Consider the following 449,838-nt stretch of genomic DNA (forward strand, 5'->3'; position numbering starts at 1 on the left):
AAGGAAGGTATCGCATACCCGGCGCATGTCGCTGATCTGTGCCCTGGCTTGCCTGCGTGGGAAGCGCTGAAAGACTGCGCGCAGGTGTTCGCCACGGCGGAAACTCTGCCCGGTGGCCGTCTGGTCGATTATCCGGCCGACTGGGGCACACCTGGCGCGGATCGCATGGCCGGCCTTGAGCTGCCGTTCAAGGCTGTTCCCGCCGGATCGGAAGGCGCCTTGATCGCCGAACTTCGGGCTTCGACCGAGCGCAAGTCGCCACTGCTGATCACATTCTGGCAGCCGCACTGGGCGATGTCTGCCTATGACGTGCAGTTCGTTGAACTGCCCGCAGGTGAAGAGGCATGCTTTAACGATCCGGCGTGGGGTCCGAACCCGAACGCGGTGAACGATTGCGACTTTTCGCCATCGCGCATCTTCAAAGCCGGCTGGAGCGGTATGGAAGAGAAATGGCCCGCCGCCTATGAAATCCTGTCCAACTATCAACTGGCGGTCGAAGACCAGCAGCCGATGATGGGCGCGATCGATGTTGACGGCGGAAAGGTCGAAGAAGTCGTCGCCGCCTGGATGGCCGAGAACGAAGGCAAGTGGCGTCCGGTCGTAGACGCAGCAATCCAGTGAGCGCACGTAAGTGACTGACGCGACTATGCCAGCCATCGCCTGCCGGAATCTCTGGCAGGTCTTTGGCCCCGGCGCTGACAAAGCCCTGACCGACGCGCTGTCTCGGTCAGGGAACGACGCCGAAAAAGCCGCCGCAGACCTGCGGGAAAGCGGGTATATCTCCGCCGTTCAGGACGCCAATTTCGAGGTCAAGGAAGGCGAGTTGTTCGTCATCATGGGCCTGTCGGGCTCGGGTAAATCCACTCTGATCCGCTGTATCTCGCAACTGTTGCCCGGCACCGGCGGTGAAATTCGGGTCGATGGCGAGAATGTCATAGGCGCCTCGAAAAAGGCCCTGACCGAGCTGCGCCGAAAAAAACTGGGCATGGTGTTCCAGCATTTCGGCCTGTTCCCACACATGACCGTTGCTGAAAACGTCGCATATCCTCTGCGGGTGCAGGGCGTCGGCAAAAAGGAACGGCTGGACCGCGCGCAGGAAGTGATCTCGCTGGTCGGTCTGGAAGGGCGCGAAGACAGCTTCCCCCGGCAACTGTCAGGTGGTCAGCGTCAGCGCGTGGGGATTGCGCGATCTTTGGCCGTGAACCCCGATATCTGGTTTCTGGACGAGCCGTTTTCTGCGCTTGATCCGCTGATCCGTCGCCAGTTGCAGGACGAATTCCTGCGCATACAGGCGACCCTGAAGAAGTCCATCGTCTTCATCACACACGATATTCAGGAAGCGCTGAAGCTTGCTGACCGCATCGCCATCATGCGGGACGGCAAGATCGTACAGATCGGCACGCCCACGGATATCGTCCTGCGACCCGTTGATGACTATGTGCGCGAATTTTCCAAGGATGTCGCCAAGGGCCAGCATGCCAAGGTCGCCTCGGTCATGCGGAGCGAGGCAGAATGTGGCCCGGATGATCCCGGCCTGACCACGTCGATGACACTGGACGCAGCCCTGGCCCATTGCATGGAGTTGTATGAACCCGTGCCGGTGCGGGATGCCGATGGCAATGTCGTCGGCACGGTGCACCCGTCTGATCTGGCTGCCGCACTTCAGGTGGATGAAACATGACCGCCTTGACTGACTTTCCGACGCAACGCAGCGCGCAGTTGACGGCCGGTGCCAAGGCCGCCCTGATCACGGTTATCGTCGGCGCGGTTTGTCTTGCTCTGGAGGGTATCGCCCCATGGCTGGTCAAATGGCCCGCCGCGTGGGAACTGCCTGCAACCCAATGGGTGGGCGCGTTTCTGGATTGGTTTCTGAACCTGATCAAACCGGCGATGCGGTTGTTCTCGGATATGATGACCTATCCGATGAACTGGGCGAATTTCGTGCTTGGCAACACACCATGGCCCATCCTGATCGGGATCGTGACCGCGCTGGGCTGGTATCTGGGCGGCTTGCCCATGGCGGCGCTGGGCTTTTTGGGCCTCAGCTTTGTGTTGGCGTCAGGCTACTGGGCTGAGAGCATGAACACGCTGGCCTTGGTCGCGGTATCCGTTCCGGTGGCGTTGATATTGGGTGGTGGCATCGGCATCCTCGCCAATGAGGTGCCGCGGGTGAAATCCTTCGTTCAGGCCGTTCTGGATGTGATGCAGACCGTGCCGACCTTCGCATATCTCACGCCCCTGTTGTTGCTCTTTGGCTTTGGCCCCGTCGTCGGTCTGATCGCCTCGGCCATCTATGCAGCGCCGCCCATGGCGCGCAATGTGATGCTGGGGTTGGAGCGGGTCGAGCCCGAGATCAAAGAGGCCGCCATCATGTCTGGTGGCACCCGGTTTCAGCAACTGTTCCAGGTGGAAATCCCGGCGGCTGCGACGCAGATCATGGTGGGCGTGAACCAGTGCCTGATGGCGGCGCTGTCGATGGTGATCATCGCCGCCGTCATCGGTGGGTTCAACGACATCGGCTGGGAGGTCCTGCTGACCATGCGCAAGGCGCAGTTCGGTGAATCTCTGATGGCGGGTCTGGTCATCGTGGTCTTTGCCGTCGTCATAGATCGCATGAGCGGCACCTTGGCGACCGAGCGCAAACGTTTTGACAGCCGGGTTGTCTGGGCAATTCTGGGGTTTGCCGTGGTCTTCACTGCCGCCTTCTGGGCCTGGCTGCCGAACCCATCCGAACTGACCTTGCTGGACCCGATGGCCGAGGCCGTGGACAGCGGCCTGACCGCGTTCACTCAGGCCAATGGCCCGTGGTTGGATGCGCTCAAGAACAATTCACTGTTCTATGTACTGCTGCCTTTGCGGATCGGTCTGGATCAGGCGGTGCTGCCCTTTACCTGGGGCTTTCAGTGGACGCCGGGCATGAGCTTTGGTCTGTTCGCCGCAGGTGCGGGGATCGCGCTGTTGATGGCGTGGCGTGGCCGGCTGACAGGAGGTCTGATCGTGCTGATCCTGATCGGGATGCTGGAAACCGGCATTGCCAACCTGCCGTGGCCCTTTGTCCTGACCGGTGCCGCTGCTCTGGGCTGGGTCGCGGGGGGCTGGCGCCTGGCGGCGCTGTGCGTGGGGCTGCTTTGCACCATCCTCGTTTCGGGCCTGTGGGAGAGGGCGCTCTTGTCGCTCTACCTCAGCGGTGCGGCGGTGTTTTCCTGTGCCGTGGTCGGCGGCCTGATCGGCCTTGCCAGCGCGGTCTGGGAACCGGTCTGGAAAGTGGTCCGTCCGATCTGCGACATGTTGCAGACAATCCCTCTGTTTGTGTTCCTGATCCCGGTCCTCATGGTGTTCCAGATCGGCGAGTTCTCGGCCTTTCTGGCAATCTGTGCCTATGCGATCGTGCCCATGATCCGCTACACGCGGCACGGGCTGGTCAACACGCCGGACGAGATGATGGAGGCCGCGATTTCAAGCGGTGCGACCGAGTGGCAGATCATGCGCGACGTCCGTGCGCCTTATGCCGCGCCCACGATCCTGCTGGGACTGAACCAGACCATCCTCTATGCCTTTGCGATGCTGGTGATCGCCGCCCTGATCGGTACCACCGGTCTGGGCCAGTCGATCTATCTGGCGCTGGGTCAGGCGGATGTGGGGCTTGGCATTTCGGCCGGGGCCGCGATGGCGATTCTGGCGCTGATTGCCGACCGCATCGTGCAGGGGTTTGCCGAAGAACGCCGCGCGGCGCTTGGGTTGTAACACAGCACAGGGGCGGTGCCCCCGCCCCTGTGCCTAACTTGATTTCGGACAAGGATACCATCGCCATCCTGATCTAGACCGATCCCAATAACGCGGAGATCACCATGACCGGTTGGGTCCTATTCCTTGCAGCACTCATCACCTTCCTTCTCAGCCACGCGATTCCCGTTCGGCCCGCCATACGCGGACGGCTCATCGATACACTCGGACGCCGGGGGTATTTCACCGCTTATTCGGTTCTGTCGCTGGCCGTCCTGGCGTGGTTGATCATGGCCGCTGCAAACGCCCCTTATGTCGAGGTCATCCCGCCATTCGCGGTTTTGCGCTGGGCGCCGGTTCTGATCATGCCGGTGGTCTGCTGGCTGGCTGTCGCGGGGCTGATCATTCAGAACCCTTTCTCTTTCGGAGGGCTGGGCAATCGGCCCTTTGACCCAGAGCGGCCCGGTATCCTGCGCACCACCCGACACCCGATCCTTGCCGCGCTGATGCTGTGGGCGGTGGCACATCTGCTGGCCAATGGCAGCCTGTCACATGTGATTCTGTTCGGCCTGTTTGCCGGTTTCGCGGCCATGGGCATGGCCCTTGTCGACCGCCGCAAGTCGCGGGAAATGGGCTTTGAATGGGTCCGCTTGTCCCGCAACACGGCGCGGTTTTCACTGCGCGCACCGCGCCCCTGGCCGCGTTCCGGGGTGTGGCTGGCCGCGCTTGCCGCCTATGCGGTTCTGCTTCACCTGCACGCTCCTGTGATTGGCCTGTCCCCGCTTCCGTGAACGAGGGAGTGGCCGGGCGGTGCCTTGCGTGCTATTTGAAACGTCACAAACGAATTACAAGAGGTCCAAGATGCATCTGGCCTATGTCACCACCACCGATCGCGGCGCGACAGACCGCCTGCTGAGCGCCGTTGCGGAACGTCTGCTGGCGTCCGGCGCGAAACTGGCCGGTGTCGTGCAAACGAACACGGAATGTGCCGACAGCAGCAAATGCGATATGGACTTGCGCGTGCTGCCCGACGGTGAAACCATCCGCATTTCGCAGTCGCTGGGCACCCAGTCACGCGGCTGCCGTCTGGACCCCGCAGCGCTGGAACAGGCGGTGGGATATGTGACTGCCTCGCTTGAGGATGCGCCACAGCTGCTGATCATCAACAAGTTCGGCAAGCATGAATCCGACGGTCGAGGGTTCCGCCCCGTGATCGGCGAAGCGCTGGCGATGGATATTCCGGTTCTGGTCGGCGTGAACGGTTTGAACGAAGAGAAATTCCAGACCTTCGCGGATGGTTCCGCGGAGGCCCTCCCGGCGGATCTGGATGCAATCGAGGTGTGGTTCAACAAGGTCTCGGGACTGCGCCCGGCGGCGGAGTAGAACCTTCCAAATTTGTTTGAGAGACCAAAAACGGCGCTGATCAACAATCAGCGCCGCCTTTTTTCATGTTGGGTGCAACTAGGTTGTCTTAAGCCTGCGGTACCCGAACAGGCCCAGAACGGCCCCGATCAAAAGCAGCCCGCTTGCGGGCAAGGGGACCGGTGCAACCTGCAAGTTGTCCACATTGAATTCGCCACACCATTGGTCGCACCAAACGGTATTGGATCCAAGGCCCAAGGGGAATTTGACCGCATTGGGGACGTTCAGCGTGATCAACAGTTGATCAATGGCGGTGAACCCACTGGAAAAACCAAAAGTGCTCAAAGCCGAAGGCCCGAACGTCTGCGTCGCAACTGTGGCACCGTTCAGAAGCCCCGAAAATGTCAGGGTCGGGACTGTCGCAGTACCCGCCTTGAGCCACTGATTGTAAGCCTGCGTTCCAAGCGCGGGTGCAGGGCCGCGACCGGTCTTGAACACACGCGACAAACCAGACAGATCCACGGATTGTGCCGTAAACCTCGTCCCGTTTACGGCCTGCACCACCGTTGACAGCACACCGTTGTCGTCGTGGAAGTTGATCTGATTTCCAAAGTTGTAGACAGGAGCATAGTCAAAAGTGAAACCCTGGCTGGTTCCTTGAAACGTTGTCAGCCCGCTTTGAGGATCATTCGGAAAATTGTTGTCAAATGTAATAGTCAGCGCATTCGCTGCGCCCGCGACACAAACGGCAAGCGCCGCCAAAAGCAGTCTCATAACAAGTCCCTCGCAAAAACGTGTTCAGACTAGCGGGCCACGCCCGGTTTCGCAACTTTTACGAGTCTTTGCAGCCGTCTTTGCGCATAAGCATGCACGTAAGCACGCGCGGGCAATGCATTCTGACCATCTTTGATACCTGCTGGAAAGATGGTGGGCGACCCTGGAATCGAACCAGGCGTGCGTCTCCGCGAGGGAGTTACAGTCCCCTGCCACACCTTGCGGCCTGTCGCCCACTGTCAGGCGTTGCACCTGACGTGGAGGCGTGATTACTAGCGCACCAAAGGAGCGTCAACAGGAAAATTTCGCTTTGGCGCAGGAAACCGAACTCTTGGCCCGGAGGCCTGAAAAATGAAGAAACCCAAATGGGTCGTTGAAAAGGAACAGGCGCGCAAGGCCGCGGCTGCTGAAACCGTTTGGCTGTTCGGTCTGCATGCGGTTCGCGACGCCTTGATGAACCCAAATCGGCAGAAACTGCGCCTGATCGTAACGCGCAATGCGCGGGATAAACTGGCGGAAGCGATTGAATTCTCTGGTATCGAGCCCGAGATGGCTGATCCGCGCAAGTTTACGGCGCCCATTGATGCAGGCTCGGTGCACCAGGGGGCCGCGCTGGAGGTGAAACCACTGGACTGGGGCGGTCTGGCCGAAAACTGCATCGGTCGGGAAAACCCGCGCGTCATTCTTCTGGACCGCGTCACGGACCCGCACAATGTCGGCGCGATTCTGCGCTCGGCCGAGGTTCTGGGTGCCAGTGCCGTGATTGGCACGCGCCACCATTCCGCGCCCGAGACCGGGGCACTGGCAAAAACCGCCAGCGGCGCGCTGGAGCGTCAACCTTACCTGCGGATGCGCAACCTTGCCGACACAATTGTTGAACTACAGAGTATGGGATTTCTGGTCCTTGGGCTGGACGGAGAAGCAGACGTGACGATCGAAGGCGCGCTGAGCGACGGTCGGGACCGCCCCGTCGCACTTGTTCTTGGGGCGGAAGGCCCGGGATTGCGCCAAAAGACGAAGGAAACCGTAGATCAATTGGTGAAAATTGACGCAGCCGGGGGATTCGGATCGCTGAATGTCTCAAATGCGGCGGCAATCGCCCTATATGCATCCCGGCCCTAACAAAAAAGGAGAGCGCTATTCCCGGTCCATCAAAAATCGCGACCTGCTGCTATTGCGGGACCCGGGCAGCGTTGGTCCTGAGGGGCAAGGAGCGGCACGAGCTGAGCTGTTCCAGTTGTGGCGCACCTCTGCATGATCTGAAGATGCTGCCCAAGCGGAAGGCCGCGCCTTCCAAAACGGTGCGACCTGCGGTTTCTCACACCCCTCCGCGGAAGGCCAAGCGAAAAAAGAAGAAAAAGAGCATGTTCTCGCGCGTATTCGATGAAGCCTTGGATGTGATCGAAGATATCTTTGATTGAACGAATTTGGGTGAAGATCGTTCACATCCACGTCAACAGGGGTTCCGCATGCAGCAAAAAATTGCATCTTCATACCCCAGTGAATTCAGATTCTGACATGACAATGCTGACCCGACGTTCCACACTTGGCGCGCTGTGCGCTTTTTTTATGGCGCCTGCCACGTATGCGCAGGAAAGGCCCGTGTACTACACCACCGAAGGGGTGGCGTTGGCCGGGTATGATGCCGTGTCCTTTTTCGACAGTTCTTCGCCCATCATGGGCATGCCCGAGAATTCCGTGATGTGGAAAGGAGCGCGGTGGCATTTCACCTCGCAGGAGAACCGCGAACTTTTCGAAAGCAACCCCCGTGCTTTCGCGCCGCAGTTCGGCGGGTATTGTTCATATGCGATGGCGATGGGCGTTCTGAAGAGTGCAGACCCCAAGGCCTGGAAAGTTGTGGATGGTCGTCTGTACCTGACGCACTCGATCGAAATCGAAGAAGTCTGGCAGCGGGATCAGGCAGAATACATTGAGATGGCTGAACAAAACTGGCCGGCACTCCTCTATCAGGAATGAGCGGGAATCAGGCAATCGTGAAGAGTCATCACAAAAATGCGCTGCCCCTCTTTTTTTTCCCAAATATATGCCTAAATGTCACAGTGACCGCGGAATGGAACTGCCGCGGGTCATTTCACTGTCCCTCGTTCCAACAACTGGCGCCCAAGACTTCTTGGGCGCTTTTTTCTTTTTGGAACCCTGCTAAGGATAGGGCATGTCAGACTATTCCGATCAGCACCTGAGAACCATTCTGCAACGCACCAAGACCGTTGCCGTTGTCGGGGTGTCCATGAACCCGGTGCGACCCAGCTATTACGTCGCCCGCTACCTTTCGTTGAAAGGGTTCAACGTGATCCCGGTCAATCCGGGCCATGCCGGGAAAGACCTGTTTGGCCAGACGGTACGAGGCAGCCTTTCGGAAATATCCGAACCCGTGGACATGGTAGACATCTTCCGGCGGTCCGAATCCGTGCCGCCCATTGTGGACGAAGCGTTGGATGCATTCCCGACGCTCGGCACGATCTGGATGCAGATCGGGGTTGAACACCCCGATGCGGCAGCCAAGGCCGAGGCCCGCGGTGTTGACGTGGTGATGAACCGCTGCCCGAAGATCGAATATCAGCGCCTGTTTGGCGAGCTGCGCATGGGCGGGTTTTCCACCGGGATCATCTCGTCCAAGCTTTAGGGCGTTGCTGGCTGATATGGTTTCAGGCGGGCCACCTGTTCCTGTCGTCGTTTTTCCAGCACGACGTCACGTGGCACCCACTCATAACGGGTATCCTCGACAAGTGGTGCCCAGAACAACACCCCGCCATAGCGCCAGGGGTCCAGCACGACGCCCTCATACAACGACTCTCCCTTGCGACTGATAATCGCGGTGCTGTGGTCGATCCTCAGTGGATTGTCGGCGTTGGCGATGGCGCGGTGCAATTCCAGCGTCTGGAAGTCTTCCTGTTTCAGGCGACGCTCGATATCCTCGGCCCAATGCCAGCACAGACCACGCGGGCGCAATCCCTTGTTGACCTTTGCATTGTGGATCAGCGGCGGATCGGTGATCTGGTATTCGTCCACCAGCTGCGCGGTATAGGAATAGGCGACTTGCGCCGCCCGGCGGGCCTCTTCAGGATCGATATCCGGGCCAAGCCGCTGAATCTCGGCTGTCAGGCGTTGTACCTCATCCCCGGTCGAGGGGGGAGGCGCCGCACATGCCGCAACGGTGGCAAGCGTTGCCACAAGCATCAAAACTCGGATCATGTCGCGCCCTCGGCCTGTCATTCTGACGCCCGAGTATAGCGGCCATCGTAACGGCGCGGAACCCGGCCCTTACCCTTTGGGGCGGGCGGCTTTTTCGGCAATTCCGCTGATGCCCTGACGGCGCGCAAGCTCGGCCAGGACATCTTCCAGCGCCACGTCTCGTGCGGCCAGCATGACCAGCAGGTGGTACAGCACGTCTGCGGCTTCGGCGGTCAGCTTGGCCTGATCGCCCTTCGTGGCTTCGATGATGGCTTCGATGGCTTCTTCACCAAATTTCTCGGCGCATTTCTCGGGACCCTTTGCAAGCAGCTTGGCTGTCCAGCTTGAATCGGGATCCGCCCCTTTACGTGCCTCGATCGTGGCAGCAAGGTCGTGTAGAATACTCATGTCAGCCTCATCGGAATGCCAGCGGCGGCCATATGTTCTTTGGCTTCGCGGATCGTGTATTCGCCGAAATGGAAGATCGAGGCAGCAAGCACCGCACTCGCCCCGCCTTCGGTGACGCCTTCGACAAGATGGTCCAGATTGCCGACACCGCCGCTTGCGATCACGGGCACGCCCACAGCATCGGAAATCGCACGGGTCAGGGGCAGGTTGAAACCAGCTTTGGTGCCGTCGCGATCCATCGAGGTCAGCAGGATTTCTCCGGCGCCTTTGGCGACAACGGTTTTTGCGAATTCTACCGCGTCAATGCCCGTGGGCTTGCGTCCGCCATGGGTGAAAATCTCCCACTTGCCGGGACTGACCGTCTTGGCGTCTATGGCGCAGACGATGCACTGGCTGCCGAATTGATCTGCCGATTCCGCGATTACGTCGGGATTGGCAACGGCAGCCGAGTTGAAGCTGACCTTGTCTGCCCCGGCCAGCAACAGGGCGCGTACATCATCTTTGGTCCGAACGCCGCCGCCGACTGTCAGAGGTACAAAGCACTGCTCGGCCGTGCGCTGTACCACGTCGAACATGGTGCCGCGGTTTTCGTGGGTGGCGTGGATGTCCAGAAAACAGATCTCGTCCGCGCCTGCGGCGTCATACGCCTTGGCCGATTCCACGGGATCGCCGGCATCGCGCAGACCGACGAAATTCACGCCTTTGACCACGCGGCCATCGGCAACATCAAGGCAGGGAATGATCCGGGTCTTCAGCATCTGATCGTCCTTCTTTGCCGGACCTTTACCGACAAAGCGCCGCTGATGCCACAGACGTTTTGACGCCCATGGCCCGGATCGCACCGGCCATGGGCAGCCCGGGTGTCCAGCTTCAGTGATCCTGGTTCTTCAGCAGTTTCAGCGCCGAGAGCAAGTTTGCCTTGTCATCGGTCCAGGGCTGCGCACCGTCGGTTTCAACGACTTGCCAGTTTCCGTCCTGCACAAAACTCTCAATTCGCGATTTGTCCGGGCTCAGGATCACAACGCTGCTGGTGGCGGCTCCGGTTTCAACCTGCTCTTCGCCCACGGCCAGCCTTTGATGCGCAGCTGTCAGGTTCAAACTGTCGGCAATTCGGGCCAAAGGCTGGACCAGATCGTAGAACCGGTTCGTGATGTGGAACACCAGAACCCCATCGTCTGTCAGGCGGCTCGTGTACATCTCTACCGCCTCGCGTGTAATCAGGTGAAGCGGAATCGCGTCCGAGCTGTAAGCATCCAAGACCAGAATATCGAAGGCAAATGGCTTTTGCTTCAGAACGATCCGGGCATCACCCAGATGGGTTTCAGAATCGGGCGTGCATTCCGACAGATAGGTGAACAGCGAAGGGTCGCGTGCGATCTGGTCAACGGTCGCGTCGATCTCGAAGAAGTCCCAGTTTTGCGAAGGCTGCCGGTAACAGGCCAGCGCCCCTGTTCCCAGACCGACAATTCCGATGCTGCTGGATTGTTTGCCGAAGTCCGACGTGATGACCTGCGCCATTGGTCCTTCGGGGTGATAATAGGACAGCGGTGTGGGCCGAGTGCCATATTCGGACTCGCGTTGCCAGCCATGCACCGTGGTGCCGTTCTTGTAGACGCGGTAGCCCTCACTTGAATACACCGAATGCACGCCGAAAAAGCTGCGGTCTTCGAACACCGGATTGTTCTTTACTGCAAATGCAGGCAGCAGAACGACGGCAAGAACCACCGGGATACGCATGGCCTGTGCCCGGAACAGGTACAGCACCGCAAATATCAGCACGAACAGGGCGCCTGCGCGCGGGATGTCCGCACTCAGGGCCGCGACGCCCCGTGTCGCACCCGCGATGACGAGGATGAAAACACTTGCCGCAATGCCCATGATGACGTGGCGAAGGGCAAATCCCGGCGCGCGGACAAGGAACAATCCTCCGGCCAGGATCATGGTGATTGGCGCCTCCAACTCACGTGTGAAGGCAATTGGCGCAACGATCGAGTTGAACAGCCCGCCAATCGCTCCGCCCACCGAAAGGGCGATGTAGAACACGGTCAACTGCTCGGCTGACGGACGCATGTCGTAAAGCAGGCGGTGCGCAAAAAGAGCGATGACGAACAACACCGGGACATAGAGCAGGATAACCACCGGCGCGTCATGTTCGCTGACCACTTTGGACACCAGTACGACACCCGCCGCCAGCGCCGCCAGCATGGGCAGGTTCAAGGCGTCAAGCGTCAGGTGTTTCCATTTGGCGAAGGCAATGATGAAGGACAGGATGTAGACCGCCAGCGGAACGACCCAGATCAGCGGGAGAGCACCAAGGTCCGTGCTGACCCGCGTTGTGAAGGACAGCATCAAGGAAGAGGGGATGAAGGCGACGAACACCCAGATAGCCATTTGCCGCAGGGTGGGGAAACTGGCCTTGAGTGCTGTTTGCACCGAGGACTCTGTGTGACGTGATCCCCACAGGGCGATCATGCCACTGCCCAGCAAGAGCGCCCCGAACAGTACGAAGCCGATCAGCCAAACGCGGCTGATCTCGGCCGCGCCAAAAAATGGATCCGCAACCAGGGGGAAGGCCAACAACGCCAGCAAGGATCCGACATTGCTGGCGCTGTAAAGGAAATACGGATCATCCGCCGAAGGCCCGCCCGACCTGGCGTACCAGGCCTGCAACAGGGGCGCATTTGCCGACAATACCGCAAAAGGTACACCCACACCTACGGCGAACAGGCCAAGCGTTTGCAGCGCGGTCGAGGTCGAGGCGTCATAGCTCCAGCTTTCGCTGGTGGACAGCGGCAGGAAAGTCAGCGCCGCCACCCAAAAGGCAAAATGGGCGATGATCTGCCAGCGCAAAGGCAGAAACTTGGTCAACAGGTGCGCGTACACATACCCGAGTATCAACACCACTTGAAAAAACAGCATTGCGGTCGTCCAGACCGCCGGGGCGCCGCCGATTTTTGGAAGAACCAGTTTGGCAAAAAGCGGCTGGACAAAGAACAGCAGACTGGCGCTCGTGAAAATCGCCGCGCAGAAGATCGCAATGGTTGCTGATCCGAATCTGGACGTCTTGGGAACGTCTAGGTTGGAAATACTCACGTTTGCCACCCGGGTTGTTGTGTTTGACGAAGGAGTTAAGCGGGGATTCCGCCCGAATTATGGCTCAACACAGTAAAATGTTTGGCTTCTGGTCGGATTGTTCGCAAAAACAAGGGTAAAATGAGCATCTCCAATTCAGGCAAGGCTTTGCTGATGCCAGACTTGTGATTGTCAGAATTCCAAAACCTGTGAGAATTGGGGTGAATATTACAGAAGGAAAACCGACATGCGTAGCTTGATACTTGCTTCAATTTTTTCGCTCGGAGGGGCTTTGGCCGCCATGGCTGACGACATCATCAAAGTTCAAACGAACAAATCCGTAGCCGAGGCGCTGGATGCGCTGGAAGCGGCGGTTGGCAACGCAGGGGCCACTGTCTTCGCCCGTATCGACCACGCGGCCGGGGCGGAAAAGGTCGGTACGCCCATTCCGGCCAATCAAGTGCTGGTTTTCGGCAATCCTGCGCTGGGTACACCGGCCATGCAGATCGATCCGCGTGCAGGATTGTTCCTGCCGCTCAAAGTGCAGGCGTATGAGGATGGGAACGGTCAGGTCTGGTTGGCCTATGAAGACCCCAAGGAAACGATGGACGAGCTGGATGACGTCGAAAAGTCACCAGTCATCGAGAAGATGCGCGGTGCGCTCGCCAAGTTGACCGCTGCCGCCGCGGGTTAAGACCGTTTTGGATCTGCGCTTGCGCTTTTCACACGCGCAAGCGCGTTTCGCGCGATCAGGATGTGAAACGGCAGGATCGCTGCAAGGTACAGGTGCCCGCCAAGGTTATGGCGACGGACCCACGTGGCCAGCGAGATGCGACCGTTTTCCGACAGGACGGAAACCCGGAAATCCAGGTGGCGATCGTTGAAACCTGCGATCACCTCGGTCCTGTCATCATGTTCAACCGGGAAAATACCCAGCTTGTCGTCAGCATCCGGGCCGGTCGTACTGAGGTCAAAGGGTGTTACCAGCAGACCGCGCAGCCGAAGCAACGCCATCGCCCATCCGGGGAACGCGGTGATGATTTCCGCGGCCCGGCGCGGTGGAAGATCGGATTCGACGCTAAAGCAGTCCAGAAAGTCGCCGGTTTTGTACCGTTCGTGCAGCAGGCTTTGCGCGGACAGATCGGAACGCTTTACCGGCGAATGGAACATTGAACTATTCTCTGAGCGTCGTCAGAGCCTCTTTCAGATCAATCGCCCCATCATAAAGTGCACGTCCGGAAATGGCACCGTTCAGGGCTGCGCCACAATCGCGCAGGGCGATCAGATCGGCGATCGAGGACACGCCGCCAGATGCGATGACCGGAATATCAACCGCTTTGGCAAGCTCTGCGGTGGCCTCGACATTGGGGCCCTGCATCGCGCCGTCCCGGTTGATGTCGGTGTAGATGATCGCGGCCACGCCCGCGTCTTCGAAGCTGCGGGCCAGATCGGTTACCTGAACGTCGGTTTCTTCGGCCCAACCCTTGGTGGCAACCAGACCGTTGCGCGCGTCGATGCCCACGGCGACCTTGCCGGGAAAGGCTTTGGCCGCTTCGCGCACCAGATCGGGGTTCTCGACCGCGACCGTGCCCAGAATAACCCGCGCCAGACCCTTTTCGATCCAGGTTTCGATGGTGGCCATGTCACGGATGCCACCGCCCAATTGCGCGGGCACGTCGCAGGTTTTCAGAATCGCTTCGACCGGGGCGGCGTTGACCGGCTCACCTGCAAAGGCGCCGTTCAGATCGACCAGATGCAGCCACTCGCACCCGGCCTCGACAAAAGCGCGCGCCTGCGCGGCGGGGTCTTCGTTGAACACGGTGGCTTTGTCCATTTCACCACGCAGCAGGCGCACGGCATTGCCGTCTTTGAGGTCGATGGCGGGGTAGAGGATCATGTCGGGCGGCCCTATATCTGTGTTGCACGCGCGGGATATCGCACAGGCGGGGCAGGGGATGCAACGCGACGCTGGGTCATTCTTGCCCGCAGCTGGTTGCCGGGTCAGACTGCTCGCAAAACAGGGAGACAATCATGAAGAGATTTACTTTTGCAGCGGGTTTGATGCTTCTTGCGACCAGCGCAATGGCTGCGGATCCCGTCGACGGTCTGTGGAAGACCGCACCGGGTGATACCGGCGGCTATCTGCACGTGACGATTTCCGCATGCGGCAGTGCGATCTGCGGAACCATCGACAGCGCGTTTGATGCGGATGGCAACGAGCAGCTGGAATATGAAAACCTTGGCAAGCAGATCATCTGGGACATGGTGCCCGAGGGTGGCGGAAGCTATGACAGCGGCAAGATCTGGGCACCGGACCGGGACAAGACATACAACTCGAAAATGTCGCTGGACGGCCAGAACAAACTAACCGTCAAAGGGTGTGTGGCGGGCGGTCTGATCTGCCGCGGACAAACCTGGACGCGTGTTCAGTAGGGTTCAGGGTTTCCAGGTCAGGAAGTTTCCCAGCATGCGCAGGCCAACGTCCTGACTTTTCTCGGGGTGAAACTGCATTCCAACCATCGTGTCGCGGCCAATGACGGCCGTGACCTCCTGCCCGTAATCCACATAAGCCAATCGCTGTGCCGGGTCGGATACCCGGAAGTGGTAAGAATGCACGAAATAGGTGTGATCGCCGGATTTCACCCCGTTGAACACCGGGTGATCGCTGTCCAGAACAAGATCGTTCCAGCCCATATGCGGCACTTTCAGCGATGTGTCTGACGGCTCGATTCTGACGACATCGCCGGCAATCCAGTCCAGACCATCCGTTTCGCTGTATTCATGGCCCTTGGTTGCCATCAACTGCATGCCCACACAGATGCCCAGAAACGGGCGGCCTTTCTGTTCGACCGCCTCGACCATCGCGTCATAGATACCCTTGTGACCACGCAATTCGGCAGCGCATGCCGGAAACGCCCCGTCGCCGGGCAGAACCAAGCGATCCGCGCGCGCCACAACATCCGCGTCCGAGGTGACGACAACCTCGCCCGCGCCGACCTCCTGCGCCATGCGCTGAAACGCTTTTTCCGCCGAGTGCAGGTTGCCGCTTTCGTAGTCGATAATGGCGGTCAGCATTTACAACGCGCCTTTGGTCGACGGAATCGCGTCTGCCTTGCGCGGATCGGTTTCGACGGCGTCACGCAGCGCGCGCGCGACGGCCTTGAATGCGGCCTCGGCGATGTGGTGGCTGTTGAAACCGTGCAACTGGTCGATATGCAGCGTGATGCCGCCATGGGTGCTGAGCGCCTGAAAGAACTCGCGCACAAGTTCTGTGTCGAATGCACCGATCTTCTGCGTCGGCAGGTCCACATTCCAGATCAGATAGGGGCGGCCCGACAGGTCCAGCGCACAGCGCACCTGAGCGTCATCCATGGGCAGGTGGCATTCTCCGTACCGCCGGATACCTTTCTTGTCGCCCAGGGCCTGCGTCAAAGCCTGCCCCAGCGCGATGCCGGTATCTTCGACCGTGTGGTGATCATCAATGTGGTAATCGCCCTTGGTGCGGATCGTCATGTCGATCAGGGAATGGCGCGCCAGTTGATCCAGCATGTGATCAAAGAAGCCAACTCCGGTCTGGTTGTCATATGTACCGGCGCCATCCAGATTGATCTCTACCGAGATTTCCGTTTCGGCAGTCTGGCGGCTGATCTTTGCGCTGCGCATGGGCGAATTCCTTTTGCTACAGGCGCGCTTATAGACGGGGATGGTCGTGGTTTTCCAGACCATGCGTTGCGATCGCTGCAAACTGTTGCAGGGGATTGCACCCGGCTTGGCCCCGTGTCAGCTTGCCAACAACACGAACCGATAGGGTCAAACCATGTCCACCTGCGTTTTCATCCAGATCCGCTGCAAGCCCGGCACCACCTACAAGGTCGCCGAGGAAATCGCCCTGCGCGAAATCCACTCCGAACTGTATTCCACCAGCGGTGAATATGACCTGCTGCTCAAGCTCTATATCCCCGAAACCGAGGATGTGGGCCATTTCATCAACGAACACCTGCTGGTGATTCCCAATATCGAACGCTCGCTGACCACAATGACGTTCAAGGCGTTTTAACCCAGTTCGAATGTGGTGACGCCAAAGACACGGTCCAGATCGATATCCGGCGTGTGGTCGGAATACATCCGGGCCGTTTCAAACACCTTCTCAAGACCCAGCGCATCCGCCAGCGCAAAGGCGGCGGCGTTGGGCCGCGGCATGTCGATGAACACGTCATGCGTGGTGTGATCGTCGGGGATGGCGTCCAATACCGAGGCCAACAGGGCTTGCGCAATCTCGGCGTCGTCCGCAAACAACGGCCCGATCTTGTATCCGCTTTGACAGGGCCGCAGGGTCGCATAGCCCCGGATTACGCCATTCTCGGCAATCACGCGCGAGGCGTGGCTGGGCGCGCTCAGCCAATCGCGAAGGAAGATGTCGCGCGGGGCAGGGAACATCTGCCGGTCATAGGCGGCTAGATCGTCCGAGAAGCTGTGCAACTCCTCAACCCGCGCAGCCGGTTGCGCCCCGAGCGCGGCCAGAATCCCGCGTTTTGTCCCGCCAAAGCGGTAGTTGTTATAGGCAAAGGTAAAACCGGACTTGCGGTAGTTATCCTGCTGCTCGACGACACCATCCAGACCGATGTTGTCCGCATTGCAGTTTTCCAAGGCGTGCCGCCAGATTTTCAGCCCGTGGCCCGATCCGCGAAACTCGGGCCGGACGATGTAGAACCCAAGGAACGCAAAGGTGTCATCATACTGAACGACCGAGATGGAAGCGATCATTTCGCCATCCAGGAACCCGCCGAGAAACCCGCGGGGATCCGTGCCGTGGAAGCAACGAGCATCGTGATACCCCGGGTTCCACCCTTCGCGCCCGGCCCAATCGACGGCCTTTTGCACCTCGTCAACGGTGAGTGGGCGGATGACGTAATCAGACATGGGTGAATCCTGCGTTGGGCGATGCAACCAGAATGACGCAATGTCTTGTGAAGAACCAGCATGTATGGAGAGTTCTGTATCTGGAGCGGGCGAGGCGATTCGAACGCCCGACCCTAACCTTGGCAAGGTTATGCTCTACCCCTGAGCTACGCCCGCATCAGATACATATGTGGTCCGAAGACCTCTCAATGGAGCGGGCGAGGCGATTCGAACGCCCGACCCTAACCTTGGCAAGGTTATGCTCTACCCCTGAGCTACGCCCGCGCCGTTGAGTGAGGAGGGATTTATAAATTCCCACGCGGGGCTGCAAGCGGAAAAACACAAAAATGAGAAAAAAGTATTTCGACGGAACCCGGCATCCGGCCCGTTCAATCTCAAACACGGATCAAAAAAGGACACAGGCAGAGGGGCTTTCATGATATCCGTTGCAGACATGAAGATAATGGCGCTGGCCGCGATGATCTTGCTGGTCGCCGTGATGCCGGAATCGGACGATCACGAACACAATCGGATCACGCCCGTTTTGTTGAAAGCGCCCCATGTGATGACGACGGATCTGACGGGGTAGCACCCGCCAGCTGTCCTACAGAGCCAGAATCAGGTTGGCGATGGCCGCAACCAGAATGGCCAGGAACGTCAGGCTCATTCCAGCCTGCCGCAGGATGACGATCTGGGGCGTGCGCCCGAATCCGTAAGCGTGCAGCAGACGCCCGGCCAGCAACATCAAACCCTGTATATGCACAAGCAACCCTCCGGCGCCCTGCAATTCCACCATGGTGATCAACAATAGGGCGATTGGGGCGTATTCGGCGCAATTTGAATGTGTCCGTATCGCCTTGATCATCAATTTGCTGCCCCCATCCCCGACCGAGATTTTGTCGCTGCGGCGCTGCAGGATCACTTTGACGCTGAGTGCAACGTAAAGAATAGCGATCAGGGCCGCATAGATCGGGGTGATAGCAAGCATGGTGGGTCTCCGCTCCGGCATAGAAAAAGGGCCGCGTGGTTTCCCGCGCGGCCCTTTGAACTGTAATCGGTTCGGCAGCTTATTCCAGCTCGATCAGAAGGTCCTTTGCGTCAATCTGGCCGCCGGGCTGCACATGAACGGCCTTGACGGTCGCATCGCGCTCGGCGTGGATGCCGGTTTCCATCTTCATCGCCTCGATGGTCAGCAGCATGTCGCCTTCCTTGACCTGCTGGCCCGCTGTTACGGCGACAGTGGCAACAACACCTGGCATCGGCGCACCGACATGATCCGGGTTGCCGACCTCGGCCTTGGGCCGCGCCTGCGTGGTCGAGGTGACCAACCGGTTCGGAACCCGGATCACGCGCGGTTGACCGTTGAGTTCAAAGAACACTTTGACCTCGCCCTTTTCATCCGTTTCGCCAATGGCCTGACAGCGGATTTCCAGCGTCTTGCCGGGGTCGATTTCCGCGGTGATCTCCTCGCCCGGCTCCATGCCGTAGAAGAAGGTGCGCGTTGGCAGCGTACGGACCGGGCCGTAGACCCGGTGGCGACCCATGTAGTCCAGGAACACCTTGGGATACATCAGGTATCCGTTCAGATCCTCGTCATCGACCTCTTTGCCTTCCAGCTGCTTGGACAGCTCGGCGCGGGTGGCTTCAAGATCGACCGGGGGCACATCCTTGCCGGGTCGTTGGGTGTTGGGCACCTCGTCTTTCAGCACCTTCTTGATAATGGTCTCGGGGAAACCGCCCGGAGGCTGACCCAGATTGCCGCGCATCATATCCACGACCGAATCGGGGAAGGCCACATCGGTATTCGGATCCTCGACCTGTTCACGGGTCAAGTTCTGGCTGACCATCATCAACGCCATGTCGCCAACGACCTTGGAAGACGGAGTGACCTTGACGATGTCACCGAACATCTGGTTCACGTCGGCATACATCTGTGCCACTTCGTGCCAGCGCTCTTCCAGGCCCAGGCTGCGCGCCTGTGCCTTGAGGTTGGTGAACTGACCGCCGGGCATCTCGTGCAGGTAAACTTCGGACGCCGGGGCCTGAAGGCTGGATTCGAAGGCCGCATACTGGCCACGCACAGCCTCGAAGTAATCGCTGATTTCACGGATGGCCTTGATGTCCAGCCCGGTGTCGCGGTCGGTGTGGCGCAGCGCCTCGACCACCGTACCCAGTGTTGCCTGGCTGGTGTTGCCCGAGAAGCTGTCCATCGCGCAGTCAACAGCATCCACGCCCGCCTCGGACGCGGCCAGAATGGTCGCGCTGGCAATACCGGCGGTGTCATGGGTGTGGAAGTGTATCGGCAGCCCGACCTCTTCTTTCAGCGCGCGGATCAGGATCTTGGCCGCAGCCGGCTTCAGCAGGCCCGCCATGTCCTTCAGGCCCAGAATATGCGCGCCGGCGTCGCGCAGTTCTTTCGCCATGCCGACATAGTATTTCAGGTCGTACTTGGCGCGATCCGGGTCAAGAATATCGCCGGTGTAGCAGACGGTACCTTCACAAATTTTGCCGCTTTCGACGACCGCATCCATCGCCACGCGCATGTTCTCGACCCAGTTCAGCGAGTCGAAGACGCGGAACACGTCAATTCCTGTCGCCGCCTGACGCACGAATTCCTGCACCACGTTGTCAGGGTAGTTCGTATAGCCCACGCCGTTTGCGCCGCGCAGCAGCATCTGGGTCATCAGGTTCGGCATCGCCTCGCGCAGGTCCCGCAGGCGCTGCCACGGGCATTCCTGCAAGAAACGGTAGGCGACGTCGAATGTCGCGCCGCCCCAGCATTCGACCGAGAACAACTGCGGCAGGTTCGCCGCATAGGTCGGCGCCACCTTGATCATGTCGATCGAGCGCATCCGCGTCGCCAGCAGAGACTGGTGCCCGTCGCGCATGGTGGTGTCAGTGATCAGCAGTTGGCGCTGCGCCTTCATCCAGTCGGCCACCGCCTGCGGGCCCTTCTGCTCGAGCAGGTTGCGGGTACCCATCTGCGGTTCGGCCTTCAGCGCCGGAGGCCTGGCCTCCTTCAGGTCGGCGCGCGGGCGCGGGCGGTCCTTGGTTTCGGGATGCCCGTTCACGGTGATGTCCGCGATATAGGTCAAAACCTTGGTGCCCCGGTCGCGCCGCTTCTTGAAGGTGAACAGCTCGGGCGTGGTGTCGATGAACTTGGTGGTGTATTCGTTCGACAAAAAGGTCGGATGCTTGAGCAGGTTGATGACGAAATCGATATTGGTGCTGACACCACGAATTCGGAATTCTCGCAAGGCACGGTCCATCCGGCTGATCGCTTTTTCGGGCGTCGGGGCCCAGGCGGTAACCTTGGTCAGCAGCGAGTCATAATACCGTGTGATCACACCACCCGCATAGGCCGTGCCGCCATCCAGACGAATGCCCATACCGGTGGCCGAGCGATAGGCGGTGATGCGGCCATAGTCGGGGATGAAGTTGTTCTGCGGGTCTTCCGTCGTGATCCGGGTCTGCAACGCGTGGCCGTTCAGTTGTACGTCTGCCTGGCTTGCAGCGCCGGTCGCCTCTGCCAGAGGTTTGCCCTCGGCGATCAGGATCTGCGCCTGCACGATGTCGATGCCGGTGACTTCTTCGGTGACGGTGTGTTCCACCTGCACACGAGGATTCACCTCGATGAAATAGAACTTGCCGGTGTCCATATCCATCAGGAACTCGACCGTGCCGGCGCATTCATAGTTCACATGAGCGCAGATACGGCGGCCCAGTTCACAGATCTCGGCGCGCTGTTCGTCGCTCAGATACGGGGCAGGGGCGCGTTCCACGACCTTCTGGTTCCGGCGCTGGACCGAGCAGTCGCGTTCATAGAGGTGATAGATCTCACCGTGTTTGTCGCCCAGGATCTGCACCTCGACGTGGCGCGCACGAATGATCATCTTTTCCAGATAACCCTCGCCATTGCCAAAGGCGGCTTCGGCCTCGCGACGGCCTTCCAGCACTTTCTCTTCCAGCTCGTCTTCCGACTGAATCGGGCGCATCCCGCGCCCGCCGCCGCCCCAGGACGCCTTGAGCATCAGCGGATAGCCGATTTCGGCGGCCTCCTTGCGGATCGCGTCCATGTCATCGCCCAGAACTTCGGTGGCAGGAATGACCGGAACACCTGCTTCGATGGCTACGCGCCGCGCGCTGGCCTTGTCGCCAAGCGCGCGCATGGTTTCCGCCTTGGGGCCGATGAAGGTGATGCCGTTCTTGACGCAGGCATCGACGAAATCCGGGTTCTCGGACAGCAGGCCATAGCCCGGGTGGATCGCGTCGGCACCACATTGCTTGGCGACACGGATGATCTCGTCGATCGAAAGATACGCGGCCACCGGCCCCATGCCTTCACCGATCTGATATGCCTCGTCCGCCTTGAACCGGTGCAGGCCCAGTTTGTCTTCTTCAGCGTAAACGGCGACGGTTCGTTTTCCCATCTCGTTTGCTGCGCGCATGACGCGGATGGCAATCTCGCCGCGGTTGGCGATCAGGATCTTGTTGAAGTCTGTCATGATAGGTCCCGGTCTTTTGTGTATGGGCGTCTTTTTGGGCGGAGAATACGCGCAGGTATATCCGTTCTTCTGGGTAGAACCGGCATGTTATCGCTCGCAAACGCCCTATGATCGCAGCGCCCTTATACTTTTGCTGCGCCGCAGCATCAAATGTTTAACGTTAACTCTCAATCTGACACAGGCTTGCCAGGCCCATCTGGCCCATATTTGCATGCAGGTCCTGCCTGAGAATCTCGATGACATGTGCAGGCCCCTGCACGCCAAGTGCCGCGAGACCATACAAAAAAGCCCGCCCAAGCATCACGAAGTCTGCGCCCAGTGACATGGCCCTCAAGATATCCAGGCCACCTTCGACGCCACTGTCGAAGATCAGGGGCAGGCGGGTCGCATCCCGGACAGAGGGCAGAACCTCAATGCTGGCCGGGGCCGCATCAAACTGACGACCGCCATGATTCGACACCCACAAGGCGTCGACGCCAACCTGTTCCAGCCGGCTCGTATCCTCCGGGCGCAGGACACCCTTCAGGACAAGCGGACCGTCCCAGTGGTCGCGCAGCCATTTGACATAGTCCAGATCCGGCGAGGTTCGAAGCAGGTAACCGATATGAGCCGTGGGCGGCAGATCTCCGGGGTTTTCGATATATTTGTCCAGCGTTCGCATGTGCGGCACGCCGTTGCGCAGCATGCCGATGGCCCAGGCGGGCCGCTGGGCGATCTGCGCCAGAATGCGCGGGGTCAGCTTTGGGGGTTGCCGCAGGCCCGATCGTGTCTGCCTTTCCCTGCGCGATGCGACGGGAACATCCGCGGTGAGGACCAGGGTTTTGAACCCGGCCTTGCGGACCCGGTTCAGCAGGTCCTTTCGAATATCCGGATCTCGGGGCGGGTAAAGCTGGAACCAGGCATTGTCCCCAATATGCGGTGCCATGTCTTCGGGGCTTTGGCTGGCCACTGTCGACAGAGTATAGGGAATACCCGCCTTTGCGGCCGCGCTGGCAAGCAGCTGTTCGGCGCGGGGCCAGACCAGCCCGGACATGCCGATCGGCGCGATTCCGAACGGCAGCGGATACGAAGCGTCGAGAAACGTCTGTGACGTATCAAAGTCCAGCTCGCCATGCAAGATCGAGGGGCAGAGGCGCACGTCATCCAGGGCCTGGCGGTTCCGGTGCAGTGTCGTCTCAATCCCGGTTCCACTGTCGATATACTCCCACACGAAATGCGGCAGGCGACGGCGCGCACGGTGTTTCAGATCCGGTATGCCGGGATAGGTGCTGTGCAAGTCCATGCAGATTGATCCGACCTGCCATGCGATTCGGCAAGTTTTTTAAGCTGCATCCTTAGGTGGTTGCCGGTTTTCAGGCGGCGTTTTTTTAATCTGGTTCCCGGTGCCGCTTGCAACATACACTTGGTTGCGCCCCTTGTCCTTGGCGACATAAAGCGCGTCGTCGGCCGCGCGCATCAGGTCCTGCGGCATGGTGCCGTGGGCCGGGTAATGTGCGACCCCAACCGATATCGTAATGCGCGGCAAGGCCTTCTCGCCATATCGTACGGTAACGGCTTCAACCGCCTGGCGCAGTTGTTCGGCGCGGGTCATGGCATCTTCGGGGCTGTTGTCAGGCAGGATCAGCATGAACTCCTCGCCACCGATGCGGCAGGCGACTTCGTCCCGGTCGCACCCTTGCTCCAAGGCGGCGCCGACGGCGCGCAACACCATGTCGCCCGCATCATGCCCATGAGTATCGTTGAACTTCTTGAAGTGATCCACGTCCACCGCGATCAGGCTTAGTGCGGCGCCCGTCTGCTGGCTGCGGCTGATGGACTTGCGCAGCATCTCGGTCATATGGCGGCGATTGAACAGCCCGGTCAGCGGGTCTCGTACCGATTGGTCGTGCAGCTGATCCCGCATGCGGACATTGGCGATCGCCATGCTGATCTGTTCGGCGCACAATTGGGCCAGCTTGCGGCTCTTGTTGAAACAGTCTTCGCGCCCCTCAAGTGCCCGCAGATGCAAAAGACCAACGGTTTCGCCATGGGCCAGAATGGGAAAGCAGAAATAAGGTCGCCCGTCATGCGGTTCGGCGTGTTCGCATACAAAATCAATCTCGGATGCGCCGAACTCGTAGGTCCGGCCGCGCCGCAATCCCCAGCATCCTTCGGGATGGATGTGGGATTTATGGGTTCCACCGTTCCAGCTGGCGCAGCCATCCAGCACGTCGCGTGAGTTTGAGTAGACATACACGCTGCCTTCGGCCTCTGGCAGGATATGGGTCATGAAGCGGGACACCATGTCGAACAGTTCATCCAGTGACCGGCTTGATTGCAGCCATTCGTTCAATTCACCCAGCAGGCGGACCTCGCGGGCCAGGCGCAGCTGTTCGTCCATCAGTTCCCGCTCTTTTACGGCCCGTTTGCGCAGATCGCGAACCTGTCGACGGTTGGTGCGATGAACAATCAGGATAACTGTCGTCAGCGCCAGCAGGGCTATCCCGCTGAGCAGCGCAAGCGACAGGCGAACGCGCGTGATGAACAGGTTCCGCAGGTCAGTTATGTCGGAATAGAACTCGATCGCGCCCAGGAACGTCGCATCCTTGATGATCGGCGTGTAGACCTCGGCCACATGGCGGCTGCTCAGTTCCGAATCCCCGGAATTGTCGACAACAAAGGAATCGACTTCGGTAATCGGCTTCTCTTCGTGTTTGTAATAAAGGCCCCCGGCGGCGACGATCGACTGGAAATAGGGTTTCTCATTCACGAACCCGACGTCGCTTGCACGGGTCGACCAGAACACTTGCCCCGACGCATCAAACAGCTTGAAGCGGTAAATGTCCGTGGTTTCGGGCAGTAACTCCAGAAACTCCTCGTCATGCTCGCTCAATGTGTGGAAACGGAATGTCTGTTCAAGATCGTTCAGATGGCTTTCGACCTGGCGGCTCATCCGCATCGCGGTTTTTCGCAGATCTGCTTCCAGCATGCGATCAACCACTGGCGCCGGGACGGCATAGATCCCCCAGCCCGCTGCTGCCGTCAGCGCGAGCAGCATCAGGGCTACGCCTATCATTTTAAGCCTTGAGGACTGACCTGTCAGTTTCGCTTGTTTCATATGTCCGCTCCCACAACACACGGCCAAGCATCCCAGTCAGGATTTTACAGAGAGTTAACGGGGGTGCAGGGCGGTGGCGTGTTTGTTTAGAATTGAACATAAAAAGAAGTGCGAAAAGTCTGCGAACAAGCCGTGAACAAACCCTTTCCCTTCGCGCTTTTCCAGCGTAGTTTGGGGCCATGAGCAGTTTTGACGAAATGGACGCCTTCGAGGGCGCTTCGCTGTCGGCGCGGGCCATGGCCGTGCGCCCTTCGCCCTATCTGGATGAGCTGAACCCGGCACAACGGGACGCGGTCGAGCGGCTGGATGGCCCGGTTCTGATGTTGGCCGGTGCCGGCACCGGCAAGACCAAGGCGTTGACCACCCGTATTGCGCATCTTCTTAACACCGCGCGCGCACGCCCGAACGAAATTCTGTCGGTCACGTTCACCAACAAGGCCGCGCGCGAGATGAAGGAACGGGTTGGCCGCCTGCTGGGACAGCCCGCCGAGGGGATGCCGTGGCTGGGCACCTTTCATTCGATCTGCGTCAAACTGCTGCGCCGGCATGCAGAGCTGGTCGATCTGAAGTCGAACTTCACCATACTGGATACCGACGACCAGCTGCGCCTGCTCAAGCAGTTGGTGCAGGCCGCAAATATCGACGACAAACGCTGGCCTGCGCGGATGTTGCTGGGAGTCATCGACGATTGGAAGAACCGTGCGCTGACACCCGACAATGTGCCAGCCGCCGATGCCGGGGCCTATGACAACAAGGGCATTGAGCTATATGCCCAATACCAGACCCGCCTGCGAGAGTTGAATGCGGTGGATTTCGGCGATCTGCTTCTGCACATGGTTACGATCTTCCAGACCCATCAGGATGTTCTGGAGCAATACCAGCGCTGGTTCCGCTATATCCTGGTGGACGAATACCAGGACACCAACATCGCCCAGTACCTGTGGCTGCGGCTGCTGGCGGGTGGGCACAAGAACATCTGTTGCGTCGGCGATGACGACCAGTCGATCTATGGCTGGCGCGGTGCCGAAGTGGGCAACATCTTGCGGTTTGAAAAGGACTTTCCCGGCGCGTATGTGGTGCGGTTGGAACAGAACTATCGCTCGACCCCTCATATTCTGGCCGCCGCCTCGAACGTCATCCGCGGCAATGAAAATCGTCTGGGCAAAGAGCTCTGGACCGATGCCGAGGAAGGTCACAAGGTCAATCTGATCGGCCATTGGGATGGTGAAGAAGAGGCCCGCTGGATCGGCGAGGAGATTGACGCGATGCAGGGCGGTACGCGTGGTATTCGCCCTATGAACCTTGATGAGATGGCTATCCTTGTCCGCGCCAGCCACCAGATGCGCGCCTTCGAAGACAGGTTTCTGACCATTGGTTTGCCCTACAAGGTGATCGGCGGCCCGCGATTCTATGAACGGATGGAGATCCGCGATGCCATGGCCTATTTCCGGCTGGTGGTCAGCCCCGAGGATGATCTGGCCTTCGAGCGGATATATAATAAGCCAAAGCGTGGCCTTGGAAGCAAAGCATGGCAAGATATTCAAGATGAGGCGCGAAAAAACGGCGTCTCGCTGCTTGCAGGTGCGCAGTTGGCTATTGAAAAGGGGCTTGTTAAAGGAAAAGGTGCCAAATCCCTTCGACAGCTAATCAGTGACCTCGCGCGTTGGAATGGTCTGACACGCGGTCCCCGGATTGAAATTGATGACGACTCGGTCGTCGATGACGAAGTGGAAACAGTTCGTTATGGCGAACCAGAGCTTTCGCACATCGAGTTGGCGCAAATCATCATTGATGAGTCGGGCTATCCAGAGATGTACCTCAAGCCCGTTGATCCGGATAAGCCGGATGCGCCTAGGAAAGAAAAAGACGTTGAATCAGCAGGGCGCCTTGAAAACCTCAAGGAACTGGTCAATCAGTTGGACAATTTCGAAAACCTGCAAGGGTTCCTCGAACATGTCAGTCTGGTGATGGACAACGAACAGGACAGCGGTGGGCCCAAGGTCTCGATCATGACGCTGCACGCAGCCAAAGGGCTTGAGTTTCCCGCGGTCTTCCTGCCGGGGTGGGAGGACGGTCTGTTCCCCTCGCAACGGTCGATGGACGAATCCGGGCTCAAGGGGCTCGAGGAAGAACGCCGTCTGGCCTATGTCGGCATCACTCGTGCCGAGGAGGTGTGCACGATTTCTTTTGCTGCCAACCGGCGGGTGTTCGGGCAGTGGCAGAACTCCATGCCCTCGCGCTTCATCGACGAATTGCCGGAAGAACATGTCGAGGTGCTGACTCCTCCGGGGCTCTATGGTGGCGGCCAGCCCACTGCGGGCATTGAAACCCGCGCGGCCGAAGCGAATGTCTACAACTCGCCGGGCTGGAGGCGGATGCAGGCGCGCCAGGGGCAATACGGTATGTCTCAGCCGCGCGAATCCCGCAACACGGTGATCGACGCGACCGCCGTGGCCAGTTTCACGCTGGGGGAACGGGTGTTCCACCAGAAATTCGGCTATGGCGCGGTTGTCGGGATCGAGGGCGACAAGGTCGAGGTCGAATTCGACAAGGCCGGCACAAAGAAAGTGGTCTCGCGTTTTCTGACCAACAAGGATGACGTCCCGTTCTGAGGCGTCTTATCCCTTCGCCAGAACCAGATTGATCGAGGCGGTAACTTGCCGGATCCTCGCCAGCCCGATGTAGTCGGGGTCGTCTTTCCTGGCTTTCGCCGTGGCAAGGTCCGGAAGCTCCATCAGCACAATGCCACCTTTGGGCCAATCGCCTTCGATCCGTTCGACCGGTTTCGATGAGACCGTGAGCAGTCGGCCCTTGTGGCGGTCGAAGTTCCGCATCAAACCCGCCGGATCATCCTGTTACCCATCCGGGTCGTGGGTGTCGATCTGCGCGTTGAAACAGGCGGCTATCGTTTCCTCGGGATCAGAAATCAGCGGGCCATCTTGCACTGGTGTCGAAAAAAAACGGCGGTTCCCAGGGAGGAGGAAGGGGAACCGCCGTCTTGTCAACATCAGAGCAGGGAGGAGGAGAGCCCCGATGTATTCGAACCCGGGTTTGAACCCGGTATGGAGAAGACGCGGCGACGTCAGGGAGGAGGAGGACGTCGCCGCGCGCTTTCAACATCAAGGCAGGGAGGAGGAGAGCCTCGATGTATCAGGATCCGGCGGGTTGAGGCCGGTATAGGGTGCGGCAACGTCAGGGAGGAGGAGAGACGTTGCCGCTGATAACAGACCCTAAGGGAGGAGGAAGGGCCTGATCTCGGTATTCGTGGCGCGCTTATTGCGCGATGTGATCGTTGGCGGCCTGCATGGCCACCCGACGGATCATGGACCGATGCAGGCCTAGATCGGCCAGTTCACGGTCCGACAGTCCTGCCAGCTCATTGACGGTCTGGCGATACATACGATAGCGGGCAAAACGCGCCTTTGCGTTTTCGATCAAAGTTGCGATCCCGAACGCCGATGCGCTCTTCGAGGCTGTATGTGTGCTTGCGACTGCCATGCTCATCATCCGTATTCATTTGCTTTGCCGATAACGCTCGGCCCTTGCTTGAGGTTGAAAATAGGCAAATGCTGCGATTGCACAATAGGTCGCATCGTCAATGCTGCTATGCAGCAAGCGCATAGATTGGTTCAATTTTTTCCTTCAACTCGAAATGCGCCTTGAATCATTGGGCCTTCCCTTGGGTCACGGGTGACGGCGGAAACATGGCCTTCCGACGGCTTGCCTTTTAATTGAGCGGTGTTGGTTGGAATTTGTGCGCAACAAAACCATTCAAGACGTGCGTGTGACCGAAGCGCCAGGCAAGGCGCGGCGGTTCAGCTATTCCCTGGTGCACGATTTGCCGGTTTCGCAGGTCGCGGAGGGTACAGCCCGAATGCCACGGGACTTCATGGGCCAATGTGGTTGTCGAGGGGATGTCCCGCCGGAATTGCGCGCGAAATGCGAATGATTCTGCAAGATTGCTGCCCATGGATGCCGGGTTTTTCCATCCTGAATGCCAATCATTCAGTTTTTTCGGGAAATCATGGGAAAAAAATTTCAGCTTCATATTGTCTATATCTAGGGGGTGTTGTGACAGTGCCTCCTACAGTTGGTGTTGTTGCGCTCAAATTTCATGGTGATATTGTATCCCCAGGGTGATTCAGAGAATACGATTGGCGAAATTCTTGTTGATTTCCATGAATTCCCATGGCATCCCTAATACATCCGATGAGGACGAGGCAGCAGGGGCGCCAAACGACCCCGACCAAAAATAATCAGGTTTCATACAGGCATCTCGCTTTCATCAATCAAGAGATCCGGCGCGCGGGCGAGCAGACATCCCCCCAGGTGGCGCGTGCAGCTGGACATCCCGCACAGCGGGTCAATGCGGCGGGTTGATCAGTGGCAGCAGATCAACCCGCCGTTTTTCATCCGGGGGGAACGCGAATTTCAAGTGGGGCGCAAGCGAAAGGGACAGTCGTCTTGGCGCGCAGGTTCAGAGGTGAAAGCCACCATAAGGTGGATGCGAAAGGCAGGGTGTCGATCCCGGCCTCGTTTCGCCGTGTGCTTGAAGCCTCCGATTCCAACTGGCAGCCCGGCGACAATCCAGAGCTTGTGATCGTCTACGGGGATCATCGCCGCAAATACCTGGAATGCTACACGATGGAGGCGATCGACGAGGTCGATGCCAAGATTGACGCGCTGCCACGCGGCTCGATGAAGCGCAAGATGTTGCAGCGCCTGTTCCACGGGCAGTCCTTCCCGACCAATGTCGATGAAACCGGGCGGCTGGTCCTGCCGGCAAAGCTGCGCAAGAAGATCGGTCTTGAGGGCGAGGCGTTTTTTATCGCCGCCGGGGATACTTTTCAGATCTGGAAGCCCGAGACCTACGAATCCGAGGAACTGGCGGCGACCGAGGAATGGCTCGACGGCCTTGGCGAGGATGTTGACCCGCTGCAATTCCTCGATGAAGTCGAGGGCGGGTGACGGCATGGCGGCCGCGGATCACCCACAACCGGACGCGCCTCACATCCCTGTCTTGCTGCGCCCGCTCCTGGCGGCGGTGGCGCCGGTCACGGGCGTCTGGCTGGACGGCACCTTCGGCGCAGGCGGGTACACCCGCGGATTGCTGGAAGCCGGGGCCGACAAGGTGATCGGTGTTGATCGCGATCCGCTGGCTTTTGAGATGGCGTCAGACTGGGCGGGCGCGTATGGCGACCGGCTGGTGATGCAGCCCGGCGTGTTCTCTCGTATGGATGAATACGCGCAGGATCTGGACGGCGTTGTGCTTGACCTTGGCGTTTCCTCGATGCAACTGGACCAGGCCGACCGTGGATTTTCCTTCATGAAGGATGGCCCTTTGGACATGCGCATGAGCCAGGATGGCGAAAGCGCTGCCGATCTGGTGAATACCGCGACCGAGGCGCAATTGGCCGACATCCTGTTCCATTATGGTGAAGAACGCGCCAGCCGCCGGATTGCCAGGGCGATTGTCAAAGCGCGCGCGGAAGAGCCGATTACCACGACCCTGCGTCTGGCCGAGATCATCGAATCCTGCCTGCCACGTCCGAAACCGGGGCAATCCCACCCGGCCACGCGCAGCTTTCAAGGGCTGCGGATCGCCGTGAATGCAGAATACGAAGAGCTGTTTCAAGGATTGATGGCCGCTGAACGTGCATTGAAACCCGGCGGGCAATTGGCTGTCGTCACGTTCCATTCCATCGAAGACCGGATGGTGAAACGGTTTTTCCAGTCCCGCGCGGGAAAGACGGGGCGTGCGAACCGCTATGCACCCGAGATTGAACAGGAACAGCCTCAGTTCACGTTGAAGACCCGCAAGGCGGTGGGTCCTGACGAACAGGAGTTGCGGGAAAACCCGCGTGCACGGTCAGCCAAACTGCGCGTGGCGATACGAACCGATGCTCCGGCGGGGGAAATCGAATCGCGGGCCATCGGGATGCCGCAACTGGGGGGAAGGGCAAGATGAAGAGTGTTTTGTATGTGTTGACTGCTCTGTCCGTATTCGGCCTTGCTTTGTGGGCCTATCAGGAAAACTACCGAACCCAACAAGTGGTCAAGGAAACGCAGTCTTTGCAGCGCGAGATCGGAATGGCACAGGTGCGGCTGGCCGTTCTGAACGCGGAATGGGCCTATCTGAACCGCCCGGACAGGCTGCGCGAACTGGCCGACCTGAACTTTGAGCGCCTTGGCCTGCTTCCGTTGCGGGCCGAGCAGTTCGGACGCGCGGATCAGATCGCCTATGCCGAAGACCCGGACCTGCCTGTCGTTGATCCGATTGAATTGCAGGCCATCACCGATATTCAGGCTTTGGGCGAGGTGCAGATTCCATGACACGCACCCCTCTGCGCCCCCTGGCCCGAATCCTTGATGCCCGCGCCCGGGGCGAAAACCCCAAGGCAATCGAGCGTGAAAACATCCGCAAGCGCCACGAAGAGATGAAAGATCGCGCCCGCGCCCGCGCCGAAGGGCGTCTGCTGGTGCTTGGTCTGTTCTTCTTCTGCGCATTTTCAGTTGTCGGTGTTCGCATGGGCATGTTGGCGACCTCGGAAGCACAAGAGCCTCTGGCCAGCGCGCCGGGAGCAGCGATTGCCATGCAGCGCGCCAACATCGTCGATCGCGAAGGGCGCATACTGGCCACCAATCTGGACACCTATTCCGTTTACGCACAGCCCCCTTTGATGATCGACCCCGTTGCCGCCGCAGACCAGTTGGTAGCGATTTTTCCTGATCTGGAAAAAGAGCGGCTGATCAAGGACTTCACCGGCAACCGCAAATTCCTGTGGATCAAGAAACGCATTTCGCCCGAGCAGAAGCAGGCCGTGCACGACATCGGTGATCCCGGCATCCTGTTCGGCCCGCGAGAAATGCGGCTTTACCCCAACGGGCGGCTGGCCGCTCATATCCTGGGCGGGGCCGGTTTTGGGCGTGAAGGCGTCAGCGCCGCCGAAGTGATCGGCGTGGCCGGTGTGGAAAAGCAGTTCGACGATTATCTGCGCGATCCGGCCAACGGCAACAAGCCGCTGCAACTGTCGCTGGACCTGACCATTCAGGCCGCGGTTGAACAGGTTCTCGATGGCGGCATGAAGATCATGAACGCCAAGGGGGCCTCGGCCGTTCTGATGAATGCGCATACGGGCGAGGTCATTTCAGCTGCTTCGCTGCCTTCTTTTGATCCGAATGACCGCCCGCGCCCGCCGACCTCGGGCTTTGACCCCTCGGACAGCCCGCTGTTCAACCGTTATGTGCAAGGCGTGTACGAACTGGGGTCCGTTTTCAAGATTTTCACCGCGGCCCAGGCCGTTGAACTTGGATTGGTGAATTCGAACACCATCATCGACACGTCCGGGCCGATGAAGATCGGCCGCTTTCCCATCGGAGAATTCAACGGCAAGAACTATGGCAAGATCAGCGTGGCGGATGTGATCGTCCACAGCTCGAACCGTGGAACGGGGCGTCTGGCCTTGCAAATCGGGGCCAAACGGCAGCAGGAGTTTCTGGACGCGCTTGGCATGTTCGATCCGACCCCATTCGAGATTGTCGAGGCCAAGGGCGGCGTGCCGCTGAAGCCGAAGAAATGGGGCGAGCTCAGCACCGTAACAATTTCCTATGGCCATGGCCTGTCGACCAGTCCGATGCATCTGGCCGCCGGATATGCTGCGATTGCCAATGGCGGGCATTACGTCAGCCCGACCATCCTGCGCCAGAACGGCACGCAATACGGGCCTCGTGTCATGTCACAGGACACCGCACGTCAGGCGCAGAAAATGCTGCGCAAGGTGGTAACGGACGGCACCGCCAGTTTCGCCGAGGTCAAGGGCTATGACGTGGCGGGCAAGACCGGTACGGCCGACAAGCCCAAACCGCGCGGCGGGTATTACGACGACAAGGTCATTGCCACCTTTGCGACGATCTTCCCGGCCTATGACCCGCAATACGTTCTGATCGTCACGTTGGACGAACCTTCGATCGTGGCCTACGGTGAAAAGCGCCGCACGGCCGGTTGGACTGCGGTGCCTGTCGCCGCCGAACTCATCGGTCGCGTCGCACCGTTGTTGGGGCTACGTCCCCGGCTTGAGCCTGAGGCGGGCGCTGCTATAACGCTGACCTCAAACTAGGCTGTCCGGCAAGAGGTGGGTCATGGGCACAAGGACGAAGAAACTCAGCCAGCTGGCCCTGACCGCAAGAGAGGGCGCAAACCCGGATATCACTGGTCTGGCCGTTGACAGCCGCGAGGTGAAAGACGGCTTTCTGTTTGCCGCGCTGCCCGGTTCCCGCGTTCATGGCGGAGAGTTCATCCAGTTTGCCCTGCGCATGGGGGCCGCTGCGATCCTGACCGATGCCAAAGGGGCAGAGATCGCCGAGGCCGAACTGGCAGCCTCGGACGCAGCGCTGGTCGTGGTGGAAGACCCGCGTCAGGCGCTGGCCGGTGCCGCGGCGCTGTGGTTCGGGGCGCAGCCGCAAACCATCGTGGCCGTCACCGGAACGAATGGCAAAACGTCTGTTTCCACCTTTGTCCGGCAGATCTGGACCGAGCTTGGCCATGCCGCCATCAACCTCGGCACCACCGGGGTCGAGGGTGCCTGGACAGCGCCGCTGGCCCATACCACGCCCGAGCCGATCACCTTGCACCGCTGTCTGGCCGAGGCGGCCGAGAACGGCGTGACCCATGCCGCAATGGAGGCGTCGTCCCACGGCCTTGAACAGCGCCGTCTTGATGGCGTTCACCTGACCGCCGCCGGTTTCTCGAACTTCACGCAGGATCATCTGGATTACCACGAAACCTTCGAGGCTTATTTCAACGCAAAGGCTGGTCTGTTCGACCGGGTTTTGCCGCAGGACGGAACAGCTGTCGTCAACCTGAGCGACCCTAAAGGGGCTCAGATCAGGCGGATTGCCGAGGCACGTGGTCAGTCGGTGCTGACGGTCGGGCTGGGCGATGCTGACCTGTGCCTGATCAACCAACGGTTCGACGCCACGGGGCAAGACCTGCGCTTTGCGTGGCAGGGCCGAACGTTCCAGACCCGCCTGAACCTGATCGGCGGGTTTCAGGCCGAAAACATCCTGCTGGCCTGTGGGCTGGTGATCGCAGCCGGGGACGGCCCCGAACGCGTTTTTGAAACTCTGCCCCACCTGACGACGGTTCGCGGGCGGATGCAACTGGCCGCCACGCGTGACAATGGCGCGACGGTGTTCGTGGATTATGCCCACACGCCTGACGCTGTCGCCACAGCACTCAAGGCGCTGCGCCCGCATGTGATGGGCCGTCTGATTGCCATTGTTGGCGCGGGCGGGGATCGCGACGCCACCAAGCGCCCGTTGATGGGCAAGGCGGCAGCCAACCACGCAGATGTGGTCTTTGTCACCGACGACAACCCGCGCAGCGAAGATCCTGCTGTCATCCGTGCGGCCGTGATGGCGGGCGCTTCGGAGGCCGCCGGCGACGCCAGCGTGACCGAAGTCGGCGACCGCGCCGAGGCCATCCTGCGCGGCATCGATGCGCTGCAACCGGGCGACGCTCTGCTGATTGCCGGAAAGGGCCATGAATCCGGACAGATCGTGGGGGATCAGGTTCTGCCCTTCGACGATGTGGAACAGGCCAGCATTTCCGTGGCAGCACTGGACGGGAGGGTCGCATGACGCTCTGGACAGCATCCGATGCGGCCGAAGCGACGGGCGGTCAGGCGACGACCGACTGGGCGGCAAATGGTGTCTCCATCGACACCCGCACCCTTCAGCCCGGCGATCTGTTCGTGGCGCTGAAAGCGGCGCGGGACGGGCATGATTTCGTAGCTCAGGCGTTGGAAAAAGGGGCAGGTGCCGCGCTGGTTTCCCGTGTTCCGGACGATGTGCCAGACGGGGCTCCTCTGCTGATCGTCCAGGACGTGCAGGCAGGTCTTGAAGCGTTGGGTCAGGCGGCACGGGCCCGAACGGATGCGCGCGTGGTCGGCGTGACGGGCAGTGTGGGTAAAACGTCGACCAAGGAGATGCTGGCGACAATCCTGGAAACGCAAGGGAAAACCCACGCCAGCGTCGCCAGTTACAACAACCATTGGGGCGTGCCCCTGACCCTTGCGCGGATGCCCCGCGACACCGAATTTGCGGTGATCGAGATCGGCATGAATCACCCCGGTGAAATTGCCCCGCTGGCCAAACAGGCCCGCCCGCATGTGGCGCTGGTGACGACCGTGGCGGCGGTGCATCTGGAAGCCTTCGAGTCGGTGGCCGGCATTGCCCATGAAAAAGCGGCGATCTTCGAAGGGCTCGAACCCGGCGGGGCCGCGATCGTCAACGCAGATATCGACCACGCGGACATCCTGCGCCAAACCGCGCTGGAGCAGGGGGCAGGGATTGTCGATTTTGGCCGGAACGCAGCGGATTACCGGCTGACCGATGCTCGGGCAGTAGCCGATGCAGTGAAAGCCGAAGCCAAGGTTGGTGATCACGTGATCCAATTCGAGGTGAACTCTGCCGGTACGCATTTCGCGATGAACGCGCTTGGCGCTTTGGCGGCCTGCGTCGAATTGGGGGTTGATCTGGAACAGGCCATCGCGGGCCTGAATGCGTGGTCACCCGTCAAGGGGCGCGGGGTACGTGAAAGCTTGCCATTGTCAGGGGGTGGGCAGATCGAACTTTTGGATGACAGCTACAACGCCAACCCGACCTCGATGGAGGCTGCGCTGGATGTCTTGGCCGCCTCCAAAGGCACCCGCCGCATAGCGTTTCTGGGTGACATGAAGGAACTGGGCGCCCAGGAAGAGGCCATGCATGCCGCCATGGCAGATATCAAGGCGATGGCGCATGTGGATCAGGTTCATTGCATCGGGCCGTTGATGCAGGCGATGCACCACGCGCTGCCAGAAAAGAAACGTGGACTCTGGTTCGCAACCAGCGCCGAAATGGCCGAACATCTGCCTGCGTTGATCCGGGATGGCGACACGGTGCTCGCCAAGGGCTCACTCAGCATGGCGTTGGCCGCGATTGTTGACGGTCTGCGCAAAATGGGGCAAGGGGGCGCGCTTGATGGGTGAACTTGCCCACGCGCCTCGTGTGAGAAAGGTATTGTCATGCTGTACTGGTTGACCGCTCTGTCGGACGGAGGGGATTTCTGGAACCTCTTCCGGTATATCACCTTCCGTGCAGGCGGTGCCTTCATGACCGCGCTGATCTTTGGGTTCATCTTCGGAAAACCCCTGATCAACGTGCTGCGCAAGAAACAGGGCAAGGGCCAGCCAATCCGTGACGACGGCCCCGAAGGGCATTTTTCCAAGGCAGGCACACCGACGATGGGCGGGTTGCTGATTGTCGGCGCTCTGGTCACGTCAACCCTTGTCTGGGCGCGGTTGGACAACCCGTATGTCTGGATGGTTCTTTTTGTGACCTTGTCATATGCGGCCATCGGGTTTGCGGACGACTATGCCAAGGTTTCAAAACAGAACACGCAAGGGGTTTCGGGCCGGATGCGTTTGGCTTTGGGCGTGATCATCGCCGTGCTGGCCTCGCTTTGGGCGACGTTGCACCATCCCGAAGCCTTGCAGAACCAACTGGCCGTACCCGTCTTCAAGGACACGCTGGTCAATCTGGGCATCTTCTATATCCCCTTTGCGATTGTCGTGATCGTCGGGGCCGCCAATGCGGTGAACCTGACCGACGGTCTGGACGGGCTGGCCATCATGCCAGCGATGATCGCGGCCTCGACCCTGGGCGTGATTGCCTATGCGGTGGGTCGGGTCGACTTCACCGAATATCTCGATGTGCATTACGTCCCGGGCACCGGTGAGATCTTCATCTTCACCTCCGCGCTGTTCGGAGCCGGCCTCGGGTTTCTCTGGTACAACGCCCCCCCGGCGGCAGTGTTCATGGGCGACACCGGCTCGCTGGCCCTGGGCGGCGCATTGGGTGCCATCGCCGTGGCCACCAAGCACGAGCTGGTTCTGGCCGTGGTCGGCGGCCTGTTCGTGGTGGAAGCGCTGAGCGTGATCATTCAGGTCCTCTATTTCAAGCGCACGGGCAAGAGGGTCTTCCTGATGGCCCCGATCCATCACCACTATGAGAAGAAAGGCTGGGCCGAGCCGACCATCGTGATCCGCTTCTGGATCATCTCGCTGATCCTGGCGATGATCGGTCTGGCGACGCTGAAGGTAAGGTAAGTGTCTAAGTTTCTTGAAGGACTAAGGCCACATTTAGAGTGGGTTTCCAGTGCATTCCAAGCATTGGTCAGCGCCCTAGCGCTAGCATGGGGGCTTTGGTTTTCAGCCAGTGTTTTTACAGATGCTGACAACCCCCGATGGTGGATAGCCTATTTTATTGCTCTGCTTTTTTTGGCGGTAATACTCTACTGCCTGTTGACCCATGCCGTTCTGGTTTCACTTCGTGGCTTACAGCAGATAAAAGAAGATGAAGGTTACGAAAAGGTTGAGGAATTAGGCTGGAAAGCTCAAGTGCGGATATTGGCTTTTTTTGTCGGATTTTCACTGGTTGTGTTACCCATCGTCCTTTCACAATTGTTCAACGCAAAAGAGGCGGCTTTCTTGATTGCCTGGGGAAGTTTGTTCCTGTTCCCATTGATGATTTGGTTGATGGTGACAGGGTGTTTGGCAAAAAAGGACCGAAGTGAATGATCCCGGTCAAAGGCTTTACAGGACAGAAAGTGGCCGTTCTGGGGCTGGGCCGGTCCGGTCTGGCCACGGCACGTGCCCTGCACGCAGGCGGGGCAGAACCGGTGTGCTGGGACGACAACCCAGCCGCCCGTGATACCGCCGAAGGCGAGGGCTTCTCCTGCGCCGACCTGCGCAAGCATGGAGCATTTGACGACATTGCCTCGCTGATCGTCTCACCGGGCATTCCGCATCTCTATCCTGAACCGAACCCCGTGGTGGCGGCAGCCCTGGATGCAGGCGTGCCTGTGGACAATGACATCGGCCTGTTCTTCCGCTCCTTCGCGGGGGCGGAATGGAACGGTTACGACACGCCGCCGCGCGTGATTGCGGTGACGGGATCGAACGGGAAATCGACCACGGCGGCGTTGATCCACCACATTCTGACCGAGGCCGGGCGCGAGGCGCAGTTGGCGGGCAATATCGGGCGCGGGGTTCTGGATATCGATCCGGGCGGAGATGGCTCGGTCGTGGTGTTGGAACTCAGCAGTTACCAAACGGAACTGGCCCGCGCTCTGACCCCCGATGTGGCGGTGTTCACCAACCTGTCGCCCGATCATCTGGACCGCCACGGCGGCATGGGCGGATATTTCGCGGCCAAACGGCGTCTCTTTGCCGAAGGCGGCCCTGACCGTGCGATCATCGGAGTCGACGAAACCGAAGGTGCGTTTTTGGCCGGGCAACTGGCCGAAGGGCCATCGGATGACCGGGTGATCCGTGTCTCGGTGGCGCGGAAGCTGACCGGGCCGGGCTGGCAGGTCTTTGCGCGCAAAGGGTTCCTGTCGGAATACCGCAAGGGGCGGCAGGCGGGGTCTATCGACCTGCGCGCCATCAAGGGCCTGCCTGGTACACACAACCACCAGAATGCCTGCGCGGCCTACGCCGCCTGCCGGTCGCTGGGCCTTGCCCCGCGCGTGATCGAGGATGCGCTGCATTCCTATCCGGGTCTGCCGCATCGCAGCCAGATCATCGCCGAGGCCGATGGGGTTACCTACGTCAACGACTCCAAGGCGACCAATGTCGACAGCGCCGTGAAGGCATTGACCGCGTTCAAAAAGATCCGATGGATTTGCGGCGGTCTTGAGAAAGAGGGCGGCATATCAGCCCTGAACACGGCGACGGGCGAGGTCATCAAGGCGTATGTGATCGGACGCGAAGCGGCCGGTTTTGCGATGCAGCTTGAAGCAGACGCGCAGGTCTGCACCACGATGGAGGCCGCCGTGGCACAAGCCATGGAGGATGCCGAGGCCGGTGACACGGTGCTGTTGGCACCGGCCGCCGCCAGTTTCGACCAATATGACAATTTCGAACAGCGCGGCGATGACTTTGCAGCGCAAGTCAGGCTCAGGCTGACGGAATAGCCATTTGCAATAGATCGCCGGCTGGGCCAAGCTTGGATGCTATCAGCTTGACGCGGCATCACTATTGGTTTTGCCTGCCTCCAGATTCAACACGAGGTTATGACTATGCCATTTCGTAGACTTTCTCTGATCCTGCCTGCCATTCTTGTTGCGGGGGCCTGTACCAATACGGGTGCCAACTATCAGCCCATTGTCGACGGCCCGGTCGGTCCGAACTACAACGTGGACCTGCAACAATGCCAACAACTGGCGGCATCGCAGAGCAGCGTTGATGGCTCTACCGCAGGGAACGCGGCAATTGGCGCAGCGGGTGCCGCGGCCGTTACCGGGATCGTTCAGGACAGCAGCGACAATCTTGGTCGCGCGGCTGTGGCAGGTGCCCTGGTAGGTGCTGGCGCAGACGTCATCAACAAAAACCAGAACAAGGAAGTGATCGTGCGCAACTGCATGCGTGGGCGCGGGTACAACGTCGTAGGCTAACGCCCTGCGGCAATTGCAACACCTGCGGCATGGCCTGACGACCATGCCCACTGGAAGTTGTAGCCGCCCAACCAGCCGGTGACATCCACCGCTTCACCAATCGCATAGAGGCCGGGGACATCCTTGGCCTCCATCGTTTTCGAGGACAAGTCGTCCGTGTCGATCCCGCCCAAGGTGACTTCGGCGGTGCGATACCCTTCGGTTCCCGACGGCACCAGTTGCCACGCGGACAAGGCCGCGGTCAGCTCGGCCAGTTTCGCGTCCGACTGATCCGCCAGCTTCCCGGACATCGGAATGATCCGGCACAGGTGATCGACCAGCCGGGCCGGCAGATGCCGCGCCAGTTCAGTGGTCAGCGCCTTGCGCCCTGCGCTTTGCCGCTGTGTGCGCAACAGATCAAGCAGAGGCAGATCGGGGATCAGGTTCACCCGGATCGGCTCAGCTTCGCGCCAGTATGACGACAATTGCAACACTGACGGTCCGCTGAGGCCGCGATGGGTGAACAGCAGCGCCTCGTCGAAGCTGGCGCGATCATTCGACACTCGCACGGGCAGTGAAACGCCGGACAGGTCCCTGAACCGCCCATCCGAGAAGGTGAACGGCACCAGCGCCGCCCGCGTCTCGGTCATCCGCAACCCGAACTGGCGCGCGATGTCATAGGCCAGCCCGGTTGCGCCCATCTTGGGAATCGATTTCCCGCCCGTTGCCAGCACCAGATTGGTGCAGGTCAGATGCTGCCTTTTCCCTTCACGCTCCACCTCCAGTGCAAAGCCGCTTTCGGTCTTGCGCAGATCACGCAGCGAGGTTTGAACCCACAGCTCTGCTCCTGCACCGCTCATTTCATCCAGCAACATCCGGATGATCTGTTTCGAAGAGCCATCGCAGAACAGCTGGCCCAGGGTTTTTTCATGCCAGGCGATGTTGTGACGTCCGACCAGATCGACGAAATCCCATTGCGTGTACCGTGCAAGGGCGGATTTGCAGAAATGCGGGTTCTGCGACAGGAAATTGCCCGGCCCGGCATGCATGTTGGTGAAATTGCAGCGCCCGCCACCCGAGATGCGGATTTTCTCACCGGGTGCCTTGGCGTGATCAATCACCAGCACGCGCCCGCCGCAATGGGCCGCACACATCATGCCGGCAGCACCGGCCCCAAGGATGATCGTGTCGTAGGTCATGGGCGGGGGATGGCGTGGATTAATCGGGATGGCAAGGCCTCATGCCGAAGTAGTGCATGAGACGCACTGCCCGCGCATTCCCGGATTTGAGGTCAACCGACATGCCGATTGCCAGATGTTCAGCGCGCTGTCATGCTGCGGCTTTAACGCAAAGAGGCTTTGACAAAACAAGCTGACAAAAGGAATTTCCAATGCAGTTTCCCGAATTTATTTCGTCATTTCCAAAACTGGATGTGCCTTTTCCTGAAGACGTGGTGCAGACGGCCGTCATTCGATCAGATGCAGGGCTGGTCGCTTTCTTCACTTTCCTCAAGGACATGGAGCTTCCCCTGCATTCGCATGGTGCCCAATGGGGGACAGTGGTCGAGGGGGAAATTGAACTCACGATCGGTGGCCAGACCCGCATCTACCGCCCCGGCGACAGCTACTCGATCCCAAGCGGAGTGGAGCACGGAGGGACCATCAAGGCGGGGTCTCGTGTCATCGATGTGTTTGAAGAGCCCGACCGATATCCGATCAAAGGTTAGCGCAATGAGCAACACCTAGTAGGTTTCATCACACGCCGCTCGACCAAGTGGCGCGGCTGACATTGCGATATCAAAGGTCAGCCAGATGCAGAAGGGGGACACCTTGGGCATGGCAGGTTGATTTCTGCCTTATTGCTTCATTCTGCTAGCCCAAAAACAAAAATCCCTGTAAAGTCTCAAACAGACCCCGAAAACGGGGCGTTGACGAGGCAGAGAGTGGCGGTATCTCATGACTGAGATGGTGTATGGCGCGGTCCAGGACCAGCGCGGCGAACCGATTCTACCGAAATGGTGGCGTACAATCGATCGCTGGACGATGTCCTGCGTTCTGATCCTGTTTGCCATCGGTCTGTTGCTGGGGCTGGCGTCTTCGCCTCCGCTGGCCGGGCGAAACGGGTTCGATCCGTTCCATTATGTCGAACGTCAGACCATCTTCGGCGGATTGGCGCTGATTGCGATGCTGCTGACCTCGATGATGTCGCCGACGCTGGTGCGGCGGCTGGCGGTGCTGGGCTTTCTGGGGGCATTCGTGGCGCTGGTTTTCCTGCCCGTGTTCGGAACTGATTTTGGCAAGGGCGCGGTGCGCTGGTACTCCCTGGGCTTTGCCTCGCTTCAGCCGTCCGAGTTTCTGAAACCCGGCTTCGTCGTCGTCGCTGCATGGCTGCTGGCTGCCTCACAAGAGATAAACGGCCCGCCGGGGCGGATCTGGTCGTTTGCCCTGTGCATGGCGATAGTCGGCATGCTGGTGATGCAGCCTGATTTCGGCCAGGCCTGCCTGATCCTGTTCGGCTGGGGGGTGATGTATTTTGTCGCCGGGGCGCCGATGCTGCTGCTGGTCGGAATGGCCGGGTTTGTTGTTCTGGGCGGTATGTTCGCCTATTCCAATTCTGAACACTTTGCCCGCCGTATCGATGGCTTTCTGAATCAAGAGGTCGATCCGACCACGCAGCTGGGCTATGCCACCAACGCCATTCGTGAAGGTGGTTTGTTCGGTGTCGGTGTGGGTGAGGGGCAGGTGAAATGGTCTCTGCCAGATGCGCATACCGATTTCATCATTGCCGTCGCGGCCGAGGAATACGGCCTGATCCTGGTGCTCATCATCATCGCGCTTTATTCGTTGATCGTGGTACGCTCGCTGCTGCGCCTGATGCGGGAACGCGACATGTTCATCCGTCTGGCGGGCACCGGTCTGGCATGCATGTTCGGCGTGCAGGCGATGATCAACATGGGTGTTGCGGTACGTCTGCTGCCCGCGAAGGGTATGACGCTGCCTTTTGTCAGCTATGGCGGCTCATCGCTGATTGCAGGCGGTATTGCGGTCGGAATGCTGCTGGCCTTCACCCGAAACCGCCCACAGGGCGAACTTGGCGATATTCTGCGCGGACGAGGATAATGGGGACTCCATACCTGTTGATTGCGGCTGGCGGGACCGGGGGGCACATGTTCCCCGCTCAGGCGCTGGCCGAGGCGATGCTGAACAAGGGCTGGCGTGTGCGGCTGTCTACCGATCCGCGCGGCGCCCGCTATACCGGAGGTTTCCCGCATTCGACCGAGATTGTCGAGGCGTCCTCGGCCACTTTCGCGCGTGGCGGTCTGGCGGCCAAGGCCATGGCCGGCCCCAAGATCGCCGGCGGCGTGGCTGGCATGGTATTCCAGATGATGCGGGACAAGCCCGATGTTGTTGTCGGCTTCGGCGGGTATCCTTCGATCCCGGCGCTGAGCGCGGCGACCATGCTCAAAGTCCCGCGCATGATCCACGAACAGAACGGGGTGCTGGGGCGTGTGAACCAGGTGTTCGCCACCCGCGTCGCGCAGGTGGCCTGCGGTGTCTGGCCCACGGATCTGCCCGAAGGCGCACATGGCATCCACACTGGCAACCCGGTCCGGTCCGCCGTTCTGGACCGCGCCGCAGCCGGTTACATTCCGCCCGGTGATTACCCGATGTCGGTCCTTGTCATGGGCGGGTCGCAAGGCGCCCGCATCCTCAGCGATGTTGTGCCCGGAGCCATCGCCGCACTGCCCGAAGACATCCGCAATCACATCCGCGTCTCGCATCAGGCGCGGGACGAGGACGGCGAGCGCGTCACAGCCTTCTACAACGAACACGGCATCCGCGCCGATGTGCAGCCCTTCTTCGATGATGTCCCCCGTCGCATGTCGGATGCCCAGCTGGTGATCTCACGGTCTGGCGCGTCCAGCGTTGCCGATATCTCGGTCATTGGGCGCCCGTCGATCCTGATCCCCTTTGCCGCCGCCGCCGGAGATCATCAGACGGCGAACGCACGTGGGTTGGTACAGGCGGGCGGGGCCATCATGATCCCGGAAAAGGCACTTGACGTTCCTGCGCTGACACAGCAAATCACCACGGTTCTCACGAACCCCGAAGCCGCACAGAAAATGGCCCATGCCGCCTTGTCCGTCGGGGCACCTGACGCCTCCGAGCGTCTGACGGCCCTCGTCGAGCAATTGGCGCAGAAGGAGACCGCATGAACCCAGCAACCAAACTGCCGCAGGACGTAGGGCCGATTCACTTCGTGGGGATCGGCGGGATCGGGATGTCAGGTATCGCCGAGGTGCTGCTCAATCTGGGGTACCGGGTGCAGGGTTCGGACCTCAAGGCATCGAAGATCACCGACCGGCTGGCAAGTCTGGGGGCCGAGATCTTTGTCGGTCAACGCGCCGAAAACCTTGAAAACGCGGCCGTTGTGGTTGTTTCGACCGCGATCAAACCGGGCAATCCGGAACTGGACGAAGCGCGGGCACAGGGCCTGCCTGTTGTCCGCCGGGCTGACATGCTGGCCGAACTGATGCGGCTGAAATCCAACATCGCCATTGCCGGGACCCACGGCAAGACCACCACGACCACCATGATGGCCGAACTGATGGTGGCAGGGGATTTTGACCCGACCGTGATCAATGGCGGCATCATCCATGCCTATGGCTCGAATGCCCGTATGGGACAGGGCGAATGGATGGTGGTCGAGGCCGACGAATCCGACGGCTCGTTCAACCGCCTGCCCGCGACCATCGCCATCGTCACCAATATCGACCCCGAGCATATGGAGCATTGGGGCGATTTCGACAAGCTGCGCGCGGGTTTCCATGAATTCGTCTCGAACATCCCCTTCTACGGGCTGGCCGTGTGCTGCACCGACCATGCCGAGGTGCAGGCTCTGGTGGGCCGCATCACCGACCGCCGCGTGCGCACCTATGGCTTCAACGCGCAGGCCGATGTGCGGGCCGAGAACCTGACCTACAAAGGCGGTGTCGCGCATTTCGATATCCACCTGCAATACGAAGACAAGGTGATCGAAGGCTGCACCCTGCCGATGCCCGGAGACCATAATGTCTCGAACGCGCTGTCCGCCGTGGCCGTTGCCCGCCATCTGGGCATGAAAGCCTCGGAAATCCGCGACGCGCTGGCCAATTTCGGCGGCGTCAACCGTCGCTTCACCAAGGTCGGAGAAGTCGACGGCGTCACCATCATCGACGATTACGGCCACCACCCGGTCGAGATTGCCGCTGTTCTGAAAGCCGCGCGTCAGGCGACCGAAGGCCGCGTGATCGCCGTGCACCAACCGCACCGCTATTCGCGCCTGTCCAACCTGTTCGACGATTTCTGCACCTGTTTCAACGACGCCGATGTCGTGGCCATTGCCGACATTTTTGCCGCCGGCGAAGACCCGATCGAAGGCGCATCGCGTGATGATCTGGTGCAGGGCCTGATCCGTCACGGCCACCGCCACGCCCGCGCGCTGCTGGACGAGGCCGATCTGGAACGGCTCGTGCTGGAACAGGCCCGTCCGGGCGATATGGTTGTCTGTCTCGGGGCTGGCACGATCAGCGCCTGGGCCAACGGCCTGCCCGAGAGACTGCAACGAAAACAAGCTGTTTGACGCCCCTTCTGTTTGGCGCACAACCTGAAAGTGTGGTAACCTGCCCGCAACCGTCGCATACCCTCGGAGGGGACAAGTGGACTATTCGATGATCCTTGCCGCCCTTTGGGTGATCTGCGCCACGATCGTGGCGTTCTTGCCGATGCGAATGCAGTTTCCGCCCGGCGTGACCCTGCTGATCTGCGCTCCGGTTCTGATCGTCTGGCTGGGTTATGACCACGGTTGGTTCTGGTCCGTTTTTGCCTTTGGCGGTTTCGTTTCGATGTTCCGCAACCCGATCCGGTTCTATTGGCGGAAATGGGTGCGAGGGGAGGTCATGGAATGAACTGGTCCATCGCCCTTGCCGGTCTGTGGGGCGTTTCCGCGAATCTGCTGGCAATGATCCCGAGCAAAGACAACCATTGGACGCGCGCCTATATCCTGATCGCCGTGGGCATTCCGATTCTGGGGTATGTCACCTATCAGAACGGCCCGTGGATCGGCTTGCTGGTGCTGGCCATGGGGATGTCCGTGCTGCGCTGGCCCGTCATTTATCTGACCCGTTGGACAAAGACGAAAATGCAGGGCATGAAGGCGGCTGACAAATAACCGGCCAGTTTCAGGAGATCCGCCATGGCGTCGGTCGCTACATTTGCCTATCTGCCACTTCTTTCCTTCCTTCTCGGGGCCGCTGCCGGTTTCACGGCGGGCCGCTGGTTGGGCCTGCGCGGCCTGTTTTGGCTGATCGGTCTGGCCTCGGCCGTCGGGTTGGCGTTGATCGTGGTGCTGGCGGGTATCGGAACCGGCGAAGAAGAACAGGCGTTCGGCCCGCTGGTCTGGCTGACCGCCGGCGTTCTTCCCTTTCTGTTCGCCGCGATCATGGGCGGTGTGGGCGGACGCAGCCTGGCGGTGCGTGCTGACGCATGACAACGTTTCCCGTTCCGAAAGGCCGCCTGTCGCGCGCGCGGCCTCTCTCTGACCTCACTTGGCTTCGCGTTGGCGGCCCGGCCGATTACCTGTTCCAGCCTGCCGATATCGAAGACCTGCAAGCGTTCCTGAGGGAACTGCCCGCGGAAACCCCGATCTTTCCGATCGGTGTCGGTTCGAACCTGATCGTTCGGGATGGGGGGCTTCGGGCCGTTGTGATCCGGTTGGGGCGCGGGTTCAACACGATCTCGGTTGACGGCAATACGGTTACGGCAGGGGCTGCGGCGCTGGATGCGCATGTGGCGCGCAAGGCGGCGGACGCGGGCGTAGACCTGACCTTTCTGCGTACCATTCCCGGCTCGATCGGCGGTGCGGTGCGCATGAATGCGGGCTGTTATGGCAGTTACACGGCGGACGTGTTGCGCAAGGCCACCATTGTCACCCGGCAAGGGGATCTTGTGGACCTGACGCCCGAAGACTTGAACTTTCGCTATCGCCAGACGGACCTGCCGGAAGGCGCGGTGCTGATTTCGGCTGTGTTCGAGGGCCCTTCGGGCAATCCCCAAGACCTCCATGCCCGGATGGCGGCACAGTTGAAAAAACGCGACGAAACCCAGCCCACCAAGGACCGCAGCGCGGGGTCGACCTTCCGCAATCCAGCCGGGTTTTCCTCGACCGGACAGGCGGATGACGTGCATGATCTCAAGGCGTGGAAGGTGATCGACGATGCGGGGATGCGCGGTGCGACGCTTGGCGGCGCGCAGATGAGCCCGAAACACTCGAATTTCCTGATCAATACCGGTTCAGCCACCGCTGCCGACCTCGAAGGCCTTGGTGAAGAGGTGCGAAAAAAGGTTTACGAAACAAGCGGCATCACGCTAGAGTGGGAAATCATGCGGGTCGGAGATCCGCTGAAAGAATAAAGCCCGGACCGTCAGACCAAAACAGGCAAAATCAGGCGACGGATCAAAGGCATAAACGCAGTACGGACCACCATATAAGGTCCGGGGACATTGAGGCACACGTTGGGTATGTCGAGCAGGACAAACCCCAAAGTGGCGGTATTGATGGGTGGCCCCTCGGCGGAACGCGAGGTGTCTCTCAGCTCTGGGCGCGAATGCGCAGCCGCCCTTGTGGGAGAAGGCTTTGAAGTGGTCGAACTGGACGCAGGTCCCGACCTTTGCGCGCGCCTTGCGGACATCAAGCCGGATGTGGTTTTCAACGCCCTGCATGGCCGCTGGGGCGAAGATGGCTGTGTGCAGGGCCTGCTGGAATGGATGCGCATTCCCTACACGCATTCCGGCGTGTTGGCCTCGGCGCTGGCAATGGACAAACAACGCAGCAAGGACGTCTATCAGGCCGAAGGTCTGCCTGTCGTTCCAAGCGTGATCGTTCCCAGGCTTGAGGTGATCGAAGCCCACGTGATGGAGCCGCCCTATGTGGCCAAGCCAAACAACGAAGGCTCCAGCGTCGGGATTTACATCGTCCACGAAAATGCCAATGGCCCGCCGCAGCTGTCCGAAGACATGCCTGATCAGATCATGGTCGAGAAATATGTCGCGGGGCGCGAACTGACCGTAACGGTGATGGGCGACCGCGCCCTGACCGTGACCGAGATCATGACCGATGGCGGTTGGTATGACTACGATGCCAAATACAAACCCGGCGGGTCATGGCACGTTCTGCCTGCCGATGTGCCACCGGACATCTTTGATCGCTGCATGGATTATGCCGTGCGCGCGCATGTTGCCTTGGGGTGCAGAGGCGTCAGCCGCACCGATTTCCGCTGGGATGACCGCTTGGGTGCCGATGGGCTGTTCCTGCTTGAGACGAACACCCAGCCCGGCATGACGCCCACATCTCTGGCCCCGGAGCAGGCCGCCCATCTGGACATGACATTCGGCCAGCTTTGCGCCTGGATGGTGGAGGACGCCTCATGCGACCGCTGACCGCCAGCCGCGCGTTGGAAATCCATCGAACCAAACCTGTTGCAGGGCCGGATGCGGATTTCGCTTCGGCCGACACTGAATCGCACGATGCTCAGCCGCTTCTGCGCCTGCGTGGCGCGCGGGTGTTTTCCCGCACGGCCCGTCGCAGCGACCCGGCGCCGTCGCGCCTCAGCTACCGGCTCCAGCGTTGGATGCTGACACCTGGCATTCGCCTTGGTGTCAAGGTCGGCCTGCCGATCTGCGCCATCGCTGCCGCAGTTGGCATCTTCTTTGCCTCGCAGGACCGTCGCGACGCACTGGCCGCTTACATCGCCGATGTGCGCACTTCGATTCAGGAGCGCCCCGAGTTCATGGTCAACCTGATGGCCATCGATGGGACGGGAACCGGCCTGTCCGAGGATATCCGCGAAATCGTGCCGCTGGATTTCCCGATCAGTTCCTGGGATCTGGATGTTGAACAGATCCGCGACACGATAACCGGGCTGGACCCGGTAAAATCCGCAACCGTCAGAATCCGCCCCGGAGGCATCCTGCAAGTCGATGTCGTCGAGCGTCAGCCAGTAATTGTCTGGCGAACGCATGACGGGCTCGAACTGCTCGATGAGACAGGCGCGCATGTCAAGGAAGCCACCTCTCGCAAGGACCACGCCGATCTGCCGCTGATCGCGGGGGCGGGCGCCAACGATCACGTGGGTGAAGCGCTGGAACTTCTTCAGACCTCGCGCAGCCTGGGCAATCGCGTGCGCGGCTTGGTGCGCGTGGGAGAGCGACGCTGGGATCTGGTGCTGGACCGTGGTCAGCGCATCATGCTGCCGACCGAACGGCCGGTGCGGGCGCTGGAACGCGTGCTTGCCGTGAACGAGGTGCAGGACCTTCTGGAACGTGACGTGGCCGTGGTCGACATGCGCCTCGGGCAGCGTCCGACCATCCGAATGACCAAAGCCGCCAGCGAAGACTGGTGGAACACAAAAGTGACAGTGAGTAACGGGCAGTAACGACCATGATGACCGATCTTTATCAGTCCCAACGCGCCATGCGTCAGATGCGGCGGCAGGCTTTGCAACGCGGTGTGATTGCGATTCTGGATGTGGGCAGTTCGAAAATCGCCTGTCTTGTGCTGCGTTTTGACGGAACAGGTCGGCTGAGCGAGGACAACACCATCGGCTCCATGGCGGGGCAGACGGGCTTTCGCGTCATCGGCGCCGCGACCACCCGGTCGCGGGGCGTCCAGTTCGGCGAAGTCACCGCCATGCAGGAAACCGAACGCGCCATCCGCACCGCGCTTCAGGCCGCACAGAAGATGGCCGATATCCGCGTCGACCATGTGATCGCCTGTTTCTCGGGCGCGAACCCGCGCTCTTACGGGTTGGATGCACAAGTCGATCTGGACGGTCAGATCGTGACCGAGGCCGAAGTGGGCCGCGTTCTGAACGCCTGCGACGTGCCGGATTATGGCGACGGGCGCGAAGTGCTGCATGCTCAACCGGTGAATTTCGCGCTCGACAACCGTTCGGGCCTGATCGACCCGCGCGGGCAGATGGGCCAGAGCCTTGCGGTCGACATGCATATGCTGACCGTGGATTCGTCAGCGATCCAGAACATCGTGCGCTGTATCAAGCGCTGCGATCTTGAACTCGCGGGTATTGCCAACTCGGCCTATGTCTCGGGCATCTCGGCTCTGGTCGAAGACGAGCAGGAACTGGGCGCGGCCTGTATCGACATGGGCGGCGGCACCACAAGCGTTTCGATCTTCATGAAGAAGCACATGATCTATGCCGATTGCGTGCGCATGGGCGGCGACCACGTGACCGCTGATATCTCGATGGGCCTGGGTGTGCCTGCCGCCGTGGCGGAACGGATCAAGACATTCAATGGTGGCGTTCATGCCACCGGCGCCGACGACAGGGATATGATTGATATCGGTGGTGACACCGGCGACTGGGAGCACGACCGCCGCACCGTCAGCCGCGCCGAGCTGATCGGCATCATGCGCCCGCGTGTCGAGGAAATTCTTGAAGAGGTCCGCGTCCGGCTTGACGCCGCCGGGTTTGAACATATGCCAAGCCAGCAGATCGTACTGACCGGCGGTGGCAGCCAGATCATGGGGCTGGACGGGCTGGCCACGCGCATCCTCGGTCAGCGCGTGCGCCTGGGCCGCCCCTTGCGCGTGCATGGCCTGCCGCAGTCAGCCACCGGGCCCGGGTTCTCATCCGCTGTCGGCCTCAGTCTGTTTGCGGCCCATCCACAGGACGAATGGTGGGATTTTGAAATCCCGGTCGACACCTACGCCGCGCGCCCGTTCAAGCGCGCCGTGCGGTGGTTCCGTGACAATTGGTAGGCACCTGCGCGGGGTTGCGCTGGGCGCGGCCCTGCTGCCGTGCTGGGCATCGGCCCAGACCATGATCACGCCCGAGGCGTTTCTGGATGCGGCTGTCGGCAAAACCCTCACGTTCTACGAAATTCGCAGCGGCGGTCTGGTCGGAACGGAACAGTTCCTGAACCGAAGAGTCTCGGTCTGGCGCGAAGAGGGGCAGGGCTGTGTCTACGGGCAGATCACGACGCCTAACGGTCAGTTGTGTTTTCTGTACGACAATGACCCGGACGGCATTCCGGTCTGCTGGTGGCCGTTTTTGCACGAAGGCCGCCTGATGGTGCGGCTTGCCTCTTTCGTCGATGGGGAAATCCAGGAAGTGCGCTCCATGACCGAGCGCGGCCTGAACTGCCCAGGTGCTCCGCTCAGCTAAAGAAACCGGTTGCAGCGTGTCGATTTATCCCTCAAGATATCCACAAGGCCCGAAAGAGGCCTCGCGGCAGGACCTGAGCAGTTTTCCGCAGTGTAGATGACAGTTGATCAGAGCGCGATGAACGAATGTGTCCTCGCGTTCATGCCGGTTGTCTAGTGATGGTCGCCGTTGTTTCCGCTATATCTGGCATGACCTGCGAAATGCCGCCGGTTTCTGCCTTATTTCCTCCATATTTTGTGGGAAAACGCGATTTTTGACGTGACCTTTTGGCATCAGGCCGCTAGAATCGACCAAGGATAGGTAAGAAAAACACCGCTTTGGCGGGACATAAATACAGGCGGACAGAGCATGACATTGAATCTTTCGATGCCCGGGCACGACGAACTGAAGCCTCGGATTACAGTATTTGGCGTTGGCGGTGCAGGCGGGAACGCCGTCAACAACATGATTGAAAAACAGTTGGACGGCGTTGATTTCGTGGTCGCCAACACCGACGCGCAGGCACTGCAACAAAGCCAGTCTTCGGCGCGGGTGCAACTGGGCGTGAAGGTCACCGAAGGTTTGGGGGCAGGGGCCCGCCCGACCGTCGGCGCGGCCGCCGCCGAGGAAAGCATCGAACAGATCGTGGACCACCTTGCCGGCGCGCATATGTGCTTCATCACCGCCGGTATGGGCGGCGGTACCGGAACGGGCGCTGCTCCGATCATCGCGCAGGCCGCCCGCGAACTGGGTGTTCTGACCGTCGGTGTCGTCACCAAGCCCTTCCAGTTCGAAGGCGCCAAGCGGATGCGTCAGGCCGAAGACGGCGTTGAGGCATTGCAGCAGGTTGTCGACACGCTGATCATCATCCCGAACCAGAACCTGTTCCGCCTGGCCAATGAAAAGACCACCTTTACCGAGGCGTTCTCGATGGCTGACGACGTTCTGTATCAGGGCGTCAAAGGCGTGACCGACCTGATGGTGCGCCCCGGCCTGATCAACCTCGACTTTGCCGACGTTCGCGCCGTGATGGACGAGATGGGCAAGGCGATGATGGGTACCGGCGAGGCAACAGGTGAAGACCGCGCCATCCAGGCGGCGGAAAAGGCTATTGCAAACCCGCTGTTGGACGAAATCAGCCTCAAGGGCGCCAAGGGCGTGCTGATCAACATCACCGGGTCGCACGACCTGACCCTGTTCGAACTGGACGAAGCCGCAAACCGCATCCGAGAGGAAGTGGACCCCGAGGCCAATATCATCGTCGGCTCGACGCTGGATACCGCCATGGAAGGCGGAATGCGCGTGTCGGTTGTCGCGACCGGCATCGACGCCAGCGAAAAAACGACCGAAGTCCCGGTGGCCCGCCGTTCGATGTCCGAACCGCTGACCCGCACGGTTTCGGCTGAAGAGCATATTCAGGAAGAAACCCGGATAGCTGCCGACGCAGCAGAGCCCGCCCCGCAACCGGAAGAAAACCGCGAACCTTCGCTGTTCGAAGCCGCTGAAGAGCCGGCGCAACCGCAATTCCAGCCGCGCGACGAGCGTGACGATGACGGCTTGCCGCCACCCGCCTATCAGCCGCGTGTGGCCGAGTTCGAACCGCAGCCCGAGCATGTTGAACCCGCGCCCGAGGCATTCGTGGCGCCGCGCGGACATGCCGCCGGCACCCCGTCGCCCGAAGCATTGCAGCGTTTGCAGGCCGCTGTGCAGAAGGTTCCGTCGGCGCAGCAGCGTCCGGCAGCGCCCCGCCAACCCGAAGCGGTTTCGCAGCCGGAACCCGAGGAGCGGTCGCGTTTCGGCTTCAATCGTCTGATCGATCGGATGACCGGTCATGCCTCGGATACACCGGCCCAACCGCCGCGGCAGCAGCCCGTTTTGCGACAGTCCGAGGCTACCGCGCCGATTCAGGAAGAGGCCGATCCGGATCAGGACCGTATCGAAATTCCGGCCTTCCTGCGCCGTCAAGCCAACTGATCGCGGTAACAAAATCCACTCAAGGGGCTGCCATTTGGCGGCCCTTAATCGTTTATTAACAGTATGTTGCAGGCATGTAAGCAGGGTTTTGCCGATCTGTTACATACATGTTTCAATCGGTTGCAAAGAGTGAGTTGAGCCTTGACGCGGGCTTCCTTAACTGGGTGTCCAACACGGCCCAAGCAGGCTGGACACCACTCACCGAGGCCCATTTTGCAACATACGCTCAAATCTCCGGTCACGTTTACAGGCGTCGGGCTGCACAGCGGCAAGCCGGCGACCATGATCCTGAAACCGGCGGCAGCGGGTCACGGCATCTGGTTCAAGCGGACGGATATTCAACTGGGCGATGCGATGATTCCGGCGCTCTACCATGTGGTCGAACGGACCCCGCTTTGTACGCGACTGGTGAATGATGCCGGCGTTTCGGTTTCCACCGTCGAACATATCATGGCTGCTCTTGCCGGGTGTGGCGTGCACAACGCGCTCATCGAGATCGACGGTCCCGAAGTTCCGATCATGGACGGGTCCTCGATTGACTTCGTGCGTGGCATCATGGCCAGGGGCGTGCGCCGTCAGGCCAGCCCGGTATTGGCCTATGAGGTTCTGAAAACCGTCACCGCATCCCGTGAAGGGGCCAGCGCCAGCATAGCACCTGCTGACGGGCTGATCATCGACTTCCACATCGATTTCGAAGACAGTGCCATCGGCAGCCAGAGCAAGACGCTGGACATGCGCAACGGTTCCTTCGCGCGCGAACTCAGCGATTGTCGCACGTTCTGCCGTCGCACGGATGTCGAGGCGATGCGCCGAAACGGGTTGGCTTTGGGCGGCACGCTTGAAAATGCCGTGGTCGTTCAGGGCGTCGAAGTTCTGACACCGGGCGGTTTCCGCCGGGTCGACGAGGCGGTGCGCCACAAGATGCTGGACGCCCTGGGTGATCTCTATCTGGCTGGTGGGCCGATCTTGGGTCACTTCACCGGAAACAAGTCGGGTCATTCGCTGACCAACACATTGCTGCGCAACCTGTTCGAAACGCCGGGCGCCGTGCGTCCGGTGCTGTGTACGCCTGAACAGGCCGCGCGCCTGCCGGGGCAGGGGCTTGTCGTCAACGAAATCCCCGAAGTGGCCTGATCAGATCAACTCTGACGACATTTGCACCAGAAGTCGCATAAGGCGTTTTGCACCGGAATTTTCTGTGCTAGACCATGGCTCAAATCGGGGCAAACCCCATTAAGCAAGACGACAAGGATGGGCGGTATGGTTGGCAGCAAAGCGGCAGTCAGATTCGCGGGTGCGATTCTTCTGGCAGCAGTTTTGACGGCATGCGGCAACGCCGGCGGCCTTTTTGGTCGCAAGGGCGCGGACCGTGAACAGAACCTGGAAGGGTTTACGCCGGAACAGATATATACCCGTGGTGAATACGAACTGTCGCAGAATCGCTCGGACGACGCGGCGTGGTATTTCTCGGAAGTCGAACGTCTGTATCCGTATTCCGACTGGGCCAAGCGTGCGCTGATCATGCAGGCGTTTTCGTTCCATTCGGACCAGAATTACGAAGAAAGCCGTGCGGCGGCGCAGCGTTATATCGACTTCTATCCGACGGATGAAGATGCGGCTTATGCGCAGTATCTGCTGGCGCTCAGCTATTACGACCAGATTGACGAAGTCGGGCGCGACCAGGGCCTGACCTTCCAGGCGCTGCAATCTCTGCGGACCGTGATCGAGGTCTATCCAGACAGCGAATACGCCACATCGGCGGTTCTGAAATTCGATCTGGCCTTCGACCATCTGGCGGGCAAGGAAATGGAGATCGGGCGCTATTACCTGCGTCAGGATCACTATATCGCGGCGATCAACCGGTTCCGTGTCGTGGTCGAAGACTTTCAGACCACATCCCACACCGCCGAGGCACTGTATCGTCTGGTCGAGGCCTATCTGTCGCTTGGCCTGCTGGACGAGGCGCAGACCGCAGGTGCCATTCTTGGTTACAACTACCAGTCCTCGGAATGGTATGACGATGCGTACAAACTGTTGACCTCTCGCGGGCTTGATCTCAAGAGCCGCGGTAACAACTGGCTCAGCACGATTTATCGTCAGACCATCAAAGGTGAATGGTTGTAATCGCGATGGCCTCGGGTCCGGGACGCTGAAGACCTCATGCTGCGCGCCCTTGATATCCGCGATATGCTGATCATCGACCGGCTGGAACTGGGCTTTCAGCCGGGCTTGAACGCCTTGACCGGCGAAACCGGTGCGGGCAAATCGATTTTATTGGACTCACTGGGCTTCGTGCTTGGCTGGCGCGGTCGGGCCGAACTGGTGCGGCAGGGTGCCGCGCAGGGTGAGGTCGTCGCCGAGTTCGAGCTTTCTGCCGATCATCCCGCACATGCGGTTTTGGCCGAAGCCGGTTTGCCGGGGGGGCAAGAACTGATCCTGCGCCGGGTAAACACTGCCGAGGGGCGCAAGACCGCCTGGGTCAATGATCGCCGGTGCTCGGGTGAGGTGCTGCGGGCGCTGTCCGAGACCCTGATAGAACTGCACGGACAGCATGATGACCGCGGTTTGCTGAACCCGCGTGGTCATCGGGCGATGCTGGACGAATTTGCACAGGTCTCGGAGCAGCTGTCAAACGTGCGAACCGCCTGGGCCGCGATGTCCCGTATCCGCAAGGCGCTGGCCGAGACCGAGGCCGCTCTGGCTGCCGTCCGCAGCGAGGAAGAATTCCTGCGCCACGCGGTCGCCGAGCTTGACCAGCTTGACCCGCAACCCGGTGAGGATGCCGAACTGGATGCCCGCCGCCGCATGATGCAAGGGGCCGAGCGGATTCGCGACGATGTTGCGCGAGCCTTTGCCCTGTTGTCAGGGGACGGGGCGGAAGGGGCCATGTCCGACGCCATCCGCTGGCTGGAAGGTGCCTCGGACAATGCGGGCGGCCAGTTGGAAGAACCGATAGCAGCGCTCGGGCGCGCGATGATCGAATTGGGCGAGGCGCAGGATGGCGTGAATGCCTGCCTTCAGGCGCTGGACTTCAATCCGGCAGAATTGGAACAGGCCGAGGAACGCCTGTTTGCCATCCGGGCGCTGGCCCGCAAACATGACGTGGCCCCGGATGATCTGGGTTCGTTTGCCGACACTCTGCGTGACCGGTTGAACCGGTTGGAGGCAGGAGATGCCGACCTGGCAGACAGGCGAGCAGCCGTAGAAGCGGCGCAACAGGCCTATGACGCCGCCGCCGCCGATCTCAGCGCTGCGCGCAAGGCGGCCGCCGGGCGGCTTGACGCGGCCGTCATGGCGGAACTGGCCCCGCTCAAGATGGAACGTGCTGTGTTTCAGACCGAAATCACCCCGGCTGAACCCGGCCCCGAAGGCACCGACGCGGTGGCCTTTACCGTGGCCACCAACCCCGGTGCGCCGGCGGGGCCGTTGAACAAGATCGCCTCGGGGGGTGAACTCAGCCGCTTCCTGCTGGCCCTCAAGGTCTGCCTGTCTGGCGACGACGGTGCCCGGACGATGATCTTTGACGAGATCGATCGCGGTGTCGGTGGGGCAACCGCTGATGCGGTCGGGCGCAGGCTGGCGTCGCTGGCGCAGGGCGGGCAGGTTCTGGTTGTCACACACTCTCCGCAAGTCGCCGCGCGGGCGGCGCATCACTGGCGGGTGCAGAAGCAGGTCACCAACGGGCAAACCCTGTCCACCGTCATTCCTCTGGCCGAACCGGATCGGGTGGACGAGATCGCGCGCATGGTGGCCGGCGATACCATCACCGAAGAAGCCCGTGCCGCCGCCCGGGCTCTGTTGCAGGCCTGATGGGGCGATGGCGTGAATTGGTGCTCACACTGTCGCTATCTCACTTTTATATGGACGCTCCGTGGCTTACTAAGGGTTAAGTGATGATCCCCGAGGGCCAATGACCCAATCGACCCGCACCGTTCTGCGCAACCAGTTCAATCAGGCTCTGGCCGCGATCAAGGATGCGTGGCGGGTCATGCTGCGCCGGGGGCCAAGCCAGATCCAGTTCTGGTTCATCGCGCTGGCCATCGGGATCGCAGCGGGTTTCATGGCGCTTGGCTTCCGCAAAGCCATCCGTGCGTTGCAGGCCTATCTTTACGATACCGATGACATCCTGCTGCTGCACAGCCACGCCGAGAAACTGCCTTGGTTCATGGTTCTGATCATTCCCATCATCGGCGGTTTGATCGTCGGTGTGATCCTGAACCGGTTCACCAATGACGGCCGCGTCCGGTCGGTTGCCGACGTGATCGAAGGTTCGGCCATCACTGACGGGCGGGTCGAGGTCAAGGCGGGCATCGCGTCGTTTTTCGCCTCGCTGATCACGCTCAGTTCGGGCGGGTCAACGGGGCGCGAAGGCCCGGTGGTGCATATGGCCGGGGTCATCTCCACATGGGTCAGCAACCGCATACATGCGGATGGGATCACGGGCCGTGACCTGCTGGGCTGCGCCGTCGCTGCGGCCGTGTCGGCCAGCTTCAACGCCCCCATCGCCGGGGCATTGTTCGCGCTCGAGGTCGTACTGCGCCACTTCGCCGTTCACGCCTTTGCACCAATCGTCATCGCCTCGGTCGCGGGAACGGTGATCAACCGGCTGGAATATGGCGACGTTACCGAGTTCACGCTCGAGACGCCGGGATCGCTGCAATTCTATGTCGAACTTCCGGCCTTCCTGATCCTGGGCCTGATCTGCGGACTTGTCGCGTTGCTGCTGATGCGCTCGATCTTCTTTGCCGAGGATATCGGCAGCCATATCCAGAACCGTCTGTCAATTCCGGGCTGGCTGCGCCCTGCGGTGTCCGGGGCGATGCTGGGGCTGATGGCGATCTGGTTTCCGCATATCATCGGCGTGGGGTACGAGACGACGATTCGCGCCCTGACCGGTGATCTGGTGCTGACCACGGCCATCCTGTTTGCGGTGACCAAAACGGTTGCGGTGGCGATTACCATGGGCGGGCGCATGGGTGGCGGTGTTTTCTCGCCTTCTCTGATGGTCGGCGCGCTGACCGGGCTGGCCTTCGGGCTTATCGCCACCGGGTTGCTGCCGGATGTGTCGGGCACGCACACGCTTTATGCCTTTGCCGGTATGGGTGCCGTGGCTGCGGCGGTGCTCGGGGCGCCCATCTCGACCACTCTGATCGTTTTTGAACTGACCGGCGACTGGCAGATCGGTCTTGCGGTTATGGTCAGTGTGTCCATGTCCACTGCGCTGGCCTCGCGCCTGGTGGACAGGTCGTTCTTCCTGACCCAGCTGGAACGACGCGATGTCCACCTGGCCGCGGGGCCGCAGGCGTATCTGCTGGCAATGCTTCGCGCCGGGGCCGTGATGCGCCCGCTTGGGGATCCGCGGTCGATCACGAAGGAAGAGGCACAGGGGCTGATCGACCAGGGCCTGTGCATTCAGGCCAGCGCCACGCTGGAAGCCGCCATGCCCTACTTTGATCGTGACGACATCCCCTGCATTCCGGTTATCATTCTGGAAAAAGACGGATCCGAAACACCGGTTGGCGCGCTCTATCACGTCGATGCTCTCAAGGCGTATAACAGGGCGCTTGCGGCCACGGCTGCAGAAGAGCATTCCTGAGTTTCACTCACCATACACGCTGGCTGCGTCGCCCATGTAATTGTCCCACGCAAACCAGTACGATATATGCCCGGCGACCCGAGGCAAACGCGTGCCATCCGGCCCGATCAAAGCCTCTTCCGTGACGGTCCAATCATTCCCCGCGCTATCCTGCAATCCGTCTTGCGTCGCCCGGAACACATGAGATTTTCGTTCATAGGCCCGCACGCTGCGCTCTTTGGGATCGCCAATCAGAACCAGAGGTGTCTGGCCGATTGCATCGTTGATCACCGGTTTGCCCTTGAACACATCCAGAGGCCAGGCGCGGGCGGCACCAAACTGGCGCACGGCAAAGATGTAATCCTTCTGCCGATGCAGGGACTGATCCACAGTGGCCGGGAACATCAGCTCGCTCGAGGCGAAATAGTCGCGATAAACCACCCCTGATCCGTAATTGCGCCGATGCCCGGTGTTCAGCGACAGAACACGGGTTTTGGGATGCGAGGTCCTCCAGCTGTCCCATGTCGTGATCACAACCGGGCGCTGTTTCAACGTGATGCCGCTGTTGGCCAAAGGCCCGACCACAGGCTTGCCGGTATACTGGTTCCACAGCGAATGCGTTTCGCGGTCAAACATCAGCTTGTTCGAGCGATAGAGGAAACCTGACGACCCGAAAATGAACGGCTTTCGCCGCCCCGCCACCTGGGTTTCGAACAGGATGCCCGACCCGCAAAGCGTGCAATAGGCCAGCGCCACGGGCACGCCTCCGATCACCTCGTTGAACATCTCGTGCCATCCCATGATCCGCAGGGGATAGGCGCGCTCATCGCCGTTGATGGCGACGCCGAACACCAGATCATCGCCCTTCAGATACCCCGCATTCGAAGCCGAGATCAGGGTTGGGTTGTCCAGCGACGGAATGCCATCCTTGTACACACCGCCCCAGGCGATCTCTTCCAGGCGGATCTTCATCCTGCCGCGTTGCAGATACTCAGACCGCAGGAACAGATCGAAATTCGGGTCGATCCCCAACAGAACTTCGCGCTTGAACGGGATCAGCGAAGGATGAGGGACAATCTGCGGGTTTCGTTCCTGCCACAGCATCCACGCGAACCAGTCGTTGCCATGGCGCTGCCCGGTCAGGGCCTCCATCACCTCGACAATCTCATCCCGCCGCCTGTCGGCATAGCGCATCGCGGTCAGCAACCCGGCCACAACATCCGGCTGGCCGCGGTCCTTCAGATACGCCATCTGCGCCTCAAACGCGGTCCGACGCCCGTTCAGCGTGCTGTGCAACGCCTCCAGAACCGGATCCTGCTGCGCCCAAAGCGCGTCGGGTGCCATTGCACCAGCCCCGATCATCCCAGCAAAACCGCGACGTGACATCGCCATGGAAGCCTCCGGTGTTACCCCGGAGCAAGTGTGCCGCAAATACCGCTCACGTGCATGCCACAGCTGCGTGAGGTGGGCGCTGGGGCTGGCGTTAAATCTGCTCCACCTTTACCGACTCGACCGGATAAAATGCCAGATGGTCCCTGATCTCGGCCACCGCCTGAATCGGATCCTCATAGCTCCAGACCGCATTGGCGGTTACGGATGACTTGTTGACGATGGAAAAATGCGTCGCGTCGCCCTTGCCGGGGCAGTGGGTCACCTTGTCGGTCCGATCCAGAAACGCCATCGCAATATCGTTGCGCGGAAAATAGATCACGGGATCCTTGTCGCCTTCAAGCAGTTCCAGCGCGTTGTTCGTTTCGCCCAGGATCGCACCGCCCGAGCGGACAGTCCATTTGCCCGGCGCTTTCCGGATCGTGATCTCAGCCATTCCATTTCCTTCCGTCGTCGTATCAGGGCCACCCCTCTGCCTGTTCTATGTAACAGACCAGTGTCAGACCGGAGCAGTTGCGGCATCCAACCACAGTTGCGCGTCATGTCCCAGCCTTGGGCGGATTTTTTCCGCAACGTCGCGGTGATAGGCATTCAGCCAGTCGCGTTCGTCGGTCGTCAACATATCGACCATGATCAGCCTGCGGTCAATCGGCACAAAGGTCAGGGTACGCCAGTTCAACATTGCGCGTTCGGCGTCGCCAGAGGGCAGGGCAGGCGCCTCTTCGACCACCACAAGGTTCTCGATGCGGATGCCAAATGCGCCTTCCCGATAATACCCGGGTTCGTTTGACAGGATCATGCCGGGTTGCAGCGGTACATGGCTGACTTTCGACAGCCGCTGCGGCCCTTCATGCACGCTCAGATAGGCGCCGACCCCATGTCCGACCCCATGGTTGAAATCCTGTCCCGCGGACCACAGCGGCACGCGGGCCACACATTCGATATCCCGCCCGGCAAGGCCGGCAGGCCAGCGCAGCATCGACATGGCAATCATGCCCTTCAGCACCCGGGTAAAGCAGGTTTTTTCCTCGGCTCCGACGTCACCGATAGCGATGGTTCGCGTGATGTCGGTGGTGCCGTCCAGATACTGCCCGCCACTGTCCAGCACCAGCATATGTCCGTTTTCCAACCGGCTGTCAGTCTCTTCCGTCACGCGGTAATGCATGATCGCGCCGTTCGGACCCGTGCCTGCAATGGTATCGAACGAGATGTCCTGAAGCGCATTGTCCTTGCGCCGGTTTTCCTCCAGCCGGGTGACAACCTGTGTTTCGGTCACGCTGCCCGGGGCCTGTTGGTCCAGCCAGCACAACGTCTCGGTGACCGCCACCGCATCGCGTAAATGCGCCTCGGCGCTGCCCGCGATTTCAGCCGGATTCTTGCAGGCTTTGGGCAGGGCGCAGGGATCACCACCATCCGTCATCGCATCCCCCAGCGCATCCGCCACGATCTGAGGCACCGAAGCGGCATCCACCTGCACCGGACCGGCCAGAGCCGCAACCGCATCCAGAAAATCGCCCACAGCGCGCAAAGTCACCTGAGAACCCAGATGATCCCGCACCCCGGCCAGTTTCTCTGCCGCCATGAACAGATCGACCTGACCACCTGCATGAAGAATGGCAAAGCCGTGGGCCACCGGATTATAGGCGATATCCGACCCACGGATATTCAACAGCCACATGATCGAATCCGGCAGGGTGATCACCGCTGCCGTGTGCCCGGCCCGCCTAAGGTCTTCGGCCAGACGGGCGATCTTGCTGTCCGCTCCTTCCCCGGCAAACTCGATCGGATGGGCCTTGACCGGGTTCATCGGTGGGGCCGGCTGATCTGGCCAGATCCGGTCCACAAGGTTTTCGCATCTCACCAGTTCGATGCCCGATCCATCCAGATCACTCAATGTGTCGGAAATCTGCCCCGCCGCATGCAGCCACGGATCAAAACCGATCTTGCCGCCGTTGGGCAACTGCTGTTTCAGCCAGGCGCTCAGGCTTACCTCGGGCCAGGGGACCGGGGTGAAATCTTCGGCAACCTGTGCCTTGACCTGGGTACGATACCGCCCGTCGATGAAAACTCCGGCCACGTCGCGCAGGGCGGCGCAAAACCCGGCCGAGCCCGTGAACCCGGTCAGCCAGGCCAGACGTTCATCGCGCGCCGCGACATACTCTCCCTGATGCGCATCCGCCCGCGGGATCAGAAACCCGTCCAGCCCTTCTTGCACCATCTGTTCGCGCAAGGCGGCCAGCCGCGGTGGCCCCTGTTCCGGGCGGGCGGTCACTTCGAAGGATTGGAACATGGGCGGCCTCATTCACAGCATTCGTGCGTGACCCTGAGGCGCATTTCAAAAAATGTCCAGACGGGAACACCCCGCCTGAACAGGCCGATGATCAGCAACGAAAAACGCGTCGCCTTCGGCGAAATTGGCCCGCTGGGCAAAAGATCAGCCTCAGCCGGCCTTTCTCATCCCCATGACCCGCGCCCGCGCCCGCGGGTCGCTGTCAAACAGAGCTGCCAGTTGTTCGGTCATCGCGCCGGCCAGTTGCTCTACGTCGGTAATCGTCACGGCCCGGTCGTAATACCGGGTCACGTCATGGCCGATCCCGATGGCCAAAAGTTCGACCATCTTGCGCTTTTCGACCATCGCGATCACGTCGCGCAGGTGTTTTTCCAGATAGTTGGCCGGGTTCACGCTCAGTGTCGAATCATCGACCGGCGCGCCGTCCGAGATCACCATCAGGATCTTGCGTTGCTCGCGCCGTGCCAGCATCCGGCGATGTGCCCATTCCAGGGCTTCACCATCGATGTTTTCCTTCAGCAGGCCCTCTTTCATCATCAACCCCAGATTGGGCCGCGCACGACGCCAAGGGGCGTCCGCGCCCTTGTAGATGATGTGGCGCAGGTCGTTCAGACGGCCCGGCTGCTGCGGGCGGCCATCGTTCAGCCATGCCTCACGTGCCTGACCGCCTTTCCACGCCCGCGTGGTAAAGCCCAGAATTTCGACCTTTACGTTGCACCGCTCCAGCGTCCGCGCCAGAACATCCGCGCAAATGGCCGCGATCGAAATCGGACGACCCCGCATCGACCCCGAATTGTCCAGCAGCAGAGTCACCACCGTGTCGCGGAACTCGGTGTCCTTTTCGACCTTGAAACTCAGCGGAGTGGTGGGGTTCGCGACCACACGTGCCAATCGGCCCGCGTCCAGAATGCCTTCCTCGCGGTCGAACTCCCAGCTGCGGTTCTGCTGCGCCTGCAAGCGGCGTTGCAGCTTGTTGGCCAGACGCGATACCGCCCCTTTCAAGGGCTCCAGCTGCTGATCCAGATAGGCCCGCAGACGTTCCAGCTCGGCCGGTTCCGCCAGATCCTCGGCGGCGATCTCTTCGTCATGGGTGTCCAGATAGACCTTGTAATCCGGATCCGCTTCGGATGCGGGCGGCGGGGCAGGCGGCTCCAGCGGCGCCTCGCCATCCGGCATCTCAGCCTCGTCGCCCATCTCGTCTTCGGCCATTTCGTCCATCGAGACCTGGGCCTGAGACTGATCCTGCTGCTCTTCCTGCGTCTGCTCAGGTGTTGCGTCCGCGTCCTGTTCGTCCTGATCATCCTGACCAGTGCTGTCGGGATCGGGCTGTTCCTCCGCGTCTTCCTCGGCCTGGTCTTCCTGTTCGTCGTCCAGCTCGTCCGGGTCTTCCCCAAGCTGGTCGCCATATCCAAGATCCTTGATCACCTGACGGGCGAATTTGGCAAACTCCGCCTGATCCGAGAGGATTTCGTCCAGATTTTCCAGCGTTCCGCCAGCTTGCTCTTCGATGAACCCACGCCACAGGTTCATGATATTATCAGCGGCAGAGGGCAGATCACGCCCGGTGGCCAGATGTCGGATCAGGTACCCTGCTGCAATCGACAGAGGGGCATCGGCGGGTTGCTTGCACTGATCATAGCCCCGCCGGATCGCTTCATGCCCGATCTTGACGTCAATATTGCTGGCGGTGCCCGGCATGTCCCGCGCGCCCATCGCTTCGCAGCGGGCGGTCTCCATCGCTTCGTACAGATCCCGCGCCATATCACCCGGTGGCGCATAGCGCGCATGGGTCGCGTCGTCATGATACTTGCGCTGCAACGCCAAGGCATCCGCCGTGCCACGCGCCAACAGCACTTCTTCGCGCGTCATCCGGCGCGAGACCTGTGGCAGCCGCATCGACTCGCCCGACATGCCCGAAGGGTCGACCGTATAAGTCACCGACAGCTCGGGATCATCGGCCATGACCTTGGTTGCTTCGGCCAGGGCCTTCTTGAACGGATCAGCAGGGTTGTCGTTCTTCTGTGCCATGTCCTTAAGCCCTCATCAAAATGACCTGCCCGGCGTTGAAAACTGTAATGGATCCGACTTCATCTGGCCAAAAATATCCCCGCCGGAGGCATTGCGCCCGGAACGGGCGCAATTCGGGTGCTTACCCCAAGCTTGCGCTCGCGGCGCTCTCAGGCAACTCCTCATCGAAGCAGCGCTGATAGAATTCGGCCACGGTCTGACGCTCCAGCTCATCGCATTTGTTGAGGAAGGACAGGCGGAACGCATAGCCCACGTTGCGGAAGATCTCGGCGTTCTGGGCCCAGTTGATCACGGTCCGCGGGCTCATGACGGTGGACAGATCGCCATTCATGAAGGCGGTTCGGGTCAGGTCGGCGACCGTGACCATCTGGCTGACGGTCTTGCGGCCCTCGGCGGTGTTGTAATGCGGTGCCTTCGACAGAACGATCATCGTCTCGGCGTCGTGGCTCAGATAGTTCAGCGTCGAGACCAGCGACCAGCGGTCCATCTGCGCCTGGTTGATCTGCTGCGTGCCGTGATACAGGCCCGTGGTGTCGCCCAGACCGACCGTGTTGGCGGTGGCAAACAGGCGGAAATTCGGGTTCGGGGTGATGATCTCATTCTGGTCCAGCAGGGTCAGCTTGCCGTCATGCTCCAGCACACGCTGGATGACGAACATCACGTCGGCGCGGCCCGCATCATATTCGTCGAACACGATGGCCACGGGGTTGCGCAGCGCCCAGGGCAGGATGCCTTCGTGGAACTCGGTCACCTGCTTGCCGTCGCGCAGCTTGATCGCATCCTTGCCGATCAGGTCGATCCGGCTGATATGGCTGTCCAGGTTCACACGAACGGCGGGCCAGTTCAGACGGGCGGCGACCTGTTCGATATGGGTCGATTTGCCGGTGCCGTGATAGCCTTGGATCATGACGCGGCGGTTATGGGAAAAGCCCGCCAGAATCGCCAGCGTGGTTTCCGGATCGAACTTGTAGGTCGGGTCGATGGCGGGCACACGGTCTGTCGCTTCGGCAAAACCCTTCACCGCCATGTCGCTGTCAATGCCGAACACGTCACGGACCGAGATATCCTCGGTAGGTTTTGCGTTGATATCGATCGATCCGTCAGCCATGCGCCTAGTCCTTATCCTTTGGCCCGTTCACCGGGTATGAACCCGTGTGTGGTGCAACATATTGCAGGCAAGGGCAAGGGAAAGAGGAACACGTCCAAAGGTGCGCATGTTTTTCTTGCAAACTGGCCCTATCTGTATACCGGACAGGCGTACCAAGCAGTGTTTTCCGGACAGGTGGACCGATCCCGCCTCAGAGTGAGAACCAAAGTTCACCCTTTTGAAAGCCGCCTTTCACGAGGCGATCCGCGTTCAACACATCCGGATACTCGTCCGCCCAATCCCGAAACCGGTCATTTGTGACGATGCGCGCCTGGCTGTCCCGCGCCGCCTGCAAGATCAGCGGGTCGGCGGGTGTTCCTTTGGGGGCCACCATGACCTGCCTGGATCGTAGGCCCAGGGCGCGGCTCAGCATCCGGTCGTCCATATAATCACCTTCGACCTTGTACCCGACATTCGCATCGAACATGACGCCCGGTTTGAATCCGGCCTGCTTCAAAGTTTCAAGGACCTTCTTCAACGTGTCCAGATCCGGGGTGCCGTCTTTCCAGTGCATGACGTTCGAGCCATCCACGATGATCCATGTGTTGGCTCTGCGCCAGCTGAACCAGGCCCGTATGAACAGGATGGCGCTGGCCATCACGCAAATCAGCGCCAGAAGGAACAGCCAATCCGCATCGGTCGGAATGAAACTGGCGACGATGAGTCCGCTTACCGAGACGAGCAACAGGCAAATGGATGTGCGCAACGAAACTGATCCCTGGAAATTCCTGTCCCAAATCTTCCACCACTTTCGCGGGGATTGAAACAGGTTTCCATACGGAAATCGCACAGTTTTTTCAGCTTGTGTCATCCGCGGCACCCAACCATTCAGGTTGCGCGTACCGCGAAGGTAAAGCAGGCAAAGCCGTGACCCTTACTTGAAGTTCCGGCTGTCCTTGATCTGATCCCAGGCCCAGACAACTTCCTGCAACTGCTCTTCCTGCGAGCGGTCGCCGCCGTTCATGTCCGGATGCAGCACTTTGATCAGCTTCTTGTACGCTTTGCGAACCTCGGCCTTGGTCCAGCTGTCCTTGGCCTCGAGAATCTCGATCGCACGGCGTTCGGTCGGCGGCAGGCGGCGTCCGCTGCCCGTGTTGCGGCCCTTGTTCTGCGTGCTGTTGGCGCCGAGCACCTGATGCGGATCCTCGATCCCCAAACGGGCCCAGGCGCGCGCTTCGGGGTCGCCCATCGGCTTGGTCTCGCGCTCCCAAACCTTGTCTTTCGATCGCTGCGCGTTCAACTCGGCCTCGGTGGTGCCGTCAAAGAAGTTCCACTTCTGGTTATATTCCCGCACGTGTTGCTGGCAGAACCAGAAATAATCATCCAGGACATCCGGTGCCTTCGGCGCACGGAACTTGCCCGGCTCGTCACATCCCTCGTGATCACACACCCTGACAGAGGTTTCGGACGCACCTGACATGCCTCGACGACCCCGCGGATTCTTCTTCTTGGCGCTGGAAACGGACATATCGAATCCGAAGGGGTCTGATTTCGCCATGCTCTAATCCTCAAGAACGCGTCTTTTCGACTCGGAGGCAGCAGTTTAATCTAAGCAGCCGAAAGTAGAAGAGGGGTGCGGCAATATTTTTGCCGCTGAGCGAAAAAATGAGCGTGACCGATGAAATCCGAACCCGCCTGCAAGCCGCCTTTGATCCGCGCGAGCTGGAAGTGATCGACGACAGCGAAAGCCACCGGGGCCATGCGGGCTATCAGGAAGGCGGTGAAAGTCACTTCAACGTCCGCATCCGCGCCAGCGCATTCGAAGGCAAATCCCGCGTCGCCCGCCACCGCGCCGTGCACAAGGCGCTGGGCGACATCGTGCCGCGCATCCATGCGCTGGCCCTGGATATCGGCGCCTGAAGACCTTTGCGTGTCAGTCCGCCTTCATCTGTGCGGACGGCGTCGATGCCGAGATGGAATATTCTTCCTCCGTCATGCCCTCTTCGATTCCCTCGAACAGGGGGGTCGACAAGTAACGCTCGCCCGTGTCCGGCAACATGACCAGCATGACAGAGCCAGCCGGTGCGGATTCCGCCAACTTCATGGCCACCGCAAAGGTCGATCCACCCGAAATCCCAGTGAAAATCCCTTCCTCCGAAGCAAGCCTGCGCGACCATTCTATCCCTTCGGGTCCTGAAATGGGGATCAGCTCATCATAATAGGAATTGTCGATGGCTTCCTGAAGGACCCACGGGATGAAATCCGGTGTCCAGCCTTGAATCGGATGAGGTTCGAAACTGGGGTGGCTTTCGGTCGGCTGATGGTCAGCGTTGCGCGTATTGACGTAACCCGATGACACGATGGCTGCATTGGCCGGTTCGGTCAGGATGATCCTGGTGTCGGGCCGCTCTTTCCGCAATACCCGCGAAACACCCGAAACGGTGCCACCGGTCCCGTAGCCCGTCACCCAATAATCCAGCCGTTCGCCTTCGAAATCGGCAAGAATTTCCCGCGCCGTCGTGTTCTCGTGAATATCGGCATTGGCAGAGGTCTCAAACTGGCTGGCAAGGAACCATCCGTTTTCCTCGGCCAGTTCCTTGGCTTTGGTATACATGCCGAACCCTTTTTGCGCCTTCGGGGTCAGAACAACCTTCGCGCCCAGAAACCGCATCAGCTTTCGCCGCTCGACCGAGAAGCTCTCGGCCATCGTCACGACCAGTGGATATCCCTTGGCCGCGCACACCATGGCCAGCCCGATCCCGGTGTTGCCGGATGTCGCTTCGACAACGGTTTGCCCGGGTTTCAGCCGCCCGTCACGTTCCGCGGCCTCGATGATGTTCAGCGCCAACCTGTCTTTGACCGAGCCTGCCGGGTTGAAGGCCTCGAATTTCACATAGACGGTCACATGCTCTGGCGCGATCCGATTGACCCGAATGCAGGGCGTGTCACCGACCGTGTCGAGAATGCTGTCATACAGGCGTGTCCGCCCTTGTGTCTGTCGAATAGCCATTTCGATGTCCCTCCAGAATACCCGGCTAACATGCCACAGATTTCCCGAGGGTGTAGCCCTTATTGCCTGCCAACACCGTTATGAAGACACGGGCCGTACCCGAATTGACTCGCGATACGTCAAAGAGAAAACGGACGTTCTGCACAAGACCACAGGTCGATTGCATTCGGTCCGTCGTCCGTACCAGTCCCCAAGCCTATGTTTTTGAAGGGCCACTTTCATCAGCGGCGTCATCAGACCGCTTCAGCGACAAAGGTGGCTCGTCCGGCTCTGCGGCAATTGGCTTCGGCGCCTGCACCTCGTCGGGGCCCGGAACCGGCTGGGCCAGCGGGGTGTCATCCATCTCAGGTACTGCGCCGACCCACGAGGCATCGACTTCTTCTTCCACCACGCGGCGGAACACCAGCACATTGCGCCAGTTCGTGGTCGATCCGGTCAGGCCCGTGCGTTCCTCGCTGGGCAGCAATTCGGCCCGCTGGTATTCCCAGCCATCCTGACCCATCTGATTCAGCAGTTGCTCGACCGAGACGGCAAAGCGGCCCTCGGCCGTTTTCACGCCTTTGGCTTTGACACCTTTTTGCGGGGCGGGGATGACCTTGTATTCGTAGCGCTTCATCTACTGTTCCTAAATGCGTTTCCGCGCCAACTTAACACGCTGCCCCCCGGGTGAAAGGGCCCTTGCCGATCCGGCGGATTTCAGCCCTGACCATTCGCTTCGGTCTGTGCCGCCTTGGCCACAACCGACAGGCACAGTTCCGTCGCCAGCGCCATGTCCTGCACTGAAATCCATTCCAACGGGCCGTGGACGCATTGCATCCCGGTGAAGATGTTGGGGCAGGGGGTGCCGAATTCGGTCAGGCGCGATCCGTCCGTGCCGCCCCTGATCGGTACCGACAGCGGTTCAATCCCCAACTCGCGACACGCATCCCGCGCCAGCTCGACCGGAGTCATGTCGTTTTCCAGCCAATACCGCATGTTGCGGTACTGGTGGCTGATGTCGCAGCTGATGGTCGCGCGCGGTTCGGTGGCCTGCACGGCGGCGCAGACCTGCCGCACGATGTTTCGTTGCGCTTCCAGCCCGTCCATCTCGAAATCACGCAGGATCAGCTTGATCTCCATCTCGGATGATCCGCCGTTCATGTCCGTGACATGGATGAAGCCTTCGCGCCCGTCCGTGGTTTCGGGCGTCATGGTGGCCTGAGGCAATGTCTGCACGATCTTCGCCGCCAGATGCGTGGCATTCACCATCTTTTCCTTGGCCAGCCCGGGATGGATCGAAACACCCTCGATCCGGATCACGGCGCGGTCGGCCGAGAAGCTTTCATACTCGATCTCACCCGCCTGCTGCCCGTCCAGTGTATAGGCAAAATCCACGCCCAGATCCTTGGGCAGCTGTTCCGTGACGCCCCGGCCGATCTCTTCATCCGGTGTGAACGCAATGCGGATCGGGCCATGTGGAATGTCCTGATTTTCGATCAGGTGCCGCGCCATCGTCATCAGAATCGACACACCGGCCTTGTCATCCGCGCCCAGCAGGGTTGTGCCCGATGCGGTGATCAGGTCATGGCCGATCTTTTCGGCCAGATAGGGGTGGTCTTTCGGGGAAAGAACAAGATCCGGGTTGTCGGGAAAGGTGATGTCGCCACCGTTATACCCCTTGATCACCCGTGGCTTGACGCCGGTCGCGTTGAACTGAGGGGCCGTATCGACATGGGCCAGAAAGCCCACGGTCGGTCCCGGCGCCGTTCCGGGAATGGTGGCGACGACAACACTGTCGCCCGTCATCTCGACATCCTGCGCGCCAATCTGGTTCAGTTCATCGCGCAACAGGTTCAGCATGTCGAACTGGATCTGAGTGCTCGGGGTCGATGGGGATGTCTCGTCACTTTGACTGTCGATGGCGGCGTAACGCACCAGCCGGTCTTCGAGTTCCTGATCAAATCTGCTTTGCATAATACCTCACCTCTCGGTGACGGAGGAAAGGGCGCGAACAGCGGGAAGTCAAGCCGATGGCTTGACCCCAAGTCTTAAGATTTTGTGAGAAACCGGATTGTACAAACCCGCCAAAGACGGCCGGCAGGCTTGTACAAAACGAAAGGTTTACGACTCCAGCTTCTTGCTGACCAGTTCGTTGACGGCTTTCGGGTTGGCCTTGCCGCCGGTGGCTTTCATGACCTGACCCACGAACCAGCCGGCCAGCTTCGGATTCACTTTGGCCTTCTCGACCTGTGCCGGGTTGGCGGCGATGATTTCGTCCAAAGCGGCCTCGATCGCGCCGGTGTCGGTCACCTGTTTCATGCCACGATCTTCAACGATCTGCGCCGGATCACCGCCTTCTGTGTAAACGATTTCGAACAGATCCTTGGCAATCTTGCCCGAGATCGCATCCGACGAGATCAGGTCGATGATCCCGCCCAATTGTGCCGGTGACACGGGTGAATCGGTGATGTCGTGGTCTTCTTTCTTCAGCCGACCGAACAGTTCGTTGATGACCCAGTTCGCGGCCAGTTTTCCGTTGCGGCCCTTGGCCACTTCCTCGAAATAGGCGGCGGATTCAACCTCGGCGGTCAGCACCGAAGCATCGTAATCGGTCAGGCCGAAGTCTTTGATGAAACGCGCCTTTTTGTCGTCGGGAAGTTCCGGCAGCCTGGCGGCAATGTCATCGACCCAGGCCTGCTCGATCTCCAACGGCAGCAGGTCAGGGTCGGGGAAATAGCGATAATCATGCGCTTCTTCCTTGGACCGCATGGAACGGGTTTCGCCCTTGTCCGGGTCGTACAGGCGCGTTTCCTGCTCGACCTCGCCGCCGGCTTCGACGATGGCGATCTGACGGCGGGCTTCGACCTCGATCGCCTGCTGGATAAAGCGCATCGAGTTCATGTTCTTGATCTCGCAGCGCGTGCCGAGATGCGAAAAATCCTGTGTTTCCTGATACTTCTCATAGGCGCCGGGCAAACAGATCGAGACGTTCACGTCCGCGCGCAGGTTGCCGTTTTGCATGTTACCGTCGCAGGTGCCCAGGTAGCGCATGATCTGGCGCAGCTTGGCGATATAGGCCGCGGCCTCTTCCGGCCCGCGGATGTCAGGGCGGCTGACGATCTCCATCAGGCAGACGCCGGTGCGGTTCAGGTCGACGAAGGACATATGCGGGTCCATGTCGTGGATCGATTTGCCCGCGTCCTGTTCCATGTGGATACGCTCGATCCGCACCTTGCGTGCGGTGCCGTCACCCATCTCGACCAGCACTTCGCCTTCACCCACGATCGGGTGATACAGCTGGGAGATCTGATACCCTTGCGGAAGGTCGGGGTAGAAGTAATTCTTGCGGTCAAAGGCCGATTTCAGATTGATATCCGCCTTCAGGCCCAGCCCGGTGCGCACCGCCTGTTCAACGCAGTATTCGTTGATCACCGGCAGCATGCCCGGCATGGCCGCGTCCACGAAGGCCACGTTCGAATTCGGTTCGGCCCCGAATTGGGTGGATGCACCCGAAAACAGCTTGGCATTGGATGAGACCTGAGCATGCACCTCCATCCCGATGACCAGTTCCCAATCGTGCTTGGCCCCGGCAATGGTTTTGGGTTTGGGCATTTCGTATGTCAGATCGAGCATGGCGCGCCTCATTTCCGCAGAAGTCTAAGCCTGCGTATTAGGCCCGGCAGGGCCTAGGGGCAAGGGGGAATCCTGTCGTGTTCAGTTCTGGGAAAACCGCAGGCCCGAAGGTGTGAACGTCACATCCATACCGCTGCGCAATTCTTCCCGGAACAGATCCGAGATGGCGCGCAAGGCATCGCGCTGACCGCGCGCAGCAAATCGCTCGGGCGAGTTTATGCGGACAGAATTGTTGAAGCCGTTGGCCGCATGCGCCCAAATCAAGGGGTGCAATTCCGTCAGATGATCGCGGATAAGCCAGTTTGCCGTGTCGCGCATCTTAGACCGGACAAGGTCGGCCTGATCGTTCAGGCCAAATCCGTTCTGGACGGTGATCGCGCAGTAGGATGACAGCATGTTGATCATCTGCTGATCGGGCCGCAGGCGTACGATATCACGCAGACCTTCAAGGAAATACTCGATATCGACGCGGGCACAGGCCTCTTCGTCCAATGCGATGGCGTCGAACTGAACCCATGAGTATCCGCCCGCGCCCCAGATATCCTGTGTCCTGGCGGCCGTGCGCAAGGCTTGCAGCTCCAGCTCTTCGTAGCTGCCGAACCAGCGGGGCAGAAGGTGGCTGCCCATCGCGCGCATGTGGCGCTGATTGCGTGGATCCAGCGTGATCAGGCGTTCATATTCGTCAGACACCCGCGCGTTGGATTTGCGTTGACCAGCCAGTAGCGCACACCCGGCCGCAGCAATCAGGGGGCTGTCGGGGGCGTTTTTCCTGCACTTGGGCAGGATCGCTGCGGCACGGTCGAAATGAGCGGCGCAGCGTGACCGGTGCAAGGGTGGCAGCGTCGCGTCCGAGGCCGTGCCGCGCCAAGCCCATGCCAGATCGATATGGGCAAGGGATACGACGGTGGCGATCATTGGATCATCGGGGTTGTCCGCCATCTCGCCTTCAAGTTCCGAGATGCCCCCCAACAAGTCGTAATCCGAGATGGCCTTGCCATCCGAAAGCGCATGTTCAGCGGCCAGAACCACGTCAGATCTGGCGCCGAACGCCAACAGATCGGCAACCGGCATACCATCTGAAACAGCGGCGCGACCCTGATCGGCCACGCGCATTTCCTGCGACAGCTCTGCCCACCGGTCCTGCCGGGCGAGGTAGCGGCCATGTTCGATCGTGGAATGTCCGATCAGATCATCGCGGTCGGATCTTGCAACGGGAATATTGAGCTGACCCTGCTCGGGCAAGGCTGCTGCAAGCGCGGATTTTGTCGCGCACAGGTCTGCTGAAGCATTTGTAGGACTGGCTGTGGATGGGGCGAACAGTGCCCTTAGCGACCGAAACATGGCGAAACTCAAAACTGAAAAAACTGATAACTGACACCGAAGTCTGGCGGGATATCGGGTTCAAATCAAGTAAATTGCCGAATAATTTTCCTTTTTAGTGTCCAATTCACCCTTCAATGGTCCAGTGTTTCAGAAAACGGTGAAATGATGCCGTTCCACGCGAATTCCGGCTTGGTTTAGAAGGGTTTCCAAATCCCGATGCGGCGGAAGCGACTCATCCGGCAGACGGATTCGTTTGCCGGAATGCAGAACGATCGACACTCGAACCGAGAAATCCCAACGGGTGTCAAAGCGGAAACGGTCGATGTCGCGCAGCGCGACCTCTGCCTGCCGGTTCCCCGTGAACCAGCTCAGTGCATCCTGATCCAATTGCATGCCCGCGCGGGTGTTCTGAACCACGTCCCAAAGTGCGGGCAGGGTGGCCAGGGACAGCAGCCCAGCGATCCACCAGGCCGCGTCAAACAGGACAACCAGCGCCAGCAACGCCGCATAAACACCGGCTAGGATGGCCAGCGTTCGCAAACTCCGGTTGCTGCGGGCAAAGCTGTAAGGCGTCATGCGCCGAGGATGCGGGACACCATTTCGGTCGTGTCCCGCGACAGGTTCGGTGTTTCCGCGATGCGGGAAAGCTGCGCACGCATCAGGGCCTGACGATCCGGATCATACCGTTTCCAGGTCTGAAACGCCGAGCACATACGCGCAGTGGTCTGTGGGTTCACCGGGTCCAGACGGATCAGCCAGTCTGCAAGCAGGGCGTATCCGGCGCCATCCGGCTGGTGGAATCCTGCGTGGTTCATCGCCAGGGCCCCCATGACGGCGCGGAACCTGTTCGGGTTTTTCCAGTTGAAATCCGAATGCTCGGTCAGGGTCGTGGCAATCGCGGGTGTCGCCTCGGGTGCTGCCATCGCGACTTGCAGGCCAAACCATTTGTCCATGACCAGCCGGTCATGCTGCCACTGTTCGTAGAATGCGTCCAACTGCGCCTCACCCTTGCGGGCGCGTAAAAGGCAAGACAGCGCAGTCAGTTGCAATGTCATGTTGTCGGCTGTGTCGTACACCTCAGCCGCCATCGCCCCACCATCCAGACGAGAGGTCAATGCCAGCGCAGCGCTGCCAAGTGCCCGTTTACCGGACTGCTCGGCGTCCGGGCTGTAGGGGCCGTCCACAAAGGCCTCACTGTGCAGGCGGGGCAGCAAATCCTGCACGTTCTGGGCCGTTGCCTGCCGCAGCGTTTCCACCGCAGCCCAGATCGCCATAGGGTCGGGCGTGTGACCGCGGTCATGCAGGGCCGCTGCCAATTCCGACTGTGTCGGCAATCCCAGCATCAACGCACGATAGGCCGGGTCCAGTTCGTCATTGCGCAGCACGGCCAACACTCCGTCAAGGTAATCTGTATCCGGTGCCGCATCCTGAAGGATCATCCGCATCAAAGTGTCTTGCGCCAGATCTCGCCCTGCCTGCCATCGGTTGAACGGGTCCGTGTCATGCGCCAGAAGAAATGCACGTTCTGCGCTCGACTGGTCATGCTCCAGAATAACAGGTGCCGTGAAATCGCGCAGGATCGAGGGCGTGGGTTTCGCCGCCAGGCCGGTGAATTCAAAGCTCTGTTCGGCCTGTGTCAGTTCCAGAACTTCGGTCGCGCGAACCTCATCGCCGTTGGGCCCAAGCAGGCCAACTGCAACCGGGATGACCTGCGGCAGTTTCTGATCCTGTCCCGGCGTGGGGTCGGTTCGCTGTTTCAGCGTAAGTGTATAGGTGCCGTCGGCCCAGTCTTCCTTAACCCTGACGCGCGGTGTGCCCGACTGGCTGTACCAACGTTTGAATTGTGTCAGATCGCGCCCAGTGGTGTCTTCGAAAACCTTCAGCCAGTCCTCGATCGTGCAGGCCTGACCGTCATGGCGTTCAAAATACAGATCAAGCGCCTTGGCATAGGCCGCATCCCCGACCAACCGTTTCAGCATGCCGATGACCTCGGCGCCCTTCTCATAGACAGTGGCGGTGTAGAAGTTGTTGATTTCCTGAAAGCTTTCGGGGCGCACAGGATGCGACAACGGACCATTGTCCTCGGGGAACTGCCGGGCACGCAGGTCTATCGCGTCGTGGATGCGTTTCACCGGGGCCGAGCGCATGTCCGAGGTAAACTGCGCATCCCGGAATACTGTCAGACCTTCCTTGAGGCACAGTTGGAACCAGTCGCGGCAGGTGATGCGGTTGCCGGTCCAGTTGTGAAAATACTCATGCGCGATGATCGCCTCGATCCGTTCGAAATTGGCGTCGGTCGAAGTTTCCGGGCTGGCCAGAACGGCGGACGAGTTGAAGATGTTCAGCCCCTTGTTCTCCATCGCGCCCATGTTGAAGTCATCGACGGCCACGATGTTGAAGACGTCCAGATCGTATTCACGGCCATAGACGTCCTCGTCCCACTTCATCGACTTCTTCAACGCCTCCATTCCAAAAGCGCATTTCCCCTCGTCTCCGGGACGGACCCAGAGGTTCAGATCGACGTTGCGACCTGACTTGGTGGTGAACTGGCCGGGATGTGCGATCAGGTCTCCGGCGACCAGAGCGAACAGATAGGCGGGTTTGGGCCAAGGATCGATCCATTCGGCCCAGCCTTCACCCTTGCCCGACGGGTTGCCGTTCGACAGCAGAACCGGCAAGTCGCCATTGATGCGCACGGTAAAGGTGGACATCACGTCCGGCCGGTCGGGATAGAAGGTGATCTTGCGGAACCCCTCGGCCTCGCACTGGGTGCAGTACATGCCGTTTGACATGTACAGACCTTCCAGCGCGGTGTTGTTGCCGGGGTCGATTTCAACCTCGGCTTCCCACAGGAACGGCGCGTCGGGGACATCCGCGGTTAGCCCCTTGTCGGTCACGTCTGGCGTGATCTGGGCCCCGTCAATGGCGGCGCGGATCAATTTCAGTTCTTCCCCGTGCAGAAAGAATGTGCGGTCAGTGGCGTCAGGATTGGGCCGGAACGCAATGCGCGAGGTGACGCGCGTGGCGTGCGCGGCCAGATCAAAGGTCAGGTGCACGCTGTCCACCAGATAGCCAAACGGTGTGTAGTCTTTCAGGTAGATCGTGGTGGGAGCAGCGTCGTGCATCTTGGGCCTCGTATCTGTTCGGGACTGGCGCGACGTTAGGGGCTTCGTTCGGGCGCTGCAACCGGCCCTGCCATTGCCTTGAGGTTTTTGAAACAGCTTCAAGCCGAAGCGAATGCCCCAAATGACGGGATGAAAGTTGCCTATCGGAAACTTTCCGCCTAAGTCACAATGCATACAATGGCGCACAATCGCGGGAGAGCAGGAATATGACGGACAGACAGACCCTGAGCGGATTGCAGATCGATCCGGTTTTGGCTGAGTTCATCGAGACACAGGCGCTGCCGGGAACGGGCGTCTCTTCGCAGAGGTTCTGGGCCGGCATGGCGCGGATGGTGAACGAACTGGGGCCGAAAAACCGTGAGCTGCTGGCCAAACGGGCCGAGATCCAAAGCCGCATCGATGGGTGGCACATGTCCCGAAAGGGGCAGAACACCGATGCCGCTGAATATGAGGCTTTCCTGAAAGAGATCGGGTATCTGGTCGAAGAAGGCGACGAGTTCCAGATTGAAACGGCCAATGTCGACCCCGAAATCGCCCTGATCCCGGGCCCGCAACTGGTTGTTCCGATTACCAACGCACGCTTTGCCCTGAACGCGGCCAACGCGCGTTGGGGCAGCCTGTATGATGCGCTTTACGGAACGGATGCAATGGGGGATCTGCCGGCAAGCAGTGGCTATGACGCGGCGCGCGGCGCGCGGGTGATCGCATGGGCCAAAGCGTTTCTGGATGATGCTGTGCCTCTGGCGTCTGGATCATGGGCGGATGTCACCGAAATGAGCGTCACCGACGGTGCTGTGACCCCTGCGCTGGGCGATCCCGCTCAATTTGCCGGGTTCGGCGGCGCGGCGGACAAGCCCGACTTTGTGCTGTTGAAAAACAACGGTCTGCACATCCAGATCATGATCGACCCCACAAGCAACATAGGCGCGACCGACCCCGCAGGCGTTGCAGATGTCCGGCTGGAATCCGCGCTGTCCACCATCATGGATTGTGAAGACTCGGTTGCCTGCGTCGATGCTGCCGACAAGGTGGTGGCCTATGGCAACTGGCTGGGCCTCATGAAAGGCGACCTGACCGAAGAGGTCACCAAGGGCGGCGCCACGTTCACTCGAAAACTGGCCGAGGACCTGAGCTTTACCACTCCGTCGGGTGATAAGGCCAGGCTGAAAGGCCGGTCCTTGATGCTTGTGCGGAACGTGGGCCACCTGATGACCAACCCGGCCGTACTTGACGCAGAAGGGCGCGAGATCGGCGAAGGTTTGATGGATGCTCTGTGTACCACCCTGATCGCCATGCACGACCTGAAGCGAGACGGGGGCAATTCTGTCGAAGGCTCTGTCTATGTGGTGAAACCCAAGATGCACGGGCCCGAGGAAGTCGCGTTCTCGGTCGAGATTTTCGACATGGTCGAAGACATTCTGGGCCTGCCGCGCAATACCGTGAAACTGGGCATCATGGATGAAGAACGACGCACCTCGGTCAACCTCAAAGAGTGCATTCGCGCCGCAAAATCACGGGTCGCCTTTATCAACACGGGGTTTCTGGACCGGACCGGCGATGAAATACACACCTCGATGGAGGCGGGTCCGATGCTGCCCAAGGGCGACATGAAAAATACGCCATGGATTGCGGCCTATGAAGATCGCAACGTCGATATCGGGCTGGCCTGTGGCCTGAAAGGCAAGGCACAGATCGGCAAGGGTATGTGGGCCATGCCGGATCGCATGGGCGAAATGCTTGAGACCAAGATCGGCCACCCGATGGCCGGAGCGACATGCGCCTGGGTGCCGTCACCCACGGCCGCGACCCTGCACGCTACGCATTACCACAAGGTCGATGTGCTGGCCCGTCAGGACGAGCTGGCCGCAGGCGGTGCGCGGGGCACTTTGAGGGATCTGTTGACCATCCCTTTGCTGGCTGGACGCAACCTGAGCGACGAAGAAATCACGCGTGAACTTGAAAACAATGCGCAGGGTATTCTGGGTTATGTCGTGCGTTGGGTCGATCAGGGCGTGGGCTGCTCCAAGGTGCCCGACATCAACGATGTCGGCCTGATGGAAGACCGCGCGACCTGCCGGATTTCGTCACAGGCGCTGGCCAACTGGCTGCATCACAGCATCGTGGATGACGCCCAGGTCATGGCCGCTCTGCAAAAGATGGCCGCCGTCGTGGATCGCCAGAATGAAAACGATCCGAATTACACCCCTATGGCTCCGGGATTTGACGGCATCGCCTTTCAGGCGGCCTGCGATCTGGTGTTCAAGGGCCGGGTTCAGCCCTCGGGCTATACCGAGCCGGTCCTGCACGCGCGCCGGCTGGAGTTGAAAGCCAGCCAAAGATAACCCCGGCAAAAGCCCACAGACCAATCGTTTGCGGGCTTTTTCGAACTCCAATCCGACAAGAGGATCATCAGATGTCAGTTTCCCTACGCAAAGCCCGCACCATCATCCGCAAAACCCTGGAGAAGGGCCGAGAGATGGAGTTGAAGCCGCTCTCAGTCGTGGTTCTGGATGCCGGTGGGCATGTCATCGCGTTCGAGCGCGAGGATGGTGCTGCACCGGGCCGGTTCGGGATTGCACAGGGCAAGGCCTATGGGTCGGTCATGTTGGGAATGGCGGGCACCGCGCAGATGCAGCGCGCCGAAGCGCAGGCCTATTTCATGGCCTCAGTGAATGGCGTCTATGGTGGTCAGGTCGTGCCGGTTCCGGGTGGCGTGCTGTTGCGTGATCGCAAGGGGGCCGTGATCGGCGCCGTCGGGGTTACCGGCGACACATCTGACAATGATGCGCTGGCCGCAATAGCGGGGATCGAGGCGGCCGGCCTGATCGGTGAGATTTGACAAGAGCGTTGTATTGATACGTTTTTCCAGCTGGGCGGGGAAACTATCCCCCCGCTTGGCGGCTTCTTGGAAAACGGTTCCAATTAAACAGGGCGGATCAGAACGTACAGTGCGTCTTCGAACACGTCCCTGCGCTTTCATGCAGGGCGTGTATTCTTGCACGTTTAAACCGCTGCCGCTAGCTTCCTTGACAGGCACAACAACAGCAGGGAAAGCGGAATGTTTCGGCCTGTCGTCGGTATCATCGGCAACTCGTATCTCATGAACGACCAATACCCCACACATGCTGGGGGAACGATGAATTCGGATGCCGTGGCCAACGTGTCAGGATGTCTTCCTTTGTTGATACCCGCAGATCCGCGTTACGTTTCGGTAGATGAGTTGCTGAAGGTCTGTGACGGCTTTCTGCTGACGGGCGGTCGCCCGAACGTGCACCCGGAAGAATACGGGGAACCTGCAACCGATGCACATGGCGAATTCGACCGGGCTCGAGACGCCATAACTCTGCCGCTGGTTCGCGCCTGCGTAGAAAGGGGGCAGCCGTTTTTGGGCATCTGCCGGGGGTTTCAGGAAGTCAACGTTGCCATGGGCGGAACGCTTTATCCCGAGATACGCGATCTGCCGGGGCGGATGAACCACCGGATGCCACCCGATGGAACTCTGGAAGAAAAGTTTGCTCTGCGTCATGTGGTGACACTGGAAAACGGCGGCGTTTTCCACAAGCTGTTCGGCGCAACCGAGGTCATGACCAACACCTTGCACGGTCAGGGCATCAAAACGATTGGGCAGCGCGTTGTCATTGACGGCCATGCACCGGACGGGACGCCCGAGGCGATCTATATCAAGGATGCGCCCGGCTTTACCCTGTCGGTTCAATGGCATCCGGAATGGGACGCGATCAATGACCCGGTCTCGCGCCCCCTGTTCGAAGCCTTCGGCGATGCGGTGCGTGGATGGGCCGCCGGAACGGTTCATCAGGCAGTTCAAAAATCTGCCTGAATTACACCGGCCCGACGAGGGGAAAAATCGGGCCGGTGCCGTGCGATCAGACCAGCAGGTTGAACTGATTGATCAGCGGAAGGGAACGTGCGCGCTTGCCCGTCAGGTCGAAAAGCGCATTGCCGAGCGCCGGCATCGAAGGCGGTGTTCCGGGTTCGCCCGCACCGCCCATATGCCGATTGGTTTCCAGCACGCGCACCTCGACCTGCGGGGCTGTGTGCATCCGCATCGCGTCATAGTCGGGGAAGTTGAACTGCTCGACTTCGCCGTCCGCAAAGGTGATCTCGCCGAAACATGCGGCGGACAGGCCGTACATCATGCCGCCGAACATCTGCGCCTTGACGTTTTCCGGGTCCAGCGCCAGCCCCATGTCGCAGGCAATCCAGGCCTTGCTGATGCGGATGGCGCCGTCTTCGTCTACCACTTCGATGACCTGAGCCACCGGGGTGCCGAAACTGTATGTGAAGGCCACGCCCCGGCCGACGCCTTCGGGCGTCTGACCCGTCCAGCCTGACATTTCCTTCACGGCTTCCAGACATCCCGCCGACGGCGCATGTTCGGTCTTCATCAGGTCCAGCCGGAACTCCAGCGGGTCACGGCCTGCGGCATGGGCCATCTCATCCATGAATGTCTCATGAAAAAAGCCGTTATGGCTGTTGCCGACCGAGCGCCAGAACCCCACCGGGACAGCCAAATCGGCAATGTGGCCGCTCATGCGGTAATTCGGTACCGCGTAGGGCTGGTTGAAGAAACCTTCGACCAGCACTTTGTCGGGTCCGCCGCCGGGGAACCCGGTGTAGCGCTCGACCGCCTGTTGGGTCGGAGATTGCGCCGCGACCTTGCCGTCAATGACCACGGCCTTGCCGTCCTGAACCGCGCCGCGCATCCGGGCGATGGCGCCGGGGCGGAAATAGTCGTGGCGCATGTCCTCTTCACGGCTCCAGGTTGTCTGAACCGGCGTGCCGGGCATGGCCATGGCAACCTTGGTGGCGATTTCGCCGAAATCCAGTTCGCCCCGGCGCCCAAACCCGCCACCCAGATAGGTGGTGTGGATTTGGACGGCTTCGGTTTCCAGACCGGCGGTGTTGGCGACGCGGAACTGGATCAGGGTCGGGGCCTGGTTGCCGCACCACAGTTCCAACGCATTTCCCGTATAGAGCGCGGTGGCATTCATTGGCTCCATCGTTGCATGGGCCAGATAAGGCACGCGATATTCGGCGGTGATTTCCGTTGCGTTTTCCGGGCTTGCGCTGACATCGCCGTCGTCGCGCATGGTCGAGTTCGGTGCGTCGTCAAACGCCTCGGCGATCCTGGCAAAGATGCCCTCGGTATCCGGCGGGTAAGGCGCGTCGCCCCAATCGACGTCAATGGCCTCGACTGCCTGATTGGCCAACCATGTGTTGCTTGCGATCACGGCTACGCCTGTGCCCAGATCGACGATCTTCTCAACCCCGGGCATGGTTCTTGCGGCGCTGTCGTCAAAGCCGTTCATCGCGCCGCCCAGTTTGGGATTCATTCGGACGCTGGCGAACTTCATACCGGGCAGGCGGACATCGACGCCGAATTCAGCAGTGCCCGTCGCCTTGCCCACCATGTCGAGACGCGGTTGGCTTTGGCCCAGATAGCGCCATTCAGACGGGTCTCGCAACGGCACCTCAACGGGTTCCAGCCCGGCGGCATCCTCGGCAAGCATTGAATAGGCGATCTTGTCGCCGTTGGGGGCAATGACATGGCCCGACGCCGTTTTCAGATCCGAGGGGTCGACACCCAACCGGTTTGCGGCAGCGCGTTTGAGTGTTTCACGGGCCGACGCACCGGCTTGCCGCATCCGGTCGAACCCATCTTTCATCGAGGTCGAGCCACCCGTGACTTGCAGGCTGAGCGTTTTGCCCAGTACCCCCAGTGCCTCGCCCAGATTGTGCTGGAAATTCGAGATATCGTACCCTTTGTTCGGCAACCCTTCGCCCACAAGGGCCGAGTTGTAATAGGCCGCCGCAGCGGGACCATGCAGAACGGTGATCTGATCCAGATCGACATCCAGTTCCTCGGCGATCAGCGCGGCCCATGTGGTTCGGACGCCCTGGCCCATTTCCGCGCGGGGCGCAAACAAGGTGACGCCATTCCGGTCAATCAGCACAAACGGGTTCAGTGCCGCCTCGCCTTCACCGGGCTTCAAGGGGTTGGCTGCGGGGCGGGTAACGTAATAGGTGCCAAAGGCCACGCCGCCAACGATCGCGGCAGAGCCGATCAGGAACGTACGGCGGAGGATTTTTCCAACGGAAGCCATTGCTTACGCCTCCTTCAGCTTGGATGCCGCGTCATGGATTGCTGCGCGGATAAGGGGATAGGTGCCGCAGCGGCACAGGTTGCCCTGCATCGCTTCGTCGATGTCTGCGTCAGTGGGGTCCGGGTTTTCCGCCAGCAATGCAGCGGCCTGCATGATCTGGCCCGACTGGCAGTATCCGCACTGCGCGACCTGATGTTCGATCCAGGCCTGTTGGATCGTGGCCAGCGCGTCCGGTGAGCCGAGCCCTTCGATCGTGGTCACGTCACCCCAGACATCCGACAGCGCCACCTGGCACGAGCGCACGGCCTCACCATCGATGTGCACGGTGCAGGCCCCGCATGCGGCCACGCCGCAGCCGAACTTGGTGCCGGTCAGGCCGACCTCATCCCGCAGAGCCCAAAGCAGGGGGACGTCATCTGGCAAGTCCACCTGGTATTGCTTGCCGTTGATCTTCAAGGTCGTCGCCATGGCGCACCTCTTGTTGCTGTGGCTGGTTTCTGACATAATTGCGTAAAAGTGTCAGGGTGTCAATTGACAAATTGGACAAAAAATGTCAGGGCTTCGGATATGAAAGACAATGGTGACGGCTCACGGCAACAGGCGATCCTGAACTCGGCGTTTCAGGCGTTTTCCACTTATGGATACCGAAAGACCTCGATGGACGACATCGCGCGCGGCGCGGGGATGTCCCGGCCGGCGGTGTATCTGCATTACAAGAACAAAGAGGCGATCGTCAGCAAACTGACCGAGCTGTATTATGCCGAAAAGAGCGTTGCGGTGGCCGAAGCGCTGGCCACCCAGGGTTCGGTGCCCGAGGTTCTGAGCCGCGCGATTCAGGCGCAGACCGAGGGGATGGCAAAAATTCTGGCCTCGCCCCACGGGCTTGAGATACTCGACAACACAAAGTCCCTGTCTGCGGAAATCATCGCGGCGGGCGAGGCCAAGCTGGCCGCGCTCTATGCGGACTGGCTGGTGCAACAGGAAAAGGCGGGCCGGGTTCGCCTGCTGGCTGACGCGGCAGAGACCGGTCGGACGATCACGGCCACGCTCAAGGGGCTGAAGCTGATTGGTGCCGGCGCCGAGGTCTATGAACGGCAGGTCGCACAGGTCGCAGCCCTTTTCGGCGCCGGACTCGAAGTCAGGTAACGCGCTGACGGATCTTGTATTCGGGCGCGTCCCACAGGCGGTTCTGCATGATATCGGCCATAATCCCGACGGCGCGTTCAACATCGCCTTCGTCGATATACAAAGGTGTAAAGCCGAACCGCATGATGTCGGGTGCACGAAAATCTCCGATCACGCCGCGGGCGATCAGGGCCTGCATGGCGGCATAGCCTTCCTTGAAACGGAACGAGATCTGACTGCCACGCTGCTGCGGATCACGGGGGCTGGCCAGTTGCAGATCCGGGCAGGTTGCCTCGACGCGTTCTATGAAAAGCTCGGTCAGTTCAACAGATTTGGCGCGGACGTCGGTCATGTCCGCCAAATCCCAGATGTCCATGGCGGCCGACAAGGCCGTCATCTGGATGATGGGCGGCGTTCCCACCCGCATCCGCTCAATGCCGCTGCCGGGGCGGTAGTCGAGATCGAAGGCAAAGGGTGCTTTGTGCCCCAGCCAACCGGACAGGGCAGGGCGTGTATTGTCTGCCAATCTGGGTGCGACATAGATGAAGGCCGGTGCGCCGGGTCCCCCGTTGAGGTATTTGTACGTACACCCGACCGCGAAATCGGCGTTGCATCCTGAAAGGTCTACGGGGATGGCCCCTGCGGAATGGGCCAGATCCCATACCGTCACTACGCCGGCGGCATGCGCCAGTTCGGTCAGCGCCCTCATGTCGTGCATCCGGCCCGAGCGGTAATCCACCTCGGTCAGCATAAGAACGGCGACCTCTTCGGTGATTGCGTCGGCCACGGCTTCGGGATCGACAATCCGCAATTCGTAGTCGTCGCCGAGTGACCGCAACAGGCCATCCGCCATGTACAGGTCCGAAGGAAAGTTGCCGTTATCCGACAGAACCACTTTGCGATCCGGATTCAGTTCAAGGGCCGAGGCCAGGGCCTGATAGACCTTGATCGACAAGGTGTCGCCGGTCACCACGCTGCCGGGCTCTGCTCCGATCAGGCGGCCAATCCGGTCACCAAGCCCGGTGGGCAGGCCCATCCAACCTGCCTTGTTCCATCCGGTGATCAGCATCTGGCCCCATTCTTCGGTCAGCATCCTTTGTACTCGCGCGCCTGCCGATTTCGGCAGCGGGCCCAGAGAATTGCCATCCAGATAAATGACGCCCTCGGGCAGGTCGAACATGGCTTTGGTTGCTGCAAAATCAGTCATGAGGGCTCGCTAACTTGTGTGAACGTCGGTGATTGCTTTTGAGGTAGTCGATCCTCAAATGTGAGTCCATGCGATGCGACATACTGGTCTTTTGCCATTTTGACCCAAAAGCGGTAGGACATCGCTCAGATGCGACATGTACTCGATCTTGTCGTCACTCAATGAGGGCTCTGCATGCGCTGGATAGACGTGCCGCCGGTTTGGCTGATTGCTTTTGCTGCGCTTGCCTGGTTGCAGGGCAAGTATCTGAAATTCGGCCTGTCGCTTGAGGGCGGTTTGACGGACCTACTGAGCGGGCTGTTGATCGGAGGTGGAATCCTGATAGCTGTCCTGGCGGTGGTCGAATTCCGCCGCCACAAGACAACTGTTGTTCCGCATGAAACACCATCGTCGATGGTGCAATCCGGCATCTACAAGCGCAGTCGCAATCCGATCTATGTGGGCGACGTTCTGATCCTTGCAGGTCTTATTCTTCGTTTTGACGCCGTATTGTCTCTGGTTCTTGTGCCAGTCTTCGTCTGGGTGTTGGAGCGTCGGTTCATCCTGCCGGAAGAAGATCGCCTGCGTCGAACCTTTCGCGCCGACTTCGCGCGTTATGAACGCAAGACACGGCGCTGGATCTAGGGTGAATTCTGCAATGACATCACGTCAGGAATGCTGCGCTTGCGAAATAATGTTGCGCAGGATACATCTTTGCTTAACAAAGAATACCGATCACCCGCTCAGACAGATTAAGAATTAGGGGGACTGCCAGTGAAGATAGGCACGCCAAAGGAAATATTGGACGGCGAAAACCGGGTCGCGATGACTCCGGATTCGGCCGTGCAACTGCAAAAACTGGGCTATGAGTGCCTGATCGAAAAAGGCGCAGGTGCTGCTGCCGGTTTTTCGGACGCGGCGTATGAGGCTGTGGGCGTTGAGGTTGTCAAGACCGCAGCGTCGCTGTGGAAGACCGCAGATATCATCGCCAAGGTTCGTATCCCGACCGAGACTGAGCTGAAACGTCTGACCAAGGGCAAGACGTTGATTTCCTTCTTCAATCCTGCCGGAAACGAAGAAGGAATGGAACTTGCCAAGTCCAAGGGCGCAAACGTGATCGCCATGGAAATGGTGCCGCGTATTTCACGCGCGCAAAAGATGGACGCATTGTCGTCGATGGCCAATATTGCCGGCTATCGCGCGGTGATCGAAGCCGGCAACAACTTTGGCCGTTTCTTCACCGGTCAGGTGACTGCGGCAGGTAAAGTGCCGCCTGCAAAGGTTCTGATCGTCGGGGCCGGTGTTGCCGGACTTGCCGCGATCGGGACGTCGACCTCGCTGGGTGCAATCACCTACGCGTTCGACGTGCGCCCCGAGGTGGCCGAGCAGGTCGAATCGATGGGGGCGGAGTTCGTCTATCTGGATTTCGAAGAAGAACAGCAGGATGGAGCGGCCACCGGTGGGTATGCGTCGGTCCAGTCAGAAGAGTTCCGCAATGCGCAGTTGGCCAAGTTCCGCGAACTGGCCCCGGAAATGGACATCGTCATCACCACGGCCCTGATCCCCAACCGCCCGGCGCCAAAGCTGTGGCTGGAAGATATGGTCAAGGCAATGAAGCCGGGCTCGGTCATCGTTGATCTTGCGGCAGAGCGCGGCGGGAACGTCGAAGGTACCGTGCCGGACGAAAAGGTCGTGACGCCCAATGGCGTGACCATCATCGGCTATACCGACTTCCCCAGCCGGATGGCGGCGCAGTCTTCGTCTTTGTACGCCACCAACATTCGTCACATGATGACGGACCTGACACCCAACAAGGACGGCCAGATCAATCACGACATGGAAGATGACGTGATTCGTGGCGCGACCGTGACCTATGAGGGTGAGATCACCTTCCCGCCGCCGCCACCCAAGGTGCAGGCGATCGCGGCGCAGAAGAAGCCCGAGGTCAAGGAACTGACCCCGGAAGAAAAGAAGGCGCAGGAGATTTCGGCCTTCAAAGCGCAGACCAAACAGCAGTTCACCCTGCTGGGTGTTGGTGGCGCGCTCATGCTGCTGGTGGGGCTGATCGCTCCGGCCAGTTTCATGCAGCACTTCATCGTCTTCGTACTGGCCATCTTTGTGGGCTTCCAGGTGATCTGGAACGTCGCGCACAGCCTGCACACTCCGCTGATGGCGATCACCAACGCGATCTCGTCGATCATCATCGTCGGGGCTTTGATGCAGATCGGATCGGGGTCGTTCCTGGTCATTCTGCTGGCGGCACTGTCCGTCTTCATGGCCGGGATCAATATCTTCGGCGGTTTCCTCGTAACCCGGCGCATGCTCGCCATGTTCCAGAAATCTTAAGGAGGCCGGGCACATGGATTATGGCTTCACCACTGCCGCCTATGTTGTTGCGGCTGTCCTTTTCATCCTTTCGCTCGGCGGTCTGTCGAACCAGGAAAGTGCCAAGCGCGCGGTCTGGTATGGCATCGTCGGCATGGCGCTGGCGGTTTTCGCCACGCTGGTCGGCCCGGGTTCGGGCCTGTGGTTGCTGTCACTGCTGCTGATCGCGGGCGGTGGTTTCATCGGCCAGTATGTTGCACAGCGCGTGCAGATGACCGAGATGCCGCAGCTTGTTGCGGCGATGCACTCGCTGGTCGGTCTTGCGGCCGTGTTCGTCGGTTTCAACGCGCATTTCGAGATCGGCAACGTGGCGCAGGTCATGGCCATTGCTGACAGCGCCAGCCAGGCGGACCTGTCCGATCTGGGGTCTTTTGCCAAGCTGATTGCCAAGAAAACTCCGGCTGAGCTGGCTATTCTGCACGTGGAACTGTTCCTGGGCATCTTCATCGGTGCGATCACCTTTACCGGGTCGGTCGTCGCCTATGGCAAGCTGGCGGGCAAGGTGACCTCGGCAGCGACAAAGCTGCCCGGTGGCCACGCACTGAATGCGGCGGCGGCGGGTCTCTCGCTGATCTGCCTGATCTGGTACACTTCGACAGGGGGCCTGTTCCCGCTGATCCTGATGACGCTGGCGGCGCTGTTCATCGGCTATCACCTGATCATGGGCATCGGAGGCGCCGACATGCCGGTGGTTGTGTCGATGCTGAACAGCTACTCGGGTTGGGCAGCTGCGGCGATCGGTTTTTCGCTGGGCAACGACCTGCTGATCGTGGTTGGTGCGCTGGTGGGCTCGTCGGGTGCGATCCTGTCCTACATCATGTGCAAGGCGATGAACCGCCACTTTGTCAGCGTGATCCTGGGCGGCTTTGGCGGACCTCAGGGTGAACAGATGGCCGTTGAAGGCGAGCAGATCGCTATCGAGGCCGACGGTGTGGCCGCGGCCCTGAACGACGCGGACAGCGTGATCATCATCCCGGGCTATGGCATGGCCGTGGCACAGGCGCAGCAATCGGTTTCCGAACTGGTGCGCAAGCTGCGGGCCAAGGGCAAGAATGTTCGTTTCGCTATTCACCCCGTTGCGGGCCGCTTGCCGGGCCATATGAACGTTTTGCTGGCCGAAGCGAAGGTGCCGTATGATATCGTTCTGGAAATGGATGAGATCAACGATGACTTTCCGGACACCGATGTGGCCATCGTCATCGGTTCGAACGACATCGTGAACCCTGCGGCGCAGGAAGACCCCAACAGCCCCATCGCCGGCATGCCGGTTCTGGAATGCTGGAAAGCCAAGCAGGTGTTCGTCTCGAAACGTGGTCAGGGCACCGGGTACTCGGGTATCGAGAATCCTTTGTTCTTCAAAGAGAACACCCGGATGTTCTACGGCGACGCCAAAGAGTCACTGGACAAGCTGCTGCCGATGATCGATTGATCGTCGCGTTGGATCAGATTGCAAAGGGCGCCTTTGGGCGCCCTTTTCTTTGTGAATGTGCATGGGGGCGTTGCCCCCAAACCCCCAGGATATTTCCAGCCAGATGAAGCAGGCGGAGTGTGGTAGTCTGGGGTGCCGACAAAGATGGCAGGAGGTCGAAGATGGAGAAGGTGAACGGTATCGGCGGTGTGTTCTTTCGCGCCCGCGACCCAAAGGCGTTGAGCGCCTGGTATGAGAAGCACTTGGGCGTCAATCACTATGACCCCGTGCCCTGGAAGCAGCGTGAAGGCTATACGGTCTTTGCGCCATTCGCTGAGGACACCGAGTATTTCGGACGGGCCGATCAGCAGTGGATGATCAATTTTCGTGTCGATGATCTGGCCGCGCTGACGGCGCAGCTTGAGCAGGCTGGAATCACGGTGGAAACCAATCCTGACTGGGACAGCGAAGTTGGAAAATTTGCCCGCATCCTTGATCCCGAAGGCAACCCCATCGAGCTGTGGCAGCCAAATCAATGAGATAGCGGTGTTGTATACCGTTGTATCCTTGTAAGTGTATGAAATAAAAAGAGAATTGATGTATCGCCCATGTGGCGTATAGTGCGCGTGACGAGGCGGAGCCCTGAATGACACCGATAGATGACCATCCCCTTCGCTATGCGCTGGCCAATGAATTGCATGCTCGACCGTTTCCGGTCGCGTCAATGCCCTGTACTGTGGTCTTTCTGGCGATCAAGAAACCAGAGGCTGCGGTCGCTCGTGATCGTCGTGAGGATTTGGCTCATTTGATCGACCTGCTGGACCGCCACGGCGCGCAGCATCCTCAACCTGATGCAACACATTACGCGGGTCAGATTGGTCGCCACTGGTTGAAGTGGGAGCAGCATACCGAATTCGTGACCTACACCGCGATCGCTCAGAACGTGAGTGATCGCGCGTTCAACCCGGCCGACTTTGAAGTCTTTCCGCCTGATTGGCTGATGGCCAGCCCGGGGCAAAGGGTAACGTCGGCGATGGTGCGCGTCGTTGAACGCGAAAGTGACGATGTGGTAAAGTCAAGGCTGCTGGATTGGTTCGAGCCGGAAAGCCTGGCCGTGGCCAGAGTATTGGACGATGCCGCCATTTGCGCCAGTGACTTTCGTATCGATCCGGCAGGTCATATGCGCTTTGCCTTGTTCGTGGCCGAGGGCACCGGACGGCGCCGGACGGGACGCATTATTCAGCGCCTGTGCGAAATCGAAACGTACAAGGCGATGTCGATGCTGGGTTTCGCGCGCGTCAAGCAACTGATGCCGCGCATCGGGGAACTGGATGGGCAACTCACCCGGTTGATGGGGCAGATGACCGACAACTCGGCGCAACCTGACGTGCTGTTGCAGGATTTGCTGGCAACGTCGATCGAGCTCGAAACACTGTCGGCCCGATGTTCTTTCCGGTTCGGTGCCACCGGGGCGTATGAGGCCATCGTCAACCAGCGGATCGAAGTGTTGCGAGAAGAACGTTTCGAAGGCGGACAGAATTTCGCCGATTTCATGATGCGCCGCTATGACCCTGCAATCCGCACTGTGAAATCCACGGAACGCCGCCTTCAGGCCTTGTCGGATCGGGCGATCCGTGCCGGTGAGTTGCTGCGGACAAGGGTGGATGTGGAACGCAGCGCACAAAACCAGGCGTTGCTGGAAAGCATGGACCGTCGGGCCGATCTGGCATTGCGGTTGCAACACACGGTCGAGGGGCTTTCCGTGGTTGCCATCAGCTATTATGCGGTTTCGCTGGTCAGCTATCTTTTGTATCCGTTGACGGCCTCTGGCATCAGCAAGGGCATGCTGACGGCGGCGGTTACGATCCCGGTTGTCGTCGCGGTGTGGTACGCGGTCCGACGCATCCGCAAACGGCTCGGTTGAGCGGCAATTGCCAGGTTTCGTCTGGCCTGTAGAACACGGGCACTTGGCACGCAGAGCGAGGGAGTCATATGATAAGCGTAGTTGCAGCATGGCGCGCTGTCGCTGCCATGTTCATTCTGAATGGCGCCCTGTTCGGAATCTGGGCGTCACGCATTCCCGCCATACGTGACAGGTTGGAACTGTCCCATGAGGCACTGGGATTCGGCCTTTTGTTCATGGCGGCGGGGGCTGTCTGCTCTTTCCCGATAACCGGGCGGCTGACGGATCGTTTCGGTGCTGTTGCAATCACCCGGATCATTGCAGTTCTGTACACTGGGTCGCTGATCTTGCTTGCCCTGGCTGATGGGCTTTGGGGGTTGGCAGTGTTCCTGTTTGTCTTTGGCGCCTTCCACGGATCGATGGATGTTGCGATGAATGCATGGGCCGCCGAGGTAGAGCAGGCATATGACAAACCCGTAATGTCCTCGTTCCACGCAATGTGGAGCCTTGGCGCCGGTCTTGGCGCGCTCAGCGGGTATGTTGCGGTTCAGATGGGGCTGACGGTTCTTGTGCATTTCCTGCTGGCGGGCGGCGTGGTTGTTGGCCTTGCGCTTGCGTCATCCTGGGTAAGCTGGAGCTCGCGCCGATCCAAAGGGCCTCAGGGTACGGTTTTCGCCTTGCCATCCGGCGCGCTGATACTGGTTGGCATAGCCGCCTTGTGCGGAGCATTGGGCGAAGGGGCCGTCGCGGACTGGAGCGCGATATATCTGCGTGACATCACGGGGGCGACCGAAAGCGTCGCTGCCCTGGGCTATGCGGTATTTTCAGTGACCATGGTGGCGTTTCGACTTGCCGGTGCCGTTGTTATCACCCGGTTCGGCCCGGTTGTTACGGCCCGGTTCGGCGGTATTTGCGCCGCGTTTGGTGTTTTTACGGTGGTTTCTGCGGCGACGCCTTTGACAGCGTTGCTTGGGTTTGCCTTGATGGGAATTGGCTATGCCGTGATCATGCCGCTGGCATTCAGCCGGGCGGCCAGCGATCCGAACGTGCCACCGGGGCAAGCCATCGCAAGTGTAGCGACATTGGGGTATGGGGGGCTGTTGATCGGTCCGCCGTTGATCGGTCTTCTGGCGGAGTTGTTCGGCCTGCGTCTGGCTTTTGCCGTACTGCTGCCATTGGCCGTTCTGATCGTGCTGTTGGCCGGCGCGCTGAAGCGCGCCGGCTCGGTTTAGTTCAACGACCGCGGATGCGCGGATCCAGCGCGTCGCGCAGACCGTCACCCAGATAGTTGACGCTGAGAACGGTCAGCGAGATTGCCAGACCCGGCCAGAACACACGCTCGGGGTATTGCTGTAGATAATCGACACCGTCGAACAGCAAGCGACCCCATGTCGGGAAGTCGGGCGGAAAGCCCAGACCCAGGAACGACAACGCGCTTTCGGTGATGATGGCCGTGGCAATGCCCAGCGTCGCCGATACCATGATCGGAGACAACACGTTCGGCAGGATATGCCGCGTGATGATCTGAGTGTTGCTGGTGCCGATGGACCGGGCTGCCAATACGAATTCACGCTCTTTGATGGCCAGTACGTCACCCCGTACGATCCGCGCCGTGGGCATCCACGAGGTGATGCCGATGGCGCAGACGATCAGGATAAAGATCCCGCGCTCCAGCCCGAACGCGGCCGACAGGGGCTCGCGGAACAGCAGCATCATGACCAGCAACAAGGGCAGCAGAGGCAGGGCCAGAAACAGGTCTGTCAGACGCATGAGCGGACCATCCAGCCGTTTGAAGAACCCGGCCAGAACGCCGATGAACGATCCCAGAAACAGTGCCAGCAGCATCGCGGTGATGCCCACCGATACCGAGGTCTGACCGCCCGACATCATGCGGGCCAGAATATCCCGGCCCAGTTGGTCGGTGCCGAACGGGTGCGCCCAGCTTGGCCCCTGATTGCGGGCCCGGATATCGATCTGCGTCGGATCAATGCTCCAGAGATAGGGGCCCAGATACACGCCCGCTACGATGAAGATGAACAGGATCGCCCCGATCATTGCGCCCTTGTGCGTCTTGAACTGATCCCACACATCGCGCCATTGGCTGCGTGGCGGGGTCGTGAGTTCCTCCATCACATCAGCGGTTGGCAGCGCGGTGGATGCCGGGGCCAGACCTTCGTCGGGGATCAGCGTGTCTGATTTGTCGTGATCAGTCATAGCGAATCCTCGGGTCCAGAATGCCATACAGGACGTCGGCGATCAGGTTGAACAGCACGATCAGCACGGCAAAGATGAAGGTCAGGGTTTGCACCATCGGCAGGTCATTGGCCTGGATGGCCCCGATCAGCAACTGACCGATACCATTCACCTTGAAAACCTGCTCGGTGATGATGGCGCCGCCGAAGATGGCCGGGATACCCAGTGCAATGACCGTGACCACCGGGATCATCGAGTTCCTCAGGACGTGGACCATGACCACGGTGTATTCGCTGAGCCCCTTGGCGCGGGCGGTGCGGACGTAATCCTGGTTGAGATTGTCCAGCATCGAGGCGCGCATGAATCGGCTGAGCTGCGCAGTGATCTGCAACGCCAGCACCATGACCGGCATGATCATCTGCTTTAGCTGCACGACGAAGCTGTCCCAGCTGTTGACCACATGCGTGGTGTCATAGATCGACGGGAACCAGCCCAGTTGGACCGAGAAAATCACGATCACCAGAACGCCCGAGAAAAACGGAGGGACCGAGAAGCCGACCATCGACACGAAGGTGCCCATCTGGTCGAACCAGGAATACTGACGATAGGCCGAATAGATGCCGATGGGCAGGGCGATCAGGATGGCGACCACATAGGCGGTGCCGACAACCCACAGAGTCTGCGGGATACGCTGAACAACGATGTCCATGACGGGCGAGCGGGTCTGCCAGGATATCACGCGCAGGTCGCCTTCGGAAAAGGTTGTACCGAACATCGAGTCGATCAGGACCTGCGGTTCGATCCAGAAGAACTGCACGATCCACTTCCAGAACCGGATATGCATCGGCTGGCCAAGGCCAAGCGCCTCGCGCATCTTTTCCTTGACTTCGGGGGGAACGGTGAGCGGAACCTGCGCCATCGGATCGCCGGGTGCGAGTTCGAGGAGCAGGAAGATGACGAGGCTGATGAACAGCAGCGTTGGAACGGCCAGCACCAGTCGTCTGATTGTGAAATTAAGCATTAAGAGGCGCCTTTATATGCGTCTTCTTGTTGGGGTGGGATGCAAATGACCGCGCCCCGATAACGATCGGGGCGCGGTTTTGCAAGGTCAGTGCTTAGGAACCGGTCTTGCGGTACCAGTCCGCAATGTTCCACAGCTCGCTGTCCCAAACGTTCAGGACAACGCCACCCAGGGTGTTTGCGTGCGCCGACAGACGACCACGGTGAACCAGCGGGATCATGCCACCGTTTTCAACCATGATGTCGTTCAGCTTTTTCGCGATCTCGGCACGTTGCTCAAGACCCGCGGTTTCAGCCAGCTGAGCGTGCAGCTTGTCGAACTCTTCGTTGCAGAAGCGGCTGATGTTCTCGCCCTGCCACTGCGTCTCGGGGCGCGGTGCCTTGTCGCACAGGCCGTTGCCCAGATAGGATTGCGGGTCGGTGCCGTTGAAGGTGTTGGCGTACATTTCAACGTCGGCATAGAACTTCTGGAACGTATCGGGCGAGCCCGGGTCACCACCGAAAAAGACCGATGCGTTGATGTTGCGCAGTTCGGTTTCAATGCCGATCTGGCTCCACCATTCCTTGATCAGCGCCTGGAAGTCCTGGCGGACGGCGTTGGTCGAGGTCTGATAGACGATCTTCAGCGGAACGCCGTCCTTCTCGCGGACGCCGTCGCCATCGGTGTCGACGATGCCGGCATCATCCAGCAGTTTCTTGGCGCCTTCGATATCTTGCGTGTCGCAGGTCATCGAGGTCGAGTTGAATGCGGCAGGGGCCGGAACCCAGTTGCAGGTCACTTTACCAGCCTGACCATAGCCGATTTCCACCAGCAGCGGACGGTCGATGGCCATCGACATGGCTTTGTAAACGGCCGGATCCTTCAGGAACGGGTGCGGGTGCTTGGCCGTCGAACGCTCGCCTTCCGGCAGCTCGGGCGACGGGTTGGTCTGGTTCAGCATGATGCGCTCGACCAGCGGGCCGAAGCCTGCAACCGGCGTACCTTTGCCGCCTTCCTGCATCTGTGCGATCACTTCCGGAGCCAGTTGCAGGTTCCAGGCATAATCAAACTCACCGGTTTCCATGACGGCACGACCAGCAGCTGTCGCGTCACCGCCGCCTTTGAAGGTCACGGTCGCAAAGGCCGGTTTGTTCGGGTCACGATAATTGTCGTTGGCCTTGAATGTAATCACGTCGTTCGGTTTGAACTCGGTGACGACAAAGGGGCCGGTGCCGATGGGGTTGAAGTTCTGGTCGGTGCATTCAGGTGCTTTCGCACCAAGGCAATCGGCGAACTGTGCGGCCTGAATGATCGGGCTTTCACCGCCGACGAACGGACCATAGGGGAAGGGGGTCGGTGCGTCGAAAGTGACTTTGACGGTCAGGTCATCAACAGCCTCGACCGAGGTGACGCCTTCGAACTTGGTCACCTGCGCGCAGCCACCTTCCGGGTGCATGCAGTAATCGGCGGTGAACTTCACGTCAGCAGCGGTGAACGGAGTGCCGTCCGACCATTTGATTCCCGGCGCGATTTTCCATGTGATCGACGTCAGATCTTCGCTGACACCGCCATTTTCCACGGTCGGGATTTCAGACGCCAGATATGGCACCATGTTGCCGTCCTGGTCGTAGCGGGCAAGCGGCTCGATCACCAGCGAGGCTGATTCCACGTCTTTCGTGCCGCCGGACAGGAACGGGTTCAGGATCGACGGGGCCTGCCAATAGATGATGCTGACATTGCCGTCCGAACCGCGCTCGGCAAAGGCCATCGGGGCCATTGCCGTGCTTGCGATCGCACCTAGCAAAAGGGTTTTGATTTTCATAAGTCACTCCCGAATTGGACACGTTCGTGTCTCGATTATCTCCGCAAGGCCTGCGGGTTTGGCGTTGCCGCTTCGGGGTAAGGTTTTGATCATTCGTGATAATAGCGCTAACGGTTTCCGTCGGCGCTGCCTCCCCAAGGCGGTTACGTTGGGTATCGAAACAGAACTTGAGAAAAATGCAAGTGGTGCCGTCGCGAAAATGTGTAATGGGTTTGACTTTTCCCGGTGGCCCGCCGTAGCGTTCGGCATTCAGAACAAGAACAACGTCGTCAAGGGAGCGCGCACGTGCTGGATCAGCCTATTGCTCAAATCAAAAAACTGCGGGTGGAGTTTCAGACAAAGGACGGTCCCGTTGTTGGTGTTGAGGACGTCTCGTTCGAGGTCAAGCCAGGCGAAACCGTTTGTATCGTTGGCGAATCGGGCTCGGGGAAGTCGGTTTCATCGTTGTCCTTGATGCGCCTGGTCGAGTTCGGTGGCGGCGAAATCGCGGGCGGCGAACTGCTGTTTGATCGTCGCGATGGCGAAAAAATGGACCTGGCCAAGGCCGATCAGGATCTGATGAAGCAGATTCGCGGCAACGAGATCGGGATGATCTTTCAAGAGCCGATGACCGCGCTGAACCCCGTTTTCACCGTGGGTCGCCAGTTGACCGAAGGTCTGCGTATCCACAAGGACATGACGAAAGCGCAGGCAGAAGCGCGGGCGCTGGAATTGTTGCGCCAGGTTCGCATACCTGAACCTGAGCGGCGTCTGAAACAATATCCTCACGAGTTGTCGGGCGGGATGCGCCAACGCGTCGTCATTGCGATGGCGATGGCCTGCGAGCCGCGCCTGTTGATCGCCGACGAACCCACCACAGCGCTGGACGTGACCATTCAGGCCGAGATCCTGGCCTTGATGGACCGCCTCAAGCGGGAAACCGGAACTGCGGTGATGTTCATCACCCACGATATGGCCGTGGTTGCACAGATGGCTGACCGTGTGGTTGTCATGTACCGCGGCAACAAGGTCGAAGAAGGCACCGTCAAGGAAATCTTTGAGAACCCGCAGCACGACTATACCAAGGCGTTGCTGGCCGCAGTGCCGAAACTGGGCGAGATGCAGGGGAAATCTGCGCCCGAGCCGATGAAGCTGCTGGGGGTCGAAGGGCAGAATATTGCACCAATTCCGGGTACGGAAGAGGTTCTGCTGACCGTCAAGAACCTGACGACCCGGTTCCCGGTCAAGGGCGGGCTTTTGCGGCGCACGATCTCGAACGTTCATGCGGTCGAGGATGTCTCGTTCACACTGAACAAAGGTCAGACGCTCAGCCTTGTCGGCGAATCCGGGTGCGGCAAGTCTTCGGCTGGGCGCTCGATCCTGCGGCTGGTTGAGCCTCTGGCGGGCGAGATTGATCTGGACGGTGTCGACATCATGAAGCTTGACCCATCTGGTTTGCGCAAGGCCCGGCTGGACATGCAGATGATTTTCCAGGACCCGTTCGCATCGCTGAACCCGCAGATGCAGCTGGTCGATCAGGTGGCCGAGCCGATGCGCAACTATGGCGTGGCGTCGGGATCCGAGCTTCAGGACCGCGTGGCACAATTGTTCGACAAGGTGCAATTGCCGCGCAGCTTCATGCGTCGGTTCCCGCATGAAATGTCGGGCGGTCAGAGGCAACGGATTGCCATCGCGCGGGCTCTGGCCCTGAACCCCAAGCTGATCATCGCGGATGAGGCGGTCTCGGCCCTCGACGTGTCGGTGCAGGCCCAGGTTTTGAACCTGATGATGGAATTGCAGTCCGAACTGGGCCTGTCTTATCTGTTCATCAGTCACGATATGGCCGTGGTTGAAAGGGTCAGCCATTATGTCGGGGTCATGTATCTGGGTCGTATTGTCGAACTTGGGCCCCGGGCGCGGGTGTTCGAGAACCCGCAGCATCCCTATACACAGGCGCTGATGAAGGCGGTTCCGATCGCGGACCCGAACAAGCGGAAATCGGAAAAGGATCTGAATTTCAAACCGATCCCTTCTCCGATTCATCCCACTGACTACACGCCGGAACCTTCGCAATATCGAGAGGTTGAGGCAGGGCACTTCATCCTGACCACCGACAGCGGGTATTGACCCCAATGGCGAAACGCCTGACGCCGCTTGAGATCATGACAAAGCTGATCTCATTTCCGACCGTAAGCCGCGACACCAATCTGCCGCTGGTGGATTGGGTCGAGGAATATCTGCAAGGTCATGGAATCGCGCCCCATCGGTGGCCGGACCCGGATCAACCGCACAAGGCCGCGATCTTTGCGCATGTGGGTCCACTGGAAGAAGGCGCGGTGGTTTTATCTGGCCACACGGATGTCGTGCCGGTGGACGGTCAGCCGTGGGATACCGATCCTTTCACGGTGACCGAGAAGGACGGCAAATACTTCGGTCGCGGCACCTGCGACATGAAGGGGTTTGACGCCCTGGCGATCTGGGCCCTGGTCGAAGCGCATTACGCTGAAATAAAGCGGCCGCTGCAACTTGCGCTCAGCTTTGACGAAGAGGTCGGATGCACCGGTGCGCCGCCCATGATTGAGGCAATGCAACAGGTTTTGCCCAAGGGATCGGCAGTGATCGTGGGTGAGCCGTCGATGATGCAGGCAGTGACGGGGCACAAGGGCGGGTTCGGCATTGATACACATATTGTCGGGTTCGAAGTGCACAGCTCGATCATGCATACCGGCGTGAATGCGATCATGGCGGCGGCGCCTTTGATCGATTGGGCAAATCATAGAAACGCCGAGAGCATGGCCGCTGAGCCGAGCGAAATCGCGGCTGTTTTTGACCCGCCGTGGACCACCTGTCATGTCGGCATGATCGAAGGCGGGACAGCCCACAACATCACTGCAAAAGACTGCAAGTTCATGATGGATTTCCGCACGGTGCCGGACGAAACGCAGGCTGAATGGCGCGAGGCCTATATCGAACAGGTTCGCCAGGTCGAAGCACGTATGCAGGCCGTTCACGCCGATGCGCGTATCGAACTGTCTGAGCATTTCGCGATCCCGGGGCTGGTGCCTGAACAGGACGGAGAAGCCGAAGCTTTGGTGCGCGCCCTGACCGGGGACAACGCAAGCCACGTCGTCAGCTACGGGACCGAGGCGGGGCAGTTTCAGGAGGCCGGGTATTCAGCCGTGATCTGCGGCCCCGGCGATATCGCGCAGGCGCATCAGCCGAACGAGTTCATATCAATCGCGCAGTTCGATGCGGGGCACAAGTTTATGCAACGACTGGTTGAAAAGCTCGGCGCAGAGTAGCATTCAACACAGCATCAATTGTTCAGAGGAAGGTCTTGAGATGCCTGTCAAAAACAGACTTGCGGAAATGCACGGCGATATTGCCGCGTGGCGCCGCCATCTGCATGCGCATCCTGAATTGATGTATGACGTGCACGAAACCGCTGCTTTCGTTGTCGAGCGCCTCAAGGAGTTTGGTGTTGATGAGATCACTCCGGGAATTGGCAAGACCGGTGTCGTGGCCGTTATCCGGGGGCGGCAGGATACGACCGGGCGCGTGATCGGACTTCGTGCAGATATGGACGCATTGCCGATCGAAGAGGCGACGGGGTTGGATTATGCGTCGACCGTATCGGGCAAGATGCACGCCTGCGGGCATGACGGGCATACCTCGATGCTGCTTGGGGCCGCCCAGTACCTGGCCGAAACGCGAAACTTCGATGGCACCGTGGTTCTGATTTTCCAGCCGGCAGAAGAAGGCGGCGCGGGTGGCTTGGCCATGTGTCAGGACGGCCTGATGGACCGCTGGGGCATTGATGAGGTCTATGGCATGCACAACATGCCGGGCTTGCCGGTGGGCGAATTCGCGATCCGACCCGGCGCATTGCTGGCCTCATCTGATGAATTCGAGATCACGATCACCGGCAAGGGCGGACACGCGGCTGCACCGCATGACGCGGTAGACACCACGCTGGTAGCCTCGCATATCGTTGTGTCGTTGCAATCCGTCGTGTCGCGCAACGTCGATCCGATCAAACGCGTGGTGCTGACTGTGGGCACGTTCGAAACGGACAGCGTCGCGTCGAACGTGATCGCGCATACAGTCCGTTTGCAGGGGACCGTCCGGACACTCGACCCAGAATACCGCGCGATTGCAGAAGAGCGCGTGCGCAGGATCGCCGAGGATACGGCCTCGGCCTTCGGCGCAAAGGCGGATGTCGTCTGGACGCCCGGCTATCCGGTTACGGTCAACTCCGAGGCTGAGACGGCGTACGCTGCCGAGGCGGCCGAGGCCGTGGCGGGCAGGGTCAACGACAGCACTGATCCGATCATGCCCTCGGAAGATTTTGCCTACATGCTTGAAGAACGGCCCGGAGCTTACATCTTTATCGGGAACGGGGACACGGCCATGTGCCATCACCCGGAATACAACTTTGACGACGACGCGATTCCCGCCGGTTGCAGTTGGTTTGCCGAGATTGTGGAACGACGATTGCCGGTCGCATAAATCAGGGAGAGTGCCATGCCGATCAAGAACCGCCTTGCAGAGATGCACGAAGAGATCACAGGCTGGCGGCGTGACATTCACCAACACCCGGAAATTCTGTACGACACGCACCGCACCAGCGCGCTGGTGGCGGAAAAGCTGAAGGAATTCGGCTGTGATGAGGTCGTGACAGGCATCGGTCGCACCGGAGTGGTCGGGGTCATTCGCGGCAAAAGCGACACGCAGGGCCGCGTGATTGGCCTGCGTGCCGACATGGATGCCCTGCCGATGCAGGAACAGACCGGGCTGGACTATGCCTCGAAGACACCTGGCGCGATGCATGCCTGCGGGCATGACGGGCATACCGCCATGGTTTTGGGAGCGGCAAAGTACCTGTCTGAGACGCGCAATTTCGATGGCACTGCAATCGTGATCTTTCAGCCCGCCGAAGAGGGCGGGAATGGTGCCGAGGCCATGTGCAAGGACGGTCTGATGGATCGGTTCGGCATTCAGGAAGTCTATGCGATGCACAACGTACCGGGCCTGCCCACCGGGCAGTTCGCGATCCGTTCGGGCCCATTGCTGGCTGCGGCGGACGAATTTGACATCCATCTTGAAGGGCGCGGAGGTCACGCTGCGAAACCCCATGAGACGGTCGATACGACGGTGATGCTGTCGCAAATGATCGTGGCATTGCAGACGATCGTGTCGCGCAATGCGGATCCGATCCTGCAAGCCGTGCTGTCGGTGACGTCCGTTGAGACGTCTTCGACAGCGTTCAACGTGATCCCGCAATCAGCGCGGATACGCGGCACGGTCCGGACCCATTCCAACCAGATGCGTGATCTGATCGAACAGCGCCTCAAAGAGGTCGCCGAAGGGATTGCTGGAACATTCGGTGGTTCCGTGAACGTCAATTACACGCGTGGCGTTCCGGTGACGATCAACGCTGAAACTCAAACGGGATATGCGGCAGAAGCCGCGGTCTCGGTCGGGGGCAGCTGCATCGAGGCGCCGATGGTCATGGGGGGCGAGGATTTCTCGTTCATGCTGGAAGAACGGCCCGGAGCCTTCATCGTTCTGGGCAACGGTGACAGCGCAGGGTTGCACCACCCTGAATACAACTTCAACGACGAGATCATCCCGATCGGATGCTCGTGGTTTGCAGAAATGGTCGAGCGCCGAATGCCGGCGGCTTGAACTGAATTAGGAGAGAGAAGACATGCCAGTCAAAAACCGCTTTGCCGAGTTGCAGGATGAGATCACCGCCTGGCGACGGGATCTGCACGAAAACCCGGAAATCCTGTTCGAAACGCACCGCACCAGCGCAATGGTGGCCGAGAAATTGCAGGAGTTCGGTTGCGATGAGGTCGTCACCGGCATCGGGCGCACCGGCGTTGTTGGCGTGATCAAGGGCAAATCGGACAGCAGCGGCAAGGTGATCGGTCTGCGGGCGGATATGGACGCGTTGCCGATTCATGAGGCGACGGGATTGGACTATGCCTCGAAAACACCGGGCGCGATGCATGCCTGCGGCCATGATGGCCACACGGCGATGCTTTTGGGTGCTGCGAAATACCTGTCGGAAACCCGAAACTTCGATGGCACGGTCGTTGTGATCTTCCAGCCTGCCGAAGAGGGCGGCGGTGGTGGTCGTGAAATGTGTGAAGATGGCATGATGGACCGCTGGAATATTCAGGAAGTCTACGGCATGCACAACTGGCCGGGACAACCTGTGGGCAAGTTCGCCATCCGTCCCGGTTCCTTCTTTGCCGCAACCGATCAGTTCGACATCACTTTTGAAGGGCGAGGTGGTCATGCGGCCAAGCCGCATGAAACAGTGGATACCACGGTTCTGGCCGCGCAGGCGGTTTTGGCGCTTCAGACCATTTCCTCGCGCAATGCCGATCCGATCGATCAGGTCGTGGTGTCGGTGACGTCGTTCGAGACCTCGTCGAAAGCGTTCAACGTGATCCCGCAAACCGTTCAGATCAAAGGAACCGTACGCACCATGAGCAAGGACATGCGGGATCTGGCCGAAAAGCGGATCAATGAGATCTGCAATGGAATCGCGGCCACGTTCGGAGGCACCGCAAACGTGACCTACATCCGCGGGTACCCGGTGATGGTGAACAGTGAAGAACAGACCGAGTTCGCCGCAGCTGTTGCCCGGTCGGTATCCGGCGATTGCGACGATGCGCCTTTGGTCATGGGAGGCGAGGACTTTGCCTTCATGCTGGAGGAACGTCCCGGGGCCTATATTTTAGTGGGTAACGGCGATACGGCCATGGTTCACCACCCGGAGTACAACTTCAACGATGAGGCGATTCCCGCCGGGTGCAGCTGGTGGGCAGAGATCGTTGAGCAGCGGATGCCGGCGGCCTGATCGGACGAGTGGGGGCTCTGCCCCCACACCCCCGGGATATTTTCGGCCAGATGAAGAGGGATCCTGCACTGTCAAGTCAGGTTGAGCGAGCTGCACAGCGTTTCCACGACAGAGTCCAGCGCGTTGCTTTGGGTCTTGACGCAGGATTGGGCGGCGTTGCGGGCCTGGGTCAGGGCTTGGTCGTCTGAAAGCCAATGATCGACCGCCGCAGAGAGATCCTTTTCGGTTCGAACCTCGATGGCGCCACCGGTTTTGATCAGCGGTGCGAATGTTTCTGCAAAATTGAAGTATCCGGGGCCGGTAATCACGGCGGCTCCGGCCTGTGCCGGTTCGAATGGGTTGTGACCGCCGATGTCTTTCAGGGAGCCGCCCAGGAACACGATGGGACACAGCGCGTACCATGTGCCGGTCTCGCCCAATGTATCTGCGACATATACCTGGGTTTCGGTTTTGATAGGGGAAGTTTCGGATCGGAACGCGGCGTTGAGATCGGAGGCTTCCAGTAGTTTGGCGATATCGCCGCGTCGCTCGGGGTGGCGCGGGATCAGCAACAGCAGCAGATCGGGCCAGCGTTCCAGAAGTGATTGGTGCGCGGCCAGAACGGTTTCCTCTTCACCGGCATGGGTTGAACTGGCGATCCACACAGGTCTGCCAGAAATCTGAGAACCGATGTCATCCAGCGTGCCGTGGTCTATGGGAAGAGGGTCTGACATGGCCTTGAGATTGGTGCCGGGCCGGACGCGGCCGGCAGGGGCACCCATGGCTGTCAGGTTGGCTGCGGTTTTGTCGTTCTGCGTCAGGAACAAGTTGAATTTGTTCAGAATGAACCGCGCCGTTTCGGGGCGTTCTTTCCAACCGGCAACGGACTTGTCCGACAGTCGTGCATTCAGAAGGGCCAGCGGAATGCCCCGTTTGGCGCTTTCGACGATCAATCGGGGCCAGATTTCGCTTTCGACGAAAACCCCGCCTTCTGGTTGCCAATGGTTCAGAAAGCGTCGGACCGGACCTGCCGTGTCAAGCGGCGGGTATTGATGCCGTGTGCGGGGCGGCAGGCGTTTTTCGATCAGAGCCGCTGAGGTCGGGGTGCCGGAGGTGATCAGAAACTCGGCTTCGGGCAGGCGGTCTGCGAGCCGTCTGATCAGGCTGAGGACCGACAGGCTTTCGCCGACGCTGGCGGCGTGGAACCAGATCAAACGCCCATTTGGCCTGGGCAGGCTGGCATGGCCAAGGCGTTCTTGTTGTCGCTTGACTGGTACGTTTGCTGCCCGCAGCTTGTTCCGCACGACCCGCCATACCAGGGGCGCGGCAAGAGACGTGAGGGCGCAGTACGCATGGTACAACGCCGTGGGGCGGCCGTCGTGATCCGGCATATCAGCCGCCTGTGTGACTCATGTGACGGCTCATCCGGCCATCGACGGCTTGGCGGGAATAGTCGAAGTCATGCCCTTTGGGCTTGAGATTTATGGCGGATCGGATCGCGTCTTCAAGTGGCTGTTCGGTATCGGGATGATCGCGCAGGGCGCCGCGCAGGTCGGCCATGTCTTCCTGACCCAGGCACATGTAAAGTTCGCCCGTGCAGGTCAGCCGGACCCTGTTGCAGCTTTCACAGAAATTGTGCGACAGCGGCGTTATGAAGCCTATTTTCTGGCCGGTTTCCTCGAGCCGCACGTAACGGGCCGGGCCACCGCTGCGTTCGGCCAGATCGGTGACCGAATAGTGGTTTTCGTATTCTTTCCGCACGTCTTTGAGCGACCAGTACTGATCCAGGCGGTCTTCGTTGCCGATATCACCCATCGGCATGACTTCGATCCAGGTCAGATCCATATCCCGCTGGGCGCACCATTCCGTGATTTTCGGAAGTTCGGGTTCATTGAACCCTTTCAGGGCAACGGCGTTGATCTTGATCCGCAGTCCAGCCTTTTGCGCGGCGTCAATTCCGTTCAAAACCTGTTTCAGGCGCCCCCAGCGTGTGACCTTGGCGAACTTGTCATCATCCAGAGTGTCCAGCGAGACATTCACCCGGCGCACACCGGCCGCATACAGATCATCGGAAAATCGGTGCAGTTGCGACCCATTGGTTGTCAGCGTCAGTTCCTTCAATGCACCGCTGTCCAGGTGGCGTGTCATCGAGTTGAAGAAAGTCATGATGTTGCGACGCACCAACGGCTCACCACCCGTAATGCGCAGCTTTTCGACCCCCATCCTGACGAAGGTCGAACACATCCGGTCCAGTTCCTCCAATGTCAGCAGGTCTTTTTTGGGCAGAAAGGTCATGTTCTCGGACATGCAATACACGCAGCGGAAGTCGCAGCGGTCCGTGACGGAGACGCGGAGATACGTGATGGCGCGGGCAAACGGGTCGATAAGCGGAGCTGTCATGATGTAATAGGTAAAGCCGGAACATGGCCGCGACAAGGGCGAACTGTGCTTTGCGCTGGAACAGGTGGGCGCGGGGCTGTAGGTTTCCGGCATGAAGAAAATACTTGTTTTGACATGCGCAATGACGGCCGGATGCGACGCCGTGCAGTCAACGACTGACCGAGTGTTCGGCGGGGGCGACACGCCCGTCCAGACGGTGCCTGACGCGGAAACTGGCACCGCAGTTGCCGAAGAGGTGCTGCAACCCGAACCGGTTTCCGCGCGCCCGAACTGGGTTGGGGCGAAAACCACCATCGCCGGGCTCGGGGATCCGACCACTCCGGGGCGCTGGATGCAGACACCGCTGGTGGACAGCGAAGTTACGGCGCGTGTCGTCGTGCCGCGAACCGGGGCGCAGGCCTATATCACATTGGTCCCGGTTTCCGGTCCGGACAGCAGCGGCAGTCGCTTGTCTCTGGACGCCATGAGGGCCCTGCTGGTGCCCCTCGACGAACTTGTCGAGCTTGAGGTCTATATGGATTGATTTTTAAGGTATTTGCCTGCCTCGCGGCGGGCAAATGGCTTCATGGCATCACCGTGCTGTTTCAGAAAGGCGATCACGCGTTCCGGGTCATGTTTGGACAGTTCGCGGAGCCACCAGGCGATGGATTTCTGAATGAACCAGTTGCGGTCCGGAACATATCCGGCAGCCCAGCCAAGGATGCGGTCACGGCGGCGCAGGTCGTCAGGCTTGGGGTGGTTCTGTTTGGTCCAGGGCAGGGTTGCGACCAAGGCTGCGCGCCGGGTCCACATGTGATCGGACCGGGTCCAATGTTCGACCTGATCCAGTCGGTCAGGATCTGCTGAAAGTCGCTTTTGCATCGCCATGCACGCGTGATCCGCAACGGCCCACGCATCGAAATCCGCCAGCCAGCTTTGAAGCAAGTCCCAAACCGCCGCGTCTGGTCTGATGCGCGCCTGAGTCAAAAGCTTGGATGCAGCAAGACGCCCTTCGTGGATGTTCGTTCGCCATAATGCGTCCGCCAATGCGATCCGCGCCGGCACATCCAGTTCTTGCCGCCACGCCTTGGTCAGGTCGTTGAGAACCGGGTTCGCGACGCCCAGATAGATGCGATCCGCCTTGTGGTAACTGGCCATCTGGGTCGCCCGTTCGGGGTCACCATGCGCGTTGATCTGATCGAGATATCCACTCAGCATCGGACTCACATCGGTACGCCGGTTGGCTTTCCATCAATTGTCTGGCCGTTCCTTTCCACCCAGTAGGTACGGATTTCCTCGTCTGATTTTCCATCCACCCATTTCTGCATCGTGTCGCGGTCGGATTGGAATTCCATGAAAGGCACGGCATAGCCGCAAGAGGTCTGCACCATGTCGATCGACTGGTCATAGATTTGTCGTGCGCTTCGGTGATTTGGGAACAGGCCGGCAAGGTCGTTCCATCCATCATCCCCGACATGCAGGCAACGTGCCGTGCCATAGGTGCGCAGGATCATCGGACGTGTGGTGAAGGAACACCACATCAGCGTCATCCTGTTGACCTGCAAAAGATGCCCCGCCGTTTCATTGCCACTGCCGGTCAGGTTCATCCAGACGATGCGGTTCGGCCCCAGTACCCGCAGCGAATCCATTCCCTTGGGGGAAATATTGACCCGACCTTCGGCCCCGGCGGTGCCGACGAAGAACATATGCTGGTCTTCGATGAACCTTTGATGCGCTTCATCAAGCTGCGGGAACTGCTTGGCCATAAATCACTCCACCGTGACCGACTTTGCCAGATTGCGCGGCTGATCCACATCCGTGCCCTTGGCAACAGCCGTGTGATAGGCCAGCAATTGCGCGGGAATCGAGTAGAGGATCGGTGCAAGGCTGGTGTGAACATGTGGCATGCGGATGCTGCTCCAGACACCGTCGCCGGCCTCGTCAATGCCATCATCATCAGAGACAAGGATCACTTTGCCCTTGCGCGCCATCACTTCCTGCATGTTCGAGACGGTCTTGTCGAAAACCGTGTCACGCGGGGCCATGACGACCACGGGCATATGCTTGTCGATCAGGGCGATGGGGCCGTGTTTCAACTCTCCCGACGCGTATCCTTCAGCGTGGATATAGCTGATTTCCTTCAGCTTCAGCGCGCCTTCCATTGCCAGCGGATACATCAGGCCACGGCCCAGAAACAGGACGTCGCGCGCCTCGGACAGGCGTTGGGCGGCCTTGCGGATCGCCCGGTTCTGATCGAGTGCCGCGTTCAGCACGGTCGGCAACCCACGCAGCGCGGCGGCATGATCGGCGATGTCCTCATCCGTCAGCGTGCCCCGGTCTGCGGCAGCCTTGAGCGCCAGCATCAGCAGCACGCTCAACTGGCAGGTGAAGGCCTTGGTCGAGGCGACACCGATCTCGACACCGGCATGGATCGGCAAGGCGATATCGCTTTCTCGTGCAATCGAGCTTTCGGGCACGTTGACGACCGAAACGATCTTGTCTGCCTTGCCCTCGCAATAGCGCAACGCGGCCAGCGTGTCGGCGGTTTCGCCCGACTGGCTGACGAACAGCGCCAGTGTTCGGTCGGTGATCGGCGGTTCGCGATAGCGGAACTCGCTGGCGATATCGACTTCAACGGGCATCTTCGCCAGTTGCTCGAACCAGTATTTCGCGGTCAGGCAAGCGTAAAACGCGGTGCCGCAGGCCACCATGGTCAGACGGTCCAGTTTGCTGAAATCCAGATCCGTGTCCGGCAGGACCACGCGGTCGCCGCCCGTGGGCAGGTAGGACCGGATCGCCTCTGCCACGACAATGGGCTGTTCAGCGATTTCCTTGGCCATGAAATGCTTGTGCTCGCCCTTGTCCGCGCGTGCGTGATCCAGTTTGATCTTGCGCTTTTCCCGGTTTGCCAACTCACCGGCCTCGTTGCGGATTTCAAGTGACGTCCGGGTCAGAACCGCGCGGTCGCCTTCTTCCAGATATGTGATCTGGTTGGTCAGCGGGGCCAGGGCGATGGCGTCAGAGCCCACATACATCTCACCATCCCCATGGCCGATGGCCAGTGGTGATCCCTTGCGGGCCGCCACGATCAGGTCGTCCTCTCCGTCGAACAGAAAGGCCAGTGCAAACGCGCCTTCCAACTGGTCGATCGTCCTGAACGCGGCCTCAACCGGGGACAGGCCCGAGTTCAGGTGGTGTTCCGTCATAAGAGCGACCGTTTCCGTGTCGGTTTCGGTCTGGAAATCAACACCATGTTCGGCCAGTTCGGCCCTCAGGTCGCGATAGTTTTCGACGATACCGTTATGAACGACGGCCACAGGGCCCGCCTTGTGCGGATGTGCATTGTTGACCGATGGGGCACCATGTGTGGCCCAGCGGGTGTGGCCAATGCCGGATTTTCCGGGAAGAGGATCATGCACCAGAAGGTCGCTGAGATTGACCAGCTTGCCAACCGCGCGCCGCCGGCCCAATGCGCCGTCGTTGACGGTTGCAATCCCGGCGCTGTCATAGCCGCGATATTCCAGCCGTTTCAGGGCTTCTACCAGAATGGGGGCGGCCTCGTGCTGCCCCAAAACACCTACTATTCCACACATATCTCAGGCCTTTTTATCGCGGCGAGCCTTCTTCGCCTTCAACATGTCAAACAATTTACGCGCATATCCGGGCTTGTTTTCCTGCTTGGCGCGGGCCACGGCCAATGCCTCGGGGTCCACATCCCTGGTCACGACGGTGCCCGTCGCGGTCATCGCGCCGTCGCCCACAGTGACCGGGGCCACCAGCATGGTGTTCGAGCCGACAAAGACGTTCGCACCAATCGTGGTTTTATGCTTCATCACGCCGTCATAGTTGCAGGTGATCGTCCCCGCGCCGATGTTGGTCGCAGCGCCAACCGAAGCGTCTCCGATATAGCTGAGGTGATTGACCTTCGCGCCTTCGGCGATTTCGGCATTCTTGATCTCGACGAAATTGCCGACCCGCGTGTTTTCAGCGAGTTCGGCGCCGGGGCGCAGGCGCGCGTAGGGGCCGACGACAGCGCCCCGGCTGACATGGCAGCCCTCAAGATGCGAAAAGGCCCGGATCGTCGCGCCGCTTTCGACCGTGACGCCCGGTCCGAACACCACATTCGGTTCGATCACCGTATCGCGCCCGACCACCGTATCCGCAGCCAGGTACACCGTCTCTGGGGCCATCAATGTGACGCCCAGGTCAAGAAGCTCAGCTCGTGCGCGCGCCTGAAACACGGCATCTGCGGCCGCCAGATCAGCGCGAGAGTTCACGCCCAGCGTCTGCGCCTCGTCGCACGCGACAGCGGTCACGTTCAGCCCACGGCGACGCGCAATTTCAACCACGTCGGTCAGATAGTACTCGCCCGCAGCGTTGTCGTTTCCGACCTCGTCGATCAACGAGAACAGCAACTGCGCATTGCAGGCCAAAAGCCCTGAATTGCAGAAAGTTATGGATCGTTCTTCATCTGACGCATCTTTGAACTCGACAATGCGTTCCAGCACATCGCCATTCATGACCAGCCGGCCATAACGGGCAGGGTCGACCGCTTCAAAGCCAAGAATGACCAAGTCATTCCCGGACCGCGCCTCGATCATCCTCTCCAGCGTGTCGGGCTGCAAGAACGGGGTGTCGCCGTAAAGAACAACCGCATCGCCATCGAAGCCGTTCAATGCGTTCCGGGCCTGGGCGACCGCATGGGCCGTACCCAACTGGTCTTCCTGAACGGCGATTTGCACATCTTCATCCTCGGCCATTGCGGCCTTTGCCACAGCTTCGGACCCGTGGCCGGTTACGATCACAGTACGTTCGGGCGACAGGACAGATCCGGCGCGCATCGCATGGATCAGCATCGGAACCTGAGCGATGGGATGCAGGACTTTGGGAAGATCCGAATTCATCCTGGTGCCTTTTCCGGCGGCAAGGATGACAAGGGCATTGCTCATGAAATCGTTTTCTCTTTGTGTTTTGTTGCCGTCCGTTTTATCCGCTGAGGTCAAAGGCGCAAGCCGTTCGGCCATCAAACAAGATTGCCGATTGAAACAGGACACGGCGAAAACCTGCCGAGCAAGGGGGCGAAATGCGCACCGTCATCTTCGATCTGGATGGTACTTTGGCGGATACATCCGGCGATTTGCTGGCTGCCGCGAACCATTGTTTCCGCGAGATGGGGCACGGGGATGTCCTGGTCCACGGTGCAGATTCAGGTATAGCGCTGCGAGGCGGACGCATGATGCTGACCCACGGGTTGAAACGTGTCGGGGCCTATGACGAGGATACGGTCCAGGCCTACTATCCGGTTCTGCTTGAAGCTTATGCTCGGGACATCGACACCCACACCAGTTTCTACCCCGGTGCACTACAGGCGGTCGAGATGCTGAGTGACGCGGGTTACGGTGTGGGCATTTGCACGAACAAACCGGAACATCTGGCCGAATTGTTGCTGACGCGCATGGGGGTGCGGGACCGTTTTGCATCTTTGGTCGGGGCCGATACGCTGCCGGTCCGTAAACCGAACCCGGCGCCGCTGCGGGAAGCTGCGCGTCGTGCCGGGGGCGATCCGGACTGGTGCGTGCTGGTCGGAGATTCGGATACCGACCGCAACACCGCCAGGGCGGCGGGCGTTCCTTCGGTGCTGGTTACCTTCGGACCATCGGGGGATGACATGGCGGCTTTGGAACCCGACGCCCTGCTGCACCATTTTGATGATTTGCCCGGCCTCGTGCCTGATCTGATCGGTGCGGCAGCCTGAAACCTTGACCGGACCCTTTCGGAGCCTCAGAACAAGATCATGACCGACATATTCTCTGGCAGCTTTACGCAGCAGGAACCCCTTCCGGAAGATGCAATCGAAGCGGCATTGGCCGTTCTGCGCCATGGGCGTCTGCATCGTTACAATGTCGTCCCCGGAGAGTTGGGGGAAACAGCCCTGCTGGAGCAGGAATTTGCGGCGCAGATGGGGGCAAAATACTGTCTGGCGGTTTCGTCTGGCGGTTACGCTCTGGCCACGGCCCTGCGTGCGGTTGGCGTGCAGCCCGGTGACCCGATTTTGACAAATGCGTTTACGCTGGCGCCGGTCCCGGGGTCGATTGCCTCGGTCGGAGGGCGGGCAATTTTTGTCGGAGTGACGGAAGACCTGACCATTGATCTGGATGATCTTGAGGCCAAGCTGGATCGGGCGCGTGTGTTGATGCTCAGCCATATGCGCGGACATCTGTGTGACATGGACCGGCTGATGCAGATGTGTGACGCAGCCGGGGTGATCGTGATCGAGGATTGCGCACACACGATGGGTGCAGCCTGGCGCGGTCAGTTGTCGGGGCGGCAGGGCGCGATCGGGTGTTATTCCTGTCAGACCTACAAGCATGTCAATTCCGGCGAAGGGGGCTTGCTGGTCACCGATGACGAGGAACTGGCGGCCAAGGCCACGATGTTGTCGGGATCCTACATGTTGTATGAACGCCATCTTGCGGCGCCGGGGCCGGACGTGTTCGAACGGATCAAATATACCACGCCCAACGTCTCGGGCCGGATGGACAACTTGCGCGCGGCGATCCTGCGCCCGCAATTGCGGGATCTTGACCGGCAGGTGGCCCGGTGGAACGAGCGCTATCGCGAGATCGAAACCGGGTTGCGCGGCACTCCGGGTCTGACGATTGTCGAGCGGCCCGAGGCGGAAACCTATGTCGGGTCTTCGATTCAGTTCCTGCTGCTGGATTGGGCGCCTGAACGGATAGCCGAAGTCATCAGCCGTTGCGCGGCGCGTGGGGTTGAGCTGAAGTGGTTCGGCGGTGCCGAACCGACAGGTTTCACGTCGCGCTATGACAGTTGGCGGTATTTCGACAGCGAGCGGATGCCGGAAAGTGACCGCGTTCTGGCCGGCGTGATGGATATGCGCGTGCCTTTGACGTTTTCCCTGGAGGATTGTCGATTGATCGCACGGATCATCCGGGCCGAAGTGAGCGCGGTTTATCAGTCTTGACCAAGCGGAGTGCGCCTGCGGCGCACGCTCGATCTTTTGAAACGCCGCCCTTTTGGGGCGGCGTTTTCCGTTTCGGACGCGCTGTCACAAAGATTGACCGGCAGCAGATTCGCTGCTAGAGATTTATTGAACACTTGTTCATTAAAGCGGAGGGAAGACGCAGATGTTCATGGCCACGATGAAGTTTGATCTGGGTGAGGATGTGAATGCCCTGCGCGAGATGGTGCATCGCTGGGCGCAGGAGCGTGTCAAGCCGATGGCGGCCGAGATCGACGCCACGAATGCCTTTCCGAACGAGCTGTGGAAAGAAATGGGAGAGCTTGGTCTGTTGGGTGTCACCGTGCCGGAAGAGTATGGCGGCGCAGGCATGTCTTATCTGGCGCATACGATCGCCGTCGAAGAGGTTGCGCGTGCGTCGGCCTCGGTTTCCTTGTCATACGGGGCGCATTCCAACCTGTGCGTGAACCAGATCAAGCTGAACGGCAATGAAGAGCAGAAGCAGAAATACCTGCCGCGCCTGGTTTCCGGTGAGCATGTAGGGGCGCTGGCCATGTCAGAGCCCTCGGCCGGCTCGGATGTGGTGTCGATGAAACTGCGCGCCGAAAAGCGGAACGATCATTACCGCTTGAACGGCAATAAATACTGGATCACCAACGGGCCGGACGCGGATACTCTGGTAGTTTATGCCAAGACGGACCCCGATGCCGGATCGAAGGGCATTACCGCATTCCTGATCGAAAAAGAGATGAAGGGTTTTTCGACCTCGCCCCATTTCGACAAGTTGGGTATGCGCGGGTCGAACACGGCTGAGCTGATCTTTGAAGACGTAGAAGTTCCGTTCGAGAACGTGTTGGGCGAAGAGGGCAAGGGTGTTGCCGTGCTCATGTCCGGGCTGGATTATGAACGTGTCGTACTGGCAGGCATCGGGACCGGCATCATGGCCGCTTGCCTGGACGAAGTGATGCCTTATGTGGCTGAGCGCAAGCAGTTCGGCAAACCCATCGGTAGCTTTCAGTTGATGCAGGGCAAGATTGCCGACATGTACACGGCGATGAACTCGGCGCGGGCCTATGTCTACGAAGTCGCCAAAGCCTGTGACCGCGGTGACGTGACCCGGCAGGATGCGGCGGCGTGCTGCCTTTACGCGTCGGAACAGGCGATGGTTCAGGCCCATCAGGCGGTTCAGGCGCTGGGCGGGGCGGGCTTCCTGTCGGACGCGCCGGTCAGCCGGATTTTCCGGGATGCCAAGTTGATGGAAATCGGCGCAGGCACCAGCGAGATTCGCCGGATGCTGATCGGCCGCGAAATGATGAATGAAATGCTCTGAAAGAAAGAACGCCCTGCGGACGAGGAAACCGCAGGGCGTTTTGGAAACGGGATCAGAACCGATGGACGTAGGAAACACCGACCAGCCAGGGATCGATTTCCGCGGTGCCGATGGGGGCGCCGTTGAGCGAGACGTCCGAGTCGATGTCGAACCAGCGCACGTTCAGGCGGATCGCCCCGTTGTCGGTGACCATGTAATCCAGACCGGCCTGCAACGAGACGCCGAAGGAGTCATCGACCTTGATATTGCCCAGGGGCGATTGTTCGTCGAAGAAGATCGTATAGTTGAGGCCGGCACCGACATAGGGTTTCCAGGCGCTGTTGGTCGGGAAGTGATAGTTCAGCGACAGGGTGGGCGGCAGGTGCTTGACCGTGGCCGCGTCCGTACCGCCAAGGGCAACGGTGTGTTTGAACGGGGTCGCCGCCAGAAGCTCGATACCCAGGTTGTCGCGAATAAAGTATTCAGCAGTGAAGATCGGGCGGGTGTCCGCGTCGATCGTCGCTGGTGCACCGGCCAGCGTGCCGTTGTCGGATTTCGGGTCCAGATAGCCAACACCGATACCCAGCGTCCAGTCCCCTTGCGACTGGGCCAAAGCCGGAGCGGCCAGTGCGACCAACGCGGTAGACAGTGTCAAAGCGGCGAGTTTCTTTGTCATATTCTTGCCTTTGGTTATGTTGATGCTCTTGGTTTTGCAAAGGCGGTGTCCGGCCACCCTGATCTGCATCAAGTTTGCGTGATGTGTCCGCCCAAGGTCAGGTCGCGAAGCATCAGAAAAACAAGGGGAATTCGCGTTGCTGCACGCTGAGCGCATACCGGGTTTGCTCTCAAGACGAGGCTGGGACATACCGGACCGGCTGAACATGGCGCAGCAATGTCTGAACCATCCGGGTGAACAGGTGGCGCTTGTTGATCTGACCGGATCAGGGCGGCGGCTGATAACCTATGGGCAACTGGCACAGATGGCTGATGGGATCGCCCGCGCCCTGCTGGCCCGCGTCCAGCCCGGTGATCGGGTCGGAGTGCTGCTGAGCCAGTCTCCCTGGTGTGCGGCAGCTCATTTGGCGATCTGGAAGATCGGCGCGATTTCGGTGCCCTTGTTCAAGTTGTTCAAGCAGGATGCGCTGCGATCGCGGGCGGGCGATGCAGGCGTTCAGATTGTGCTGACCGATGCCGAAGGGGTGGATTTGCTGGGCGATCTGGCTGAACCTCTGATCGCATCCGAAATTGGCGTGGCGGGTCCTGCTCTGCCCTATGCCGCGACCGGGCCCGAGGATCCTGCCGTATTGATCTACACCTCTGGTACAACCGGCAGCCCGAAAGGCGCACTGCACGGGCACCGGGTTCTGACCGGGCATTTGCCGGGCGTCTCGATCAGCCACAATCACCTGCGCGAAGGAGACTGCCTGTGGACCCCGGCGGATTGGGCGTGGATCGGCGGGTTGTTCGATGTGCTGATGCCGGGCCTTGCGCTGGGCATCCCGGTTGTCGCGGCACGGCTTGAGAAGTTCTCTCCCGAAGCCTGCGCCGATATCGTTGCGGGTGGCGGGGTGCGGAATGTGTTCTTTCCGCCAACAGCGCTGCGGATGCTCAAGGCTTCGGATCAGGCGATCCCCGGGCTGCGCTCGGTCGCGTCCGGGGGTGAGCCGCTGGGGGCCGAGATGCTGGCCTGGGGACAGCAAGCGTTTGGCCTGACGATCAACGAGTTCTACGGCCAGACCGAATGCAATATGGTCGTATCCTCCTGCGCCGAGGATTTCCCCGTTCAACCCGGCTGCATCGGCAAGCCGGTGCCCGGGCATGAAGTCGCGGTTATCGACTATGACGGCAACCCGACCAGCGAGGAAGGCGATGTCGCCATCCGGCGCGGCTCGGCCTCGATGCTGCTGGAATACTGGAACAATCCGCAAGCGACGGCTGAGAAGTTCCGGGGTGACTGGCTGATCACCGGAGACCGCGGCGTGTGGGAGGGCGACTATCTGCGCTTTGTCGGTCGTGATGACGACGTGATTACCTCCGCCGGATACCGGATCGGCCCGGCCGAGATCGAGGATTGCCTGCTGACCCATCCGGCGGTGGCCACCGTGGGCGTGGTCGGCAAGCCTGACAAGCTGCGGACCGAGATCGTGAAGGCCTATGTGGTGTTGAAACCGGGGGCCGAGGCCACGGGTGCCGAGTTGCAGGATTGGGTCAAGGACCGTCTGGCGCAGTATTCCTATCCGCGCGAGGTGGCATTTCTGGAGGAATTGCCGATGACCGTGACGGGAAAGGTGATCCGGAAGGAATTGAAGCGCCGGGCGGTTAGAGAAAGCGTGCAAGAATGAGATTATTCGACAAAATAGGTGGGTTGAAATGCCCCACTTGCAACGCGCCTGTCACGTGGAATGTAGCGAATACGACTAAGGGTAGCGAGGGATACATACCATTCGTGATATGTGAAAACTGCAACGCGGAGCTCCGAGTCGCACCCGAATCCGGACTCGTTCACGCCCTCATACTCTGCGTTGTTGTTGCTGTATTCTGGTTCGTATTTGGAATGATGGAGTGGTTCGGTGTCACGGGTGTTTCATTGATCCCTAGTTGGATACCGATAGGTTTGATTGGCAAGTCGATCATGTTCGGCCTTTCGGTAGTTTTCATTGCGCTTCCAGTTGCCAACCGTTTTTTGATCATAGAGGTTTGCAAATGAAACTCACATCCAAAGCCATGCCCACCTCCGAGGGCTTCAAGGCCAACCGCGCAGCCCACCTCGACGCGCTGGCGCAAATCTCTGCGGCTGCCGAAGCGGCCCGCATGGGCGGTGGCGAGAAATCCCGCGCGCGGCATGAATCTCGTGGCAAGATGTTGCCTCGGCGCAGGGTGGCGAACTTGCTGGACCCCGGCTCTCCGTTCCTCGAGATTGGCGCGACGGCGGCGCATGGGATGTATGGCGACGCCGCGCCTTGTGCCGGGGTGATCGCGGGGATTGGTCGGGTGCAGGGGCGCGAGGTCATGGTGGTGTGTAACGACGCCACCGTGAAGGGCGGCACCTACTATCCGATGACCGTCAAGAAGCACCTGCGCGCGCAGGAGATCGCCGAGGAAAACCATCTGCCCTGCATCTATCTGGTCGACAGCGGTGGTGCGAACCTGCCCAATCAGGATGAGGTTTTCCCCGATCGCGACCATTTTGGCCGCATTTTCTACAACCAGGCGCGGATGAGCGCGAAGGGTATCCCTCAGATCGCTGTGGTCATGGGCTCCTGCACGGCCGGTGGGGCTTATGTGCCGGCGATGTCGGATGTGACGATCATCGTCAAGGAACAGGGCACCATCTTTCTGGCCGGGCCGCCTCTGGTCAAGGCCGCGACCGGAGAAGTGGTCAGCGCCGAAGATCTGGGCGGCGGCGACGTGCACACCCGCCTGTCCGGCGTGGCGGATTATCTGGCCGAGGATGACGCCCACGCGCTGGCCTTGGCTCGCCGTGCGGTCGGGTCGCTGAACCTGCGCAAACCGCAGACGGTGGATTGGGCCAGCCCCGAGGACCCGGCCTATGACCCCGAGGAAATTCTGGGCGTTGTTCCCGCGGATCTGCGCACGCCCTATGACATCCGCGAGGTGATTGCGCGTCTGGTCGATGGCTCGCGCTTTGACGAATTCAAGCCCCGTTTCGGGGAAACACTGGTCACGGGGTTTGCCCATGTCAAAGGCTGTCCGGTTGGCATTATTGCCAATAACGGCGTGCTGTTTTCCGAGGCGGCGCAGAAGGGCGCCCATTTCGTCGAGCTGTGTTCGCAACGCAAAATCCCGCTTGTGTTCCTGCAAAACATCACCGGGTTCATGGTCGGCAGGAAATACGAAAACGAAGGTATTGCGCGGCACGGGGCCAAGATGGTGACGGCGGTGGCGACCACCTCGGTGCCCAAGATCACGATGCTGGTCGGCGGCTCGTTTGGTGCTGGAAACTACGGCATGGCCGGTCGCGCTTATCAGCCGCGCTTTCTGTGGACCTGGCCGAATTCGCGGATTTCGGTGATGGGTGGCGAGCAGGCCGCTGGCGTTCTGGCCACCGTCAAACGCGACGGGATAGAACGGCAGGGTGGAACTTGGTCGGCCGAAGAAGAGGCCGAGTTCAAACGCCCGACGCTGGATATGTTCGAGGAACAGTCGCATCCGCTCTATGCCTCGGCCCGTCTGTGGGATGACGGCATCATCGACCCACGCAAAAGCCGCGACGTGCTGGCGCTGTCGTTGAACGCCGCGCTGAACGCTCCGATCGAGGAGACACGCTTCGGCGTGTTCAGGATGTAAAATGAGCGTGACTTTGAAAGACCTTATGGCCCGCTATCCCGGTGCGCAAACCTTCAAATTCGGCGACAACCCGGTGCTGAGTGCAGAGCTTCTGGCTTTGGTCCGTTCTGGCCGTAAAACAGCGACCTGCGATGCGCTCGGCAACTATCCGGACGGCAGCCCTGAAATGCCGAAGCCCGGTCGACGCGATATTGCGCTGAACTGGGATGACACACCGGCTTTGGTCATTGAAACCGTCGGTGTCTCGATCCAGCGCTATTGTGATGTGACCGAGGAATTCGCTTTGGCTGAAGGTGAGAATGAAACGCTTGAAGGATGGCGGGAAGATCATCGCCGTTATTTCCAACGAAACGGCGGCTTTGATCCTGAGATGAAACTCGTGTGCGAACGGTTCCGTCTCGTCGAAGATCTGGCAGTGGAAGGGTGAAAGACATGTTCAACAAAATCCTGATTGCCAACCGGGGCGAGATCGCCTGCCGCGTCATGGAAACGGCCCAGTCCATGGGCGTGTCCTGCGTTGCTGTCTATTCCGATGCGGACGCGGCGGCCAAACACGTTCAGATGGCGGACGAGGCGGTTCATATTGGCGGCCCCGCCCCGGCGGACAGCTATTTGAAGGGCGACGTCATCATTCAGGCCGCGCTGGATACCGGTGCACAGGCGATCCATCCGGGGTATGGCTTTCTGTCCGAGAACCCCGGTTTCGTGGATGCCGTGCAGGCGGCGGGGCTGACGTTCATCGGCCCTTCGGCGGATGCGATCCGCAAGATGGGCCTCAAGGACGCGGCCAAGGTTCTGATGGAGAAGGCCGGCGTTCCGGTCGTACCCGGCTATCACGGCGACAATCAGGACCCCGAGCATCTGGCCGGTGCGGCGGATGCGATCGGCTATCCGGTTCTGATCAAGGCCGTTGCGGGCGGCGGCGGCAAGGGGATGCGCCTTGTTGAACGCCCTGAGGATTTCGCGACCGCGCTTGACAGCGCGCGGGGCGAGGCCCGGACCGCCTTCGGCAATGATGCCGTGCTGGTCGAAAAATTCGTGGCCAAACCCCGCCATATCGAAGTGCAGGTGTTCGGCGATGGTACTCATGCCGTGCATCTGTTCGAACGCGACTGCTCGTTGCAGCGCCGCCATCAGAAGGTGATCGAAGAAGCCCCCGCCCCGGGCATGACGTCTGAGATGCGCGAGGCCATGGGTCAGGCCGGCGTGCGCGCCGCCGAGGCGATCGGCTATAAGGGCGCGGGCACGGTCGAGTTCATCGTCGATGCCTCTGACGGGCTGCGCCCCGACAGGTTCTGGTTCATGGAAATGAACACGCGCCTTCAGGTGGAGCACCCGGTGACAGAGGCCATCACGGGGATCGATCTGGTCGAGTGGCAGCTTCGCGTGGCCGCAGGCGAGAGCCTTCCCAAGAAGCAGGATGATCTTGCGATCTCGGGCCATGCGTTTGAGGCCCGGCTTTACGCCGAGGACGTTCCGAAAGGGTTCCTGCCCGCGACGGGAACGCTGACTCATCTGGTTTTCCCAGCCAATTGTCGCGCCGATAGCGGCGTTCGCGCCGGGGACACGATCAGCCCGTGGTACGACCCCATGATCGCCAAGGTGGTGGTACATGGATCGACACGTGCCGTTGCACTTGAGACGTTGAACCGGGTGCTGCAACAGACTGAAGTCGCGGGTACCGTTACCAATCTGGCTTTTCTCGGCGCGTTGACGCGTCACAAAGGATTTGCCTCGGGCGATGTCGATACGGGTCTGATCGGGCGGGACCTTGAAACGTTGGTACAGGAAGCCGAGCCGTCGGATGATACCGCGGTTGCGGCGGCGATGACGGCACTGGACCTGGTGGATGTCGATCCGGAAACCGGGTTTTCGCTGTGGGCGCCGCTGCATCGCGCCGTACAATTGTCCCGTCGTGACGACGTGCTGGATCTGGACGTGCAGGTCGACGGGTCGGATCGCCAGATTTGGCAGATTGGCGAAAACCGCGTCGTTGCGGAACGCACCGCCGGGCGCTGGAAGTTGAACGGCGCGCCGATGCCTCGCGTTGCCGCACATAACGGGACCCTGACGGTTTTCACCGATTACGGTCAGAGCTTCGACGTCATCGACCCGCTGGACCGGGATGCCAGCGCGACCGGCGACACCAATGTGATTGAGGCGCCTATGCCCGGTCTGGTCAAGGCCGTCTTTGCCACAGCGGGACAAACCGTGCAGAAAGGCGATCGTCTGGCCATTTTGGAAGCGATGAAGATGGAGCATTCGCTGCTTGCGGCGCGGGACGGGATCGTTGCCGAAGTGCTGGTCGAGGATGGTTCGCAGGTCGAAGCCGGGGCTGCCCTGGTGAGGTTGGAGGAAGAAGCTTGACCTGTACCCGCGCAACGCGGCGTGCCAAGGTCAGACGATATTTGCTTGAAACGACAACAATCCAGAAGAGGGGCGGACATGGGTGAGCTGGTCGAAATCTACGAGGTCGGGCCGCGCGACGGGCTGCAAAACGAAAAGCGCGAAATACCGGTCGCGGACAAGATCGCCTTGATCGACTGTCTCAGCCGTGCGGGGTTTCGCCGGATCGAAGTTGCAAGCTTCGTGTCCCCGAAATGGGTGCCGCAGATGGCGGGATCGGCTCAGGTGCTGGGCGGAATCACCCGAGTGGATGGGGTGCGCTATGCCGCGCTGACGCCGAACATGCATGGCTATGGTGACGCGCTGGCAGCCAAGGCGGACGAGATTGCCGTGTTCGCCTCGGCCTCCGAAGGATTCTCGAAAGCCAATATCAATGCCTCCATCGCCGAGTCGATCGAGCGGTTCACGCCGATTCTGGAGGCGGCGCGCCATATCGACCTGCCGGTTCGTGGCTATGTCTCATGCGTGACAGATTGCCCGTATGACGGTCCGACGCCGCCGGAAAAAGTGGCTGAGGTTGCTGATCGGCTTTTCGCGCTGGGCTGTTACGAGGTTTCGCTGGGCGACACGATTGGGCAGGGAACGCCGGACAAGGTTGCACATATGCTTCTGGCGGTGCGCGAAAGGGTTCCGGTAACGCGACTGGCGGGGCATTTCCATGACACCAACGGGCGCGCGATCGACAACATCGATGCGGCATTGGCGCTGGGCGTGCGGGTGTTCGATGCCGCCGTGGGTGGGTTGGGCGGTTGCCCCTACGCCCCGGGTGCCGCCGGTAACGTGGCCACCGAGGATGTTGCGGCACATTTGCAGCGGCTGGGATACGAAACCGGGCTGGATATCGACGTCATTGAAGAGGCCGCGCAGATGGCCAGGGCTTTGAGGGGCTGACATGTTTGAAACGATCACGATCTCGACGGATAAGCGTGGTGTCGCGACGCTCACCCTGAACCGGCCGGAAAAACACAATGCCATGTCGGGGCAGATGATCACGGAATTGACCGAGGCCGCATCGCAACTTGGTCATGATGACGCGGTCCGGGCGGTCGTTCTGGCCGCGGCGGGCAAGACGTTCTGTGCCGGCGGCGATCTGGGGTGGATGCAGGACCAGATGGCGGCCGACAAAAAAACGCGTTTTGTCGAGGCGCGCAAGCTGGCCGAGATGTTGCAGGCTCTGAACACGATGCCAAAGCCCCTGATCGGGGCGTTGCAGGGCAATGCCTTTGGGGGCGGGGTAGGCATGGCGGCCGTGTGCGATGTGGCGATCGGGGTCGACAGTCTGAAGATGGGGCTGACCGAAACGCGCCTGGGGCTGATCCCTGCAACAATTGGCCCCTATGTCATCGCCCGCATGGGCGAAGCCCGCGCGCGCCGGGTGTTCATGTCAGCCCGTTTGTTCGATGCGTCCGAGGCCGTTGATCTGGGCCTGCTGGCGAAAACCGTTTCGGCAGATCGGCTTTTGGACGCGGTTGAGGACGAAATTCGCCCCTATTTGTCTTGCGCGCCCGGGGCGGTTGCCTCTGCCAAGGCGCTGGTACGCGCTCTGGGTCCGCGCATCGACGATGCCGTGATCGATCAGACCATAGGCGAACTGGTCGAACGCTGGGAAACGCAAGAGGCACGCGAAGGGATCGCGGCGTTTTTTGAAAAACGAAAACCTGCATGGAATAAGTAGGTTTTACCAGGGTCCGCCACGCCAATGCCAAACGCCGGTGCTGCGATTCTATGCCGCGCTGTCAAGCGCAGGTTTGATCGCGAAGGGGGCTGTGTTCGGTTGACCCTCTGACCCCGCAGGGATAGAGAATGTCCAGTCAACACGCCAATTGACGGCGCACCCGACAAGATGCGTGCGCAGGAAAGGAGCTATTCGTGGAAGACCTGCTGCGGGAGTACCTCCCGATTCTGGTGTTTCTGGCCGTTGCCGTGGGCCTTGGGATCGTCTTGATCCTGGCCGCCGTCGTACTGGCCGTCCGCAATCCCGACCCCGAAAAGGTCAGCGCATATGAATGTGGTTTCAATGCCTTCGACGATGCGCGGATGAAATTCGACGTCCGATTCTATCTGGTTTCGATTCTGTTCATCATCTTCGATCTTGAAATTGCCTTCCTGTTTCCCTGGGCCGTGGGCTTCAAGGACATCAGCGATGTCGGGTTCTGGTCCATGATGGTGTTCCTGGGCGTTCTGACCATCGGCTTTGCCTATGAATGGAAGAAAGGGGCCTTGGAATGGGAGTGATGACGGGTGCCAACACTGCCGGTGTCGACAAGGAGGTCGCCACCCAGGCCCTGAACGCCGAGTTGCAGGACAAAGGTTTCCTGCTGACCTCGACCGAAGACATCATCAACTGGGCCCGTACCGGTTCGTTGCACTGGATGACTTTTGGCCTGGCCTGCTGCGCGGTCGAAATGATGCACACCTCGATGCCACGTTATGATGCGGAACGGTTTGGCATCGCACCCCGGGCGTCTCCGCGCCAGTCTGATGTGATGATCGTGGCGGGAACACTGACCAACAAGATGGCCCCGGCGTTGCGGAAGGTGTATGACCAGATGCCCGAGCCGCGCTATGTGATCTCGATGGGGTCCTGCGCGAATGGCGGTGGGTATTACCACTATTCCTATTCCGTCGTGCGTGGCTGTGACCGGGTTGTTCCGGTGGACATCTACGTGCCCGGCTGCCCTCCGACTGCTGAGGCATTGCTTTACGGGCTGATGCAGTTGCAACGCAAAATCCGCCGTACCGGCACAATTGTCCGCTGAGGAGAGATCTGATGAGCGAAGAACTCAAGGAACTCGGCACGCAGTTGGAGCTGAAACGGACTGATTGCGTCCTGTCATGGGACGTGACCCACGGCGAACTGAACGTGGACGTGGCTCCGTCGAATCTTGTGGAATTCGTCGAATTCCTGAAATCTGATCGCAGCTGCCAGTTTTCGACGCTGGTGGATATCACCGGCGTGGATTACCCCGAACGCGCCAAAAGGTTCGATGTGGTGTATCACTTCCTGTCGATGTACCAAAACCAGCGTATCCGGCTGCGGGTCTCGATCCGTGAAGAAGACATGGTACCGTCGATCGTTGACGTGCATCCCTCGGCCAACTGGTTCGAGCGTGAGGTGTTCGACATGTTCGGCATCCTGTTCTCGGGCCATCCGGACCTGCGCCGCATCCTGACCGACTATGGGTTCCGCGGGTATCCGCTGCGCAAGGATTTCCCGACTACAGGTTATACCGAGGTCCGCTATGACGAGGCGCAGAAACGCGTGGTCTACGAACCCGTCAGCCTGGTGCAGGAATACCGTCAGTTCGATTTCATGTCCCCGTGGGAGGGTGCGAACTACATTCTGCCGGGGGATGAGAAACAGGGGACAGAATAATGGGTGGCATCTGGTGGTTGATCCTGTCTGCGCTGACCATCATTCCGATGGTGAAGATTTTGCCTTTCTTCGGGATCAACAAATACTGGTGCCTGCTGTGTCTGGTTCCCTTTGGCACGATTGCCCTGCTGTGGTGGGTCGGGCTGAAACTGCAAGAGTTGGAGCGCCGCTGAGATGATGGGTGAACTGATCATTCTGGGCGCGTTGGGGGTTCTGCTGGCCGGGGCCGCAGCCAAGGCCGCCGAGGCGGAAAAGGTTCGGGTTCGGGCCGAAGCGAAAAAGAAACGAGGGCGTTGATGGACGGCTCAAGATACGATGACGGCAGCACGGACGCGCTGAGCGGAGAACAGAAGATCCGCAATTTCAACATCAATTTCGGCCCACAACACCCTGCGGCGCACGGGGTTCTGCGCCTTGTGCTCGAACTCGACGGGGAGATCGTCGAGCGTTGCGATCCGCATATCGGCCTGCTGCACCGTGGCACCGAAAAGTTGATGGAAAGCCGGACCTATCTTCAGAACCTGCCGTATTTCGACCGACTGGATTACGTGGCGCCGATGAATCAGGAACATGCCTGGTGTCTTGCCATCGAAAAGCTGACCGGTGTCGAGGTGCCGCGTCGGGGTTCTCTGATCCGGGTTCTGTATTCCGAAATCGGGCGCATCCTGAACCACCTGCTGAACGTGACCACGCAGGCCATGGATGTGGGCGCGCTGACCCCGCCGCTCTGGGGTTTTGAAGAGCGTGAAAAGCTGATGGTGTTCTACGAGCGTGCCTGCGGGGCTCGCTTGCACGCGGCGTACTTCCGTCCCGGTGGCGTTCATCAGGACCTTCCGCCCGAACTGCTGGATGATATCGAGGCATGGAGCCACGAATTCCCCGCCGTTCTGGACGACATTGACGGTTTGCTGACCGAAAACCGCATCTTCAAACAGCGCAACGCCGATATTGGCGTCGTGACCGAGGATGACATCCAGAAAAACGGCTTCTCAGGTGTGATGGTTCGTGGATCAGGCCTGGCTTGGGACTTGCGTCGCGCGCAGCCCTATGAGTGCTATGACGAGTTTGAGTTCCAGATCCCCGTCGGCAAGAACGGCGACTGCTATGACCGCTATCTGGTGCGGATGGAAGAGATGCGCCAGTCGCTGCTGATCATCCGTCAGGCCATCGCCAAAATCCGCGACTGCCCCGGTGATGTTCTGGCAAGGGGCAAGATCACCCCGCCGAAACGCTCGGACATGAAGACCTCGATGGAGAGCCTGATCCATCACTTCAAGCTTTATACCGAAGGCTTCCACGTCCCCGCGGGCGAAGTTTACGCCGCCGTCGAAGCCCCCAAGGGCGAGTTCGGCGTCTATCTGGTTGCCGACGGCACCAACAAACCCTACCGCGCCAAACTGCGCGCACCCGGTTTCCTGCACCTGCAAGCCATGGACCACGTCGCCAAGGGCCACCAACTGGCCGACGTCGCCGCGATCATCGGCACCATGGATGTCGTATTTGGAGAGATTGACCGCTAATGCTCCGCCGTCTTCACCCCGAACAACCCGATAGTTTCGCCTTCACCGCTGCCAACCGGCAATGGGCCGAAGCGCAGATCACCAAATACCCCGAGGGCCGTCAGGCCAGCGCGGTCATCCCGTTGCTGTGGCGCGCGCAGGAACAAGAGGGCTGGTTGAGCCGCCCGGCGATCGAATCCGTCGCTGACATGCTGGGCATGGCCTATATCCGTGTGCTTGAGGTTGCGTCCTTCTACTTCATGTTCCAACTGCAACCGGTTGGCTCGGTTGCGCATATTCAGGTCTGCGGCACGACGTCCTGCATGATCTGCGGGGCCGAAGATCTGATCGCGGTCTGCAAGGAAAAGATCGCCGCGAAACCGCATGAACTTTCTGCCGATGGCAAGCTGAGCTGGGAAGAGGTCGAATGCCTCGGGTCCTGCACCAACGCGCCGATGGCGCAGATCGGCAAGGATTACTACGAGGATCTGACCGCTGAGAGCTTCGGCAGGATCCTCGATGATCTGGTGGCGGGCAAGGTGCCGACGCCCGGCCCTCAGAACGGGCGTTACGCGGCCGAGCCGTTGAAAGGGCTTTCCAGCCTGTCCGAATATGAAGCCGGCAAGCCGAAATACAACGCAAGCGTTGAGCTGGCGACCGATCTGGGCGACACGGTCAAGCGCATCGACGGGACCGAAGTTCCGATCCTGACACCGTGGCTTGGCAAGGAAGGCAAGCAGGCGGGTGCGTCGGCGGCAGCAAAGCCTCCGAAGGCGCCTGAGGCTCCGAAACCGGCTGTGAAACAAGCGGCCGAGGCGAAAGCCAAACCAGTTGCGAAAGACGTTGAAGCCAAACCCGCGGACGTCAAAGAGGATCAGCCCGAGACCCTGACCGCTGCACGCGACGGCAAGGCAGATGACCTGAAGCTGTTGAAAGGCGTCGGTCCCAAGCTGGAGCAGACACTGAACGAGCTGGGTTTCTATCACTACGACCAGATCGCTGCCTGGACGCCGGAACAGGTTGCCTGGGTCGATGCGCGTTTGAAATTCAAGGGCCGGATCGAGCGCGATGATTGGATCGAGCAGGCGGCCAAGCTTGCGGTGGGTGAGGAAACCGAATTCGCCAAACGTGCCAAATCCGAGGGCACGTACGAAGACTAGACGGGTGCCCGTCCGGGGTATCAGGGGAAGATGGACAAGGACCAGGAACAGGCCATAGCCCGCAAGGGCCGACATATCGGGGTGGTCATCGCCGTGACCATGCTGATCTGGCTTGCGATGAACCTGTTCATTGGCCCCGCGCTGGGTTTGACGACCCGGCACGCTCTGCTGTTTGATCTCGCGGCTCTGGCTGCGTTCATCTATGCGGGGATCAACATATTTCAACTCTGGCGCATGCGTCAGGACAGCTGAAGGTAACACGCGATGCTGAAGGATCAGGACCGGATCTTTACCAACATCTACGGGATGCATGAGCGCACGCTGAAAGGTGCGCAGGCCCGCGGGCATTGGGACGGCACTGCTGGCCTGATCGAAAAAGGTCGCGACTGGATCATCCAGACGATGAAAGACTCGGGCCTGCGTGGTCGCGGCGGCGCGGGCTTTCCAACCGGTCTAAAATGGTCGTTCATGCCCAAGGAAAGCGACGGGCGCCCGTCCTATCTGGTGGTCAACGCGGACGAATCCGAACCCGGCACCTGCAAAGACCGCGAGATCATGCGCCATGATCCGCATACGCTGATCGAGGGCTGCCTGATCGCGTCTTTCGCCATGAACGCCCACACCTGCTATATCTACCTGCGTGGTGAGTACATCCGCGAACGCGAGGCGTTGCAGGCCGCGATTGACGAGGCCTATGACGCGGGTCTGCTGGGCAAGAACGCTGCCGGTTCGGGCTGGGATTTCGATATCTTGCTGCACCATGGGGCAGGGGCCTATATCTGTGGTGAGGAAACCGCGCTGATTGAAAGCCTCGAAGGTAAAAAGGGCATGCCGCGGATGAAGCCGCCGTTCCCCGCAGGTGCGGGGTTGTATGGCTGCCCGACGACCGTGAACAACGTCGAATCCATCGCTGTCGTGCCCACGATCCTGCGTCGTGGGGCGGATTGGTTCGCTGGCTTCGGTCGCCAGAACAACGCGGGCACCAAGCTGTTTGCAATTTCAGGCCATGTGAACTCCCCCTGCGTCGTGGAAGAGGCGATGTCGATTTCCTTCGAGGAGCTGATCGAGACCCATTGCGGCGGCATTCGCGGCGGTTGGGACAATCTGCTGGCCGTGATCCCCGGTGGATCCTCGGTTCCGTGTGTGCGCGGTGAGAACATGCGCGATGCGATCATGGATTTCGATTATCTGCGCAACGATCTGGGCTCCGGCCTTGGAACGGCGGCGGTGATCGTGATGGACAAGTCAACCGACATCATCAAGGCGATCTGGCGCCTGTCGAAATTCTACAAACACGAAAGCTGCGGCCAGTGCACGCCCTGCCGCGAAGGCACCGGCTGGATGATGCGGGTCATGGACCGTCTGGTGCGCGGCGAAGCTGAACTGGAAGAGATCGACATGCTGTTTGACGTGACAAAACAGGTCGAGGGTCACACGATCTGCGCGCTTGGCGATGCGGCAGCCTGGCCGATTCAGGGCTTGATCCGCAATTTCCGAGAAGAAATCGAAGACCGCATCAAGGCTCAGAAATCGGGCCGTATGGGTGCGATGGCAGCGGAGTGAACGGGATGGACATGTTTGCAGAATACAGCCACGCGATTTCATCGGTTGTGCTTTTCACACTGGTGGTTCTGTTCCTGGCCCCGTTTTCAGCTTTGGCCAAGCAGGGCAAGGGCCTCGCGCCGGGGGCGACCCCTGAGCAGGATTATTCTGACAAGGCCTATCGTCTGAACCGGGCCTATCTGAACGGAACGGAAACGCTTCCGGCGTTTGTGGCCGTTGTGACCGCGGCGGTTTTGCTGGGCGTCAGCCCGTTCTGGGTCAATCTCCTGGCGTCTGTCGCTTTGGTTGCGCGGTTGGTGATGCTGGTGGTGCACATCAATGGCATAGGTAAGCCAAACAGTGGCTTGCGGTCCGTGCTGTATGTATTGGGCTGGGCCTGCATGCTTGTGATTGGGCTTATGGCATTGGTGGCGGCGTTCTGATGGCGACCCGGCAGACGAGAACACTAAGAGGGATAGTATGACGGCCCCAAAAACCCTTGTAGTCCTGCTGGCACTGGCAAGCGTGTCCGCCTGTGGCATCATCAAGCCGTCGGAAGATCGTCTTCTGTTCGATGGGAAGTCGTTCAAGGCGAAGGCGAAGCCGGTCGACAAGAAAGCATCGCCTACGGACTTTACCGTTGTGGTGAAAGGCGCGTCTGCGTCCTTGGACGGCGCGCGTGAAGCCGGGCGTCATGAAGGGACCAAGTTCTGTGTGCAGAATTTCGGGTCTTCGCGGATCGATTGGAAAGTGGGGCCGGATACCGAACCGCAAAACCTGCGCATCAGTGATGATCAATTGACCTTCGCGGGAAAATGCCAACGGCCATGACGCGCGGTTTTGCATATCACGACATGGATCGCGGGCCGCTATTGCCTAGCAAGACCGGACCAGTTCGTTTTGGAACTTCCAAAACGAAAGGAAAACCCATGTCTTTTGCAAAGACACTCACCCTGGCCGCCTTGATCACGTTTCCCGCCGTCGCAGAAGCAAAGCCGCCCTTGAGGGATGTCAAAGAGATCGACGATGAACTCTATTACATCGCCATCGCAAATGAAATTTCGGAATATTGCCCCTCGATCAGCGGGCGGCGATTGAAAGCGATCAGTGTGATGTGGGGGCTGCGCTCCAAAGCGAACAAACTGGGGTATTCGGACAGTGAAATCCGCTCATATGTCGACTCGGATACCGAGAAAGACCGGATGCGCGCCAAGGGCGAGGCGTATCTGGCTGCGAATGGCGTGACCTATGACAACCCCAACACATTCTGCACTCTGGGGCAGAAAGAAATCCAAAGAAACAGCGCCATTGGCGTTTATTTGAGGGCGAATTGAGAGCCATGTCTGACCTCCGCAAGATCAATATCGACGGACAGGAAATCGAAGTCGATGGCGCGATGACCCTGATCCAGGCTTGTGAACAAGCCGGGGTCGAAGTGCCGCGCTTTTGTTATCACGAGCGTCTGTCGATTGCTGGCAATTGCCGGATGTGCCTGGTCGAGGTCGTCGGCGGACCGCCGAAACCCGCGGCGTCGTGCGCGATGCAGGTGCGTGATCTGCGTCCGGGGCCTGAAGGGCAACCCCCGGAGGTCAAGACGAACTCTCCCATGGTCAAAAAGGCCCGCGAAGGCGTGATGGAGTTCCTGCTGATCAACCACCCTCTGGATTGCCCGATCTGCGATCAGGGTGGTGAATGCGACCTTCAGGATCAGGCGATGGCGTATGGCATGTCCGGATCCCGTTTCAAGGAAGCAAAGCGGGCAGTCGATGACCTGGATCTTGGCCCGCTTGTGGGCACGGCGATGACCCGCTGCATCAGCTGCACACGCTGCGTGCGCTTCACCACCGAAGTTGCCGGGATAACTCAGATGGGTCAGACCGGTCGCGGTGAGGATGCCGAGATCACCTCGTATCTCAACCAGACGCTGGATTCGAACTTGCAGGGCAACATCATCGATCTGTGCCCGGTCGGGGCGCTGACCTCCAAGCCGTATGCCTTCACCGCGCGTCCGTGGGAGTTGACCAAAACCGAAAGCATCGATGTGATGGATGCGTTGGGATCGAACATACGCGTCGATACCAAAGGCCGTGAAGTTATGCGGTTCCTGCCGCGCAATCATGACGGCGTGAACGAGGAATGGATCAGCGACAAGACCCGTTTCGTCTGGGATGGCCTGCGCCGTCAGCGTTTGGACAAGCCCTATGTCCGTGAAAACGGCAGGCTGCGCCCGGCCTCATGGCCTGAGGCGCTGACCAGGGCCGCAGAGGCGCTGAAAGGCGCCGAGAAACCTGCCGGTATCGTGGGCGATCTGGTGCCGGTCGAGGCAGCGTTTGCGCTGAAACAGATGATCGAAGGGCAGGGCGGTGTCGTCGAATGCCGCACCGATGGTGCCAAGCTTCCGGCGGGCAACCGAGGCGCTTACGCCGGAACCGCCGCGATTGAGGACATCGATACTGCGGAACGGATCCTGCTGATCGGAACCAACCCACGTGACGAAGCGCCTGTCCTGAACGCGCGCATTCGCAAGGCGTGGGCGCATGGGGCCGAAGTCGCTTTGGTCGGTCCTGCGGTGGATCTGACATATGAGTACCACCATGTTGGCGATGATCGAACAGCCCTGCAAAAGGTCATCGACATGGGCGGCGACGATGAGATCAGGAACAAACGTTCGTTGGTCATCATCGGGCAGGGCGCTTTGCAGGAAGCGGACGGCGCCGCCGTGCTGGCTGCTGCGCAAGCCATCGCGGCCAATACAGAAAGCGGTCTGATCGTTTTGCACACCGCGGCATCGCGCGTAGGTGCGATGGATGTGGACGCCACGAACGAAGGCGGAATGGACGCGATCAGCGCAGCGGATGTGATCTATAACCTAGGCGCGGACGAGGTCGAGATCGGCGAAGGCGCCTTTGTGATCTATCAGGGCAGCCATGGTGATCGTGGCGCGCACCGCGCCGATGTGATCCTGCCAGGCGCGGCCTATACCGAAGAAAACGGCCTGTTCGTAAATACCGAAGGCCGACCGCAACTGGCGATGCGGGCCGGGTTTGCTCCGGGTGAGGCGAAAGAAAACTGGGCTATCCTGCGCGCCTTGTCCGCCGAATTGAACGCAACACTACCGTATGACACGCTGGCACAATTGCGCACGGCGTTGATCGAGGCGGTTCCGCATCTGGCCCGCATCGACGAAGTGATCGAGAACGACGTGAAAGCTCTCGATGCCGGTACTTTGGGCAACGCAACTTTCCGCTATGCGATCAAGGACTTCTACCTGACCAACCCGATCGCACGGGCTTCACAGCTTATGGCCGAGTTGTCGGCACTGGCACAGGCCCGCAAATCCGAGAAGATCGCGGCGGAATGACCCAGACGTTTTTCATATCGCAGATCGGCGCATCCGGTGCCGGGCGGCAGTTGGCCGCGCCTTGTTTGCGTGTGAAACCGAATATTAAGGGTGGCGCAATGGCGGCAGATGCTGTTTACACCAACGCGCCGACCCAGCCGCAGTTTGCGCAGGCTTCTGGCCTTTGCATCGCGCGCGGAAAACGGAATACCCACGGTGTGAGGACCAATGGCTGAATTCTTTAACACCCCAGGCGGAATAGCCATCATCATTCTGGCGCAAGTGCTTGCCGTTGTTGCCTTTGTGATGATTTCACTGTTGTTCCTTGTTTACGGAGACCGCAAGATCTGGGCCGCTGTCCAGATGCGCCGCGGCCCCAACGTGGTTGGCGTCTACGGCCTGCTGCAATCGGTGGCGGATGCCCTGAAATATGTGGTGAAAGAGGTCGTCATCCCCGCGGGCGCCGACCGGACGGTCTTTATCCTCGCGCCGCTGACATCCTTCGTTCTGGCGATGATCGCCTGGGCGGTGATCCCGTTCAACGATGGCTGGGTTCTGTCGGATATCAACGTTGCGATCCTCTATGTATTCGCGGTGTCCTCTCTTGAGGTTTATGGCGTGATCATGGGCGGTTGGGCGTCGAACTCAAAGTACCCGTTCCTGGGCTCGCTGCGCTCGGCCGCGCAGATGATCTCCTACGAGGTTTCGATCGGCCTGATCATCATCGGCGTGATCATCTCGACCGGGTCGATGAATTTCGGTGACATCGTGCGCGCTCAGGATGGGTCGTTCGGGTTCTTCAGCTGGTATTGGCTGCCGCATTTCCCGATGGTGTTCCTGTTCTTCATCTCGGCCCTGGCCGAAACCAACCGACCCCCGTTTGACCTGCCCGAGGCGGAATCGGAACTGGTCGCCGGTTACCAAGTCGAATACTCGGCCACGCCTTTCCTGCTGTTCATGGCAGGCGAATACATCGCCATCTTCCTGATGTGCGCGCTGACCTCGCTGCTGTTCTTCGGCGGCTGGCTGTCGCCGATCCCGGGCCTGCCCGATGGCGTGCTTTGGATGGTTGCCAAGATGGCGTTCTTCTTCTTCATCTTCGCAATGGTCAAGGCGATCACGCCCCGCTACCGCTATGACCAGCTGATGCGGCTGGGCTGGAAGGTCTTCCTGCCGTTCTCGCTGGCTTGGGTGGTTTTCGTGGCCTTTGCGGCGAAATTCCACTGGTTCTGGGGCGCGTTTGCGCGTTGGAGCGTAGGAGGCTGATATGACCCAAATCGACTATACCCGCGCTGCCAAATATTTCCTTCTGCAAGACTTCTGGGTCGGCATGAAGCTGGGGCTGAAGTACTTCTTCGCCCCCAAGGCCACCGTGAACTATCCGCACGAAAAGGGCCCGCTGTCCCCACGTTTCCGCGGTGAACACGCCCTGCGTCGCTATCCCAACGGCGAAGAACGCTGCATCGCCTGCAAACTGTGTGAGGCGATCTGCCCGGCGCAAGCCATCACCATCGACGCCGAACCGCGCGACGATGGCAGCCGCCGCACGACACGCTATGACATCGACATGACCAAATGCATCTATTGCGGTTTCTGCCAGGAGGCCTGCCCGGTCGATGCCATTGTCGAAGGCCCGAATTTCGAATTCGCCACGGAAACCCGGGAAGAGCTATTCTACGACAAGGAAAAACTGCTGGATAACGGTGAACGCTGGGAAGCCGAGATTGCCCGCAATCTGGAAATGGACGCGCCTTACAGATGACTGACAGCCCGACAAATCCGTTCGAGCTGATGATGAAGCAGGCTCAGGACATGGCCAAGGCGATGAATCCGGCGATGGAGAATTTCTCGCCCAAGGGTTTCGAGGCGCTGTGGCCGACCATGCCGAAAGAGGTCATGGAGATGATGTTCGGCAACACCGTCAACACCGACGGGCTGGATGCCAAAACCCGCCTGCTGCTGACGCTGGCCGGGCTGACCTGTCAGGGCGCTCAGGCGGACTCGGCCGTACGCCAGACTGTGCGCCATGCACTGGAGGCGGGTGCCAAGAAACAAGAGATCGTGGAAACGATCGGTCAGATGTCGGTCTTTGCCGGCATCCCGGCCATGACCCGCGCGCTGGATCTGGCGCAAGAGGTCATGGGCGACAACGAGGATGAGGATCAATGACTGTCTTTGCCTTCTATCTGTTTGCCATCAGCGCCATCACCGGCGGGCTGTTCACGGTGATCAGCCGCCAGCCGGTGCACTCGGTGCTGTGGCTGATCCTGTCCTTCCTGTCTTCGGCGGGGTTGTTCGTGCTGCTGGGGGCCGAGTTCGTGGCGATGCTGCTGATCATCGTCTATGTGGGCGCGGTCGCGGTTCTGTTCCTGTTTGTGGTGATGATGCTGGACGTGGACTTTGCCGAGCTGAAGGCCGAAATGGCGCGCTATATGCCGCTGGCCCTGCTGATCGGTCTGGTGATCCTGATGCAGTTCGTCATGGCCTTCGGGGCATGGGAGAGCGCGCAGGGTGCGGCGTCCAATCTGGCCCAACCGGTCCCGGCGGACCGTCACAACACCGAGGCGCTTGGCGTCATTCTTTATGATCAATACTTCCTTCTGTTCCAACTGGCGGGCCTGATCCTGCTGGTGGCCATGATCGGCGCGATTGTTTTGACACTGCGCCACCGCAAGGACATCAAGCGTCAGGACATCATCGGCCAGATGATGCGCGACCCGGCCAAGGCGATGGAGTTGAAGGACGTGAAACCGGGGCAGGGATTGTGATGGGTTCGCCTTTCAAATTCTTTTCGGCTGCGCTGTTAGTAGGTTTTGTGTCTTCAAGCGCTTCCGCCTGTATCGTGGTACCCCCGCGATGGTGGGAGAATGAGAAGGTCAAAACCGCCGAAGACTGTTCGTTCACTGGCGGCGGGCGAAACGACTATCTTATCGGTGATGCAGCTAATGATCTTGGTCGTGGGAGGGTTTACCAAATCCTACATGATTTCACTTCGGAAACTGCGGTTGTCACTGACTGCAAGGCGGTCGAGCAGGTTCAAGTATATGCGTCCGGAAAAGACGCACTGACGTCGTCATGTGACTCTGAAATTAAAGTTGTTGATCACCTGAAGCCCAATGGACCAATTGACTTGAGCTATGGGCAGAGCATTGAAGGCCTGTCTACCGAGGTCAAGAGATTGGGGTATCGCGTCAATCAAAGTGTCGCGTTCGACGACACAGGTGCACGGCCCCGCGACTACCCGGACTTCTTTTGCGGTTGCAAACTCTACTACCCCGACTCGCCAGGAGCGAAGCTATGATCGGACTTGAACACTATCTTACGGTCGCGGCGACGCTGTTCGTCATCGGCATCTTCGGTCTCTTCCTGAACCGCAAGAACGTCATCATCCTGCTGATGAGCATCGAACTGATGCTGCTGGCGGTGAATATCAACCTCGTGGCGTTTTCCAGCTTCCTCGGCGATCTGGTCGGGCAGGTGTTTACGCTGTTCGTGCTGACCGTGGCGGCGGCCGAGGCGGCGATTGGTCTGGCCATTCTGGTCTGCTTCTTCCGCAACCGCGGCACCATCGCGGTTGAAGACGTCAATATGATGAAGGGGTAAGGGATCATGGAAACCACAATCCTCTTTGCCCCGCTCGTGGGCGCGCTGATCTGCGGCTTTGGCTGGAAGTTCATCGGTGAGAAAGCGGCCATGTGGACGGCGACGGGCCTGCTGTTCCTGGCCTGTTTGCTGTCGTGGCTCGTGTTCTTCACCTTCGACGGGCACACACAACAGATCGAGATCATGCGCTGGATCGAAAGCGGATCGCTCTCGACCTCGTGGGCCATTCGTCTGGACCGGCTGACCGCCATCATGCTGATCGTGGTCACCACGGTTTCGGCGCTCGTGCATCTCTACAGCTTCGGCTACATGGATCACGACCCGCAATGGCGCGAAGGCGAAAGCTATAAGCCGCGCTTCTTTGCCTATCTGTCCTTCTTTACCTTCGCCATGCTGATGCTGGTGACGGCGGACAACCTGGTGCAGATGTTCTTTGGCTGGGAGGGCGTGGGTGTCGCATCCTACCTGCTGATCGGCTTCTACTATCGCAAGCCTTCGGCAAATGCGGCGGCGATGAAGGCCTTCATCGTGAACCGTGTGGGTGACTTTGGCTTTGCGCTGGGCATCTTTGCGCTGTTCTTCCTGACCGACAGCATCAACTTTTCGGACATTTTCGCATCGGCGCCTGCGTTGGCAGAAGAAAGGCTGCATTTCCTGTGGGGCGAATGGACCGCCGTCGAAGTCATCTGTGTTCTGCTGTTCATCGGCGCGATGGGTAAATCGGCGCAGCTGATCCTGCACACCTGGTTGCCCGACGCGATGGAAGGCCCGACGCCCGTGTCGGCCCTGATCCACGCCGCGACCATGGTGACGGCGGGCGTGTTCCTCGTCTGCCGCATGTCTCCGCTGATGGAATTCGCGCCGGGCGCGACCGGGTTCATCACCTTCCTTGGGGCTTCGACAGCGTTCTTTGCGGCAACCGTGGGTCTGGTACAGACCGATATCAAGCGCGTCATTGCGTATTCGACCTGTTCCCAGCTGGGATACATGTTCGTTGCCGCCGGTGTCGGCATGTACTCGGCGGCCATGTTCCACCTGTTCACGCACGCTTTCTTCAAGGCGCTGTTGTTCCTTGGCGCAGGGTCGGTGATCCACGCCATGCATCACGAGCAGGAGATGACGGAGTACGGCGGTCTGCGCAAAAAGATACCTTACACCTTCTGGGCGATGATGATCGGTACGCTGGCCATCACGGGTGTCGGCATTCCGCTTACCACGATCGGTTTTGCCGGGTTCCTGTCGAAAGACGCGATTATCGAAAGCGCCTATGCGGGCGGCACTGGCTATGCCTTCTGGATGCTGGTGATCGCGGCGATGTTCACCTCGTTCTACAGCTGGCGTCTGATCTTCCTGACCTTCTACGGCAAACCGCGTGGGGACAAGCACACCCACGACCACGCACATGAAAGCCCGATGACCATGCTGGTGCCTTTGGGCGTGTTGTCACTGGGTGCGGTGTTTGCCGGGATGATCTGGTACGGCAATTTCTTCGGCCATGCGGACAAGGTCGGCAAGTTCTACGGTATTCCGGTGGCAGAAGCGTCAGAACATGCTGAGGCCGGTGATCAAGCTGCGGCGGATGCTTCACACGATGAAGACAGCCATGCCGATGAAAGTCACGCAACTGACAGCCATGCCGATGAAGGTCATGGTGATAAGGATGCCAAGGGTGGCGACCATCATTATGTGTTCGCGGGCAAGCCGGGTGAGGGTGCTCTCTATATGGCACCAGACAACCATGTTCTGGACGACGCGCACGCCGCGCCGAAATGGGTCAAGTTTTCGCCGTTCGCTGCCATGTTGCTTGGCTTTGTGGTCGCGTACTGGTTCTACATCGTGAATACGTCGCTACCGGCACGTCTGGCCGCCAACCAGCGTCCTCTGTACCTGTTCCTGCTGAACAAATGGTACTTTGACGAGATTTACGATGCGATCTTCGTCAAACCCACCGTCGCGCTTGGCCGCTTCCTGTGGAAACGCGGTGACGGCAATACAATCGATGGCTTCCTGAACGGAGTAGCAATGGGCGTTGTTCCCTTCTTCACCCGCCTCGCCGGCAAGGCGCAGACCGGGTACATCTTTACCTATGCCTTCTGGATGGTGCTGGGCATCGCGGCCCTTGTGACCTGGATGTCGATCGGCGGAGGGGCCCACTAATGGACTATATCCTTTCGATCGTCACGTTTATCCCCGCCTTCGCCGCAGGCATTCTGGCCTTGTTCCTACAGGGTGACGATGCAGCGGCACAGCGGAACGCCAAGTGGACTGCTCTGCTGGCCACCACTGTGACCTTCCTGGTTTCCATCGGCATCTATACAGGCTTTGACCCGTCGAACCCCGGCTTCCAGATGGTGGAAGAGGGTGAGTGGCTGATGGGCCTCAAGTACAAGATGGGTGTTGATGGCATCAGTGTTCTGTTCGTCCTGCTGACCACCTTCATCATGCCGCTGACCATCCTGGCCAGCTGGAATGTCACGGATCGCGTCAAGGAATATATGGTTGCCTTCCTGCTGCTGGAAACGCTGATGCTGGGCGTCTTCATGGCGCTTGATCTGGTGCTGTTCTACCTGTTCTTCGAAGCGGGCCTGATCCCGATGTTCCTGATCATCGGGATCTGGGGTGGCAAGGATCGGATCTACGCCAGCTTCAAGTTCTTCCTCTACACCTTCCTTGGCTCGGTCCTGATGCTGGTGGCCATGGTTGCAATGTATGCCGATGCAGGCACCACGGACATTGCCGCGCTGATGACGCACCAGTTCTCGTCCGAGGGCTTCAGCGTGCTGGGTATCTATGTTGTCGGCGGCATGCAGACCCTGATGTTCCTGGCCTTCTTTGCCTCTTTCGCGGTGAAAATGCCGATGTGGCCGGTGCATACCTGGTTGCCGGACGCCCACGTTCAGGCGCCCACGGCGGGCTCGGTCGTACTGGCGGCGATCCTTTTGAAAATGGGCGGCTATGGCTTCCTGCGGTTCAGCCTGCCGATGTTCCCGGTGGGTTCGGCCGTGATGACCGATCTGGTGCTGTGGATGTCTGCCATCGCGGTTGTCTATACCTCGCTGGTGGCGCTAGTGCAGGAGGATATGAAAAAGCTGATCGCGTATTCCTCGGTCGCGCATATGGGCTTTGTGACCATGGGCATCTTTGCTGCGAACCAGCAGGGCATTGACGGAGCGATCTTCCAGATGCTCAGCCACGGGTTCATCTCGGCCGCGCTCTTCCTCTGTGTCGGCGTGATCTATGACCGGATGCACACCCGCGATATCGAGGCTTATGGCGGTCTGGTGATCCGGATGCCTGCATACGCGCTGGTCTTCATGTTGTTTACCATGGCCAATGTCGGCCTGCCGGGTACATCCGGGTTCATCGGCGAATTCCTGACCCTGATGGGCGCGTTCCAGGTCAACACCTGGGTAACGGCGGTGGCCGCGACCGGTGTGATCTTCTCGGCGGCTTATGCGCTGTGGCTCTACCGCCGGGTCGTGTTTGGCGATCTGATCAAGGAGAGCCTCAAGGCGATGACCGACATGAGCACGCGCGAGCGGTTGATTTTCGCCCCGCTGATCGTGATGACCATCCTGCTGGGTGTCTACCCGTCGCTGGTTACCGATGTGATCGGGCAATCCACAGCGGCGCTGATTTCGAACTATGACACGGCTCTGGCCGCGGCTGAGGCTGCGACCCAGACAGCCGCTTCGCATTAAGGGAGCTTTGGAGACATGATCCAGGCTGATCTGACAATTATCCTGCCGGAAATCGTTCTGGCGCTTTATGCGATGGCGGCGCTGCTGGGGGCTGTCTATACGACAAAGGACGGGCTGGCGCCTCTGCTGGTCTGGACCACGGCAGGTCTTATGGCCCTTCTGGCAATCTGGATTGCAACTCAGGGTGAGGGTACAAACGTCGCCTTCAACGGCATGTTCGTCGATGACGGCTTTGCCCGCTTTGCCAAGGTTGCCATCCTGCTGTCGGCGGGTGCCGTTCTGGTCATGAGCCAGGAATACATGGCGCGCCGTGATCTGCTGCGATTTGAATACCCGTTGCTGGTGGCACTGGCCGCCGTGGGTATGATGATGATGGTCAGCGCGGGGGATCTGATGTCCCTGTATATGGGCCTCGAGCTGCAATCGCTGTCTCTCTATGTCGTGGCGGCACTGCGTCGTGACAGTGCAAAATCGACCGAGGCAGGTCTGAAGTATTTCGTGCTGGGTGCGCTGAGCTCGGGTCTGCTGCTTTATGGTGCGTCGCTGGTCTATGGCTTCACCGGTACCACGTTGTTCTCGGGCATCATCCAGACAGTTCACCACGGCGATGTTTCGCTGGGTCTGCTGTTTGGCCTGATCTTCCTGATCTCGGGTCTGGCCTTCAAGGTCTCGGCTGTTCCGTTTCATATGTGGACACCGGACGTTTACGAAGGTTCGCCTACGCCGATCACGGCCTTCTTTGCCACGGCGCCCAAGGTTGCGGCGATGGCGTTGTTCGCGCGCCTGTTGCATGACGCGTTCGGCGGCATTGTCAAAGACTGGCAGCAAGTGATTGTCCTGCTATCTGTCCTGTCGATGTTGCTGGGGGCCGTGGCCGCGATCGGGCAGCGCGATATCAAGCGTCTGATGGCGTTTTCGTCCATCGCCCATATGGGCTATGCGCTGATTGGCCTGGCCGCCGGCACCGAGCTGGGTATCAAGGCGATGCTGATGTATCTGGCCATCTACGTGACCATGAATATCGGCACCTTCGCCTTCATTCTGATGATGGAACGTGACGGTAAACCCATCACCGACATTGACGCTCTGCGCCAGTATTCAAAGCGTGATCCGGGCAAGGCGCTGGCGGTGCTGATCCTGATGTTCAGCCTTGCGGGCGTACCTCCGATGCTTGGTTTCTTTGCGAAATTCGGCGTCTGGCAGGCCGGTGTCAGTGCTGGTTTGACCGGGCTTGTGATCGTCTCGGCCATCGCTTCGGTCATCGGGGCCTTCTATTACCTGCGGATCGTGTTCTACATGTATTTTGGGGCCGAGAACGAAGAGCCGATCGAAACCCGGTCGACCCCTGTTCTGTGGGTGGCATTGATGGGGTCTGCGGCCCTGATGCTGATCGGTATCTTCTATCAGTTCGGCGTCGAGGGCGCGGCAGCAGCCGCGGCGGCCACGCTTGTCAACTGATCGTATTGCACAACCGGAAAGAGGGGCTCGGTCGCGCGACCGGGCCTTTTTGATATGACAAAATGGCCCCAAGGCTATGGCCTGCACGAGGTGCAGGAAGTCGACAGTACGCTGAACGAAGCGGCGCGGATTGCTCCGAATGCGCGTGGTCCCGTCTGGATCATGGCGCATCATCAGACGGCCGCGCGTGGGCGGCGCGGACGAAGCTGGGCCAACCCGATGGGCAACCTGGCGGCGACCTTGCTGATGCGTCCTCAGGGCGCGCCGGAACAGGCGGCCTTGCGCAGTTTCGTGGCGGCGCTGGCACTTTTTGACGCGTGTGTCGCCGTTACCGGGCGGGCTGCCGGACTGTCGCTGAAATGGCCCAATGACGTGCTGCTGAACGGTGGCAAGCTTGCCGGTATCCTTTTGGAAAGCACGGGGCAGGGGCGTGGTGTCGCGCATCTGTCCATCGGCATCGGAGTAAATCTGGCCAATGCCCCGGATGCCGACGCGGTAGAGCCCGGCGCGCTCCGCCCCGTTTCACTTTTGTCGGAAACCGGTGCGCATGTCTCGCCCGAGGACTTTTTGACTGAACTGGCCGCGGCCTACGCCAACTACGAAACCCAATTCGTTACCTATGGGTTCGAACCGATCCGCACCGCCTGGCTGTCCCGCGCGGCCCGGTTGGGCGAGGTCATCACCGCGCGGACCGGAACGTCAGAAACGGTTGGGACCTTCGAAACGGTGGACGCAAGCGGTAACCTTGTCTTAAACACCGCCAAGGGCCGCGTGAGCATTCCTGCGGCGGATGTCTTTTTCTGAGAGGGGCGCAGATGCTTCTGGCCATCGATTGCGGCAATACCAATACCGTTTTCTCGATCTGGGACGGTGAGGAATTCCTGTGCACCCTGCGCACCTCGACCCACCATGCGCGCACGGCAGACGCGTATTTCACATGGTATTCGACGCTGGTGAAGCATTACGGGATCGAAGCGGACATCACCGACGTGATCATCGCCTCGACCGTGCCGCGTGTGGTGTTCAACCTGCGCATCTTCGCCGATCGTTTTTTTGGCTGCCGACCATTGGTCGTGGGTAAACCCGATTGCCTGTTGCCTGTCCCGCCGCGTGTGGATGAAGGCACGGTGCCCGGTCCGGATCGACTGGCCAATGCGGTTGGCGCTTTTGATCGTCATGGCGGCAATGTGGTTGTCGTGGATTTCGGCACTGCAACGAATTTCGACGTCGTCGCTGCCGATGGTGCCTATGTGGGTGGCATAATCGCCCCGGGCGTAAACCTGAGCCTTGAGGCCCTGCACCAGGGCGCGGCAGCACTGCCGCATATCGATATCACCCGACCGGACAAGGTGATCGGAACGAATACGGTTGGTTGTATCCAGTCGGGCGTGTATTGGGGATATTCCGGTCTGATCGAGGGGCTGATCGCCCGGATCAAGGACGAATACGGAATGCCGATGAAAGTCGTTGGCACCGGAGGGCTGGCCCCCTTGTTCGATCAGGCCGACGTGGGGTTCGACGCAATCGAAGATGATCTGACGATGCACGGGCTGACCGTGATCCATCGCTACAACAAGGATAATGGCTCCATATGAGCAGTGAAAGATTGATCTACCTGCCGCTGGGTGGCGCGGGCGAAATTGGCATGAACGCCTATGTCTATGGCTATGGTGAACCGGGGAAGGAACGCCTGATCCTTGTGGATCTGGGGGTGACGTTTCCCGATATGGATACAACGCCGGGCGTTGACCTTATCTATGCCGATGTCTCATGGCTGAAAGAGCGTGCCGACCGGCTGGACGGTGTTTTCATCACGCACGCCCATGAAGACCATGTCGGCGCCGTGGCCCATTGTTACGAAGCCTTGGGTGCGCCGGTCTATGCGCGTGCCTTCACGGCCAATATCGCGCGCCGCAAGATGGAAGAACACGCGCACCCGACCGAGGCGGTGACGACCGTTTCCGCCTGGCCTGAACAGGTGTCCGTCGGGCCGTTCACCGTTGGCTTCCTTCCGGTTTCGCACTCGATTCCCGAAAGTGCCGCATTGGTCATCGATACACCCGCGGGGCGTGTCGTGCATTCGGGCGACTTCAAGCTCGATGCGGCCCCAGTCGTGGGCGAGGCTTTTGATCCTGACCTGTGGGCCGAGGTCGCCAAGCCCGGCGTCAAGGCGCTGGTCTGTGACAGTACGAATGTGTTTTCGACCCATCCGGGACGTTCAGAATCCGAAGTTGGCCCCGAGATCGTCAAGCTGGTCGAAGGCGCGGAAGGCATGGTCGTGGCAACCACCTTTGCCTCAAACGTCGCGCGGGTCAAAACGCTGGCCGAAGCGGGTGCACAGGCCGGGCGTTCCGTCGTTCTGCTGGGTCGCGCGATGCGCAGGATGATCGAAGCCGCGACCGAAACCGGTATTCTTGCGGATTTCCCAAAGGTGATCAGCGCCGAGGAAGCTCTGGACCTTCCGCGTCAGAACCTGATGCTGATCGTGACCGGCAGCCAGGGGGAACGCCGTGCTGCCAGCGCCCAACTGGCCCGTGGCAAATACCGCGGTCTGGAACTGGCCGAGGGCGATCTGTTCCTGTTTTCCTCGAAAACCATTCCCGGTAACGAGCGGGGCGTGATCTTCATCATGAACCAGCTCAGCGAAAAGGGTGTGGATGTCGTCGATGACAGTTCGGGCCTCTATCATGTCTCAGGCCATGCGAACCGGCCGGACCTTGAGAAAGTGCACGCACTGACCGACCCGCAAATTGTTATCCCGATGCATGGTGAGCACCGCCATCTGCGCGAACACGTCAAACTGGCTGAGCAAGGCGGCAGAACCGGAGTGCTGGCGGTGAACGGCACCATGCTGGATCTCAGCGGCAATGCGCCTGTGGTCGTCGACTATGTCGAAACCGGTCGCACATATCTGGACGGCACCGTGAAGATCGGCGCCCTTGACGGCGTTGTGCGGGATCGTATCCGCATGGCTTTGAACGGCCATGTTACGGTGACGGTGGTTCTGGACGAAGAAGACGAACCGCTGGGCGAGCCGTGGTGCGACACCATGGGGTTGCCCGAAACCGGCACGTCCCGTGCGGCGTTGGTCGAAGTGCTGGAAGAGGATCTGAACCAGTTCCTGATGCGGGCCGCTGCCAAGACCCTGCGCGATGACGACAAGCTGGAAGAAGAAATGCGGCGCATCGTGCGGCAGACAGCCAAAGCCGAAATTGGCAAAAAGCCCGAAGTGACGGTGGTGGTCAGCCGGATGCGGTGAAACCGATCCCTCAGTCGTGGGTTGGCATCGGATAGCCCCTGAGACGCAGGAACAGGTTGGCTTCTTCGTTGTTTTTGTAGAATGGAACCGACGATGGCGGCTCGGGGGACGTAACCCGGGCCGCTATTTCCGCCAGAACGACCTCGGTGATAAACGGCAGATCCAGATCCCGTGCCCGATCCAATGGCACCCATTGCAGGTGCGACAGTTCATCCGAGGCGTGACTGAAATCATCCACGTCACCTTGCAGGGCTTCGGCGTCGACCAGAAAGAACCGCGCATCGAACCGGCGGGGACGGCCCGGTGGAGTTACCGCGCGAAAGACGAACTGAAGCGCAGCCGCAGTTGGCAGGTATCCCAACGCGGCAAAGCTCTGCCAATCGTAAGGAACATGACCGGGCCATGTGCCCGGCTGGCCAAGAACAAGACCGGTTTCTTCCCAAAGTTCACGTATGGCGGCAGCGGCGAGGGCGCGTTGAATCCCCGGCTCGGCCTGTTCGCCCAAACGTTCAAAGCACAAATCCGGCAAGTCCGTTGCCAATGGAACATCCGCGTCAGCCGGATCAACCGCGCCACCGGGAAAGACGAACTTGTTCGGCATGAACGCCGCCTTGGACCCGCGTTGCCCCATAAGGATCGAGGGGTTTGTCCATCTGTCCCGCAGCACGATAACCGTCGCTGCGTCCCGGATGGCGGTTTTGTCGGGTGTCATGTCCAAACTGATCAACTGGTTCGGTTCACGCGGATTTTTCAAAGCCATGCATGCGACGCGCCCATTGATACGCCACCACGGCACCTTTCAGGCGCGGCAACAGGAACAGGGACAGGGCAACGCAGGCGATGGAGAAGCCAATGGCCATCGTCCACGGATCGGGCCGCCAATGCACGTACGACACGTGCAGCGCCGGCGCCAGCAGATGGCCGACCAGCAGGATTGTCAGGTAGGCAGGCCCGTCATCAGCGCGATGATGAAACAGTTCCTGCCCGCAGTTCGAGCAGGAGTCATTGACCTTGAGATAGCTGTGCAACAGTTTGCCTTCCCCGCAGTTGGGGCATTTGCAGCGAAAACCCTTGACCAGGGCGGGCCATGTCTCACGCTCATCTTCAGAGGTCGTCTCGATCGTCTGATCCGTCATAATGTAACTCGCGCATTAATCTTTTGCGGATAATGGGGCTGATCGTAAAATTTTAAAAGGGGGGTGCGTCGCTTTGCAACGTCTGCCCGACACGTCGAATTGGGGCGATTCCGAAACTTTCAAAATAATATCGACTTCAGCGACGGAATTCCTGGCGCAGCCCGTTTGAATGGGTATGAGCGGCGGCACTCGGGCCGCGTCAACAAAAGGAAACGGAAATGAAAAACGTTACATTCATCTCGGCCATTGTCATGTCGGCGGTTGCGATTACCGGTACTTCTGTTCTGGCCGCTGGTCCGGGTGGCCGCGAGCCGGTGTCCTTTCAGGAACTGGACGCCAATGGCGATGGTCAGGTGACGCAACAGGAGATGGAGGCGCACCGCACCGCGCGTTTCACCGAGGCAGACACAAATGGGGATGGACAGCTGAGCCAGGAAGAAATGCAGGCCGCTGCCCAAAAGAAAGCAAGCGATCGGGTTGCCAGGATGTTCGAAAACAACGACGCGAACAAAGATGGCTTCCTCAGCCAGGATGAGTTGCCGAAACCGCGCCGGGCTGCCAAGATGTTTGATCGGATGGATGCGGACAACAGTGGCGGAATCTCGGAACAGGAATTTGCCGATGCCAAGGACCGGATGGGACGGCACCAAAAGAAAAAGCATCACAAGTCGAACGCAAGCGATAACTGATGCAGGATGGAGGACCTGACCTCCCACCCACAAGACGCTCGCGGTGCGGATTGCGCCGCGAGCACTCTCAGCGACGATGCGTTGCTGAGGCAATTCGCCGACGGCGAGGCGGGGGCTGCGCGGATCCTGACCGATCGTTTGGGGCCACGCTGTTATTCGGTTGCATTGCGCATGTTGGGTAATCGGGCCGAGGCGGAAGACGTGACGCAGGATGCGATGATGCGGTTGTGGCAGATGGCGCCGAATTGGGTGTCGGGTCAGGCCAAGGTTTCGACCTGGCTGTATCGGGTGACGTTGAACCTGTGTGTGGACATCAGGCGCAAGAAGACACCCGACAGGTTGTCGGACGTTCCCGAACCTGAAGACGGCAAGGCCAGCGTGGTTGACCGTATGCAGGATGAGGCGCGCAAGGATGCCTTGCAGTCGGCTCTGGCCGAGCTGCCCGAGCGGCAGCGACAAGCGGTCGTGCTGCGCCATATTGAAGAGCTGCCCAACCCCGAAATTGCCGGGATCATGGGCATTTCGGTAGAAGCAGTTGAAAGCCTGACCGCAAGAGGCAAGCGCAGCCTGACCGCGATTTTGGCCGGACGACGTGAAGAACTGGGGTATGAAAATGGCGGATGAAGACCTGCAACTGGATCATTTGTTTGCACGGGCACAGCGGCAGCGACCGGCACTGCCGGACGATCTTGCCGTGCGAATCCAGATGGATGCTGAAACTGTTCGCCTCGGTCGCCTTGCGCCTGCGCCGCGCCCGATGCCTTCGATATGGAACAGGTTGATAAGCAGTGTAGGGGGATGGCAGGGCCTTGGCGGGCTTGTCGCCGCAAGTGCTGCGGGTGTCTGGATCGGGTTTTCCGCACCAGCCTTTCTGCCGGACCCGGCCAACCTGTTGGCGTCGGAGGAGACATCCTTCCTCGTGGCCGACCTTGGATTTGACTCGAGTTTTCTGGAGAGCACGGAATGAACGCTGATCCCAAGCCCAAACGCAGGTGGGTTCCTGTCGTCCTGGTCCTGTCACTGGCGCTGAACCTGCTGGTTGTCGGTGTCGCTGTTGGAACGGTATTGCGCCTCAAAGGTGGGGATCATGCCAAATCACCGCCCGGCTTCGGCCCCGCGTTGTACCGGGCCCTGCCCAAGGATGATCGAAAGGCGATGCGGGGCGAGTTGACGGGCCTGCACAAAAAAGGGTCCAAGGGTCGCGCTCAGGATTTTGAAGCGCTCAGTCAGGCTTTGCGCGCAACGCCCTTCGACCCGGTCGCCGTTCAGGTTCTGTTGCAACAACAAGCACAGGCCACCGCCGATTTACAGCAGGCTTTGCAAACGCAATGGCTGGCACGTGTGACCGCCATGAGTGATGATGAACGGCAGGCCTATGCAGACCGGTTGCAGGAGGTCGTCAAACGCGGGCCGCATGGGCACAAGAAAAGAGACTGAGCAGATCAGGCGGCACTTTGCCTGATACTCACCTGATTGCGCCCTGCTTTCTTCGCAGCATAAAGCGCTTTATCCGCGGACTTGATCAGGTTTTCCACGCTTTCGGCCGCACAGTCTTGCCGGGTAAAACCGGCCTGAGACAGTTTCAACCCGATACTGACCGTCACATCAACCTGTGCCCCATGGTCCGGTAACAGGAACGGGGACTGACAAATGCTGTCACAAACGGTTTCGGCCAGGTTCAACGCCTGTTTGGGCGACACATCCGGCACCCCGATCATGAACTCTTCACCGCCGATGCGAGCGACAAAGCCACGGGACCCCAAGGCATTTTGCATTCGTTCCGCCGCTTGCGTCAAAACGTAATCGCCGCTTGCATGGCCATGGCCATCATTGATTGCCTTGAAGTGATCCAGATCGGCCAGCATGATGGCAAAACTGCGCCCCGTTCTGGCGGATTGGCGCGCGATCTGATCCAGCGCGCGCATGGCGTAGCGGCGATTGTGCAGCCCGGTCAACGGGTCGATCCAAGATTCCGCGATGCCCCTTTTGAGAGAGACCCGCATCTGATCCAGCCGCGTCTTGCGGGCAATCTGGTTTTCAAGCCGCAGCAGGATCTCCTGCGCGCAGAACCCGCCGAGACAGACGGCATCGGCCCCTCGGTCCAGAGCTTCCGAAGCCTGTCCGGCGTCTTCGTCTTTCAGCACCCCGATCAAAACTGTGTGCCGGGTCACGCCGCGTGATCTCAGGTCGGCAAGGATATTCAGGCCGGCCGGGTTCGACCCCAGCTCAACCACGATCGCATCAGGAACAGACCCGGACAATACACCACGCAGGTTTGACTGAAGATGCCAGTTCAGATCAAATTGACGTTGATCATTCAGGGCCTTTTGCCAAAGGGCACCGGTTCGGGCCGTGTGGGTCAGAATGTCAACCCGCGCCGCTTTGGAGGGTCTGATGATCGTCGGGGCCGGCTCTGCGAAGCCGATCGGTTGCGATCCGTTGCTGACCTGCAAATCCTGAGTGACCGCACGGGCACGCAAAAGGCTGCGAATGCGCGCCAACAATAAGGTGTCTTTGAACGGGTGCGTCAACACATCATCCAGCCCGTCCTTCAACGCCCGCAGCCGAGCGTCCCGGTCATTTTGCGCGGCAATCGCCACGACCGGAACGTCGTCAAGGCCGGGTTCCTTCACGATCGCCTTCTTCACATCCGCAGCGGTTCCATCCGGCAACGTCTGGGCCGTCAGAACCAGATCCGGTTGCGTACGCCGCACCAGTGCGGGCAAACCTTCAAGCTTTTCACCCTGCACCACGTGATACCAGGCCGCCGTCAGCTGTACCTTCAGCATGATGCGATTGGTCGATACCCCGTCGAGGACAAGGATGGTTCCCTGCACAGACATAGTTGTTCACCGTTGATTGCATGCGTGAACAAAGTGTTTATGACTCTGGTTAACAAACCCTTTCCAAGACCGAATCTGTCCCAAGTTTATGCCGATATCCTCTGATTCCGCCGAAACTCTTGCACTGACGGCCCTGGCCTGGCTGGTCGGCAATGACGAGCTTTTGCCTGTTTTTCTGGGCTCCACGGGGGCATCGATCGAGGATGTGCGCGATCGGGCAGGCGATCCCGAGTTTCTGGCGTCGGTTCTTGATTTTCTGGTGCTTGACGATTCGTGGGTCATGGCGTTTTGTGACGCCAATTCACTCGCCTATGATCTTCCCGCTCAGGCAAGGGCGGTATTGTCCGGCGGCGCTGAGGTACACTGGACATAACCCTATTTTTCCGCAGGAGCACCGGATGCCGATAGATGCGATCATCTTTGACAAAGATGGCACGCTGTTTGACTTTGCAAATACGTGGGGAGGGTTCGGACGCTCCATGCTGTTGCGCCTGTCCAACGGGGACGAAGATCGCGCGACCGAGCTTGGCCGTGTCATCGGATATGATTTCGAGCAAGGGAAGTATACCGAAGACAGCATTGTAATCGCCGCCACGGTCGAGGAAATCGCAGAGGTTCTGATTGCCCATGTCGATGGCGTGATCTTGCAGGAGATCATCGATTTGATGAACTCCGAGGCCGCCTCGGCCCCGCAGGTGCCCGCGGTGCCATTGGTTCCTTTCCTGGAAGGTCTGCAAAATGCCGGAATAAAGCTGGGCGTTGCGACGAATGACAGTGAGCATCCCGCTTTGCAGCATCTCGAATCTGTCGGGATAAGGGGGCATTTCGATTTCGTCGCCGGGTATGACAGCGGTCACGGGTTCAAGCCGGGACCGGGCCAGTTGCTGGCCTTTGCCGCCCATATCGGGGTCGAGCCATCTCGTATCGCGATGGTGGGTGACAGCCTTCATGATTTGCAGGCCGGGCGCGCTGCTGGGATGACCACGATCGGTGTTTTGACCGGTTTGGCCGAGGCCGATGCATTGGCTCCGATGGCGGATGTGATTTTGCCGGATATCGGACATATTCCCGAATGGTTGACCAAAAGTTGATTGTCAAACCCGGGTTTCGACGGAATGGAATGAAAAACCGACAAATTCTGTCGCAGACGGAGCGGCCATAGGCGTCTCTTCGGGGCTTGCTTGACGAAAGCAAGAACAGGAGGCACCGATGGCCGAGACCAAAACACGCAAGCGCCGCGGAGGAGGGCGTGCAGGGGCGGCTGCGCGCAGAGGCAGTGCAGCGATTGACCAGATGCCCTGGGATCCGCCGGTCAATATCGATCGACCTACGGAACCTCTGGATCAGGCCGGCATCGAAGCGATCCATGAAGGGGCGATGCGGATCCTCGAAGAGATCGGGATCGAGTTTTACAACGAAGAGGCAATAGGCATCCTGCGCGAAGCCGGTTGTACCATCGACGGCGAGAATGTCCGCATGGGGCGGGACTTTGTCATGGAGATGATCGCCAAGGCTCCCAGCCGGTTTTCGATCACCCCTCGCAATCTGGATCGCAAGATCGAAATCGGGGGGAAGAACATCCTGTTCGGCAACGTTTCTTCCCCGCCGAACTACTGGGACATGGAGATCGGGAAAAAAGTGCCGGGCAATCGCGAGATGTGCCGGAATCTTCTGAAGCTGACGCAATACTTCAACTGCATCCATTTCGCCGGCGGATACCCGGTCGAGCCGGTCGATATCCACGCCAGCGTCCGCCATCTGGACGTGCTGTACGACAAGCTGACCCTGACCGACAAGGCGATGCACGCCTATTCGCTGGGCAAGGAACGTGTCGAAGATGTCATGGAAATGGTGCGCATTGCAGGCGGTTTGAGCCACGAAGAGTTCGAAGCCGCGCCGCGCATGTACACCAATATCAACTCAACCTCGCCGCTGAAACACGATCACCCGATGATAGACGGATGCTTGCGCCTGGCACGGCGGGGACAAGCGATTGTAGTCACACCCTTTACGCTTGCCGGGGCCATGGCACCCGTAACCATGGCAGGCGCAGTGGCGCAGTCCCTGGCCGAAGCGCTGTGCGCCATTGCGCTGTTCCAATATGTGCGCCCGGGTATCCCTTGTGTGATCGGTACCTTCACGTCGAATGTGGACATGAAGTCCGGCGCGCCGGCCTTTGGAACACCGGAATACATGCGTTCGACCCAGATGACCGGCCAGATGGCGCGGTTCTATGGTTTGCCCATGCGGTCTTCGGGTGTTTGTGCGGCAAATGTGCCGGACGGCCAGTCGGTGTGGGAGACTTCGAACTCGCTTTGGGCAGCCGTGCAATCGGGCACCAATATGGTTTACCACGCAGCCGGTTGGCTTGAGGGCGGACTGATCGCCAGCCCGGAAAAGTTCATCATGGACTGCGAAATCCTACAGCAAATTCAACGCTATATGGACCCCGAGTTGACCGCCACAGGGCCGGACGAGATTGCCCTGGATGCGATCAGGGCAGTCGGAAATGACGGCCATTTCTTCGGCATTCAGCATACGCAGGATCGCTATACCACGGCGTTCTATCAACCCTTCCTGAGTGACTGGAAAAACTATGAAGGATGGGAGGTCGCCGGCGGTATCTGGACCGCAGAACGCGCGCATCACATGTTCAAGGAGATCATCTCAAGCTTTGAAGCCCCCCCGATGGATGAAGGTATTCGCGAGGAACTGGCCGCTTTTGTCGAACGCCGCAAAGCGGAAGGCGGCGCGCCCACGGATTTCTGACCGGACGGGTGGTATCGAGTTGATACTCGGTTGAATTCGCTACAACTCAGGGTGGATTTTGGCTATTTGTTAAGGTTTTTCCGGCCACAGTGCACAGGACACAAATCTGGGGCATCTGATGCATGGTCTGATCAATCGGGCGATACAGTCCTTTGTCTGTGCGACCTACGGGCGATCCTGCTGGTTGCGCGTGACCGACGCCGCGCGGCTGGGGTTTGTCGAGTTTGAAGCCATGCTCGTCTATGACGATGACATGACGTCCAAGGTAATGGAGGCGCTGAGTGCCGACCTCGATCGGCCGCAAGCCGAAGTCTTTGAGGACTTGGGAACGTATCTCGTGTCTCACCCGAATATGGAAGGGCTGCGCCGCCTTCTCAGGTTTGGCGGCGTCAGCTATGTCGAGTTTCTTCATTCGCTCGACGATCTGGCGGACCGCGTACGGCTGGCGGTGTCTGATTTGACCCTGCCGACCTTGGAACTGAGAGAGCTGTCAGCCACGGAATTTCAACTGAGTTGTTCCCCGGGCCTGCCCGGGTACTCCAATGTCATGGTTGGGGTCCTGCGTGCAATGGCGGATGACTATGGTGCGCTGGTGATGCTGTCACACGAGGGGCAGCAGCAAGGGAGTGACGTCATTTCCATCATGTTGGTTGAAAGCGCATTTGCTGAGGGGCGGCATTTTGATCTGGGGGCTCGGAACGGATGACAGATACCCAAGAACTGGCTGGTCTGCTGGAAACGCTTTGCCCGATGTTCCTGTTGGTGGACCAAAACGGGCATATTCAACAAGCAGGTCCGACCCTGCAAAAGTTGCGACCAGAATTGCCGCTGGTGGGGCAGGGTTTTCTGGATGTATTTGAACTGATCCGCCCCAGAACGATCACAACCGTTCCCGCCCTGATGTCAATGGCGGGGGCGAAGCTGCATCTTAGGTTCCATGATGAACCCCGTACAACCCTCAAAGGCCTGGTTGCTCCTTTGCCGCATTCAGGTGGTGCGGTCATCAATCTGTCATTTGGTATCTCGATTTTGGATGCGGTACGGGACTATGCGCTGACTAGTGCTGATTTCTCGGGCACGGATCTGGCGATCGAGCTATTGTATCTGGTCGAAGCCAAATCCGCCGCGATGGAGGCATCCCGCTCTCTCAACCTTCGGCTACAGGGTGCGATGCTTGCAGCCGAAGAGCAGGCCTATACCGACACGTTGACCGGACTGAAGAACCGCAGGGCAATGGATCACTTGCTCGAGCATTTGATCTCGGGAAATTCCACCTTCGCGCTCATGCATCTGGATCTGGATTTTTTCAAAGCCGTGAATGACAAGCTGGGTCATGCGGCTGGTGATTTCGTCTTGCAGCAGGCCGCCCGCATCATGCAGGAGGAAACACGAAGCAACGACACGGTGGCCCGCGTCGGCGGGGATGAATTCGTTATTGTTTTCAAAGATCTGACTCGGGAAGATACTCTGGCCTGCATTGCGGGGCGTCTGATATCAAAGTTGAATGAACCGATGACGTTTCAGAATCAAAGCTGTACGATCTCGGCCAGTATTGGCACCGCTTTGTCCACGCAGTTCGACTGCCCCAACGCCGCCGACATTCTTCACGCAGCAGATTTGGCCCTTTATCAGGCCAAACGTGACGGCCGGTCATGCCATCGCATGTATTCAGCGTTGAGCAAGGCGCAAACCTGAATTCGCCCGGGAAACACGATGGGCAACGTATCGGGGCTTCAGGCTGAATCGAATGCCTCATTTATCTTCTTGGCTATCTGTTGCCGGATCGGAGGCAACTCTCCCACCACCGGCAGGACCACGCCTGAAAACCCCGCGCGATCCAACTCTTGCGGGACGTCTTCCTGCACGTGCCCTCCGGCACAGGCAAAGAACGGAAGGCACAGCGCCTGATCTTCGGTGCCGTTGGCGGCGTCAGAAATGGAAGGTGGCTCTTCGACGAAACCGACGCGAACAGATTTGAAAGCCACCAATCCCGCAAGCTGTTTCGCAAACTGCAACGCCACGGACGACGGGTTCCGGCTGCGCCCGGAACCATGCGCGGCAATGACCAGATCGGTGGACCGAGCGGCCCAGTGTTTGTCGGACAATTCCCATTGCAGGGCCTCTGCGGTCAGGGCCGGCAGGTCCGGGTCAATTCCAAGCGGGTCCAAAATCTTTGCCGGATGGTGCCCAAGCCGTTTGGGTAACGCGCTGGTGACAAACCACCCCTTTGCCATGAAAAGTGGATAGATGACCGAATTTTCGGGCGCGCGGTCCAGCTTCGCCTCCAACGCGCCCGGCGCGGCCAGAGTGGCCGAATGCACCGCCACATGCTGGGTCAGCGCGTTGACCTTGGCTGCGAATGCAGCAAGTGCAGCTTCCGCCGGTTCCGGGTCAGACGGTTGGCCATGAGCGACGATAATTGCATGTGACATTCGGATCTCCTGCTGCGTTGCGCGATAGGTGTTTCACGTCGACCTGAAGTCAACACCACAGTTAGCCCAGAAGTGTCAGCCATAGCCAGACGGTCAGAATGGACGAGGCTGTTCCGATAAGCACGGCCGACGCTGCGACCCGTTTTGCGCGACCATACATATTGGCGAAAACATAGGCGTTGAAACCCGGAGCCATGGCGGCATTCAAAACCCCCGACCGAAACAGATCCTGCGGCAGGCCCGTGGATTTGCCGAACACCCACACCAGGCTGGGATGCAGCATCAAAGAGATACAGCAAACATAAGCAATGGTGCGCAGGTCGCCCTCGGGCTTGTATTTGACCAGCACACCGCCCAAGGCAAACAACGCCCCGGGCAGGGCAGCACGGGTGATCAACCCCAGCGCTTCGTCGACCACGGCAGGGATCGCCAGGCCGGACAGGTTGACCAGAAACCCAAGGGCGATACCAAGGATCAGCGCGTTCTTGAACATTGCGGACAAAACAGACCGTGCCATGCGCACGCCACCATGACCGCGATTTCGCACGACCTCCATCACCGTGATCCCGACGCCGTAACAAAACGGAGAATGGAAGGCGATGATCGCGTAGTTGCCGGTCAGGTTCTCGGGCCCATATGCGCGTTCGGTTATCGGCAAACCCAACAGGACAGAGTTTGAGAACAGGCAACAAAACCCGATGGCAACGCAATCTTCCCAATCGCGCCCGAAAATGATGCGTGCGCCGAACAGGCCTGCTGTGAAACACAGGGCGGCAGCGGAATAGAAACTGGCCAAAAGCCGGGGGTCGAAACTGGCGCTGAGGTCCAGATGCGCGATGGCCAGGAACAAAAGGCAGGGAATCGCAAAGCCTTGGGTGAACTTCATCAGCCCATCGACATGCGCTTCTTTGAAGTACCCTGTGCGTGTTGCCGTATACCCGGCCCCGATTACAAGGAAAACCGGAAGAATGACGCCGATCAGGCTTTGCAGCATGTGGCCCCCGTGCGACGGGCCTGCTGCGATATCATGCGGGCGGCGGGCAGCGGCCTACTGCGACTGATGGATCACCATCCCGTCGAAGGCGGGGGTGATGTGGTCGGGGGTTTCCGCATCGACGGTCGCATAGTCGAGATCGATATGCATGTTGGTCAGAACCGCGCGCTTCGGTTGTAGTTCTTCGATCCATCCAAGCGTCTTTTCCAGATGGGCATGCGTTGGATGAGGTGAACGGCGCAGGGCATCGATGACAAGGCAGTCCAGCCCTTTCATTTCGGGCCAGGCATCGTCGTAGATCTCGGCGACATCCGGAAGATAGGCGAGTTGCCCAATGCGGAATCCAAGGGAATCGATCGAACCGTGATTCACTTTGAAAGGACGAAACGGAATCGGGCCGCCGGGGCCGTCGATTTCAAATGGACCGTCGATGGACTTGAGCTCGAGTATCGGAGGATAAGGAGAGCCTTCCGGCTGAATGAACGCGTATCCAAACCGCCCCAACAAGGCGTTCTGGGTGTCGCCATCCGCCCAAACGGGAACGCGGGTTTTCATGTTGAACACGATCATGCGCAAATCATCGATTCCATGCACATGGTCTGCGTGAGAGTGCGTATAGACGACCCCGTCCAACCGCCCTGTACCTGTATCCAGCAACTGGCTGCGCATATCTGGTGTGGTGTCGATCAGAACCGAGGTTGTCCCATCTGGCCCGTCGCGTTCGACCAGCATCGAACAGCGGCGTCGGATGTTCTTGGGGTTCGCAGGGTCACAATCGCCCCATTGACCGCCCAATCGCGGCACGCCGCCAGAGGATCCGCAGCCCAGAATTGTAAATCGGAAGCCGGTCATGCGGCGGCCTTGTATGATGCCGCTTTGGTGAACAGCCGGTCGAAGTTTGCCTGTGTCTGGTCAGCAAAAGCGGCATAGTCCATGCCAAAGATTTCGGCCCCCTTTTGGGCCGTGTGCACAGTATAGGCCGGCTCGTTTCGTTTGCCGCGATAGGGCGGCGGGGCCAGATAGGGCGCGTCAGTTTCCACCAGAATCTTGTCCACCGGGGCGTTTGCGAAGATATCGCGCAACTCCTGACTTTTGGGAAAGGCTGCGATGCCGGACATGGACAGATAAAACCCCAGCTCCAGCGCGGCCTTGGCCAATTGAGCAGACGATGAGAAGCAGTGCATCACGCAGGAATAGGGTGCGTTGCGATATTCTTCAGCCAGAATGCGGGCCATATCTTCATCAGCTGCGCGGGCGTGAATGATCAGGGGCAACCCGGTGCGCTGGGCCGCTTCGATATGGATGCGAAGTGACTGTTTCTGCACTTCGGCACTGTCGGCGGTATAGTGGTAGTCCAAGCCGGTTTCACCGATACCGACGAATTTAGGATGCCGTGTCAGGGCGACCAGATCATCGACCGAGGCCAATGGCTCGTCCGCGGCGCTCATCGGATGTGTGCCGGCGGCATAGAAGACCGGCGCGTGGGCTTCGGCAATCGCACGGACGGCCGGTTCGTTGCGCAGTTTGGTGCAGATCGTCACCATCCGGGTCACGCCAGCCTGGGCAGCACGCGTGATGATGTCGTCCAACTGGCCTTCGAAATCCGGGAAGTCCAGATGGCAATGGCTGTCGGTAATCTGGGGGGTGTCGCTCATCTGTTCTGACCGGCAGTTTCCTGTATCTTGAACACCGTATCTAGGACCAGAGCGGCAGGGTCAAGGTTGACTGCCTGACCATGTCGCGCTCGGGTTGTGATCGTTGCGGCGACCTCGGCCCAGCGACGGGCTTGATTTGGCGATGCTGACAGACGCGCCAGTGTTTCACCCTCGTTGGGGGCGGCTTCAGGAAGCGGGGGCGTGCCCGTTGCCCCGGTCAGGGCCAGCCGTGACAGAGCGATGTCGATCAGGGTAAGCAAAAGTTCGAACCGGTCCGCCGCGCCGCGCTGTGCTGCCGCTTCGGCCAGGGCCAGCGCGCGCTGGCGATCCATGCGGGGCAGGGTGCCCAGAATGGCGATCAGTTCGGCATAGATGTCCAGACCACCCAGATTGATCAAACGCACGGCGTCTCCGACTGAACCTGCGGCAAGCGCGGCAAGGTGTTCTGTCTGCGCGGGAATTTCGGTTTCCGTTTGTGACAGGGCGGCTTGCATGTCTTGCGCGTTCAGCGGGCCGAGGCGCAGCGTGCGACAGCGTGAACGGATGGTTGGCAACAGGCGTGAGGGTTGATGCGATACCAGCAAAAGGGTGGTACGGGCAGGCGGCTCTTCCAGCATTTTCAGCAACGCGTTGGCGGCGCTGACGTTCATTTCGTCTGCTGAATCCACGATCACGACGCGGCGGCCGCCGTCCGCAGAGGACAGGCCAAAAAATTTCCCGAGCTTGCGGATGTCATCCACGACGATCTCACTGCGCAGCCGTCCCTGATCGTTCAGCGACCTTGTTATCGCCGCCAAACCCGGTTCTGCCCCGGCCTGAATGCGGTGCGACACCGGGTGTTCAGGATCGATCTCAAGTGTCTCTGGCGGCGGAGGTGCGCCAAACAGCCCTCCATCATCCACCGGTGGCGTTGCCAGCAGAAACCGTGCGATCCGCCATGCCAGCGTTGCCTTGCCGACGCCGCGCGGTCCGGTCAGCAACCAGCCGTGATGCAGCCTGTCCGAATTGTAGGCGGTCAGAAACGCCTGTTCAGCCGCGTCCTGACCAAAAAGCCGCGCGGTCTCACGCGGATGCGGCGCACCCGGCACCTGATCCGGAGAAGGGATATCGTCGTTCATCGTCTACCGCAGTGCTGCCTGGACGAGTTCTGTCACATCCTGCGCAACGCTGTCCATGTCCCTGTTGCCATCCACGATGTGAAACCTGTCCGGGAACTCATCGGCCAGCGCCAGAAAGCCGGCGCGCATCTTCTTCTGCAATTCCGGGCCAAAGTCCTCGAACCGTTCTTCGGTGCCTTGTCGCCCCTTGGCGCGTGCCAGGCCCGTTTCAGGGTCCATGTCGATCAGCAGCGTCATGTCCGGTTCGCGCCCGATCATCAGGCTGTGCAACTGATCCACCAGATTTCGCAGGTCGCCCCGGGACAGGCCCTGATACATACGTGTGCTGTCAGCAAAGCGGTCGCAGATCACCACCTTCCCTGCTGCCAGTGCAGGTTCGATGGTGCGCTCCAGATGGTCGCGGCGGGCCGCGGTGAACAGCAGAATCTCGGTCTCGGCCGACCAGCGATCCGGGGCGCCCTCCAAAACCAGTCTGCGAATTTCCTCGGCCCCCGCAGAGCCGCCGGGCTCGCGCGTCAGTACCACCTCGTGACCCTGCGCTCGCAGATGTTCCGCCAGCATCCGCGCCTGTGTTGACTTGCCTGAACCGTCAATGCCTTCGAAGGTCAGAAAAAACCCCGCTTTCGTCACATCGACTCCAGCGGGTTGTTGATCACGTCTTTCAATACGATACCGCCGACGGTCAGCATGCGTACCACAAACCCGCCAATCGCAACATCTTCGGCTGCCACCAGAGGCCGCCGGATTTCCGGCAAACCTTCGGGCTTAATCACCAGTTCGGCCAGTTGCTGACCTTTCTCGACGGGCGCGTTGATCGGGCCCTCATAGACCACTTCGGCCTCGACATTCTGGGTGCCCAGAACCGGGAAAAGCACATTCAGATCACCTTCGGGAACAAGCCCCACGGTCTTTTTCTCGCCCATCCACAGCTTGGCTTCGGCTATCGGCGTTTCCGCGGTGGCAACTGTCCTCTCGACAAAATTTCGAAACGACCAGTTAACCACGGCCTCAGCCTCCTCTGCGCGCTGGCCGGTGCTGTCGAGACCCGTCAGCACAAAGATCACCCGCCTGTCGCCTTGTTTGGCGGACCCGACAAGGCCATAGCCCGCTTCTTGCGTATGGCCGGTTTTCAGGCCATCTGCACCGATATCCAGCCGCAGCAACGGGTTGCGGTTGCGGGCGTTCGAGGGTGCGCGGCCATCGAACTCGAAAACCTCTTCGGCGAAAAGGGGGTAGTATTCTGGAAAGTCCGAGATCAGCCGATCCGCAAGAACGGCCAGATCATGAACCGACATCATATGCCCGGCGGCGGGCCAGCCGTTTGAATTTGCGAAGTTCGAATTGTTCATGCCCATCTGCTTGGCCCGCTGGGTCATGTATCGCGCAAATCCTGCTTCGGTGCCATCCGGGCTGAGCGCTTCGGCGATGACGACGCAGGCGTCATTGCCCGACAAAACGATAATGCCGCGCAGCAGGTCTTCGACACGTACGCGATCCTGCGTGTTCAGGAACATTGTCGAGCCGCCATAGCTCATCGCGTGTTCCGAAACAGGCAGGGTTTCGTCCAGCGTCAAGCGCCCGTCCCGCAATGCTTCGAATGCAACATAAAGCGTCATGAGCTTGGACATCGACGCAGGCGGCAATGGTTGGTCGGCTTCTTTCGACAGCAGCACGGTACCGGTGGTTTGGTCGATCACATAAGCCGCGCGGGCGGATGTATCAAAAGCCTGGGCAGGTATCGCCAGAACGGCAAGCCCAAGAGCCAGAACGGATGTTCGTATTGAGGATAGCATGTTACGCCTCCCTTAATCAGTCGGTTACCGTGAACGCGTCTTTGAAGCCAAGGTCTTTCACGTCCTTTTGAAAGGCTTTGCGCTCGGCCCGGGTTGCGGCGGGGCCAACCAGCACGCGCCAGACAGTACTATTTGCTGTTTTCAGTTCCCGTACAACTGTGGGCATGCCGTTCCGACGCACCTTTTGGGCGGCTGACTTGGCGTTCGCCTCTACGCTGAAGGTTCCGATCTGAACAAACGGTTTGCTCAGAGATGTCGCCGACGTTGTGGCGGCTGCGACAGGAGTGGCTTCTGACGCATCAATTGCGGCTGCGGCCCCCTCTATCGGGTCCAGTGGCGTTTCGGTGATCGCGGCGGGGTCTTTCTTTTGCCACCATTTCCGCTTGGCAGGTTGCTCGGCGGGGGGCGTGACCGGTGCATCCGACAAAGAGGGGGACGCCACGGCTTCGGCGGCTTCGGCGGCTACGTCTGCGCTGTCAGTTGCTGTATCTGCCGCGGCCACGGCAGTTCCCGCAGCCGCAGCTGCGGGGGCTTTCTTCTGCCACCATTTCCGCTTGGCTGGTTTTTCGGCAGGTGCTTCGGCCTGATCGTCCGCAGAAGTGGCCGTCTCGGCGTCTTCGCTTGCGGGCTCGACGTCTTCAGCCGTTTCATCCGATGCACTGGCCGCACCCGCTGCAACCGCAGCCGTACCCGCGGCGGCGGCGGCTGTTTCCTTTTTCTGCCACCACTTCCGTTTGGCCGGTTTTTCCGGCTCTGTGGACGCTTGAGTGGCGGCAGCTTCATCGGCACCTGCGGCCGTGGTTTCGGCTGCCGTTTCTTCTGCCTCCGGCGCATCCTCCGACGACGGTTCTTCGATCTTTTCACGGCGCAGTGCGACGACGCTGACTTTTGTCGGCGCGCCCGCAAGCATTCCCAACTCTTTCGCGGCAGCGGACGAGACCTGAAGCGCGGGTCCTGGCAGGTTGCGCTCGCGCCGGAACAGGGCGCCGGTCACAGATTTGTTGTTGGACGTGTTTCTGATCACGACACGTTCAGGTTGGGACGCATCCGGGTGCGCAACCCATATCCCGCCAAGAGACGGCCGGCCATCCCAAAGCCCTGCTTCGGTTGTCTGAAAAACCTCAGGGGCTTCGACATCACGCTGAGAGCCGGTGGCCACCTCGGGCAGGAGTTCCGTCTTCCCCGAATTGTCTTCCGGTTTCTCAGCCGATTCAGAAGTTGATAAAGCCTCTTCACATCCGGCCAGTATCGTCAAAGTCAACGCCAGATACGCCAGCCGTTTCGGCCCCGGGCGTGTCTCGATCGCTCGCTCCATCTGCTTATCCCTTGCCTGAAGGGGTTTCGTTTTCCGAACCCCGCTGCCGGTCTGCTGGTTCTGTATGCCAGCCTGTTGCGGTCTTTCGTGCGGATCATAACGTGGCTGAAGTGTCATGGAAAGACCGCTGCACAGGCTTCGGCAAGATTTCCCGATTTCGACTTGCCTCCGGTCGAACTTCGCCTTAGACCCTGCTGTCGACGGGGAGGTGGCAGAGTGGTCGAATGCGGCGGTCTTGAAAACCGTTGGGCGTGAGAGCGTCCCCAGGGTTCGAATCCCTGTCTCCCCGCCATAAAATGGCAAATTCGACCACACGCTGACCGTCTCTTGTTATTTTCCGAACCAACGGTTTTCCCGGAAGATTCCCATGTTCGGTTCCTGTTCTGGTCCCGCTTGGGCCGAGCCTGCTTTGCGAGTCGCATTTGGCCGGTACCTGCCGAGTATTCTAGAACCATAGAGAGGCTTTTGTGACCTGCGATGGCCGCAATCTGGAGGTGAGTACATCCGGCCTCGGCCAATTCGCTTGCTGCGCTGTATCGCAGGCAATATCGACATCTACAAAGACCACACCAGGATGATCGCCCGAAATGGGTTGGGGCAGGGGGGGCGGCCAATCGGCTCGGCAAAGTGCCGCCGGGACGCCCCGAAGGTTGCCGGGAAGGGTTCGCCAATATTTATGACGAAGCAGCCGAAGCCATTCCGGAGTGCAGAAACGGAAGTTCGCCTGACGCGTCTGCGGTCTATCCAACGGTCCAAGATGGGTTTGAGGGCGTCCGGTTCGTGACCGCATGCGCGCAAAGCTCGGCCAGAAACTCGGCCTGGGTCAAGCTGGAGTGTGGTTTTCAGCCTTGCGGGTTGAATTGCTGGCCTCGCACGAAAAAAAACCGGGTTGAGGCGGACAGGCGCCTCAACAATCGACGCGGCCATTCTGGGCGCGCAAGTTTGGGTCGTGTCACAAACATCGCGCTGTTAACACTTCCACGGCGTCATCAAAGGTTTGTACGCTGCTCTCGGCCCGAGCCGTCAGATGAGCGCCTTCCAGCAAGGCCAATGCCGCGCGTGCTTCTGCTTTCGGATCCGCAACCCCCGTGATCGACAGATCCGTTTTGCCAAGCGCAAAGACATTCTCGATCCACCGGGTCATCATGCGCCGGAACGCGCGGATTTTGTCGGTGACCTCGTTCGACAAGCTTTCCCGGCTGATGATCAGCGAGACACACAAGCACAGGGTTTTCCCGTCGTTCAAAGCCGCGCGATACAGCGCGATCAGTGCGCGCATGCGCGCACCCGCCTTGTCACAAGTTTCCTCGATCTCGGCGCAGCGCCCGGTAAGCTCGGTATGGTAGCGGTCCATCAAAGCTGCTGACAGCGCGGCTTTGGTTGGGAAGTGATAGTGGATCGATGCCTTGCGGATGCCCACATCATTGGCAAGGTCGGCATAGCTGAACCCGTCGAAGCCTTTGCTGCGCACGGCCAATTCGGCAGAATTGAGCAGAGCGGTCTTTGTGTCTATTTCCATGCCGCGTTCATCCTTAATGCGCTCAACAATGCTGCGGTGGTCTCTGCTGCTTCCAATGCACCTTCAAGATATCCCCCAAATTGCGCGGCTGTTTCAGTGCCGCTGAGAATGATCCTGTCTTCCCAGATCCGCGTCATGGCCTTCGGCAAGCCGTATTGCGGATGGGTATACAAAGGCTGAAGGTCCAGATCGGTCGCTGTGAAGCGGTCGAACGCCCAGTCTTTTAGGAAAAGCGTGCTGGGGCTGACCGCCTTGCGCCCGAACAATCGCCCCAGCTGCGCCAGAACCTGCTGCCGCAACACCCCTTCATCCCGGCGAGCATGCGCAGGGATGCCGATGAAACCGAACAGCGCGAAGGGACCACCGCTGGCAGGTGACGCGTCGTGGATTTCCACCATGGGGCCGCGTCGGCTCATGGCATCGCCAGACAGTCCGTCGTCACGCCAGAACGGAGTGTCATAGACCGCAAGCGCCTTGGCCTGACCTGCCATCCATGTCGGGATTTCCCGCATGGCTGATAACGTGCCATCGGGCAGGGTGGGCTCAAAGATCAACTCGGCCGCGATACGTGGGGGTATGGCAAGCACAACATGCCTCGCCCAAATATGCCGCCCAGATTGCGTGGTGACCCGAACCCCACCTTCGGTGCGCGCCAAGGCCGTGATCTGCGTTGACAGGTGGATTGCCCCATCCGGCAAGAGTGCCGACAGCGCATCCGTCAAGGCAGCGAGCCCCCCGATCAGACGATAAGACCCTTCCATGGATGAAAACCCCCGGCCGCGCTCAACACGGCCTTGTTCATCTTCGAAACTCAGCGCGCCGGAGCTGAATTGGTCAAACCTGTGCAGGCCCAGCCGTTCGATCAGCGCGGCAATCCGTGGTTGGCCGGGCCAGAACCAGGCCGGACCCATGTCGAAACGGCCGTCGCCCAGAGCCTCGGTCAGAATGCGCCCGCCCAGACGATTGCGCGCCTCGACGATCAGCACTTCCTGACCTTGATCCACAAGCTGTGTCGCAAGGCTGAGCCCTGAAAGCCCCCCGCCAATGATGAGCGTATCCGTGCGCATGGTTCAGAACCCCTCACTTGAAGAGCGCAGGTTCAGCTTTTGGGGCCCGCTCGACCAGGGGTGTTGCGCCAGGGGTTTTTGGTCACCCATCGGTTACACCGCCGGCGGTTGGGCAAAAGGCAGGTGGCCTGTCTTCATCCAGATCCTGGCCCCGTCCGGCCCCGCAACGGCCATCAGGCTGTGGCCTTCAGGCAGGCGCAGCCAATCGTTTTTGACCAGTTCATCCCCGCCTTCGGTGACCGACCCGTCGATGATCAGAACCTCGATCCCGCCAGGGGCGTCCGAGCGCAGCGTCGCACCCGCGTCTAGATGGGAGTAGGTCACGACCTCGCGCGCATCCTCATGCAGGACTGCGGTGGCGATACCATTTGCGGGCGCGCCCAGCTCATCCACCATGCTTTTGCGAAACTGGTTGCGATCGTCCATGTCGAACTGCCAGAGCTTCACGAATATCGTGCAGCCCGGTTCCGACCCCGGCGTGTGTTGCGTGGTGGGCGGATTGCGGACATAGGTCCCCGCAGGATAGTCGCCATGCTCATCCTGAAACACACCGTCAAGGACAATGAACTCCTCACCGCCAGTATGGGTGTGTGCAGAGAAATGACTGCCCGGCGCATAACGCACGATTGTGGTGGCCCGGGCGACCTCGCCTCCGATCCTGTCCAACATCCTGCGATCCACACCCTTCATGGGAGAGGCCTGCCACTCCAGCTGGTCTGAGTGAACGACGACGCGGTCAGAGAAGTCCGAATTGATTTCCATGGGGTCAGTTCTCTTTGATGGTTACGACATGGGAACTATCTACCAGTAGGTAGGCAAATGCCAGCTTCAAAGTTCGATTAAGCGCCACTTTTCACAGAGTGTTGAACCTGGTCTTGTCAGAAGGACCTCGTTGAAGTGGGTGGACAAAAACTGAGAGGAGGCTCCACGCCGCCTTTACGGACAGAGCGCGCGCAAACCAAAGAACCAGACGCAACCAGTGTTTGCTGAAAGGGGCCTTAGCGTACTGAAAAGGAAACCTGCCCGACCGCGTTGAGACTGGTGCGCTTTCTGCCCGGGCAATTCTTGTGCTCATTATACCTGAGGGTGCTTCCGGCTTTGGAGATGTCGGGCGCACCTCCTTGAATCGCAAAAAGTCGAAACCATGTTGCGATAATTCCGCATTCAAGGGGTAATAAAACGTATCTCTTGAAGGCCCACGCATCCACGTGCTTCACTTTTGGAGCCATGTAAGCCTGTGATTTTGCTGGCCCCAAAAAACCCGAAAGGCACGGCCTTTCAAGACCTGAACCAGAGCGCACCACGGCCCGAGAGGGTGAGAAAAACAAACGCGGAAGCTACCCAACACGGAGATATCAGATGAAAAAAACTGCAACGCTACTTGGAAGCGCGTCCTTCGCGATTGCCGGGCCGGTCATGGCCGCGGATATCGTGATCGGTGTGCCCAACTGGGCCTCGGTGAACGCCACGGCACATATTCTTGAAGTCGTGATCGAAGAAAACCTCGGCCTGGACGTGGAATTGCAAAACGGCACGAACCCGATTGTGTTTGAAGCCATGGACAGCGGTTCGATGCATGTCCATCCTGAAGTGTGGATGCCCAATCAGCAGAACCTGCACGATACCTATGTCAAGGAAAACGGCACCGTCGTCATGAACCAAAACCCGGTTCAGGCCGAGCAGGGCATGTGCGTGCCGACCTACATCGCGGAACAATATGACATCAAGTCGATCGATGATCTGAGCGACCCCGACAAGGTTGCGATCTTTGATACCGATGGCAACGGAACACCCGAGGTATGGATCGGTGCACCGGGTTGGGCGTCGACCGTCGTCGAGAAGATCCGGGCCAAGTCCTATGGCTATGACCAGATCTTCGAATTGACGGAATACGAGGAAACCATTGCCTATGCCAATTTGGCGAACGCGACAAAGGCGGGTGATCCGTGGATCGGGTTTTGCTACAGCCCGCACTATATCTTCGTGACACAGGATCTGACGGTTCTGGAAGAACCGCCCCACGACCCGGCCACCTGGACAATCGTTCAGCCCACGGATGATCCGGATTGGTTGTCCAAGTCCGAGGCGTCCTCGGCCTGGAACGGGGCAACGCTTCACCTGCACTATGCCAAGGAACTGGAAGAGAGCTATCCCGAAGTGGCCGCCCTGTTCAGCAACTATCAGATGACAGGCGACGATCTGAGCGCGATGGGCAAGGCGCTGGCCGTCGACAACATCGAAGCCGCTGAGTTCGCCAAGGAATGGGTGGCTGCGAATGAAGACACCGTCATCGGCTGGCTGACCAACTAAACAATCACTCTTTGGGCCGTCGCGCAAAACCGCGGCGGCCTTTTTCTGTCGGGCAGGGCTTCGCCCTGTGGGGGATAAATGGACGAACCTGTCGTAAAATTAGAAAACGTTTGGAAGATCTTTGGCTCGCGTGCAGAAGAGGCAATGGAAGCGGTCAGAAACGAAGGCATAGGCAAGCCGGAAGTTCTGGAGCGGTTCAACTGTGTTGTCGGCGTTCAGGGCGCCACGTTCGAAGTGCCGAGGGGTGAGATTTTCTGTATCATGGGGCTGTCCGGCTCGGGCAAGTCCACATTGGTGCGCCACGTGAATCGATTGATCGAACCGACGGCGGGTCGGATCGAAATTCTGGGTCACGATGTTTCGAAACTGTCGGAAGCCGAGTTGCGCCGCATTCGCGCCCAGCAAATCGGTATGGTCTTTCAGCACATGGCGCTGATGCCGCATCGTTCAGTGCGTGATAATGTGGCCTATCCATTGGAGATCCGAAAGGTTTCCAAGTCAAAGCGCTGGGCCGTCTCGGATCACGCGCTGAGCCTGGTGAATCTGACAGGTTACGAGGACCGCCTGCCCAAAGAGCTTTCGGGCGGGATGCAGCAACGCGTGGGGATCGCGCGGGCGCTGGCTTCGGACCCGGAAATCCTGTTGATGGATGAACCGTTCTCGGCCCTCGATCCGCTGATCCGTCTGCAATTGCAGGACCAGTTCAAAGCGCTTGTGGCGCAGCTGAAGAAGACCACGCTGTTCATCACCCACGATCTGGACGAAGCCATTCGGATCGGCCACCGGATTGCGATCATGAAGGACGGCGTCATCGTGCAGATCGGAACACCCGAAGACATCGTCATGAACCCGTCCGACGATTATGTGCGCGAATTCGTTCAGGGCATCTCAAAACTCAAACTGGTCAAGGCGCATTCCATCATGGAGCCGGTGGACAGTTATTCAGGGCCACTTGACGGTGCGCCCCGAGCGGACGAGGGCGCGGATCTGGATCAATTGATCGACCTGGCCGTGAATTCTGATCTGCCGGTCGTCATCACGGATGCGGGCGTTGATGTGGGCGTCGTGACCAAGCCGCGCCTGTTGCGCGGTATCCAGGGGGGCAAAAATGACTGATGCTGCAACAGAGATGAAAGTTACGGCCGCCTCTGATATCGAGGTCGATCGCGAGGCCCTGGACCTTTCCATCAAAGAGTTCGCGGGTCCGAACGGTGACTACTATGTCAACGCATTCCACAAGATTCATGATGCGACCAGCGCGATTCCCAACACATTCAACAAGTGGGCCGCGTTGCTGGGGCCATTCTGGTCTGCGTCACGCGCCATTTGGGGCATGTTCTGGACCTTTCTGATCCTTGAGATCATCGCGTGGGTTCAGATCGGCAGGGGCGCGTGGGGTAATCCCGGCGCCGATTTCGCGGACCGCGCCGCCCGTCAGCAGGAACGCGCGGCCGAACTGTTGGCGCGCGCAGCGGATGCCACGGAACAGGCCGATATCGACCGTTTCACCAAACTGGCCGAGAACATACAGAAAGCCGCGGCCACAAGCCTGGAAAGGGCCGCCGCCGCCCAGTCCGAGGCGGCAGGCATCCTGATTACCGGGTTGTTGATGTTGCTGGTGTTCAAGTTGGTTCAAGGGTTCTACGCCGACCGCGTCTACGAAAAACAGTATTCGAACTGGCGCATTGATCCGGACAGCACGGAAAGTGGGCGTTCGACCCGTAATATCGTCATGGGTGCGATCCTTGTCGCAGCAATCGGACCATTGATCGTGTACAAGTTCACCGTGAACGCATCCCTTCCATTGTTGGACGCGTTCCCGGAACAGCAAGTGTCTGCGATGTTTCTTGGCGAGGGCAACGGCACGCTGTTCTCGAGCCTGGCAAACTGGATGGAGGCCAGGATTGATGCTGCGGCGGCAGCTGGAGGCGACGTATTCGACGGGATCGTGGCGGGCGTGCGCTCGGTGCTTGATGCGCTGACGATTGCACTGATCGGGTCACCCTGGCCGGTGGTCATGCTGGTCATCTGTGTGACGGCCTGGCGTGCGGCGGGACCAAGGGTTGCCATCTTCACCGCATCTTCCCTGGCCTATATCGCGTTGCTGGGGTACTGGGACGTGGCGATGGAAACGGTTGCTCTGGTCGGTGCGGCGGTGTTGCTGTGCGTGGTTTTCGGCATTCCGCTGGGTATCTGGTTCGGCAAGTCGCAGCGCGCCTATCGCGCGGCGGAACCGGTTCTGGACCTGATGCAGACGCTTCCTGCCTTCGTCTACCTTATCCCGATCATCGCCTTTTTCGGCACCGGCAACCCGCCGGGAATTCTGGCCACCATCATCTTTGGCATGCCGCCAGTGATCCGCCTGACGGCGCTGGGCATGCAAGGGGTTCCGGAAAGCATCAAGGAGGCTGCGGTCGCCTTTGGCGCGTCGAAATGGCAATTGTTGAAGGATGTTGAAATCCCTCTGGCGCTGCCATCGATCATGACGGGTGTAAACCAGACAATCCTGATGTGCCTGTCCATGGTCGTGATCATCTCGCTGATCGGCGGGGGCGGCCTGGGCAAGGAAATCCTTGAGGCGCTGCAATACGCCGCCAAGGGGCCGGGCCTGCTGGGTGGCTTTGCGATCCTGTTCCTTGCCATGGTCATGGACCGGATCGTACAGGGCGCGTTCCGGCGAGAAGACGAAAAACTCTGAACGCAAACGCCCCCGGTTCCGATCGGGGGCGCTTTTCTTTGAACCGGGGAAGCCATGACAGATCCCTATGAACAGTCGATGATGGACAACCTGTATTGGTGGGGCGTGCCTACATTGTTCCGATGTCCCAATGTCGGGCCGGAAGGGCAGGATATCGCGCTGGCGGGCGTGCCGCATTCAACCGGCAACGGCACGACCGAACGGGACCAGCACCTGGGACCACGCGCGTTGCGGCATGTCTCGGCCGTACAACGCAGGGTGCATTCGGTCTTTGAAATTGATCCCTGGCAGAGCGCGCGGATCGCCGATGTTGGTGATGTGCCTTTTCCAAAGGCCAACGACAACGAAGACTGCATCGAACGCATCACTGAATTCTACAAGACCATAGACACGGCCGGAGCGCGCCCCGTTTCCGTCGGAGGCGACCATTCCATCACCGGTGGCATTGTTCAGGCCCTGGGTTGCGGCAAACTTGCGGGCGGACAGCCGGTCAGCTTTCTGCATCTGGACGCGCATACGGATGTGTTCACCAAGGTTGATCACTTTCTGGGGGCCAAGAAATCCGCGGCCCACTGGGGGGCCTATCTGGCCGATCAGGGGCAGGTGGATCCAACCCGGTCGATGCAGATCGGTCTGCGGGGCCATGCACGCAGCCTGGACTGGCTGCAACCGTCGTACGATTACGGGTACAACATCGTCACCATGCGAGAGTTCCGACAGCGCGGGTTGGCCGATGTGGTCGCGCAGACCAAAGAGGTTTTGGGTGACCGCCCGGTTTACATCACCTTCGATCTGGACTGTCTTGACCCAACCGTCGCGCCGGCCGTGTCCAATCTGGAGCCGGGTGAGAAGGGGTTTGACATCGATGAGGCGGTCGGCATCCTGCGCGCGGCGCGCGGACTGAACATCGTCGGCGGCGATGTGGTCTGCATGATGCCCACCAAGGACAGCCCCAACAACATCACCGCACTGACGGCGGCGGCGGTGATGTTCGAGATGATTTCGATGATCGCCGAGAACGTCGCGCGGGCCTAGCGCCGCTTGTCGATCGCCTGTGCCAGAACGCAAAGCAACTCGAACATCAGCGAGATGCCAAGCCACGCCGTTCCACCGTCGGGGTCGAATGGCGGTGACACTTCGACAAGATCGGCGCCGACAAGGTTCAGACCGGACATCCTGCGAATGACCTGCTGGGCCTGAAAGCTGTTGGGTCCGCCGATTTCAGGTGTTCCCGTACCGGGGGCGTAAGTTGGATCAACAAAGTCGATGTCAAAGGTGCAGTAGGTCGGCTGCATGCCAACGATCTCGTGCACTTCGTTCATGACGTCGTCTATGCCCCGGTCGAACAGCTCTTCGACGCGAATGATGCGGATGCCCTGCGCCTCGCCCCATTCGATATCTTCAGTGTTGTAGGCCGTGCCACGGATTCCGATTTGTACAAAACGCTTGGGGTCCACCAACCCTTCCTCGACAGCGCGGCGGAACGGGGTGCCGTGGGTGAACTTGTGACCTCCAAAATAGGTATCGAACAAGTCCGTGTGACTGTCGAACTGGATCAGGCCAACCGGACCCGAAGCGGCCAGGGCACGAAGGACGGGCAGGGTGGTCAGGTGATCCCCTCCGGCCGTCAATGGCGTGATGTTGCGGGCTTGAAGATCCGTGTAGAAACGCGTGATCCGATCCAGCGTGTCTTCTATGTCGACGGGATTGGGGGCAACGTCTCCTAGATCTGCGCAGTTCACCATTGCAAACGGTGCCACTCCCGTAACCGGGTTCATCGCCCGGATCATCGTGGAATAGTCCCTCAGTTGCCGCGGACCATGCCGGGCGCCGGGGCGATTTGTGGTTCCGCCGTCCCAAGGGATACCCACGAGGCCCAGTTCGACCTCCGAGATCCGTTCGTGTGCCAGATCCAGAATAGGCAGGCGCATGAATGCGGGAATGCCGGCAAATCGGGCCAGTTCCATGGCGGATACCGGTTGAAAAAATGAATCGGCCATGATGCCCTATCCTATGCAAGTTTCTCCAGTGACCCTAACGGTTCGGCAACGTGCTGGGAATGCCCGCCGTCATTCAGGGCAGGATACGAAAACGTCGGCGAATTTCGGCGTCTTGTTCTGAGGTGAGGTATTCAGGGTGATGCGTGCTCAACACCTTTTGAGCGACTTGCCGTGCGGATGACCATGCATCCAGTGCACCGTCTGTTTGCCACGTGCGAGGCTCCTGGCGATCGGCGAGTTTCGGATAGAAGTAATCTCGTTCCATGGCTTCATAGGTTTGTTCGCTGCCCAGAAAATGCCCCTCGCCCAGAACCGAATGGCAGATGGCGTCAAAGCCAAGGTTCGCTTCGGTGACCTCGATCCCGCGCAGGATGCGATACGTGTGCGAGTGCATTTCGTTGTCCAGAACAAAGGCCTCGAAGCTGACCCCGAGCAGAGATGCCGTCATCCCCGAACTTTCATAGATCAGATTGCCTCCTGCCAGCGCTGCCGCCAGCGACGTGATGCCTTTTTCTGCCCCATGCTGGGCGTCGATGGCCTTGGCATCGGCCATCGAAGCGGCCACACCCGATGGCAAACCCAGCCAGTTCGTGATTTGCGCTGACGCTGCATTCAGGATTGCGGTCTCACCGCTGCCACCTGCGAAAGAGCCGGTCCTGAGATCCACGATGAAAGGCCAGTTGGAAAAGACCATCGGAAAGCCGGGTTTGATCGCATTGACCATCACGAGGCTGGCCAGCGTTTCGGCCAGTGACTGCGCCAGAAATCCGGCCAGAGTTGCCGGGGCGGTTGCGCCCGCTTGCGCGGCCGTGATGCAGGACATCGGTATGTTATGGGCGATGCATTCATAAACCACATCCACGGCATCCTCGCCGTATCGCATCGGTGAAATGATCGGACTTATATGCGCTTTCAGGAAGGGGCGTTTGGCGAATTCCCCGACCCCTCCGGCGACGATGTCCAGTATCTCGACAATCGGGCCGACATGTTCCGCCAACGTGAAAGACGTTGCTATTGGTTTGGTTGTGTTCCGTACCAAAGCATAAACCGTGTTGACGTCCAGATCGAACACATCGGGGACGTCGGTCGCCACGCAGCACCGGGTGAACCAACTGACATTGGCCAGCGTATCCTGTAGCCGGGTGAAATCATGCAGATCCGCCAGGGTAGACGGGCGATAAAGCCCACTGTTCATATCAAGTGTCTGAACCGCAGCACCGCCGGTGCCAAAATACACGCGGTCGCCACCCACCTCGATGGACCGGTTTTCATCCCGGCCATGAAAGGTGAAGCTCTTCGCGGCCGAGGCGATGGCCTGTTCGACCATTGAACGGGGAAAAACCAGCCGGTTCTGTTCCCGGTCCTGAGCTCCAGCTGCCCTGAGGTCGATGGCCAGCCTGTCCGGCACGTCTCCCATCCCCAGCTCTTCCAGCAGACGCAGCGCGGTGTCGTAAATTTTCTCGATTTCCGAAATGCTTAAGGGCCTGAATGTCCCGCCTTTCTGACCGGGCGGGCAAGGGTCAAAAACGGGCTTGGCCGCACGCTGTGCGTGCCGTGCCTTTCGACCGCTTCTTTTGACGCTCTCCGATGGCATTCGTTTACGTTACCTTGCGTTTTCCTGCACCCTAGAACCCAACTTGTCCCGGTATCAAAGCAGAAGTGCCGTTTTCAGAATTCGAAATCGCGGTTTCGATTTTCCGGCACCCGCATCTGCCCTGTTGTATGCCCATCCCGTTATTCAGCAAGACTGGTGCCGAAAATGAAGGAGCAATGCCATGAAGTCGCGTACCAGAGCCGTTGTGATAGGGGGCGGGATCGCCGGGTGTTCGACGCTCTACCACCTGACCCAGGAAGGGTGGACAGATGTGGTTTTGGTCGAACGGAATGAACTGACCTCGGGCACGACATGGCATTCGGCGGCGCAGGTCACCAATTTCGGCATGAACCAGACGATGGTCGGCCTGAAATCCCATTCGATCCGTCTGTACAAGGAACTGGCCGACGATCCGGATTATCCTATCAACTATCACCACGCAGACGGTGGGATACGTCTGGCGAATACTGAAGGGCAGATGCAAGGCTATCGTCACTTCGCGTCCATGGCGCGGGGGATGGATGTACATTTCGAGGTGATCGACGCGGATGAATGTGCCCGGCGACACCCGTTGATTTCGACCGACAATCTCATCGGCGGGCTTTGGGATCCGCTGGACGGCGACATCGATCCAGCGCAATTGTGCCAGGCCCTTGCGCGCCGGGCACGCAAGGCGGGTGCCGAGGTGTATCGAAATACGCCGGTGACCGCGCTGACACAGCACAGCGATGACACCTGGACGGTGCATACCGAGCACGGGGATATCGACTGTGATGTCGTCGTCAACGCCTGTGGTTACAGGGTCAACGAAGTCGGCGCCATGATGGGTGTGCATCATCCTGTGTCGTCCATGGAGCATCAGTATTTCCTGTCCGAAGAGATTGAGGCTATCCGGGATGCCGGGCATCGGATGCCGCTGCTGCGCTGCCCGATCAGCGACTATTATTGCCGACAGGAAAAGAACGGGCTGCTGCTCGGGTTCTACGAGCAGGGATGCAAAACCTGGGGTATGGACGGTATTGATCCGAACTTCGTGAACGCGCTGTGCCCGGATGATCTGGACCGTGTAACCGATGTTCTGGAAGGGGCCTTTGCGCGCATGCCCGCCTTGATGGAGGTTGGCATTCACACCGTGGTCAACGGGCCGATCACCTACACAATTGATGGGGCGCCTCTGGTCGGTCCGATCCCGGGCAAGCGCAACGCGTACTGCATCATTGGCCTGCGGGCCGGGCTGGGTGAAGGTGGCGGTCACGGGTGGTTGCTGGCGCAGCAGATCGTACATGGCGAGGCGTGCTATGACATGTGGTGCCTCGACCCGCGGAGGTTTTCGGGTCACGCCAATGTGGAACTCACCGCGCTCAAGGCGATCGAGGATTATCAGAACGAATTCAGGTTTCATTTTCCGCATGAACACCGCCCCGCGGGCCGGCCCGCCAAGACGACCCCTCTGACGCCTGTTCTGGCATCTGAAGGGGCCGAGTTCACTGTGGTCAACGGGTGGGAAAGGGTGGACTATTTCAAACCCGATCCCGATTTCTCGCCAACGCTCAGTTTCGATTTTGACGAAACCTTCGATTTGGTGGCCGCCGAAGTCGAAAGCATTCGAACCGGCGTCGGGCTTGCCGAGGTCAACGGGTTCAACCGCATCGAGATCACGGGATCCGACAGGCACGCATTCCTGGACCGGTTGTTTTGCGGGCTTGTTTCTCGGCGTGAGGGGCGTGTCGGGTTGGGATACCTGTTGAATGACCACGGTATGATCAAGGCAGAAGCGACGATTGCCAATCTGCCCGCCAGCGACCGGGGTCCGGCCCGGGTTTGGTATGGCTCTGCCGCGGCAAGCGAGTTTCACGACATGGATTGGTTGCGCCTGCATCTGCGCAGCGATGAGGACGTTCAGTTGCACAGCCTGACGAACGATCAGACCATTCTGGTTCTGGCTGGCCCGAAATCGCGTTCTGTCCTGTCAGCCTGCACCAGAGGAGATTGGTCGGCAGATGCGTTCCCGTGGCTCAGCGTGCGCGAGTGCTTTGTCGGTATTGCTCCGGCGACGGTCATGAACCTGAGTTACTCGGGCGAGCTGGCCTATGAAATCCATGTTCCCAACGCCTCGCTCTATGCGGCCTATCTTGCCTTGTGCGAGGCCGGCGAAACGCACGGGCTGAAACTGTTCGGTGCCAGGGCCGTTGAATCCATGCGCATGGAGAAGAGCTTTTTGCACTGGAAAGCCGATCTGATCACCGAATTTGATCCCTTTGAAACCGGCCTGGATCGGTTCGTCCGGTTGGACAAGGGCGCCTTCGTGGGGCGTGATGCCCTGTTGAAACGGAAATCGGAAGGACCGCGACGCAAGCTGGTCCCCTTGCGCATCGATTCAACCCATGGCCCGGCGCATCCCGGCGCATCACTGATGCAGGATGATACCGTCGTTGGCACAATCACGTCGGGCGAATGGGGGCATCGCACGAAGCTGAATCTGGCGCACGCTTTCATCCATCCGTCCCTGACGCAGGTTGGCCGTGAAATGAAACTGGACAGTTGCGGGAAACGGATTGGTGCGACGGTTATCAGCCCAAGCCCGTACGACCCGGATTTTGTGCGGATGAAAGCCTAGAAACGACCCTTTCGATCAACTTCTTCATTGCCGCAGGGGCAAAACTTTGCTTCGCTAGTTTCGAACAAATCGAAACAATGGTTGGTTGCCGTGTCCAAATCTCTGAGTCTTCGATGGCTGGAAGTGTTTCAGCTGATCGCCAAATCCGGATCGATTCAGCAGGTCGCATCAGAAACAGATTTGTCGATCAGCACGGTTTCGAACCACCTGCGCAGCCTTGAACGCGCGTTGGGGATTGATCTGGTCGACCATGGGCGCCGCCCCATGGGCCTGACGCCGGCGGGCGAGGTATTTGCCCGCTATGTGCGTGATGGTCTGACTGTGCTGAAGCGTGGTGAGGCCGAAATTCGAACGGGAAACTGGCAGCATGCGACGGACTTGCGACTGGCTTTGGTCGATGATTTTGACAATCAGATCGCGCCCGATCTTGTTCGTTTTCTGGCACAGGCTCTGCCACGGTGCAATTTCCGCCATTTCACGCGTCCCAGCCACGAAATTCTTGCAAAACTCCAGGAACACAAGCTTGACGTGGGCGTCGCCACGCGACCGCTGGGTCGTACCGAAGGGCTGATCGAATACCCGCTGATGAGAGACCCCTTCATCGTCGTGGTTCCCAACAAGTTTGAAGGGTCTCCGGATGAGCTGTTCAACCCGGATGCCGAATTACCGTTGTTGAGGTATTCGCGCGACTATGTGATCGGCAAGCAGATCGAAACTCAACTGGCCCGGAGCAAATACAGCCTGCCCAACCGGTTTGAGCTGGAGTGCAATCAATCCATCATCGGCCTGGTTGCGCAGGGCAGCGGCTGGGCAATCACGACCGCCGCGTGCTTTCACCGAACGCAGAGGTTTCACAACAGCGTAAAGGCCATGCCATTTCCCGGCAGCAACTTCGTTCGCACAGTGTCGCTGTTTACAACCGAAGTATATCCGGCAACGACGTCGGTTCTGATCCAGAAGGCCATGAGCAAGTTGATACGTCAGCATTTCACAAGACCGATGTGTGCCCGGCACAATTGGCTGAAGAATGAGTTCCGCACCATGGAGATAGATAGCGTCTAGCCCAATCTGACCGGGTTGCCGAACGACTGGTGGCTGAGGGCGGATGCTCGCTGGGTTTTGAATGGACATGCCATGTTGGTGCTTGGGGAAACCGGACCGACATTCGAATTGCGGTCTGCGCTGGTCCGGGTTCTTTTTGACAAGGTGGCGAATTCGTCTCGCCTCGGGCTCAATGCGCTTCTAGTCTCTGAACTACAGGCAATCACGTCAACAGGAAGCCAAATGAGCTGGATCAGAACCATCCCATTCGAGCAGGCCACAGGCAGGCTGAAGAAACTCTATGACCGCGTCACGGGCCCGGACAACAATGTGGACAATATCATGATGGCGCATTCGTTGCGTCCGCATTCGATGGAAGGGCACATGGCGATCTACAAGGCAGTGCTGCATCACTCGGGCAACAAGATACCGAAATGGTTTCTCGAGGTGCTGGGCGTGTGGGTCAGCGCGCTGAACCGATGCGGATATTGCGTCGAACACCATTTCGCAGGGTTGCAGCGGTTGCTGGGCGATGAAGAACGGGGAAATGCGATCCGGGCGGCGATCGAAGCGCGCGATCCGGCGGCCGCGCCATTGGATGCAGCGCAGGTGGCGGCCATGACCTATGCACGCAAGCTGACCGAGGATCCGGGCAATCTGGTCGAAGCGGATGTGATCGCTCTGCGTGACGCGGGGTGGGGCGATGGAGAAATCCTCGAGATCAATCAGGTCTGTTCCTACTTTTCGTATGCGAACCGGACAGTTCTGGGGCTGGGATGTTCGACGGAAGGCGACGAATTGGGTCTGTCGCCCAACAACTCGGACAACCCTGACGATTGGGGGCATCGATAAAGCCTGAAGCAAGGGGTATCGGCAGATCCGGTGCGCTATACGGGCGCCAGATTTGGCCATGTTGACCGAGGGCGGTTCAAAAAGATGTCATTGAGAATTCAGGCAAGGTCCGCTTGGGCACAGCTTGAAAAACGGCGTTTGCATCGGAACCTCGGATCCGGTTTGGAATTCATGGGTTTTTGAGGCATCAATTTGACCCCAATCAAAGCGCATCCTGGGCCTTTCTGATAGCTCGCTTTCGGGACAACAGAAAAGGAAAAAATTTATGGATGCCATTGCTCGGGTCAAAGTAGATTCAACTCAGACCAAGACTGGGCCGACCCCGGTTGCAGAGGTCGCAGAGCCCAGCCCGGAAAAGATCCGGCAGGCGTTTGAAAGCGGCAAGTACCCTTACGGCCGCAAGATGGCGCGGTCGGTGTACGAAGAACAGAAGGCCAAGCTTCAGGCAGAGTTGCTGAAGGTTCAGCTGTGGGCGCAGGAAACCGGGCAGCGTTTCGTTCTGCTGTTCGAAGGGCGCGATGCTGCTGGCAAGGGCGGTACGATAAAGCGGTTCATGGAGCACCTCAATCCGCGTCAGGCCCGGGTCGTGGCCTTGAATAAACCCACTTGGGAAGAAAAGGGGCAATGGTATTATCAGCGCTATATTCAGGAACTGCCTACAGTTGGCGAAATGGTGTTCTATGACCGGTCCTGGTACAACCGCGCGGGTGTCGAGCGGGTGATGGGCTTCTGCTCTCCCAATGAATATCTAGAGTTCATGCGGCAGACGCCGGAGTTAGAGCGGATGCTGGTGCGGTCGGGCATCCAGCTTTACAAATACTGGTTCTCGGTCACGCAGGAAGAACAGCAGCGTCGTTTCAAAAGTCGCGAGACGGATCCTCTGAAACAGTGGAAGCTGTCACCGATTGACAAGGCCAGCCTCAGCAAGTGGGACGATTACACCGAAGCAAAAGAGGCCATGTTCTTTTACACCGATACCGCGGACGCGCCGTGGACGATCATCAAATCGAATGACAAGAAACGCGCGCGCCTGAATTGCATGCGGCATTTTCTGTCGACGCTGGACTATCCGGGCAAGGATCACGACATTGTGGGTGAACCCGATCCGTTGATCGTGGGGCAGGCGCATCACGTCATCCACCGGTCCGAGCATATTTTGGGTACAGCATTGCACCCGGACGCCCGTTAACCGCCACGGTGCCTGCTCTTGTCGTGTGAGTAGGCACCGGAGTCTCATATTGAAATTTTAGTGATCTTCTCTTGTCCCGCGCCAAGCCCGCGCATATGGCTGGTGCAATGACAAAAGTGATGACATATCCGGCCCACTTTCGGGCGATTGCCGTGCTTGGCCTGCCGTTGGTCGGTGGCCACCTGGCGCAGTTTGCCATTGGCCTGACCGACACTATCATGCTGGGCTGGTACGGGGTCGAGGCGCTGGCAGCCGTTACCTTGGCCAGCAGCTATTACTTCGTTTTGTTTTTGTTTGGCGCGGGGTTCGGCTGGGCCGTCATGCCGATGGTTGCCACTGCGGCGGCAGAAGGGGACGAAACCAGCATTCGCCGCTCGACCCGCATGGGGCTGTGGTTGTCGCTGCTGTATGCTGCGGTGGTCATGCCGTTGTTGTGGTGGTCCTATCCGATCCTGATCGCCATGAAACAAGAGCCGCATATCGCTGAAACTGCGTCGGAGTATTTGCGCGTTGCCGGTTGGGGGTTGTTTCCGGCGCTCATCGTGATGGTGTTGAAATCCTACCTTGCGGCTCTGGAGCGAACTCAGATCGTGCTTTGGATCACGGTTGCGGCGGCGGTTGTGAACGGGTTTACCAACTATGCGCTGATCTTTGGCAACTGGGGCGCCCCTGAACTGGGCGTGATGGGCGCAGCGATCGCGTCGATCGCAACGCAGGTCGTTTCGCTGGTCGCGGTTGTCGTCTATGTGGTTCGGACCTTGCCGGAACACAGCCTCTTTCAGCGCTTCTGGCGCCCGGATTGGGAAATGTTCATCAGCGTGTGGAAACTGGGCGTGCCCATTGGTCTGACCACCCTGGCCGAGGTGTCGCTGTTTGCAACATCAGCCGTGATGATGGGCTGGCTGGGTCAGGTCCCGCTGGCCGCGCACGGAATCGCCCTGAATCTGGCGTCGGCCACCTTCATGGTACATCTGGGGCTGTCCAATGCGGCCACCATCCGGGCCGGCAACGCGTTGGGCCGCCGGGACAAGGCGCATCTGGAAAAAGGTGCGATTGCCGTGACGGGCATGTCGCTGGTCATGTCCGTCGTGACCGTCATCCTGTTCCTGACATATGCCGAGCCGCTGATTTCCCTGTTCATGGAGGCCGATGATCCGCAGCGCGGACAAATCCTGGCTATCGGGACCGGATTGCTGGCCATGGCTGCCCTGTTCCAACTGGTCGACGGGGCGCAGGTGATTGCGCTGGGTCTGCTGCGCGGGTTGCAGGATGCCAAGATTCCCATGGTTATGGCGGCGCTCAGCTATTGGGTCGTGGGAATCCCGGCGTCGTATTATTTCGGCTTCGTCCGTCAGATGGACGGCATCGGTGTCTGGCTGGGATTGGTGCTTGGTCTGGCCTTCGCGGCGGTACTGCTGATGGCCCGGTTCTGGCTGCATTCGGTGCGGCAGATGCAGGCGCCGGCGGAACCGGCCTAGTCTTTGCTCAACCGGTCGGCCTTTTTCCGAACCAAAACCGTGCGCAGATCGTGCATCGCCATCAGCAACCTGTCGGTCACATCCTCAAGCTGTTCGTCGCTTGCCTTGGACTGCGCCCATTGCGTTGTCAGGTTCAGATAGTCGACAGCGCGGTGAATATCGTCAATGTCGCGCTGGGCCAGTACGGCCCGGCGCTCTTGCATCCATTGGGCGATCTCGGCCTGATCCCGTTCGGACAACGTCCGTTGCCCGTGCGGCTTGACCTCGCCGTTGCGGATGTTGACGACGGCAATCTGATCCATCTCGATCCGGCGTTGGCGGTTTTCCGTATCGATCCGAAACACGGCAGCCCCGTTTTCACGGATGCGAAAGTAGTATTCGGGAAGGTCGGCAGACATGTTCACCTCAGAGATGCACAAAAGCGCTGTATTCGACCGCAGGCTTCGGTCAGGGCTGCATCGGACGTAGCATAGCTGACCCGGAAGTTGGGTGACAGGCCAAAGGCCGCGCCAAACACGACGGCGACATCCGCCTCTTCCAACAGGGCCGTGGCAAAGGCTTCATCGTTTTCGATGACGGTTCCCGCGGGTGTTGTTTTGCCAATCAGCCCGGCGATCGAAGGGTAGACATAAAACGCGCCCTCAGGTGTCGGGCAGGTTACACCGTCAATCTCGTTCAACATGCGCACCACCAGATCACGGCGGCGTTTGAACGTTTCATTGTTCGGGGCCAGAAAATCCTGTGTTCCGTTCAGCGCTTCCACCGCCGCCCACTGGCTGATCGAGCAGGGGTTCGAAGTGGATTGCGACTGGATCTTGCGCATCGCCGAGATGAGTTCGACCGGACCGGCCGCATAACCGATGCGCCAGCCTGTCATGGCATAGGCCTTCGAAACACCGTTGCAGGTGAGCGTCCTGTCATACAGACCGGGCTCGACCTCGGCAGGCGTGCAGAATTCAAAGCCGTCATAGGCCAGGTGCTCGTACATGTCGTCCGACATGATCCAGACATGCGGATGGCGCATCAGAACATCGGTGAGGGCCTTGAGCTCATCCCGGCTGTACCCTGCGCCTGTCGGGTTGGAAGGCGAGTTGAAGATGAACCATTTCGTCCTGGGGGTGATTGCGGCTTCCAGTTGTTCTGCCGTCAGCTTGAAGCTGTTGACCAGCGTCGTTTCAACAACAACCGGCGTTCCACCCGCCAGCAAAACCATGTCGGGGTAGCTTACCCAATAAGGCGCGGGGATGATCACCTCGTCACCGTCATTCATTGTTGCCATCAAGGCGTTGTACAGCGTCTGTTTGCCGCCCGTTCCAACCGAGATCTGCGCGGGCGTGTACTCAAGCCCGTGATCGCGCTTCATCTTGGCGCAAACCGCCTGCTTCAGTTCAGGAATGCCGTCTGGAGCAGTGTATTTTGTTTTACCCGCTGCAATCGCTGCAACAGCAGCGTCTTTGATGTTTTGCGGGGTGTCGAAATCCGGCTCACCCGCGCTCAGGCCGATCACGTCGCGCCCGGCGGCTTTCAACTCGGCGGCCTTGGCTGTCATAGCGATTGTGGGCGAGGGTTTGACGCGTGACAGTGTCGCAGACAGGAAACTCATGGATGGCCTCGGTTTGTATGTTCAACCCGACTGTCATAGGGTGCGTCGGAATGACGATCAAGCCGTATGGACACTGTGAATTGGAGACCCGAATGAATGATGAAAAAGACTGGTATGGACCGGACTCTGCGACATTCGGGGACCGTTTGGCAGGCGCTCGCGAAGCGGCCGGAATGACCCAAGCCGAGTTGGCGCGCCGCCTTGGTGTCAAGAAGACGACGATCGTCGATTGGGAAAACGATCTGTCCGAGCCGCGCGCGAACCGATTGTCGATGATGGCGGGGCTGGTCAATGTCTCGATCATGTGGCTGCTGACCGGCGAGGGGGACGGCATGGATGCCCCGGTGGAAGAGGGTGAAGGCGGTATGGAACTGTCAACCGCCGTGGCTGAACTGCGCGCCATTCGGGGCGAGATGCGGGTTTGTGCCGAACGTGCGGCGCGGCTGGAAAAGAAAATGCGTCTGATGCTGGAGCAGAAGAATTGAGTGAACCCAGGGACGTACGCATCAAGCGAATGAAAATGCGATCCATGCGGCGCGGGATCAAAGAGATGGACATTATCCTGTCCGCTTATGCCGATCGCAACCTGGCCGATATGGATGCGGCCGGGCTTGATGTCTTTGACGCGCTGCTGCACGAAAACGATCAGGACCTCTATCAATGGGTCACAGGTCAGGTGCAGCCACCAGCGCAGTTTGCCAGTTTGATTTCAAACATCGCGCAGACCTTTCAGAAATAAGAAAAAAACCGGCTTAACCGATTTTTCGGACTTTCAGGTCATCGTGTCTCAAACAGCACGACTGAATCGGAGGGTCGGATGAGTATGGAAATGCAGGTCTCCGGGCTGGAAGCCAAGGGGTTCATGACCAGCTATCTTGAGGCGCTGGCCCTGGTGGAACGGCTGCACCGGTTGCTGCTGGACGTCATCAAGGATGAATTCGAGCGCGTTGGCGTGCTGGAAATCAACGCGGTTCAGGCGCTGCTGCTGTTCAATATCGGCGATCACGAAGTGACGGCGGGTGAGTTGAAAAGCCGCGGCTACTATCAGGGCAGCAATGTCAGCTACAACCTCAAGAAACTGGTTGAGATGGGGTATATGCACCACCAGAGATGCGAGATAGACCGCCGCTCTGTTCGCGTTCGTCTGACATCAAGAGGCAGGGAAATCCGCAATATCGTGTCCGACCTGTTTGCGCGTCACGCCGAAGGATTGCAAAGCAGGGGCGTGTTGGAGTTGGAAGGTATCGAAGACATCACCACGTCGCTGCGCCGCGTGGAGCGATATTGGACGGACCAGATCCGATACATCTACTGACCAGGGTTGTGCGTTGGGCAGAACCTAATCCGTCCTGCACTGATGCACAGGCCTGGCGGCCTTGTTCAAATGCCGGTCCAGAGAACTGGCCCGCAAAAGCAGCAATCAGGCGCGGATTTATTGCGGGTCTTCATCGAGCGCGCCAATCTGCAAACCGCTCAATTCCCGTTTCAGCTTTTTCCGCATGGCCCGCTCGAAATCCTCGAACCCCTGAGCGACTTCCAAAAAGGCGCCAGGACCATGCAGGACATTGTTTTCAAAAAAGGGGATCAGAAAAAGTTCGCCTTCAAAATCCGCCGCGTTGATCACGAGGCCATTGACCACCACATTCTGAAAAGCGAAGTGCCGATAGGCTATCCGTGGTCCATAGCCATCATTGTTGGAACCATCTCCGGACAGGTCAATCGTTTGAAACAAGCACTGGGGTGCCTGGCTCATCAAGGTTGACCCGAACGCCAGGGCATGGCCCATGGCGGTCGCTGATCCTGTATCTGACCGAACAGAGGCACTTATCTGACCTGAGGCGAAAAGCAGGTCGGCAACATCTTCGATCAGCAACCAATTCAAAATGATGTGCTGCGTGGAACGGCCGCTCCATTCGTAAACAGCCAAAGCAACCGGCATAGGAGAGGAGAAAAAGGCCTCCTGCACTTCGGGTGCGATCAGCGCAGCAGCCAAACCCTGCCGTTGCAGCAAGTCCTCGGCCTCATCGACCGAAACTGAAATGTCCATGGCCAGTGCAAGGGCCAGACGACACGGCTCGGCCTTGATCGGGCTGGCCAGCACGGCCAGCCCAAGTGTTATGACCCACCGGATCACCAGTGGCCAACGCTTTCCATGCTGGCCCAGGGTTCCTTCGGCTCCAGAGCATCGCCGTTTTGCAAAAGCTCGATCGAGATATTGTCGGGCGAGCGTACAAAGGCCATGCGACCGTCACGCGGAGGGCGATTGATCGTAACACCATTGTCCTGAAGGTGCTGGCAAACCTCGTAGATGTTGTCGAAGCCGTAGGCGAGGTGACCGAAATGGCGGCTGTCGCTGGGAAGGCCGTCATCACCGTCCCAGTTGTAGGTCAGCTCGATCGGCGCATCCTCCTGCCCCGGAGGTGCCATGAAAATCAGTGAAAACCGCCCGGCTTCGCTGTCATAGCGGCGTGTTTCCTTCAGGCCCAGAAGCTTGTAAAACGCCATGGATTTTTCCAGATCCTTCACGCGGACCATTGTGTGAAGATATGTCAGCGCCATTTTGGTCATCCTTTTCGACTCAGTTTGCAAAGAGCTTAGCGCCCCGACCCAGTGTGTCGAGACCGCCGGGTCTGGCGAACTGAATTTTGCGTGGGTTGCGGCATATATCGCGGTTTCGATGTTGCGATTGGCGAGATATAGTAGGGGGCGACTCATTGCCAGAAAGGAAAACTTGATGCCGCTGTCCGCTGACCAACAGGCCGAGATCGAAGCGCAACGTGCCCAATCGCATCCCACTCGTCGCGTCGTTTCAGCGGGAATGGAAGATCACCTTTATACCGCGCATCAGGTTCTGGATCACGGTTTTGTTCGCGTCATCGACTACATGGGCGATGACGCCGCTATCTGTCAGGCCGCACGTGTGTCTTACGGCAAAGGAACCAAATCGGTTCAGAATGACGAAGGTCTGATCCGGTATCTGATGCGGCACTGGCATTCGACCCCTTTTGAAATGTGCGAGGTCAAACTGCATGTGAAGCTGCCGGTCTTCGTGGCGCGGCAGTGGATTCGGCACCGTACGGCCAATGTAAATGAATACTCGGCGCGGTACTCGATTCTTGATCGTGAGTTCTATATTCCCGCACCCGAACATGTGGCCGCCCAATCAGAGGTGAACAATCAAGGCCGTGGATCCGCCCTGGAAGGCGAAGAGGCCGCGCGTGTTCTGGACATCCTGAGGGCAGACAGCGCCCGGTGCTATGACAATTACGAGTCGATGATCAGCCAGGACGGGCAGCAAGGTCTGGCACGAGAATTGGCGCGGATGAACCTGCCCGCGAACATCTATACGCAGTGGTACTGGAAGGTCGACCTGCACAACCTGTTCCATTTTTTGCGCCTGCGCGCTGACCCTCATGCTCAATATGAGATCCGCGTTTACGCTGATACGATGTGCAAGATCGTCGCCGACTGGGTGCCCTTTGCCTACAAAGCATTCGAGGATTACCGTCTTGGGGCCGTCAACCTGTCCGCTCAGATGGTCGAAAGCCTGCGACGCATGCTGGCGGGTGAGGACGTCACGCAGGAAAGCTCGGGCATGACGGCTCGGGAGTGGCGCGAGTTCGAAGAGATCATTCGCAAATAGTATTCGAATTTGCCCGGCGCCAATTTGTTCGGATTGTCATGCCAAGCGGCCCATCGCTTGGGCAGTGTGTGGGGTTTTGCGACGTATGCATGATGACCTGAAATCGGAACGACAAGCGTCGCAACGTGCCAGCGTTGCCCCGAGCAACCAATGAAAGCCTGGGAATTCCGGCATGAGGGCCGGGCTGAGGGCTGGCCGCAGGAACCCGGGGTATCCGACACCATTGCAACGGATACACATCATTGACGTCGCGCAAATGAACCATCCGCGCGCGGGTAATGGAACAGGCCCGGTAGGGGGTGGTTGACGGCCGGAAATTGGCCGCCATCCTTAATGGATTAATCCCGCGATCAGCGGCGATGTCGTTACAACGGCTTCAATTCCGCAGCCATTTGTCGGCCGTCGCGTCCGTCCTGCAACTCGTACGAGACTTTCTGATTGTCTGCGAGTCCGGTGAGGCCGGACCGTTCTACGGCCGAGATATGTACAAACACATCTTTGCCCCCTTCATCAGGGGCAATAAAACCATAACCTTTAGTGGTATTGAACCATTTCACGGTGCCGGTTGGCATGTCCCGTGTCTCCTTCTACTTGCGCATTGTCCCACAAATTGGTGGGGGCTGTGGTCAGCGTCACCACAAAAACGACTGTTTGGCAGTTCCTGAACAGTCCAATTCGTGTGTTTCGCCTTTTTCAACATTGCACGGTGAAGTAAAAAATCAAGAATAACCGCCTGAAAGTGGCAAGTTTGCCCAAAATGCAATCAAATGCAGGAGCAGAAAAAATATGCGCCTTTACGGACTGAAAACTTGTGACACCTGTCGCAAGGCATTGAAAACGTTGCCAGACGCAGAGTTCGTGGATGTCCGCAGCGATGGTGTGCCGGATGCTGTGCTGTCGCAGGCGCTTGCCACCTTCGGCGACGCTTTGCTCAACACCAGGTCCACAACATGGCGCGGATTGGATGACAACCAGCGCGCGAAAGCACCTTTGGAACTGTTGAAAGAGCATCCCACCCTGATGAAGCGCCCGTTGATCGAGAAAGATGGAGAGCTGTTTCTTGGCTGGACCACGGAAACACGCATGCAGCTTGGTATTTCTTAAGAAATGCTTATGTGCCTGCAAGCAACAGTGAGGACCTTCAATGCGTAATGCCGCCATGATCCTGGGCGTGATTGCCGGGCTGATCGGGATGATCGTCGGGTTTTTCGGATATGCGAAAGTGGTCGTGATCGATCACGTCGGCGAGATAGACGGCGTTCTGAGGCAGGTAGACAACCCTGATCTGATTCAGGCCGTGTCGATCATCGCGCCTTTGTTGGCTATTGTCGGGGGGGCGATGGCGCCCGCGCGCGCCCTTTTTGCCGGGATCCTGCTGCTGATTTCAGCAGGGGCGATGTATTATGCATTCGGATTTGGTGTCTTCACCATGTTCCCGATCGCATTTGCCGGGGTTGCCGGGGTGCTTGGGCTGGCAGCGGGTAAACCGGACCAGCCCAAAGCGCATTTCTAGGTCATTTCAGACGCAGAAGCCGATCAAGTGAGATGGGCCCCGCACCGTTGATCACGATCACCAGCATCAGGAACGTCCACATCGTGCGCTGATCCATAATGGATGGCGCTGCGTCGAACAGGCTGCCCAGTTTCACGCCATGGCCAGTAACATCGACCAGAGTCTGCACCCAGATGAAACCAATCATACCCAAGGCCGCCAGGCGGGTGAACAGACCGACAAGCAGCAGCGCAGGAAGGACGAATTCTGCAACCGTGCCCAAGAAAATGACGATACGTTGGAAGAACGTCATTTGGGATACGTCGTAAAGGACGGCTTCGGCGGCTTTGGGGAAAATCTGACCGAAGGCACCCGCCGAAGGTGAAAAGATCGAACCGTCGATCTTCAACATCGCCGAGTTCCAGTAATAGACCAGAAGGACAGCGACAAAGACCAGCCGCGCCAGCGTGGGTGTAAGCCAGTTGGACGCAAGGTCCACCTTTCCCAGAACGTTGTTGTGAAGTGAGATCAGGGCAGTCATGTCTCCAGCCTTTCGATAGTCACAGAAGTTATTGCACCGCCCTGCAAAAGCAGTGCCAGAGTGGTTCCAAGGTCAAATTCAGGTTGCTCCGCCGCTGTTTTCTCAAACGCTTCGCCGATCATGTCGCCACCTTGCATATAGGCGATCCAATCGGCGCCGCCGGTGGGCAGCAATTGGGCAACCGGGTCGAATTCCGGGCGTGTGATCAATACATCCTCGGCTTGGGCAACCGGTTTCGGTGCGTCGGATTCGGTGTTGAAGCGCCAGATCGCGTGAATGGGCCAGTCCGAGCGCACCACCCGCATGGCCGGGGCAAAACGCAGCCGGGCCCGCATGACCTGTTCGGGGTCTGCGGCCAGTGCGTCTGCCGGGGCGGGTTGGCTGTCGGCGGCGTGGTACGACTTGCGCAACGCAAGTTCCAGCCGCGCCACATCCGGCAGGTACCCAAGATGCGAAAGCTGCTGCATTCCAGCCAGAAAATCGGGAAAGGCTTCACCATAGAACATCATCAGAGGTGATGATGGCGGGTGCTGGCGCAGAAATATCCCGGCTAGCCCATCCATGTTCTGCGGCCCCAGCAACTTGGTGATGACTGGAAACGCCTGATGCATTGCCTCGGTCAAGGACACGGCGATATTGTTGCGATAGACGCTGAACCGACGACCGGCTGGCTGCGCCTCGGCGTCCAGCAAACCTTCGGGGACAGGGGCTGACGCATCCATCATGGCTGCGCGAAACTCGGATTGCGAAACGCTCATGCCGGGATCCGTTCCAGGGCGGTCTGCGCGCGAACGGCCTCTTCTCGCAAAACGGGCCAGTCGGGGACGTCGGTGTCCCATTCGACCAGGACGGGTTTCGGCCCCGTGCGTTCCAGCACGTAATCCAACAGCGCCCAAACCGGGTCGACCACTTCACGCCCGTGGCTGTCGATCAGCAGCGGATGGCCGTGATCGTCTTCATCTTCGTCATGGCCGCCAAGGTGAATTTCCCCCACTTTTTCAAGTGGGTAGGCATCGATGTAACCCTGAGGAGAGAAATCCAGATTGGTGGCAGAGACAAAGACGTTGTTGACATCCAGCAACAAGCCACATCCGGTACGACGTGCAATTTCGCGCAGAAAGTCGGGCTCGGACCAGGTGCTTTCCTCAAAAGCCAAATAGCTTGAGGGGTTTTCCAACAGCATCTGCCGTCCGACGGTGTCCTGAACCTGATCGATATGATCGCAAACGCGTGTCAGTGTTGCGTCGGTATAGGGCAGGGGCAGCAGGTCGTTGTAGAAATGGGTGTCATGGGTGGACCAGGCCAGGTGTTCGGAAAAGCTGGCGGGGTTCAGCCAGCCTACCAGATGTTTCAGCCGGGCCAGGTGATCAGGGTCCAGCGCGCCTTCGCCGCCGATGGACAGGCCAACGCCATGGACCGAGATCGGGAATTGTTCGGAAAGATGGCGCAGCTGCGCCAGAGGCCGCCCGCCATCGCCCATATAGTTCTCCGCATGAATTTCCAGCCATGCGACGGGCTGCGCGTGTTCAAGTATCTGAGCGAAGTGTTGCGGCTTGTAACCTACGCCCGGAGCTGCGGGCAGGCGGTTCGACCTGTGGGCATCATCCAACATGGGCCAGTTCCTTGATCACGAAAGGGAAGGGGCGGGCGATGGTGCCCGCCCCCTGAATTCGTCAGGCCGTTCTTATGCCGGCAGGTCGCGATCCTGAGCTTCCAGCGAGCCTTTGCGCGGGGTGCCGTCTGCCTGTGCGGGCAGTTCGATATCCGCGCAGGTGCCTGCATCGACCAGGGTCCATGCGTTGCCCTGATAATCAACGGTCGAGGTGCCCGCGCAGGTGGTGCCGGGGCCAGCGGCGCAGTCGTTCTGACCGGCCAGCGATACGCCATAGCATTTTTCTTTTGCCTGAGCGGATGCAGTGGTTGCGGCGCCCGATACGGCGGCTGCGACTGCGGTTGCGATAACCAGGGACTTGGCTGTGTTCGACATCTCGGTAATCCTCTTGATGACTGGGTATGTCTGCTTGTGACAATGACAAAGGTAGTAGCTTGGTGGACAGAGTTGAATTCACGAGCCCGTGTCTCACAAGCACGTCAGGGGGCGGCGTGCCCTCTTGCAGCGTAATGCATTGTTTTTGATGAAGAAAGGGGGGGATGTTTCAATCTGGCCCCAAATTGGGGGCCAGATTTCTTGCGATTTCCTGCCGATTGTTACAGCAAATCCGGTGGGGTGGCTGCCTGCGACAGCTCGTTTGTTACAACGTCAAGCGGTTGTACCTGCGTCTGTTTTTCACCCAGACGCCGGACACTGACAGTGCGGTCTTCGACTTCGCGATGGCCGACGGCCAGAATGACCGGAACCTTGCCGACCGAGTGTTCACGAACCTTGTAGTTGATCTTTTCGTTGCGAATGTCGGCTTCGGCCCGAACGCCGGCAGCACGCAGGGTTTCGACCACTTCGGCGACATAGTCATCCGCCTCGGAGGTAATGGAGGCGACCACGACCTGACGCGGGGCCAGCCAGAAGGGCAGCTTGCCGGCGTGTTCTTCGATCAGGATACCGATGAAACGCTCGAACGAACCCAAGGTTGCGCGATGCAGCATAACGGGACGGTGTTTGCCGCCGTCGGCGCCGATATAGGTGGCATCCAGCCGTTCGGGCAGCACGAAGTCAACCTGGTGCGTGCCGCATTGCCAATCGCGACCGATCGCGTCCGTCAGAACAAACTCCAGCTTGGGGCCGTAAAAGGCGCCTTCGCCGGGGTTGAGCTCCGGCTCGATCCCGGCAGCACGTGTCGCGCTGAGCAACGCGGCTTCGGCCTTGTCCCAGACTTCATCCGACCCCGATCGTTTCTCGGGGCGATCCGAGAATTTCACCGAGAAGTTCTCGAATCCCAGATCCTTGTAGATCCGGGACAGGAACCGGATGAACTCTGCGGTTTCTGACTCGATCTGGTCTTCGGTGCAGAAGATGTGTCCATCGTCCTGGGTAAAGCCGCGCACGCGCATGATACCGTGCAGCGCACCTGACGGTTCATAGCGGTTGCAAGACCCGAATTCGGCCATGCGCAGCGGCAGGTCGCGATAGGACTTCAGGCCCTGATTGAAGATCTGCACATGGCAGGGGCAGTTCATCGGTTTCAGCGCGTTGATCGCCTTTTCACGTGCGTGTTCCTCGTCCACTTCGACGATGAACATGTTTTCCTGATACTTGTCCCAATGGCCCGAAGCTTCCCACAGTTTGCGGTCCACAACCTGCGGCGTGTTGACCTCGACATAGCCGCCGTTGCGCTGCTGACGGCGCATGTAGTCCTGCAACTGGGTGTAGATCGTCCAGCCGTTGGGGTGCCAGAAAATCTGACCGGGGGCTTCTTCCTGCATGTGGAACAGGTCCATCTCGCGGCCCAGCTTGCGATGGTCGCGCTTGGCGGCCTCTTCCAGCATATGCAGGTGTGCTTTCAGCTTTTCCTTGCCGGTGAAGGCCACGCCGTAGATACGCTGCAACATCGCGCGGTCGCTGTCGCCACGCCAATAGGCGCCCGCGATGGACATCAGCTTGAACGCATCCCCCGGAACCTGACCGGTGTGTTGCAGGTGAGGACCACGGCACAGATCCTGCCAGTGGCCGTGCCAGTACATACGCAGCGGCTCGTCGCCGGGAATGGCTTCGATCAGCTCGACCTTGTAGGGTTCGTTGTTGGCCTTGTAGAACTCGATCGCGCGCTCGCGGTCCCAGACCTCGGTGGTGACGGGATCACGCTTGTTGATGATCTCTTTCATCTTTTTCTCGATGAGGCCGAGATCCTCCGGCGTGAACGGTTCTTCACGGTCGAAGTCATAATACCAGCCGTTTTCGATGACAGGGCCGATGGTGACCTTGGTGGCGGGCCAGATCTCCTGAACTGCGCGGGCCATGATATGGGCCAGATCGTGGCGGATCAGCTCGTTGGCCTGGGCTTCATCCTTCATGGTGTGGATGGCGATCTGCGCGTCGGATTCGATGGGCCATTGCAGGTCCCAGTGCTGGCCGTCAACGGTGGCCGAGATGGCCTTTTTGGCCAGCGAGGTTGAGATGTCGGCAGCCACCTGCGCGGGCGTGACGCCTGCGGCGTAGATGCGTGCATTGCCATCGGGAAAGGTGAGAGAGACGGATTGAGAATCCAGGGCCATATCGGCTCTCCTCGTCGGTTTGGCGCCCACTGAACGCCCGGTTGCGGGTTATGTGTGTTCGGCTCATGTGGCAGGTGGATGTGCCTGAGTCAAGAGTGGGGGCGAGGGGCCGGCCCCTCGCGCTCCCCGGAGTATTTGGAAAAAGATGAAGTGGGCGGAATTGCACTCGGGGGTGGGGCGTGCATGATGCAGTAAAAGGAAAGAAGGTGTCATGGCAGTGACGAATTTTCTGGAGACGCCGCAGGGGCGGCGACTGGCTTATCACAAGACCGAAGGGGCAGGGCCGACCATCGTTTTTCTGGGCGGGCTCAAATCGGACATGGAAGGCACCAAGGCCGTGCATCTGGAAGCCTGGGCGCAGGCGCGGGGGCAATCGTTCTTGCGGTTCGATTATTCCGGCCACGGCGAAAGCTCGGGCGCGTTTACCGAGGGCTGTATTGGCGACTGGCATCAGGACACATTGGCAGCGGTAAGGGCATTGACGGACGGACCCTTGGTCGTTGTCGGTTCGTCGATGGGGGGATGGCAGGCATTGCTGCTGGCCAAGGTCATGCCCGAGCGAATCGCAGGCATGGTCACAATCGCTGCCGCGCCTGATTTCACGGAAGACGGTTACTGGGCTTCGTTCAGCGACGAACAAAAAGCTGCGCTGGACACTGTCGGCCATGTCGAGCTGCCGTCCGACTATATGGAACCCTACATCATCACCAAGCGCATGATCGAAGACGGACGCCAGAATCTGGTTCTGAGGGGCGCTCTGGATCTGCCGTTCCCGGTTCGTTTCCTGCAAGGCACCGCAGACACGGCAGTTTCAACCGAAACAGCCGTGCGGCTGCTGGAACATGCTGCGGGTTCCGACATGCGGCTGCTGTTGGTCAAGGGGGCCGATCATCGCTTCTCGGACGAGAAGTGCCTGGGTTTGATCGGGACCGCGGTTCTTGATGTGTTGGGAGAAGCCTGATGCGGCGCTTTGGTTGGTTTCTGGGGCGCGCTCTTCTGGCGCTGGTTGTTCTTGGCGGCCTTGTCTACTGGTTCGGCCCGCGCGAGGAAGTGAACCTGCACCCGACTTTTGATTCTCGGAAATTTGGTGAAGGTGTTCAGGTTTATTTTGAAAGCACCGAATCTGCCTATGATGACATCGTTCCGGGTGTCGAAAAGCGCGTGGTCTGGCAGGACGGTTTCAAGGAACAGCGCACGCCGTATTCTGTTTTGTACATCCACGGTTTTTCGGCAAGTTCCGAGGAAATCCGCCCCGTGCCTGACCTGGTGGCTGACGCTTTGGGCGCCAATCTGGTCTACACGCGGTTGCAAGGTCACGGTCGGGATGGGCCGGCGATGGCCGAAGGCACCGCCTCGGGCTGGATGCAGGACACTGCCGAAGGGCTGGCAGCGGCGCGCGCGGTCGGGGAAAAGGTGATCGTGATTTCCACCTCGACCGGAGGAACGCTGGCGGCGGCCGCTGCGTTGGATGCCGCCCTCAGCCAGGACGTTCTTGGCATGGTCTTCGTCTCGCCGAACTTTGGTGTGAATACCGTCGCGGCGTGGGTGCCTTCGTTGCCTTGGGCAAGAAGTTGGTTGCCCGTTCTCATGGGGCCGGAACGCGATGTGTCAGGGCCGGACCCCGAGAAGAACAGGTACTGGACGTCGGTCTACCCGTGGGAAGCCGTCGTGCCGATGTCCGTGCTGGTGGATACGGTCTATGCGCTGGATTTCTCTGAGGCCATGATACCTGCGTTGTTCTGGTTTTCGGATGATGATCAGGTTGTGCGGCCGGACCGGACACACAAAGTGGCCGAGGCCTGGGGCGCTCCGGCAACGGTCGAACTGGTGACGATGGGGCCGGGTGATGATCCGTCTTCACATGTTGTCGCGGGGCGGTTGATGTCGCCGGGTCAAACCGATGCCACCGTTGCTGGTATTCTGGAGTGGCTCAAGGGCTTGGGGGTGGAATAAACCCCGATCGGGAAAAAGGATGCAAGATGCGTAAGCCGGGCAGCATGTGGAGCCTTGAGACCCTGGGTCGCGTCCGCCTGTCCCGGCATTTCTTCATGCGCGATTTTCTGTATTCGGAAATCGGGAATTTCCACCAAGTGCAGAATATTCCGGACAACCCGGATCTGGCGATCGAAACAGGCCGCGCGTTCTGCGAAACCCTTCTTGACCCTTTGGAAGAGACATTTGGCCGGGTCGCGGTCAGGTCGGGCTACCGCTCATCGTCCTTGAACCGATTTGGCAATGAAAACAAACTGAACTGCGCCCGAAACGACAATCCGTTGGAATGCCATATCTGGGATCGCGGGGAAGGGGATGCGCGGATCGCCGGGGCATCCATCGTCATCCCGTGGTTCGCGGATCAATATGCGCGGGGCAGGGATTGGCGGGATCTGGCGTGGTGGATGCACGATCATCTGGAGTATTCCGAAATCTGGTTCTTCCCCAAGCTATGCGCGTTCAACCTTGTGTGGCGGCCCAGACCGCATCGTCGGATCGACAGCTATATTGCTCCGCGTGGATGTCTGTTGAAGCCCGGCGCTGAGCCCGATGAAGACCTTGCGGCCCGGCAATCCCGTTACGCCGATTTCCCGGCATTTCGAGCAATCGCCTACCCGTGAAGTTTTCCTTGCCCGGTTGCGGCAAAACTTTCATCCTGACAACAATTGGAAGGACTCGGAAAACCGAGCAGATGGAGACCCCCGCGTGATCGAGCCGCTGGTGTTGTTGCCTGGATTGATGTGTGATGCCCGCCTGTTTCGGCCTCAGATCGAGGTGCTGTCACGGGTACGGCCTGTCACTGTTGCACCTGTTTCCGGAGGCGAACGTATTGAAGAAATCGCCTCGGGGTTGTTGGATCAGCTTCCCCATCGGTTTGCCCTGGTCGGCCTGAGCATGGGCGGTGTTGTGGCGTTGGAGTTGATCCGGCGGGCACCGGAACGGGTGTCGCGCCTGTGCCTGATGTCGACGGACGCTCAGGCGGATACACCTCAGATCGCGGCCAGTCGCGAGGACCTGATCATTGGTGCCCTGGGTGGGCGGCTGGAAGAGGTCATGCGCCAACTGGTCGGCACCGATACATTGGCACCGGGGCCCAGGCGAATCCCAATTCTGAATGATCTTTTGACAATGGCGAATGATATGGGCGCCGAGGCGTTCGTTCGTCAAATGCGTGCCTTGCAGCGCCGGCCCGACCAACAGGGAACGTTGCGCCGCATCAAGGTTCCCACTTTGATCATGTGCGGCGCCCATGACACGCTTACCCCGGTCAGACGGCATTCTTTCATGTCTGACCTGATACCGGAGGCAGCGTTGGAGGTCGTCGAAAATGCCGGACATCTTCTGCCGCTTGAAGCGCCCGATGCCGTGAACAAAGCCTTGCAAACCTGGCTGAACATCCCGCAAAGGTTTGTCTAGGGGTAAAGCGCCGCCCGTTCGTCTTTCGAAATGACTTTCGGTACGACCGCGGGCTTGCCGGTCTCAGGGTCGAAAAACGGCGTATTCTTCCAGCGTCCTGACAGGCGCGATTGCAAGGTGCGGCGCAAAAGGCCAAACGCCGCAAACCTGACCTTTTCGTGTTTCTGTTTGCCATCGGGCCGAGGGACAAACCCACGGGTCGTGACCGGCCCCAATGCGGAAACATCACCGGCAATCCTGCCGACAATAAATCCTGCAAAAGGTAAACGTGCGGTCTGTGGCGTCGTTGCCAGCGGGGCGTTGCAGCAGCTGGCATACCATCGCAGCATGCCGTTTGGGCCAAGCTTCATGGCTGAAAGGAATTGGCCTCCGGCGGTGATTTCGATTTCATCCGGTGCCATCTGGAAGATGTCCACCGGGCCTGGGGCCGGGTCGGGCTGCCTGAAATACAGCTGCGCCGCGCGGCAGTCATGACAAAAGCACTCGACATGGGTTCCAAGCCGAACGCCCCGGTCCGAGATGTGACCCTTCAACTGGCCGCAAATGCAGGAAAAGGCGAGACCAACATGTGTCGGCCCGCCCATGTTCTTCAGGCGACCTTGTTGCTGTTCGCTGCGCGGCGGCGTTTCTTGCGGCTGTTTTCGTTCATGAAATCAATCACAAGCGGGCGAATGTTGTCGCGCCAGCTGCGGCCCGCGAAAATGCCGTAATGGCCCGCGCCCGGTTCTACGTGGCTGGCCTTTTTGCTGTCTGGCAAACCGGTGCACAGATCCAGTGCAGCAATGCATTGACCGGGCGCCGAGATATCGTCATTCGCACCTTCGACCGATTTCACGGCAACATCCGTGATCTTGCCGATATCCACCTTGTGACCGGCGACAACAAATTCGTTGCGTGCGATCTCGCGGTTCTTGAAGACGCGTTCGACCGTCGACAGATAGAATTCGGCCGTCATGTCCATGACCGCAAGATATTCATCATAGAACCGGTTATGGGCATCCAGATCCGAAGCTTCGTCGCGGATAACACGCTGAATCTGATCCGAAAACGCCTTGGAGTGGCGATCGGCGTTCATCGACATGAACGAGGCCAGTTGCAGCAGGCCGGGATACACCATACGCCCGACGCCTTTGTACTTGAAGCCGACCCGTTGAATCATGGTCTCTTCCAGCTGACCCATCGTGACACGTCGTCCAAAGTCGGTAACGTCAGTCGGAGTCGCATCCGGGTCCACCGGCCCGCCAATCAGCGTCAGGGTACTGGGTTGAGCCTTGGGCTCCACCTCGGCCAGATAGGCAGTGGCCGCCAAAGTCAGCGGGGCGGGCTGACAAACCGCCACGACATGCGTGTCCGGCCCCAGTTCCTTCATGAAATCTACAAGGTAGAGTGTATAATCTTCGACATCGAACTTACCGGCAGACACAGGAATATCGCGCGCGTTATGCCAATCGGTGATGTAGACTTCGCAATTGACCAGCAGGCTTTTGACGGTCGAGCGCAGCAAGGTGGCGTAATGGCCGGACATGGGCGCAACCAGCAGAACCTTGCGCGGTTGTTCTTCCCGTCCATTGACGCGGAAATGAACCAGATCGCCAAAGGGGCGTTCCAGAACCGTCGTGATCTCGACCAGATGGTCTTTGCCGTCTTCGCAGGTGAAGGTTCGAATGCCCCAGTCAGGTTTGACGACCATTCGCTGGAAGGTCCGTTCGGTCACTTCGCCCCATGCGGCCATCCAGCTGAACGCCGGGTTGGGTGTCATGGAAAACAGCGGGTAGGACGCCATCGCGCTTGCGGTTGCACCAAGCCACTGGTTGGTGTTACGCATGGACTCCATCAGGTCGTAGGTCATCATATAGCGCATAAATGGGGCCTCCTGAGTGTCAGTCTGATAATTCGGACCATTCGTCGCTTTGCCCCCCAGCACCCACGACGTTATTCTGCATAGCAGCGAGGTTAGGGTGGAATTGTTAAAATGACAACTAGCGAAGGCCAAATGCCAGACGTGTCCGAAGAACATATTGAACGCATTAAAGAAAATATGGAAAAGGTCGAGCAGCTCTCGAAGCGCCTGATCGAGATTATGACGTCGAAAAAGCCTCACACCCCCGCGCTGGATGGCCCGAATCAAGAGCTTTTCGCACGAGCAGCAACGGCGTATTGGGCCGAGGCATGGCAAAATCCCGCCAAGCTGTTGGAACAACAGATAGAATTCTGGGGCAAGTCGGTTCTCAACTTTGCCGAAGCGCAGAAAGCGCTGACGACAAGTGAGTTGGAAACCGAGGAAACCAAGCCCGGCGACAAGCGGTTCTCCAATCCCCTTTGGGAGACAAACCCTTATTTCCGACTGATCCGGCAGCAATACCAGACAAACGCGGAGGCGATTGCACAGGCCGTCTCGTCGGTCGATGATCTGGATGCAAAGGACAAACGACGCCTACAGTATTTCTCGCAGCAGATCATCGACATGATGGCGCCCACGAATTTTCTGGCGACCAACCCGGATGCCCTGCAAAAGGCGGTCGAGACCGAAGGCCAATCGCTGATCAAAGGGTTGGAGAACCTCGTTTCAGACCTCGAGGCCAATGATGGCGAGTTGGTCGTCAAACTGGCGGATGAAAACGCGTTCGAGGTTGGCGGAAACCTGGCGACAACGCCGGGCGAGGTTGTTTTTCGCAACCGGATGATGGAGTTGATTCAATACAAGCCGGTGACCGAAACGGTTTACGAAACACCCATCGTTCTGTTCCCGCCCTGGATCAACAAATTTTATATTCTGGATCTGAAAGCCCAGAACAGCATGATCAAATGGATCACCGAACAGGGCTATACCCTGTTTGTCGTAAGCTGGGTGAACCCGGATGAAAGCTATGCCGAAACCGGCATGGAAGACTATATTCAGGACGGTTTCCTGACCGCAATCGAAACGGCCAAGAAGATCTGCAAGGTCAAACAGGTCAACGCTGTGGGCTATTGCATCGCAGGCACGACGCTGAGTCTGACCTTGTCCCTGCTGAAACAGCGTGGCGACAAGTCGGTCAAATCCGCGACTCTGTTCACGGCACTGACGGATTTCTCCGATCAGGGTGAGTTTACGCCATTCCTGCAAAACGACTTCATCGACGGGATCGAAGAAGAAGTAAAAAAGGAGGGCGTTCTGCGGTCGTGGATCATGGCGCGCACCATGTCGTTCCTGCGATCACGCGACCTGATTTATGGTCCGGCCATTCGCAGCTATATGATGGGGGAAGTACCTCCGGCCTTTGATCTGCTCTACTGGAACGGCGATGGTGCAAACCTGCCAGCAAAAATGGCCGTGGAATATCTGCGAGGTCTCTGCCAGCGCAACGAGTTCGCCACCGACGGTATTGAGTTGATGGGGCACAAGCTGAAACTCGAAGACGTGGATGTGCCGCTGATGGCCATAACCTGTGAAACCGATCACATCGCGGCATGGAAAGACTGTTACCGCGGCGTGCAGAAAATGGGCTCGCGGTCCAAAACCTTCGTGGTTTCAGAATCGGGCCATATTGCGGGCATCGTGAACCCGCCCAGCAAGAAGAAGTATGGCCACTACACCAACCCGGATATGAAACCCGACGCCAACACCTGGCTGAAAGAAGCAGATTATCACGAAGGATCCTGGTGGCCCATGTGGGACGCGTGGTTGAAGAAGCGGTCCGGCAAGCAGGTTCCGGCCCGTGAACCGGGTGATTCGAAGCACCCGAGCCTTGCACCCGCACCCGGAACTTATGTTGTGGCGAAACCAAACGCCTGATTTCATTTTGAAACTAAAAAATTCTGCACCGCAGCAAGAAAAAACTTGCAATGCTGCGGTGCAGCAATCATATTGTCCTCAAGCTGATGAAACCCGGGGTGGGCCCGGACCGGCTAAAAGGATTAGGACAATGGCAAAGACCCAAGACTTTACCGCGATCATGAAAGACATGATGGGTGCATTTCCGGTGGACACCACCGCAATGGAAGGTGCATTCAAATCGACCGCTTCGCTGAACGAGAAGCTGTCGGGCGTTGCTCTGGAAGCTGCTGAGAAATCGGCCGAGATCTCGAACAAATGGACCAAGGACACCCTGGCCAAGCTGAGCGAGATGTCCAAAGCCAAGGCAGAGCCTGCTGATTATGCAAAAGCCGCAACCGACTTCGCAAGCGCGTCGGCTGAAGTTGCAGCTGAAAACCTGGCCGCTTTCGCTGAAATCGCGAAAAAAGTTCAGACCGAAACCGTCGAGCTGCTGATGGCTGCCGGCAAAGACGTCGCGGAAGAAACAACCGCCGCCGTGAAAAAGGCGACCAACGAGGTCACCACCGCAGCCAAGAAAGCTGCAGCTGCAAAGTAAGAAACGTCCGCGAAACGCACCCAACCCTCCCATTAGGTGCAATCGCGTTGGGCAGGTCCATTGACCTGCCCTTTCTTTTTGTGCTGCACTCGCATAACCTGTGCTGCAACGCATCATCCTTGGGGAGGGAACCGGGTGTCGGACCAAGAAAAACCGCTGCTGATCAAGCGCTATGCCAGCCGTCGGCTGTATAACACCGAGACCAGCGATTACGTGACGCTCGAAGACATCGCGGGGTTCATCCGCGACGGGCGCGAAGTGCAGATCATTGATCTGAAAACCGGCGATGACCTGACTCGCCAGTATCTTCTGCAAATCATTGCCGAACATGAAAGCCGGGGTGAAAACGTGCTGCCGGTGAATGTACTGAATGATCTGGTGCGCAGCTACATGCTGCCGGGCGGGGGAATGATGCCCCAGTTTCTGCAAAGCTCGTTCGAGATGCTGCGCGAAAGCCAAAACAAGATGATGGAAAACATGAGCGCGATGAATCCGATGTCTCAGATGCCGGGTTTTGACGCGTTGCAGGCGCAGCAACAGGCTTTCCTGAAGGCGATGACCAGTGGGCTGTCCAGCGGATGGTCCAGCCCGGAAAAGGAAGAGGACAAGTCCGAACCGAAAGAGGATCTGGACGACATCAAGAAACAGCTGGCCGAGTTGCAGCAAAAACTGTCCAAGCTGAACTGATCCGTTCCGAACAAAGAAACAGGCCCGCATCGTGCGGGCCTTTCTTGTTCAAAGTGCCTTCGTCTTACGTGCCGTAAACCGGCATCGGGCCGGTCACTTCGCCAACCGATGCCAGCAGGATGTCTGCAATCACGTCCAGCTCTTCGCGGGTCAGGCGGACGGGCAGGCGCACGTCACAGGCCTTCATCAGCATGTCGCGCGTCTTGGGCAGGTCGAAAGATTCCGGAAGGAATTGCCAGTTCCAGAAGGCGCGGGCGTTGTCTTCGCTCAGACCAAAAACCTGAACCTTGACGCCGCGCGCCTCGGACGCTGCGGCAAAGGCGCGGATCTCATGTTCCTGCATTCCGACAAGATTGAACTGAATCGAGTCCGGCGCACGCTGCTCGGGGGGGAGCGGGGCGGGGACCTCGATATGAGGCGAGGTGTTCAGGCGGCCGGCCACGTAATCGTGGTTCGCCAGGCCATCGCGGACGCGGCGCGCCAGTTCCGGAAGCTGCGGACGGATCACGGCGGCGCTGAGGTTGCTCAGGCGAAGGTTGTACAGCGGCAGCTTGTTCTGCCAGCGGGCAAAGGCCTCTTGCAGTTCGGGTGAGTTGTCGCCCTGCGGACCTTTGTGCTTCTTCCAATTGTGTTCATACGCGCCCGACATGATGACGGCCCGCGCGACCAGATCTGCATCGTTCGTGATCAGGATGCCACCTTCGCCGGCATTGATCATCTTGTAGGATTGGAACGAGAAACATCCGGCCTTTCCGATCGTACCGATATTGCGGCCATGCCATGTGGTGCCCAGCGAATGCGCGGCATCCTCGATCACCGGAATGTTTCGTGCGTCGCACAAGGCCATGATCGCATCCATGTCTGATGTATGCCCGCGCATGTGGCTGATGATGACAGCCTGAATGTTGTCCAGCTTGGCTTCGAAATCGGCCATGTCGATGCGATAGTTCTCACCCACTTCGCACAGAACCGGAATGCAGTCGGCGTGGACGACCGACGACGGTACGGCAGCGAAGGTGAAGCCCGGGATAAGAACCCGCGCGTCACGGGGCAGGCCCAGAGCTTTGAGCGACAGAAACAGCGCGGCCGAGCAGGACGACACCGCCAAGGCGTACTTCGTGCCCAACAATTCCGCAAATTCTGCCTCAAGCAAGGCCACAGGGGCATCCTGCGGTGCTGTATATCGGAACAGATCACCTGACTGCATCAGGGCCTCGATCGCGTCCTTGGCGGCGGCAGGGATGGGCTCGGCGGCGTGAACGTTGGGGGGCAGCGTCATATTTGGATTTCCCGAATTCTATCTTTGGGAAAGATAAAGATATTCGGAAGGCAATCCAAGTCCCAATCGCCGGGCAGGCGAAAATTCACCAATCTGTCGCAATTTACGTGGATCAGATTCCAAGCCGGTCGCGCAGTGCGAACCACGTCATGGCCAGCACAAGCAGCGGATTGCGCAGGGCGGGGCCGCCAGGGAAAGACAGGGCGGGCACGCGTGCCATCGTGTCAAACCCTTCGGCCTGACCCTGAATGGCCATGGCCATGAGTTGTCCGGCATGGGTCGCAGTGCCGACACCGTGACCGGAATATCCCGAAGCCGAAAGGATATTGGGTGCAACACGGGCCAGATACGGCATCCGCCGCATGGTAATGGCCAGCGTTCCGCCCCAGGCATAGTCGATCTTCACATCCCGCAAATGCGGGAAAATTTCCGTCATGGGTTTGCGGACCTTGGCGGCGACATCCGATGGAAAGCGATAGCCATAGCTTTCGCCGCCTCCGAACAAGAGGCGGCCATCGGCGCTGAGGCGAAAGTAGTTCACCACGAATTTCGTATCCGCAACCGCCACATCCCGGGTCAAAACCCGCGCGGCGTCCTTTCCTAGGGGCTCGGTGGCCGCGATGAAATTGTTGATGGGCATGACCCTGGCGGCGACGGAACGATTGAGATCGCCCAGATACCCGTTGCAGGCCAGAATGACGTGCTTGGCCCGAACGTTGCCGTGTGCAGTTCGGATCACTGCCGTCTGGCCCTCGTCGATCCCGGTCACTTCGGTGCTTTCATGGGTGCGAACGCCCGCTTTGGCCGCGGCTTGCGCCAATCCCAACGCAAAGTTCAAAGGGTGCAGATGCGCCGCACCCGTATCCAGATACCCCCCGTGATAGGCTGGTGACGGGCACAGCGAATGACCCGCGTTTTCGTCCAGCAGCTCGATCTGGTCGTATCCATACCGCTCGGAAAGATGGCCGGCATGGTCATGCAGCTCTTTCTGCTCGGATTTGCTCAGGCCCAGAACGGCGACACCGGGTTTCAGGTCACACGCGATCCGGTGTTTTGCAATCAGGGATTTGACCAGATCCTTGGCGTCTTCGGCCAGTTCCCACAGCCTGGCGGCGTCGGCATCGCCAACAAGACGCTCGAGGTCTTCCTGGTCCATCCGCTGCGCACTGCCCAACTGGCCGCCGTTTCGGCCCGACGCGCCAAAGCCGACGCGGTGCGCTTCAAGCAGCACGACGTCGAACCCGGCTTCGGCCAGATGAAGAGCCGCGGACAGCCCCGTATAGCCGCCACCGACAACGCACACATCCGCCTTGGTGTCGTCTGACAACGCGGGAAAACGATCCATCGGATGTGCCGTTGCGGCATACCAGCTGTCAGGGTACTGGCCCTTGCGGTCATTGGAATAAAGCAGGTTCACGGAAGGTCTCAGACGTTGATCAGCAGATGTTCACGTTCCCACGGAGAGATGACCTGTAGGAACTCCTCGTACTCGGCCCGTTTGACGATGCCGTAAACGCGGGCGAATTCGGGGCCCAGAACCTCGTGCAGGGCGGTGGCCTCGTCGAACAGGTCCAGTGCTTCGCCCATGACCTGCGGGATATCGCCCTCGCCTTCATAAGCGTCGCCATAGAACTGACGACGTGGGCGCTCTTGCTGAACTAACCCCAGATAACCGCAGGCCAGCGACAGCGCGATGCCCAGATACGGGTTGCAGTCCATCCCGGCGATGCGATTCTCGACGCGTCGCGATTCCGGGCCGGACAGGGGCACGCGAATACCGGTGGTGCGGTTGTCACGGGCCCATTCCAGATTGATCGGTGCCGCGTGATCTTTCACATAGCGCCGGTAGGAATTCACATAGGGCGCCATGACGGCCAGACCGGCTGGCAGGTGGTTCTGCAAACCGGCGATGAAGTGATAAAACGCGTCCGTCTCACCCCCTTGAGGACCAGAGAAGATGTTCTGACCGGTTTCCATATCGATGATCGAGTGATGGATATGCATGGCCGAGCCCGGCTCTTCCTCGATCGGTTTGGCCATGAAGGTGGCAAAACAATTGTGGCGCAGCGCGGCCTCGCGGATCAGACGTTTGAAATAGAAGACTTCATCGGCCAGTTTCACCGGATTGCCGTGACGCAGGTTGATTTCCAACTGCCCGGCGCCGCCTTCCTGCGTGATGCCGTCGATCTCGAACCCCTGATGCTCGGCGAAATCATAGATGTCGTCGATCACCGGGCCAAACTCGTCCACGGCCGTCATGGAATAGGCCTGCCGCGCCGCGGCCGGGCGACCGGAACGCCCCATCATGGGCTTGATGCCCTGCGCCGGATCCACGTTGGGGGCAACCAGAAAGAATTCCATCTCTGGCGCAACAACCGGCTTCCACCCCTTGTCATGATAAAGCTGCACAACGCGTTTCAGCACATTGCGCGGGCTGTAGGGGATCGGATTGTCATCCCGGTCGTACGCATCGTGGATCACCTGCAATGTCCAATCCCCCGTCCACGGTGCAGCAGAGGTGGTCGAGAAGTCGGGCTTCAGGATCATGTCCTTTTCGATGAACCCGTCATCGCCGGCGGCTTCGCCCCAGCCCCCAGTGATGGTCTGGTAGAAGATGCTGTCGGGCAGGTGGAAATAGGATTGCTTTGCGAATTTTGTTGCAGGCACCGCCTTGCCGCGCGCAATGCCCGGCAGGTCCGAAATGATGCATTCAACTTCGTCCAGTCGTTGCCCGTGGAAATACGCCTTTGCGGCTTCCGGCAGTTTATCGGTCCAATCAGCCATCAGGCTCTCTCTTTCTTTAGAAACTCGGCCATGTGGCGCGCGATTCTGGCGTTGTCGTCCGGCGCGGTTTCGCGATTTGCGGCTTCGCGCATCAGATCCTCCGGGACGACGCCCTTGCCCCGTGTCCGCATCAGGCCCGCCACGAAGCCATTGGTGAACTCCGGGTGGGCCTGAACCGTCCAGATTGTGTCCCCATAAGCCAGCATCGCGTTTTCGCAGAAGGCATTCCGGCCCAGAACCCGCGCTTCTTTCGGCAATTCAACAACCTGATCCTGATGCCAGGCATTCAGCCATAACTTGTTGCCGTCATACTCGTATTCAGTACGACCTACGGCCCAACCTCCAGCGAACTTCTCGACCTTGCCACCCAGTGCCTGAGCAATGATCTGATGGCCAAAGCAAACGCCGATCAGAGGTTTTCCGCTTTCCCAGATATCGCGCACCAAAGCTTCCAACGGGGCGATCCAGGGAAGGTCTTCGTAAACCCCGTGACGCGATCCGGTAATGACCCACCCATCCGCATCATCCGCACTTTCGGGGAAATTGCCGTCGACGACGGCAAAGGTCACGAACTCGAACCCGTCGTCGCGCAGCAACGTGGGGAAAAGTTCGTCATAATCCCCGAATTCTTCCTGTAGCACTTCGGGGGTGTGGCCGGTTTGTAGAATACCGATTTTCATGTGTCACCAAATTTGATCAAATTAATCCTAACCGAGACTGGTTGATGCGGCAAGGGGGGTCAAACCGTCTCGAGATAGCTCAGCCAGTGATCCTCGGGCGGGATGCTCTCAAATCGGGTGATCTCTTGCCGCTTGGTCATGGTCAGATAGCGGATCAGGTCAGCGGGGAACAGCCGCGCCACCAAGGGATCCGTGGCAAACCTGTCAATCGCGCTCGACCAATCCGGCATCAGCTGAGGCAGGTCCGCGATGTCATAGGCGTTCCCCGTGATCGGGGCAGGTGGTGTCAAGCCGTCCTCAATGCCGACAAGTGCCGCGCCCAGAACCGCCGTCAGCATCAGATACGGGTTTATGTCTCCGCCGGCGACGCGGTGTTCGATGCGCCGCGCGGCCGGGGCTCCGCCCGGGATGCGAATGGCTGCGGTTCGGTTTTCATAGGCCCAGCAGGCGCCCGTGGGCGCATGTGCACCCGGTATGAGCCGTCTGTAGGAGTTGCCGTGGGGGGCAAATATCAGCGTACTGCCTGGCATGGCCGCGACACAGCCAGCTACGGCAGATCGCAAAACCTCGGTGCCTTCCGGCCCGTTGTTGTCGAACACATTGCGCCCGGTCTGGTCCAACACCGAGAAATGCACATGCATTCCGTTGCCCGCGTCATCGGCATAAGGCTTGGACATGAAGGTGGCCGCAAATCCGTGCCTGCGCGCCAATCCACGCGTCAATGCCTTGAAAAGCCACGTATCATCGGCACAGCGCATGGCATCCTGATGGTTCAGGTTGATCTCGAACTGGCCGATGCCGCTTTCCGAGATGGCCGTCTGCGCGGGGATGCCCATTGCGGCGCAGCCGTCGTACAGGTCGGTGAAGAACGCTTCGAACGCGTCCATTTCAGCAACCGACAGAACGGCTTCATCCGCTAGGCGCCGCCCGGTGATCGGATTCACTGGCGGTTGTGGTTGCGCGCCAGACGCATCAACCAGTGTGAACTCCAACTCCGTCGCGGCAACAACGGACCAGCCGCGTTGCGCATAGCGGTCGAGTATGGCGGACAGAGCATGCCGCGGGTCGCCCGGGAACGGTACGCCGTCATCATCATACAAGCTCATTGGCACCAGCGCCGTTTCCGTATCCAGCCACGGCACGGGGACCGGGCCGCGTTCGGTCGGGCGCAGCACCCCATCCGCGTCGCCGGTTTCAAAGACCAGCGGGCTACCGTCGATATCTGCGCCCCACAGATCAACGTTCAGTGCCGAGAATGGCATTCGTACAGCCCCCTTCTCCAGTTTGTCCGCATAGACGGGGGGCACGCGTTTGCCGCGCATCTGACCATTCAGATCACATGCGGCAACGCGGAAATTGTGCAGGGCGCTCAGGTCCATTGGGGGCTCCGTCGGTGAAACTCCCCAGTGATTTACTTCAATGGATCTGCTTTGTCATCAAATTTGATCAAATTTTGCTTGGGGGTCGTGGAACGTCCGCGCCGGTTCTGACCGGCGCGGAGAGGTGCTTTTAAGCGAAGCTGACACCATGCGCTTCCATGGGCAATTGCGCCACATGCACACCTGACAGGGCATTGATCGCATTGGCCAATGCAGGCGCTGACGGTGGCGTGCCGGGTTCTCCGACACCGGTTGGCGCTTCGGCTGATGGCACGATATGTACGTCAATTGCGGCAATATCCCCGATACGCAGCGGTTCGTAGTCCGGGAAGTTGTATTGATCCACAGCACCGCTGGTCAGAGTGATCTGGTCACGCATCACGTGGCCAATGCCATAGCCGATGCCGCCTTCCATCTGCGCGCGCACAACATCCGGGTTCACGGCAATGCCGCAATCCACGGCACAGGTGACCTTTTCAATCTTGATGCCACTTTCCGGATCGCCCGAGATTTCGACCACTTCAGCTGCGTAAGACCCAAAGGACTTGTGAACGGCAATCCCCTGCGACCGACCTTCTGGCGCATTGCCCCAGTTTGCCTTTTCGGCCGCCAGCTTCAAAACAGCGGCTTTTCGCTGCTGGTCCGCGTTGCTGCTGTCGGACAGATGGGCCAGACGGAAGTCCACCGGATCGCGCCCTGCCGCTTGGGCCACCAGATCCATCATGGTTTCCATCGTATAGGCCGTGTGGGTGTGCCCCACCGAGCGCCACCATAGTACCGAGGTTGCCTTGGGCGTATCTGTTAAACCCAGCGCCATTCCCGGAATCTGGTAGGGGCTGTCCGCGATACCTTCGACCGAGCTGTGGTCGACCCCGTCATGCACTGCGAAGGCCTCGAAGGCCGTGCCTTTCATGATTGATTGGCCAGCTACCTGATGCTGCCATCCGACGATTTTGCCATCGGCATCCAGCCCGACCCGGACCTTGTGGCCAAAGGCGGGGCGGTAATACCCGCTGCGGATATCGTCTTCGCGCGTCCAGACCAGTTTCACTGGGCGCGAGCGGTCAGTGACGACAAAGGCCAGGGCGGCCTCGACCTGATAATCCGCATCCGGGGTGGCGCGGCGCCCGAAAGACCCGCCTGCCAGCATGGTCTTGATGTGGATCTTCTCGGCGGGCAGGCCAAAGATCTGCTGGTAGGCCATATGAGGCCCCGTCGGCATTTGTGCCCCGTCATGCAGAACGATGTCCCCATCGGCTGTTTGCTCGATCGTGCAGTTCAGCGGCTCCATCGGGGCATGGGCCAGCAGTGGGAAGTAGAACGTTTTTTCAACGACCTTGTCCGCACCGTCGATGGCGGCTGCCACAGCTGCAAAATCCGCCTTGTTCACGTTATACGTGGGCTCAGCCTCCAGCGCGGCCATGATCTCGGCCTTGATCTGGTCCGAGTTGCGGGTTTCCGCGCCGGACATGTCCCACTCGACCTCAAGCGCATCGCGTGCTTGAATCGCGGCCCAGGTGTTTTCGGCATAAACCGCGACACCGGCCTGATTGGGCAGAACCGCGGCGCTGATATAGCCTTTGACCTCTTTCGATGCGCTGTCATCAAAGCCCAGGGCGATGCCGCCCTTCGCTTCCGGGCGTTTGATCATGGCGACCATCTGGTTGGGCAAGTGAACGTCCATGGCAAACATCGCCTGGCCGTTGCCCTTGATTGCCGAATCCTTGCGGCGCACCGTTTCATTTCCGATCAGGCGGAATTCCGACGGGTCCTTCAGGCGCGGCTCTGCCGGAGCGTCCAGTTGCGACGCAGCGGACACGAACTCAGCGATCGGAGCCGACTTGCCGCCTGCCTTGACGATGCCGTCTTCGATGGTGATGGCGGATGCATCCACGCCCCAGCTTTGCGCGGCGGCGTTGATCAGCATCTCGCGCGCAGCAGCACCGGCCTGACGGTATTGCAGCCACGAATTCGCCATCGCGGTCGAACCGCCGGTGCCCTGGAATGGACCAAACAGCAGGTTGTTGTAAACATTCGGATCCGAGGGGGCGAACTCGTATTCGATCTGGTCCATGGTCAGGCCGATTTCTTCGGCAATCAGCGTCGGCAGGCCGGTCGCTGGGCCCTGACCTTTTTCAAAGTGTTTGACGATGGCGGTCACGGTGCCATCGGCATCGATCTTCACAAATGGATTGAACTGCGCGGTCTCGGACGAGGCCGCGGCCAGTGCTCCGTCCGGACGGGTGCCGACCAGCAGTACGGCACCGGCAGCGGCGGCACTTTTCAGAAACCCACGGCGAGAGGTGTTGATGGTCATGGATCAGGCCTCCAGAATTTCAGACGCGCGCTGGATACCGGCGCGGATGCGTTGATAGGTGGCGCAGCGGCAGGCATTGCCGGACATGTACTCGTCAATCTCCTGAGCCGACGGTTTCGGGTTCTCGGACAGCAGCCCGACAGCCGACATCACCTGACCCGACTGGCAGTAGCCGCACTGGACGACATCCAGCTCGACCCAGGCCTGTTGTATGGCAGCGCCGATCCTGTCGTCACCGACAGCTTCGATGGTCGTGACTTCGGCGCCTTCGACGTCTTCAATGAAAGTCTGGCACGAACGGACGGGTTCACCGTTCAGATGCACGGTGCAGGCCCCGCAGGATGCAACGCCACAGCCGAATTTCGTGCCGGTCAGTTTCAGTTCGTCTCGGATCACCCAGAGAAGAGGCGTTCCGGGTTCGGCCTCAACCTCGTGGGTCTTGCCGTTCAGGTTCAATGTAAGAGCCATGATGAGGGGGTCTCCTGTTGGTGCTGGTTTCCGCAATTGGTAAACTCGCGGGTTTACTCATGGCATATAATTTTGCCTCTGTAAACTTCTGCGTTTACCTAGTGTTTGACCAAGGCGCGTCAACAGGTCTATAGCTCTGACATGAACGAATGCAGCGCACATAATGCGTCCAAGCGCGCACAGATCATCGAAGCTGCCGTGGCCGAGTTCCAGGAAAAGGGCTTTGCGGCGGCCAGTATGGACCGCATTTCAGCACGGGCCGAAGTGTCCAAGCGTACGTTGTACAAGTACTTTGAAAGTAAAGAGAACCTGTTCCGCTCCATCGTGGTCGAATTGTCCAGTCGCTTTGCTGAAGTGCTGGAAATCCGGTATGAAAAAGGTCGCGATATTCGTACGCAACTGACCGAACTGGCCTGGGCCGAAGGGCGCATTCTGATGCGGCCCGATGTTATTGCGATGGCCCGGATGGTGATCAGCGAAACCTTGCGCAACCCGACGCTTGCGGCGGAAGCTCAGGGCAAGCTGGACAAGACGGCGACGTTCATTGCCATGCTCAAGGATGCGGCAGAGGATGGGCAGCTTCGGATCGATGACCCGGAACGGGCCGGGCGCGAATTCATTGGCCTGATCAAGGCGCGCGCCTTCTGGCCGCTGCTGTTTACGGGTGGGGCGCTTGGCGAAGCCGAGATGACGGAAACGATCGAAAGCAGTGTCCAGATGGTGATGAGCCGATATGCTGTCTGATCGGAAACAGCTGAATCCCGACGGCCGCCGTCGGGACGCCGTCAGAGGAATGTGTTAGGGCTTTTTGACTTGATTCGGGTGGGCAAGACCACTGACAGGCCATCGGATTTCGAAGCATAGCAGGACGGAGGCGTTGCTGTGACAGGCAAGGCAACACAGGCTGCGCGTTTAAGCGTGGCACCCATGATGGATTGGACAGATCGCCACTGTCGCTATTTTCATCGGCTGCTCAGCGCGGAAACGTTGCTGTATACCGAGATGGTGACGGCGCCGGCGCTGGTGCGGGGCGGGGCGGTGCATCTGTTGGACCATTCTTCTGAAGAACACCCGGTTGCTTTGCAACTCGGCGGCTCTGACCCGGAAGAACTGGCGCAGGCCGCGCGTTTGGGGGCTGAGGCCGGGTATGATGAGATCAATCTGAACTGCGGCTGCCCGTCGGATCGTGTTCAATCCGGCACTTTCGGCGCGGTTTTGATGAAAGACCCGGCCCGCGTTGCCGACTGCGTGACTGCCATGCGCGAAGCGGTGAACGTGGATGTCACCGTTAAATGCCGCATCGGGGTCGATGACCAAGAGCCCCAAGATGTATTGCCCGCATTTCTTGGGCACATCAGCGCGGCAGGGTGCCAAAGGGTGACGATCCATGCCCGCAAGGCGTGGTTGCAGGGGCTGAGCCCCAAGGAAAACCGGGATATCCCGCCTTTGGACTATGACCTTGTGCATCGGATGAAGGATGAGTTTTCGGATCTTCACATATCGATCAATGGCGGCATCAACACGCTGGACGAGGCAGCCGCTCATCTGGAAGCCGGTCTTGATGGCGTGATGATCGGTCGGGCCGCGTACCATCAGCCGGGCGATGTCCTGTCGGATGCTGACCGACGCATCTTTGGTACCGGAAAAACGCGTGATCCGTTCGCGATCGTTCAACACATGGTGCCTTATGTGGAACGGCATCTTGCCAATGGCGGGCGTTTGCACCAGATCACGCGTCATATGTTGGGCCTTTTCGCGGGTCGTCCCGGAGCCCGCGCATGGCGGCGCGCCTTGTCGGAAGGGGCCGTGCAGGATGGGGCCGGACCCGAGGTGATGCTGCGGGCGCTGGATCAAGTGGCGCCCATGGCAGAAGTTTAAGCGGCAGGGGGAACGATGCCCGAGACGATGTTGCTGGCCCAGATGCTGGGCCTTTTGCTTGTGATCGGAGCGCTGGCCGGCGTACTTGCCGGATTGCTGGGGGTCGGCGGTGGAATCGTCTTGGTGCCCGCCTTTTTCTATGCGTTTCAAACTCTTGGCTACGGCGGTCCGCAGTTGATGCAACTGTGTCTGGCCACGTCGCTGGCCACGATCATCGTGACGTCGGTCCGATCCGTTCTTGCGCACAACAAGAAGGGTGCGGTGGATTGGGATATCCTGCGCGGTTGGGGGCCGGGGATCGTCGTCGGTGCGATCATCGGGGTTCTGGTTGCCTCGGCCCTGCGCACCGAGGCCTTGCAGGCACTGTTCGGCATATTGGGAATGGTGATCGGGGCCTATCTGGGGCTGGGGCGTTCGGAATGGCGGCTGGGTGATGTCATGCCCGGTGGGTTGAAGCGGGCCATCCTGTCTCCTGCGGTCGGGTTTCTTTCGGTTCTGATGGGAATAGGCGGCGGCAGTTTTGGTGTGCCGCTGATGAGCCTCTACAACACGCCGATCCACCGTGCCGTGGCAACCGCGGCCGGATTTGGTGTGATCATCGCCGTCCCCTCGGTCATCGGTTTTTTGTTTCTGGATATCGCACCGGAACACCGGCCTCCGCTGACCATTGGGGCGGTCAATCTGGTGGCCTTCGGTATCGTCGTGGCAATGACGATGATCACCGCGCCCTGGGGGGTGAAGCTGGCCCATGCGATGGATCCGAAACCCTTGAAGCGCGTGTTCGCCGTGTTCCTTACGCTGGTGGCGCTCAATATGCTGCGCAAGGCGGTGGGTTTGTGAAGGATTTTGACGTCAGGGGGTGGGTGAAATTCCCCTATGATCCAGTGCTTGCGGCCTGGGTGGGCCATGCGCTGCCTGCCGCACGGGCCTCGGTAACGGACCCGGCCCATGCTGACTGGCTGGATTGTGACGGGACGTGGTTCATCGGTGTTGACGCGTTGCCCAATGACGCGCAGGGCAGGGTTGGCCGTTCGGGGCCTTTGGCAGGAACCGCCATGTCATTCATTGCTGGGCGTTATGGGCAGTTGCCGCTTCACAAAGGCCAAGTCTCGGTCATGCATCCGGGATATCCACGCCCGCGTCGGGGGGAAAACGAAGCCGCCGCGCGGTATCGCAGAAATCGGGACGCGGCCCATGTGGATGGCTTGCGCCCAATGGGGCCGGATCGCCGCCGCCGGGTCGATGAACCGCATGCCTGGATTTTGGGCATACCGCTGACCGAGGCCAGCCCGGATGCCTCGCCCATGGTGTTGTGGGAGGGCAGCCATCATATCCTGGGCGCGGCGTTCAGGCGCGCCCTTGCGGGGAAGCCACAAGAACGTCTGCATGAAATCGATATAACGGATATCTACCAATCCGCCCGTCGCGAGGTTTTCGAAACCTGCCCGCGAATCGAACTGCCTGCAAAACCGGGCGAGGCTTACGTGTTGCACCGCCATTGCCTGCACGGGGTTGCCCCTTGGGCAGACACGGCAAACGCTGGGCCGGATGGACGGATGATCGCCTATTTCCGCCCGGAATGCGCCGGGGGTGTGGCGGAATGGATCGAATCCTCTTAACCTCCTGTCATTGTTTGGCTTTGGAGGTTTTGACCGATGATTACGGTCCATACGAATTCTGATGGTGCGTTGATTGAAGTCGAGTTGTCGGGGCAGGTCACCAGCGCCGACTACGCGGACATCTTGGTTCCTGCGATCGAAGCGGCGCTCACCGAACACGATTCCGTTCGGCTGCTGGCTATCGTGCAGCCGGAGTTCAAGGGGTATGATTTGGGTGCGGCCTGGTCCGACACCAAGCTGGGGCTCAGCCACTGGCGGGGGTTCGACCGGATCGCGGTTGTTGCCGATCAGGGCTGGGTGCAAACCAGCATCCGACTGGCGGCCCCGATCCTGCCGTGCCCGGTTCAGGTATTCGAATTGGCCGAGCTTGAGGCCGCGCGCCGCTGGATGCGCGAGTCGCTGGGGTCCATTCACGTGACCGATCTTGAGGGCCCATGCGTGCAGATCAGCCTTTTGGGAAAACTGGACCCGGAGGAGTACAAGCAGGCAGAGCGCGACCTGGACGCTTTGTTGCACGATCGATCCGGGTTTCGGTTGCTGATCGACCTGCGGGAATTTGATGGCTGGCAGGGGTTGTCCGCTCTTGCAGCACATTTTCGTCTGGCCAGCCGCCATATCGGGCAACTGGATCGCGCGGCCATCGTCGGGGACAAAAGCTGGCAGCACATGGCACAACGTGTCGCCAGTCATGTCTTGGGCACGCGGACTCAGTTCTTTCCGTCCGAGGAAATCGAAAACGCAAAAACCTGGTTGGCCGCCGGGTAAGGACCTGCTCTGCGCCCTAACCTGCATCTTGTGATCTTGCTGCCAACGAACGGCTTGCGTGCTTTGTTCTCTGGTCAGAACAAAGCACCTTTGAGCGTGAATTGACCTAATCTGATTGGCTTGTTTCGCGGAACGAAACTCTCCACATGTTTTGAAACCGGTCTTGATACCTTGCCGGTCAAGAATTGTGACGTAAGGGAACTGGTGGGTTTTTCCGTGGAATATCTGACCTTAAGGTCAACACGGACCAAAAACCGCGTGTTTTCCCCCTAAATCTGACCGGAAATGCCCTTACCTACGCCGTGTCGCTGCGGGCCTCCACTCACGTTGAACAGATGCGTTCATGAGCTGGCCCCTCTTGGAGCTCGACCTCGGTCCGCGGCGGCACAGTTATTGGAAGCGGGAAGTTTGCGATGACATTTAAGTTGTTGATGGAAAGATTTGCTGCACGCAAGACGCCGGCATTCAAGACGGACAAGACCAGCACGAAGCATGTCCAACATGCAGCGAAAAAATACGGGACTGCAAAAACAAGCAGATCCGAAATCGCAGCTCTGTTCGAGTCAGAGCTGCGCGGGCACGAGCCGAACGGACCTGCCCGCGACAATTCTTGAGAACACAGGGATTTGCCCCGATGCAGACCGGTTGAATTCAGGAACCGTTCAGCCGCGCTGCACGCCCGCCACGACGTTTGCTAAGGCGCGGCTTTCTGGTTGGCAGGTTTTCCATGATTTCGGCGCGTTCGCGGCCGTCCATCTTGGACCAGCGGGTGATTTCATCAATCGTGCGATAGCAGCCGGTACAGATACGTTCAGTCGGGTGAACGACACAGATCTGGACACAAGGGCTTTCGACCTCATTCCTTTTCCAAACCATATTCGTCATCACTGGTCTCCGACCCGTTGCAAAAAGCGCAGCCTGTCCAGCGCCCCTTGCAAGATATAGCTGGCCGCAACGTGATCAATAACCTGTCCGCGACGTTTTCGTGTCGTATCCGCCTCAAGCAGTGCTTTTTCTGCCGCAACCGTGCTGAGCCGTTCGTCCCAAAATCCGATGGGCAAATCGGTCAGGCGGGACAAATTGCGCGCAAATGCCCGCGTTGACTGGCATCTTGGCCCTTCGCTGCCATCCATGTTCTTTGGCAGGCCCAGCAAGATGCCCCCGATCTCGCGATCGGTTACAATTTCGATCAGGCGCGCGGAATCGAGCGTGAATTTCTTGCGCCGCACCGTTTCCAGCGGGCTGGCGACGCCGCGCATCCGGTCGGACACCGCGACTCCGATTGTCTTTTCCCCTAGGTCCAGTCCCATCAGGGCACTCATAGGTTGCAGCGCTGCTGCAAAATCTTCGATAGCGTCATGGATCATTGAGCGATCCCGGCCTGAAGGGCCGCCGCATCGATGATCTGCAACGCCTCTGAGTTGCCGGCAAACACTTCCATGGCCTCATCGCGAATATCGATGGCACGCTGGCCCTGGCCCAGAACGCCCAAGGCGGCGATCAGGCGGGCCCATTCCTCGGGGGACCCGCCTTCTGTCGCCAGACGGTCAGACAACTGGTCCACCATGCCCTGAATCATCTGCTGCCGTTCTTCGGGGCTCAGCTCTGCGGCGGCGGCCATGTCTTCCTGGCTGGGGCCGGGTGCCGTGCTCAGATCCGGTGCATTGAATACACCGGCCCGAAAGGCCAGTTCGTCGATCTGAGCCCGAATTGCTTCGGCCCAGGGCGCACCTGCCGGGGATTCCCGCAACGTTTCGACCCACATGCGATAGGCAAGGTCCGGCCGCCCGATCTGGGCCAGCATCTGCCCCCAATAATAGCGCGCCGGGCCGTGACGGGGGTCACGGTTCAGCGCTTCGATCAGCGCCTGTTCCGCTTCGGGTGAGACATATCCACCTGCGGCCAGAATCATCATTTCTGCCAGGTCCGCATAGGTATCAGCCGTGGCACTGTCGCCGGACAGCTCAATCACCTTTTGCTGTGCGGTGTACCCGTCCTTGAAGTTGCCCGCATTCGTCTCGTGCTGCGCCAGCAACATCTGGCCTTGCAAATCATCCGGCCGGTTCGCAACCGTTTCACGCAACTGCTTCAGCAGGTTCGCATAGCTTTCGTCCAGCTGCGCAGGTTGGGGCGGGGTCGCCAGCTCTTCCGCGGCGCTTTGGGATGGCCGGTTGGCGCGCACTTCCTTGGCCAGTTCCAACCGTGCGGTCAGCGGCATATCGGGCAATCCGACGGCCCCGGTGCGATGATACATCGCCAATGCGCCACCGATCAGAAGCAGCGAGATGGCCAGGATCGACAACGCTGAAACGGTACGAGAAGGCCCGGCGCCGGCGCCCTCTTTCTTCATCTGGTCATCTGCGGCCAGAATGCGACGGGAAATTTCCGTGCGCACCCGTTCCGCGTCGGCCTCGCCAATGACGCCGCGCGCCAGATCCCGGTCCACACCGGCCAACTGTTCGCGATAAACCCGCAGATCGTATGCGGCCGCGGGTTCATCCCCACGGCGTTTGCGCAGCAGGGTAAAGCTGAGAAAAGCTGCGATCAGCAGCGCGACAAGAAAAATCAGAACCCAGAACGTCATGGTCCCTCCGAGGATGCTGCCCTGACTTAGACCTGTGAGGCGTCCGACAAAAGGGACAAATGGCCGCGAATGAGCGACATGTCGCAATAGTGCTATATTGCGGCGTTGCACGGCAGGGCTAAAATGCACTCACACGGCATATCTGCGCCCAATCACCGAACCGGATGGATTCGCACATGAAACACTATTCAGCCTTTGCTGTGGCGCGGGAAGCTCTGCGCTATCACACCGGATGGGAGCGCGCCTGGCGCTCACCCGAACCCAAGAAGCGTTATGATGTCATCATCGTTGGTGCTGGCGGTCATGGTCTGGCGACCGCGTATTACCTTGGCAAGAACTATGGCATCCAGAATGTCGCGGTTATCGAAAAAGGCTGGCTGGGCGGCGGCAATACCGGCCGCAACACGACGATCATCCGTTCGAACTATCTGCAAGACCCGTCTGCCGCGATCTACGAGAAAGCGCGCAGCCTTTACGAGGACCTGAGCCAGGAGCTGAACTACAACATCATGTTCAGCCCGCGCGGTGTCATCATGCTGGCACAGACCCAGCACGAGATCCGCGGCTACCAGCGCACGGCCCATGCCAATGCGCTGCAAGGTGTAAAGACGGAATGGATCGGTCCCGAACGCGTCAAACAACTGGTGCCTATCATCAACCTGGACGGCCCCCGGTATCCGGTTCTGGGCGGCCTTTGGCAGGAACGCGGGGGCACGGCGCGCCACGACGCGGTGGCGTGGGGTTATGCGCGTGCCTGTTCGGCGATGGGTATGGACATCATCCAGCAATGCGAAGTCACCGGTATACGTTCGGATAACGGTCGCGTCGTCGGGGTCGACACCACCAAGGGTGCCATCGATTGTGACAAGCTGGGTATCGTCGTTGCGGGCCATTCGGGTCAGTTGGCCGAAATGGCGGGCTTCCGCCTGCCGCTGGAGGCCGTTGCCTTGCAGGCGCTGGTATCCGAGCCGATCAAACCCTGCATGGATGTGGTGGTGATGGCCAACACCGTGCACGGCTATATGTCACAATCCGACAAGGGCGAAATGGTGATCGGTGGCGGCACCGACGGGTTCAACAACTTCACGCAGCGCGGGTCGTTCCATCATATCGAGGAAACCGTGCGGGCGCTGGTCGAAACCTTCCCGATGATCTCGCGTCTGAAGATGCTGCGCCAGTGGGGTGGGATCGTGGACATGACAGGTGACCGCTCGCCCATCCTGTCGAAAACACCGCTACAGGGCTGCTTTATCAATGGCGGCTGGGGTACCGGTGGCTTCAAGGCGATTCCGGGTTCAGGCTGGGGGATGGCACAGTTGATGGCGACGGGTCATTCACCGCTGACCGAAGCCTTCTCGATGGACCGCTTCAAAGAAGGCCGCTTCATCGACGAAAGCGTCGCCGCCGGGGTGGCGCACTAGGGGGATTCCCGAAGGTGCCAGAAAACAGAATTCAGGTCGGCCCCCGCGCCGACCGACCGCCAAAAGGATGACAACATGCTAATCCTGAATTGCCCCTATTGCGGCGTAGACGCCGAAGAAACCGAACTGGCTGCCGGCGGCGAAGCGCATCTGAAGCGTTTCGGCCCGGGCTCGTCCGATGACGAATTCCACGACTATCTGTTCATGCGTGAAAACCCGAAAGGTGTTCATTTTGAACGCTGGCGCCACGCCAATGGCTGCGGCAAGTGGTTCCACGCCGCGCGCTGCACGCAGACACTCGAAGTGTTCGGCACCTATTCCGCGCAGGTCACCGAGCCGCCGCAGGACATCAAGGATGCCATCACTGCCAAACGGCCCGGCTGGACGTGGAGAGAGTTCTCCTGATGCTTCATCTTTTCAAAAATACTCCCGCCGGAGGCTTTGACGCCTCCACATGCGAAAGGTCAGCGACATGAGCACCCGTCTCGCAAAACAAGGCCGGCTGATTGACCGGTCGAAAAAGGTATCATTCACCTTCAACGGAACCTCGATGCAGGCATATGAGGGGGATACGCTTGCCTCGGCCCTGCTGGCCAATGACCAGATGATGGTTGGCCGGTCGTTCAAATACCACCGACCCCGCGGCGTTGTCGCCAGCGGCGCGGAAGAGCCGAACGCGCTTGTCGGTCTGGGACAGGGCAACCGGTTCGAACCGAACCAGCGCGCCACCACGACCGAGGTGTTCAACGGCTTGACCGCAATCTCACAGAACCATTGGCCAAGCCTTGAACATGATATCGGCGCGGTCAACACGGCCTTTGCCCGGTTCCTTCCGGCCGGCTTCTACTACAAGACGTTCATCCACCCCAAACCCTTCTGGAAACACGTCTACGAACCTTTCATCCGGCAGTCGGCGGGATTGGGTAAGGCGCCCGACAAGGACAACCGGGATGCCGACACTTATGAGCACTTCTACGCCTTTACCGATGTTCTGGTGATCGGCGGTGGTGTGGCTGGTTTGCAGGCGGCCAAGGCGGCGGCACAATCCGGTGCCAAGGTTCTGCTGATCGAGCAGACCGCGCATTGGGGCGGTCGCGCTCCGGTTGACGGCGGCACCGTCAATGGTGAGCCTGTGGATAAGTTCGTGGAGCAATTGGTTTCCGAACTCGAAACAATGGACAACGTCATCATGCGCAAGCGCTGCATGGGAGCGGGTGTTTATGACCATGGTTATGTGTTGGGATACGAACGTCTGACCGACCACACGCCGGGCGTGCAAGGCCCGCGCCATCGCTTGTGGCGCATTCGTGCCAAGCAAATTGTAACGGCAACGGGTGCAATTGAAAGACCATTGTCCTTTGCTGGCAACGATGTTCCGGGTGTGATGCTGGCTTCGGCCATGCGCGATTATGTCGTGAACTGGGGGGTGACGCCGGGGGATCGTGTCATCGTCGCCACCAACAATGACGACGCTTACCGCACCGCGATCATCCTGAAACAGGCCGGTGTGGATGTTTTGCGTATTGTTGACGCACGGGCAACGGCTGGACCTCTGGCGGAAGAAGCCCGCCAGTTGGGTATCCGCGTCGACCCGGGCAAGGCCATTGCCAAGGTCAAAGGCGGCAAGCGCGTCAAAAAGGTTGCCATCTGCAATCAGGAAGGTGTCGGCGGCGCGCGTGAAGAGGTCGAGGCGGATGCGGTCGCCATGTCTGGCGGCTGGTCTCCGGTCGTGCACATGTGGTCCCATTGCGGAGGCAAGCTGATCTGGGACGACGCGAACGCGCATTTCCGGCCGGATCCCGAGCGTCCGCCGCTGGGGGCCGACGGCAAGGGGTTCGTTGTTGCTGCTGGCGCGTCCAACGGTCCTCTGGCGTTGCAAGATGTACTGACAGACGCCCATGCCGCCGGCAAGGCGGCTGCCAAGGCGGCTGGCTTCAAGCCCAAGAACACCAAGGCGCCCGCAGGTGAGACAACCATCGAGGCGCCGATGGAAGCGGTCTGGCTCATGCCGGCAAATGCCGAAGTTCAATTGCGCATGAAATCGTGGCTGGATTTCCAGAACGACGTCAAGGTTTCTGATGTCCAGCTGGCCGCGCGCGAAGGGTATGAAAGCGTCGAACACACCAAGCGCTACACCACTCTGGGCATGGCGACCGATCAGGGTAAATTGAGCAATATCAACGGATTGGCGATCCTTGCTGATGCACTGGAATCCGAAATCCCCAAGGTTGGCACAACCACCTTCCGCCCGCCTTATACGCCCATCTCGATGGGCGCGATCGGCGGTGAGGCACGCGGCGATGTATTCCAACCGATCCGTCAGACACCGATGCACAACTGGCACGACAGGAACGGCGCCGATTGGGAGCCGGTCGGTCACTGGCGCCGGGCCTATGCCTATGTCCGCCCCGGTGAATCCGTGCACGACGCGGTCAATCGCGAGGTCAAGAACACCCGCGAGAACCTCGGCCTGCTGGATGCCTCGACGCTGGGCAAACTGATCGTCAAAGGCCCGGATGCCGGCAAGTTCCTCGACATGATGTACACCAACATGATGTCGACGCTGAAGGTCGGCAAGTGTCGCTATGGCCTGATGTGTTCTGAAAACGGCTTTCTGATCGACGACGGCGTTGTCGCCCGCATCGACGAGGACACATGGCTGTGCCACACCACCACCGGCGGGGCCGAGCGTATCCATGGTCACATGGAAGAATGGCTTCAGACCGAATGGTGGGACTGGAAAGTCTATGTCGCCAACGTGACCGAGCAATACGCGCAGGTCGCCGTGGTCGGCCCCAACGCCCGCAAGGTGCTTGATAAGCTGGGCGGCATGGATGTCAGCAAAGAGGCGCTGCCCTTCATGGAATGGCGCGATGGCAAGATCGGAGGCTTCGATTGCCGGGCCTACCGCATTTCGTTCTCGGGCGAGCTGTCTTATGAAATCGCCGTTCCCGCCAGCCAGGGTCAGGCGTTCTGGGATGCCTTGATGGAGGCAGGCAAAGAGTTTGGCGTCATGCCGTACGGAACCGAATGCCTGCACATCCTGCGGGCCGAGAAGGGCTTTATCATGATCGGGGACGAGACCGACGGCACCGTGATCCCGCAGGATCTGGGGCTGCACTGGGCGCTGTCCAAGAAGAAAGAGGATTATCTGGGCAAACGCGCCCATTCCCGCAGCCACATGGCGGATCCCGCGCGCTGGAAACTGGTCGGTCTCGAGACTGTGGATGGATCGGTTCTGCCGGATGGTGCTTATGCGGTGGGCGAGGGCGTCAATGCCAACGGTCAGCGCAACATGATCGGCCGTGTGACGTCGACATATTACTCGGCCAATCTGGGCAAAGGCATCGCCATGGGGCTGATCAAACACGGCCCCGACCGCATGGGCGAGATCGTCGAGTTCCCGGGCACCGACGGCAAAACCTACAAAGCCAAGATCGTGGACCCGATCTTTTTTGACAAGGACGGGGAGAAGCAGAATGTCTGAACCCATCAGCGCATTGAACCACGCAAGCTATGACGGCATCGCCAAGGTCAAGGAATGCGGCCTGCAAGGCATGATCACCCTGCGCGGCGACCTGTCCGACAAGGTGCTGGCCAAGGCCGTCAAGGATGCGACCGGCCAGAAAGTGCCGGGTCAGCGCGAGGCGCTTGTGACCGGCGACACCGGCGTGGCTTGGATGTCGACCGACGAGTTGCTGGTTCTGGTGCCTTATGCCGAGGTCGAAGCCAAACTGGCCGACATGGTCGGTGCCCTGAGTGGCACCCACGCTTTGGCGGTCAACGTCTCGGATGCCCGCGCCGTCTTCAGCGTCTCTGGTGCCAGCGCCCGCGAAGTTCTGGGCAAGGTCGCACCTGTCGATCTGTCGGCGGATGCTTTCCAGCCTGGCCAGATCCGCCGCACGCGTCTGGCGCAGGTGGCTGGTGCTTTCTGGATGGATGATGAACAGACCTTCCGCGTGGTCTGCTTCCGTTCGGCAGCGGATTATGTGTTCAAACTGCTCAAGGTGGCAGCACAGCCCGGCAGTGAGGTCGGGGTCTACTGAACAAAAAAAGCCCCGGTTCCACCGGGGCTTTTTCTTACTTGACTGTCGAACAGGTCCCGACCCCAAAAGGCTTGTTCGCGAAGTTTCCCTGAACAAATGCCATGCGGACGGCGACTGTGTTGTCGGATGGTTTCAGGTTCGCTTGATATCGAACACGGACATTGCCGCCGGCAGCCATTTTTTGATCGAGGTTCCAGATAATACGATACCCCTTGGCGCCGCGGTTTTTGAATTTTGCCTTGGCCCAATCCTGGTACGACGTGGCGGCCATCGCCGAAGTTGCGGCGGGGTCAATCTGGAAAGCATACTCTGGCGCGATCCAGCCATGGGCGTCCTGTTTTGTCATTTTGCAATGATAGGTAACTGTTTCGGCGGCAGCGGTTTGTGCAAGCACCGCGGCGGCGACAATCAGGAAAAGTCTTTTCATTTTATCCGGTTAGCTGTGATTTCTGATGTAGGCACTCAAAGCGATACATCTCAGAGATGCAAGCAGGACTTCGCGTAAGCGAAGAAAAAACCGGCTGACGTTCTACCCTTGCAAGAGAACGGTGTGAAAACGGCTCAGACCGTCTTTGGTCAGCAAGTCCGAAACCTTCAGGGGGTGCGCTTTGTCGTCCGACAGCCCCGAATAAAACCCCAGCTCATCCATCAAAGCGCTGACACGTTCGTGCCTCTCGTTTTCCGGCAGCAGAGGTGCGTGAAGAGACAGAAGAAGGGCGGGGCGGTGTTCCTTCAGCCACGCGGACAAAGTGGGTGCGACAATGAATTCCGCCCCTTCGATGTCCATCTTGACCAGCGACACCCGCGACAAATCGTTCGCCGCTTCGAACTGGTCCCAGGCGATCGTCAAAGCATCAGACCCATGCGCCCCGTCGTGCAGAAGGGAACTGGTGGAATCCCCGGGTTCACCGCGTACAGAGGCCATGCGAGCCACGGCAAACCGATCTGACAGGGCGACCCCGAAGGCCGAGACGTTCTGAATGCCGTTCAGATCAAGGTTCCATGCCAGGTGCCGGAACGCGGTCGGGTCAGGCTCAAAACACCAGACATGCCGCGCCTTGCGTGCGCCGTACAGGACCGTCGGGCCAATCCACGCCCCGATATCCAGATAGTCGCTTTGCGGGGACAGGAACCGGTCAAGAACTGCAAATGTTTCAGGTTCCCACGCGCCCGAAGTGGCCTTGCGCCAGAACTTCGAATGATACGGGTCCAGACGAAAGGGCTCGCCGTTCAGGTTGCCCGCATAATATCCGCGGGCGCGGTAGAACATCTTGCGCACCTGTGTCAGCATCGCCTGCCTCCGGGTTTTCTTGTCTCGGCCCTTGACCTGCGGCGGTTGCCAAAGCATTTAACCTTGGGAACCGCAACTTACATTTAAACAGGGGGCCGACATGGCTTTTGAACTTCCTGATCTTCCTTATGCACATGACGCGCTGGCAGCCAAGGGTATGTCCGCGGAAACGTTGGAATATCACCACGACCTGCACCACAAGGCCTATGTCGACAACGGCAACAAGCTGATCGCCGGCACCGAGTGGGACGGCAAGTCGCTGGAAGAGATCATCGTTGGCACTTACGACGCAAACGCCGTGGCACAAAACGGCATCTTCAACAACATCAGCCAGTTGTGGAACCACAACCAGTTCTGGGAGATGATGGGGCCGGGCGAGTCCAAGATGCCGGGCGAGCTGGAAAAGGCTCTGACAGAAAGCTTTGGTTCGGTTGACGAATTCAAATCGCAATTCAGCGCTGCCGGTGCCGGTCAGTTCGGTTCGGGCTGGGCGTGGCTGGTCAAGAATGCAGATGGCTCGCTGGCCGTAACCAAAACTGAGAACGGTGTTAACCCGCTTTGTTTTGGTCAGACCGCGCTGCTGGGTTGCGATGTTTGGGAGCACAGCTATTACATCGATTTCCGCAACAAGCGCCCGGCTTACCTGTCGAACTTCCTCGACAATCTGGTGAACTGGGAAAACGTCGCATCACGGATGTAACGTATTGAACCGACGTCGGTTCATAAAGGGCCTGCTGGCGGTGACGCTGGCAGGCCTTGTCACGGCCGCCTACGGGTTCGTCATTGAACCCGCGGTTCGTTTGCGCGTGCGCAAATGGCGCATTCAGCGGGACGACTGGACAGCGCCGCCGCTCAGAATCGCCGTACTGTCCGATTTGCATGTCGGCGAACCTTATGTCGGCCTGAACCGCGTAAAGCAGGTGGTCCGCCGAACCAATGCGCTGGCTCCGGACGTGATCCTTCTGCTGGGTGATTTCTTTGCAAGCCACAAAGGTGTGTCGGACACGGTCAAGATGCAGGACCTGGCACCCGTGCTTGCCGGGCTTGAGGCAAAGAATGGTGTCTTTGCCGTGCTGGGCAATCACGACTGGTGGGATGACAGGACGGCACAGCGGCGCGGATCCGGGCCCAATCGCTATGCCAAGATCCTGGAACAGAATGGCATTTCGGTGTTGTCCAATGCTGCCATCAAACTCGAGGCCCCGGGCATCTGGCTGGCCGGGCTTGAGGATCAGCTGGCGATCTGGCGCAAAGGCAAACCACAGGGATTGGACGATCTGGCGGGTACTCTGGCGCAGATCACCGATGACGCTCCGGTTGTGATGATGGCGCATGAGCCCGATGTTTTTCCCACTGTGCCCGAGCGGGTGGCCTTGACCCTTTCGGGGCACACACATGGTGGCCAGGTGCGCCTGTTCGGCTGGTCGCCCGTCGTGCCGTCGAAATTCGGCAATCGCTATGCCTATGGCCATGTACGCGAAGATGGGCGCGATCTGGTGGTGTCGGGCGGTATCGGATGTTCAATTCTGCCGGTTCGACTGGGCGTGACGCCCGAAATCACCGTTGTCGAGATGTCCGCCTAAAGGGTTGATGACCGACCGGTGAAAACCCGCCGATACGTGCGCTTTCTGCATGACGGTATCTTGTTTGCTGCTTTCCAATGCACATCTCTGTAAGGCAGAGGGAGAGAACTGCTTGTCAATTCAAACAATGATCGGGCTGCGCACTGCTGGTGCGTGAACGACCCCGCATGTCCGGCAGGTCGAGGGATACCCAGAAAACAACCTTAACAGGAGATCGCAATGGTCGCACTTACACAGGGAACTTGGGTTATTGTTGCAGATGGAGAGAAAGCGCTGGTGATGGAGAATATCACCGATGCCGACGATCCCAACCTTGTCGTCGTCGCTGTTGAAGAACAAGACGGCCCGACCGGGAAACCGACTGACCGCGCAGGTCGTCGCAACGACGGCGGACCGAAACAGAAATCGGCAGTTGAAGAACCCACGTGGAAGGCACACGCAAAATCTCTGTTCGTGCAGGATCTGGCGAATCTGTTGAATCGGAAGGGGCTGAAAGGGGCCTATGACCGGCTGGTTCTTGTGGCAAGCCCACAGGTTCTGGGTCTGTTGCGGCGTCGTTTGCACAGCGAGGTGCTGGGAAAGGTCGTGGCCGAGGTCAACAAGACCCTGACCAATCATCCTTTGCACAAGGTCGAGCAGGTGGTACGCCACAGTCTGCAACCCAAGGCCAGACTGGCCTGATCAATACGGCGGGCGGCTCAACCGCCCGCACGGCTTTCCATCCTCAGGTCAGTTTGTCTCGCAAGGCGCTCATGGCTGTATCGGCGTCTTCTACCCAGGTGATGAAATCCGCCAGAGACGTGTCGGCAAAGCCTTGCCCGATCACCTGGTCCAACAATGTGTGCAACGCGTCCCAATAGCCATTCACATTGACCACGACGATGGGTTTGTCATGCAGCCCAAGCTGGCGCCAGGTCAGCGCCTCGAACAACTCGTCCAGCGACCCCGGACCGCCGGGCAGAACAACGACGGCGTCGGCGTTCATGATCATGACCTTCTTGCGCTCGTGCATTGTCTCGGTGATCACGAAATGGGTCAGATCCGTCTTCCCGACCTCACGCTTGACCAGATGCACCGGAATGACGCCGAAAGTTTCACCACCGGCATTCTGTGCGGCACGGGCCACTTCACCCATCAAACCGACATCTCCGGCTCCGTAGACCAGCCGCCAGCCTTCCTGCGCCAGCAGGCTGCCAAACTGCCGTGCAGTTTCAGAATAAGCCTTCTCGGCTCCATTGCGTGACCCGCAGTACACACAGATTGATTTCTGAGACATCAAAGGGGGGCTCCGGGGTTGTGTCAGGGGTTTTGACCCGTGATAGCGGGATTGATAGATTGGCTCAACTGTCCGTCGGAAAGCTTTTCAACGCAAAGCTTTTGCCCGGCGGAATGAAAGGAAAATAATGGACGCCAAATCGGGAAACGGAAGCTCGGGCAATTTCATCTGGGGGGTGATTGCGGGTCTTGTTGCGATATTGGGCGCGGGTGGATTGTATTTGTCTGGCGTCTTCACCAAAGCGCCCGAGCCGAGCGCCCCGCAGGAAACCGCATCCGCCGTAGCCCCGGAACCTGAAAAGCAGGAGACGCAGGTCTCGGAACCGGAAACGGCTGAACAGGCAGTTCCTGCGGATGAAGGGCCCACGACCGAGCCTGCCGAGGACACACGTGAAGCGGCCGAAGCCTCTGACGCGGATACTGCCGCTGCTGAGCCGGAAGATTCCGCGCCTGCGCCAGCGGCTCCTCCGGCGCTGGATCAGATTTTTGTTCAACCAGATGGCACGACGTTGTTGTCCGGCGATGCCGAGCCCGGCAGCCGGATCGAGGTGCTGCTGAACGGAGAACCCCTGCACACATTTACCGTGGACGGCAGCGGCCAGTTTGCCGAATTCGTTTCGATCCCGTTCAGCGACGCGGCTCAGGGGTTGGTCCTGCAAAGCAAGGATGGCGAACGGATCGCACGGTCCGACGATTATCTGATTGCGGCTTTGCCAAAGCCGGTCGAAGAAGCACCTGTATCTGAAGAATCGCCGGCATCCGATCCGGACAGGCCGGTCGATGCCGAAGACGCCACCATCGCGACGGCCGATGCAGACATTGAGCCCGAAACGGCGACCGAAGTCCAAGCGGCGGAAACTGACGTGACCGGAACCGAAACCACGGTGCCTGAAGCCGAGGAAACGCAAACCGCCGATTTGCCGGCAGAGGCACCCGAACCGGATCAGCAGATTGCCGTGCTGCGGTCCGGCGAAGAAGGCGTTGAACTGGTGCAGCCGCCTGTCGTGCGGGATACGCCCCCCGAACAGATCGCACTGGATACCATCGGATATTCTGAGACCGGCAATGTTCAGTTGACTGGACGTGTGCAGGACGGCGCAGCCGTTCGACTGTACCTGAACAATCGTCTGATCGCCGATCTCGACCCGCAAGAGGATGGATCCTGGCGCAGCGATCTTGAGGGGATTGATCCAGGTGTCTACACCCTGCGCGTGGATGCGGTGAATACGGACGGGACGGTGCTCAGCCGGGTTGAAACGCCGTTCAAGCGGGAACCGGTTGAAGTGTTGGATGCCGCCGTGGCGGCCAGCCAGGCCAATGCGCAGGGGGAAGCACCAGCAATTCGTTCGGTTACTGTTCAACGGGGCGACACGCTGTGGGCCATCTCGCGCGACCGGTTTGGCGACGGGATCCTGTATGTAAGGCTGTTCGAGGCCAATCGCGACCTGATCCGCGATCCGGATCTGATCTATCCGGGGCAGGTCTTCACAATACCTGAACAATAATCGACTCTGGCCCAAAAGGGCCGGGGTCAATCTCTGACCGCAGTTAAGGTACGTGATGAGACGAACATCTGCTATGACCTCGGACGATATGGTGCCGCGCGACGAGCGAAGCTCGGGCTGGCGCACGATCCGCAAAGTGACCCCCTATCTTTGGCCGCAGGATGAGCCATGGGTAAAGCGCCGCGTGGTGATTGCCATGGTCATGCTGGTGCTGGCCAAGCTGATCGCGGTCTACACGCCGATCCTTTACAAGGGAGCGGTTGACGCGCTGGCAGGTGAGGGCGTGCCACCGGTGGCGCTGGGCGCAGTCGGGCTGACGGTTGCCTATGGCGTGGCGCGGATGTTGACCGTGGGTTTTCAACAACTGCGGGACGCGGCCTTTGCGCCCGTGGGGCAAAGGGCCCTGCGGGCGCTGGCGCTCGAGACCTTTCGGCATATTCACAACCTCTCGATGCGTTACCATGTGTCCCGCCGTACCGGAGGTCTGAGCCGCATCATCGAACGGGGCGTCAAAGGCGTCGAGTTCCTGTTGCGCTTTCTGCTGTTCTCGATCGGACCGCTGATCCTGGAGCTGCTGCTGGTGGCGATCATCCTGATGTGGCTGTTCGATGTCTGGTATCTGGTGGTCGTCGCTGTCACAATCGGTCTGTATATCTGGTTCACCTTTGCCGTGACCGAATGGCGAGTGAAGCTGCGGCGCGAGATGAACGATCAGGACACCGAAGCCAATCAGCGCGCCATCGACAGCCTGCTGAATTTCGAAACCGTCAAGTATTTCAATGCCGAAGAGCGCGAAGCTGAACGGTATGACGTGTCGATGAAAGCCTATGCCGGGGCGGCGTTGAAAACGGCATATTCGCTGGCATTTCTAAACTTTGGCCAGTCATTCCTGATCACCTGTGGTCTGATCGGAGTGATGGTTCTGGCTGCAATCGGGGTTCAGAGCGGAAACCTGACCGTAGGCGATTTTGTCATGGTCAACGCCTACATGATCCAGATCACCGTACCGCTGAATTTTCTGGGGACGGTCTATCGGGAAATCCGGCAATCGTTGGTCGATATGGGGCAGATGTTCGATCTGCTCGAACAGCCTGCCGAAGTTACCGACAAGCCCTGTGCGCCCAACCTGAAGGTAGATGGCGGCGAAGTCACTCTGGACGATGTGCATTTCGGCTACGATCCGGAGAGGGAGATCCTCAAGGGTGTTTCATTGACCGTCCCGGCGGGGCAGACCGTGGCCATCGTGGGGGCAACAGGGTCGGGCAAGTCCACCATCGGGCGGCTGCTGTTCCGGTTCTACGATGTGACCAAAGGGGCGTTGAAGATCGACGGGCAGGATGTGCGGGATGTGACACAGACCAGCTTGCACGCGGCCATCGGAGTCGTGCCTCAGGACACGGTATTGTTCAACGACAGCATCCGGTACAACATTGCCTATGGCCGCGATGGAGCCACCCCGGAAGAGGTCGAGGACGCAGCCCGAGCCGCACAGATCCACGACTTCATCACCTCGCTGCCCGACGGCTATGACACTATGGTGGGTGAACGGGGGCTCAAACTCTCCGGCGGTGAGAAACAACGTGTGGGCATCGCGCGGACCTTGCTCAAGAACCCGCCGATCCTGTTGCTGGACGAGGCGACCTCGGCCCTGGACACCGATACCGAGCAGGACATCAAGGATGCGCTGGCGCGCGCAGGAGAGGGGCGTACGGTTATCACCATCGCCCATCGCCTCAGCACCATTGCCGAAGCCGACCGGATCGTGGTTCTGGAAGCTGGCGAGATCATCGAACAGGGCACGCATGACGAGTTGCTGGCGCGGTCGGGGCGGTATGCGCAACTGTGGAACCGGCAGCAATCTGACGGCGAAGCAGCCTGAGGACCCAAACATGATGCGAAACATGGTAGGATGCAACAAACCAGAAGGGTGCCTGCCATGATGAACCGACTGAAATCAAGACTGTCGTCCATAGTGATCGCGATTTGTCTGCCGGTCGTTGTGGCGGCCGATCCCATCGTGGGTGTCTGGAAAACTGAACCTGACCGCAAGAACCTGATTTCGCATATCAAAATTACGGCGTGTGGGGACAAGTTCTGCGGTCGGATCCTTTCGGCCTATGACGCGTCCGGCAAGGAAGTCCAGACGCCGAATATTGGCAAGAAACTGTTCTGGGACGTGGCCGGTGAAGGCGATGGAAAATATGGCGGGGGCGAGTTCTGGGTCCCGTTGATCGACGTGGATGCCGTGCCACAGATGACGTTGCAGGGGGGCAAGCTGCTGGTCAAAGGATGCGAACACGAGATTTGCGCGCATCAAACGTGGTCCCGGTTGTGATGATGGTCAAATGAAAAAAGGACCGGGAAAACCGGTCCTTTTCGTTTATTCAGCAGCTTTCAGCGGCGGGCCAGAGGGGCGGTCAGACTGATCTGATCGACTGTCCTGTTCCGGTTCTTCGGAACGCATATCGTCTTCCCACACGATTTCGGTGGCCTGCACCTTGCGGGCAGAGCGCCCAATCGCCATGTCCTGCGCGATCTGGCTGGAGCGACCGGCAGTCACACGGGCCAGAACGCGGCTGAGCCAAATCGCATAGGTCGTCACCCAGACCCGCAGTGCCAGAAGCGACGGGGTGACGATCAGCGTCAGGACAGTTGCGATGCCCAGACCAAAGACCACAGCCGTGGCCAACTGCTTCCACCACAGGGCGGTGGGGCTGTCGATGGAATAGCCGCCGTTGATGAAATCCAGCGACAAGCCGAACATCATCGGCGTCAGACCGGCCATCGTTGTCAGTGTGGTCAGCAGAACCGGACGGATACGCGATTCCGCGGTGCGGATGATCGCCTCGATCCTCGGCATATAGCTGCTGTATTCCTGATAGGTGTCGATCAGAACGATATTGTTGTTCACCACGATACCCGCCAGCGCCACGATGCCGGTCCCGGTCATGATGATCGAGAAGGGCTGTTCCATCACGATCATGCCGATCAGAACCCCGGTGGTGGACAGAACCACCGCCAGCAGAACCAGAACCGAATTGTAGAACGAGTTGAACTGCGCCAGCAGGATCACGAACATCAGCCCCAGGGCGCCCATGAACGCGTTCACCAGGAAGGCACCGGATTCTTCCTGCTCTTCCTGATCACCAGTCCATTCCCAGCTGATCGCGTTGGCGAACGGGCCGGTTTCCAGCCATTCCGTCAGCACCGCAATACGCTCGTTCGGGTTGATCAGCGCAAACTGCGCATCCCCGTCTTCAATCACACCGCGCAACTGATCGACGCTTTCTGCACCGGTCAGTTGAACCAGTTCGTATGATTTTCCGCCCGCCGCGTTCAGCACCGTGCCAGTAGGTGTGTAACCTTCCGCCACTTCACGCACGACAGCCAGCCGCACCTGTTTTCCATCGGGGCCTTCGGTCACGACCTTGCTCAGCCCCGGTTCGACATCCGCTTTGACGTCATAGTACCGCTGTTGATCGACGCGGTTGATCTCGGCCAGCTTGGCCACGGGTTTACGTGTCACGAAATTCGACAAGGGCACCAAACCGTCCGGGGTACGGACCTTGAGCGCATCCAGCGTCGACAAAACGCGGTCTTCTTCCGGCAGACGAACGCGAATTTCGATCTCTTCATCATTGCTGTCCGGGCGCATTTCGCCCAGGAGGATGCCGCGCGTGACCAACTGGACCATGGCGCCAACCGTGGCCACGTCGGCTCCGAACCGACCGGCCTTGGCGACATCCACGTCAATCTGCCAGTCGATACCGGGCAGGGGCAGGGTATCTTCGGTCTTGATCAGGCCCGGCGTGGTGTCGAAAACCTCGCGGGCGGTGATCGCTGCCGAGGTCAGGTCTTCCCACCCGTCACCCTTGATGCGCAGATGCACAGGCTTGGCCGAAGCAGGGCCTTGCTCCAGTGGCAAAATCTCGACGATGATGCCGGGGATCGTTGCAAGTTGGGCATTCAGCTCATCAATCACGAAGTCGCCGTCATATTCGGGCGCCACGAAGTGCCGCTCGAACAGGCCCCACAGGGCGGATTCCGAGATGTTGGGGCGATCCTCCCAAGGGATGATTTCGAACTGAACCCGGCCCACTGTATCGGCCGGCGCCTGAGCACCACCGTTGTTCTGGTTCAAACCGCCTTCGCCCGCAAAGGCAAAGACATTGATGACCGCGGGATGAGATCCGATGATCTCTTCTGCCTGAAGAACCATCGCGTCTTTTTCCGCCAGGGACAGGTTCCCGCGGGCCCTTACATATGCGGTGGCCTGTTCAGGTTCGCTTTCCACGAAGAATTCCACGCCTCGGGACTCCTGGGGAAACCAGAGGAAGGCCACGAAATACACCGCTGAGAAAACCACCAGCAGTGATACAATCGGCATGATCGGGTTGCCGACAAGGAACCGGACCACGTGGCCAAACAATGTGTGTTCGTCCGCAGTGTGAACATGGTCCTCTTCGGCGCGTTCAATTTTTGCCGCGCTCAGGGTTACGGACCCGGCAAAAGCCCCGAACAGGAACAGCAGCGCCCCGGCGATCGCGCCACCGGGCAGCAGGTAGTCGGGGTTCAGGACCTGCATTGCACCCAGAAAGATCATGTACAGCGACGGCGGCACCATCAGCACCCGCACCCACCATGGCGTGCGGGCCCGCAACCAGACCGAAGACCGGTCGAAGATGCGGCTTAGCCGGCCGGAAACACCGCCCATGACCGGCAGATAGATCAGCGCCACGATCAACGAGGCCGACAGAACGAAGATCAGCGTGACGGGCAGCATTCCCATGAACTCGCCGGGAATACCGGGCCAGAACAACATGGGCAGGAACGCACACAGCGTCGTTGCGGTCGAGGACACGATGGGCCAGAACATGCGCTGGGCGGCCTCGACATAGGCGTGCATCGGGCCCACGCCTTCCTTGATGCGTTTGTCGGCGTATTCCACAACCACGATGGCACCGTCCACCAGCATCCCCACAGCGAGGATGAGGCCGAACATCACGATGTTCGAGATGCTGACGCCCATGACGGCGAGAAACGCAAAACACAGCAGGAACGAGGTCGGGATCGCAAAACCCACCAACAGGGCAGCCCGCGTCCCCAGCGAGGCCAGAACCACGATCATCACCAGCGCGATCGCGGTCAGAACCGAGCCTTCAAGCTGGCTGACCATCGAGCCGACGATGCGGCTCTGGTCGTTCGATGTGCCCAGGTCAACCGCCGCCTGAAGCTCGGGCGGCCACTTGGTCTTTGCATGGGCGATGGTCTCCTTCACCTGCGCGACGGTGTCGATCAGGTTGTATCCCTTGCGTTTGACCACTTGCAGCGCAACGGTCGATTCACCGTTGAAACGGGCTGTCCCTTCGCGGTCTTCGAAAGTGTAGTTGATCTGTGCCAGCTCACCCAATGTAACGACCCGGTCACCATTGACCTTGATCGGCAGGCCGTAAACATCCTGTGCGGTTTTGAACGACGACGGTATCTTGACCGAAAAGGTGCCCTGTGCGGTTTCAACCTCACCGGCCGCGATCAACTGGTTGTTGTTGCGCACCACGTTGATCAGCTCGTCCGCCGTCACGTTGTACGCCTCAAGCCGCAGCGGATCGATCACGACCTCGAGCATCTCGTCGCGATTGCCTGCGATACCGGCTTCGAGAACGGAATCCAGAGCCTCAAGATCGTCCTGCAGATCCTTGGCGACACGGGCCATCGTGCGTTCGGGTACGGGACCGGTCAGGTTCACGATGACGATCGGGAATTCGGAAAAGTTGATCTCAGTCAGGGAGTATTGCTCTGCGCCTTCGGGGAAGTCCGCCTGAGCTGTGTTCATCGCGTCACGCACATCGGCCATGATCGCGGTTTTATCCCAACCGAAGTCAAATTCCAGCGCGACCCCTGCATAGTTTTCGGCCGCGGTCGAGGTCATTTCCTTGAGCCCGTCGAGATCCGCCAGTTCGGTCTCCATCGGCTTGATCAGCAGGTTTTCAGAATCCTCTGCGGAAATCCCGGGAAACTGCACTGAAACGAACAGGGCGGGGATTTCGATATCCGGCTCGCCTTCTTTCGGAAGCGAGACATAGGCAAATCCACCGATAACCAGCGAGATGGCGATAAACGCCAATACCATTCGGGCCCGATCAGCGGCCCATGCGACGATACCGGTCATTGTGATGCTTCCCGATAGGTCGGCGCAACGGTTACTCCGCGTGTAACGAATTCCTGACCGACAACAATAATATCCGTCGTTTCGGGAAGGCCGTCGATCCACACGCCCTCTGCCGTGTCACGCAGAATGCGGACGGGCATGAAATCGACGACATTGCCGGTACCGACCGTACGGACACCCAGTTGACCTTCGTTGTTCAGGGTCAGTGCGGATTGAGGCAGCAGGTGCGCCTTGGTGCCCTCGGCTGCGATGCGGATGGTCGCGGTCTGACCGTCGCGAATGGTCAGATCCGGGTTCGGAACCGTGATTTCAACTTCGAAGGTGCGTGTTGTCTCATCCGCCGAGCGGCTGAGGAACGTGACGCGGCCGCCAAGCTGCCGACCGGTGACCAGTGTTGCCGACGCTTCGGACCCCACCTGGACACGGTTGACCTCGGTTTCCGGAACATACCCGACCAGTTTGATCGGATCGAGCTGAATAACAGTTGCGCAAAGGGATCCCGGCTGCATCAGGCTGCCCAATTCGGCGGTGTCACTTTCCAACAGGCCCTTGAACGGGGCCTTGATGGTCAGGCGGCCAACCTCTCGCTGCGCGGCTTCGACGGCGGCTGCGGCTGCTTCGATTCCGGCCCGGGTGGCCTCCAGCTCGGCTTCGGCGGATTTTACACCTGCTTTGGCAGTGCTCATCGCAGCCTCGCTGGAAATCCGGCGGGTTTCCGAAGCAAACCCGGTTTCCGCCAGTTTGCGCGACGCGGTCAGGTTGATTTCGGCCTCGGCCACACGGGCATGCGCCTCTTGCAAGCGGGCTTCAGCCTCGGGGATGCGGCTTTCAGCTTCCAGTTTGCCAGCCAGTGCTTCGGCCAGTTGCGCCGGGCGCGTGCCGGGGTCGAGTTCACACAGAACATCCCCGGCCTCGACAAAGGCACCTTTGCGCTTGGGTTCCGAGATGACCGTGGATGTGGTTTCAGACAGAACTTCGACCTGCCGGTTCGCCTTGGTTTGTCCACGCAGCAGAACCGCACTGTCAATTTCGCGCGCCTGCGATCGCAGGGCGACGACGCCAACGGCAGCAATATCGGTATCGTCGGATTCAACGGCTTCTGTCTGCGCGGCTTCTTCAGTGTCCCCACGCCCGGCGAAGGCGAACAAAGAGTCGCGCTCAAAAACGAGATAATAAAGCGCAACAATAACCAGAAGGGCGTTGATGAAAGAAATCAAACGCATACAGTATTTCTCCTAGAATTCGGTGCCAACAAAAGCGGGCCTGTCTCGCTATGAAATGGGGCGTCGGCCGTGTAATTTCCACACTAAACTGAATAGTTCGGTTTGGTTTTTTTCGCAAGAGAGAAGCCAAGCGGTGAAAATGCGCAAAATCGGACCCTTGGCTTGGCGTTGGTGCCGGGGTATGACATGGCGCACTTATGCAAGACACACAGCCCAGGGGGCAGGAATGAGCGACACCGACAGTTTCATTGATGAGGTCACGGAAGAGGTACGCCGTGACCGGATGTATCTGCTGCTGCGCCGCTGGGGCTGGGTTGGCGTGGCGGTCGTCGTGCTGATTGTTGGCGGGGCTGCATTCAACGAATACCGCAAGTCCCGCGACATGGCGCAGGCGCAGGCTCTGGGTGACTCGATTCTGGCAGCTCTGTCGGAAAACGATTCAGATGCTCGGGCAGCCGGGTTGCGGGATATCGAGGCGCAGTCGCCGGGCGGGGATGCAGTATTGAAGATGCTGCTGTCTGCGTCGCAGGTAGAGGCCGGATCGCGCGACGAAGCGGTCAACAGCCTGAACGCGGTTGCTATGCAGGGGGACCTGCCCGAGATTTATCGCGCGATCGCAAGCTTCAAGGCGCTGCTGTTGCAAAGCGACACCTTGCCTGCTGCCGACCGTCGACAACAGTTTGAGGCGCTGGCTGCGCCCGGTGCGCCTTTGCGTCTGCTGGCCGAAGAGCAACTGGCCCTGATTGACGTGTCCGAGGGCAATGTCGATGCGGCACTGGACCGCTTGCAAGCGCTGCGTCAGGACGCCGAGGTCGGTATTGATCTGCAACAGCGTGCGGCCCAGCTGATAGTCGCTTTGGGCGGCAAACCCGAGCCATTGGTGGCGCAACAGGGCTGACCAGGCGGGACAAAAGACTTTATGACAGGCGAGTTCGGAACACCATGGTAACAAGAATTATTTCCCGCGCGGGATGGCCGGTTGCGGCACTGGCTTTGACCGCATTGACCGCCTGTGAACCTCCCGAAGCGATCCTGCCCGGAGAACGTGAGGACATCCGTCCGGCGTCTGATCTGGAAACGGTGGAAAAAAGCGGCTCTCAGCCCATTAGCCTGCCGGCTCAAAAGGCGAATGCCAGCTGGCCGCAAAGCCCGGGGACGGCTGCTTACCGCACCACGAACGCGGCCTTGCGTGCCACGCCGCAGCGGATCTGGTCCGCTTCCATCGGGCAGGGCGACTCGCGCAAGCAACGGATCACCGCCGAACCGGTGGTTGCGGGTGGGTTGATCTATACGCTGGATGCGGGGGCGACCGTGTCAGCGGTTACTCCGCAGGGCCAGTTGGCCTGGGATACCGACCTGATTCCGCCAAGCGACGGCGATGCGGACGCCACAGGTGGGGGCATGGCCTATTCGGACGGTGTTCTCTATGTGTCGTCCGGGTTTGGGCGACTGACCGCACTGGACGCAAAAACGGGTGCAGTGCGCTGGCAGAAGCGACTGGAAGCAACCGGGAGCGGCGCGCCGATGGTCAATGACGGGCTGTTGTACCTGGTCGCGGGTGACGAAACCGGTTGGACCATCAATGCCAAGGATGGCAAAATTGCCTGGCAAATCGAAGGCACGCCCAGCGTCGGTAACGTCCTGGGGGCTCCGGCACCGGTGATCGCTTCGGACCTGGCAGTGTTTGCATTTGGGTCCGGCGATGTTGCGGCCACCTTCCGCCGTGGCGGAATCCGTCGCTGGAATGCGTCGGTCGCAGGCGGGCGGCGGGGGCGGGCTGCCGCGCAGATCGTTGACGTGACCGGCAGTCCGATGGTTGTCGGAGACACAATCTTTATCGGTAACCATTCTGGCCGGACCGTAGCCTTTGACGCCGCCACCGGTGAACGCCGCTGGACCGCCGATGAAGGCGCGGTCGACACTGTCTGGCCCGCGGGCAACAGCATTTTCCTGATCAGTGACCGCAGTCAGCTGGTGCGCTTGAACGCGGCCGATGGCTCGGTCATCTGGGCGCAGGATCTGCCAAGCTTTGTCAAGGACAAGCGAGGCCGTCGCGGGCCGATCTTTGCACATTACGGTCCGATCTTGGCCGGAGGCCGTATTGTGATCGCGTCCAATGACGGGTATCTGCGCTTCTTCAATCCGGTTAACGGAGCACTGGTTCACCAGGTCGAAGTCCCCGGAGGCGCAACAACGGCGCCGGTTGTCGCCGGGCAAACGCTGTATGTCGTTTCCTCCAAGGGTGATCTACACGCTTTCCGTTGACGGCAAGATGCGCTAAAGGGCGCTTCTTGAGTCTTGAAAGTTGAGTATCATGTCGCTGACCCTCGCCATCGTGGGGCGCCCGAATGTGGGCAAATCCACCCTGTTCAACCGCCTTGTGGGCAAACGTCTGGCCCTGGTCGACGACCAGCCCGGCGTGACGCGTGACCTGCGCGAAGGCGAAGGGCGTCTGGGTGATCTGCGCTTTACAGTGATTGATACGGCGGGTCTTGAGGACGCGACGGATGACAGTCTTCAAGGTCGGATGCGCCGCTTGACGGAACGTGCCGTGGACATGGCTGATGTCTGCCTGTTCATGATCGACGCGCGCGTGGGTGTGACGCCAACGGATGAGATGTTCGCCGAGATCCTGCGCAAACGGTCCAAGCACGTGATCCTTGCGGCCAACAAGGCCGAAGGCAATGCCGCGGATGCGGGTGTTCTGGAAGCTTACAATCTGGGTCTGGGTGAACCGGTCCGCTTGTCAGGCGAACACGGTGAAGGGATGACGGACCTGTATGCGCAGCTGATGCCTCTGGCGGATGCGGCAGAAGAAAAACAGGTCGAGGAAGCCCCGCAAACGGAAATTGAGCTGGACGAAGACGGTGAGGGCGAGACGCCGCTGATCACCGCGGCCAAGCCCTTGCAGGTTGCGGTGGTGGGGCGTCCCAACGCGGGCAAATCCACCTTGATCAACAAGATCATTGGCGAAGACCGTCTGTTGACGGGACCAGAGGCTGGCATCACGCGTGACGCAATCAGTTTGCGAATCGACTGGGCGGACCCGGACGGCGAAAGCACTCCGATGCGGATCTTTGACACCGCAGGGATGCGCAAGAAAGCAAAAGTACAGGAAAAGCTGGAAAAGCTTTCCGTGTCGGACGGTCTGCGCGCGGTGAAGTTTGCCGAGGTCGTCGTTGTATTGCTGGATGCCGCGATCCCGTTTGAACAGCAAGACCTGCGGATTGCCGATCTGGCCGAACGCGAAGGCCGGGCCGTTGTTGTCGCCGTGAACAAGTGGGATATCGAGGACAACAAGCAGGAAAAGCTGCGCGAGTTGAAAGAGTCGTTTGACCGGCTGCTGCCGCAACTGCGCGGCGCGCCGCTGATCACGGTTTCCGCCAAGACGGGCCGGGGGTTGGAGCGTTTGCGCGCCGCGATCCTGCGCGCCCATGACGTCTGGAACCGCCGGGTGCCGACTGCCGCTCTGAACCGCTGGCTGACCGCCATGCTGGAACAACATCCGCCGCCAGCCCCGCAGGGACGCCGGATCAAACTGCGCTACATGACGCAGGCCAAGACCCGACCTCCGGGGTTCGTGGTGATGTGTTCGCATCCCGACAAGATGCCAGAAAGCTATACCCGTTACCTGGTGAACGGTTTACGGCAGGATTTCGACATGCCCGGAACACCGATCCGCCTGACTCTGCGCGGGCAGGGGGACAAGAACCCCTACAAGGGGCGGCGCAAGAAAAACGCGGGCGCATTGGCCAAGCATCTGAAGGGGCGCGGGTAAGCTGCGCACCGGAATCAGGGCTTTGATGACACAGGCAGACTGATTTAATCGTGCCCAAGGACGAATGCGCGGTTCGCTTCTGCGGCGTTGGCGATACGCTCTGACGTCCCATTGCCCTGTTCAATGGCCGTCGCCAGTTCGGCCGCGGTCCAGCCGGTCGTGAAGATCGATGCAATTCGCGTTCGACCTCCGAAAAGACCTTTGGAAGCGTCGGCATTGTCATAGGTCAGGTCAAATGTCGAAACCAAACTGACCGCCTCGTCATCGGGTCGTTTGTTTTGATTGCGCGATATGGGCGGAACCAGCGTTGTCACGCGGCGCCGTACACCCGCGTTGACTTCGACAGGCAGGGCCTTGGCAGGATCAGAGCGTACGCGATGTTCACGCCGCTGCGTTCCCCATAGACCAAACTGCGGTCCTGAATCGAGGTGCAGCCCGCGACCACGCAACTCGTGCACAACTGTATTGCCAGTCACGATGGCGGCTGTGGATGAGGTGCCAAAACCGTTATACGAGCACCCCGCAAGCGCGGCGCAGATTAATGGCGCCAATGGCAATATATTTCTCGATAAAGTCAATCAATAGGCCTTAAAACACTGCTTCTTGCTCTGACCGGAAGTTTCCCATGCGTCAACTCGGAGGCATGTGAATACTGTTGAAGCGTTCTGAGACACTGCGGGGCTTTGTTCTTCGGGCGCATCCCTGTTGTCAGGGGCGTGTTTTTCGGTGCCTGTGATCGTCACGCAAGCGCGTAACTGCGCCAATATTCAGCGTTTTCGCTCTGAGGGCGTGACAGCCCCTGTTCTGCGCGCTAGCATTCACGTGTGTGCATCTGTCAGCACATGCATTGTTTTCACGCGGTCAATCCGCGCCTGGATTTTGAACGGATTATAACAGGGCCATCGTGGGGAGCGGACTGGATGGATCTGAGGGAATACACAAGACACTATGCAGTTCAGGACAACAGATTGGCTGCACTGAGCTATTTTGGCACGTTTGCGGTGTATTTCGCATCGCTGGCTGTGGCTATCATATTCGTGGATCGCTGGTACATCATGGTCCCGGCCGGGATCGTCTTCGCCTTTTCGGCAGTGCGCCTTTATGTGCTGCAACATGATTGCGGGCACCATTCGCTGTTTGAAACGCGAATGCAGAACGAATGGGCGGGGCACGGTCTTTCCCCCTTCACCTTTGCGCCGTTCGAGGTGATGAAGCAGAACCACAATCTGCACCATGCTGGGATCGGAAACCTCGAGCATCGCGAGACCGGTGAAATTCACACCATGACGTTGCGGGAATGGAATAACGCGGACTGGAAAACACGTTTGTTTTACAGGCTGTACCGAAACCCCTTCATTCTGGTGCCGGTCGGTGCCCTGTTCACATACTTCATTCGCTATCGCTGGCCCAAGAACACTGTTCGTTTCGGTGTCAAAGGCGTTTTGCTGCACAATGCCTCGATCATCGTATTTTTGGGCCTGTTGTATCTGATCGCGGGCATGACCGGTATTTGGGTCTGGTTGGTGTTTTCTTTCCTGGGCGGAATGCTGGGTGTGTTCCTTGTGTATCTGCAACACAATTTTGAAGACACCTATTGGGATCGCCGCCCTGATCTGAACCCGCAGACCGCGGCGCTTCATGGGTCTTCCGCGCTGGATTTCGGATGGTGGTTCGATACCGCCGTAGCCTGCATCACGCTACATGACATCCACCATTTCAATGCACGTATCCCATCTTATCGGTTGCGGGCCTGCCACTATAACCTGCCGCCTGAATTCACCCCTCGCCGGATCAAGTTCCCCGAGGCAGTAGCGGCTTTGAACCTCAAGCTTTGGGATGAGGATGCGAAACGCCTCGTGCCGTTCCCGAAAAATGACCGAACCGCTGGGCTGACGCATAGCTGATCCATTGGTTTTGGCAAGGCAAGCGCTGAACTTGCGGATGTGCATATCCAGTGTATTTGCGATGAGGCAGGGCGATGGAGAAAGGACCCTTGGATGACCGTAGTGAACAACGTTAAAGGTGTGGGAGAGGCGCTGAAAAAAGCCCTTGCAGCCAATGGCTTTAAGACCGCAGAAGCGATAGCGAAGGCGTCACCCGCAGATCTGGTCAAGGTTCCTCGGGTCGGAGAGAGCCGCGCCGCCGTATTGATCGAAGCCGCAAAAGCGGCAATAGCTGCAACGCCCGCAGCCGGGAAGCCTGGCGCGCGCAAGGCGCCGGCCCGAAAGCCGGCGGTCCGTAAACCAACAGCTGCAAAACAAGCCGCCCGAAAACCAGCCGCCCGAAAAGCCACCGCGCGCAAGACCGTGGCCGCTGCGGCTGCCGAAAAACGGGCGGAAGAGGCCGCACGCAAAGCGGCGGAAGAAAAAGCGGCAGCTGAAAAGGCTGAAGCTGCGGCCAAGAAAAAGGCTAAGGCCAAGGCCAAGGCTGAAAAAGCCGCCAGGAAACGCAAAGAAATGGAAGCCGCGTTTTCCAAGGCCAAGGATAAAGTGAAAGCAAAGTCCAAGAAGGACAAAAAGCCGAAGACGGACGACAAGAAAAAAGACGCCAAGAAGGGCAAAAAAGACGCCAAGAAGGCCGAGAAAAAAAGTGACAAGAAGAAAAACCGCAAGAAGGACAAGAAAAAGGCGAAGAAATAAGTTCCTTCGCCCCGTCTTTCTTTGTGAACCGGCGCCTGGTGGTGCCGGTTGCGTTTTTCAGGCCAGTGTGCCGTCCAGTTGCAGGGTCAGTTTGCCGCCCAGATAGGGGCTCAGGACTTCGGGCAAGGTCACGGTGCCGTCCGCGTTCTGGCCATTTTCCAGCACAGCGATCAGGCAACGCCCAACAGCCAAACCCGAACCGTTCAGCGTATGGACGTATTCCGGCTTGCCGCCACCTTCGGGGCGGAACCTTGCGTTCATGCGGCGGGCCTGAAAATCACCACAGGTCGAAACCGAGCTGATCTCGCGATAGGTGTCCTGACCGGGCAACCAAGCCTCGATATCATAGGTGCGGCGGGCGCCAAAGCCCATGTCACCGGTGCACAGGATGACGGTGCGGTAAGGAATGCCCAGCTTTTCCAGAATGCCCTCGGCGCAGCGCAGCATGCGCTTTTGTTCTTCGTCCGATTTGTCCGGATGCGTGATCGAAACCATTTCGACCTTTTCGAACTGGTGCTGCCGCAACATCCCGCGGGTGTCTTTGCCCGCGGATCCGGCCTCGGACCGGAAGCACAGGGAATGCGCGGTGTATCGGCGGGGCAGATAACTTTCCTCGATCAAAGTGTCGTTGACGATATTGGTCAGCGACACTTCGGAGGTCGGGATCAGCCACCAGCCTTCGCGGGTCTGATAGCTGTCTTCGCCAAATTTCGGCAATTGGCCGGTGCCCTGCATCATCTCGGACAGAACCAGAACCGGGCCGTTCACTTCGGTCAGCCCGTTTTCGGTGATATGGGTATCCAGCATGAACTGCGCCAAAGCGCGATGAATACGGGCAACGCCGCCGGACAGCAGCACAAATCGCGAGCCGGATAGTTTGGCTGCGGTTTCGAAATCCATGCCTGGCTGAACGGATTCGATCTCGAAGTGTTCCTTGGGCGCAAAATCCAGTTCGCGCGGCGTACCCCAGCGGCTGACCTCGACATTGTCGTTTTCATCCACGCCATCCGGCACGTCTTCGGCGGGCAGATTTGCGATGCGGATCAACTGATCTGTCAGCAGGGCGTCCAGATCCTTGGCCTCGGTCTGCATCCGTGCGATCTCGGCCTTTTTCTCGGCGACCAGCGCGCGCAGACGCTGAAACTCGGCTTCGTCGCCTCGAGCTTTGGCCGCGCCGACTTCCTTGGACGCTTTGTTCTGTTCGGCCTGCGCAGTTTCGGCGGCCAGAATCTTGGCGCGGCGACTTTCGTCCAACCTGAGCAAATCTGACGACACCGGCGCGTCCCCACGGCGCGCTAGAGCGGCGTCGAAAGCGGCAGGGTTTTCGCGAATGGCGCGGATGTCGTGCATGTCTCAGATCCTTGAATGCGTGAATCACTGAAACCGCTTATGCACCATCTGTCGGGCGGGGTGTAGCACCGGTTACGACTTATCGACCTCGTCGTGGATTTCATGCGCCAGATGTCCGTCCCATTCTTCAGTCGGGATTTTTGGTTTCGGTGGATCAGCCATGTAAGACGGCGTCATGATCTGCACTTTGTTCTCGTTGAATACGGCGACAATGTTGCGATGCAGGTCCGAGCGGATTTTCGGAATGATGCTTCCGCGGGTGGTATAGCCGTTGATCTGATAGTTGATGGCGTAGTCGGCCAGCGCCGTCCACAGCACGAAAGGTTCCGGCTTGGCCTTGATCCCCTTGGTGCGGTTGGCCGCCTCGATCAGCATTGCTTCGATCTTTTCGGGCGGTTCTTCATATCCGATGCCAACCGTCGTGTGCAGCAGCAAACCACTGCCATCGGTTTTCTTCGAGAAATTCACGACGTCCGAATTCATCAATTGGGCATTCGGGATCGAAATCAGCTCGTTCTTGATGGATTTCAGATGCGTCTCCATCAGTTTGATCTGAACCACGTCGCCTATATGCTCTCCGATCTGAATGCGGTCGCCGATTGACGTGGAACGGCGATAGATCACGAACAGCCCCGCCAGCATGTTGGACACGACCGAGTTGGCCCCCAGCGACAGCATGGCGCCGACCAGAATGGTCAGTCCCTGGAAGGCGGCCGAATCCGAACCGGGAATGTAGGGAACGGCAAAGACCAGCGCGATCAGAATCACGACAACCCGTGCGATGTTGAACGTCGGATTGACCCAGTGCTTTTCAAAATCGCCCATTTCGAATGAACCGGCTTCGACCGCGTCGAAGAACACGCGCATGCCCTTGATTATGTACAACGTGACCCATGCGATCAGGCTCAGCATAATCAGGTTCGGGATATAGCTGAGTATTCCCTTGAATATCAGCAGCACCGGTTCTGTCAGATAGGTCAGCAGCAGCTGCGCGAAATAGCGTGTTTCCGCAAAGGCCAGCAGAACGAAGGACAGGTAGTAGTAGAAGCCAAGAAAGAAGATGACCAACAGGACAAAGTTAAGCCCGTATCGGATCAGGGCGGCAATTGCCTCGGCCTGAACGCTTTTGGCCGTCGCCGTTTCGACGTCCTGCAAATAACGCTTTACCAGTTTCAGAGTGCGCCGCCTGATCCGACGGTGCAGCCATAGGATAACCAGCACGAAGACGACAAAGCCAATGGTCCATGCCGCAGCTTCAATCGCACCGGATACCCGCGCCTGCTCTGTACGGTTGGATCGGTAGGCAAGGATGGCTTCTTCGATGGCCTGACCATGGAGAAAGCTAAGGACGTCCAGCTCCATCTGGTCCAGTTCGGCATCGGCGACGGTCACGATGGATACGATCTCACCGTCGGCGCGAATGCGTATGCCCAGATCGGTCTCTTCAAAGGTGATGTCGACCGTGGGGCTTTCCGAGGCTTCGGCCACCTCGATAATTTTCTTCTGAACGCCTTCGGCCCGTTCCGGCGCGGGCAGGGCGCTGGAGCCGCGCAAGAAGAACAACATGTCGCCGTCGACGATGACAGGTGCCTTGAAACCTTCGGTTTCTTCCGCATCGGGCTCGGTGATTTCGGCAGGTGCTTCCTGGGCCTTTAGCGGCACTGCCAAGCACAAGAACAAGGTCAGCAGAGACAGCAAAAGCGTCAACGATTGGAACAGCTTGTAACGAGTTTTCATTGTCCCCCCTGACGTCTGACTATAGCAAAACTGAAATATCTGCATAGGACATATCTGCAACGTTCAAACGGTTCTTGAGGCACCTTTGTCAGGTTGCAGCCGGTCACATGACCACCTTTGCTTGCAAACACGCATTTCAAAGCATAGGTTCCGGCCAAATTTGCGGAACGGTGCCGCAAGATCTGAATAAAGGAATATCCCATGGAAGGTGGCGCAATCGCCCAGTTTCTCCCGCTGATCCTGATCTTTGCGATCATGTATTTCCTGCTGATCCGTCCGCAGCAGAAGAAAATGAAGGAACATCAAGCCATGGTCGACGCCGTGCGTCGCGGGGATCAGGTTGTCACCCAGGGCGGGCTGATCGGCAAAGTGTCGAAGGTCAAGGAAGGCGACAACGAGATCGAAGTTGAGATCGCCGAAGGTGTAAAGGTGCGTGTGGTCAAGTCGACCATTGCTCAGGTTCTGAACAAAACCGAACCCGCGAAGTAATTCCACCTTACAATTCCTTGAAAAGGCAGGGTAATGCTGCAAATTGATACCTGGAAGCGGGTTCTGATCTGGCTGGTCTGCGTGACTGGTCTGCTCATGGCCCTGCCAAACGCGTTTTACACGCGGGTTGAGCAATCAAACGACGCCAAGGCCGCGATAGAGCTGGGCGTGGACACGCCTGAAATGCAGGCCGAAGCCGGGCAATGGCCGAACTGGTTGCCCTCATCACTGGTCAATCTGGGTCTCGACCTGCGCGGCGGTGCACATCTGTTGGCCGAAGTTCAGGTGCAGGACGTCTACGAGACCCGGATGGAGGCGATGTGGCCGGAAATCCGTGACGCCCTGCGCGATGAGCGCTCGACGGTCGGGACGATCCGCCGTCAGGAATCGGCTCCCGATGAGATTCGCGTGCGCATCAGCCAACCCGAGGGCATGGCGCGGGCATTGGAAGTCGTGCGCGGTCTTGCCCGTCAGGTGCAGACCCTGACCGGTGTCGGGGCAACGGATATCGAGGCACGTGCCGAAGGCGACACGATTGTCGTTCAGTTGTCCGAGGCAGAAAAACTGGCCTCAGACGACCGCACGGTTCGTCAATCGTTGGAAATCATCCGCCGCCGGATCGACGAAGTGGGCACCCGAGAGCCCACCATTCAGCGTCAGGGTGCAGATCGTATCCTGATTCAGGTGCCAGGCATCGGCAGCGCGGGTGAGTTGAAAGAGATCATCGGCACTACGGCACAGCTGACCTTTAACCCGGTTGCCGGACGAGGCACCGACCCGGATGCCGTTGCAGGCATTGGCGAAGAAATCGTGCCGTCGATTGACGAAAGCGGTGTTTACTACACCATTGAATCCGCTCCGGTTGTTACCGGCGAGGAACTGGTGGATGCGCAGCCCGCATTCGACCAGAACGGCCGCCCTGCGGTCAACTTCCGGTTCAACACGTCTGGTGCGCGCAAATTCGGGGATTACACCCGCGACAACATCGGAGCCCCCTTTGCCATCGTTCTGGACGACGAGGTGATATCGGCCCCCGTGATCCAAAGTCATATTCCGGGCGGTTCGGGCATTATCACCGGCAACTTTACGGTTGAGGAAAGCACCAATCTGGCCGTTCTGCTGCGAGCGGGCGCACTGCCTGCCGGTCTGGAGTTCCTCGAAGAACGCACCATCGGGCCCGAGTTGGGGCAGGACAGTATCGACGCGGGCAAAGTCGCCACCATCGTGGCCTTTGTCGCGGTGCTGGTATTCATGGCGCTCAGCTATGGTCTGTTCGGGATCTTCGCCAACATCGCGCTGATCATCAACGTGGGCCTGTTGTTCGGTCTGCTGTCCATGATCGGGGCAACCCTGACCCTGCCGGGTATCGCGGGCATCGTGTTGACAGTTGGTATGGCGGTGGACGCCAACGTGCTGATCTTTGAACGTATCCGCGAGGAACTGAAATCGGCCAAAGGTCCGGCGCGCGCAATCGAACTGGGCTATGAAAAGGCGTTGTCGGCCATTCTGGATGCGAACGTGACCACATTCATCACCGCCGTGATCCTGTTTGCCATGGGCAGTGGCCCGGTGCGCGGCTTTGCAATTACTCTGGGCCTTGGCATTCTGACCTCGGTCTTCACCGCAATCTTCGTGACGCGCCTGATGGTCGTGATGTTTTTCGAACGCCGCCGTCCGAAAACGATCGAGGTTTGACATGAGACTGAAACTCGTACCCCAGAACACCTCGTTCGATTTTTTCAAACACTGGAAGGTCTGGTTGGGCATCTCCGGCCTGATGATGGTGGTTGCCTTCACCTCGTTCCTGTTGCAGGGGCTGAATTTCGGCATCGACTTCCGAGGTGGCACCACGATCCGGACGCAAAGCGCGGTTGAGATCGATGTGGGCACATACCGAGATGCCATCGCCCCTCTGGAACTGGGTGACGTGACCATCACCGAGATTTTCGACCCAACCTTTGCGGATGACGAAAACGTCGCAATGATCCGCATTCAGGCGCAAGAAGATGCCGAGGCTGTGGAAGCTGCGACCATCACCGCCGTGGAAGAAGCGTTGCAGCAGGTTGTTCCCGACATTCAGTTCGTGTCAGTGGAATCCGTGGGGCCCAAGGTCTCGGGCGAGTTGATACAGACCGCCGTCATCGCGGTGGCTTTGGCGATCGGCGCGGTGCTTGTGTATATCTGGCTTCGGTTCGAATGGCAGTTCGCGCTGGGGGCCGTGGCGGCACTGGTTCACGATGTGATCCTGACCATCGGTATCTTCTCGGAACTGCAAATCCGCTTTGATCTGGCCATTATCGCGGCCCTTCTGACCATCGTCGGTTATTCGCTGAACGATACCGTGGTCGTCTTCGACCGGGTGCGTGAGAACCTGCGGAAATACAAAAAGAAAGACCTCAAAGAGGTGCTGAACATTTCGATCAACGAGACCCTCAGCCGGACCGTCATGACCTCGGTCACCACGTTGCTGGCGTTGATCTCGCTTTATGTTCTGGGCGGCGATGTGATCCGCGGCTTCGTATTCGCGATGATCTGGGGCGTGATCGTGGGCACCTATTCATCGGTCTTCGTGGCCTCGACCATCCTGCTGTGGCTGGGGGTCAAGCGCGACTGGTCCAAGCCGTCCAACACGGCGGGCAACCAGTTTGCCAATATCGATGCCTGAGGCGTTGCAACAGGCCTTGTCCCTGCCGGGGCTGGGTTGGTTGATACTTACCATCGGAGCCGCGGGACTTGTCCGCGGCTTCACTGGTTTTGGCACCGCGATGATCTTTGTGCCGGTGGCCACTCAATTCCTGCCGATTGCCGATGTCGTCTTTCTGATGGCGGCCACCGGGATCGTCTCGACCTTTGCGTTGGCGCCGCAGGCGTGGCGCGAATGCGACAAGATCGAAATCAGCACTTTGGGCATTGCAGCGACATTGACCGTGCCACTGGGGCTTTGGGTCATGGCACAGGCCGACACGGTCGTTCTGCGCTGGATCGCTTGTGGCATCACCGGCGTGACCCTGTTGGCGATCGTCACTGGCTGGCGCTGGCAGGGACGACTGGGTGTGCCCGGACGGCTGGCCATCGGAGGCAGCGCGGGCGTGATCGGCGGCATGACCGGACTGACCGGCCCGGTCGTTATCGTATTCTATCTGGCCAGTTCTTCAGATGTGCGCAAGATTCGCGCCAATACGATCATCTTCCTGGCGCTGCTGGATGTGGCCATCGTTTTCAGTATCCTGATCGGAGGCGCTGCGGATCTGTCGATCCTGTGGATTGTCCTGCTGCTGGGTCTGCCCTATCTGACCACCACACTGATCGGCAAGGCTCTGTTCGATCCAAAGCTCGAACGGATCTATCGCGCTGCGGCTTATTCGGTCATTCTGATAGCCGTCGTGTCCGGTTTGCCGATCCTGGATTGAAGGAGGGAAGAAATGCGCCTGAACCAGGTTACGTTTTCAGATGCCAAGCCGGTTGATGGCTATGGCCCCGGTTTTTTCCGCATCGGCGGTGATGTGTTCGAAGGCGCCGTTCTGACCGGTCCCGCAGGACCTGCCACCTGGGGCGGCTATGAAGATTCGCAGCCACTTCTGGAACTGGCCGATGAAATTGACGTTCTGCTTGTCGGTACCGGCAAAGACATGGCTCACATTCCCCAGTCTTTGCGCAGCCGGCTGGAAAGTGCCGGAGTCGGCGTCGAAATCATGAATTCTCCGGCTGCGTGCCGCACTTACAATGTCTTGCTCTCTGAAGGTCGCCGCATAGCGCTTGCTCTGATCCCGGTCTGACGGGACCCCTTCATCTGGCTGAAAATATCCCGGGGTGTGTGAGGGGCTGGCCCCTCACTCGGACCTCTCTGCTCAAAGCTCCCGTAACCGAACTGCGGCAAATCCCACCTTTTGCCTCTGATGACATTCCGATAAGCGGGTCTCATGACTCTGATAGTAACCGACCTGTCGATCACCCGTGGTGGCATTCCCGTCCTGGAGCATCTCAGCTTTCAGCTGCCTCCGGGCAAAGCGCTGATTCTGCGTGGGCCGAACGGGATCGGCAAAACAACCCTTCTGCGCACATTGGCCGGGTTGCAGCCGCCGCTGGAAGGTCAGATCCAGGGCGCGGAAGACCAGATCGCATATGCGTCCCATTCGGACGGGCTGAAACCGACGCTGACTGTATCCGAGAACCTGACGTTCTGGGCTTCTGTCTTTGGCACCAACGGCATCCAGACGGCGCTGGACGCGTTCCAGTTGAACGAGCTGGCGGACCGCCATGCGGGGAACCTGTCGGCTGGTCAGAAACGGCGGCTGGGGCTGGCACGCATGCTGGTCACCGGGCGGCCGATCTGGATGCTGGACGAGCCGACCGTTTCGCTGGACAGAAATGCGGTGCAAATGTTCGCCGATGCAGTCCGCGCGCATCTGGGGCAGGGTGGGTCAGCCCTGATCGCGACCCATATCGACCTTGGTCTGGATGGCGAGGTTCTGGACGTCGGCCCGAACAAGGCCAAACCCAAACCCATTGACGATTTCGACGGAGGCTTCCTGTGATCGCCCTTCTGCTGCGCGACCTGAAACTGGCCTTCCGTGCAGGCGGAGGGTTCGGATTGGGATTGGCCTTTTTCCTGATCGTGACCGTGATGGTGCCGTTTGCAGTGGGGCCACAATCCTCGCTGCTGTCCACCATTGCACCCGGAGTGCTCTGGCTGGGGGCGTTGCTGGCGTGTCTGTTGTCTCTCGACCGTCTTCTGGCGCTGGATTGGGAGGACGGATCGCTGGACCTGCTGGCCACGGCGCCGCTGCCACTGGAATCAGTTGTGACCATCAAGGCGCTGGCCCACTGGCTGACCACAGGCCTGCCTTTGGTTCTGGCCGCGCCCTTTCTGGGGGTTTTGCTGAACCTGCCTGCACCGGGCTTCTTCTGGCTTGTCATCTCGCTGCTGATCGGAACCCCGGCCATGAGCGTGATCGGCACATTCGGCGCTGCCCTGACCGTCGGCCTCAAGCGTGGCGGGCTGCTGTTGTCGCTCTTGGTGCTACCGCTTTACGTCCCCACCCTGATTTTCGGGGCCGAAGTCGCCCGGCGTGGGGCAACGGGGATGGACGTGCAGACGCCGTTGTTGATGCTGGCAGGGATCACGGCTGCGACGATAGCATTGTTGCCCTTTGCCAGCGCGACTGTGTTACGTATCAATCTGCGGTGAACCGTCCCAACTTTGACTGATGTCAATTGAGAAAACCCCCAACTCGGACTAGATAGGGCCCATGTCGATAGCAGCCAAAGCCAATGCCCTCTGGGAATACGCCAACCCGCGCAAGTTTCTTGCGACCAGTGAACGTGTCCTGCCGTTTTTCTGGATCGTCTCGATCTTCTGCATCGTCGTCGGGCTGGTCTGGGGGTTCTTCTTCACACCGGACGACTACAAGCAAGGGTCGACGGTCAAGATCATCTATCTGCACGTCCCGGCGGCGCTGATGGCGATCAATTGCTGGCTGATGATGCTGGCGACTTCTCTGGTCTGGCTGGTGCGACGTCACCATGTCAGCGCGCTGGCGGCGCGGGCGGCTGCACCGATCGGGATCGTGATGACCCTGATTGCGTTGCTGACAGGGGCGATCTGGGGACAGCCCATGTGGGGCACCTGGTGGGCGTGGGATCCGCGTCTGACGTCGTTTCTGATCCTGTTCCTGTTCTATCTTGGCTATGTCGCGTTGTGGGAAGCCATCGAGGATCCGGACACCGCGGCGGACCTGACCTCGGTTCTGTGTCTGGTCGGATCCGTGTTCGCGCTGCTCAGCCGATATGCGGTCAACTTCTGGAACCAGGGCCTGCATCAGGGCGCATCGGTCATGCGAGCGGCTGCCGTGACCGGGACCGATACGGAAGAAAAAGTCAGCAATATCTACTTCTATCCGCTGTTGCTGTGCATCATCGGATTTGTTCTGCTGTTCATTGCTTTGGTGCTGTACCGCACCGGGACTGAAATCCGCGCGCGTCGCATCAAGGCGTTGCAGGCGCGGGAAAGGGTGGGCGGATGATCCCCGATCTTGGAAAATACGCTGACGCGGTTTTGTCGTCTTATGCCGTGTCCATCGTGCTGCTTGTGGCATTGATCGTGTTCAGCGTGATGCGAGGGCGCAAGATACGCACTGAGATGGAAAAAATCGAACAAAGGATTTCGCGCAATGGCTAAGATATCGCCCCTGATGATCGCGCCGCCTTTGATTTTTGGCGCTTTCGCCGTGTTGGCCGGGATCGGTATGTTCCGGGAAGACCCCAACGCGTTGCCCTCTGCCCGCGAAGGCCAACCGGCTCCGCCCGTGGTTCTGACCGAGTTCCCGGAAAAGAAGCTGTTCGACGATGCCACGCTGCGGGATGGAGAAGTCAAACTGGTCAACTACTGGGCCAGCTGGTGCGCGCCGTGCCGTGCCGAGCATCCCAATCTGGAAGCGCTGGCCGCCGAAGGCATCCCGGTCTATGGCATCAACTACAAAGACCAGTTGGGCAACGCCCAAGCGTTCTTGACCGAGCTGGGTGACCCCTACGCCGCGATTGGCCGTGATGAGAAGGGCCGCATGGCATTGGATTGGGGTCTTTACGGCGTACCCGAAACCTATGTGGTTGATGGCGACGGCACAATCATTCTGCGCTTTGCCGGCCCGATTACGCAGCGCGTGATTGAAAACACTCTGCGTCCGGCGTTGGAAAAGGCTGCGGGCGGTTGAGCAATTTGGAAAACGAGGTTTAAGCCACCTTACAAGCGATACCCTCCGGTCACGCCCAGAACCTCTCCGGTTACGAACCCCGCCGCGTCCGAGGCCAGAAACCGAACGACCCTGGCGATGTCTTCGGGTGTTCCGATCCGGCCCAGCGCCGTTTCCTTGACGAAAAGCGATGTCAGATCGTCAGGACGGGGGGCTTCGGGGATGTTGATGGCACCCGGCGCAACCGCGTTGACACGGATGCCTTCGGGGCCGAGCTCTTTCGCCATGGCCCGTGTCCAGAGGTTCAAAGCGGCCTTGCTTGCCCCATAGGTCACGGCGTCGCGCGGTGGCAATGTCGCGTTCATCGATGAGATGCTGACGATCGAAGCGCCGCGGTTCAGATGCGGCAATGCCGCAGCCAGCAACGCGGCCGGGGCCAGCAGATTGAGGTCAAGAATAGCGCGATGGTCTTCAACCCTGAACGCTTGTTTCGGAGTGGCGCGAACAAGACCCGCGTTGTTCACGATCACGTCCAGTCGTCCGAAGTAATCGATGACCTTTTTGACGACCTGGGTGGGTTGGTTGTCTTCGGTCAGGTCCGATTGAATTGCCAGAACGTCGCCTTTCAGCACTTCAGAGTCCGGCTGGCTGGCCAACCAGGTGAAGGCAACATGGTGATCTCGGCTCAGGTCTTCGACTATTGCCCGCCCGATCCCACGGGCACCACCGGTTATCAGTGCAACTTTTTCCATGAACTCAGATGACCGGCAAAGCGCCCAGGATTCAACGTTGTTTTTTGCGCTGTCGAAATGCTGTCACTTGCGCAGCAATATCCAGAGCATTGCCGCGATGAACGCAAAAGTGACAAGGTTCATCAGAGTGTCCGTGAGATCACCGATCAGCATTGCGTTGTCCCTCCTCTCTGAGCCCGCGGAACAAGCACACCATCAGCAGGACTGAAATGAAGACAAAGGGCAATGCGCCAAGCGAGATGAGGATCTTCACCGAGTCCACGGATCCCGAAAGGATCATCGCGACACTCAGCAGCCCAAGCAATCCTCCCCAGATCAGCCGGACGCGTGGCGGGGGATTCTCGTCCCCGCCCGTCGAGAAGGTGCCCAGAACAAAGGCCGCACTTACGACGCTGGTCACGATGAACAGAAAGGCGGCCAGTACCGTTGCAAGCGTGGTGATCACGGACAGTGGAAGCCGGTCGAGCAGGGCGAAGGTCACGCGTTCGATGTTTGTCTGCGTATAGGCCAGCAGTTCGCCCGCACCATTGAGCGCCTCGAACAGGCCAATGCCACCAAAGGCGCCGAACCAGAGGATTGAAAACAGCGTGGGGGCGAACAGGACCCCGATCACGAATTCCCGTATCGTGCGACCGCGAGAGATGCGGGCGACAAAGACGCCCACAAACGGGCCCCAGGCGATCCACCAGACCATGTAGGTAAGGGTCCAGTCGCTGAACCATCTGGTGACGTCATCGCCGAAGAACGTAAAGGTCTGAAAGCCCCTGGGAATGACATTGGTGACATAGTCGCCGAACCCCTGAACGATGGTATTCAGAAGGTATTCGGTGGGGCCAAGGACCACGGTGTAGGCAACAAGGCCGATTGCGATCAGCATGGCGGCATTGGACAGGCGCGCCATGCCCTGACCCAGGTCGATCAGGAGTGCCGGGATATAGGCCGCAACCATTGCCAGAAACACGGCGCCAATCAGAAGGGCGCCGACGGTTTCCCGTCCGCCGAGAACGGCGATGCCGTCTGCCACCTGAAATACGCCCATGGCCATGGAACCGCCGACACCAATGGCAATGGCGATGATCGCCATGAAATCCGAAAGCCAGCCGACACGTTCAGCCCAGCGTTCGCCGGGAAACAGGCTTTTGATCGGCGCGCTGACCATCATTCCGGTGCCGCGCCGAAAACTGAAAAAGGCGATGGAAAGCGCGGTTGAACCGTAAATGGCCCAAGCGTGTAAGCCCCAGTGAAAGTTCGTCGCCAGCATGGCCTGCTGCGCCGCGATGAAATCCGGTGCCATGCCGTTGATAAAATTGAAATGGGTCAACGGTTCTGCCACTGCCCAAAACAGAAGACCGACGCCCATACCGGCGGAAAACAACATCGAAATCCATGTAGCCGTGGAAAACTCTGGTTCCTCGTCATCCCGACCAAGGCGAATATTGCCATAGGGTGAAAACGCCAGGAACAGGCATCCGATCAACATGCCCGAAGCGGCGAGCATCACGAACCAGCCGCGGCTGTGGAAGGTCTGTTGGACGATGCCACTGGCCCAGGTCACCAGGCTTTGAATGTCCACGACACCCCATATCCCGATCACTGCAATTACGCTGAGCGAACACACCAGCAGGGCGTTGGGCTTCTTCATGGCGATTGGTTTTCCGTTGATGACGTTCCCCAACAGTTTCAGGTTTTCGAATAAATTACCAGAATACAAAAAAACCCCCGGCAGATGGCCGGGGGTTTGAATTGAGCGCTGTGCTATCGGTTACGATGCCTTCGCAAGATTGCGCAGGACGTAATGCAACACGCCACCGTTTTCGATGTATTCAATCTCGGGCGCGGTATCGATACGGCATTTCAGGGTGATGGTCTTTTCGGTTCCATCGCCATAAACGATGGTGCAGGGGACTTCCTGTAGCGGCTCGATTGTATCCAGCCCGTGTATCGAAACGGTTTCATCCCCTTTCAACCCCAGGGTTTTGCGGTTGTCGCCTCCTGTGAACTCGAACGGAATGACACCCATACCAACAAGGTTCGAACGGTGGATACGCTCAAAGCTCTCGGCGATGACTGCCTTGACGCCCAGCAGAGCCGTGCCCTTGGCCGCCCAGTCGCGGCTTGAGCCCGCGCCATATTGCTCGCCACCGAAGACAACCAGCGGGGTGCCTTTCGCCTGATAGGCCATCGAGGCGTCATAGATTGACATCTGTTCGCCGTCCGGACCCTTGGTGTAACCGCCTTCGACGCCGTCCAGCATCTCGTTCTTGATGCGGATGTTGGCGAAAGTGCCGCGCATCATCACCTCGTGGTTGCCGCGGCGTGAACCATATGAATTGAATTCACGCGGCTGAACCTGACGTTCGATCAGGTACTGGCCTGCGGGCGAGGTCGTCGCAAAAGACCCCGCAGGTGAGATATGGTCGGTCGTGACCATGTCGCCCAGAATGGCCAGAACCTTGGCACCTTCGATGTTGGAAATCGTGCCCGGTTCGGGGCTCATATCCTGGAAGTAAGGCGGGTTCTGGATATAGGTCGATGTCGGCGGCCAGTCATAGGTTTCTGCGTCAGTGGTTTCGACCGACTGCCATTTTTCGTCACCTTTGAAGACGTCGGCGTATTTCGACTGGAACGCTTCGCGTGTCACCGTCTGTTCGACCAGTTCCGCGACCTCCTGCTGGGTTGGCCAGAGGTCTTTCATATAGACGTCATTGCCGTCCTTGTCCTTGCCGATCGGCTCGGATGTCAGGTCGATATCCATGGTGCCTGCCAGCGCGTACACGACGACCAGTGGCGGCGAAGCCAGATAGTTGGCGCGCACATCGGGCGAGATCCGACCTTCGAAGTTGCGGTTGCCGGACAAGACCGAGGTGGCGACAAGATCGCCTTCCGCAATGGCCTCCGAGATTTCTTTCTGGATTGGCCCCGAGTTGCCGATACACGTGGTGCAGCCGTATCCGACGAGGTTGAAACCGATCTTGTCCAGATCCTCCTGAAGGCCTGCGGCCTCGAGGTAAGCGGATACAACCTGCGACCCCGGTGCCAGCGAGGTCTTGACCCAAGGTTTGCGGTCCAGCCCCAGCGCGGCTGCCTTGCGCGCCACGAGGCCCGCTCCGATCATCACGTAAGGGTTCGACGTGTTGGTGCAGGACGTGATCGAGGCGATCACGACCTTACCCGATTCCATGCCGTAGTTTTCGCCTTTGACCTCAACCTGTTTGCCCATCGGGCGCTTGAAGGTCTCGGCCATTTCCCTGGTGAAGGCGGCCTTGGCGTCGGTCAGCGCAACATAATCCTGCGGGCGTTTGGGCCCCGAGATCGCCGGAACAATCGTGCCCATATCCAGCGACAGGGTGTCGGTGTAGATCGGCGCATAGTTTTCATCGCGCCAGAAACCGTTTTCCTTGGCGTAGGCTTCAACCAGAGCGACACGATCTTCGTCGCGCCCTGTGTTGCGCATGTAACGCAGCGTTTCACCGTCAATCGGGAAAAAGCCGCATGTCGCGCCGTATTCCGGTGCCATATTGGCGATGGTCGCACGGTCGGCCAGCGGCAGACGATCCAGGCCTTCGCCGTAGAATTCGACGAACTTGCCGACAACGCCTTTTTCGCGCAGCATTTCCACGACTTTCAGAACAAGATCTGTACCTGTTGTACCTTCGACAAGATCTCCGGTCAGTTCAAAGCCCACGACTTCGGGGATCAGCATCGAGATTGGCTGACCCAGCATTGCGGCCTCGGCCTCGATCCCGCCAACACCCCAGCCCAGTACGGCCATGCCGTTGACCATGGTGGTGTGGCTGTCGGTGCCCACCAGCGTGTCGGGATAAGCGACTTCTTCACCGTTCTGGTCGGTGTCGGTCCAGACGGTCTGGGCCAGATATTCAAGGTTGACCTGGTGGCAGATACCGGTGCCGGGGGGGACAACGCGGAAGTTGTTGAACGCGCCCTGACCCCATTTCAGGAACTGGTACCGTTCCATGTTGCGTTCATATTCACGGTCCACATTCATCTGGAACGCACGCGGATTGCCGAATTCGTCGATCATGACCGAATGGTCTATGACCAGATCGACCGGGTTCAGCGGGTTGATCTTTTGCGCGTCGCCGCCCAGCGCCTTGATGCCGTCCCGCATCGCGGCCAGATCCACCACGGCGGGAACGCCGGTGAAATCCTGCATCAGTACGCGGGCAGGGCGATAGGCGATTTCACGGGGGTTTTTGCCACCGTTCGCGCCCCATTCGGCAAAAGCCTTGATGTCATCGACCGAGACCGAGAACCCGTCATCCTCGAACCGCAACATGTTTTCCAGCACTACCTTGAGTGCGGCAGGCAGTTTGGAGAAATCGCCCAGGCCCGCCTCTTGCGCGGCGGGGATGGAATAATAGGAAATGGATTTACCATTCACGCTCAGACTGCGGCGCGTTTTGGCGGTATCCTGTCCGACTTTGATGGGCATCTGTGGCCTCCCTCTCAAATGACTTGGATATTAGGATTTGCTGAGTGTTATCTGCATCACCAAGCCCCCGTGTTCAAGGTCCAACAGGCGTTGAGAGGTAAATTTGTATACTATTGTACACTTTTTTCCTTGGGGCGTGTGTCAATGTCTCAAGAAACCTTGATTGGTCGTTGAGTGGCAAAGCAGCTATCCCTGAGATCCAACCGCTCAACCCGAGAGTTCTCATGTTCAGATCCATTGCCTTGACCACCGTGTTTTCCTGCCTTGTGGCGGCAAAGGTCGCAGCCGGGGAAGACCCGGTTGTGGTCGAGCTGTTCACGTCTCAGGGGTGTTCATCCTGCCCGCCGGCGGATCGGATCATGCATGATCTGGCCAAGCGCGACGACGTCATAGGGCTGGCTCTGCATGTCGATTACTGGGACTATATCGGGTGGAAGGACGAGTACGCAGACCCCGATCATACCCTTCGGCAGCGGGCTTATGCGCGCGAGGGGGGGCGTTCCATGATCTACACCCCGCAGATGGTGATCAACGGGCAGCACGACATCGTCGGGGCGCAAGCCCGGGAGCTTGATCGATTGATCGAAGCACATCTGAAAGCAGCGCCCGAAGCGCTGGTGACGGCCGTGCGCTCGGCCGATGAGGTGACAGTGGATGTGACGCCCGTCGAGTTGCCGAAAGGCGATACCTATGACGTACATGTGGTTCAGTATTCTCCCATGCGGCACGCTTCGATCCGCCGTGGAGAACTGGCCGGACACGAACTGGACTATGCCAATGTCGTTGAGGCCTGGCAGATTGCAGGGCAATGGGATGGAACTGCGCCGCAAACATTTGCGGTACAGCTTGGTTCAGATTTGCCGGCTGTCGTTCTGATTCAAAGGGCCGGGGAAGGGCCGATTGTTGCCGCCACCCGGGTCAGGTGATCAGGGCATCTCTTCCGGTTTGATGCCCAACCCGTTCCAGTGTTTCCAGCGGCGGTGAATCCAGAACCATTGCCCCATATGCTGCCGCACCATCTTTTCCAGATCGTCATTGGTGAACTGGGTCATGGTTTTTGGGTCGGTGTGCGGAACCGGTTCGTGCAGAACGATCTCAAAATCGAGACCGTTGGGCTGACGCACCGCGTAACACGGTATCAGCTCGGCTTTGTATTTGATGGCCAGCTCGGCGTTCAGCACGGATGTCACCGCGGGTTTGCCGAAGAACATCAGTTCCTCACCGCCCATTGCGTGAAGATCGGAAACGATGGCAATGATCCCGCCCTTTTTCAACGAGCGTACCATCTCGACCATACCACGCCGCCCCTGTTCGAACATCGGAGCCCCTGTCTTGTAGAAGGCCTCGACATAAGCGTCGTTGAAATACGGGTTGGCCATCCGCCGATACAGGCAGCCGATGGGCTGACCGCTGTAGGTTTGCAAGGCGATGCGCGCTGCCAGGTAGTGACCGAAATGCGCCGTAATCATCATGATCGGACGCCCCTCGGCAACAGCCGCGTCAAATGCAGCAATGCCTGGGCCTGAAATCTTGGCTTTGCTCTGGCGTTCGATGAAATCTTCCGGAGAAAAATGCTCCATGATTGCACGACCGGCATTGTCCGGCACATCGCGGCAGATCTGCCTGACTTCGGCTTCAGGCAAGTCCGGGCAAGTCAGCTTCAGATTCCGACGGACACGTTTGCGAAACCCGACAACAGGTGCCAGAGACCGCACGATGGCCCCCATTGTTGGAATACGCCGCTCATAGGGAAGCATGCGCATAACGCGGATGACCCCCTGAAGAAACAGGTTGGCGACATAGTATTTCCCAAGCTCAAACCGGCTGAGCTCCGACTTTTCAACGGGCATGGAGGTGTCTCACCGCGTGTTGCGAATTGCTGAGAATGACATACAGCCCGATGCCTGCAAGCTCAAGCGCCCAGACGGGCGGAAAACCTGAGCCCGCAGCAGGTGGCCGGACAGAGCAAAACTCCTGGTTTCACGTATCAGGCCGTATCTTCCTCATCATCTTTTTCGATCAGAGTAATTGAACCGGCGTCGACCAGAGTGCGAATGGCGGCCACGACCTGTGTCATGGCGTCTTCGGCTTCCGATTGTTTGACGCGCCCACGTTCGGCCATTTCCTCGCGCAGATTGTCGGCCATGCGGGACGAAATGTTTGACAGAATGAATTCAACGGATGCCTTGTCATCATCCGCGGCGGCCCCTGCCAGTGCGGTGACAAGAACCGGCTGTTCCACTTCACGCAGGATGGCGGGAACATCGCGGGCCGCGATACGGCTTGGGATATGGGCAAAGGTGAAGATCGACTGGCGTACCAGATCCGCAAATTCGGCGTCGTCCTCGTCCAATGCGTTCAACAAGTCGTCGCGTGTTGCGGCCGCCGACTGGTTCAGGATCGCGCCGACTCGTGCGTCGGGGCCATTGTCGAAAGCCTGAGCAGGCCGCCGATCCAGTTGCGCGGCCAGCGACCAGCCAATACGTTCAACAGCTTCGGGGGTGACATTTGTTGTTTTCGAGATGGCATAGGTAATGCGCCGCGCAACCGGGCCCGGCATATGGGCCAGCATCTGTGCCGCCTGCGCGGTATCCATCTTTGAAAGCATGACGGCCGCCACCTCGGTGCTTTCCGCCTGAGCCATTTTGGCAAGATCCTCAACGGGTACGTCACGCAGGCGTTGCCATGGATCGCCGATCTGGCGCACCCCGGCAAGCTTGCGCAGGCGCGCGGCTGTCGATGGTGCGATCTTTCCGTTCACCGCATCCAATGCACCTGCAAGCCCATGCGGAAATGCCAGCCCGATGTTGTCCAGAGCTTCGCTGAATTCCCGGGCCACCGCGCCCAGAGTTGCCCGATCCACAAGGCCCATTTGCCCAAGCTGATGGGTCAATGTCTCTTGCAGGTCGTCGGGCAATTCCTCAAGTGGAATATCGGCGCCTTCGTTCAACAGAAGGCGCACGACAACGGCCGCTTTTTGCCGGCCGGTCAATGTTCGCGGAACAACTTGCGGCGCGCCGTCATCCCCCGCGGCAAGCGGCGCTGACCCCCCATTTGCCATTTGTATCAAAGCGTTTGTGTCCTGCATCTGCCCGTAGTGCCAAGTTTTCCGAACCACGGGCAGAATAACGAGAGTCGGGTTAAATAACCCTGAAGCTCAGTAGCTGTAGGTCAGCCCCGTCCGGATGGCCTCGCGCAGGGACGTCTCGGCCCAGGTCCCTTCGCCGCCGCGGGCCTTGATCTCGCGCCATTGCGCGATTGCCAGATCGGTTTTGCCTTCGGCTACAAAGCCTTGCGCCATGTAGCTGCGCGCCAGAAGATTGTCGGGATTGGCATTGATGGCATTCTGGTAAAAGACGTTCGCCAACTCCAGCTCGCCCATCTTGCGGTAGGTAAAGCCCCAATAGGTCTGCACGCGGTCATCGTCCTGATCCATGATCCGCAGGATATCCTGAGCGTGCCCGTATTGCCCGTCATAGGCCAGTTCGCGGACGGCGTCGTATAGCTGATCTTCCGACAGGTTGGTCTTGTTGGGTTTGACGCACCGGCCTCTGGCTTCGTCATAGACCCGACCGAACAAACATTTCTTGGTCGTATTCGTCGGTTTCGGTGGGCTGCTGCTGTCGCCGCCTGCGGCGTGGACCGCCGGGGCAAAGGCGAAGGCCTGCAAAGCGAGGGCTGAAGCTAACAAAAGGCGCATATTCTTACTCCGTTCTCGGGGCTGCTCTCAAAATCATAGTGCGATCTACAAAAAAGCTAACAGTGGAACGGTTGCTTTTATTCACAAGTCGGACAGAAATTCGTCAGCTATTGACCGATTTCGTGCAGCTTTGCGTTTCAGTGTCCCAGGCTGTGCCCGGTGCGCAGGATTGCGTTTGTTTGGAATGAACGCTGCATGCAAGGCCGGCAGACGCCGCGCAAACAAGTGCAAGTGAGCAAAGAACGGTACGGATCATGGTGCCTCTCTCCAATAGTTCATCCACAGAATAGCCGATTTCGGGCGGTCTGGCAAAAACAAGGCCCGGCCTGCGAATTGCGGGCCGGGCCGTGCGAACGGGATGTCGACACGCAGCTTATTCGCCGAATACCCGGGCGAAGATCGTATCCACGTGTTTGGTGTGATAGCCGAGGTCGAATTTCTCTTCGATTTCCTCGGGGCTGAGCGCGGCAGTCACGTCGGCGTCCGCCAGCAGTTCCTCTTTGAAATCGGTGCGGTGTTCCCAAACCTTCAGCGCGTTGCGCTGGACCATGGCATAGGCGTCCTCACGGCTGACCCCTGCCTGGGTCAAGGCCAGCAGAACGCGCTGGCTCATGACAAGGCCCGGGAATTTGTTCATGTTTTCCAACATGTTTTCGGGGAAGATCAGCATCTTGTCGATCACGCCAGTCAGACGGGCCAGCGCAAAATCCAGAGTGATCGTGGCATCCGGACCGATCATGCGTTCGACGGACGAGTGCGAGATATCGCGTTCATGCCAGAGCGCGACATTCTCCATTGCCGGGATCACAGCTGCGCGCACCATGCGCGCCAGCCCGGTCAGGTTCTCGGTCAGCACGGGGTTTTTCTTGTGCGGCATGGCGGACGAGCCTTTCTGGCCCATCGAGAAGAACTCGGCCCCTTCCAATACCTCGGTCCGCTGCATGTGGCGGATTTCGATGGCGATGTTTTCGATGCTGCTGGCGATGACGCCCAGCGTCGCAAAGAAGGCCGCATGGCGGTCACGCGGGATCACCTGGGTGCTGATCGGTTCGGGCACAAGGCCCATTTTGTCACAGACATGTTCCTCGACGGCGGGATCGATATTGGCAAATGTACCGACGGCACCGCTGATCGCGCCAGTTGCGATTTCCGAACGGGCGTCGCGCATGCGGGACAGGTTGCGGTCCATCTCGGCATAGAACCGGGCAAAGGTCAGGCCCATTGTCGTGGGCTCTGCGTGGATGCCGTGGCTGCGGCCGATGCGCACCGTGTCCTTGTGTTCAAACGCGCGGCGCTTGAGTGCAGCCAGAAGCCCTTCGAGATCGGCGATCAAGAGGTCGGCCGCGCGCGTCAGCTGGACGTTGAAACAGGTGTCCAACACGTCCGAGCTGGTCATGCCCTGGTGCACGAACCGGGCCTCTTCACTGCCAACATGTTCAGCGAGATGGGTCAGGAAGGCGATGACGTCATGTTTGGTGACGGCTTCGATCTCGTCGATGCGGGCGACGTCGAATTCCACATCCTTGGCTTTCCAGACGGCTTCTGCATTCTCGCGCGGGATCACGCCCAGATCGGCCATGGCATCGCAGGCATGCGCCTCGATTTCGTACCAGATGCGAAACTTGGTTTCGGGCGACCAGATGGCAACCATGTCAGGGCGGGAATAACGGGGAATCATTGGCGGCAGCACCTTTATGTGATTGGGATGAGGCGTTGGCGCGGGGTTTAGCCGCCCGTGCGCAAGGGAACAAGATGTGAGAGCAGGTATGAGACGGTTTGCCCTGATTTTCGCCCTTTGGCCGGGTGTTTTGGTGGCAGGAGACTTCCAGAAACTGTCCGGAGAGGAAATCCTGACGGCCTTGGCGGGCAAGAAGCTGGAATACGGCGCGGGTGTTTGGCAGGCTTTCGAAGCCAGCATGATCACGCAGTACTTCTCGGGCGGGCCCAGTGTCGGGCGCTGGGCGGTGAGAGGTGATCAATACTGCTCGACATGGCCACCTGCCGATTTGTGGGCTTGTTACGACGTCTGGCGAAATGGGGAAACGATCCGTTTCGTTGATGATGCAGGCGGCCAGACCGTCGGGGTTTATGCAAAATAGATTTCATGCGTTTGTCTGCAAGCTGGGGTGCGATGCTTGCAAAAGTCAGACAACATGTGTGGTAAACGGCAATACCTGATCGCGGTTTTCTTGGGTCTTTGCAACGCAGTGCTGGACAAGTCGCTCTTTCAGGGGTCAAGCTGAGGGCGAAGAAATTATCAGGTTATTGAGATATGCGTTTCTTATCAGCTCCGATTTTTGCCGTTTGCGCCGCTGTCTGGCTGGGTGGGGCAGGATCGGCATTGGCCGACACTCCGGTGACATATACCGAGGATGGTCGCGCGCTGTTTCGGTTCGACGTGCCCGATTTCTGGGTGCTGCGCACCGGCGGCCCGCGTGAGATCGAAGACACCGGGTTGGATGATCCGCGTGCGGTGGCTCGGGTCATGGGGCTGCGTCCGGTAACGGACGATATGGTCTGGATGGGCTTTGTTTCGCCTGCCGGGGTTGCAACCATCCAGGATGGTGTCCGGTACTTGCAGGATATCGACAAGTTTCTGGTCAAAGACCCGACCATCACCAGCACCAGCGACACCCGCATCGGAGGGTTGCCTGCCCGGGTCTATCGCGGGACCGGGCGCAGGGATGGCAAGGGAGTGAGCTTTACAGCCACTGTCATTGACTTGCCGCGCAATCGTGTCGCCATAGCCGTTGCCATTTTGCGAGACGGGGCAAACCCGGATTATGCAGACGATCTGAATGCCGTATTCGCGTCGTTCCGGTCGCTTCTGTGAGGTGGGGTAAGATGAGCTTTAGACTGATCAAACGGATTTCACTCGCATTGGGTCTGGGGGCTGCGACTTTGACGCTGTCGGCCTGTGACGGCGTAACGGTTGGCGTCGGATATGGGTATGACCCGTTCTATGACTCGATGCTGTGGAACGACTACTATCACGACGTTGATGTGGATGTTGATATCAACCGCCCGGAGCGCCCAAATCGACCTGATCGACCGGTGCGTCCCGAGCGCCCGAATCCACCGGTTGCCAAACCTCCTGCGCGGCCGCGGCCCCCGGTGGCCCGGCCACCTGCCGCGCGGCCACCAATCCATCGCCCGGCACCACGCCGCAGATAATCAAAAGGCCGCCTGTCCGGCGGCCTTTTCTCAGGAAAGAAGTTCGGTCGTGATATGCGCCGAGCCTTCAAGTGTCCGGTGAACAGGGCATTTGTCCGCGATTTCCAGCAGACGTTGTTTTTGTTCCTGATCAAGCGGGCCACTCAGACGGATCTTGCGGCGGAACTGATCCACTTTGCCCTCATTTGCCAAACCGGCATCCTGAGCATGAACTTTGTCATGGCAAACATCGACGCTGACACTGGTCAGCGGCCATTTTTTGCGGCGCGCATACATCCTTATCGTCATGGACGTGCAGGCGCCGAGACCGGATGAGACAAAGCCATAAGGCGACATGCCCTTATCCGTGCCGCCATAAGAGGCAGGCTCATCTGCAACTGCATGATGGTGCGGACCTGCCTGAATATCCTGCATGAAGCCATTCGGATCCGCCTCGGTCACGCGAACGACACCTTCCGGCGCACCCGGAGGTGGCGCGGGTGGGCAAAGTTTCAGATAGCGCGAGACCCAAGCCGAGATGACATCCGCGGCATATTCAGCATCCGAGGCTCGTGTGATCAGGTGATCGGCATCGTCGAGGGTGACGAAGCTTTTCGGGTGTTTTGCCGCCAGAAAGATGGCGCTCGCGTTGTCGATACTGACCGTTTCGTCCCGAGGGGCGTGCAGGATCAGCAGAGCGGCTTTGAGATCAGCGATCGCGGCCGACAGGGCCGTTTCAGCAATGTCATCCACGAATGCCTTGCCAATTCGAAACGGGCGTCCGCCCAAGGTGACCTCGGCGCTACCGTCCAATTCAATCTGGGGCAGGGCATCTTCGAAATGATGGGACACATGAGAGGGATCGGCCGGTGCGCCCAAGGTAACCACCGCCTTGACCGTCGGAATTCCCGCACGCGCCCGCAAAACCGCTGCGCCGCCAAGCGAGTGACCGATCAACAGGGCAGGGGCCATGTTTCGTCCGGCCAGATAGTGCGCGGCCGAGATCAGATCCTCGACATTCGACGTGAAGGTGGTGTTGGCGAACTCTCCCTCGGAATGACCCAGGCCGGTGAAGTCGAACCGCAGCACCGCTATCCCCATGGCCGCCAGACGGGCTGAAATGCGCCGGGCCGCAGGTATGTCCTTGGAGCAGGTGAAGCAATGAGCAAACAGGGCCGTCGCCAGGACCGGACCATCCGGTAAATCCAGCCGCGCGGCCAGTTGGCTGCCGTCATGTCCGGCAAAAGTGATGCGTTCCGTGGGCATGTCGGCTCCTTGAGCGGTTCGGGGAAACATCCCCAATACTGTGGTCAAGCCCGCCGGGTCACAACCCTTATGTCAAACGCGTCACGGGAAGGTGAGCACGAAGCGAGCGCTTTGCAATCTGACAGATGCCTCGGGTGGGGGCAGAAGCGGTCGTACCCCTGGGGTAGGTTGATGAAATCAAGAATTGTGATGAGATCGACAACAAACATTCGTTTCACTTATGCCACTGTCAGGCCCATCTACTGACCACAGCAATTGATAAAGGAGACACAGATGACACATGCAGACACCGCCGTACACCTTCCCAAGATACTTCCAGGTACAGTTCTGGCGATTGTTCTGGCTGGCCTTTTGGGCTTCGCCGTCGGGCAATCCCGGCCCGCAGTTTTCAGCGGGCCGCAGGCTCAGGCAAGTCCAGCTGTCGAAGACTGGCACGGAAACGTGCGCCGGTCACATTGGTCAGAATGAGGTGCCGGCCTCACTCGAGCCCCATCAACCGGGCATCGAAGGGGTACTTCGTCAGGTTTTCATATCCGTCTTCGGTTATGAGAACCTGATCCTCCAGCTTGATGCTGAAATCGCCACCGACTTCGCCCACGCAGGCCTCGACACACAAGACCATTCCAGGTTCCAGCGGATAATCGTAAGCCCCCTCGACCGCCTTGTCCGGATAAGCAACCAGCGGCCATTCATCGCAAAGGCCGACGCCGTGCATCAGGCAGCCATACTTCTGCGCCTGAAACTTTTCGTCCAGCCTGTGGGAATCTGCAGTCAGTTCCGGGATCATCACGCCGGGTTTGAGCATCTCCATATTGGTCATGATGTGTTCATGCGCGTGTTGCATGGCATAGATCATGTCCTCGCGCGGCTTCTGATCGCCGATCCACCAACTGCGGGAAATGTCGACGCAAATCCCGTAGGATCCGATAAGGTCGGTGTCGAACGAGATGATCTCGTTCTGCTGAGTGATCCGCGGGCCGCATTCCTGAAACCAGGGGTTGGTCCGCTGACCCGAAGCCAGCAGGCGGGTTTCGATCCACTCACCACCACGCTTGATGTTTTCGGCGTGAAGAACAGCCCAGATATCATCTTCCGAGGTCTTGCCATCGCCTACATTGGCACGGGCAAACCGTTCCATTTCGGCAACGGCGGTTTCGCAGGCATGGCTGGCGCAACGCATGGCGAGGATTTCGTCGGGCCCTTTGACGGCGCGGGTCTTTTCGGTCAGCTCTTCGCCTTCCATGATGTCGAACCCCTGCGCCTCAAGCGCGCGCAATCCGTGCAGCATGATCTTGTCGACGGCCAGGCGCTTGTTGCCGCCGCCGTGTTCTTCGATCAGTACGCGTACCTCGTTCGAGAACACGTCCGCGGCCACGTCAACCTTGTCGCCGCGGTCAAAGTAGAACAGGTCAGCGCCCGAGCGCTGCTCGCGTACAAGCGGATTGAAGGTGCTGAGGAAAGGCGAGTTCTTGTAATCCCAGATTACCATATAGCCATCCGCACACAGCAGAACCGCCCGAAACGGATTGTGGGTGTTCCACAGCTGCATATTCGTGCTGTCGGTGGCATAGCGGATATTCAGCGGGTCAAAAATCAGCAAGCCGCCATAGCCGCGGTCCACGATGGCCTGTGTCAGCCTCTTCCAGCGGTGTTCCCGCATCCGTGCCAGATTGGGAAGTTCCAGCCCCGCAGCGGCCCATTCGTCAAACGCAAGCTGCGTCGGCCCAATCTCGATCCTGTCATTTTCGTTTGGTGTACCATCGCCCAGTGTCGTGCCACGGCTGGGGTCTATCTTGCGCGTGTCTCGGTAGTGCTGGTTCATGGCTGGCCTCATCGCTTGTTCCAATTACAATTCATCCGCCACAACCAATCGTCTGAGAAAAATGCGACGGCGAGGTTGTCGTTTTCGACCGACAAGAAAAGCTGTGCATGCTAAGCCACTGGCATGAAGCGTATTCTACAAAACAAAATCCCGTATGATGTCGGTAACCCACGCGCTTTGCCGGGTATACAACCGGCAACGATGGAAAGCTGGCTGCATCAGGATGAGGCTTTTGCCGACCAGATGCGGCGCCGCGAAGAAATTCTGGCCGAGCGGCGTGACGACGTTCTTGCGCTTGACCCTCAGGCCAAGCCTGCTGCCGTGGAATTACTGGATCTGGTGCTGATGCAGATCTATCCCACGGCCGGTGCAGAGGTCGTACGACCGGATGGCGTATCCGTCGCGATCGATCGGGATCGTCCGCTTGATACACTGTGCAGGCTGGTGCAGGAGGACTTCTGTATCCTTCAGAAACGGGGAAATGAGCATGTTCTGACGGGTGCCATCCTGTGTTTTCCTGCAAGTTGGCGCTTGTCCGAGAAATTCATGCGACCGCTGATTGATATCCACGTGCCCGTGGAAAGCTATGACGCCAATGTCGCGAAACGGGTGCAGAGACTGTTTGACGGTATTCAACCCGGCCGGCCGCTGTGGCGTTTCAATGCCCTGTGGTACGAAGACCCGGAGCTGTTCCAGCCTCGCAGTGCCAGTGAGCCGCGCGAAATACGAGACCGGCGTCAGGCGTCTTACCTGCGAAGCGAGCGGCAGACGTTGTTGCGGTTGCCGAAAACCAACGCGGTCGTGTTTTCCATCCACACTTACGTTCTGGCCGCAAACGCGATCCCGGAAACGGAAAACCCCGCCTGATGGCGGGGCCTCCTAGGAGGGTCTTCGGTAATTCTTCTACATGCCCAAGGCGCCCGCTACATCGGCGAACGCGTTGCTGGCGTTCAGCGCGACAATGGCGAAAGTGAACACAAGCACCTGTGTGTTGAGGCGGAAATCCTCGCCCCGGATCAGGTTGACTGCGGCCATCGATACGGCAATCGGCGCGGAAATGCTGGCCAAAACTCCGGTCATGCACCAACTGCTGAGACGCAGGATGTCGCTTGGCTTGTCATCATCATCCGCGATGGCCGCGCCTGCATCCCTCTGGGCGGGCAGGTCTGGCTCGTCGTTTCGGAACGCGATGCTGAGCAATTGTTCATCCGTCAGTTGAATCGGACGCGCGGCAGGAGCGTGAAGGGCAGTGATCGTGTCATCCTGTTCAGACTGCTGCATCCCGGCGAACTGGCCGGTCAGTGATTTAAAGATCTGCTTTCGATTCCGCGTTGTTCGGCTTGGTGTCAGGGTGTCAAAAGCGCTCATGAAGTGCTCGACGGTAAGAACCGTGTGCGGCGACAGCCATTCAACCCGCCGGGTCGAACAGATATCGACCATGCGATAAAGAGTGACCACCAGCATCAGTTCGGAAATCTCGGCGTCGTCCAAAAGTGGCGAGACCGGCGTGAACGTCACGACCAACCTGTTTTGGGGATGCGACACGCGGGGTTTCGTTATGGTTTTCAACCCCGCGGCGCGATCCATGCGCTCGTATCGGTCCTGCTGCCCGGAGCTGCCTGTATCCAGAGTCATCCTCACAAGATACTGGCTCGAGACGATGCTGGCCTCGGTTGCGCTGAGCAGGGTCTTGCGCTCGACCAGATGACCGTAGTCTTCCAGCGTCGTGGCGACGATCGTTCCAAAGCGCTCTATCGCGCCGGTTGCGTCGCCATCAAATTGCAGGCCGCCATGGTAGCTGTGCTTCCGAGCCACTGCCCCGTCCTTTTTTACGTTCTGTCAGCCAAAGGTTAGCACCCCTTCTTGCAGAGAATTTGGCGAAAAATGCAAAAAAGTGAAATTTCCCGGTGATTGGTTACGCTTTGGAAACCAAGCAACTAAAGGCTTTTGTTTGTCACTGTGGCGGAAATGTGGCGAAATCAGGCGCGGCACGTGGTGCCGGTGCGGCGGCGCTAATTGTCGATTCGGGCGGCCATTATAGCGATGGATTGCTGATAGACAGAGGCTGCATTCCACTGCTGCAAGACGCGAAAATTTGGTTCTCCGGGTTGATAGCCGCGCCCCGGTTTCCACCCCTTCTTGCGAAGAAAATTGGCCGTTGAGGCCAATGCATCCGTCATGTTGTAGAAGTCCACGCGCCGGTCGCCCGTAGCATCGACACCATAGGCCAGGGCGTTGCCGGGCAGGAATTGCGTGTGGCCCAGTTCGCCATGTTTTGCCCCTTTTGTCGCCATTGTGATGCTGCCCATGTCGACCAGTTTCAGTGCCCCGATTGCGTGTGGAATAAAGAACTCGGACCGGCGACAATCATAGGCCAGTGTTGTGATTGCGGAAACAACCTGACTGTCGCCCATGAAATTGCCAAAGCCGGTTTCCATGCCGTGAATGGCGATCAGAACGCCGGCAGGAACACCGTATTGCCGTTCGAAGGCGGCATAGTAGTTCGGGTTGGCGGCTTTGCGTTTGCGGCCCTGAGCGACAATCGTATCGGCCCCCCGGACTCGCATGAATTTGTCCAGCGAGTATTTGAAGCTCTTTTGATTGCGGTCCGCGGCGATGGTGCGCGTGGCATATTGTGTCTGGGACAGCGCTTGCAGACCTTTCTTCTTCACCCCCGCCTTGCGTGCCTGTTTGGCAAAATCGGCCTTCCACGCCTCGAATCCTGCGCTGGTGTTGCCACAGGGGGCGGCCAGAACCGGGGAGGTCAGGGAAAGAGAAAGGGCAAGAATGGCGGTCAGGCGAAACATGGGCGTAATCCGATTGATCTGAAATCTGATATTAGCCTAGCGTGAGCCTTGGCTCCGGCAAAGCGGTTAGTGGAAGCCAGCGCGGCCTTTTCCTTGAGCGTTTCCATTTTGCCGTGAACATTGGGAATTACACTGACGGGCAGCTTCTTCAGCGTATTATGGAACGTGCCGACACGCTTTTTTTTCCCGGACGATCCGGGATAAAATCCGGGTATCGGACAGCGTCTTAACAAAGCCAGGCCGCATGCGGTTGTTTCCGACAGGGAGTATCCACATCAGCCTGTTGGATCAATGGCGGTGCGTCAAATCCTGTGGGCGGAAATGAAAAGGGCGCCCGAATGGACGCCCTCCTTGCAAGTCGTTTTCGAATGCAGCTCAGCAGCTGTAGTACATGCCGTACTCAACCGGGTGTGGCGTGTGCTCGTAGGTTTCCACCTCTTCCATCTTCAGTGCGATGTAGCCGTCGATCTGATCTTTGGTGAACACATCGCCCTGAAGCAGGAAGTCGTGATCGGATGCCAGAGCTTCCAGAGCCTCACGCAGGCTGCCGCAGACGGTCGGGATGTCGGCCAGTTCCTCGGCGGGCAAGTCGTACAGGTTCTTGTCCATCGCCTCGCCGGGGTTGATCTTGTTCTTGATACCGTCAAGGCCGGCCATAAGCAGGGCGGCAAATGCCAGATAGGGGTTGGCTGCCGGATCGGGGAAGCGGGCCTCGACACGTTTGGCTTTGGGGCTTTCGGTCCATGGAATACGCACACAACCCGAACGGTTGCGTGCCGAATAGGCCCGCAGAACGGGGGCTTCGAACCCGGGGATCAAGCGCTTGTAGCTGTTGGTCGACGGGTTGGTGAAGGCGTTCAGGGTCTTGGCGTGTTTCAGGATGCCGCCGATGAAGTACAGCGCCTCGTCCGACAGGTCGGCGTATTTGTCGCCAGCGAACAGCGGCTTGCCATCTTTCCAGATCGACATGTTCACATGCATGCCGGTGCCGTTGTCACCTGCGATCGGCTTGGGCATGAACGTGGCCGATTTGCCGTAGGCGTGCGCGACGTTGTGGATGACGTACTTGTACTTCTGCAACTCGTCGGCCTGCTTGGTCAGGCTGTCAAAGATCAGGCCCAGCTCGTGCTGGCACGAGGCCACTTCGTGGTGGTGCTTGTCGACCTTCATGCCCAGACGTTTCATGGTCGACAGCATTTCCGAGCGCAGGTCCTGCGCTTCGTCGATGGGGTTGACCGGGAAGTAGCCGCCCTTGACGCCCGGACGGTGGCCCATGTTGCCCATCTCGTATTCGGTGTCGGTGTTCCACGACGCATCCGTTGCATCAACTTCGAAGGATACTTTGTTGATGCTGTTGGAAAAACGAACGTCATCAAACAGGAAGAATTCAGCTTCGGGACCCATGTAGGCAACGTCACCGATACCGCTGGACTTCAGGTAGGCTTCGGCCTTCTGCGCGGTTCCGCGCGGGTCGCGGCCATAGGCTTCACCGGTGTCGGGCTCAACGATCGAGCAGTGCAGACACAGTGTCTTTTCAGCATAGAACGGGTCGATGTAAGCCGATGTCGTGTCGGCGATCAGTTTCATGTCCGAGTTTTCGATCGACTTCCAGCCTGCAATGGACGAGCCGTCAAACATGAAGCCTTCCTCCAGGAAGTCTTCGTCGACCAGATCGACATCCACCGTCACGTGCTGCAGCTTGCCGCGCACGTCAGTGAAACGGATGTCGACATAGGCGACGTCTTCTTCGCGGATTGTATTGAGAACTGCGTCTACGCTCATTCCCTTGGTCCTTCTGATAGATGTGTCAGTAATCTTGTGGGTTAGAGTGCGTCCGAGCCGGTTTCACCGGTCCGGATGCGAATGGCTTGGTCGACGGGGGACACGAAAATCTTGCCGTCTCCGATCTTGTCGGTTTTGGCGGCGGACACGATGGCTTCGATCGCGGCGTCGACCTGATCGTCGTCCAATACGACTTCGACCTTAACCTTGGGCAGAAAATCGACGACATACTCGGCGCCGCGATACAGTTCTGTATGGCCTTTCTGGCGACCGAAGCCCTTGACCTCGATGACGCTGAGGCCCTGGACGCCCACATCCTGCAATGCCTCTTTTACTTCGTCCAGTTTGAACGGCTTGATGATCGCTTCGATCTTTTTCATCCCGGTTCACCTTGAATGGTTGTCTCAGGGGCAGTGATCACGTCTAAGATCGGGCGGCAATGTGATTGCGATATCGTGCGGGTCGGGATGCTTGGAAAAACGGCTTGGTGCTAATTTTTGAGCGATTTGCACAAAAAGTAATCAGAACTGAATCGAGCAAGGGGTGGAAGGATGGAATTGCTGACAGCGGCACAGATGCGGACCATTGAGCAAGCCGCCATCAACTCTGGTGACGTGACCGGTCTGGAACTGATGGAGCGGGCCGGGCAGGGTGTTGTTGACGCGATTTTCGAGGAATGGCCCATGTTGGACGGGCGAGGGGCCAGCCCCTCGCGCTCCCCGGGATATTTGGGGCCAGATGAAGAGGATCCGCTGCGCGCAACAGTGCTGTGCGGACCGGGCAACAATGGGGGTGACGGGTTTGTCGTGGCGCGGCTTTTGCAGGCGCTGGGGTGGGAAGTTGAGGTGTTTCTGTACGGGAACCCGGAAAAACTGCCACCGGATGCGCGGGTGAATTATGAGAGATGGGGGGCAAAGAACGAGGTTCGCGTATTCGCCGTCGACTCTGCCCCATTAGAAGGTGATTTTCTTCGCCTTCCAGAAGACATGGACCTGGTTGTCGATGGGGTTTTTGGCACTGGTCTCACCCGGCCATTTGCAGGGGCGTTTTCCATGTTGGCCAATGCGTCAGTCAGGGCCCTGCTGCGAGAGCGAGGTGTAAAGGTTGTTTCAATTGACGCGCCAAGCGGCTTGTGCGCCGACAGCGGTCGTATTCTTGGTCAGGCGATTGTTGCAGACATGACGGTGACGTTTCACAGCAAAAAGCTTGGGCATGTTCTGGGTGATGGTCCGGCGACCTGCGGGACGGTCCGAACCAAGTCGATCGGGCTTGAAACACAGGAAGACGGTCAGATCGTTCACACGACCCAGGCCGACAGGGTGAAGCTTTCGAAAGTTTCGGTTGGCCACAAATACTCGCATGGCCATGCTTTGATCCTGTCCGGGGGCTCGGGCAAAACAGGGGCCGCGCGGTTGGCGGCGCGGGGGGCTTTGCGGGTTGGAGCGGGGCTGGTGACGCTGGGCGTGCCGCCGTCTGCGCAGATGGAGGTGGCCAGCCAGATCACGGCCCTCATGTTGCAGAGGGTTGATGGGGCCGATGGATTGTCTGAAATCCTGGAAGATACGCGCCTGAATGCGCTCTGCCTGGGGCCTGCGCTGGGATTGGAGCGGGCGCGGGCGCTGGTGCCGATGGCCTTGGCTGCGCGGCGGGCGACCGTGTTGGATGCGGATGCTTTGTCAGCTTTTGCCGAGGATCCCGGTGGTCTGATCGCGCGATTGCACGACCAATGCGTTTTGACGCCGCATGGCGGGGAATTTGCACGGGTATTCCCAGACATCGCCGAGCAGATGAAGGCGCAACCGATCAAGGGCCCGGCGTTTTCCAAGGTGGACGCGACGTGTGCTGCGGCAAAACGGGCCGGGTGTGTGGTTCTGTTCAAGGGCCCGGACACGGTGATTGCCGCACCGGATGGACGATGCGTGGTCAACGCGGCCGTATACGAAAGAGCGGCCCCCTGGCTGGCGACGGCCGGGGCCGGCGATGTGCTGGCGGGGTTCATCGCAGGTCTGCTGGCGCGAGGCTTGGCACCGATGCAGGCGGCGGGAACTGCGGCGTGGCTGCATGTGGAATGTGCGCGCCAGTTCGGGCCGGGTTTGATTGCCGAAGATTTGCCGGAACAGGTGCCGGAGGTTTTCAGAAAGTTGAATATTTGAGTTCGTTGGGCGTGGAACGGCTCAATTCGCGGCGAGTCAGCGGAAATCCGCCGTCAAGGTTCGCAATAATGCAGACCGAATGTTTGCCAGATGCATAGCTGGACGTCACAATTTATTTGCACACTGTGCCGTGGATTTTCGAATGGATTCGTAACCGTATGATATAAAATACGAAATAGTCGTTTTTCGACATGCCATGTTGCGAATTTGCAATGCTTGCGAGGGAGTGTATGCGGGCCACTGGAACGCTCGCAGTTCGTAAACAAATGGACAGTACCTGAACCCCGAACCATTCATGGTGAGTGAAATGAACCTTAACATTAAACCGATATCTGTAGCCGCTGTTCTGACTGCGACGACCGCAATCCCGGCTGTGGCCGAGCTGAAGTACGAAAACAATAGTGGCGGGTATGTGCTGCTGTATGGACAGCTGAACCCAGCCTTGATTTCGGTAGATGACGGTCAGGATACCGAGACCCGAGTTCTCGACAACGATCTGTCGAACAGCCGTGTCGGCCTGCGTCTGATGCAGCCTTTCGGACAGAACGAGTTCACCTTCCGATTTGAATCTGCGCTGGGGTTACCGAACTCGACCGAGTGGAACCAGAACGGCACGAATTTCAGTGGCTGGACCCGTGAAGACATCCGCCACGTGGATTTTGCCATGAAGGGCAACTACGGCAAATTCTCGGCTGGTCAGGGCAGCATGGTGTCTGATGGTGCGGCGGAAACGGACCTGTCCTATGTCGGAACGGCGCTGTATTCGTTTACCAATGACGAAAACTCGGGCTTCTTCTACCGCGCTACGAACGGAATGCTGAGCGGTATCACGGTTGGTGACAGTTCCAGCAACTTTGACGGCGCGCGCCGTGGGCGGGTGCGGTATGATACGCCATCGTTCAACGGGTTTTCCGCTGGATTCGCTTATGGTCAGAACATTTTGTCCAGCAGCGACGATGACGATTATTACGACGTCGGCCTGTTTTATGAAAACACCTTTGCCGGTGGAGTGGAATTCGCGGCAGCCGTTGCCTATTCGGTGCGCGAGCGCGATGACAATTCGGGCGACCGCAAAGACACCATTGGTTCGGCGTCTGTTCTGCTGCCCAGCGGGCTGGGCTTTACGATCGCGGGCGGTACACGTGACGACGATCAGGCCGGCGCTACGGATCCGAACTATTGGTATGGTAAGATCTCGTACGAAGGCAACTGGGTGTCCTGGGGCAAGACCGGCGTCGGCATCGATTACTATGATGGCTCGGATTTCCAGAGCAACGGGTCAGACACCAAAGCCTGGGGTATCGCGGTCGTGCAGAAAGTCGAGCCGATCAACACGGATGTCTATCTGAAATACCGCAACCACGATTTCGATGACGGCTCGTCCTTCGACAACAACGAAGCATGGGTTCTGGGCGCACGCTGGAAGTTCTGATTGTCAGGCTGGGCCAAGTGCGAGCGCCCCGGTTTCCGGGGCGTTCTTTTTTGTGGTTTTGGTGATCAAATACCACTGGATTCAGCCTTTGCCCCTTGCACGTGGGCGGCTGGGCAAATAGAAGGCTTCAAATTTGCCCGGCGCGCCCTATTTGCGCGCCCCGAATCCTATGGGGACTACCATAATGCAGGTAACCGAGACGCTGAACGAAGGTCTGAAACGTGGCTACAACATCGTTGTATCAGCAGCCGAGCTGGACGAGAAGGTCAATGAAAAGCTGACCGAAGCGCAGCCGGAAATCGAAATGAAAGGTTTCCGTAAAGGCAAGGTGCCAATGGCGCTGCTGAAAAAGCAGTTTGGCCAGCGCCTGTTGGGCGAGGCGATGCAGGAAACCATCGACGGCGCCATGAACAAGCATTTCGAAGACAGCGGTGATCGCCCCGCGCTTCAGCCCGAGGTCAAGATGACCAATGAGGACTGGAAGGAAGGCGATGACGTGGAAGTCGCCATGTCCTACGAAGCGCTGCCAGCGATCCCTGAAGTTGACCTGAAATCGGTCAAGTTGGAGAAGTTGACCGTCAAGGCCGATGACGCCGCCGTCGAGGAAGCGCTGAACAATCTGGCGGAAACCGCTCAGGATTTCAAAGCGCGCCGCAAGGGGTCAAAAGCCAAGGACGGCGACCAGATCGTGTTCGATTTCGTCGGCAAGGTTGACGGCGAGGAATTCGAAGGTGGTTCGGCAGAGGATTACCCGCTGGTTCTGGGCTCGAACAGCTTCATCCCCGGCTTCGAAGAGCAACTGGTTGGCGTGAAAGCCGAAGAAGTAAAAGACGTCAACGTCACGTTCCCTGAAGAGTACGGCGCCGAGCATCTGGCCGGCAAAGACGCTGTTTTCACCTGCACAATCAAGGAAGTCAAAGAACCGGTTGCTGCGGAAGTGAACGACGAGCTGGCCAAAAAATTCGGTGCCGAAGATCTGGAGGCTCTGAAAAAGCAGATCGCCGAGCGCCTGGAAGCTGAGTATGCTGGTGCATCGCGCGCCGTGATCAAGCGCGCCTTGCTGGACGCGCTGGACGAGATGGTGTCGTTCGACCTGCCGCCGTCGCTGGTTGAAGCCGAAGCCAAACAGATTGCACATCAACTGTGGCACGAAGAAAACCCTGAAGTCGAAGGCCACGACCACGATCCGATCGAGCCCACGGACGAGCACACCAAGCTGGCCGAGCGCCGCGTGCGTCTGGGTCTGTTGCTGGCTGAACTGGGCCAGAAGGCCGAGGTTGAAGTCACCGACGCCGAGATGACACAGGCGATCATGAACCAGGCACGTCAGTACCCGGGTCAGGAACGTCAGTTCTTTGAGTTCGTTCAGCAGAACGCGCAGATGCAACAGCAGCTGCGGGCGCCGATCTTTGAAGACAAGGTCGTGGACTACGTGTTGGAGCTGGCTCAGGTCACTGACAAGGAAGTCAGCAAAGACGACCTTAAGAAAGCTGTTGAGGCACTGGAAGAGGAGTAATCCTCTTCCTTCCCTTCCTCAGAGGAAGGGACAAAAAAACGGAGCCGCCTGCATTCAGACGGCTCCGCATGGATGGCTTTTGTATCTATGAGGTGAGGGGGTCAGGCCTCATGAGCAAAAGCACGGGGGGTTTCCAAAAGAGCGGTTCTTTGCTCGGGCGTGAACGTATCCGTAAGCGCTTCGATCAGCTTGAGGACGTCCTGCCGTTCAGCTTCGGTTTTTGCAGCGCTCATCTGTTCCACAAAGTATTTCTCTAGATCGGTGAGTGGTTTGTGATCCTGGTTCGCCGGGTTCTTGGCCGCGGCATTCTTCGCGGCAAACAGGGCCAGCGCCTCTTCGTCGTCCATGAAGACGTCGTTGTGAATGTCCGCGAATTCACGCAGGCCGGCGATACGTTCTTCGGTGCAGTCCAACAAAGCGGCCAATGCGTGAACCTTGCCCATTGGAACCGTCTTGCCGACGTAGTCATAAGGCGCGCAATTCGAACGCTTCAGCACGCGATCCATGACCGGATCGATCACGGTGATGATGTCCTGAATACCTGCGTTCTTCGCATATTCCAGAGATCCGATCATCAACTCGCAAGTGGCGTAGGAGACCGAGTTCTTTTCCTTGCCACGCGTGAGGCGTTGGGTGTCTACGCAGAAACGGGTGGATTCCCACATGGTTGCGCTGCGAAGAGGTGCTTCGCCGCAAAGAATGGCGGAAAAGACATCCGACAACATGTGAGGTCCGGTGGTCTGGAGGGCACGCACGGCTGCGACGACATTCCCCTCATCGTCGAGTCCGATTACATATGCCGGGTCCAGTTGATCGAACTCGTCGATTTCTTTTCCGTCTTGAATGTTGACGTCCCATCCCAGGCGTCCCCCAAAAACACGTGCTCTCAACTCGAACATTTCGTCAAGAACTTCGCTGAACAAATGTCTGTTCAGGCCATCTACCACGATGATCATTTCTTCCCCCTTCGAGTGGTTGTTCGGTAACTTAGACGTTACCGGACACAGGGGATTTTTCTATTGGGGGTTTCCCGTATTTTGGCGAAATTTGGCGATTTTTTTGTTTAACTTGGGGTAATAAGCCCAATCGCGATCGCCCGGCCAACGGCCTGAGGGGTGGTCAGCGCACTAAGCTTTTCTCGGCTGGAACGCAAGTGCACTTCTACGGTTCGGTGCGAAATTGACAAAATATCGCCGATATCCTGCTGCGATTTCCCCGCCGCGACCCACTGCAAAATCTCTGTCTCACGTCTGGAGAGCGTTGGATGATACAGCGCGCTGGTCAATTCGTCTGATGAAACCACGTTGTCATGGATGTGCACTGCCATCGACTGCAAGTCACTGATGACATGCGTGTAAAGCTTGCGCCATTCCTCTTTGCTGCAATCGCGCGTTGCGCTCAGCAGGCCGATATCCCCGTAGGGACCGCGCACGGGAATTGTAACGCCTTGGTTCGGCAATCCAAAATCATGGGCATCCCGGAATACACGTTGGAAGTCGGGGCTACGCTCCAAGCGACTCCAATCCACTGGCGCAATGCTGCGGCGGGCCATATGGATGGTGGGGTCGATCATGATCAGACCCTGGTTTGTGTAGTGTTCATTCCAGGCGTCGTCATATGTCACGAATCCTGCTACCGTACCGGCCGCAGGGTTCATGCCAGCATATGCAGCATGATCCATATCATGCTTCTCACAGATTTGCCTTAGAAATTCGGTGTATCGAACTTCTGAATCCGGCAGAGTGCTCAGATCGACAATTTCCATGTGGCGCCTACTAGCTGCGGCCCATCTTACAGCCCGATGGTGTCGTCGAGCATGCATATAACACAGAGTGGAACCCGTTTACCTCACCGGGTCAGAACACCACACTTTCCTAAACATGACAAGGCGAGGTACTAATTGTCTGCGCAATTCCAATTATTGAGACACTCAATAGAACATTTTTGTCACTATTCGGCAAAAAGTGCTAATTTCACGCGGTTTTCTGACGCTAATCACCGTCATTTGGCCGGTTTCAACCCAGTTTCCACCAGCAATCCGCGCGCTTTGGCTTCGGGGTAAAAACCCTTGGCATAAAGAAATATGGCCCGATCCTGGTTGCCATCAGACAGAAGCCAGGCACCGCGAAGGTATTTCCCGGCAAATTCAAGATTGGTGTCGGCGTCCAAAAGGCCTTCGGCGTTTCCGGTGTATCCCATGGATCGTGCGGTGGCCGGAAGGATTTGCAGCAGCCCATAGTAGGGTCGGTTGACCGCCCAGGGGCGATGTGTGCTTTCGCGAATGGCAAGCTTGTGAACAAGCTCTCGCGGAAGCTGGTAGTGGTCGGCCCATTTGTTTATCGACGCGCGAAGTTCCGGCGTTTCGTTCGGATAGAGCGGAGGATTGAATTGTTGTGTCTCCGCCTTGGATACTTCTCCTGCACCGCAGGCAACCAACGGGGCTGTCAGTAAGAGTGCCAAGAGATTGCGACGGTTGAACAGGGGCATTGGTTTCTCCGGAGTTTCGAGTGGCAATGATATGGTCTGAGTATTTAGCTGCAAGATTATGGACGGAGTTGGGCTGAAATTCGCTGGTTTGGCTCGGCGACAAGAAAAAAGGCCGCGCTGAAGCACGGCCTTTGTTTTGTTCGAAACCTTGCCGGATCAGGCTTTGGCTTCGTCTTCCTCGGCAGGAGCGGCTTCCGGGGCCAGCTCTTCGTCCTCGGACGCGGCCGAGCCGATGTCGTCGAACAGTTCAGCGATCTCGAATTCAGCGGCTGCTTCTTCTTCTGCGGCCAGTTCCTGGATCGATTTGCCCGAGGCCTGAAGTTCGGCTTCTTCTTCCGAACGCGCCACGTTCATCTTGATTTCAACTTCGACTTCGGGGTGCAGCTTGACTGCAACCGAGTGCAGGCCCAGTTCCTTGATCGGATTGATCAGGATAACCTGCTTTTTGTCGACGGTGAATCCGGCTTCGGTTGCAGCGTCTGCGGCGTCACGCGGGGTGACCGAGCCGTACAGAGCGCCAGCATCCGATGCTGAGCGAATCACGATGAACTGCTGTCCGTCCAGCTTTTCAGCCAGTGCTTCAGCTTCTTTCTTGGTTTCCAGGTTGCGTGCCTCAAGCTGCGCTTTCTGGGCTTCGAACGACGCGATGTTGGCGTCCGAGGCGCTCAGGGCTTTGCCCTGGGGCAGCAGGAAGTTGCGGGCGTAGCCGGGCTTGACGTCAACGACGTCACCCATCTGACCCAGTTTCGCAACGCGTTCCAGAAGGATAACTTGCATGTCAGTCTCTCCTTACTTCACGGCGTAGGGCAGCAGGGCGAGGAAGCGGGCGCGCTTGATAGCACGGGCCAGTTCACGCTGCTTTTTCGCCGAAACGGCGGTGATGCGCGAGGGCACGATCTTGCCGCGCTCAGAGATGTAGCGCTGTAGCAGACGGGTGTCCTTGTAGTCGATTTTCGGCGCGTTCTCACCCGAGAACGGGCAGACCTTGCGGCGGCGGAAAAATGGTTTTGCGGCCATGGTTTAATGTCCTTTCCTCAGGCGGTGATCAACGACGCTCGCGGCGGTCGCCACGTTCGTCACGCTTCTGCATCTGAACCGACGGGCCGTCTTCGTGACCGTCAACCTTGATGGTCAGAACGCGCATGACGTCATCATGCAGGCGCATCAGGCGTTCCATTTCCTGAACCGCACCCGAGGGCGCATCGGTCTTCATAAAGGCATAGTGGCCCTTGCGGTTCTTGTTGATCTTGTAGGCCATCGTCTTGACGCCCCAATACTCGCTGTCGACAAGCTTGCCGCCGTTGTCAGCCAGTACGGTGCCGAAATGTTCGACGAGGCTTTCCGCCTGCGCGTTGGACAGATCCTGACGCGCGATCATTACATGCTCATACAGTGGCATGTGCACTCCTGTTTATGTCAAGGCGCATTTCATAGGCGGGGCCATCCGGTCCTTCGCGACCCTGCCACGAGAGGCTGCGCGATTCATTTGATTGCGAAGGATGGCCCCGTATACACGTTTGAACCGCAGGAGCAAGCCCCGCCACATATGCCTTTGAGACGCCGCCCAATTTCCTTTGGGGTGCCCAAATGCTGACGCTTTTCGGCTCAAAGTTGTTTTGCATACCGGACGTTACCCGGACCAAACAGAAATTCGACAGTAACCTGATAAAGGGTGAAGTGTTATGACCGCGACAAATACAAACACATACCGGGAAGAGGCGGCAAGCTCGCGCTTTGAGCATTCGGTGCCGGTAATGATTGCCTTCGCGCCAAACTGGAAGGCCCGTTTGATCCTGGCGCGGTTGGTCGGAGCGTTCCTGATCTTTTCCGCGTTTTCGATGTGGCTGATGCCGGGTTCGATCGTGGGTGCAGATGTCTGGCCGATCAAGATGGTGGCCTCGATGCTGTTTCTGATCGTCGGTGTCAGTTTGCTGACGATCGAAGTTCTTGATCAGCGCCCGGATGCCTATTTTGATCCGATCCGCCGCGAAGTCCGTGTTCTGCAAAAGAACGAAGACGGGCGCCCTCAGACAGTGCTGCGCCGCAGCTATGAATCGCTGGGTGGTGCGCGTTTTGAAGAAAACGAAGTTCACCTGTTCGATGTGGATGGAAGCCTTTTGATGAAGCTGCCCCTTGAATCGGCGGATGTCAGCCGAGCGTTGAAGGGACAATTGAGCAAGAGCGTAACAATTTTCGGCTGAACTTTATTCTGTTCAAAAAGGAACAGATGTTGTGACTCGAAAAAGGTTGTGTGCCGCCGATAGGCGGCACATTTTGTTTGTGAGCAACCCAGACGGTTTGCATTCACAAAAACGCGGAGATTGTTATGAAATCCACCCTTCTTGCTGCTGCACTGGCCGTATCGGCGACCACGGCATTCGCCAGCGCCGAGAAATACGTGCTGGACCCGAGCCACAGCCAGGTTGTCTTCAGCTATGACCACTTGGGCTTTTCAACCACAACCGGCATGTTCTCGGGCTTTGAGGGCGAGATCATGTTTGACCAGGAAAATCCCGCCGCCTCCAGCGTGAGCGTATCGATGCCGGTACTGGAAATGTTCACCGGCTGGAAGCCGCGTGAAGATCACTTCATGACCGAAGATTTCTTTGGTGCGACCGAGGGCGATCTGATTACCTTTACCTCGACTGGTATCGAAGTGACCGGTGAAAACACTGCCAATATCACCGGCGACCTGACCATGAACGGCGTGACCAAATCTGTTGTTCTGGACGCCAAACTGAACAAGGTTGACACCCACCCGATGGCAAACAAGCCATGGGCCGGTTTCAACGCCACCACGACCCTTGTCCGTAGTGAATTTGATCTGGGCCAGTTCGCACCGTTTGTAAGTGACGAAGTGCAGGTGCAGATCTCGGTCGAAGCGCAAAAAGCCGAATAAGCGCAAGACAACGAACACGAAAACCGCCGGTGATCCTGTCACCGGCGGTTTTTTTGCATTACTGACTGCGGGACGCGGCGAGTTCCACAGCGACTGTGACGGTGAAGCCGAGCGAATCTTCGGTGGGTTGCGATGCGCCTATGCCGAAATCCAACCTGTTCAGATCAACCGAGCCTGTCATGGTCGCGGTGTTGTCCTGAAGCTCCAGTGAAAACGGGAGTATGATATCGATCGTCTTGTCGCGGATTGTCAGCAGTCCGCGTGCCTCATATCCGCTTTCGGTTTTGAAAAGGTCAGCCGTGAACTGGGCCGTCGGAAACTGGGCGTTGTCGAAGAAATCCGCCCCCATGGCCTGTTCGGTTACGGTTCCGAGGCTGAGAGATCCTATTGCAATCGTGACGTCGACGGCCCCGGCCGGGCCGGGGTCAGTAGGCTCGTCAAAAGCAATTGCTGCCGTCCAGTCGGAGAACGAGCCGGTGACCGGGCTGCCCAATTGCGAGATCGTAATGGACAAGGTGCCGTTCTGAACCTGCCAGTCTGATTGCACCTCGGCCAGTTGGACGTCGGCGTCATCATCGTCGGCCTCACGCGCAAATTCGCCGGAGACCCAGCCGCCGGTGAGGACAAGCGCCCAAACGGCCACCGCAGCGACGGCGGGGACCAGGGAATGATGCTGGCGTGGAGGTTCCGGTGCGTCCGCCCCACCCGGCAACATCCTGCGCAACGTGCTGTCCTTGTCTATGACATGATGCTTCAATGCTCCGGCAACATGCAGGACCAACGCGCCGACGAGCGTCCACATGAACAGCCAATGCAGGACACCTGTCACCTCCGCCACAATGGTCGATTTTGGTACGAAAGGCAGGTTTTGGCCGAAGGGCCAGAGGATCGGAGCAAAGCCTTCGGTTGCGGCGTGGTGCACCCAACCGGTCAGTGGCACAAGCACCAGTGACCCGTAGAGGAGCCAGTGGACAGTTTCGGCGGCGAAAGCCTCGGGCTTGTTGTCGGCATTCAACAATCCGGGCTTGGTTTGCGTGAAAGCCCACACTATCCGAGCCAAAGCAACGAAGAACACGGTGACGCCCACGGTCTTGTGCAATGAGAACATGCGCGCTGCGCGTGCGATTTCGGCCTCGCTTGGGGCTGTGGTGGCATGCAATACGGCGTGGGCCAGGTTGTCCGCAATCCAACCGAGCGGCAGGGCCGTGAAGATCAACAACGCGGTGAGCCAGTGAAACGTCTTTGCGACACTTCCGTAGCTTGAGAAGGAATTGGTCGAGGCCATGGGTGCAACGCTCCGGGATTCTGTGCTGCGCTCAAGTTAAGGTTATCGGAGGTCGACACAAGTAAGCGCTTGTGCACAGCCAAGGTGCCAGAATGCAGAACACAGGCAGAGCTTGTGCCAGACGATCAGTCAGTTTACACCCCGCCGCAACCTGACATCATCCATGAGGTTGCAATGACACTCGCGTTCGTTTTTCCGGGGCAGGGCGCCCAGACCATCGGTATGGGCAAAGCACTGGCCGATGCCTATCCGGCGGCGCAGGCCGTCTTCGATGAGGTGGACGAGGCGCTGGGAGAGAAGCTGAGCCACGTGATCTGGGAAGGCGACATCGCCGACTTGACGCTGACTCAGAATGCCCAGCCGGCTCTTATGGCGACATCCATGGCGGCAATGCGTGCGCTGGAAGCCGAAGGCGTTTCGGTTGGTCAGGCGGCTTTCGTGGCAGGTCATTCCTTGGGTGAATACTCGGCCCTTGCAGCTGCGGGGGCTTTGTCGGTTGCGGACACCGCGCGCCTGCTGCGCACCCGCGGTCTGGCGATGCAAAGTGCCGTACCGGTCGGCGAGGGCGCAATGGTGGCCATTCTTGGATTGGATCTGGAGGCGGTGCGCGCCGTTGCTGAAGAAGCCGCGCAGGGGCAGGTCTGTCAGGCTGCCAATGACAACGATCCAACCCAGGTCGTTGTGTCCGGTTCCAAGGCTGCTGTCGAGCGTGCCGCCGAGATTGCCAAGGAAAAAGGTGCAAAGCGTGCCGTCATGTTGCCTGTAAGTGCTCCATTTCACTGTGCGCTGATGCAGCCTGCGGCAGATGTCATGGCGGAAGCGCTTGCGGCCGTCGAGATAAAGGCGCCTTCCGTGCCTTTGGTAGCCAATGTGCGCGCCGAAGCCGTCAGTGATCCGGATCTGATCCGCCAGTTGCTGGTGGAACAGGTGACGGGGTCGGTTCGCTGGCGTGAAAGCGTGCAGTTCATGGCGGCGCAAGGCGTGACCGAGACATGGGAAATCGGTGCTGGCAAAGCGCTGTCCGGCATGATCCGCAAGATCGATCGTGCCATTTCGGGCAAGGCCGTGGGCACCCCGGAAGATGTTCAAAAGGCCGTTCAGGCCGAATCGTAAGCTCAAAACGCGTCGTGGCCGACGCACCAAGAGGAAAACCGAATGTTTGATTTGACAGGTAAGAATGCGCTGATCACCGGTGCTTCGGGCGGTATCGGAGGCGACATTGCACGTGCGTTGCACGGTGCTGGCGCAGCAGTCGGATTGTCCGGTACACGGGTCGAGCCATTGCAGGCTCTGGCAGATGAACTGGGCGAACGCGCGCATGTGTTGCCTTGCAATCTGAGCGATCCGGAGGCCGTCGAAGCGTTGCCAAAGCAAGCGATCGAAGCGATGGGATCGGTGGACATCCTCGTGAACAACGCCGGTATCACGCGCGATAACCTGTTCATGCGCATGTCTGATGAGGAATGGCAGAGCGTGATAGACGTGAACATGACCTCGACCATGAAACTGTGCAAAGGCGTGATCCGGGGCATGATGAAGTCACGCTGGGGCCGGATCGTGAATGTCTCGTCCGTGGTGGCCGTAATCGGTAATCCGGGGCAGGCGAACTATGCGGCGTCAAAAGCCGGAATGATAGGGTTTTCCAAGGCTTTGGCGCACGAAGTGGCAACGCGCGGAATTACCGTGAACGCCGTGGCGCCGGGTTTCATCACGACTGCAATGACCGAAAAGCTGACCGAGGAACAGAAAAAGGGTCTGTTGTTGAAGGTTCCGGCGGGCCGCATGGGTGATCCCGAAGAAATTGCAGCGGCTGTTCTGTACCTTGCCAGTCCCGAAGCGGGCTATGTTACCGGAAGCACCTTGCATGTGAACGGTGGTATGGCCATGTTGTGATCGCCACAGGGGCAGCGCGAAAGCGTTTGCCTCTTGCGTCGACTATGCTATAGGCGGCGCATCTATGCGGGGCCGGTTGTTCAGGTCGGCCTTCGACTTCCCGGTTCGCCGGGACCCAAACCGCCCGAAACGGGCAAATCAAAGCCAACCCGTGCGGGCAAGGGCAGAATCGGGCAGACCGCCCTGTAAAGGAATGAGGAATAGACATGAGCGACGTCGCAGATCGCGTTAAGAAGATCGTTGTTGAGCACCTGGGTGTTGAAGAAGATAAAGTCGCGGAAAACGCGTCCTTCATCGATGATCTGGGCGCAGACAGCCTGGACACCGTTGAACTGGTCATGGCCTTCGAAGAAGAGTTCGGCATCGAAATCCCCGATGACGCAGCCGAGACCATCCAGACCTTCGGCGACGCGGTCAAATTCATCAGCGAAGCGTCCTAAGCGTTTCCTTCTGATCAAAAGCGGCGCTTCCGGGCAACGGAGGCGCCGTTTTTTTGTGCCCGCTCAAAATTCATGCTTGCGCGTTTATATTCGGATACGCACTGTTTCCATTGAGGCAAAATTCAAAGTGGACAAGGCATGATAAGATCCACTCCCATGATAAATACCGCGCGTTTGACGCTGTGTGCCATGCGCCCGGAGGACTTTGACCGGTTCGCCGAGATCTGGAGAGATCCGTGCGTCGTTCAGCATGTTGGCGGCTCACCCCGATCGCGCGGAGAAGCATGGGATTCCTTTTTGCGCAATGCCGGGCATTGGCAGATGGCCGGGTTTGGACAATGGGGTGTGCTGCAACAATCGAATCGAAAGCTGATCGGACAGGCCGGTTTCTTTTACGGAAACCGTCAGATGGGCGAGGATTTCGACGGCTTTCCCGAGGCGGGCTGGGTTCTGGCGCCCGAGGCGCAGGGGCAGGGCCTGGGGTATGAGGCGGCCAAGGCAGCGCATGACTGGTTTGACCGGGTGATTCCCGGGCCATTGGTTGCGATGGTGAATGCGTCCAACGCCTCGTCGCAGAAACTTGCCAAAAAGCTGGGCTATGTATTGATGCGGGAAGGGGTGTATAATGAAACCCCGGTGCATTTGCTTCGGCGCAATGGGCCACCAGCGCTGGCGTGAATCCGCCACCTCGACACTATGCCGCAAAATGGCCAAACTGTGCCGATCCCAGTGATATTGGGAGGGCGTTACAGGTGTATGCTTCCGGGGATTTTCAGAGCGATTGAGCGGAGGACCGAGCTCATGAGGATATACCCCACTATGGAATTGCAGAACGGCCGGTGTGTCACGTTGGACAAAGGTCGTTTGGACAACGCCATGATTTGGCATGTAAACCCGGTCGAAACGGCGCGAAGCTGGGCCGAAGCGGGCGCCGAATGGATGCACCTGACCGATTTCGACGCGATCGAGGGCAAAGATACCAACGTCGAATTGATTGAAGAGATTATCCGCGCAGCCGAAATCCCGGTTCAGTTGGCAGGTGGTATGCGGACCCGCGAACAGGTCGAACGCTGGATCGACAAGGGCGTCGGTCGCGTTGTGATCGGGACGCTGGCAGCGCGCGAGCCGAAACTGGTCAAGGAGTTGGCCACGCTCTACCCGGATCAAATCGTGCTGTCGGTCGATGTCTGGCAGGGTTTTGTAATGACGGATGGCTGGCGCAGCCAAAGCGTATTCACGCCCGAAGCGTTTATCGACGCATTCGAAGGGGCGCCGTTTGCTGCTATCGTGGTGACGGATATCGACAGCGATATGGAGGACGTCGAGGCTCAGCTCGGCCTGATCTCGGGGCTTGCCAGCCATTCGCGCACCCCGGTGATAGCAAGCGGTGTTGTGCGTACTGCGGATGACATCTCGCGGCTGGCCTATATTCCCAATATCTCGGGTGCGATCGTGGGACGTGCACTGTTTCGCAAGACACTTGACCTGAACGATGCACTGGAAATGGCGAAAACGGCGCATGAGCCGGTGGCACAGTTCCAATAAACACGCTTCGCCCTTTCAATCGGATCCGAGAAAGGGCGGGCACCTGTTTCCGTAACCCAAAGCGGTACTGCTTCGGTTGCCCGGCGGCGGGAAGCCCGCCTGAAATCGCCGTTGCTCTTGCCCCCGCACCCCGGGCCGGGGTAAGAGCGGTTCTCATAACAGGAAGCAGGCAAGAGGCACTTCATGCGCAGAGTCGTTGTAACCGGTCTTGGATTGGTCACTCCTTTGGCCAGCGGGGTCGAGGAAACCTGGTCGCGGCTGCTGGACGGAGAGTCCGGCGCTGGTCCCATCACGCATTTTGATGCGGAAGGCAGTGGTGTCACCACGACCTACGCCTGCGAGGTCCCCCGCGGGGACGGAACCAACGGGACCTTCAATCCCGATGACTGGATGCCGCCGAAAGAGCAGCGCAAGATTGAGGACTTTATCCTGTATTCCATCGCAGCTGCGGAAATGGCCTGCAAAGATGCGAACTGGTTGCCGGAAGATGAAGAGGACCGGCTGCGAACAGGGGTTCTGATCGGTTCCGGCATCGGGGGGTTGGGTTCGATCGCGAATACCGCCAATCTGATCCGCGACAAGGGCCCGCGTCGGGTTTCACCGTTCTTTATTCCGGGTGCTCTGATCAACCTTGCATCAGGTCAGGTGTCGATCCGGCACGGCTTCAAGGGGCCGAACCATTCGGTCGTGACGGCGTGTTCGACCGGTGCCCATGCCATCGGCGACGCCAGCCGCATCATTCGCGCAGGGGACGCAGACGTCATGGTCGCAGGTGGCGGTGAAGGCTGCATCTGCGAGATCGGCATCGCCGGGTTCAACGCATGCAAGGCGTTGTCGACCAAATATGCCGATAACCCCAAAGCGGCCAGCCGACCCTATGACGTGGACCGCGACGGGTTCGTCATGGGCGAAGGTGCGGGCATTGTCATTCTGGAAGAGTATGAACACGCGAAGGCCCGCGGTGCGAAGATCTACGCCGAGGTGCTGGGCTATGGCATGTCGGGTGACGCGTATCACATCACGGCACCGTCCGAGGATGGTGACGGGGCAGAACGCTCGATGCGGGCGGCGCTGCGCAGTGCGGGGCTGGAGCCGAAAGATCTGGACTATATCAACGCCCATGGCACCTCGACCATGGCGGATACGATCGAGCTGGGCGCGGTTGAGCGTTTGCTGGGTGACCACGCCGCGAACGCCACCATGACGTCGACCAAATCGGCAACCGGTCACTTGCTTGGTGCTGCGGGCGCGATCGAGGCAATCTTCTCGATTCTGGCGATCCGTGATCAGGTAGCCCCGCCGACGATCAACCTGGACAACCCTGCGGTAGAGACACCGATTGATCTGGCCCCGAACGCAAAACGCGAGCGTGAGATCAATGTGGCCTTGTCGAATTCGTTCGGGTTTGGCGGCACCAATGCCAGCGTGATCTTCGGAAAGGCCAGCTAAATGTGGCGGGCCATTGCTTCGAACGCGCTGACCATTCTGGTGGTCGGCCTGTTCCTGATGGGCGGACTGATCCTTTGGGGGCAGAGCCAGTACAAGGCCGAGGGCCCGCTTGAAACCGCAATCTGCCTTCAGGTCAGAAGCGGATCGAACATGACACGTGTCAGTCAGCAGCTGCAAGAGCAGGGCGCGATCAGCAGTGCCACGATCTTTCGGATGGCCGCGGACTACACGGATCGGGCGCAGCAGTTGAAAGCAGGCAGCTTTCTGGTACGGGAAGGTGCGTCGATGGAGCAGATCATCGACGAGATCACCAGCAGCGGTGCCAGCACCTGTGGATCCGAGATTGAGTATCGTATCGGTGTGACGCGTGCTCAGACCCGTGTGCGCGAGTTGAACCCGGCGACCCTGGATTTCGTAGAAATCGCGTCGTTTGATCCCTCGGAAGACGAGGTGCCTGAGGCTTATACCGAGAAACGCAACGAGGCGGACACCCGTTACCGCGTATCACTGGCCGAAGGTGTGACCTCGTGGCAGGTGGTCGAGGCGTTGAAGGCGTTCGACGCTTTGACAGGTGAGGTGACCGAGATCCCGGCCGAAGGGATGCTGGCGCCGGACAGTTACGATGTTGTGGCGGGCCAGGACCGTAACGACATTTTGCAGGCGATGCAGGACAAGCAACAATTGCGGATCAATGCCGTTTGGGAAAGCCGTCAGGACGGGTTGCCGCTGCAAAGTCCCGAAGAAATGCTGATCCTTGCGTCGATCATCGAAAAGGAAACCGGAGTTCCGGAAGAACGCGGGCAAGTGGCCAGTGTTTTTGTGAACCGGCTGAAACAGGGGATGCGGTTGCAGACGGACCCGACCGTCATTTATGGCGTTACCAAAGGGCAAGGCACGTTGGGGCGCGGGCTGCGCCGCAGCGAGCTGAACCGACCAACGCCGTGGAATACCTATCAGATAGACGGTTTGCCGCCGACGCCGATTGCCAATCCGGGCCTGGCCAGCCTAAAAGCTGCTGTTGCGCCGGATGACACGGATTTCGTGTTCTTTGTTGCCGATGGCACGGGCGGTCATGCATTTGCCGAAACCTTGCAGGAACACAATCGCAATGTCGCCAAATGGCGCCAGATTGAGGCAGAGCGGAATTCGGGAAATTGATCTGAACGAAATCTGTTTTCGTTCATCGTGTTGCGCCAACGCCGGTCATTGAACCGGCGTTGGCTTTTTTGTGCCGTTCCGACCTTACGCCGCCGGACGTTTGCCGCGTGGGCGTCGCCGCTTGTTTGCCGCGGGTTTTCCTTCCCCGTAGGCGGGTTTGGGTTTGAACCCCCGGCGGCGGTTGTTCGGGCGGCGCGCCGGTTTTTCAGGTTGCACAGCTTCGGGCATCGAGCCACTGGCAACTGGGATTTCGATCTTCATCAGCTTTTGGATCTGGCGCAGCAGATCAACTTCTTCCGCGGAACAGAAGGCGATGGCTTCGCCTTCGCGCCCTGCGCGGGCGGTGCGCCCGATACGGTGGACGTAGTTGTCAGGCACCTCGGGCAGATCGAAGTTGATCACGTAGGCGACGCCCGGAATGTCGATGCCTCGGGCCGCAACGTCGGTGGCCACTAGAATGTTGATTTCACCCGCGCGGAACGCCTTGATCGCGCGATCGCGCTGACCCTGGCTTTTGTTGCCGTGGATGGATGCGGCGTTGTAGCCGTCTGCTACCAGGCCCTTCATCAGCCGTTCTGCACCATGTTTGGTGCGCGTAAAGACCAGTGTCAGGGCATCCACATCTTTCGAAAGGATTTCACGCAGCTTGATTGGTTTTCCGGGTTTGGAAACGAAGTGCAACGACTGCGTAATCTTGTCGGCCGCTTTGCCCGGAGGCGAGACCTGCACCCGCTGCGGGTTGGTCAGGTAGGCGCGGCTGAGCTCTTCCATCTGCTTCGGCATGGTGGCCGAAAACAGCATGGTCTGGCGTGGAGTGCCCAGTGCCGGCGCGATTTTACGCAACGCATGGATAAAGCCAAGGTCGAGCATCTGGTCAGCTTCGTCCAGCACCAGATGGCGGACCGCTCCGAGATTTACTGCACCACGTTCCATCAAGTCTATCAGGCGACCCGGTGTGGCGACCAGAATATCAGTGCCACGAGAGAGGAACATTATCTGCTTGTTGATCGACTGGCCGCCTACAACGGTGGCCACGCGCAGCTTGGTGCCCTTCGTCAGGGTGCGGAGGCTGTCGGCGATCTGGTTCACGAGTTCGCGGGTGGGCGCCAGGATCAGCGCCTTGGAGGTTTTCGGGTCGGGCTTGCCGGGTTGGGCCAGAAGGTGATCGATCAGTGGCAGGCCGAAAGCCAATGTCTTTCCGGTGCCGGTTTGCGCCAGTCCCAGAATGTCGTGACCATTCAGAGCAAGCGGAATCGCCTGGTTCTGGATCGGTGTGGGTTGAGTGAAATTGGCGCGTTTGAGTGCCTCGTTCAGTGCCGGGGCAAGGCCCAGCATATCAAAGTCGAACAAATAACTATCCTTTACAGCCCGGAGCGTTGGCCCGCGGACAGGTCATGACAGGTCGCGCGTTGGCGACCGGCAGGGGTTGTGCGAGACCTCGGAACGAGCAGGTGCATCCTGCGCCATCCGGCCGTCGCGTCAAGAACCCTGCGTGATGGGGAACTGGAATGATGAGTTGGCGCTGTGGGGCGGACGAGGTCCGCTCGGGCTCACGCATCAGCGCTGTGATGTGGGGCACATGAGGGTTTCGCAATGGAATGTCAAGCACTGGTAAGTCTTCTGGTGGTCTTCTGAGTTGAAAGAGGCACTGTTCGCGGCACCGGACTGCCATTGAATTAGTGCGTTAAACCAACGGCCCTGTTGATCGCCATTCCAGTATTCACGGCTTGATAGGTTGGAAATGGCATCCTCTCGGCTGTGTAAATGTCGCGTCGGATCCAGTTTTGTGCTTCCAACTGGTGAAGGGATGAGGACAGCGCCCGATCTGTAATAACCGCAAGACCTGATTTGATGGCCGAGAAACGATGCGGGGTGCCTGCCAACGCCAGAACTGGCACAGTCCATGATTTTCGTAGAAGTTTGATTTCATCCTCAGAGCGGGCGGTAGTAATTATCTTGCTGGCGACCGTGGCGGCCTGGGTTCCGAATGGCGTAAGTCGAAATTCTGGACGTAAAGGGTGCCCATGGCCGGGATTTCTTTCGATCATTCCAAGTTCAATAAGATGAGAAAGGCTGGCTGCAAAGGCCGTTCGGCTAGCGTTGGTCGCTGCCAAAAGCGGGGCTTGCCGGCCCGGAACTTTGGCGTGCAGCAGGGCAAGAATTTTCAGGGACCAAGCCCGCGATGTCAGCTTGACAAGTGTATTTATGTCCATAAAGTATAGTAGCTATATTTTAGATAAAAAGGAAGCCTCATGCCGCTCGTTTCATTGAAAAACACTATCACACTTGCGATGTCGGTGCGGGATCGACATGCCAGCGCGGAATGGTACGCTGCCAAGCTAGGATTTAAGCTTATCCACCACATTGATGAAGCAGGATGGAGCGAAATGCTGACGAATGTCGACGGAGTCACTTTGGGGCTGGGCGAACAGGCCGAAGCCTCTCCGGGGAATTGCGTGCCTGTCTTCGAAGTCGCGGATATCGTGGATGCGCGCAGAAAGTTGGAGGCGGCTGGAGTGGAATTTGACGGCGAAACGGACACGATTGAGGGGATGGTCAGCACGGCCACGTTCTATGATCCGGACAGGAATGCGCTAATGTTGGCGCAGGATTTGACAAGCCAGGGCTGAGAGCATCAGGTAAAGGAATACTCAACACAGCGGTCGCCCTGCGTTGCGCTCGTGTTGCGTAACTTATTGACATTACGTGCGTAATTCCGTACTAATTATGCCATGCTAGAAGAAGTGGGCAACGGCCCCGGGGCGACCCGGTGGCCGTTTCTTGCTTCTCTCGTGCGGAGAAAACTCACGCATGAGGTCACAGGCAAACATGACTTTGATTACCCCGGAAGAGCGGATTTCCCAGACGGCTGAATTGTTGCAGTCGCTTGAGAGGTCCATTCGCGATCTGCGGCAAGCGGCGGAAGACCTGCGCAAACAGATCGGAGCCGGGGAGGATGCAGATCTTGCTGGTTCAGCCAAGCAACTCGGGCAGTTAGAGGGGCTGATCCGAAGTTGTCAGAAAGTGGAGACAAGCTTTGTCGAACAACATCACAGACAAGCCGGAATTGCACAAGGTGGGTACGCGCTCGACCTTGACCGAGCTCGGTTTGAAGTCGGGTGCAGGCTGGCTCGCCTCCGCGCCTGTTGCGGTGCAGAACAGATTTCTGAGTGAGATCGGGGAGGGAGGGCTGTGTGCCCTCCCTTTCCTGTTCGAATTCTGGGCGCTGCCGCATCAGTTGCCGCCCGAGGGCGACTGGCGGTCCTGGGTGATCATGGGCGGGCGCGGTGCGGGCAAGACGCGCGCCGGGGCCGAGTGGGTGCGACAGATGGTCGAGGGGTCTTTGCCGTTGGATCGTGGCCAGGCCTGTCGGGTGGCCTTGGTGGGTGAGACATTCGATCAGGTGCGCGATGTGATGATCTTTGGCGACAGCGGGATATTGCAATGCTCGCCCCCGGATCGTCGGCCGCAGTGGAAGGCATCAGAGCGCAAGCTGGTCTGGCCCAACGGGGCCGAGGCGCAGGCCTTTTCCGCGTATGACCCCGAGGGGCTGCGCGGCCCGCAATTCGATGCGGCCTGGGTTGATGAGCTGGCCAAGTGGAAGAAAGCGGGTGAGACCTGGGACATGCTGCAATTTGCGTTGCGGCTGGGCGAGCGGCCTCGGGTCTGTGTGACGACCACGCCGCGTAACGTGAAGGTTTTGAAGGATTTGCTGGCGTCGCCCTCCACCGTGCAGACCCATGCGCCGACCGAGGCGAACCGGGCCAATCTGGCGGACTCGTTTCTGGAAGAGGTGCGCGCGCGCTATGCCGGCACGCGGCTGGGGCGGCAGGAGTTGGACGGGGTGCTGCTGTCGGATGCCGAGGGGGCGCTGTGGACGGGGTCCATGCTGGAAGCGGCGCGCTGTGCGCAGGTGCCCGATCTGGATCGGGTCGTTGTGGCGCTGGATCCGGCGGTGACGTCCGGTTCAGGCGCGGATGCTTGCGGGATCGTGGTGGTTGGCGCGCAGGTGCAGGGGCCGCCCGAGGCGTGGCGGGCCTATGTGCTGGCCGACCGCACGGTGCAGGGCGTGGGTCCTGCGGGCTGGGCGCAGGCGGCGATTGACGCGATGGATGAGTTCGGGGGTGAACGGCTGGTGGCCGAGGTCAATCAGGGCGGGCAACTGGTGGAAGAGGTCGTGCGGCAGGTAGACCCTCTGGTCCCTTATCGGGCGGTGCGGGCGTCACGCGGTAAGGTGGCGCGGGCCGAGCCTGTGGCGGCTTTGTACGAGCAGGGACGTGTGAGCCATGTGACCGGGCTGGATGCACTGGAGGAGCAGATGTGCCAGATGACCGCGCGCGGGTTCGAGGGGCAGGGCTCACCCGACCGGGTCGACGCGCTGGTCTGGGCGCTGCATGAGTTGGTTGTGGGGCCTGCCGGGGCGTATCGGCGACCGAGGGTGCGGGTGTTGTAAGGATTGGGATTTCTTAAGTCGCAAAAACCAATCAACTGCTTTGAGCCCTATTCAAAAACGCTCAAATGGCATTCGGCATTTTGCTTCGCTACTTTTGCCTGAAAAAGAAGTTCAAAAGCAGAACCTTTCGGCTCAATTTGACTGCTACAGAATAGTTAGAATACGCTTCTGGAAAAGGAGGACGAAGTGTATTTTACGATTGTTCTGTCATTTGTGTTTCTTATTTTCATTTCGCCGTTGGCAAACGCTGAAGTCGGTTGGCGCGAGGGAGCTGTTTCACACCGGAAGTTGCCACCCCCGGGCATAACAGAGTCTTACGTCAGATTAGATGTTCCTCATATAAGGCAAGGCGAAAATCTGTGCGTACCAACTTCGGCGGCAATGGTTGTTCAGTATTTTGGGGGTAGGATTGATCCCCTTGAGCTAAAAAACATTGCTGAAGGTCACAAGCCCAAAAGCCAAAGAAATTCAAAGTTTACATATTGGAGAGATGCCAACTACGCTCTTCGCAAGTATGGGTATCGGTGGAAAATTCGCGATTACCCAAAATCATCCTCCGGCTTTAAATCTGGTCTTCGCGATATAAAGGCAAGTTTGAGAAAAGGCCGCCCGGTACTTATCGATGTCCATCAAGATGAAGGTCACACGTTTGTCGTCATGGGCTTTAATGATGAAGCACAGGTTGTCTACATTCGCGATCCAAACTTGCCAGGAAAGCAGTCTCGCATCTTGAGTTATGCGGTACTGAAGGAAAATTGGCACAACCATAGGTTCGCGAACAACCGCAGTGCTTTTTTCGCTTATCCGAAATAGTCTGGGTTAAACTGCTGGCTTCGTACTGCTCATCCGGAAAAGAGTTTTGAACCCGTAAAACTCAGAGTTCGTTTGAAGAAAGCGAACAGTGGCTTTTTCTGTGAAGCGGCAGTCTCAAACTATGGCTGTGATGGATCGTGGCAAAGGGCTGAGATAGGCGTTGCCCAACCCCCGAACGCCCCATTCCCGAGGTTTAAACTTCTTTCCGTCATAACTCCTTTCAACAAGCCGGGCAGAGCGGCGGCAGAAAGGAGCACAGATGGTATTCGATTTCTTGCGTCGTGGATCGGCTGAAGCGGCGCCCGAGGCAAAGGCAAGCGCGGCGGGGCCGGTGGTGGCGTTGCAGACGGGCGGGCGCGTGGCCTGGAGCCCCAGGGACGCGGTGTCGCTGACGCGGACGGGATTTTCGGGGAACCCGGTGGGGTTTCGTTCCGTCAAGCTGATTGCCGAGGCGGCGGCGGCTCTGCCGTTGGTGTTGCAGGATCAGGCGCAGCGGTTTGATACGCATCCGATCCTGTCCCTGATGCGCCGTCCGAATGCGGCGCAGGGGCAAGCGGAGTTGATGGAGGCCTTGTTCGGGCAATTGCTGCTGTCGGGCAATGCTTATGTCGAGGCGGTTCAGGCCGACGAAGGGTTGCCGGTCGAGCTGCACGTGCTGCGATCTGATCGGATGAGCGTGGTGCCGGGGGCGGATGGGTGGCCCAAGGCGTATGACTATGCGGTTGGCGGCAAGAAGCATAGGTTTGCGGCGGAAAACATCTGCCATATCAAATCGTTCCACCCTCAGGATGACCATTACGGGTTCTCGCCGATGCAGGCGGCGGCGATGGCGATTGATGTGCATAACAGCGCGTCTCGTTGGTCGAAGTCGCTGCTGGACAATGCGGCGCGGCCTTCGGGGGCGCTGGTGTGGAAAGGCGATGGCCACGGGGTGATGGCCGAAGATCAGTTCCGGCGTCTGTCAGACGAGATCGAGCAGAACTATCGCGGGGCGCGCAATGCAGGCCGTCCGATGGTTCTGGAAGGGGGGCTGGATTGGAAGCCGATGGGGTTCTCTCCGTCCGATATGGAGTTTCAAAAGACCAAGGAAGCCGCCGCCCGCGAGATCGCGCTGGCCTTCGGCGTCCCGCCGATGCTGCTGGGGATACAAGGCGACGCGACCTATTCGAACTATCAGGAGGCCAACCGGGCGTTTTATCGCCTGACTGTTCTGCCTCTGGTGACGCGGGTGGCAGCGGCGGTGTCGGACTGGCTGGCGGGCTTTACCGGCGAGGAGCTGGTGTTGAAGCCTGACCTGGATCAGGTGCCTGCGCTGTCCGCAGAACGGGATGCGCAATGGGCGCGGGTCAATGGGGCCGACTTCCTGACCGATGCCGAGAAGCGTGCCTTGCTGGGCCTGCCGGAGCGTGCGGATGGGTGAGGGGTATCCCTCGTTCGAGTGCGCGCCAGGTCTGCGTCTGGCTGCGCATGAGCGGGTGGCCGAGATCCAGCATGCACATCTGTGCCGGCGTCTGGATCAGATCGAAGAGATGATGGAGCGGCTGGAGCGCCGGCTGTGGCTGACAGTCTATGGCGTGGCGGCGGTGATCCTGGCGCAGGCGTTTCAATCCCTCTTGGTGGTGGCGCCATGAGTTCAATGGGTTACATGGAGAAGTTCATGGATTTGGAACATAAGTTCGCACGGTTCGGCGACGGTTTGTCGGTTACGGACGATGCGGTAATCGAGGGCTATGCGAGCCTGTTTGGGCAGGTCGATCAGGGCAGTGACGTGGTCCAGCGTGGGGCGTATCAAAGCTCGCTTGACGGGCTGGCCAAGGCGGGGCAGCGGGTCAAGATGCTGTGGCAGCATGATCCAGCCCAGCCCATCGGCGTGTGGGACGAAGTACGCGAGGACGACAAGGGGCTGTGGGTCAAGGGGCGTCTGCTGGAGAGCACGCAGAAGGGCCGCGAAGCGGCAGAATTGATCCGGGCGGGTGCGATGGATGGTCTGTCGATCGGTTATCGCACCAAGCGGGCCGTGAAGAATGACAAGGGCCAGCGGGTCCTGACCGAACTGGAGCTGTGGGAGGTGTCATTGGTGACCTTCCCGATGCTGCCCAGTGCGCGGGTGGCGGCGAAGGGAAGGACACCTGACGCCGAGGAAGCCCTGCGCTGTATTGCCGACGTATTCAACGATGCCCGGCAGGAGCTGGCGCGGAACTAGCGCGCCTCAAAACCACTCAGAACAGGACATGCTGATGAGCAAGACCGAAACCCCGGCCTTGACCGGAGAGGGTGCGCCCCTGGTTCAGGAGGTGAAGCAGGCGATGGCTGGCTTCGTGAATGAATTCAAGGGCCTGAAAGCCAAAGTTAACACAAAACTGCAACAGACAGAAGAGCGACTGACCATGCTGGATCGTAAATCAACTATCGCGGCACGCCCGCATCTTGCCGCTTCGATCGAAGACGGAGCCCCGCATCAGAAGGCATTTGACGCCTATGTGCGGTCCGGCGAAGATGACGGGCTGCGCGGCCTCGAGATGGAGGCCAAGTCCCTGTCCACCGCGGTCAACAGCGATGGTGGCTATCTGGTTGATCCGCAGACCGCCGAGACGATCAAGTCGGTTTTGAACTCGACGGCCTCGATCCGTTCGATTGCATCGGTTGTGAATGTCGAGGCAAATTCGTTCGACGTGCTGATCGATCACACCGATGTAGGTGCGGGCTGGGCGGACGAAAACTCGGCCACGGCGGAAACCGGAACGCCGTCGATCGATCGCATCTCGATCCCGCTGCACGAGCTGAGCGCGCTGCCCAAAGCGTCGCAGCGTCTGCTGGATGACAGCGCCTTCGATGTCGAGGGCTGGCTGGCCGGGCGTATTGCCGACAAATTTGCACGCGCCGAGGCGGCGGCATTCATCAACGGTGATGGCGTCGACAAGCCCAAGGGGTTGATGATCCACCGCGCGGTTCCGAATGATGGCTGGTCCTGGGGCAGCCTTGGTTATGTCGCGACCGGTATTGATGCGGGTATTGATGCGGATGCGATTGTCGATGTGGTTTATGCGCTGGGCGCGCAATACCGGGTCAACGGGACCTTCGTGATGAATTCGAAGACCGCAGGTGTGATCCGCAAGTTGAAGGACAGTGATGGCCGCTTCCTGTGGTCCGATGGTCTGGCCGCAGGTGAGCCGGCGCGTCTGATGGGCTATCCGGTTCTGATCGCCGAGGACATGCCGGATGTGGCAACCGACAGTTTCTCGATTGCCTTTGGTGATTTCCAGGCCGGTTACACCATTGCCGAGCGTCCTGATTTGCGCGTGCTGCGCGATCCGTTCAGCGCCAAGCCACATGTCCTGTTCTATGCGACCAAACGCGTCGGCGGCGATGTCAGCGATTTTGCTGCGATCAAGCTGTTGAAATTCGGCACCGCCTAACGCGGGCTGAATCCGGGGGGCCCTGGCCCCTCGGACGGCGGGCGCGGGCCGGAGTGAGATCCTCTGCGTTGTCTAGCTGCTCCCCTCCGTCCGAGCAACGTGGGGCGGCGCGTGCCCGCCAATTTCCAAAGATGGGGCCCTGGAGGGGTCCGAGATTGCGGAGTGAGTGGATGATGTTGATCGAAGAGACCGCCATCGCGGATGCGGCGCTGCCGGTGGATCAGTTCAAGGCGCATCTGAGGTTGGGCACGGGCTTTGCCGAGGATGATGTGCAGAATGAAGTGTTGAAGGGGTTCCTGCGGGCCGCCATTGCGGCGATCGAGGCGCGCACTGGCACGGTTCTGATCACACGGGATTTCTCGTGGAGTTTGAACAGGTGGCGCGACCCGTCGGGCGAAGTGCTGCCTGTGGCCCCGGTGGTTTCAGTTCAGGCTGTGACGCTGACTGACAAGCAAGGAGCCGAAACAGTTGCAAACGCTGCGACCTATCGGCTGGAGCATGACAGCCAGCGGCCCCGGATACGCCCATTAGGATCCAGCCTGCCTGCCATCGAAACGGGTGGTTCCGTAAAGATCTCGTTTGTCGCGGGGATGGCGCAGGATTGGGGCGGGCTGCCTGCCGATCTTGGGCAAGCCGTGCTGCTGCTGGCGGCGCATTACTATGAATACCGGGATGAAACCTCGTTGGGCGCGGGTTGTATGCCCTTTGGTGTCACCAGCCTGATCCAGCGCTATCGCATGGTGCGTTTCGGGGCGGGGGTATCGCAATGAACACGCCGCATCTGAACCGTAAATTGGTGCTGGAGGCGCCAATGCGAACTGCTGATGGGGCGGGGGGCTATACTCAAACATGGGCTGCGATGGGGACACTGTGGGCCGAGGTGACGGCGCGCAGTGGGGCGGAACGGCAGATCGCCGGAGCGTCCGTGTCGCGTGTCGGGTACCGCATCGTGGTACGCGGTGCGCCCATGGGTTCTTCGATGCGCCCCGCGCCGGATCAGCGGTTTCGCGAGGGAAATCGCTGTTTCGTAATCCGCGCCGTGGCCGAGCGTGACCCGCGCGGCAAGTTCCTGACCTGTTTCGCAGATGAAGAGGTGGCGGCATGAGCTATGGCGTTTCCGCCGCATTGCAGGCGGCCGTGTATCAACAGCTTGCAGCGGACGCAGCAGTCAGCAGCCAATCGGGGGGCGCGATCTATGATGCCGTACCCGCGGGAACCGTGCCGCAGACCTATGTGACGCTGGGCCCCGAAGAGGTGCGTGACGCGTCGGACCGAACAGGCACGGGCGCGATACACCGCTTCACCGTTTCGGTGGTGTCCCAGGAGGCAGGGTTCGGTGCTGCCAAAACACTGGCCGGCGCGGTGTGTGACGCGCTGGAAAACGCGCCACTCAACCTGGTTCGCGGGCGTTTGGTGGGGCTGTGGTTCGAGCGGGCCTCGGCCCGACGCACCGGGACCGGCGGCACCATCCGCCAGATCGACCTGAAGTTCCGCGCTCGCGTGGAAGATGACTAAGCAATCAACGGAGAGAGCACATGGCTGCCCAGAACGGAAAAGACCTGTTGGTCAAAATGGATATGAACGGTACCGGCCTGTTCCAGACCATCGCGGGGCTGCGGGCCACGCGCATAAGTTTCAATGCTGAAAGTGTGGATGTCACCAGTCTGGAAAGCCAGGGTGGATGGCGCGAGCTTTTGTCCGGGGCGGGGGTCAAATCGGCTTCGATCTCTGGCTCTGGCGTGTTCAAGGATGCCGGCACGGATGAGCGTGCGCGGCAGTTGTTCTTTGATGGCGAAACTCCGGCCTTTCAGGTCATCATCCCTGATTTCGGGATTGTTGAAGGTCCGTTCCAGGTGACCAGCATCGAATATGCGGGCTCGCACAACGGTGAGGCGACCTATGAGATGAGCATGGCCAGTGCCGGTGCTCTGACCTTTACGGCGCTTTGATCCGATGGCCAATCCGTGGACAGGCGAGGTGGCGCTGACCATCGATGGCGAGCAGCGGGTGCTCAAACTGACGCTGGGTGCTTTGGCGGAGCTGGAGCAGGAGCTGAATGCTGGGTCGCTGGTTGAGCTGGTGCAGCGGTTCGAGGGCGGTGCGTATTCCAGTGCGGATGTTCTGGCGCTGATCGTTGCCGGTTTGCGGGGCGGTGGCTGGAACATTGCCCGGGCCGACCTGATGCACGCCGAGATTGAAGGCGGCCCCATGGCTGCCGCCAGAACCGCAGCCGAATTGTTGGCGCGCGCCTTCATGGTGCCGGAGGGCACATGAGCGGGTTCGACTGGCCTGCCCTTATGCGGGCCGGGTTTCTGGGGCTGCGACTGACGCCGGATCAATTCTGGCGTCTGACCCCGGCAGAGCTGCGGCTGATGCTGGGGCAGGGGTCCGGAGCGTCTGCAATGAACCGGGCGGGGTTGGATGCCTTGCTGGCGGCTTATCCGGACAAGACACAAGGAGAGCGTGATGACAGATCGTGACGGGTTTGATGACCTGCAAGAACGAGGCGAAGCGCTGGGCGATTCCCTCGGCGATGCTGCGACTATGGCGGCGGCGTTTGACAGCCAGATGAAGCGCATAAGCGCCGCATTTGAAGAAACCGGCAAGGATGTCGCCACGCTGGAGCGCGGCATGTCCAGCGGATTGCGCAAGGCCTTCGATGGTGTCGTTCTGGATGGGATGAGTCTTTCCGGTGCGCTGGATGTCCTGAAGAACTCCTTGATCCAAACGGCTTATGCGGCCGCGATCAAGCCGGTGACGGACCACTTTGGAGGAATGCTGGCCAACACGGTCGGCGGGTTGGTGAAGGGAATTCTGCCTTTTGCTGATGGCGGCAGCTTCAGCCAGGGCCGGGTGATGCCCTTCGCCAATGGCGGTGTGGTCAGCGGCCCGACAACGTTTCCCATGCGCGGAGGCACCGGGCTGATGGGAGAAGCCGGGCCCGAGGCGATCATGCCGCTTGCGCGCGGGGCCGATGGCAAGCTGGGTGTGCGCACGCAGGGCGCTGGGCGTGCCGTGAATGTGGTGATGAACATTTCAACACCGGACGTGCAAGGGTTCCGCCGGTCTCAGGGGCAGATAGCGGCCCAGATGAGCCGCGCGTTAGGGCGCGGCAATCGCAACAGATAAATCAGGGAGCAGCTGATGAATTTCCACGAGGTGAGATTTCCCGCCAGCCTGAGCTTTGGCTCGGTCGGCGGCCCGGAACGGCGCACGGACATCGTGACGCTGGCCAATGGTTTTGAAGAGCGCAACACGCCCTGGGCCCATTCGCGCCGCCGATATGATGCGGGGTTGGGGATGCGTTCGCTGGACGATATCGAGACATTGATTTCCTTCTTCGAAGCACGGCAGGGCCAGATGTTCGGCTTTCGCTGGAAAGACTGGTCGGATTTCAAATCCGGCAAGGCCTCGGCGGACACCAGTTTCGGAGATCAGGTGATCGCCAAAGGCGACGGAACACGCACCGAATTCCAGTTGATCAAGACCTACCAATCGGGCGGAGTAAGCTATGCGCGCCCCATCGTGAAACCGGTATTGGGGACGGTGCGTCTGGGGCTGGATCAGGATGAGGTCCGCGAGGGCGTGGATTTTGACGTTGATCTGACGACGGGCAAGGTCACGTTTGCGGACCCGCCGCCGGAAGAAGTCGATATCACCGCGGGTTTTGAATTTGATGTGCCGGTGCGTTTTGACACCGACAAAATCCAGACCAGTGTGGCAAGTTTCCAGGCCGGCGACGTACCGAACGTTCCAGTGGTCGAGGTGCGCATCTGATGGCTGAAGATATACAGGGCCTGCACGCGCATCTGCAAAGCGGGTTGACAACGGTCTGCCGCTGTTGGGCGATCAAACGCACGGACGGTCAGGAATACGGTTTCACCGACCACGACATGGAGCTGAGTTTTGACGGGTTGACCTTCAAGGCCAGCACCGGTCTGACGGCCGCTGCCATCGAGCAGGCTACGGGTCTGTCAATCGACAACACGGAAGCGATGGGCGCCCTGTCTGATGCGGCCATTCGCGACGAGGATATCGAAGCGGGGCGTTTTGACGGGGCCGAGGTGCGCGCCTGGTTGGTCAACTGGACAGATCTGGATCAACGCGTCCTTCAGTTCCGGGGTTCAATTGGTGAGTTGCGCCGCTCTGGCGGCGCGTTCCATGCGGAATTGCGTGGCCTGACCGACTTGCTGAACCGCCCTTTGGGGCGCGTTTACCAAAAGCCTTGCACGGCTGTGTTGGGGGATCGGGCCTGCCGGTTCAACACCGACACGCCGGGGTATTGGTTCGACGGTGTGATCTCGGGTTTCGATGGCGGCACCCTTCTGCATGTCGCAGGAGGCCAGACCATTGAAGAAGGCTGGTTCGAACGGGGGCGCGTGGATGTTTTGTCCGGTTCTGCCAAGGGGTTGTGGTCTTCGATCAAGAACGACAGGCAGACGGCAACCGGGCGGGAGATCACGCTTTGGTCCGGCTTCGGGGCAAGCCTGGCGATCGGCGACAGTGTGAAGCTGCGGGCAGGATGCGACAAGCGCATGGAAACCTGCCGGTTCAAGTTCAACAACTTTTTGAATTTTCAAGGGTTTCCAGATCTTCCGGGCGAAGACTGGGTCATGGCTGTTCCCAAGAAAAGCAAAGCCAATAGCGGAGGCAGCTTACGGTGACAATACGTAGAGAGGATATCGTGACAGAGGCGCGCGAATGGCTTGGAACGCCTTATGTGCATCAGGCCTCGGTCAAAGGTGCCGGTGCGGATTGTCTGGGCCTGTTGCGGGGCGTTTGGCGCGCCGTGATCGGGCGGGAACCTGAATCTGTTCCGGCCTACAGCATGGACTGGTCCGAACCGCAGGGTGAGGAACGGATGTGGGTGGCGGCCAGGCGGCATCTGGTCGAAAAACCAATAGGCAAGATGGCATCGGGGGACGTTCTGCTGTTTCGGATGCGCGACACAAGCGTCGCCAAACACCTGGGCATCGTCAGTACCACGCAACCCGAGCCGCGCTTTATTCACGCGTATTCCGGCCACGGCGTGGTGGAAAACGCACTGAGCAGGCCGTGGTACCGCCGTATCGTTTCCTGTTTCGAATTCCCGATGGAGATGCATTGATGGCCACTATTCTTCTTTCTGCAGCCGGGGCCGCGCTGGGCGGTTCGATAGGGGGCACGGTCGCGGGCCTTTCAACCGCAGTTATCGGTCGGGCCGTCGGTGCGACGGTCGGGCGGGTCCTTGACCAGAAGTTCTTTAACCAGTCCGTAATGGGCAGTGGCAGTGAAGTCGTCGAAACCGGCCGCATGGATCGGTTTCGGTTGACGGAAACCGGCGAAGGTGCGCCGGTGACCACCGTGTTTGGCCGTATGCGTGTGGGTGGTCAGGTCATTTGGGCTTCGGATTTTCTCGAGACCCAGACGACCACCACAGAGGGTGGTGGCGGGGGTGGCAAGGGGAAACCCAAGACCCCTGAGGTGACTACCGTCACGTACAGTTACTCGATTTCGCTGGCGATTGCGGTCGGCGCTGGTGAGATTGCCGATGTCGCGCGCATCTGGGCGGATGGAGAAGAACAAGATCGATCCAGCCTCAACATGCGGGTTTACCATGGTACGTGGGATCAGTTGCCAGACCCGCTGATCGAGGCGATTGAGGGCGCGGGAACAGTTCCAGCGTATCGCGGAACCGCCTATGTCGTGATCGAGGACTTCCCGCTCGGCGCTTTCGGCAACCGGGTGCCGCAGTTTTCATTCGAAGTTGTTCGCCCCACGCAGCGGGACATGCCCGATCATGACAGTGCATTGCCTCAGATCGTGCGCGGGGTCGCCATGATACCGGGGACCGGAGAATATGCTCTGGCCAGCTCTCAGGTGAATTATTCACAATCTGGTAAAAGCTGGCCTGCCAACGCACATTCCGCGTCCGGCACCTCGGATCTTGTCTCCTCGACCCGAGCGCTGGAAAGCGAGTTGCCCAATTGTGATGCCGCATCATTGGTGGTGTCGTGGTTCGGCGATGATCTGAGATGCGGGCAATGCGAAATTCGGCCCAAGATCGAACAGCGTGAGATCGACAGCAGCGATATGCCCTGGATCGTATCTGATCAGGCCCGAAGCGGCGCCGGGCTTGTGGTGCGACAGAACGGCCGCCCGGTCTATGGGGGGACTCCGGCGGATGCGGCCGTGGTCGAGGCGATCCGGCATCTGAACCAATCCGGCAAGCGGGTGATGTTTTACCCATTCATCCTGATGGAGCAATTGCCGGGGAATGGGCTGCCCGATCCCTGGTCGGATGCGTCAAGTCAGCCTCACCTGCCGTGGCGTGGGCGGATCACCCTGGATGTGGCGCCGGGGCGTCCGGGTTCTGTGGACCAGACGGCCGCGGCCGATGCACAGGTCGCCGCGTTCTTCGGAACAGCTCGAGCGCAGGATTTTGCGATCAACCAGGATACGAACGGATCGGGCGGCACCGGCGGTGGCTCGGGTGGTCCGGTCAGGCCCAGACCGGGTGGTCGGCCCGACGACAGAGGGGATACCGGTTTAACCTGGGTCTCCGGGGGCGGTACCTTTGACGGGCTGCTAGGGGACAGCGGAGTCACGGCCAAAGAAATCATCACATATTCCGGCCCTCAGGAATGGGGCCTGCGGCGTTTCATTCTGCACTATGCCATGCTGTGCAAGGCTGCTGGCGGAGTTTCGTCATTCTGCATCTCGTCCGAGATGCGTGGCCTGACCCAGATCAGGGGGGCTTCGGGCTTTCCGGCCGTTGCGCAGCTTTGCGCCTTGGCGGCCGAGGTCCGTCAGATTCTGGGGCCGGACACGAAAATCGGCTATGCAGCGGACTGGAGCGAGTATTTCGGATACCAGCCACAGGGCACCAGCGACAGGTATTTTCACCTCGACCCTCTTTGGGCGGACGACAACATCGATTTCATCGGCATCGACAACTACATGCCGTTGTCCGATTGGCGCGACGGTGAACACCATCTGGACGCCGAGGCCGGCGCGCCTTCGATATACGACCTGGGGTATCTTCGCAGCAATATCGAAGGCGGTGAAGGGTATGACTGGTATTACGCCTCTCCGGAAGAGGCGGAAGCGCAGATCAGGACTCCGATCGAGGATCAGGGGCATGACGAGCCGTGGATCTGGCGATACAAGGACCTGCGCAACTGGTGGTCGAATCCGCATCACGAACGGGTCGGAGGCGTGCGTCAACCCAACCCGACCGATTGGGTGCCCGGCTCGAAACCGATCTGGTTCACCGAGTTGGGGTGCGCGGCAATCGACAAAGGCACGAACCAGCCAAACAAATTCCTGGACCCGAAATCATCGGAATCGCTGTTGCCCGCGTATTCAAACGGGCTGCGCGACGACTTCATTCAGGTTCAGTATCTGACGGCGATGCTTGGCTATTGGAACGATCCGAAGGTCAATCCGACCTCGGACATCTACGGTGCGCCGATGCTGGACATGGCAAACGCGTATGTCTGGGCATGGGATACCCGTCCGTTTCCGACCTTTCCGAACCTGAAAAGCCAGTGGGACGATGGCGAGAACTATCCCAGAGGGCACTGGCTGAACGGTCGGTCCGGGTCTCGTACGTTGGCCTCCGTGGTGACCGAAATCTGCCACGGCGCAGGTGTCACGGATATAGACGTTTCTGGTCTGTACGGTGTGGTCCGCGGGTATGTCATCGAAGACGTGACGAACACCCGTTCCGCTTTGCAGCCGCTGATGCTGCGCTATGGGTTTGATGCGATCGAAAGGGACGGAGTGTTGAGGTTCCAGATGCGCGACGGGTATGGCGCAGTTGCCTTGAACCCCGATCATCTGGCGATCAGCAGCGATCTTGAAGGGACGGTCGAACACCGGCGTGAGGCCGAGGCCGAAATGACCGGGCGCGTTCGTCTGCGCTTTGTTCAGTCGGACGCGGATCATGATGTCGTCGCGGAAGAGGCGGTTTTGCCCGATGATCGCACCCATTCCGTATCGGTGAATGAGATGCCCCTGTCCATGACCCGCACCGAGGGGCGGCAAACAGCCGAACGCTGGTTGAGCGAAGCCAGAGTTTCCCGCGATACGGTTCGGTTTGCGCTTCCGCCGTCTCAAATGCACCTGGGGGCAGGGGATCTGGTTCGTTTGACAGACGCTGAAACCGGGCCGGTTTACCGGATTGACCGGTTGGAATCCGCTGACCTGCAACTGGTTGAAGCGGTCCGGATCGAACAGGGCGTGTACAAGGCGTCCGAATTGAATGACGACCCGGCAACGGTCAAACCCTATGCCGCGCCGGTCCCCGTTCTGCCGGTCTTTCTGGATCTGCCCTTGATCACGGGGGCCGAGGCCCCTCACGCGCCCTATCTGGCCGTTACCGGAGACCCATGGCCCGGGGCGGCAGCGGTCTATTCCTCGTCCAGCGACGATAGCTATCGCCTGAGCGACGTCATTGCCCAGCGGGCCGTGGTCGGCGTGACCGAAACACCGCTGAGACGCGCCAGTGTCGGTGTCTGGGATGAGGGCCCTGCCTTGAAGGTCAAACTGCTTGCAGGTCAGTTGGAATCCCGCCCGCGCAGCTCGGTGATGAATGGCGTCAATCTGGCTGCAATCGGTGACGGAACACCCGGTAACTGGGAAGTTTTTCAGTTCTCTGACGCGGCGCTCGAGGCCCCGGATGTATACGCATTGTCCGGGCGGCTCAGGGGTCAACTGGGAACAGACGCTTTGATGCCTGATGTATGGCCGGATGGATCAGTATTCGTTCTGCTCAATGACAGGGTGCAGCAGATCAGCCTGCTGCGAAACGAAAGACGTCTTGCCAAACACTATCGCATTGGGCCTGCGACCCGCGGCTATGATGATCCGTCCTATCAACACCTGATTGCCTCGTTTGCAGGCAACGGATTGCGCCCCTACGCGCCTGTGCACATGCGGGTTCGGTCTGGTGCCGCCGGGGATGAGCTTACGTGGATTCGACGTGCCCGAACGGATGCGGATGACTGGTCGGGGCTGGAGATCCCCCTGGGCGAAGAAAGCGAATCCTATCTGGTCCGTGTCATTGCGGGTGGAACCGTTCTGCGTGAAGAACTGACATCCCAACCAAGGTGGACCTATTCGACAGCCATGAAAGCGGCGGATGGTCTGTCTGGGGGCTATGAGGTCGAAGTGGCCCAGGTATCTGCTGTATTCGGACCGGGTGCTTGGTCGCGTCTTGCGGTTGGGCACGCTGCCTGATGCGGCCGGTTCTGCATGGGGATGTCAGTGCTGCGGCGCGCGCCTTGCTGGCCGTGCCGCAGCCGGACAGGGGGGCTTTGTGTGTGCGGATGATCCACGAGGCGGAATTGGCGGACAGGCATTTGGAGCGCACCGGCAAGCTCCACCCGGTTTACGGCAATGGTTCACTCATGGCCGTTGCGCGAAACAGGACACTGGCAGATGAACCCGGGTTTGACGATCTGCAATATTGTCAGTGTTTTGAGATGGTTCTGCACCAGCTTGCCAGATTTCAGGCTAGCCGGACGCGCAGCTGACGCATTTGCTGGCGGCCAGATCCAGAGTCAGCCGCCCATCCGGAATACGCTCGCCGCAGTCCTCGCAATATCCGAACTCGCTCGATTCAAGCCGTTCCAACGCGGCCAGGAGCCGGCGTGTTTCCACATCGCGATTGGCCTGCTGTGCCTTGGCCATGGCCTGGTTTTGCAGCGCATCCATGCGGCTCAGCCGTCCAACGGCCTGTTGATCCAGTTCGACTATGGCCTGAGCCTGCTGTCCCGAGGCTGACACCTCTTGCAATTCCGCCAATCGTTCGCGAATTCGTGTTTCGAAATGGGTGCGCTCTGACTCATTCATTTTCGTTACATGACCGATCATGGGTTTGCGTTTGGTCTTTTTGCCACTAAATGGCATTCTAGGCGCAGCAAAGGATCAAAGCCATGTTCGAAAAGCGCAGCCATGTGACACCGGTTGATCCGGTCTGGAACCGTATCACATCCGAGGCCCATGCGGCCGTCGAGAAAGAACCCCTCATGGGGGGACTCGTGCACGCCTGTATCCTGCATCACCGCAGCCTTGAACGCGCGCTTTCATATCGGGTGGCGGCCAAGCTGTGCTCGAACGAAATGTCGATGATGGTCCTGCGTGAAGTCGTGGATGAGGCATATGCCGACGATCCGGGTTTGCTCGAAGCCGCCCGCGCGGACCTTATGGCCGTTTACGAACGTGACCCGGCCTGTCATCGGTTGTTGCAGCCGATCCTTTATTTCAAAGGGTATCAGGCCATGCAGGCATATCGCGTGGCCCATTGGTTGTGGCGCAAGGGGCGCTATGATCTGGCCTATTTCTTCCAGATGCGCTCATCCGAGATTTTCGGGATCGACATTCACCCGGCAGCCAAAATCGGCAAGGGCATCATGATCGACCATGCCCATTCCATCGTGATTGGCGAGACGGCAGTGGTTGGCGACAACGTGTCGATGCTGCACTCGGTGACACTGGGCGGAACCGGCAAGGAAGAAGAAGACCGTCATCCAAAAATCGGAGACGGTGTTCTGATCGGCGCCGGGGCCAAGGTGCTGGGCAATATCACCATTGGCCATTGCAGCCGCATCGCGGCCGGTTCGGTGGTGCTGCAAGAGGTGCCGCCCTGCAAGACGGTCGCCGGTATCCCCGCCAAGATCGTTGGTGAAGCCGGGTGCGACCAGCCTTCGATCTCGATGGATCATATGCTGGGCAAGGATCAGTAACAGCTCAGCGAGAGCGGTTGGCGCGTTTGTCCAGCCGCTTCGCCGCCGTTCTTCCCGATTTTGTTTGCGAAGCTCTTGCCGTCTGGCCTGAGCGGCTTTCTGCTTGGCAATCGGTGCCCCGATCACGCAAGTTCAATTCAGCGCCAAGACTTGAGGCTGCCCGCGCCCCGGCTGTCCGGGGCACGGGCGTTATTCGGATCCTCAGGCCAGCATGACCATCGGGTTTTCCAGGTTGTCGACAATAGCCTTGAGCAGTTCTGCCCCCAACGCGCCGTCGATGACGCGGTGATCGACGGACATGGTAACAGACATTACGGTCGCCACCGTCAGTTCTCCATCATCCCCGACAACCGGCTTTTTCACGCCTGTACCCACCGCCAGAATACCGGCGTGAGGCGGGTTCACGATGGCGTCGAAATTGTCGATGCCGAACATACCCAGGTTCGAGATGGCAAACGTGCCCCCCTGGTATTCATGCGGTGCCAGCTTGCGCTCGCGGGCACGGGCGGCGAGGTCCTTCATCTCGGTCGACAGAGCAGACAGAGATTTCATGTCGGCGTCCTGAAGAACCGGGGTGAACAACCCGCCCTCGATCGCGACCGCGACGGCCACGTCCGATGGCTTGAGTTGCAGTACGCGGTCGCCCGCCCAGACGGCGTTGCAGGCCGGAACCTGCTGCAACGCGTTGGCGACGGCCTTGATGATGAAGTCGTTGACGCTCAGTTTCACGCCACGGCCTTCCAACTGCTTGTTCAACTGGCTGCGGAACTTCAGCAGTGCATCCAGCTTGATGTCGCGGCGCAGGTAGAAATGCGGGATGGTCTGTTTGGCCTCGCCCAGACGCGCAGCGATGGTTTTGCGCATGCCGTCGAGCTGAATCTCTTCGTATTCGCGACCCTCATACATCCGCGCGACCATATCCGCGGACGGTCCTGAGGCCGCCGCCGGCGCAGTCGCAGGTGCGGTTGCGGTGGCTGCCGGGGCAGGGGGCGTCGCAGTGGCCGTCGCGCCTTCGACATCCGCCTTGACGATGCGGCCATGCGGGCCAGAGCCTGTGATCTGTGCCAGATCGAGACCTTTCTGAGCGGCGATCCGTCGTGCCAGAGGAGAAGCAAAGATGCGACCGCCATCCGCCTTGACCGGAGCGGCCGGCGCGGGGGCAGGGGTGGGCGCCTCGGACGCCGCAGGTGCGGCGGCCTCGTTGCCCGCGTCGGCTGCGGAGGCAGCCTCGGGGGCCTTGGCCGGGGCCGCGGCGATGTCATCGGCGCTTTCGCCATCTTCCAGCAGCACGGCGATGGGGGTGTTCACCTTGACCCCTTCGGTGCCTTCAGGAACCAGGATCTTGCCGACGATGCCTTCATCGACGGCTTCGAACTCCATCGTGGCCTTGTCGGTTTCAATCTCGGCCAGCAGGTCGCCGGAGGAGACGGTGTCGCCTTCCTTGACCAGCCATTTTGCAAGCGTGCCTTCCTCCATGGTCGGTGAAAGGGCGGGCATCAGAATTTCGGTGGGCATCTGTCTGTCGCTCCTTACCGGTAGGTCACTTGTTTGACGGCTTCGATCACCTCGTCCGTAGTGATCAGCGCCAGCTTTTCGAGGTTTGCGGCGTAGGGCATCGGAACGTCCTTGCCGGTGCAGTTGATGACCGGCGCGTCGAGATAGTCGAACGCTTCTTGCATCACGACGGACGAGATGTAGCTGCCGACCGAGCCTTGCGGCCAACCTTCTTCCACAGTCACCAGACGGTTGGTCTTCATCACCGAGTTGATGATCGCGCCGGTATCCATCGGGCGGATGGTGCGCAGGTCGATGACCTCGGCGCTGATGCCCTCTTCGGCCAGCTTGTCTGCGGCTTCCAGCGCGTATTGCATGCCGATGCCAAAGCTGACGATGGTCACGTCCGAGCCTTCGCGCCAGATACGCGCCTTGCCCAGCGGGATGGTCAGGTCGTCTACCTGTGGCATGTCGAAGGAGCGACCGTAGAGGATCTCATTTTCCAGGAAGATCACCGGGTTTGGGTCGCGGATGGCTGATTTCAGCAATCCTTTGGCGTCAGCCGCCGAATAGGGCATGACGACTTTCAGGCCGGGGATCTGCATGTACCAGGCGGCATAGTCCTGGCTGTGCTGGGCCGCGACGCGGGCGGCGGCGCCGTTGGGACCGCGGAACACGATGGGGCAGCCCATCTGGCCACCGGACATATAAAGCGTCTTGGCGGCCGAGTTGATGATCTGGTCGATCGCCTGCATGGCGAAGTTGAACGTCATGAACTCGACGATCGGCTTCAGCCCGCCAAAGGCCGACCCCACGGCGATACCGGCGAAACCATGCTCGGTGATCGGTGTATCGATCACGCGCTTGGGCCCGAACTCGTCCAGAAGGCCCTGGGAAATCTTGTAGGCGCCCTGATACTCGGCGACTTCCTCGCCCATCAGATAGACGTCTTCGTCGTTGCGCATTTCTTCGGCCATCGCGTCACGCAGCGCTTCGCGAACGGTTTCGGATTTCATCTCGGCATCTGCGGGCCAGTCGGGCGAAAGATCCACCACCGGAGCGGCCGGGGCCGCAGCGGCAGGAGCGGGGGCCTCGACCGCCGCAGGGGCGGCTTCGGCCACCGCTGCGGCTGCGGGTGCAGCCGTGGGCAGGGCCGAGGCGTCTTCGCCTTCTTCGACCAGAACCGCAATCGGGGTGTTCACTTTGACCCCTTCGGTGCCTTCGGCGATCAGGATCTTGCCGACGATGCCCTCGTCGACAGCTTCAAATTCCATTGTCGCCTTGTCGGTCTCGATTTCGGCCAGGATGTCACCGCTGGAGACGGTGTCGCCTTCCTTGACCAGCCATTTGGCCAGCGTGCCCTCTTCCATCGTGGGTGAAAGGGCGGGCATGAGAATTTCGGTTGCCATGTCTTATTCGTCCTCTCAGGCGTAAATGTCGGTCCAGAGCTCTTCAACGGCGGGCTCGGGGCTTTCTTTCGAGAATTCGGCGGCCTGATTGACGATCTCTTTGATTTCCTTGTCGATCGCCTTCAGGTCATCCTCGGTCGCGTGTTTGCCGGTCAGAAGCAGCTCGCGCACATGTTCGATCGGGTCGCTTTGTTCGCGGACTTTCTGAACCTCTTCGCGGGTGCGGTATTTGGCCGGGTCAGACATCGAGTGGCCGCGATAGCGGTAGGTCTTGACCTCAAGAATGTAAGGGCCCTTGCCGGCGCGGCAGTGGGCAACGGCCTTTTCACCAGCAGCTTTGACGGCCAGCACATCCATACCGTTGACGATCTCGCCGGGAATGCCGAACGCTTCGCCGCGCACGTATATGTCAGGTGACGAGGTCGAACGCGCCTGCGCTGTGCCCATGGCGTATTGGTTGTTCTCGATCACGAAAACCACGGGAAGATCCCACAGGGCGGCCATGTTGAACGTCTCATAGACCTGACCCTGGTTTGCGGCACCGTCGCCGAAATAGGTAAAGGTCACGCCGCCGGTTTCCTTGTACTTGTCGGCGAAGGCCAGACCGGCACCCAGCGGAACCTGCGCGCCAACGATGCCATGGCCACCATAGAAATGCTTCTCTTTCGAGAACATGTGCATCGAACCGCCCTTGCCCTTGGACAGGCCGCCTTCGCGCCCGGTCAGTTCGGCCATCACGCCGCCCGGGTCCATGCCACAGGCCAGCATATGGCCGTGGTCCCGATAAGAGGTGATCCGCTTGTCGCCGTCCTGAGCTGCCGCTTCGAGCCCAACAACAACCGCCTCTTGTCCGATGTAAAGGTGGCAGAACCCGCCGATCAGACCCATGCCGTAAAGTTGGCCCGCCTTTTCCTCGAATCGACGGATCAGAAGCATCTCGCGGTAGTATGTCTTGAGTTCTTCCGCAGAAACATTTGGTTTCTTTGTGGTTTTTCGCGCAGCCATAGTGGCGATCTCCCCCTTTCGGCAAGATAGTTTAGCGTTAAACTATCTCATAAAGCATTTGGGGCTTTCTGGCGAGGGGAAATGTGACGCAGCGTCGGCGCGGCGCGGCTGAGCTGAAATGCAAAGCGGTGCAACGATGTATCGAAGAATTACGGCACCCGAAAAGGATCAGCGGATCACGATTTCATCCGCCCGGATCATGCCAAGAACCGAACGCGCCTGCTGATCGAGCAGGTCGAGATCCAGATAGGTATCAGACAGGCGGCGGGTCAGGTTTTCCAATTCGGCGATTTGGGCATTCAGTTTTTCCAGGTCGTGTGACAGGGCGTCCCGTTCCGCAGCGATTTCGACCCGCCGAAACAGGCCATAGTCACCCTGCACGGCGGCAAAGGTGAAATACACACCAAGCATGAAAGCCACCGAGAAGAAGACTATTGAGCCCAAACCGGGCCGATGGGAACGGGACACTCTGTTTACCGCCGTATGAAAACTTGCCTCAAAAACGTGCCCTTTGCGGACATCTGAACGCACTATGTCACAGGTGATTCGGGTTGTGAATCCCCTGATTCGATTTTTTCATCAGTATTTTATGCGCGCTCTGGTACAGATCAGCGCCACGCTTGCAGCGCCTGGTTTCGTGCCTCGGTCTGCTCTTTCATGCAGGTCCAGTAGAACATCGGGGCAGCGCTGCCGCCGCCCGACAGTTCTTTTTCGCAGGTTGCGTCTCGGGCTTTCAGCCAGGCGCGTTGTTCGGTCAGAAGAGCATCACCGTCGCCGCGCGCATCGGCTGCGGGTTTGATCTGTGCCCACAGCCGGTTGAGTTCGCGATCAGCGATTTCCCATTGTTCTTTGGCGCAGAAATTGGCGTCAAGTTGGGTATGACCGCCGCAACTGGTTTGAGCTGCGGCAGAGCAGGGCAGGATGGAAAGGACAAGAAGGTAAATTGGCTTCACGGTAAAATCCCCCGTTCAAAAGGGGATAATACCATGAACCCTATCAGGCGATCAAAAACGGTAAGTGACGCCTATTGATCCAGCGCCGCGACACCGGGCAGCGTCTTGCCTTCCATCCATTCCAGGAATGCACCACCTGCGGTCGAGATGTAGGTGAAGTCCTTGGCTGCACCCGACGCATTCAGGGCCGCGACCGTGTCTCCACCCCCGGCGACCGAGATCAGCTGGCCCGAACGGCTGAGTGCGGCCGCCTTCAAGGCGGCGGCGTTGGTGGCGGCGTCAAACGGTTCCAGTTCGAACGCACCCAGCGGGCCGTTCCAGATCAGGGTTTTGCTTTTGTCGAATATCTCGATGATCGCGGCCACGCTTTCGGGGCCAGCGTCCAGGATCATGCCATCCTCGGGGCATTGATCTGCGGGCAGGACCTGATGAGGGGCGTTGGCTTCAAACGTTTCGGCCACCACGACGTCACGTGGCAGAACGATCTGACAGCCGGTGCCTTTGGCTTTGGCGAGGATTTCGGCGGCGGTGTCTTTCATCGCAGTTTCGGCCAGTGATTTACCAACACTGATGCCCTGTGCGACGAGGAATGTATTCGCCATGCCTCCACCGATCACCAGATAATCGACCTTGTCGATCAGGTTGCCCAGCAGTTCCAGCTTGGTCGAGACCTTGGCACCGCCCACAACTGCGGTTACCGGGCGTTTGGGCGCGCCCAACGCGCTTTCCAGTGCCTGCAACTCGGCCTGCATCAAACGACCGGCACAAGCGGGCAGCAGGCGCGCGATGGCCTCGGTCGAGCTGTGGGCCCGGTGCGCCGCTGAAAACGCGTCGTTGCAATACACGTCACCCAGCCTGGCCATACCTGCGGCCAGATCGGCATCGTTCTTGGTTTCCGCCGCGTGAAAACGCGTGTTCTCGAGCAACAGCACCTGGCCGGGCTGCAACGCCTGTGCCGCCAGTTCGGCCTCGGTTCCGACACAGTCGGCAGCAAACAGGACTTTGGTGCCAAAAGCGCTTTCGAGGGTCGGAACCAGTTGCTTGAGCGACAGGTTTTCGCGCCGCTCGCCTCCGGGGCGACCGAAATGGGCCAGAAGGATCGGCTTGCCGCCTGCGGCCAGAATGTCGCGCACAGTGGGCACGATTCTCTGGATGCGGGTGGCGTCGGTAACTACGCCATCCACGACCGGCACATTGATATCCACACGCACCAGAACGCGTTTGCCGTTCAGGTCCATATCGTCCAGCGTTTTCCAGCCCATTGTGCGATCCTCGTCATTTGCAAATGATTTAGGCGGTTCTTTTCCTGCAATTTGCCCTCAGGTCAATGCGTCACTTGGCATTCGTACGCGTGCGTCATAGGTATTTGCGCAAGATAAACGACAGGAGGGCCTCATGGCCGAGATCAAGGATCCCGAAAACACAATCATCATCGAGCTGAAAGACGGCAATGTCGTCATCGAACTGCTGCCGGATGTGGCGCCATTGCACAGCGCGCGGATGAAAGAACTGGCCCGCGACGGACAGTACGACAACGTGGCCTTCCACCGTGTGATCGACGGTTTCATGGCGCAGACCGGCGACGTGCAGCATGGCGATATGGAAGATGGGTTCAACCTGCGTATGGCAGGAACCGGCGGTTCGTCACTGCCGAACGTTCCGGCAGAGTTTTCCAAGCTGCCCCATGATCGCGGCACTTTGGGCGCCGCCCGGTCGCAGAACCCGGATTCGGCCAACTCGCAGTTCTTCATCAACTTCAAGGACAACCATTTCCTGAACGGCCAGTACACCGTTTATGGCCGCGTCATCGAAGGCATGGAGCATGTGGACGCGATCGTACGTGGCGAACCGCCTGCAAACCCGGACCGCATGATCAGCGTCAAGGTGGCCGCAGATGTATAGGTTCGCCGCCGCCTTTGCTTTGCTGGCAAGCCCGGCGCTGGCCAGCGGATTGCAGATCGAGGTCGAAGGGGAAGGGGCCAATGGCACGATCACCATCGACCTGTTCGAGGATGTCGCGCCCAAGCATGTGGAACAGATCACGGCGCTGGCTGCGGATGGCAAGTATGATGGCGTGGTGTTCCACCGCGTGATCGAAGGCTTCATGGCGCAGACCGGCGATGTTCAATACGGCAATTCCACCGCGGACGGCTTTGACATGCGGTATGCCGGGCGTGGCGGATCAGACCGCCCGGATCTGCCGGCAGAGTTCTCTGACGTGACCTTTGATCGTGGCGTGGTCGGCATGGCCCGGTCGCAGAACCCGGATTCAGCCAATTCGCAGTTCTTCATCATGTTCGAACCCGGCCCGTTTCTTGACGGTGAATATACCGTGGTCGGTCAGGTGACCGACGGTATGGACGTGGTGGATGCGATCAAGCGGGGCGCAGGCCAGAACGGAGAAGTTACGGGCCAGCCCGACGTGATGAAAAAAGTCACCGTTACCGAGTGAAATGAAAAAGCCCGGCGCTCCTCAAAACGCCGGGCTTTTTTATGGTTGGTTGCAAGCGTATCAATCGTCCGGTGACATCGCTTTCCAGATGAGCGCTCCGATCGCGCCGCCAATCAGCGGGGCCACCCAGAACAGCCACAGCTGCGACAGGGCAGGTCCGTCGGCAAACAGGGCGACGCCTGTGGACCGGGCCGGGTTGACCGAAGTGTTGGTGACCGGAATTGATACCAGGTGGATCAGGGTCAATCCCAGACCAATCGCGATAGGGGCGAAACCCGCCGGTGCCTTGTCCGAGGTTGCGCCCAGAATGATCAGGATGAAGAAAGCGGTCATCACGATCTCGATCACCAGAGCGGACATCAGGGAATACCCGCCGGGTGAGGCCTTGCCATATCCGTTTGACGCAAATCCTCCGACGCCGGTGAACTCGGGCGCACCGCTGACGATCAGGTACAAAACCACAGCGGCGGCGATGGCGCCGATGACCTGAGCGATCCAGTAGGGCAGCAGATCCTTTGCCGGAAACCGTCCGCCGATCATCAAACCCAGGCTGACCGCCGGATTGAAGTGCCCGCCCGAGATATGGCCAACCGTGTAGGCCATTGTCAGAACCGTCAGGCCGAAGGCGAAGGACACGCCAAGCCACCCTATGCCGACATCCGCAACGCCCGCTGCCAATACGGCACTGCCGCAACCTCCGAGAACCAGCCAGAAGGTGCCGAAAAACTCGGCCAGTAGTTTTGATGACATGAAATTTCCTCCACAATGCAATGCGCTTAAGTGTAATTCATAAATTAACTTTTGTTAAATTGAGCCGAACGGGGAATTTTCCCGACGCCCGCGCAACAGGGGGCGAAAAGCCTTTAGTGCCATTGAGAAGGATCCAGGTGAAACAGCTTGGACAGTTGCTTGTAAACCCCCGGGTCCGACCTGCGCAGGGCCTTTGGCCGCTCAAAGAACACTTCGACCGAAACGGCGAAAAACTCCTCGTGCCCTTCCGCGCCATAGGGGTCGATTACGGTTGGCTGCCCGGATTCAACGGCGCGTACATGCGTGTCATAGGCTGTCAGGAACGCGGCTTCCCATTCCGAAAAGCTTTGGTCGTCGCTAAGTATGGGCACCCCGTTGGCCGACCCGGTCAGGTCGTCGATCTGGTGGGCAAATTCGTGAAACACAACATTTTGGCCATCATGATCGTTCATGGCCCCGCGCTGGCTGTGGGCCCAGGACAGGATCACCGGGCCGCGGTTCCAGCTTTCCCCGGTGCGCACGATTTCCTTCTCGGTGACGACATAGCCGCTGTGCCGGCTCTGCCTGGATTTGAAAGCGCTGGGATAGATCAGGATGGTGGTCAGATTGTCATACCAGAGATCGGTATTCACAACCAGCAGACAGGCTTGCGCGGCGATGGACAGTTGCATGTCTTCGGAAACGTCCAGACCGTCACACCCGATGAATTCAACCTGATCCAGGAACAGGTTGATCTTGCCCTCCAGCTTTGCGCGCAGGCCTTGCGGCAGTTTCCGCAAGATCGGGACCTGAGCGTCGACAAGCTGCCGTTGCTTGTCAGTCAACGGCGCGGCCAACAGGGCGTGGCGCGCCTGTCGTTTGGACCAGAAGTAAAAGGCCAGACCTGCGGCGATCACCGCAGCAAGTGTCAGAAAAATCAACATGGCCCGACCCTAACGTGATCCCGGCGGGATCAAAACAGGTTTCCCGGGTTCAGGCTGCGGTGCAAAAAAGAAACGCCGCGGGTCTCCCCGCGGCGTTTCCGATCTGACCTGATGGGTCGAATTACTGCTTGACGTCTGCTGCCGGGTTCGATCCGGCTTTGGCGCTGCGGCCCGGATTCAGCGGATCGTCCTGCCGCTGTACGGATCCTTCGAAATGCGCTCCGCTTTCGATGGCGATGGTCTTGTGGATGATGTCGCCTTCGACACGTGCGGTCGATGTCAGACGCACCTTGAGACCACGTACGCGACCCACGATACGTCCGTTGATCACGACGTCATCTGCGGTGACTTCACCTTTGATCGTTGCCGACTCACCAATGGTCAGAAGGTGAGCGCGGATGTCGCCTTCGACTGTGCCTTCCACCTGTATGTCACCAGAGGTTTTGATATTGCCAGTGATGTGCAGATCCGAAGACAAAACCGACGCAGGCGGTTTGGGCTTGGGTGCAGTGGCAGGTTTCGACTCGGTCGGTGCAGGGGCCGCTGGGGTCGCCGGAGCGGCTGGTTTGGCCGCCTCGGGTGCCTTGGATGCGGGCTCGTTGATTTTGCTTTTAGAAAACATTTCTCGCAGCCTTGATGTAAGTCATTGGGTTTACGGGTTTTCCGTTCACGCGCACCTCATAGTGCAGATGCGTGCCGGTCGACCGTCCGGTGCTACCCATATCAGCAATATGATCCCCGCGCGAGACCCTTTGACCAACCTTCACGTTGATCTTGGTGTTATGAGCGTAAAGTGTCTCAATTCCGAATGCGTGCTTGATTTTCACAAGCCGACCGAAACCGGATTGCCAGCCTGCGTGGGTAACGACGCCGTCTGCTGTCGCAAAGATGTCCGTGCCTTGCGGCCCGGCAAAATCGACCCCGTTATGCATCCGGCGACCACCGGTTTTGGGGTCGCGCCGGCTGCCATAGCCGCTGGTAAAACGCACGGCCGAATGTACGGGATTGGCAAAGGGGGCCTTTTCCGCAGCAAGTCGGTAAAGGTTCAGCTGATCCATCTGTTTCAGCAATGTATTCGCGCGGGCTTCCTCGGCGGACACCTCGTCCACCTCACCGCGCGTGCTAAGGGATAAAGGGGTCAGCGGACCGCCCATACCGCTATATCCGCGCCGGACTTCTTCGATGATGCGGTCTGTTGGCATTCCCGCCTGACGGAACATCTTGTCCAGAGGCTCGACCGAGATCACCATGGCTTCTTCCAGCTGGCGGAAAATCTCGTCACTGCGTTCCTGCATAAGGCGGATTTCCAGCTCAAGATCATCGCGCTGGTCCAGTGCCTCTCGGGCGTTGGCGGCGATCTGGTCGCGTTCCTCGGCCGTGCGCGCCAGGGCGTCCGTCATGAACGCCATCTGCACCGGGGCGGTGGAGGCAGCAACGTACATGTCAGCGTTGCTGGTTTCCTGCTTCAGCGCCGCCAGTTCCGCCCGCGCATCTTCCCGCTGTTTCATGGTCGTGCGCAGCGTGGTCTGGATGACTTCGATCCCCGTCTCAAGTTCGCGACGGCGGTTTTCCGAGGCCAGCAGTTCGGACTGCATGGCGGAAATCTGTTCCAGCGCGGCGTTGAAACGATCCTGAGCGGCCAGGGCCTCCTTCGCACGCGCGTCGCGTTCAGCGGACAGGATATTCAAACGTTCCTGATAGGTGGCCTGGTCGCGTTTCGCCTGTTCCCGGAAATTGCCCGAACCGATGCTGTCCATCAGCAGAATGGCGGTTGCCACCGCAGTCCATCCGACCATGACAGCAACACCGGCCACCGCGACCACCTGTGTTTCCGAACTGAGACGGATAAAGCGTGTATCTTTGTCAGACTTCAGAAAAACCCGGCGTTCCGGAAAGTACCGTTCAAGTGCAGAGTGTATTTTTATTGCCAGACGTGTTCGCACGCGTCCTACCTCTCATCCCCAAGATCGGGCCCGGTCGTGAGTGCCGGCCGCTCCTTGGGCCGATTGCATAAAGGGCAGGCAGCGTTCGGGCAAGTTTGTTGATCAGTCTGGCGCCAACAGCGTGGAAATCCCCCCAAAGATCGGCGGGAAATTGCCGAAAACAATGCTGAGGTGTCAGTTTGTGATTTCGCCGGGCGCGGGCAGGTCTTCGGTCAGCGGCCAGTAAAAGTCCGGTGGCAACCCGGCCTCTGCCCGCTTTTCCTCGTTGAAGGGTGGTTTCAGGACACCGTGGAAATACCGGCGCACCAGAGTGTGAAACACATCCTTCGGGTCGGCGTTTTCCCGGCCGCACAGGAAATGGAACCACTTGGACCCATAGGCGACATGGCCGACTTCTTCGGCATAGATCACCTCAAGTGCGGCAATGGCCTGCTCGGCCCTGGCCTTGCGAAAGATCTCGATCATGCCGGGGGTCACGTCCAGACCGCGCGCTTCAAGCACCATCGGCACGACCGCCAGCCGTCCCATCAGGTCGTCTGCGGTGTCCTCGGCCGCACGCCACATTCCGGCATGGGCCGGCAAGGCACCATAGTGGCTGCCCATCTGTTCAAGGCAATCGCAGACCATCTCGAAATGGCGCGATTCCTCTTCGGCGCATTTCACCCAATCGTCATAAAACCCGATCGGCATCGGCACATGGCCAAAGCGGGCGATGATGTCCCAATGCAGATCGACGGCGTTCAGTTCGATATGCGCGACGGCATGCAACAGAGCGATGCGACCCGCTTCGGTGCCCGGCTTCCGCTTTGGCACCTCGCGCGGAGACAGGAGTTCGGGCCGGTCCGGGCGCGCGGGTCGCAGCGGCGGTGACGCGGTTCCGATCTCGATCGGCGGTGCGTCGCCCTTGCGCGACGCAAACCACGCGGCGGCGTGCTGTTTGGACAGGGCGGTCTTTTCCCGACCTTCCGCCGTTGCAAGAACTTCGGTCGCCATCTGAGTCAGCGATTTGGACACCATTATTCTCCGCCTGGTTGATCCTGTGGCTCTTAAACCGGATGGCGACCGTGGTCGAGGGCGTTACAGCGCCCGCACGGCCTCCAGCACCTCGTCCACGTGACCGGGAACCTTGACCTTGCGCCAAACGCGGGCAATTTTGCCTTCCGGGTCGATGATGAAGGTGGAACGCTCGATCCCCATCGACTTGCGCCCGTACATGTTCTTTTCGACCCACACACCGTAATCCTCGCAGACGGTCGCGTTCTCATCCGACAACAGCGGTGTTGTCAGCCCATGCTTGGCGACGAATTTGTCATGTTTGGCGACGCTGTCGCGCGAGATGCCGAAAACTTGAGCACCCGCATCCGCAAAGGCCTGAAGTTGTTCCGAGAAACCGATGGATTCCTTGGTGCAGCCCGGCGTATCATCACGGGGGTAGAAGAACAGAACCACGGTGCTACCGCGCAACGCCGAAAGCGTCACCTCGCCGCCGCCGTCGCGCGGCAAAGTGAAGTCAGGGGCGATGTCTGAAACGTCGGGCATTGGAAACTCCGCTGAAGGTTTTTAAAGGCTGCCTGGTATCATAGAGCAACGCGTGCGGGTTGGAAGGCGTGGACAGCAATTTGAAGCAGCACGAAGACGGTGACAGAGCACAGGCGGACAAGCCCGTGCGCCGTCGGTCTCGCCGCCGGGCCGCTGGCCTGTGGGCCATGCGCGGCGCTTTCGTGCTGGTGCTGCTGGCGCTGTTCACCGGTTTCATGGTTGTCGGGCAAAGAATGCACGCACCCGTCTGGCTGCGGGACAGGGTCGAGGCGCGGCTTGAGCAGGCTTTGGGCGGGCTGCAAATCCGGTTTGGCGATGTCAGTTTCATCATTCACGAGGGTTGGCGGCCGCGCCTGCGTCTGACCGATGTGGCCATCAGCGATGCGGCGGGTCGGCAAATTGCGCAGGTGTCCGACATGCGCGCCAGTCTGGCCATGCGCCCCTTGTTGCGGGGGCACGTCCGCCCGAAAAGAATTATTCTGAGCGGTGCGCAGATCGCCGTGACCCGGGACAAGGACGGGGCGCTGAGTCTTACGGTCGGGTCTGGCAGCGCACCGGTGCAGGAGGCCCCGAACCTGGCGCAGCTTATCGCAGCTTCGGATCAGGTCTTCCTGTCTCCGGCCCTGTCGGCGCTGACCTCGGTCGAGTTTGATGCGATCACGCTGGATTATCGCGATCTTCGGCAGGGGCGGTCCTGGATTCTGGATGGCGGGCATATTCAAGCCAACCGAAGCGGCAACGAAGTGCGCTTGGCGACCGGGTTTTCGGTTCTGGCGGGGCGAGACTATGTCAGTGCCATCGAGGCCAATTACACAAGCGTTCTGGGTACACCTGCCGCACAATTCGGGATCTCGGTCACTGACCTGCCAGCCGAGGACATCGCGGGCCAAACGCCCGCCCTTGCCTGGTTGCAGGTTCTGCGGGCCCCGATTTCGGGTGCCTTGCGGGGTGGAATCGATGAAAAAGGATCGATCGAAACCGTATACGCAACTCTGAATCTGGGGGCGGGGGCCGTTCAGCCAAACCCCGAAACACGCCCGGTCCCCTTCGAATCTGCCCGCACGTATTTCACTTATGACCCCAAAGGGCAGGTGCTGGACTTCAACGAAGTTTCAGTTGTCTCGGCCTGGGGCGAGGTGCAGGCTGACGGGAAGGCGTTTCTGGAAGGTGCGGAAGATGGCGTTCTGGACAGCCTGTCTGCGCAGTTGCAGTTGTCCGGTATCAACGTAAACCCGGCAAACCTGTTCCCGCAACCTATTCAGCTTTCGCGGGCCAGCCTGGATTTCAAGATGGTCCTCAACCCGTTCCAGCTGCATCTGGGTCAGATGACCATCGAAGATCCGGGCCATACGGTGCGTGCCTTTGGTGTCCTGACCGGGCGGCCGGATGGCTGGGCCGTCAAGCTGGACGCACATCTGGACCAAATGACGTCGGACAAGGTTCTGGGGTACTGGCCCGAACGTCTGGCCCCGAAACCGCGAGAGTGGGTGACCAAAAACCTGTACGAAGGGGTTCTGTCGGATATGGACTTTGCCCTGCGCCTGTTGCCCGGATCGAAACCGGATCTCTATCTGGATTTCGGGTTTGAGAAGGCGAAGGTCCGATTTGTCAAAACGCTGCCGCCGATCGAAAGGGCGCAGGGTCAGGCCAGCCTGATCAACCGCAGGTTCACGGTCACTGCGCAGCAGGGCGTCGTGATCGCAGAGGACGGTGGTGCGGTGGATGCATCGGGAACGTCCTTCATCATACCCGACACGGACATCAAGAAATCCGCGCCGGCGATTGCGCGCATCCAGGCCAAAGGCAGCGTGACGGCCGCGTTGTCATTGCTGGACCGGCCTCCGCTGGAATTGCTCAGCAAAGCAGGGTTGCCCGTTGATGTGGCGAAGGGATCCGTGTCGTTGGCGGGAACCCTTTCCCTGCCCTTGAAAAAGGGTCTCAAGTTTGACGAGACCGAGTTCCATTTCAACGGCAGGCTGGCCAACCTGTTCAGTGACCGCTTGGTGCCCGGTTTTGATGTCAGCGCCGATCTTCTGGATATTTCGGGTGATCAGTCCGGCGTTCAGATTCAGGGGCAGGGTCAGTTCGGGGACGTGCCGCTGACGGCGCTCTGGCGGCAGCCGATAGACGGCAAGTCGGAACAGCGAAGCACCCTGACCGGTCAGATCGAGCTGTCGCCGCGATTGATGGACGAGATCGGCGCCGGTCTGCCTCCGGGGATGCTGACCGGCAAGGGGGTTGCGGATATCACCCTGGGGCTCGGTGCCGGGGTTGCCCCGAAGCTGTCCGTGACGTCCGATTTGCAGGGTGTCGCGCTGGCCATACCCGAACTTGGTTGGAGAAAGGGGGCCGACGCGACCGGGTCTCTGACGGCCGAAGCGACTTTGGGATCGCAGTTGAAGGTGGATAGCCTGCGCTTGAATGCGGCGGGTTTGCGCACATCTGCCTCAATTACGTTTCGTGAAAACGGCGAATTTGATCGGGTTCGGTTCACTTCTTTTGACCTGGGCGACTGGCTGGCGGTCCCGGCAGAGCTGATCGGGCGCGGGAGCGCCATGCCGGATATCCGTGTCCTTGGCGGCGTCCTTGATATGGGCCGCGCGAGTTTCGGCGAAAGCGGCGGATCGGGCGGCGGGGGCAGTGCCGGGCCGAAACTGGACGTGACGCTGGATCGCCTTCAGGTTACGGAAACCGTCGCGCTGACCGGGTTCCGGGGTGCTTTCCAGACGACCGGCGGCATACAAGGGAACTTCACTGCGCGGGTCAATGGCGGTGCGCCGGTCAGAGGGCAGGTGAGCCCCAGAGGGAACCGAAGTGCCGTTGACCTAACGTCGCAAGAAGCAGGGGCCGTGCTGCGATCGGCCGGGGTTCTGACACAGGCGCGGGGCGGAGAAATGAACCTCAAGCTCGAACCTGTGACGGCACCGGGCAGTTATGACGTGATGCTGAAAATCACCAACACGCGGATCACCGACGCCCCGGCCATGGCAGCCTTGCTGAATGCCATCAGCCTTGTGGGCCTGTTGGATGAAATGGCGGGGCAGGGTATCTTTTTTGCTGCAATCGACAGCCGGATGCGGATCACGCCGACGGATATCAAGGTGCTCAGCGGCAGTGCCGTCGGGCCATCCATGGGCCTGTCTTTTGACGGCACCATCGATACGGTGAACGGAATGCTGAACCTGCGCGGTGCGATCTCGCCAATTTACCTCCTCAACGCGGTCGGCAGCGTTTTCACGCGCAAGGGCGAAGGCGTCTTCGGCTTCAACTACACGCTGACGGGCCCGCTTGCCTCGCCCAAAGTGTCGGTAAATCCGTTGTCCGGTCTTGCACCTCTGTTCCTGCGCGACCTGATGCGTGCCCCGGCACCCAAGGTTCAGGATGGCCCGAACGCGGTGCCTCAGAAACCGGATGAACCCAAACGCACATTTGGATCATCCCCAAGTGACCGCTGACAGGATATGGCCGAATCTGATGCAGGGTTGTAAGGCGCGGGCATGAAACTCAGCGATTTTGACTTCCACTTGCCTGAAGACCTGATTGCCACGCGGCCTGCCAGCCCGCGTTCCTCTGCGCGTCTGCTGGTGGCGCAGGGGGATGCAATCACGGACAGCCATGTCTTCAACCTGCCCGATTTCCTGCGGCCCGGTGACCGGCTGGTGTTGAATGACACCCGCGTCATTCCGGCGCGTCTGAACGGTCGGCGCCATCGCGACAGCGCGCAGGGGCCGGTTTCCGCCGGGATCGAGGCCACCTTGCTGGACCCGCAGGCCGACGGTACCTGGTCCGCGTTGATCAAGCCGCTCAAAAAGGTGAAACTTGGGGAAGAGATTGTCTTCTCGGATGATCTCAGCGCCACCCTGGACAGGGTTGCCGACGGTCAGGCGTATCTGCGCTTCAATCTCAGCGGCGAGGATTTCGACGCGGCGCTGGATCAGGCCGGAGCAATGCCTCTGCCGCCCTACATCGCAGCCAAGCGCCAGGCCGATGAACGTGACAAAACGGACTATCAGACCATCTGGGCAAACCGTTCCGGCGCCGTGGCCGCCCCGACCGCATCGTTGCATTTCGATGAGGCGCTGATGAAGGCGTTGGCCGAGCGAGGTGTAAGCTGCACGCATGTGACGCTGCATGTGGGGGCAGGCACTTTTCTTCCGGTCAAGGTTGAGGATGTCACAACCCACAAGATGCATGCTGAATGGGGGCAGGTAAGCCCCGAGGCCGCGGCCCAGATACAGGCAACCAAGGCGGCTGGCGGGCGTGTGATCCCGGTGGGGACAACCGCTCTGCGCCTGATCGAAAGCGCGGCAAGGTCAGGAAAGATCGAACCCTGGGAAGGCGACACGGATATCTTCATCTATCCCGGTTTCGAATTCCATGTCACAGACGCATTGATGACCAATTTTCATTTGCCGAAGTCCACTTTGCTCATGCTGGTATCGGCATTGATGGGGCAGGATCGGATGCGCGATGTCTACACGCATGCCATAGCACGAAAATATCGGTTCTTTTCTTATGGCGACGCGTCGCTTTTGATCCCCTGAAGGGCGCGTATACGGCATCACGGATCGGGAATGTCGTAGACAAGCGCGACGTAGGCGGTCTTTGATCGCAGAACGACACTAAAATCAGGTTGGCATTAGTCGGAGGCCCCAATGATTCAGGTCCTTTCCAGCGCATGGGCGCTGCTGCTCGGCATGGGGTTGCTGATGGTCGGAAACGGCCTTCAGGGCACGATTCTGGGTGTGCGGGGTGAGATCGAAGGCTTTTCGACCCTCGAGATGTCTTTTGTCATGTCGGCCTATTTCCTGGGTTTTCTGGGCGGTTCACGCCTTGCGCCCGAGATGATCCGGCGCGTTGGCCATGTGCGGGTCTTTGCGGCCCTTGCGTCGTTCATCTCGGCCGTGATGATCATGTATCCGATGCTGGCAGACCCGATCGCGTGGGCATTGGGCCGGGTGGTGATCGGGTTCTGTTTTTCTGGCGTATATGTCACCGCCGAAAGCTGGCTCAACAATGCGGCCAGCAATGAAAATCGGGGGCAGGCGCTGTCGCTCTATATGATCGTCCAGATGACGGGGATCATCAGTGCGCAGGCGCTTGTTCTGGTCGGCGACCCGGCCGGTTATGAGACCTTTGTGATCGCCTCGATCCTGGTTTCGGTATCCTTCGCACCCATTTTGCTGTCGATCTCGCCGACACCGGCCTTTGACACCACCAAACCGATGACCCTGAAGGAATTGCTGAAGACCTCTCCGCTGGGCTGCGTGGGCATGTTTCTTCTGGGGGGCGTGTTTTCGGCGCAGTTCGGCATGGCGGCGGTGTATGGCGCCCGGGCAGGGCTGTCGCTTGTTGAAATTTCAACCTTCGTTGCGGCGTTTTATATCGGCGCAGTGGTTCTGCAATACCCTTTGGGCTGGTTCTCTGACCGTATGGATCGCCGCTTTCTGATCCTGCTTGTGGCGCTCGCCGGTGCCGGTGGCGCAACGATCGCGATGATGATGGGGGGATCGTTTCCAATTCTGCTTGCCTCGGCTTTCCTGATCGGCGGCACCTCCAACCCGCTCTACTCATTGCTGATCGCGCATGCGAATGACTTTCTTGAATACGAGGACATGGCGGCGGCATCTGGCGGACTGGTGTTTATCAACGGTCTGGGCGCAATTGCCGGGCCGGTGATCACCGGCTGGTTGATGGGGGATGCCATATTCGGGCCACCGGGCTTTTTTCTCTTTATTGCGGCACTGTTACTCGCAATGGCACTCTACGCTTTGTATCGAACGACACAGCGGGCTTCGATTCCAGTGGACGAAACCGGCACAATGTCGGCGCTGTATCCAACATCCTCGCCAGTTGCACTTGAAGTGGCGCAGGAAGTTGCAATCGAAGCGGCCGAGGCCGAGCAGGCTGAGCAGGAAGATGCCTAGGACACAGGATTATGTCGCAAGTGTTGCAATATGTTACTGTAACAGTTCTGTAAAACGGCCTTAAATGACGTTACGTCCGAAGTACGGGCACAAGACGGAGTTTAAGGCAATGGTAACGCCTGAAGAAGTATTGAGTTTTTGGTTAGATGAGGTGGGTCCAAAGGGCTGGTACATTGAGGATGAAGCGCTGGATTCAGAAATCCGCGCACGTTTTCAATCAACGTGGGAAGCTGCGGCCGAGGGCAAGTTTTCGCTCTGGCTGACCTATCCCAGCGGGTCACTGGCTTACATAATTCTGACGGACCAGTTTCCACGCAACATGTTCCGCGGGCAGGCGCGTGCTTTCGCGACGGACCGAGCGGCCCTGGCGGCGGCGAAATGCGCGGTCGACAAAGGTTGGGACAAGAAGATCGATGAACCGGCCCGGCAGTTCTTTTACCTGCCGATGATGCATTCGGAGAATCTGTGCGATCAGGAACGCTGCGTGCGTCTGATCTGTCAGAACCTGAGCGGCGATACAAGCAATCTGCTGCACGCCCGAGCCCATCGTGAAGTGATCCGCAAGTTCGGTCGTTTCCCCTACCGGAACAAAGCACTGTCGCGCAGCTCGACCCCCCATGAAGAGGCTTACGTCGACATGGGCGGCTATGGCAGCACCGTGCGAGAACTGCAAGCGATGGCCTGAGAACGCAGTACAGGTTGTGCGCCTCGGTCGTTCGTGCGGTGGCTTCAGGATCCCGGCTCACATCCTTTGAACGCCAAGACGCGTTCGGATGCGATGTCTGCTCCGGTCTGTATGGCCTGGGCGATCAGAACCTCTGGTGTCTCGGCAAGTTCAGTGAACCGCTCCTGCGCAGTTTGCAGCTTTTGGTCAACTGCGTTCAGGCGGCGCAACGTTGCCTGGATGTCTTGTGCGGCTTGACTGTCGGTGATCTGGTTCTCACTCCTCAGGGTCGCCAAATCACCACGCAGCGCGGAAAGTTCGCCCCGAATGCCCTTTGCCTCATCCCGAATAGGGGCAAGAACCTGAACGGTCTCCGAGAATTCTGCCGAGACGCTTTCGACTTTCGATACCAGCTTCCAGCCCAGAAACAGGCACAGGGCGACAAGTATCAAAGTTGCGTTGAGCAGAGCAAGCGTCAGATCTTTTAGTGTTTTGGCCATAGTAAACCTCTTGAATTCAATGTCTTCACAAATGTCCGAGCGGCGTCGGCGGTTCTGTTCTAGCCATAGCACGGGCCGGGGTATAGGCTGAAATCCGCATATTCAGGCATGGTTTACCCTGCGTCTCATTTGTCGCGGGAAGGCGTGTTGATGCGTTTCTGGAAATAGTTTAATGGTAAACTAAATTTTCACCACCTGCGCCGAGAGGAACACATGGCTGCACAATCCTATGATCTGATCGTAATCGGGGCTGGCCCCGGTGGCTATGTCGCCGCCATCCGTGCGGCCCAGCTTGGTCTGAAAACCGTCGTGGTCGAGCGCGAGCACCTTGGTGGCATCTGCCTGAACTGGGGGTGCATTCCCACCAAGGCATTGCTGCGGTCCTCCGAAGTGTTTCACCTGATGGAACGCGCCAAGGATTTCGGATTGAAGGCCGACAAGATCGGTTACGATCTGGACGCGGTCGTCAAGAGATCGCGTGGCGTTGCCGGGCAGCTTTCGGGCGGCATCGGCCATCTGCTGAAGAAGAACAAGGTCGCCGTGGTGATGGGTGAGGCGACGATCCCCGCAAAAGGCAAGGTCAGCGTCAAGACCGATAAGGGCACCGAAGAACTGACGGCCAAGAACATCATTCTTGCAACCGGCGCGCGGGCCCGCGAACTGCCCGGTCTCGAGGCTGACGGCGATCTGGTCTGGACCTACAAGCACGCGCTGCAACCGCCCCGGATGCCCAAAAAGTTGCTGGTCATCGGCTCGGGCGCGATCGGCATCGAGTTTGCGAGTTTCTACAACACGCTCGGGGCCGATACGACGGTGGTCGAGGTGATGGACCGCGTGTTGCCCGTGGAAGATGCGGAAATCAGTGCCCTGGCCAAGAAAGCCTTTACCAAGCAAGGCATGACCATCATGGAAAAAGCCATGGTCAAGCAACTGGATCGCGGCAAGGGCAAGGTGACCGCTCATATCGAGGTCAAGGGCAAGGTTGAGAAGCACGAGTTCGACACCGTGATTTCCGCTGTCGGGATCGTAGGAAATGTCGAAAACCTGGGCCTGGAGGCGCTGGGCGTAAAGATCGACCGCACGCATGTGGTGACGGATGAATATTGCCGCACCGGCGTCGATGGCCTTTACGCGATCGGTGACATCGCGGGCGCGCCCTGGCTTGCACATAAAGCCAGCCACGAAGGGGTCATGGTCGCCGATCTGATCGCAGGCCAGCATGCGCATCCGGTCAAGCCCGAAAGCATCGCCGGATGTACCTATTGTCAGCCGCAGGTGGCCTCGGTGGGATATACCGAAGCCAAGGCCAAAGAGCTGGGTTATGACATCAAAGTCGGTCGCTTCCCTTTCATCGGCAACGGCAAGGCCATAGCTCTGGGCGAACCGGAAGGTCTGATCAAAACCGTGTTCGACGCCAAGACAGGCGAACTGCTGGGGGCGCATATGATCGGCGCGGAAGTCACGGAACTGATTCAGGGCTATGTGGTTGGGCGGCAGCTGGAGACCACCGAAGAAGATCTGATGAACACGGTCTTCCCGCACCCGACTCTGTCAGAAATGATGCACGAAAGCGTGTTGGATGCGTATGGCCGCGTGATCCACATGTAAGGTCGTCCGCGTGTTGCGGCCGGGCAGGGGGCGCTGCCCCCGCCTTGCTGCGCGCGGCTCCCCCGGGATATTTTGGGCCAGATGAACAAGGGGGCCTTTATTCATCTGGCTGCAAATATCCCGGAGCGCGAGGCAGAGCCTCGCTGAAATCCGCTACCTGTTCAAAGCATCCAGAATGCGGGCCCACGAACGGATGCCCTTGTGGAAGCTTTTGACGTCGTATTTTTCATTCGGCGAATGGATGGCGTCGTCCTCGTTGGCATAGCCGACCAGCATCGAATCCAGCCCCAGAACGGTATTGAAGTACCCGACGACGGGGATCGAGCCGCCCATGCCGGTAAACACCGCTTCGCGGTCCCATTCGTCCGACAATGCTCTGCGCGCGGCTTCGAATTCCGGGCGATCGATATTCATGACCGAAGCGGGCGAACCTTCCAGATCGTTGTCCCATACTACTTTTGCATCCGGGGACAGGCGATCCTCGACATGTTTGCGGATCTTGCTGCGCAGCGCGTCGGGGTCCATGTCGCCGACCAGTCGGCACGTTATTTTACAATGCGCTTCCGAAGGAATTACGGTTTTCGAACCCGCGCCGTTGTACCCGCCCCACAGCCCGTTCACCTCAAGTGTCGGACGCGCCCATTGTTGCTCGAGCGTCGAATACGCCTTTTCGCCGTGTGGCTGGGTGTATCCGACCGAGTTCAGGTAATCCGCTTCGTCGAAGCCGCAGTTTTGCCACTGACGCAACTGGTCCTGCGGCACTTCATGAACGCCTTCATAAAACCCTTCGACCGCGACACGACCGGTTTCGTCGTCATAGAATGAGGCAACGATTTTCGACAGTTCGCGCAGCGGGTTCAGGCCCGGGCCACCGTAATGGCCAGAGTGCAGATCGATGCGGGGCCCGATGATGGTGAACTCGTCCTTCAGCATGCCGCGCAGCTGTGCGGCGATCGACGGAACACCTCGCGATACCATGGATGTATCGCAAACCAGCGCCAGATCCGCTTTGAGTTCGGCCGCGTTGTCTTCGAGGAAGGGGACCAGCGAGGGTGAGCCGGATTCTTCTTCGCCCTCAAAGAAGAAGGTGATGCGGCAGGGCAGGGATCCGTGCACGGCTTTCCAGGCGCGGCAGGCTTCGACGAATGTCATCAGCTGACCTTTGTCGTCCGATGCCCCGCGCCCGCGGATGACCGGGCCGTGCTCGGTGTCTTCGATGGCGGGGTCAAACGGGTCGCGTGTCCAAAGGTTCAACGGATCGACGGGTTGCACGTCATAATGGCCGTAGAACAGGATATGGGGTGCATCCGAGTCCTCGCCCACATGGCCTACGACCATCGGGTGCCCCGGGGTTTCCCGTTTTTCGGCGGCAATTCCGATACTGTTGAGGTCGGCAACCAGCCAGTCGGCTGCACGGCTGACATCGGCCTTGTAGGCGGGATCGGTCGAGATCGAGGGGATGCGCAGCAGCTCCATCAGGCGGTCGATCGATGTTTGCAGATCTTCGTCAATCCGGTTCAGCACGGTGTCTAGCGACATGGGGATCTCCTGCTTGTCTGTTTCCGGGCGAACCCTAGCAGCGTTGACAGCGCCGTCCAGAGCGGTTGATCTGAATTCTGCATGCGATCACAAGCCCGCGAAATCCCGCTGTGCGGGCTGCGTCGTTTCCACGCGTCCGATGGCCGGAACTATACTTGCCGTGAGCATTGCAAACTTATATTTGATGCAAATCAAAGTTGGGTTCACCTGTTCGGCTGTAACCAGCTGAATAAAGTAACACAAAGCTGCTGATACAGGTTAAGCTGTGGGATGTGGCAGACTAATTGCCCGAGGGAAACCGGAAACGGGCATTCAAGGAGGGTCCGTTGGACTATACTGCTCAGCTCGATTCAGCGATTGCCAGGCTGCATGACGAAGGACGTTACCGGACCTTCATCGATATCGAACGTCGCAACGGACAGTTTCCCCATGCAGTGCGTACGCGCCCCGACGGGTCGCAGCAGGACATCACCGTGTGGTGCGGCAATGACTATCTGGGCATGGGCCAGCACCCGGTCGTCTTGCAAGCGATGCACGAAGCGATCGACGCAACCGGCGCCGGGTCGGGCGGGACGCGCAACATCTCGGGGACAACAGTCTATCACAAACGGCTCGAGGCCGAACTGGCCGATCTGCATGGCAAGGAAGCCGCGCTGTTGTTCACCAGCGCGTATATTGCCAATGACGCAACCCTCAGTACGCTGCCCAAGCTGTTCCCGGGGCTGATCATCTATTCTGACGCGCTGAACCATGCTTCGATGATTGAAGGGGTGCGCCGAAACGGGGGCGCCAAGCGCATCTTCCGTCATAACGACGTGGCACATCTGCGCGAATTGCTCGAGGCGGACGATCCCGCCGCGCCCAAGCTGATCGCCTTCGAGTCCGTCTATTCGATGGACGGTGATTTTGGTCCGATCGAAGAAATCTGTGATCTGGCCGATGAATTCGGCGCCCTGACCTATATCGACGAAGTGCACGCGGTGGGCATGTATGGCCCGCGCGGTGGCGGCGTGACCGAGCGGGATCGCCTGGCACATCGGATCGACATCATCAATGGCACTCTGGCCAAGGCCTATGGCGTCATGGGGGGCTATATCGCGGCCAGCGCCAAGATGTGCGATGCCGTGCGGTCTTATGCGCCGGGCTTCATCTTTACGACATCGTTGCCGCCGGCGGTTGCCGCAGGGGCTGCGGCATCCGTTGCATACCTGAAATCCGCGTCTGAACTGCGCGAGCAGCACCAGACTCAGGCGAAGATCCTCAAGCTGCGGCTGAAGGGAATGGGCCTGCCGCTGATCGACCACGGCAGCCATATCGTGCCTGTGATCGTCGGCAATCCGGTGCACACCAAAAAGCTCAGCGACATGCTGCTGGACGATTATGGCATTTACGTGCAACCGATCAACTTCCCGACCGTTCCGCGCGGAACCGAGCGTCTGCGTTTTACCCCGTCTCCGGTGCATGGACCCGACGAAATGAACCGTCTGGTGCAAGCGATGGACGAACTTTGGTCACATTGTGCGCTAAATCGCGCCGAACTTGCCGGATAACCTAACGCCAAAGTGTGCAACGAGTTTGCCGCGTGTTAAGCTTACGCTAACAAAACGAGTAGACGAATCATTGTGGGGATGATTCGCCACTTACGCGAAATACGCGACAGGCAGAATGGGGCAGCAGGGATGATTGGGCGCAGATCTCAGCGCGAATCCGAAGAGGACGTAGATGTCAGACCAAAAGGGTTTGACGACTATGAAGTTCGCCTAGGCGACAAGATGCGCGGTGAACGCGCAACGATGGGCAAATCTCTTCTGGATGTTCAGCGCGAGCTGCGGATCAAAGCCAACTATATCGCTGCAATTGAAAACGCCGACCCCGATGCGTTTGATACACCCGGCTTTATCGCCGGGTATGTGCGTTCCTATGCGCGCTATCTGGGTATGAACCCCGATGAGACCTTTGCGTCTTTCTGCCAGGAAAGCGGATTTGAGGTCGCGCATGGCATGTCCGCAGAGGCCTCGGTGGTGCGGAAGCCTTCCGGGGCTCTGCCTGCACGCGGCCCGATGGGGCGGGATCCGTTCATTTCGCCCAATACACCCTATATTCCGGGCAAGGAGTCCCTGGTCAGCCAGATTGAACCCCGCGCAATCGGTTCGTCACTGGTATTGCTGGCGGTGATCGGTGGCATCGGCTATGGCGGCTGGGCTGTTCTGAACAGAATTCAGCAAGTACAGGTCAGCCCGGTTGAACAAGCGCCGGTGGTTCTGTCTGATCTGGATCCGCTGGATGCGGCGCGCAGCAACGTGTCGGATGATGCTGCACAGGTGGCAAGCGCCGAAGCATTGGACCGTCTCTATCGTCCGCAGGCACTGGATGTTCCGGTGCTGGTTGCGCGGGATGCTCCGATCTCGACGCTTGATCCGCGCGAGGTTGGAACCTTCCGCCCGCCCGAATTGCCGCAGTTCGAAGTGGCTGAACTGCACACGGTCGAAAAACCCGCCCTGCCGCAAGTGGTCGAACAGATCGATACCACGCTCAAGATCGTGGCTGTTGATCCGGCATGGATGCGCGTGACGGCTGCGGATGGCAGCGTCATTTTCGAAGGCACACTGGGTACCGTCGAGCAGGGCAGTGTGTTCGAAGTGCCCCTGACGGAAGAACCGCCGTTGTTGCGTGCGGGCGCATCGGGATCCGTTTACTTCGCGATAAACGGTAAGCACTACGGCCCGGCGGGTGCTCCGGGCACGGTCGCCAAGGGTGTCGTTCTGTCGAAAGACGCCGTGTCCGAGTCCTATGCCGTCGCCGATCTTGAGGCGGAACAGAACAGCGCGCTCAAGCAACTGGTGGCGGAACTGCAAACCGAGGCGACAGAAACGCCCGCCGAGTGATCTAGCCATTGCGATAACCCCGTTGCCGAACTATCTACAATCGCAACTCAGGCAGACGCGGATCCGTCCTTATGTCCCTCAATCACGTGCGCCCATGGCGCGACATCTACCGTCGTAAATCCCGTCAAATCATGGTCGGCAACGTCGCCGTTGGTGGCGATGCACCCATTGCCGTTCAAACCATGACCAACACGTTGACCACCGATGTGGCGGCGACCGTGGCGCAGGTGCAGGCGGCGGCCGAGGCGGGTGCGGATATCGTTCGCGTCTCGGTTCCTGATGAGGCGTCGTCCAAGGCGCTGAAACAGATCGTTCGGGAAAGCCCCGTGCCCATCGTGGCGGATATTCATTTCCACTATCGGCGCGGCATCGAAGCCGCCGAAGCGGGCGCTGCCTGTCTGCGCATCAATCCGGGCAATATCGGTGACGAAACCCGCGTGAAAGAGGTCATCCAGGCGGCGCGCGACCACAATTGTTCAATCCGGATCGGCGTGAACGCGGGCAGCCTGGAAAAGCACCTGCTTGAGAAATATGGCGAGCCGTGCCCCGAAGCGATGGTCGAAAGCGGGCTGGAACATATCCGCATCCTTCAGGACAATGATTTTCACGAGTTCAAGATCAGCGTAAAGGCCAGCGACGTGTTCCTGTCCGCCGCGGCCTATCAAGGTATTGCCGAGGCGACGGATGCCCCCATCCACCTGGGCATTACCGAGGCTGGGGGGCTGGTCAGCGGTACGATCAAATCGGCCATCGGCCTTGGCAACCTGCTGTGGATGGGGATCGGCGACACGATCCGTGTCAGCCTGTCAGCTGATCCGGTGGAAGAGGTGAAGGTCGGGTTTGAGATCCTCAAATCTCTTGGCCTGCGCCATAGGGGCGTCAATATCATCTCATGCCCGTCCTGCGCGCGACAGGGTTTTGATGTCATCAAAACCGTCGAGGCGCTGGAGCACCGCCTTGAGCACATCAAGACGCCCATGAGCCTGTCGATCATCGGTTGCGTGGTCAACGGGCCGGGCGAAGCGCTGATGACCGATGTTGGTTTCACCGGCGGCGGGGCAGGGTCCGGCATGGTCTATCTGGCCGGTAAGGCCAGCCACAAGATGTCGAACGATCAGATGATCGATCACATCGTGGAAGAGGTCGAGAAAAAGGCGGCTGAACTGGACGCGGCGGCTGAAGCGGCTGAATAGTCGGGTTCTTCGCTACATCTAAAAACCCGGCATCTGTTGTGTGGCGCAATGGATACCGCCGCCAAGTTCTCCCAGCAGATCAACGTCAAGTGTTACGACGTCACGTCCGGGATAGTGTCTTGCAAGTGTTTCCGACGCGATCCTGTCTGTTTCCGAGTCTCCGAACCGGGCCGCAATCACACCGCCATTGCAGACGTAGTAATTGGCGTAAGAGGCGACGAAATCCGGGTTCTTGACACGGCGGTAATGCGGTTCGGGTATCACGTCCATGTCCAGGCCCGCGGCAACCAGTCGATCATGGGTGTCCAACGCGGCCATGTGGAAAGGATCATGATTGTCCGGCTTATCCGGCAAGTTGATGATGCCGCGACCTGGGCCGGTAAAGCGGGCCAGACTGTCAATGTGATAATCGGTGATATCTTCGCCCCAGACACCTTCGGACCAGATCATGCGGTTGGCCCCATAGGCCGCCAACAACCGGGCTTCGATCTCGTCCCGAGTGAGGCCGGGATTGCGGTTGTCATTCACCCACGAGCTTTCATGCGCCATGAGTGTCCCATGCCCATCCTGCTCGACGCCACCGGCTTCGCCGATCAGCCCGGTCGGCAACAGGGTCAGCCCCAGCCTTTCGGCCACTCTGCCAGCAATTTTCGCATCATGTGCGTGAACCTGCTTTCGCCCCCATCCATTGAACTGGATCTGTTTGATTGCAAGCGCACCGCGGTTGTTGATCGCGGACACCGGGCCTGCGTCCCGGCACCACAGATCTTCGGTCGGGACATCCCAAATCTCGACCGCCGCAGAAAGCTGTTTGCGGATATCTGCGTGATACTCTGATCCGGCCAGCAGTGTGACGGGCTCAAAAGCAGAGATCGTGTTTGCGATTACCGCTATGGTCCCCTGTACCATTTCCAGAAAAACGGGGTCGGGGTAGACGCTGCGGCTGACCGGCCATTGCATGAAAGTGCGGTCATGCCGGGCGTCTTCGGCCGGGACGTGGAGGCCGGTTGCGGACTGCGCAATAGACTGGCCAGAGAAACCCGTCATACCCAACGCTCCTCCGGCCACCAGAAATTCTCGCCGTTTCATGGCACGTTGCCGACAAATCCGGCCTTAGCCGCGTTCGGCACGTATGCCGTCAACGATCTGCTTCATCTGATCGGCTGGCAAATAGCCACGCAACATCTCTGTGCCCAACACAAACGAAGGCGTGCCCGAGATCTGCATCCGCTGTGCCAGAGCGCGGGTGCGCGCGATCTCATCCGTGACGCGATCGCTGTCCATCGCCGCGATGATCTCGTCGCTGTTCAGCCCCAAACCGTCCGAGATGCGGCGCAGGGAAACTTCGCTTGGCTCGCCGGTGAATTCCAGCAGGGCATCATGGACCTGCTTGTACGCATCATCGCCTGCCACGTGTTTGGTGGCCACGGCAAAGCGTGAGGACAGCACGGACGCATCACCCAGGATGGGGAGTTCCTTGATCACAAGGCGGATGTTACCGTCTTCTGACAGCAGACTGGCCACTTCGGGCACGGCCCGGCGGCAATAACCACACCGGTAGTCCATGAACTCGACCAGCGTGATGTCACCATCCGGGTTGCCACCGACCCAGCTGTACCCGTCATCGAACAGTTCATCCGAGTTGGCGGCGACCAGTTCTTTGTCCGCAGCGGCCTCTGCAACGGCATTGCGCTGTTCCAGAATGTTGATGGCTTCGAGGATCACTTCGGGATTTTCCAGCAGGTATTCGCGCACCTGGGCACCAAATTCCGCTTTTTCGGCATCGTTCATCGCGTTCAGGTCCAGCGCCTGCGCCGAGGTTGCCGCCATGGAAAGCCCCAGAAGGGCGGGTGCAGCATGTCTGAGGATCATTTCCGTTTCCTTTTGTCTTTGTTGAGTCGTTCCGACGCAATCAACACGTCTTGCGCCCTTTGCCAACCCGGTGAGCCCTCGGGCAGTCGCGCCACGGCGCGTTTCGCGTGAATTCCGGCATCTTTCAACCGCCCTTGCAGCGCATACCGCTCTGCCGTCACGGTCGATGCCATACCATCATTGCCAACCTGAGCATAGGCCACACCAAGATCCTGCAACAGCCTGGCGTTCCGGTAATCCCGGGCGCGGGCTTTTTCCAGAACGCTCAAGGCCTGTTTGGTTTGCCCCTGCGCCAGCAACGCCCGCCCGTATCCAGCCAGGATCAGCGCATCGTTCGGAGCCATTTCAACAGCGTTTCCGTACGCTTCAACAGCCGCGCCTATTTGCCTGTTTTCCAACAGGATTTGCCCTTTCAGGTCATAGTAGTACGGGTCATTCGGGCGCAGCGCCAGGGCCTCGTCGATGGCACGACGCGCGCGATCCAAATCACGGTTCTGATGATAAGCCGAAGCCTCGCGCATCAGGCGGATGTCCTGGGCGGTTTCCTCTTTAGCGCGTCGTAGCGTCCAACTGGGTGAGCGTAAAAAGGCCGACAGCTTGCCTTTGACGCGGGCAAACCAGTAATCGGCATTGGCATTCGGAACCGCCTTGTCGCCGAACTCATCCAGAAACGCTTCGGCGGCGCGCAATCGTTCACGACTGGTGGGATGCGACCGCATATACGGGTCCTGATTGGCGACGCTCAGCAATTCCTGACCCGCGAATTTCCTGTGCAGCTTCACCATGCCGCTGGGGGAAATCTGAGCCCATCGCAGATAGCTTGCGGCGCTTCGGTCGGCCGAGGCCTCTTCGGCGCGGGTATGGCCCAGAAAGCTGCGGATTGCGGCGCCCTGGGTGCCTGCGGCAATACCAATGGCGGCTTCACCCCCTCCGGCCGCAGCCGCAAGCAGGGCCAGAGCGGTGCCGAGGCCCGCATTGCGCCGCGCCGCCTTCAGGTTTTCGGCGCGGCGGGCCAGATGACCATTCGCGATATGCGCCGCCTCATGCGCGATCACCGCTTGCAGCATTTCGGGGCTTTCGACCGTAAGGATCAGCCCGTAATTCAAATAGATCGCGTTGTAGTCGATGACGAAGGCATTGAACGTGTTGTCATTGACCACCAGGATTTGAACCCGGTTGGTGTTCAGGCCGGCGGCGCGCAGAACCGGAAACGCCAGCTCGCGCAGGCCATGCTCGATATCGGGGTCGCGGATCAGGCTTTGCCCATGGGATTGCGTTGCCGCCGTCAGCCAGACGACAACCGACAGTATCAGAGCCGGGATTGACGTCAGCCGGGATACGCGTTCAAAAGCCATGGCTGCAACATGGGAGATGGGCATGAGAAACTCAACCCGGTCCGAGGTCGATCCCTTCATCGTGATGGACGTGATGGAGGCCGCGCGCCGTGCGGAAGAAGCGGGCCGCCATGTGATCCACATGGAAGTTGGCCAGCCCGGAACCGGCGCACCCAAGGGCGCGACCGAGGCGCTGGCGAGGGCGATGGATCAAAGCCCGTTGGGCTATACGGTGTCCCTGGGCTTGCCTGCGCTGCGAAAGCGTATCGCGCGGCTTTATGGGGATTGGTACGATGTGGACTTGAACCCGGGGCGCGTGATCATCACGCCCGGATCGTCCGGCGGGTTTCTGCTGGCTTTCACGGCATTGTTCGACAGCGGGGATCGGGTTGGAATCGGTGCGCCGGGATATCCGTCCTATCGCCAGATTCTCAGGGCACTTGGATTGGAACCGGTCGATCTGCCGACCGCGCCTGAAAACCGTCTGCAACCCGTTGCAGCGGATATTCAGGGAATGGGCCTGAAGGGTCTGATGGTGGCCTCTCCGGCGAATCCAACCGGCACGATGCTGGACCGTGCCGCCATGGGGTCGCTGATCGAAGCCGCACACGGGCAAGGGGCGTCTTTCATCAGCGACGAAATCTATCACGGTCTGGAATATGAAGCCAAAGCCGTGACGGCGCTTGAACTGACGGATGAGTGCTATGTGATCAACTCGTTTTCCAAGTATTTCTCGATGACCGGTTGGCGCGTGGGGTGGATGGTCGTGCCCGAGGATCAGGTGCGCGTGGTCGAGCGGATATCCCAGAACATGTTCATCTGCGCGCCGCATGCCAGTCAGGTTGCGGCACTGGCTGCGATGGACTGCGAGGACGAGTTGCAGGCCAATCTGGACGTGTACCGCCGAAACCGCGCGCTGATGCTGGAAGGCCTGCCCAAGGCGGGCTTCACGAACATCGCGCCGCCGGACGGGGCGTTTTACGTCTATGCCGACGTGTCCGATCTGACCGATGACAGCCGCGCATTTGCGGCCGAGATTCTGGACAAGGCCGGTGTCGCGGTCACGCCGGGTCTGGATTTCGATCCGCAACGCGGCCATACGACGTTGCGGTTTTCCTATGCGCGTTCGACGGTCGACATTCAGGACGGGCTGGAACGGTTGCGCCTGTTCATGACCGAGCGGAAGGCGATCGGGGAACCTGCCTGAGCCGTTCACAAATCAGCCCTTGTGGTATAGGCTGCCCGGCAAGCGATCTCGGGAAAACTTGAGGCCATGAGCAGGATCATCTTTTGCATCGCCCTGATCTGGGCGCTGGCAGGCAGTGTCGTCGCGCAGGATTTCAGCGCGCTGGCACGCATTCAACCTGACCAAAGCCGCATCACGGATGTGGGGCGAACCGGCGTTCGCGTGGATATCGGCCTGAGCCAGGGGGTGCCGTACCGGATTTTCACCTTGCAGGATCCGTACCGGATGGTTCTGGACTTCAACGAAGTGGACTGGACCGGGCTGAACCGAACGGATTTTCTGCAATCCGAACGCGTCAGCGGCGTGCAATTCGGGGCCTATGTTCCGGGTTGGTCGCGGCTGGTGTTGGAACTGGGCGCACCGATGGCCGTAGACACAGCCGAGCTGTCGGTGGCCGAGGATTCGGGGGCGGCGCTGCTGTCTCTGAACCTCAAGGGCACGGATTTTGACACGTTCAACGCAACCGCAGGTGCGCCGCGCAATCCGGGTTGGGACTTGCCGGAACCGGCTGATGTGCCGCAGGCACCTTCGCGTTCCGCGGACCGACCGTTGCGCGTAATGCTCGATCCGGGGCATGGCGGGATCGATCCGGGCGCCGAAACCGATGACGTTGATGAAAAAACCCTGATGCTGACCTTTGCCCGCGAACTCCGTGAAGTGTTTTTGAGATCAGGAGGTTACGAGGTGGTCCTGACCCGCGTTGATGATCAGTTCGTCTCGTTGGAACGTCGGATTGCCCTGGCGCATCGGGCTGGCGCGGATCTGTTCATTTCGCTGCACGCGGATTCCCTGTCGGAAGGGCAGGCCCATGGGGCGGCCGTCTATACCCTGTCTGCCGATGCTTCGGATGTGGCCAGTTCAAAACTGGCTGAACGACATGACCGGGGGGATTTGATCTCGGGCATCGATCTGAATGGTGCCGATGATCAGGTGGCTGATGTTTTGCTTGATCTGGCGCGCCAGGAAACGATGCCGCGGACCAGGTCGCTGGCCAGCGCGATCGCCAACGGAATGGCCCAGCAGGGCGGGCCGATGAACCGCAAACCGTTGCGGACCGCGTCGTTCTCGGTGCTCAAGGCGGCCGATATTCCGTCTGTTTTGATCGAGCTTGGGTTCCTTTCCAGCCCCAGAGACCGGGAAAACCTGAGAAATTCGGAATGGCGGGCGAATATGGCGTTGGGGATCTTTCAGGGGATCGAAGACTGGCGTCAGCAGGATGTGATCCGCAAATCCCTGATTGGCCAGTGACCTTACGGCGCAAAACGGCTAGAATGCGCTTGGTGTTTTGACCCTTGGGCGGTGCAACACTATATAGGCACCACCGCGAGAAAAAGGCAGTAACGTGATCCGGTTCATTCTTTCGATTTTCGGGGCGATCTTCAGTATCGTCACCTTGGGTATTTTCATGGTCGCACTGGTGATCGGTGCGGTGTTCTGGATGTATGGCCGCGATCTTCCCAGCCACGAATCCCTGGCCCAGTACAAGCCCCCGACGATCAGCCGGATCTATTCGGGCGAAGGCCAGTTGATCGACGAATTCGCGCAGGAACGCCGCCTGTTCACGCCGTCCTCGGAAATTCCCGATCTGGTGAAACAGGCGTTTATTTCGGCGGAAGACAAGAATTTCTATACCCATCAGGGCTATGACCCGCGGGGGATCATCGCGGCAGGTGTCGAAGCGGTGCGAACCAAAGGCGGAACCGTGCGCGGTGCGTCGACCATCACGCAGCAGGTGATGAAGAACTTCCTGTTGTCGGGCGATCGCCGGGCAGAACGCAAGATCAAGGAAATCATCCTCGCCACCCGGCTCGAAGATACACTGGACAAGGAGCAGATCCTTGAACTTTACCTGAACGAGATCTTTCTGGGTCAGAACTCGTACGGTGTGACGGCCGCCGCGCAGACCTATTTCAACAAGACCTTGCAGGAACTGGCCCCGCACGAGGCCGCGATGTTGGCCGCAATGCCCAAGGCGCCGTCGGATTATCACCCGGTTCGGGAAAAGGAACGCCTGTTGGCCCGCCGAAACTATGTGCTGCGCGAGATGTACCAGAACGGTTACATCGATCAGGCGACCTATGAGACTGAAGTCGAGATGCCGCTGCGCTCGGTTCAGAACGGCGATTTCGAAAGCTTCCGCACCGCATTGCCGCCGCGCGACTACTTCACCGATGAAATCCGACGTCAACTGAGCGAGGACTTTGGTGAAGGTGAGTTCTTTACCGGCGGCTTCACGGTTCGTGCGTCGGTGGACGAAGAAATGCAGGTCGAGGCCGCAAAGGCCCTGCGCACGGCGTTGCAGAAATATGATCGGTCGCGCGGGAAATGGCGTGGCACCGGCGAAGTGATCCCGGAAGAAAAACTGGCGGATGAGGCACAGTGGCGCGAGGCGCTTTCGCTTCTGGAAATCCCGCGCGATGTGGTGCTGCCGACCCGCTGGTATCCCGCCGTGGTTCTGAATGTCTCGGATCAGCAACTTACCGTCGGGATCGAGGACGGCCCTGCGGATGGCACCATTCCGCGGTCCGATATCAAGTGGATGCAGGGTGATTTTGCGGCGAACTTCAAGCGCGGGGATGTGATCCTTGTGGTCGAGGGCGAAGAGGGGCAGTGGTCTGCCCGTCAGGTGCCCGAAGTTCAGGGCGCCTTTGTGGCGATGGATGTGAACTCGGGCCGCGTTCTGGCGATGCAGGGCGGGTTTTCTTATCAGGACACCGTGTTCAACCGCGCCACGCAGGCACAGCGCCAGCCGGGGTCCAGCTTCAAACCCTTTGTCTATGCCGCCGCGCTGGACAGCGGCTACAGCCCCGCAACCATCGTCGTGGACGCACCGATCGAGGTGAACACGCCACAGGGCTTGTGGCGGCCCAAGAACTCGTCGAACAAGTTCTACGGGCCGACCCCCTTGCGCACCGGGATCGAGCAGTCGCGGAACCTGATGACCATCCGTCTGGCGCAAGAGGTCACGATGCCGGTGGTTGCAGGTTACGCCGAACGCTTTGGCGTCTATGACCGGATGGGCGCGTTCCTTGCAAACTCGCTGGGGTCCGAAGAAACGACGCTGTACAAGATGGTCGCCGCTTATGCGATGTTCGCGAACGGGGGTCAGCGGGTCGAGCCCACTCTGGTCGACCGTATTCAGGACCGGTTCGGCAAGACCATCTATCGTCATGATGATCGTCAATGCCTGAATTGCAACTCGACCTGGCTAGAGCCCGACGAGGCCCCGACCCTTGTCACGGACCGCGCGCAGGTCATGGATGCCATCACGGCCTATCAGCTGACATCCATGATGAAAGGCGTGGTGGATCGTGGCACGGCCTCGCGCTATGTGAACCTGCCGGTGCCGACAGCGGGCAAGACCGGAACCACCAACGAATCCAAGGATGCGTGGTTCATCGGCTTTACCTCGAATATCGTGGCGGGCTGCTACATCGGTTATGACCGTCCGCGCCCGATGGGGCGGGGGGCTTATGGCGGTACACTGTGCGGCCCGGTGTTCCAGAGCTTCATGGAAAAAGCCGTCGAAAAGTATGGCGGTGGGCCATTCAAGGTTCCGGAAGGGGGTCACTTCATCAAAATCGACCGTTTCAGCGGCGCCCGCCTGCCGGATGACGCCACCGGCGACTATGTCGTGGCCGAATTCTTCCGCGACGGTGTCGATGGGTTCATCGACCGTGTTTATGACGGTGGTTTTGCGATTGGTTCCGACCTGCCCTTGTTCGAGGAAGCGCAGCGCGCAGGTGTGCAGGTTCAGACGTCGACGGGTGAAACCATCACGGTCGGGCCCAAGGCCTCGCAAGGCGATCTGAGTACCGGTGGTCTTTACTGACAGGGACTGACCAAGTTGGGTAAGACACCTCTGATTCCACATGCTTTGCTGGGTGCGCCCGGGCAGCTAAGCATCTCTCCGGGTGTCATCTCGGGAGGGCACGTGTTTCTCACCGGTATGACCGGGAGCGCGGCAGACGGTTCAATGCCGTATGATCCGGAACTACAGTTCCGGAACGCCTTTTCCAAGATTGCCGAGGTATTAAAGGAAGCGAACCAAGGTTTGGAGACTGTGGTCGAGATGACGACCTACCATGTTGACATGCGAAAGCATTTCGATCTGTTTGACCGTGTGCGCTTTGAGGTTCTGCCTGCGCCTTACCCGGCTTGGACCGCAGTTGAGGTTGCGGGACTTCGACGGGAGGGTGCCTTGGTTGAAATTCGGGCGATCGCACATCTTTCCGAGTGAGTCACGAGAGTCGCTCCATCCATCCAGCCTGTCTTGTGGTGTCTCGCACCTCTTGCTATCACGCAGGCCTGATTGAGCAAGTTGGGACAAGACCATGCGCGCCGAAACCCAGAACATCATAGCGGAAATCGAAAAGTCGCTGGAGCTGCTGGCGCAGCGCATGGACTATGAGACCGCGCCGCATCGCCTTGAGGAATTCAATGCGCGTGTCGAAGATCCCAACCTGTGGGACAATCCCGAAAAGGCGCAGAAACTGATGCGCGAGCGGCAGATGCTGGTCGACGCGATTGAGACCTACGAGTCCATCAAAACCGACCTCAGCGACAATATCGAATTGATTGAGCTGGGCGAAATGGAAGAAGACGAAGAGGTCGTCCAGGACGCCGAAGCCGCGATCAAGGCGCTTCAGGCCAAGGCCGCAAAGAAAGAGCTTGAGGCGCTGCTTGACGGTGAGGCTGACAGCAACGACACCTTCCTCGAGATCAACTCGGGCGCGGGCGGAACCGAAAGCTGCGACTGGGCCTCGATGCTGGCGCGGATGTATGTGCGCTGGGCCGAGAAAAAAGGCTATACGGTCGAGCTTCAGTCCGAAACCCCGGGCGAAGAGGCAGGGATCAAATCCGCTGCGTACAAGATTTCCGGCCACAACGCCTACGGCTGGCTGAAATCCGAAAGCGGCGTACACCGGCTGGTGCGGATTTCGCCTTTTGACTCGGCGGCCAAGCGGCACACCTCGTTCTGTTCGGTCTGGGTTTATCCGGTGGTCGACGACAATATCGAGATCGAGGTAAACCCCGCCGATATCCGCATCGACACCTACCGGTCATCGGGGGCGGGCGGTCAGCACGTGAACACCACGGACTCGGCCGTTCGGATCACGCACATTCCGACCGGGATTGTCGTGACCTCCTCCGAGAAGTCGCAGCACCAGAACCGCGATATCGCCATGAAGGCTCTGAAATCGCGCTTGTATCAACTGGAACTGGACCGCCGGAACGCCGACATCAACGCGGCACACGAGGCCAAGGGGGATGCGGGCTGGGGCAACCAGATCCGGTCATATGTTTTGCAGCCCTACCAGATGGTCAAAGACCTGCGGACCAATTACGAGACCTCGGATACCAAGGGTGTTCTGGACGGCGATCTGGACGGCTTCATGGCGGCCACACTGGCCCTGAACGTGGCGGGCAAGAGCCGCTCCGAGGCCCAGGGCGACAGCTGAGGTGAAGCGTAACAGCCCTTTCCTGAACGTTTTGAAAGGGCATTGGCAGCTTATCCTGATCACGGCCCTGGTGTTTTTGCTCTGGAATACACCGGTTGCGGTTCCACTGAAGATACTGGTCGTCTTTCTGCATGAGTTGTCTCATGCGGTGACGATCCTGATGACGGGCGGCTCGGTCGAGAGCTTTTCGATCTCATCGCAACAGGGCGGCGTTGTCCTCGGCCGGGGCGGCAATCGCTTTCTCAGCCTGTCTGCCGGATATCTTGGTTCACTGGCGCTTGGCATGGCCCTTTTGATCCTTGCCCTGCGAACAAAGGCCGACCGCGCCGTTCTGGCGGGTTTTGGCGGTGGCATGTGTCTGGTGGCGGTGCTGTATATCCGCGACCCGTTCGCCCTTGTTTTCAGCATCGGAACCGGGGCTGCGATGATTGCTGCGGCGTGGTATCTGCGCCCCGATGTAAGCGATCTGGTGCTGCGCGTGATCGGATTGACCAGCATGATCTATGTCCCTTTCGACATCTTCGACGACACGATCCGACGGTCCGGCGCGCGTTCGGATGCATTCATGCTGGCCGAGGAATTCGGTGGCTCCACCATGTTGTGGGGCGGGATCTGGCTGGTGCTCAGCTGCATGGCGATTGCTCTTTGCCTGCGCTATTGGCTTGGGGCTGACAGCAACCTGCATTTTCGCGGATCAGCGCGCTGACATTGCCGTCCGGGACTTCCCTGAAAAGATACATTTAAACAGTGGGTTTAAATGATCTGAACTGCCCGCTAGGCTGCCGGAAACGACAATGGATTGGCGCGCCATGGACCTGACCCGGATATCGGCTACAGACCTTTTGAAACAGTTGGCCAGCCGGCAGGTTTCAGCCTCGGACGTGATGCGGGCCACGCTGGATCGCATCGCCACGGTCAATGGTGAGGTGAATGCCATCGTCGCGCTAAGGGATTCAGATGGTTTGATGGCCGAGGCGAAGGCCTGTGACGATGGCCCGATCACCGGCCCGCTGCACGGTCTTCCAATCGCAGTCAAGGATCTTGTGAACGTGGCGGGCGTCGTCTCGTCTCAGGGCTCACCGATGTTCAAGGGCTTCGTGCCGGACACTGACGATCTGATTGCCACCCGGATGCGGGCCGCAGGTGCCATCCTGATCGGCAAGACCAATACGCCGGAATTTGGGCTGGGATCGCACACGTTCAATCCGGTCTATGGCGCAACGCGCAACCCTTATGACGCCAATCGTACCTGCGGTGGTTCGTCCGGCGGGGCGGCGGTTGCCTTGGCGACGGGCATGGTTGCGCTGGCCGATGGCTCGGACATGATGGGCAGCTTACGCAACCCAGCTGCATGGAACAACGTTTACGGCTTTCGGCCAAGCTGGGGCAGGGTGCCTTCCGATCCCGTGGGCGACAGTTTTTTGCACCAGTTGTCGACACTGGGCCCCATGGCGCGCTGCCCCGAAGACATGGGTGTTCTGCTTGATGTCATCTCGGGTCCGGACCCGCGCTTGCCGTTGGCCGCTGAAAGTGCCCCGGTGTCGCCGGTGACCGCCGCCGATTTGCACGGGCTGCGGATCGGGTGGCTTGGCGACTGGGGCGGCGCTTTTCCGACCGAGCCCGGTATTCTCGACATCTGCAAAGACGCGATGGGCGTATTCGAAACGCGTGGAGCGCAGGTTGAGGACATCCCCCCGCCTTTCGATGCTGAAAAACTCTGGACCAGCTGGATCAGCTTGCGGTCGTTCAGCGTGGCCGCAGGGCTGGAACCTTTGGCTTCGCAAAAAGAGCATTTGAAAGACACGGCGCAATGGGAGCTGGATCGGGGGCTGGCGATGAGTGCGATGGAGGTGCACCACGCCAGTGTCATCCGCTCGGAATGGTTCCGTTGCGCGGCGAACCTGTTCGAACGGTTTGACGCGTTGGTTCTGCCGTCTGCTCAGGTCTGGCCGTTCTCGGTTGATCTGCCTTACCCGACAGAGATCGCGGGCCGGGCCATGGATACCTATCACCGATGGATGCATGTCACGGTACCGGTCAGCCTGATCGGCCTGCCCTGTCTTGCTGCGCCCGCGGGGTTTGGCACGCAGGGGCTGCCCATGGGGTTTCAACTGTTCGGACCCAGAGGATCGGATCGAAAACTGTTGTCAGTCGGAGCGGCTTACCACGCCGAAACAGATTGGCCGAACAAGAGGCCGGCGATGCAATAACGCCGGTCAGGGAGGAGGAAGACAACATGGACAAACCCTTTGGTGTTCCGGACATGCGACCGGTCGATACCGCCATGCTGCGCACTGCTTTGAAGCGCGCCTGGGCCGACTTTCGCCGCGCACCGCTGTTCGGCCTTGTTTTTGCGGGGTTTTACGTACTGTCCGGGTGGGCGATGGCATGGGTGACAGTTCAGACCGGAACAACCTTCTGGCTGGTGCTGGCGGCCATCGGGTTTCCGTTGATCGGCCCGTTTGCCGCTGTTGGTCTGTACGAGGTTTCGCACAGGTTGGAACAAGGCGAGCCGCTCGATTTTGGCGCGATCTTCGGGGTCGTGATGCAGCAAAGCCGCAGACAGTTGCCCTCGATCTGCGCGATCATAGTCGTCGTGTTTCTGTTCTGGTTTTTTCTGGGGCACATGATCTTTGCCCTGTTCATGGGGTTGGCGACGATGACCAACGTGTCAACCTCGCTTGAGGTGTTTCTGACGCTGAATGGCCTGACAATGCTGGCAGTCGGCACGGCAGTCGGGGCGGTTTTTGCGACCGTTCTGTATATGATCACGGTTCTGTCGATTCCGTTGCTGCTGGATCGTGAACTGGATTTTGTAACGGCAATGATCACCAGTTTTTCCTACGTGTCAAAGAACTACCCAGTGATGCTGGCCTGGGGAGCCTTCATCGCGGTGCTGACATTTCTGGCGATGGTGCCTTGGTTCCTGGGGTTGCTGGTGGTTCTGCCGTTGCTGGGGCATGCCAGCTGGCATCTGTACCGGCAGATCACGCAGAACGATGAAGGGAAAACACCAACCTGAGACGGTAGGTTACAGGTGCTGAGCCACGTTGTTCGTCGACAATCGTGCAGCAGCAAAAATGGCCGTCGAGTCGTGCCCAAGGTATTTCAGCACAACGGGTTCGGGCCTTGTCGCATTTGCCGGACTGATGACCGACCCACGCCAATGAACTGCCGTTCCCGTAGGGTCCGGCGAGATCAGATAGACCCGGCTGTTGTGACCTTCCCGCTGCGAGGTCAGCATATAGACGGTGTCACCGCTTGAGGCCGCTATCCCCCGTATTTCCCGCGCTTTCGGTGTTGCCTCGGGCATTTCCGCACGCGACACGTAGCCACGGATCAACGTGCATTGGGCCAGGGGTCGGGCGTGCAGCAGGGTCATCCGGTGTTCAGCCGAAAGGCTTTCGATCACCGCGTAGAACCCGGGTGAAAACAGGGATTTCTCGATCGCATCCGCACCCGAGCCCAGAAACTCTGTCAGCGCCGGAGTTGCGGGGTGTTCTTCGATCTTTTCGATCTCGTCCAGCGGTTTCAGAAGAATGCGGGCATCGACATCGAAGAACCGGCAAATACGGTCCAGCACATCCGGTCTGGGAACGCTTTCACCGGATAGATATCTGTTGAACTGGGTGCGGTTCACGCCAAGTTGGCGGCACAGCGCCGAGACCGAGCGATATCGCTTTGCCAATTGCCGAAGGTTCGCACCAAACATTGCGCGAAGCTCAGCAGGACTGCGAATGTCGTCGGTCATGGGTGCCCACGTCTTGCTCAGTTTCCGGAAGAAACCATCTTCGCACAGAAGCCAAAGCCCGGTGCGCATCGAAAAATCGTACAGAATGACCCCAAGCAACGTATCCCCACGTCGCGTTGCGGCTTCAAGGCTAACGGCCCTATGCGCAAAGGCAATAGACTTTATCTGAAAATGACTGATCTTTAACCGGAAAAGCTGACCTTATGGCAATTTTAGCGCATTCAGATCGCCAAAGTTGCATTGCATATCGCCGGCCACTCTTAAAAGTGTTCCCGCCTTGGCCGCAAGACAAGTGCCAAGGCGGGACAGGTCGATCAATCGCCGCGCAGCAGGGCCGCCACGCCGGTACGGGCGATTTCCATCAAGCCCAGGGGGCGCATCAGATCGGCAAAGGCGTCGATCTTGTCGGGCGCGCCGGTGATCTCGAAAATGAAAGAATTCAGGGTACTGTCGACTACATTGGCGCGGAAGATATCGGCCAGTCGCAGCGCTTCGACCCGCTTGTCGCCTTCGCCGACGACCTTGATGATCGCCAGTTCACGCTCGACCGATGCGCCCTCGACCGTCAGATCATGCACGTCACGCACCGAGACAATGCGCCCAAGCTGCGCCTTGATCTGTTCGATCACCTGCGGCGTGCCGGTGGTGACGATGGTGATGCGGCTGAGGTGGCCGGTATGATCAACCTCGGCCACCGTCAGGCTTTCGATGTTATAGCCTCGACCCGAGAACAGGCCAATGACACGGGCCAGTACGCCCGGTTCGTTTTCGACCAGAACCGCAATGGTATGGCGTTCCTGAACGTCCGAGAAGGTGGGCCGTAGGTTATAGGCCGAATGGCGGGTGGAGCCTTTTTTGATATGTAGGGCAGACATTTACGTCCCTTTCATCATCCTTGACAGGTTGGGCGCAGCGCGGCGCTCAATCAAAACCGTCGAATTTTGTTAAACCAGAACCGAGCCCTTGGAGTCGATTACGCCCTGCGTCTCGGCTTCGCCCAGCAGCATCTCGTTATGCGCCTTGCCCGACGGGATCATGGGGAAGCAGTTCTCGTGCTTTTCGACCAGACAGTCGAAGATCACTGGACCGTCATAATTGATCATCTCCATGATCGCATCGTCCAGATCGGCGGGGTCGGAACACAGGATGCCTTTCGCACCAAAGGCCTCGGCGAGTTTGACGAAATCGGGCAGGGCCTCGGACCAGGAATGCGAATACCGCTCGCCATGCAGCAGCTCCTGCCACTGGCGCACCATGCCAAGGCGCTCGTTGTTCAGGATGAACTGTTTCACCGGCAGGCGATACTGAACGGCGGTGCCCATTTCCTGCATGTTCATCAACCACGAAGCCTCGCCAGCGACGTTGATCACCAGCGCGTCCGGATGTGCCATCTGCACACCGATCGAGGCGGGGAAGCCATAGCCCATCGTGCCCAGCCCGCCCGAGGTCATCCAGCGGTTGGGGTCTTCGAACCCAAGATACTGCGCCGCCCACATCTGATGCTGACCCACCTCGGTGGTGATGTAGCGATCATGCTTTTTCGTCAGCTCTTCAAGACGTTGCAGCGCGTATTGCGGTTTGATCGACTTCTCGCTGTTGGTGAACGCCAGACAGTTGATCTTGCGCCATTCGGCGATCTGGTTCTGCCATTGTTTGACATTCGCGGCGTCCGTCTTGCGCCCGCGCGACTTCCAGATCTTCAGAATGTCCTCGAGCACATGCGCCACATCGCCGACGATCGGGATGTCCACCCGGATGACCTTGTTGATCGAGGACGGATCAATGTCGATATGTGCTTTCTTCGAGTTCGGCGAGAACGCATCGATACGCCCGGTGATCCGGTCATCGAACCGCGCACCGATATTGATCATCAGATCGCAATCATGCATCGCCATGTTGGCCTCATAAAGGCCGTGCATTCCGAGCATTCCCAACCAGTTTTCGCCCGAGGCAGGATAGGCGCCAAGGCCCATCAGGGTTGAGGTGATCGGAAAGCCCGTTGCATCCACCAGTTCACGCAGCAACTGGCTTGCCGCGGGGCCGGAATTGATAACGCCACCGCCGGTATAGAAGATCGGTTTCTTTGCGGTTTCGATCGCGGCAACCAATTCGGTGATCTCTTCCAGATCTCCTTTCATCGCTGGTTGGTAATGCGAGGTCGAAGGTTTCGGGCTGGCATATTCGCCCGACGCGAACTGCACATCCTTCGGGATGTCGATCAGCACCGGGCCGGGGCGGCCCGAGGTGGCGACATGGAATGCCTCGTGCAGGGTTTCAGCCAGCGAATCCGTATCCTTCACCAGCCAGTTATGCTTGGTGCAGGGGCGGGTGATGCCAACGGTGTCGGCCTCTTGAAACGCGTCCGATCCGATCATGAAGGTCGGGACCTGTCCGGTCAGAACCACGATCGGGATCGAATCCAGCAACGCATCGGTCAGACCAGTGACAGCATTGGTGGCACCGGGGCCGGAGGTGACAAGCGCGACGCCCGGTTTTCCGGTCGATCGGGCATAACCTTCGGCCGCGTGGATCGCGCCCTGTTCGTGACGCACCAGAATGTGGCGAATGTCGTTTTGCAGAAAGATCTCATCATAGATCGGTAGCACGGCGCCACCGGGGTATCCGAATACCGTGTCCACGCCCTGATCCTTGAGGGCCTGAACCACCATCTTTGCGCCGGTCATCTCACGTGTCATCTGCTTTGCTCCGTTCGCGACATGTGTCTTGCGTTCGACAAAAAAAAGCCCCCGAGATTTTCGGAGGCGCATGGGTTCGATTATGGTTTACCGTTACCGGCCCATGCGCGTGGTTCCTACGATTACGACTAGCGTTCTCATCGCCAGAGGCTCCTTTTTGCTTGGAGGCGACATTATGGTCGGGGGGAAGGGGCGTCAACAGGCAATTGCACCAATTTTCTATCTCGGGGGCGGTATTTTGCGACATTTTATTGCGCAGATTGCCGCATGTCGGGAATTTCCGGGAATTCGGTGTGTGAATTGGCCGTTTTGTGCACGGATCAGGCGGTCTGAAAGCGTCAGGCCGATGTCCGAAACGGGCATGATCATTACTTTTTTCTGCGCCACGCTGAGCGTGCAGGGGGCAAAACCCGGAGGCTTAGAATGTTGCAGGACCTGGTTGATCTTGGCCGCTATCCAATCGATCGCCCCGATTCACCGGCTTATGATCGGCTGATCGAGGATTTGAGACGCGAATTGGAGCAGGATGGATGTGCCGTTCTGCCTGGTTTCGTGCACGACGCAGGGGTCAAGCTACTGGTGCAAGAAGCCGAGGGGGTGGCGCCCAAGGCGCATCGGTCCTTCAACAGAACCAACGCCTATTTCACGAAGGACGATCCAAGGCTTGGCATCGCTCATCCGATCCGCCGGTTCTATGATCGTTCGAACGCCTTTGTTCCGGCCGACAATCTTTCGAAATCCGGCCCGCTGCGGCGCATTTACGAGTTCGACGGTTTTCTTCCCTTTGTCCGCGATGCCCTGAATGAACCCGAAGACCGTTTTTTTCGTTACGATGATCCATTGGCGGATGTGATCATCAATGTCGTGGAGGAAGGGCAGGGCTTTCCCTGGCATTTCGACACCAACAACTACACCGTGACGCTGGCCATCCAGAACGCAGAGACGGGCGGCGCGTTCGAGTACGCGCCCAACCTGCGCACGGCAGAGGATGAAAACTTTGATCTCGTGGCTGCGGTTCTCGATGGGAACATGGGGCGCGTTCGCCGGTTGGATCTGCGGCCGGGGGATTTGCAGATCTTCAAGGGGCGGTATTCACTGCACCGGGTTGCTCCGGTAAGAGGCAAGCGCCGCCGCTATGTCGGCATCTTTTCCTTTGTCGAGGCTGAAGGCATGTGCGGTGGGGTCGAGCGGACGCAGCAATTGTATGGCCGCGTTTTGCCGCATCATTACAAGCGCGCGGGGCTGCGCAAGGATCAATTGCTGGATTGAATGTCCAACCTCGGTACAATGCATCTGTTTCCTGTTCGGAGAGTCAGATGCCCAAGATTTTGCAGCTTACACCATTTGTGTTGTGCTCGTCCCTGAAGGACCAGATCGACTTCTATTGTAATCGCCTTGGGTTCACCTGTGGGTTCACACAGGACAATTATGCCTTTTTGAAACGTGGTCCTGTTGCGATCCGCCTTTTGGAGTGCCCACCCCGGGATGATGGCAAGCCATTGGGTGATGAACACTCCTTCTATATCGATGTTGAAGATATCGATGGGCTTTATGACAGCCTGCGCGACGGATTGGCCGATCTGCCCGAAGGCCGTGTCAGGTCGCCGTTCAATCAGCCATACAATCAGCGTGAATTCCACGTTCTTGACGAAGACGGGACATTGGTTTTTTTCGGAGAAGGTCTCTGACCCGACGGGTAGCGCTCCCGCCCATCGTCAACACGCCTGCGGCGTGTATCCTCTGGTTGGGCCGGGCAGCGCTGCGCGCTGCGGGCGCGTGCAGATCAGAAACCGACGCCAGTGCCTTGCAGTACGCCGTGTTCCAACGCGTAGCGTGTCAGCCCGGCGGTTGAAGAGATGCCAAGCTTGCGCTTGATATTCTTGCGGTGCGTTTCGACCGTCCGCACGGAAATATCCAGCGTTTGCGCAACTTCCTTGTTGGATTTGCCCTGCGCCAGTTCCAGCAGAATGGTCTGTTCACGTCCGGTCAGCGCTTCGCGCGTGGTGTCGCCCTTGGGCTTCAGTGATCCGCTGGCGCCTGTGCAAAGATACTGTTCGCCCCGCATCACCGCGTCGATGGCCTGCTTGATCTCATCAGTGGGCACATCCTTGAGCACATATCCTTTGGCACCGTGGCTGAGCGCGGTCGATATGTATTCCGGGCTGTCATGCATCGACAGGATCAGGATGCGGGTTTCCGGCAGGCGTTCGAGGATGATTTCCGTCGCGCTGAGACCGCCAAGCCCGGGCATGTTCAGATCCATCAGGATCACATCCGGGGCAAGGTCAACGGCCTGATCCACTGCCGCCTGTCCGCTGCCAAGCGTGCCGACCACTTCGATCTCATCATAGCTTTCCAGGATGGACTGAATGCCCTCGGCCACCATGGGATGGTCGTCGACGATAAGAACTCGGATGCTTTCGGCGCTCATGTGCCGGCCTTTCGGTTCGGGGTTGCGTCTTCCTGCGGTGGCAGAAGGTGGCTCAGCGGCAGGCTGACTTCGATGACGGTGCCGCCACGCGGTCCGCGTGATGACAGAATGCGCAGGGACCCGTCAAGCTGTTCGATGCGCTCTTGCATGTTGCGCAACCCGATCCCGGTGCTGGGGGTACCCGGATCGGTCCGCATGCCCCGGCCATTGTCGGTGATCCGCATGGTTGCCCCTTTCTTGTGCCCGCGCAGGTCTATCGTAACATGCGTGGCGCCCGAGTGGCGCTCGATATTGGTCAGCGCTTCCTGGGCAATGCGATACAGGGCAATCTTGCTGTCCTGATCCAGCCGGTTGCGGAATACCACGGTCGAGAATTCCGTCTCGATCCCGGTGCGGTCCCGGAAATCGTCGGTCAGGGCTTTCAGCGCGGGCCCAAGGCCCAGATCGTCCAGTGCGCCGGGGCGCAGGTCGCGACTGATGCGGCGGACCTCGGTGATGGCAGTGCCAAGATGGTCAATCCCTTTGTCCAGCGGATCGCGCGCGCCCGCATCATCGCCACGGGACAGGCGGCGCCGCGCGTTGTCCAGCGCGTAACGTACACCGACCAGAATCTGGCTGATGCCGTCATGCAGTTCACGGGCAACCCGGCCTCGTTCTTCTTCCTGCGCATCAAAGACGCGCTGGGTCAGTTCCTTCAGCTTGGCGTCCGCAAGTCTGCGCTCGCGGATGTTCAGCAGCATGCCCGATGCAAAGACGATGAGCACCGCAGCCACGACGATTGCGCCGATATACATGAAAGTGCGCTGAACGCGGGCCTCGACTTCGGCCCTCGCATTGGCCACCGTTGCGACGATGTCGTCGATGAAGACACCGGTCCCCACGACCCAGCGCCAGTCCTGAAGCCCGACGACATAGGCGATCATCTGCGCCTCTTCCCCGGTCGAAGGCTTCTGCCACATGAAGCTGTGCCAACCAGCCCCCTGGCGGGCGAGGCGGATGAACTCGTCAACGATCGGGGTACCATCGCTGTCCGTCAGCCCCTCCCAGTTTCGATTGATGAACTGCGTCTGGCGCGGGCTGACCAGATTGTTACCGTCATAATCGTAGACAAAGAAGAACCCATCCTGACCATAGATCATTGCCGACAGGATCTGGGACACGAGGTTTTTTGCGACCTCGTCATCAGGCTCGGCCCGGCCATAGATGTACGCGAACCCGTTGCGGGCCTGTGTCACGTAGTTGCGCAGCTCTTCCTTCTTGGCTTCGATCAGGCTGCGTTCCAGCGCTTCGATCTCACGCTCGGCGGTCGCGCGGGCCTCGTAGGTGACAAGCATGGCAATTGCCGCCACGGCCACGACCAGCGGGATTGCCGCCACCAGCGACAATTTCTGCGCATAGGTCAGCGAGACCAGATGTCGGAGTCTTTGCATGGACGAATCGATACGCAAGCAGCGGCGAAAATGCAAAAAGATTGGGCTTTGTCCCGCAAATACGATGATGATCATCATAACTGCTGGGCTTCACCGCCCGATTTCTGGTCGAAAAAAGCAAAGAAATCGATTCTCTACGCAGTAGTAGGTATTCCCTTTCACTTCGGCCACATTAGGCTGACGCGCACTGAATGCGACAGGTCCGGTTCTGCCGGACCGTGACTATGAAGGGGAGGAACACTCATATGGATCGTCGTTCATTTCTAAAAAAATCCGCGCTGGGCGGCTCGGCGGCTGCGGCAACTGCTTTGGCAGCACCGGCTTATGCGCAGGGACAGCGTACTCTGACCATGGTGACCTCGTGGGGTCGTGGTCTGGCGGGTGTGTTTGACAGCGCGCAGCGGTGTGCCGACAGCATCAACGCCATGTCGGATGGCAGCCTGAATGTTGAAATCAAGGCAGCGGGCGAGCTGGTTGGCGCGTTCGAAGTATTTGACGCCGTGTCGTCAGGTCAGGCCGACATGTATCACGCGGCCGACTATTACTTTGTGGGTCAGCACCCGGGCTATGCGTTCTTCACGGCCGTGCCTTTCGGTATGACGGCACAGGAACTCGTGAACTGGTACTATCATGACGGCGGGATGGAGCTGCATGACGAGCTGGGCGAAATCTTTGGCCTGAAGTCCTTCCTGGCCGGCAACACCGGTGCGCAGGCGGGTGGCTGGTACTCGAAAGAGATCAACAGCCCCGAAGACTTCAACGGTCTGAAGTTCCGTATGCCGGGCCTGGGTGGTAAAGCACTGGGTAAACTGGGCGCATCGGTCCAGAACATTCCGGGGTCGGAAGTGTATCAGGCGCTGTCGTCCGGCGCGATCGACGGTACCGAGTGGATCGGTCCGTGGGCGGACGAAAAAGCCGGTTTCCAGGAAATCACCAAGACCTACTACACTGCGGGCTTCCACGAGCCGGGTGCAGGTCTGTCGCTGGCAACCAACCGTGACGTGTTCAATGAACTGACCCCGGCACAGCAGAAGATCATCGAAATCGCTGCCGCCGAGGCGCACCAGTGGAACCTGGCGCAGTTCCTGGCCAACAATGGCGCAGCACTGCAGCGTTTGCAGGCCGGTGGTGTCAAGGTTCTGGAATTCCCGGACAGTGTCTGGGACGCGTTTGGTCAGGCAAGCCAGGAAGTTCTGGACGAGAACATGGGCGATGAGCTGTTCAAGAAGATCCATGACAGCGCAATGACGTCGATGGCTGCTTCGTCTGCCTGGAACAACCTGTCGTCGGGTGTCTACACTGCTCAGCGTGACCGTGTTCGCGGCTAAGCCTTTCTGATACAAGGACAACCGGTTCCCCCGCGCGGCGGGGGAACCTTTCCCGTTGCGCTTGAAGACTTGGGCAAGCAACAATAATCCATGCGCAACTGAGACGACCTGGGGACAACATGCAGGACGAAAACGGTATCTCGTTCTTCGGCGCCCTGTGGAATGGACTGGTCTGGTTCATTCAGAGCATTGCCGAAGCCTTCTATAATTTCGGATACGCCATCACGCATCCGCAGCTCTGGCTGGACTGGTCCGACAAGGCGTCGATCATGCGCTTTGTCTATTACGGCGGTTCGGTCGAGTTCTTCTTTGTGGTGTTCACGTTCTTTCTGGTTCTGACGGCCATCGGGCTGTACTACCGGAATTTCATGTGGGCCATCGTGCGGGGCCTTGAGGGGTTTGCCAACACCACCGGGCGCTTCTTTGCCTGGGCGGGGCTTCTGATGGTGATCCAGCAGATCGTGATCGTTTTCATGCAGCGGGTCTTTACACGACCCGATATGTCTTTTGGTTTGGGTATCCCGTTCCAGATGGATATCAGTTGGTTCGCGGAAGAACTGAAGCTGTATAATGCGATGGTCGTGTGCCTGTGCTGTACCTACACATTCGTGCAGGGTGGGCATGTGCGCGTTGACCTCATCTATGCCGGCATCAGCCACCGTGCCAAACGGGTGGTTGATATGTGCGGTGCGGTTTTGTTCATGATGCCCATGGCGGTGTTAACTTGGATGTATGGCTGGTACTTCATGTGGCGGCACCTGATCGTGCCGAAACCTTCGGCCAGTGACACGCTGGACCGGCTGGTGGCCAAGTCCCGCGCCCTGCGCTGGAACGTGGAAACCATTGGGTTCAGCCCCAACGGATTCAACGCCTACTTCCTGTTCAAGATCTTGCTGGTGGCCTTTGCAGCCATGGTGTTCCTGCACGCAATCGCATTCCTGTACCGCTCGTATCTTGAGTATGTGGAAGGGCCGGAAAGCACTGGAAAATACCTCGACAAGGACAGCCTTGGTGAGGGCGAAGAAGCCTATGAAGGCGCGCATTAAGGACGGAGACCAAGACAATGCTATTCGGACTTGATGGCGTCGAGATAGGCCTCATTATCGTATTCTTCTGCCTCTTCGGAGGCATCCTTTCCGGCTTCCCGGTGGCCTTTGCCATCGGCGGCGCCGGAGTGATTTCCTTTGGGATCATCGCGGCACTGGACAGTGCCGGGCTGTTGATCCACCAGGCAATCGACACAGGCTCACAAGCCTATCGGGATATTGTAAATTCCGGGGTAAAACCTGATGTCATATCGGTATTCCGATACCCGGATTTGCCAAGGATAGCCGAGCCGGTCTTTGTCTCTGGCTGGGAAACCGCGCTGGACCGCAACGTGTCGTTCATCGTGAACCGCATGAACGAGCGCGTACTGGCAGGGCAATCCATTGAGACCCTGTTGGCCGTGCTGATGTTCGTTCTGATGGGGATCACGCTGGAACGCTCGAAAATCGCGAACGACCTGCTGACGACGATGGCGCGCGTCTTTGGACCGCTGCCGGGTGGTCTGGCCGTGTCCATCGTGGTTGTGGGGGCATTCTTGGCTGCTTCAACCGGTATCGTTGGCGCAACGGTTGTGACCATGGGCCTGCTGGCTCTGCCAACCATGCTGCGAAACAACTACTCGCCCGAGCTTGCCACGGGTGTGATCGCGGCGTCGGGGACGCTGGGGCAGATCATTCCGCCGTCTATCGTGATCGTTCTGCTTGGCACATTGGCGGGTGATCTGTATTCCACGGCGCAAGAGACACGGGCTGTCGAGGCCGGCTGTACCGATGCGCTGACCTATCTGGGGGAGCCCGCGGTTGTCTCGGTCGGAACCTTGTTCCAGGCGGCGCTTTTGCCGGGGATCCTTCTGGCGCTGCTCTATGCGTTGTATGCCTTTGGCTATGCGCTGCTGAATCCACACAAGGCACCTGCCGTTGCAATGTCGGGTGGCTCCGGTGAGCCGATCACCCGTTCTGAAGGTCTGACCTGGCTGCTGGGCGCACCGGTTGCGTTGATCGTCGGCGCGGTGTTGCTGGGCAATGTCGGCGTGATCGGCAGCCAGAGCGTCTCGGTCTCGGCATTCTCGGATATCGGGCAGGGCGCATCGCTGCGTACCAACGTGTCGGAAGAATGCAAGGCATCGATGATCGATCTGCATGGTCAGGCCGCCTGGGATCAGGCCGTCGCCGAGCAGGAAGCCATTGATGCCGCCGGCGGTGCGGCTGAATCTCACCGCCTGACCGAAGAAGAACTGACCGTCGCAAAACAGGAAATGATCGCATCAGCCGCGCCAATTGGCACAGGTGTCGCGATCACCGTCGTGCTGTTGGGTCTTACCCTGGTGCTGGGCCGTGGCATTGCCCCTTCGCGTGCGCCACAGCCGCTTATCGTTGGTGCGATTGGTCTGCTGCTTATGGTATTGGTCGATATCCTGCTGATCTCGCCCACAACATCTTCGGGGGCAACGTTCCTGTTGCTCGCGTTGCCCTTCGCACTGACCATGTATGGTTGCAGGGAAGCCGCGGCGCGATGTGCGACCAATGACCTGATCCGCGTGGTCTTCCCGCCACTGGTTCTGATCATCGCGGTTCTGGGCTCGATCCTGGGCGGTGTGACCAACCCGACGCCGGCGGCGGCGCTGGGGGCGGGTGGCGCCATCATGCTGGCGGCCTATCGCAAGCTTCAGGACCAGGGGCGATCGGGCAAGGTGATCATCTGGTCGACCTTTGCCGTGATCATCGCCTTGCTGATGGGGGTGAACTTTGACCTGCGGGTCAATCAGGGCAATGTGACCTTGGAGACCTGGATCGCCTTCATCATCGCGTATGCGGCTTATCTGTACGCCTTGTTCGGCCTGCTGTTCGGGTGCTGGGTGCTGTACTCCAGCGGAGTTCTGACCCCGGTGGTGCGCGAGACGGCCAAGGTGACATCGATGGTGTTCACCATCCTGATCGGATCGCAGTTGCTGAACCTGGTGGTGATCTCGTTCGGAGGGGAGCACTATATCCAGCAATTCCTGAAGAGTTTTGACAACGAATTCACGGTCTTCCTGATCGTGATGCTGGTGTTGTTCATTCTGGGCTTCGTGCTGGATTTCCTCGAGATCATCTACATCGTGATCCCCATCGTGGGGCCGGTGATCTATGGCGGGTCGTTCGACCCGAAATGGGTGACGATCATGGTGGCGGTGAACCTGCAAACATCCTTCCTGACACCACCGTTCGGGTTCGCGTTGTTCTATCTGCGGGGGGTTGCGCCGAAGGAAGTGACGACGGGCCATATCTATCGCGGGATCATACCGTTTGTTCTGATCCAGGTGGTGGGGATCGCAATCCTGTGGTTCTTCCCGGCGATTGTCACGATCGTGCCGGACCTGATCCCGAACTGATCCGGACCATCAATATGCAAAAGGGGGCCTTGGGGCCCCCTTTTTCTTGATTGTTGGGGGGAAGGGGCCAGCCCCTTCTTGCCCTGCGGCCAATTCATCCCCGGGATATTTTGGGCCAGATGAAGAAGCGGATCAGGTGAATTGGATCAGGTCCCAGCGGTTGCCATAAGGATCGCGCCAGACGGCGACAGTGCCATAGGATTCACTGCGGGGATCTTCTTCGAAATGGACCCCGTTGGCACGCATCTGTGAGTAGTCGCGGTGGAAATCATCGGTTTGCAGGAAGAATCCGACGCGGCCACCGGTCTGGCTGCCTATGGCGGCGCGCTGTTCAGGCCCGTCGGCCTTGGCCAGAAGAAGGGCGCTGCCGTCTGAACCCGGCGGTGCGATCAGGACCCAGCGTTTTCCGCCTCCGAGATCTAAATCCTTCAAGAGCTTGAAACGGAGTTTTCCTGTGTAAAACGAGATGGCTTCATCGTAGTCCGGCACCACGAGGGTGACGGCGTGCAGGTTCTGTTTCATGGGGTGGTCAGCCCTTGGTCGGGTGGCGGTCGGGAAGCTGGATATTGGCCACCTGCTCGGCAATCGGAGCGGTGGACAGGGGGTGCCGTGAGGAAGCGCAGAAGGTATCAGGATCCGTGATCTTTTGCCATTCGCCCTGAACATAGGCCTCAAGCCCGGAGAATTTTGCCTTGTAGCCCATCTTGGGGCTGCCGGGGACCCAATAGCCCAGGTAGATATAGGGCAGGCCCGCTTCACGCGCGATCTCGATATGGTCCAAGATCATATAGGTGCCCAGAGAATTCTGAGGCTGGTTCGGATCGTAGAAGGAATAAACCATGCTCAGCCCATCATCGAGCACATCGGTCAGGCTGACAGCGATCAGGTCGCCGGTTTCCGGATCTGCATATTCCACCACGCGGCTTCGAATCGGCGTTTCTTCGATCATTGCCGCAAACTCGAACACGTCCATGTCGGCCATGCCGCCGTCGGCGTGCCGGGTATCAAGATAGCGGCGGAACAGCTCATACTGCTCGTCCGTGGCCCAGGGCGACGTGGCGCGGCGTTGCAGATATCCGTTGCGTTTCACCGCGCGTTTCTGGCTTTTTGTCGGGCGGAACGCCGAGACGTCGATCCGGGCGGACAGGCAGGCTGCGCAATCTGTGCAGGAGGGGCGGTAGAGTACATTCTGCGACCGGCGAAACCCCTGCTGTGACAGGGAATTGTTCAGCTGTTCCGCGCCTTCGCCCTGGAGCGCGGTGAACAGCTTACGCTCCATCCTGCCGTCGAGATAAGGGCAGGGTTGCGGGGCCGTGACATAGAATTGTGGCGCAATTGGCAGCGTGTGTCGCATGAAGTTCCCAGGTAGCCTCGGGTGGGATGATAGCAACCGTTCCCGAGGCCGCCAAGTGTTTCACGCAACCGGGCCTCAGGCCCGTCGATTGATCATGACCGTGCCCAGAAAACTGTCGGTCAGGCCCTGGCCGCGGGCGCTGGTCAGCATCATGATCACCGAGATGATCTGAATCACAGCGACCGCCATGCTGACGAAATAGCCGGCAGTGTGGGCAATGGCCTTGCCCATATCCATCCGCTCTCCGAATGCGTCGCGCAATTCGATTCCCATGAATCGCATGCCCAGTGTGGCCGAGCCGTTGGTGATGGTTACTACGCGATAGACAAAGCTGATGACGGCATAGATCACGGCCAGAAAAAACAGACCGAGGCCTGCGCTCAACAGGATCGCCACCGTGCAGAGCAGCGAGATGAAGGCGACATCAAACAACCACGCGACAAAGCGTTTGCTTGTCACTGAGTTGTAGAATTCTGGTTGGGTATCCGGGTCGGGCAGGTGATTCATTCGTCAGGTCCGAAAAAAAGGGTCAGGGTACCCTGTCCCGGAATGCCGGGACAGGGCAAGGTCAATCAGGCAGGCGTGGCTTTGCCGTCGTCTTCATGGTTCTCGCGGGCGCGTTCGTCCATGAACTCGTCGAATTCGGCCTTGTCCTTGGCATCACGCAGGCGGCGCAGGAACGCCTCGAAGTCCTGCTGTTCGCGTTCAAGGCGGGCCAGTGTATCTGCCTTGTAGGCGTCAAATGCGCTGTTGCCGGACGGCTTCATCGCGCTCATGTGGCTGTGCCAGGATTTGCGGCGGTTGCAGGATTTGCTGAACATGCGTTTGCTCCAGATCATGTAAGCCAGAAGGGCCAGGCCAACAGGCCAGAAGAAGATGAAACCAAGGACCATGGCGGCGATCCACGCCCCTTTGCCTTTGTCATCCAGCCAGGCCTCAATTCGGTAAAGCCATCCCGGATTCGCGGGGGCGGCGGGGTCGGACAATGCGGTCATTTGAGCTCTCCAGGGTTGATGTAAATTCTTTTCACATTGTCTAGATGGGGTCCCTGTCGGGTGTTGCAAGGGGATAATGTGAAAAAGATTTACATTGAGCAACTCGGTTGACGATAAACATCTTCAGTCTCAGGGTGCGGAAATGGAAATGACAGAACACAAAACGGCACCTGCGCTGAATGAAATCCTCGAACTGGAAAGGCAGGTCTGGATGGCGCTGGTCGAGGGCAACGCAAGCGCGGACCGGGCTTTGCTGAGCGTCGATTTTCTTGGGGTCTATCCGACGGGATTTGCCAATCGTGACGATCATGTTGGGCAATTCGCGGATGCGCCGACAATGGCCGCGTTTGATCTGAGCGACGCGAGATTGCGCGTTCTGACACCGGATATCGTCCTGTTGACTTATAGAGCCGACTACCTGCGCCCGGGTGCGACAACGCGCGAGGCGATGCTGATTTCGTCGTTGTGGGAACGCAGAAACGACGTTTGGGTCAACAGTTTCAGTCAGGACACGCCGGTTCAGAAAACCTGATCAGAATGCCCCATTGACGATCACGCGCCGCGATGCGCAGTTTGCGCGTATGACAGACGCTCTTGCCATTACACGACTTCCGCGTTCTTTCGATCCATTCCTGGGCGACGAAGCGCGGGCCCTGATGCCTGATATGCCGGCCGAGATGGCGGAATTGGTGGCGGGCACCGCCGGTTCGAGCCCCTATCTGAAAGGTCTGATCGAACAAGAGAAAGACTGGCTGCCCGAGGCCCTGATGCGCCCGGATCAGGCATTGGCTGACGTCATGGCTGCCGCGCGTGATCTGCCGCCGGATCAGTTGAAACCCGGATTGCGGCAGGCCAAGCGGCGTATGGCTCTGCTTACGGCGTTGGCCGATATTGCAGGTGCGTGGCCATTGGAGAAGGTCACGGCGGCCCTGACCGATTTCGGTGCGCTGGCCGCCGATGTTGCGGCCAAGGCCGAGATCGCAACACTGATCCGGCGCAAGAAGCTGCCGGGTATGACCGAGGAAGATGTCGAAACCGCAGCCGGTTTGGTCATCCTGGCGATGGGAAAGATGGGCGCGCATGAGCTGAACTACAGCTCGGACATCGATCTGATCGTCCTGTTCGATGAAACGCGCTTTGACCCCGATGACTTTTACGAGGCCCGGCACGGTATGGTTCGGGCCACGCGCAACTTTTGTGCGACGTTGAGCGAAAAGACGGCGGACGGCTATGTCTTCCGCACGGATCTGAGGTTGCGCCCCGATCCCGCCGTGACACCGGTTTGCATGGCGATGGAGGCCGCTGAGCGGTATTACGAAAGCCTCGGCCGTACGTGGGAGCGGGCCGCTTATATCAAGGCACGGCCCTGTGCCGGAGATCTGGCTGCGGGGCAGCGTTTCCTTGACGGCCTGCGCCCCTTTGTCTGGCGCCGCCATCTGGATTTTGCCGCCATTCAGGACGCCCATGACATGCGCCTGCGCATCCGCGAAAACAAAGGCACCGGAGGGTCTTTGTCGATCCCCGGTCACGACATGAAACTGGGGCAGGGCGGTATCCGTGAGATCGAGTTTTTCACGCAAACCCGCCAGTTGATCGCCGGCGGGCGAGACGCTGACCTGCGGGTGCGCGGTACGGTTTCCGGGCTTGCGGCGCTGGCCTCCAAAGGATGGGTGCCGCAGGATGTGGCGGACAAGCTGACCGATCATTACCGCGCGCACCGCGAAGTCGAACACCGCATCCAGATGATTCATGACGCACAGACCCACAAGGTGCCGAGTTCGCCTGACGGGATCGAACGCGTTGCCTGTCTGATGGGGATCAGCAGTGCCGAGTTGACGCAAGACCTGACAAATCGCCTGACCGAGGTGCATGAGTTGACGGAAGGATTCTTTGCCCCCGGACCTGGTGCGGCACCGGTCCGAGTGCAGGATGTGGAATTCGACAAAAGCGTTTTGGCCCGCTGGACGACATACCCGGCCCTGAGGTCCCAGCGCGGCGCGCGGATTTTCGAACGTCTGCGGCCCGAGCTGTTGTCGCGTCTTGCCAAAACCGCAAAGCCCGATGAAGCGCTGATGGCTTTGGACGGGTTCCTGGCGGGCCTGCCAGCCGGGGTGCAGCTGTTTTCGCTGTTCGAGGCGAATCCGCAACTGATCGACTTGTTGATCGATATCGTTGGCACGTCGCATGCTCTGGCCTCGCACCTGTCGCGCAATGCGTCGGTGTTTGACGCGGTGATCGGGGGCAGTTTCTTTGCGGATTGGCCCGGGCAAGAGGCGTTGCAAGCGGAATTGACGCAGGCTTTGTCAGAAGAAACGGATTATGAAACCCAGCTTGATCTTGCACGGCGCTGGTGCAAGGAATGGCATTTCCGGGTTGGTGTGCATCACCTGCGCGGCCTGATCGACGGGGCGCAGGCAGGCCAGCAATATGCCGAGCTTGCGCAGTCGGTCATCGCGGCCATCCTGCCGCATGTCACCGACAATTTCGCCCGCAAACACGGCCCCGCACCGGGGCGCGGTGCTGCTGTGCTTGGGATGGGGTCGCTGGGGGCAGGCCGGATCAACTCGCAATCCGATCTGGACATGATCGTGATCTATGATCCGCTGGATCAGGACATGTCCGAGGGTCCGCGCCCTTTGGCCACGCGCACCTACTACGCGCGGTTCACGCAGGCTCTGATCACGGCACTGTCCGCGCCGATGTCGCAGGGACGCTTGTATGAGGTCGATATGCGGCTGCGCCCTTCGGGCAATCAGGGGCCGGTCGCGACCAGTTGGGCCAGCTTTGTCAATTATCAGCGGAACGAAGCCTGGGTGTGGGAGCATCTGGCCCTGACCCGTGCGCATGTTGTTGCCGGAGACGCCGGGCTGGCCGAGGAAATCGAAGCCTTCCGTACCGAGTTTCTGTCGCACCCGCGAGAGCGGGACAAAGTGCTGCGCGACGTGGCCGAAATGCGGTCGCGTCTGGCCGCGGCCAAGGCGCCCGCCGGCATATGGGACGCCAAGAACGGCCCCGGCCGATTGATGGATGTCGAGTTGATGGCCGAAACCGGCGCCTTGCTGGCCGGGTCCGCACAGCGTGATGTGTCCTCTGGTCTGGATGGTGCCGTCGCAGCCGGTTTGCTGGATGTCGCGCAGGCGCAATCTCTGAAAGACTGCTATGACTTATGCTGGTCCGTGCAATGCGCGGCGCGGCTGCTGTCGGGCAAGGCGATCGAAGCCGACAAGATCGGCGAAGGCGGAACTGCTTTTTTGTGCCGTGCCACCGGGTTCGAACAGGTCGAAGCGCTACAGGCGGCATTGCTGGAGAGTTATACGACCGCAGCCGATCTGATCGGGGGCGTGATCAAGGGGGAAGAAGATGGCGCGCAGCAGTGATCCCAACGACCACAAAGGTCTGATCCGCGAAGCCTATCGAATCGAGGGCATAACCCTGCCGGAATGCCGCAGCATCTTTCTGGACTGGGCACTCAGCCTTCCCGCAGATCGCGACCAGAACACGGCGCTGACGGAACTGCACGCGGGCTATGCCAAGCAGAACCCCGATCACCCGATGACGCAGGTTCTGACCGAGGGTCTTCAGACGGCTCGGGCACCGAAACGCCGTGGTGGCTGGCGCTCCCGCAACCGCTAGGGCTTTCCCACCGGCGCGTTCAGGACTAAGAGGGCGCCATGACTCAATCTGCCGACCGCCCCCGTATCCGCCTTAAACCAAAAGCCAATGCGCGCGGCATGCGCCATGGCTTCCCGTGGGTCTACGCCAATGACATCGTCACCGACCGCCGCACCCGCAAGATTCCAGCGGGCGCTTTGGCCGTGCTCGAAGACGACAAACGCGCGCCCATCGCGCTGGTCGCGGTCAATCCCGCGTCCAAGATCATGTGCCGGGTGCTGGATCGTGACATCGACGGGCAGCTTGACGCGGCGTGGTTCGAGAGCCGTTTGCAGCGCGCCCTTGATCTGCGAGAAAACCTGTTCGACGCCCCGTATTACCGCTTGATCCATGCCGAAGCGGACGGCTTCCCCGGCGTCATCATCGACCGCTTTGGCGAGGCCTGCGTCATTCAGCCGAACGCGGCCTGGGCCGAGGCGCACCTGGACCTGCTGACAGAGGCTCTGGCCAAAGTCACAGGCGTGACCACGGTGCTGAAGAACGCCTCGGGCCGCACGCGCGGGCTGGAGGGCCTGGACGACGTCAATCAAGTATTGTGCGGAACTGCGCCCGATGCACCCCTGCCGGTGCCGATGAATGGCGCCACCTACATGGCGGATCTGACCGGTGGTCAGAAGACCGGGCTGTTTTATGACCAGCGCCCCAACCACGCCTTTGCCGCGCGCCTGGTTCATCCCGATGCGCAGGTGCTGGACGTGTTCAGCCATGTGGGCGGCTTCGGTCTGGCGATGCTTGCAGGCGGTGCGGGGCAGGCATTGTCCGTCGATGGCTCAGCCGCCGCGCTCGATCTGGCGAAAAAAGGAGCCGAGGCGTCGGGCCTTGCTGAAAAGTTCCAGACCCGGCAGGGCGACGCGTTCGAGGTTCTGACTCAACTGGGCGAAGAAGGCGCGCGATTTGACGTGGTGATCTGCGATCCGCCCGCGTTTGCGCCGTCCAGACAAGCGCTGGATGCGGGTCTGCGCGCGTATGAACGTGTCGCAAGACTGGCGGCGCCGCTGGTCAAACCCGGTGGTTACCTTGGCCTGTGTTCGTGTTCGCACGCCGCTGATCTGGGCCGTTTTCGTGATGCGTCTTCCCGTGGGATTGGCCGCGCCGGGCGCCAAGCCCAACTGATCCACACCGGCTTTGCAGGCCCCGATCACCCGCAACTGCCGCAACTGGCGGAAAGCGGCTATCTCAAAGCGGTGTTCTATCGCCTATGAAAGCCGTGCTCGACACCTGCGTCATCTATCCCACGGTAATGCGCGAGATGCTCTTGGGCGCGGCCCGCCTGGGCCATTTCACTCCGATCTGGTCCGCGCGCATCCTCGAAGAATGGGCCCGCGCCGCGCGCAAGCTTGGCCCGACGGGCGAGGCGCAAGCCCGCGCCGAAATCGCGCTGACACAAGCCAACTGGCCCGACGCCGAACGGACTGCGAACGCAGGCCTGCACGACCGTCTTTGGCTTCCGGATGCCGCCGATATCCACGTGCTGGCGACGGCGATCGCCGCGTCCGCCGATATGATCGTCACGGTGAACGCCAAGGATTTTCCCAAAAACATATTGGCGGAAGAAGGCCTGGACCGCCGAGACCCCGACAGCCTTCTGCATGGTTTCTGGCAAGCTGATCCAAAGGGTATGAACACGCTCGCGGCTCAGGTCCTTGCCGAGGCCAGCCGCCTCTCGGGCGACCAATGGACCCTGCGCGCACTGATGAAAAAGGCCCGGCTACCACGCCTTGGCAAAGCCCTGAGCGCCTGAGCGGGACCCCCTTCATCTGGCTAAAAATATCCCGGAGAGCGCGAGAGGCTGGCCTCTCGCTGCGCACCCTCAGCCACGCGCCCAACGCTGCTCAAGGGCCTCCAGTGCCGCAATGCGCTCACCCGTCTTCGGGTGGCTCATCAACCATGCCGGGGCAACGCCCGCCCGTTGCTGCGTCAGGTCTTCCAGCTTGTGAAACAAGGATTTCTGCGGCCCGATCCCGATTCCGGCCTTGGTCAGCAAGGCGGCGGCATATTCGTCCGCCTCATACTCATCCTGACGCGACAGGCGCGAGGCCAGCAATGACGTCAAGGCATTCGCAATCATCGCTCCGATAAACGGAATAAAGCGGTTCAGCACCATGATAAGCGCCGTCCGCATCGCGTTTTGACCCGAAAAATCAATCATCCGTCGCCTTGCGTGACCCAAGGCAACATGTCCCAGCTCATGAGCGATGACGCTGGCCATTTCCTCGGCCGAAACCTCTCCGTTGCGGAATTTTCGGTAAAACCCGCGCGTGATGAAAATCCGACCGTCCGGAGCAGCCAGCCCGTTTACCGGGTCGATCTCATAGATATAGACGGGCACCCGATCGATGCCCAAAGCTGCGGCCAGCCGGTCTGTCATCCGTTTCAGCACCGGATCGGCCAGTTCGGTCGATTTTGCATCCAACTCACGATGGGTTCGCCAGACGGAAATCCGGTACATCACGATGGCATAGCCAATGGCCAGCAGGATCGGAGTCAATCGAAGCATGCCAAAGATATGGTCCGAACATGGGCATTGCGCAAGTCACACCTGCGGGATGTTCGTCGGGACCCGCATGTTCGTGCGCCGAAATCGGCACAAACTTCGATAAGTTGCGATCTTGCGACATGAGCTGTTGATTATTTCGACGATCCCACTTAACCGACAGGGCGCTATCGATGAGGGACCCATGACCGACAAGAACTATGAAGCGCGTCACCTGGAAACGCTCGACCGGGATTTGCGTCGCTTTTCACGCCTCGAAATGGCGACCGCACAGGCTGGACGGCCTTTTGTGGGCTCAGGGATCGCTCTGGTATTCATTGTTGTCGCAGGCCTTGTGGCCGCTTTCCTGTTCGGGCAGGGCAGCAACGCGCTCATCGTCGTGATCGCGGCGATGTTCGGGGCCTATATGGCGCTGAACATCGGGGCCAATGACGTCGCCAACAACATGGGGCCCGCAGTGGGGGCGAATGCGCTGACGATGGGCGGTGCCATCGCCATTGCCGCCATTTTTGAAAGTGCCGGAGCGCTCGTCGCCGGGGGCGATGTCGTATCAACCATCGCCAAGGGAATCATCGCGCCGGAAAGCATGGGAACGGCCAACGTCTTCATATGGGCGATGATGGCGGCGCTGCTGTCCTCGGCGCTGTGGGTCAATCTGGCGACATGGATCGGGGCGCCGGTTTCCACCACGCATTCGGTCGTCGGCGGCGTCATGGGGGCCGGGATCGCCGCTGCCGGGTTCGGTGCCGTAAGCTGGGGCACCATGAGCAAAATCGCCGCCAGCTGGGTGATCTCGCCGGTTCTGGGGGGCTTGGTCGCAGCCGGTTTCCTGTGGTTCATCAAGGCCAGGATCATCTATCAGGAAGACAAGATCGCCGCGGCCCGCAAATGGGTGCCGATGCTGGTCGGGATCATGGCGGGCGCCTTTGCATCTTACCTGGCGCTCAAGGGCCTCAAGAAGATCATCAAGATTGATCTCGGGACGGCGCTGCTGATCGGTGCGGTCTGTGGCGGGCTGATCTGGGCCGTGATGATCCCGATTATCCGCCGTCAGTCCGAGGGGCTTGAGAACCGCAACAAATCGCTGAAAATTCTGTTTGGAATTCCCCTGATCGTCTCTGCGGCGTTGCTGAGCTTTGCGCATGGCGCAAATGACGTTGCCAATGCAGTGGGCCCGTTGGCCGCGATTGTGCAGGCCTCTGCCTCGGGCGATTTCACGCATGCCGTCAGCATTCCCTATTGGGTCATGGTCATCGGTGCGTTTGGGATATCGTTCGGCCTGTTCCTGTTTGGTCCGAAACTGATCCGCATGGTCGGCAGCCAGATCACCAAGCTCAACCCGATGCGGGCCTATTGCGTCGCGCTGTCAGCCGCGATCACGGTGATTGTCGCCAGTTGGCTGGGCTTGCCTGTCAGTTCCACCCACATCGCGGTTGGCGCTGTATTCGGCGTCGGGTTCTTCCGGGAATGGGATGCCGAGCGAAGGCTGAAACGCTCAAGGCTGGCTTTTCCCGAACGCCCCCGCGTTGCGGCGGAAGAACGCCGCCGCCGCAAGCTGGTTCGCCGGTCGCATTTCCTGACCATCGTTGCCGCGTGGGTTATCACTGTTCCCGCAGCGGCCATGCTGGCAGCGATCCTGTTTCTTGGGATTCAGGTGATTGCCGGGTAAACTCTGGCGCTGACCTCAACGGGTCAGCGCTTTCATTCCCTGTTCCAGCCCGGCCAGGGTCATCGGCACCATATGGCCTTCGAAGATCTCCTGGATCATGCTGATGGAATGGGTGTATTCCCAGTACTTCTCGGGCACGGGATTGATCCACAGGTTCGATGTCCATTGATCCCGCGCGCGTTGCAGCCAGACCTGCCCGGCCTCTGCGTTCCAATGCTCGTTGGCACCGCCGGGATAGGCGATCTCATATGGGCTCATCGAGGCGTCGCCGACGAAGATGCATTTGTAGTCGGGCCCATAGGTGCGCAGCACCTCGTGCGTCGGGATCTGCGCGTCCCAGCGACGGCGGTTGTCGCGCCAGACGCCTTCGTACAGGCAATTGTGAAAGTAGTAATATTCCAGATGCTTGAACTCGGACCGTGCGGCCGAAAACAGCTCTTCTACCACCTTGATATGCGGGTCCATTGATCCGCCAACGTCCAGGAACAGCAGGACCTTGACCGCGTTGTGACGTTCCGGGCGGGTCTTGACGTCCAGATAACCGTGCTCGGCGGTGGCGCGAATGGTGCCGTCCAGATCCAGTTCCTCGGCAGCACCTTCGCGCGCCCAGCGGCGCAGGCGTTTCAGGGCGACCTTGATGTTGCGCGTGCCCAGTTCAACCGTATCGTCCAGGTTCCTGAATTCGCGCTTGTCCCAAACCTTGACGGCGCGCTGATGGCGGCTTTCCTTCTGACCAATGCGGACCCCTTCGGGGTTGTATCCATAGGCCCCGAACGGAGAAGTTCCGGCCGTGCCGATCCACTTGTTTCCGCCCTGATGACGGCCTTGTTGTTCCTTTAGGCGTTCGCGCAGCGTATCCATCAGCTTGTCGAAACCGCCAAGCGCTTCGATCTCGGCTTTTTCCTCGTCCGACAGGTGTTTTTCGGCCAGCTTGGCCAGCCAGTCGCCGGGAATGTCGACGGCTTCCAGAACCTGATCGAAACTGATTTCGTTCAGCCCTTCGAAACTGGCGGCAAAGGCGCGGTCGAACTTGTCGATGTTGCGTTCATCTTTCACCATCGACACGCGGGCGAGATAGTAGAACGCCTCGACATCATAGGTGGCCAGACCCTTTTTCATGCCTTCCAGAAAAGTCAGATACTCCCGCAGCGATACCGGGATGCCGGCTTTGCGAAGGTTTTCGAAAAAGGGCAGGAACATCGTCTCAGGCCACCAAACGCACCAGAACCAGCGAGATCACCAGACCCACCAGCGCAAAGGCAATGCCATACCCGGCGGCATATTGCGCCATGTCGGCCCGATTGCCGCTGCGCTTTTTCGCGGTCAGGGCGCCCAAGGTTGCACCCAGTGCCGCCATTCCCAGAACTACCAACATATGTGTGTCATCCGTCTTTCGTGCCATCCGTGTTTCTTCGGCCATTGCCCCGCGACAATGACTGGGCCACCAGATCCGAACCAAACCCGTACCGCGCCCATCCCAGGCTGTCCAGCCTGACGGCACGTGCCTGCTGTATCTGCCCCGCCTGTTTCAGCGCTTCTGATTTCAGCAACAACAACGTGGCCAGCAGAGACGCATTTTCAGCCCGTGTCATGACATCGATGGCCCTGTCCAGTTCAGGCAGAACACTGGGCCCCTTGTCCTGTGCCAGCGCAAATGCCGCGGTTTGCGTGGTGACATAGGCCTGATGCACCTCTGTGCCGGGCGTGGCCTTGAGAAATTGCTGCGCAATCTGAAACTGGCGCTGAGCTTCGTTGGGGTCCCGGAATTGTTCCATCCGGCCCATCAGATAATGGGGATAGGCGCGGCGGTGATCTGTCCATCCCTGTTGCTGACCGATCCGTGCCGCCTTTCGCGCCGCGCGCATCTGTCTGGGCGAACCCGACCCCGGCCCCAGTGATTTCTGAATCGCGTCAATCCACTCGCGCGGCGTATCCGTGAAGGGTTGAACGGGCACCCTGTCCCCGCGCGGGTTCATCCGGCTGAGAACCCCCGGGATGACCGCGGCGACCTGATCTCGGGTCATGCCGGTGCGCAGTTCCGGCGCATAAGCAGCCCGCAGGATCAGCATGTCGAACCCGGTCAGAACAGTATGGATATTGTCGTCGTTGAACACCGAATCCGGCAGATGGTAGAGGTCGTTCAGCGGACCAAGCGCTTGTGCCAGTTCTTCATGCAGGCAATCACGTATTTCCTGCGGACTGACGTCGTATGGGATGAAAATCCCAAGCCGTTCGCGTTTGCGCAGTTCAGTCCAGCTGCTTTTGATCTTTCGGCGGTCACGGCGATATTCTTCAAGGCTGGACGAGTTGGGGACGACGAAACAGGCCGCGTTGGGCAGGATGCGCAGAATGTCTTTCTGACTGACGGCTTCGATGGTGATATTGGCCTGACCCTCGTTGACCTGCCGGATGTTGATCCCGGCTTCGCGCCTCAGACGGTTGAGCAACCGGGTCAGGTCCTGCTGCATGCTTGCGGTCGGTGATCCGGTCAGACGGACTGTGACCGGGGCCTCAAATCGCGTGAAAACGGGCAGGGCGGCCCCGCTTTCCAGCTCGAAATGCAGGGACAGGAAGTCAGAGGCGATGTTTTTGTTGGACCGAGCAGGCGGCGAAGGACGTGCCGTTGAAAAAGACTTGGCAGGCGGCAGGCTTACTTCGACGACCGTGACCTGATCGGGCAGCTCGATCGTTTCAACCGTCGCGCAGCCAGCAACAACCAGTGCCAGAAAAAGGGCACTCAATCGCTTCATGAGCGGGCGTACTTGATGAACGGTGTCAGTGTGCCGATGCGATCATACAGTTTCCGAGCGGTGTGGTTGAACTCCTGGGTCAGCCAATAGACCGATGGCGCGCCCTGACGATCGGCCTCATCATAGACCGCCTGGATCAAGGCCCGGCCAACGCCTGCCCCCCGTGCCTCGGGTCGCGCGAACAGGTCTTGCAGGTAGCAGACCTTTTCCACCTTCCAGGCGTGGCGATGAAACAGATAATGTGTCAGTCCGACCAGGGCGCCATTCTGCTCGGCAACGAAACAGGAAAAATCCTGTGGGTCGTCGCCCAACAATCTGGAAAAGGTTGTTTCGTATACATCCTCGGGCAGGGCGGTTTCATAAAATGCCAGATAGTCCCGCCACATGTCGGCCCATTGGCTTTTGTCCTCGGCACGCAGGGTGCGGATTGTCAGTGCGTTCGCCACGCGATTCATCCAATTCTGTGGGCGGCGAAGCTCTGTTTCGCCAGATGGGCCGATGCTGGCATTCGGGCCGTCCCAAGGCAAGCCATGATCACCGTCCGGCCACCCTCTGGCTATCGTTTGCCGCGTGCCATGAAGGCCAGACGTTCGAACAAATGCACATCCTGTTCATTCTTCAGCAACGCGCCATGCAGTTTCGGAAGGGCATCTGCGCCGCCGCGCTTGAGGTCTTCGGCACTCAGGTCCTCGGCCAGCAGCAGTTTCAGCCAATCCAGCACTTCTGACGTTGACGGCTTTTTCTTGAGCCCCTGCGTCTCGCGGATTTCATAGAACTGGGTCAGGGCGGTGGTCAGCAGCGCATCCTTGATGCCGGGGTGATGTACTTCGACGATGCGGCGCATCGTGGCCTCATCCGGGAAGCGGATGTAGTGAAAGAAACAGCGGCGCAGGAACGCGTCCGGCAGTTCCTTTTCATTGTTCGAAGTGATGATGACGATCGGGCGGTTCTTGGCCCGGATCGTCTCGCCTGTCTCGTAGACATGGAACTCCATCTTGTCGAGTTCCTGCAAAAGGTCGTTGGGAAACTCGATATCCGCCTTGTCGATCTCATCGATCAGCAGAACGACCTTTTCGTCGGCCTCGAAGGCCTGCCACAGCTTGCCCTTGCGGATATAGTTCGACACGTCATGCACACGTTCCTCACCCAACTGGCTGTCCCGCAGGCGGCTGACCGCATCATATTCATACAGGCCCTGCTGCGCGCGGGTGGTGGATTTCACGTTCCACTCAATCATCCTCAGCCCCAGCGCGCCGGCCACCTGTTTGGCCAGTTCTGTCTTGCCGGTGCCGGGTTCGCCCTTGACCAGCAATGGGCGTTCAAGTGTGACGGCGGCGTTCACGGCAATCGTCAGATCGTCAGTGGCGACATATTCGGCTGTACCTTGAAAGCGTGCGGTCATGGGCCTCTCGTGTGGTTTTTCGTGATCCGTGGGCAGGTTGTGTTGTCCGGGTTACAGACGGTCAACGTTTTTGACAACCCGCGTCCCTGCGTCGATTGAGGCGATTTTTGCAGGAACTCCAAGCCCTTTTGGTTGATTCGCGTGCGGGAATGTGTCCTGTTGATCAACATCTGCCTCAAAAAGGCCCGCTAAATTTCATAGAAAAATAGGGTTTTGTTGTTGTTTGTCTCATATTTAGACAAAACAGCACGAGGGCGTGCTGAAGCAACGTTTGTGTAGTGACAATCCCACGCCCGTCGGCTAAACGCTGCGCAGAAGGGGGTGCCAAATGTCAGGTGAAACATCAGCGACCGACGTTTCTGGCCATACCGAGGGAGCAAATATGAAACAGGAAGTTTTTCTGCCGGAGGATTACCGCCCGGCCGAAGATGAACCTTTCATGAATGACCGTCAGCTTGAATATTTCCGCCGCAAGCTGTTGGATTGGAAGAACGAGCTTTTGGCGGGCAGCCGCGATACGATCGAAGGGCTACAGGACAACACCCGAAACATTCCGGATGTCGCAGACCGCGCGAGCGAGGAGACCGATCGCGCTCTGGAACTGCGAACACGTGATCGTCAGCGCAAGCTGGTTGCCAAAATCGACGCAGCCCTGCGCAGGATCGAAGAAGGTGAATACGGGTATTGCGAAAAGACCGGCGATCCGATTTCGCTGAAACGTCTGGATGCACGTCCGATTGCAACCATGACGCTGGAGGCGCAAGAGCGCCACGAGCGCCGCGAAAAGGTCCACCGCGACGATTGATCGCCGGGTGAAACTGGAAAATTTCGAACGCCGGGGCCTGTGGCTCCGGCGTTTTTGCGTTATGCGGGGGGCATGAAGATCAATCGGTTGAATTTCTGTGTAATTGGCGGCGGCATCGGCGGTTTGGCGTCTGCGTTGGCGCTGCGGCAACACGGGGCGCAGGTCACCCTGCTGGAGCAAGCCCCGGCATTGACCGAGGTTGGCGCAGGTCTTCAGATCAGTGAAAACGGGATGTGCGTGTTGCGTGCGCTTGGGGTGGCGGATCTGTCTGCGGGCCAGAAATCGCATGGTACGATCCTGCGCGATTACCGCAAAGGGCGCGTTGTCAGCCGGCTGCCCGGGCCTTCGGCTGGCCCGACCTATTATTTTCACCGTGCCGATTTGTTGAATCTGCTGCATTCTGCGGCCCGCAAGGCCGGTGTGGATGTTCGTCTGGGGGCCAAGGTTTCCAACGTGCAAAAACACCCCAACGAAGCCGAAATTCTGCTGGCGGGCGGCGAGCGGCTGCGCGCCGAATGCGTCATCGCCGCCGACGGTGGCCGCAGCACGATTCGCCCGGCTCTGAACGGGCCCGAGACACCCGAGTTCACGCACCAGGTCGCCTGGCGCGCCACCATTCCCTGGCGACCGGATTCAGACGTGGTGACGGCATCCCTGACCATGGGGCCGGGTCGGCATGTCGTAACCTATCCATTGCGCGATCAAAGCATGATGAACATCGTTGCGGTCGAGGAACGCTCGGACTGGCGGGAAGAGGGATGGAAGCTGAACGGCGATCCGGACGAGCTGCGCGCACGTTTTTCAGGGTTCGGCGGTCCGGTAGGTCAGATTCTGTCAAAGGTCTCGGATGTGAATCTGTGGGCATTGTTCCTGCGCCCGGTCGCAGAAAAATGGCAGAACGGTCGTCTGGCATTGCTGGGGGACGCGGCGCATCCGACCTTGCCGTTCATGGCGCAAGGCGCTTGCCTGGCGCTGGAAGATGCCTGGACGCTTGCACGATCTTTCGACGAACACTCGGGTGTCACCAGCGCGCTTGCCGCCTACGAGAAAACGCGTCGGCCAAGGGCAGAAAGCGTGGTTGCCGCTGCCGGGTCGAACGCACGAAATTTCCACCTGTCAGGCCCCGCACGTCTGGCGGCCCAATGTGCGCTTATGCCCATCGGAGGGAAACTGTCGCGCCGTTACGAATGGATCTACAGCTACGACGTCACGGCCTGAAACGCTAGATATCCAGATCGACCCAGACAGGCACGTGATCCGAAGGTTTTTCATGCCCGCGCACGGCTGCATCAATCTGGCAATCCCGCATTAGATCCGCCGCTTGTGGGGTCAGCAGAAAGTGATCGATCCGAATTCCGTCGTTCCGGTTCCAGGCCCCGGCCTGGTAGTCCCAGAATGAATAGTGCCCCGCGCTTTGGGTGGTGGCCCGGAACGCTTCGGTGAAGCCCAGATTCAGGATCTTGCGAAATGCGGCGCGGCTTTCGGGGCGGAACAATGCATCGTCGCGCCATGCTTCGGGGCGTTTGGCATCCTCCGCCTGCGGGATGATGTTGTAGTCCCCCGCCATCAACGCGGGTTCTTCGGTTGCCAGCAAATCACGGGCACGGTCATATAGCCGTTCCATCCATGCCAGTTTGTAATCGTATTTCGGACCGGGTGCGGGATTGCCATTGGGCAGGTACAATCCACAGATCCGAAGAGCCTTTTTGCCAACGACGGTGGCTTCTATCCAGCGGGCCTGTTCATCCGCGTCATCGCCGGGAAGGCCGCGGGATACATCCTCGAGGGGAAGCTTGGACAAGATTGCAACGCCGTTGAAGCTTTTTTGCCCGTGAGTTTCCACGTTGAATCCACGCTCTTCGAATATCTCGCGCGGGAAGTTTTCATCGACCGACTTGATCTCTTGTAACAGCACAACGTCCGGCTGCGCTTCGTCCAGCCATCGGGGCAGGGCTTCGGCCCGCGCCTTGATGCCGTTGATGTTGAACGTGGCGATTTTCATGCGCGATCCTCCGAAGGCTTGGTGCAACCTATCGCGCAGAACGGGCCCAACGGCAAGGCGGAGATCGGATTTGCGAGGCTCTGCCTCGCGCTCCGGGATATTTTTGGCCAGATGAAGAAACGGATTATTAACTGAATTTCTTCAAGCTGAAGTGGCGGTACAGGCGGGGACGCCGATGACCGCGCCAGGTGAAGCCCTCTGGTCTTACGGTCAGAGGGCGGACTCCTGCTTCATCTGGCTGAAAATATCCTGGGGGTGTGGGGGCAAAGCCCCCACGGTTACATCGAAAAAGATGTGCCGCAACCGCAGGAAGAGGTGGCGTTGGGGTTGTCGATCACAAATCGCGCACCGATCAGTTCCTGGGTGAAGTCGATGACCGCGTTTTCCAGGAAGGGCAGCGAAATCGCGTCAACAATGACTTTTTGCCCTTTACCTTCAAGGACCAGATCATCTTCTTTTGGCGTGTCCAAAGCGATTTCGTATTGAAACCCCGAGCAACCGCCGCCTTCCACTGCGACGCGCAATGCCTGACCCTGATCCGCCGCGCCGATTTCAGCAAGGCGTTCGAAAGCGCGTTCCGTGACTGTTGGGGGCAGATTCATGCCGGTCTCCAATGGTTTCCTTCCATTACGCCATACAATATAGAAAGCGCAAGGACAGGCGACAAGGACAGGCCATTTGGACAGAGCTAGATTTGCCTCGGACCCGGACCGCACCAGGGGGCGGCATGTGCCCGAGGAGGAAAGCAGTTTCCGATCATGCTTTCAACGCGACCGGGACAGGATCATTCATGCCAGTGCCTTTCGGCGCCTCAAGCACAAGACGCAAGTGTTCGTTGAACATGAGGGCGATAGCTACCGCACCCGCCTGACCCACTCCATCGAGGTGGCGCAGGTGGCCCGGACCATTGCCGGTGCCTTGGGCCTGAACCCAGAGCTGACCGAAGCCGTGGCCCTGGCGCATGATCTGGGGCACACGCCCTTTGGACATACCGGCGAAGACGCGTTGCACGCGTTGATGAAGCCCTTTGGTGGTTTTGATCACAACGCACAGGCCATTCGGATCGTCACAAAGCTGGAGCGCCACTATGCGGAATTCGACGGGTGCAACCTGACTTGGGAATGCCTGGAAGGGATTGCCAAGCACAACGGGCCGGTTGAGGGCGATCTGCCCTGGGCATTGGCCGAGTGCAATCAGGATTTCGATCTAGAACTGCACACCCATGCCAGCGCGGAAGCCCAGGTTGCGGCCCTTTCCGATGACATAGCATATAACAATCACGATCTTCTGGACGGGTTGCGCGCAGGGTTGTTCTCGGATGACGATTTGCAGGACCTGCCGATTGTCGGGGTCTGTTACGCCGAGGTGGATGCCAGATACCCCGGGCTGGATTCCTATCGCCGGCGTCACGAAGCGCTCAGGCGGGTTTTCGGGGTCATGGTGGCGGATGTCATCAACACCTCGCGCGATCTCATTGCCGTGTCTGGCGCACAGTCCGTCGAAGAAATCCGACATCTTGGGTATCCTGTCATCCAGTTCTCGGATGAGGTTTGGGCGCAACTGCGCGAAATCCGGGCGTTTCTGTTCACCCGGATGTATCGCGCACCCAGGGTGATGTCAGTGCGGGCAGAGGTGGCAAAGATCGTGGAAGATCTGTTTCCGATCTACATGAACGATCCCAGGCAAATGCCTGTGCGCTGGCACGATGACATTGAAGCTGCCAGGGACGACACCGCGTTGGCCCGCATCGTTTCCGATTACATCGCGGGCATGACCGACCGATTTGCCTTGCAGGACCACGCGCGGCTGACCGGCTGATCACTCCACGGCGATATAGGCGATGGCCCAGACTTGCTGAGCCGCTTGTTTTGCCGACTGACCGGCGTTCTCTGTCGGTGGGAACACGATCATCGTCGGGCCATAACCTCCGATCCCCATCGGTGCGCCATCAGCATGCGTTGCAACGATCGGTCTGTGCGTGGCGATGCTGTCCCACTCGATTTCGGCCTGATACCCATCCAGCGCCATGGGAAGAGCGGTTTTCCCCTCGGCCACTGCCAATGTCATGACCTCTGCCAAAAGCGGGCCTGAAAACCTGTAATCCCGCTCATTGCCCGGAGGACCATAGGGGATAGTGATCTCGAACTGCTCCAGCCCGTCCAGCATGGCAGCATCAAACCCAGCCGCGCCGCCATGCGTGACCTCAAGATAGCCCAGCAGACCGCCGTCATTCTCCCCGCGCGCGGGCAGGTTTGTTTCGCTGACCGCGCCGCCCAGCGTCAGCAGCACGTGGCCTTGCGGCTGTGGCAGGTCGGCCAGCGCAGGCAGGGCGGCGGACAAAAGCAAGGCAAAAGACAAGGTGCGGTGCATCAACGGTCTCCGTTAGCTGTGTACAGGCCTGAGATTAGCGAGATGTTTCGCCAAACCAAGCTTAAACATTAGGCGTCCATTGACCTTGCCGCATTGCGTGGTAAACCCCGCGACAAGCAAAAGGACATCCGAAATGAACCTGTTTTCCGAGATCCGCGGCCTTGTACAGGACGCGCTGGCGCAGATGCAGTCCGAAGGCGCATTGCCCGATGGGCTGAGCTTTGACAACGTGGCGGTCGAACCTCCGCGTGATGCGGCGCATGGGGACATGGCGACCAACGCCGCGATGGTGCTTGCGAAACCGGCCGGGATGAAGCCGCGCGACATTGCGGATGTGCTGGCCGGGAAACTGGCGGCGGATGACCGGATCACAAGCGCCGAAGTGGCTGGGCCCGGTTTCCTGAACCTGCGTCTTGCGCCGTCCGTCTGGCAAGGCGTGTTGGCGGCGGTGCTGGAAAAAGGCACCGATTTCGGGCGCTCGACCATGGGGCAGGGGCAGAAGGTCAATGTCGAGTATGTCTCGGCCAACCCGACCGGTCCGCTGCATGTGGGCCATACGCGGGGCGCGGTGTTCGGGGACGCGCTGGCAAGCCTGCTGGCCTATTCCGGACATGATGTGACCCGCGAGTATTATATCAACGACGGTGGCGCGCAGGTGGATGTGCTGGCGCGTTCGGCCTATGAGCGCTATCGCGAGGCCAACGGCCTCAGCCCCGAGATTGCCGAGGGGCTGTATCCCGGTGACTATCTGATCCCGATTGGCGAGGCGCTGAAAGAGAAATATGGCGACAGCCTGATCGACAAACCGGAAAGCGAATGGCTGGAAGAGCTGCGCGAGTTTTCGACCGATGCGATGATGGACCTGATCCGCGCCGACCTGAAGGCGCTGGGCGTCGAGATGGATGTGTTCTTCTCGGAGAAATCGCTCTATGGCACGGGCCGGATCGAGGCCGCGCTGCAATCGCTGACCGAAAAGGGCCTGATATATGAAGGCGTTCTGGAGCCGCCCAAGGGCAAAAAGCCAGAAGATTGGGAGCCGCGCGAACAGACCTTGTTCAAATCCACCGAACATGGCGATGACGTCGACCGCCCGGTCAAGAAGTCGGACGGCAGCTGGACCTATTTTGCCCCCGATATCGCCTATCACTATGACAAGGTGAGCCGTGGCTTTGACGCGTTGATCGACGTGTTCGGCGCGGATCATGGCGGGTATGTCAAGCGGATGAAGGCCGCAGTGTCGGCCCTGTCCGACGGCAAGGTGCCGCTGGATATCAAGCTGACGCAGTTGGTGAAGCTTTGGAAAAACGGCGAGCCGTTCAAGATGTCGAAACGGGCCGGGAACTTTGTCACCCTGCGCGATGTGGTCGATCAGGTTGGTCCCGACGTGACCCGTTTCGTGATGCTGACCCGCAAGAACGACGCGCCGCTGGATTTCGATTTCGACAAGGTACTGGAACAGAGCCGCGAGAACCCCGTGTTCTACGTTCAATACGCCCATGCCCGGGTGATGAGCGTGCTGCGCCGTGCCGCCGAGGCGGGGATCGACGTCTCCGACGAAACCCTGCGCGGGGCCGATCTGGCGTCGCTGGACCACCCCGCCGAACTGACGGTTGCCAAGAAGCTGGCCGAATGGCCACGCCTGGTCGAGATCGCTGCGCGGACCAACGAACCGCACCGCGTCGCTTTCTATCTATATGAACTTGCAGGGGATTTTCATGCGCTCTGGAACAGGGGTAATGACGAAACCCAGTTGCGTTTCATTCAGGATGGCGATGTTGCCACAAGCCAGTCGAAAATCGCATTGGCCCGTGCCGTTTCTGTTGTGATTTCAGCGGGCTTGGGTATTCTTGGCGTTACCCCGGCGCAGGAGATGCGGTAACAAATATCGCCCGAACCGCCGGTACGAGGTAGGCAAGAAATGACCCGCGCGCCTTGTTTTCGGGCGCGAAACGGGCAGTGAGGCGGACATGGCGAGTTACGATTACTCGGGGCACCAAAGCCCCGAGCAGATTCATTACCCGAATCAAACGCATTCCGAGGATGCGTATGACTATCCCGACGATATGCAGGATTACGACGCGCCGCGCGGCGCGTTCGGACTGGGGCGGGCCGTCAATTTCCTGGGGGCTGCCGCATCGCTGGCACTGGTCGCCGGCGTCGCTGTCTGGGGATACAAGCTTGTCATGCGCGATGTCAGCGGCGTGCCGGTCGTGCGTGCTGCCGAAGGGCCGATGCGGGTGCAGCCCGAAAACCCGGGCGGAACACCCGCCGATCATCAGGGCTTGGCCGTCAATGCAGTGGCCGCCAAAGGCAGTGCTGCCGCGCCGGCGGATCGCCTGATCCTTGCGCCGCGGCCGGTCTCGTTGACGGATGAAGACGTCCCCGCCGCCGATCTGAAGCCGACACCGGCGCTGCATGTGGTGGAAAAGCCGATCTCAACCCGGGAAGCCGCTCGATTGCGCCAGAACGCAGTGGACGCGCTGGTTGCGGAACTGGCGGGTGAGGCGACCAAAACGCAGCAAAACACTGAGGACGGCGTACAGGTGGCATCGCTGACCACCCCCGAGGAAGAACCCGCAATTGACCCGGCCGATTTCGCAGCCGCCTTGCCGGACCCGGCCATTGCCGCGCTGCCGGGCGTGCGCCGGTCCTTGCGCCCGTTGACCCGTCCGGCGCGTGCCTCTCGCAGCCAGATGTCGCCGAGCGAGAATTCCGAAGACGCGATCAATGCCGCGGTGAAGGCTGCGGTTGGGTTGGATGTTGATCCTGATACGCTGGCGAAAGGCACGCGTCTGGCGCAGCTTGGGGCTTATGACAGTGTTCAGGTGGCGCAAACGGAATGGGATCGACTGAACGGAAAGTTCGGCGAATATATGGCAGGAAAACAGCGTGTTATTCAGAAAACTTCAAGCGGCGGGCGCACCTTTTACCGCCTGCGCGTACTGGGCTTTGAAGACCTGAGCGACTCGCGCCAGTTTTGTGCCGCGCTTGTTGCGCAAGGGGCTGATTGTATCCCGGTGGCCGTTCGGTGAAGTACGGTGCCACGATCACCGATGCTCAGGGCGTGCGCCTGACGCAACAGGAAAAAGACTTGTTTCGCCAGATGAACCCGTTCGGGTTCATTCTGTTCGCCCGCAACATCGAAAACGCGGATCAGGTGCGCGCCTTGTGTGATGATTTCCGCGAGGCCGTCGGGCGCAATTGCCCGATCACCATCGATCAGGAAGGCGGGCGCGTGCAGCGCTTGCGGGCGCCGTTGGCCCGCGAATGGCTGCCTCCGTTGGATCATGTGGCCAATGCCGGAGAACAGGCCGAGCGCGCCATGTATCTGAGGTACCGCCTGATTGCCGATGAATTGTTTGGTCTGGGCATCGACAGCAACTGTGCGCCCATGGTCGATGTCGCGCGCCCCGAGACGCACAAGTTTTTGAAGAACCGCTGTTATGATGCTGATCCTGAACGCGTTTCCAGAATTGGCAAGGCCGTGGCGCAGGGCCATTTGGATGGCGGTGTGCTGCCGGTGCTCAAACATATTCCGGGCCATGGACGTGCCACGTTGGACAGCCACCATGACTTGCCGCATGTGGATCTGCCCTTGGAGGAGCTTGAGCGCAGCGATTTCGGGCCGTTCCGGGCCTTGAACGATCTGCCGATGGGGATGACCGCGCATTTGGTCTATGACCGGATTGACCCGCGGCCTGCCACCATCTCGGCAACCATGATGGATGTGATCCGCGACAGGATTGGCTTTGAGGGGCTGATCATGACCGATGACATCGGAATGAAAGCGCTCAGCGGAACGCCCGCTGACGTGTCGCGGCAAGCCATAAGTGCGGGCTGTGACGTCGTTCTGCACTGCAACGGAACCTTTGCCGAGCGCGCCCAGGTGATGAAAGCGGCCGGAGAAATGTCGGATGTGGCACAGGCCCGCGCAGAACGGGCGCTGGCGATGCGCAAACGCCCGCTGGAACTTGACATCCTTGCCGTCGAAGCGGAACTATCTGCCCTAATGGGCGGGCAGGTATATGAACGATAATCTTTTCAGCGAAGACCCTGTCTCGGTCACGGATCGTCTTGCGGCCGAAGCGCTGATTGTTGATGTCGATGGGTTCGAAGGCCCGCTGGACGTTCTGCTGACCCTGTCGCGCACGCAAAAAGTTGATCTGAGGAAAATTTCCGTACTCGCGCTGGCGCAGCAATACCTGGCCTTTGTGGAAAAGGCGCGTGCGTTGCGCATTGAACTGGCCGCCGACTATCTGGTGATGGCGGCCTGGCTGGCGTTTCTCAAGTCCCGCTTGCTGCTGCCGCCAGACCCGGATGACGAGGGCCCCTCGGGCGAGGAACTGGCCGCACATCTGGCGTTTCAGTTGGAACGCTTGCAGGCGATGCGCGACGCCGCCGCACGGTTGATGGCGCGCGATCAGCTGGGGCGCGATTTCTTCAAACGCGGGCAGGGCGAAGATATCACCCGCATCCGCACCGTGACCTATTCCGCCACGCTGCTGGATCTGATGCAGGGCTATGCGCGCATCCGCACCCGTGATGAATTCCGCCCGTTTGTGATGGACCGCGATTCGGTGTTCACCATGGAACAGGCACTGGAACGGATGCGTCCGCTGATCGGGTTTGCCGGGACATGGACCGACATGGAAGCTTACCTGCCCGATGGCTGGGATTCCGACCCGGTACGGCGCAGGTCAGCGACGGCGGCGACCTTTGCGGCCTCGCTGGAGCTGGTGAAAGAGGGACATATGGAAATCAAGCAGAGCGAGACATTCGCTCCGATCCATTTGCGCAAGAGGACCGAAACACGTGACTGATGCCCCTGAAGAGACCGGTACGCTGTTCGAGGCCCCTCCGCTGGCTGAACAGGAACGCATGGTCGAAGCCGTTCTGTTCGCCAGCGCCGAGCCGGTGACGATTGCGGATCTTGAGGCGCGGATGCCCCATGGCAGCGACGCGGCGCAAGCGGTTGAATTGCTTCAGAAACGCTACGAGGGGCGTGGCGTTCGCGTGGTGCGCGTGGGGGATGCCTGGGCCATCCGCACGGCCCCTGATCTGGGTTTTCTGATGCAGAAGGAAACGGTCGAGACCCGCAAGCTCAGCCGCGCCGCGATCGAAACTCTGGCCATCGTGGCCTATCATCAGCCCTGCACGCGGGCTGAGATCGAGGAAATCCGGGGTGTGTCGGTTTCACGCGGGACCATCGATCAGTTGCTTGAGATGGAGTGGATCAAGCTGGGCCGCCGCCGCATGACGCCGGGTCGTCCGGTGACGTTTGTGGTGACGCCTGAGTTTCTGGATCATTTTGGGCTGGAAAACGCGCGCGACCTGCCGGGCCTGAAAGAACTGCGCGCGGCGGGATTGTTGGAGAATCGTCCTCCTCCGGGTGCCATCCCCTTGGGAGAGGGGCGCGAGGACGAAGTTGACGAAGACCAGACCGAACTGTTCGAGGAAGAGTGATCGAACAGCCCTTTTGTTGCCGCATAAAGCGCCTATCTTTGTGCGTGAGGACACGGAGTTCAGCGATGAATGCAAACCGGATCATCGATATGATTGTGCGTCAGGTCATGCGCCGTCTGGTCAACAAGGGTGTGAACAAAGGCATCGATCTGGCCAGCCGAAAAGGCAGCGGACCCGGCACGTCGAATGGGCCCGGAAAAGCCAGCGCACCGCGACATACGCAGAACCTGCGGCAGGCACAACGCCTGACCCGCCAGATGCGCCGGTTCATGAAATTCTAGGGGTCAGCTTACGGCTTTGAAGTGCTTTGACAGTTTCAGGCCCTGTCCCTGATAGTTCGAGGCAATGCCTGCACCATATAGTTGCGTCGGCATTTCAGCCATTTTCTCATAGACCAGACGTCCGACGACCTGTCCGTGCTCCAGCACGAAGGGCGCTTCGTGGCAGCGCACCTCAAGCACGCCACGCGAACCGGCACCCCCTGCGGCGGCGTGGCCAAAACCGGGGTCGAAGAACCCGGCGTAGTGGACCCGAAATTCACCGACCATCGCCAGATAGGGTGCCATTTCAGCGGCGTACATCGGCGGAATATGCACCGCCTCGCGGCTGACCAGGATATAGAACGCGCCGGGGTCCAGGATGATGCAACCATCTTTGGTCCGCACCTCTTCCCAATAGTCCTGCGGGTCGTATTCACCGATTCGATCCAGGTCGATCACCCCGGTGTGCGGTTTGGCGCGATAGCCGACAAGATCGGTATCAGGCAGTTGCAGGTCGACCGAAAAGCCCAGACCGTCCTGAATGACCGCAGGTCCGTCCACCAGCGGAGATTCGGCATGCAAGGACCTCAGTTCAGCATCTGACAACACGGCCTGACCCTGGCGAAAACGAATCTGGTTCAGGCGCATCCCGGGACGAACCAGCACCGAGAACGAGCGCGGGCAGATTTCGGCATAAAGCGGGCCTGTGTAACCTGCGGGCACCCGGTCGAACTCGGTACCGCCATCGGTGATGGTCCGCGTCAGAAGATCCAGCCGCCCGGTCGAGCTTTTGGCGTTGGCCACGGCGCTCATGCTGTCGGGCAGGGCAAGCGATTCCATCAGGGGCACCAGATAGACGCAGCCCTTTTCCAGAACCGCGCCATCCGAGATATCGATGCGGTGCATCTCAAACTCTGCCAACCGGTCCGTGACAGTCCGGCCTTCCCCCGCAAGGAACGAGGCACGTACACGGTAAGCCACTGTTCCCAGACGTAAATCAAGGCTGGCAGGTTGAATCTGCGCCGGCAGAACCTCGGGGTCGGCGGTGATTTCACCGCGCGCGATCATCGCCTCAAGCTGTTGGTTCGGGCAAACACCTGTCATCTCGATCCCCCCTGGTGCCAGAGCGGGATCTGGCCTTTGTGCCATAAACGTCGGTGTAATTTGGTCGGGCTAGCAGGACTCGAACCTGCGACCTTCCGTCCCCCAGACGGACGCGCTACCAGGCTGCGCCATAGCCCGACGTTGGGGTGTTCATAAAGATTTTCCCGGCAGGGGCAAGAGGAAATCAATGCCTTTTGTCCTAACCCGTCGCCTGTGTTTCGACACGGTCCAGCCAGCGGCGCAGATCTTTTGCAATCGGAGCGATGCGCCGCAACAGGTCGTCATCAAAATCTGTCTGATTCCACGCAAGCGACGCTATTCCCCCCATCAAGGGCGCGGCATCCAGTTCGGGCTCTGGCTCCGGCTGTGACGCAGAAGATGTACGCGCGTTGGCCTGCGCGCCTTCCTTGACGGATTGCTCGGACGGTTCGCCCAGATCCATTCGAATCTGTTCCGTGGCGGTTGCAGGCTTAGGTTCAAACGGTACTACGGTGTCCTGAACGGCCTCAATCGGGGCGGGGCCAGGGTCATCCAGGGAAGGGGACAGCGCCGCGACATGTGCGACGCCCTGTTCGCGCAGGATACGCTGGACACCTTTTATCGTGATACCGTCTTCGTGGAGCAGTTTCTTGATTCCTCCCAACAGACGCATGTCGTTGGGCCGATAATACCTGCGTCCACCTGCGCGTTTGACGGGTTTTACCTGAGTGAATCGACTTTCCCAGAATCGCAGAACATGAGCCTGAACACCGAGCCAGTCCGCAACTTCGCTTATGGTGCGAAAGGCATCGGGGGACTTACTCATAACCTGGACGTCCTGAACTTACTTGCGGTTCCCTGCGGCGACGCGATCTTTCATCAGATGCGACGGGCGGAAAGTCAGTACACGGCGCGGCTGAATCGGGACTTCTTCGCCGGTTTTGGGGTTGCGACCGACACGGGCGGTCTTGTCGCGAACACTGAATGTACCGAAAGACGAGATCTTCACCTGTTCACCACGCACCAAGGCGTCGGACATGTGGTTCAGAACGCTTTCAACCAGCTGCGCACTTTCGTTTCGTGACAGACCTACCTCACGAAAGACAGCTTCGCTCAGGTCCATTCGAGTCAGTGTTTTGTCGCCCATGCTAATTCCCCTGTTGCTGTTGAAGCATATGGGTATGGCAAATTCGCTGTCAATATCAATGAATTGCGGGCGGCTGTGTAAGCCGGTTTGCGCCGGTCACCAGCGCAGAACCACTGCGCCCCAGGCCAGACCGCCGCCAATGGCTTCGGTCACGATCAGATCACCCGGTTTGATCTGTCCGCGTTGCTTGCCCACGGACAGGGCCAGTGGAATGGATGCGGCCGACGTGTTTCCGTGATCCTGAACGGTCACAACCACGTTTTCCATCGGCAAGTTCATTTTCTTGGCGGTGCCCTGAATGATCCGGATGTTGGCCTGGTGCGGCACGATCCAATCCACGTCCGAGCTGCTCAGCCCCGCTCGTTCCAACGCTGTTTCTGCTGTTTTCGTAAGCTTTTCAACGGCATGTCGGAAAACCTGATTGCCCTGCATGCGCAGATGCCCGGTGGATTGGGTCGAAACGCCGCCATCGACATAGAGCAGGTCCTTGTAGCGCCCGTCCGAATTCAGGTCGGTTGCCAGAATACCGCGGTCCTCGGCGGTGCCCGTGCCCTCTTGGGCCTCCAGCACAACCGCACCGGCGCCATCGCCGAAAAGAACGCAGGTGGACCGATCGGTCCAGTCCATGATCCGTGAGAAAGTCTCGGCCCCGATCACCAGCACACGCCTGGCCTGACCGGAAACAATCAGCGCATTTGCGTTGGACAGTGCAAAAACGAATCCGGCGCAAACAGCTTGAACATCGAAAGCAAAGCCTTTGGTCATGCCCAACCGAGCCTGAACCATGGTGGCGGCCGAAGGAAATGTCAGATCCGCCGTTGAAGTCGCCAGAACGATTGCATCAATGTCATCCGCCGTCAGACCTGCGTCGGCCAGCGCGGCTTCGGCGGCCTTGGTGGCCAGATCGGATGTCGTCTCGTCTTCGGCAGCAAAGTGGCGGCGTTCGATCCCCGAGCGGGTCTTGATCCATTCGTCGGTCGTGTCCAGGGTTTTCTCAAACTCGGAATTGGGAACAACGCGTTCGGGCAAATAATGCCCGACACCTGCTACAACTGAACGGCCTGCCATTTTCCGGTACTGCCTTTTTTGTTATTTATCTGTCTGCGGCACTGATTGCGCGGCATCTTGTGCAAGCTGGGCAGTGGATGCAACCCGCGCAGCCAATTTTTCGGAAAAGCCGGACTGCGCCAGGGTGAAGGCCAGTTTGATTGCAGCTGACACGCCTGTCGCGTCAGCGCCGCCGTGGGATTTCACCACGGTGCCGTTCAGCCCCAGAAACACGCCACCATTCACGCGCCGCGGGTCGATCCGCTTCTTCAAACGGTTCAGCGACGTGATGGCCAGAATCGAGGCCAATCGGGATAGGGGAGAGTATTTGAAGGCCTGCCGCAGCAGGTCGCCGATCAGGCTTGCCGTTCCTTCGCCGGTTTTGATCGCGACGTTGCCGGTAAAGCCATCGGTTACAATGACATCCGCCTTGTCACCCGGGATGTCACTGCCTTCGACGAACCCCACGAAATCGAAATTCGCCTGCTCTGCGAATCCCGCGATCATCGAGTGCGCTTCTTTCAGTTCGGCACGCCCTTTGTGTTCTTCGGTGCCGACATTCAGCAGTCCGATCCGGGGGCGGCTCAGGGCCAAACCGTTGCGCGCGTAAGAGGCGCCCATCAGCGCGTATTGCAGCAAGTCCTTGGCGTCGGCACGCACATCGGCGCCGACATCCAGCATCACGTTGAACCCCTGAGGGTTGCGCGAGGGCCACAGTATCGCGATGGCCGGCCTGTTCACGCCCGGCAGTTTGCGCAGGCGCATCATCGACAGGGCCATCAGCGCACCGGTATTGCCGCAGGAAACCGCGCCATGGGCTTCGCCCTGGCGTACCGCTTCCAGCGTGGACCACATCGAGGTCTTTTTGCTGTTGCGCACAACCTGACTGGGTTTGTCTTCCATCGTGACCACACCGGGGCAATCACGAAAAACGACGCGCCCCTCAAGGACACGCCGTTTGGCGACAAGCTTGCGCAATACCTGTTCGGGCCCGTGTAACAAGAACCTGATATCCGGGTTCTTGTCGGCCGATTTCGCAAGACCGGCAACAACGACCGAGGGACCCGCGTCCCCACCCATAGCGTCGACCGAGATGGTGATCCGTCCGGCGTGCGTGGGCTGTTCAGTCATGCCTTGGTCTGCACTCGATCAGGCTTAGGCTGCGTCTTCGTCCAGATCGATTTCGTCGGCCTGTGCGACGACTTCGCGATCATCATAGTGGCCGCAGGATGCGCAAACGTGGTGCGGGCGCTTCAGCTCGCCGCAGTTCGGGCATTCGTTCGGGTTTGCAGCAACCAGAGCGTCGTGTGCGCGGCGGTTGTTGCGACGCGACTTGGAAACTTTGTTCTGTTGGACGGCCATGGTCTCAACCTTTGTCTGACTAGGGGTCGCAGATTCGCTGCCGACCCGGGTTTCGTAGTTCGTTTATCGTGGTTTGACGCGCGTTTAGGCGACGGGCCCCGCAATGTCCAACCCAAAATCCGATGAGCGCGCGAAAATACTGCGATTCTCGGTATGTTCAAGCGATTTTTCTGACTGCCTGCTATGACAGGAAATCTGCGCTCTGTCACTCGTCTTTTTTGAGCGCATCGCGCAATCCCGCCAATCCGGCAAAAGGTTTGGCGTCTTCGTCGGTCATCGCCTGTTTTCCGGGTTCGGTATAGTCTGCCTGACCCAATTCCGCACCCTCCTTGCGCGGGTATTGCGGCAGGGCCAGAGACAGCGCCTCGATCATCACCGATGCGGGGTCGATTTCCGGGCCCAAAGGTTCGGATTCGTCATCCTGGGGAATTTCGAACTCGGGTTCATCCGGGTCGGTCCAATCGGCCAGAAAGGTGCGATGCACGGGGATGTCGATCCGCGTCGTGACCGGCTCGAGCGTCACGATGCAGGGTTGGATCACAGTTGCGCCGAGTTTGCCGTTTAGAACCCAGTCACGCTTGCCCTGTGCGCGAAGCTCGCCGGAAAAGCTGAGTTTGCGCAGCCCCAGCAGCCCCAGATCCTGCCTGATCTCATCCAATGTGGCGCTTGCGGGGCGCAGTTCAAAGGGTGTCGGGGCGTTCTGGGGCAGGTCAGCCACCCGAAATGATGTAACGTTGCCCATTCGTGAGCCTTTCTATGTGTTGAACCGTGGCAGCGGTTTCTGTAATCGGATAGAAGCCGCAAGAGGCCAAGGCAAGAGGGTGTGCATGTTGAAGGTACTGAACCGGTTGAAACCAGCGACGAAATCGCTTGTGTTTGTTGCCTGTCTGGCTGTGGCCGGGGCCTGTACGCCGATCTACAAGAATCACGGCTATGTGCCTCCGGCCGAGGAACTGGCCGAAATCAAAGTGGGCGTGGATACGCGTGACAGTGTGGAAGAGGCCATCGGCGCACCGGGTGCGTCCGGTGTCGTGCGGGATTCGGGCTATTACTATGTCCGCTCGCGGGTGCGCCATTACGGCCCGAAACGGCCCGAAGTGGTGGCGCGCGAACTGGTCGCCATCAGCTTTGATCAGCGTGGAGTCGTCAGAAACATCGAGCGTTTTGGCCTGGAAGACGGCATCGTGATTCCGCTGGAACGCCGCGTGACCGACTCCAACGTTCAGGACAAAGGCTTCCTGCGGCAGCTGTTGGGCAATATCGGTAACTTCAACCCGGCCAATATTCCTGGCGCCAACTGATCGCGCCGGAACCTTGCGATGGTCACAAGGCAGTCACATGTCTTGTGCTAAAGGTGTCGTGCCGACGCCCGTGGGTCGGCACCCGTGGAGGACGCGACCGTGGCGACGGCAGTTTTGTTGAGCAAAGGGCGCTATAACGCCCGTCTGGCGGATTCGGCCGAGGATGTCAGGGCCGCACAAAACCTGCGGACATTGGCATTTGGCACCCGGAAACCGGACATTGACACTTTTGACGGGCAATGCAGTCATGTCCTGGTTGAAGATATGCGATCCGCCGGGCGGCTGGTCTGCTGCTTTCGGATGCTGACAATGGAGCATGGTGGTGAAATCGGACGCAGCTATTCAGCGCAGTTCTACGACCTGAGCTCGTTGGCGGGGTTCAGTGGCCGCATGGTCGAGATGGGCAGGTTTTGCGTTCATCCGGAACTGAACGATCCCGACATTCTGCGCGTCGCCTGGGGGGCAATGACGTCCTATGTCGATCAGCACAATGTCGAGATGCTGTTTGGATGTTCGTCCTTTGCCGGGACCGAAACCGGGCGATACCTTGATGCCTTTGCAATGCTCAAGCATCGCCACCTGGCCCCGAAACGGTGGTTGCCGCGGGTCAAGGCTCCGGACGTGTTCCGCTTTGCCGCACGTCTGCGGCGCCGACCGGACGCGAAAAAGGCAATGTCGCGCATGCCGCCCCTGTTGCGAACCTATCTGATGATGGGTGGTTGGGTGAGTGATCACGCCGTTGTGGATCGCCACATGAACACGTTGCATGTGTTCACCGGGCTTGAAATCGGGGCGATTCCTCCGGCCCGAAAACGCCTGCTGCGGGCATTGGCCGGTTAAGATGAGTATTTCCGAAAAGGTGAAGACAGGGCGTTGACGCAGTGTGGCCGTCGGTTTAGCTGGCGGGCATGGCGAGAATTCCTTTGTTGCAGATGTCCGGCATATCCCTGACTTTCGGGGGCGAACCGGTGTTTTCCGAACTGGATCTGGTGGTGCAGCCCGGTGACCGCGTGGCGCTGGTTGGGCGCAACGGGTCGGGCAAATCCACGCTGATGAAAGTGATGGCTGGCCTGGTCGAGGCCGACCGCGGCGAAATTGTCGTGCCGCCCGGAAAATCCGTGGGCTATATGGAGCAGGACCCGACGATGGAGGGCTTTGCCACCCTGGGCGACTATGCGTCCAGCGGGTTGGAGCCCGGCGAACTCTACAAGGTTGAACGGGCAGGCGAGGGGCTGAAATTCGACCCTTCACGCGCAGTTGAGACGGCTTCGGGTGGAGAGCGGCGGCGCGCGGCATTGGCCAAGCTGATGGCCGAGGCGCCGGACCTGATGCTGCTGGACGAACCCACCAACCATCTGGATATCGAAGCCATCGCGTGGCTGGAGCGCGAGCTTGGGTCGACACGGGCGGCTTTTGTGCTGATCTCGCACGACCGGGCCTTCTTGCGCGCACTGACGCGGGCGACTCTGTGGATTGATCGGGGAATGGTCCGAAGGCAGGAACAGGGTTTTGGCGCGTTCGAAGCCTGGCGGGACAAGATCTGGGAAGAAGAAGATCAGCAGCGCCACAAGCTGAACCGTCTGATCAAGTCCGAGGCCAAATGGGCGGTCGAGGGTATCAGCGCACGGCGCAAACGCAATCGGGGCCGGGTGCGGGCCCTACAGGCGCTGCGGGCCGAAAAGGCAGCACAGATCAAGCGTCAGGGTTCCGCTGCGATGACGCTGGAGGCGGGGCCAAAATCAGGCCGCAAGGTGATCGAGGCCAAAGGGCTGGCCAAAGGGTTCGGTGACAAGCAGATCGTTCGGAATTTTGATCTGCTGGTGCAGCGCGGTGATCGTGTGGCCTTTGTCGGGCCGAACGGGGTCGGCAAGACGACCTTGCTGAAGATGCTTCTGGGGCAGGTGGAGCCGGACGAAGGTTCGGTGTCGCTGGGTACCAATCTTGAGGTCGCGGTGTTCGATCAGACCCGTGCGCAACTGGACCCCGAGATGAGCTTGTGGGACAGCCTGACCGGCGACCCGGATATGCGGGTTTCCGGCAAGGCCGATCAGGTGATGGTTGGCGGGCAGCCCAAACATGTCGTGGGATATCTCAAGGAATTCCTGTTCGACGAGCGGCAGGCAAGAGCGGCTGTCAAATCCTTGTCGGGTGGCGAAAAGGCCCGGTTGCTGCTGGCCAAGTTGATGGCGAAACCTTCGAACCTTCTGGTGTTGGACGAACCGACCAACGATCTGGATGTCGAAACGCTGGACCTGTTGCAGGAGCTGCTTGACGACTACGACGGTACGGTTCTGCTGGTCAGCCACGACCGGGATTTTCTGGACCGCGTTGCAACGACGACCATCGCGATGGAAGGCAACGGGCGGGCGACCGTCTATGCCGGCGGCTGGTCGGATTATATTGCGCAGCGTGGGGAAGTTGTCGCTAAAAAAGAAGAAAAAGCAAAAGCTTCGAAGCCAAAAGCAAAGCAGGAGACGCAGCAGAAACCCGGTCTGTCATTCTCGGAAAAACACCGGCTTGAAAAGCTGCCAGCCGAGATCGCGCGCCTCGAGGCCGAGATCGCAAAGCTGGAAGAGCTGATGTCGGATCCCGAATTGTTCACTCGCGAACCGGTCAAGTTCCAGAAAGCGACCGAGGCGCTGGTGGAACGGCAGGAGAAACTGTCGGCGGTTGAAGAGGAGTGGCTGACCCTGGAAGAAAAGGCCGAAGCAGGGTAACCGCAAACTGCGCGGCCCCAAATGGACGGCATTGTATTAGTTGCACGAAACCGGAGCCCTGTAACTGCCCCGGTTTTGCAAAACCTTGATCAGCCGATCCGTGTCATTTCGTTCAGCGTGAATTCAGCCAAAGCACCGTCGGTTGCCTCCATGTAAGCCGCGAGATGAGGCGCGTTCATATGCGTCTGCCACTGTTCGCGACTTTCCCAGTTTTCATAGAACGCGAAAACACCGGGGTTGGTTGTGTCCACATGCAGGTCGTATTGGATGCAACCTTGTTCGGCACGGGTGATGGGGATGAGCTTTTCCAGCTCGGCGCGGACAAGATCTTCCTTGCCCGGATGGGCGGTGATTTGGGCGAGAATGGTAAAGGCCATGGTGTCTCCTCAAAGGGTTCAGTTGCGATGAACCGGGATATGTGACACACCAGCAAAACTCGCAAGTACGCACTATTCATGCATATAGGCTCCATTCACGCAGATAGGTACCATTTGTATACTGAAAGACGCAGGAGGTCGGGGTGGATCGGTTTGAAAGATATGATTGCAGCGGAGGCTGCCCGGTTGAGGCCGGTCTGGAGCAGATATCGGGCAAGTGGAAGGGGCTGGTGATTTATCACCTCCTTGGGGGCACGATGCGATTCAACGAGTTGTCCCGGGCGTTGGGGACGGTTACTCAGCGCAGCCTGACCAAGCAACTGCGCGAACTTGAGGCAGATGGAATCGTGAAACGCAAAGTCTATGCCGAGGTGCCGCCCAGGGTAGAGTACAGTCTGACCGAAAAGGGGCTGGCGCTGCGCCCGGTGATTGAGGCCCTGGCGGACTGGGGACAGAACAGGGTTATGGGTGGGGCCGGATAGGCCGGGCGGGGTTTCCGACGACTGTCTCGCCGACCGGAACGTCTTTTGTCACCACACTACCGGCTCCGATGATGGCGTTGTCGCCGATCGCAACGCCCGGCATGATGATCGCGGCCCCGCCGATCCAGACGTTTTCGCCGATCCTGACAGGGTGGGCGGTTTCAAGGCCCCGAGCGCGCAAGGCCGGGTCTTTCGCGTGTTCGGCGCAATAGATCTGCACCGCAGGTCCAAGCATCGTGTCGTTGCCAATTGTCACCGGCGCGGTGTCGAGCACGACGCAGCCTGCGTTGAAAAACACGCGATCCCCCAAAGACAGGTTTATTCCGTAGGCACAGTGAAATGGGGCCTCAAGAAAGCAATCCTCACCAACACCTGCAAACAGCGCTGCCAGTTCAGGCGCGATGGCCCCACGTTCATCCGGCGGGCATGTGTTATGGGCATGAACGGCACGACGCGCTTCGGCACGAAGCGCATCCAGTTCCGGGTCAAGGCAGCAATACCACTCGCCCGCTTCCATTTTCTGTCGCTCGGTCATGAGCCCCGGTCTAGCGCATCCGCAGGGCACCGTCGATGCGAATGACCTCACCGTTCAGATAGCCCATCTCGACGATGAAGCCGGCCAGTCGTCCGTATTCATGCGGATCGCCAAGGCGGGCAGGGTTCGGGACGTCGGCGGCAAGCTGTTGTTGCACTTCTTCGGGCAGGCCCGCCAGCATCGGGGTCATGAAAATGCCCGGCGCGATGGTCATGACCCGAATGCCGGTCGAGGCCAGGTCGCGGGCCATCGGCAGCGTCATGCCCACGACGCCGCCTTTCGAGGCCGCATAGGCCGCCTGGCCCTTTTGCCCGTCAAACGCAGCGATCGAGGCGGTGTTGATGATCACCCCACGTGCCCCATCTGGTTCGGGGTCATTCTTTGCCATCTCGGCAGCGGCCAGCCGGGACACGTTGAAGGTGCCAACCAGATTGATGTCGATCGTGCGCTGGAACGCATCCAAAGGGTGGGGGCCATCCTTGCCGACAGTCTTGATACCATAGGCGATACCTGCGCAATTCACCGTGGCCGTGATCTTGCCCATCTTGTCCATGCCGTGGCGCACAGCAGCGGCCACCGACTCTTCGTCGGTCACATCCGTCTGCGCGAAATGACCGCCAATCTTGGCGGCGACCTGCGCGCCGCGATCCGCATCGCGATCCAGAATGGTGACCTGTGCGCCTTCCGAGGCGAAGTGGCGTGCCGTGGCTTCGCCCAGACCGGACGCGCCGCCGGTGATGAGGGCGGCAGTGGTGGACAGGTGCATGGTGATCTCCTCCCATGGATATGAACAGTTGTTCAATAACTGCATTTTGGGGCCAGTGTCCATATATTAGAGAAAGAGGGATCTTGGTCGGCGGACCAGATCATTCGCCCCGATGCGCTGGCAGATCCTCAAGACATCTTAATCCCAACTTCACGAAAACGCGCCTGTTCGTGAACGAAGAACTCTGAGCCGTCGTGTGTTTTTTCACCAGGAGGATCTGTTATGGTAAAGAGTACGAAACACGTGCTGGGCGCAGTTATTGCTGTCCCTGTTTTTGGAATGGTGATGATCGGCAGTGCTGCCGCCGCACCGGAAACCTGCAACTGGAAAACGGCCCGAAATCTTGCCAGCGCGGGGGACTATGCCGGGTTGTGCGACTGTGTGCAGGTAACCCCGAGTTTTCTGGACAGGCTTCAAAAGCGGTCCGACTTTGAAACAACATTGACTGTGACCGGGGCGCAATGCCCGGGGCTGGCCGCGTTGCTGACGGATTTGCCGACGGCAAGCCTGTCTGGTTCGGCTGAAAATCGTGGTGAAAGCCGCGGCTCTGAACCCGGTGGGTCTGGATTTGCCGATGCTGGTAGCGCACCCGGTGGCGGTGGCGAATCCGGCGGTGGCGGCGGCGAATCCGGCGGTGGCGGCGGTGAATCCGGTGGCGGCGGCGGTGAATCCGGTGGCGGCGGTGCGTCCGGCGGTGGCGGAGGTGCGTCCGGCGGTGGCGGAGGTGAGTCCGGTGGCGGCGGAGGTGAGTCCGGTGGCGGCGGCGGCGGTGAGTCCGGCGGTGGTGAAGGCAAAGGCGGAAAAGGCAAAGGCGAAGGCAAGGGCGGCAAAGGTAAAGGCGGTGGCAAGGGCAACAACGGCCACGGCAATGGCGGCGAGGGCAGCAGCCCGGGCCGCGGAAACAACGCCAACGATGATGAAAGAGGCGACCGGCCCGGTCGCGGCGGTGGAAAAGATCGCAGATAAGCACGGCTTACCGAATGGAAAACGGCCACCCCATCCGGTGGCCGTTTCGATTCCGTGTCTTTCAGCCTTGCCGGGTCAGCCCAGTTGAACCAGCGCGTGGCGCTTTTTGCCGGCGCTCAGCTTGATCGGCGAAGACAGGGCGTTTGCGTCGATCAACAACCCGGCATCGGTCAGCGGCGCGTCGTCCAGCTTGGCACCGTTCTCGGCGATCAGGCGCTTGGCCTCTTTGCCGGATTTGGCCAGTCCCGATTTCACGATGATCTGCACGATGGACATGCCGTCACCCAGTTCGGCCTCGCTGAGGGTCAGGGTCGGAAGATCCCCGCCCACGCCCCCCTTTTCAAACACTTCTCGGGCAGTGGCTTCGGCGTTCGCCGCGGCCTGCGCACCATGGGCCAGAGTTGTCACCTCGTTGGCAAGACGGATCTTGGCCTCGTTGATCTCGGACCCTTGCAGCGCGCCCAGACGATCGCACTCGTCCACCGGCATTTCGGTGTAAAGCTTCAGGAACCGCCCGACATCCGCGTCGGTCGTGTTGCGCCAGAATTGCCAGAACTCGTAGGGCGAGCGCATGTCAGCGTTCAGCCAGACCGCGCCGTCCTGAGATTTCCCCATTTTCTTGCCGTCGCTGGTGGTCAGCAGGGGTGAGGTCAGGCCGTAGATCTCGTGATCCAGCACGCGGCGGGTCAGATCGATCCCGTTGACGATATTGCCCCACTGGTCGCTGCCGCCCATCTGAAGCAAGCAACCATAGCGGCGGTTCAGTTCAAGGAAGTCATAGGCCTGAAGGATCATGTAGTTGAATTCGAGAAAGGACAGTGACTGTTCACGGTCCAGTCGGGATTTCACGGATTCAAAGCTCAGCATCCGGTTGACCGAGAAATGACGCCCGATGTCGCGCAGGAAATCGAGGTAGTTCAGGTCGTCCAGCCACTCGGCATTGTTCAGCATCAACGCTTTGTTCTCGGCCTCTGTGTCATAGTCGATATAGGCTGAGAACACCTTTTTGATGCCCGCGATGTTTTCGTCGATCTGTTCGGGACCAAGCAGCGGGCGTTCATCCGAGCGGAATGACGGGTCGCCGACCTTGGTGGTTCCGCCGCCCATCAGGGTGATCGGCTGGTGGCCGGTTTTCTGGAACCAGCGCAGCATCATGATCTGGATCAGGCTGCCCACATGCAACGACTTGGCCGTGGCATCAAAGCCGATATAGGCCGGTTTGCACCCACTGATCAGCGCGTCGTCAAGGCCCTGATAATCGGTGCAGTCGGCGAGAAAGCCGCGCTCGATCATCGTGGCGATGAAATCCGATTTGGGGTGGTAGGTCATATCGTGCCCTTTGGGTTAATGTTGCGGGGCACTGTATAGGCGGCAGCGCGTGGGAGGAAAAGCCACCTTTTCACCTCGGGGGCGGGGTGTGGTCTAGGGTGTCGATCCAGACACGCGCCCTGAGAAAAAAATTGCCGGGCCGGTCCGGAACGCTTGCCTTTGCGCCCCAACAGAAGGCACGTTGACCGGGCTGCAACCCAAAGGTGAAATCCCGGACCCGGACGCGGCGAAAGACACAGCCAATTCAGGAGGCAGGCTTGGGCCAGACCATCGCGAAACACGGAAAGCTCCGGGCTTTGGGCGCAATGTCCGGCACATCGATGGACGGGGTTGATGCCGCAGTGGTGGAAACCGACGGGCATTCGATTTACGGGTTTGGGGAAAGTGGATACCGCGCCTATTCGGATGCGGAACGCGACGTGTTGCGGGCAGCAATGGGGCAGTGGCACGGACCCCAGGTCGATGCGGCGGCCGAGATGGTGACAATTGCCCATGCCGAAGCTCTGTCCGAGTTCGAGGATGTGGATCTGATCGGCTTTCACGGACAGACGCTGGCGCATGAGCCGCGCGGGCGCGGTACGTTTCAGGTCGGTGACGGGCTGGGGCTGGCGCAGGCCCTTGGGCGTCCGGTGGTCTGGGATTTCCGCAGCGATGATGTGGCGATGGGGGGCGAGGGGGCTCCGCTTGCGCCATTCTTTCACTTTGCCTGTGCCAAATGGTTCGGTGCGGACCGGCCATTGTGTTTCCTGAACCTGGGTGGGGTCGGCAACCTGACCTATGTGGACCCGACGTTCGAAGGCCCCGAAGCGCCCGGTGCGCTGCTGGCCTTTGATACAGGCCCGGCCAATGCGCCGGTCGATGATCTGATGCAGGCCCGTTTGGGGCTTCCCATGGATCGGGACGGGGCGCTTGCGCGCGATGGAACGGTGGAAATGGGCGCGCTGGAGCTGTTTCTGGCCGAGCCGTATTTTTCCCGCATGCCTCCGAAGTCTTTGGACCGGAACGATTTTTCTGAAATGATCGGTCTGGTCAAGGAACTCAATGACGCTGACGCGGTGGCCACTCTGACCGGTATGTGCGCCGCAGCTGTGGTGCAGGGGATGGAGCACTGTCCGAAACCCCCGTCCTGTGTGTTGGTCACAGGGGGCGGCAGGCGCAACCCGGTGCTGATGGAGATGCTGCGCGTGTCGCTGGATTGCCCGGTCGAAACGGTTGAGGCGGTGGGGCTGGACGGCGACATGCTTGAGGCGCAGGCGTTTGCCTATCTGGCGGTGCGCGTTGCGCGGGGGTTGCCGACCTCTTGCCCCGGAACCACAGGCGTTCAGGCGCTTATCGGTGGCGGGGTCGTCAGTACGGTGTCCATGGACCCGGTCGGATAGCGCGATCCGGAAAACAGTTCAAAAAAACAACTCTTTGTGCGACGATTGCCCCGGACCGATGGATCAGGGGCAAGGCAGTATGGCGACCAAGGCAGAGCTCGAGGCCGAGTTGGAGAAGTTGCGGAAGCGGAATGCGACGTTGGAGGCGCAGGCCGAAAAGGAAGCGGGTTCCGAAGATCCACCTGAAGGCACCAAATCGTCGGATGAAATCCGGCAGCTGCTGGAAGACCACGGAATCGACCTGAGCCAGGTTCAGTCCTTGGGGCATGACGTTGTCGAGGAGTTCGGTCGGTTGCAGAAAGACTATCCGATCACGGCGTTGCTGATTGCGTTTTCGCTGGGGTACGTCGTCGGGCGCGCGCAGGGTTAGGAGGCGGCTTATGAGCAGACTGAGCAAAAATCTGGTTACGATCTATCGGACCGAACGTCTGATTGCACGCCGCCGCCTTGGAGTGGTTCAGCAACAGACCATACTGATGGGCATTGCGGGCATCGCGGCATTGTCGGCGGTGGTGCTTTTGAATGCTTCCTTGTTCTTGGCACTTCAAAGCTCGATGTCACCAGCCTCGGCGGCGGCGCTGTTGGCCTTTGGAAACCTTCTATTCGCAGGGCTTATGGTGCTGATTGCAAGGCGCCGCAATATCGACGACGAAGTCGCCCCGGCCGTCGAGGTGCGCGATATGGCCATAGCGGATATTGAAGACGAATTGGAGGAGATGACCGCAGAGGCCAAAGAGGTCGTGCAGGCGGTCAAGAGCATTGGATCGAACCCTTTGGGATCGGCCGCGACGCTGCTGGTGCCTCTGATCAATGTGTTGATCAAAAGCCGAAGCGACAAATAGAGGCGCAACCCGAAGGTTCATCGACACACCGGAGCGCCCTTGCGGCGGGCTGTGTCAAAATGGAAATGCCCGACGTGATAACGGTCGGCGTCCGGGCCCAGCACGGTTCCGAACACGCCGCAGGCGCCATCGTGCAACTTTCGCAATACAGCGCCTTGCGCGTTGTTCCACCCGTCCCGGACCGTGATCTGTGTTCCGTCCTGTAGAACGAAGGTCGATATGTCGATCGCCTTTCCGCGCGCGTGTTCCGAAATGCGTGAGCGCGGCTGGTTGTTCTGGGTCTTGCAGGCATAGTGGCCAACGATCCGCATCCCCTTCAGCCCGCCGCCCATATCGGCAAAGGCTGGCTTGGCCGTGTTTTCGATCCACGTTTTCAGCGTGACCGCTGTCTGGCAATCCATCAATGAGAATTGGCTGAGTGCGATGTCAGAGATCCTGTAAACCCGAACCGGGTTCGTGATCCCGCATCCGCGGGCCTTTCCCGCGACGGGCTTGCGTGTTTCGCCCAGAATGGTCCAGTCACCACACACGGCGCCCCGTTCCAACATTCGTTCACGACCCACTTCGAATTGCCGGAACTTGCAAGGCCGCAGGGCAGGGCGCCTGGAGACCAGCACCGCAGGTTCGACTGTCACGATCGGGTCAGCATCTTCAGCCGGTTCTTCCCCGATCAGCTCTGGCGCAGTCAGATCGGATGCAAGACGGGCCTCGGCGCAAGCGGGCTCTGCGCTGGCGAATGCTGCGCTTTGACACAAGAACAAGACAGTCAGCAGGGCCTGCTTCATTCTCACTCGTTACTCCGTCGCCTGTGGCTGTGTGTACAGAATGATCAATGGGAAACTGTCTGTAAACTCACCTTTTCAGAGATCGTCATGTGAGCGGTCATGCCTTGGGGATATCGAAGCCGGGCGCGGCCAGTTCGAACCCTTCGAACTGGAAGCCGGGCGAGACGGTGCAACTGACCAGCGTGTAATCACCCGTGCTGCGGGCGGCTTGCCAATGGCCTTCCGGGACGATCAACTGCGGGGCACCCTGCGACAGATCGGGTGTCAGCACATGATCTGTGGCGGGGCCTTCATCCGTCGCGCTCAGTGACAGGATCAGTGGCGCGCCTGCGTGGTACAGCCAGATCTCGGTCGCATCGACGCGGTGCCAGTGGCTGCTTTCGCCTGCCTGCAACAGGAAGTAGATGCAGGTGCCGGTGGGGCGACCTTCGTTTTCAGCGCGCCATGTCTCGGCGTACCAACCCCCTTCAGGATGGCGTTGCAGGTTCAAGCGATCGATAATCTCTTGTGCGGTCATGTGGTCCCTCGTGTTTGGGTGCGATTATGCACGGGCCGGTGTGATCCGCTATGGTATTCATGCGTCCGAGGGATATGTTTACGACATGACCCTGAAAATCCCCTTCGATAACTCTTATGCCCGACTGCCGGATGCGTTCTTTGCGCGGCAGTCACCGATTCCCGTGCGCGCGCCAAGGATGATTGCGTTCAATGATGATCTGGCCAAGCTGCTGCGGATTTCGCCCGGAGACGTTGAGGACATGGCCGAAGCCTTTGCGGGAAACAGTATTCCCGAAGGTGCCGAACCCATAGCACAGCTTTATTCCGGGCATCAGTTCGGGCAGTACAACCCGCAGCTGGGCGATGGGCGTGCGGTGCTGCTGGGCGAGACTGTCGGAACGGACGGGGTGCGCCGGGATATTCAACTGAAAGGCTCGGGTCCCACACCGTTTTCCCGCCGGGGCGATGGCCGGGCCTGGCTGGGGCCGGTGCTGCGGGAATATGTGGTGTCCGAGGCGATGCATGCGCTGGGCATTCCGACCACACGTGCCTTGGCAGCCGTGGAAACGGGCGAGACCGTCTTTCGCGAAGGTCCGATGCCCGGAGCGGTCCTGACCCGGGTTGCATCCAGCCATCTGCGGGTGGGGACCTTTCAGGTTTTTGCAGCGCGTGGGCAGATGGACAGCCTGAAGCGCCTGACGGACTATGCCATCGCGCGGCATTATCCCAATGCAGAAGGGCCGATGGGCCTGTTGCGTTCGGTGCGCGATGCGCAGGCCGGTTTGATTGCACAATGGATGAGCGTGGGGTTCATCCATGGGGTGATGAATACCGACAACTGCTCGATCGCGGGCGAGACAATTGATTACGGCCCATGTGCGTTCATGGATACGTATCACCCCAACACCGTCTACAGCTCGATCGACCGGATGGGTCGTTATGCCTATTCGAACCAGCCCGATATCGCGGTGTGGAACCTCGCGCAGTTGGCAACGTCCTTGATCCAGCAGATGGACGACAAAGAGGCTGCCGTGGAAGAGGCGACCGAGATTGTCCACGCGATGCCGGACTTGCTGCAACAGAATTGGTTGTCCCGGTTCCGGGCGAAGATCGGACTGGCAACCGCGGACGAGGGCGATCAGGAACTGATCACCGACCTTCTGAAGCGTATGGCCGAGGGGCAGGCGGATTTCACCAATACCTTCCGGGCGCTGGGCGGTGGCATGGCGCGGGATCAGTTCCTTGCCCCGGAAGCGTTTGACACTTGGGAAGCGGGTTGGCGCGCACGTTTGGCGCGCGAAGCAGCGCCGCTGGACGTGTTGACCGCCGCAAACCCCGCATTCATTCCGCGCAATCACCGGATCGAACAGATGATCCAGGCGGCAGTGCAGGGCGATTACGCACCGTTCGACCGGTTGAACGCCGTTCTGGCGCGGCCTTACGAAGATCAGGGTGATGCGGAAGACCTGAGGCGTCCTCCGGCCGAAAGCGAGGTGGTCCATGCGACGTTTTGCGGGACGTGACGCGCAGACCGCGTCTATTTTCGCAGGATTTCCAATACCGCGGCGCTGACGATCAGGGTGGCGCCCAGAAACTCCCGCAGGCCAAATGGTTCGCCGGACAGCGCCGCGGCCGAGGCGATGCCGACGACAACCTCGCTCATCAACAGCAGGCCGACCTTTGCGGGGGACAGCTTTGTAGCGGGCCAGATGGTCATGTAGATCATGGGCAGGACATAAAAGGCCGACAGCAATGCATATCCCGCTATGCGGATCGCGTTTTCGCTCGTGACGTTCGGCAGCGCCTGGCCCCCAAGCGCCGACAGGCTGACAAGCGACAGCAACAGCGCACCAAGGACAAAGGCAAAGACCTGACCCGAGATGGTCATGCTGCCAGTCTTGTATAGACCCAGTGTGCCCAATGCCCAGCATATGCCCGACGCCAGCGCCAGCCAGTCGCCCAGGTTTTGCGGCCATGGCACAAACCCGGCGCCTCCAAGCACGACAAACAGTCCGCCAAGCCCGCAGATCAGGCCCGCAAGGCGCATCAGGCTCAGGCGTTCTCCAAGAAACAGGACGCCCAGAAGCGTGCCCCAGATCGGAGTGAGATAGAACAGCAGGATCGAGCGGACGACGTCGGTGTAGACAAGACTGATCGAATACAGGCTGAATGCAGCCCCTGTGAACATACCGCTGAGCATCAGATCACGCCACCGCCGGGCCAGCATGTGCCTGTCGGCCCAGATAAAGGGGATCAACGCAATCAGGGCCGCGCAGTACATGACGATCCCGGACCATGGGCCGGTCAGACCCTGATCGAAGAAAAACCGCACCGGAATCCAGTAAAGGCCCCACAGCGCGCCGCCCATCACCAGTATGATACTGGCCCGGGTGCTGTTGTCGGGTTTACTCAGGCTCATCTTGGCCTCGCTTTCGCTGCGCTTCGATGTCGTCACCGGATCGGGATAGAGGGTTGCGGGGCCGGGGATCAAGCGGAACCTTTGCTTTGACGCGAAGCAGGGTTCATTCGGCGAAACAACAGGCAGATTGCCGGGGGCGGGTGTCGTATTGGAATTGCCGCGGCAGGAAACCGAGCTGAGGGGTTGCGCCTCGCGTCAGGCATGGCACTTTAGGGCCAATTCACTTGGTCATGGCCTCATGCAAACTTCGTCCACGCTGCGTATCGCAAGCTACAACATTCAGAAATGCGTCGGGCTGGATTTCCGGCGTCAGCCGCAACGCATTTTGCAGGTCATCGAAAACACGAAAGCCGATATCGTTGTGTTGCAGGAGGCCGACAAACGCCTGCCGCCCCGCCCGGCGGCATTGCCGCATTTCATGTTGGACGAGGCGGGATGGAAGATCGTCGATCTGGGCGGCGCAGGCAGTCTGGGCTGGCACGGCAACGCGGTGATCTGGCGGGGCGAGGGCATCTCGGTGCGCCGAAAAGGGCATCACGAACTGCCGGGGCTGGAGCCGCGCGGGGCCGTTCGGGTCGAGTTCGACACCCATATCGGACCACTGCGCGTGATGGGTATGCATCTGGGGCTTTTGCCAGCGTCACGGCGGCAGCAGATTTTGCACATTCGGCGGAATGACTGGGAAATGGACCAGATGCCGACAGTTTGGGCCGGTGACTTCAACGAATGGTCACGCCAGCCCGTTCTGGATCACCTGGCGCCCGAAATGCGGTTTCTGCCCGCCAGACCCAGTTTTCCCGCCGCGCAGCCCTTGGGTGCGCTGGATCGGATCGCGCTGGGCAGCGGAATACAGGCCGTGGCGCACGGTGTTCACGACACCCGTCCGGCACATATCGCATCTGATCACCTGCCGGTCTGGGCCGATCTGACGCGCGCTAGATCAGAAGGTCACAAAAGGTGAAATCTCTGTAGCGAAACGCGCGCAGACATATTAAGACAGACATCCGAGCAAGTCTGAGGGGCATCATGTCGGAAACGATTGTTGGGCGTTGTGAAGCCAAGGGGCTGCGCATGACCGGTCAACGAAGGGTCATTGCGCAGGTACTGGAACAGAGCGACGACCACCCGGATGTCGAGGAGCTCTATGCGCGGGCTTCCGCCGTGGACAAAGGCATTTCCATTGCAACGGTCTATCGCACGGTCAAACTGTTCGAAGAGGCAGGCATTCTGGAACGTCTCGAGTTCGGGGACGGACGGGCCCGGTACGAGGACGCCGAGCGCGATCACCACGACCACCTGATCGACATGCAGTCAGGAGAGGTTATCGAATTCGTCGACCCCGAGATCGAAGCCTTGCAGGAAAGAATCGCCGCCAAGCTTGGATACAAGCTCAAGGGGCACCGGTTGGAGCTGTATGGCGTCCCGCTGGAAAAGGACTGACCCATCACGAAACGCGATTGATCCCCTCACTTTAATTCATCAGGCGTGACGGGAATTGTCTTGCCAGATGCCGTTGGTTGAGGTTGTTGTGCGTGTATCGGCACCTGACATGCCCTTTTCCTGTGGACGCGCATATGAACAACGTAAACGGCATCCTGCTGCTCATCGGGTCGATGGCGGCCTTTGCACTTGAGGACATGTTCATCAAGCTCCTGTCCGGCTCTGTGCCGACAGGGCAGATCATGGTGCTTCTGGGCGTGTTCTGCGGGCTCGTGTTTGCCACGATGTCAGTGGTCACGCGCAAACGGATCTTTGATCCCGTTGCATGGAAAACCCTGCCATTGATCCGCGCCGCGACCGAAGGCTTTGGTGCAGTAGCGTTCGTGACGGCGTTGTCGCTGATCGACCTGTCCACCGTGGCGGCCGTGTTTCAGGCCATGCCGCTGGTCGTCACCATGGGGGCGGCCCTGTTTCTTGGAGAGCAGGTTGGCTGGCGCCGCTGGAGCGCGATCGGCGTCGGCTTTGTCGGTGTTCTGATGATCATCCGCCCGGGGATGGAGGGCTTTCGGCCGGAATCCCTGTTTGTGGTGTTGTCCGTGGTCGCAATTGCCGCGCGCGATCTGATCACCCGCAAGCTGGACCCACGCGTGCCCTCATCCGTTGTTGCGATGCAGGCCTATATTGCGGTTGCTGTCGCCGGCCTGGTTCTGATGGTCATGTCCGGGGCATCCTTCGTGCCGGTTCAAGCTGGTCAAACGGGCCCTTATGCGGGGGCGATCGGATTTGGCGTTCTGGGGTATTACGGCATTGTCACTGCGATGAGAGTGGGCGAAGCCTCGGCCCTGATGCCGTTCCGGTACACGCGTCTGGTGTTTTCGATCCTCGCTGGAATGCTGGTGTTCGGTGAACGTCCTGATGTGCTGACACTGGCGGGGGCGACCCTGATCATCGGTTCGGGCCTTTATACCTTTGTCCGCGAACGGCGTCTGGCGCGCGAATTGGCCCCTGCCTGACCCTGTTGGCGCAAACAGCGGACTGTTAGCCCTAAATGTCCCGCAATATGCGTGTTAGCGTTAACGGAACCGGTTTACTTTTGGCCGGTTGCTGCTATGACGCGTGCAACCGACCGCAGTCACAGGAACAGGCTTCATGAGCACCATCATCGACATCCACGCACGCGAAATTCTGGACAGCCGGGGCAACCCGACGGTCGAAGTTGACGTGATTCTGGAAGACGGCACCATGGGCCGCGCGGCCGTGCCCTCGGGCGCGTCCACCGGTGCCTATGAGGCGGTGGAAAAGCGCGATGGCGACAAGGCACGCTATATGGGCAAGGGCGTTCTGGAGGCCGTCGCCGCCGTGAACGGCGAGATTGCCGAAGAACTGGTGGGCTTTGACGCGACCGAGCAGGTGGCCATTGACCAGGCCATGATCGAGCTGGACGGTACCGAGAACAAAGGCCGTCTGGGTGCAAACGCGATTCTGGGTGTCTCGCTGGCCACGGCGAAGGCAGCGGCGGATTTCACCACCCAGCCGCTCTATCGTTATGTGGGCGGCACCTCGGCGCGGGTTCTGCCGGTTCCGATGATGAACATCATCAACGGCGGCGAACATGCCGACAACCCGATCGACATTCAGGAATTCATGATCATGCCGACCGCCGCCGCGAACATTCGCGAAGCGGTGCGCATGGGGTCCGAGGTGTTCCACACGCTGAAAAAGGAACTGTCAGGCGCGGGTTTGGCGACCGGTGTGGGTGACGAGGGCGGTTTCGCCCCCAACATCGCCTCGACCCGTGAAGCATTGGATTTCATTCTGAAATCCATCGAAAAAGCAGGTTACAAGCCGGGTGAGGAAATCCACCTGGCGCTGGATTGCGCGGCAACCGAGTATTACAAAGACGGCAAATACGTTCTTTCGAGTGAGGGCACGAGCCTGACCTCGGACGAGAACGCGGCTTATCTGGCAGCGCTGGTCAATGACTATCCGATCATCTCGATCGAAGACGGCATGTCCGAAGATGACTGGGAGGGTTGGAAAGCGCTGACCGACGCCATCGGTGACAAGGTGCAACTGGTGGGTGATGACCTGTTCGTGACCAACCCTGTGCGTCTGGCCGAAGGGATCGAGCGCGGCTGTGCGAACTCGATGCTGGTCAAGGTGAACCAGATCGGCTCGCTGACGGAAACCCTGCGCGCCGTCGATATGGCGCATCGCGCGCGCTACACCAACGTGATGTCGCACCGTTCGGGCGAGACCGAGGACGCCACAATTGCCGATCTGGCGGTTGCCACTAATTGTGGTCAGATCAAAACCGGCTCGCTTGCGCGATCGGACCGGTTGGCGAAATACAACCAGTTGATCCGGATCGAGGAGTCGCTGGGGGAAGTGGCCGAATACGCCGGCGCGTCGATCCTGAAATAAGCATGGAATGGGGGCCAATGGCCCTCATTTCTTATAGTTCCGGTCTCTGATCCACCAAGCGGTCGTTCCGCTGCCCGTGCCGCAATCCGCGTGACGGATCAATTGGTGCTGTTGACCCTTCGGAACTCTTGGATCCAAGCGTTTCTTGGGCCCTGAACCGGCGTCTTCCGGACGATCGCGGTAAAGGTTGCGGCGGGAAACACGGCTTCAGGTGATATCCACCCTTGATTGAACCTTTCTGGTTCGATCCTTCTCTGGGTTTACGATTGCCGTACCTGCCTGCACTTGAAGTTGAAGGTTTCCGAGAAATCTTCGATCTTTTCGCGAGAAAGACGTGATCCGGATTACGCAATCATTTCAGTGGTCTCTGCTTCGCAGGCGTATTGAATCAGCCTTTTTGTATCTAAAAAGAATGCAAAAATCTCATTATGTGTGAACTTGTTACTAAGTAAAGCACGGCCACGTGATCTAATCTGAATGCATTGCAGAAAGGAGACCACGATGTCTGCATCCAAATTCCTTCTGATAATCGCAGCAACGTCCATCACAGTTCTTTCCGCCTGCGCGGGTCCGGGAACCTACCCAATTACCGGAGACCAGGTCTCGGCGAGTGACCCGGTACAGGACATGAACCCGGCCAATATCTTCCGCGGCGAGTCTCGTTAAAGCAACTTGCTCATCAGCATATATCTGTCGCGTGGTTTGAACCCGGTGCGCAGATAGATTTTCTGAGCGGCCTCGTTGTTTCGGTCGACTTCCAGATGAAGGGCAGTCAGCCCCGCTTCGGACAAAGCTTTGGGAAGTGCCAGCAGAACCTCGGTTGCAATGCCGCGCCCGCGAACAGCGGGTCGGATATAGATTTCATCGACGAAACCGTCCATGCCGCCGAATTCGACGGACCAGCCGAAGGTCAGGATGATGTAGCCCAACGGCGCCCGTCCGGGGCCGATCAGATAGACACAGCCATGGGGAATACCCTCGAGCAGGGGTGTCAGAGCATTTCGGGTCTGGTCCGGGTCTTGCGTCAATCCGGCCTCGGTATGGAAGGCGGTGACCAGCGCCATCAGGCGGTCCAGGTCTTCGGGGCGCGCAAGGCGCAGGGCGGCGCTCATAATCTGGCCAGCCTTTCTGTCAGCAGGTCAAAGAAGCCGTCAGCGTCGATGTCCCCCATGAACAGCGCATTGGGCGCGCGGTCGGTCACGCCCCACCAATCTGCGACGGTCATGCCCATGGTCAGTTCGGACCCGGTTTCAATTTCGACATTCACATGACGGCCTGAAAACAGCTCGGGCCGGATCAGATAGGCGGTCACGCAGGGGTCGTGCAAAGGCGCACCCGCGCTGCCGTATTTTTCCTTGTCAAACCTCTCAAAGAAATCGGTCATCTCGGCCACAGCGAGTCCGACTTTGTTTCCCAGAGCACGGAACGCATCGTTGCGGGGTTTGGTGACCAGCGCCTTATGCGTGACATCCAACGGCATAACCACAATCGGCCTTCCGGATTTGAAAACGATATCAGCTGCTTCCGGGTCGACGTGAATGTTGAACTCTGCTGTTGGAGTGATGTTCCCAACCTCGAAATACGCCCCGCCCATCAGAACGATTTCCTGCACCCGATCAACAATATCAGGGGCTTTGTTGAATGCGGTCGCGATATTCGTCAGAGGCCCCAGCGGACAAAGGGTCACGGTGCCCGGTTCTTCGGCGCGCAGGGTGTCGATGATGAAGTCCACCGCGTGGCCCTCGGCCAAAGGCATCTGCGGATCGGGCAGGTCCGGGCCATCCAGCCCTGTCTTACCATGCACATGCTCGGCCGTGACAAGGGGGCGGTTCAACGGTCTGTCGCAGCCCGCGTAAACGGGTATGTCAGTCCGTCCCGCCAGTTCGCACACGATCCGAGCGTTCTTGGCGGTCAATTCCAGGGGCACGTTGCCTGCGACCGCCGTGATGCCAAGAACCTCGATGTGCTCCGGGCTGGCCAGCGCCAGCAGGATGGCGACGGCATCGTCCTGTCCGGGATCGGTGTCGATGATGATCTTGCGAGGGGGCATGGGCGTCTCCGGTGGTCTTGAAGGTGGGACACTCGCAAGTGTCGGATGGCTTGTCTACCCGTTTCTGGGGGCTGCCATGGCGTCCACCGGCGGGAGTTTGCCGTTGGCGCGGTGCTCTTCGGTTTTGACCTCGTCCCAGAGCGCGTCCATCTCGGCCAGATCGCTTTGCGAGGGGGTCTTTCCCCGCTCGGCCAGCCGGGCTTCGACCTGTTCAAAGCGACGGGTGAACTTGGCATTGGTGCGGCGCAGGGCGGCTTCGGGTTCGATACCCAGGTGGCGGCCCAGATTGACCATCACGAACAGCAGATCACCGAATTCATCCTCAAGCGCATCCGCGTCCATCTTGTCACGCGCCTCTTCCAACTCGGCGGCTTCTTCGGTGATCTTGGCCAGCACGTGGCTTGCATCGGGCCAGTCGAACCCCACGCGTGCGGCCCGTTTTTGCAACTTATGGGCCCGCAGCAGGGCAGGCAGGTTGGCGGCCACCCCGTCCAGCGCGCCTTTCTGTTCCTTGCCCGCACGTTCGGCCGCCTTGATCGTTTCCCAATCCCGGGTCTGCTGATCGGCGGACTTGTCGCGGGATTCGTCGCCAAAAACATGCGGGTGGCGGTTGACCATCTTGTCTGACATGGTGCGCACCACGTCCTGAAAGGTGAAATGCCCAGCCTCTTCAGCCATTTGTGCGTGAAAGACCGACTGGAACAGCAGATCGCCCAGCTCTCCCTTCAGCTCGTCCCAGGCCTCGCGCTCGATCGCGTCGGCGACCTCATAAGCCTCTTCTATCGTATAGGGCGCGATGGTTGCGAAATCCTGTTCGATATCCCACGGGCAACCGGTTCGCGGATCACGCAGGCGGCGCATGATTTCCAGCAGACGCTCGATACCAGCGTCGCTGTCATGGATCAGAGGATTTTCGGCCATTGCGAACCCTTTCATTCCGGTGTCAGATGCATCCATCCCGCAGTCCCGATCAGGAGTCCAGCCCAGATGCCCGTCGTCAACCGAATTGCCGATTTCTCTGCCGATATGACCAGATGGCGTCAGTATCTGCATACGATACCCGAGTTGGAATTCGAGTGCTTTGAGACTGCCGCGTTTGTGGCCGAGCGTCTGCGTGAATTCGGGGTCGATGAATTGCATGAAGGGATCGCAAAGACCGGGATGGTCGCGATCATCAACGGGCAGGGTGACGGGCCGACGATCGGGCTGCGTGCCGATATGGATGCGCTGCCGATTACCGAGGAAACAGGCGTCGGGTATTCATCGAAGAACCCCGGAAAGATGCATGCCTGCGGGCATGACGGGCACACCACAATGCTGCTGGGCGCGGCGCGGTATCTGGCCGAGACGCGAAATTTCAGCGGCCGCGTGGCCCTGATCTTTCAACCGGCCGAAGAAGAGGGCGGCGGCGCGGGCGTGATGGTCGAAGAAGGCATCATGGAGCGGTTCGATATCTCTGAGGTCTATGGCATTCACAACGATCCGGGGAATCCGGAAGGTACGTTCCACACGACGCCGGGGCCGATCATGGCGGCGGTGGATACGTTCGAGATTCATATTCAAGGGGTCGGCGGCCATGGCGCCATGCCACATCAGACCCGCGACCCGGTCATGGCGGCCTGCGGCATTGCGCAGGCAATCCAGACCATTGTCAGCCGCAACCACTATGCGGTGGAAGACCTGGTTGTTTCGGTCACTCAGATCCATGCCGGAACGGTGAACAACGTGATCCCTGATACTGCCTATTTGAACGGAACCGTGCGGACCTTTGATCCCGCTGTACAGAAGATGGTGATGGAGCGGATGGAGCAGATCGTTCAGGGGCAGGCCGCGTCTTACGGTGTCGAGGCACGGCTGGAATATCAGGTGGGATACCCGGCCACGATCAACGATGCTGAAAAGGCAGCCTTTGCCGCCACCGTCGCGCGCGAAGTGTCGGGGCCTGAGCGGGTGGTCGACACAATGGGGCGCGACATGGGGGCCGAGGATTTTTCGTACATGTTGCAGTCGCGACCAGGGGCCTATCTGTTTCTGGGGCAGGGGGATGGTGCGGGGCTGCATCATCCGAAATACAACTTCAATGATGATATCGCGCCGGTGGGGGCATCGTTCTTCGCACGGATCGTGGAAAAGGCGCAGCCCTTGGGCTGATGGGGTAATGAAATGGCACTGGAAGACGCAAAAAACCAGGTGGATGAGGCATTCACCAACCCGGACCTCAAAGGCCTGTCCTATGAAAACACCTTTGGCGGGGCGACCTCGTTTCTGCGGCGTCTCTACACCAAGGATCTGACGGGCGCCGACATCGCCGTGACCGGTGTGCCGTTTGATCAGGCGGTGACCAACCGCCCGGGCACCCGCCTTGGCCCGCGTGCGATCCGCGAGGCCAGCGCCCTGCAGTCGCCCGATGCGCCCTATGGCTGGCCGTTCGATGCGCTCAGCGAGCTGGCGATCATCGATTACGGCGACATGGCCTATGACTATGCCAACATCCCCGCCTTTCCCGACACGCTGACCGACCATATCCGCACCATTCTGGCGGCGGATGTGGCCTCGGTTACGTTGGGGGGCGATCACTATATCAGCTTTCCGATCCTCAAGGCCTATGCCGAGAAATACGGGCCGATGTCGCTGTTGCAGTTCGATGCCCATACCGACACCTGGGCCGATGACGACATGAGCCGGGTTGACCACGGCACCATGTTCTACAAGGCGGTGAAGTCGGGGATCGTGGACCCGAAACGCTCAGTCCAGGTGGGGATCCGCACCACCAACGAGGACACGCTGGGCGTCAACATCATCGACGCGCGCGAGGTCTACGAATCCGGCCCCGCTGCCGTTGCCCAGAAGATCAAGGGCATTCTGGGCGACAGCCCGGTCTATCTGAGTTTCGACATCGACGGTCTGGACCCGGCCTTTGCCCCCGGCACCGGCACGCCGGTTTGGGGTGGTTTGAGTTCCATTCAGGCGCAGATCATCCTGCGCGACATCGCCGGGATCAACATCAAGGGCGGCGACGTGGTCGAGGTGTCTCCGCCGTTCGATACATCCGGCGCCACGGCGATTGCGGGTGCCCATGTGGCAACGCAGATTGTCTGCCTGTTGGGTTGGAACAAGCTGGCAAAAACATAACCGTTTGGATGCGTATTAACCATTGGTTAGCCATACTTCCGGTATGTGCTGGGTAAAGAAAGTTGAAGGGATGGGGATAAAACGCGCATGACTGAATTCAATCAACCGGTCAGCGGCAATGATCTGGCGCGGTTCTCGGGGCCGAATACGTTTATGCGCCTGCCGCAGGCGGCCTCGCTGGCGGGGCTGGATGTGGCGGTTCTGGGAATTCCGATGGATATCGGCACCTCGTGGCGGTCGGGCACCCGGTTCGGACCAAAACAGATCCGCAGCGAAAGCGCGATGATAAGGCCCTACAACATGGCCACCTCGGCGGCTCCGTTCGACAGCTTGCAAATCGCCGACATCGGGGATCTGGCGATCAACACCTTCTCGCTGGCAGACAGCCTGAGGATCATCAGGGAAAGCTATGATGCAATCCTGGCAAAGAACGTGACCCCGGTGGCGATGGGGGGCGATCATTCGATCACCCTCCCGATCCTGCGGGCCATTGCGGCAAAACAAGGGCCGGTGGCCCTGGTGCATGTGGATGCCCATGCGGATGTGAATGACGAGATGTTCGGCGAGAAAGAGACCCACGGAACCGTCTTCCGCCGCGCCTATGAAGAGGGGCTGATCGTCCCCGACAAGACCTTTCAGATCGGCATTCGCGGATCGGGCTATGCGGCTTCGGACTTCACCGAGGCCAGGGATTGGGGCTTCCGCCAGTTCCCGGCCTGGGAGTTGTGGCAGCAGAACCTGACGCAGATCGGCTCTCAGATCCGCAAGATCATCGGGGATCATCCGGTTTACGTCACCTATGACATCGACAGCCTGGATCCGGCCTTTGCACCGGGCACGGGGACGCCAGAGATTGCCGGGCTGACCACGCCGCAGGCGCTGCAACTGATCCACGCGTTGCAGGGCGTGAATATGGTGGGGTGTGACCTGGTCGAGGTTTCACCTCCGTATGACCCATCCGGCAACACGGCCCTGACGGCAGCCAACCTGATCTATGAAATGCTGTGCATCCTACCGGGTGTGACGTCACGGTAAACCGGCCCGGAACGGCTTGCCCCGGCGCCTGATCCGCTTACGATTTCTGCGAAAGGGTAACGCGGGATGAGAAATATGTTTCTGTGGGCAGTGATCGCGCTGGTGCTCGGGCTGGGCGCATATATCCGGCTGGCCCCGTCTGCTCCGGCCCAATGGCATATCGCGCCTGTGGCCGCGGATGATCAGGACTTGCCAGATGGCGTTCTGCGCGTTGTCGAAACCGGCCCGGACGGGTTGCAACGCCTTGACCAGATCGCCCGCGCCACGCCGCGTACCTCGGTACTGGCGGGTTCAGTCGATGAGGGGATGATCACCTATGTCACCCGCACGAAATGGTTCGGCTTTCCCGACTATACCACTGTTCAGCAGAACGGCGACACGCTGCGCATCCATGGCCGCCTGCGATATGGCCGCAAGGATTTCGGGGTAAACAAGGCGCGTGTAGATGGGTGGTTGGAGCAGATGTAACCGTTCTGCCGGCGCTCAGGACGCCTCATCCTGGTCAAAGTGGTCAACAGGATCGCTCTGCAACCCGGACGACAAACACCCTTCCTGCACCTCGCGCCACATGGGCACGTTCAGGGACATCTGACATTGCGCCGTGAACATTCGGCCGTCGACTTGCAGGCAGATCATCTCACCCAATTCGATGCGGGACCCGGACGTGTCGGTGCAATAGCAATCGCGGGTCTTGCCGTCGGGGCCGATGTAATCGGCGAAAACCGGCGTGGACGTCAGCAAAAGGGCAAGCAAAATCCGTTTCATGACAGCAAGCTTAGCATGACGTGGCCCTTGACCAAAGCCCCCGGATGATAGACACCGCCGGGATGATCCCCGAAGAACGACTTGAACAGATCACCCAGCGTTTCCAATACCTCGAAGCAGCCATGGCGGATGGCGCATCGGGCGGTGATATTGCGGCGTTGGCCAAGGAATATTCCGACCTCAAACCCGTGGTCGATCAGATCATGGCCTGGCGCCAGCTGGTGGCAGATCTGGCTGAGGCCGAGGCGATGCTGGCCGACCCGGATATGAAGGAGTTGGCCGAAGAGGAAATTCCGGACCTGCAATCACGCATCCCCGAAGCGGAACACGCGCTGCAACTGGCGCTGCTGCCAAAGGATGCGGCGGATGCGCGGCCGGCGATGCTGGAAATTCGCCCCGGTACCGGCGGGGACGAGGCCGCTTTGTTCGCGGGCGATCTGTTGCGTATGTATCAACGCTATGCCGAGGCCCACGGGTGGCAGTTCGAGATCATCGAAGAACAGGCTTCTGATCTGGGCGGGATCAAAGAGGTGGTGGCCCATATCAAGGGCGACAACGTCTTTGCCCGGCTGAAATACGAATCCGGCGTGCACCGCGTGCAGCGCGTGCCCGAAACCGAAAGCGGCGGGCGGATTCATACCTCGGCGGCGACCGTGGCGGTTTTGCCCGAGGCCGAGGATGTCGACATCCAGATAGACGCCAATGACATCCGTATCGACACGATGCGCAGTTCCGGCGCAGGCGGGCAGCACGTGAACACCACCGACTCGGCGGTGCGGATCACGCATATTCCGACGGGCTTGGTGGTAACAAGCTCCGAGAAGTCCCAGCATCGCAACCGCGAGATCGCCATGCAGGTGCTGAAAACGCGGCTTTATGACCTCGAGCGTCAGCGGATCGACAGCGAACGATCTGCCGACCGGGCCAGCCAGGTGGGATCGGGGGATCGTTCGGAACGCATTCGCACTTACAATTTCCCACAGGGGCGGATGACGGATCACCGGATCAACCTGACGCTTTATAAACTGGATCAGGTGATGCAGGGGGATCTGGACGAAGTGATTGACGCCCTGACGGCGGATGATCAGGCCCGGTTGCTGGCCGAGATGGCGCAATGACGGGGGTGCAGACGGCTGCGCAGGCCATGGTGGCCGCAACCGCGCGCTTGAGGGCCGCGGGCGTGGATGACCCGGCGCGGGATGCGCGCCTGTTGTTGGCCCATGCCGCACGGATAGAAGCCAGCCGGGTGACACTGATTGCCCCGGAAGAATTGCAGCCCGAAATCGCGGAACGCTATGACCAGTTGGTTTCCCTGCGCGCCATTCGGGTGCCGGTGTCTCATCTGCTGGGCGAACGCGAGTTCTATGGGCGCAGGTTTCGCGTCAGTTCGGATGTTCTGGATCCGCGCCCCGAGACGGAAACCCTGATCGAGGCCGCACTGAGCGAACCCTTTGACCATGTTTTGGACCTCGGCGTCGGGTCGGGCTGCATTCTGGTTACACTGCTTGCGGAACGCACCAGCGCTTCGGGCCTTGGGGCCGACCTGAGCGAAGCCGCCTGTCTTCAGGCCAGCGCCAATGCTGTGCTCCACCAAGTACAGGGGCGGGTAGAGATCGTGCAGTCAAACTGGTTTGAAAACATTGAAGGTCAGTTTGACCTGATTGTTTCCAATCCGCCGTATATTTCCGTAACCGAAATGGAGAATCTTTCGCCCGAAGTGCGGGAGCATGAGCCGCGCATGGCGCTGACCGATGAAGGGGACGGGCTGGGCGCGTACCGGCAGATCGCGGCCTCGGCCCCGGATTTCATGCTGCCGGGCGGGCGAATACTTGTGGAAATCGGCCCGACACAGGCAAATCTGGTGTCTGCCTTGTTTGATGCGGCGGGATTGGCGGATATTTGCGTAATCCCCGATCTGGACGGGCGTGACCGCGTTGTCGGCGCAAGGATGCCGGGTTGATACTGTTGTCTGAGGCCAAAAAACGCTGCCCCGAGTAAAAAAGCGTGTGAAAATTCGAGATTCCTCTTGTCTGCACGGTCAGGACATGTTTACTCAGGATTAGTCGGCGAGGTTGACGCTGTTGCAGCGCACCCCTGACGCCAAGCCCAAAAAGTCGACGTCCCGTCACAGCAAACGCCTCAGAGCAGTGCAAAAAGCGGGTTGAGCGACAGCGCATTGATAAGGCTGACGTAAAGTAAGATGAGATCTTCCAAATCCCGCTCGCGGGCCAAGAACAACCGCAATCGTCCTTCCGGCGGTAACGTCGTAAACCGGGTTTTTGACAGCTCGGGTCCTGAAGGCAAAGTGCGTGGCACGCCACAGCAGATCATTGATAAGTATAATCAGCTGGCGCGTGACGCTCAGTTGGCAAACGACCGCGTCGCTGCGGAAAACTTCCAGCAGCATGCAGAGCATTATCTGCGCATGCTGAGTGAGGCGCAGCGCGAGATTGAAGCGCGCCGCGAAGAGCAGGAGCGCCAGAACCGCGAACGCCAGGCCGAGCGTGATCGTGAGCGCGCCGAGCGCCAGGAACGCGAAGCGGCCCGACAGGCCGATCCCGCCGAAGCGCCACAGCCGGACGTGATGGATTTCGCCGCACCGGATGCTGCTCCGGAAAGCGGGCTGGTCGAGACACCGGAAAGCAAGGGCGCCGAAGCTCCTGCGCCGGAAAAGAAGGAAAAGCCTGCGCGCAAACCACGGGCGCGCAAGCCCAAACCGGCGCCCGCGGCCGAAGACGCACCCAAAACGGATGGTGACGCACCGGAAGCGGCTGAATAAAGCCGGCATCAGAAATTGCAAAGCCCCGAGGTCAAGCCTCGGGGCTTTTTTTGTGATCAGGGGTTCTGGACTTCGCGCGCCAGAGCACAGAACGCTTCAAGCGGAACCTGCTCGGCCCGTTCAGTGGGCTGGATACCTGCGGCCCGCAAGCGATCCTCGATATCAGGGGCGATGCCTTTCAGAGACGCTCGCAGCATTTTGCGGCGTTGATTGAAGGCAGAGGCCACCACACGCGACAGGGTCGCGGCGTCAGCAGGATAGCGCGGTTCGGGCAGAGCGGTCAGGTGGACCACCGCGCTGGAGACTTTGGGCGGCGGGGTGAAGGCGCCGGGGGGCAGGGACATGGCGATGCGCGCCTCGGCCCGCCATTGGGCAAGGATGGCGAGGCGGCCATACGCCTTGCTGCCCGGCTGGGCCACGATGCGTTCGGCCACTTCGCGTTGGAACATCAGCGTCAGGCTCTGCCAGAAAGGGGGCCATTCCGGGGGCGTCAGCCAGCGCACCAGCAGTTCGGTGCCGACGTTGTATGGAAGGTTGGCCGCGATGCGGATTGGCGGGGTCAGATGTTCGAGCGGGTTGATCTCGAGCGCGTCATCGTTGATGACCTCCAGCCTTCCGGGATAGGCGGCGGCGATATCGTTCAGGGCGGCGATGCAACGGGTATCTTTTTCGACCGCCACGACCTTGCGCGCGCCTTCGGACAGAAGCCCTCGGGTGAGGCCGCCAGGACCGGGGCCGATTTCCAATACGTCGCAGTTTGCAAGATCGCCGGCCTGACGGGCGATTTTGGCGGTCAGGTTGAGGTCCAGCAGGAAGTTCTGACCCAAGGATTTGCGCGCCGAGAGCTGATGTGTGGCGATGACCTCGCGCAGAGGGGGAAGATTGTCGATTGCACTCATGATCCGATTACCGTGACGCAGGCCGCAGGGGCAGCGCCAGAAATTTTTTGCCTCCGGCGGGGATATTTTCAGCCAGGTGAAGGATCAAGAGCCTTGTGCCATGCGTTGGGCAAGCTTCAGAGCTTCGATCAGGCTGGTTGGATTGGCGATGCCTTTCCCGGCGATGTCCAGTGCGGTGCCGTGATCTGGCGACGTGCGGATGAAGGGCAGGCCAAGGGTGACGTTCACGCCCCGGTCGAAATCCAGTGTCTTGATCGGGATCAGGGCCTGATCATGATACATTGCGATTGCCGCGTCATAGCGGGCACGTGCAGCAGCATGAAACAGTGTATCCGCAGGGTGCGGGCCCGTCAGGGTCGCATCTTTCAGTTTCAGATCGGCCAGCATTGGGGCGATCCAGTCAAGCTCTTCGCGGCCCATTTTGCCGCCTTCTCCGGCATGGGGGTTCAGGCCGGCTATGGCGATGCGGGGGTGCTGTATGCCAAACTGGTCGCGCAGGCCGCGCGCGGTGATTTCGATCGTCTCGCGCAGCAGGTCGGGCGTCAGCGCGGCGGGAACCTGTGACAGGGGAATGTGGATTGTTGCCGGGACAACGCGCAACTGGTCGCTGGCCAGCATCATGACAACCCGGCGGGTGCCCGACAGCGCAGCCAGAAACTCGGTGTGGCCGGGATAGGTAAACCCGGCGCCGTCTATCAGCGCCTTTTTGTGAATGGGTGCGGTGCACAGAGCGGCCGCTGCCCCGGCTTTCACCATGTCGACGCCGGTTTCGATGGCATCGATCACCGATGGGGCATTGGCTGGGTCCGGCTGGCCGGGCATGTTTGCGGCAGGGAAGTTCAGGTGCAGCACGGGCAAGGCCTGATCACAGACTGCAACAGCATCCGAAGGGGTTTCGATTATCGCAACGGGGGTGCCAGCAGGCAGGTGGCTGGCATCGCCGATAAAGAAAAACGGGCAGGTTTGGCGCAGCTCGGCCCACGCTTTGGCCGCGATTTCAGGGCCGATCCCGGCCGGTTCACCGCAGCTGAGCGCAATCGGGCGAGTCATTCCTGAACAATGGTGGCGTCAGCCCGCAGCTGCTCTACCAGGCTGGCCGCAAAGGCCTGTAGCCGCTGTTGCGCCAGTGCATTCGCTACATCCGCCCGCGAGGTGTTTTCGCCCAGATCGCGGGTGCGGTTGCACAGCATCAAGAACACCAGCGTCTGTCCGTTGTTGCGGGTCAGGTTTGTTGACACCTCGTTGCGATCCAGCTTTGCCAGCTCTACGGCGATGTCACGCGGTACTTCAGACGGGCTGGCTTCGATACGGTCCAGAACTTCGACGGGTTGATCCTTGGCGATGCCATACAAGTCATCGCAGGTGTCGATCTCTTCCCGCAGGGTGGCAGCCCGCGACAGGGTGTTGGCGCTGCGGCCGCCCGGCAGGTAATAGGCCGCATAGTCAAGTTTGGAGATAGGCGGCGCAGCGGTCGCCACCTCGCGCAGCCCGCGCAGCTGAAACAGGGCAACGGCGTTTGGCAGGCTGATGGGATCGGTGATTTCACCGTTCTGGAGCCCAAGAATAACCGGTTGCAATGCAGGAGGCAGGTTGGAGATATTCAGCCAGTCCAGTCGCCCGCCTTCGTTGCGGGTTGCCGCTCCGGAATATTGCGCCGCTGCGGCTGAAAACGCTTCGATAGTTTCAAGTCGCGAGATTTCTTCCGCAAGCAATTCGGTCTGTGCCACGGTTTGCGGGTTCACCGGGATGATGATCTCGGACAGCAAGACCTGAAGGCCGCCGCCACCGGTCTGTCCCAGTGCGCGATCAATCTCGTCTTCGGTCGGGCGGGCCTGTGACAGGTAGCGCGAGCTTATGTAATCGCGCCAGGCCAGCTGATCCGCAACATAATCACGGACAGTTTCCGGGTCGACGCCCGCCTCACCCAAAAGTTGCAGGAACTGTTCGGTGGACAATTGCCCGCGCGAGGCGAACTCGTCGATACCCAGTTGAACAGCTTCCGGTGCTGCTTCGACGCCTGCTTCGCGCATGGCCTGTTTGCGCAGTTTTTCTTCGATCAGGGCTTCCCTAACGTCAGCTTCACTGCCGCCGGGCAGACCCAGAACATTCAGGAATTGCAGGCGTTGTTCCAGCTCGTACCAGGTGACGATGTCCTGATTTACGCGGATCGCTGGCGAGAACAAACTCTGGGCGCTGACCTGCGGCGCTGAAAAAGCGAGGAAAACGGCGGCCAGCGCCGGCGCGACCGGTTTGTGCCAACCGGAACGAAGAAACCTGGAGAAACCTGATATCAACTGCATTTTCTCTTGTATGTGTTACCACCGCCTTCAAGGGCGTATCCTGTCAGCGATAGGGTAAAGCCGAATTCTGTCGAAGGCTCAATAGTGGATGTTGAAGTAAAGCGTCTGCTTACGGACATGTTAACCTGAACACATTCATTCTGGTAGGTTACGCCAAGACCCAGCCGGATTGGTTCTGATTGGTTCAGATCATAGCGTGCCTCGGCATTCGTAAGCCAGTTCTGGTCGACCTGATAGCGGCCCAGAAGCCAGATTTCCGAGATTTCATCCGCAATGTTTTCCGCCGGATCCGGTTCCTGCCAGATATAGCTTCCGGACAGGCCGGCAAATTCCGAGGCCCAGGCCCCGCGCAACTCAGCTTTGACGAAGCTGAAATCGCTGTCGATCAGACCACGCCCGCCAAGCGACCAACCGTTGGCCGTGGTGACTTGTCCCGCCACCAGCAAGTCGGACGTGGTGCCCTGCAAGCCGGATGTCAGGGTGAAATTCGGGTCGGCATCCGCCCGAAACACCTGACCCACTGTCACCAGCGCCTGCTGTCCGCCTGTACCATAACGTGCCCAGTTCAAGCCGATGACCCCGGTGGCACCGTCTTCGCGCTGATCTTCGGCAGGGAATCGGGACAGGGCCAGCAGATTGCCCTGATCGAATTCCTGAAACGTGCTTTCATCATCTGGCACATTGGTGTCCGAGACATGGGTCCATCCGATCTGCGCGATCGGTTCCAGAAGCTGAACGGCGCCGGTCTTTTCGCGACGGGTCATCGGATAGCGAAGCGTCAATGCCGCGCGCGGGGTCGAGCGGGTCACATTGCTGGGAAAGTTGCTGTCATGACGGATGTTGAACGTATCCACCGATGCGCCCAGCGTCGCGTCGGCACGCAGGCCCGATGCAAACGTCCAGCTTCGAAGCCATTCGGCGTCAAAAGTGGCCCGTGCCAGGTCGCGGCCGACGATATCAGCGTCGCTGGTGCGCTCATGAGCGTGGCCGACAAAGGCCAGCCGCACCTCGCCACCAAGTGCGCTGGGAAAGAACCGCTTTTCATAGTTCAGATCGAAGACGCGGGATGGGATTTCGTCCTGATTTTCACTGTCACGCAGAGTTTTGTAATGAATCAGGCTTGTTTTGAACGCGGTGTCGCGTTTGATCCGTTCCAGCGCGACTTCACTGCGCAAACGGTCCAGGTCCGGCAGCCCATAGTCGGCCAGATAGGCGTCGTCCGAGGTGGTTTGCAGATCGAATGTCAGCCGGAAATCGTTCTTCAGGTTGAACCAACCGCCGGCGAACAGATAGCCGCGATCCTGGTCGGGCTGGACGTCATCACGGGTATAGGCGCCTTCAAGCTGAATGCGCCCATTCACGAACGCCTGACGATACCGATATCCCAGCGTTGTGGTCTTGGCCGACAGATACGGCGTCAAGGTCAGATCCTTGTGGTCCCCCAGCTTGAAGAAATAGGGAACCTGGACCCCCGTTCCCAGTTGCGAGGTGCTGCGGATCGACGGCACCAGAAAGCCGGTCGCGCGATCCAAAGTCGGGTCCGGCAAGCGCAGATAGGGGAAATAGAATACCGGATAATCAAGCACCCGAAGCTGCGCGCCTTCGAAGTACAATTGCCGTTCCAACTGGTCATGAGTGACCTTGCGGGCGCGGATCTGCCAGAGCGGTGGCTTACCATTGGTGCAGACATGGCAGGAAGTGGCCGAGACCTTGCTGAATTGCGTATAGCGGCCCGCGGCCCGTTTCGCCTGAACCGAGGCAATCTGGATTTGCTGATCGAAAACCATCCGAGCACCGATCAGCAGGCCGTTCTGGATGCCGCTGTCCAGCTGGCCGGAATCGGCTAGAAGGGTCGACTGGCCCCCCTGATCAATACGAATGGGGCCCTCCAGTGTCAGCTCGCCCGTTTCCCGGTCATAGGTGATGCGTTGGGCCGACAGCTTGGTATCGCCCTGAAAGGCTTCGACATGGCCTTCGGCCACCAGTTTCCTGTCGGGTGTGATAAAGACCTTGTCGGCAACCAAAAGGGCGGGTTCGGCCTGTGACTGCGCCGCTTGCGGGTCAGGCTCAGCCGACGTGGTTTGCGCCGCCAGAACCGTCGGTGCCGACAACGCGATCGCGCTGGTCAGCAGCAAGGAAATCATGCTCCGCATCAGCCGTCCTCCGCGTGTAGAAGCAGGCCGAGGGACAGCAGGATGGCGGCGAAGGGTGGCGCCCAGGCCGCGATATAGGTGGGCAATTGTCCGTTTTCCCCGAGGATTTGCGCAAAATTGCGGACGAAGTAGATGGCAAAGCCAAGCAGAACGGCAGTCAGCACGGCAATTCCGGTGCCGCCGAACCGAACGTGGCGCATGGTGAAAGCGGCCCCGATCAGGACCATCGAGACCAGAAAGAAGGGCCGGGCCAGTTGCACCTGCAACCACACTTCATACTGCTTGGTTGAAAACCCGGCTTCGCGCAGGTCTTTGATCAGTTGCGGCAGATCATAAACAGATACCGAATCCTGTTGCCCCAGCGTGTCCAGAATCCGCTGCCGGGTCAGCGAGGTCGGCAACTCCAGCCGTTCATGCTCCACCGAACTGGTTTCGGGGTTCTGCCCATCCCGCAAATTCCAGATCTTGGCCTGCGACAGGACCCAGTTTCCGTCCTCCAGCACGGCCCTGTCGGCGACGATCTGCTGGGTGGGTTTGCCGTCGCGCGCAAAGGTGATGATGGTTACGTCGTCCAGGCCAAGCGTATCCCCGTTCGAGGTGCCCCGGGCGTGGATGACGGCCTGACCGTTTTCCGCGGATTGACGTAGCCAAAGGCCTTCGCTGCTGATCGAAAGCGCTGAACTGCCGTTGTTGCGATAGGAATCAGACAGGCGTTGGAATTCCTGGGACGTGGCCGCGGCGATGGGGTTCAGCAATGCCACTGCAAGCGCGCCGATGATCAGGGCCAGCGCCGCCGGCGCAACCAGCGCGCGGATACCCGAGCGACCCGTGGCGCGGGTCACCACGAGTTCAGACGTCCGTGCCAGCCCGACGAACAGGGCAATGGTGGACAGAATGACCAGCAGAGGCAGCATTTCACTGATGGCGGCCGGCGTGTTCAGAAGCGTCAGGTGCAGCAATTGGCCGAAGGACAGGTCGACTTCGTCAAATCGGCGGATCTGTTCGATAAGATCGATGAGAATCATCAAGGTCAGAAAAATACCTCCGATGACCAGAAAGCTCTGCACAAAGCGGCGGGCGAAATAGCGGTCGAGGATCACAAGAGTGCCCCCGCCAAGCCTTTTGCGCCGGAAAACGGGCCGAAATCGCGCATGCATGTCCTGCTGCGCGACGGCGTATGCCTGCCCTCTCGTGTCACGTCTTTCTCCCCCGAGCCTGCCGGTTATTTTTGCGGGACCTTACTGCAATTGAAACGCGGGGAAAACTGCTATCTGGTCAAGTCGGGCGGCGCGGGCTAGGTCTTGGGAACAGAATTCGAGGAGTTTGCAATGAGCAGTCTGATACCGGTCCGTTTTCAGGAGTTTGATCTGGATGCGATGGCGCAGGCCGAAGGGCGGGTGGCCATCATCATTCCGCCGGACGGGAAAATGAACCCTGCGGCGCGCCGGGCCAATCGCCTGACGAAAGGCGCCGTGGCGCGGCTTGTCGAAAGTGAGAAATTCGGAAAGTCCAAGACCGGCGATGTCATCTCGATGGCCTGGCCGGCCGGGATGGCGGCCGAGGCGCTGGACGTCGTGGTGCTGCCGCGCCGCCCGGAAGCCGATGAGGCCCGCAAAGCCGGTGCCGCTTTGGCCAAATGCGCGGGTGGCCAGGACATGCTGGTGTTGGTCGGCAATCAGGCACAGACCGAAAACCTGGCCCTTGGCTTGGTGCTGCGCAGTTATGATTTCAACGCGCACAAAACCAAGGACAGCGAAGGCAGCGGATCGATTACGATCGGGCATTCGAAACCCGCGGAGGCCGAAGCGGAGTTTACACCGCTATATGCGATTGCCGACGGCGTGCGGATGACGCGTGATCTGACCAATGAACCTGCAAATGTTCTGACGACCTCGGAATTTGCCGATCGTCTTGTCGAGATGCAGGAGCTGGGCCTTAAGGTCGAAGTTCTGGAAGAGGACAAGCTGGCAGAACTGGGCATGCGTACATTGCTGAGCGTCGGGCAGGGCTCTGCCAGCCCGTCCAAAGTCGTCGTGATGCACTGGAATGGCGGCGACAAGGACGATGCGCCCTTGGCCCTGGTGGGCAAGGGCGTGGTTTTCGACACAGGTGGCATTTCGCTGAAACCGGCCGGTGGCATGGAAGACATGACCATGGACATGGGCGGTGCCGGTGTTGTTGCTGGCACGATGCGCGCGTTGGCCAAGCGCAAGGCCAAGGCCAATGTGGTGGGCCTTGTCGGTCTGGTCGAGAACATGCCTTCGGGCAATGCCACCCGTCCGGGCGATGTGGTCAAGTCGATGAAAGGCGATACGGTCGAGATCATCAACACCGATGCCGAAGGCCGTTTGGTTCTGTGCGACGTGATGTGGTACGCGCAGGAGCGGTTCAAACCGGTGGGCATGATCGATCTGGCAACGCTGACCGGTGCGGTCATCATCGGGCTGGGGCATGAGAATGCTGGTGTGTTCTCGAACAATGACACATTCTGTGACGCCTTCCTGAAATCGGCGAAGGCCGAGGACGAAGGCGCGTGGCGGCTGCCTTTGGGCGATGGCTATGACAAGCTGCTCAAATCGCGCATCGCCGACATGAAGAACGTCGGTGGCCGTCCGGCGGGCTCGATCACGGCGGCGCAGTTTCTGCAACGTTTCGTGAAAGAGGATACGCCGTGGATTCATCTGGATATCGCGGGTGTGGCCTCGGTGTCGTCCGAGACATCCTATGCGCCCAAAGGTGCCACGGGCTGGGGTGTGCGCGCGCTGAGCCGGTTCGTGCAGGACAATTTCGAGTAAGCATATGGGTGCTGTCTATTTCTACCATCTGACCCGCCAGCCGCTGGAGCACACCTTGCCTGTGCTGCTGGACAAGGCGCGGCAGGCCGGGTGGAAGATTGCCGTGCGGGGCACCGATCCCGCGCGGATGGACTGGCTGGATGAAAAGCTGTGGCTGGGCCCCGAGGACGGGTTCCTGCCGCACGGTCGCGAAGGTGGGCCGCATGACGCCGAGCAGCCGATCCTGCTGACCACCAGCGCCGAGGCCACAAACGGCGCGGTGTGTGTCATGGCGGTGGACGGCGCGCCGATCGAACCCGAAGAGGTGTCGGCGCTGGAACGGGTTTGCATTCTGTTCGACGGCAATGACGACATGGCCGTACAGCACGCACGCGGGCAGTGGAAGACGCTGACCGGCGCCGGATGCGCCGCGCAATACTGGTCGGAAGAATCCGGGCGGTGGGAAAAGAAGGCCGAAGCCTGACGGGCCGTGCCATTTATCAGGAGATTTGAGGATGCAGATGAAGCCTCTGGGCCGCACCGGGATTGTCGTGAGCGATCTTTGCCTCGGGACGATGACGTTCGGATCGCAGACCTCGGAACCGGATGCGCACCGGCAGATGGACATGGCGCTGGATGCGGGGATCAACTTTGTGGATGCCGCCGAGATGTATCCGGTGAATCCTGTCGCCAAAGAGACAATTGGTCGGACCGAAGAAATTCTTGGAAACTGGAATGCTGCCAACAGGGCACGCCGGGCGGATTTCGTACTGGCAACCAAGCATTCGGGTGAGGGATTGTCATATGTTCGCGACGGTGCGCCGATCACGGGAAAAACCATTCCCGAGGCCATCGAAGGGTCTCTGCGGCGGTTGCAGACGGATTACATCGATCTCTACCAGTTCCACTGGCCCAATCGCGGCAGCTATATGTTCCGTCAAAACTGGGATTATGCGCCTTCGGGCCACAATACCGCGGACGTTCTGGATAACATGCAGGAGTGTCTGGAGGCCTTGCAGGTTCAGGTGGACAAAGGCAACATCTGTGCTTTTGGTCTGTCGAATGAAAGCGCATGGGGTACGGCGCAGTGGCTGAGACTGGCCGAACAGACGGGCGCACCGCGTGTGGCGTCGGTGCAAAACGAGTATTCGTTGCTGTGTCGCCTGTTCGATACCGACATGGCCGAGCTGAGCGTACATGAGGATGTCGGCCTGATGGCGTTCTCGCCCCTGGGTACCGGGTTGCTGACCGGAAAATACCAGGGTGGGGTCGTGCCGGGCGGCTCGCGTATGTCGCTTTCGCCTCAATTGGGCGGGCGCAAGTCTGACCGGGTGTTTGATGCGGTCGCGGCCTATCTGGATGTTGCCGCGCGGCATGACCTGGATCCGACACATATGGCGCTGGCCTGGTGCCGCTCGCGGCCGTTCATGATGTCGGCGATTTTTGGCGCGACCACGGTCGCGCAGCTTGAACACGTTTTGGCCGGTGCGGATTTGACGTTGTCAAAGGAGTTGCTGGCCGAGCTGGACGCTGTCCACAAGGCGCACCCGATGCCGTACTGAGGCGAGGGGGCTCTGCCCCCGGCACGCTGCGCGTGCCTCCCCCGGGATATTTCTGGCCAGATGAAGTTGGATCGGGTCAGTGATGGGTGGGGTGCGCGCGCTCTTGCCTGAGGTCGCGGGCAGATTGACCATGCGCGGTGCGGAAAGCGCGGGCGAAACTGGATTGCGAGGCAAAACCGGTGGCCAGCGCGACATCCATCAGTGGAAGGTCGGTGTCGGTGACCAGACGGCGGGCCTCGGCCAGGCGCAGTTGCAGATAGTGATCCTGCGGCGTGGTGTTCAGGCGCAGGCGGAACTGTTGTTGCAGAGTGCGCGGGCTGGTGCCCAACTGGTCTGCGATGTGGGCCAGTGGCAGGGGATCATCCAGGGATGCCTGCATCAGCGAATTCGCCTTTGCCGTCAGCGCGGTGTGGCGATGTGGAACGCCGGTGCGGCTTTGCGGTGTGCCGGGGTCCGGCGCGCCATCATACAGAAACAGGCCCGAGACACGGGAGGCGAAACCCGCGCCATGACGGGCGGCGATGATGTGCAGCATCATCTCGACAGCGGGAATCGCGCCGCCCGAGGTCAGGCGACCGTCCGACACAGTAAAGCGGTCAGGGCGCACGTCGACGTTGGGGAAGCGGGTGGCGAAGTTTTCCAGGTCTTCCCAGTGGGTCGTCGCGGGGTGACCGTCCAGCAGCCCGGCCTCGGCCAGCAGCCAGGGGCCGCCGTCAATCCCGGCCATCGTCGCCCCGGTACCGGCAATGCGGCGCAGCCCGGCCAGCAGGCTTGGTGTGGCGTGGCGGGCCAGTTGGAAGCCCGCGACGACAATCATCAGGTCGCAGCCTTGCAGGCGAGCAAGCGGGATGCCGGGCACTTGCAACGCGCTGGTCAGCATCGCGGGGTTCGCCGTGGCGGTCACATAGTCCCAGTCAAAGGCGGGCCGGTCCGCCAGGCGGTTGGCAGCGCGCATCGGATCGACCGCCGAGGCGAAGCTGAGCGTGTTGCATTCGTCCAGCACCAGCACAGCCGTTTTCAGGGCCCGATGTTCGGGTTGCAGTATGTTTTTTGCGGATTGCATCAAGTTCGATTCGCATTCTGCCAAGTGGTTTTCCCAAGGCTGCGCCAGAGTCGGGTCAGAACGCAAATCGGAATCCGGGGAGAAGCCTGGGGAAAACCCAAGGTAAAACCGGGTATAACTTGGGGAAAACGCCATGCCTCTGGAAATGAACCGCGAAGTCTTCATCACCTGCGCCGTGACCGGCTCGGGCGGGACGCAGGATCGCAGCCCTCATGTGCCACGTTCGCCGAAGCAAATTGCCGACAGTGCGATTGCCGCCGCAAAGGCGGGTGCGGCCGTGGTGCACTGCCATGTGCGCGACCCCGAAACGGGTGCCCCGTCGCGCGATCTGGCGCTGTATCGTGAAGTGACCGATCGCATTCGGGATGCCGAGGTTGACGCGGTGCTGAACCTTACGGCCGGCATGGGTGGAGACATGGTGTTCGGCGGTATCGAAAAGCCGCTGCCATTGGCCGAGGCCGGAACCGACCTGGTTGGTGCGACCGAACGTGTGGCCCATGTGGCCGAGTGCCTTCCCGAGATCTGCACACTGGACTGCGGCACGATGAACTTTGCCGAGGCCGATTACGTCATGACCAACACGCCCGGCGCGTTGCGCGCGATGGGGCAGATGATGACCGATCTCGGCGTTAAGCCCGAGATCGAGGCCTTTGACACCGGCCATCTGTGGTTTGCCAAGCAGCTGGTGAAAGAGGGAATTCTGGAACCCAACGCCCTGGTTCAACTGTGCATGGGTGTGCCGTGGGGCGCTCCGGATGATCTGAACACCTTCATGGCGATGGTGAACAACGTGCCTGATGACTGGACGTTCAGCGCGTTTTCGCTGGGGCGGAATGAGATGGCGTATGTGGCGGCCTCGGTTCTGGCTGGCGGCAATGTGCGGGTCGGGCTGGAGGACAATCTGTGGCTGGAGAAAGGCGTTCTGGCCGAGAACTGGCAACTGGTGGAACGTGCTGGCACCATCATCGAGAACATGGGCGCGCGGGTGATCGGCCCGGCCGAGGTGCGCGAAAAGCTGGGCCTGGTCAAACGGGCGCCCAAAGGTTGACCTGCGTGCGTCCCTTGCCATGACCGGAAAGCGCAGGTGTGCCAGCAAAAGGAAGAGAGCAATGCGATCGGCGGTTGTAATCTGTGCGACGGTTCTGGCCGTATGTCTGCCCCGGGTCGGGCTGGCACAAACCGCGGAAGACCCTTTGGCCCGCAAGGACTGCGAAGCCAAAGGGGGAAGCTATGAGATGGGCGGGCGGATACGGCAGTTTATCTGCTTTGAACCTTTGCCCGACGCTGGAAACTCCTGCGAAAAAGCCTCTGACTGCGCAGGGTTCTGCCTGTCGGAAACCAAACAATGCAGCGCGGTGACACCGCAATTCGGATGCATTCCGCATCTGGATGAGGCGGGGCGCGCGCAGGTAATCTGTATCGATTAGAGGACAGCATGACAAAGACGGCAGCAATTATCGGGGGCGGTGTCATCGGCGGCGGATGGGCCGCACGGTTCCTGCTCAATGGCTGGGACGTTCGGGTGTTCGACCCGGACCCCGAAGCAGAACGCAAAATAGGCGAAGTGCTGGATAACGCACGGCGATCCTTGCCGGGGTTGAGCGATGTGCCTCTGCCGCCCGAGGGCGCGCTGAGCTTTCATGACGACATGGCCGACGCCGTACAGGGGGCCATCTGGATTCAGGAAAGCGTGCCAGAGCGGCTGGACCTGAAGCTCAAGGTTTACAAGGGCTTGCAGGAGGCTTGTGATCCAGACGCGATCATCGGATCCTCGACCAGCGGGTTCAAACCATCGGAGCTTCAGGACGGTGCGTCGCGCCCCGAACAGATCGTGGTGACGCACCCATTCAATCCGGTCTATCTGCTGCCTCTGATCGAGTTGGTGCCGACCAACAAAAACCCACCGGAGATGATTGAACGGGCCAAGGAACTGTTGACCTCGGTTGGTTTCTTCCCGCTGCATGTCAGGAAAGAGATCGACGCGCATATCGCCGACCGGTTCCTTGAGGCGGTCTGGCGCGAGGCGCTGTGGCTGGTCAAGGATGGCATCGCCACGACCGAAGAGATCGACGAGGCGATCCGGATGGGTTTTGGCATCCGCTGGGCGCAGATGGGATTGTTCGAAACCTACCGCGTGGCCGGAGGTGAAGCGGGAATGCGACATTTCATGGCTCAGTTCGGGCCAGCCTTGAAATGGCCCTGGACCAAGCTGATGGACGTGCCGGAATTCACCGATGAACTGGTCGACCTGATCGCCGATCAGTCAGACGCGCAATCAGGGATGCATTCGATCCGTGAACTGGAGCGCATTCGCGACAACAACCTTGTTGGCATGATGCGTGCCCTCAAGGCGCAGAACTATGGTGCGGGGGCGGTGCTGAACCAGCATGATGCGCTGTTGAAACCGGGCGCCCTGCCGACGCTGGACCAGGCGGATCTGAGCCAGCCGATTCTGACCCTGTCCCGCGCCGTTCCGTTGGACTGGACGGATTACAACGGCCACATGAACGAGGCCAAGTATCTGGAAGCTTTTGCCGCCGCCACGGACCGTTTCATGGAGATCATCGGTTGCGATATGGAATACATCGCGTCGGGTGGCAGTTATTTCACCGCTGAAAACCACATCCGTTACATCGACGAGGTCCATGCAGGGGCGAAGATCGATGTGCGCACGCAGATGCTGCTGGGGCAGGGCAAGAAGCTGCATGTCTTTCACAGCATGTATGATGGCGACAAGCTGTTGGCCACGGGCGAGAGCTTCCTGCTGCATGTCAGTCTTGAAACCCGCCGCCCCAGCCCGCCGTCGCCCAGGATCGAAGCAGCGATGGCGCGGATTGCCGAGGCACAGGCCGGTTTGCCTTACCCTGAAGGGGCGGGTGCTGGCATTCGCAAGCCCTCATGACCCGGCGCGTTTTGGTAACAGCCGGGGCATCTGGCGTCGGTCGGGCCATGGCCGCGGCGTTTGACGCCGCCGGTTATGATGTCTGGGTGACGGATATCGACCCGTCAGCTCTGGATACATTGCCCGACCATTGGGCGGCGCACAGGGCTGATGTGACCAATGAGGCCGACATGAGGGCGGTGTTTCAGGCCGCCGAGGCAGCCGGCGGGCTGGATGTGCTGTGCGCAAATGCCGGAATCGCCGGGCCGACCAACGCGATCGAGGATATCGATCTTGATGCATGGCGCGCCTGTGTCGCGGTCAATCTGGACGGGGCCTTTCTGGCCGTCAAGTACGCGGCACCGATGATGAAGTCGGCGCGGGCGGGCAGCATCATTCTGACCTCTTCGACCGCCGGTCAGTACGGCTATCCGTTCCGAGCGCCTTACGCCTCGGCCAAATGGGCGGTCATAGGGTTGATGAAAACGCTGGCGATGGAACTGGGGCCGCTGGGCATTCGCGCAAACGCCATTTGCCCGGGTGCCGTGGAAGGCCCGCGCATGGAAGGTGTCTTGGCCCGAGAGGCAGCCGCGAAAGGCATGACCCGCGATGAGGTTTACCAGGGCTATGCCTCGGGCACTTCAATGGGGCGCTTTGTGGAAGCGCAGGATATCGCCCATATGGCCGTCTTTCTTGCTTCAGACGCAGCGCGGCTTGTGTCTGGGCAGGTGATCGCGGTGGATGGGCACACCGTCAATCCCGACCCGAAACTGTAACTCAGCCCTGATTTGGTCCTCGGATCTGGCGGATGGTCTGACGGACCGCCTGCCAATCCTGCGCCTCTTTCTGGTTTCCGGCAGCTTCGCATTCGCGCATCTTTTGCGCGGCTTCCGCCTCGGCCCGGTCTCCGTGCGCAGCATACAGGGCGCGTGCGTATTGAGCGGTTTGAATTGCGTCCATTCCTGTGGTCCTCCGTTTGTGGTCGGAATGCCCGATGGTTCGCGCCAAGGGACGATAGCACAGGTTTTGCGCCGCTGCATCAATTCTTGCCGGATACATCCGCTCTGAGTTGTCGCAAGTGGTCCGGAAAATCGCGGGCGGCCACATCGGCCTCGCGCACCAGAGTGTCGAAATGGCGTGAAAATGTCTTGATCCGATCCCGGTCGCGAAACGCCAAATAGTGACTTCCGGCGTAAAAAACGCAAAGAAGCGGCCCGAAAATCGTTACCGGGGCGGAATACAGCCTTTTGGCATCAAACAGATAGATCCGCATCCGGGGATAGAGTTGTTCACACAAGGCCAGCAGGTGATCGATCTGTTCCAGCCGAATTTCCGGGCAAAGGCCATGGTAATACCCCGTGCCGCTTGCAAAGCTCTCGATCTCGTACAACGGCATGGCAATTTCGTAATCTGACTGCGCACTGCGCATCCAGGTCAGCCTGTCTTCGGACGCTCCGATGGCCTGATCCGCCGTGCGCCCCAGATGGGGGGCATATTCCCATTCCAGTACCGCACGCGTCTTGAGCATGTCGGGCAGGGCGGCCGGGACATGACGGATCTTGTACCCGGCGGCTTCTTTGTGCCAGTCGAAAATCCGCTCATCGACCAAGGCGCGGGGCGCTTCGGTAATGGACAGGGTACTGGCCAGTATTTCTGCCGCGCTTTCCGGTCTGTCGGACAGGCTCAGCAACCAGTCGGCCGAAACGCCCAGTGCCGCGGCACAGCCACCCACAACATGCGCGTTGGGAAGACGCGCACCATGATCGGTCAACAACTGAGATACGGTTGAACGGTCCACGCCGATATGGCGCGCAAGCGCGCTTTGGCTGACGTGGCGGTCCTCCATCGCGCGGGCAAGGCGAAGGCGGAATTGAGCGGCGCGGTCGCGCTTGTCGATGTTTTCCTGCATAAGTTCAAAAATATCACAGTTGTTGAGTTTTGTTAATCATATTCAGAATTTTCAGCGTGAGAAATGAAATGTAACCCCTTTGTAAAAGCAAAAAGAATGGGGTTCGGAATGGAAACACGGCGAAGATCTGTCGTGAAAGCAATCGTGTGGAATGCCATGGGGCTGGCCACCATGACGCTGGTGGGTCTGATCGCCACGGGTTCGGCCGCCGTCGGCGGGGCATTGGCGCTGGTGAATACCGCCATCGGCCTGACGCTATACATTGTCTATGAAAGAATTTGGGCCGGAATTTCGTGGGGGCGCAATGGCTGAGCCCTCAACACCCAAATCGCCCGAATGGGGTACATTTGCCCTGATCCTCGGCTGTTATGCCGCATGGCTGGTCGGGCTGTTCTGGCTGGCGGATGTTTCGGTGTGGTTGGCGGTACCGGTATTGGGCTTTGTTGCAGCCCTGCATTCGTCTTTGACGCACGAAGCCCTGCATGGGCACCCGTTCCGAGCCAAATGGCTGAATGAGGCGCTGATGGCGTTGCCGCTGACCCTGGCCATTCCGTACAACCGATTTCGCGATCTGCATTTGGCGCATCATCAGGATGCCACCTTGACCGACCCGTATGACGACCCCGAGTCCAACTATATGGATCCCAAGGTTTGGGCGGACCTGCCGCGTGGCGTGCAGGCTGTGCTGGCCCTGAACAACACGCTTCTGGGGCGGATGGTTCTGGGTCCGGCTGTAGGGCAGGTGCTGTTTCTACGCGACGAATGGCGGGGGCTGCGGCGCGGCGACAGGGCGATCCTGCTGGCATGGGCTTTGCATATCCCCGGCGCGGTTGCGGTGCTGTGGATCGTTGCACAATCGGCCATGCCGATCTGGGCTTATCTGATTTCAGCCTATGTCGGGCTGGCGTTGCTGAAAATCCGTACCTTTCTGGAACACCGCGCGCACGAGAAATCCCGCGCGCGGACCGTGATTATCGAAGACAACGGGCCGCTGGCATTTCTGTTTCTGAACAACAACCTGCATGTTGTACATCACATGAATCCCGCCGCGCCATGGTATCGGCTGCCGTCGTTGTATCGGGATGGCAAAGACAGGTATCTGGCCTGCAATGAGGCGTATGTTTACCGCTCCTATGCACAGATTTTCCGGCAGTATCTGCTGCGCGCCAAGGACCCGGTTCCGCATCCGCTCTGGCCAAAGCACTGATTTGGCGACACAACGGGTGACATGAGTCTCTGGATCCCTGTCACCATCGCCGCCGCCAGCTTCCAGACCGTACGGTTCATGCTGCAAAAATCCTTGAGCCGCGTGAAGCTGTCTGCCGCGGGCGCGACCTTTGCGCGGTTTGCGTATTCCATGCCGCTGGCCGTTGCCGGGCTGCTTGTGGCGTTACAGATAACCGGGGCCAGTCTGCCACCACTTAACGAAGTATTCTGGCTTTACGCTGTCATCGGAGGTACGGCTCAAATCCTGGCTACGATCTGTGTTGTGGCGTTGTTCAAACAAAGAAATTTTGCGGTTGGAATCACCTTCAAGAAAACAGAAGTCATTCAGACCGCGATTGTCGGATTTCTGGTTTTGGGCGACAGCGTTTCCGGCGGCGCTCTGGTTGCGATCCTGTTGGGGTTGATGGCGGTGCTGCTGCTGTCGAAAACCCCCGGCGGAGGCGGCGCCTGGTGGCGGCATCTGACCAACCGCGCGTCCCAATTGGGGCTTGGATCAGGGGTTTTGTTTGCGTTTTCCGCGGTCAGCTATCGCGGGGCGTCGTTGCAATTGGGTGATGCCGACGCCTGGTTCCGCGCACTGATCACCCTGGCCGCCGTCGTGACGTTCCAGTTTGTCAGCATGGGGCTGTGGCTGTTGTGGCGCGACCGGGCCGAGCTGCGTGCGGTGTGGCAGACCCGATCCACCGGTGTCTTTGTCGGCCTGACCAGTCTGGGCGGGTCGTTTTGTTGGTTCTGGGCCTTCACCTTGCAAAACGCAGCCTATGTCAAAGCGCTGGGGCAGGTAGAGCTGATTTTCAGCCTGATGGCGTCGATCCTGTTTTTCCGCGAGACGATCACCCGGCGAGAAATCGCCGGGATGTTGCTGTTGGGTGTTTCGATACTGGCGCTGGTGTTGGCGATTTAGCCGGCGCGACGTTCGTCAAAGCTCAGGGCAATGAAGCTGGGCAGGTGATCGCCCATACCCACCACGGGCCGGCCATTGTCTTCCTTGCGCCCGCGGCCACGCGCTTTGGGCTCTCGCTCTTTCCGGGCGTCTTTCTTGACTTCGGAGTCCCGGGGTTTTTTCTCGGGCTTCGGCTTTTCAGGCCTGGGCTCTTCCTTGACCGGATTGTCGAGGCGCGGGATGTCTTTCTGGATCAGCTTTTCGATCGCAGCCAGGGCTTTTTCATCGCGGGCCGAGCAGATCGTGATGGCCTTGCCTTCGCGCCCGGCGCGACCGGTGCGGCCGATCCGGTGTACGTAATCTTCGGGGTGGCCGGGGACGTCGAAATTGAACACGTGGCTGACGGCCGGAACGTCCAGACCGCGCGCTGCGACGTCCGATGCAACCAGCAGACGCAATGATCCGTCGCGGAACCCGTCCAGTGTCTTCATCCGCTGCGATTGGTCCAGATCGCCATGGATCGCGGCAGCGTCATAGCCGTATTTCTTCAGCGATTTCGCGCAGATATCGACATCCGTCTTGCGATTGCAGAAGATGATTGCGTTGGTGCACTTTTCACCTTCGGCGTCGATCAAAGCACGCAGCACGTTGCGTTTCTGGCTTGCTTCACGGTCCCGACGGCCGCCTTTGAACATGACAACGCCCTGTTCGATCGTCTCGGATGCGGTCGCTTGGCGGGCGACTTCAACCCGGGCAGGGGCCGACAGGAATGTATCCGTGATTCGTTCGATCTCGGATGCCATGGTCGCCGAGAAGAACAGCGTTTGCCGTGTGAAAGGCGTCAGCGAGAAGATGCGCTCGATGTCAGGAATAAAGCCCATATCCAGCATCCGGTCGGCTTCGTCCACCACCATGATCTGCACGCCGGTCAGCAGCAGCTTGCCACGTTCGAAATGGTCCAGCAGGCGGCCGGGCGTGGCGATCAGAACGTCGACGCCACGGTCGATCAGGGCCTCTTGCTCTTTGAAGCTGACGCCGCCGATCAACAGCGCCTTGGTCAGTTTAAGGTGTTTGGTATAGGTGTCGAAATTCTCGGCCACCTGGGCGGCCAGTTCCCGCGTCGGACACAGGACCAGCGAGCGCGGCATGCGCGCGCGGGCGCGGCCCCGGGCCAGCAAGGTGATCATCGGCAGTGTGAAGCTGGCGGTCTTGCCGGTGCCGGTCTGGGCGATTCCCAAGACATCGCGACCTTCCAGAGCGGGAGGAATCGCGCCTTCCTGAATTGGGGTCGGGGTTTCGTATCCGGCTTCCTCAATGGCTTTGAGGACCTTCGGGTTCAGGTTCAGTTCGTTGAATTTTGTCATGTAAGTCCGGTTTTTGCGGACACTTGACCTGGCCCGCGCGTCAAAGATGTGCCGGGCCCGGATGGCCATACGCGTGATGCGACATTTCGGCTTGTACGCGGACATAACAAAAACGTTGGCCGGGGTCAAATGAAGAGAATTTCACCTGTGCCTGCCTGTCGCCTGCGGTGAATTTCAGCAACAATTCAGCAACTTCCGGGAAAGTGTTTCTCCAGCTTTTCGTCCAGGTTCAAAGGGCGGTGGCGCAGCAGGCCGTGGCGTTCCAGGTTGGCGCGCACCTGTGCGTCCGCGCCGCTCATTTCATTGTAGAACGCACGCAGCCCGTCCATGCCGTGTTCGGCCTCGATCCAGTTGAGCAGTTCATTCTTGCTCAGCCCTCCCTGTTCGCGCGGAACATTCGGAGCCATGCCGGCCTGATACGAGCCACGATCCATGCGGAACTGGTAATGCGCGATCCAGTGATCCCAGTCCGGGGCATGACGATGGCACAGATCGATCTGGGGAAGCTCGTATTTGCACGGCAGCAGCGCCTTGTTCTGAAACAGGTTGTGGATGCGGATGCTCAAATTTTTCAAGCCGGTGCGCACGAACAGTTTTCCCTGCACGTGACTCAGGAATCCGCCCATGACGAAGGCGCCGTAATTCGGGTAAATGGTCTCGACCAGCGCTTCGCGGTTCGGGCCATGCGGGATATGAGCTTTGTACAGGTCATCGCCCCCGGCCAAGGCCTCCAACGGGCGGACACGCACCGCGGGAACCGTGTCTGGAACATCGCGCAGCACATCAGGAATAGGGGCGGCCGGCCAAAGAAACTCATCCACATCGATATGTGTCAACCAATCCAGCCGAGTGTTTCGATAGGCAAAAGTGGCATGAACCGACTGGCGCACCTGATGCTTTTCCGGTCGTGCGCGTCCGCGTTTTTCCCAAAAGGCGTCATCACAGTTGCGGACCCGGACCTTGGGGTGCATTCTCAGTGCCCTGAACGTGCGGCGGTTGGGTTCGTCCATGTAGATATACATGAAATCCGCCCCCAGTTCGAGGTGATGGGCCACGAACCGAAGGACGTCTTCGGTTGGCCCCCGGACCATGGAGACAATGCCCCAGGTGGTCATTTGCGCGGTGCGCGGGCGGCGCGCATGCGTTTCAGGCGTCGAAAAATTCCGCCTGGGTCCTTGTTCAATTGGATCATCAGGTGATCCACCAGCGGTGCAATCGTGGGATCATTCATCGCCCTGGTCCAGATCGGAGCGATGAGATTGACGTCAAGCCCGCCTTTTTCAAAGGAAAAGCCTTTCATCTGATAGGGCAGCGGCACGTGGTTCCTGTCCTTGAACTGAAACGGCGTTTCCGGGGCCAGCCCCGAGAAGAGCCGCTCGAACTCATAAAGCTTCATCATGCTGAAGAACACGCGCAAAGCATGTCCGACCTCGCGCTGTGTCGGGGTCTGACCGTGATCCGCAAAGGTCTGAACAGAAGACACCAGCCAACGAAGGTCGAGGACGGAAAGAAGATGGTCGGATTGTTCGTCCCACAACCGGCAGAACAGCGCAGGGGCCTGACGCGGAAAGGAGCGTTTTCTGAGGTTCGAGATCAGCTGGGCGTTCAGGAAGGCAAGCTCTGATTTCCCGACGAATTCCCGCGCGATCTGAACGTGTTTGCGATCCCAGGTGGTGTTGCGCCCGGGCGGCAATTCGGTGGCGCTGTCGGGCACGATGCGTTTGGCCAGATCATCCAGATCGACGTCAGGCCCGGGCAGGGTCAGGGTGCCGAACTGAAACGGGCTGCGCCGGTTCTCATAGCTGTCCAGCATGTCGGGCAGGCCACCGGGATAGGTCAGTTCGTCGTCACTCATGCGGGCAGGATTGCACAGCCAAACCTGCCTGTGCAATCAGACAGTTGCCTCAGGTCATCATCTCTTTTGTCGCAGTCAGGTTCAGCGCGGGATAGTCACGGATCACCCGGTCGATATCCCATTGCAGGCGGGTCAGATAGACAATGTCGCCGTCATGGTCATGGGCGATGTGCTGTTTGTTGGCATTCACGAATTTCTCGACTTCGGCCTTGTCACCGCTGACCCAACGCGCCGAGGTGAACTGCGAGGCCTCGAACCGCACCGGCAGGCCATATTCCATCTCGATCCGGCTGGCGAGCACTTCGAACTGCAACGCGCCCACGACCCCCACGATAAAGCCCGAACCGATCGAAGGCTTGAACACCTTGGCCGCACCTTCTTCGGCGAACTGCATCAGGGCTTTTTCCAGATGCTTGGCCTTCATCGGATCGCCGGCGCGGACGCCTTGCAGCAGTTCCGGCGCGAACGACGGGATGCCGGTCACCCGCAGCGCTTCGCCTTCGGTCAGCGTGTCGCCGATGCGCAGTTGCCCGTGGTTGGGAATGCCGATGATATCTCCGGCCCAGGCCTCTTCCGCCAGTTCGCGGTCAGAGGCCAGGAACAGAACCGGGTTCGAGATCGCCATCGGTTTCTTGCTGCGCACATGAGTCAGCTTCATGCCACGCTTGAAGTGACCGCTGGCCATGCGGACAAACGCCACCCGGTCGCGGTGCTTGGGGTCCATGTTGGCCTGAACCTTGAAAACAAACCCTGCGACTTTCTTTTCATCCGGGGATATCTGGCGCGGTTCGGCGGATTGAACCTGTGGCTGCGGGCCATAGGCGCCGATGCCTTCCATCAATTCCTTGACGCCGAACGAGTTGATGGCCGAACCGAACCAGATCGGTGTCATGTGGCCTTCCAGCACCGCCTGCGGGTCAAGTGCGGGCAGCAGCTCGCGGGCCATCTCGACCTCTTCCAGCAGTTTGTCCAGCAGATGCTCGGGCACGTGTTCCGCCAGTTTGGGGTCGTCCAGCCCGTTGATTTCGATGCTTTCAGCTACCTTGTTGCGGTCGGCGCGATCCATCAGTTCAAGCCGGTCGCGCAGCATGTCATAGCAGCCGATGAAATCGCGCCCCACGCCGATGGGCCAGGCGGCGGGCGTGACGTCGATGGCCAGCATTTCCTGGATTTCGTCGATGATCTCGAACGTGTCGCGGCTTTCGCGGTCCATCTTGTTGCAGAAGGTCAGGATCGGCAGATCGCGCAGGCGGCAGACCTCGAACAGTTTCTGCGTCTGGCTTTCCACACCTTTCGCGCCGTCGATCACCATCACGGCGGCGTCCACGGCTGTCAGCGTGCGATAGGTGTCTTCCGAGAAATCGCTGTGGCCGGGTGTATCCACCAGGTTGAACCGGAAGTTCCCATAGTCGAACGACATCGCAGAAGCCGAGACCGAGATACCGCGATCCTTCTCCATCTGCATGAAGTCCGACCGGGTCCGCCGCGCCTCGCCCTTGGCACGGACCTGACCGGCCATCTGGATTGCACCCCCGTACAGAAGGAACTTTTCCGTCAGCGTCGTCTTGCCCGCATCCGGGTGAGAGATGATGGCGAATGTCCGGCGCCGGGCGATCTCGGGCGGCAGGGTGGGTTGGTTCGAGGTATCAAGCATGAGCGCGCGTATATGCGGGGAATCCTGCCGAAGCAAGACAAAGGGGCTGGTTCGAATCATACGGCTGTGGCAATAAGAACATATAGTGAACAAATGATGGAGTGGATCAATGAATTTGAAAGAGATTGCAGATGAACTGGTGGCCGGTTGCCGGGAAGACCGGGCCAAGGAAAACCTGTCCAAGCTGTATGCGCCGGATGCCGTTTCGGTCGAAGGGCAGGATTTTCAGGGAATGGGCCGGGAGACCAAAGGGGTCGAAGCCATCCGTGGCAAGCACGAGTGGTGGGAAAGCGCCCATGAGGTTTCTGCTGCGTCCGTCAGCGACCCGTTTCCCCATGGCGAAGACCGTTTTGCCGTGATTTTCGAAGTGCAGGGCAAGGTGAAGGAAACCGGCGAAGCGTTCGATATGCGCGAAGTGGGTGTCTATCACGTCGCTGACGGCAAGATCGTCCGGGAGGAGTTCTTCTATTGATCGACGATCCGTTTCTGGTCTTCCCTGTCTGGCCGGTGCTAGACATGCGGCAATGACTGACAGGGAGGATCCGATGGATCTGGGAATTCAAGGAAAGCGCGCGCTGGTCTGTGCCAGCAGCAAGGGATTGGGTCTTGGGTGCGCCGAGGCGCTTGCCGCGGTTGGCGTGAATCTGGTGATGAACGCACGCGGCCCCGAGGCGTTGGAGGCTGAGGCCGCGCGCCTGCGGTCCGAACACGGCGTCGAGGTGCAGACCGTGGCCTGCGACGTGACCACAACCGACGGTCAGGCGCAGGTGATCGAGGCCGCGCAGGGCGTTGATATTCTTGTGACAAATGCCGGTGGACCGCCGCCGGGCCTGTGGTCGGACTGGGAGCGCGATGATTTCATCAAGGCGCTGGATGCCAACATGCTGACGCCGATCGCGTTCATGAAGGCGCTGTTGCCGTCGATGATGGACAAGGGGTGGGGCCGGGTGGTGAATATCACCTCGCAATCCGTGCGTGCGCCGATTGCGGTTCTGGGCCTGTCAAACGCGGCGCGTACAGGTCTGACGGGCTATGTGGCCGGAACCTCGCGTCAGGTGGCGCCACACGGGGTGACCATCAACAACCTGCTGCCGGGTATTCATGCCACGGACCGGGCGGATTCTCTGGACAGCGGAGTGGCGGCGCAACAGGGTATTTCGATCGACGAAGCACGCGCCAACCGTGCGGCGACGATCCCGGTCCGACGCTATGGGTCGCGGCAGGAGTTTGGTGCCACCTGCGCGTTTCTGTGTTCGCAACATGCGGGCTTCATCGTCGGCCAGAACATCCTGCTGGACGGCGGTGCGACCAACCTGACGATGTGATCATGGCGCAGGGGTTTTCGTTGAAAGATCAGTTGTTCAATGCTGAGAAAGTCGGCTTTCTCAGCGGCTTGTTCTCGGATGCTGAACCGGGTTTCGACGCCTCTGCGTTTCAGGCACAGGTCATGTCGCGCTTGCCTGAACTGGAACTGAAAGAGCGTATGGCCTGGATCGCGACATGTCTGCAACAGGCCGTGCCGGGCGACTTGCCGACAGTCGCCCCGGTGATTTTACGGTCTTTACCGCCTCCGCTGGACCCTGCCAGATCGGATGATGACTTCGGCGATTTCATTTTCGCGCCGCTGGGCGAATGGGTCGCGTCCATCGGGCTGGATCACGTTGATCTGTCTCTGGATGTGCTGGAGGAGCTGACGCAGAGGTTTTCGATGGAATGGGCCATTCGGCCTTTTCTGAACCAGGCCCCTGACGGGGTGCTTGAGCGGATGCACGACTGGTGCACCCACGGCAGCTATCACGTGCGCCGATTGGTCAGCGAGGGAACGCGGCCCCGTCTGCCATGGGGGCAGGGCATCGGTCTGGGTTTGACGGACCCGTTGCCGCTGTTGGACCGGTTGCACGGGGATTCCACCCGGTATGTCACGCGGTCAGTGGCCAACCATCTGAATGACATCACCAAGAAAGACCCCGGCCTGGTGCTGGGACGTCTGGACAAGTGGCGCACCGAAGCGCGACAGACCACGGCAGAGCTGGATTGGATGACTTCCCATGCGCTGCGCGGACTGGTCAAGGCGGGGCATCCGGAGGCAATGAAAATGCTGGGATTTAACCCGGATGCCGATGTTGCAGTAACGATTGACCTGAAATCCCAAGCCCGCATTGGCGGCGCATTGGAGTTTTCAGTCGGTTTGAGCGGAGAAGATGAACAGCTCGTCCTGGTGGATTATATCATTCACTTTCAACGCCCTGGGGGGAAAACTTCGGCCAAGGTGCATAAGTTGAAACAGGCGACCCTGACAGGCGGCAAGCTCAATCTCGACAAGCGTCACAAGCTGAAAGGCGATGCCACGACTTTCAAACTGGTGCCCGGAGCGCATCGGCTTGAAGTTCAGGTGAATGGCAATATCCGCGCCGGTGTGGATTTCGAGCTGCTGGCGTAAAGCCCCGCCAGAAGGCTCACACTTTTGTCAGAAGCGCCTTACCCGGATTGCGAACCGCGGATCTCTGGATTAGCTGCGATACAGCCACTTGCAAGGGGAAGACCGCGATGAAGCATGAATCGGTGCAGAGTTATTATGGTGAAGTCCTGCAAAGCAGTGCGGATTTGCAGACCAACGCCTGCTGCACGCCTGACGACATGCCGGATCATCTCAAGCGGATATTGTCCAGGATCCATGACGATGTGCTGACCCGGTATTACGGCTGCGGTCTGATCGCGCCGCCGGATCTTGAAGGCATGTCGGTTCTCGATCTTGGCTGCGGGGCGGGGCGTGACGTCTATGCGTTGTCTGCCATGGTCGGCGAAAAGGGCCGGGTGGTTGGGGTCGACATGACGCCCGAACAACTGGATGTTGCCCGCGCGCATCAGGACTATCACGCCAAGGCGTTTGGGCACGCCAAAAGCAATGTGGAATTCCATCACGGCTATATCGAGAAGCTGGAGGACCTGGATCTGGAGCCCGGATCGTTTGACATCATCGTGTCGAATTGCGTCATCAACCTGGCGACCGACAAGGAAGCCGTGCTGCGCGGCGCGCATCGGTTGCTGAAAGAAGGTGGCGAGATGTACTTCTCGGACGTCTATGCCGACCGCCGCGTCCCGCAGGCGATGGCCGAGGATGAGGTTCTGTATGGCGAGTGCCTGTCGGGTGCATTGTACTGGAACGACTTCCTGTCGATGGCGCGCAAAGCGGGTTTCGGCGATCCGCGCCGGGTGACGCACCGCCCGCTGACCATCGAGAACCCTGCGCTGGAAGAACGTGTAGCCCCGCTCAGATTCCTGTCGGCGACCTATCGACTGTTCAAGCTGCCGGCGCTGGAACCGGCCTGTGAAGATTACGGTCAGGCGGTGATCTACAAAGGCACTGTTCCCAACGCCCCGCATGCGTTTGTTCTGGATGATCACCACGTTATCGAAACCGGCAAGGTCTTTCCGGTCTGCGGCAATACCTGGATGATGCTGCGGGACACGCGGTTTGCCCGCCATTTCGACTTTATCGGCGATTTCTCTACCCACTTCGGTGTTTTCGAGGGCTGCGGCGGTGAAAGCCCGTTCGAGGCCACAGGCGAAACGATATCATCCGGCGGTTGCTGCTGATCCCTTGCACCTGAGGGGCGGGGTTGCTATCCCCGCCCAAGCCCGATGGATTTGATCGGGAAAGGCAATGGGGTCCATCGGTGACAGGTAACGCAACTCCTCCGCGTCTGGAAATTCGCAACATTGTTCGCCGGTTCGAAGGGCGGGTCGTTGTGGATGACGTGTCATTGACCGTGCAGGCCGGCAAAGTGACCTGTTTGCTGGGGCCGTCAGGTTGCGGGAAATCCACCACCCTTCGCATGATTGCCGGGGTCGAGATGCAGGACTCGGGCGAGATCTACGTCGATGGCAAGCTGATCTGTGACACCGTGTTTCGGGTGCCGCCAGAGCGGCGCGAGATCGGGTTGATGTTTCAGGACTTTGCGCTGTTTCCTCATCTGAGCGTGGCCAACAACGTGGCCTTTGGCCTGAAGGGCAGCAAGGACGAAAAACGTGCCCGGGTCGAGGAACTGCTGCGCAAAGTGGACCTGATGCGGTTCATCGACGGTTTCCCACATCAGTTGTCGGGCGGCGAGCAGCAACGCGTGGCCCTGGCCCGCGCTTTGGCGCCACGGCCCCGGATCATGCTGATGGACGAGCCCTTTTCGGGCCTCGACAACCGTCTGCGCGACGGTATTCGGGACGAGACACTGTCCATTCTCAAAGAAGAGGATGCGGCTGTCCTGCTGGTCACGCACGAGCCGGAAGAGGCAATGCGGATGGCGGACGAGATCGCGCTGATGCGGCGCGGCAAGATCGTCCAGCAGGGCGCGCCCTACAACGTCTACACCCGGCCAGCGGACAAGGCGGCCGTGGCGTTTTTCAGTGATATCAATGTGCTGCAAGCGCAGGTAAACGGAGCGTTGGCCGACACGCCGTTCGGCCAGTTTCTGGCGCCGGGTATTCCGGATGGAACGGATGTCGAGATCGTCTTCCGCCCCCAGCACGTCAAACTGGATTTCGATCGCAACGGCAAAGGCCCATTGCCGACCGCGACTGATGGCGTTGCGGCGCGGGGCGTGGTCGAACGCGCGCGTTTTCTGGGAAATGAAAGCCTGGTCGAGTTTCGAATGGATTACGACGGCTCGGTCCTCAGGGCGACGGTTCCGAATGTCTTTGTGCCCAATCCGGGCCGTGTCATGTGGCTGACCATTCGTCGTGACAAGTGTTTCGTTTTCCCCGGGGCACAGAGTTGACCTCTCGATTTCCGTGCAAGTGGTGCGCGAAAGCCTCAGATTGCAGGTCCACGTCGCTTGCCGCATCGCGGGGCTGGGTCTATCAAGGGCCAAACGCGGGGGTAAATCGGGCACATGCGTATTCTTCTGACCAATGACGACGGGATCAACGCTCCGGGCTTGATCACGCTGGAGGCGATCGCTGCCGAACTGGCAGGGCCTGATGGCGAGGTTTGGGTTGTCGCACCTGCCTTCGAGCAATCCGGCGTCGGGCATTGCATCAGTTACACCCACCCCACGATGATCGCCAAGCTGAGCGAACGGCGATATGCGGCGGAAGGGTCGCCCGCGGATTGCGTATTGGCGGGGTTGCATGACGTGATGTCGGACTGCCCACCGGATCTGGTCCTGTCCGGCGTGAACCGGGGCAACAACTCGGCCGAGAACACGCTTTATTCGGGCACTATTGGCGGCGCGATGGAAGCGGCGCTGCAAGGTATTCCAGCGATTGCCTTGTCACAGTATTTCGGCCCGCGAAATCTGGGGTTGGACGACCCGTTCGAAGCTGCCGCTCGGTTCGGGGCCGATCTGGTCCGGCGCATTCTGGATGCAAATCCGGCGGAGCAGGGTGATTACCGCCTGTTTTACAACGTGAATTTTCCACCTGTTCCGGCAGATGAGGTGCGCGGTACGCGCGTTGCAGCGCAGGGTTTCCGGCGCGACACGCATTTTTCGGTCGAGCCGCACAGCTCGCCCTCGGGGCGGCGGTTCCTGTGGATCAAGGGTGGCTATCAGCATAACCCGACAGCGCCGGGAACGGATGCTGCGGTCAATCTGGAAGGCTATATCTCGGTCACACCGATGCGCGCCGACTTGACCGCATATGACATGCTGGAGGCATTGAAGGCGGTCGAATGAGCGGACTGGACCCGGAAACCGTGATGCAGTTCCTGTTTGCCCTGCGCAAACGGGGGGTCACGGATGCGCGCGTTCTGGAGGCAATGGAACAGGTTGACCGGGGCCGCTTTGTCACCGGCCTGTTCGCGGATCGCGCTTACGAGGACATGCCATTGCCGATCTCCTGCGGTCAGACGATCAGTCAGCCATCGGTCGTCGGCCTCATGACGCAGGCGCTGGACGTGCGGCCCCGTGACACCGTGCTCGAGATCGGAACAGGGTCAGGCTACCAGGCCGCAATCCTGTCGAAACTGGCGCGCCGAGTCTATACGGTCGAACGCCATCGGCGGCTGGTCAGCGAGACAGGAAAGCTGTTTGCCGATCTGGGGCTTACGAATATCACGGCCATGTTGTCGGATGGATCCTTTGGCTTGCCGGAACAGGCTCCGTTTGATCGGATCATTGTGACGGCAGCCGCCGAAGACCCTCCGGGACCGCTCTTGGCGCAGCTGAAAATCGGGGGTATCATGGTTTTACCCGTGGGTCAGTCGGACACGGTGCAGCAGTTGATCAAAGTAACGCGCACCGAGGCCGGTCTGGACTATGAAGAATTGACGTCGGTCCGTTTCGTGCCCCTGCTTGAGGGGCTTGGCAAGGACGAGGCGTAGCAGGCTTTGTAAATTGGTCGCCGGAACCCCGGACAACAGGGGCAGGCGTTGAGGACAGAATTATGAGTGCAGTATCCAAATCAGCTATGCGTCGCTGCGCGACCGGAGTGGCCGCTCTGGCCATTCTGGCCGGGTGTGAAGGGCCACTAGATTATGACCTCCGCGGTCAGGTCGGCGGATTTTCGACCACTGATGCAGTGCAGTCGTCAACAACGTCGCGCCCGTCGCCCGACAGCCGCGGGGTGATAACCTATCCGAACTACCAGGTTGTCGTGGCCCGGCGGGGCGACACGGTGCGCGATGTGGCCGCGCGTGTCGGCCTGCCCGAGGGTGAGCTGTCGCGGTTCAACGGCCTTCAGACGACCGATACCCTGCGAGAGGGCGAAGTTCTCGCCTTGCCGCGTTCGGTGGGTGCAGGCAGCGGCGTAGATATCGCATCAGTTGCCGGAGCCGCCATTGATCAGGCCCCTGAAACGGGGGGCGTCCGGACAACGACGCTAGAGCCTGCCAAGCCAGCCCCGGCGCCGGTCGCAAGCGGGCCGGAACCAGTCCGCCACAAGGTCAAGCGCGGCGAAACCGCGTATACGATTTCACGCCTCTATCAGGTGCCGGTGGAATCGCTGGCGGAATGGAACGGCCTTGGGTCTGACTTCACCGTGCGTGAAGGTCAGTTTCTTTTGATCCCCGTTAAAAACCAGCCCGCCCCACGTCAAAGCGCTGCTGTGGCACCGGTTGCGGCCACCGAGGTAACCGAGCCGGGGCAGGGATCGCCGACGCCGACGCCTCCAAGTGCCACGCAGCCCTTGCCCGACGAAAAGGTCGCGCCGCTGGTTGAAGCCCCTGATGTGACGGCTGAAGCCCCGACGAACACGCGATCTTCGGCCATGTCGCTGCCGGTCAGCGGCACCATCATTCGCGGCTATAAAAAGGGCAAGAACGAAGGTATCGACATTGCTGCGGCCCCTGGCACAGCCGTCAACGCGGCTGAGGCCGGAACCGTTGCGGCGATTACCGCGGACGCGGATCAGGTGCCGATCATCGTTCTCAAACACAAAAACGATCTGCTGACGGTCTATGCCAATGTCGATGACATCACCGTCAAGAAAGGGGATCGTGTGCGCCGTGGACAAAAGCTGGCGCAGTTGAGGGGCGGGGATGATGCCTATGTGCATTTCGAGGTACGCAAAGGGTTTGAATCGGTGGATCCGGATCCCTACCTGAAATGAGGGCGTATGGCCCGTTTCGGGCCATGCCTTCGGCGGGAGTATTTTTGAAAAGATGAAGTGCGTCAGGCGTTTGGGTCGTAGTCGCTCAGGCGTTTGCCGGGTTCGTCTGCGAAGATCTCTGGCAGCGGCGAGACGGATTCGATCAGGTCGATGCGGAAGACGCGGAAACCGTTTCGCAATTCGCACCATGCGGTAAGTGTCCAGACGCGGCCCCAATACTCCATGTGAAGCGGACGGATGGTGCGTTCGGTCAGAACGCCGTCAATGCGGCGGTAGGACAGCCGAAGTTTCTGGCGTGATTTGATGGCGGCGCGGATCGAAGCCATATGCGCAAGCCCGCGGGCTGCATCGGCAAAAGGGTAGACCGCGAATTTCCAGCTGTCGGCTTCGGCCACAACCTGTGTGGGCAGAACGGCATCGATCTTGTCTGCCAGAGAGTTCGCGGCGGCTTTCAGCTCTGGATCCGCGGCCTCGGCCACGATGGCCATACCGAGGTTCAGGGCCTCGAGCTCGGCCGGGGTCAGATTCAGCGGCGGCAGGGTGATCTGCTCGCGCACCATGTAACCCACGCCGCGCTCACCTTCGACCGGGACGCCCGAGGCGACCAGTGTGTCCATGTCGCGATAGATGGTACGGACCGACACTTCCAGCCGGTCCGCGATGTCCTGCGCGCGGTGCAGTTTGCCATCGCGCAGGATCTGGATGATATCGAACAGGCGGTCAGTTCGGCGCATGACACGCCGTCCGGACCGCGCCTAGGCAGTCATGTTCCATAATACAGCCTCATGGCGCATCTGAACGCTTTCAGGGTTGATGGCCGCCATCATGCCTGCTGCACATTCCTGTTGCGGGAACTGCGCCGCAGCGTCCTGCGCGGCCTTCATGTCCGTCCAGACGACATAGTCGGTCCAGCGCCCGTCTGCGCCCTGACTAAGCTGCCGGTGGGCAAAGCCAGGCGCGCTGCGAACAAAGGCTTCGGATGCCTGGCTGAGCTTCACGAACTCTTCAGGGGTGGTGCCGTTGGCAAGAGTGAAGGTGACGATTTCTGCAACATGGGTCATTTGGTTCTCCGTTGACCAGGTTTCGATACCGTCGTTCTAGCCACTTACAACTGACATAAACCTGTCAGTTGGAAAATGCGAGCCCTTAGTTTTTTGCAGATGAGGTCAATTTTCGCCCTCAATCTGTGCCGTATCCCTTTTGGGACAGGGCCTGGAGGCGTAAACACGGTCCCAGTTCATATTCCCGGCGCGCATACGCGTCGATGAAAAAGGAGAAGAGACATGCTCAACAATATCGGCCTTCCCGGTCTTCTGCTGATCGCCGTTGTGGTTCTGGTTCTGTTTGGCCGCGGCAAGATCAGCTCGCTGATGGGCGAAGTCGGCAAAGGCATCACCGCGTTCAAGAAGGGCGTCAAAGACGGTTCGGAAGAACTGGAGCAGGACGCGTCGGAACTGGCCAAGGACGTCACGCCTGAAACCGAGAAAGACAAGGCGTAAGCGCGGATGTTTGACTTGGGCTGGACCGAACTTCTGGTCATCGGCATTGTCGCCCTGATCGTCGTCGGGCCGAAGGACCTGCCGGTTTTGTTCCGCAATGTGGGGCGATTTGTCGGCAAGGCCCGTGGCATGGCACGCGAATTCAGCAGCGCCATGAACGAGGCGGCCGATCAGGCCGGTGTGAACGAGATCAAGAAAGGTCTCAACGCCGCCGCGAATCCGGTTGGCTCGGCCATGGATGGCGTGAAACAAGCCGCGCAGGATATGGCGAAAAGCATAGATCCCACCAAGTTCGATCCTGACAGCGAAACCGGTAAACTGGCAGCCGAGCGAGCCGAACAGGCCAAGAAAATTCAGGCCTCAACGGCCCGCGCCGCCGCCGAGCGCAAAGCCAAGGAAGCTGCCGAGGCCCTGGCCAAGGCCGAAGAAGCCGAAGCGGCGCTGAAGACTGAAGGCGAAACATGACCAAGACCGACGAGATCGAAGATACCTCGGCCCCATTGATCGAGCATCTGGCCGAGCTGCGTACGCGGTTGATCCACTGCGTCGTGGCCTTTCTGGTCGGGATGATCATCTGCTTTACGGTGGCCACGCCGCTCTTCAACTTTCTGACCAATCCCCTGTGTGAGGTTCTGAATGAGCGTGGACAGGATTGCGGCCTGATCTTCATATCGCCACAGGAAGGGTTCTTTGTCGCGATCAAGGTCTCGCTGCTTGGCGGGTTCATTCTGGCGTTTCCCTATATCGGGATGCAGATGTGGCGCTTTGTGGCTCCGGGCCTCTACAAGTCGGAAAAGAATGCGTTTCTGCCTTTCATGCTGGCCTCGCCCTTCATGTTCCTTCTGGGTGCAAGCTTTGCTTTCTACGTCGTCACGCCGTTGGCCTATGACTTCTTCCTTGGGTTCCAGCAGTTCGGGGCTGAAGGTGAAGCCGTGGCCGATGGAGTAACTACAGCGCCGCTGAGCGTGGTGTTTCAGGGCTCGGCGCAGGAATACCTGAACCTGACGATCAAGTTCATCGTGGCCTTTGGGCTGTGCTTCCAATTGCCGGTTCTTCTGACCCTGATGGGCAAGGCAGGGCTGGTCAGCGCCGAAGGTCTGGGGGCCATGCGCAAATATGCGGTGGTTGGCATTCTGGTGCTGGCGGCGATCGTGACGCCTCCGGACGTGATCACGCAGATTATTCTCTTTGTTGTGGTCTATGGCCTCTACGAGATCTCGATCTTCCTGGTGGCCCGGGTTGAAAGGAAACGGGAAGAGCAGTTGCGTGCCGACGGCTACTATGACGATGAAGAAGCCGAAGCAGACGAAGATCTGATGCGGGAATTCGAAGACGACAAGTAATCTGCTGAAACAACAACCGAGGCGCGCCCCGACCGGGCGCGCCTTTTTCGTTCGCGGGCCTTGTTGCGCCAATCAGAACATGCTTTGAACCGATCCGTATCTGACCGGAGGAGCCGATGGACGACCAAGCCCTGAACCGTATTGCTGCCGCGTTGGAGCGCATGGCGCCGGCGCCTTTGGCCACACCGGATTTCAATGCGGCCCCGGCCTTTGTCTGGCATGTGGAACCGGAACGCCTGGAACCGGTTGAACAAGTCAATCGCGTCGATCTGGATCTGCTGGTCGGCATCAATCGGTCGCGCGACACGTTGCTTGACAACACCCGCCGCTTCGCGGCCGGCTACAAGGCAAATAATGCGTTGTTGTGGGGCGCGCGCGGGATGGGCAAATCCAGCCTCGTGAAGGCCGTCCACGGCACGCTGAGCGCAGATCATCCTGACCTGAAGCTTGTGGAGCTACAGCGCGAGGATATGGGCTCGGTCGCGCGTCTGCTGAACCACCTGCGCACGGCGCCTTATCGGTTCATCCTGTTTTGCGACGACCTCTCGTTCAGTCACGATGACCAGCATTACAAATCGCTCAAGGCCGTTCTGGATGGCGGTATTGAAGGTCGCCCGGAAAACGTGGTGTTCTACGCGACCTCGAACCGCCGCCACCTGATGCCGCGGGACATGATTGAAAACGAACGCTCCAGCGCCATCAACCCGTCAGAGGCGGTCGAGGAAAAGGTATCACTGTCCGACCGCTTCGGATTGTGGCTGGGATTCCATCCCTGCGATCAGGACGAATACCTTGCCATGATCGACCGCTATTGCGCGGCCTATGGCGTTTCGGTCGACGCCGAAATCCTACGTGCCGAAGCAATTGAATGGCAGGCCACGCGCGGATCGCGTTCGGGCCGTGTCGCTTGGCAGTTCTTCGTCGATCTGGCCGGGCGCAACGGCGTTCATATCGCCTGATCCCATCTTCATCTGGCTAAAAATATCCCCGCCGGAGGCATGGCCCGTCAGGGCCATTTCCTAAAGCAGCGCCAGAATCCGGGCGGCCTCATCTGCGGTGCTCGTCAGCGCGTCGCGATCTTCGCCCGGGTGGAACCGGGCACGCACGGCGGTGGGCATCGGCGCTGGTTCCACGATCGAGACGCGCGGACCGGTACGTTCGGTCTCGGCCGCCCAACTGCGGGCCAGGGCCATTTGTGCGGCCTTGGTGGCGCCGTAGATGCCATAGAATTTCTCACCGGCCTTCGGGTCATCGAAAAACACAGCGTGGCCGTTTTCACCCAGCAGGGGCGAGACATATGGGATCAGAACCGAAGTTGCGTTTGCATTCGTGTTGACTGCCTTGGTCCATTCCTTGGGGTCGACGAAATGTACCGGCGTTAGCGCCGAGGTGTGAATGGCCGTGTGCAGCCACAGATCCACCTTGCCCCAACGGTCATGGATCCCACGGCACAGGGTTGCCATCGCGTTGGGATCGGTGATGTCCATCGGTGCCAGCGTGGCAGAG

At 59.5% G+C, this 449,838-nt stretch carries 453 protein-coding genes, 5 tRNA genes and 3 pseudogenes (2 of these 461 cut by a window edge); 275 read left to right on the forward strand and 186 right to left on the reverse strand.

From position 1 onward, the window contains the following. The 5 genes from AC2FFD_RS02530 to AC2FFD_RS02550 form a co-directional block, all read left to right on the forward strand. A protein-coding gene (locus tag AC2FFD_RS02530; protein ID WP_170343679.1) for an ABC transporter substrate-binding protein crosses the window boundary here: on the forward strand, nt 1–621 show its 3' portion. 330 nt of this gene lie to the left of the window's left edge; 621 of the gene's 951 nt are visible here — the last part of the coding sequence; its start codon lies beyond the left edge, outside the window; it ends in the stop codon at nt 619–621. 10 nt (nt 622–631) lie between these two features. Further along, a complete protein-coding gene (locus AC2FFD_RS02535) occupies nt 632–1,681 on the forward strand; it encodes a quaternary amine ABC transporter ATP-binding protein (protein ID WP_496871783.1) in 1,050 nt (349 codons plus the stop codon). Further along, nucleotides 1,678–3,744, forward strand: coding sequence for an ABC transporter permease (locus tag AC2FFD_RS02540; protein ID WP_496871785.1), 2,067 nt, complete (start codon nt 1,678–1,680; stop codon nt 3,742–3,744). The genes AC2FFD_RS02535 and AC2FFD_RS02540 overlap by 4 nt, the downstream gene beginning before the upstream one ends. Before the next feature lie 104 nt (nt 3,745–3,848). Beyond that, a complete protein-coding gene (locus AC2FFD_RS02545) occupies nt 3,849–4,514 on the forward strand; it encodes an NnrU family protein (protein WP_496871787.1) in 666 nt (221 codons plus the stop codon). Between the two features lie 70 nt (nt 4,515–4,584). Continuing rightward, the gene (locus tag AC2FFD_RS02550; RefSeq protein ID WP_496871789.1) at nt 4,585–5,106 is read left to right on the forward strand and encodes a DUF2478 domain-containing protein; all 522 of its coding nucleotides are present in this window, start codon (nt 4,585–4,587) and stop codon (nt 5,104–5,106) included. Between the two features lie 78 nt (nt 5,107–5,184). Here AC2FFD_RS02550 and AC2FFD_RS02555 read toward each other — a convergent pair whose 3' ends face one another. Further along, nucleotides 5,185–5,859, reverse strand: a complete 675-nt coding sequence (locus tag AC2FFD_RS02555) for a VPLPA-CTERM sorting domain-containing protein (RefSeq protein ID WP_496871790.1) — start codon at nt 5,857–5,859, stop codon at nt 5,185–5,187. Nucleotides 5,860–6,010: 151 nt separating this feature from the next. Next, nucleotides 6,011–6,094 (reverse strand) — tRNA-Tyr (locus tag AC2FFD_RS02560). 116 nt (nt 6,095–6,210) lie between these two features. Between AC2FFD_RS02560 and rlmB the strand changes: the two genes are divergently transcribed. From rlmB to AC2FFD_RS02580, 4 genes are all read left to right on the forward strand, one after another. Further along, a complete protein-coding gene (gene rlmB, locus AC2FFD_RS02565; protein ID WP_496871792.1) occupies nt 6,211–6,981 on the forward strand; it encodes a 23S rRNA (guanosine(2251)-2'-O)-methyltransferase RlmB in 771 nt (256 codons plus the stop codon). A 17-nt stretch (nt 6,982–6,998) separates the two neighbouring features. After that, nucleotides 6,999–7,280, forward strand: coding sequence for a hypothetical protein (locus tag AC2FFD_RS02570; protein ID WP_437181774.1), 282 nt, complete (start codon nt 6,999–7,001; stop codon nt 7,278–7,280). A 181-nt stretch (nt 7,281–7,461) separates the two neighbouring features. Further along, nucleotides 7,462–7,836, forward strand: coding sequence for a YHS domain-containing (seleno)protein (locus tag AC2FFD_RS02575; protein WP_496871793.1), 375 nt, complete (start codon nt 7,462–7,464; stop codon nt 7,834–7,836). A gap of 196 nt (nt 7,837–8,032) precedes the next feature. Continuing rightward, a complete protein-coding gene (locus AC2FFD_RS02580) occupies nt 8,033–8,503 on the forward strand; it encodes a CoA-binding protein (RefSeq protein WP_257599101.1) in 471 nt (156 codons plus the stop codon). On the opposite strand, the gene AC2FFD_RS02585 is transcribed toward AC2FFD_RS02580, so the two are convergent. The 4 genes from AC2FFD_RS02585 to AC2FFD_RS02600 all read right to left on the reverse strand — a co-directional run bounded on the left by AC2FFD_RS02585 (nt 8,500) and on the right by AC2FFD_RS02600 (nt 12,552). Beyond that, nucleotides 8,500–9,072, reverse strand: a complete 573-nt coding sequence (locus tag AC2FFD_RS02585) for a hypothetical protein (RefSeq protein ID WP_496719097.1) — start codon at nt 9,070–9,072, stop codon at nt 8,500–8,502. The genes AC2FFD_RS02580 and AC2FFD_RS02585 overlap by 4 nt on opposite strands. Nucleotides 9,073–9,141: 69 nt before the next feature. Further along, on the reverse strand, nt 9,142–9,459 hold the full coding sequence (locus AC2FFD_RS02590) for a phosphoribosyl-ATP diphosphatase (RefSeq protein ID WP_170343689.1): 318 nt from the start codon (nt 9,457–9,459) through the stop codon (nt 9,142–9,144). Continuing rightward, nucleotides 9,456–10,217: an imidazole glycerol phosphate synthase subunit HisF gene (gene hisF, locus AC2FFD_RS02595; protein WP_496871796.1), complete on the reverse strand. Its 762-nt coding sequence runs from the start codon at nt 10,215–10,217 to the stop codon at nt 9,456–9,458. Before hisF ends, AC2FFD_RS02590 begins: the two co-directional genes overlap by 4 nt. Nucleotides 10,218–10,329: 112 nt before the next feature. Continuing rightward, a complete protein-coding gene (locus AC2FFD_RS02600) occupies nt 10,330–12,552 on the reverse strand; it encodes a fused MFS/spermidine synthase (protein ID WP_496871798.1) in 2,223 nt (740 codons plus the stop codon). 226 nt (nt 12,553–12,778) lie between these two features. Between AC2FFD_RS02600 and AC2FFD_RS02605 the strand changes: the two genes are divergently transcribed. Continuing rightward, nucleotides 12,779–13,225: a DUF302 domain-containing protein gene (locus AC2FFD_RS02605; RefSeq protein ID WP_496871800.1), complete on the forward strand. Its 447-nt coding sequence runs from the start codon at nt 12,779–12,781 to the stop codon at nt 13,223–13,225. On the opposite strand, the gene AC2FFD_RS02610 is transcribed toward AC2FFD_RS02605, so the two are convergent. Both AC2FFD_RS02610 and hisA read right to left on the reverse strand, forming a co-directional pair. Further along, nucleotides 13,222–13,701, reverse strand: coding sequence for a DUF2867 domain-containing protein (locus AC2FFD_RS02610; RefSeq protein ID WP_170343690.1), 480 nt, complete (start codon nt 13,699–13,701; stop codon nt 13,222–13,224). The two genes, AC2FFD_RS02605 and AC2FFD_RS02610, sit on opposite strands and share 4 nt — an antisense overlap. A gap of 4 nt (nt 13,702–13,705) precedes the next feature. Continuing rightward, on the reverse strand, nt 13,706–14,428 hold the full coding sequence (gene hisA / locus AC2FFD_RS02615; RefSeq protein ID WP_496871802.1) for a 1-(5-phosphoribosyl)-5-[(5-phosphoribosylamino)methylideneamino]imidazole-4-carboxamide isomerase: 723 nt from the start codon (nt 14,426–14,428) through the stop codon (nt 13,706–13,708). A gap of 134 nt (nt 14,429–14,562) precedes the next feature. Here hisA and AC2FFD_RS02620 point away from each other — a divergent pair, with 134 nt between their 5' ends. Beyond that, on the forward strand, nt 14,563–14,964 hold the full coding sequence (locus AC2FFD_RS02620; RefSeq protein WP_170343692.1) for a DUF2147 domain-containing protein: 402 nt from the start codon (nt 14,563–14,565) through the stop codon (nt 14,962–14,964). A 3-nt stretch (nt 14,965–14,967) separates the two neighbouring features. On the opposite strand, the gene hisH is transcribed toward AC2FFD_RS02620, so the two are convergent. Together hisH and hisB are read right to left on the reverse strand one after the other, a co-directional pair. Next, nucleotides 14,968–15,606, reverse strand: coding sequence for an imidazole glycerol phosphate synthase subunit HisH (gene hisH, locus AC2FFD_RS02625; RefSeq protein WP_170343693.1), 639 nt, complete (start codon nt 15,604–15,606; stop codon nt 14,968–14,970). After that, on the reverse strand, nt 15,607–16,194 hold the full coding sequence (hisB, locus tag AC2FFD_RS02630; RefSeq protein WP_496871804.1) for an imidazoleglycerol-phosphate dehydratase HisB: 588 nt from the start codon (nt 16,192–16,194) through the stop codon (nt 15,607–15,609). It lies immediately after the preceding gene. Between the two features lie 154 nt (nt 16,195–16,348). Between hisB and AC2FFD_RS02635 the strand changes: the two genes are divergently transcribed. After that, nucleotides 16,349–16,588 carry an Lrp/AsnC family transcriptional regulator gene (locus AC2FFD_RS02635; protein ID WP_050602861.1) on the forward strand — a complete coding sequence of 80 codons (240 nt, stop codon included), beginning with the start codon at nt 16,349–16,351 and terminating at the stop codon, nt 16,586–16,588. Here the strand turns inward: AC2FFD_RS02635 and AC2FFD_RS02640 are convergent. The 3 genes from AC2FFD_RS02640 to AC2FFD_RS02650 form a co-directional block, all read right to left on the reverse strand. Further along, complete coding sequence (locus AC2FFD_RS02640; RefSeq protein WP_496871806.1) at nt 16,585–17,451, reverse strand: GNAT family N-acetyltransferase; 867 nt, start codon at nt 17,449–17,451, stop codon at nt 16,585–16,587. The genes AC2FFD_RS02635 and AC2FFD_RS02640 overlap by 4 nt on opposite strands. Nucleotides 17,452–17,532: 81 nt before the next feature. Then, nucleotides 17,533–17,607, reverse strand: a tRNA-Gly gene (locus AC2FFD_RS02645). 33 nt (nt 17,608–17,640) lie between these two features. Then, nucleotides 17,641–17,715: transfer RNA gene (locus tag AC2FFD_RS02650), tRNA-Gly, on the reverse strand. Between the two features lie 151 nt (nt 17,716–17,866). On the opposite strand from AC2FFD_RS02650, the gene AC2FFD_RS02655 reads away from it, so the two are divergent. Then, on the forward strand, nt 17,867–18,019 hold the full coding sequence (locus AC2FFD_RS02655; RefSeq protein ID WP_170343696.1) for a hypothetical protein: 153 nt from the start codon (nt 17,867–17,869) through the stop codon (nt 18,017–18,019). Between the two features lie 15 nt (nt 18,020–18,034). Here the strand turns inward: AC2FFD_RS02655 and AC2FFD_RS02660 are convergent, their stop codons facing one another. The 4 genes from AC2FFD_RS02660 to AC2FFD_RS02675 form a co-directional block, all read right to left on the reverse strand. Next, complete coding sequence (locus AC2FFD_RS02660) at nt 18,035–18,418, reverse strand: MAPEG family protein (protein ID WP_496871808.1); 384 nt, start codon at nt 18,416–18,418, stop codon at nt 18,035–18,037. A gap of 79 nt (nt 18,419–18,497) precedes the next feature. Beyond that, complete coding sequence (locus AC2FFD_RS02665) at nt 18,498–21,935, reverse strand: pyruvate carboxylase (protein WP_170343697.1); 3,438 nt, start codon at nt 21,933–21,935, stop codon at nt 18,498–18,500. A 160-nt stretch (nt 21,936–22,095) separates the two neighbouring features. Further along, nucleotides 22,096–23,217: an alpha-hydroxy acid oxidase gene (locus tag AC2FFD_RS02670; RefSeq protein WP_496871810.1), complete on the reverse strand. Its 1,122-nt coding sequence runs from the start codon at nt 23,215–23,217 to the stop codon at nt 22,096–22,098. A 39-nt stretch (nt 23,218–23,256) separates the two neighbouring features. Then, complete coding sequence (locus AC2FFD_RS02675; protein WP_496871811.1) at nt 23,257–25,032, reverse strand: sensor domain-containing diguanylate cyclase; 1,776 nt, start codon at nt 25,030–25,032, stop codon at nt 23,257–23,259. Nucleotides 25,033–25,211: 179 nt separating this feature from the next. On the opposite strand from AC2FFD_RS02675, the gene AC2FFD_RS02680 reads away from it, so the two are divergent. Beyond that, nucleotides 25,212–27,644 (forward strand): ATP-dependent helicase, encoded by a 2,433-nt coding sequence (locus AC2FFD_RS02680; RefSeq protein WP_496871814.1) that lies wholly within the window; start codon nt 25,212–25,214, stop codon nt 27,642–27,644. A 6-nt stretch (nt 27,645–27,650) separates the two neighbouring features. On the opposite strand, the gene AC2FFD_RS02685 is transcribed toward AC2FFD_RS02680, so the two are convergent. The 3 genes from AC2FFD_RS02685 to AC2FFD_RS02695 form a co-directional block, all read right to left on the reverse strand. Next, nucleotides 27,651–27,866, reverse strand: coding sequence for a DUF1330 domain-containing protein (locus AC2FFD_RS02685; protein ID WP_496871815.1), 216 nt, complete (start codon nt 27,864–27,866; stop codon nt 27,651–27,653). A 439-nt stretch (nt 27,867–28,305) separates the two neighbouring features. Next, entirely contained in the window at nt 28,306–28,530 is a 225-nt protein-coding gene (locus tag AC2FFD_RS02690) for a DUF1127 domain-containing protein (protein WP_170343701.1), read from the reverse strand. 229 nt (nt 28,531–28,759) lie between these two features. Continuing rightward, entirely contained in the window at nt 28,760–29,080 is a 321-nt protein-coding gene (locus tag AC2FFD_RS02695; protein WP_496871817.1) for a hypothetical protein, read from the reverse strand. A 416-nt stretch (nt 29,081–29,496) separates the two neighbouring features. On the opposite strand from AC2FFD_RS02695, the gene mraZ reads away from it, so the two are divergent. The 10 genes from mraZ (at nt 29,497) to AC2FFD_RS02745 (ending at nt 39,529) form a co-directional block, all read left to right on the forward strand. After that, nucleotides 29,497–30,000 (forward strand): division/cell wall cluster transcriptional repressor MraZ, encoded by a 504-nt coding sequence (gene mraZ / locus AC2FFD_RS02700; RefSeq protein ID WP_170343702.1) that lies wholly within the window; start codon nt 29,497–29,499, stop codon nt 29,998–30,000. A gap of 4 nt (nt 30,001–30,004) precedes the next feature. Continuing rightward, a complete protein-coding gene (rsmH, locus tag AC2FFD_RS02705) occupies nt 30,005–31,000 on the forward strand; it encodes a 16S rRNA (cytosine(1402)-N(4))-methyltransferase RsmH (protein ID WP_496872240.1) in 996 nt (331 codons plus the stop codon). Then, nucleotides 30,997–31,365 carry a cell division protein FtsL gene (ftsL, locus tag AC2FFD_RS02710; protein ID WP_152458671.1) on the forward strand — a complete coding sequence of 123 codons (369 nt, stop codon included), beginning with the start codon at nt 30,997–30,999 and terminating at the stop codon, nt 31,363–31,365. Before rsmH ends, ftsL begins: the two co-directional genes overlap by 4 nt. Continuing rightward, nucleotides 31,362–33,149 (forward strand): peptidoglycan D,D-transpeptidase FtsI family protein, encoded by a 1,788-nt coding sequence (locus tag AC2FFD_RS02715; protein WP_496871819.1) that lies wholly within the window; start codon nt 31,362–31,364, stop codon nt 33,147–33,149. The genes ftsL and AC2FFD_RS02715 overlap by 4 nt, the downstream gene beginning before the upstream one ends. Before the next feature lie 22 nt (nt 33,150–33,171). Continuing rightward, nucleotides 33,172–34,671, forward strand: coding sequence for a UDP-N-acetylmuramoyl-L-alanyl-D-glutamate--2,6-diaminopimelate ligase (locus AC2FFD_RS02720; protein ID WP_170343705.1), 1,500 nt, complete (start codon nt 33,172–33,174; stop codon nt 34,669–34,671). After that, nucleotides 34,668–36,062, forward strand: coding sequence for a UDP-N-acetylmuramoyl-tripeptide--D-alanyl-D-alanine ligase (locus AC2FFD_RS02725; protein ID WP_496871821.1), 1,395 nt, complete (start codon nt 34,668–34,670; stop codon nt 36,060–36,062). The genes AC2FFD_RS02720 and AC2FFD_RS02725 overlap by 4 nt, the downstream gene beginning before the upstream one ends. A 36-nt stretch (nt 36,063–36,098) precedes the next feature. Further along, on the forward strand, nt 36,099–37,181 hold the full coding sequence (mraY, locus tag AC2FFD_RS02730; RefSeq protein WP_152458667.1) for a phospho-N-acetylmuramoyl-pentapeptide-transferase: 1,083 nt from the start codon (nt 36,099–36,101) through the stop codon (nt 37,179–37,181). Beyond that, nucleotides 37,182–37,652, forward strand: a complete 471-nt coding sequence (locus AC2FFD_RS02735; RefSeq protein WP_496871822.1) for a hypothetical protein — start codon at nt 37,182–37,184, stop codon at nt 37,650–37,652. It abuts the gene before it with no gap. Beyond that, on the forward strand, nt 37,649–39,049 hold the full coding sequence (gene murD / locus AC2FFD_RS02740; RefSeq protein WP_496871824.1) for a UDP-N-acetylmuramoyl-L-alanine--D-glutamate ligase: 1,401 nt from the start codon (nt 37,649–37,651) through the stop codon (nt 39,047–39,049). Before AC2FFD_RS02735 ends, murD begins: the two co-directional genes overlap by 4 nt. A 105-nt stretch (nt 39,050–39,154) precedes the next feature. Further along, a complete protein-coding gene (locus AC2FFD_RS02745; RefSeq protein ID WP_245217959.1) occupies nt 39,155–39,529 on the forward strand; it encodes a glycine zipper family protein in 375 nt (124 codons plus the stop codon). Here AC2FFD_RS02745 and AC2FFD_RS02750 read toward each other — a convergent pair. Continuing rightward, nucleotides 39,526–40,707, reverse strand: a complete 1,182-nt coding sequence (locus tag AC2FFD_RS02750) for a BaiN/RdsA family NAD(P)/FAD-dependent oxidoreductase (protein ID WP_496871826.1) — start codon at nt 40,705–40,707, stop codon at nt 39,526–39,528. The genes AC2FFD_RS02745 and AC2FFD_RS02750 overlap by 4 nt on opposite strands. A 191-nt stretch (nt 40,708–40,898) precedes the next feature. Between AC2FFD_RS02750 and AC2FFD_RS02755 the strand changes: the two genes are divergently transcribed. From AC2FFD_RS02755 to AC2FFD_RS02835, 17 genes are all read left to right on the forward strand, one after another. Then, nucleotides 40,899–41,234: a cupin domain-containing protein gene (locus AC2FFD_RS02755; RefSeq protein ID WP_170343711.1), complete on the forward strand. Its 336-nt coding sequence runs from the start codon at nt 40,899–40,901 to the stop codon at nt 41,232–41,234. 229 nt (nt 41,235–41,463) lie between these two features. After that, nucleotides 41,464–42,627 carry a putative lipid II flippase FtsW gene (gene ftsW, locus AC2FFD_RS02760; protein ID WP_496871829.1) on the forward strand — a complete coding sequence of 388 codons (1,164 nt, stop codon included), beginning with the start codon at nt 41,464–41,466 and terminating at the stop codon, nt 42,625–42,627. Beyond that, on the forward strand, nt 42,627–43,724 hold the full coding sequence (locus tag AC2FFD_RS02765; RefSeq protein WP_496871830.1) for a UDP-N-acetylglucosamine--N-acetylmuramyl-(pentapeptide) pyrophosphoryl-undecaprenol N-acetylglucosamine transferase: 1,098 nt from the start codon (nt 42,627–42,629) through the stop codon (nt 43,722–43,724). Before ftsW ends, AC2FFD_RS02765 begins: the two co-directional genes overlap by 1 nt. Further along, a complete protein-coding gene (gene murC, locus AC2FFD_RS02770; RefSeq protein WP_170343714.1) occupies nt 43,721–45,130 on the forward strand; it encodes a UDP-N-acetylmuramate--L-alanine ligase in 1,410 nt (469 codons plus the stop codon). The genes AC2FFD_RS02765 and murC overlap by 4 nt, the downstream gene beginning before the upstream one ends. A 76-nt stretch (nt 45,131–45,206) precedes the next feature. Further along, nucleotides 45,207–45,455 (forward strand): DUF2484 family protein, encoded by a 249-nt coding sequence (locus AC2FFD_RS02775; protein ID WP_170343715.1) that lies wholly within the window; start codon nt 45,207–45,209, stop codon nt 45,453–45,455. After that, nucleotides 45,452–45,718 carry a DUF2484 family protein gene (locus tag AC2FFD_RS02780; RefSeq protein WP_170343716.1) on the forward strand — a complete coding sequence of 89 codons (267 nt, stop codon included), beginning with the start codon at nt 45,452–45,454 and terminating at the stop codon, nt 45,716–45,718. Before AC2FFD_RS02775 ends, AC2FFD_RS02780 begins: the two co-directional genes overlap by 4 nt. Nucleotides 45,719–45,742: 24 nt before the next feature. Beyond that, nucleotides 45,743–46,036 carry a hypothetical protein gene (locus AC2FFD_RS02785; protein WP_425078604.1) on the forward strand — a complete coding sequence of 98 codons (294 nt, stop codon included), beginning with the start codon at nt 45,743–45,745 and terminating at the stop codon, nt 46,034–46,036. Beyond that, entirely contained in the window at nt 46,033–46,959 is a 927-nt protein-coding gene (gene murB / locus AC2FFD_RS02790; protein WP_496871831.1) for a UDP-N-acetylmuramate dehydrogenase, read from the forward strand. Before AC2FFD_RS02785 ends, murB begins: the two co-directional genes overlap by 4 nt. 102 nt (nt 46,960–47,061) lie before the next feature. Next, nucleotides 47,062–47,985, forward strand: a complete 924-nt coding sequence (locus tag AC2FFD_RS02795; protein WP_170343719.1) for a D-alanine--D-alanine ligase — start codon at nt 47,062–47,064, stop codon at nt 47,983–47,985. Beyond that, complete coding sequence (locus tag AC2FFD_RS02800; protein WP_496871833.1) at nt 47,973–48,980, forward strand: cell division protein FtsQ/DivIB; 1,008 nt, start codon at nt 47,973–47,975, stop codon at nt 48,978–48,980. The genes AC2FFD_RS02795 and AC2FFD_RS02800 overlap by 13 nt, the downstream gene beginning before the upstream one ends. Nucleotides 48,981–48,988: 8 nt before the next feature. Then, entirely contained in the window at nt 48,989–50,323 is a 1,335-nt protein-coding gene (ftsA, locus tag AC2FFD_RS02805; protein WP_170344711.1) for a cell division protein FtsA, read from the forward strand. Then, nucleotides 50,310–50,729 (forward strand): hypothetical protein, encoded by a 420-nt coding sequence (locus tag AC2FFD_RS02810; protein ID WP_496871835.1) that lies wholly within the window; start codon nt 50,310–50,312, stop codon nt 50,727–50,729. The genes ftsA and AC2FFD_RS02810 overlap by 14 nt, the downstream gene beginning before the upstream one ends. Before the next feature lie 348 nt (nt 50,730–51,077). After that, the gene (gene ftsZ, locus AC2FFD_RS02815) at nt 51,078–52,682 is read left to right on the forward strand and encodes a cell division protein FtsZ (RefSeq protein ID WP_496871836.1); all 1,605 of its coding nucleotides are present in this window, start codon (nt 51,078–51,080) and stop codon (nt 52,680–52,682) included. A gap of 213 nt (nt 52,683–52,895) precedes the next feature. Then, nucleotides 52,896–53,816 carry a UDP-3-O-acyl-N-acetylglucosamine deacetylase gene (gene lpxC, locus AC2FFD_RS02820; protein ID WP_496871838.1) on the forward strand — a complete coding sequence of 307 codons (921 nt, stop codon included), beginning with the start codon at nt 52,896–52,898 and terminating at the stop codon, nt 53,814–53,816. A gap of 126 nt (nt 53,817–53,942) precedes the next feature. Then, nucleotides 53,943–54,806, forward strand: a complete 864-nt coding sequence (locus AC2FFD_RS02825) for an outer membrane protein assembly factor BamD (protein WP_170343724.1) — start codon at nt 53,943–53,945, stop codon at nt 54,804–54,806. Nucleotides 54,807–54,842: 36 nt separating this feature from the next. Further along, complete coding sequence (gene recN, locus AC2FFD_RS02830; RefSeq protein WP_496871841.1) at nt 54,843–56,492, forward strand: DNA repair protein RecN; 1,650 nt, start codon at nt 54,843–54,845, stop codon at nt 56,490–56,492. 100 nt (nt 56,493–56,592) lie between these two features. After that, a complete protein-coding gene (locus tag AC2FFD_RS02835; RefSeq protein ID WP_170343726.1) occupies nt 56,593–58,278 on the forward strand; it encodes a chloride channel protein in 1,686 nt (561 codons plus the stop codon). A gap of 3 nt (nt 58,279–58,281) precedes the next feature. Here the strand turns inward: AC2FFD_RS02835 and AC2FFD_RS02840 are convergent, their stop codons facing one another. The 7 genes from AC2FFD_RS02840 to AC2FFD_RS02870 all read right to left on the reverse strand — a co-directional run bounded on the left by AC2FFD_RS02840 (nt 58,282) and on the right by AC2FFD_RS02870 (nt 66,609). Next, nucleotides 58,282–59,649, reverse strand: coding sequence for a DUF3179 domain-containing protein (locus AC2FFD_RS02840; protein ID WP_496871845.1), 1,368 nt, complete (start codon nt 59,647–59,649; stop codon nt 58,282–58,284). Nucleotides 59,650–59,740: 91 nt separating this feature from the next. Further along, complete coding sequence (locus AC2FFD_RS02845; protein ID WP_257599073.1) at nt 59,741–60,082, reverse strand: DUF427 domain-containing protein; 342 nt, start codon at nt 60,080–60,082, stop codon at nt 59,741–59,743. A 63-nt stretch (nt 60,083–60,145) separates the two neighbouring features. Beyond that, on the reverse strand, nt 60,146–61,936 hold the full coding sequence (locus AC2FFD_RS02850; RefSeq protein WP_496871847.1) for an aminopeptidase P family protein: 1,791 nt from the start codon (nt 61,934–61,936) through the stop codon (nt 60,146–60,148). A 150-nt stretch (nt 61,937–62,086) separates the two neighbouring features. Then, on the reverse strand, nt 62,087–63,964 hold the full coding sequence (gene cobT, locus AC2FFD_RS02855) for a cobaltochelatase subunit CobT (protein WP_170343730.1): 1,878 nt from the start codon (nt 63,962–63,964) through the stop codon (nt 62,087–62,089). Nucleotides 63,965–64,085: 121 nt separating this feature from the next. Then, a complete protein-coding gene (gene cobS / locus AC2FFD_RS02860) occupies nt 64,086–65,072 on the reverse strand; it encodes a cobaltochelatase subunit CobS (RefSeq protein WP_209832541.1) in 987 nt (328 codons plus the stop codon). A 190-nt stretch (nt 65,073–65,262) separates the two neighbouring features. Further along, complete coding sequence (locus AC2FFD_RS02865) at nt 65,263–65,817, reverse strand: NYN domain-containing protein (protein ID WP_480683923.1); 555 nt, start codon at nt 65,815–65,817, stop codon at nt 65,263–65,265. A gap of 168 nt (nt 65,818–65,985) precedes the next feature. Then, on the reverse strand, nt 65,986–66,609 hold the full coding sequence (locus tag AC2FFD_RS02870) for a J domain-containing protein (protein ID WP_170343733.1): 624 nt from the start codon (nt 66,607–66,609) through the stop codon (nt 65,986–65,988). A 107-nt stretch (nt 66,610–66,716) separates the two neighbouring features. On the opposite strand from AC2FFD_RS02870, the gene AC2FFD_RS02875 reads away from it, so the two are divergent. Next, on the forward strand, nt 66,717–66,971 hold the full coding sequence (locus AC2FFD_RS02875; RefSeq protein ID WP_496871849.1) for a BolA family protein: 255 nt from the start codon (nt 66,717–66,719) through the stop codon (nt 66,969–66,971). Between the two features lie 13 nt (nt 66,972–66,984). Here AC2FFD_RS02875 and AC2FFD_RS02880 read toward each other — a convergent pair whose 3' ends face one another. The 7 genes from AC2FFD_RS02880 to pepN form a co-directional block, all read right to left on the reverse strand. Further along, the gene (locus tag AC2FFD_RS02880) at nt 66,985–68,061 is read right to left on the reverse strand and encodes a PLP-dependent cysteine synthase family protein (protein WP_257599071.1); all 1,077 of its coding nucleotides are present in this window, start codon (nt 68,059–68,061) and stop codon (nt 66,985–66,987) included. 196 nt (nt 68,062–68,257) lie between these two features. Then, nucleotides 68,258–68,677 carry a DUF4177 domain-containing protein gene (locus AC2FFD_RS02885; RefSeq protein ID WP_170343736.1) on the reverse strand — a complete coding sequence of 140 codons (420 nt, stop codon included), beginning with the start codon at nt 68,675–68,677 and terminating at the stop codon, nt 68,258–68,260. 80 nt (nt 68,678–68,757) lie between these two features. Beyond that, a complete protein-coding gene (pepT, locus tag AC2FFD_RS02890) occupies nt 68,758–70,014 on the reverse strand; it encodes a peptidase T (protein ID WP_496871850.1) in 1,257 nt (418 codons plus the stop codon). Nucleotides 70,015–70,161: 147 nt separating this feature from the next. Next, complete coding sequence (gene gatB / locus AC2FFD_RS02895; RefSeq protein ID WP_496871853.1) at nt 70,162–71,673, reverse strand: Asp-tRNA(Asn)/Glu-tRNA(Gln) amidotransferase subunit GatB; 1,512 nt, start codon at nt 71,671–71,673, stop codon at nt 70,162–70,164. An 81-nt stretch (nt 71,674–71,754) separates the two neighbouring features. Beyond that, nucleotides 71,755–73,014 (reverse strand): hypothetical protein, encoded by a 1,260-nt coding sequence (locus AC2FFD_RS02900; protein ID WP_496871855.1) that lies wholly within the window; start codon nt 73,012–73,014, stop codon nt 71,755–71,757. A 129-nt stretch (nt 73,015–73,143) separates the two neighbouring features. Then, nucleotides 73,144–73,572: a hypothetical protein gene (locus AC2FFD_RS02905; RefSeq protein ID WP_496871857.1), complete on the reverse strand. Its 429-nt coding sequence runs from the start codon at nt 73,570–73,572 to the stop codon at nt 73,144–73,146. Beyond that, complete coding sequence (gene pepN, locus AC2FFD_RS02910; RefSeq protein ID WP_496871858.1) at nt 73,569–76,121, reverse strand: aminopeptidase N; 2,553 nt, start codon at nt 76,119–76,121, stop codon at nt 73,569–73,571. Before pepN ends, AC2FFD_RS02905 begins: the two co-directional genes overlap by 4 nt. A gap of 206 nt (nt 76,122–76,327) precedes the next feature. On the opposite strand from pepN, the gene AC2FFD_RS02915 reads away from it, so the two are divergent. From AC2FFD_RS02915 to AC2FFD_RS02925, 3 genes are all read left to right on the forward strand, one after another. Further along, nucleotides 76,328–78,463 carry a malate synthase G gene (locus tag AC2FFD_RS02915; protein WP_496871859.1) on the forward strand — a complete coding sequence of 712 codons (2,136 nt, stop codon included), beginning with the start codon at nt 76,328–76,330 and terminating at the stop codon, nt 78,461–78,463. A 71-nt stretch (nt 78,464–78,534) separates the two neighbouring features. Further along, nucleotides 78,535–78,960 (forward strand): GlcG/HbpS family heme-binding protein, encoded by a 426-nt coding sequence (locus AC2FFD_RS02920; RefSeq protein ID WP_170343742.1) that lies wholly within the window; start codon nt 78,535–78,537, stop codon nt 78,958–78,960. Between the two features lie 219 nt (nt 78,961–79,179). Further along, the gene (locus tag AC2FFD_RS02925) at nt 79,180–79,959 is read left to right on the forward strand and encodes a gamma-glutamyl-gamma-aminobutyrate hydrolase family protein (protein ID WP_496871861.1); all 780 of its coding nucleotides are present in this window, start codon (nt 79,180–79,182) and stop codon (nt 79,957–79,959) included. A gap of 46 nt (nt 79,960–80,005) precedes the next feature. Here AC2FFD_RS02925 and AC2FFD_RS02930 read toward each other — a convergent pair whose 3' ends face one another. Then, nucleotides 80,006–82,246 carry a xanthine dehydrogenase family protein molybdopterin-binding subunit gene (locus tag AC2FFD_RS02930; RefSeq protein WP_496871863.1) on the reverse strand — a complete coding sequence of 747 codons (2,241 nt, stop codon included), beginning with the start codon at nt 82,244–82,246 and terminating at the stop codon, nt 80,006–80,008. Between the two features lie 3 nt (nt 82,247–82,249). Continuing rightward, complete coding sequence (locus AC2FFD_RS02935; protein ID WP_496871864.1) at nt 82,250–82,714, reverse strand: (2Fe-2S)-binding protein; 465 nt, start codon at nt 82,712–82,714, stop codon at nt 82,250–82,252. A gap of 99 nt (nt 82,715–82,813) precedes the next feature. Here AC2FFD_RS02935 and AC2FFD_RS02940 point away from each other — a divergent pair, with 99 nt between their 5' ends. Then, nucleotides 82,814–83,392 carry a TetR/AcrR family transcriptional regulator gene (locus AC2FFD_RS02940; RefSeq protein WP_170343746.1) on the forward strand — a complete coding sequence of 193 codons (579 nt, stop codon included), beginning with the start codon at nt 82,814–82,816 and terminating at the stop codon, nt 83,390–83,392. Here the strand turns inward: AC2FFD_RS02940 and kynU are convergent. Further along, complete coding sequence (gene kynU / locus AC2FFD_RS02945) at nt 83,385–84,578, reverse strand: kynureninase (protein ID WP_496871865.1); 1,194 nt, start codon at nt 84,576–84,578, stop codon at nt 83,385–83,387. The two genes, AC2FFD_RS02940 and kynU, sit on opposite strands and share 8 nt — an antisense overlap. Before the next feature lie 174 nt (nt 84,579–84,752). Here kynU and AC2FFD_RS02950 point away from each other — a divergent pair, with 174 nt between their 5' ends. From AC2FFD_RS02950 to AC2FFD_RS02975, 6 genes are all read left to right on the forward strand, one after another. Beyond that, nucleotides 84,753–85,202, forward strand: a complete 450-nt coding sequence (locus AC2FFD_RS02950; RefSeq protein ID WP_170343748.1) for a methyltransferase family protein — start codon at nt 84,753–84,755, stop codon at nt 85,200–85,202. Nucleotides 85,203–85,331: 129 nt separating this feature from the next. After that, nucleotides 85,332–86,903, forward strand: a complete 1,572-nt coding sequence (locus tag AC2FFD_RS02955) for a Re/Si-specific NAD(P)(+) transhydrogenase subunit alpha (protein ID WP_496871866.1) — start codon at nt 85,332–85,334, stop codon at nt 86,901–86,903. A 13-nt stretch (nt 86,904–86,916) separates the two neighbouring features. Then, the gene (locus tag AC2FFD_RS02960; protein ID WP_152458621.1) at nt 86,917–88,371 is read left to right on the forward strand and encodes an NAD(P)(+) transhydrogenase (Re/Si-specific) subunit beta; all 1,455 of its coding nucleotides are present in this window, start codon (nt 86,917–86,919) and stop codon (nt 88,369–88,371) included. A 161-nt stretch (nt 88,372–88,532) separates the two neighbouring features. Continuing rightward, on the forward strand, nt 88,533–88,889 hold the full coding sequence (locus AC2FFD_RS02965; protein ID WP_480683935.1) for a VOC family protein: 357 nt from the start codon (nt 88,533–88,535) through the stop codon (nt 88,887–88,889). A gap of 107 nt (nt 88,890–88,996) precedes the next feature. Beyond that, the gene (locus AC2FFD_RS02970; RefSeq protein WP_480683936.1) at nt 88,997–90,274 is read left to right on the forward strand and encodes a DUF3422 family protein; all 1,278 of its coding nucleotides are present in this window, start codon (nt 88,997–88,999) and stop codon (nt 90,272–90,274) included. Nucleotides 90,275–90,342: 68 nt separating this feature from the next. After that, nucleotides 90,343–91,485 (forward strand): MFS transporter, encoded by a 1,143-nt coding sequence (locus AC2FFD_RS02975; protein ID WP_170343752.1) that lies wholly within the window; start codon nt 90,343–90,345, stop codon nt 91,483–91,485. Between the two features lies 1 nt (nt 91,486). Here AC2FFD_RS02975 and AC2FFD_RS02980 read toward each other — a convergent pair whose 3' ends face one another. From AC2FFD_RS02980 to AC2FFD_RS02990, 3 genes are all read right to left on the reverse strand, one after another. Then, on the reverse strand, nt 91,487–92,467 hold the full coding sequence (locus tag AC2FFD_RS02980; RefSeq protein ID WP_425078581.1) for an ABC transporter permease: 981 nt from the start codon (nt 92,465–92,467) through the stop codon (nt 91,487–91,489). Next, the gene (locus AC2FFD_RS02985) at nt 92,460–93,467 is read right to left on the reverse strand and encodes an ABC transporter permease (RefSeq protein WP_170343754.1); all 1,008 of its coding nucleotides are present in this window, start codon (nt 93,465–93,467) and stop codon (nt 92,460–92,462) included. Before AC2FFD_RS02985 ends, AC2FFD_RS02980 begins: the two co-directional genes overlap by 8 nt. A 94-nt stretch (nt 93,468–93,561) precedes the next feature. Further along, the gene (locus tag AC2FFD_RS02990) at nt 93,562–95,268 is read right to left on the reverse strand and encodes a peptide ABC transporter substrate-binding protein (protein WP_480683939.1); all 1,707 of its coding nucleotides are present in this window, start codon (nt 95,266–95,268) and stop codon (nt 93,562–93,564) included. Nucleotides 95,269–95,553: 285 nt separating this feature from the next. Here AC2FFD_RS02990 and AC2FFD_RS02995 point away from each other — a divergent pair, with 285 nt between their 5' ends. Genes AC2FFD_RS02995 through AC2FFD_RS03015 form a run of 5 tightly spaced genes read left to right on the forward strand, consistent with a single transcriptional unit; the run spans nt 95,554 to nt 102,121 of the window. Continuing rightward, complete coding sequence (locus tag AC2FFD_RS02995; protein ID WP_170343756.1) at nt 95,554–97,374, forward strand: ABC transporter ATP-binding protein; 1,821 nt, start codon at nt 95,554–95,556, stop codon at nt 97,372–97,374. A 5-nt stretch (nt 97,375–97,379) separates the two neighbouring features. After that, entirely contained in the window at nt 97,380–98,549 is a 1,170-nt protein-coding gene (gene argE / locus AC2FFD_RS03000) for an acetylornithine deacetylase (protein WP_480683942.1), read from the forward strand. A 40-nt stretch (nt 98,550–98,589) separates the two neighbouring features. Then, entirely contained in the window at nt 98,590–99,756 is a 1,167-nt protein-coding gene (locus tag AC2FFD_RS03005) for a M20 aminoacylase family protein (protein ID WP_496871869.1), read from the forward strand. A gap of 15 nt (nt 99,757–99,771) precedes the next feature. Then, nucleotides 99,772–100,935 (forward strand): M20 aminoacylase family protein, encoded by a 1,164-nt coding sequence (locus AC2FFD_RS03010; protein ID WP_496871871.1) that lies wholly within the window; start codon nt 99,772–99,774, stop codon nt 100,933–100,935. 22 nt (nt 100,936–100,957) lie between these two features. Further along, on the forward strand, nt 100,958–102,121 hold the full coding sequence (locus AC2FFD_RS03015; protein WP_170343760.1) for a M20 aminoacylase family protein: 1,164 nt from the start codon (nt 100,958–100,960) through the stop codon (nt 102,119–102,121). Nucleotides 102,122–102,192: 71 nt separating this feature from the next. On the opposite strand, the gene AC2FFD_RS03020 is transcribed toward AC2FFD_RS03015, so the two are convergent. Then, nucleotides 102,193–103,491, reverse strand: a complete 1,299-nt coding sequence (locus AC2FFD_RS03020) for a 3-deoxy-D-manno-octulosonic acid transferase (protein WP_496871872.1) — start codon at nt 103,489–103,491, stop codon at nt 102,193–102,195. Between the two features lies 1 nt (nt 103,492). Next, complete coding sequence (gene moaA, locus AC2FFD_RS03025; protein WP_171631101.1) at nt 103,493–104,500, reverse strand: GTP 3',8-cyclase MoaA; 1,008 nt, start codon at nt 104,498–104,500, stop codon at nt 103,493–103,495. Nucleotides 104,501–104,591: 91 nt separating this feature from the next. Between moaA and AC2FFD_RS03030 the strand changes: the two genes are divergently transcribed. Further along, the gene (locus tag AC2FFD_RS03030) at nt 104,592–105,023 is read left to right on the forward strand and encodes a hypothetical protein (protein WP_425078574.1); all 432 of its coding nucleotides are present in this window, start codon (nt 104,592–104,594) and stop codon (nt 105,021–105,023) included. Here AC2FFD_RS03030 and AC2FFD_RS03035 read toward each other — a convergent pair. Genes AC2FFD_RS03035 through glmU form a run of 4 tightly spaced genes read right to left on the reverse strand, consistent with a single transcriptional unit; the run spans nt 105,011 to nt 109,428 of the window. Further along, entirely contained in the window at nt 105,011–105,697 is a 687-nt protein-coding gene (locus tag AC2FFD_RS03035) for a DNA alkylation repair protein (protein WP_496871874.1), read from the reverse strand. The two genes, AC2FFD_RS03030 and AC2FFD_RS03035, sit on opposite strands and share 13 nt — an antisense overlap. A gap of 5 nt (nt 105,698–105,702) precedes the next feature. Continuing rightward, the gene (locus AC2FFD_RS03040; RefSeq protein WP_425078572.1) at nt 105,703–106,245 is read right to left on the reverse strand and encodes a pyridoxamine 5'-phosphate oxidase family protein; all 543 of its coding nucleotides are present in this window, start codon (nt 106,243–106,245) and stop codon (nt 105,703–105,705) included. Between the two features lie 3 nt (nt 106,246–106,248). Then, entirely contained in the window at nt 106,249–108,072 is a 1,824-nt protein-coding gene (glmS, locus tag AC2FFD_RS03045; protein ID WP_170343765.1) for a glutamine--fructose-6-phosphate transaminase (isomerizing), read from the reverse strand. A 3-nt stretch (nt 108,073–108,075) separates the two neighbouring features. After that, on the reverse strand, nt 108,076–109,428 hold the full coding sequence (gene glmU / locus AC2FFD_RS03050; RefSeq protein ID WP_496871876.1) for a bifunctional UDP-N-acetylglucosamine diphosphorylase/glucosamine-1-phosphate N-acetyltransferase GlmU: 1,353 nt from the start codon (nt 109,426–109,428) through the stop codon (nt 108,076–108,078). Nucleotides 109,429–109,562: 134 nt separating this feature from the next. On the opposite strand from glmU, the gene AC2FFD_RS03055 reads away from it, so the two are divergent. From AC2FFD_RS03055 to AC2FFD_RS03065, 3 genes are all read left to right on the forward strand, one after another. Beyond that, nucleotides 109,563–110,234, forward strand: coding sequence for an HAD-IA family hydrolase (locus tag AC2FFD_RS03055; RefSeq protein WP_496871878.1), 672 nt, complete (start codon nt 109,563–109,565; stop codon nt 110,232–110,234). A gap of 39 nt (nt 110,235–110,273) precedes the next feature. After that, on the forward strand, nt 110,274–111,464 hold the full coding sequence (locus tag AC2FFD_RS03060) for a DegT/DnrJ/EryC1/StrS family aminotransferase (RefSeq protein WP_496871879.1): 1,191 nt from the start codon (nt 110,274–110,276) through the stop codon (nt 111,462–111,464). A gap of 163 nt (nt 111,465–111,627) precedes the next feature. After that, nucleotides 111,628–112,791 carry an isovaleryl-CoA dehydrogenase gene (locus AC2FFD_RS03065; RefSeq protein ID WP_170343769.1) on the forward strand — a complete coding sequence of 388 codons (1,164 nt, stop codon included), beginning with the start codon at nt 111,628–111,630 and terminating at the stop codon, nt 112,789–112,791. A gap of 52 nt (nt 112,792–112,843) precedes the next feature. Here the strand turns inward: AC2FFD_RS03065 and AC2FFD_RS03070 are convergent, their stop codons facing one another. Continuing rightward, nucleotides 112,844–113,446, reverse strand: coding sequence for an OmpW/AlkL family protein (locus AC2FFD_RS03070; RefSeq protein WP_152458599.1), 603 nt, complete (start codon nt 113,444–113,446; stop codon nt 112,844–112,846). A gap of 136 nt (nt 113,447–113,582) precedes the next feature. Here AC2FFD_RS03070 and AC2FFD_RS03075 point away from each other — a divergent pair, with 136 nt between their 5' ends. The 31 genes from AC2FFD_RS03075 (at nt 113,583) to AC2FFD_RS03225 (ending at nt 142,422) form a co-directional block, all read left to right on the forward strand. Further along, nucleotides 113,583–115,112 carry an AMP-binding protein gene (locus AC2FFD_RS03075; RefSeq protein WP_496871881.1) on the forward strand — a complete coding sequence of 510 codons (1,530 nt, stop codon included), beginning with the start codon at nt 113,583–113,585 and terminating at the stop codon, nt 115,110–115,112. 361 nt (nt 115,113–115,473) lie between these two features. Then, entirely contained in the window at nt 115,474–117,078 is a 1,605-nt protein-coding gene (locus AC2FFD_RS03080; protein ID WP_496871882.1) for a carboxyl transferase domain-containing protein, read from the forward strand. Nucleotide 117,079: 1 nt separating this feature from the next. Beyond that, nucleotides 117,080–117,505, forward strand: coding sequence for an ASCH domain-containing protein (locus AC2FFD_RS03085; RefSeq protein ID WP_170343774.1), 426 nt, complete (start codon nt 117,080–117,082; stop codon nt 117,503–117,505). A 5-nt stretch (nt 117,506–117,510) separates the two neighbouring features. Then, nucleotides 117,511–119,445 (forward strand): acetyl/propionyl/methylcrotonyl-CoA carboxylase subunit alpha, encoded by a 1,935-nt coding sequence (locus AC2FFD_RS03090; protein WP_496871884.1) that lies wholly within the window; start codon nt 117,511–117,513, stop codon nt 119,443–119,445. Between the two features lie 78 nt (nt 119,446–119,523). Beyond that, nucleotides 119,524–120,375: a hydroxymethylglutaryl-CoA lyase gene (locus tag AC2FFD_RS03095; RefSeq protein WP_170343776.1), complete on the forward strand. Its 852-nt coding sequence runs from the start codon at nt 119,524–119,526 to the stop codon at nt 120,373–120,375. A gap of 1 nt (nt 120,376) precedes the next feature. Further along, nucleotides 120,377–121,159, forward strand: a complete 783-nt coding sequence (locus AC2FFD_RS03100) for a crotonase/enoyl-CoA hydratase family protein (protein ID WP_496871886.1) — start codon at nt 120,377–120,379, stop codon at nt 121,157–121,159. 194 nt (nt 121,160–121,353) lie between these two features. Beyond that, nucleotides 121,354–121,719, forward strand: a complete 366-nt coding sequence (locus tag AC2FFD_RS03105; RefSeq protein WP_050602775.1) for an NADH-quinone oxidoreductase subunit A — start codon at nt 121,354–121,356, stop codon at nt 121,717–121,719. Next, a complete protein-coding gene (locus AC2FFD_RS03110; RefSeq protein ID WP_010442777.1) occupies nt 121,710–122,243 on the forward strand; it encodes a NuoB/complex I 20 kDa subunit family protein in 534 nt (177 codons plus the stop codon). The genes AC2FFD_RS03105 and AC2FFD_RS03110 overlap by 10 nt, the downstream gene beginning before the upstream one ends. A gap of 11 nt (nt 122,244–122,254) precedes the next feature. Beyond that, nucleotides 122,255–122,860 (forward strand): NADH-quinone oxidoreductase subunit C, encoded by a 606-nt coding sequence (locus AC2FFD_RS03115; RefSeq protein ID WP_170343779.1) that lies wholly within the window; start codon nt 122,255–122,257, stop codon nt 122,858–122,860. Continuing rightward, a complete protein-coding gene (locus tag AC2FFD_RS03120; RefSeq protein WP_010442775.1) occupies nt 122,860–123,033 on the forward strand; it encodes a hypothetical protein in 174 nt (57 codons plus the stop codon). Before AC2FFD_RS03115 ends, AC2FFD_RS03120 begins: the two co-directional genes overlap by 1 nt. A 1-nt stretch (nt 123,034) precedes the next feature. Beyond that, nucleotides 123,035–123,157 (forward strand): hypothetical protein, encoded by a 123-nt coding sequence (locus AC2FFD_RS03125; protein ID WP_257599041.1) that lies wholly within the window; start codon nt 123,035–123,037, stop codon nt 123,155–123,157. Then, complete coding sequence (locus AC2FFD_RS03130) at nt 123,157–124,380, forward strand: NADH-quinone oxidoreductase subunit D (RefSeq protein ID WP_496871887.1); 1,224 nt, start codon at nt 123,157–123,159, stop codon at nt 124,378–124,380. Before AC2FFD_RS03125 ends, AC2FFD_RS03130 begins: the two co-directional genes overlap by 1 nt. After that, nucleotides 124,380–125,519: an NADH-quinone oxidoreductase subunit E gene (locus AC2FFD_RS03135; protein ID WP_496871889.1), complete on the forward strand. Its 1,140-nt coding sequence runs from the start codon at nt 124,380–124,382 to the stop codon at nt 125,517–125,519. The genes AC2FFD_RS03130 and AC2FFD_RS03135 overlap by 1 nt, the downstream gene beginning before the upstream one ends. Before the next feature lie 30 nt (nt 125,520–125,549). Beyond that, nucleotides 125,550–125,771: a DUF5337 domain-containing protein gene (locus AC2FFD_RS03140; RefSeq protein WP_170343782.1), complete on the forward strand. Its 222-nt coding sequence runs from the start codon at nt 125,550–125,552 to the stop codon at nt 125,769–125,771. 12 nt (nt 125,772–125,783) lie between these two features. Continuing rightward, nucleotides 125,784–127,082 carry an NADH-quinone oxidoreductase subunit NuoF gene (nuoF, locus tag AC2FFD_RS03145; RefSeq protein ID WP_480683963.1) on the forward strand — a complete coding sequence of 433 codons (1,299 nt, stop codon included), beginning with the start codon at nt 125,784–125,786 and terminating at the stop codon, nt 127,080–127,082. A 5-nt stretch (nt 127,083–127,087) separates the two neighbouring features. Then, nucleotides 127,088–127,504, forward strand: coding sequence for an MAPEG family protein (locus AC2FFD_RS03150; protein ID WP_257599037.1), 417 nt, complete (start codon nt 127,088–127,090; stop codon nt 127,502–127,504). 37 nt (nt 127,505–127,541) lie between these two features. Beyond that, a complete protein-coding gene (locus tag AC2FFD_RS03155; protein WP_425078561.1) occupies nt 127,542–127,892 on the forward strand; it encodes a hypothetical protein in 351 nt (116 codons plus the stop codon). Nucleotides 127,893–127,990: 98 nt separating this feature from the next. Continuing rightward, on the forward strand, nt 127,991–128,395 hold the full coding sequence (locus AC2FFD_RS03160) for a DUF5333 domain-containing protein (RefSeq protein ID WP_496871895.1): 405 nt from the start codon (nt 127,991–127,993) through the stop codon (nt 128,393–128,395). A 5-nt stretch (nt 128,396–128,400) separates the two neighbouring features. Continuing rightward, entirely contained in the window at nt 128,401–130,422 is a 2,022-nt protein-coding gene (gene nuoG, locus AC2FFD_RS03165; protein WP_496871896.1) for an NADH-quinone oxidoreductase subunit NuoG, read from the forward strand. Nucleotides 130,423–130,629: 207 nt separating this feature from the next. Continuing rightward, nucleotides 130,630–131,667 carry an NADH-quinone oxidoreductase subunit NuoH gene (gene nuoH, locus AC2FFD_RS03170; protein WP_496871898.1) on the forward strand — a complete coding sequence of 346 codons (1,038 nt, stop codon included), beginning with the start codon at nt 130,630–130,632 and terminating at the stop codon, nt 131,665–131,667. A gap of 1 nt (nt 131,668) precedes the next feature. Beyond that, nucleotides 131,669–132,163 carry an NADH-quinone oxidoreductase subunit NuoI gene (nuoI, locus tag AC2FFD_RS03175; RefSeq protein ID WP_496871900.1) on the forward strand — a complete coding sequence of 165 codons (495 nt, stop codon included), beginning with the start codon at nt 131,669–131,671 and terminating at the stop codon, nt 132,161–132,163. Beyond that, nucleotides 132,160–132,570 (forward strand): carboxymuconolactone decarboxylase family protein, encoded by a 411-nt coding sequence (locus tag AC2FFD_RS03180; RefSeq protein ID WP_496719202.1) that lies wholly within the window; start codon nt 132,160–132,162, stop codon nt 132,568–132,570. Before nuoI ends, AC2FFD_RS03180 begins: the two co-directional genes overlap by 4 nt. After that, nucleotides 132,567–133,169: an NADH-quinone oxidoreductase subunit J gene (locus AC2FFD_RS03185; protein WP_496871903.1), complete on the forward strand. Its 603-nt coding sequence runs from the start codon at nt 132,567–132,569 to the stop codon at nt 133,167–133,169. Before AC2FFD_RS03180 ends, AC2FFD_RS03185 begins: the two co-directional genes overlap by 4 nt. Next, nucleotides 133,169–133,702: a hypothetical protein gene (locus AC2FFD_RS03190; RefSeq protein ID WP_496871904.1), complete on the forward strand. Its 534-nt coding sequence runs from the start codon at nt 133,169–133,171 to the stop codon at nt 133,700–133,702. The genes AC2FFD_RS03185 and AC2FFD_RS03190 overlap by 1 nt, the downstream gene beginning before the upstream one ends. Next, nucleotides 133,699–134,004: an NADH-quinone oxidoreductase subunit NuoK gene (nuoK, locus tag AC2FFD_RS03195; protein WP_005984024.1), complete on the forward strand. Its 306-nt coding sequence runs from the start codon at nt 133,699–133,701 to the stop codon at nt 134,002–134,004. The genes AC2FFD_RS03190 and nuoK overlap by 4 nt, the downstream gene beginning before the upstream one ends. A gap of 6 nt (nt 134,005–134,010) precedes the next feature. Beyond that, nucleotides 134,011–136,161 (forward strand): NADH-quinone oxidoreductase subunit L, encoded by a 2,151-nt coding sequence (gene nuoL / locus AC2FFD_RS03200; protein ID WP_496871906.1) that lies wholly within the window; start codon nt 134,011–134,013, stop codon nt 136,159–136,161. Beyond that, nucleotides 136,161–137,705 carry an NADH-quinone oxidoreductase subunit M gene (locus AC2FFD_RS03205; protein ID WP_170343791.1) on the forward strand — a complete coding sequence of 515 codons (1,545 nt, stop codon included), beginning with the start codon at nt 136,161–136,163 and terminating at the stop codon, nt 137,703–137,705. The genes nuoL and AC2FFD_RS03205 overlap by 1 nt, the downstream gene beginning before the upstream one ends. Before the next feature lie 15 nt (nt 137,706–137,720). Continuing rightward, nucleotides 137,721–139,163, forward strand: coding sequence for an NADH-quinone oxidoreductase subunit NuoN (nuoN, locus tag AC2FFD_RS03210; protein ID WP_117868412.1), 1,443 nt, complete (start codon nt 137,721–137,723; stop codon nt 139,161–139,163). 54 nt (nt 139,164–139,217) lie between these two features. Beyond that, nucleotides 139,218–139,967, forward strand: coding sequence for a biotin--[acetyl-CoA-carboxylase] ligase (locus tag AC2FFD_RS03215; protein ID WP_171167330.1), 750 nt, complete (start codon nt 139,218–139,220; stop codon nt 139,965–139,967). Nucleotides 139,968–139,978: 11 nt separating this feature from the next. Next, on the forward strand, nt 139,979–140,758 hold the full coding sequence (locus tag AC2FFD_RS03220) for a type III pantothenate kinase (protein WP_117868414.1): 780 nt from the start codon (nt 139,979–139,981) through the stop codon (nt 140,756–140,758). After that, nucleotides 140,755–142,422 (forward strand): ribonuclease J, encoded by a 1,668-nt coding sequence (locus tag AC2FFD_RS03225; protein ID WP_496871909.1) that lies wholly within the window; start codon nt 140,755–140,757, stop codon nt 142,420–142,422. The genes AC2FFD_RS03220 and AC2FFD_RS03225 overlap by 4 nt, the downstream gene beginning before the upstream one ends. 10 nt (nt 142,423–142,432) lie before the next feature. On the opposite strand, the gene AC2FFD_RS03230 is transcribed toward AC2FFD_RS03225, so the two are convergent. Together AC2FFD_RS03230 and AC2FFD_RS03235 are read right to left on the reverse strand one after the other, a co-directional pair. Beyond that, the gene (locus tag AC2FFD_RS03230) at nt 142,433–143,134 is read right to left on the reverse strand and encodes an NUDIX hydrolase (RefSeq protein WP_496871910.1); all 702 of its coding nucleotides are present in this window, start codon (nt 143,132–143,134) and stop codon (nt 142,433–142,435) included. A 25-nt stretch (nt 143,135–143,159) separates the two neighbouring features. Continuing rightward, on the reverse strand, nt 143,160–143,558 hold the full coding sequence (locus tag AC2FFD_RS03235; RefSeq protein ID WP_257599027.1) for a DUF983 domain-containing protein: 399 nt from the start codon (nt 143,556–143,558) through the stop codon (nt 143,160–143,162). 218 nt (nt 143,559–143,776) lie between these two features. On the opposite strand from AC2FFD_RS03235, the gene AC2FFD_RS03240 reads away from it, so the two are divergent. Genes AC2FFD_RS03240 through AC2FFD_RS03255 form a run of 4 tightly spaced genes read left to right on the forward strand, consistent with a single transcriptional unit; the run spans nt 143,777 to nt 145,684 of the window. Next, the gene (locus tag AC2FFD_RS03240) at nt 143,777–144,247 is read left to right on the forward strand and encodes an EF-hand domain-containing protein (RefSeq protein ID WP_170343797.1); all 471 of its coding nucleotides are present in this window, start codon (nt 143,777–143,779) and stop codon (nt 144,245–144,247) included. Nucleotides 144,248–144,253: 6 nt separating this feature from the next. Further along, the gene (locus tag AC2FFD_RS03245; RefSeq protein WP_425078551.1) at nt 144,254–144,871 is read left to right on the forward strand and encodes an RNA polymerase sigma factor; all 618 of its coding nucleotides are present in this window, start codon (nt 144,254–144,256) and stop codon (nt 144,869–144,871) included. Next, nucleotides 144,861–145,214 (forward strand): hypothetical protein, encoded by a 354-nt coding sequence (locus AC2FFD_RS03250; protein WP_170343799.1) that lies wholly within the window; start codon nt 144,861–144,863, stop codon nt 145,212–145,214. Before AC2FFD_RS03245 ends, AC2FFD_RS03250 begins: the two co-directional genes overlap by 11 nt. Then, nucleotides 145,211–145,684, forward strand: a complete 474-nt coding sequence (locus tag AC2FFD_RS03255; RefSeq protein WP_170343800.1) for a periplasmic heavy metal sensor — start codon at nt 145,211–145,213, stop codon at nt 145,682–145,684. The genes AC2FFD_RS03250 and AC2FFD_RS03255 overlap by 4 nt, the downstream gene beginning before the upstream one ends. Before the next feature lie 5 nt (nt 145,685–145,689). Here the strand turns inward: AC2FFD_RS03255 and AC2FFD_RS03260 are convergent, their stop codons facing one another. Continuing rightward, nucleotides 145,690–147,090: a diguanylate cyclase gene (locus AC2FFD_RS03260; protein ID WP_496871915.1), complete on the reverse strand. Its 1,401-nt coding sequence runs from the start codon at nt 147,088–147,090 to the stop codon at nt 145,690–145,692. 88 nt (nt 147,091–147,178) lie between these two features. On the opposite strand from AC2FFD_RS03260, the gene AC2FFD_RS03265 reads away from it, so the two are divergent. From AC2FFD_RS03265 to AC2FFD_RS03285, 5 genes are all read left to right on the forward strand, one after another. Beyond that, a complete protein-coding gene (locus AC2FFD_RS03265) occupies nt 147,179–147,463 on the forward strand; it encodes a DUF3572 domain-containing protein (protein WP_170343802.1) in 285 nt (94 codons plus the stop codon). Between the two features lie 25 nt (nt 147,464–147,488). Then, nucleotides 147,489–148,181 (forward strand): HAD family hydrolase, encoded by a 693-nt coding sequence (locus AC2FFD_RS03270; RefSeq protein WP_496871918.1) that lies wholly within the window; start codon nt 147,489–147,491, stop codon nt 148,179–148,181. Between the two features lie 118 nt (nt 148,182–148,299). After that, entirely contained in the window at nt 148,300–149,859 is a 1,560-nt protein-coding gene (locus AC2FFD_RS03275) for a trimethylamine methyltransferase family protein (RefSeq protein WP_496871919.1), read from the forward strand. Between the two features lie 118 nt (nt 149,860–149,977). Then, complete coding sequence (locus AC2FFD_RS03280; protein WP_171615892.1) at nt 149,978–150,565, forward strand: heme NO-binding domain-containing protein; 588 nt, start codon at nt 149,978–149,980, stop codon at nt 150,563–150,565. After that, a complete protein-coding gene (locus tag AC2FFD_RS03285; protein WP_425078546.1) occupies nt 150,562–151,554 on the forward strand; it encodes a diguanylate cyclase domain-containing protein in 993 nt (330 codons plus the stop codon). The genes AC2FFD_RS03280 and AC2FFD_RS03285 overlap by 4 nt, the downstream gene beginning before the upstream one ends. Before the next feature lie 38 nt (nt 151,555–151,592). Here AC2FFD_RS03285 and AC2FFD_RS03290 read toward each other — a convergent pair whose 3' ends face one another. The 8 genes from AC2FFD_RS03290 to AC2FFD_RS03325 all read right to left on the reverse strand — a co-directional run bounded on the left by AC2FFD_RS03290 (nt 151,593) and on the right by AC2FFD_RS03325 (nt 159,166). Beyond that, entirely contained in the window at nt 151,593–152,291 is a 699-nt protein-coding gene (locus AC2FFD_RS03290) for a CbiX/SirB N-terminal domain-containing protein (RefSeq protein ID WP_496871921.1), read from the reverse strand. A gap of 61 nt (nt 152,292–152,352) precedes the next feature. Continuing rightward, entirely contained in the window at nt 152,353–153,285 is a 933-nt protein-coding gene (locus AC2FFD_RS03295; RefSeq protein WP_496871922.1) for an AEC family transporter, read from the reverse strand. Between the two features lie 54 nt (nt 153,286–153,339). Beyond that, nucleotides 153,340–154,137, reverse strand: a complete 798-nt coding sequence (locus AC2FFD_RS03300; RefSeq protein ID WP_171115079.1) for an MBL fold metallo-hydrolase — start codon at nt 154,135–154,137, stop codon at nt 153,340–153,342. Continuing rightward, nucleotides 154,134–154,940, reverse strand: a complete 807-nt coding sequence (locus AC2FFD_RS03305) for a TatD family hydrolase (protein ID WP_496871924.1) — start codon at nt 154,938–154,940, stop codon at nt 154,134–154,136. Before AC2FFD_RS03305 ends, AC2FFD_RS03300 begins: the two co-directional genes overlap by 4 nt. Continuing rightward, on the reverse strand, nt 154,937–156,058 hold the full coding sequence (locus AC2FFD_RS03310; protein WP_496871926.1) for a DNA polymerase III subunit delta': 1,122 nt from the start codon (nt 156,056–156,058) through the stop codon (nt 154,937–154,939). Before AC2FFD_RS03310 ends, AC2FFD_RS03305 begins: the two co-directional genes overlap by 4 nt. 3 nt (nt 156,059–156,061) lie before the next feature. After that, nucleotides 156,062–156,688, reverse strand: a complete 627-nt coding sequence (tmk, locus tag AC2FFD_RS03315; RefSeq protein ID WP_496871928.1) for a dTMP kinase — start codon at nt 156,686–156,688, stop codon at nt 156,062–156,064. After that, nucleotides 156,685–157,851 (reverse strand): D-alanyl-D-alanine carboxypeptidase family protein, encoded by a 1,167-nt coding sequence (locus AC2FFD_RS03320; protein WP_496871929.1) that lies wholly within the window; start codon nt 157,849–157,851, stop codon nt 156,685–156,687. Before AC2FFD_RS03320 ends, tmk begins: the two co-directional genes overlap by 4 nt. 16 nt (nt 157,852–157,867) lie before the next feature. After that, entirely contained in the window at nt 157,868–159,166 is a 1,299-nt protein-coding gene (locus AC2FFD_RS03325) for an SPOR domain-containing protein (RefSeq protein WP_496871930.1), read from the reverse strand. Nucleotides 159,167–159,368: 202 nt separating this feature from the next. Here AC2FFD_RS03325 and AC2FFD_RS03330 point away from each other — a divergent pair. After that, nucleotides 159,369–159,458: transfer RNA gene (locus tag AC2FFD_RS03330), tRNA-Ser, on the forward strand. 660 nt (nt 159,459–160,118) lie between these two features. On the opposite strand, the gene AC2FFD_RS03335 is transcribed toward AC2FFD_RS03330, so the two are convergent. From AC2FFD_RS03335 to AC2FFD_RS03345, 3 genes are all read right to left on the reverse strand, one after another. Continuing rightward, complete coding sequence (locus AC2FFD_RS03335; RefSeq protein ID WP_496871931.1) at nt 160,119–160,685, reverse strand: TetR/AcrR family transcriptional regulator; 567 nt, start codon at nt 160,683–160,685, stop codon at nt 160,119–160,121. Next, nucleotides 160,676–161,752 carry a flavin monoamine oxidase family protein gene (locus tag AC2FFD_RS03340; protein ID WP_496871932.1) on the reverse strand — a complete coding sequence of 359 codons (1,077 nt, stop codon included), beginning with the start codon at nt 161,750–161,752 and terminating at the stop codon, nt 160,676–160,678. The genes AC2FFD_RS03335 and AC2FFD_RS03340 overlap by 10 nt, the downstream gene beginning before the upstream one ends. A gap of 93 nt (nt 161,753–161,845) precedes the next feature. Next, entirely contained in the window at nt 161,846–162,514 is a 669-nt protein-coding gene (locus AC2FFD_RS03345; protein WP_496871934.1) for a cupin domain-containing protein, read from the reverse strand. Between the two features lie 597 nt (nt 162,515–163,111). Between AC2FFD_RS03345 and AC2FFD_RS03350 the strand changes: the two genes are divergently transcribed. From AC2FFD_RS03350 to AC2FFD_RS03365, 4 genes are all read left to right on the forward strand, one after another. Beyond that, on the forward strand, nt 163,112–164,062 hold the full coding sequence (locus AC2FFD_RS03350) for an ABC transporter substrate-binding protein (protein ID WP_257599011.1): 951 nt from the start codon (nt 163,112–163,114) through the stop codon (nt 164,060–164,062). Between the two features lie 78 nt (nt 164,063–164,140). Further along, complete coding sequence (locus AC2FFD_RS03355; RefSeq protein WP_170343819.1) at nt 164,141–165,178, forward strand: quaternary amine ABC transporter ATP-binding protein; 1,038 nt, start codon at nt 164,141–164,143, stop codon at nt 165,176–165,178. Further along, a complete protein-coding gene (locus tag AC2FFD_RS03360) occupies nt 165,171–166,760 on the forward strand; it encodes an ABC transporter permease (RefSeq protein ID WP_170343820.1) in 1,590 nt (529 codons plus the stop codon). The genes AC2FFD_RS03355 and AC2FFD_RS03360 overlap by 8 nt, the downstream gene beginning before the upstream one ends. A 54-nt stretch (nt 166,761–166,814) precedes the next feature. Then, nucleotides 166,815–167,795, forward strand: a complete 981-nt coding sequence (locus tag AC2FFD_RS03365) for an arginase family protein (RefSeq protein WP_496871936.1) — start codon at nt 166,815–166,817, stop codon at nt 167,793–167,795. Here AC2FFD_RS03365 and AC2FFD_RS03370 read toward each other — a convergent pair. Both AC2FFD_RS03370 and AC2FFD_RS03375 read right to left on the reverse strand, forming a co-directional pair. Further along, nucleotides 167,792–168,760: an agmatinase gene (locus AC2FFD_RS03370; protein ID WP_496871937.1), complete on the reverse strand. Its 969-nt coding sequence runs from the start codon at nt 168,758–168,760 to the stop codon at nt 167,792–167,794. The genes AC2FFD_RS03365 and AC2FFD_RS03370 overlap by 4 nt on opposite strands. Nucleotides 168,761–168,833: 73 nt before the next feature. After that, nucleotides 168,834–170,354, reverse strand: coding sequence for a trimethylamine methyltransferase family protein (locus AC2FFD_RS03375; RefSeq protein WP_496871939.1), 1,521 nt, complete (start codon nt 170,352–170,354; stop codon nt 168,834–168,836). A 181-nt stretch (nt 170,355–170,535) separates the two neighbouring features. Here AC2FFD_RS03375 and AC2FFD_RS03380 point away from each other — a divergent pair, with 181 nt between their 5' ends. From AC2FFD_RS03380 to AC2FFD_RS03400, 5 genes are all read left to right on the forward strand, one after another. Further along, nucleotides 170,536–172,971, forward strand: coding sequence for a GcvT family protein (locus AC2FFD_RS03380; RefSeq protein ID WP_496871940.1), 2,436 nt, complete (start codon nt 170,536–170,538; stop codon nt 172,969–172,971). Between the two features lie 90 nt (nt 172,972–173,061). Further along, nucleotides 173,062–174,033, forward strand: a complete 972-nt coding sequence (locus tag AC2FFD_RS03385; RefSeq protein WP_170343825.1) for a LysR family transcriptional regulator — start codon at nt 173,062–173,064, stop codon at nt 174,031–174,033. 222 nt (nt 174,034–174,255) lie between these two features. Next, complete coding sequence (locus tag AC2FFD_RS03390) at nt 174,256–174,864, forward strand: carboxymuconolactone decarboxylase family protein (protein ID WP_496871941.1); 609 nt, start codon at nt 174,256–174,258, stop codon at nt 174,862–174,864. Nucleotides 174,865–175,129: 265 nt separating this feature from the next. Continuing rightward, entirely contained in the window at nt 175,130–176,053 is a 924-nt protein-coding gene (ppk2, locus tag AC2FFD_RS03395) for a polyphosphate kinase 2 (protein ID WP_170343828.1), read from the forward strand. 119 nt (nt 176,054–176,172) lie between these two features. Then, nucleotides 176,173–177,531: an MATE family efflux transporter gene (locus AC2FFD_RS03400; protein ID WP_374041578.1), complete on the forward strand. Its 1,359-nt coding sequence runs from the start codon at nt 176,173–176,175 to the stop codon at nt 177,529–177,531. Here the strand turns inward: AC2FFD_RS03400 and AC2FFD_RS03405 are convergent. Further along, the gene (locus AC2FFD_RS03405) at nt 177,528–177,929 is read right to left on the reverse strand and encodes a hypothetical protein (protein ID WP_257599005.1); all 402 of its coding nucleotides are present in this window, start codon (nt 177,927–177,929) and stop codon (nt 177,528–177,530) included. The two genes, AC2FFD_RS03400 and AC2FFD_RS03405, sit on opposite strands and share 4 nt — an antisense overlap. Nucleotides 177,930–177,931: 2 nt before the next feature. Continuing rightward, nucleotides 177,932–179,134 carry a pyridoxal phosphate-dependent aminotransferase gene (locus AC2FFD_RS03410; RefSeq protein ID WP_496871944.1) on the reverse strand — a complete coding sequence of 401 codons (1,203 nt, stop codon included), beginning with the start codon at nt 179,132–179,134 and terminating at the stop codon, nt 177,932–177,934. A gap of 92 nt (nt 179,135–179,226) precedes the next feature. Here AC2FFD_RS03410 and AC2FFD_RS03415 point away from each other — a divergent pair, with 92 nt between their 5' ends. From AC2FFD_RS03415 to AC2FFD_RS03425, 3 genes are all read left to right on the forward strand, one after another. Next, on the forward strand, nt 179,227–179,619 hold the full coding sequence (locus AC2FFD_RS03415; protein ID WP_170343832.1) for a helix-turn-helix domain-containing protein: 393 nt from the start codon (nt 179,227–179,229) through the stop codon (nt 179,617–179,619). Between the two features lie 29 nt (nt 179,620–179,648). Further along, nucleotides 179,649–179,873: a succinate dehydrogenase assembly factor 2 gene (locus AC2FFD_RS03420; RefSeq protein ID WP_170344713.1), complete on the forward strand. Its 225-nt coding sequence runs from the start codon at nt 179,649–179,651 to the stop codon at nt 179,871–179,873. Between the two features lie 78 nt (nt 179,874–179,951). Beyond that, the gene (locus tag AC2FFD_RS03425; RefSeq protein WP_496871947.1) at nt 179,952–180,449 is read left to right on the forward strand and encodes a MarR family winged helix-turn-helix transcriptional regulator; all 498 of its coding nucleotides are present in this window, start codon (nt 179,952–179,954) and stop codon (nt 180,447–180,449) included. Nucleotides 180,450–180,566: 117 nt separating this feature from the next. Here the strand turns inward: AC2FFD_RS03425 and AC2FFD_RS03430 are convergent, their stop codons facing one another. Together AC2FFD_RS03430 and AC2FFD_RS03435 are read right to left on the reverse strand one after the other, a co-directional pair. Next, nucleotides 180,567–181,268, reverse strand: a complete 702-nt coding sequence (locus AC2FFD_RS03430; protein WP_425078508.1) for a DUF1194 domain-containing protein — start codon at nt 181,266–181,268, stop codon at nt 180,567–180,569. Further along, nucleotides 181,265–181,693, reverse strand: a complete 429-nt coding sequence (locus AC2FFD_RS03435) for a VOC family protein (RefSeq protein WP_496871949.1) — start codon at nt 181,691–181,693, stop codon at nt 181,265–181,267. The genes AC2FFD_RS03430 and AC2FFD_RS03435 overlap by 4 nt, the downstream gene beginning before the upstream one ends. A 175-nt stretch (nt 181,694–181,868) precedes the next feature. On the opposite strand from AC2FFD_RS03435, the gene thyX reads away from it, so the two are divergent. Next, nucleotides 181,869–182,777, forward strand: a complete 909-nt coding sequence (gene thyX / locus AC2FFD_RS03440; RefSeq protein ID WP_170343835.1) for an FAD-dependent thymidylate synthase — start codon at nt 181,869–181,871, stop codon at nt 182,775–182,777. A 365-nt stretch (nt 182,778–183,142) separates the two neighbouring features. Here thyX and AC2FFD_RS03445 read toward each other — a convergent pair whose 3' ends face one another. Then, nucleotides 183,143–183,349, reverse strand: coding sequence for a cold-shock protein (locus tag AC2FFD_RS03445; RefSeq protein ID WP_152458488.1), 207 nt, complete (start codon nt 183,347–183,349; stop codon nt 183,143–183,145). A 214-nt stretch (nt 183,350–183,563) separates the two neighbouring features. Between AC2FFD_RS03445 and AC2FFD_RS03450 the strand changes: the two genes are divergently transcribed. After that, nucleotides 183,564–183,881 carry an ArsC/Spx/MgsR family protein gene (locus AC2FFD_RS03450; protein ID WP_496871950.1) on the forward strand — a complete coding sequence of 106 codons (318 nt, stop codon included), beginning with the start codon at nt 183,564–183,566 and terminating at the stop codon, nt 183,879–183,881. A gap of 40 nt (nt 183,882–183,921) precedes the next feature. Then, nucleotides 183,922–184,290: a hypothetical protein gene (locus AC2FFD_RS03455; RefSeq protein ID WP_496871952.1), complete on the forward strand. Its 369-nt coding sequence runs from the start codon at nt 183,922–183,924 to the stop codon at nt 184,288–184,290. A gap of 1 nt (nt 184,291) precedes the next feature. On the opposite strand, the gene AC2FFD_RS03460 is transcribed toward AC2FFD_RS03455, so the two are convergent. From AC2FFD_RS03460 to thrS, 5 genes are all read right to left on the reverse strand, one after another. Next, on the reverse strand, nt 184,292–184,810 hold the full coding sequence (locus AC2FFD_RS03460; protein WP_496871953.1) for a DoxX family protein: 519 nt from the start codon (nt 184,808–184,810) through the stop codon (nt 184,292–184,294). Beyond that, entirely contained in the window at nt 184,807–185,568 is a 762-nt protein-coding gene (locus tag AC2FFD_RS03465) for an HvfC/BufC family peptide modification chaperone (protein WP_496871955.1), read from the reverse strand. The genes AC2FFD_RS03460 and AC2FFD_RS03465 overlap by 4 nt, the downstream gene beginning before the upstream one ends. Then, a complete protein-coding gene (gene bufB, locus AC2FFD_RS03470) occupies nt 185,565–186,422 on the reverse strand; it encodes an MNIO family bufferin maturase (RefSeq protein ID WP_171205527.1) in 858 nt (285 codons plus the stop codon). Before bufB ends, AC2FFD_RS03465 begins: the two co-directional genes overlap by 4 nt. 72 nt (nt 186,423–186,494) lie before the next feature. Then, a complete protein-coding gene (locus tag AC2FFD_RS03475; protein ID WP_170343841.1) occupies nt 186,495–186,797 on the reverse strand; it encodes a BufA1 family periplasmic bufferin-type metallophore in 303 nt (100 codons plus the stop codon). A 221-nt stretch (nt 186,798–187,018) separates the two neighbouring features. Continuing rightward, the gene (gene thrS, locus AC2FFD_RS03480; protein ID WP_496871958.1) at nt 187,019–188,977 is read right to left on the reverse strand and encodes a threonine--tRNA ligase; all 1,959 of its coding nucleotides are present in this window, start codon (nt 188,975–188,977) and stop codon (nt 187,019–187,021) included. A gap of 211 nt (nt 188,978–189,188) precedes the next feature. Here thrS and AC2FFD_RS03485 point away from each other — a divergent pair, with 211 nt between their 5' ends. The 4 genes from AC2FFD_RS03485 to AC2FFD_RS03500 all read left to right on the forward strand — a co-directional run bounded on the left by AC2FFD_RS03485 (nt 189,189) and on the right by AC2FFD_RS03500 (nt 192,385). Then, a complete protein-coding gene (locus tag AC2FFD_RS03485; protein WP_496871959.1) occupies nt 189,189–189,938 on the forward strand; it encodes an alpha/beta fold hydrolase in 750 nt (249 codons plus the stop codon). Then, nucleotides 189,938–190,930 carry an alpha/beta hydrolase gene (locus AC2FFD_RS03490; protein WP_496871960.1) on the forward strand — a complete coding sequence of 331 codons (993 nt, stop codon included), beginning with the start codon at nt 189,938–189,940 and terminating at the stop codon, nt 190,928–190,930. Before AC2FFD_RS03485 ends, AC2FFD_RS03490 begins: the two co-directional genes overlap by 1 nt. Nucleotides 190,931–190,974: 44 nt before the next feature. After that, nucleotides 190,975–191,589, forward strand: a complete 615-nt coding sequence (locus AC2FFD_RS03495) for a hypothetical protein (RefSeq protein ID WP_425079043.1) — start codon at nt 190,975–190,977, stop codon at nt 191,587–191,589. A gap of 85 nt (nt 191,590–191,674) precedes the next feature. Further along, the gene (locus AC2FFD_RS03500; RefSeq protein ID WP_496871962.1) at nt 191,675–192,385 is read left to right on the forward strand and encodes an alpha/beta fold hydrolase; all 711 of its coding nucleotides are present in this window, start codon (nt 191,675–191,677) and stop codon (nt 192,383–192,385) included. Here AC2FFD_RS03500 and AC2FFD_RS03505 read toward each other — a convergent pair. Beyond that, complete coding sequence (locus AC2FFD_RS03505; protein WP_257598996.1) at nt 192,382–192,969, reverse strand: DUF6151 family protein; 588 nt, start codon at nt 192,967–192,969, stop codon at nt 192,382–192,384. The two genes, AC2FFD_RS03500 and AC2FFD_RS03505, sit on opposite strands and share 4 nt — an antisense overlap. A gap of 5 nt (nt 192,970–192,974) precedes the next feature. Next, nucleotides 192,975–194,246, reverse strand: a complete 1,272-nt coding sequence (gene phaZ, locus AC2FFD_RS03510; protein WP_170343846.1) for a polyhydroxyalkanoate depolymerase — start codon at nt 194,244–194,246, stop codon at nt 192,975–192,977. 111 nt (nt 194,247–194,357) lie between these two features. Here phaZ and AC2FFD_RS03515 point away from each other — a divergent pair, with 111 nt between their 5' ends. The 3 genes from AC2FFD_RS03515 to phaR all read left to right on the forward strand — a co-directional run bounded on the left by AC2FFD_RS03515 (nt 194,358) and on the right by phaR (nt 197,424). Continuing rightward, nucleotides 194,358–196,160 carry a PHA/PHB synthase family protein gene (locus tag AC2FFD_RS03515; RefSeq protein WP_496871964.1) on the forward strand — a complete coding sequence of 601 codons (1,803 nt, stop codon included), beginning with the start codon at nt 194,358–194,360 and terminating at the stop codon, nt 196,158–196,160. Between the two features lie 130 nt (nt 196,161–196,290). Next, nucleotides 196,291–196,737, forward strand: coding sequence for a phasin family protein (locus tag AC2FFD_RS03520; protein ID WP_170343848.1), 447 nt, complete (start codon nt 196,291–196,293; stop codon nt 196,735–196,737). A 135-nt stretch (nt 196,738–196,872) separates the two neighbouring features. Beyond that, the gene (phaR, locus tag AC2FFD_RS03525; RefSeq protein ID WP_152458474.1) at nt 196,873–197,424 is read left to right on the forward strand and encodes a polyhydroxyalkanoate synthesis repressor PhaR; all 552 of its coding nucleotides are present in this window, start codon (nt 196,873–196,875) and stop codon (nt 197,422–197,424) included. 64 nt (nt 197,425–197,488) lie between these two features. On the opposite strand, the gene AC2FFD_RS03530 is transcribed toward phaR, so the two are convergent. From AC2FFD_RS03530 to AC2FFD_RS03560, 7 genes are all read right to left on the reverse strand, one after another. After that, a complete protein-coding gene (locus tag AC2FFD_RS03530; protein WP_496871967.1) occupies nt 197,489–198,703 on the reverse strand; it encodes a DegT/DnrJ/EryC1/StrS family aminotransferase in 1,215 nt (404 codons plus the stop codon). Between the two features lie 112 nt (nt 198,704–198,815). After that, on the reverse strand, nt 198,816–200,120 hold the full coding sequence (locus tag AC2FFD_RS03535; RefSeq protein WP_170343850.1) for an NAD(P)/FAD-dependent oxidoreductase: 1,305 nt from the start codon (nt 200,118–200,120) through the stop codon (nt 198,816–198,818). An 8-nt stretch (nt 200,121–200,128) separates the two neighbouring features. Next, nucleotides 200,129–201,487, reverse strand: coding sequence for a glutamine synthetase family protein (locus tag AC2FFD_RS03540; protein ID WP_171327797.1), 1,359 nt, complete (start codon nt 201,485–201,487; stop codon nt 200,129–200,131). After that, the gene (locus tag AC2FFD_RS03545; protein ID WP_496871970.1) at nt 201,487–202,167 is read right to left on the reverse strand and encodes a type 1 glutamine amidotransferase; all 681 of its coding nucleotides are present in this window, start codon (nt 202,165–202,167) and stop codon (nt 201,487–201,489) included. The genes AC2FFD_RS03540 and AC2FFD_RS03545 overlap by 1 nt, the downstream gene beginning before the upstream one ends. 59 nt (nt 202,168–202,226) lie before the next feature. Beyond that, on the reverse strand, nt 202,227–203,546 hold the full coding sequence (locus tag AC2FFD_RS03550; RefSeq protein ID WP_496871972.1) for a glutamine synthetase family protein: 1,320 nt from the start codon (nt 203,544–203,546) through the stop codon (nt 202,227–202,229). Nucleotides 203,547–203,676: 130 nt separating this feature from the next. Continuing rightward, a complete protein-coding gene (locus tag AC2FFD_RS03555) occupies nt 203,677–205,863 on the reverse strand; it encodes a xanthine dehydrogenase family protein molybdopterin-binding subunit (RefSeq protein ID WP_496871974.1) in 2,187 nt (728 codons plus the stop codon). Nucleotides 205,864–205,866: 3 nt separating this feature from the next. Next, a complete protein-coding gene (locus tag AC2FFD_RS03560) occupies nt 205,867–206,331 on the reverse strand; it encodes a (2Fe-2S)-binding protein (protein WP_496871975.1) in 465 nt (154 codons plus the stop codon). Between the two features lie 141 nt (nt 206,332–206,472). On the opposite strand from AC2FFD_RS03560, the gene AC2FFD_RS03565 reads away from it, so the two are divergent. The 5 genes from AC2FFD_RS03565 (at nt 206,473) to AC2FFD_RS03585 (ending at nt 210,593) form a co-directional block, all read left to right on the forward strand. After that, a complete protein-coding gene (locus AC2FFD_RS03565) occupies nt 206,473–207,075 on the forward strand; it encodes a TetR/AcrR family transcriptional regulator (RefSeq protein ID WP_257598988.1) in 603 nt (200 codons plus the stop codon). Nucleotides 207,076–207,213: 138 nt separating this feature from the next. Beyond that, complete coding sequence (gene dusA, locus AC2FFD_RS03570; RefSeq protein ID WP_425078494.1) at nt 207,214–208,209, forward strand: tRNA dihydrouridine(20/20a) synthase DusA; 996 nt, start codon at nt 207,214–207,216, stop codon at nt 208,207–208,209. 15 nt (nt 208,210–208,224) lie between these two features. Further along, nucleotides 208,225–209,049: a sulfite exporter TauE/SafE family protein gene (locus tag AC2FFD_RS03575; RefSeq protein WP_257598987.1), complete on the forward strand. Its 825-nt coding sequence runs from the start codon at nt 208,225–208,227 to the stop codon at nt 209,047–209,049. Beyond that, nucleotides 209,046–209,828: a hypothetical protein gene (locus AC2FFD_RS03580; protein ID WP_257598986.1), complete on the forward strand. Its 783-nt coding sequence runs from the start codon at nt 209,046–209,048 to the stop codon at nt 209,826–209,828. Before AC2FFD_RS03575 ends, AC2FFD_RS03580 begins: the two co-directional genes overlap by 4 nt. Before the next feature lie 36 nt (nt 209,829–209,864). Next, nucleotides 209,865–210,593: a SpoIIAA family protein gene (locus tag AC2FFD_RS03585; RefSeq protein ID WP_170343859.1), complete on the forward strand. Its 729-nt coding sequence runs from the start codon at nt 209,865–209,867 to the stop codon at nt 210,591–210,593. A gap of 651 nt (nt 210,594–211,244) precedes the next feature. Here the strand turns inward: AC2FFD_RS03585 and AC2FFD_RS03590 are convergent. The 3 genes from AC2FFD_RS03590 to ccmI are packed head-to-tail and all read right to left on the reverse strand — an operon-like array spanning nt 211,245 to nt 213,177. Continuing rightward, nucleotides 211,245–211,478 carry a DUF1289 domain-containing protein gene (locus tag AC2FFD_RS03590; RefSeq protein ID WP_496871979.1) on the reverse strand — a complete coding sequence of 78 codons (234 nt, stop codon included), beginning with the start codon at nt 211,476–211,478 and terminating at the stop codon, nt 211,245–211,247. Further along, nucleotides 211,478–211,960 (reverse strand): Holliday junction resolvase RuvX, encoded by a 483-nt coding sequence (gene ruvX / locus AC2FFD_RS03595; protein ID WP_170343861.1) that lies wholly within the window; start codon nt 211,958–211,960, stop codon nt 211,478–211,480. Before ruvX ends, AC2FFD_RS03590 begins: the two co-directional genes overlap by 1 nt. Further along, nucleotides 211,957–213,177 (reverse strand): c-type cytochrome biogenesis protein CcmI, encoded by a 1,221-nt coding sequence (gene ccmI / locus AC2FFD_RS03600; protein WP_496871981.1) that lies wholly within the window; start codon nt 213,175–213,177, stop codon nt 211,957–211,959. Before ccmI ends, ruvX begins: the two co-directional genes overlap by 4 nt. Nucleotides 213,178–213,353: 176 nt before the next feature. On the opposite strand from ccmI, the gene AC2FFD_RS03605 reads away from it, so the two are divergent. From AC2FFD_RS03605 to AC2FFD_RS03620, 4 genes are all read left to right on the forward strand, one after another. Next, complete coding sequence (locus AC2FFD_RS03605) at nt 213,354–214,598, forward strand: sarcosine oxidase subunit beta family protein (RefSeq protein WP_170343863.1); 1,245 nt, start codon at nt 213,354–213,356, stop codon at nt 214,596–214,598. A gap of 75 nt (nt 214,599–214,673) precedes the next feature. After that, nucleotides 214,674–215,003: a sarcosine oxidase subunit delta gene (locus AC2FFD_RS03610; RefSeq protein ID WP_152458389.1), complete on the forward strand. Its 330-nt coding sequence runs from the start codon at nt 214,674–214,676 to the stop codon at nt 215,001–215,003. Nucleotides 215,004–215,070: 67 nt separating this feature from the next. Next, a complete protein-coding gene (locus tag AC2FFD_RS03615) occupies nt 215,071–218,085 on the forward strand; it encodes a sarcosine oxidase subunit alpha family protein (protein ID WP_496871983.1) in 3,015 nt (1,004 codons plus the stop codon). Beyond that, nucleotides 218,078–218,644: a sarcosine oxidase subunit gamma gene (locus AC2FFD_RS03620; RefSeq protein WP_496871985.1), complete on the forward strand. Its 567-nt coding sequence runs from the start codon at nt 218,078–218,080 to the stop codon at nt 218,642–218,644. Before AC2FFD_RS03615 ends, AC2FFD_RS03620 begins: the two co-directional genes overlap by 8 nt. A 34-nt stretch (nt 218,645–218,678) precedes the next feature. On the opposite strand, the gene AC2FFD_RS03625 is transcribed toward AC2FFD_RS03620, so the two are convergent. Together AC2FFD_RS03625 and AC2FFD_RS03630 are read right to left on the reverse strand one after the other, a co-directional pair. Beyond that, on the reverse strand, nt 218,679–219,071 hold the full coding sequence (locus tag AC2FFD_RS03625) for a hypothetical protein (RefSeq protein WP_480686227.1): 393 nt from the start codon (nt 219,069–219,071) through the stop codon (nt 218,679–218,681). Nucleotides 219,072–219,173: 102 nt separating this feature from the next. Next, on the reverse strand, nt 219,174–219,935 hold the full coding sequence (locus tag AC2FFD_RS03630; RefSeq protein ID WP_496871987.1) for an FkbM family methyltransferase: 762 nt from the start codon (nt 219,933–219,935) through the stop codon (nt 219,174–219,176). Between the two features lie 100 nt (nt 219,936–220,035). Here AC2FFD_RS03630 and AC2FFD_RS03635 point away from each other — a divergent pair, with 100 nt between their 5' ends. The 3 genes from AC2FFD_RS03635 (at nt 220,036) to AC2FFD_RS03645 (ending at nt 222,199) form a co-directional block, all read left to right on the forward strand. Further along, entirely contained in the window at nt 220,036–220,635 is a 600-nt protein-coding gene (locus AC2FFD_RS03635) for a superoxide dismutase (protein WP_171228054.1), read from the forward strand. Between the two features lie 4 nt (nt 220,636–220,639). Continuing rightward, nucleotides 220,640–221,518 carry a metallophosphoesterase gene (locus tag AC2FFD_RS03640; protein ID WP_257598979.1) on the forward strand — a complete coding sequence of 293 codons (879 nt, stop codon included), beginning with the start codon at nt 220,640–220,642 and terminating at the stop codon, nt 221,516–221,518. Nucleotides 221,519–221,737: 219 nt separating this feature from the next. Continuing rightward, nucleotides 221,738–222,199, forward strand: a complete 462-nt coding sequence (locus tag AC2FFD_RS03645) for a host attachment family protein (RefSeq protein ID WP_170343871.1) — start codon at nt 221,738–221,740, stop codon at nt 222,197–222,199. Between the two features lie 43 nt (nt 222,200–222,242). On the opposite strand, the gene AC2FFD_RS03650 is transcribed toward AC2FFD_RS03645, so the two are convergent. After that, the gene (locus AC2FFD_RS03650) at nt 222,243–222,794 is read right to left on the reverse strand and encodes an LOG family protein (RefSeq protein WP_170343872.1); all 552 of its coding nucleotides are present in this window, start codon (nt 222,792–222,794) and stop codon (nt 222,243–222,245) included. A 127-nt stretch (nt 222,795–222,921) separates the two neighbouring features. On the opposite strand from AC2FFD_RS03650, the gene AC2FFD_RS03655 reads away from it, so the two are divergent. The 3 genes from AC2FFD_RS03655 to AC2FFD_RS03665 all read left to right on the forward strand — a co-directional run bounded on the left by AC2FFD_RS03655 (nt 222,922) and on the right by AC2FFD_RS03665 (nt 226,633). Continuing rightward, entirely contained in the window at nt 222,922–224,298 is a 1,377-nt protein-coding gene (locus AC2FFD_RS03655; protein ID WP_480684024.1) for a LysM peptidoglycan-binding domain-containing protein, read from the forward strand. A gap of 73 nt (nt 224,299–224,371) precedes the next feature. Next, nucleotides 224,372–226,177 carry an ABCB family ABC transporter ATP-binding protein/permease gene (locus AC2FFD_RS03660; RefSeq protein WP_170343874.1) on the forward strand — a complete coding sequence of 602 codons (1,806 nt, stop codon included), beginning with the start codon at nt 224,372–224,374 and terminating at the stop codon, nt 226,175–226,177. Nucleotides 226,178–226,234: 57 nt separating this feature from the next. Then, nucleotides 226,235–226,633, forward strand: a complete 399-nt coding sequence (locus AC2FFD_RS03665) for a DUF2147 domain-containing protein (RefSeq protein ID WP_425078487.1) — start codon at nt 226,235–226,237, stop codon at nt 226,631–226,633. Nucleotides 226,634–226,678: 45 nt separating this feature from the next. Here the strand turns inward: AC2FFD_RS03665 and AC2FFD_RS03670 are convergent, their stop codons facing one another. Then, entirely contained in the window at nt 226,679–230,467 is a 3,789-nt protein-coding gene (locus AC2FFD_RS03670) for an efflux RND transporter permease subunit (RefSeq protein WP_496871991.1), read from the reverse strand. Continuing rightward, nucleotides 230,464–231,690, reverse strand: a complete 1,227-nt coding sequence (locus AC2FFD_RS03675) for an efflux RND transporter periplasmic adaptor subunit (protein ID WP_257598976.1) — start codon at nt 231,688–231,690, stop codon at nt 230,464–230,466. The genes AC2FFD_RS03670 and AC2FFD_RS03675 overlap by 4 nt, the downstream gene beginning before the upstream one ends. Before the next feature lie 226 nt (nt 231,691–231,916). Between AC2FFD_RS03675 and AC2FFD_RS03680 the strand changes: the two genes are divergently transcribed. From AC2FFD_RS03680 to der, 3 genes are read left to right on the forward strand one after another with little or no spacing between them, the layout of a single operon-like run. Continuing rightward, nucleotides 231,917–232,588 (forward strand): hypothetical protein, encoded by a 672-nt coding sequence (locus AC2FFD_RS03680; protein WP_496871992.1) that lies wholly within the window; start codon nt 231,917–231,919, stop codon nt 232,586–232,588. A 44-nt stretch (nt 232,589–232,632) separates the two neighbouring features. Continuing rightward, a complete protein-coding gene (locus tag AC2FFD_RS03685; RefSeq protein ID WP_496871994.1) occupies nt 232,633–233,955 on the forward strand; it encodes a PQQ-like beta-propeller repeat protein in 1,323 nt (440 codons plus the stop codon). A gap of 49 nt (nt 233,956–234,004) precedes the next feature. Continuing rightward, nucleotides 234,005–235,468: a ribosome biogenesis GTPase Der gene (gene der, locus AC2FFD_RS03690; RefSeq protein WP_480684030.1), complete on the forward strand. Its 1,464-nt coding sequence runs from the start codon at nt 234,005–234,007 to the stop codon at nt 235,466–235,468. A gap of 44 nt (nt 235,469–235,512) precedes the next feature. Here der and AC2FFD_RS03695 read toward each other — a convergent pair whose 3' ends face one another. Beyond that, on the reverse strand, nt 235,513–236,019 hold the full coding sequence (locus tag AC2FFD_RS03695) for a hypothetical protein (protein WP_496871997.1): 507 nt from the start codon (nt 236,017–236,019) through the stop codon (nt 235,513–235,515). 369 nt (nt 236,020–236,388) lie between these two features. Between AC2FFD_RS03695 and AC2FFD_RS03700 the strand changes: the two genes are divergently transcribed. The 3 genes and pseudogenes from AC2FFD_RS03700 (at nt 236,389) to AC2FFD_RS03710 (ending at nt 238,107) form a co-directional block, all read left to right on the forward strand. Next, the gene (locus AC2FFD_RS03700) at nt 236,389–237,372 is read left to right on the forward strand and encodes a fatty acid desaturase (RefSeq protein WP_496871999.1); all 984 of its coding nucleotides are present in this window, start codon (nt 236,389–236,391) and stop codon (nt 237,370–237,372) included. A gap of 93 nt (nt 237,373–237,465) precedes the next feature. Further along, nucleotides 237,466–237,621 (forward strand): annotated as a pseudogene (locus tag AC2FFD_RS03705) (helix-hairpin-helix domain-containing protein); the annotation flags it as partial. 153 nt (nt 237,622–237,774) lie between these two features. After that, a complete protein-coding gene (locus AC2FFD_RS03710) occupies nt 237,775–238,107 on the forward strand; it encodes a hypothetical protein (protein ID WP_496872259.1) in 333 nt (110 codons plus the stop codon). A 57-nt stretch (nt 238,108–238,164) separates the two neighbouring features. Here AC2FFD_RS03710 and serS read toward each other — a convergent pair whose 3' ends face one another. Both serS and AC2FFD_RS03720 read right to left on the reverse strand, forming a co-directional pair. Next, nucleotides 238,165–239,457 carry a serine--tRNA ligase gene (gene serS / locus AC2FFD_RS03715; RefSeq protein ID WP_496872001.1) on the reverse strand — a complete coding sequence of 431 codons (1,293 nt, stop codon included), beginning with the start codon at nt 239,455–239,457 and terminating at the stop codon, nt 238,165–238,167. Between the two features lie 72 nt (nt 239,458–239,529). Beyond that, nucleotides 239,530–241,194 (reverse strand): mechanosensitive ion channel family protein, encoded by a 1,665-nt coding sequence (locus AC2FFD_RS03720; RefSeq protein ID WP_496872002.1) that lies wholly within the window; start codon nt 241,192–241,194, stop codon nt 239,530–239,532. A 201-nt stretch (nt 241,195–241,395) separates the two neighbouring features. Between AC2FFD_RS03720 and yajC the strand changes: the two genes are divergently transcribed. The 10 genes from yajC (at nt 241,396) to AC2FFD_RS03770 (ending at nt 248,393) form a co-directional block, all read left to right on the forward strand. After that, complete coding sequence (gene yajC / locus AC2FFD_RS03725; protein WP_117868574.1) at nt 241,396–241,683, forward strand: preprotein translocase subunit YajC; 288 nt, start codon at nt 241,396–241,398, stop codon at nt 241,681–241,683. Nucleotides 241,684–241,716: 33 nt separating this feature from the next. Continuing rightward, on the forward strand, nt 241,717–243,378 hold the full coding sequence (gene secD / locus AC2FFD_RS03730) for a protein translocase subunit SecD (RefSeq protein WP_496872003.1): 1,662 nt from the start codon (nt 241,717–241,719) through the stop codon (nt 243,376–243,378). A 1-nt stretch (nt 243,379) separates the two neighbouring features. Beyond that, nucleotides 243,380–244,348, forward strand: a complete 969-nt coding sequence (secF, locus tag AC2FFD_RS03735; RefSeq protein ID WP_170343887.1) for a protein translocase subunit SecF — start codon at nt 243,380–243,382, stop codon at nt 244,346–244,348. Then, on the forward strand, nt 244,329–245,093 hold the full coding sequence (locus AC2FFD_RS03740; RefSeq protein ID WP_496872007.1) for a sulfite exporter TauE/SafE family protein: 765 nt from the start codon (nt 244,329–244,331) through the stop codon (nt 245,091–245,093). Before secF ends, AC2FFD_RS03740 begins: the two co-directional genes overlap by 20 nt. Before the next feature lie 12 nt (nt 245,094–245,105). Then, nucleotides 245,106–245,459 (forward strand): Mth938-like domain-containing protein, encoded by a 354-nt coding sequence (locus AC2FFD_RS03745; protein WP_480684041.1) that lies wholly within the window; start codon nt 245,106–245,108, stop codon nt 245,457–245,459. Nucleotides 245,460–245,603: 144 nt separating this feature from the next. Beyond that, entirely contained in the window at nt 245,604–246,218 is a 615-nt protein-coding gene (ccmA, locus tag AC2FFD_RS03750; protein ID WP_170343889.1) for a heme ABC exporter ATP-binding protein CcmA, read from the forward strand. Then, entirely contained in the window at nt 246,215–246,871 is a 657-nt protein-coding gene (gene ccmB / locus AC2FFD_RS03755) for a heme exporter protein CcmB (RefSeq protein WP_171231405.1), read from the forward strand. Before ccmA ends, ccmB begins: the two co-directional genes overlap by 4 nt. 61 nt (nt 246,872–246,932) lie before the next feature. After that, entirely contained in the window at nt 246,933–247,706 is a 774-nt protein-coding gene (locus AC2FFD_RS03760) for a heme ABC transporter permease (RefSeq protein ID WP_480684042.1), read from the forward strand. After that, nucleotides 247,703–247,861: a heme exporter protein CcmD gene (gene ccmD / locus AC2FFD_RS03765; protein WP_170343892.1), complete on the forward strand. Its 159-nt coding sequence runs from the start codon at nt 247,703–247,705 to the stop codon at nt 247,859–247,861. Before AC2FFD_RS03760 ends, ccmD begins: the two co-directional genes overlap by 4 nt. Further along, on the forward strand, nt 247,854–248,393 hold the full coding sequence (locus tag AC2FFD_RS03770; protein WP_170343893.1) for a DsbE family thiol:disulfide interchange protein: 540 nt from the start codon (nt 247,854–247,856) through the stop codon (nt 248,391–248,393). The genes ccmD and AC2FFD_RS03770 overlap by 8 nt, the downstream gene beginning before the upstream one ends. Nucleotides 248,394–248,422: 29 nt before the next feature. Here AC2FFD_RS03770 and AC2FFD_RS03775 read toward each other — a convergent pair whose 3' ends face one another. The 3 genes from AC2FFD_RS03775 to acnA all read right to left on the reverse strand — a co-directional run bounded on the left by AC2FFD_RS03775 (nt 248,423) and on the right by acnA (nt 253,577). After that, nucleotides 248,423–249,124, reverse strand: coding sequence for an SDR family NAD(P)-dependent oxidoreductase (locus AC2FFD_RS03775; protein ID WP_496872010.1), 702 nt, complete (start codon nt 249,122–249,124; stop codon nt 248,423–248,425). A gap of 139 nt (nt 249,125–249,263) precedes the next feature. Beyond that, complete coding sequence (locus tag AC2FFD_RS03780) at nt 249,264–250,766, reverse strand: BCCT family transporter (RefSeq protein ID WP_496872011.1); 1,503 nt, start codon at nt 250,764–250,766, stop codon at nt 249,264–249,266. Nucleotides 250,767–250,886: 120 nt separating this feature from the next. Then, a complete protein-coding gene (gene acnA, locus AC2FFD_RS03785) occupies nt 250,887–253,577 on the reverse strand; it encodes an aconitate hydratase AcnA (protein ID WP_496872013.1) in 2,691 nt (896 codons plus the stop codon). A gap of 224 nt (nt 253,578–253,801) precedes the next feature. Here acnA and AC2FFD_RS03790 point away from each other — a divergent pair, with 224 nt between their 5' ends. Beyond that, nucleotides 253,802–254,503 carry a DUF1223 domain-containing protein gene (locus AC2FFD_RS03790; RefSeq protein WP_496872014.1) on the forward strand — a complete coding sequence of 234 codons (702 nt, stop codon included), beginning with the start codon at nt 253,802–253,804 and terminating at the stop codon, nt 254,501–254,503. Here AC2FFD_RS03790 and AC2FFD_RS03795 read toward each other — a convergent pair whose 3' ends face one another. The 4 genes from AC2FFD_RS03795 to purB all read right to left on the reverse strand — a co-directional run bounded on the left by AC2FFD_RS03795 (nt 254,504) and on the right by purB (nt 258,955). Beyond that, complete coding sequence (locus AC2FFD_RS03795) at nt 254,504–255,427, reverse strand: lysophospholipid acyltransferase family protein (RefSeq protein WP_171327996.1); 924 nt, start codon at nt 255,425–255,427, stop codon at nt 254,504–254,506. Nucleotides 255,428–255,564: 137 nt separating this feature from the next. Beyond that, nucleotides 255,565–256,638: a flagellar motor switch protein FliG gene (locus AC2FFD_RS03800; protein ID WP_496872242.1), complete on the reverse strand. Its 1,074-nt coding sequence runs from the start codon at nt 256,636–256,638 to the stop codon at nt 255,565–255,567. A gap of 96 nt (nt 256,639–256,734) precedes the next feature. Next, the gene (locus AC2FFD_RS03805) at nt 256,735–257,277 is read right to left on the reverse strand and encodes a tetratricopeptide repeat protein (RefSeq protein ID WP_171328000.1); all 543 of its coding nucleotides are present in this window, start codon (nt 257,275–257,277) and stop codon (nt 256,735–256,737) included. Between the two features lie 373 nt (nt 257,278–257,650). After that, nucleotides 257,651–258,955 (reverse strand): adenylosuccinate lyase, encoded by a 1,305-nt coding sequence (gene purB / locus AC2FFD_RS03810; RefSeq protein WP_170343901.1) that lies wholly within the window; start codon nt 258,953–258,955, stop codon nt 257,651–257,653. Nucleotides 258,956–259,043: 88 nt separating this feature from the next. On the opposite strand from purB, the gene AC2FFD_RS03815 reads away from it, so the two are divergent. The 3 genes from AC2FFD_RS03815 to AC2FFD_RS03825 all read left to right on the forward strand — a co-directional run bounded on the left by AC2FFD_RS03815 (nt 259,044) and on the right by AC2FFD_RS03825 (nt 260,451). Continuing rightward, nucleotides 259,044–259,376 (forward strand): hypothetical protein, encoded by a 333-nt coding sequence (locus AC2FFD_RS03815; protein WP_496872017.1) that lies wholly within the window; start codon nt 259,044–259,046, stop codon nt 259,374–259,376. Nucleotides 259,377–259,549: 173 nt separating this feature from the next. Continuing rightward, nucleotides 259,550–260,110, forward strand: coding sequence for a hypothetical protein (locus AC2FFD_RS03820; protein WP_480684051.1), 561 nt, complete (start codon nt 259,550–259,552; stop codon nt 260,108–260,110). Nucleotides 260,111–260,121: 11 nt separating this feature from the next. Beyond that, nucleotides 260,122–260,451 (forward strand): hypothetical protein, encoded by a 330-nt coding sequence (locus AC2FFD_RS03825; RefSeq protein WP_170343903.1) that lies wholly within the window; start codon nt 260,122–260,124, stop codon nt 260,449–260,451. 30 nt (nt 260,452–260,481) lie between these two features. On the opposite strand, the gene AC2FFD_RS03830 is transcribed toward AC2FFD_RS03825, so the two are convergent. Next, a complete protein-coding gene (locus AC2FFD_RS03830; RefSeq protein WP_496872019.1) occupies nt 260,482–261,696 on the reverse strand; it encodes a bifunctional alpha/beta hydrolase/OsmC family protein in 1,215 nt (404 codons plus the stop codon). 273 nt (nt 261,697–261,969) lie between these two features. Here AC2FFD_RS03830 and AC2FFD_RS03835 point away from each other — a divergent pair, with 273 nt between their 5' ends. Beyond that, nucleotides 261,970–262,164 carry a hypothetical protein gene (locus AC2FFD_RS03835; RefSeq protein WP_496872020.1) on the forward strand — a complete coding sequence of 65 codons (195 nt, stop codon included), beginning with the start codon at nt 261,970–261,972 and terminating at the stop codon, nt 262,162–262,164. Between the two features lie 10 nt (nt 262,165–262,174). Here the strand turns inward: AC2FFD_RS03835 and dddP are convergent, their stop codons facing one another. Then, the gene (gene dddP / locus AC2FFD_RS03840; RefSeq protein ID WP_496872022.1) at nt 262,175–263,518 is read right to left on the reverse strand and encodes a dimethylsulfonioproprionate lyase DddP; all 1,344 of its coding nucleotides are present in this window, start codon (nt 263,516–263,518) and stop codon (nt 262,175–262,177) included. Nucleotides 263,519–263,641: 123 nt separating this feature from the next. Between dddP and AC2FFD_RS03845 the strand changes: the two genes are divergently transcribed. Continuing rightward, nucleotides 263,642–264,385, forward strand: coding sequence for a heme-dependent oxidative N-demethylase family protein (locus AC2FFD_RS03845; RefSeq protein WP_496872024.1), 744 nt, complete (start codon nt 263,642–263,644; stop codon nt 264,383–264,385). Nucleotides 264,386–264,421: 36 nt separating this feature from the next. Here the strand turns inward: AC2FFD_RS03845 and AC2FFD_RS03850 are convergent, their stop codons facing one another. The 4 genes from AC2FFD_RS03850 to AC2FFD_RS03865 all read right to left on the reverse strand — a co-directional run bounded on the left by AC2FFD_RS03850 (nt 264,422) and on the right by AC2FFD_RS03865 (nt 268,487). Continuing rightward, nucleotides 264,422–265,333 carry a hypothetical protein gene (locus AC2FFD_RS03850; RefSeq protein WP_170343908.1) on the reverse strand — a complete coding sequence of 304 codons (912 nt, stop codon included), beginning with the start codon at nt 265,331–265,333 and terminating at the stop codon, nt 264,422–264,424. A 197-nt stretch (nt 265,334–265,530) separates the two neighbouring features. Next, a complete protein-coding gene (locus AC2FFD_RS03855) occupies nt 265,531–266,325 on the reverse strand; it encodes a lytic murein transglycosylase (protein ID WP_170343909.1) in 795 nt (264 codons plus the stop codon). Between the two features lie 375 nt (nt 266,326–266,700). After that, entirely contained in the window at nt 266,701–268,107 is a 1,407-nt protein-coding gene (gene glnA, locus AC2FFD_RS03860; RefSeq protein WP_117868600.1) for a type I glutamate--ammonia ligase, read from the reverse strand. Nucleotides 268,108–268,148: 41 nt separating this feature from the next. Then, a complete protein-coding gene (locus AC2FFD_RS03865) occupies nt 268,149–268,487 on the reverse strand; it encodes a P-II family nitrogen regulator (protein WP_170343910.1) in 339 nt (112 codons plus the stop codon). Between the two features lie 171 nt (nt 268,488–268,658). Between AC2FFD_RS03865 and AC2FFD_RS03870 the strand changes: the two genes are divergently transcribed. The 3 genes from AC2FFD_RS03870 to tig all read left to right on the forward strand — a co-directional run bounded on the left by AC2FFD_RS03870 (nt 268,659) and on the right by tig (nt 273,208). Further along, entirely contained in the window at nt 268,659–270,260 is a 1,602-nt protein-coding gene (locus tag AC2FFD_RS03870) for an NAD(P)H-hydrate dehydratase (RefSeq protein ID WP_257598953.1), read from the forward strand. A gap of 307 nt (nt 270,261–270,567) precedes the next feature. Next, nucleotides 270,568–271,692 carry a porin gene (locus AC2FFD_RS03875; protein WP_170343912.1) on the forward strand — a complete coding sequence of 375 codons (1,125 nt, stop codon included), beginning with the start codon at nt 270,568–270,570 and terminating at the stop codon, nt 271,690–271,692. A gap of 184 nt (nt 271,693–271,876) precedes the next feature. Beyond that, on the forward strand, nt 271,877–273,208 hold the full coding sequence (gene tig, locus AC2FFD_RS03880) for a trigger factor (RefSeq protein ID WP_257598951.1): 1,332 nt from the start codon (nt 271,877–271,879) through the stop codon (nt 273,206–273,208). 101 nt (nt 273,209–273,309) lie between these two features. On the opposite strand, the gene AC2FFD_RS03885 is transcribed toward tig, so the two are convergent. The 6 genes from AC2FFD_RS03885 to rpsF form a co-directional block, all read right to left on the reverse strand. Further along, nucleotides 273,310–274,164, reverse strand: coding sequence for an acyl-homoserine-lactone synthase (locus AC2FFD_RS03885; protein ID WP_170343914.1), 855 nt, complete (start codon nt 274,162–274,164; stop codon nt 273,310–273,312). A 107-nt stretch (nt 274,165–274,271) separates the two neighbouring features. After that, nucleotides 274,272–274,973, reverse strand: coding sequence for an autoinducer binding domain-containing protein (locus AC2FFD_RS03890; RefSeq protein ID WP_170343915.1), 702 nt, complete (start codon nt 274,971–274,973; stop codon nt 274,272–274,274). A 236-nt stretch (nt 274,974–275,209) separates the two neighbouring features. Then, entirely contained in the window at nt 275,210–275,695 is a 486-nt protein-coding gene (locus tag AC2FFD_RS03895) for a lytic transglycosylase domain-containing protein (protein WP_170343916.1), read from the reverse strand. Nucleotides 275,696–275,851: 156 nt separating this feature from the next. Then, nucleotides 275,852–276,472 carry a 50S ribosomal protein L9 gene (gene rplI / locus AC2FFD_RS03900; RefSeq protein ID WP_170343917.1) on the reverse strand — a complete coding sequence of 207 codons (621 nt, stop codon included), beginning with the start codon at nt 276,470–276,472 and terminating at the stop codon, nt 275,852–275,854. Nucleotides 276,473–276,484: 12 nt separating this feature from the next. Then, complete coding sequence (gene rpsR / locus AC2FFD_RS03905; RefSeq protein ID WP_005608650.1) at nt 276,485–276,712, reverse strand: 30S ribosomal protein S18; 228 nt, start codon at nt 276,710–276,712, stop codon at nt 276,485–276,487. A 28-nt stretch (nt 276,713–276,740) separates the two neighbouring features. Then, entirely contained in the window at nt 276,741–277,094 is a 354-nt protein-coding gene (gene rpsF, locus AC2FFD_RS03910; RefSeq protein WP_170343918.1) for a 30S ribosomal protein S6, read from the reverse strand. A 283-nt stretch (nt 277,095–277,377) separates the two neighbouring features. Between rpsF and AC2FFD_RS03915 the strand changes: the two genes are divergently transcribed. Together AC2FFD_RS03915 and AC2FFD_RS03920 are read left to right on the forward strand one after the other, a co-directional pair. Beyond that, entirely contained in the window at nt 277,378–277,896 is a 519-nt protein-coding gene (locus AC2FFD_RS03915; protein WP_117868609.1) for a hypothetical protein, read from the forward strand. A gap of 125 nt (nt 277,897–278,021) precedes the next feature. After that, nucleotides 278,022–278,594: a YceI family protein gene (locus tag AC2FFD_RS03920; protein ID WP_170343919.1), complete on the forward strand. Its 573-nt coding sequence runs from the start codon at nt 278,022–278,024 to the stop codon at nt 278,592–278,594. A 58-nt stretch (nt 278,595–278,652) separates the two neighbouring features. Here the strand turns inward: AC2FFD_RS03920 and AC2FFD_RS03925 are convergent, their stop codons facing one another. Next, nucleotides 278,653–279,879 carry a cytochrome b/b6 domain-containing protein gene (locus tag AC2FFD_RS03925; protein ID WP_496872030.1) on the reverse strand — a complete coding sequence of 409 codons (1,227 nt, stop codon included), beginning with the start codon at nt 279,877–279,879 and terminating at the stop codon, nt 278,653–278,655. A 174-nt stretch (nt 279,880–280,053) separates the two neighbouring features. Between AC2FFD_RS03925 and fabD the strand changes: the two genes are divergently transcribed. From fabD to mltG, 7 genes are all read left to right on the forward strand, one after another. Continuing rightward, nucleotides 280,054–280,992: an ACP S-malonyltransferase gene (gene fabD, locus AC2FFD_RS03930; RefSeq protein WP_496872031.1), complete on the forward strand. Its 939-nt coding sequence runs from the start codon at nt 280,054–280,056 to the stop codon at nt 280,990–280,992. Nucleotides 280,993–281,034: 42 nt separating this feature from the next. Further along, entirely contained in the window at nt 281,035–281,772 is a 738-nt protein-coding gene (fabG, locus tag AC2FFD_RS03935; protein WP_170343922.1) for a 3-oxoacyl-[acyl-carrier-protein] reductase, read from the forward strand. 206 nt (nt 281,773–281,978) lie between these two features. Continuing rightward, a complete protein-coding gene (locus AC2FFD_RS03940; RefSeq protein ID WP_008756330.1) occupies nt 281,979–282,212 on the forward strand; it encodes an acyl carrier protein in 234 nt (77 codons plus the stop codon). 138 nt (nt 282,213–282,350) lie between these two features. Continuing rightward, nucleotides 282,351–282,890 (forward strand): GNAT family N-acetyltransferase, encoded by a 540-nt coding sequence (locus tag AC2FFD_RS03945; RefSeq protein ID WP_170343923.1) that lies wholly within the window; start codon nt 282,351–282,353, stop codon nt 282,888–282,890. A 123-nt stretch (nt 282,891–283,013) separates the two neighbouring features. After that, nucleotides 283,014–283,757, forward strand: a complete 744-nt coding sequence (locus tag AC2FFD_RS03950) for a 1-(5-phosphoribosyl)-5-[(5-phosphoribosylamino)methylideneamino]imidazole-4-carboxamide isomerase (RefSeq protein ID WP_496872037.1) — start codon at nt 283,014–283,016, stop codon at nt 283,755–283,757. 183 nt (nt 283,758–283,940) lie between these two features. Beyond that, entirely contained in the window at nt 283,941–285,206 is a 1,266-nt protein-coding gene (gene fabF / locus AC2FFD_RS03955) for a beta-ketoacyl-ACP synthase II (protein ID WP_170343925.1), read from the forward strand. Then, nucleotides 285,207–286,364: an endolytic transglycosylase MltG gene (gene mltG, locus AC2FFD_RS03960; RefSeq protein ID WP_170343926.1), complete on the forward strand. Its 1,158-nt coding sequence runs from the start codon at nt 285,207–285,209 to the stop codon at nt 286,362–286,364. Between the two features lie 84 nt (nt 286,365–286,448). Here the strand turns inward: mltG and AC2FFD_RS03965 are convergent, their stop codons facing one another. Together AC2FFD_RS03965 and AC2FFD_RS03970 are read right to left on the reverse strand one after the other, a co-directional pair. After that, the gene (locus AC2FFD_RS03965; RefSeq protein ID WP_480684061.1) at nt 286,449–287,714 is read right to left on the reverse strand and encodes a DEAD/DEAH box helicase; all 1,266 of its coding nucleotides are present in this window, start codon (nt 287,712–287,714) and stop codon (nt 286,449–286,451) included. 326 nt (nt 287,715–288,040) lie between these two features. Then, on the reverse strand, nt 288,041–288,577 hold the full coding sequence (locus AC2FFD_RS03970) for a winged helix-turn-helix transcriptional regulator (RefSeq protein ID WP_496872040.1): 537 nt from the start codon (nt 288,575–288,577) through the stop codon (nt 288,041–288,043). 39 nt (nt 288,578–288,616) lie between these two features. On the opposite strand from AC2FFD_RS03970, the gene AC2FFD_RS03975 reads away from it, so the two are divergent. From AC2FFD_RS03975 to AC2FFD_RS04070, 20 genes and pseudogenes are all read left to right on the forward strand, one after another. After that, entirely contained in the window at nt 288,617–288,994 is a 378-nt protein-coding gene (locus AC2FFD_RS03975; protein ID WP_496872042.1) for a VOC family protein, read from the forward strand. 521 nt (nt 288,995–289,515) lie between these two features. After that, nucleotides 289,516–290,817: a DNA-packaging protein gene (locus AC2FFD_RS03980; protein WP_496872243.1), complete on the forward strand. Its 1,302-nt coding sequence runs from the start codon at nt 289,516–289,518 to the stop codon at nt 290,815–290,817. Between the two features lie 186 nt (nt 290,818–291,003). Further along, nucleotides 291,004–291,630, forward strand: a complete 627-nt coding sequence (locus tag AC2FFD_RS03985; RefSeq protein ID WP_496872044.1) for a C39 family peptidase — start codon at nt 291,004–291,006, stop codon at nt 291,628–291,630. Between the two features lie 259 nt (nt 291,631–291,889). Then, nucleotides 291,890–293,050, forward strand: a complete 1,161-nt coding sequence (locus tag AC2FFD_RS03990; protein WP_496872045.1) for a phage portal protein — start codon at nt 291,890–291,892, stop codon at nt 293,048–293,050. Further along, complete coding sequence (locus AC2FFD_RS03995; protein WP_152458319.1) at nt 293,043–293,261, forward strand: GTA head formation protein, RCAP_rcc01685 family; 219 nt, start codon at nt 293,043–293,045, stop codon at nt 293,259–293,261. Before AC2FFD_RS03990 ends, AC2FFD_RS03995 begins: the two co-directional genes overlap by 8 nt. 14 nt (nt 293,262–293,275) lie before the next feature. Continuing rightward, nucleotides 293,276–293,833, forward strand: coding sequence for an HK97 family phage prohead protease (locus tag AC2FFD_RS04000; protein WP_496872244.1), 558 nt, complete (start codon nt 293,276–293,278; stop codon nt 293,831–293,833). Between the two features lie 34 nt (nt 293,834–293,867). Next, a complete protein-coding gene (locus tag AC2FFD_RS04005) occupies nt 293,868–295,046 on the forward strand; it encodes a phage major capsid protein (protein WP_496872047.1) in 1,179 nt (392 codons plus the stop codon). Nucleotides 295,047–295,216: 170 nt separating this feature from the next. After that, nucleotides 295,217–295,816, forward strand: a complete 600-nt coding sequence (locus AC2FFD_RS04010) for a head-tail connector protein (protein WP_496872049.1) — start codon at nt 295,217–295,219, stop codon at nt 295,814–295,816. After that, on the forward strand, nt 295,813–296,151 hold the full coding sequence (locus tag AC2FFD_RS04015; RefSeq protein ID WP_170343935.1) for a phage head closure protein: 339 nt from the start codon (nt 295,813–295,815) through the stop codon (nt 296,149–296,151). Before AC2FFD_RS04010 ends, AC2FFD_RS04015 begins: the two co-directional genes overlap by 4 nt. Beyond that, complete coding sequence (locus tag AC2FFD_RS04020; RefSeq protein WP_480684069.1) at nt 296,148–296,561, forward strand: DUF3168 domain-containing protein; 414 nt, start codon at nt 296,148–296,150, stop codon at nt 296,559–296,561. Before AC2FFD_RS04015 ends, AC2FFD_RS04020 begins: the two co-directional genes overlap by 4 nt. Nucleotides 296,562–296,581: 20 nt before the next feature. Beyond that, a complete protein-coding gene (locus AC2FFD_RS04025; RefSeq protein ID WP_170343937.1) occupies nt 296,582–296,995 on the forward strand; it encodes a phage major tail protein, TP901-1 family in 414 nt (137 codons plus the stop codon). Between the two features lie 4 nt (nt 296,996–296,999). Beyond that, on the forward strand, nt 297,000–297,320 hold the full coding sequence (locus tag AC2FFD_RS04030; protein ID WP_170343938.1) for a gene transfer agent family protein: 321 nt from the start codon (nt 297,000–297,002) through the stop codon (nt 297,318–297,320). Beyond that, a complete protein-coding gene (locus tag AC2FFD_RS04035; protein ID WP_170343939.1) occupies nt 297,317–297,526 on the forward strand; it encodes a rcc01693 family protein in 210 nt (69 codons plus the stop codon). Before AC2FFD_RS04030 ends, AC2FFD_RS04035 begins: the two co-directional genes overlap by 4 nt. After that, a complete protein-coding gene (locus tag AC2FFD_RS04040; RefSeq protein ID WP_171204954.1) occupies nt 297,513–298,175 on the forward strand; it encodes an RcGTA-type gene transfer agent tail tape measure protein in 663 nt (220 codons plus the stop codon). Before AC2FFD_RS04035 ends, AC2FFD_RS04040 begins: the two co-directional genes overlap by 14 nt. A gap of 15 nt (nt 298,176–298,190) precedes the next feature. Further along, a complete protein-coding gene (locus tag AC2FFD_RS04045; RefSeq protein ID WP_170343941.1) occupies nt 298,191–298,823 on the forward strand; it encodes a DUF2460 domain-containing protein in 633 nt (210 codons plus the stop codon). Next, nucleotides 298,823–299,710, forward strand: coding sequence for a phage/gene transfer agent baseplate hub protein (locus tag AC2FFD_RS04050; protein WP_171614356.1), 888 nt, complete (start codon nt 298,823–298,825; stop codon nt 299,708–299,710). Before AC2FFD_RS04045 ends, AC2FFD_RS04050 begins: the two co-directional genes overlap by 1 nt. Next, a complete protein-coding gene (locus AC2FFD_RS04055) occupies nt 299,707–300,153 on the forward strand; it encodes an NlpC/P60 family protein (RefSeq protein ID WP_257598934.1) in 447 nt (148 codons plus the stop codon). Before AC2FFD_RS04050 ends, AC2FFD_RS04055 begins: the two co-directional genes overlap by 4 nt. Next, nucleotides 300,153–301,496: pseudogene (locus AC2FFD_RS04060) on the forward strand (baseplate multidomain protein megatron); the annotation flags it as partial. The gene AC2FFD_RS04055 and the pseudogene AC2FFD_RS04060, both read left to right, overlap by 1 nt. A gap of 150 nt (nt 301,497–301,646) precedes the next feature. Next, nucleotides 301,647–304,268, forward strand: a pseudogene (locus AC2FFD_RS04065) (baseplate multidomain protein megatron); the annotation flags it as partial. Continuing rightward, nucleotides 304,268–304,564, forward strand: coding sequence for a DUF7742 family protein (locus tag AC2FFD_RS04070; protein ID WP_425078449.1), 297 nt, complete (start codon nt 304,268–304,270; stop codon nt 304,562–304,564). The pseudogene AC2FFD_RS04065 and the gene AC2FFD_RS04070, both read left to right, overlap by 1 nt. Here AC2FFD_RS04070 and AC2FFD_RS04075 read toward each other — a convergent pair. Beyond that, nucleotides 304,545–304,883, reverse strand: a complete 339-nt coding sequence (locus AC2FFD_RS04075) for a TraR/DksA family transcriptional regulator (RefSeq protein ID WP_480684073.1) — start codon at nt 304,881–304,883, stop codon at nt 304,545–304,547. The genes AC2FFD_RS04070 and AC2FFD_RS04075 overlap by 20 nt on opposite strands. An 83-nt stretch (nt 304,884–304,966) precedes the next feature. Between AC2FFD_RS04075 and cysE the strand changes: the two genes are divergently transcribed. Then, nucleotides 304,967–305,776 carry a serine O-acetyltransferase gene (gene cysE / locus AC2FFD_RS04080; RefSeq protein WP_170343946.1) on the forward strand — a complete coding sequence of 270 codons (810 nt, stop codon included), beginning with the start codon at nt 304,967–304,969 and terminating at the stop codon, nt 305,774–305,776. A gap of 201 nt (nt 305,777–305,977) precedes the next feature. Here cysE and AC2FFD_RS04085 read toward each other — a convergent pair whose 3' ends face one another. From AC2FFD_RS04085 to AC2FFD_RS04110, 6 genes are all read right to left on the reverse strand, one after another. Further along, a complete protein-coding gene (locus AC2FFD_RS04085; RefSeq protein ID WP_496872052.1) occupies nt 305,978–307,291 on the reverse strand; it encodes a pyruvate dehydrogenase complex dihydrolipoamide acetyltransferase in 1,314 nt (437 codons plus the stop codon). 14 nt (nt 307,292–307,305) lie between these two features. Further along, complete coding sequence (locus tag AC2FFD_RS04090) at nt 307,306–308,679, reverse strand: pyruvate dehydrogenase complex E1 component subunit beta (protein WP_170343948.1); 1,374 nt, start codon at nt 308,677–308,679, stop codon at nt 307,306–307,308. Nucleotides 308,680–308,694: 15 nt separating this feature from the next. Beyond that, the gene (pdhA, locus tag AC2FFD_RS04095; protein WP_171328037.1) at nt 308,695–309,684 is read right to left on the reverse strand and encodes a pyruvate dehydrogenase (acetyl-transferring) E1 component subunit alpha; all 990 of its coding nucleotides are present in this window, start codon (nt 309,682–309,684) and stop codon (nt 308,695–308,697) included. Between the two features lie 168 nt (nt 309,685–309,852). Beyond that, nucleotides 309,853–310,152, reverse strand: coding sequence for an FtsB family cell division protein (locus tag AC2FFD_RS04100; protein WP_170343950.1), 300 nt, complete (start codon nt 310,150–310,152; stop codon nt 309,853–309,855). Between the two features lie 140 nt (nt 310,153–310,292). After that, entirely contained in the window at nt 310,293–310,637 is a 345-nt protein-coding gene (locus AC2FFD_RS04105; RefSeq protein ID WP_496872056.1) for a lysozyme inhibitor LprI family protein, read from the reverse strand. A 71-nt stretch (nt 310,638–310,708) separates the two neighbouring features. Further along, the gene (locus AC2FFD_RS04110; protein WP_170343952.1) at nt 310,709–311,899 is read right to left on the reverse strand and encodes a phosphoglycerate kinase; all 1,191 of its coding nucleotides are present in this window, start codon (nt 311,897–311,899) and stop codon (nt 310,709–310,711) included. Nucleotides 311,900–312,032: 133 nt separating this feature from the next. On the opposite strand from AC2FFD_RS04110, the gene AC2FFD_RS04115 reads away from it, so the two are divergent. Then, complete coding sequence (locus tag AC2FFD_RS04115) at nt 312,033–312,539, forward strand: peptidylprolyl isomerase (RefSeq protein WP_170343953.1); 507 nt, start codon at nt 312,033–312,035, stop codon at nt 312,537–312,539. Continuing rightward, nucleotides 312,532–313,089, forward strand: coding sequence for a peptidylprolyl isomerase (locus tag AC2FFD_RS04120; protein WP_257598928.1), 558 nt, complete (start codon nt 312,532–312,534; stop codon nt 313,087–313,089). The genes AC2FFD_RS04115 and AC2FFD_RS04120 overlap by 8 nt, the downstream gene beginning before the upstream one ends. Nucleotides 313,090–313,149: 60 nt before the next feature. Here AC2FFD_RS04120 and aqpZ read toward each other — a convergent pair whose 3' ends face one another. From aqpZ to AC2FFD_RS04150, 6 genes are all read right to left on the reverse strand, one after another. Further along, nucleotides 313,150–313,839, reverse strand: a complete 690-nt coding sequence (aqpZ, locus tag AC2FFD_RS04125; RefSeq protein WP_496872057.1) for an aquaporin Z — start codon at nt 313,837–313,839, stop codon at nt 313,150–313,152. A gap of 113 nt (nt 313,840–313,952) precedes the next feature. Further along, complete coding sequence (locus tag AC2FFD_RS04130) at nt 313,953–314,762, reverse strand: M90 family metallopeptidase (protein WP_496872058.1); 810 nt, start codon at nt 314,760–314,762, stop codon at nt 313,953–313,955. Nucleotides 314,763–314,883: 121 nt separating this feature from the next. Then, the gene (locus AC2FFD_RS04135; RefSeq protein ID WP_117868644.1) at nt 314,884–315,384 is read right to left on the reverse strand and encodes a bactofilin family protein; all 501 of its coding nucleotides are present in this window, start codon (nt 315,382–315,384) and stop codon (nt 314,884–314,886) included. Further along, nucleotides 315,374–316,705: a DUF5930 domain-containing protein gene (locus tag AC2FFD_RS04140; RefSeq protein ID WP_496872059.1), complete on the reverse strand. Its 1,332-nt coding sequence runs from the start codon at nt 316,703–316,705 to the stop codon at nt 315,374–315,376. The genes AC2FFD_RS04135 and AC2FFD_RS04140 overlap by 11 nt, the downstream gene beginning before the upstream one ends. Before the next feature lie 174 nt (nt 316,706–316,879). Beyond that, a complete protein-coding gene (locus tag AC2FFD_RS04145) occupies nt 316,880–317,698 on the reverse strand; it encodes a ferritin-like domain-containing protein (protein WP_374041621.1) in 819 nt (272 codons plus the stop codon). A gap of 84 nt (nt 317,699–317,782) precedes the next feature. Next, complete coding sequence (locus AC2FFD_RS04150) at nt 317,783–318,244, reverse strand: peroxiredoxin (RefSeq protein WP_170343959.1); 462 nt, start codon at nt 318,242–318,244, stop codon at nt 317,783–317,785. A gap of 68 nt (nt 318,245–318,312) precedes the next feature. On the opposite strand from AC2FFD_RS04150, the gene AC2FFD_RS04155 reads away from it, so the two are divergent. From AC2FFD_RS04155 to AC2FFD_RS04170, 4 genes are all read left to right on the forward strand, one after another. Beyond that, on the forward strand, nt 318,313–321,699 hold the full coding sequence (locus AC2FFD_RS04155) for a YhdP family protein (RefSeq protein ID WP_496872061.1): 3,387 nt from the start codon (nt 318,313–318,315) through the stop codon (nt 321,697–321,699). 42 nt (nt 321,700–321,741) lie between these two features. Continuing rightward, nucleotides 321,742–322,788, forward strand: a complete 1,047-nt coding sequence (queA, locus tag AC2FFD_RS04160) for a tRNA preQ1(34) S-adenosylmethionine ribosyltransferase-isomerase QueA (RefSeq protein WP_496872064.1) — start codon at nt 321,742–321,744, stop codon at nt 322,786–322,788. Nucleotides 322,789–322,899: 111 nt separating this feature from the next. Then, a complete protein-coding gene (locus AC2FFD_RS04165; RefSeq protein ID WP_170343962.1) occupies nt 322,900–324,171 on the forward strand; it encodes an MFS transporter in 1,272 nt (423 codons plus the stop codon). Between the two features lie 109 nt (nt 324,172–324,280). Then, entirely contained in the window at nt 324,281–324,856 is a 576-nt protein-coding gene (locus AC2FFD_RS04170) for a DUF924 family protein (protein WP_170343963.1), read from the forward strand. A gap of 44 nt (nt 324,857–324,900) precedes the next feature. On the opposite strand, the gene AC2FFD_RS04175 is transcribed toward AC2FFD_RS04170, so the two are convergent. Next, the gene (locus tag AC2FFD_RS04175) at nt 324,901–325,335 is read right to left on the reverse strand and encodes a hypothetical protein (RefSeq protein ID WP_496872066.1); all 435 of its coding nucleotides are present in this window, start codon (nt 325,333–325,335) and stop codon (nt 324,901–324,903) included. Between the two features lie 213 nt (nt 325,336–325,548). Here AC2FFD_RS04175 and lpdA point away from each other — a divergent pair, with 213 nt between their 5' ends. Next, nucleotides 325,549–326,943 carry a dihydrolipoyl dehydrogenase gene (lpdA, locus tag AC2FFD_RS04180; RefSeq protein WP_171328054.1) on the forward strand — a complete coding sequence of 465 codons (1,395 nt, stop codon included), beginning with the start codon at nt 325,549–325,551 and terminating at the stop codon, nt 326,941–326,943. A gap of 153 nt (nt 326,944–327,096) precedes the next feature. Here the strand turns inward: lpdA and AC2FFD_RS04185 are convergent, their stop codons facing one another. Beyond that, on the reverse strand, nt 327,097–328,482 hold the full coding sequence (locus tag AC2FFD_RS04185) for a dipeptidase (RefSeq protein WP_496872068.1): 1,386 nt from the start codon (nt 328,480–328,482) through the stop codon (nt 327,097–327,099). Between the two features lie 326 nt (nt 328,483–328,808). Here AC2FFD_RS04185 and hemA point away from each other — a divergent pair, with 326 nt between their 5' ends. From hemA to ispG, 3 genes are all read left to right on the forward strand, one after another. Continuing rightward, the gene (gene hemA, locus AC2FFD_RS04190) at nt 328,809–330,032 is read left to right on the forward strand and encodes a 5-aminolevulinate synthase (protein WP_496872070.1); all 1,224 of its coding nucleotides are present in this window, start codon (nt 328,809–328,811) and stop codon (nt 330,030–330,032) included. 129 nt (nt 330,033–330,161) lie between these two features. Then, nucleotides 330,162–331,367 (forward strand): helix-turn-helix domain-containing protein, encoded by a 1,206-nt coding sequence (locus tag AC2FFD_RS04195; protein WP_496872072.1) that lies wholly within the window; start codon nt 330,162–330,164, stop codon nt 331,365–331,367. 71 nt (nt 331,368–331,438) lie between these two features. Then, nucleotides 331,439–332,560 carry a flavodoxin-dependent (E)-4-hydroxy-3-methylbut-2-enyl-diphosphate synthase gene (gene ispG / locus AC2FFD_RS04200; RefSeq protein ID WP_170343969.1) on the forward strand — a complete coding sequence of 374 codons (1,122 nt, stop codon included), beginning with the start codon at nt 331,439–331,441 and terminating at the stop codon, nt 332,558–332,560. An 18-nt stretch (nt 332,561–332,578) separates the two neighbouring features. Here the strand turns inward: ispG and AC2FFD_RS04205 are convergent, their stop codons facing one another. The 3 genes from AC2FFD_RS04205 to AC2FFD_RS04215 are packed head-to-tail and all read right to left on the reverse strand — an operon-like array spanning nt 332,579 to nt 335,811. Beyond that, nucleotides 332,579–333,649 carry an agmatine deiminase family protein gene (locus AC2FFD_RS04205; protein WP_496872074.1) on the reverse strand — a complete coding sequence of 357 codons (1,071 nt, stop codon included), beginning with the start codon at nt 333,647–333,649 and terminating at the stop codon, nt 332,579–332,581. 24 nt (nt 333,650–333,673) lie between these two features. Then, complete coding sequence (locus AC2FFD_RS04210) at nt 333,674–334,432, reverse strand: DsbA family protein (RefSeq protein ID WP_496872075.1); 759 nt, start codon at nt 334,430–334,432, stop codon at nt 333,674–333,676. Next, a complete protein-coding gene (locus AC2FFD_RS04215) occupies nt 334,429–335,811 on the reverse strand; it encodes a M48 family metalloprotease (protein WP_480684091.1) in 1,383 nt (460 codons plus the stop codon). Before AC2FFD_RS04215 ends, AC2FFD_RS04210 begins: the two co-directional genes overlap by 4 nt. Here AC2FFD_RS04215 and AC2FFD_RS04220 point away from each other — a divergent pair. The 8 genes from AC2FFD_RS04220 (at nt 335,810) to AC2FFD_RS04255 (ending at nt 345,496) form a co-directional block, all read left to right on the forward strand. Continuing rightward, entirely contained in the window at nt 335,810–336,973 is a 1,164-nt protein-coding gene (locus AC2FFD_RS04220; RefSeq protein ID WP_496872077.1) for a pyridoxal phosphate-dependent aminotransferase, read from the forward strand. The two genes, AC2FFD_RS04215 and AC2FFD_RS04220, sit on opposite strands and share 2 nt — an antisense overlap. A gap of 66 nt (nt 336,974–337,039) precedes the next feature. Next, a complete protein-coding gene (locus tag AC2FFD_RS04225; RefSeq protein ID WP_496872079.1) occupies nt 337,040–338,260 on the forward strand; it encodes an N-acetylmuramoyl-L-alanine amidase in 1,221 nt (406 codons plus the stop codon). 94 nt (nt 338,261–338,354) lie between these two features. Continuing rightward, nucleotides 338,355–340,844: a penicillin-binding protein 1A gene (locus AC2FFD_RS04230; protein ID WP_496872081.1), complete on the forward strand. Its 2,490-nt coding sequence runs from the start codon at nt 338,355–338,357 to the stop codon at nt 340,842–340,844. A gap of 15 nt (nt 340,845–340,859) precedes the next feature. Next, a complete protein-coding gene (locus AC2FFD_RS04235) occupies nt 340,860–341,252 on the forward strand; it encodes a RidA family protein (protein ID WP_496872082.1) in 393 nt (130 codons plus the stop codon). A 94-nt stretch (nt 341,253–341,346) separates the two neighbouring features. Beyond that, nucleotides 341,347–342,474, forward strand: a complete 1,128-nt coding sequence (prfB, locus tag AC2FFD_RS04240; RefSeq protein WP_170343977.1) for a peptide chain release factor 2 — start codon at nt 341,347–341,349, stop codon at nt 342,472–342,474. A gap of 1 nt (nt 342,475) precedes the next feature. After that, on the forward strand, nt 342,476–343,180 hold the full coding sequence (locus AC2FFD_RS04245) for a M50 family metallopeptidase (protein ID WP_496872085.1): 705 nt from the start codon (nt 342,476–342,478) through the stop codon (nt 343,178–343,180). 103 nt (nt 343,181–343,283) lie between these two features. Further along, nucleotides 343,284–344,684, forward strand: coding sequence for an amidase (locus AC2FFD_RS04250; protein ID WP_496872246.1), 1,401 nt, complete (start codon nt 343,284–343,286; stop codon nt 344,682–344,684). 26 nt (nt 344,685–344,710) lie between these two features. Next, nucleotides 344,711–345,496, forward strand: a complete 786-nt coding sequence (locus tag AC2FFD_RS04255) for a DUF2189 domain-containing protein (RefSeq protein ID WP_170343978.1) — start codon at nt 344,711–344,713, stop codon at nt 345,494–345,496. Nucleotides 345,497–345,505: 9 nt separating this feature from the next. Here AC2FFD_RS04255 and AC2FFD_RS04260 read toward each other — a convergent pair whose 3' ends face one another. The 3 genes from AC2FFD_RS04260 to AC2FFD_RS04270 all read right to left on the reverse strand — a co-directional run bounded on the left by AC2FFD_RS04260 (nt 345,506) and on the right by AC2FFD_RS04270 (nt 348,921). Further along, nucleotides 345,506–346,225: a helix-turn-helix domain-containing protein gene (locus AC2FFD_RS04260; RefSeq protein ID WP_257598910.1), complete on the reverse strand. Its 720-nt coding sequence runs from the start codon at nt 346,223–346,225 to the stop codon at nt 345,506–345,508. Between the two features lie 314 nt (nt 346,226–346,539). Then, nucleotides 346,540–347,100, reverse strand: coding sequence for an acetolactate synthase small subunit (gene ilvN, locus AC2FFD_RS04265; RefSeq protein ID WP_117868667.1), 561 nt, complete (start codon nt 347,098–347,100; stop codon nt 346,540–346,542). 69 nt (nt 347,101–347,169) lie between these two features. Next, complete coding sequence (locus tag AC2FFD_RS04270; protein WP_170343980.1) at nt 347,170–348,921, reverse strand: acetolactate synthase 3 large subunit; 1,752 nt, start codon at nt 348,919–348,921, stop codon at nt 347,170–347,172. A 423-nt stretch (nt 348,922–349,344) separates the two neighbouring features. On the opposite strand from AC2FFD_RS04270, the gene AC2FFD_RS04275 reads away from it, so the two are divergent. Together AC2FFD_RS04275 and AC2FFD_RS04280 are read left to right on the forward strand one after the other, a co-directional pair. Further along, complete coding sequence (locus tag AC2FFD_RS04275) at nt 349,345–350,190, forward strand: HalD/BesD family halogenase (protein ID WP_257598909.1); 846 nt, start codon at nt 349,345–349,347, stop codon at nt 350,188–350,190. Between the two features lie 47 nt (nt 350,191–350,237). Continuing rightward, on the forward strand, nt 350,238–350,609 hold the full coding sequence (locus tag AC2FFD_RS04280) for a bleomycin resistance protein (protein ID WP_425078427.1): 372 nt from the start codon (nt 350,238–350,240) through the stop codon (nt 350,607–350,609). Nucleotides 350,610–350,704: 95 nt separating this feature from the next. Here the strand turns inward: AC2FFD_RS04280 and AC2FFD_RS04285 are convergent, their stop codons facing one another. Both AC2FFD_RS04285 and AC2FFD_RS04290 read right to left on the reverse strand, forming a co-directional pair. Further along, entirely contained in the window at nt 350,705–351,352 is a 648-nt protein-coding gene (locus AC2FFD_RS04285; protein WP_170343983.1) for a response regulator transcription factor, read from the reverse strand. Then, the gene (locus AC2FFD_RS04290) at nt 351,349–352,782 is read right to left on the reverse strand and encodes a cache domain-containing protein (protein ID WP_257598907.1); all 1,434 of its coding nucleotides are present in this window, start codon (nt 352,780–352,782) and stop codon (nt 351,349–351,351) included. The genes AC2FFD_RS04285 and AC2FFD_RS04290 overlap by 4 nt, the downstream gene beginning before the upstream one ends. A 245-nt stretch (nt 352,783–353,027) precedes the next feature. Between AC2FFD_RS04290 and AC2FFD_RS04295 the strand changes: the two genes are divergently transcribed. The 3 genes from AC2FFD_RS04295 (at nt 353,028) to AC2FFD_RS04305 (ending at nt 357,528) form a co-directional block, all read left to right on the forward strand. Beyond that, complete coding sequence (locus tag AC2FFD_RS04295) at nt 353,028–354,110, forward strand: TRAP transporter substrate-binding protein (protein ID WP_117868673.1); 1,083 nt, start codon at nt 353,028–353,030, stop codon at nt 354,108–354,110. A 119-nt stretch (nt 354,111–354,229) separates the two neighbouring features. Next, on the forward strand, nt 354,230–355,156 hold the full coding sequence (locus AC2FFD_RS04300) for a TRAP transporter small permease subunit (protein ID WP_257598906.1): 927 nt from the start codon (nt 354,230–354,232) through the stop codon (nt 355,154–355,156). A gap of 17 nt (nt 355,157–355,173) precedes the next feature. Continuing rightward, nucleotides 355,174–357,528: a TRAP transporter large permease gene (locus tag AC2FFD_RS04305; RefSeq protein ID WP_170343986.1), complete on the forward strand. Its 2,355-nt coding sequence runs from the start codon at nt 355,174–355,176 to the stop codon at nt 357,526–357,528. 132 nt (nt 357,529–357,660) lie between these two features. Here AC2FFD_RS04305 and AC2FFD_RS04310 read toward each other — a convergent pair whose 3' ends face one another. The 4 genes from AC2FFD_RS04310 to AC2FFD_RS04325 form a co-directional block, all read right to left on the reverse strand. Beyond that, nucleotides 357,661–358,050, reverse strand: coding sequence for a VOC family protein (locus AC2FFD_RS04310; RefSeq protein WP_170343987.1), 390 nt, complete (start codon nt 358,048–358,050; stop codon nt 357,661–357,663). A gap of 7 nt (nt 358,051–358,057) precedes the next feature. Then, nucleotides 358,058–358,882, reverse strand: coding sequence for an arginyltransferase (locus AC2FFD_RS04315; protein ID WP_257598903.1), 825 nt, complete (start codon nt 358,880–358,882; stop codon nt 358,058–358,060). Nucleotides 358,883–358,957: 75 nt separating this feature from the next. Continuing rightward, complete coding sequence (locus AC2FFD_RS04320; protein WP_425078424.1) at nt 358,958–359,389, reverse strand: RDD family protein; 432 nt, start codon at nt 359,387–359,389, stop codon at nt 358,958–358,960. 65 nt (nt 359,390–359,454) lie between these two features. Continuing rightward, nucleotides 359,455–359,877: a DUF2852 domain-containing protein gene (locus tag AC2FFD_RS04325; protein ID WP_425078423.1), complete on the reverse strand. Its 423-nt coding sequence runs from the start codon at nt 359,875–359,877 to the stop codon at nt 359,455–359,457. A gap of 148 nt (nt 359,878–360,025) precedes the next feature. Between AC2FFD_RS04325 and AC2FFD_RS04330 the strand changes: the two genes are divergently transcribed. From AC2FFD_RS04330 to AC2FFD_RS04350, 5 genes are read left to right on the forward strand one after another with little or no spacing between them, the layout of a single operon-like run. Further along, nucleotides 360,026–360,409 (forward strand): DUF4440 domain-containing protein, encoded by a 384-nt coding sequence (locus tag AC2FFD_RS04330; protein WP_496872094.1) that lies wholly within the window; start codon nt 360,026–360,028, stop codon nt 360,407–360,409. A gap of 49 nt (nt 360,410–360,458) precedes the next feature. After that, on the forward strand, nt 360,459–363,254 hold the full coding sequence (gene glnE, locus AC2FFD_RS04335; protein WP_496872248.1) for a bifunctional [glutamate--ammonia ligase]-adenylyl-L-tyrosine phosphorylase/[glutamate--ammonia-ligase] adenylyltransferase: 2,796 nt from the start codon (nt 360,459–360,461) through the stop codon (nt 363,252–363,254). Continuing rightward, nucleotides 363,238–363,510, forward strand: coding sequence for a hypothetical protein (locus tag AC2FFD_RS04340; RefSeq protein WP_170343992.1), 273 nt, complete (start codon nt 363,238–363,240; stop codon nt 363,508–363,510). Before glnE ends, AC2FFD_RS04340 begins: the two co-directional genes overlap by 17 nt. Before the next feature lie 38 nt (nt 363,511–363,548). Next, a complete protein-coding gene (locus AC2FFD_RS04345; protein ID WP_496872096.1) occupies nt 363,549–364,751 on the forward strand; it encodes an RSP_2647 family RNA methyltransferase in 1,203 nt (400 codons plus the stop codon). Continuing rightward, nucleotides 364,748–365,290 (forward strand): RSP_2648 family PIN domain-containing protein, encoded by a 543-nt coding sequence (locus AC2FFD_RS04350; RefSeq protein WP_480684101.1) that lies wholly within the window; start codon nt 364,748–364,750, stop codon nt 365,288–365,290. Before AC2FFD_RS04345 ends, AC2FFD_RS04350 begins: the two co-directional genes overlap by 4 nt. Nucleotides 365,291–365,359: 69 nt before the next feature. Here the strand turns inward: AC2FFD_RS04350 and AC2FFD_RS04355 are convergent, their stop codons facing one another. After that, entirely contained in the window at nt 365,360–366,046 is a 687-nt protein-coding gene (locus tag AC2FFD_RS04355) for a M48 family metallopeptidase (protein WP_170343995.1), read from the reverse strand. A 181-nt stretch (nt 366,047–366,227) separates the two neighbouring features. Here AC2FFD_RS04355 and AC2FFD_RS04360 point away from each other — a divergent pair, with 181 nt between their 5' ends. Further along, complete coding sequence (locus tag AC2FFD_RS04360) at nt 366,228–367,712, forward strand: inorganic phosphate transporter (protein WP_170343996.1); 1,485 nt, start codon at nt 366,228–366,230, stop codon at nt 367,710–367,712. 15 nt (nt 367,713–367,727) lie between these two features. Here the strand turns inward: AC2FFD_RS04360 and AC2FFD_RS04365 are convergent, their stop codons facing one another. The 5 genes from AC2FFD_RS04365 to AC2FFD_RS04385 form a co-directional block, all read right to left on the reverse strand. Then, nucleotides 367,728–368,912: a vWA domain-containing protein gene (locus AC2FFD_RS04365; RefSeq protein WP_496872100.1), complete on the reverse strand. Its 1,185-nt coding sequence runs from the start codon at nt 368,910–368,912 to the stop codon at nt 367,728–367,730. Between the two features lie 4 nt (nt 368,913–368,916). Next, entirely contained in the window at nt 368,917–369,114 is a 198-nt protein-coding gene (locus AC2FFD_RS04370) for a hypothetical protein (RefSeq protein WP_257600895.1), read from the reverse strand. Further along, the gene (locus tag AC2FFD_RS04375) at nt 369,095–370,462 is read right to left on the reverse strand and encodes a DUF2927 domain-containing protein (protein WP_480684103.1); all 1,368 of its coding nucleotides are present in this window, start codon (nt 370,460–370,462) and stop codon (nt 369,095–369,097) included. The genes AC2FFD_RS04370 and AC2FFD_RS04375 overlap by 20 nt, the downstream gene beginning before the upstream one ends. Continuing rightward, on the reverse strand, nt 370,459–370,917 hold the full coding sequence (locus AC2FFD_RS04380; RefSeq protein ID WP_480684104.1) for a GNAT family N-acetyltransferase: 459 nt from the start codon (nt 370,915–370,917) through the stop codon (nt 370,459–370,461). Before AC2FFD_RS04380 ends, AC2FFD_RS04375 begins: the two co-directional genes overlap by 4 nt. Before the next feature lie 101 nt (nt 370,918–371,018). Then, a complete protein-coding gene (locus tag AC2FFD_RS04385) occupies nt 371,019–371,864 on the reverse strand; it encodes an AAA family ATPase (protein ID WP_152458249.1) in 846 nt (281 codons plus the stop codon). Between the two features lie 382 nt (nt 371,865–372,246). On the opposite strand from AC2FFD_RS04385, the gene dksA reads away from it, so the two are divergent. Together dksA and AC2FFD_RS04395 are read left to right on the forward strand one after the other, a co-directional pair. After that, nucleotides 372,247–372,669: an RNA polymerase-binding protein DksA gene (gene dksA / locus AC2FFD_RS04390; protein ID WP_170344000.1), complete on the forward strand. Its 423-nt coding sequence runs from the start codon at nt 372,247–372,249 to the stop codon at nt 372,667–372,669. A 72-nt stretch (nt 372,670–372,741) separates the two neighbouring features. Continuing rightward, nucleotides 372,742–373,887 (forward strand): FAD-dependent monooxygenase, encoded by a 1,146-nt coding sequence (locus AC2FFD_RS04395; RefSeq protein WP_496872103.1) that lies wholly within the window; start codon nt 372,742–372,744, stop codon nt 373,885–373,887. 4 nt (nt 373,888–373,891) lie between these two features. Here the strand turns inward: AC2FFD_RS04395 and xth are convergent, their stop codons facing one another. Together xth and AC2FFD_RS04405 are read right to left on the reverse strand one after the other, a co-directional pair. Continuing rightward, nucleotides 373,892–374,671, reverse strand: a complete 780-nt coding sequence (gene xth, locus AC2FFD_RS04400; protein ID WP_171231475.1) for an exodeoxyribonuclease III — start codon at nt 374,669–374,671, stop codon at nt 373,892–373,894. 278 nt (nt 374,672–374,949) lie between these two features. After that, nucleotides 374,950–375,273, reverse strand: coding sequence for a HesB/IscA family protein (locus AC2FFD_RS04405; RefSeq protein ID WP_171204913.1), 324 nt, complete (start codon nt 375,271–375,273; stop codon nt 374,950–374,952). A gap of 76 nt (nt 375,274–375,349) precedes the next feature. On the opposite strand from AC2FFD_RS04405, the gene AC2FFD_RS04410 reads away from it, so the two are divergent. Next, nucleotides 375,350–376,489, forward strand: coding sequence for a deoxyguanosinetriphosphate triphosphohydrolase (locus tag AC2FFD_RS04410; protein WP_425078414.1), 1,140 nt, complete (start codon nt 375,350–375,352; stop codon nt 376,487–376,489). Here the strand turns inward: AC2FFD_RS04410 and AC2FFD_RS04415 are convergent, their stop codons facing one another. Next, entirely contained in the window at nt 376,490–377,041 is a 552-nt protein-coding gene (locus tag AC2FFD_RS04415; protein WP_496872105.1) for a hypothetical protein, read from the reverse strand. It abuts the gene before it with no gap. 133 nt (nt 377,042–377,174) lie between these two features. Between AC2FFD_RS04415 and argS the strand changes: the two genes are divergently transcribed. The 6 genes from argS (at nt 377,175) to AC2FFD_RS04445 (ending at nt 382,785) form a co-directional block, all read left to right on the forward strand. Next, complete coding sequence (gene argS, locus AC2FFD_RS04420) at nt 377,175–378,920, forward strand: arginine--tRNA ligase (protein ID WP_496872107.1); 1,746 nt, start codon at nt 377,175–377,177, stop codon at nt 378,918–378,920. An 88-nt stretch (nt 378,921–379,008) separates the two neighbouring features. Continuing rightward, nucleotides 379,009–380,073, forward strand: a complete 1,065-nt coding sequence (locus tag AC2FFD_RS04425; protein WP_496872108.1) for an SPOR domain-containing protein — start codon at nt 379,009–379,011, stop codon at nt 380,071–380,073. Further along, nucleotides 380,070–381,077, forward strand: coding sequence for a beta-N-acetylhexosaminidase (gene nagZ / locus AC2FFD_RS04430; protein WP_496872109.1), 1,008 nt, complete (start codon nt 380,070–380,072; stop codon nt 381,075–381,077). Before AC2FFD_RS04425 ends, nagZ begins: the two co-directional genes overlap by 4 nt. Continuing rightward, nucleotides 381,067–381,861, forward strand: a complete 795-nt coding sequence (locus AC2FFD_RS04435) for a segregation and condensation protein A (RefSeq protein WP_496872111.1) — start codon at nt 381,067–381,069, stop codon at nt 381,859–381,861. Before nagZ ends, AC2FFD_RS04435 begins: the two co-directional genes overlap by 11 nt. Further along, nucleotides 381,854–382,504, forward strand: a complete 651-nt coding sequence (scpB, locus tag AC2FFD_RS04440; RefSeq protein WP_170344010.1) for an SMC-Scp complex subunit ScpB — start codon at nt 381,854–381,856, stop codon at nt 382,502–382,504. Before AC2FFD_RS04435 ends, scpB begins: the two co-directional genes overlap by 8 nt. 65 nt (nt 382,505–382,569) lie before the next feature. After that, complete coding sequence (locus AC2FFD_RS04445) at nt 382,570–382,785, forward strand: hypothetical protein (protein WP_496872113.1); 216 nt, start codon at nt 382,570–382,572, stop codon at nt 382,783–382,785. Between the two features lie 3 nt (nt 382,786–382,788). Here the strand turns inward: AC2FFD_RS04445 and AC2FFD_RS04450 are convergent, their stop codons facing one another. From AC2FFD_RS04450 to AC2FFD_RS04485, 8 genes are all read right to left on the reverse strand, one after another. Further along, nucleotides 382,789–383,868, reverse strand: a complete 1,080-nt coding sequence (locus tag AC2FFD_RS04450) for a 2'-deoxycytidine 5'-triphosphate deaminase (protein ID WP_496872115.1) — start codon at nt 383,866–383,868, stop codon at nt 382,789–382,791. A 61-nt stretch (nt 383,869–383,929) separates the two neighbouring features. Then, nucleotides 383,930–384,006 (reverse strand) — tRNA-Pro (locus AC2FFD_RS04455). Nucleotides 384,007–384,067: 61 nt separating this feature from the next. Continuing rightward, nucleotides 384,068–384,673 carry a MerR family transcriptional regulator gene (locus AC2FFD_RS04460; RefSeq protein ID WP_496872116.1) on the reverse strand — a complete coding sequence of 202 codons (606 nt, stop codon included), beginning with the start codon at nt 384,671–384,673 and terminating at the stop codon, nt 384,068–384,070. Nucleotides 384,674–384,691: 18 nt separating this feature from the next. Further along, nucleotides 384,692–384,994, reverse strand: a complete 303-nt coding sequence (gene ihfA / locus AC2FFD_RS04465; protein ID WP_152458234.1) for an integration host factor subunit alpha — start codon at nt 384,992–384,994, stop codon at nt 384,692–384,694. A 96-nt stretch (nt 384,995–385,090) separates the two neighbouring features. Next, nucleotides 385,091–386,062, reverse strand: coding sequence for a beta-ketoacyl-ACP synthase III (locus AC2FFD_RS04470; protein WP_170344014.1), 972 nt, complete (start codon nt 386,060–386,062; stop codon nt 385,091–385,093). A gap of 21 nt (nt 386,063–386,083) precedes the next feature. After that, nucleotides 386,084–387,172 (reverse strand): phosphate acyltransferase PlsX, encoded by a 1,089-nt coding sequence (gene plsX / locus AC2FFD_RS04475; RefSeq protein ID WP_496872118.1) that lies wholly within the window; start codon nt 387,170–387,172, stop codon nt 386,084–386,086. Nucleotides 387,173–387,196: 24 nt separating this feature from the next. Continuing rightward, on the reverse strand, nt 387,197–387,403 hold the full coding sequence (rpmF, locus tag AC2FFD_RS04480) for a 50S ribosomal protein L32 (protein ID WP_008756996.1): 207 nt from the start codon (nt 387,401–387,403) through the stop codon (nt 387,197–387,199). Between the two features lie 205 nt (nt 387,404–387,608). Further along, the gene (locus tag AC2FFD_RS04485; RefSeq protein WP_496872121.1) at nt 387,609–388,145 is read right to left on the reverse strand and encodes a YceD family protein; all 537 of its coding nucleotides are present in this window, start codon (nt 388,143–388,145) and stop codon (nt 387,609–387,611) included. 85 nt (nt 388,146–388,230) lie between these two features. Here AC2FFD_RS04485 and AC2FFD_RS04490 point away from each other — a divergent pair, with 85 nt between their 5' ends. From AC2FFD_RS04490 to AC2FFD_RS04500, 3 genes are all read left to right on the forward strand, one after another. Further along, nucleotides 388,231–388,704, forward strand: coding sequence for an outer membrane protein assembly factor BamE (locus AC2FFD_RS04490; protein ID WP_496872122.1), 474 nt, complete (start codon nt 388,231–388,233; stop codon nt 388,702–388,704). Nucleotides 388,705–388,803: 99 nt separating this feature from the next. Next, a complete protein-coding gene (locus AC2FFD_RS04495; RefSeq protein ID WP_496872124.1) occupies nt 388,804–389,544 on the forward strand; it encodes a GNAT family N-acetyltransferase in 741 nt (246 codons plus the stop codon). 68 nt (nt 389,545–389,612) lie between these two features. After that, on the forward strand, nt 389,613–391,421 hold the full coding sequence (locus AC2FFD_RS04500; protein ID WP_496872125.1) for an ABC-F family ATP-binding cassette domain-containing protein: 1,809 nt from the start codon (nt 389,613–389,615) through the stop codon (nt 391,419–391,421). Between the two features lie 89 nt (nt 391,422–391,510). Here AC2FFD_RS04500 and AC2FFD_RS04505 read toward each other — a convergent pair whose 3' ends face one another. After that, nucleotides 391,511–391,798 (reverse strand): putative quinol monooxygenase, encoded by a 288-nt coding sequence (locus AC2FFD_RS04505; protein WP_496872126.1) that lies wholly within the window; start codon nt 391,796–391,798, stop codon nt 391,511–391,513. Nucleotides 391,799–391,941: 143 nt separating this feature from the next. Between AC2FFD_RS04505 and AC2FFD_RS04510 the strand changes: the two genes are divergently transcribed. Beyond that, entirely contained in the window at nt 391,942–392,280 is a 339-nt protein-coding gene (locus AC2FFD_RS04510) for a winged helix-turn-helix transcriptional regulator (RefSeq protein WP_496872127.1), read from the forward strand. Here AC2FFD_RS04510 and AC2FFD_RS04515 read toward each other — a convergent pair. Together AC2FFD_RS04515 and AC2FFD_RS04520 are read right to left on the reverse strand one after the other, a co-directional pair. Beyond that, nucleotides 392,261–392,815 (reverse strand): sugar O-acetyltransferase, encoded by a 555-nt coding sequence (locus AC2FFD_RS04515; protein WP_496872128.1) that lies wholly within the window; start codon nt 392,813–392,815, stop codon nt 392,261–392,263. The two genes, AC2FFD_RS04510 and AC2FFD_RS04515, sit on opposite strands and share 20 nt — an antisense overlap. Nucleotides 392,816–392,825: 10 nt before the next feature. Beyond that, nucleotides 392,826–393,581: a 3-hydroxyacyl-CoA dehydrogenase gene (locus AC2FFD_RS04520; RefSeq protein ID WP_425078403.1), complete on the reverse strand. Its 756-nt coding sequence runs from the start codon at nt 393,579–393,581 to the stop codon at nt 392,826–392,828. Between the two features lie 222 nt (nt 393,582–393,803). Here AC2FFD_RS04520 and AC2FFD_RS04525 point away from each other — a divergent pair, with 222 nt between their 5' ends. Beyond that, nucleotides 393,804–394,547 (forward strand): hypothetical protein, encoded by a 744-nt coding sequence (locus AC2FFD_RS04525; RefSeq protein WP_496872130.1) that lies wholly within the window; start codon nt 393,804–393,806, stop codon nt 394,545–394,547. 75 nt (nt 394,548–394,622) lie between these two features. Here the strand turns inward: AC2FFD_RS04525 and tyrS are convergent, their stop codons facing one another. Then, the gene (gene tyrS / locus AC2FFD_RS04530) at nt 394,623–395,876 is read right to left on the reverse strand and encodes a tyrosine--tRNA ligase (RefSeq protein WP_496872133.1); all 1,254 of its coding nucleotides are present in this window, start codon (nt 395,874–395,876) and stop codon (nt 394,623–394,625) included. Nucleotides 395,877–396,181: 305 nt separating this feature from the next. Between tyrS and AC2FFD_RS04535 the strand changes: the two genes are divergently transcribed. The 3 genes from AC2FFD_RS04535 to AC2FFD_RS04545 all read left to right on the forward strand — a co-directional run bounded on the left by AC2FFD_RS04535 (nt 396,182) and on the right by AC2FFD_RS04545 (nt 398,097). After that, nucleotides 396,182–397,255 (forward strand): anhydro-N-acetylmuramic acid kinase, encoded by a 1,074-nt coding sequence (locus AC2FFD_RS04535; RefSeq protein WP_496872250.1) that lies wholly within the window; start codon nt 396,182–396,184, stop codon nt 397,253–397,255. Between the two features lie 79 nt (nt 397,256–397,334). After that, entirely contained in the window at nt 397,335–397,625 is a 291-nt protein-coding gene (locus tag AC2FFD_RS04540; RefSeq protein WP_170344026.1) for a hypothetical protein, read from the forward strand. Nucleotides 397,626–397,635: 10 nt separating this feature from the next. After that, on the forward strand, nt 397,636–398,097 hold the full coding sequence (locus tag AC2FFD_RS04545; protein ID WP_480684121.1) for a hypothetical protein: 462 nt from the start codon (nt 397,636–397,638) through the stop codon (nt 398,095–398,097). Between the two features lie 17 nt (nt 398,098–398,114). On the opposite strand, the gene AC2FFD_RS04550 is transcribed toward AC2FFD_RS04545, so the two are convergent. Both AC2FFD_RS04550 and AC2FFD_RS04555 read right to left on the reverse strand, forming a co-directional pair. Further along, complete coding sequence (locus AC2FFD_RS04550) at nt 398,115–398,882, reverse strand: extensin-like domain-containing protein (protein WP_496872135.1); 768 nt, start codon at nt 398,880–398,882, stop codon at nt 398,115–398,117. Nucleotides 398,883–398,979: 97 nt separating this feature from the next. After that, the gene (locus AC2FFD_RS04555; protein ID WP_480684123.1) at nt 398,980–399,399 is read right to left on the reverse strand and encodes a cupin domain-containing protein; all 420 of its coding nucleotides are present in this window, start codon (nt 399,397–399,399) and stop codon (nt 398,980–398,982) included. A gap of 85 nt (nt 399,400–399,484) precedes the next feature. Between AC2FFD_RS04555 and AC2FFD_RS04560 the strand changes: the two genes are divergently transcribed. Beyond that, complete coding sequence (locus AC2FFD_RS04560; RefSeq protein WP_496872251.1) at nt 399,485–400,903, forward strand: protein adenylyltransferase SelO; 1,419 nt, start codon at nt 399,485–399,487, stop codon at nt 400,901–400,903. Between the two features lie 14 nt (nt 400,904–400,917). On the opposite strand, the gene AC2FFD_RS04565 is transcribed toward AC2FFD_RS04560, so the two are convergent. Continuing rightward, nucleotides 400,918–401,871 (reverse strand): DMT family transporter, encoded by a 954-nt coding sequence (locus tag AC2FFD_RS04565; RefSeq protein WP_496872137.1) that lies wholly within the window; start codon nt 401,869–401,871, stop codon nt 400,918–400,920. 166 nt (nt 401,872–402,037) lie between these two features. On the opposite strand from AC2FFD_RS04565, the gene AC2FFD_RS04570 reads away from it, so the two are divergent. The 5 genes from AC2FFD_RS04570 (at nt 402,038) to AC2FFD_RS04590 (ending at nt 406,329) form a co-directional block, all read left to right on the forward strand. Beyond that, nucleotides 402,038–402,760: an endonuclease/exonuclease/phosphatase family protein gene (locus AC2FFD_RS04570; RefSeq protein ID WP_496872138.1), complete on the forward strand. Its 723-nt coding sequence runs from the start codon at nt 402,038–402,040 to the stop codon at nt 402,758–402,760. Between the two features lie 65 nt (nt 402,761–402,825). Beyond that, nucleotides 402,826–403,239 (forward strand): Fur family transcriptional regulator, encoded by a 414-nt coding sequence (locus tag AC2FFD_RS04575; RefSeq protein WP_170344032.1) that lies wholly within the window; start codon nt 402,826–402,828, stop codon nt 403,237–403,239. Nucleotides 403,240–403,373: 134 nt separating this feature from the next. Then, entirely contained in the window at nt 403,374–404,252 is an 879-nt protein-coding gene (locus AC2FFD_RS04580) for a DMT family transporter (protein ID WP_496872139.1), read from the forward strand. A 136-nt stretch (nt 404,253–404,388) separates the two neighbouring features. After that, nucleotides 404,389–405,663 carry a phosphopyruvate hydratase gene (gene eno, locus AC2FFD_RS04585; RefSeq protein ID WP_496872141.1) on the forward strand — a complete coding sequence of 425 codons (1,275 nt, stop codon included), beginning with the start codon at nt 404,389–404,391 and terminating at the stop codon, nt 405,661–405,663. 501 nt (nt 405,664–406,164) lie between these two features. After that, complete coding sequence (locus tag AC2FFD_RS04590; protein ID WP_496872143.1) at nt 406,165–406,329, forward strand: hypothetical protein; 165 nt, start codon at nt 406,165–406,167, stop codon at nt 406,327–406,329. On the opposite strand, the gene AC2FFD_RS04595 is transcribed toward AC2FFD_RS04590, so the two are convergent. The 3 genes from AC2FFD_RS04595 to mazG are packed head-to-tail and all read right to left on the reverse strand — an operon-like array spanning nt 406,326 to nt 408,634. Further along, nucleotides 406,326–406,775, reverse strand: a complete 450-nt coding sequence (locus tag AC2FFD_RS04595) for a GNAT family N-acetyltransferase (RefSeq protein WP_170344036.1) — start codon at nt 406,773–406,775, stop codon at nt 406,326–406,328. The genes AC2FFD_RS04590 and AC2FFD_RS04595 overlap by 4 nt on opposite strands. Continuing rightward, entirely contained in the window at nt 406,772–407,713 is a 942-nt protein-coding gene (locus tag AC2FFD_RS04600; protein ID WP_496872144.1) for a nucleoside hydrolase, read from the reverse strand. The genes AC2FFD_RS04595 and AC2FFD_RS04600 overlap by 4 nt, the downstream gene beginning before the upstream one ends. A 54-nt stretch (nt 407,714–407,767) precedes the next feature. Further along, entirely contained in the window at nt 407,768–408,634 is an 867-nt protein-coding gene (gene mazG, locus AC2FFD_RS04605; protein ID WP_496872252.1) for a nucleoside triphosphate pyrophosphohydrolase, read from the reverse strand. A gap of 66 nt (nt 408,635–408,700) precedes the next feature. Here mazG and AC2FFD_RS04610 point away from each other — a divergent pair, with 66 nt between their 5' ends. The 4 genes from AC2FFD_RS04610 to AC2FFD_RS04625 all read left to right on the forward strand — a co-directional run bounded on the left by AC2FFD_RS04610 (nt 408,701) and on the right by AC2FFD_RS04625 (nt 412,348). After that, entirely contained in the window at nt 408,701–409,864 is a 1,164-nt protein-coding gene (locus tag AC2FFD_RS04610) for a M20 aminoacylase family protein (RefSeq protein WP_496872146.1), read from the forward strand. A 12-nt stretch (nt 409,865–409,876) separates the two neighbouring features. Beyond that, nucleotides 409,877–410,845, forward strand: coding sequence for an agmatinase (speB, locus tag AC2FFD_RS04615; protein WP_152458210.1), 969 nt, complete (start codon nt 409,877–409,879; stop codon nt 410,843–410,845). An 87-nt stretch (nt 410,846–410,932) separates the two neighbouring features. Then, complete coding sequence (speB, locus tag AC2FFD_RS04620; RefSeq protein ID WP_496872148.1) at nt 410,933–411,880, forward strand: agmatinase; 948 nt, start codon at nt 410,933–410,935, stop codon at nt 411,878–411,880. Nucleotides 411,881–411,955: 75 nt separating this feature from the next. Further along, nucleotides 411,956–412,348: a DUF1499 domain-containing protein gene (locus AC2FFD_RS04625; RefSeq protein ID WP_496872149.1), complete on the forward strand. Its 393-nt coding sequence runs from the start codon at nt 411,956–411,958 to the stop codon at nt 412,346–412,348. 15 nt (nt 412,349–412,363) lie between these two features. On the opposite strand, the gene AC2FFD_RS04630 is transcribed toward AC2FFD_RS04625, so the two are convergent. Continuing rightward, entirely contained in the window at nt 412,364–412,645 is a 282-nt protein-coding gene (locus tag AC2FFD_RS04630; protein ID WP_170344041.1) for a hypothetical protein, read from the reverse strand. 62 nt (nt 412,646–412,707) lie between these two features. Here AC2FFD_RS04630 and prfA point away from each other — a divergent pair, with 62 nt between their 5' ends. From prfA to AC2FFD_RS04645, 3 genes are all read left to right on the forward strand, one after another. Continuing rightward, nucleotides 412,708–413,763, forward strand: coding sequence for a peptide chain release factor 1 (prfA, locus tag AC2FFD_RS04635; protein WP_171232029.1), 1,056 nt, complete (start codon nt 412,708–412,710; stop codon nt 413,761–413,763). Next, on the forward strand, nt 413,760–414,605 hold the full coding sequence (gene prmC / locus AC2FFD_RS04640) for a peptide chain release factor N(5)-glutamine methyltransferase (protein ID WP_425078392.1): 846 nt from the start codon (nt 413,760–413,762) through the stop codon (nt 414,603–414,605). The genes prfA and prmC overlap by 4 nt, the downstream gene beginning before the upstream one ends. Before the next feature lie 240 nt (nt 414,606–414,845). After that, complete coding sequence (locus AC2FFD_RS04645) at nt 414,846–415,424, forward strand: DUF4167 domain-containing protein (RefSeq protein WP_171167801.1); 579 nt, start codon at nt 414,846–414,848, stop codon at nt 415,422–415,424. Nucleotides 415,425–415,480: 56 nt separating this feature from the next. On the opposite strand, the gene rsmA is transcribed toward AC2FFD_RS04645, so the two are convergent. The 5 genes from rsmA to lptG all read right to left on the reverse strand — a co-directional run bounded on the left by rsmA (nt 415,481) and on the right by lptG (nt 421,876). Then, nucleotides 415,481–416,323: a 16S rRNA (adenine(1518)-N(6)/adenine(1519)-N(6))-dimethyltransferase RsmA gene (gene rsmA / locus AC2FFD_RS04650; protein ID WP_496872152.1), complete on the reverse strand. Its 843-nt coding sequence runs from the start codon at nt 416,321–416,323 to the stop codon at nt 415,481–415,483. 84 nt (nt 416,324–416,407) lie between these two features. Continuing rightward, nucleotides 416,408–417,373 carry a 4-hydroxythreonine-4-phosphate dehydrogenase PdxA gene (pdxA, locus tag AC2FFD_RS04655; protein WP_170344045.1) on the reverse strand — a complete coding sequence of 322 codons (966 nt, stop codon included), beginning with the start codon at nt 417,371–417,373 and terminating at the stop codon, nt 416,408–416,410. Then, complete coding sequence (locus AC2FFD_RS04660; protein ID WP_496872155.1) at nt 417,370–418,623, reverse strand: peptidylprolyl isomerase; 1,254 nt, start codon at nt 418,621–418,623, stop codon at nt 417,370–417,372. Before AC2FFD_RS04660 ends, pdxA begins: the two co-directional genes overlap by 4 nt. Then, nucleotides 418,614–420,776 carry an LPS-assembly protein LptD gene (locus tag AC2FFD_RS04665; RefSeq protein ID WP_496872157.1) on the reverse strand — a complete coding sequence of 721 codons (2,163 nt, stop codon included), beginning with the start codon at nt 420,774–420,776 and terminating at the stop codon, nt 418,614–418,616. The genes AC2FFD_RS04660 and AC2FFD_RS04665 overlap by 10 nt, the downstream gene beginning before the upstream one ends. Continuing rightward, nucleotides 420,776–421,876: an LPS export ABC transporter permease LptG gene (gene lptG, locus AC2FFD_RS04670; RefSeq protein ID WP_170344728.1), complete on the reverse strand. Its 1,101-nt coding sequence runs from the start codon at nt 421,874–421,876 to the stop codon at nt 420,776–420,778. Before lptG ends, AC2FFD_RS04665 begins: the two co-directional genes overlap by 1 nt. Before the next feature lie 228 nt (nt 421,877–422,104). Here lptG and AC2FFD_RS04675 point away from each other — a divergent pair, with 228 nt between their 5' ends. The 3 genes from AC2FFD_RS04675 to AC2FFD_RS04685 are packed head-to-tail and all read left to right on the forward strand — an operon-like array spanning nt 422,105 to nt 425,112. Further along, nucleotides 422,105–423,571, forward strand: a complete 1,467-nt coding sequence (locus AC2FFD_RS04675; RefSeq protein WP_496872158.1) for a leucyl aminopeptidase — start codon at nt 422,105–422,107, stop codon at nt 423,569–423,571. A 4-nt stretch (nt 423,572–423,575) separates the two neighbouring features. Then, nucleotides 423,576–424,034 (forward strand): DNA polymerase III subunit chi, encoded by a 459-nt coding sequence (locus AC2FFD_RS04680; protein WP_257598856.1) that lies wholly within the window; start codon nt 423,576–423,578, stop codon nt 424,032–424,034. Between the two features lie 31 nt (nt 424,035–424,065). Beyond that, complete coding sequence (locus AC2FFD_RS04685; RefSeq protein ID WP_496872161.1) at nt 424,066–425,112, forward strand: aldo/keto reductase; 1,047 nt, start codon at nt 424,066–424,068, stop codon at nt 425,110–425,112. A 76-nt stretch (nt 425,113–425,188) separates the two neighbouring features. On the opposite strand, the gene AC2FFD_RS04690 is transcribed toward AC2FFD_RS04685, so the two are convergent. Next, nucleotides 425,189–426,175, reverse strand: coding sequence for a GlxA family transcriptional regulator (locus AC2FFD_RS04690; RefSeq protein ID WP_170344051.1), 987 nt, complete (start codon nt 426,173–426,175; stop codon nt 425,189–425,191). A 133-nt stretch (nt 426,176–426,308) separates the two neighbouring features. Between AC2FFD_RS04690 and bcoG the strand changes: the two genes are divergently transcribed. The 4 genes from bcoG to AC2FFD_RS04710 all read left to right on the forward strand — a co-directional run bounded on the left by bcoG (nt 426,309) and on the right by AC2FFD_RS04710 (nt 429,832). Next, the gene (gene bcoG / locus AC2FFD_RS04695; RefSeq protein ID WP_496872162.1) at nt 426,309–427,223 is read left to right on the forward strand and encodes a 3-dehydrocarnitine:acetyl-CoA trimethylamine transferase BcoG; all 915 of its coding nucleotides are present in this window, start codon (nt 426,309–426,311) and stop codon (nt 427,221–427,223) included. 61 nt (nt 427,224–427,284) lie between these two features. Then, nucleotides 427,285–427,602 carry a hypothetical protein gene (locus tag AC2FFD_RS04700; protein WP_170344053.1) on the forward strand — a complete coding sequence of 106 codons (318 nt, stop codon included), beginning with the start codon at nt 427,285–427,287 and terminating at the stop codon, nt 427,600–427,602. Between the two features lie 8 nt (nt 427,603–427,610). After that, nucleotides 427,611–429,077 (forward strand): carnitine 3-dehydrogenase, encoded by a 1,467-nt coding sequence (locus AC2FFD_RS04705; RefSeq protein WP_496872163.1) that lies wholly within the window; start codon nt 427,611–427,613, stop codon nt 429,075–429,077. Further along, nucleotides 429,074–429,832: an SDR family oxidoreductase gene (locus AC2FFD_RS04710; RefSeq protein WP_496872164.1), complete on the forward strand. Its 759-nt coding sequence runs from the start codon at nt 429,074–429,076 to the stop codon at nt 429,830–429,832. Before AC2FFD_RS04705 ends, AC2FFD_RS04710 begins: the two co-directional genes overlap by 4 nt. Before the next feature lies 1 nt (nt 429,833). Here the strand turns inward: AC2FFD_RS04710 and AC2FFD_RS04715 are convergent, their stop codons facing one another. Further along, nucleotides 429,834–430,016 (reverse strand): hypothetical protein, encoded by a 183-nt coding sequence (locus AC2FFD_RS04715; RefSeq protein WP_117868740.1) that lies wholly within the window; start codon nt 430,014–430,016, stop codon nt 429,834–429,836. Nucleotides 430,017–430,095: 79 nt separating this feature from the next. Next, nucleotides 430,096–430,965, reverse strand: coding sequence for a helix-turn-helix domain-containing protein (locus tag AC2FFD_RS04720; protein WP_425078382.1), 870 nt, complete (start codon nt 430,963–430,965; stop codon nt 430,096–430,098). Between the two features lie 108 nt (nt 430,966–431,073). On the opposite strand from AC2FFD_RS04720, the gene AC2FFD_RS04725 reads away from it, so the two are divergent. From AC2FFD_RS04725 to AC2FFD_RS04735, 3 genes are read left to right on the forward strand one after another with little or no spacing between them, the layout of a single operon-like run. Further along, entirely contained in the window at nt 431,074–431,277 is a 204-nt protein-coding gene (locus tag AC2FFD_RS04725) for a DUF2061 domain-containing protein (protein WP_170344057.1), read from the forward strand. Next, a complete protein-coding gene (locus tag AC2FFD_RS04730; protein ID WP_170344058.1) occupies nt 431,270–432,172 on the forward strand; it encodes a fatty acid desaturase in 903 nt (300 codons plus the stop codon). The genes AC2FFD_RS04725 and AC2FFD_RS04730 overlap by 8 nt, the downstream gene beginning before the upstream one ends. Nucleotides 432,173–432,193: 21 nt before the next feature. Continuing rightward, nucleotides 432,194–433,096 (forward strand): EamA family transporter, encoded by a 903-nt coding sequence (locus AC2FFD_RS04735; protein ID WP_170344059.1) that lies wholly within the window; start codon nt 432,194–432,196, stop codon nt 433,094–433,096. Here the strand turns inward: AC2FFD_RS04735 and AC2FFD_RS04740 are convergent. From AC2FFD_RS04740 to AC2FFD_RS04755, 4 genes are all read right to left on the reverse strand, one after another. Next, nucleotides 433,093–434,439: a DEAD/DEAH box helicase gene (locus tag AC2FFD_RS04740; RefSeq protein ID WP_496872166.1), complete on the reverse strand. Its 1,347-nt coding sequence runs from the start codon at nt 434,437–434,439 to the stop codon at nt 433,093–433,095. The genes AC2FFD_RS04735 and AC2FFD_RS04740 overlap by 4 nt on opposite strands. Nucleotides 434,440–434,624: 185 nt before the next feature. Next, the gene (locus AC2FFD_RS04745) at nt 434,625–435,554 is read right to left on the reverse strand and encodes a glycosyltransferase family 2 protein (protein WP_496872167.1); all 930 of its coding nucleotides are present in this window, start codon (nt 435,552–435,554) and stop codon (nt 434,625–434,627) included. Beyond that, on the reverse strand, nt 435,551–436,294 hold the full coding sequence (locus AC2FFD_RS04750) for a hypothetical protein (RefSeq protein ID WP_170344061.1): 744 nt from the start codon (nt 436,292–436,294) through the stop codon (nt 435,551–435,553). The genes AC2FFD_RS04745 and AC2FFD_RS04750 overlap by 4 nt, the downstream gene beginning before the upstream one ends. 49 nt (nt 436,295–436,343) lie before the next feature. Continuing rightward, on the reverse strand, nt 436,344–437,948 hold the full coding sequence (locus AC2FFD_RS04755) for a peptide chain release factor 3 (RefSeq protein ID WP_257598845.1): 1,605 nt from the start codon (nt 437,946–437,948) through the stop codon (nt 436,344–436,346). 109 nt (nt 437,949–438,057) lie between these two features. On the opposite strand from AC2FFD_RS04755, the gene AC2FFD_RS04760 reads away from it, so the two are divergent. From AC2FFD_RS04760 to AC2FFD_RS04795, 8 genes are all read left to right on the forward strand, one after another. Then, nucleotides 438,058–438,420, forward strand: a complete 363-nt coding sequence (locus AC2FFD_RS04760; protein ID WP_170344063.1) for a nuclear transport factor 2 family protein — start codon at nt 438,058–438,060, stop codon at nt 438,418–438,420. A 73-nt stretch (nt 438,421–438,493) separates the two neighbouring features. Further along, on the forward strand, nt 438,494–439,273 hold the full coding sequence (locus AC2FFD_RS04765) for an SDR family oxidoreductase (protein WP_496872254.1): 780 nt from the start codon (nt 438,494–438,496) through the stop codon (nt 439,271–439,273). Nucleotides 439,274–439,275: 2 nt separating this feature from the next. After that, nucleotides 439,276–440,388, forward strand: coding sequence for a YhaZ family DNA alkylation repair protein (locus AC2FFD_RS04770; RefSeq protein WP_496872169.1), 1,113 nt, complete (start codon nt 439,276–439,278; stop codon nt 440,386–440,388). 107 nt (nt 440,389–440,495) lie between these two features. Further along, a complete protein-coding gene (locus AC2FFD_RS04775) occupies nt 440,496–441,545 on the forward strand; it encodes a methyltransferase domain-containing protein (RefSeq protein ID WP_496872170.1) in 1,050 nt (349 codons plus the stop codon). 80 nt (nt 441,546–441,625) lie between these two features. Further along, entirely contained in the window at nt 441,626–442,720 is a 1,095-nt protein-coding gene (locus AC2FFD_RS04780; protein ID WP_170344066.1) for an ABC transporter ATP-binding protein, read from the forward strand. 114 nt (nt 442,721–442,834) lie between these two features. Continuing rightward, nucleotides 442,835–443,617 (forward strand): 5'/3'-nucleotidase SurE, encoded by a 783-nt coding sequence (gene surE, locus AC2FFD_RS04785; RefSeq protein ID WP_257598842.1) that lies wholly within the window; start codon nt 442,835–442,837, stop codon nt 443,615–443,617. Further along, on the forward strand, nt 443,614–444,264 hold the full coding sequence (locus AC2FFD_RS04790) for a protein-L-isoaspartate(D-aspartate) O-methyltransferase (RefSeq protein WP_152458180.1): 651 nt from the start codon (nt 443,614–443,616) through the stop codon (nt 444,262–444,264). Before surE ends, AC2FFD_RS04790 begins: the two co-directional genes overlap by 4 nt. A 62-nt stretch (nt 444,265–444,326) precedes the next feature. Beyond that, nucleotides 444,327–445,490: a LysM peptidoglycan-binding domain-containing protein gene (locus AC2FFD_RS04795; RefSeq protein WP_257598841.1), complete on the forward strand. Its 1,164-nt coding sequence runs from the start codon at nt 444,327–444,329 to the stop codon at nt 445,488–445,490. Nucleotides 445,491–445,552: 62 nt separating this feature from the next. Here AC2FFD_RS04795 and AC2FFD_RS04800 read toward each other — a convergent pair whose 3' ends face one another. Both AC2FFD_RS04800 and AC2FFD_RS04805 read right to left on the reverse strand, forming a co-directional pair. Next, nucleotides 445,553–446,224 (reverse strand): helix-turn-helix transcriptional regulator, encoded by a 672-nt coding sequence (locus AC2FFD_RS04800; RefSeq protein ID WP_496872171.1) that lies wholly within the window; start codon nt 446,222–446,224, stop codon nt 445,553–445,555. A gap of 21 nt (nt 446,225–446,245) precedes the next feature. Then, nucleotides 446,246–446,551, reverse strand: a complete 306-nt coding sequence (locus AC2FFD_RS04805) for a hypothetical protein (protein ID WP_257598840.1) — start codon at nt 446,549–446,551, stop codon at nt 446,246–446,248. A gap of 222 nt (nt 446,552–446,773) precedes the next feature. Here AC2FFD_RS04805 and AC2FFD_RS04810 point away from each other — a divergent pair, with 222 nt between their 5' ends. The 4 genes from AC2FFD_RS04810 to AC2FFD_RS04825 all read left to right on the forward strand — a co-directional run bounded on the left by AC2FFD_RS04810 (nt 446,774) and on the right by AC2FFD_RS04825 (nt 449,291). Further along, nucleotides 446,774–446,989 (forward strand): twin-arginine translocase TatA/TatE family subunit, encoded by a 216-nt coding sequence (locus AC2FFD_RS04810; RefSeq protein ID WP_152458176.1) that lies wholly within the window; start codon nt 446,774–446,776, stop codon nt 446,987–446,989. Nucleotides 446,990–446,995: 6 nt separating this feature from the next. Continuing rightward, complete coding sequence (tatB, locus tag AC2FFD_RS04815) at nt 446,996–447,454, forward strand: Sec-independent protein translocase protein TatB (RefSeq protein ID WP_117868757.1); 459 nt, start codon at nt 446,996–446,998, stop codon at nt 447,452–447,454. Further along, nucleotides 447,451–448,332: a twin-arginine translocase subunit TatC gene (gene tatC / locus AC2FFD_RS04820; protein ID WP_170344071.1), complete on the forward strand. Its 882-nt coding sequence runs from the start codon at nt 447,451–447,453 to the stop codon at nt 448,330–448,332. The genes tatB and tatC overlap by 4 nt, the downstream gene beginning before the upstream one ends. 116 nt (nt 448,333–448,448) lie before the next feature. After that, entirely contained in the window at nt 448,449–449,291 is an 843-nt protein-coding gene (locus tag AC2FFD_RS04825) for an ATP-binding protein (RefSeq protein ID WP_496872173.1), read from the forward strand. A 60-nt stretch (nt 449,292–449,351) separates the two neighbouring features. Here AC2FFD_RS04825 and AC2FFD_RS04830 read toward each other — a convergent pair whose 3' ends face one another. After that, on the reverse strand, nt 449,352–449,838 hold the 3' portion of the coding sequence (locus AC2FFD_RS04830) for an SDR family NAD(P)-dependent oxidoreductase (RefSeq protein WP_170344073.1). The gene runs 158 nt beyond the window's last position; 487 of the gene's 645 nt are visible here — the last part of the coding sequence; its start codon lies off the right edge, out of view; its stop codon occupies nt 449,352–449,354.

Source organism: Ruegeria sp. YTSC002, from assembly GCF_059609845.1.

Bases quoted from the DNA above. Each gene is read 5' to 3' on its own strand.
- AC2FFD_RS02540 (WP_496871785.1), top strand. From the start codon at position 1,678: ATGACCGCCTTGACTGACTTTCCGACGCAACGCAGCGCGCAGTTGACG.
- AC2FFD_RS02545 (WP_496871787.1), top strand. From the start codon at position 3,849: ATGACCGGTTGGGTCCTATTCCTTGCAGCACTCATCACCTTCCTTCTC.
- AC2FFD_RS02550 (WP_496871789.1), top strand. From the start codon at position 4,585: ATGCATCTGGCCTATGTCACCACCACCGATCGCGGCGCGACAGACCGC.
- AC2FFD_RS02555 (WP_496871790.1), bottom strand. From the start codon at position 5,859: ATGAGACTGCTTTTGGCGGCGCTTGCCGTTTGTGTCGCGGGCGCAGCG.
- rlmB (WP_496871792.1), top strand. From the start codon at position 6,211: ATGAAGAAACCCAAATGGGTCGTTGAAAAGGAACAGGCGCGCAAGGCC.
- AC2FFD_RS02580 (WP_257599101.1), top strand. From the start codon at position 8,033: ATGTCAGACTATTCCGATCAGCACCTGAGAACCATTCTGCAACGCACC.
- AC2FFD_RS02585 (WP_496719097.1), bottom strand. From the start codon at position 9,072: ATGATCCGAGTTTTGATGCTTGTGGCAACGCTTGCCACCGTTGCGGCA.
- AC2FFD_RS02590 (WP_170343689.1), bottom strand. From the start codon at position 9,459: ATGAGTATTCTACACGACCTTGCTGCCACGATCGAGGCACGTAAAGGG.
- hisF (WP_496871796.1), bottom strand. From the start codon at position 10,217: ATGCTGAAGACCCGGATCATTCCCTGCCTTGATGTTGCCGATGGCCGC.
- AC2FFD_RS02605 (WP_496871800.1), top strand. From the start codon at position 12,779: ATGCGTAGCTTGATACTTGCTTCAATTTTTTCGCTCGGAGGGGCTTTG.
- AC2FFD_RS02610 (WP_170343690.1), bottom strand. From the start codon at position 13,701: ATGTTCCATTCGCCGGTAAAGCGTTCCGATCTGTCCGCGCAAAGCCTG.
- hisA (WP_496871802.1), bottom strand. From the start codon at position 14,428: ATGATCCTCTACCCCGCCATCGACCTCAAAGACGGCAATGCCGTGCGC.
- AC2FFD_RS02620 (WP_170343692.1), top strand. From the start codon at position 14,563: ATGAAGAGATTTACTTTTGCAGCGGGTTTGATGCTTCTTGCGACCAGC.
- hisH (WP_170343693.1), bottom strand. From the start codon at position 15,606: ATGCTGACCGCCATTATCGACTACGAAAGCGGCAACCTGCACTCGGCG.
- hisB (WP_496871804.1), bottom strand. From the start codon at position 16,194: ATGCGCAGCGCAAAGATCAGCCGCCAGACTGCCGAAACGGAAATCTCG.
- AC2FFD_RS02635 (WP_050602861.1), top strand. From the start codon at position 16,349: ATGTCCACCTGCGTTTTCATCCAGATCCGCTGCAAGCCCGGCACCACC.
- AC2FFD_RS02640 (WP_496871806.1), bottom strand. From the start codon at position 17,451: ATGTCTGATTACGTCATCCGCCCACTCACCGTTGACGAGGTGCAAAAG.
- AC2FFD_RS02655 (WP_170343696.1), top strand. From the start codon at position 17,867: ATGATATCCGTTGCAGACATGAAGATAATGGCGCTGGCCGCGATGATC.
- AC2FFD_RS02660 (WP_496871808.1), bottom strand. From the start codon at position 18,418: ATGCTTGCTATCACCCCGATCTATGCGGCCCTGATCGCTATTCTTTAC.
- AC2FFD_RS02665 (WP_170343697.1), bottom strand. From the start codon at position 21,935: ATGACAGACTTCAACAAGATCCTGATCGCCAACCGCGGCGAGATTGCC.
- AC2FFD_RS02670 (WP_496871810.1), bottom strand. From the start codon at position 23,217: ATGGACTTGCACAGCACCTATCCCGGCATACCGGATCTGAAACACCGT.
- AC2FFD_RS02675 (WP_496871811.1), bottom strand. From the start codon at position 25,032: ATGAAACAAGCGAAACTGACAGGTCAGTCCTCAAGGCTTAAAATGATA.
- AC2FFD_RS02680 (WP_496871814.1), top strand. From the start codon at position 25,212: ATGAGCAGTTTTGACGAAATGGACGCCTTCGAGGGCGCTTCGCTGTCG.
- AC2FFD_RS02685 (WP_496871815.1), bottom strand. From the start codon at position 27,866: ATGCGGAACTTCGACCGCCACAAGGGCCGACTGCTCACGGTCTCATCG.
- AC2FFD_RS02690 (WP_170343701.1), bottom strand. From the start codon at position 28,530: ATGGCAGTCGCAAGCACACATACAGCCTCGAAGAGCGCATCGGCGTTC.
- AC2FFD_RS02695 (WP_496871817.1), bottom strand. From the start codon at position 29,080: ATGAAGCTGAAATTTTTTTCCCATGATTTCCCGAAAAAACTGAATGAT.
- rsmH (WP_496872240.1), top strand. From the start codon at position 30,005: ATGGCGGCCGCGGATCACCCACAACCGGACGCGCCTCACATCCCTGTC.
- ftsL (WP_152458671.1), top strand. From the start codon at position 30,997: ATGAAGAGTGTTTTGTATGTGTTGACTGCTCTGTCCGTATTCGGCCTT.
- AC2FFD_RS02715 (WP_496871819.1), top strand. From the start codon at position 31,362: ATGACACGCACCCCTCTGCGCCCCCTGGCCCGAATCCTTGATGCCCGC.
- AC2FFD_RS02720 (WP_170343705.1), top strand. From the start codon at position 33,172: ATGGGCACAAGGACGAAGAAACTCAGCCAGCTGGCCCTGACCGCAAGA.
- AC2FFD_RS02725 (WP_496871821.1), top strand. From the start codon at position 34,668: ATGACGCTCTGGACAGCATCCGATGCGGCCGAAGCGACGGGCGGTCAG.
- mraY (WP_152458667.1), top strand. From the start codon at position 36,099: ATGCTGTACTGGTTGACCGCTCTGTCGGACGGAGGGGATTTCTGGAAC.
- murD (WP_496871824.1), top strand. From the start codon at position 37,649: ATGATCCCGGTCAAAGGCTTTACAGGACAGAAAGTGGCCGTTCTGGGG.
- AC2FFD_RS02745 (WP_245217959.1), top strand. From the start codon at position 39,155: ATGCCATTTCGTAGACTTTCTCTGATCCTGCCTGCCATTCTTGTTGCG.
- AC2FFD_RS02750 (WP_496871826.1), bottom strand. From the start codon at position 40,707: ATGACCTACGACACGATCATCCTTGGGGCCGGTGCTGCCGGCATGATG.
- AC2FFD_RS02755 (WP_170343711.1), top strand. From the start codon at position 40,899: ATGCAGTTTCCCGAATTTATTTCGTCATTTCCAAAACTGGATGTGCCT.
- ftsW (WP_496871829.1), top strand. From the start codon at position 41,464: ATGACTGAGATGGTGTATGGCGCGGTCCAGGACCAGCGCGGCGAACCG.
- AC2FFD_RS02765 (WP_496871830.1), top strand. From the start codon at position 42,627: ATGGGGACTCCATACCTGTTGATTGCGGCTGGCGGGACCGGGGGGCAC.
- murC (WP_170343714.1), top strand. From the start codon at position 43,721: ATGAACCCAGCAACCAAACTGCCGCAGGACGTAGGGCCGATTCACTTC.
- AC2FFD_RS02780 (WP_170343716.1), top strand. From the start codon at position 45,452: ATGAACTGGTCCATCGCCCTTGCCGGTCTGTGGGGCGTTTCCGCGAAT.
- AC2FFD_RS02785 (WP_425078604.1), top strand. From the start codon at position 45,743: ATGGCGTCGGTCGCTACATTTGCCTATCTGCCACTTCTTTCCTTCCTT.
- murB (WP_496871831.1), top strand. From the start codon at position 46,033: ATGACAACGTTTCCCGTTCCGAAAGGCCGCCTGTCGCGCGCGCGGCCT.
- AC2FFD_RS02800 (WP_496871833.1), top strand. From the start codon at position 47,973: ATGCGACCGCTGACCGCCAGCCGCGCGTTGGAAATCCATCGAACCAAA.
- ftsA (WP_170344711.1), top strand. From the start codon at position 48,989: ATGACCGATCTTTATCAGTCCCAACGCGCCATGCGTCAGATGCGGCGG.
- ftsZ (WP_496871836.1), top strand. From the start codon at position 51,078: ATGACATTGAATCTTTCGATGCCCGGGCACGACGAACTGAAGCCTCGG.
- AC2FFD_RS02825 (WP_170343724.1), top strand. From the start codon at position 53,943: ATGGTTGGCAGCAAAGCGGCAGTCAGATTCGCGGGTGCGATTCTTCTG.
- recN (WP_496871841.1), top strand. From the start codon at position 54,843: ATGCTGCGCGCCCTTGATATCCGCGATATGCTGATCATCGACCGGCTG.
- AC2FFD_RS02835 (WP_170343726.1), top strand. From the start codon at position 56,593: ATGACCCAATCGACCCGCACCGTTCTGCGCAACCAGTTCAATCAGGCT.
- AC2FFD_RS02840 (WP_496871845.1), bottom strand. From the start codon at position 59,649: ATGGCGATGTCACGTCGCGGTTTTGCTGGGATGATCGGGGCTGGTGCA.
- AC2FFD_RS02845 (WP_257599073.1), bottom strand. From the start codon at position 60,082: ATGGCTGAGATCACGATCCGGAAAGCGCCGGGCAAATGGACTGTCCGC.
- AC2FFD_RS02850 (WP_496871847.1), bottom strand. From the start codon at position 61,936: ATGTTCCAATCCTTCGAAGTGACCGCCCGCCCGGAACAGGGGCCACCG.
- cobT (WP_170343730.1), bottom strand. From the start codon at position 63,964: ATGGCACAGAAGAACGACAACCCTGCTGATCCGTTCAAGAAGGCCCTG.
- cobS (WP_209832541.1), bottom strand. From the start codon at position 65,072: ATGGCTGACGGATCGATCGATATCAACGCAAAACCTACCGAGGATATC.
- AC2FFD_RS02870 (WP_170343733.1), bottom strand. From the start codon at position 66,609: ATGGCGAAATCAGACCCCTTCGGATTCGATATGTCCGTTTCCAGCGCC.
- AC2FFD_RS02875 (WP_496871849.1), top strand. From the start codon at position 66,717: ATGAGCGTGACCGATGAAATCCGAACCCGCCTGCAAGCCGCCTTTGAT.
- AC2FFD_RS02880 (WP_257599071.1), bottom strand. From the start codon at position 68,061: ATGGCTATTCGACAGACACAAGGGCGGACACGCCTGTATGACAGCATT.
- AC2FFD_RS02885 (WP_170343736.1), bottom strand. From the start codon at position 68,677: ATGAAGCGCTACGAATACAAGGTCATCCCCGCCCCGCAAAAAGGTGTC.
- pepT (WP_496871850.1), bottom strand. From the start codon at position 70,014: ATGCAAAGCAGATTTGATCAGGAACTCGAAGACCGGCTGGTGCGTTAC.
- gatB (WP_496871853.1), bottom strand. From the start codon at position 71,673: ATGCTCGATCTGACATACGAAATGCCCAAACCCAAAACCATTGCCGGG.
- AC2FFD_RS02900 (WP_496871855.1), bottom strand. From the start codon at position 73,014: ATGTTTCGGTCGCTAAGGGCACTGTTCGCCCCATCCACAGCCAGTCCT.
- AC2FFD_RS02905 (WP_496871857.1), bottom strand. From the start codon at position 73,572: ATGACGCCTTACAGCTTTGCCCGCAGCAACCGGAGTTTGCGAACGCTG.
- pepN (WP_496871858.1), bottom strand. From the start codon at position 76,121: ATGCACGACGCTGCTCCCACCACGATCTACCTGAAAGACTACACACCG.
- AC2FFD_RS02915 (WP_496871859.1), top strand. From the start codon at position 76,328: ATGACGGACAGACAGACCCTGAGCGGATTGCAGATCGATCCGGTTTTG.
- AC2FFD_RS02920 (WP_170343742.1), top strand. From the start codon at position 78,535: ATGTCAGTTTCCCTACGCAAAGCCCGCACCATCATCCGCAAAACCCTG.
- AC2FFD_RS02925 (WP_496871861.1), top strand. From the start codon at position 79,180: ATGTTTCGGCCTGTCGTCGGTATCATCGGCAACTCGTATCTCATGAAC.
- AC2FFD_RS02930 (WP_496871863.1), bottom strand. From the start codon at position 82,246: ATGGCTTCCGTTGGAAAAATCCTCCGCCGTACGTTCCTGATCGGCTCT.
- AC2FFD_RS02935 (WP_496871864.1), bottom strand. From the start codon at position 82,714: ATGGCGACGACCTTGAAGATCAACGGCAAGCAATACCAGGTGGACTTG.
- AC2FFD_RS02940 (WP_170343746.1), top strand. From the start codon at position 82,814: ATGAAAGACAATGGTGACGGCTCACGGCAACAGGCGATCCTGAACTCG.
- kynU (WP_496871865.1), bottom strand. From the start codon at position 84,578: ATGACTGATTTTGCAGCAACCAAAGCCATGTTCGACCTGCCCGAGGGC.
- AC2FFD_RS02950 (WP_170343748.1), top strand. From the start codon at position 84,753: ATGCGCTGGATAGACGTGCCGCCGGTTTGGCTGATTGCTTTTGCTGCG.
- AC2FFD_RS02960 (WP_152458621.1), top strand. From the start codon at position 86,917: ATGGATTATGGCTTCACCACTGCCGCCTATGTTGTTGCGGCTGTCCTT.
- AC2FFD_RS02965 (WP_480683935.1), top strand. From the start codon at position 88,533: ATGGAGAAGGTGAACGGTATCGGCGGTGTGTTCTTTCGCGCCCGCGAC.
- AC2FFD_RS02970 (WP_480683936.1), top strand. From the start codon at position 88,997: ATGACACCGATAGATGACCATCCCCTTCGCTATGCGCTGGCCAATGAA.
- AC2FFD_RS02975 (WP_170343752.1), top strand. From the start codon at position 90,343: ATGATAAGCGTAGTTGCAGCATGGCGCGCTGTCGCTGCCATGTTCATT.
- AC2FFD_RS02980 (WP_425078581.1), bottom strand. From the start codon at position 92,467: ATGACTGATCACGACAAATCAGACACGCTGATCCCCGACGAAGGTCTG.
- AC2FFD_RS02985 (WP_170343754.1), bottom strand. From the start codon at position 93,467: ATGCTTAATTTCACAATCAGACGACTGGTGCTGGCCGTTCCAACGCTG.
- AC2FFD_RS02990 (WP_480683939.1), bottom strand. From the start codon at position 95,268: ATGAAAATCAAAACCCTTTTGCTAGGTGCGATCGCAAGCACGGCAATG.
- argE (WP_480683942.1), top strand. From the start codon at position 97,380: ATGGCGAAACGCCTGACGCCGCTTGAGATCATGACAAAGCTGATCTCA.
- AC2FFD_RS03005 (WP_496871869.1), top strand. From the start codon at position 98,590: ATGCCTGTCAAAAACAGACTTGCGGAAATGCACGGCGATATTGCCGCG.
- AC2FFD_RS03010 (WP_496871871.1), top strand. From the start codon at position 99,772: ATGCCGATCAAGAACCGCCTTGCAGAGATGCACGAAGAGATCACAGGC.
- AC2FFD_RS03015 (WP_170343760.1), top strand. From the start codon at position 100,958: ATGCCAGTCAAAAACCGCTTTGCCGAGTTGCAGGATGAGATCACCGCC.
- AC2FFD_RS03020 (WP_496871872.1), bottom strand. From the start codon at position 103,491: ATGCCGGATCACGACGGCCGCCCCACGGCGTTGTACCATGCGTACTGC.
- moaA (WP_171631101.1), bottom strand. From the start codon at position 104,500: ATGACAGCTCCGCTTATCGACCCGTTTGCCCGCGCCATCACGTATCTC.
- AC2FFD_RS03030 (WP_425078574.1), top strand. From the start codon at position 104,592: ATGAAGAAAATACTTGTTTTGACATGCGCAATGACGGCCGGATGCGAC.
- AC2FFD_RS03035 (WP_496871874.1), bottom strand. From the start codon at position 105,697: ATGCTGAGTGGATATCTCGATCAGATCAACGCGCATGGTGACCCCGAA.
- AC2FFD_RS03040 (WP_425078572.1), bottom strand. From the start codon at position 106,245: ATGGCCAAGCAGTTCCCGCAGCTTGATGAAGCGCATCAAAGGTTCATC.
- glmS (WP_170343765.1), bottom strand. From the start codon at position 108,072: ATGTGTGGAATAGTAGGTGTTTTGGGGCAGCACGAGGCCGCCCCCATT.
- glmU (WP_496871876.1), bottom strand. From the start codon at position 109,428: ATGAGCAATGCCCTTGTCATCCTTGCCGCCGGAAAAGGCACCAGGATG.
- AC2FFD_RS03055 (WP_496871878.1), top strand. From the start codon at position 109,563: ATGCGCACCGTCATCTTCGATCTGGATGGTACTTTGGCGGATACATCC.
- AC2FFD_RS03060 (WP_496871879.1), top strand. From the start codon at position 110,274: ATGACCGACATATTCTCTGGCAGCTTTACGCAGCAGGAACCCCTTCCG.
- AC2FFD_RS03065 (WP_170343769.1), top strand. From the start codon at position 111,628: ATGTTCATGGCCACGATGAAGTTTGATCTGGGTGAGGATGTGAATGCC.
- AC2FFD_RS03070 (WP_152458599.1), bottom strand. From the start codon at position 113,446: ATGACAAAGAAACTCGCCGCTTTGACACTGTCTACCGCGTTGGTCGCA.
- AC2FFD_RS03080 (WP_496871882.1), top strand. From the start codon at position 115,474: ATGAAACTCACATCCAAAGCCATGCCCACCTCCGAGGGCTTCAAGGCC.
- AC2FFD_RS03085 (WP_170343774.1), top strand. From the start codon at position 117,080: ATGAGCGTGACTTTGAAAGACCTTATGGCCCGCTATCCCGGTGCGCAA.
- AC2FFD_RS03090 (WP_496871884.1), top strand. From the start codon at position 117,511: ATGTTCAACAAAATCCTGATTGCCAACCGGGGCGAGATCGCCTGCCGC.
- AC2FFD_RS03095 (WP_170343776.1), top strand. From the start codon at position 119,524: ATGGGTGAGCTGGTCGAAATCTACGAGGTCGGGCCGCGCGACGGGCTG.
- AC2FFD_RS03100 (WP_496871886.1), top strand. From the start codon at position 120,377: ATGTTTGAAACGATCACGATCTCGACGGATAAGCGTGGTGTCGCGACG.
- AC2FFD_RS03110 (WP_010442777.1), top strand. From the start codon at position 121,710: ATGGGAGTGATGACGGGTGCCAACACTGCCGGTGTCGACAAGGAGGTC.
- AC2FFD_RS03115 (WP_170343779.1), top strand. From the start codon at position 122,255: ATGAGCGAAGAACTCAAGGAACTCGGCACGCAGTTGGAGCTGAAACGG.
- AC2FFD_RS03120 (WP_010442775.1), top strand. From the start codon at position 122,860: ATGGGTGGCATCTGGTGGTTGATCCTGTCTGCGCTGACCATCATTCCG.
- AC2FFD_RS03125 (WP_257599041.1), top strand. From the start codon at position 123,035: ATGATGGGTGAACTGATCATTCTGGGCGCGTTGGGGGTTCTGCTGGCC.
- AC2FFD_RS03130 (WP_496871887.1), top strand. From the start codon at position 123,157: ATGGACGGCTCAAGATACGATGACGGCAGCACGGACGCGCTGAGCGGA.
- AC2FFD_RS03135 (WP_496871889.1), top strand. From the start codon at position 124,380: ATGCTCCGCCGTCTTCACCCCGAACAACCCGATAGTTTCGCCTTCACC.
- AC2FFD_RS03140 (WP_170343782.1), top strand. From the start codon at position 125,550: ATGGACAAGGACCAGGAACAGGCCATAGCCCGCAAGGGCCGACATATC.
- nuoF (WP_480683963.1), top strand. From the start codon at position 125,784: ATGCTGAAGGATCAGGACCGGATCTTTACCAACATCTACGGGATGCAT.
- AC2FFD_RS03150 (WP_257599037.1), top strand. From the start codon at position 127,088: ATGGACATGTTTGCAGAATACAGCCACGCGATTTCATCGGTTGTGCTT.
- AC2FFD_RS03155 (WP_425078561.1), top strand. From the start codon at position 127,542: ATGACGGCCCCAAAAACCCTTGTAGTCCTGCTGGCACTGGCAAGCGTG.
- AC2FFD_RS03160 (WP_496871895.1), top strand. From the start codon at position 127,991: ATGTCTTTTGCAAAGACACTCACCCTGGCCGCCTTGATCACGTTTCCC.
- nuoG (WP_496871896.1), top strand. From the start codon at position 128,401: ATGTCTGACCTCCGCAAGATCAATATCGACGGACAGGAAATCGAAGTC.
- nuoH (WP_496871898.1), top strand. From the start codon at position 130,630: ATGGCTGAATTCTTTAACACCCCAGGCGGAATAGCCATCATCATTCTG.
- nuoI (WP_496871900.1), top strand. From the start codon at position 131,669: ATGACCCAAATCGACTATACCCGCGCTGCCAAATATTTCCTTCTGCAA.
- AC2FFD_RS03180 (WP_496719202.1), top strand. From the start codon at position 132,160: ATGACTGACAGCCCGACAAATCCGTTCGAGCTGATGATGAAGCAGGCT.
- AC2FFD_RS03185 (WP_496871903.1), top strand. From the start codon at position 132,567: ATGACTGTCTTTGCCTTCTATCTGTTTGCCATCAGCGCCATCACCGGC.
- AC2FFD_RS03190 (WP_496871904.1), top strand. From the start codon at position 133,169: ATGGGTTCGCCTTTCAAATTCTTTTCGGCTGCGCTGTTAGTAGGTTTT.
- nuoK (WP_005984024.1), top strand. From the start codon at position 133,699: ATGATCGGACTTGAACACTATCTTACGGTCGCGGCGACGCTGTTCGTC.
- nuoL (WP_496871906.1), top strand. From the start codon at position 134,011: ATGGAAACCACAATCCTCTTTGCCCCGCTCGTGGGCGCGCTGATCTGC.
- AC2FFD_RS03205 (WP_170343791.1), top strand. From the start codon at position 136,161: ATGGACTATATCCTTTCGATCGTCACGTTTATCCCCGCCTTCGCCGCA.
- nuoN (WP_117868412.1), top strand. From the start codon at position 137,721: ATGATCCAGGCTGATCTGACAATTATCCTGCCGGAAATCGTTCTGGCG.
- AC2FFD_RS03215 (WP_171167330.1), top strand. From the start codon at position 139,218: ATGACAAAATGGCCCCAAGGCTATGGCCTGCACGAGGTGCAGGAAGTC.
- AC2FFD_RS03220 (WP_117868414.1), top strand. From the start codon at position 139,979: ATGCTTCTGGCCATCGATTGCGGCAATACCAATACCGTTTTCTCGATC.
- AC2FFD_RS03225 (WP_496871909.1), top strand. From the start codon at position 140,755: ATGAGCAGTGAAAGATTGATCTACCTGCCGCTGGGTGGCGCGGGCGAA.
- AC2FFD_RS03230 (WP_496871910.1), bottom strand. From the start codon at position 143,134: ATGACACCCGACAAAACCGCCATCCGGGACGCAGCGACGGTTATCGTG.
- AC2FFD_RS03235 (WP_257599027.1), bottom strand. From the start codon at position 143,558: ATGACGGATCAGACGATCGAGACGACCTCTGAAGATGAGCGTGAGACA.
- AC2FFD_RS03240 (WP_170343797.1), top strand. From the start codon at position 143,777: ATGAAAAACGTTACATTCATCTCGGCCATTGTCATGTCGGCGGTTGCG.
- AC2FFD_RS03245 (WP_425078551.1), top strand. From the start codon at position 144,254: ATGGAGGACCTGACCTCCCACCCACAAGACGCTCGCGGTGCGGATTGC.
- AC2FFD_RS03250 (WP_170343799.1), top strand. From the start codon at position 144,861: ATGGCGGATGAAGACCTGCAACTGGATCATTTGTTTGCACGGGCACAG.
- AC2FFD_RS03255 (WP_170343800.1), top strand. From the start codon at position 145,211: ATGAACGCTGATCCCAAGCCCAAACGCAGGTGGGTTCCTGTCGTCCTG.
- AC2FFD_RS03260 (WP_496871915.1), bottom strand. From the start codon at position 147,090: ATGTCTGTGCAGGGAACCATCCTTGTCCTCGACGGGGTATCGACCAAT.
- AC2FFD_RS03265 (WP_170343802.1), top strand. From the start codon at position 147,179: ATGCCGATATCCTCTGATTCCGCCGAAACTCTTGCACTGACGGCCCTG.
- AC2FFD_RS03270 (WP_496871918.1), top strand. From the start codon at position 147,489: ATGCCGATAGATGCGATCATCTTTGACAAAGATGGCACGCTGTTTGAC.
- AC2FFD_RS03275 (WP_496871919.1), top strand. From the start codon at position 148,300: ATGGCCGAGACCAAAACACGCAAGCGCCGCGGAGGAGGGCGTGCAGGG.
- AC2FFD_RS03280 (WP_171615892.1), top strand. From the start codon at position 149,978: ATGCATGGTCTGATCAATCGGGCGATACAGTCCTTTGTCTGTGCGACC.
- AC2FFD_RS03285 (WP_425078546.1), top strand. From the start codon at position 150,562: ATGACAGATACCCAAGAACTGGCTGGTCTGCTGGAAACGCTTTGCCCG.
- AC2FFD_RS03290 (WP_496871921.1), bottom strand. From the start codon at position 152,291: ATGTCACATGCAATTATCGTCGCTCATGGCCAACCGTCTGACCCGGAA.
- AC2FFD_RS03295 (WP_496871922.1), bottom strand. From the start codon at position 153,285: ATGCTGCAAAGCCTGATCGGCGTCATTCTTCCGGTTTTCCTTGTAATC.
- AC2FFD_RS03300 (WP_171115079.1), bottom strand. From the start codon at position 154,137: ATGACCGGCTTCCGATTTACAATTCTGGGCTGCGGATCCTCTGGCGGC.
- AC2FFD_RS03305 (WP_496871924.1), bottom strand. From the start codon at position 154,940: ATGAGCGACACCCCCCAGATTACCGACAGCCATTGCCATCTGGACTTC.
- AC2FFD_RS03310 (WP_496871926.1), bottom strand. From the start codon at position 156,058: ATGAACGACGATATCCCTTCTCCGGATCAGGTGCCGGGTGCGCCGCAT.
- AC2FFD_RS03320 (WP_496871929.1), bottom strand. From the start codon at position 157,851: ATGCTATCCTCAATACGAACATCCGTTCTGGCTCTTGGGCTTGCCGTT.
- AC2FFD_RS03325 (WP_496871930.1), bottom strand. From the start codon at position 159,166: ATGGAGCGAGCGATCGAGACACGCCCGGGGCCGAAACGGCTGGCGTAT.
- AC2FFD_RS03335 (WP_496871931.1), bottom strand. From the start codon at position 160,685: ATGGAAATAGACACAAAGACCGCTCTGCTCAATTCTGCCGAATTGGCC.
- AC2FFD_RS03340 (WP_496871932.1), bottom strand. From the start codon at position 161,752: ATGCGCACGGATACGCTCATCATTGGCGGGGGGCTTTCAGGGCTCAGC.
- AC2FFD_RS03345 (WP_496871934.1), bottom strand. From the start codon at position 162,514: ATGGAAATCAATTCGGACTTCTCTGACCGCGTCGTCGTTCACTCAGAC.
- AC2FFD_RS03350 (WP_257599011.1), top strand. From the start codon at position 163,112: ATGAAAAAAACTGCAACGCTACTTGGAAGCGCGTCCTTCGCGATTGCC.
- AC2FFD_RS03355 (WP_170343819.1), top strand. From the start codon at position 164,141: ATGGACGAACCTGTCGTAAAATTAGAAAACGTTTGGAAGATCTTTGGC.
- AC2FFD_RS03360 (WP_170343820.1), top strand. From the start codon at position 165,171: ATGACTGATGCTGCAACAGAGATGAAAGTTACGGCCGCCTCTGATATC.
- AC2FFD_RS03365 (WP_496871936.1), top strand. From the start codon at position 166,815: ATGACAGATCCCTATGAACAGTCGATGATGGACAACCTGTATTGGTGG.
- AC2FFD_RS03370 (WP_496871937.1), bottom strand. From the start codon at position 168,760: ATGGCCGATTCATTTTTTCAACCGGTATCCGCCATGGAACTGGCCCGA.
- AC2FFD_RS03375 (WP_496871939.1), bottom strand. From the start codon at position 170,354: ATGCCATCGGAGAGCGTCAAAAGAAGCGGTCGAAAGGCACGGCACGCA.
- AC2FFD_RS03380 (WP_496871940.1), top strand. From the start codon at position 170,536: ATGAAGTCGCGTACCAGAGCCGTTGTGATAGGGGGCGGGATCGCCGGG.
- AC2FFD_RS03390 (WP_496871941.1), top strand. From the start codon at position 174,256: ATGAGCTGGATCAGAACCATCCCATTCGAGCAGGCCACAGGCAGGCTG.
- ppk2 (WP_170343828.1), top strand. From the start codon at position 175,130: ATGGATGCCATTGCTCGGGTCAAAGTAGATTCAACTCAGACCAAGACT.
- AC2FFD_RS03400 (WP_374041578.1), top strand. From the start codon at position 176,173: ATGACATATCCGGCCCACTTTCGGGCGATTGCCGTGCTTGGCCTGCCG.
- AC2FFD_RS03405 (WP_257599005.1), bottom strand. From the start codon at position 177,929: ATGTCTGCCGACCTTCCCGAATACTACTTTCGCATCCGTGAAAACGGG.
- AC2FFD_RS03410 (WP_496871944.1), bottom strand. From the start codon at position 179,134: ATGAGTTTCCTGTCTGCGACACTGTCACGCGTCAAACCCTCGCCCACA.
- AC2FFD_RS03415 (WP_170343832.1), top strand. From the start codon at position 179,227: ATGAATGATGAAAAAGACTGGTATGGACCGGACTCTGCGACATTCGGG.
- AC2FFD_RS03420 (WP_170344713.1), top strand. From the start codon at position 179,649: ATGAAAATGCGATCCATGCGGCGCGGGATCAAAGAGATGGACATTATC.
- AC2FFD_RS03425 (WP_496871947.1), top strand. From the start codon at position 179,952: ATGAGTATGGAAATGCAGGTCTCCGGGCTGGAAGCCAAGGGGTTCATG.
- AC2FFD_RS03435 (WP_496871949.1), bottom strand. From the start codon at position 181,693: ATGGCGCTGACATATCTTCACACAATGGTCCGCGTGAAGGATCTGGAA.
- thyX (WP_170343835.1), top strand. From the start codon at position 181,869: ATGCCGCTGTCCGCTGACCAACAGGCCGAGATCGAAGCGCAACGTGCC.
- AC2FFD_RS03445 (WP_152458488.1), bottom strand. From the start codon at position 183,349: ATGCCAACCGGCACCGTGAAATGGTTCAATACCACTAAAGGTTATGGT.
- AC2FFD_RS03450 (WP_496871950.1), top strand. From the start codon at position 183,564: ATGCGCCTTTACGGACTGAAAACTTGTGACACCTGTCGCAAGGCATTG.
- AC2FFD_RS03455 (WP_496871952.1), top strand. From the start codon at position 183,922: ATGCGTAATGCCGCCATGATCCTGGGCGTGATTGCCGGGCTGATCGGG.
- AC2FFD_RS03460 (WP_496871953.1), bottom strand. From the start codon at position 184,810: ATGACTGCCCTGATCTCACTTCACAACAACGTTCTGGGAAAGGTGGAC.
- AC2FFD_RS03465 (WP_496871955.1), bottom strand. From the start codon at position 185,568: ATGAGCGTTTCGCAATCCGAGTTTCGCGCAGCCATGATGGATGCGTCA.
- bufB (WP_171205527.1), bottom strand. From the start codon at position 186,422: ATGTTGGATGATGCCCACAGGTCGAACCGCCTGCCCGCAGCTCCGGGC.
- AC2FFD_RS03475 (WP_170343841.1), bottom strand. From the start codon at position 186,797: ATGTCGAACACAGCCAAGTCCCTGGTTATCGCAACCGCAGTCGCAGCC.
- thrS (WP_496871958.1), bottom strand. From the start codon at position 188,977: ATGGCCCTGGATTCTCAATCCGTCTCTCTCACCTTTCCCGATGGCAAT.
- AC2FFD_RS03485 (WP_496871959.1), top strand. From the start codon at position 189,189: ATGGCAGTGACGAATTTTCTGGAGACGCCGCAGGGGCGGCGACTGGCT.
- AC2FFD_RS03490 (WP_496871960.1), top strand. From the start codon at position 189,938: ATGCGGCGCTTTGGTTGGTTTCTGGGGCGCGCTCTTCTGGCGCTGGTT.
- AC2FFD_RS03495 (WP_425079043.1), top strand. From the start codon at position 190,975: ATGTGGAGCCTTGAGACCCTGGGTCGCGTCCGCCTGTCCCGGCATTTC.
- AC2FFD_RS03505 (WP_257598996.1), bottom strand. From the start codon at position 192,969: ATGGGCGGGCCGACACATGTTGGTCTCGCCTTTTCCTGCATTTGCGGC.
- phaZ (WP_170343846.1), bottom strand. From the start codon at position 194,246: ATGCGCTATATGATGACCTACGACCTGATGGAGTCCATGCGTAACACC.
- AC2FFD_RS03515 (WP_496871964.1), top strand. From the start codon at position 194,358: ATGACAACTAGCGAAGGCCAAATGCCAGACGTGTCCGAAGAACATATT.
- AC2FFD_RS03520 (WP_170343848.1), top strand. From the start codon at position 196,291: ATGGCAAAGACCCAAGACTTTACCGCGATCATGAAAGACATGATGGGT.
- AC2FFD_RS03530 (WP_496871967.1), bottom strand. From the start codon at position 198,703: ATGACGCTGCCCCCCAACGTTCACGCCGCCGAGCCCATCCCTGCCGCC.
- AC2FFD_RS03540 (WP_171327797.1), bottom strand. From the start codon at position 201,487: ATGGCTGATTGGACCGATAAACTGCCGGAAGCCGCAAAGGCGTATTTC.
- AC2FFD_RS03545 (WP_496871970.1), bottom strand. From the start codon at position 202,167: ATGAAAATCGGTATTCTACAAACCGGCCACACCCCCGAAGTGCTACAG.
- AC2FFD_RS03550 (WP_496871972.1), bottom strand. From the start codon at position 203,546: ATGGACCTGAGCGCCCTGCACAATTTCCGCGTTGCCGCATGTGATCTG.
- AC2FFD_RS03555 (WP_496871974.1), bottom strand. From the start codon at position 205,863: ATGACCATCAACACCTCTCGCCGTGGGTTTCTGAAAAGTGCCGCCGCT.
- AC2FFD_RS03560 (WP_496871975.1), bottom strand. From the start codon at position 206,331: ATGGCTCTTACATTGAACCTGAACGGCAAGACCCACGAGGTTGAGGCC.
- AC2FFD_RS03565 (WP_257598988.1), top strand. From the start codon at position 206,473: ATGAACGAATGCAGCGCACATAATGCGTCCAAGCGCGCACAGATCATC.
- AC2FFD_RS03575 (WP_257598987.1), top strand. From the start codon at position 208,225: ATGCCCGAGACGATGTTGCTGGCCCAGATGCTGGGCCTTTTGCTTGTG.
- AC2FFD_RS03585 (WP_170343859.1), top strand. From the start codon at position 209,865: ATGATTACGGTCCATACGAATTCTGATGGTGCGTTGATTGAAGTCGAG.
- AC2FFD_RS03590 (WP_496871979.1), bottom strand. From the start codon at position 211,478: ATGACGAATATGGTTTGGAAAAGGAATGAGGTCGAAAGCCCTTGTGTC.
- ruvX (WP_170343861.1), bottom strand. From the start codon at position 211,960: ATGATCCATGACGCTATCGAAGATTTTGCAGCAGCGCTGCAACCTATG.
- ccmI (WP_496871981.1), bottom strand. From the start codon at position 213,177: ATGACGTTCTGGGTTCTGATTTTTCTTGTCGCGCTGCTGATCGCAGCT.
- AC2FFD_RS03605 (WP_170343863.1), top strand. From the start codon at position 213,354: ATGAAACACTATTCAGCCTTTGCTGTGGCGCGGGAAGCTCTGCGCTAT.
- AC2FFD_RS03610 (WP_152458389.1), top strand. From the start codon at position 214,674: ATGCTAATCCTGAATTGCCCCTATTGCGGCGTAGACGCCGAAGAAACC.
- AC2FFD_RS03615 (WP_496871983.1), top strand. From the start codon at position 215,071: ATGAGCACCCGTCTCGCAAAACAAGGCCGGCTGATTGACCGGTCGAAA.
- AC2FFD_RS03620 (WP_496871985.1), top strand. From the start codon at position 218,078: ATGTCTGAACCCATCAGCGCATTGAACCACGCAAGCTATGACGGCATC.
- AC2FFD_RS03625 (WP_480686227.1), bottom strand. From the start codon at position 219,071: ATGAAAAGACTTTTCCTGATTGTCGCCGCCGCGGTGCTTGCACAAACC.
- AC2FFD_RS03630 (WP_496871987.1), bottom strand. From the start codon at position 219,935: ATGCTGACACAGGTGCGCAAGATGTTCTACCGCGCCCGCGGATATTAT.
- AC2FFD_RS03635 (WP_171228054.1), top strand. From the start codon at position 220,036: ATGGCTTTTGAACTTCCTGATCTTCCTTATGCACATGACGCGCTGGCA.
- AC2FFD_RS03645 (WP_170343871.1), top strand. From the start codon at position 221,738: ATGGTCGCACTTACACAGGGAACTTGGGTTATTGTTGCAGATGGAGAG.
- AC2FFD_RS03650 (WP_170343872.1), bottom strand. From the start codon at position 222,794: ATGTCTCAGAAATCAATCTGTGTGTACTGCGGGTCACGCAATGGAGCC.
- AC2FFD_RS03655 (WP_480684024.1), top strand. From the start codon at position 222,922: ATGGACGCCAAATCGGGAAACGGAAGCTCGGGCAATTTCATCTGGGGG.
- AC2FFD_RS03660 (WP_170343874.1), top strand. From the start codon at position 224,372: ATGACCTCGGACGATATGGTGCCGCGCGACGAGCGAAGCTCGGGCTGG.
- AC2FFD_RS03665 (WP_425078487.1), top strand. From the start codon at position 226,235: ATGATGAACCGACTGAAATCAAGACTGTCGTCCATAGTGATCGCGATT.
- AC2FFD_RS03670 (WP_496871991.1), bottom strand. From the start codon at position 230,467: ATGACCGGTATCGTCGCATGGGCCGCTGATCGGGCCCGAATGGTATTG.
- AC2FFD_RS03675 (WP_257598976.1), bottom strand. From the start codon at position 231,690: ATGCGTTTGATTTCTTTCATCAACGCCCTTCTGGTTATTGTTGCGCTT.
- AC2FFD_RS03680 (WP_496871992.1), top strand. From the start codon at position 231,917: ATGAGCGACACCGACAGTTTCATTGATGAGGTCACGGAAGAGGTACGC.
- AC2FFD_RS03685 (WP_496871994.1), top strand. From the start codon at position 232,633: ATGGTAACAAGAATTATTTCCCGCGCGGGATGGCCGGTTGCGGCACTG.
- der (WP_480684030.1), top strand. From the start codon at position 234,005: ATGTCGCTGACCCTCGCCATCGTGGGGCGCCCGAATGTGGGCAAATCC.
- AC2FFD_RS03700 (WP_496871999.1), top strand. From the start codon at position 236,389: ATGGATCTGAGGGAATACACAAGACACTATGCAGTTCAGGACAACAGA.
- serS (WP_496872001.1), bottom strand. From the start codon at position 239,457: ATGCACGACATCCGCGCCATTCGCGAAAACCCTGCCGCTTTCGACGCC.
- AC2FFD_RS03720 (WP_496872002.1), bottom strand. From the start codon at position 241,194: ATGAAAACTCGTTACAAGCTGTTCCAATCGTTGACGCTTTTGCTGTCT.
- yajC (WP_117868574.1), top strand. From the start codon at position 241,396: ATGGAAGGTGGCGCAATCGCCCAGTTTCTCCCGCTGATCCTGATCTTT.
- secD (WP_496872003.1), top strand. From the start codon at position 241,717: ATGCTGCAAATTGATACCTGGAAGCGGGTTCTGATCTGGCTGGTCTGC.
- secF (WP_170343887.1), top strand. From the start codon at position 243,380: ATGAGACTGAAACTCGTACCCCAGAACACCTCGTTCGATTTTTTCAAA.
- AC2FFD_RS03745 (WP_480684041.1), top strand. From the start codon at position 245,106: ATGCGCCTGAACCAGGTTACGTTTTCAGATGCCAAGCCGGTTGATGGC.
- ccmA (WP_170343889.1), top strand. From the start codon at position 245,604: ATGACTCTGATAGTAACCGACCTGTCGATCACCCGTGGTGGCATTCCC.
- AC2FFD_RS03760 (WP_480684042.1), top strand. From the start codon at position 246,933: ATGTCGATAGCAGCCAAAGCCAATGCCCTCTGGGAATACGCCAACCCG.
- ccmD (WP_170343892.1), top strand. From the start codon at position 247,703: ATGATCCCCGATCTTGGAAAATACGCTGACGCGGTTTTGTCGTCTTAT.
- AC2FFD_RS03770 (WP_170343893.1), top strand. From the start codon at position 247,854: ATGGCTAAGATATCGCCCCTGATGATCGCGCCGCCTTTGATTTTTGGC.
- AC2FFD_RS03775 (WP_496872010.1), bottom strand. From the start codon at position 249,124: ATGGAAAAAGTTGCACTGATAACCGGTGGTGCCCGTGGGATCGGGCGG.
- AC2FFD_RS03780 (WP_496872011.1), bottom strand. From the start codon at position 250,766: ATGAAGAAGCCCAACGCCCTGCTGGTGTGTTCGCTCAGCGTAATTGCA.
- acnA (WP_496872013.1), bottom strand. From the start codon at position 253,577: ATGCCCATCAAAGTCGGACAGGATACCGCCAAAACGCGCCGCAGTCTG.
- AC2FFD_RS03790 (WP_496872014.1), top strand. From the start codon at position 253,802: ATGTTCAGATCCATTGCCTTGACCACCGTGTTTTCCTGCCTTGTGGCG.
- AC2FFD_RS03795 (WP_171327996.1), bottom strand. From the start codon at position 255,427: ATGCCCGTTGAAAAGTCGGAGCTCAGCCGGTTTGAGCTTGGGAAATAC.
- AC2FFD_RS03800 (WP_496872242.1), bottom strand. From the start codon at position 256,638: ATGGCAAATGGGGGGTCAGCGCCGCTTGCCGCGGGGGATGACGGCGCG.
- AC2FFD_RS03805 (WP_171328000.1), bottom strand. From the start codon at position 257,277: ATGCGCCTTTTGTTAGCTTCAGCCCTCGCTTTGCAGGCCTTCGCCTTT.
- purB (WP_170343901.1), bottom strand. From the start codon at position 258,955: ATGATTCCCCGTTATTCCCGCCCTGACATGGTTGCCATCTGGTCGCCC.
- AC2FFD_RS03815 (WP_496872017.1), top strand. From the start codon at position 259,044: ATGAGACGGTTTGCCCTGATTTTCGCCCTTTGGCCGGGTGTTTTGGTG.
- AC2FFD_RS03820 (WP_480684051.1), top strand. From the start codon at position 259,550: ATGCGTTTCTTATCAGCTCCGATTTTTGCCGTTTGCGCCGCTGTCTGG.
- AC2FFD_RS03825 (WP_170343903.1), top strand. From the start codon at position 260,122: ATGAGCTTTAGACTGATCAAACGGATTTCACTCGCATTGGGTCTGGGG.
- AC2FFD_RS03830 (WP_496872019.1), bottom strand. From the start codon at position 261,696: ATGCCCACGGAACGCATCACTTTTGCCGGACATGACGGCAGCCAACTG.
- AC2FFD_RS03835 (WP_496872020.1), top strand. From the start codon at position 261,970: ATGACACATGCAGACACCGCCGTACACCTTCCCAAGATACTTCCAGGT.
- dddP (WP_496872022.1), bottom strand. From the start codon at position 263,518: ATGAACCAGCACTACCGAGACACGCGCAAGATAGACCCCAGCCGTGGC.
- AC2FFD_RS03845 (WP_496872024.1), top strand. From the start codon at position 263,642: ATGAAGCGTATTCTACAAAACAAAATCCCGTATGATGTCGGTAACCCA.
- AC2FFD_RS03855 (WP_170343909.1), bottom strand. From the start codon at position 266,325: ATGTTTCGCCTGACCGCCATTCTTGCCCTTTCTCTTTCCCTGACCTCC.
- glnA (WP_117868600.1), bottom strand. From the start codon at position 268,107: ATGAGCGTAGACGCAGTTCTCAATACAATCCGCGAAGAAGACGTCGCC.
- AC2FFD_RS03865 (WP_170343910.1), bottom strand. From the start codon at position 268,487: ATGAAAAAGATCGAAGCGATCATCAAGCCGTTCAAACTGGACGAAGTA.
- AC2FFD_RS03870 (WP_257598953.1), top strand. From the start codon at position 268,659: ATGGAATTGCTGACAGCGGCACAGATGCGGACCATTGAGCAAGCCGCC.
- AC2FFD_RS03875 (WP_170343912.1), top strand. From the start codon at position 270,568: ATGAACCTTAACATTAAACCGATATCTGTAGCCGCTGTTCTGACTGCG.
- tig (WP_257598951.1), top strand. From the start codon at position 271,877: ATGCAGGTAACCGAGACGCTGAACGAAGGTCTGAAACGTGGCTACAAC.
- AC2FFD_RS03885 (WP_170343914.1), bottom strand. From the start codon at position 274,164: ATGATCATCGTGGTAGATGGCCTGAACAGACATTTGTTCAGCGAAGTT.
- AC2FFD_RS03890 (WP_170343915.1), bottom strand. From the start codon at position 274,973: ATGGAAATTGTCGATCTGAGCACTCTGCCGGATTCAGAAGTTCGATAC.
- AC2FFD_RS03895 (WP_170343916.1), bottom strand. From the start codon at position 275,695: ATGCCCCTGTTCAACCGTCGCAATCTCTTGGCACTCTTACTGACAGCC.
- rplI (WP_170343917.1), bottom strand. From the start codon at position 276,472: ATGCAAGTTATCCTTCTGGAACGCGTTGCGAAACTGGGTCAGATGGGT.
- rpsR (WP_005608650.1), bottom strand. From the start codon at position 276,712: ATGGCCGCAAAACCATTTTTCCGCCGCCGCAAGGTCTGCCCGTTCTCG.
- rpsF (WP_170343918.1), bottom strand. From the start codon at position 277,094: ATGCCACTGTATGAGCATGTAATGATCGCGCGTCAGGATCTGTCCAAC.
- AC2FFD_RS03915 (WP_117868609.1), top strand. From the start codon at position 277,378: ATGACCGCGACAAATACAAACACATACCGGGAAGAGGCGGCAAGCTCG.
- AC2FFD_RS03920 (WP_170343919.1), top strand. From the start codon at position 278,022: ATGAAATCCACCCTTCTTGCTGCTGCACTGGCCGTATCGGCGACCACG.
- AC2FFD_RS03925 (WP_496872030.1), bottom strand. From the start codon at position 279,879: ATGGCCTCGACCAATTCCTTCTCAAGCTACGGAAGTGTCGCAAAGACG.
- fabD (WP_496872031.1), top strand. From the start codon at position 280,054: ATGACACTCGCGTTCGTTTTTCCGGGGCAGGGCGCCCAGACCATCGGT.
- fabG (WP_170343922.1), top strand. From the start codon at position 281,035: ATGTTTGATTTGACAGGTAAGAATGCGCTGATCACCGGTGCTTCGGGC.
- AC2FFD_RS03940 (WP_008756330.1), top strand. From the start codon at position 281,979: ATGAGCGACGTCGCAGATCGCGTTAAGAAGATCGTTGTTGAGCACCTG.
- AC2FFD_RS03945 (WP_170343923.1), top strand. From the start codon at position 282,351: ATGATAAGATCCACTCCCATGATAAATACCGCGCGTTTGACGCTGTGT.
- AC2FFD_RS03950 (WP_496872037.1), top strand. From the start codon at position 283,014: ATGAGGATATACCCCACTATGGAATTGCAGAACGGCCGGTGTGTCACG.
- fabF (WP_170343925.1), top strand. From the start codon at position 283,941: ATGCGCAGAGTCGTTGTAACCGGTCTTGGATTGGTCACTCCTTTGGCC.
- mltG (WP_170343926.1), top strand. From the start codon at position 285,207: ATGTGGCGGGCCATTGCTTCGAACGCGCTGACCATTCTGGTGGTCGGC.
- AC2FFD_RS03970 (WP_496872040.1), bottom strand. From the start codon at position 288,577: ATGGACATAAATACACTTGTCAAGCTGACATCGCGGGCTTGGTCCCTG.
- AC2FFD_RS03975 (WP_496872042.1), top strand. From the start codon at position 288,617: ATGCCGCTCGTTTCATTGAAAAACACTATCACACTTGCGATGTCGGTG.
- AC2FFD_RS03990 (WP_496872045.1), top strand. From the start codon at position 291,890: ATGGTATTCGATTTCTTGCGTCGTGGATCGGCTGAAGCGGCGCCCGAG.
- AC2FFD_RS03995 (WP_152458319.1), top strand. From the start codon at position 293,043: ATGGGTGAGGGGTATCCCTCGTTCGAGTGCGCGCCAGGTCTGCGTCTG.
- AC2FFD_RS04000 (WP_496872244.1), top strand. From the start codon at position 293,276: ATGGAGAAGTTCATGGATTTGGAACATAAGTTCGCACGGTTCGGCGAC.
- AC2FFD_RS04005 (WP_496872047.1), top strand. From the start codon at position 293,868: ATGAGCAAGACCGAAACCCCGGCCTTGACCGGAGAGGGTGCGCCCCTG.
- AC2FFD_RS04010 (WP_496872049.1), top strand. From the start codon at position 295,217: ATGATGTTGATCGAAGAGACCGCCATCGCGGATGCGGCGCTGCCGGTG.
- AC2FFD_RS04015 (WP_170343935.1), top strand. From the start codon at position 295,813: ATGAACACGCCGCATCTGAACCGTAAATTGGTGCTGGAGGCGCCAATG.
- AC2FFD_RS04020 (WP_480684069.1), top strand. From the start codon at position 296,148: ATGAGCTATGGCGTTTCCGCCGCATTGCAGGCGGCCGTGTATCAACAG.
- AC2FFD_RS04025 (WP_170343937.1), top strand. From the start codon at position 296,582: ATGGCTGCCCAGAACGGAAAAGACCTGTTGGTCAAAATGGATATGAAC.
- AC2FFD_RS04030 (WP_170343938.1), top strand. From the start codon at position 297,000: ATGGCCAATCCGTGGACAGGCGAGGTGGCGCTGACCATCGATGGCGAG.
- AC2FFD_RS04035 (WP_170343939.1), top strand. From the start codon at position 297,317: ATGAGCGGGTTCGACTGGCCTGCCCTTATGCGGGCCGGGTTTCTGGGG.
- AC2FFD_RS04040 (WP_171204954.1), top strand. From the start codon at position 297,513: ATGACAGATCGTGACGGGTTTGATGACCTGCAAGAACGAGGCGAAGCG.
- AC2FFD_RS04045 (WP_170343941.1), top strand. From the start codon at position 298,191: ATGAATTTCCACGAGGTGAGATTTCCCGCCAGCCTGAGCTTTGGCTCG.
- AC2FFD_RS04050 (WP_171614356.1), top strand. From the start codon at position 298,823: ATGGCTGAAGATATACAGGGCCTGCACGCGCATCTGCAAAGCGGGTTG.
- AC2FFD_RS04070 (WP_425078449.1), top strand. From the start codon at position 304,268: ATGCGGCCGGTTCTGCATGGGGATGTCAGTGCTGCGGCGCGCGCCTTG.
- AC2FFD_RS04075 (WP_480684073.1), bottom strand. From the start codon at position 304,883: ATGAATGAGTCAGAGCGCACCCATTTCGAAACACGAATTCGCGAACGA.
- cysE (WP_170343946.1), top strand. From the start codon at position 304,967: ATGTTCGAAAAGCGCAGCCATGTGACACCGGTTGATCCGGTCTGGAAC.
- AC2FFD_RS04085 (WP_496872052.1), bottom strand. From the start codon at position 307,291: ATGCCCACCGAAATTCTGATGCCCGCCCTTTCACCGACCATGGAGGAA.
- AC2FFD_RS04090 (WP_170343948.1), bottom strand. From the start codon at position 308,679: ATGGCAACCGAAATTCTCATGCCCGCCCTTTCACCCACGATGGAAGAG.
- pdhA (WP_171328037.1), bottom strand. From the start codon at position 309,684: ATGGCTGCGCGAAAAACCACAAAGAAACCAAATGTTTCTGCGGAAGAA.
- AC2FFD_RS04110 (WP_170343952.1), bottom strand. From the start codon at position 311,899: ATGGGCTGGAAAACGCTGGACGATATGGACCTGAACGGCAAACGCGTT.
- AC2FFD_RS04115 (WP_170343953.1), top strand. From the start codon at position 312,033: ATGGCCGAGATCAAGGATCCCGAAAACACAATCATCATCGAGCTGAAA.
- AC2FFD_RS04120 (WP_257598928.1), top strand. From the start codon at position 312,532: ATGTATAGGTTCGCCGCCGCCTTTGCTTTGCTGGCAAGCCCGGCGCTG.
- aqpZ (WP_496872057.1), bottom strand. From the start codon at position 313,839: ATGTCATCAAAACTACTGGCCGAGTTTTTCGGCACCTTCTGGCTGGTT.
- AC2FFD_RS04130 (WP_496872058.1), bottom strand. From the start codon at position 314,762: ATGTTGATTTTTCTGACACTTGCTGCGGTGATCGCCGCAGGTCTGGCC.
- AC2FFD_RS04135 (WP_117868644.1), bottom strand. From the start codon at position 315,384: ATGTTTTCTAAAAGCAAAATCAACGAGCCCGCATCCAAGGCACCCGAG.
- AC2FFD_RS04145 (WP_374041621.1), bottom strand. From the start codon at position 317,698: ATGGCGACCGAAGTTCTTGCAACGGCGGAAGGTCGGGAAAAGACCGCC.
- AC2FFD_RS04150 (WP_170343959.1), bottom strand. From the start codon at position 318,244: ATGCCCGACGTTTCAGACATCGCCCCTGACTTCACTTTGCCGCGCGAC.
- queA (WP_496872064.1), top strand. From the start codon at position 321,742: ATGAAACTCAGCGATTTTGACTTCCACTTGCCTGAAGACCTGATTGCC.
- AC2FFD_RS04165 (WP_170343962.1), top strand. From the start codon at position 322,900: ATGATTCAGGTCCTTTCCAGCGCATGGGCGCTGCTGCTCGGCATGGGG.
- AC2FFD_RS04170 (WP_170343963.1), top strand. From the start codon at position 324,281: ATGGTAACGCCTGAAGAAGTATTGAGTTTTTGGTTAGATGAGGTGGGT.
- AC2FFD_RS04175 (WP_496872066.1), bottom strand. From the start codon at position 325,335: ATGGCCAAAACACTAAAAGATCTGACGCTTGCTCTGCTCAACGCAACT.
- lpdA (WP_171328054.1), top strand. From the start codon at position 325,549: ATGGCTGCACAATCCTATGATCTGATCGTAATCGGGGCTGGCCCCGGT.
- AC2FFD_RS04185 (WP_496872068.1), bottom strand. From the start codon at position 328,482: ATGTCGCTAGACACCGTGCTGAACCGGATTGACGAAGATCTGCAAACA.
- AC2FFD_RS04195 (WP_496872072.1), top strand. From the start codon at position 330,162: ATGATTGGGCGCAGATCTCAGCGCGAATCCGAAGAGGACGTAGATGTC.
- ispG (WP_170343969.1), top strand. From the start codon at position 331,439: ATGTCCCTCAATCACGTGCGCCCATGGCGCGACATCTACCGTCGTAAA.
- AC2FFD_RS04205 (WP_496872074.1), bottom strand. From the start codon at position 333,649: ATGAAACGGCGAGAATTTCTGGTGGCCGGAGGAGCGTTGGGTATGACG.
- AC2FFD_RS04210 (WP_496872075.1), bottom strand. From the start codon at position 334,432: ATGATCCTCAGACATGCTGCACCCGCCCTTCTGGGGCTTTCCATGGCG.
- AC2FFD_RS04220 (WP_496872077.1), top strand. From the start codon at position 335,810: ATGAGAAACTCAACCCGGTCCGAGGTCGATCCCTTCATCGTGATGGAC.
- AC2FFD_RS04215 (WP_480684091.1), bottom strand. From the start codon at position 335,811: ATGCCCATCTCCCATGTTGCAGCCATGGCTTTTGAACGCGTATCCCGG.
- AC2FFD_RS04225 (WP_496872079.1), top strand. From the start codon at position 337,040: ATGAGCAGGATCATCTTTTGCATCGCCCTGATCTGGGCGCTGGCAGGC.
- prfB (WP_170343977.1), top strand. From the start codon at position 341,347: ATGCGCGCCGAAACCCAGAACATCATAGCGGAAATCGAAAAGTCGCTG.
- AC2FFD_RS04250 (WP_496872246.1), top strand. From the start codon at position 343,284: ATGGACCTGACCCGGATATCGGCTACAGACCTTTTGAAACAGTTGGCC.
- AC2FFD_RS04255 (WP_170343978.1), top strand. From the start codon at position 344,711: ATGGACAAACCCTTTGGTGTTCCGGACATGCGACCGGTCGATACCGCC.
- AC2FFD_RS04260 (WP_257598910.1), bottom strand. From the start codon at position 346,225: ATGACCGACGACATTCGCAGTCCTGCTGAGCTTCGCGCAATGTTTGGT.
- ilvN (WP_117868667.1), bottom strand. From the start codon at position 347,100: ATGTCTGCCCTACATATCAAAAAAGGCTCCACCCGCCATTCGGCCTAT.
- AC2FFD_RS04270 (WP_170343980.1), bottom strand. From the start codon at position 348,921: ATGACACGTGAGATGACCGGCGCAAAGATGGTGGTTCAGGCCCTCAAG.
- AC2FFD_RS04275 (WP_257598909.1), top strand. From the start codon at position 349,345: ATGTTGCAGGACCTGGTTGATCTTGGCCGCTATCCAATCGATCGCCCC.
- AC2FFD_RS04280 (WP_425078427.1), top strand. From the start codon at position 350,238: ATGCCCAAGATTTTGCAGCTTACACCATTTGTGTTGTGCTCGTCCCTG.
- AC2FFD_RS04285 (WP_170343983.1), bottom strand. From the start codon at position 351,352: ATGAGCGCCGAAAGCATCCGAGTTCTTATCGTCGACGACCATCCCATG.
- AC2FFD_RS04290 (WP_257598907.1), bottom strand. From the start codon at position 352,782: ATGCAAAGACTCCGACATCTGGTCTCGCTGACCTATGCGCAGAAATTG.
- AC2FFD_RS04295 (WP_117868673.1), top strand. From the start codon at position 353,028: ATGGATCGTCGTTCATTTCTAAAAAAATCCGCGCTGGGCGGCTCGGCG.
- AC2FFD_RS04300 (WP_257598906.1), top strand. From the start codon at position 354,230: ATGCAGGACGAAAACGGTATCTCGTTCTTCGGCGCCCTGTGGAATGGA.
- AC2FFD_RS04305 (WP_170343986.1), top strand. From the start codon at position 355,174: ATGCTATTCGGACTTGATGGCGTCGAGATAGGCCTCATTATCGTATTC.
- AC2FFD_RS04310 (WP_170343987.1), bottom strand. From the start codon at position 358,050: ATGAAACAGAACCTGCACGCCGTCACCCTCGTGGTGCCGGACTACGAT.
- AC2FFD_RS04315 (WP_257598903.1), bottom strand. From the start codon at position 358,882: ATGCGACACACGCTGCCAATTGCGCCACAATTCTATGTCACGGCCCCG.
- AC2FFD_RS04320 (WP_425078424.1), bottom strand. From the start codon at position 359,389: ATGAATCACCTGCCCGACCCGGATACCCAACCAGAATTCTACAACTCA.
- AC2FFD_RS04325 (WP_425078423.1), bottom strand. From the start codon at position 359,877: ATGACCGCATTGTCCGACCCCGCCGCCCCCGCGAATCCGGGATGGCTT.
- AC2FFD_RS04330 (WP_496872094.1), top strand. From the start codon at position 360,026: ATGACAGAACACAAAACGGCACCTGCGCTGAATGAAATCCTCGAACTG.
- glnE (WP_496872248.1), top strand. From the start codon at position 360,459: ATGACAGACGCTCTTGCCATTACACGACTTCCGCGTTCTTTCGATCCA.
- AC2FFD_RS04340 (WP_170343992.1), top strand. From the start codon at position 363,238: ATGGCGCGCAGCAGTGATCCCAACGACCACAAAGGTCTGATCCGCGAA.
- AC2FFD_RS04345 (WP_496872096.1), top strand. From the start codon at position 363,549: ATGACTCAATCTGCCGACCGCCCCCGTATCCGCCTTAAACCAAAAGCC.
- AC2FFD_RS04350 (WP_480684101.1), top strand. From the start codon at position 364,748: ATGAAAGCCGTGCTCGACACCTGCGTCATCTATCCCACGGTAATGCGC.
- AC2FFD_RS04355 (WP_170343995.1), bottom strand. From the start codon at position 366,046: ATGCTTCGATTGACTCCGATCCTGCTGGCCATTGGCTATGCCATCGTG.
- AC2FFD_RS04360 (WP_170343996.1), top strand. From the start codon at position 366,228: ATGACCGACAAGAACTATGAAGCGCGTCACCTGGAAACGCTCGACCGG.
- AC2FFD_RS04365 (WP_496872100.1), bottom strand. From the start codon at position 368,912: ATGTTCCTGCCCTTTTTCGAAAACCTTCGCAAAGCCGGCATCCCGGTA.
- AC2FFD_RS04370 (WP_257600895.1), bottom strand. From the start codon at position 369,114: ATGGCACGAAAGACGGATGACACACATATGTTGGTAGTTCTGGGAATG.
- AC2FFD_RS04375 (WP_480684103.1), bottom strand. From the start codon at position 370,462: ATGAAGCGATTGAGTGCCCTTTTTCTGGCACTGGTTGTTGCTGGCTGC.
- AC2FFD_RS04380 (WP_480684104.1), bottom strand. From the start codon at position 370,917: ATGAATCGCGTGGCGAACGCACTGACAATCCGCACCCTGCGTGCCGAG.
- AC2FFD_RS04385 (WP_152458249.1), bottom strand. From the start codon at position 371,864: ATGACCGCACGCTTTCAAGGTACAGCCGAATATGTCGCCACTGACGAT.
- dksA (WP_170344000.1), top strand. From the start codon at position 372,247: ATGAAACAGGAAGTTTTTCTGCCGGAGGATTACCGCCCGGCCGAAGAT.
- AC2FFD_RS04395 (WP_496872103.1), top strand. From the start codon at position 372,742: ATGAAGATCAATCGGTTGAATTTCTGTGTAATTGGCGGCGGCATCGGC.
- xth (WP_171231475.1), bottom strand. From the start codon at position 374,671: ATGAAAATCGCCACGTTCAACATCAACGGCATCAAGGCGCGGGCCGAA.
- AC2FFD_RS04405 (WP_171204913.1), bottom strand. From the start codon at position 375,273: ATGAATCTGCCCCCAACAGTCACGGAACGCGCTTTCGAACGCCTTGCT.
- AC2FFD_RS04415 (WP_496872105.1), bottom strand. From the start codon at position 377,041: ATGCACCGCACCTTGTCTTTTGCCTTGCTTTTGTCCGCCGCCCTGCCT.
- argS (WP_496872107.1), top strand. From the start codon at position 377,175: ATGAACCTGTTTTCCGAGATCCGCGGCCTTGTACAGGACGCGCTGGCG.
- AC2FFD_RS04425 (WP_496872108.1), top strand. From the start codon at position 379,009: ATGGCGAGTTACGATTACTCGGGGCACCAAAGCCCCGAGCAGATTCAT.
- AC2FFD_RS04435 (WP_496872111.1), top strand. From the start codon at position 381,067: ATGAACGATAATCTTTTCAGCGAAGACCCTGTCTCGGTCACGGATCGT.
- AC2FFD_RS04445 (WP_496872113.1), top strand. From the start codon at position 382,570: ATGAATGCAAACCGGATCATCGATATGATTGTGCGTCAGGTCATGCGC.
- AC2FFD_RS04450 (WP_496872115.1), bottom strand. From the start codon at position 383,868: ATGACAGGTGTTTGCCCGAACCAACAGCTTGAGGCGATGATCGCGCGC.
- AC2FFD_RS04460 (WP_496872116.1), bottom strand. From the start codon at position 384,673: ATGAGTAAGTCCCCCGATGCCTTTCGCACCATAAGCGAAGTTGCGGAC.
- ihfA (WP_152458234.1), bottom strand. From the start codon at position 384,994: ATGGGCGACAAAACACTGACTCGAATGGACCTGAGCGAAGCTGTCTTT.
- AC2FFD_RS04470 (WP_170344014.1), bottom strand. From the start codon at position 386,062: ATGGCAGGCCGTTCAGTTGTAGCAGGTGTCGGGCATTATTTGCCCGAA.
- plsX (WP_496872118.1), bottom strand. From the start codon at position 387,172: ATGACTGAACAGCCCACGCACGCCGGACGGATCACCATCTCGGTCGAC.
- rpmF (WP_008756996.1), bottom strand. From the start codon at position 387,403: ATGGCCGTCCAACAGAACAAAGTTTCCAAGTCGCGTCGCAACAACCGC.
- AC2FFD_RS04485 (WP_496872121.1), bottom strand. From the start codon at position 388,145: ATGGGCAACGTTACATCATTTCGGGTGGCTGACCTGCCCCAGAACGCC.
- AC2FFD_RS04490 (WP_496872122.1), top strand. From the start codon at position 388,231: ATGTTGAAGGTACTGAACCGGTTGAAACCAGCGACGAAATCGCTTGTG.
- AC2FFD_RS04500 (WP_496872125.1), top strand. From the start codon at position 389,613: ATGGCGAGAATTCCTTTGTTGCAGATGTCCGGCATATCCCTGACTTTC.
- AC2FFD_RS04505 (WP_496872126.1), bottom strand. From the start codon at position 391,798: ATGGCCTTTACCATTCTCGCCCAAATCACCGCCCATCCGGGCAAGGAA.
- AC2FFD_RS04515 (WP_496872128.1), bottom strand. From the start codon at position 392,815: ATGACCGAGCGACAGAAAATGGAAGCGGGCGAGTGGTATTGCTGCCTT.
- AC2FFD_RS04520 (WP_425078403.1), bottom strand. From the start codon at position 393,581: ATGCACCTGTCCACCACTGCCGCCCTCATCACCGGCGGCGCGTCCGGT.
- AC2FFD_RS04525 (WP_496872130.1), top strand. From the start codon at position 393,804: ATGGTAAAGAGTACGAAACACGTGCTGGGCGCAGTTATTGCTGTCCCT.
- tyrS (WP_496872133.1), bottom strand. From the start codon at position 395,876: ATGACCTACCACCCCAAATCGGATTTCATCGCCACGATGATCGAGCGC.
- AC2FFD_RS04535 (WP_496872250.1), top strand. From the start codon at position 396,182: ATGTCCGGCACATCGATGGACGGGGTTGATGCCGCAGTGGTGGAAACC.
- AC2FFD_RS04540 (WP_170344026.1), top strand. From the start codon at position 397,335: ATGGCGACCAAGGCAGAGCTCGAGGCCGAGTTGGAGAAGTTGCGGAAG.
- AC2FFD_RS04545 (WP_480684121.1), top strand. From the start codon at position 397,636: ATGAGCAGACTGAGCAAAAATCTGGTTACGATCTATCGGACCGAACGT.
- AC2FFD_RS04550 (WP_496872135.1), bottom strand. From the start codon at position 398,882: ATGAAGCAGGCCCTGCTGACTGTCTTGTTCTTGTGTCAAAGCGCAGCA.
- AC2FFD_RS04555 (WP_480684123.1), bottom strand. From the start codon at position 399,399: ATGACCGCACAAGAGATTATCGATCGCTTGAACCTGCAACGCCATCCT.
- AC2FFD_RS04560 (WP_496872251.1), top strand. From the start codon at position 399,485: ATGACCCTGAAAATCCCCTTCGATAACTCTTATGCCCGACTGCCGGAT.
- AC2FFD_RS04570 (WP_496872138.1), top strand. From the start codon at position 402,038: ATGCAAACTTCGTCCACGCTGCGTATCGCAAGCTACAACATTCAGAAA.
- AC2FFD_RS04575 (WP_170344032.1), top strand. From the start codon at position 402,826: ATGTCGGAAACGATTGTTGGGCGTTGTGAAGCCAAGGGGCTGCGCATG.
- AC2FFD_RS04580 (WP_496872139.1), top strand. From the start codon at position 403,374: ATGAACAACGTAAACGGCATCCTGCTGCTCATCGGGTCGATGGCGGCC.
- eno (WP_496872141.1), top strand. From the start codon at position 404,389: ATGAGCACCATCATCGACATCCACGCACGCGAAATTCTGGACAGCCGG.
- AC2FFD_RS04590 (WP_496872143.1), top strand. From the start codon at position 406,165: ATGTCTGCATCCAAATTCCTTCTGATAATCGCAGCAACGTCCATCACA.
- AC2FFD_RS04595 (WP_170344036.1), bottom strand. From the start codon at position 406,775: ATGAGCGCCGCCCTGCGCCTTGCGCGCCCCGAAGACCTGGACCGCCTG.
- AC2FFD_RS04600 (WP_496872144.1), bottom strand. From the start codon at position 407,713: ATGCCCCCTCGCAAGATCATCATCGACACCGATCCCGGACAGGACGAT.
- mazG (WP_496872252.1), bottom strand. From the start codon at position 408,634: ATGGCCGAAAATCCTCTGATCCATGACAGCGACGCTGGTATCGAGCGT.
- AC2FFD_RS04610 (WP_496872146.1), top strand. From the start codon at position 408,701: ATGCCCGTCGTCAACCGAATTGCCGATTTCTCTGCCGATATGACCAGA.
- speB (WP_152458210.1), top strand. From the start codon at position 409,877: ATGGCACTGGAAGACGCAAAAAACCAGGTGGATGAGGCATTCACCAAC.
- speB (WP_496872148.1), top strand. From the start codon at position 410,933: ATGACTGAATTCAATCAACCGGTCAGCGGCAATGATCTGGCGCGGTTC.
- AC2FFD_RS04625 (WP_496872149.1), top strand. From the start codon at position 411,956: ATGTTTCTGTGGGCAGTGATCGCGCTGGTGCTCGGGCTGGGCGCATAT.
- AC2FFD_RS04630 (WP_170344041.1), bottom strand. From the start codon at position 412,645: ATGAAACGGATTTTGCTTGCCCTTTTGCTGACGTCCACGCCGGTTTTC.
- prfA (WP_171232029.1), top strand. From the start codon at position 412,708: ATGATCCCCGAAGAACGACTTGAACAGATCACCCAGCGTTTCCAATAC.
- prmC (WP_425078392.1), top strand. From the start codon at position 413,760: ATGACGGGGGTGCAGACGGCTGCGCAGGCCATGGTGGCCGCAACCGCG.
- AC2FFD_RS04645 (WP_171167801.1), top strand. From the start codon at position 414,846: ATGAGATCTTCCAAATCCCGCTCGCGGGCCAAGAACAACCGCAATCGT.
- rsmA (WP_496872152.1), bottom strand. From the start codon at position 416,323: ATGAGTGCAATCGACAATCTTCCCCCTCTGCGCGAGGTCATCGCCACA.
- pdxA (WP_170344045.1), bottom strand. From the start codon at position 417,373: ATGACTCGCCCGATTGCGCTCAGCTGCGGTGAACCGGCCGGGATCGGC.
- AC2FFD_RS04660 (WP_496872155.1), bottom strand. From the start codon at position 418,623: ATGCAGTTGATATCAGGTTTCTCCAGGTTTCTTCGTTCCGGTTGGCAC.
- AC2FFD_RS04665 (WP_496872157.1), bottom strand. From the start codon at position 420,776: ATGCGGAGCATGATTTCCTTGCTGCTGACCAGCGCGATCGCGTTGTCG.
- AC2FFD_RS04675 (WP_496872158.1), top strand. From the start codon at position 422,105: ATGAGCAGTCTGATACCGGTCCGTTTTCAGGAGTTTGATCTGGATGCG.
- AC2FFD_RS04680 (WP_257598856.1), top strand. From the start codon at position 423,576: ATGGGTGCTGTCTATTTCTACCATCTGACCCGCCAGCCGCTGGAGCAC.
- AC2FFD_RS04685 (WP_496872161.1), top strand. From the start codon at position 424,066: ATGCAGATGAAGCCTCTGGGCCGCACCGGGATTGTCGTGAGCGATCTT.
- AC2FFD_RS04690 (WP_170344051.1), bottom strand. From the start codon at position 426,175: ATGCAATCCGCAAAAAACATACTGCAACCCGAACATCGGGCCCTGAAA.
- bcoG (WP_496872162.1), top strand. From the start codon at position 426,309: ATGCCTCTGGAAATGAACCGCGAAGTCTTCATCACCTGCGCCGTGACC.
- AC2FFD_RS04700 (WP_170344053.1), top strand. From the start codon at position 427,285: ATGCGATCGGCGGTTGTAATCTGTGCGACGGTTCTGGCCGTATGTCTG.
- AC2FFD_RS04705 (WP_496872163.1), top strand. From the start codon at position 427,611: ATGACAAAGACGGCAGCAATTATCGGGGGCGGTGTCATCGGCGGCGGA.
- AC2FFD_RS04710 (WP_496872164.1), top strand. From the start codon at position 429,074: ATGACCCGGCGCGTTTTGGTAACAGCCGGGGCATCTGGCGTCGGTCGG.
- AC2FFD_RS04715 (WP_117868740.1), bottom strand. From the start codon at position 430,016: ATGGACGCAATTCAAACCGCTCAATACGCACGCGCCCTGTATGCTGCG.
- AC2FFD_RS04720 (WP_425078382.1), bottom strand. From the start codon at position 430,965: ATGCAGGAAAACATCGACAAGCGCGACCGCGCCGCTCAATTCCGCCTT.
- AC2FFD_RS04725 (WP_170344057.1), top strand. From the start codon at position 431,074: ATGGAAACACGGCGAAGATCTGTCGTGAAAGCAATCGTGTGGAATGCC.
- AC2FFD_RS04730 (WP_170344058.1), top strand. From the start codon at position 431,270: ATGGCTGAGCCCTCAACACCCAAATCGCCCGAATGGGGTACATTTGCC.
- AC2FFD_RS04735 (WP_170344059.1), top strand. From the start codon at position 432,194: ATGAGTCTCTGGATCCCTGTCACCATCGCCGCCGCCAGCTTCCAGACC.
- AC2FFD_RS04740 (WP_496872166.1), bottom strand. From the start codon at position 434,439: ATGACAAAATTCAACGAACTGAACCTGAACCCGAAGGTCCTCAAAGCC.
- AC2FFD_RS04745 (WP_496872167.1), bottom strand. From the start codon at position 435,554: ATGACCACCTGGGGCATTGTCTCCATGGTCCGGGGGCCAACCGAAGAC.
- AC2FFD_RS04750 (WP_170344061.1), bottom strand. From the start codon at position 436,294: ATGAGTGACGACGAACTGACCTATCCCGGTGGCCTGCCCGACATGCTG.
- AC2FFD_RS04755 (WP_257598845.1), bottom strand. From the start codon at position 437,948: ATGCTTGATACCTCGAACCAACCCACCCTGCCGCCCGAGATCGCCCGG.
- AC2FFD_RS04760 (WP_170344063.1), top strand. From the start codon at position 438,058: ATGAATTTGAAAGAGATTGCAGATGAACTGGTGGCCGGTTGCCGGGAA.
- AC2FFD_RS04765 (WP_496872254.1), top strand. From the start codon at position 438,494: ATGGATCTGGGAATTCAAGGAAAGCGCGCGCTGGTCTGTGCCAGCAGC.
- AC2FFD_RS04770 (WP_496872169.1), top strand. From the start codon at position 439,276: ATGGCGCAGGGGTTTTCGTTGAAAGATCAGTTGTTCAATGCTGAGAAA.
- AC2FFD_RS04775 (WP_496872170.1), top strand. From the start codon at position 440,496: ATGAAGCATGAATCGGTGCAGAGTTATTATGGTGAAGTCCTGCAAAGC.
- surE (WP_257598842.1), top strand. From the start codon at position 442,835: ATGCGTATTCTTCTGACCAATGACGACGGGATCAACGCTCCGGGCTTG.
- AC2FFD_RS04790 (WP_152458180.1), top strand. From the start codon at position 443,614: ATGAGCGGACTGGACCCGGAAACCGTGATGCAGTTCCTGTTTGCCCTG.
- AC2FFD_RS04795 (WP_257598841.1), top strand. From the start codon at position 444,327: ATGAGTGCAGTATCCAAATCAGCTATGCGTCGCTGCGCGACCGGAGTG.
- AC2FFD_RS04800 (WP_496872171.1), bottom strand. From the start codon at position 446,224: ATGCGCCGAACTGACCGCCTGTTCGATATCATCCAGATCCTGCGCGAT.
- AC2FFD_RS04805 (WP_257598840.1), bottom strand. From the start codon at position 446,551: ATGACCCATGTTGCAGAAATCGTCACCTTCACTCTTGCCAACGGCACC.
- AC2FFD_RS04810 (WP_152458176.1), top strand. From the start codon at position 446,774: ATGCTCAACAATATCGGCCTTCCCGGTCTTCTGCTGATCGCCGTTGTG.
- tatB (WP_117868757.1), top strand. From the start codon at position 446,996: ATGTTTGACTTGGGCTGGACCGAACTTCTGGTCATCGGCATTGTCGCC.
- tatC (WP_170344071.1), top strand. From the start codon at position 447,451: ATGACCAAGACCGACGAGATCGAAGATACCTCGGCCCCATTGATCGAG.
- AC2FFD_RS04825 (WP_496872173.1), top strand. From the start codon at position 448,449: ATGGACGACCAAGCCCTGAACCGTATTGCTGCCGCGTTGGAGCGCATG.